At 69.2% G+C, this 437,186-nt stretch carries 435 protein-coding genes, 6 tRNA genes, 1 other RNA gene, 3 pseudogenes and 1 riboswitch (1 of these 446 only partly in view); of the genes and pseudogenes, 134 read left to right on the forward strand and 311 right to left on the reverse strand.

The annotated features are described in order from the left end of the window. The 7 genes from ACTJI8_RS12130 to ACTJI8_RS12160 all read left to right on the forward strand — a co-directional run. Positions 1 to 398, forward strand: partial view of a hypothetical protein gene (locus ACTJI8_RS12130; protein ID WP_440733697.1) — the final stretch only. 1,237 nt of this gene lie to the left of the window's left edge; 398 of the gene's 1,635 nt are visible here — the last part of the coding sequence; its start codon lies beyond the left edge, outside the window; its stop codon occupies positions 396 to 398. Continuing rightward, entirely contained in the window at positions 388 to 1,641 is a 1,254-nt protein-coding gene (locus ACTJI8_RS12135; RefSeq protein WP_440733698.1) for a CHAT domain-containing protein, read from the forward strand. The genes ACTJI8_RS12130 and ACTJI8_RS12135 overlap by 11 nt, the downstream gene beginning before the upstream one ends. Positions 1,642 to 1,739: 98 nt before the next feature. Continuing rightward, positions 1,740 to 2,201, forward strand: a complete 462-nt coding sequence (locus ACTJI8_RS12140; RefSeq protein WP_440733699.1) for a hypothetical protein — start codon at positions 1,740 to 1,742, stop codon at positions 2,199 to 2,201. 7 nt (positions 2,202 to 2,208) lie between these two features. Continuing rightward, complete coding sequence (locus ACTJI8_RS12145; RefSeq protein ID WP_440733700.1) at positions 2,209 to 2,667, forward strand: hypothetical protein; 459 nt, start codon at positions 2,209 to 2,211, stop codon at positions 2,665 to 2,667. Positions 2,668 to 2,721: 54 nt separating this feature from the next. Further along, a complete protein-coding gene (locus ACTJI8_RS12150) occupies positions 2,722 to 3,912 on the forward strand; it encodes a hypothetical protein (RefSeq protein WP_440733701.1) in 1,191 nt (396 codons plus the stop codon). Between the two features lie 94 nt (positions 3,913 to 4,006). Next, complete coding sequence (locus ACTJI8_RS12155) at positions 4,007 to 6,049, forward strand: primary-amine oxidase (protein ID WP_440733702.1); 2,043 nt, start codon at positions 4,007 to 4,009, stop codon at positions 6,047 to 6,049. Positions 6,050 to 6,288: 239 nt separating this feature from the next. Then, a complete protein-coding gene (locus tag ACTJI8_RS12160; protein ID WP_440733703.1) occupies positions 6,289 to 6,813 on the forward strand; it encodes an FHA domain-containing protein in 525 nt (174 codons plus the stop codon). A 75-nt stretch (positions 6,814 to 6,888) separates the two neighbouring features. Here ACTJI8_RS12160 and ACTJI8_RS12165 read toward each other — a convergent pair whose 3' ends face one another. From ACTJI8_RS12165 to ACTJI8_RS12210, 10 genes are all read right to left on the reverse strand, one after another. Then, positions 6,889 to 8,238 (reverse strand): DUF222 domain-containing protein, encoded by a 1,350-nt coding sequence (locus ACTJI8_RS12165; protein ID WP_440733704.1) that lies wholly within the window; start codon positions 8,236 to 8,238, stop codon positions 6,889 to 6,891. 52 nt (positions 8,239 to 8,290) lie between these two features. Continuing rightward, the gene (locus tag ACTJI8_RS12170) at positions 8,291 to 8,959 is read right to left on the reverse strand and encodes a histidine phosphatase family protein (RefSeq protein ID WP_440733705.1); all 669 of its coding nucleotides are present in this window, start codon (positions 8,957 to 8,959) and stop codon (positions 8,291 to 8,293) included. Positions 8,960 to 8,981: 22 nt separating this feature from the next. Continuing rightward, complete coding sequence (locus ACTJI8_RS12175; RefSeq protein WP_440733706.1) at positions 8,982 to 9,521, reverse strand: DUF308 domain-containing protein; 540 nt, start codon at positions 9,519 to 9,521, stop codon at positions 8,982 to 8,984. Positions 9,522 to 9,619: 98 nt separating this feature from the next. After that, positions 9,620 to 9,961, reverse strand: a complete 342-nt coding sequence (locus ACTJI8_RS12180) for a DUF202 domain-containing protein (protein WP_440733707.1) — start codon at positions 9,959 to 9,961, stop codon at positions 9,620 to 9,622. Further along, positions 9,958 to 10,320: a YidH family protein gene (locus ACTJI8_RS12185; RefSeq protein ID WP_440733708.1), complete on the reverse strand. Its 363-nt coding sequence runs from the start codon at positions 10,318 to 10,320 to the stop codon at positions 9,958 to 9,960. The genes ACTJI8_RS12180 and ACTJI8_RS12185 overlap by 4 nt, the downstream gene beginning before the upstream one ends. Continuing rightward, on the reverse strand, positions 10,317 to 11,312 hold the full coding sequence (locus tag ACTJI8_RS12190; RefSeq protein WP_440733709.1) for a formylglycine-generating enzyme family protein: 996 nt from the start codon (positions 11,310 to 11,312) through the stop codon (positions 10,317 to 10,319). The genes ACTJI8_RS12185 and ACTJI8_RS12190 overlap by 4 nt, the downstream gene beginning before the upstream one ends. Before the next feature lie 130 nt (positions 11,313 to 11,442). Continuing rightward, on the reverse strand, positions 11,443 to 12,036 hold the full coding sequence (locus tag ACTJI8_RS12195; RefSeq protein ID WP_440733710.1) for a TetR/AcrR family transcriptional regulator: 594 nt from the start codon (positions 12,034 to 12,036) through the stop codon (positions 11,443 to 11,445). A gap of 10 nt (positions 12,037 to 12,046) precedes the next feature. Further along, positions 12,047 to 12,598: a hypothetical protein gene (locus ACTJI8_RS12200; protein ID WP_440733711.1), complete on the reverse strand. Its 552-nt coding sequence runs from the start codon at positions 12,596 to 12,598 to the stop codon at positions 12,047 to 12,049. A 212-nt stretch (positions 12,599 to 12,810) separates the two neighbouring features. After that, positions 12,811 to 12,883, reverse strand: a tRNA-Ala gene (locus tag ACTJI8_RS12205). Between the two features lie 86 nt (positions 12,884 to 12,969). Continuing rightward, positions 12,970 to 13,839, reverse strand: coding sequence for a hypothetical protein (locus ACTJI8_RS12210; RefSeq protein ID WP_440733712.1), 870 nt, complete (start codon positions 13,837 to 13,839; stop codon positions 12,970 to 12,972). Between the two features lie 93 nt (positions 13,840 to 13,932). Between ACTJI8_RS12210 and ACTJI8_RS12215 the strand changes: the two genes are divergently transcribed. Next, positions 13,933 to 15,339, forward strand: coding sequence for an MFS transporter (locus ACTJI8_RS12215; RefSeq protein ID WP_440733713.1), 1,407 nt, complete (start codon positions 13,933 to 13,935; stop codon positions 15,337 to 15,339). Positions 15,340 to 15,362: 23 nt separating this feature from the next. Here ACTJI8_RS12215 and ACTJI8_RS12220 read toward each other — a convergent pair whose 3' ends face one another. Together ACTJI8_RS12220 and galU are read right to left on the reverse strand one after the other, a co-directional pair. After that, positions 15,363 to 16,040: a GNAT family N-acetyltransferase gene (locus tag ACTJI8_RS12220; RefSeq protein ID WP_440734089.1), complete on the reverse strand. Its 678-nt coding sequence runs from the start codon at positions 16,038 to 16,040 to the stop codon at positions 15,363 to 15,365. A 25-nt stretch (positions 16,041 to 16,065) separates the two neighbouring features. After that, positions 16,066 to 16,962, reverse strand: coding sequence for a UTP--glucose-1-phosphate uridylyltransferase GalU (gene galU / locus ACTJI8_RS12225; protein WP_440733714.1), 897 nt, complete (start codon positions 16,960 to 16,962; stop codon positions 16,066 to 16,068). Positions 16,963 to 17,036: 74 nt separating this feature from the next. Between galU and ACTJI8_RS12230 the strand changes: the two genes are divergently transcribed. From ACTJI8_RS12230 to mscL, 3 genes are read left to right on the forward strand one after another with little or no spacing between them, the layout of a single operon-like run. After that, positions 17,037 to 17,627, forward strand: a complete 591-nt coding sequence (locus ACTJI8_RS12230; protein ID WP_440733715.1) for a 5-formyltetrahydrofolate cyclo-ligase — start codon at positions 17,037 to 17,039, stop codon at positions 17,625 to 17,627. Positions 17,628 to 17,656: 29 nt separating this feature from the next. Then, positions 17,657 to 17,932 (forward strand): FmdB family zinc ribbon protein, encoded by a 276-nt coding sequence (locus ACTJI8_RS12235; protein WP_440733716.1) that lies wholly within the window; start codon positions 17,657 to 17,659, stop codon positions 17,930 to 17,932. 28 nt (positions 17,933 to 17,960) lie between these two features. Beyond that, complete coding sequence (gene mscL / locus ACTJI8_RS12240) at positions 17,961 to 18,368, forward strand: large conductance mechanosensitive channel protein MscL (RefSeq protein WP_440733717.1); 408 nt, start codon at positions 17,961 to 17,963, stop codon at positions 18,366 to 18,368. 69 nt (positions 18,369 to 18,437) lie between these two features. On the opposite strand, the gene ACTJI8_RS12245 is transcribed toward mscL, so the two are convergent. Both ACTJI8_RS12245 and ACTJI8_RS12250 read right to left on the reverse strand, forming a co-directional pair. Beyond that, positions 18,438 to 18,662: a hypothetical protein gene (locus tag ACTJI8_RS12245; protein WP_440733718.1), complete on the reverse strand. Its 225-nt coding sequence runs from the start codon at positions 18,660 to 18,662 to the stop codon at positions 18,438 to 18,440. Further along, entirely contained in the window at positions 18,655 to 22,314 is a 3,660-nt protein-coding gene (locus tag ACTJI8_RS12250; protein ID WP_440733719.1) for an AAA family ATPase, read from the reverse strand. Before ACTJI8_RS12250 ends, ACTJI8_RS12245 begins: the two co-directional genes overlap by 8 nt. A 200-nt stretch (positions 22,315 to 22,514) precedes the next feature. Here ACTJI8_RS12250 and ACTJI8_RS12255 point away from each other — a divergent pair, with 200 nt between their 5' ends. Beyond that, the gene (locus tag ACTJI8_RS12255) at positions 22,515 to 23,072 is read left to right on the forward strand and encodes a methylated-DNA--[protein]-cysteine S-methyltransferase (RefSeq protein ID WP_440733720.1); all 558 of its coding nucleotides are present in this window, start codon (positions 22,515 to 22,517) and stop codon (positions 23,070 to 23,072) included. An 80-nt stretch (positions 23,073 to 23,152) separates the two neighbouring features. On the opposite strand, the gene ACTJI8_RS12260 is transcribed toward ACTJI8_RS12255, so the two are convergent. Both ACTJI8_RS12260 and ACTJI8_RS12265 read right to left on the reverse strand, forming a co-directional pair. Continuing rightward, positions 23,153 to 24,784: a solute symporter family protein gene (locus ACTJI8_RS12260; RefSeq protein ID WP_440733721.1), complete on the reverse strand. Its 1,632-nt coding sequence runs from the start codon at positions 24,782 to 24,784 to the stop codon at positions 23,153 to 23,155. Further along, on the reverse strand, positions 24,781 to 25,128 hold the full coding sequence (locus ACTJI8_RS12265; protein WP_440733722.1) for a DUF485 domain-containing protein: 348 nt from the start codon (positions 25,126 to 25,128) through the stop codon (positions 24,781 to 24,783). Before ACTJI8_RS12265 ends, ACTJI8_RS12260 begins: the two co-directional genes overlap by 4 nt. A gap of 115 nt (positions 25,129 to 25,243) precedes the next feature. On the opposite strand from ACTJI8_RS12265, the gene ACTJI8_RS12270 reads away from it, so the two are divergent. The 3 genes from ACTJI8_RS12270 to ACTJI8_RS12280 all read left to right on the forward strand — a co-directional run bounded on the left by ACTJI8_RS12270 (position 25,244) and on the right by ACTJI8_RS12280 (position 26,947). Beyond that, complete coding sequence (locus ACTJI8_RS12270) at positions 25,244 to 26,098, forward strand: LuxR C-terminal-related transcriptional regulator (RefSeq protein WP_440733723.1); 855 nt, start codon at positions 25,244 to 25,246, stop codon at positions 26,096 to 26,098. Positions 26,099 to 26,144: 46 nt separating this feature from the next. Then, positions 26,145 to 26,209: riboswitch (guanidine-III (ykkC-III) riboswitch) on the forward strand. 12 nt (positions 26,210 to 26,221) lie between these two features. Continuing rightward, positions 26,222 to 26,548 carry a DMT family transporter gene (locus ACTJI8_RS12275; protein WP_440733724.1) on the forward strand — a complete coding sequence of 109 codons (327 nt, stop codon included), beginning with the start codon at positions 26,222 to 26,224 and terminating at the stop codon, positions 26,546 to 26,548. 54 nt (positions 26,549 to 26,602) lie between these two features. Next, a complete protein-coding gene (locus tag ACTJI8_RS12280) occupies positions 26,603 to 26,947 on the forward strand; it encodes a histone-like nucleoid-structuring protein Lsr2 (protein WP_440733725.1) in 345 nt (114 codons plus the stop codon). Positions 26,948 to 27,231: 284 nt separating this feature from the next. Here ACTJI8_RS12280 and ACTJI8_RS12285 read toward each other — a convergent pair. The 5 genes from ACTJI8_RS12285 to ACTJI8_RS12305 all read right to left on the reverse strand — a co-directional run bounded on the left by ACTJI8_RS12285 (position 27,232) and on the right by ACTJI8_RS12305 (position 30,992). Further along, positions 27,232 to 27,305: transfer RNA gene (locus tag ACTJI8_RS12285), tRNA-Arg, on the reverse strand. 30 nt (positions 27,306 to 27,335) lie between these two features. Then, complete coding sequence (locus tag ACTJI8_RS12290; RefSeq protein ID WP_440733726.1) at positions 27,336 to 27,833, reverse strand: HNH endonuclease; 498 nt, start codon at positions 27,831 to 27,833, stop codon at positions 27,336 to 27,338. A gap of 291 nt (positions 27,834 to 28,124) precedes the next feature. Next, a complete protein-coding gene (locus ACTJI8_RS12295; protein WP_440733727.1) occupies positions 28,125 to 28,961 on the reverse strand; it encodes a M23 family metallopeptidase in 837 nt (278 codons plus the stop codon). Positions 28,962 to 29,193: 232 nt separating this feature from the next. Continuing rightward, the gene (locus ACTJI8_RS12300) at positions 29,194 to 30,012 is read right to left on the reverse strand and encodes a M23 family metallopeptidase (RefSeq protein ID WP_440733728.1); all 819 of its coding nucleotides are present in this window, start codon (positions 30,010 to 30,012) and stop codon (positions 29,194 to 29,196) included. A 287-nt stretch (positions 30,013 to 30,299) separates the two neighbouring features. Next, positions 30,300 to 30,992: a metal-dependent transcriptional regulator gene (locus ACTJI8_RS12305; RefSeq protein ID WP_440733729.1), complete on the reverse strand. Its 693-nt coding sequence runs from the start codon at positions 30,990 to 30,992 to the stop codon at positions 30,300 to 30,302. A gap of 191 nt (positions 30,993 to 31,183) precedes the next feature. Between ACTJI8_RS12305 and serC the strand changes: the two genes are divergently transcribed. After that, positions 31,184 to 32,296, forward strand: a complete 1,113-nt coding sequence (serC, locus tag ACTJI8_RS12310; RefSeq protein ID WP_440733730.1) for a phosphoserine transaminase — start codon at positions 31,184 to 31,186, stop codon at positions 32,294 to 32,296. Between the two features lie 84 nt (positions 32,297 to 32,380). Here the strand turns inward: serC and ACTJI8_RS12315 are convergent, their stop codons facing one another. Together ACTJI8_RS12315 and ACTJI8_RS12320 are read right to left on the reverse strand one after the other, a co-directional pair. Continuing rightward, a complete protein-coding gene (locus ACTJI8_RS12315; RefSeq protein ID WP_440733731.1) occupies positions 32,381 to 33,133 on the reverse strand; it encodes a DUF3027 domain-containing protein in 753 nt (250 codons plus the stop codon). Beyond that, positions 33,126 to 33,506, reverse strand: a complete 381-nt coding sequence (locus ACTJI8_RS12320; protein ID WP_440733732.1) for a cold-shock protein — start codon at positions 33,504 to 33,506, stop codon at positions 33,126 to 33,128. The genes ACTJI8_RS12315 and ACTJI8_RS12320 overlap by 8 nt, the downstream gene beginning before the upstream one ends. Positions 33,507 to 33,621: 115 nt before the next feature. Here ACTJI8_RS12320 and ACTJI8_RS12325 point away from each other — a divergent pair, with 115 nt between their 5' ends. From ACTJI8_RS12325 to ACTJI8_RS12335, 3 genes are all read left to right on the forward strand, one after another. Continuing rightward, positions 33,622 to 33,897, forward strand: a complete 276-nt coding sequence (locus ACTJI8_RS12325; RefSeq protein WP_440733733.1) for a multidrug ABC transporter ATPase — start codon at positions 33,622 to 33,624, stop codon at positions 33,895 to 33,897. A gap of 23 nt (positions 33,898 to 33,920) precedes the next feature. Then, positions 33,921 to 35,702 carry a helicase-associated domain-containing protein gene (locus ACTJI8_RS12330; RefSeq protein WP_440733734.1) on the forward strand — a complete coding sequence of 594 codons (1,782 nt, stop codon included), beginning with the start codon at positions 33,921 to 33,923 and terminating at the stop codon, positions 35,700 to 35,702. Positions 35,703 to 35,807: 105 nt separating this feature from the next. After that, positions 35,808 to 37,451 (forward strand): DNA repair helicase XPB, encoded by a 1,644-nt coding sequence (locus ACTJI8_RS12335; RefSeq protein ID WP_440733735.1) that lies wholly within the window; start codon positions 35,808 to 35,810, stop codon positions 37,449 to 37,451. A 17-nt stretch (positions 37,452 to 37,468) separates the two neighbouring features. Here the strand turns inward: ACTJI8_RS12335 and ACTJI8_RS12340 are convergent, their stop codons facing one another. Beyond that, complete coding sequence (locus tag ACTJI8_RS12340) at positions 37,469 to 38,287, reverse strand: alpha/beta fold hydrolase (RefSeq protein WP_440733736.1); 819 nt, start codon at positions 38,285 to 38,287, stop codon at positions 37,469 to 37,471. A gap of 186 nt (positions 38,288 to 38,473) precedes the next feature. On the opposite strand from ACTJI8_RS12340, the gene ACTJI8_RS12345 reads away from it, so the two are divergent. Continuing rightward, complete coding sequence (locus ACTJI8_RS12345; protein ID WP_440733737.1) at positions 38,474 to 39,010, forward strand: TetR/AcrR family transcriptional regulator; 537 nt, start codon at positions 38,474 to 38,476, stop codon at positions 39,008 to 39,010. Positions 39,011 to 39,239: 229 nt separating this feature from the next. On the opposite strand, the gene ACTJI8_RS12350 is transcribed toward ACTJI8_RS12345, so the two are convergent. After that, positions 39,240 to 39,833, reverse strand: coding sequence for an NADPH-dependent FMN reductase (locus ACTJI8_RS12350; protein WP_440733738.1), 594 nt, complete (start codon positions 39,831 to 39,833; stop codon positions 39,240 to 39,242). A gap of 122 nt (positions 39,834 to 39,955) precedes the next feature. Here ACTJI8_RS12350 and ACTJI8_RS12355 point away from each other — a divergent pair, with 122 nt between their 5' ends. The 3 genes from ACTJI8_RS12355 (at position 39,956) to ACTJI8_RS12365 (ending at position 42,851) form a co-directional block, all read left to right on the forward strand. Further along, complete coding sequence (locus ACTJI8_RS12355) at positions 39,956 to 40,648, forward strand: response regulator transcription factor (RefSeq protein ID WP_159575299.1); 693 nt, start codon at positions 39,956 to 39,958, stop codon at positions 40,646 to 40,648. Between the two features lie 3 nt (positions 40,649 to 40,651). After that, positions 40,652 to 42,358 (forward strand): sensor histidine kinase, encoded by a 1,707-nt coding sequence (locus ACTJI8_RS12360; protein ID WP_440733739.1) that lies wholly within the window; start codon positions 40,652 to 40,654, stop codon positions 42,356 to 42,358. A 205-nt stretch (positions 42,359 to 42,563) separates the two neighbouring features. Continuing rightward, entirely contained in the window at positions 42,564 to 42,851 is a 288-nt protein-coding gene (locus ACTJI8_RS12365; RefSeq protein WP_440733740.1) for a WXG100 family type VII secretion target, read from the forward strand. Positions 42,852 to 42,948: 97 nt separating this feature from the next. On the opposite strand, the gene groL is transcribed toward ACTJI8_RS12365, so the two are convergent. From groL to ACTJI8_RS12380, 3 genes are all read right to left on the reverse strand, one after another. After that, positions 42,949 to 44,568, reverse strand: a complete 1,620-nt coding sequence (gene groL, locus ACTJI8_RS12370; RefSeq protein ID WP_375908136.1) for a chaperonin GroEL — start codon at positions 44,566 to 44,568, stop codon at positions 42,949 to 42,951. 119 nt (positions 44,569 to 44,687) lie between these two features. Then, the gene (locus tag ACTJI8_RS12375) at positions 44,688 to 45,293 is read right to left on the reverse strand and encodes a LytR C-terminal domain-containing protein (RefSeq protein ID WP_440733741.1); all 606 of its coding nucleotides are present in this window, start codon (positions 45,291 to 45,293) and stop codon (positions 44,688 to 44,690) included. A gap of 73 nt (positions 45,294 to 45,366) precedes the next feature. Then, on the reverse strand, positions 45,367 to 45,624 hold the full coding sequence (locus ACTJI8_RS12380; protein WP_440733742.1) for a DUF3263 domain-containing protein: 258 nt from the start codon (positions 45,622 to 45,624) through the stop codon (positions 45,367 to 45,369). Between the two features lie 106 nt (positions 45,625 to 45,730). Between ACTJI8_RS12380 and msrB the strand changes: the two genes are divergently transcribed. Both msrB and ACTJI8_RS12390 read left to right on the forward strand, forming a co-directional pair. Next, positions 45,731 to 46,147 (forward strand): peptide-methionine (R)-S-oxide reductase MsrB, encoded by a 417-nt coding sequence (gene msrB / locus ACTJI8_RS12385; protein ID WP_440733743.1) that lies wholly within the window; start codon positions 45,731 to 45,733, stop codon positions 46,145 to 46,147. Beyond that, positions 46,144 to 46,683: pseudogene (locus ACTJI8_RS12390) on the forward strand (nitroreductase family protein); the annotation flags it as partial. The gene msrB and the pseudogene ACTJI8_RS12390, both read left to right, overlap by 4 nt. Before the next feature lie 157 nt (positions 46,684 to 46,840). On the opposite strand, the gene ACTJI8_RS12395 reads toward ACTJI8_RS12390, so the two are convergent. Beyond that, the gene (locus ACTJI8_RS12395; RefSeq protein WP_440733744.1) at positions 46,841 to 47,830 is read right to left on the reverse strand and encodes a DMT family transporter; all 990 of its coding nucleotides are present in this window, start codon (positions 47,828 to 47,830) and stop codon (positions 46,841 to 46,843) included. Between the two features lie 73 nt (positions 47,831 to 47,903). On the opposite strand from ACTJI8_RS12395, the gene ACTJI8_RS12400 reads away from it, so the two are divergent. Then, positions 47,904 to 48,557 carry an SOS response-associated peptidase family protein gene (locus ACTJI8_RS12400; RefSeq protein WP_440733745.1) on the forward strand — a complete coding sequence of 218 codons (654 nt, stop codon included), beginning with the start codon at positions 47,904 to 47,906 and terminating at the stop codon, positions 48,555 to 48,557. 53 nt (positions 48,558 to 48,610) lie between these two features. On the opposite strand, the gene ACTJI8_RS12405 is transcribed toward ACTJI8_RS12400, so the two are convergent. Both ACTJI8_RS12405 and ACTJI8_RS12410 read right to left on the reverse strand, forming a co-directional pair. Further along, positions 48,611 to 48,683, reverse strand: a tRNA-Thr gene (locus ACTJI8_RS12405). 99 nt (positions 48,684 to 48,782) lie between these two features. Beyond that, complete coding sequence (locus ACTJI8_RS12410; RefSeq protein ID WP_440733746.1) at positions 48,783 to 49,757, reverse strand: DsbA family protein; 975 nt, start codon at positions 49,755 to 49,757, stop codon at positions 48,783 to 48,785. A gap of 284 nt (positions 49,758 to 50,041) precedes the next feature. Here ACTJI8_RS12410 and ACTJI8_RS12415 point away from each other — a divergent pair, with 284 nt between their 5' ends. After that, a complete protein-coding gene (locus tag ACTJI8_RS12415; protein ID WP_440733747.1) occupies positions 50,042 to 51,145 on the forward strand; it encodes an ABC transporter ATP-binding protein in 1,104 nt (367 codons plus the stop codon). Positions 51,146 to 51,227: 82 nt separating this feature from the next. Next, positions 51,228 to 52,532: a DUF4032 domain-containing protein gene (locus tag ACTJI8_RS12420; RefSeq protein WP_440733748.1), complete on the forward strand. Its 1,305-nt coding sequence runs from the start codon at positions 51,228 to 51,230 to the stop codon at positions 52,530 to 52,532. A gap of 119 nt (positions 52,533 to 52,651) precedes the next feature. Here ACTJI8_RS12420 and ACTJI8_RS12425 read toward each other — a convergent pair whose 3' ends face one another. The 5 genes from ACTJI8_RS12425 to ispD form a co-directional block, all read right to left on the reverse strand. After that, on the reverse strand, positions 52,652 to 53,293 hold the full coding sequence (locus ACTJI8_RS12425) for an NAD(P)-dependent oxidoreductase (RefSeq protein ID WP_440733749.1): 642 nt from the start codon (positions 53,291 to 53,293) through the stop codon (positions 52,652 to 52,654). 182 nt (positions 53,294 to 53,475) lie between these two features. After that, on the reverse strand, positions 53,476 to 54,501 hold the full coding sequence (rlmB, locus tag ACTJI8_RS12430; RefSeq protein WP_440733750.1) for a 23S rRNA (guanosine(2251)-2'-O)-methyltransferase RlmB: 1,026 nt from the start codon (positions 54,499 to 54,501) through the stop codon (positions 53,476 to 53,478). After that, positions 54,494 to 55,906 carry a cysteine--tRNA ligase gene (gene cysS, locus ACTJI8_RS12435; protein ID WP_440733751.1) on the reverse strand — a complete coding sequence of 471 codons (1,413 nt, stop codon included), beginning with the start codon at positions 55,904 to 55,906 and terminating at the stop codon, positions 54,494 to 54,496. Before cysS ends, rlmB begins: the two co-directional genes overlap by 8 nt. A gap of 101 nt (positions 55,907 to 56,007) precedes the next feature. Next, a complete protein-coding gene (locus ACTJI8_RS12440; protein ID WP_440733752.1) occupies positions 56,008 to 56,985 on the reverse strand; it encodes a zinc-binding dehydrogenase in 978 nt (325 codons plus the stop codon). A gap of 111 nt (positions 56,986 to 57,096) precedes the next feature. Next, the gene (gene ispD, locus ACTJI8_RS12445) at positions 57,097 to 58,374 is read right to left on the reverse strand and encodes a 2-C-methyl-D-erythritol 4-phosphate cytidylyltransferase (protein WP_440733753.1); all 1,278 of its coding nucleotides are present in this window, start codon (positions 58,372 to 58,374) and stop codon (positions 57,097 to 57,099) included. Positions 58,375 to 58,473: 99 nt separating this feature from the next. Between ispD and ACTJI8_RS12450 the strand changes: the two genes are divergently transcribed. The 4 genes from ACTJI8_RS12450 to ACTJI8_RS12465 all read left to right on the forward strand — a co-directional run bounded on the left by ACTJI8_RS12450 (position 58,474) and on the right by ACTJI8_RS12465 (position 61,651). Then, positions 58,474 to 58,815 (forward strand): PadR family transcriptional regulator, encoded by a 342-nt coding sequence (locus ACTJI8_RS12450; RefSeq protein WP_045273464.1) that lies wholly within the window; start codon positions 58,474 to 58,476, stop codon positions 58,813 to 58,815. 4 nt (positions 58,816 to 58,819) lie between these two features. After that, the gene (locus tag ACTJI8_RS12455) at positions 58,820 to 59,713 is read left to right on the forward strand and encodes a permease prefix domain 1-containing protein (RefSeq protein WP_440733754.1); all 894 of its coding nucleotides are present in this window, start codon (positions 58,820 to 58,822) and stop codon (positions 59,711 to 59,713) included. Positions 59,714 to 59,807: 94 nt separating this feature from the next. Then, a complete protein-coding gene (locus ACTJI8_RS12460; RefSeq protein ID WP_440733755.1) occupies positions 59,808 to 60,836 on the forward strand; it encodes an ABC transporter ATP-binding protein in 1,029 nt (342 codons plus the stop codon). Next, positions 60,833 to 61,651 carry an ABC transporter permease gene (locus ACTJI8_RS12465; RefSeq protein WP_440733756.1) on the forward strand — a complete coding sequence of 273 codons (819 nt, stop codon included), beginning with the start codon at positions 60,833 to 60,835 and terminating at the stop codon, positions 61,649 to 61,651. The genes ACTJI8_RS12460 and ACTJI8_RS12465 overlap by 4 nt, the downstream gene beginning before the upstream one ends. Before the next feature lie 73 nt (positions 61,652 to 61,724). On the opposite strand, the gene ACTJI8_RS12470 is transcribed toward ACTJI8_RS12465, so the two are convergent. Then, positions 61,725 to 62,207: a CarD family transcriptional regulator gene (locus ACTJI8_RS12470; RefSeq protein ID WP_233311486.1), complete on the reverse strand. Its 483-nt coding sequence runs from the start codon at positions 62,205 to 62,207 to the stop codon at positions 61,725 to 61,727. 169 nt (positions 62,208 to 62,376) lie between these two features. Between ACTJI8_RS12470 and ACTJI8_RS12475 the strand changes: the two genes are divergently transcribed. Next, a complete protein-coding gene (locus ACTJI8_RS12475; protein WP_440733757.1) occupies positions 62,377 to 62,922 on the forward strand; it encodes a DNA modification methylase in 546 nt (181 codons plus the stop codon). A gap of 71 nt (positions 62,923 to 62,993) precedes the next feature. On the opposite strand, the gene ACTJI8_RS12480 is transcribed toward ACTJI8_RS12475, so the two are convergent. Then, positions 62,994 to 63,677: a response regulator gene (locus tag ACTJI8_RS12480; RefSeq protein WP_440733758.1), complete on the reverse strand. Its 684-nt coding sequence runs from the start codon at positions 63,675 to 63,677 to the stop codon at positions 62,994 to 62,996. Continuing rightward, the gene (locus tag ACTJI8_RS12485; RefSeq protein ID WP_440733759.1) at positions 63,674 to 64,942 is read right to left on the reverse strand and encodes a sensor histidine kinase; all 1,269 of its coding nucleotides are present in this window, start codon (positions 64,940 to 64,942) and stop codon (positions 63,674 to 63,676) included. Before ACTJI8_RS12485 ends, ACTJI8_RS12480 begins: the two co-directional genes overlap by 4 nt. A gap of 228 nt (positions 64,943 to 65,170) precedes the next feature. Between ACTJI8_RS12485 and phoU the strand changes: the two genes are divergently transcribed. Continuing rightward, a complete protein-coding gene (gene phoU / locus ACTJI8_RS12490) occupies positions 65,171 to 65,875 on the forward strand; it encodes a phosphate signaling complex protein PhoU (RefSeq protein ID WP_440733760.1) in 705 nt (234 codons plus the stop codon). 162 nt (positions 65,876 to 66,037) lie between these two features. Here phoU and ACTJI8_RS12495 read toward each other — a convergent pair whose 3' ends face one another. Then, positions 66,038 to 66,781: a phosphoglyceromutase gene (locus ACTJI8_RS12495; protein WP_440733761.1), complete on the reverse strand. Its 744-nt coding sequence runs from the start codon at positions 66,779 to 66,781 to the stop codon at positions 66,038 to 66,040. 146 nt (positions 66,782 to 66,927) lie between these two features. On the opposite strand from ACTJI8_RS12495, the gene ACTJI8_RS12500 reads away from it, so the two are divergent. Further along, positions 66,928 to 67,890, forward strand: a complete 963-nt coding sequence (locus ACTJI8_RS12500; protein ID WP_440733762.1) for an intradiol ring-cleavage dioxygenase — start codon at positions 66,928 to 66,930, stop codon at positions 67,888 to 67,890. A gap of 13 nt (positions 67,891 to 67,903) precedes the next feature. Here the strand turns inward: ACTJI8_RS12500 and ACTJI8_RS12505 are convergent, their stop codons facing one another. After that, positions 67,904 to 68,407, reverse strand: coding sequence for a GNAT family N-acetyltransferase (locus ACTJI8_RS12505; RefSeq protein ID WP_440733763.1), 504 nt, complete (start codon positions 68,405 to 68,407; stop codon positions 67,904 to 67,906). 40 nt (positions 68,408 to 68,447) lie between these two features. Between ACTJI8_RS12505 and ACTJI8_RS12510 the strand changes: the two genes are divergently transcribed. Continuing rightward, a complete protein-coding gene (locus ACTJI8_RS12510) occupies positions 68,448 to 69,269 on the forward strand; it encodes a class I SAM-dependent methyltransferase (protein WP_440733764.1) in 822 nt (273 codons plus the stop codon). Positions 69,270 to 69,287: 18 nt separating this feature from the next. On the opposite strand, the gene ACTJI8_RS12515 is transcribed toward ACTJI8_RS12510, so the two are convergent. From ACTJI8_RS12515 to ACTJI8_RS12535, 5 genes are all read right to left on the reverse strand, one after another. Then, positions 69,288 to 70,109 carry a DUF1206 domain-containing protein gene (locus ACTJI8_RS12515; RefSeq protein ID WP_440733765.1) on the reverse strand — a complete coding sequence of 274 codons (822 nt, stop codon included), beginning with the start codon at positions 70,107 to 70,109 and terminating at the stop codon, positions 69,288 to 69,290. Positions 70,110 to 70,247: 138 nt separating this feature from the next. Continuing rightward, on the reverse strand, positions 70,248 to 72,464 hold the full coding sequence (pabB, locus tag ACTJI8_RS12520) for an aminodeoxychorismate synthase component I (RefSeq protein ID WP_440733766.1): 2,217 nt from the start codon (positions 72,462 to 72,464) through the stop codon (positions 70,248 to 70,250). Between the two features lie 13 nt (positions 72,465 to 72,477). Next, positions 72,478 to 73,611: a CAF17-like 4Fe-4S cluster assembly/insertion protein YgfZ gene (ygfZ, locus tag ACTJI8_RS12525; protein ID WP_440733767.1), complete on the reverse strand. Its 1,134-nt coding sequence runs from the start codon at positions 73,609 to 73,611 to the stop codon at positions 72,478 to 72,480. Between the two features lie 2 nt (positions 73,612 to 73,613). Then, the gene (locus ACTJI8_RS12530; protein ID WP_440733768.1) at positions 73,614 to 74,237 is read right to left on the reverse strand and encodes an FABP family protein; all 624 of its coding nucleotides are present in this window, start codon (positions 74,235 to 74,237) and stop codon (positions 73,614 to 73,616) included. A gap of 216 nt (positions 74,238 to 74,453) precedes the next feature. Continuing rightward, on the reverse strand, positions 74,454 to 74,744 hold the full coding sequence (locus ACTJI8_RS12535) for a hypothetical protein (RefSeq protein ID WP_440733769.1): 291 nt from the start codon (positions 74,742 to 74,744) through the stop codon (positions 74,454 to 74,456). Between the two features lie 68 nt (positions 74,745 to 74,812). Here ACTJI8_RS12535 and ACTJI8_RS12540 point away from each other — a divergent pair, with 68 nt between their 5' ends. The 8 genes from ACTJI8_RS12540 (at position 74,813) to ACTJI8_RS12575 (ending at position 84,299) form a co-directional block, all read left to right on the forward strand. Further along, a complete protein-coding gene (locus tag ACTJI8_RS12540) occupies positions 74,813 to 75,505 on the forward strand; it encodes a winged helix-turn-helix transcriptional regulator (RefSeq protein WP_440733770.1) in 693 nt (230 codons plus the stop codon). A 102-nt stretch (positions 75,506 to 75,607) separates the two neighbouring features. Next, positions 75,608 to 77,773, forward strand: coding sequence for an RNA degradosome polyphosphate kinase (locus ACTJI8_RS12545; RefSeq protein WP_440733771.1), 2,166 nt, complete (start codon positions 75,608 to 75,610; stop codon positions 77,771 to 77,773). Then, entirely contained in the window at positions 77,770 to 78,777 is a 1,008-nt protein-coding gene (locus ACTJI8_RS12550; RefSeq protein WP_440733772.1) for an NUDIX hydrolase, read from the forward strand. The genes ACTJI8_RS12545 and ACTJI8_RS12550 overlap by 4 nt, the downstream gene beginning before the upstream one ends. A 121-nt stretch (positions 78,778 to 78,898) precedes the next feature. Then, positions 78,899 to 80,026, forward strand: coding sequence for a phosphate ABC transporter substrate-binding protein PstS (locus ACTJI8_RS12555; protein ID WP_440733773.1), 1,128 nt, complete (start codon positions 78,899 to 78,901; stop codon positions 80,024 to 80,026). 165 nt (positions 80,027 to 80,191) lie between these two features. Further along, a complete protein-coding gene (pstC, locus tag ACTJI8_RS12560) occupies positions 80,192 to 81,205 on the forward strand; it encodes a phosphate ABC transporter permease subunit PstC (RefSeq protein WP_440733774.1) in 1,014 nt (337 codons plus the stop codon). After that, positions 81,202 to 82,296 carry a phosphate ABC transporter permease PstA gene (gene pstA, locus ACTJI8_RS12565; protein ID WP_440733775.1) on the forward strand — a complete coding sequence of 365 codons (1,095 nt, stop codon included), beginning with the start codon at positions 81,202 to 81,204 and terminating at the stop codon, positions 82,294 to 82,296. Before pstC ends, pstA begins: the two co-directional genes overlap by 4 nt. Positions 82,297 to 82,314: 18 nt before the next feature. After that, a complete protein-coding gene (gene pstB, locus ACTJI8_RS12570) occupies positions 82,315 to 83,094 on the forward strand; it encodes a phosphate ABC transporter ATP-binding protein PstB (RefSeq protein WP_440733776.1) in 780 nt (259 codons plus the stop codon). A 101-nt stretch (positions 83,095 to 83,195) separates the two neighbouring features. Next, on the forward strand, positions 83,196 to 84,299 hold the full coding sequence (locus ACTJI8_RS12575) for a phosphate ABC transporter substrate-binding protein PstS (RefSeq protein ID WP_440734090.1): 1,104 nt from the start codon (positions 83,196 to 83,198) through the stop codon (positions 84,297 to 84,299). Positions 84,300 to 84,348: 49 nt separating this feature from the next. On the opposite strand, the gene ACTJI8_RS12580 is transcribed toward ACTJI8_RS12575, so the two are convergent. From ACTJI8_RS12580 to ACTJI8_RS12590, 3 genes are all read right to left on the reverse strand, one after another. Beyond that, entirely contained in the window at positions 84,349 to 85,080 is a 732-nt protein-coding gene (locus ACTJI8_RS12580) for a flavodoxin family protein (RefSeq protein WP_440733777.1), read from the reverse strand. A 50-nt stretch (positions 85,081 to 85,130) separates the two neighbouring features. Then, positions 85,131 to 86,021 carry an aminodeoxychorismate lyase gene (locus ACTJI8_RS12585; RefSeq protein ID WP_440733778.1) on the reverse strand — a complete coding sequence of 297 codons (891 nt, stop codon included), beginning with the start codon at positions 86,019 to 86,021 and terminating at the stop codon, positions 85,131 to 85,133. Positions 86,022 to 86,291: 270 nt separating this feature from the next. Further along, positions 86,292 to 86,921 carry a DNA-directed RNA polymerase subunit beta gene (locus tag ACTJI8_RS12590; RefSeq protein WP_440733779.1) on the reverse strand — a complete coding sequence of 210 codons (630 nt, stop codon included), beginning with the start codon at positions 86,919 to 86,921 and terminating at the stop codon, positions 86,292 to 86,294. 452 nt (positions 86,922 to 87,373) lie between these two features. Here ACTJI8_RS12590 and ACTJI8_RS12595 point away from each other — a divergent pair, with 452 nt between their 5' ends. Next, on the forward strand, positions 87,374 to 87,874 hold the full coding sequence (locus ACTJI8_RS12595; RefSeq protein ID WP_440733780.1) for a hypothetical protein: 501 nt from the start codon (positions 87,374 to 87,376) through the stop codon (positions 87,872 to 87,874). Positions 87,875 to 87,904: 30 nt separating this feature from the next. Here the strand turns inward: ACTJI8_RS12595 and ACTJI8_RS12600 are convergent, their stop codons facing one another. Further along, positions 87,905 to 88,504, reverse strand: coding sequence for a TetR/AcrR family transcriptional regulator (locus ACTJI8_RS12600; protein WP_440733781.1), 600 nt, complete (start codon positions 88,502 to 88,504; stop codon positions 87,905 to 87,907). A 145-nt stretch (positions 88,505 to 88,649) separates the two neighbouring features. Between ACTJI8_RS12600 and ACTJI8_RS12605 the strand changes: the two genes are divergently transcribed. Together ACTJI8_RS12605 and ACTJI8_RS12610 are read left to right on the forward strand one after the other, a co-directional pair. Then, positions 88,650 to 90,371 (forward strand): amidohydrolase, encoded by a 1,722-nt coding sequence (locus tag ACTJI8_RS12605; protein WP_440733782.1) that lies wholly within the window; start codon positions 88,650 to 88,652, stop codon positions 90,369 to 90,371. Between the two features lie 15 nt (positions 90,372 to 90,386). Beyond that, complete coding sequence (locus ACTJI8_RS12610; RefSeq protein WP_440733783.1) at positions 90,387 to 91,799, forward strand: APC family permease; 1,413 nt, start codon at positions 90,387 to 90,389, stop codon at positions 91,797 to 91,799. A gap of 28 nt (positions 91,800 to 91,827) precedes the next feature. Here ACTJI8_RS12610 and ACTJI8_RS12615 read toward each other — a convergent pair whose 3' ends face one another. Next, positions 91,828 to 92,346 carry a CGNR zinc finger domain-containing protein gene (locus ACTJI8_RS12615; RefSeq protein WP_440733784.1) on the reverse strand — a complete coding sequence of 173 codons (519 nt, stop codon included), beginning with the start codon at positions 92,344 to 92,346 and terminating at the stop codon, positions 91,828 to 91,830. Between the two features lie 25 nt (positions 92,347 to 92,371). On the opposite strand from ACTJI8_RS12615, the gene ACTJI8_RS12620 reads away from it, so the two are divergent. Further along, the gene (locus tag ACTJI8_RS12620; RefSeq protein ID WP_440733785.1) at positions 92,372 to 92,638 is read left to right on the forward strand and encodes a hypothetical protein; all 267 of its coding nucleotides are present in this window, start codon (positions 92,372 to 92,374) and stop codon (positions 92,636 to 92,638) included. On the opposite strand, the gene ACTJI8_RS12625 is transcribed toward ACTJI8_RS12620, so the two are convergent. Then, the gene (locus ACTJI8_RS12625) at positions 92,625 to 93,170 is read right to left on the reverse strand and encodes a DUF1697 domain-containing protein (protein ID WP_440733786.1); all 546 of its coding nucleotides are present in this window, start codon (positions 93,168 to 93,170) and stop codon (positions 92,625 to 92,627) included. The genes ACTJI8_RS12620 and ACTJI8_RS12625 overlap by 14 nt on opposite strands. Continuing rightward, positions 93,167 to 93,826, reverse strand: a complete 660-nt coding sequence (locus ACTJI8_RS12630; RefSeq protein ID WP_440733787.1) for an isochorismatase family protein — start codon at positions 93,824 to 93,826, stop codon at positions 93,167 to 93,169. Before ACTJI8_RS12630 ends, ACTJI8_RS12625 begins: the two co-directional genes overlap by 4 nt. A 235-nt stretch (positions 93,827 to 94,061) precedes the next feature. Here ACTJI8_RS12630 and ACTJI8_RS12635 point away from each other — a divergent pair, with 235 nt between their 5' ends. Beyond that, on the forward strand, positions 94,062 to 95,189 hold the full coding sequence (locus tag ACTJI8_RS12635) for an epoxide hydrolase family protein (RefSeq protein ID WP_440733788.1): 1,128 nt from the start codon (positions 94,062 to 94,064) through the stop codon (positions 95,187 to 95,189). Between the two features lie 89 nt (positions 95,190 to 95,278). On the opposite strand, the gene ACTJI8_RS12640 is transcribed toward ACTJI8_RS12635, so the two are convergent. From ACTJI8_RS12640 to ACTJI8_RS12685, 10 genes and pseudogenes are all read right to left on the reverse strand, one after another. Then, positions 95,279 to 95,351, reverse strand: a tRNA-Thr gene (locus ACTJI8_RS12640). Positions 95,352 to 95,503: 152 nt separating this feature from the next. Further along, a complete protein-coding gene (locus ACTJI8_RS12645) occupies positions 95,504 to 97,060 on the reverse strand; it encodes an alpha/beta hydrolase (protein WP_440733789.1) in 1,557 nt (518 codons plus the stop codon). Continuing rightward, positions 97,057 to 98,214, reverse strand: a complete 1,158-nt coding sequence (locus ACTJI8_RS12650; RefSeq protein ID WP_440733790.1) for a DNA polymerase III subunit delta' — start codon at positions 98,212 to 98,214, stop codon at positions 97,057 to 97,059. Before ACTJI8_RS12650 ends, ACTJI8_RS12645 begins: the two co-directional genes overlap by 4 nt. A 58-nt stretch (positions 98,215 to 98,272) precedes the next feature. Next, positions 98,273 to 98,902 carry a dTMP kinase gene (gene tmk, locus ACTJI8_RS12655; protein ID WP_440733791.1) on the reverse strand — a complete coding sequence of 210 codons (630 nt, stop codon included), beginning with the start codon at positions 98,900 to 98,902 and terminating at the stop codon, positions 98,273 to 98,275. After that, positions 98,899 to 101,742 (reverse strand): type I DNA topoisomerase, encoded by a 2,844-nt coding sequence (gene topA / locus ACTJI8_RS12660; protein ID WP_440733792.1) that lies wholly within the window; start codon positions 101,740 to 101,742, stop codon positions 98,899 to 98,901. The genes tmk and topA overlap by 4 nt, the downstream gene beginning before the upstream one ends. A 62-nt stretch (positions 101,743 to 101,804) precedes the next feature. Further along, positions 101,805 to 102,146 carry a helicase gene (locus ACTJI8_RS12665; protein ID WP_440733793.1) on the reverse strand — a complete coding sequence of 114 codons (342 nt, stop codon included), beginning with the start codon at positions 102,144 to 102,146 and terminating at the stop codon, positions 101,805 to 101,807. Beyond that, positions 102,146 to 102,544: a TadE family type IV pilus minor pilin gene (locus tag ACTJI8_RS12670; RefSeq protein ID WP_440733794.1), complete on the reverse strand. Its 399-nt coding sequence runs from the start codon at positions 102,542 to 102,544 to the stop codon at positions 102,146 to 102,148. Before ACTJI8_RS12670 ends, ACTJI8_RS12665 begins: the two co-directional genes overlap by 1 nt. Continuing rightward, positions 102,541 to 102,621 (reverse strand): annotated as a pseudogene (locus tag ACTJI8_RS12675) (DUF4244 domain-containing protein); the annotation flags it as partial. The pseudogene ACTJI8_RS12675 and the gene ACTJI8_RS12670, both read right to left, overlap by 4 nt. Beyond that, complete coding sequence (locus tag ACTJI8_RS12680; protein ID WP_440733795.1) at positions 102,618 to 102,881, reverse strand: DUF3263 domain-containing protein; 264 nt, start codon at positions 102,879 to 102,881, stop codon at positions 102,618 to 102,620. The gene ACTJI8_RS12680 and the pseudogene ACTJI8_RS12675, both read right to left, overlap by 4 nt. Next, entirely contained in the window at positions 102,830 to 103,054 is a 225-nt protein-coding gene (locus ACTJI8_RS12685; protein WP_440733796.1) for a hypothetical protein, read from the reverse strand. The genes ACTJI8_RS12680 and ACTJI8_RS12685 overlap by 52 nt, the downstream gene beginning before the upstream one ends. A gap of 17 nt (positions 103,055 to 103,071) precedes the next feature. On the opposite strand from ACTJI8_RS12685, the gene ACTJI8_RS12690 reads away from it, so the two are divergent. The 4 genes from ACTJI8_RS12690 to ACTJI8_RS12705 are packed head-to-tail and all read left to right on the forward strand — an operon-like array spanning position 103,072 to position 104,647. Continuing rightward, on the forward strand, positions 103,072 to 103,260 hold the full coding sequence (locus tag ACTJI8_RS12690; protein WP_440733797.1) for a hypothetical protein: 189 nt from the start codon (positions 103,072 to 103,074) through the stop codon (positions 103,258 to 103,260). A 9-nt stretch (positions 103,261 to 103,269) separates the two neighbouring features. Then, positions 103,270 to 103,596 (forward strand): hypothetical protein, encoded by a 327-nt coding sequence (locus ACTJI8_RS12695; RefSeq protein WP_440733798.1) that lies wholly within the window; start codon positions 103,270 to 103,272, stop codon positions 103,594 to 103,596. Between the two features lie 9 nt (positions 103,597 to 103,605). Further along, a complete protein-coding gene (locus tag ACTJI8_RS12700; protein WP_440733799.1) occupies positions 103,606 to 103,944 on the forward strand; it encodes a hypothetical protein in 339 nt (112 codons plus the stop codon). A 10-nt stretch (positions 103,945 to 103,954) separates the two neighbouring features. After that, positions 103,955 to 104,647, forward strand: coding sequence for an SOS response-associated peptidase (locus tag ACTJI8_RS12705; protein ID WP_440733800.1), 693 nt, complete (start codon positions 103,955 to 103,957; stop codon positions 104,645 to 104,647). 3 nt (positions 104,648 to 104,650) lie between these two features. On the opposite strand, the gene ACTJI8_RS12710 is transcribed toward ACTJI8_RS12705, so the two are convergent. After that, the gene (locus ACTJI8_RS12710) at positions 104,651 to 105,583 is read right to left on the reverse strand and encodes an SDH family Clp fold serine proteinase (RefSeq protein WP_440733801.1); all 933 of its coding nucleotides are present in this window, start codon (positions 105,581 to 105,583) and stop codon (positions 104,651 to 104,653) included. Between the two features lie 9 nt (positions 105,584 to 105,592). After that, entirely contained in the window at positions 105,593 to 105,763 is a 171-nt protein-coding gene (locus ACTJI8_RS12715) for a hypothetical protein (protein ID WP_440733802.1), read from the reverse strand. A gap of 96 nt (positions 105,764 to 105,859) precedes the next feature. Between ACTJI8_RS12715 and ACTJI8_RS12720 the strand changes: the two genes are divergently transcribed. Both ACTJI8_RS12720 and ACTJI8_RS12725 read left to right on the forward strand, forming a co-directional pair. Then, on the forward strand, positions 105,860 to 106,135 hold the full coding sequence (locus tag ACTJI8_RS12720; protein WP_440733803.1) for a hypothetical protein: 276 nt from the start codon (positions 105,860 to 105,862) through the stop codon (positions 106,133 to 106,135). After that, on the forward strand, positions 106,135 to 106,623 hold the full coding sequence (locus ACTJI8_RS12725; RefSeq protein WP_440733804.1) for a hypothetical protein: 489 nt from the start codon (positions 106,135 to 106,137) through the stop codon (positions 106,621 to 106,623). Before ACTJI8_RS12720 ends, ACTJI8_RS12725 begins: the two co-directional genes overlap by 1 nt. 86 nt (positions 106,624 to 106,709) lie before the next feature. Here the strand turns inward: ACTJI8_RS12725 and ACTJI8_RS12730 are convergent, their stop codons facing one another. From ACTJI8_RS12730 to ACTJI8_RS12745, 4 genes are read right to left on the reverse strand one after another with little or no spacing between them, the layout of a single operon-like run. Then, entirely contained in the window at positions 106,710 to 107,114 is a 405-nt protein-coding gene (locus ACTJI8_RS12730) for a hypothetical protein (protein WP_440733805.1), read from the reverse strand. After that, on the reverse strand, positions 107,111 to 107,617 hold the full coding sequence (locus tag ACTJI8_RS12735; protein ID WP_440733806.1) for a hypothetical protein: 507 nt from the start codon (positions 107,615 to 107,617) through the stop codon (positions 107,111 to 107,113). Before ACTJI8_RS12735 ends, ACTJI8_RS12730 begins: the two co-directional genes overlap by 4 nt. Further along, entirely contained in the window at positions 107,614 to 107,781 is a 168-nt protein-coding gene (locus ACTJI8_RS12740; protein WP_440733807.1) for a hypothetical protein, read from the reverse strand. Before ACTJI8_RS12740 ends, ACTJI8_RS12735 begins: the two co-directional genes overlap by 4 nt. Then, positions 107,778 to 109,304, reverse strand: a complete 1,527-nt coding sequence (locus ACTJI8_RS12745; protein ID WP_440733808.1) for a peptidoglycan recognition protein family protein — start codon at positions 109,302 to 109,304, stop codon at positions 107,778 to 107,780. The genes ACTJI8_RS12740 and ACTJI8_RS12745 overlap by 4 nt, the downstream gene beginning before the upstream one ends. 148 nt (positions 109,305 to 109,452) lie before the next feature. Between ACTJI8_RS12745 and ACTJI8_RS12750 the strand changes: the two genes are divergently transcribed. After that, positions 109,453 to 110,232 (forward strand): S1 family peptidase, encoded by a 780-nt coding sequence (locus ACTJI8_RS12750; protein WP_440733809.1) that lies wholly within the window; start codon positions 109,453 to 109,455, stop codon positions 110,230 to 110,232. Positions 110,233 to 110,494: 262 nt separating this feature from the next. Here ACTJI8_RS12750 and ACTJI8_RS12755 read toward each other — a convergent pair whose 3' ends face one another. From ACTJI8_RS12755 to ACTJI8_RS12765, 3 genes are read right to left on the reverse strand one after another with little or no spacing between them, the layout of a single operon-like run. Beyond that, the gene (locus tag ACTJI8_RS12755) at positions 110,495 to 110,674 is read right to left on the reverse strand and encodes a hypothetical protein (RefSeq protein ID WP_440733810.1); all 180 of its coding nucleotides are present in this window, start codon (positions 110,672 to 110,674) and stop codon (positions 110,495 to 110,497) included. Positions 110,675 to 110,686: 12 nt separating this feature from the next. Beyond that, complete coding sequence (locus ACTJI8_RS12760) at positions 110,687 to 112,774, reverse strand: GDSL-type esterase/lipase family protein (RefSeq protein WP_440733811.1); 2,088 nt, start codon at positions 112,772 to 112,774, stop codon at positions 110,687 to 110,689. A gap of 18 nt (positions 112,775 to 112,792) precedes the next feature. After that, positions 112,793 to 113,245, reverse strand: a complete 453-nt coding sequence (locus tag ACTJI8_RS12765; RefSeq protein ID WP_440733812.1) for a hypothetical protein — start codon at positions 113,243 to 113,245, stop codon at positions 112,793 to 112,795. A gap of 43 nt (positions 113,246 to 113,288) precedes the next feature. On the opposite strand from ACTJI8_RS12765, the gene ACTJI8_RS12770 reads away from it, so the two are divergent. Beyond that, positions 113,289 to 113,732, forward strand: a complete 444-nt coding sequence (locus tag ACTJI8_RS12770) for a DUF732 domain-containing protein (RefSeq protein ID WP_440733813.1) — start codon at positions 113,289 to 113,291, stop codon at positions 113,730 to 113,732. Here ACTJI8_RS12770 and ACTJI8_RS12775 read toward each other — a convergent pair. The 20 genes from ACTJI8_RS12775 to ACTJI8_RS12870 form a co-directional block, all read right to left on the reverse strand. Beyond that, the gene (locus tag ACTJI8_RS12775) at positions 113,729 to 114,436 is read right to left on the reverse strand and encodes a hypothetical protein (protein ID WP_440733814.1); all 708 of its coding nucleotides are present in this window, start codon (positions 114,434 to 114,436) and stop codon (positions 113,729 to 113,731) included. The genes ACTJI8_RS12770 and ACTJI8_RS12775 overlap by 4 nt on opposite strands. Continuing rightward, on the reverse strand, positions 114,433 to 115,509 hold the full coding sequence (locus ACTJI8_RS12780; RefSeq protein ID WP_440733815.1) for a hypothetical protein: 1,077 nt from the start codon (positions 115,507 to 115,509) through the stop codon (positions 114,433 to 114,435). Before ACTJI8_RS12780 ends, ACTJI8_RS12775 begins: the two co-directional genes overlap by 4 nt. Before the next feature lie 9 nt (positions 115,510 to 115,518). Further along, positions 115,519 to 116,286, reverse strand: coding sequence for a hypothetical protein (locus tag ACTJI8_RS12785; protein ID WP_440733816.1), 768 nt, complete (start codon positions 116,284 to 116,286; stop codon positions 115,519 to 115,521). Positions 116,287 to 116,288: 2 nt separating this feature from the next. Continuing rightward, positions 116,289 to 119,726 (reverse strand): phage tail protein, encoded by a 3,438-nt coding sequence (locus ACTJI8_RS12790; RefSeq protein WP_440733817.1) that lies wholly within the window; start codon positions 119,724 to 119,726, stop codon positions 116,289 to 116,291. A 16-nt stretch (positions 119,727 to 119,742) separates the two neighbouring features. Continuing rightward, positions 119,743 to 120,099, reverse strand: coding sequence for a hypothetical protein (locus ACTJI8_RS12795; protein ID WP_440733818.1), 357 nt, complete (start codon positions 120,097 to 120,099; stop codon positions 119,743 to 119,745). Beyond that, entirely contained in the window at positions 120,096 to 120,479 is a 384-nt protein-coding gene (locus ACTJI8_RS12800; protein WP_440733819.1) for a hypothetical protein, read from the reverse strand. The genes ACTJI8_RS12795 and ACTJI8_RS12800 overlap by 4 nt, the downstream gene beginning before the upstream one ends. Positions 120,480 to 120,557: 78 nt before the next feature. After that, complete coding sequence (locus ACTJI8_RS12805) at positions 120,558 to 121,331, reverse strand: hypothetical protein (RefSeq protein ID WP_440733820.1); 774 nt, start codon at positions 121,329 to 121,331, stop codon at positions 120,558 to 120,560. Positions 121,332 to 121,380: 49 nt separating this feature from the next. Next, a complete protein-coding gene (locus ACTJI8_RS12810) occupies positions 121,381 to 121,800 on the reverse strand; it encodes a hypothetical protein (RefSeq protein WP_440733821.1) in 420 nt (139 codons plus the stop codon). Further along, positions 121,797 to 122,075, reverse strand: coding sequence for an HK97 gp10 family phage protein (locus ACTJI8_RS12815; protein ID WP_440733822.1), 279 nt, complete (start codon positions 122,073 to 122,075; stop codon positions 121,797 to 121,799). The genes ACTJI8_RS12810 and ACTJI8_RS12815 overlap by 4 nt, the downstream gene beginning before the upstream one ends. Continuing rightward, a complete protein-coding gene (locus ACTJI8_RS12820; RefSeq protein ID WP_440733823.1) occupies positions 122,076 to 122,417 on the reverse strand; it encodes a hypothetical protein in 342 nt (113 codons plus the stop codon). A gap of 373 nt (positions 122,418 to 122,790) precedes the next feature. Beyond that, positions 122,791 to 123,141, reverse strand: coding sequence for a hypothetical protein (locus tag ACTJI8_RS12825; RefSeq protein ID WP_440733824.1), 351 nt, complete (start codon positions 123,139 to 123,141; stop codon positions 122,791 to 122,793). Further along, entirely contained in the window at positions 123,141 to 124,046 is a 906-nt protein-coding gene (locus ACTJI8_RS12830; RefSeq protein ID WP_440733825.1) for a major capsid protein, read from the reverse strand. Before ACTJI8_RS12830 ends, ACTJI8_RS12825 begins: the two co-directional genes overlap by 1 nt. Positions 124,047 to 124,058: 12 nt before the next feature. Continuing rightward, positions 124,059 to 124,442, reverse strand: coding sequence for a capsid cement protein (locus tag ACTJI8_RS12835; RefSeq protein WP_440733826.1), 384 nt, complete (start codon positions 124,440 to 124,442; stop codon positions 124,059 to 124,061). Positions 124,443 to 124,456: 14 nt separating this feature from the next. Then, on the reverse strand, positions 124,457 to 125,743 hold the full coding sequence (locus ACTJI8_RS12840) for a head maturation protease, ClpP-related (protein WP_440733827.1): 1,287 nt from the start codon (positions 125,741 to 125,743) through the stop codon (positions 124,457 to 124,459). Further along, on the reverse strand, positions 125,740 to 127,254 hold the full coding sequence (locus ACTJI8_RS12845) for a phage portal protein family protein (protein ID WP_440733828.1): 1,515 nt from the start codon (positions 127,252 to 127,254) through the stop codon (positions 125,740 to 125,742). The genes ACTJI8_RS12840 and ACTJI8_RS12845 overlap by 4 nt, the downstream gene beginning before the upstream one ends. A gap of 15 nt (positions 127,255 to 127,269) precedes the next feature. Continuing rightward, positions 127,270 to 128,814 (reverse strand): hypothetical protein, encoded by a 1,545-nt coding sequence (locus ACTJI8_RS12850; protein ID WP_440733829.1) that lies wholly within the window; start codon positions 128,812 to 128,814, stop codon positions 127,270 to 127,272. Beyond that, on the reverse strand, positions 128,795 to 129,211 hold the full coding sequence (locus ACTJI8_RS12855) for a hypothetical protein (RefSeq protein WP_440733830.1): 417 nt from the start codon (positions 129,209 to 129,211) through the stop codon (positions 128,795 to 128,797). The genes ACTJI8_RS12850 and ACTJI8_RS12855 overlap by 20 nt, the downstream gene beginning before the upstream one ends. Before the next feature lie 146 nt (positions 129,212 to 129,357). Next, positions 129,358 to 129,654 (reverse strand): hypothetical protein, encoded by a 297-nt coding sequence (locus ACTJI8_RS12860; RefSeq protein WP_440733831.1) that lies wholly within the window; start codon positions 129,652 to 129,654, stop codon positions 129,358 to 129,360. A 278-nt stretch (positions 129,655 to 129,932) separates the two neighbouring features. Continuing rightward, positions 129,933 to 130,085 carry a hypothetical protein gene (locus ACTJI8_RS12865; protein WP_440733832.1) on the reverse strand — a complete coding sequence of 51 codons (153 nt, stop codon included), beginning with the start codon at positions 130,083 to 130,085 and terminating at the stop codon, positions 129,933 to 129,935. A 14-nt stretch (positions 130,086 to 130,099) separates the two neighbouring features. After that, positions 130,100 to 130,267 carry a hypothetical protein gene (locus tag ACTJI8_RS12870; protein WP_440733833.1) on the reverse strand — a complete coding sequence of 56 codons (168 nt, stop codon included), beginning with the start codon at positions 130,265 to 130,267 and terminating at the stop codon, positions 130,100 to 130,102. A 180-nt stretch (positions 130,268 to 130,447) separates the two neighbouring features. Here ACTJI8_RS12870 and ACTJI8_RS12875 point away from each other — a divergent pair, with 180 nt between their 5' ends. Continuing rightward, positions 130,448 to 130,786, forward strand: a complete 339-nt coding sequence (locus ACTJI8_RS12875) for a hypothetical protein (protein WP_440733834.1) — start codon at positions 130,448 to 130,450, stop codon at positions 130,784 to 130,786. A gap of 146 nt (positions 130,787 to 130,932) precedes the next feature. Here the strand turns inward: ACTJI8_RS12875 and ACTJI8_RS12880 are convergent, their stop codons facing one another. The 23 genes and pseudogenes from ACTJI8_RS12880 to ACTJI8_RS12990 form a co-directional block, all read right to left on the reverse strand. Continuing rightward, entirely contained in the window at positions 130,933 to 131,673 is a 741-nt protein-coding gene (locus ACTJI8_RS12880; protein WP_440733835.1) for a hypothetical protein, read from the reverse strand. Positions 131,674 to 131,732: 59 nt separating this feature from the next. Beyond that, entirely contained in the window at positions 131,733 to 132,398 is a 666-nt protein-coding gene (locus tag ACTJI8_RS12885) for a hypothetical protein (RefSeq protein WP_440733836.1), read from the reverse strand. Positions 132,399 to 132,444: 46 nt separating this feature from the next. Beyond that, the gene (locus ACTJI8_RS12890; RefSeq protein ID WP_440733837.1) at positions 132,445 to 133,299 is read right to left on the reverse strand and encodes a hypothetical protein; all 855 of its coding nucleotides are present in this window, start codon (positions 133,297 to 133,299) and stop codon (positions 132,445 to 132,447) included. Beyond that, a complete protein-coding gene (locus ACTJI8_RS12895; RefSeq protein WP_440733838.1) occupies positions 133,292 to 133,621 on the reverse strand; it encodes a hypothetical protein in 330 nt (109 codons plus the stop codon). Before ACTJI8_RS12895 ends, ACTJI8_RS12890 begins: the two co-directional genes overlap by 8 nt. Further along, positions 133,605 to 134,075 carry a single-stranded DNA-binding protein gene (locus ACTJI8_RS12900; protein WP_440733839.1) on the reverse strand — a complete coding sequence of 157 codons (471 nt, stop codon included), beginning with the start codon at positions 134,073 to 134,075 and terminating at the stop codon, positions 133,605 to 133,607. The genes ACTJI8_RS12895 and ACTJI8_RS12900 overlap by 17 nt, the downstream gene beginning before the upstream one ends. Then, positions 134,075 to 134,401, reverse strand: coding sequence for a hypothetical protein (locus ACTJI8_RS12905; protein ID WP_440733840.1), 327 nt, complete (start codon positions 134,399 to 134,401; stop codon positions 134,075 to 134,077). Before ACTJI8_RS12905 ends, ACTJI8_RS12900 begins: the two co-directional genes overlap by 1 nt. Further along, positions 134,398 to 134,571 (reverse strand): hypothetical protein, encoded by a 174-nt coding sequence (locus tag ACTJI8_RS12910; RefSeq protein WP_440733841.1) that lies wholly within the window; start codon positions 134,569 to 134,571, stop codon positions 134,398 to 134,400. The genes ACTJI8_RS12905 and ACTJI8_RS12910 overlap by 4 nt, the downstream gene beginning before the upstream one ends. Beyond that, positions 134,558 to 135,256: a hypothetical protein gene (locus ACTJI8_RS12915; protein WP_440733842.1), complete on the reverse strand. Its 699-nt coding sequence runs from the start codon at positions 135,254 to 135,256 to the stop codon at positions 134,558 to 134,560. Before ACTJI8_RS12915 ends, ACTJI8_RS12910 begins: the two co-directional genes overlap by 14 nt. Before the next feature lie 542 nt (positions 135,257 to 135,798). Next, complete coding sequence (locus tag ACTJI8_RS12920) at positions 135,799 to 136,014, reverse strand: hypothetical protein (RefSeq protein WP_440733843.1); 216 nt, start codon at positions 136,012 to 136,014, stop codon at positions 135,799 to 135,801. Then, positions 136,011 to 136,388 (reverse strand): hypothetical protein, encoded by a 378-nt coding sequence (locus ACTJI8_RS12925; RefSeq protein ID WP_440733844.1) that lies wholly within the window; start codon positions 136,386 to 136,388, stop codon positions 136,011 to 136,013. Before ACTJI8_RS12925 ends, ACTJI8_RS12920 begins: the two co-directional genes overlap by 4 nt. Further along, positions 136,385 to 137,350, reverse strand: coding sequence for a hypothetical protein (locus ACTJI8_RS12930; RefSeq protein WP_440733845.1), 966 nt, complete (start codon positions 137,348 to 137,350; stop codon positions 136,385 to 136,387). The genes ACTJI8_RS12925 and ACTJI8_RS12930 overlap by 4 nt, the downstream gene beginning before the upstream one ends. Next, positions 137,350 to 137,538 carry a hypothetical protein gene (locus tag ACTJI8_RS12935; protein WP_440733846.1) on the reverse strand — a complete coding sequence of 63 codons (189 nt, stop codon included), beginning with the start codon at positions 137,536 to 137,538 and terminating at the stop codon, positions 137,350 to 137,352. The genes ACTJI8_RS12930 and ACTJI8_RS12935 overlap by 1 nt, the downstream gene beginning before the upstream one ends. Further along, entirely contained in the window at positions 137,535 to 137,990 is a 456-nt protein-coding gene (locus ACTJI8_RS12940) for a hypothetical protein (protein ID WP_440733847.1), read from the reverse strand. The genes ACTJI8_RS12935 and ACTJI8_RS12940 overlap by 4 nt, the downstream gene beginning before the upstream one ends. Continuing rightward, a complete protein-coding gene (locus ACTJI8_RS12945) occupies positions 137,987 to 138,298 on the reverse strand; it encodes a hypothetical protein (RefSeq protein WP_440733848.1) in 312 nt (103 codons plus the stop codon). Before ACTJI8_RS12945 ends, ACTJI8_RS12940 begins: the two co-directional genes overlap by 4 nt. Then, a complete protein-coding gene (locus tag ACTJI8_RS12950; RefSeq protein WP_440733849.1) occupies positions 138,295 to 139,020 on the reverse strand; it encodes a hypothetical protein in 726 nt (241 codons plus the stop codon). The genes ACTJI8_RS12945 and ACTJI8_RS12950 overlap by 4 nt, the downstream gene beginning before the upstream one ends. Then, positions 139,017 to 139,994, reverse strand: a complete 978-nt coding sequence (locus ACTJI8_RS12955) for a YqaJ viral recombinase family protein (RefSeq protein WP_440733850.1) — start codon at positions 139,992 to 139,994, stop codon at positions 139,017 to 139,019. The genes ACTJI8_RS12950 and ACTJI8_RS12955 overlap by 4 nt, the downstream gene beginning before the upstream one ends. After that, complete coding sequence (locus ACTJI8_RS12960; protein WP_440733851.1) at positions 139,991 to 140,158, reverse strand: hypothetical protein; 168 nt, start codon at positions 140,156 to 140,158, stop codon at positions 139,991 to 139,993. Before ACTJI8_RS12960 ends, ACTJI8_RS12955 begins: the two co-directional genes overlap by 4 nt. A 17-nt stretch (positions 140,159 to 140,175) precedes the next feature. After that, positions 140,176 to 140,403: pseudogene (locus tag ACTJI8_RS12965) on the reverse strand (DNA translocase FtsK); the annotation flags it as partial. Between the two features lie 395 nt (positions 140,404 to 140,798). Beyond that, positions 140,799 to 141,110: a hypothetical protein gene (locus ACTJI8_RS12970; protein WP_440733852.1), complete on the reverse strand. Its 312-nt coding sequence runs from the start codon at positions 141,108 to 141,110 to the stop codon at positions 140,799 to 140,801. After that, complete coding sequence (locus tag ACTJI8_RS12975; protein ID WP_440733853.1) at positions 141,107 to 141,343, reverse strand: hypothetical protein; 237 nt, start codon at positions 141,341 to 141,343, stop codon at positions 141,107 to 141,109. Before ACTJI8_RS12975 ends, ACTJI8_RS12970 begins: the two co-directional genes overlap by 4 nt. Positions 141,344 to 141,410: 67 nt before the next feature. Further along, a complete protein-coding gene (locus tag ACTJI8_RS12980; protein ID WP_440733854.1) occupies positions 141,411 to 142,142 on the reverse strand; it encodes an antA/AntB antirepressor family protein in 732 nt (243 codons plus the stop codon). Next, on the reverse strand, positions 142,139 to 142,342 hold the full coding sequence (locus ACTJI8_RS12985) for a hypothetical protein (protein WP_440733855.1): 204 nt from the start codon (positions 142,340 to 142,342) through the stop codon (positions 142,139 to 142,141). The genes ACTJI8_RS12980 and ACTJI8_RS12985 overlap by 4 nt, the downstream gene beginning before the upstream one ends. Next, positions 142,342 to 142,596, reverse strand: a complete 255-nt coding sequence (locus ACTJI8_RS12990) for a hypothetical protein (protein ID WP_440733856.1) — start codon at positions 142,594 to 142,596, stop codon at positions 142,342 to 142,344. Before ACTJI8_RS12990 ends, ACTJI8_RS12985 begins: the two co-directional genes overlap by 1 nt. Positions 142,597 to 142,685: 89 nt before the next feature. Between ACTJI8_RS12990 and ACTJI8_RS12995 the strand changes: the two genes are divergently transcribed. Genes ACTJI8_RS12995 through ACTJI8_RS13005 form a run of 3 tightly spaced genes read left to right on the forward strand, consistent with a single transcriptional unit; the run spans position 142,686 to position 144,927 of the window. Next, entirely contained in the window at positions 142,686 to 143,018 is a 333-nt protein-coding gene (locus tag ACTJI8_RS12995) for a helix-turn-helix domain-containing protein (protein WP_440733857.1), read from the forward strand. Beyond that, entirely contained in the window at positions 143,015 to 143,476 is a 462-nt protein-coding gene (locus ACTJI8_RS13000; protein WP_440733858.1) for an ImmA/IrrE family metallo-endopeptidase, read from the forward strand. The genes ACTJI8_RS12995 and ACTJI8_RS13000 overlap by 4 nt, the downstream gene beginning before the upstream one ends. Beyond that, positions 143,476 to 144,927: a recombinase family protein gene (locus ACTJI8_RS13005; RefSeq protein WP_440733859.1), complete on the forward strand. Its 1,452-nt coding sequence runs from the start codon at positions 143,476 to 143,478 to the stop codon at positions 144,925 to 144,927. The genes ACTJI8_RS13000 and ACTJI8_RS13005 overlap by 1 nt, the downstream gene beginning before the upstream one ends. Here the strand turns inward: ACTJI8_RS13005 and ACTJI8_RS13010 are convergent. The 3 genes from ACTJI8_RS13010 to ACTJI8_RS13020 all read right to left on the reverse strand — a co-directional run bounded on the left by ACTJI8_RS13010 (position 144,856) and on the right by ACTJI8_RS13020 (position 147,160). Next, entirely contained in the window at positions 144,856 to 145,083 is a 228-nt protein-coding gene (locus ACTJI8_RS13010) for a DUF4244 domain-containing protein (protein ID WP_440734091.1), read from the reverse strand. The genes ACTJI8_RS13005 and ACTJI8_RS13010 overlap by 72 nt on opposite strands. A gap of 134 nt (positions 145,084 to 145,217) precedes the next feature. Continuing rightward, complete coding sequence (locus tag ACTJI8_RS13015) at positions 145,218 to 146,069, reverse strand: type II secretion system F family protein (RefSeq protein ID WP_440733860.1); 852 nt, start codon at positions 146,067 to 146,069, stop codon at positions 145,218 to 145,220. A gap of 101 nt (positions 146,070 to 146,170) precedes the next feature. Further along, positions 146,171 to 147,160, reverse strand: coding sequence for a TadA family conjugal transfer-associated ATPase (locus ACTJI8_RS13020; RefSeq protein WP_440733861.1), 990 nt, complete (start codon positions 147,158 to 147,160; stop codon positions 146,171 to 146,173). A 495-nt stretch (positions 147,161 to 147,655) separates the two neighbouring features. Between ACTJI8_RS13020 and acs the strand changes: the two genes are divergently transcribed. Then, positions 147,656 to 149,620 carry an acetate--CoA ligase gene (gene acs / locus ACTJI8_RS13025; RefSeq protein ID WP_440733862.1) on the forward strand — a complete coding sequence of 655 codons (1,965 nt, stop codon included), beginning with the start codon at positions 147,656 to 147,658 and terminating at the stop codon, positions 149,618 to 149,620. Between the two features lie 72 nt (positions 149,621 to 149,692). On the opposite strand, the gene ACTJI8_RS13030 is transcribed toward acs, so the two are convergent. Further along, on the reverse strand, positions 149,693 to 150,151 hold the full coding sequence (locus ACTJI8_RS13030) for a RidA family protein (protein ID WP_440733863.1): 459 nt from the start codon (positions 150,149 to 150,151) through the stop codon (positions 149,693 to 149,695). Further along, on the reverse strand, positions 150,148 to 150,372 hold the full coding sequence (locus ACTJI8_RS13035) for a hypothetical protein (protein WP_440733864.1): 225 nt from the start codon (positions 150,370 to 150,372) through the stop codon (positions 150,148 to 150,150). The genes ACTJI8_RS13030 and ACTJI8_RS13035 overlap by 4 nt, the downstream gene beginning before the upstream one ends. A 74-nt stretch (positions 150,373 to 150,446) precedes the next feature. Between ACTJI8_RS13035 and ACTJI8_RS13040 the strand changes: the two genes are divergently transcribed. Together ACTJI8_RS13040 and ACTJI8_RS13045 are read left to right on the forward strand one after the other, a co-directional pair. After that, a complete protein-coding gene (locus ACTJI8_RS13040; protein ID WP_440733865.1) occupies positions 150,447 to 153,101 on the forward strand; it encodes a transglycosylase domain-containing protein in 2,655 nt (884 codons plus the stop codon). A 2-nt stretch (positions 153,102 to 153,103) separates the two neighbouring features. Next, on the forward strand, positions 153,104 to 154,039 hold the full coding sequence (locus ACTJI8_RS13045) for a metallophosphoesterase (protein ID WP_440733866.1): 936 nt from the start codon (positions 153,104 to 153,106) through the stop codon (positions 154,037 to 154,039). Positions 154,040 to 154,809: 770 nt separating this feature from the next. Here the strand turns inward: ACTJI8_RS13045 and ACTJI8_RS13050 are convergent. Then, positions 154,810 to 159,468 carry an RHS repeat-associated core domain-containing protein gene (locus ACTJI8_RS13050; protein ID WP_440733867.1) on the reverse strand — a complete coding sequence of 1,553 codons (4,659 nt, stop codon included), beginning with the start codon at positions 159,466 to 159,468 and terminating at the stop codon, positions 154,810 to 154,812. A 19-nt stretch (positions 159,469 to 159,487) separates the two neighbouring features. Then, positions 159,488 to 161,614 carry a hypothetical protein gene (locus tag ACTJI8_RS13055; protein ID WP_440733868.1) on the reverse strand — a complete coding sequence of 709 codons (2,127 nt, stop codon included), beginning with the start codon at positions 161,612 to 161,614 and terminating at the stop codon, positions 159,488 to 159,490. A 1,094-nt stretch (positions 161,615 to 162,708) separates the two neighbouring features. Here ACTJI8_RS13055 and ACTJI8_RS13060 point away from each other — a divergent pair. From ACTJI8_RS13060 to ACTJI8_RS13070, 3 genes are all read left to right on the forward strand, one after another. Then, positions 162,709 to 162,993 carry a hypothetical protein gene (locus tag ACTJI8_RS13060; RefSeq protein WP_440733869.1) on the forward strand — a complete coding sequence of 95 codons (285 nt, stop codon included), beginning with the start codon at positions 162,709 to 162,711 and terminating at the stop codon, positions 162,991 to 162,993. A gap of 628 nt (positions 162,994 to 163,621) precedes the next feature. After that, positions 163,622 to 163,695 (forward strand) — tRNA-Pro (locus ACTJI8_RS13065). 102 nt (positions 163,696 to 163,797) lie between these two features. After that, positions 163,798 to 164,580 carry an HAD-IIB family hydrolase gene (locus ACTJI8_RS13070; protein WP_440733870.1) on the forward strand — a complete coding sequence of 261 codons (783 nt, stop codon included), beginning with the start codon at positions 163,798 to 163,800 and terminating at the stop codon, positions 164,578 to 164,580. Between the two features lie 4 nt (positions 164,581 to 164,584). Here ACTJI8_RS13070 and ACTJI8_RS13075 read toward each other — a convergent pair whose 3' ends face one another. The 9 genes from ACTJI8_RS13075 to ACTJI8_RS13115 all read right to left on the reverse strand — a co-directional run bounded on the left by ACTJI8_RS13075 (position 164,585) and on the right by ACTJI8_RS13115 (position 174,532). Then, entirely contained in the window at positions 164,585 to 165,454 is an 870-nt protein-coding gene (locus ACTJI8_RS13075; protein WP_440733871.1) for an alpha/beta hydrolase, read from the reverse strand. Then, entirely contained in the window at positions 165,451 to 166,734 is a 1,284-nt protein-coding gene (locus ACTJI8_RS13080) for an alpha-hydroxy acid oxidase (protein WP_440733872.1), read from the reverse strand. Before ACTJI8_RS13080 ends, ACTJI8_RS13075 begins: the two co-directional genes overlap by 4 nt. Positions 166,735 to 166,749: 15 nt before the next feature. Continuing rightward, complete coding sequence (locus ACTJI8_RS13085; protein WP_440733873.1) at positions 166,750 to 167,475, reverse strand: FadR/GntR family transcriptional regulator; 726 nt, start codon at positions 167,473 to 167,475, stop codon at positions 166,750 to 166,752. A 129-nt stretch (positions 167,476 to 167,604) separates the two neighbouring features. Then, the gene (locus ACTJI8_RS13090; protein WP_440733874.1) at positions 167,605 to 168,219 is read right to left on the reverse strand and encodes a thymidine kinase; all 615 of its coding nucleotides are present in this window, start codon (positions 168,217 to 168,219) and stop codon (positions 167,605 to 167,607) included. A 9-nt stretch (positions 168,220 to 168,228) separates the two neighbouring features. After that, positions 168,229 to 169,689 (reverse strand): malate dehydrogenase (quinone), encoded by a 1,461-nt coding sequence (gene mqo, locus ACTJI8_RS13095; RefSeq protein ID WP_440733875.1) that lies wholly within the window; start codon positions 169,687 to 169,689, stop codon positions 168,229 to 168,231. Positions 169,690 to 169,823: 134 nt separating this feature from the next. Continuing rightward, complete coding sequence (locus ACTJI8_RS13100) at positions 169,824 to 170,912, reverse strand: aspartate-semialdehyde dehydrogenase (protein ID WP_440733876.1); 1,089 nt, start codon at positions 170,910 to 170,912, stop codon at positions 169,824 to 169,826. A 170-nt stretch (positions 170,913 to 171,082) separates the two neighbouring features. Then, the gene (locus tag ACTJI8_RS13105) at positions 171,083 to 172,369 is read right to left on the reverse strand and encodes an aspartate kinase (protein ID WP_440733877.1); all 1,287 of its coding nucleotides are present in this window, start codon (positions 172,367 to 172,369) and stop codon (positions 171,083 to 171,085) included. A 238-nt stretch (positions 172,370 to 172,607) separates the two neighbouring features. Continuing rightward, a complete protein-coding gene (locus tag ACTJI8_RS13110) occupies positions 172,608 to 173,225 on the reverse strand; it encodes a response regulator (protein ID WP_440733878.1) in 618 nt (205 codons plus the stop codon). Then, positions 173,222 to 174,532, reverse strand: coding sequence for a sensor histidine kinase (locus ACTJI8_RS13115; RefSeq protein ID WP_440733879.1), 1,311 nt, complete (start codon positions 174,530 to 174,532; stop codon positions 173,222 to 173,224). Before ACTJI8_RS13115 ends, ACTJI8_RS13110 begins: the two co-directional genes overlap by 4 nt. Before the next feature lie 96 nt (positions 174,533 to 174,628). On the opposite strand from ACTJI8_RS13115, the gene ACTJI8_RS13120 reads away from it, so the two are divergent. Further along, positions 174,629 to 175,102 carry a DUF2871 domain-containing protein gene (locus ACTJI8_RS13120; protein ID WP_440733880.1) on the forward strand — a complete coding sequence of 158 codons (474 nt, stop codon included), beginning with the start codon at positions 174,629 to 174,631 and terminating at the stop codon, positions 175,100 to 175,102. On the opposite strand, the gene ACTJI8_RS13125 is transcribed toward ACTJI8_RS13120, so the two are convergent. Genes ACTJI8_RS13125 through ACTJI8_RS13135 form a run of 3 tightly spaced genes read right to left on the reverse strand, consistent with a single transcriptional unit; the run spans position 175,068 to position 179,286 of the window. Then, entirely contained in the window at positions 175,068 to 176,099 is a 1,032-nt protein-coding gene (locus ACTJI8_RS13125; protein WP_440733881.1) for a DMT family transporter, read from the reverse strand. The two genes, ACTJI8_RS13120 and ACTJI8_RS13125, sit on opposite strands and share 35 nt — an antisense overlap. Further along, entirely contained in the window at positions 176,096 to 176,689 is a 594-nt protein-coding gene (recR, locus tag ACTJI8_RS13130) for a recombination mediator RecR (RefSeq protein ID WP_233311551.1), read from the reverse strand. The genes ACTJI8_RS13125 and recR overlap by 4 nt, the downstream gene beginning before the upstream one ends. Before the next feature lie 56 nt (positions 176,690 to 176,745). Beyond that, complete coding sequence (locus ACTJI8_RS13135) at positions 176,746 to 179,286, reverse strand: DNA polymerase III subunit gamma and tau (protein ID WP_440733882.1); 2,541 nt, start codon at positions 179,284 to 179,286, stop codon at positions 176,746 to 176,748. Positions 179,287 to 179,453: 167 nt separating this feature from the next. On the opposite strand from ACTJI8_RS13135, the gene ACTJI8_RS13140 reads away from it, so the two are divergent. Next, positions 179,454 to 179,630, forward strand: a complete 177-nt coding sequence (locus ACTJI8_RS13140; RefSeq protein WP_292722557.1) for a DUF1918 domain-containing protein — start codon at positions 179,454 to 179,456, stop codon at positions 179,628 to 179,630. Positions 179,631 to 179,706: 76 nt separating this feature from the next. Here the strand turns inward: ACTJI8_RS13140 and ACTJI8_RS13145 are convergent, their stop codons facing one another. From ACTJI8_RS13145 to ffs, 4 genes are all read right to left on the reverse strand, one after another. Continuing rightward, the gene (locus tag ACTJI8_RS13145) at positions 179,707 to 182,211 is read right to left on the reverse strand and encodes a glycoside hydrolase family 65 protein (protein ID WP_440733883.1); all 2,505 of its coding nucleotides are present in this window, start codon (positions 182,209 to 182,211) and stop codon (positions 179,707 to 179,709) included. Between the two features lie 25 nt (positions 182,212 to 182,236). Beyond that, the gene (locus ACTJI8_RS13150) at positions 182,237 to 182,974 is read right to left on the reverse strand and encodes a beta-phosphoglucomutase family hydrolase (RefSeq protein WP_440734092.1); all 738 of its coding nucleotides are present in this window, start codon (positions 182,972 to 182,974) and stop codon (positions 182,237 to 182,239) included. Between the two features lie 164 nt (positions 182,975 to 183,138). Continuing rightward, on the reverse strand, positions 183,139 to 183,828 hold the full coding sequence (locus ACTJI8_RS13155) for a hypothetical protein (RefSeq protein WP_440733884.1): 690 nt from the start codon (positions 183,826 to 183,828) through the stop codon (positions 183,139 to 183,141). A gap of 112 nt (positions 183,829 to 183,940) precedes the next feature. Beyond that, positions 183,941 to 184,037, reverse strand: an RNA gene (gene ffs, locus ACTJI8_RS13160) — signal recognition particle sRNA small type. Positions 184,038 to 184,254: 217 nt separating this feature from the next. Between ffs and ACTJI8_RS13165 the strand changes: the two genes are divergently transcribed. The 4 genes from ACTJI8_RS13165 to ACTJI8_RS13180 all read left to right on the forward strand — a co-directional run bounded on the left by ACTJI8_RS13165 (position 184,255) and on the right by ACTJI8_RS13180 (position 190,214). After that, the gene (locus tag ACTJI8_RS13165) at positions 184,255 to 185,412 is read left to right on the forward strand and encodes an FAD-dependent oxidoreductase (protein WP_440733885.1); all 1,158 of its coding nucleotides are present in this window, start codon (positions 184,255 to 184,257) and stop codon (positions 185,410 to 185,412) included. A 119-nt stretch (positions 185,413 to 185,531) separates the two neighbouring features. Continuing rightward, positions 185,532 to 186,560, forward strand: coding sequence for an AAA family ATPase (locus ACTJI8_RS13170; RefSeq protein ID WP_440733886.1), 1,029 nt, complete (start codon positions 185,532 to 185,534; stop codon positions 186,558 to 186,560). A 62-nt stretch (positions 186,561 to 186,622) separates the two neighbouring features. After that, positions 186,623 to 187,906, forward strand: a complete 1,284-nt coding sequence (locus tag ACTJI8_RS13175; RefSeq protein ID WP_440733887.1) for a DUF58 domain-containing protein — start codon at positions 186,623 to 186,625, stop codon at positions 187,904 to 187,906. Further along, entirely contained in the window at positions 187,896 to 190,214 is a 2,319-nt protein-coding gene (locus ACTJI8_RS13180) for a transglutaminase family protein (RefSeq protein WP_440733888.1), read from the forward strand. Before ACTJI8_RS13175 ends, ACTJI8_RS13180 begins: the two co-directional genes overlap by 11 nt. A 67-nt stretch (positions 190,215 to 190,281) precedes the next feature. On the opposite strand, the gene ACTJI8_RS13185 is transcribed toward ACTJI8_RS13180, so the two are convergent. The 3 genes from ACTJI8_RS13185 to ACTJI8_RS13195 all read right to left on the reverse strand — a co-directional run bounded on the left by ACTJI8_RS13185 (position 190,282) and on the right by ACTJI8_RS13195 (position 193,409). Further along, positions 190,282 to 190,968 carry a DedA family protein gene (locus ACTJI8_RS13185; RefSeq protein ID WP_440733889.1) on the reverse strand — a complete coding sequence of 229 codons (687 nt, stop codon included), beginning with the start codon at positions 190,966 to 190,968 and terminating at the stop codon, positions 190,282 to 190,284. A gap of 152 nt (positions 190,969 to 191,120) precedes the next feature. Continuing rightward, a complete protein-coding gene (gene trhO / locus ACTJI8_RS13190; protein ID WP_440733890.1) occupies positions 191,121 to 192,017 on the reverse strand; it encodes an oxygen-dependent tRNA uridine(34) hydroxylase TrhO in 897 nt (298 codons plus the stop codon). Positions 192,018 to 192,026: 9 nt separating this feature from the next. Then, positions 192,027 to 193,409: an LssY C-terminal domain-containing protein gene (locus ACTJI8_RS13195; protein WP_440733891.1), complete on the reverse strand. Its 1,383-nt coding sequence runs from the start codon at positions 193,407 to 193,409 to the stop codon at positions 192,027 to 192,029. 113 nt (positions 193,410 to 193,522) lie between these two features. Here ACTJI8_RS13195 and ACTJI8_RS13200 point away from each other — a divergent pair. Further along, a tRNA-Ser gene (locus tag ACTJI8_RS13200) sits at positions 193,523 to 193,610 on the forward strand. Between the two features lie 68 nt (positions 193,611 to 193,678). Here the strand turns inward: ACTJI8_RS13200 and ACTJI8_RS13205 are convergent. Further along, the gene (locus ACTJI8_RS13205) at positions 193,679 to 194,389 is read right to left on the reverse strand and encodes a FadR/GntR family transcriptional regulator (RefSeq protein WP_440733892.1); all 711 of its coding nucleotides are present in this window, start codon (positions 194,387 to 194,389) and stop codon (positions 193,679 to 193,681) included. A 107-nt stretch (positions 194,390 to 194,496) separates the two neighbouring features. Between ACTJI8_RS13205 and ACTJI8_RS13210 the strand changes: the two genes are divergently transcribed. Together ACTJI8_RS13210 and ACTJI8_RS13215 are read left to right on the forward strand one after the other, a co-directional pair. Next, a complete protein-coding gene (locus tag ACTJI8_RS13210) occupies positions 194,497 to 195,993 on the forward strand; it encodes an amino acid permease (RefSeq protein WP_440733893.1) in 1,497 nt (498 codons plus the stop codon). A 25-nt stretch (positions 195,994 to 196,018) separates the two neighbouring features. Continuing rightward, positions 196,019 to 197,038 (forward strand): asparaginase domain-containing protein, encoded by a 1,020-nt coding sequence (locus tag ACTJI8_RS13215; RefSeq protein ID WP_440733894.1) that lies wholly within the window; start codon positions 196,019 to 196,021, stop codon positions 197,036 to 197,038. 146 nt (positions 197,039 to 197,184) lie between these two features. On the opposite strand, the gene ACTJI8_RS13220 is transcribed toward ACTJI8_RS13215, so the two are convergent. The 5 genes from ACTJI8_RS13220 to ACTJI8_RS13240 form a co-directional block, all read right to left on the reverse strand. After that, complete coding sequence (locus ACTJI8_RS13220; RefSeq protein ID WP_440733895.1) at positions 197,185 to 197,802, reverse strand: GNAT family N-acetyltransferase; 618 nt, start codon at positions 197,800 to 197,802, stop codon at positions 197,185 to 197,187. A 96-nt stretch (positions 197,803 to 197,898) separates the two neighbouring features. Continuing rightward, positions 197,899 to 198,552, reverse strand: coding sequence for a phosphatase PAP2 family protein (locus ACTJI8_RS13225; protein WP_440733896.1), 654 nt, complete (start codon positions 198,550 to 198,552; stop codon positions 197,899 to 197,901). 120 nt (positions 198,553 to 198,672) lie between these two features. Continuing rightward, entirely contained in the window at positions 198,673 to 199,641 is a 969-nt protein-coding gene (locus ACTJI8_RS13230; protein WP_440733897.1) for a carbohydrate ABC transporter permease, read from the reverse strand. After that, a complete protein-coding gene (locus ACTJI8_RS13235) occupies positions 199,641 to 200,984 on the reverse strand; it encodes a carbohydrate ABC transporter permease (protein WP_440733898.1) in 1,344 nt (447 codons plus the stop codon). Before ACTJI8_RS13235 ends, ACTJI8_RS13230 begins: the two co-directional genes overlap by 1 nt. A 111-nt stretch (positions 200,985 to 201,095) precedes the next feature. After that, entirely contained in the window at positions 201,096 to 202,427 is a 1,332-nt protein-coding gene (locus tag ACTJI8_RS13240; protein WP_440733899.1) for an ABC transporter substrate-binding protein, read from the reverse strand. 235 nt (positions 202,428 to 202,662) lie between these two features. Between ACTJI8_RS13240 and ACTJI8_RS13245 the strand changes: the two genes are divergently transcribed. Next, on the forward strand, positions 202,663 to 203,682 hold the full coding sequence (locus tag ACTJI8_RS13245) for a LacI family DNA-binding transcriptional regulator (RefSeq protein ID WP_440733900.1): 1,020 nt from the start codon (positions 202,663 to 202,665) through the stop codon (positions 203,680 to 203,682). A 131-nt stretch (positions 203,683 to 203,813) separates the two neighbouring features. On the opposite strand, the gene rplL is transcribed toward ACTJI8_RS13245, so the two are convergent. The 3 genes from rplL to ACTJI8_RS13260 all read right to left on the reverse strand — a co-directional run bounded on the left by rplL (position 203,814) and on the right by ACTJI8_RS13260 (position 206,184). Next, positions 203,814 to 204,197 carry a 50S ribosomal protein L7/L12 gene (gene rplL, locus ACTJI8_RS13250; protein ID WP_045250549.1) on the reverse strand — a complete coding sequence of 128 codons (384 nt, stop codon included), beginning with the start codon at positions 204,195 to 204,197 and terminating at the stop codon, positions 203,814 to 203,816. A 47-nt stretch (positions 204,198 to 204,244) separates the two neighbouring features. After that, entirely contained in the window at positions 204,245 to 204,733 is a 489-nt protein-coding gene (gene rplJ, locus ACTJI8_RS13255) for a 50S ribosomal protein L10 (RefSeq protein WP_045273388.1), read from the reverse strand. A gap of 476 nt (positions 204,734 to 205,209) precedes the next feature. Then, positions 205,210 to 206,184: a hypothetical protein gene (locus ACTJI8_RS13260; RefSeq protein WP_440733901.1), complete on the reverse strand. Its 975-nt coding sequence runs from the start codon at positions 206,182 to 206,184 to the stop codon at positions 205,210 to 205,212. Positions 206,185 to 206,470: 286 nt separating this feature from the next. Here ACTJI8_RS13260 and ACTJI8_RS13265 point away from each other — a divergent pair, with 286 nt between their 5' ends. Then, positions 206,471 to 207,148: a YqaJ viral recombinase family protein gene (locus ACTJI8_RS13265; protein ID WP_440733902.1), complete on the forward strand. Its 678-nt coding sequence runs from the start codon at positions 206,471 to 206,473 to the stop codon at positions 207,146 to 207,148. 21 nt (positions 207,149 to 207,169) lie between these two features. On the opposite strand, the gene ACTJI8_RS13270 is transcribed toward ACTJI8_RS13265, so the two are convergent. The 10 genes from ACTJI8_RS13270 to ACTJI8_RS13315 form a co-directional block, all read right to left on the reverse strand. Beyond that, positions 207,170 to 207,679: a hypothetical protein gene (locus tag ACTJI8_RS13270; RefSeq protein ID WP_440733903.1), complete on the reverse strand. Its 510-nt coding sequence runs from the start codon at positions 207,677 to 207,679 to the stop codon at positions 207,170 to 207,172. Continuing rightward, a complete protein-coding gene (locus ACTJI8_RS13275; protein WP_440733904.1) occupies positions 207,676 to 208,314 on the reverse strand; it encodes an LPXTG cell wall anchor domain-containing protein in 639 nt (212 codons plus the stop codon). The genes ACTJI8_RS13270 and ACTJI8_RS13275 overlap by 4 nt, the downstream gene beginning before the upstream one ends. After that, positions 208,301 to 209,005 (reverse strand): signal peptidase I, encoded by a 705-nt coding sequence (locus ACTJI8_RS13280; protein WP_440733905.1) that lies wholly within the window; start codon positions 209,003 to 209,005, stop codon positions 208,301 to 208,303. Before ACTJI8_RS13280 ends, ACTJI8_RS13275 begins: the two co-directional genes overlap by 14 nt. Positions 209,006 to 209,079: 74 nt before the next feature. After that, a complete protein-coding gene (locus ACTJI8_RS13285) occupies positions 209,080 to 209,703 on the reverse strand; it encodes a SipW-dependent-type signal peptide-containing protein (RefSeq protein WP_440733906.1) in 624 nt (207 codons plus the stop codon). Between the two features lie 10 nt (positions 209,704 to 209,713). Beyond that, positions 209,714 to 210,337, reverse strand: a complete 624-nt coding sequence (locus tag ACTJI8_RS13290) for a SipW-dependent-type signal peptide-containing protein (RefSeq protein ID WP_440733907.1) — start codon at positions 210,335 to 210,337, stop codon at positions 209,714 to 209,716. Between the two features lie 162 nt (positions 210,338 to 210,499). Then, complete coding sequence (locus ACTJI8_RS13295; RefSeq protein ID WP_440733908.1) at positions 210,500 to 211,642, reverse strand: SseB family protein; 1,143 nt, start codon at positions 211,640 to 211,642, stop codon at positions 210,500 to 210,502. Positions 211,643 to 211,708: 66 nt separating this feature from the next. Then, entirely contained in the window at positions 211,709 to 214,204 is a 2,496-nt protein-coding gene (locus ACTJI8_RS13300; RefSeq protein ID WP_440733909.1) for an ATP-dependent helicase, read from the reverse strand. A 77-nt stretch (positions 214,205 to 214,281) separates the two neighbouring features. After that, positions 214,282 to 215,307: an ABC transporter permease gene (locus ACTJI8_RS13305; RefSeq protein ID WP_440733910.1), complete on the reverse strand. Its 1,026-nt coding sequence runs from the start codon at positions 215,305 to 215,307 to the stop codon at positions 214,282 to 214,284. Beyond that, positions 215,304 to 216,293 carry an ABC transporter ATP-binding protein gene (locus tag ACTJI8_RS13310; RefSeq protein WP_440733911.1) on the reverse strand — a complete coding sequence of 330 codons (990 nt, stop codon included), beginning with the start codon at positions 216,291 to 216,293 and terminating at the stop codon, positions 215,304 to 215,306. Before ACTJI8_RS13310 ends, ACTJI8_RS13305 begins: the two co-directional genes overlap by 4 nt. Positions 216,294 to 216,394: 101 nt before the next feature. After that, positions 216,395 to 217,396 carry a glycerophosphodiester phosphodiesterase family protein gene (locus ACTJI8_RS13315; RefSeq protein ID WP_440733912.1) on the reverse strand — a complete coding sequence of 334 codons (1,002 nt, stop codon included), beginning with the start codon at positions 217,394 to 217,396 and terminating at the stop codon, positions 216,395 to 216,397. A gap of 87 nt (positions 217,397 to 217,483) precedes the next feature. Here ACTJI8_RS13315 and ACTJI8_RS13320 point away from each other — a divergent pair, with 87 nt between their 5' ends. Next, the gene (locus ACTJI8_RS13320) at positions 217,484 to 218,443 is read left to right on the forward strand and encodes a Bax inhibitor-1/YccA family protein (RefSeq protein ID WP_440733913.1); all 960 of its coding nucleotides are present in this window, start codon (positions 217,484 to 217,486) and stop codon (positions 218,441 to 218,443) included. A 54-nt stretch (positions 218,444 to 218,497) separates the two neighbouring features. On the opposite strand, the gene ACTJI8_RS13325 is transcribed toward ACTJI8_RS13320, so the two are convergent. Continuing rightward, positions 218,498 to 219,772 carry an RNA polymerase sigma factor gene (locus ACTJI8_RS13325; RefSeq protein ID WP_440733914.1) on the reverse strand — a complete coding sequence of 425 codons (1,275 nt, stop codon included), beginning with the start codon at positions 219,770 to 219,772 and terminating at the stop codon, positions 218,498 to 218,500. 5 nt (positions 219,773 to 219,777) lie between these two features. Beyond that, the gene (locus ACTJI8_RS13330) at positions 219,778 to 220,203 is read right to left on the reverse strand and encodes a YciI family protein (protein WP_440733915.1); all 426 of its coding nucleotides are present in this window, start codon (positions 220,201 to 220,203) and stop codon (positions 219,778 to 219,780) included. Positions 220,204 to 220,320: 117 nt separating this feature from the next. Between ACTJI8_RS13330 and ACTJI8_RS13335 the strand changes: the two genes are divergently transcribed. After that, positions 220,321 to 220,995: a DNA alkylation repair protein gene (locus tag ACTJI8_RS13335; protein ID WP_440733916.1), complete on the forward strand. Its 675-nt coding sequence runs from the start codon at positions 220,321 to 220,323 to the stop codon at positions 220,993 to 220,995. Positions 220,996 to 221,192: 197 nt separating this feature from the next. On the opposite strand, the gene guaA is transcribed toward ACTJI8_RS13335, so the two are convergent. From guaA to ACTJI8_RS13365, 6 genes are all read right to left on the reverse strand, one after another. Then, positions 221,193 to 222,770 carry a glutamine-hydrolyzing GMP synthase gene (gene guaA, locus ACTJI8_RS13340; RefSeq protein ID WP_440734093.1) on the reverse strand — a complete coding sequence of 526 codons (1,578 nt, stop codon included), beginning with the start codon at positions 222,768 to 222,770 and terminating at the stop codon, positions 221,193 to 221,195. A 5-nt stretch (positions 222,771 to 222,775) separates the two neighbouring features. Beyond that, positions 222,776 to 223,264, reverse strand: coding sequence for a DUF3817 domain-containing protein (locus ACTJI8_RS13345; protein WP_440733917.1), 489 nt, complete (start codon positions 223,262 to 223,264; stop codon positions 222,776 to 222,778). A 107-nt stretch (positions 223,265 to 223,371) separates the two neighbouring features. Beyond that, positions 223,372 to 224,565: a glycoside hydrolase family 1 protein gene (locus ACTJI8_RS13350; RefSeq protein ID WP_440733918.1), complete on the reverse strand. Its 1,194-nt coding sequence runs from the start codon at positions 224,563 to 224,565 to the stop codon at positions 223,372 to 223,374. A 40-nt stretch (positions 224,566 to 224,605) separates the two neighbouring features. Next, positions 224,606 to 225,457, reverse strand: coding sequence for a carbohydrate ABC transporter permease (locus tag ACTJI8_RS13355; RefSeq protein ID WP_440733919.1), 852 nt, complete (start codon positions 225,455 to 225,457; stop codon positions 224,606 to 224,608). Positions 225,458 to 225,459: 2 nt separating this feature from the next. Then, positions 225,460 to 226,380 (reverse strand): carbohydrate ABC transporter permease, encoded by a 921-nt coding sequence (locus ACTJI8_RS13360; protein WP_440733920.1) that lies wholly within the window; start codon positions 226,378 to 226,380, stop codon positions 225,460 to 225,462. After that, positions 226,377 to 227,663: an extracellular solute-binding protein gene (locus ACTJI8_RS13365; protein WP_440733921.1), complete on the reverse strand. Its 1,287-nt coding sequence runs from the start codon at positions 227,661 to 227,663 to the stop codon at positions 226,377 to 226,379. The genes ACTJI8_RS13360 and ACTJI8_RS13365 overlap by 4 nt, the downstream gene beginning before the upstream one ends. A 153-nt stretch (positions 227,664 to 227,816) precedes the next feature. Here ACTJI8_RS13365 and ACTJI8_RS13370 point away from each other — a divergent pair, with 153 nt between their 5' ends. Beyond that, positions 227,817 to 228,812, forward strand: coding sequence for a LacI family DNA-binding transcriptional regulator (locus tag ACTJI8_RS13370; protein WP_440733922.1), 996 nt, complete (start codon positions 227,817 to 227,819; stop codon positions 228,810 to 228,812). Between the two features lie 106 nt (positions 228,813 to 228,918). Here ACTJI8_RS13370 and ACTJI8_RS13375 read toward each other — a convergent pair whose 3' ends face one another. From ACTJI8_RS13375 to ACTJI8_RS13395, 5 genes are all read right to left on the reverse strand, one after another. Then, the gene (locus tag ACTJI8_RS13375) at positions 228,919 to 233,625 is read right to left on the reverse strand and encodes an ExeM/NucH family extracellular endonuclease (RefSeq protein WP_440733923.1); all 4,707 of its coding nucleotides are present in this window, start codon (positions 233,623 to 233,625) and stop codon (positions 228,919 to 228,921) included. 367 nt (positions 233,626 to 233,992) lie between these two features. Beyond that, the gene (locus ACTJI8_RS13380) at positions 233,993 to 234,760 is read right to left on the reverse strand and encodes an SURF1 family protein (protein WP_440734094.1); all 768 of its coding nucleotides are present in this window, start codon (positions 234,758 to 234,760) and stop codon (positions 233,993 to 233,995) included. An 88-nt stretch (positions 234,761 to 234,848) separates the two neighbouring features. Beyond that, positions 234,849 to 235,970, reverse strand: a complete 1,122-nt coding sequence (locus ACTJI8_RS13385) for a GuaB3 family IMP dehydrogenase-related protein (RefSeq protein ID WP_440733924.1) — start codon at positions 235,968 to 235,970, stop codon at positions 234,849 to 234,851. Between the two features lie 33 nt (positions 235,971 to 236,003). Continuing rightward, complete coding sequence (locus ACTJI8_RS13390) at positions 236,004 to 237,692, reverse strand: ABC-F family ATP-binding cassette domain-containing protein (protein ID WP_440733925.1); 1,689 nt, start codon at positions 237,690 to 237,692, stop codon at positions 236,004 to 236,006. Positions 237,693 to 237,763: 71 nt separating this feature from the next. Next, complete coding sequence (locus ACTJI8_RS13395) at positions 237,764 to 238,408, reverse strand: TetR/AcrR family transcriptional regulator (RefSeq protein ID WP_440733926.1); 645 nt, start codon at positions 238,406 to 238,408, stop codon at positions 237,764 to 237,766. Between the two features lie 97 nt (positions 238,409 to 238,505). On the opposite strand from ACTJI8_RS13395, the gene ACTJI8_RS13400 reads away from it, so the two are divergent. Further along, positions 238,506 to 239,996 (forward strand): DHA2 family efflux MFS transporter permease subunit, encoded by a 1,491-nt coding sequence (locus ACTJI8_RS13400; RefSeq protein ID WP_440733927.1) that lies wholly within the window; start codon positions 238,506 to 238,508, stop codon positions 239,994 to 239,996. A gap of 210 nt (positions 239,997 to 240,206) precedes the next feature. Here the strand turns inward: ACTJI8_RS13400 and guaB are convergent, their stop codons facing one another. The 5 genes from guaB to groES all read right to left on the reverse strand — a co-directional run bounded on the left by guaB (position 240,207) and on the right by groES (position 245,232). Continuing rightward, complete coding sequence (guaB, locus tag ACTJI8_RS13405) at positions 240,207 to 241,709, reverse strand: IMP dehydrogenase (RefSeq protein ID WP_440733928.1); 1,503 nt, start codon at positions 241,707 to 241,709, stop codon at positions 240,207 to 240,209. 198 nt (positions 241,710 to 241,907) lie between these two features. Next, positions 241,908 to 242,387: a hypothetical protein gene (locus tag ACTJI8_RS13410; RefSeq protein WP_440733929.1), complete on the reverse strand. Its 480-nt coding sequence runs from the start codon at positions 242,385 to 242,387 to the stop codon at positions 241,908 to 241,910. A gap of 157 nt (positions 242,388 to 242,544) precedes the next feature. Further along, positions 242,545 to 243,480: a helix-turn-helix domain-containing protein gene (locus ACTJI8_RS13415; protein ID WP_440733930.1), complete on the reverse strand. Its 936-nt coding sequence runs from the start codon at positions 243,478 to 243,480 to the stop codon at positions 242,545 to 242,547. Between the two features lie 369 nt (positions 243,481 to 243,849). Next, entirely contained in the window at positions 243,850 to 244,809 is a 960-nt protein-coding gene (rarD, locus tag ACTJI8_RS13420; protein WP_440733931.1) for an EamA family transporter RarD, read from the reverse strand. Positions 244,810 to 244,935: 126 nt separating this feature from the next. Then, on the reverse strand, positions 244,936 to 245,232 hold the full coding sequence (gene groES / locus ACTJI8_RS13425; protein ID WP_440733932.1) for a co-chaperone GroES: 297 nt from the start codon (positions 245,230 to 245,232) through the stop codon (positions 244,936 to 244,938). A 250-nt stretch (positions 245,233 to 245,482) separates the two neighbouring features. Here groES and ACTJI8_RS13430 point away from each other — a divergent pair, with 250 nt between their 5' ends. Then, positions 245,483 to 246,733, forward strand: coding sequence for a THUMP-like domain-containing protein (locus tag ACTJI8_RS13430; RefSeq protein WP_440733933.1), 1,251 nt, complete (start codon positions 245,483 to 245,485; stop codon positions 246,731 to 246,733). A 6-nt stretch (positions 246,734 to 246,739) separates the two neighbouring features. Here the strand turns inward: ACTJI8_RS13430 and ACTJI8_RS13435 are convergent, their stop codons facing one another. The 7 genes from ACTJI8_RS13435 to ACTJI8_RS13465 form a co-directional block, all read right to left on the reverse strand. Next, positions 246,740 to 247,693 (reverse strand): hypothetical protein, encoded by a 954-nt coding sequence (locus ACTJI8_RS13435; RefSeq protein WP_440733934.1) that lies wholly within the window; start codon positions 247,691 to 247,693, stop codon positions 246,740 to 246,742. Between the two features lie 244 nt (positions 247,694 to 247,937). Further along, positions 247,938 to 248,381 carry a hypothetical protein gene (locus ACTJI8_RS13440; RefSeq protein WP_440733935.1) on the reverse strand — a complete coding sequence of 148 codons (444 nt, stop codon included), beginning with the start codon at positions 248,379 to 248,381 and terminating at the stop codon, positions 247,938 to 247,940. Next, on the reverse strand, positions 248,381 to 249,487 hold the full coding sequence (tsaD, locus tag ACTJI8_RS13445) for a tRNA (adenosine(37)-N6)-threonylcarbamoyltransferase complex transferase subunit TsaD (RefSeq protein ID WP_440733936.1): 1,107 nt from the start codon (positions 249,485 to 249,487) through the stop codon (positions 248,381 to 248,383). The genes ACTJI8_RS13440 and tsaD overlap by 1 nt, the downstream gene beginning before the upstream one ends. Next, positions 249,480 to 249,923 carry a ribosomal protein S18-alanine N-acetyltransferase gene (gene rimI / locus ACTJI8_RS13450; protein WP_440734095.1) on the reverse strand — a complete coding sequence of 148 codons (444 nt, stop codon included), beginning with the start codon at positions 249,921 to 249,923 and terminating at the stop codon, positions 249,480 to 249,482. The genes tsaD and rimI overlap by 8 nt, the downstream gene beginning before the upstream one ends. A 35-nt stretch (positions 249,924 to 249,958) precedes the next feature. Continuing rightward, positions 249,959 to 250,606, reverse strand: coding sequence for a tRNA (adenosine(37)-N6)-threonylcarbamoyltransferase complex dimerization subunit type 1 TsaB (gene tsaB / locus ACTJI8_RS13455; RefSeq protein WP_440733937.1), 648 nt, complete (start codon positions 250,604 to 250,606; stop codon positions 249,959 to 249,961). A gap of 65 nt (positions 250,607 to 250,671) precedes the next feature. Then, on the reverse strand, positions 250,672 to 251,829 hold the full coding sequence (locus ACTJI8_RS13460) for a hypothetical protein (protein ID WP_440733938.1): 1,158 nt from the start codon (positions 251,827 to 251,829) through the stop codon (positions 250,672 to 250,674). Further along, on the reverse strand, positions 251,826 to 253,421 hold the full coding sequence (locus ACTJI8_RS13465) for a PAS domain-containing sensor histidine kinase (RefSeq protein WP_440733939.1): 1,596 nt from the start codon (positions 253,419 to 253,421) through the stop codon (positions 251,826 to 251,828). Before ACTJI8_RS13465 ends, ACTJI8_RS13460 begins: the two co-directional genes overlap by 4 nt. Positions 253,422 to 253,658: 237 nt before the next feature. Between ACTJI8_RS13465 and ACTJI8_RS13470 the strand changes: the two genes are divergently transcribed. Beyond that, positions 253,659 to 254,876 (forward strand): chitinase, encoded by a 1,218-nt coding sequence (locus ACTJI8_RS13470; protein WP_440733940.1) that lies wholly within the window; start codon positions 253,659 to 253,661, stop codon positions 254,874 to 254,876. Positions 254,877 to 255,169: 293 nt separating this feature from the next. Here the strand turns inward: ACTJI8_RS13470 and ACTJI8_RS13475 are convergent, their stop codons facing one another. From ACTJI8_RS13475 to ACTJI8_RS13490, 4 genes are all read right to left on the reverse strand, one after another. Next, positions 255,170 to 256,057: a response regulator transcription factor gene (locus tag ACTJI8_RS13475; RefSeq protein ID WP_440733941.1), complete on the reverse strand. Its 888-nt coding sequence runs from the start codon at positions 256,055 to 256,057 to the stop codon at positions 255,170 to 255,172. 122 nt (positions 256,058 to 256,179) lie between these two features. After that, complete coding sequence (gene tsaE, locus ACTJI8_RS13480; RefSeq protein WP_440733942.1) at positions 256,180 to 256,668, reverse strand: tRNA (adenosine(37)-N6)-threonylcarbamoyltransferase complex ATPase subunit type 1 TsaE; 489 nt, start codon at positions 256,666 to 256,668, stop codon at positions 256,180 to 256,182. Beyond that, positions 256,665 to 257,774: an alanine racemase gene (alr, locus tag ACTJI8_RS13485; RefSeq protein WP_440733943.1), complete on the reverse strand. Its 1,110-nt coding sequence runs from the start codon at positions 257,772 to 257,774 to the stop codon at positions 256,665 to 256,667. Before alr ends, tsaE begins: the two co-directional genes overlap by 4 nt. Then, positions 257,771 to 258,145 carry a holo-ACP synthase gene (locus ACTJI8_RS13490; protein ID WP_440733944.1) on the reverse strand — a complete coding sequence of 125 codons (375 nt, stop codon included), beginning with the start codon at positions 258,143 to 258,145 and terminating at the stop codon, positions 257,771 to 257,773. Before ACTJI8_RS13490 ends, alr begins: the two co-directional genes overlap by 4 nt. Before the next feature lie 344 nt (positions 258,146 to 258,489). On the opposite strand from ACTJI8_RS13490, the gene ACTJI8_RS13495 reads away from it, so the two are divergent. After that, on the forward strand, positions 258,490 to 259,317 hold the full coding sequence (locus tag ACTJI8_RS13495; RefSeq protein WP_440733945.1) for an endonuclease domain-containing protein: 828 nt from the start codon (positions 258,490 to 258,492) through the stop codon (positions 259,315 to 259,317). A gap of 195 nt (positions 259,318 to 259,512) precedes the next feature. Here ACTJI8_RS13495 and glmS read toward each other — a convergent pair whose 3' ends face one another. Further along, the gene (gene glmS / locus ACTJI8_RS13500) at positions 259,513 to 261,363 is read right to left on the reverse strand and encodes a glutamine--fructose-6-phosphate transaminase (isomerizing) (protein WP_440733946.1); all 1,851 of its coding nucleotides are present in this window, start codon (positions 261,361 to 261,363) and stop codon (positions 259,513 to 259,515) included. Between the two features lie 171 nt (positions 261,364 to 261,534). Between glmS and ACTJI8_RS13505 the strand changes: the two genes are divergently transcribed. Then, positions 261,535 to 261,681 (forward strand): hypothetical protein, encoded by a 147-nt coding sequence (locus ACTJI8_RS13505; protein WP_440733947.1) that lies wholly within the window; start codon positions 261,535 to 261,537, stop codon positions 261,679 to 261,681. 25 nt (positions 261,682 to 261,706) lie between these two features. Here ACTJI8_RS13505 and ACTJI8_RS13510 read toward each other — a convergent pair whose 3' ends face one another. The 5 genes from ACTJI8_RS13510 to coaA all read right to left on the reverse strand — a co-directional run bounded on the left by ACTJI8_RS13510 (position 261,707) and on the right by coaA (position 266,801). Continuing rightward, complete coding sequence (locus ACTJI8_RS13510) at positions 261,707 to 262,579, reverse strand: helix-turn-helix domain-containing protein (RefSeq protein WP_440733948.1); 873 nt, start codon at positions 262,577 to 262,579, stop codon at positions 261,707 to 261,709. A gap of 239 nt (positions 262,580 to 262,818) precedes the next feature. Continuing rightward, entirely contained in the window at positions 262,819 to 263,391 is a 573-nt protein-coding gene (locus ACTJI8_RS13515; protein ID WP_440733949.1) for a hypothetical protein, read from the reverse strand. Between the two features lie 215 nt (positions 263,392 to 263,606). Further along, positions 263,607 to 264,452, reverse strand: coding sequence for a helix-turn-helix domain-containing protein (locus ACTJI8_RS13520; protein WP_440733950.1), 846 nt, complete (start codon positions 264,450 to 264,452; stop codon positions 263,607 to 263,609). A 175-nt stretch (positions 264,453 to 264,627) separates the two neighbouring features. Next, entirely contained in the window at positions 264,628 to 265,659 is a 1,032-nt protein-coding gene (locus tag ACTJI8_RS13525; protein WP_440733951.1) for a MauE/DoxX family redox-associated membrane protein, read from the reverse strand. Positions 265,660 to 265,835: 176 nt separating this feature from the next. Further along, a complete protein-coding gene (coaA, locus tag ACTJI8_RS13530) occupies positions 265,836 to 266,801 on the reverse strand; it encodes a type I pantothenate kinase (protein ID WP_440733952.1) in 966 nt (321 codons plus the stop codon). 234 nt (positions 266,802 to 267,035) lie between these two features. On the opposite strand from coaA, the gene ACTJI8_RS13535 reads away from it, so the two are divergent. The 5 genes from ACTJI8_RS13535 (at position 267,036) to ACTJI8_RS13555 (ending at position 271,655) form a co-directional block, all read left to right on the forward strand. Beyond that, positions 267,036 to 267,701, forward strand: a complete 666-nt coding sequence (locus ACTJI8_RS13535) for a hypothetical protein (protein ID WP_440733953.1) — start codon at positions 267,036 to 267,038, stop codon at positions 267,699 to 267,701. 16 nt (positions 267,702 to 267,717) lie between these two features. Beyond that, positions 267,718 to 268,734, forward strand: coding sequence for a MauE/DoxX family redox-associated membrane protein (locus ACTJI8_RS13540; RefSeq protein WP_440733954.1), 1,017 nt, complete (start codon positions 267,718 to 267,720; stop codon positions 268,732 to 268,734). A 131-nt stretch (positions 268,735 to 268,865) separates the two neighbouring features. Then, the gene (locus tag ACTJI8_RS13545) at positions 268,866 to 269,807 is read left to right on the forward strand and encodes a Ppx/GppA phosphatase family protein (protein ID WP_440733955.1); all 942 of its coding nucleotides are present in this window, start codon (positions 268,866 to 268,868) and stop codon (positions 269,805 to 269,807) included. A gap of 43 nt (positions 269,808 to 269,850) precedes the next feature. After that, positions 269,851 to 270,726, forward strand: a complete 876-nt coding sequence (locus ACTJI8_RS13550) for an arsenate reductase/protein-tyrosine-phosphatase family protein (protein WP_440733956.1) — start codon at positions 269,851 to 269,853, stop codon at positions 270,724 to 270,726. 92 nt (positions 270,727 to 270,818) lie between these two features. After that, complete coding sequence (locus ACTJI8_RS13555; RefSeq protein ID WP_440733957.1) at positions 270,819 to 271,655, forward strand: helix-turn-helix domain-containing protein; 837 nt, start codon at positions 270,819 to 270,821, stop codon at positions 271,653 to 271,655. Between the two features lie 54 nt (positions 271,656 to 271,709). Here the strand turns inward: ACTJI8_RS13555 and ACTJI8_RS13560 are convergent, their stop codons facing one another. From ACTJI8_RS13560 to ACTJI8_RS13570, 3 genes are all read right to left on the reverse strand, one after another. Continuing rightward, positions 271,710 to 272,798 (reverse strand): hypothetical protein, encoded by a 1,089-nt coding sequence (locus ACTJI8_RS13560; protein WP_440733958.1) that lies wholly within the window; start codon positions 272,796 to 272,798, stop codon positions 271,710 to 271,712. After that, positions 272,795 to 274,273 carry a polysaccharide biosynthesis tyrosine autokinase gene (locus ACTJI8_RS13565; protein ID WP_440733959.1) on the reverse strand — a complete coding sequence of 493 codons (1,479 nt, stop codon included), beginning with the start codon at positions 274,271 to 274,273 and terminating at the stop codon, positions 272,795 to 272,797. Before ACTJI8_RS13565 ends, ACTJI8_RS13560 begins: the two co-directional genes overlap by 4 nt. Before the next feature lie 241 nt (positions 274,274 to 274,514). Next, positions 274,515 to 275,312, reverse strand: a complete 798-nt coding sequence (locus tag ACTJI8_RS13570; protein WP_440733960.1) for a hypothetical protein — start codon at positions 275,310 to 275,312, stop codon at positions 274,515 to 274,517. A gap of 218 nt (positions 275,313 to 275,530) precedes the next feature. Here ACTJI8_RS13570 and lepB point away from each other — a divergent pair, with 218 nt between their 5' ends. Further along, on the forward strand, positions 275,531 to 276,274 hold the full coding sequence (lepB, locus tag ACTJI8_RS13575; protein WP_440733961.1) for a signal peptidase I: 744 nt from the start codon (positions 275,531 to 275,533) through the stop codon (positions 276,272 to 276,274). Here lepB and ACTJI8_RS13580 read toward each other — a convergent pair. The 5 genes from ACTJI8_RS13580 to ACTJI8_RS13600 all read right to left on the reverse strand — a co-directional run bounded on the left by ACTJI8_RS13580 (position 276,252) and on the right by ACTJI8_RS13600 (position 280,692). After that, complete coding sequence (locus tag ACTJI8_RS13580) at positions 276,252 to 277,310, reverse strand: DUF418 domain-containing protein (RefSeq protein WP_440733962.1); 1,059 nt, start codon at positions 277,308 to 277,310, stop codon at positions 276,252 to 276,254. The genes lepB and ACTJI8_RS13580 overlap by 23 nt on opposite strands. An 87-nt stretch (positions 277,311 to 277,397) precedes the next feature. Then, positions 277,398 to 277,628, reverse strand: coding sequence for a hypothetical protein (locus ACTJI8_RS13585; protein WP_440733963.1), 231 nt, complete (start codon positions 277,626 to 277,628; stop codon positions 277,398 to 277,400). 210 nt (positions 277,629 to 277,838) lie between these two features. Beyond that, entirely contained in the window at positions 277,839 to 279,338 is a 1,500-nt protein-coding gene (locus tag ACTJI8_RS13590; RefSeq protein WP_440733964.1) for a helix-turn-helix transcriptional regulator, read from the reverse strand. A gap of 77 nt (positions 279,339 to 279,415) precedes the next feature. Beyond that, positions 279,416 to 279,742, reverse strand: a complete 327-nt coding sequence (locus ACTJI8_RS13595; protein ID WP_440733965.1) for a PqqD family peptide modification chaperone — start codon at positions 279,740 to 279,742, stop codon at positions 279,416 to 279,418. Then, positions 279,739 to 280,692, reverse strand: a complete 954-nt coding sequence (locus tag ACTJI8_RS13600; protein WP_440733966.1) for a nucleotidyltransferase family protein — start codon at positions 280,690 to 280,692, stop codon at positions 279,739 to 279,741. The genes ACTJI8_RS13595 and ACTJI8_RS13600 overlap by 4 nt, the downstream gene beginning before the upstream one ends. A 240-nt stretch (positions 280,693 to 280,932) precedes the next feature. On the opposite strand from ACTJI8_RS13600, the gene ACTJI8_RS13605 reads away from it, so the two are divergent. After that, positions 280,933 to 281,979, forward strand: a complete 1,047-nt coding sequence (locus ACTJI8_RS13605) for a Cys-Gln thioester bond-forming surface protein (protein WP_440733967.1) — start codon at positions 280,933 to 280,935, stop codon at positions 281,977 to 281,979. Between the two features lie 191 nt (positions 281,980 to 282,170). Beyond that, positions 282,171 to 284,009, forward strand: a complete 1,839-nt coding sequence (locus tag ACTJI8_RS13610) for an RNA polymerase sigma factor (RefSeq protein ID WP_440733968.1) — start codon at positions 282,171 to 282,173, stop codon at positions 284,007 to 284,009. Here ACTJI8_RS13610 and ACTJI8_RS13615 read toward each other — a convergent pair whose 3' ends face one another. The 3 genes from ACTJI8_RS13615 to ACTJI8_RS13625 form a co-directional block, all read right to left on the reverse strand. Continuing rightward, positions 284,010 to 285,215, reverse strand: a complete 1,206-nt coding sequence (locus ACTJI8_RS13615; protein WP_440733969.1) for a low temperature requirement protein A — start codon at positions 285,213 to 285,215, stop codon at positions 284,010 to 284,012. Continuing rightward, positions 285,212 to 285,565, reverse strand: a complete 354-nt coding sequence (locus ACTJI8_RS13620) for a nuclear transport factor 2 family protein (protein WP_440733970.1) — start codon at positions 285,563 to 285,565, stop codon at positions 285,212 to 285,214. Before ACTJI8_RS13620 ends, ACTJI8_RS13615 begins: the two co-directional genes overlap by 4 nt. Positions 285,566 to 285,944: 379 nt before the next feature. Continuing rightward, positions 285,945 to 287,057, reverse strand: coding sequence for a glycosyltransferase family 4 protein (locus ACTJI8_RS13625; protein ID WP_440733971.1), 1,113 nt, complete (start codon positions 287,055 to 287,057; stop codon positions 285,945 to 285,947). A 176-nt stretch (positions 287,058 to 287,233) separates the two neighbouring features. Here ACTJI8_RS13625 and ACTJI8_RS13630 point away from each other — a divergent pair, with 176 nt between their 5' ends. The 4 genes from ACTJI8_RS13630 (at position 287,234) to ACTJI8_RS13645 (ending at position 294,290) form a co-directional block, all read left to right on the forward strand. Further along, positions 287,234 to 289,294, forward strand: coding sequence for a glycosyltransferase (locus tag ACTJI8_RS13630; protein WP_440733972.1), 2,061 nt, complete (start codon positions 287,234 to 287,236; stop codon positions 289,292 to 289,294). An 81-nt stretch (positions 289,295 to 289,375) separates the two neighbouring features. Continuing rightward, positions 289,376 to 291,751 carry a glycosyltransferase family 4 protein gene (locus tag ACTJI8_RS13635; protein ID WP_440733973.1) on the forward strand — a complete coding sequence of 792 codons (2,376 nt, stop codon included), beginning with the start codon at positions 289,376 to 289,378 and terminating at the stop codon, positions 291,749 to 291,751. Then, the gene (locus tag ACTJI8_RS13640; protein WP_440733974.1) at positions 291,748 to 293,031 is read left to right on the forward strand and encodes a glycosyltransferase; all 1,284 of its coding nucleotides are present in this window, start codon (positions 291,748 to 291,750) and stop codon (positions 293,029 to 293,031) included. Before ACTJI8_RS13635 ends, ACTJI8_RS13640 begins: the two co-directional genes overlap by 4 nt. Then, complete coding sequence (locus ACTJI8_RS13645; RefSeq protein ID WP_440733975.1) at positions 293,028 to 294,290, forward strand: glycosyltransferase family 39 protein; 1,263 nt, start codon at positions 293,028 to 293,030, stop codon at positions 294,288 to 294,290. The genes ACTJI8_RS13640 and ACTJI8_RS13645 overlap by 4 nt, the downstream gene beginning before the upstream one ends. 33 nt (positions 294,291 to 294,323) lie before the next feature. Here ACTJI8_RS13645 and ACTJI8_RS13650 read toward each other — a convergent pair whose 3' ends face one another. Then, on the reverse strand, positions 294,324 to 295,397 hold the full coding sequence (locus ACTJI8_RS13650; RefSeq protein ID WP_440733976.1) for a MauE/DoxX family redox-associated membrane protein: 1,074 nt from the start codon (positions 295,395 to 295,397) through the stop codon (positions 294,324 to 294,326). Positions 295,398 to 295,483: 86 nt separating this feature from the next. Further along, positions 295,484 to 296,041, reverse strand: coding sequence for a hypothetical protein (locus ACTJI8_RS13655; protein WP_440733977.1), 558 nt, complete (start codon positions 296,039 to 296,041; stop codon positions 295,484 to 295,486). 133 nt (positions 296,042 to 296,174) lie between these two features. Between ACTJI8_RS13655 and ACTJI8_RS13660 the strand changes: the two genes are divergently transcribed. Beyond that, complete coding sequence (locus ACTJI8_RS13660) at positions 296,175 to 297,998, forward strand: ABC transporter ATP-binding protein (RefSeq protein WP_440733978.1); 1,824 nt, start codon at positions 296,175 to 296,177, stop codon at positions 297,996 to 297,998. Between the two features lie 27 nt (positions 297,999 to 298,025). Here the strand turns inward: ACTJI8_RS13660 and ACTJI8_RS13665 are convergent, their stop codons facing one another. Next, the gene (locus ACTJI8_RS13665) at positions 298,026 to 299,381 is read right to left on the reverse strand and encodes a polysaccharide pyruvyl transferase family protein (protein ID WP_440733979.1); all 1,356 of its coding nucleotides are present in this window, start codon (positions 299,379 to 299,381) and stop codon (positions 298,026 to 298,028) included. Between the two features lie 101 nt (positions 299,382 to 299,482). Between ACTJI8_RS13665 and ACTJI8_RS13670 the strand changes: the two genes are divergently transcribed. Continuing rightward, the gene (locus ACTJI8_RS13670; RefSeq protein ID WP_440733980.1) at positions 299,483 to 300,829 is read left to right on the forward strand and encodes a glycosyltransferase; all 1,347 of its coding nucleotides are present in this window, start codon (positions 299,483 to 299,485) and stop codon (positions 300,827 to 300,829) included. Between the two features lie 160 nt (positions 300,830 to 300,989). Here the strand turns inward: ACTJI8_RS13670 and ACTJI8_RS13675 are convergent, their stop codons facing one another. Next, positions 300,990 to 302,324: a DUF222 domain-containing protein gene (locus ACTJI8_RS13675; protein ID WP_440733981.1), complete on the reverse strand. Its 1,335-nt coding sequence runs from the start codon at positions 302,322 to 302,324 to the stop codon at positions 300,990 to 300,992. Between the two features lie 314 nt (positions 302,325 to 302,638). Here ACTJI8_RS13675 and ACTJI8_RS13680 point away from each other — a divergent pair, with 314 nt between their 5' ends. After that, the gene (locus ACTJI8_RS13680; RefSeq protein WP_440733982.1) at positions 302,639 to 303,790 is read left to right on the forward strand and encodes a glycosyltransferase family 4 protein; all 1,152 of its coding nucleotides are present in this window, start codon (positions 302,639 to 302,641) and stop codon (positions 303,788 to 303,790) included. A gap of 120 nt (positions 303,791 to 303,910) precedes the next feature. Here the strand turns inward: ACTJI8_RS13680 and ACTJI8_RS13685 are convergent, their stop codons facing one another. Then, positions 303,911 to 304,873, reverse strand: coding sequence for a glycosyltransferase family 2 protein (locus ACTJI8_RS13685; protein WP_440733983.1), 963 nt, complete (start codon positions 304,871 to 304,873; stop codon positions 303,911 to 303,913). Positions 304,874 to 305,127: 254 nt separating this feature from the next. On the opposite strand from ACTJI8_RS13685, the gene ACTJI8_RS13690 reads away from it, so the two are divergent. Together ACTJI8_RS13690 and ACTJI8_RS13695 are read left to right on the forward strand one after the other, a co-directional pair. After that, entirely contained in the window at positions 305,128 to 306,426 is a 1,299-nt protein-coding gene (locus ACTJI8_RS13690) for a glycosyltransferase family 4 protein (RefSeq protein ID WP_440733984.1), read from the forward strand. Next, the gene (locus ACTJI8_RS13695; protein ID WP_440733985.1) at positions 306,423 to 307,484 is read left to right on the forward strand and encodes a glycosyltransferase family 4 protein; all 1,062 of its coding nucleotides are present in this window, start codon (positions 306,423 to 306,425) and stop codon (positions 307,482 to 307,484) included. Before ACTJI8_RS13690 ends, ACTJI8_RS13695 begins: the two co-directional genes overlap by 4 nt. A gap of 381 nt (positions 307,485 to 307,865) precedes the next feature. On the opposite strand, the gene ACTJI8_RS13700 is transcribed toward ACTJI8_RS13695, so the two are convergent. The 5 genes from ACTJI8_RS13700 to ACTJI8_RS13720 all read right to left on the reverse strand — a co-directional run bounded on the left by ACTJI8_RS13700 (position 307,866) and on the right by ACTJI8_RS13720 (position 314,606). Then, positions 307,866 to 308,753 (reverse strand): hypothetical protein, encoded by an 888-nt coding sequence (locus ACTJI8_RS13700; protein ID WP_440733986.1) that lies wholly within the window; start codon positions 308,751 to 308,753, stop codon positions 307,866 to 307,868. Further along, on the reverse strand, positions 308,750 to 309,982 hold the full coding sequence (locus ACTJI8_RS13705) for a glycosyltransferase family 4 protein (RefSeq protein WP_440733987.1): 1,233 nt from the start codon (positions 309,980 to 309,982) through the stop codon (positions 308,750 to 308,752). The genes ACTJI8_RS13700 and ACTJI8_RS13705 overlap by 4 nt, the downstream gene beginning before the upstream one ends. After that, entirely contained in the window at positions 309,979 to 311,781 is a 1,803-nt protein-coding gene (locus ACTJI8_RS13710; RefSeq protein WP_440733988.1) for a polysaccharide biosynthesis tyrosine autokinase, read from the reverse strand. The genes ACTJI8_RS13705 and ACTJI8_RS13710 overlap by 4 nt, the downstream gene beginning before the upstream one ends. Position 311,782: 1 nt before the next feature. Continuing rightward, on the reverse strand, positions 311,783 to 313,231 hold the full coding sequence (locus ACTJI8_RS13715; protein WP_440733989.1) for an O-antigen ligase family protein: 1,449 nt from the start codon (positions 313,229 to 313,231) through the stop codon (positions 311,783 to 311,785). A gap of 172 nt (positions 313,232 to 313,403) precedes the next feature. Next, positions 313,404 to 314,606 carry a glycosyltransferase gene (locus ACTJI8_RS13720; RefSeq protein ID WP_440733990.1) on the reverse strand — a complete coding sequence of 401 codons (1,203 nt, stop codon included), beginning with the start codon at positions 314,604 to 314,606 and terminating at the stop codon, positions 313,404 to 313,406. 389 nt (positions 314,607 to 314,995) lie between these two features. Between ACTJI8_RS13720 and rplM the strand changes: the two genes are divergently transcribed. From rplM to ACTJI8_RS13755, 7 genes are all read left to right on the forward strand, one after another. Continuing rightward, a complete protein-coding gene (gene rplM / locus ACTJI8_RS13725) occupies positions 314,996 to 315,442 on the forward strand; it encodes a 50S ribosomal protein L13 (RefSeq protein WP_091742431.1) in 447 nt (148 codons plus the stop codon). A gap of 26 nt (positions 315,443 to 315,468) precedes the next feature. Continuing rightward, positions 315,469 to 315,951 carry a 30S ribosomal protein S9 gene (gene rpsI, locus ACTJI8_RS13730; protein WP_233312318.1) on the forward strand — a complete coding sequence of 161 codons (483 nt, stop codon included), beginning with the start codon at positions 315,469 to 315,471 and terminating at the stop codon, positions 315,949 to 315,951. Positions 315,952 to 315,966: 15 nt separating this feature from the next. Further along, entirely contained in the window at positions 315,967 to 317,322 is a 1,356-nt protein-coding gene (gene glmM / locus ACTJI8_RS13735; protein ID WP_440733991.1) for a phosphoglucosamine mutase, read from the forward strand. Between the two features lie 95 nt (positions 317,323 to 317,417). Then, a complete protein-coding gene (locus ACTJI8_RS13740; protein ID WP_440733992.1) occupies positions 317,418 to 317,864 on the forward strand; it encodes a VanZ family protein in 447 nt (148 codons plus the stop codon). Positions 317,865 to 318,088: 224 nt separating this feature from the next. Beyond that, positions 318,089 to 319,546, forward strand: coding sequence for a sugar transferase (locus ACTJI8_RS13745; RefSeq protein WP_440733993.1), 1,458 nt, complete (start codon positions 318,089 to 318,091; stop codon positions 319,544 to 319,546). A gap of 17 nt (positions 319,547 to 319,563) precedes the next feature. Further along, positions 319,564 to 320,667 (forward strand): glycosyltransferase, encoded by a 1,104-nt coding sequence (locus tag ACTJI8_RS13750; RefSeq protein WP_440733994.1) that lies wholly within the window; start codon positions 319,564 to 319,566, stop codon positions 320,665 to 320,667. Positions 320,668 to 320,695: 28 nt separating this feature from the next. Beyond that, positions 320,696 to 321,172 (forward strand): VanZ family protein, encoded by a 477-nt coding sequence (locus ACTJI8_RS13755; protein WP_440733995.1) that lies wholly within the window; start codon positions 320,696 to 320,698, stop codon positions 321,170 to 321,172. A 10-nt stretch (positions 321,173 to 321,182) separates the two neighbouring features. On the opposite strand, the gene ACTJI8_RS13760 is transcribed toward ACTJI8_RS13755, so the two are convergent. The 15 genes from ACTJI8_RS13760 to ACTJI8_RS13830 form a co-directional block, all read right to left on the reverse strand. Then, complete coding sequence (locus ACTJI8_RS13760) at positions 321,183 to 322,991, reverse strand: DUF4012 domain-containing protein (RefSeq protein ID WP_440733996.1); 1,809 nt, start codon at positions 322,989 to 322,991, stop codon at positions 321,183 to 321,185. A 108-nt stretch (positions 322,992 to 323,099) separates the two neighbouring features. Continuing rightward, positions 323,100 to 324,089: a Gfo/Idh/MocA family oxidoreductase gene (locus ACTJI8_RS13765; protein WP_440734096.1), complete on the reverse strand. Its 990-nt coding sequence runs from the start codon at positions 324,087 to 324,089 to the stop codon at positions 323,100 to 323,102. Further along, entirely contained in the window at positions 324,086 to 325,183 is a 1,098-nt protein-coding gene (locus ACTJI8_RS13770) for a DegT/DnrJ/EryC1/StrS family aminotransferase (RefSeq protein ID WP_440733997.1), read from the reverse strand. The genes ACTJI8_RS13765 and ACTJI8_RS13770 overlap by 4 nt, the downstream gene beginning before the upstream one ends. Further along, the gene (locus ACTJI8_RS13775; protein ID WP_440733998.1) at positions 325,180 to 325,773 is read right to left on the reverse strand and encodes a DapH/DapD/GlmU-related protein; all 594 of its coding nucleotides are present in this window, start codon (positions 325,771 to 325,773) and stop codon (positions 325,180 to 325,182) included. Before ACTJI8_RS13775 ends, ACTJI8_RS13770 begins: the two co-directional genes overlap by 4 nt. Before the next feature lie 54 nt (positions 325,774 to 325,827). Further along, a complete protein-coding gene (locus ACTJI8_RS13780; RefSeq protein WP_440733999.1) occupies positions 325,828 to 327,120 on the reverse strand; it encodes a nucleotide sugar dehydrogenase in 1,293 nt (430 codons plus the stop codon). A gap of 76 nt (positions 327,121 to 327,196) precedes the next feature. Beyond that, complete coding sequence (locus ACTJI8_RS13785) at positions 327,197 to 327,739, reverse strand: serine acetyltransferase (RefSeq protein WP_440734000.1); 543 nt, start codon at positions 327,737 to 327,739, stop codon at positions 327,197 to 327,199. 977 nt (positions 327,740 to 328,716) lie between these two features. Further along, positions 328,717 to 329,964, reverse strand: a complete 1,248-nt coding sequence (locus ACTJI8_RS13790) for a hypothetical protein (protein ID WP_440734001.1) — start codon at positions 329,962 to 329,964, stop codon at positions 328,717 to 328,719. After that, positions 329,961 to 331,037 carry a hypothetical protein gene (locus tag ACTJI8_RS13795; protein ID WP_440734002.1) on the reverse strand — a complete coding sequence of 359 codons (1,077 nt, stop codon included), beginning with the start codon at positions 331,035 to 331,037 and terminating at the stop codon, positions 329,961 to 329,963. Before ACTJI8_RS13795 ends, ACTJI8_RS13790 begins: the two co-directional genes overlap by 4 nt. Next, complete coding sequence (locus tag ACTJI8_RS13800; RefSeq protein ID WP_440734003.1) at positions 331,024 to 332,109, reverse strand: glycosyltransferase; 1,086 nt, start codon at positions 332,107 to 332,109, stop codon at positions 331,024 to 331,026. The genes ACTJI8_RS13795 and ACTJI8_RS13800 overlap by 14 nt, the downstream gene beginning before the upstream one ends. A gap of 2 nt (positions 332,110 to 332,111) precedes the next feature. Further along, positions 332,112 to 333,335 carry an O-antigen ligase family protein gene (locus tag ACTJI8_RS13805; RefSeq protein WP_440734004.1) on the reverse strand — a complete coding sequence of 408 codons (1,224 nt, stop codon included), beginning with the start codon at positions 333,333 to 333,335 and terminating at the stop codon, positions 332,112 to 332,114. Positions 333,336 to 333,396: 61 nt separating this feature from the next. Further along, the gene (locus ACTJI8_RS13810) at positions 333,397 to 334,530 is read right to left on the reverse strand and encodes a glycosyltransferase (protein WP_440734005.1); all 1,134 of its coding nucleotides are present in this window, start codon (positions 334,528 to 334,530) and stop codon (positions 333,397 to 333,399) included. A 32-nt stretch (positions 334,531 to 334,562) separates the two neighbouring features. Further along, positions 334,563 to 335,225 (reverse strand): NeuD/PglB/VioB family sugar acetyltransferase, encoded by a 663-nt coding sequence (locus ACTJI8_RS13815; RefSeq protein WP_440734006.1) that lies wholly within the window; start codon positions 335,223 to 335,225, stop codon positions 334,563 to 334,565. After that, entirely contained in the window at positions 335,218 to 335,838 is a 621-nt protein-coding gene (locus tag ACTJI8_RS13820) for a sugar transferase (protein ID WP_440734007.1), read from the reverse strand. Before ACTJI8_RS13820 ends, ACTJI8_RS13815 begins: the two co-directional genes overlap by 8 nt. Positions 335,839 to 335,841: 3 nt before the next feature. Continuing rightward, positions 335,842 to 336,975 carry a DegT/DnrJ/EryC1/StrS family aminotransferase gene (locus ACTJI8_RS13825; RefSeq protein ID WP_440734008.1) on the reverse strand — a complete coding sequence of 378 codons (1,134 nt, stop codon included), beginning with the start codon at positions 336,973 to 336,975 and terminating at the stop codon, positions 335,842 to 335,844. After that, positions 336,968 to 338,785 carry a polysaccharide biosynthesis protein gene (locus ACTJI8_RS13830; protein ID WP_440734009.1) on the reverse strand — a complete coding sequence of 606 codons (1,818 nt, stop codon included), beginning with the start codon at positions 338,783 to 338,785 and terminating at the stop codon, positions 336,968 to 336,970. Before ACTJI8_RS13830 ends, ACTJI8_RS13825 begins: the two co-directional genes overlap by 8 nt. Positions 338,786 to 339,231: 446 nt before the next feature. On the opposite strand from ACTJI8_RS13830, the gene ACTJI8_RS13835 reads away from it, so the two are divergent. The 3 genes from ACTJI8_RS13835 (at position 339,232) to ACTJI8_RS13845 (ending at position 342,577) form a co-directional block, all read left to right on the forward strand. Then, entirely contained in the window at positions 339,232 to 339,540 is a 309-nt protein-coding gene (locus ACTJI8_RS13835) for a PqqD family peptide modification chaperone (protein WP_440734010.1), read from the forward strand. A gap of 15 nt (positions 339,541 to 339,555) precedes the next feature. After that, on the forward strand, positions 339,556 to 340,578 hold the full coding sequence (galE, locus tag ACTJI8_RS13840; RefSeq protein ID WP_440734011.1) for a UDP-glucose 4-epimerase GalE: 1,023 nt from the start codon (positions 339,556 to 339,558) through the stop codon (positions 340,576 to 340,578). An 82-nt stretch (positions 340,579 to 340,660) separates the two neighbouring features. Continuing rightward, a complete protein-coding gene (locus ACTJI8_RS13845) occupies positions 340,661 to 342,577 on the forward strand; it encodes a DUF4012 domain-containing protein (RefSeq protein WP_440734012.1) in 1,917 nt (638 codons plus the stop codon). Between the two features lie 44 nt (positions 342,578 to 342,621). Here ACTJI8_RS13845 and ACTJI8_RS13850 read toward each other — a convergent pair whose 3' ends face one another. From ACTJI8_RS13850 to truA, 4 genes are all read right to left on the reverse strand, one after another. Then, a complete protein-coding gene (locus ACTJI8_RS13850; RefSeq protein WP_440734013.1) occupies positions 342,622 to 343,806 on the reverse strand; it encodes a hypothetical protein in 1,185 nt (394 codons plus the stop codon). Between the two features lie 136 nt (positions 343,807 to 343,942). After that, a complete protein-coding gene (locus ACTJI8_RS13855) occupies positions 343,943 to 345,253 on the reverse strand; it encodes a UDP-glucose dehydrogenase family protein (RefSeq protein WP_440734014.1) in 1,311 nt (436 codons plus the stop codon). A 199-nt stretch (positions 345,254 to 345,452) separates the two neighbouring features. Continuing rightward, complete coding sequence (locus ACTJI8_RS13860) at positions 345,453 to 346,121, reverse strand: endonuclease/exonuclease/phosphatase family protein (RefSeq protein WP_233312345.1); 669 nt, start codon at positions 346,119 to 346,121, stop codon at positions 345,453 to 345,455. A gap of 81 nt (positions 346,122 to 346,202) precedes the next feature. Then, entirely contained in the window at positions 346,203 to 347,129 is a 927-nt protein-coding gene (truA, locus tag ACTJI8_RS13865; protein WP_440734015.1) for a tRNA pseudouridine(38-40) synthase TruA, read from the reverse strand. Positions 347,130 to 347,384: 255 nt separating this feature from the next. Here truA and ACTJI8_RS13870 point away from each other — a divergent pair, with 255 nt between their 5' ends. Further along, the gene (locus ACTJI8_RS13870) at positions 347,385 to 348,959 is read left to right on the forward strand and encodes an AMP-binding protein (RefSeq protein ID WP_440734016.1); all 1,575 of its coding nucleotides are present in this window, start codon (positions 347,385 to 347,387) and stop codon (positions 348,957 to 348,959) included. Between the two features lie 115 nt (positions 348,960 to 349,074). Here ACTJI8_RS13870 and ACTJI8_RS13875 read toward each other — a convergent pair whose 3' ends face one another. Further along, the gene (locus tag ACTJI8_RS13875) at positions 349,075 to 349,572 is read right to left on the reverse strand and encodes a GtrA family protein (protein ID WP_440734017.1); all 498 of its coding nucleotides are present in this window, start codon (positions 349,570 to 349,572) and stop codon (positions 349,075 to 349,077) included. A 163-nt stretch (positions 349,573 to 349,735) separates the two neighbouring features. Here ACTJI8_RS13875 and ACTJI8_RS13880 point away from each other — a divergent pair, with 163 nt between their 5' ends. Together ACTJI8_RS13880 and ACTJI8_RS13885 are read left to right on the forward strand one after the other, a co-directional pair. Continuing rightward, the gene (locus tag ACTJI8_RS13880) at positions 349,736 to 350,602 is read left to right on the forward strand and encodes a glycosyltransferase family 2 protein (RefSeq protein WP_440734018.1); all 867 of its coding nucleotides are present in this window, start codon (positions 349,736 to 349,738) and stop codon (positions 350,600 to 350,602) included. Next, positions 350,599 to 352,182 (forward strand): hypothetical protein, encoded by a 1,584-nt coding sequence (locus ACTJI8_RS13885; RefSeq protein WP_440734019.1) that lies wholly within the window; start codon positions 350,599 to 350,601, stop codon positions 352,180 to 352,182. The genes ACTJI8_RS13880 and ACTJI8_RS13885 overlap by 4 nt, the downstream gene beginning before the upstream one ends. 324 nt (positions 352,183 to 352,506) lie before the next feature. On the opposite strand, the gene rplQ is transcribed toward ACTJI8_RS13885, so the two are convergent. From rplQ to rpsJ, 30 genes are all read right to left on the reverse strand, one after another. Then, complete coding sequence (gene rplQ / locus ACTJI8_RS13890; RefSeq protein ID WP_440734020.1) at positions 352,507 to 353,196, reverse strand: 50S ribosomal protein L17, sunset domain variant; 690 nt, start codon at positions 353,194 to 353,196, stop codon at positions 352,507 to 352,509. A gap of 66 nt (positions 353,197 to 353,262) precedes the next feature. After that, the gene (locus ACTJI8_RS13895) at positions 353,263 to 354,252 is read right to left on the reverse strand and encodes a DNA-directed RNA polymerase subunit alpha (protein WP_233312352.1); all 990 of its coding nucleotides are present in this window, start codon (positions 354,250 to 354,252) and stop codon (positions 353,263 to 353,265) included. Positions 354,253 to 354,378: 126 nt separating this feature from the next. Then, positions 354,379 to 354,777, reverse strand: coding sequence for a 30S ribosomal protein S11 (rpsK, locus tag ACTJI8_RS13900; RefSeq protein WP_017829189.1), 399 nt, complete (start codon positions 354,775 to 354,777; stop codon positions 354,379 to 354,381). Positions 354,778 to 354,804: 27 nt separating this feature from the next. Next, the gene (rpsM, locus tag ACTJI8_RS13905) at positions 354,805 to 355,179 is read right to left on the reverse strand and encodes a 30S ribosomal protein S13 (RefSeq protein ID WP_440734021.1); all 375 of its coding nucleotides are present in this window, start codon (positions 355,177 to 355,179) and stop codon (positions 354,805 to 354,807) included. Between the two features lie 184 nt (positions 355,180 to 355,363). Beyond that, the gene (gene rpmJ / locus ACTJI8_RS13910; protein ID WP_005050492.1) at positions 355,364 to 355,480 is read right to left on the reverse strand and encodes a 50S ribosomal protein L36; all 117 of its coding nucleotides are present in this window, start codon (positions 355,478 to 355,480) and stop codon (positions 355,364 to 355,366) included. 66 nt (positions 355,481 to 355,546) lie between these two features. Next, positions 355,547 to 355,768, reverse strand: coding sequence for a translation initiation factor IF-1 (gene infA / locus ACTJI8_RS13915; RefSeq protein ID WP_017201569.1), 222 nt, complete (start codon positions 355,766 to 355,768; stop codon positions 355,547 to 355,549). Positions 355,769 to 355,914: 146 nt separating this feature from the next. Continuing rightward, on the reverse strand, positions 355,915 to 356,586 hold the full coding sequence (locus tag ACTJI8_RS13920; protein WP_440734022.1) for a DsbA family protein: 672 nt from the start codon (positions 356,584 to 356,586) through the stop codon (positions 355,915 to 355,917). Between the two features lie 128 nt (positions 356,587 to 356,714). Continuing rightward, positions 356,715 to 357,566: a type I methionyl aminopeptidase gene (gene map, locus ACTJI8_RS13925; RefSeq protein ID WP_440734023.1), complete on the reverse strand. Its 852-nt coding sequence runs from the start codon at positions 357,564 to 357,566 to the stop codon at positions 356,715 to 356,717. Between the two features lies 1 nt (position 357,567). Next, positions 357,568 to 358,182, reverse strand: a complete 615-nt coding sequence (locus tag ACTJI8_RS13930) for an adenylate kinase (protein WP_440734024.1) — start codon at positions 358,180 to 358,182, stop codon at positions 357,568 to 357,570. Next, the gene (gene secY, locus ACTJI8_RS13935; protein WP_233312356.1) at positions 358,179 to 359,501 is read right to left on the reverse strand and encodes a preprotein translocase subunit SecY; all 1,323 of its coding nucleotides are present in this window, start codon (positions 359,499 to 359,501) and stop codon (positions 358,179 to 358,181) included. Before secY ends, ACTJI8_RS13930 begins: the two co-directional genes overlap by 4 nt. A gap of 104 nt (positions 359,502 to 359,605) precedes the next feature. After that, complete coding sequence (rplO, locus tag ACTJI8_RS13940; RefSeq protein WP_440734025.1) at positions 359,606 to 360,133, reverse strand: 50S ribosomal protein L15; 528 nt, start codon at positions 360,131 to 360,133, stop codon at positions 359,606 to 359,608. Beyond that, positions 360,133 to 360,318 carry a 50S ribosomal protein L30 gene (gene rpmD / locus ACTJI8_RS13945; protein WP_018171461.1) on the reverse strand — a complete coding sequence of 62 codons (186 nt, stop codon included), beginning with the start codon at positions 360,316 to 360,318 and terminating at the stop codon, positions 360,133 to 360,135. The genes rplO and rpmD overlap by 1 nt, the downstream gene beginning before the upstream one ends. After that, on the reverse strand, positions 360,318 to 361,010 hold the full coding sequence (rpsE, locus tag ACTJI8_RS13950; RefSeq protein WP_440734026.1) for a 30S ribosomal protein S5: 693 nt from the start codon (positions 361,008 to 361,010) through the stop codon (positions 360,318 to 360,320). The genes rpmD and rpsE overlap by 1 nt, the downstream gene beginning before the upstream one ends. Then, the gene (gene rplR / locus ACTJI8_RS13955; RefSeq protein ID WP_267920971.1) at positions 361,007 to 361,366 is read right to left on the reverse strand and encodes a 50S ribosomal protein L18; all 360 of its coding nucleotides are present in this window, start codon (positions 361,364 to 361,366) and stop codon (positions 361,007 to 361,009) included. The genes rpsE and rplR overlap by 4 nt, the downstream gene beginning before the upstream one ends. A 2-nt stretch (positions 361,367 to 361,368) precedes the next feature. Then, on the reverse strand, positions 361,369 to 361,905 hold the full coding sequence (rplF, locus tag ACTJI8_RS13960) for a 50S ribosomal protein L6 (RefSeq protein ID WP_440734027.1): 537 nt from the start codon (positions 361,903 to 361,905) through the stop codon (positions 361,369 to 361,371). Between the two features lie 6 nt (positions 361,906 to 361,911). Further along, positions 361,912 to 362,310 carry a 30S ribosomal protein S8 gene (rpsH, locus tag ACTJI8_RS13965; RefSeq protein WP_233312358.1) on the reverse strand — a complete coding sequence of 133 codons (399 nt, stop codon included), beginning with the start codon at positions 362,308 to 362,310 and terminating at the stop codon, positions 361,912 to 361,914. A 151-nt stretch (positions 362,311 to 362,461) separates the two neighbouring features. After that, a complete protein-coding gene (gene rplE / locus ACTJI8_RS13970; RefSeq protein WP_440734028.1) occupies positions 362,462 to 363,052 on the reverse strand; it encodes a 50S ribosomal protein L5 in 591 nt (196 codons plus the stop codon). Continuing rightward, positions 363,052 to 363,411 (reverse strand): 50S ribosomal protein L24, encoded by a 360-nt coding sequence (rplX, locus tag ACTJI8_RS13975; RefSeq protein WP_045249916.1) that lies wholly within the window; start codon positions 363,409 to 363,411, stop codon positions 363,052 to 363,054. Before rplX ends, rplE begins: the two co-directional genes overlap by 1 nt. 3 nt (positions 363,412 to 363,414) lie before the next feature. Beyond that, a complete protein-coding gene (gene rplN / locus ACTJI8_RS13980) occupies positions 363,415 to 363,783 on the reverse strand; it encodes a 50S ribosomal protein L14 (protein ID WP_045271048.1) in 369 nt (122 codons plus the stop codon). After that, positions 363,780 to 364,097, reverse strand: coding sequence for a 30S ribosomal protein S17 (rpsQ, locus tag ACTJI8_RS13985; RefSeq protein WP_052674221.1), 318 nt, complete (start codon positions 364,095 to 364,097; stop codon positions 363,780 to 363,782). The genes rplN and rpsQ overlap by 4 nt, the downstream gene beginning before the upstream one ends. Further along, positions 364,097 to 364,411, reverse strand: coding sequence for a 50S ribosomal protein L29 (gene rpmC / locus ACTJI8_RS13990; RefSeq protein ID WP_045271047.1), 315 nt, complete (start codon positions 364,409 to 364,411; stop codon positions 364,097 to 364,099). The genes rpsQ and rpmC overlap by 1 nt, the downstream gene beginning before the upstream one ends. Next, entirely contained in the window at positions 364,411 to 364,830 is a 420-nt protein-coding gene (gene rplP, locus ACTJI8_RS13995; RefSeq protein ID WP_045271046.1) for a 50S ribosomal protein L16, read from the reverse strand. Before rplP ends, rpmC begins: the two co-directional genes overlap by 1 nt. Then, the gene (rpsC, locus tag ACTJI8_RS14000; RefSeq protein WP_440734029.1) at positions 364,830 to 365,585 is read right to left on the reverse strand and encodes a 30S ribosomal protein S3; all 756 of its coding nucleotides are present in this window, start codon (positions 365,583 to 365,585) and stop codon (positions 364,830 to 364,832) included. Before rpsC ends, rplP begins: the two co-directional genes overlap by 1 nt. After that, a complete protein-coding gene (gene rplV, locus ACTJI8_RS14005) occupies positions 365,585 to 365,965 on the reverse strand; it encodes a 50S ribosomal protein L22 (protein WP_375903449.1) in 381 nt (126 codons plus the stop codon). The genes rpsC and rplV overlap by 1 nt, the downstream gene beginning before the upstream one ends. Then, a complete protein-coding gene (gene rpsS / locus ACTJI8_RS14010) occupies positions 365,965 to 366,246 on the reverse strand; it encodes a 30S ribosomal protein S19 (protein ID WP_233312364.1) in 282 nt (93 codons plus the stop codon). Before rpsS ends, rplV begins: the two co-directional genes overlap by 1 nt. Positions 366,247 to 366,258: 12 nt before the next feature. Continuing rightward, the gene (rplB, locus tag ACTJI8_RS14015) at positions 366,259 to 367,098 is read right to left on the reverse strand and encodes a 50S ribosomal protein L2 (protein ID WP_233312365.1); all 840 of its coding nucleotides are present in this window, start codon (positions 367,096 to 367,098) and stop codon (positions 366,259 to 366,261) included. 20 nt (positions 367,099 to 367,118) lie between these two features. Further along, the gene (gene rplW, locus ACTJI8_RS14020; RefSeq protein WP_045249924.1) at positions 367,119 to 367,436 is read right to left on the reverse strand and encodes a 50S ribosomal protein L23; all 318 of its coding nucleotides are present in this window, start codon (positions 367,434 to 367,436) and stop codon (positions 367,119 to 367,121) included. Continuing rightward, positions 367,433 to 368,089 (reverse strand): 50S ribosomal protein L4, encoded by a 657-nt coding sequence (gene rplD, locus ACTJI8_RS14025; protein WP_440734030.1) that lies wholly within the window; start codon positions 368,087 to 368,089, stop codon positions 367,433 to 367,435. Before rplD ends, rplW begins: the two co-directional genes overlap by 4 nt. Positions 368,090 to 368,094: 5 nt before the next feature. Further along, a complete protein-coding gene (gene rplC / locus ACTJI8_RS14030) occupies positions 368,095 to 368,754 on the reverse strand; it encodes a 50S ribosomal protein L3 (RefSeq protein ID WP_233312367.1) in 660 nt (219 codons plus the stop codon). A 10-nt stretch (positions 368,755 to 368,764) separates the two neighbouring features. Continuing rightward, positions 368,765 to 369,073 carry a 30S ribosomal protein S10 gene (gene rpsJ, locus ACTJI8_RS14035; protein WP_017201594.1) on the reverse strand — a complete coding sequence of 103 codons (309 nt, stop codon included), beginning with the start codon at positions 369,071 to 369,073 and terminating at the stop codon, positions 368,765 to 368,767. A 1,286-nt stretch (positions 369,074 to 370,359) separates the two neighbouring features. Between rpsJ and ACTJI8_RS14040 the strand changes: the two genes are divergently transcribed. Then, the gene (locus ACTJI8_RS14040) at positions 370,360 to 370,947 is read left to right on the forward strand and encodes a hypothetical protein (RefSeq protein ID WP_440734031.1); all 588 of its coding nucleotides are present in this window, start codon (positions 370,360 to 370,362) and stop codon (positions 370,945 to 370,947) included. A gap of 11 nt (positions 370,948 to 370,958) precedes the next feature. Here ACTJI8_RS14040 and ACTJI8_RS14045 read toward each other — a convergent pair whose 3' ends face one another. From ACTJI8_RS14045 to ACTJI8_RS14120, 16 genes are all read right to left on the reverse strand, one after another. After that, positions 370,959 to 371,861, reverse strand: a complete 903-nt coding sequence (locus ACTJI8_RS14045; protein ID WP_440734032.1) for a hypothetical protein — start codon at positions 371,859 to 371,861, stop codon at positions 370,959 to 370,961. Positions 371,862 to 372,123: 262 nt separating this feature from the next. Beyond that, the gene (locus ACTJI8_RS14050; RefSeq protein ID WP_440734033.1) at positions 372,124 to 373,146 is read right to left on the reverse strand and encodes a helix-turn-helix domain-containing protein; all 1,023 of its coding nucleotides are present in this window, start codon (positions 373,144 to 373,146) and stop codon (positions 372,124 to 372,126) included. Beyond that, complete coding sequence (locus tag ACTJI8_RS14055) at positions 373,143 to 374,660, reverse strand: polysaccharide biosynthesis tyrosine autokinase (RefSeq protein WP_440734034.1); 1,518 nt, start codon at positions 374,658 to 374,660, stop codon at positions 373,143 to 373,145. Before ACTJI8_RS14055 ends, ACTJI8_RS14050 begins: the two co-directional genes overlap by 4 nt. A 231-nt stretch (positions 374,661 to 374,891) precedes the next feature. After that, the gene (locus ACTJI8_RS14060; protein ID WP_440734035.1) at positions 374,892 to 375,116 is read right to left on the reverse strand and encodes a hypothetical protein; all 225 of its coding nucleotides are present in this window, start codon (positions 375,114 to 375,116) and stop codon (positions 374,892 to 374,894) included. A gap of 160 nt (positions 375,117 to 375,276) precedes the next feature. Further along, positions 375,277 to 376,467 carry an elongation factor Tu gene (gene tuf / locus ACTJI8_RS14065; RefSeq protein ID WP_105686027.1) on the reverse strand — a complete coding sequence of 397 codons (1,191 nt, stop codon included), beginning with the start codon at positions 376,465 to 376,467 and terminating at the stop codon, positions 375,277 to 375,279. Between the two features lie 168 nt (positions 376,468 to 376,635). After that, positions 376,636 to 378,750 (reverse strand): elongation factor G, encoded by a 2,115-nt coding sequence (fusA, locus tag ACTJI8_RS14070; protein WP_440734036.1) that lies wholly within the window; start codon positions 378,748 to 378,750, stop codon positions 376,636 to 376,638. A 121-nt stretch (positions 378,751 to 378,871) separates the two neighbouring features. Further along, positions 378,872 to 379,342 carry a 30S ribosomal protein S7 gene (gene rpsG, locus ACTJI8_RS14075; RefSeq protein ID WP_045271034.1) on the reverse strand — a complete coding sequence of 157 codons (471 nt, stop codon included), beginning with the start codon at positions 379,340 to 379,342 and terminating at the stop codon, positions 378,872 to 378,874. A 5-nt stretch (positions 379,343 to 379,347) separates the two neighbouring features. After that, positions 379,348 to 379,716 (reverse strand): 30S ribosomal protein S12, encoded by a 369-nt coding sequence (gene rpsL / locus ACTJI8_RS14080; protein ID WP_017201609.1) that lies wholly within the window; start codon positions 379,714 to 379,716, stop codon positions 379,348 to 379,350. Between the two features lie 369 nt (positions 379,717 to 380,085). Further along, positions 380,086 to 380,733, reverse strand: coding sequence for a spermidine/putrescine ABC transporter substrate-binding protein (locus ACTJI8_RS14085; protein ID WP_440734037.1), 648 nt, complete (start codon positions 380,731 to 380,733; stop codon positions 380,086 to 380,088). Positions 380,734 to 380,920: 187 nt separating this feature from the next. Continuing rightward, positions 380,921 to 381,358, reverse strand: a complete 438-nt coding sequence (locus ACTJI8_RS14090) for a hypothetical protein (RefSeq protein WP_440734038.1) — start codon at positions 381,356 to 381,358, stop codon at positions 380,921 to 380,923. A gap of 96 nt (positions 381,359 to 381,454) precedes the next feature. Continuing rightward, positions 381,455 to 382,582: an ABC transporter gene (locus tag ACTJI8_RS14095; RefSeq protein WP_440734039.1), complete on the reverse strand. Its 1,128-nt coding sequence runs from the start codon at positions 382,580 to 382,582 to the stop codon at positions 381,455 to 381,457. Between the two features lie 161 nt (positions 382,583 to 382,743). Further along, a complete protein-coding gene (locus ACTJI8_RS14100) occupies positions 382,744 to 382,887 on the reverse strand; it encodes a hypothetical protein (RefSeq protein ID WP_440734040.1) in 144 nt (47 codons plus the stop codon). Between the two features lie 101 nt (positions 382,888 to 382,988). After that, positions 382,989 to 384,881, reverse strand: a complete 1,893-nt coding sequence (locus ACTJI8_RS14105) for a glycoside hydrolase family 13 protein (protein WP_440734041.1) — start codon at positions 384,879 to 384,881, stop codon at positions 382,989 to 382,991. 97 nt (positions 384,882 to 384,978) lie between these two features. Next, positions 384,979 to 385,911, reverse strand: a complete 933-nt coding sequence (locus ACTJI8_RS14110; protein WP_440734042.1) for a sugar ABC transporter permease — start codon at positions 385,909 to 385,911, stop codon at positions 384,979 to 384,981. Position 385,912: 1 nt separating this feature from the next. Next, positions 385,913 to 387,541 carry an ABC transporter permease subunit gene (locus ACTJI8_RS14115; RefSeq protein ID WP_440734043.1) on the reverse strand — a complete coding sequence of 543 codons (1,629 nt, stop codon included), beginning with the start codon at positions 387,539 to 387,541 and terminating at the stop codon, positions 385,913 to 385,915. An 87-nt stretch (positions 387,542 to 387,628) separates the two neighbouring features. Next, positions 387,629 to 388,867 carry a sugar ABC transporter substrate-binding protein gene (locus tag ACTJI8_RS14120; protein ID WP_440734044.1) on the reverse strand — a complete coding sequence of 413 codons (1,239 nt, stop codon included), beginning with the start codon at positions 388,865 to 388,867 and terminating at the stop codon, positions 387,629 to 387,631. 324 nt (positions 388,868 to 389,191) lie between these two features. Between ACTJI8_RS14120 and ACTJI8_RS14125 the strand changes: the two genes are divergently transcribed. The 6 genes from ACTJI8_RS14125 to ACTJI8_RS14150 all read left to right on the forward strand — a co-directional run bounded on the left by ACTJI8_RS14125 (position 389,192) and on the right by ACTJI8_RS14150 (position 393,397). Further along, a complete protein-coding gene (locus ACTJI8_RS14125) occupies positions 389,192 to 390,211 on the forward strand; it encodes a LacI family DNA-binding transcriptional regulator (RefSeq protein ID WP_440734045.1) in 1,020 nt (339 codons plus the stop codon). Positions 390,212 to 390,236: 25 nt separating this feature from the next. Continuing rightward, positions 390,237 to 390,725: a YajQ family cyclic di-GMP-binding protein gene (locus ACTJI8_RS14130; protein ID WP_440734046.1), complete on the forward strand. Its 489-nt coding sequence runs from the start codon at positions 390,237 to 390,239 to the stop codon at positions 390,723 to 390,725. Positions 390,726 to 390,946: 221 nt separating this feature from the next. After that, positions 390,947 to 391,777: a hypothetical protein gene (locus ACTJI8_RS14135; RefSeq protein WP_440734047.1), complete on the forward strand. Its 831-nt coding sequence runs from the start codon at positions 390,947 to 390,949 to the stop codon at positions 391,775 to 391,777. 125 nt (positions 391,778 to 391,902) lie between these two features. Next, the gene (locus ACTJI8_RS14140; RefSeq protein ID WP_440734048.1) at positions 391,903 to 392,292 is read left to right on the forward strand and encodes a VOC family protein; all 390 of its coding nucleotides are present in this window, start codon (positions 391,903 to 391,905) and stop codon (positions 392,290 to 392,292) included. Then, positions 392,289 to 392,573 carry a DUF1905 domain-containing protein gene (locus ACTJI8_RS14145; RefSeq protein WP_440734049.1) on the forward strand — a complete coding sequence of 95 codons (285 nt, stop codon included), beginning with the start codon at positions 392,289 to 392,291 and terminating at the stop codon, positions 392,571 to 392,573. Before ACTJI8_RS14140 ends, ACTJI8_RS14145 begins: the two co-directional genes overlap by 4 nt. Positions 392,574 to 392,761: 188 nt before the next feature. Then, entirely contained in the window at positions 392,762 to 393,397 is a 636-nt protein-coding gene (locus ACTJI8_RS14150) for a GntR family transcriptional regulator (RefSeq protein ID WP_440734050.1), read from the forward strand. Between the two features lie 3 nt (positions 393,398 to 393,400). Here the strand turns inward: ACTJI8_RS14150 and ACTJI8_RS14155 are convergent, their stop codons facing one another. The 7 genes from ACTJI8_RS14155 to ACTJI8_RS14185 are packed head-to-tail and all read right to left on the reverse strand — an operon-like array spanning position 393,401 to position 401,873. Continuing rightward, positions 393,401 to 395,383, reverse strand: coding sequence for an outer membrane protein assembly factor BamB family protein (locus ACTJI8_RS14155; RefSeq protein ID WP_440734051.1), 1,983 nt, complete (start codon positions 395,381 to 395,383; stop codon positions 393,401 to 393,403). Positions 395,384 to 395,420: 37 nt separating this feature from the next. After that, complete coding sequence (locus tag ACTJI8_RS14160) at positions 395,421 to 396,287, reverse strand: Gfo/Idh/MocA family protein (RefSeq protein ID WP_440734052.1); 867 nt, start codon at positions 396,285 to 396,287, stop codon at positions 395,421 to 395,423. Beyond that, positions 396,284 to 397,165 carry a carbohydrate ABC transporter permease gene (locus ACTJI8_RS14165; protein ID WP_440734053.1) on the reverse strand — a complete coding sequence of 294 codons (882 nt, stop codon included), beginning with the start codon at positions 397,163 to 397,165 and terminating at the stop codon, positions 396,284 to 396,286. The genes ACTJI8_RS14160 and ACTJI8_RS14165 overlap by 4 nt, the downstream gene beginning before the upstream one ends. Continuing rightward, on the reverse strand, positions 397,162 to 398,076 hold the full coding sequence (locus ACTJI8_RS14170) for a carbohydrate ABC transporter permease (protein WP_440734054.1): 915 nt from the start codon (positions 398,074 to 398,076) through the stop codon (positions 397,162 to 397,164). The genes ACTJI8_RS14165 and ACTJI8_RS14170 overlap by 4 nt, the downstream gene beginning before the upstream one ends. 52 nt (positions 398,077 to 398,128) lie before the next feature. Beyond that, positions 398,129 to 399,403, reverse strand: a complete 1,275-nt coding sequence (locus ACTJI8_RS14175; RefSeq protein WP_440734055.1) for an extracellular solute-binding protein — start codon at positions 399,401 to 399,403, stop codon at positions 398,129 to 398,131. After that, positions 399,400 to 400,839, reverse strand: a complete 1,440-nt coding sequence (locus ACTJI8_RS14180; protein WP_440734056.1) for a sulfatase family protein — start codon at positions 400,837 to 400,839, stop codon at positions 399,400 to 399,402. Before ACTJI8_RS14180 ends, ACTJI8_RS14175 begins: the two co-directional genes overlap by 4 nt. Further along, entirely contained in the window at positions 400,839 to 401,873 is a 1,035-nt protein-coding gene (locus tag ACTJI8_RS14185) for a hydroxyacid dehydrogenase (protein ID WP_440734057.1), read from the reverse strand. Before ACTJI8_RS14185 ends, ACTJI8_RS14180 begins: the two co-directional genes overlap by 1 nt. A gap of 67 nt (positions 401,874 to 401,940) precedes the next feature. Between ACTJI8_RS14185 and ACTJI8_RS14190 the strand changes: the two genes are divergently transcribed. After that, a complete protein-coding gene (locus ACTJI8_RS14190) occupies positions 401,941 to 403,080 on the forward strand; it encodes an ROK family protein (RefSeq protein ID WP_440734097.1) in 1,140 nt (379 codons plus the stop codon). Positions 403,081 to 403,182: 102 nt separating this feature from the next. On the opposite strand, the gene ACTJI8_RS14195 is transcribed toward ACTJI8_RS14190, so the two are convergent. The 7 genes from ACTJI8_RS14195 to ACTJI8_RS14225 all read right to left on the reverse strand — a co-directional run bounded on the left by ACTJI8_RS14195 (position 403,183) and on the right by ACTJI8_RS14225 (position 411,906). Continuing rightward, complete coding sequence (locus ACTJI8_RS14195; RefSeq protein ID WP_440734058.1) at positions 403,183 to 405,228, reverse strand: hypothetical protein; 2,046 nt, start codon at positions 405,226 to 405,228, stop codon at positions 403,183 to 403,185. Positions 405,229 to 405,325: 97 nt separating this feature from the next. Next, positions 405,326 to 406,300 (reverse strand): hydroxyacid dehydrogenase, encoded by a 975-nt coding sequence (locus tag ACTJI8_RS14200; RefSeq protein ID WP_440734098.1) that lies wholly within the window; start codon positions 406,298 to 406,300, stop codon positions 405,326 to 405,328. A gap of 29 nt (positions 406,301 to 406,329) precedes the next feature. Beyond that, the gene (locus ACTJI8_RS14205; protein ID WP_440734059.1) at positions 406,330 to 407,202 is read right to left on the reverse strand and encodes a carbohydrate ABC transporter permease; all 873 of its coding nucleotides are present in this window, start codon (positions 407,200 to 407,202) and stop codon (positions 406,330 to 406,332) included. Then, complete coding sequence (locus tag ACTJI8_RS14210; protein ID WP_440734060.1) at positions 407,199 to 408,155, reverse strand: carbohydrate ABC transporter permease; 957 nt, start codon at positions 408,153 to 408,155, stop codon at positions 407,199 to 407,201. Before ACTJI8_RS14210 ends, ACTJI8_RS14205 begins: the two co-directional genes overlap by 4 nt. An 81-nt stretch (positions 408,156 to 408,236) precedes the next feature. Further along, positions 408,237 to 409,532: an ABC transporter substrate-binding protein gene (locus ACTJI8_RS14215; RefSeq protein WP_440734061.1), complete on the reverse strand. Its 1,296-nt coding sequence runs from the start codon at positions 409,530 to 409,532 to the stop codon at positions 408,237 to 408,239. A 92-nt stretch (positions 409,533 to 409,624) separates the two neighbouring features. Further along, positions 409,625 to 410,722 (reverse strand): substrate-binding domain-containing protein, encoded by a 1,098-nt coding sequence (locus ACTJI8_RS14220; RefSeq protein WP_440734062.1) that lies wholly within the window; start codon positions 410,720 to 410,722, stop codon positions 409,625 to 409,627. 131 nt (positions 410,723 to 410,853) lie between these two features. Then, complete coding sequence (locus tag ACTJI8_RS14225) at positions 410,854 to 411,906, reverse strand: alpha/beta hydrolase (protein WP_440734063.1); 1,053 nt, start codon at positions 411,904 to 411,906, stop codon at positions 410,854 to 410,856. Between the two features lie 90 nt (positions 411,907 to 411,996). On the opposite strand from ACTJI8_RS14225, the gene ACTJI8_RS14230 reads away from it, so the two are divergent. After that, on the forward strand, positions 411,997 to 412,431 hold the full coding sequence (locus ACTJI8_RS14230) for a hypothetical protein (protein ID WP_440734064.1): 435 nt from the start codon (positions 411,997 to 411,999) through the stop codon (positions 412,429 to 412,431). Between the two features lie 53 nt (positions 412,432 to 412,484). Here the strand turns inward: ACTJI8_RS14230 and ACTJI8_RS14235 are convergent, their stop codons facing one another. From ACTJI8_RS14235 to ACTJI8_RS14250, 4 genes are read right to left on the reverse strand one after another with little or no spacing between them, the layout of a single operon-like run. After that, on the reverse strand, positions 412,485 to 413,858 hold the full coding sequence (locus tag ACTJI8_RS14235; protein WP_440734065.1) for an FAD-dependent oxidoreductase: 1,374 nt from the start codon (positions 413,856 to 413,858) through the stop codon (positions 412,485 to 412,487). A 25-nt stretch (positions 413,859 to 413,883) separates the two neighbouring features. Beyond that, positions 413,884 to 414,945 (reverse strand): polyprenyl synthetase family protein, encoded by a 1,062-nt coding sequence (locus ACTJI8_RS14240; RefSeq protein ID WP_440734066.1) that lies wholly within the window; start codon positions 414,943 to 414,945, stop codon positions 413,884 to 413,886. A 43-nt stretch (positions 414,946 to 414,988) separates the two neighbouring features. Further along, positions 414,989 to 415,714 (reverse strand): class I SAM-dependent methyltransferase, encoded by a 726-nt coding sequence (locus ACTJI8_RS14245; protein ID WP_440734067.1) that lies wholly within the window; start codon positions 415,712 to 415,714, stop codon positions 414,989 to 414,991. Positions 415,715 to 415,772: 58 nt separating this feature from the next. Beyond that, on the reverse strand, positions 415,773 to 416,354 hold the full coding sequence (locus tag ACTJI8_RS14250) for a hypothetical protein (RefSeq protein ID WP_440734068.1): 582 nt from the start codon (positions 416,352 to 416,354) through the stop codon (positions 415,773 to 415,775). Between the two features lie 74 nt (positions 416,355 to 416,428). Between ACTJI8_RS14250 and ACTJI8_RS14255 the strand changes: the two genes are divergently transcribed. Continuing rightward, a complete protein-coding gene (locus ACTJI8_RS14255; RefSeq protein ID WP_440734069.1) occupies positions 416,429 to 417,742 on the forward strand; it encodes an isochorismate synthase in 1,314 nt (437 codons plus the stop codon). 96 nt (positions 417,743 to 417,838) lie between these two features. Here ACTJI8_RS14255 and ACTJI8_RS14260 read toward each other — a convergent pair whose 3' ends face one another. The 3 genes from ACTJI8_RS14260 to ACTJI8_RS14270 all read right to left on the reverse strand — a co-directional run bounded on the left by ACTJI8_RS14260 (position 417,839) and on the right by ACTJI8_RS14270 (position 420,825). Next, positions 417,839 to 418,696 (reverse strand): polyphosphate kinase 2 family protein, encoded by an 858-nt coding sequence (locus ACTJI8_RS14260; protein ID WP_440734070.1) that lies wholly within the window; start codon positions 418,694 to 418,696, stop codon positions 417,839 to 417,841. Between the two features lie 63 nt (positions 418,697 to 418,759). Next, positions 418,760 to 420,436, reverse strand: coding sequence for a 2-succinyl-5-enolpyruvyl-6-hydroxy-3-cyclohexene-1-carboxylic-acid synthase (gene menD / locus ACTJI8_RS14265; RefSeq protein WP_440734099.1), 1,677 nt, complete (start codon positions 420,434 to 420,436; stop codon positions 418,760 to 418,762). A gap of 41 nt (positions 420,437 to 420,477) precedes the next feature. Then, the gene (locus tag ACTJI8_RS14270) at positions 420,478 to 420,825 is read right to left on the reverse strand and encodes a PLDc N-terminal domain-containing protein (protein WP_440734071.1); all 348 of its coding nucleotides are present in this window, start codon (positions 420,823 to 420,825) and stop codon (positions 420,478 to 420,480) included. 170 nt (positions 420,826 to 420,995) lie between these two features. Here ACTJI8_RS14270 and ACTJI8_RS14275 point away from each other — a divergent pair, with 170 nt between their 5' ends. Next, complete coding sequence (locus ACTJI8_RS14275) at positions 420,996 to 421,292, forward strand: DUF4229 domain-containing protein (protein ID WP_440734072.1); 297 nt, start codon at positions 420,996 to 420,998, stop codon at positions 421,290 to 421,292. A 38-nt stretch (positions 421,293 to 421,330) separates the two neighbouring features. Here the strand turns inward: ACTJI8_RS14275 and ACTJI8_RS14280 are convergent, their stop codons facing one another. From ACTJI8_RS14280 to ACTJI8_RS14290, 3 genes are read right to left on the reverse strand one after another with little or no spacing between them, the layout of a single operon-like run. Next, positions 421,331 to 421,975, reverse strand: a complete 645-nt coding sequence (locus tag ACTJI8_RS14280; RefSeq protein ID WP_440734073.1) for a dihydrofolate reductase family protein — start codon at positions 421,973 to 421,975, stop codon at positions 421,331 to 421,333. Positions 421,976 to 422,009: 34 nt separating this feature from the next. Next, positions 422,010 to 422,303: a DUF4287 domain-containing protein gene (locus ACTJI8_RS14285; protein WP_440734074.1), complete on the reverse strand. Its 294-nt coding sequence runs from the start codon at positions 422,301 to 422,303 to the stop codon at positions 422,010 to 422,012. Positions 422,304 to 422,330: 27 nt separating this feature from the next. After that, positions 422,331 to 422,687, reverse strand: coding sequence for a cupin domain-containing protein (locus tag ACTJI8_RS14290; RefSeq protein WP_440734075.1), 357 nt, complete (start codon positions 422,685 to 422,687; stop codon positions 422,331 to 422,333). A 67-nt stretch (positions 422,688 to 422,754) separates the two neighbouring features. Between ACTJI8_RS14290 and ACTJI8_RS14295 the strand changes: the two genes are divergently transcribed. Continuing rightward, a complete protein-coding gene (locus ACTJI8_RS14295; protein WP_440734076.1) occupies positions 422,755 to 423,771 on the forward strand; it encodes a DUF5937 family protein in 1,017 nt (338 codons plus the stop codon). 3 nt (positions 423,772 to 423,774) lie between these two features. On the opposite strand, the gene helR is transcribed toward ACTJI8_RS14295, so the two are convergent. After that, positions 423,775 to 425,964 carry an RNA polymerase recycling motor ATPase HelR gene (gene helR / locus ACTJI8_RS14300; RefSeq protein ID WP_440734100.1) on the reverse strand — a complete coding sequence of 730 codons (2,190 nt, stop codon included), beginning with the start codon at positions 425,962 to 425,964 and terminating at the stop codon, positions 423,775 to 423,777. 403 nt (positions 425,965 to 426,367) lie between these two features. Here helR and ACTJI8_RS14305 point away from each other — a divergent pair, with 403 nt between their 5' ends. Next, the gene (locus ACTJI8_RS14305; RefSeq protein WP_440734077.1) at positions 426,368 to 427,654 is read left to right on the forward strand and encodes a M18 family aminopeptidase; all 1,287 of its coding nucleotides are present in this window, start codon (positions 426,368 to 426,370) and stop codon (positions 427,652 to 427,654) included. Positions 427,655 to 427,789: 135 nt separating this feature from the next. Here ACTJI8_RS14305 and ACTJI8_RS14310 read toward each other — a convergent pair whose 3' ends face one another. Next, positions 427,790 to 429,163, reverse strand: a complete 1,374-nt coding sequence (locus tag ACTJI8_RS14310) for a pyridoxal phosphate-dependent decarboxylase family protein (protein WP_440734078.1) — start codon at positions 429,161 to 429,163, stop codon at positions 427,790 to 427,792. Positions 429,164 to 429,495: 332 nt separating this feature from the next. Between ACTJI8_RS14310 and ACTJI8_RS14315 the strand changes: the two genes are divergently transcribed. Continuing rightward, the gene (locus ACTJI8_RS14315) at positions 429,496 to 430,956 is read left to right on the forward strand and encodes a purine-cytosine permease family protein (RefSeq protein WP_440734079.1); all 1,461 of its coding nucleotides are present in this window, start codon (positions 429,496 to 429,498) and stop codon (positions 430,954 to 430,956) included. Then, a complete protein-coding gene (locus ACTJI8_RS14320) occupies positions 430,953 to 431,558 on the forward strand; it encodes a cysteine hydrolase family protein (protein ID WP_440734080.1) in 606 nt (201 codons plus the stop codon). The genes ACTJI8_RS14315 and ACTJI8_RS14320 overlap by 4 nt, the downstream gene beginning before the upstream one ends. A gap of 127 nt (positions 431,559 to 431,685) precedes the next feature. On the opposite strand, the gene ACTJI8_RS14325 is transcribed toward ACTJI8_RS14320, so the two are convergent. Then, the gene (locus ACTJI8_RS14325) at positions 431,686 to 432,282 is read right to left on the reverse strand and encodes a TetR/AcrR family transcriptional regulator (RefSeq protein WP_440734081.1); all 597 of its coding nucleotides are present in this window, start codon (positions 432,280 to 432,282) and stop codon (positions 431,686 to 431,688) included. Positions 432,283 to 432,351: 69 nt separating this feature from the next. Between ACTJI8_RS14325 and ACTJI8_RS14330 the strand changes: the two genes are divergently transcribed. The 3 genes from ACTJI8_RS14330 (at position 432,352) to ACTJI8_RS14340 (ending at position 435,690) form a co-directional block, all read left to right on the forward strand. Further along, entirely contained in the window at positions 432,352 to 433,386 is a 1,035-nt protein-coding gene (locus ACTJI8_RS14330) for an agmatine deiminase family protein (protein WP_440734082.1), read from the forward strand. A gap of 104 nt (positions 433,387 to 433,490) precedes the next feature. After that, positions 433,491 to 435,182 carry an amidase gene (locus ACTJI8_RS14335; protein WP_440734083.1) on the forward strand — a complete coding sequence of 564 codons (1,692 nt, stop codon included), beginning with the start codon at positions 433,491 to 433,493 and terminating at the stop codon, positions 435,180 to 435,182. A gap of 160 nt (positions 435,183 to 435,342) precedes the next feature. Then, entirely contained in the window at positions 435,343 to 435,690 is a 348-nt protein-coding gene (locus tag ACTJI8_RS14340; RefSeq protein ID WP_440734084.1) for a hypothetical protein, read from the forward strand. A 50-nt stretch (positions 435,691 to 435,740) separates the two neighbouring features. On the opposite strand, the gene ACTJI8_RS14345 is transcribed toward ACTJI8_RS14340, so the two are convergent. Together ACTJI8_RS14345 and ACTJI8_RS14350 are read right to left on the reverse strand one after the other, a co-directional pair. Beyond that, the gene (locus ACTJI8_RS14345) at positions 435,741 to 436,229 is read right to left on the reverse strand and encodes an FBP domain-containing protein (RefSeq protein WP_440734085.1); all 489 of its coding nucleotides are present in this window, start codon (positions 436,227 to 436,229) and stop codon (positions 435,741 to 435,743) included. Positions 436,230 to 436,496: 267 nt separating this feature from the next. Beyond that, positions 436,497 to 437,186, reverse strand: a 690-nt coding sequence (locus tag ACTJI8_RS14350; protein ID WP_440734086.1) for a hypothetical protein, incomplete at its 5' end; no start/stop codon positions are given.

Raw genomic sequence — 437,186 nt, forward strand, 5'->3', positions numbered from 1 at the left:
CCGGGCCGATGCGTGAGCGGTGGATCCGCACGGTCTCGACGGTCGCGTTCGAGGTCGCTCTGCAGAGCATCAGTGCTCTCGCCGAGACCCGCCTGGCGGTGGAGGTGATCGAGTTCCTGTGCTCCTCGCCCTCGCTCGGCCCCGCCGCACCTGCCGTCTCGCGAGCCGAGCCCGCGCCGGAGAACGACCGCGTCCACGTCGCCGTTCTCGAGGCGCCGTACGCCCTGGCCGCATCCGGGGACAGCGGTCTCGCTTCCCCTGTCTCCTCGGCCGGAGGGGCGCTGCCGTTGTTCGTGCGGGCGATGCCCGGCGACGACTCATTCCGGGTGTGGATCGCCGAATCGGAGCGCCGCTACGGGGTCGCCATCCGCTCCGCGGAGACCGTCGATGCCTGGTGAGCGAGTGACCGCAGGAGATGTCGCCGACGGGGCCCCGGAGCGCCCGTGTGTGCAGGTGAAGTTCGCCGATGTCGGCGATCTCTACGTGACGTGGCGCTGGGAGCACACGCTCGAGCGCCCGCGAGCGTACGCGATCCCGCGCGCCGCTGTCCAGCCGGTGCTCGACCGGCTCGACGAGTCGCTGCCCTCGCCTCGGCACGGTGAGAGCGTCGTCGAGGCGCTCGACCGTGCCTTCCGCGGACCGCTCGCCGATCCGGACCGGGAACGGCGGCTGTCCGCGGAACTGGCGGGGGCGCTGCTGCCTGCCCCGCTCGCGGCCGAACTGAACGCCATGCTCCTGCGCGACCGACGCCCGCATCTGCGCATCCAGGGCTCCCCCTCGCTCGGCCGCGTGCCCTGGGAGGCGCTGTTCGTCGACACGGATCGGCGGATGGTGCACGAGGCCGAGGTGTCGCTGCTCGTGCCGGCCGGCGTGCGCAACGCGCCGTCGCGACGCGTCTCCCCCTGGGATCCGCACGGTCCGGTCGTCGCGGTCCTGGATCCTCCCGTGCCCGGGGGGATGCTCGCTCCGGTGCTCGGGCCGACGGGGACCGGCCAGGCACTCGCCGCGCTGCAGGAGCGACTCGGATCCCGGGCCCGCGGCGCCGAGCCTCTCCTGGGCGGCGCGATCGACCGGGTGCGACTGCGCGCGCTGCTCGCCGATGCCTCCCGCTTCCTGTACGTCGGGCATGTGTCATCGTCCGACCATGGTCTGGACGTGCGCATGCATCTGTCCGACGGCCCCGCCCTCGCCGGCCGTGCCGCTCTGCTCGGCGCCCATCGCCCGCTCACGGCCGCCGACATCGCCTACGGCGCGCCGGAGGACGCCGGCGACGACGGCTGGCGCATTCCGGCCCGCGTCGCGCTGATGGCCTGCGAGTCCGGCGGAGACACAGGATTCGCAGAGCCCACGGCGCTCGTCGCGGCGCTGGTCCGGGGCGGCGCGGAGCACGTCGCCGCCGCACGATGGGCGCTGCCCACCGACGCGGGATTCGCGCGCGCCGCCGGCGCGGACGCCCCGGCCTTCAGCGCGGCGGTCGATGCGGTGGACGCGACCCAGGAGAGCGCGGACCCGGTAGCGGCGCTGAACGCCTGGCAGCGCGCCAGCGCCGAGACCTGGGCGCGCTCCGGCGCTGTCGAGCACTCGCCGCTGATGTGGGCGGCGATCTCCACGACCTGGTCACCGCCGCGCCGGGACAGATGATCCTCGAAAACCTGTGATCGGGAGCAATCGCCCGCCGGCAGTCTGAGTGCATCCACAGGGATACGCAGTTCCACCGGAACACACAGGAGGTACAGATCATGGGACTCTTCGATCGCGCCAAGAACGCACTCGCCGGCATCGACCCGCAGACGATGGCTGTGCAGGCGCAGGCCGCACAACAGCTCGCCGCACAGCAACTCGCCCAGGCGGGATACTCGGACGGCTCGCTGCCCATCGCCGCGGAGAGCGCAGACCTGCGGGCACAGATGCAGGCCGACCACGATGTGCTGAACGCCTACGGTCAGGAGCTCAACCGGGTGATCGCGATCGGCACGCCGGGGACCGGCATCATCACGGGTGCCGTCGACACGGGAGAGCGTACAGCGGGCAACGCCTGGTTTCGGATCGAGGTCGAGGTGACGATTCCGGGTGCCGCGCCCTACACGGTCGCCAAGCGGGAGATGGTCGCCGCGCAGTTCATCGGCAACTACGCGATCGGATCCGCGCACGGCATTGCCGTCGACCCGGCGGATCCGCAGAACATCGCCCTGACGAGCTGAGCGCATCATGGGCGTGATCCGCGACCTGCTGCGCCTGCTGCGCGTGACGCGCGAGCTGCCGCCCCTTCCGTCCATGCGGGACACGATCCGCCAGTCGGCCGACATCGCGGAGCAATGGGGGCGCGTCGCGGAGGCCTTCGCGGATCCGCACGCCGCAGCGGCCCGGAGCGGACCCGGCGGACCGTACGGTGCGGCGACGGCCGATCCGTTCGCGAATCTGGCGTTCCACCAGCGCGGCCTGCCCGCGTCCGGCACGGTGCTCGCGTGCACACCCGAAGGCCCTTCTTCCGCCGACGGCCTGACGGTGTACGCCGTGCTCCTGGACGTGCGGATCGAGGGCCGCGAGCCGTACCGGGCGACCTACCGCACGGTCATCGCCGAGCCGGCCCTGCACAACTGGCGCCCGGGCGCCGTGCTGCCCTTCCGCGTCTCCCCCGACGACCCGCAGGCCCTGCTGCTCGGGTGACGCGAGCGCGGCCCACCCCCCACAAGACCCTGACCCGAGAGCGAGGAGCATGACATGAACAGCTGGGTGCGACGAGGGATCCTCGTCCTCTTCTGGATGGCGATCGGCACCGTCCTCGCCTCGATCCTCGGGTTCGTCCTCGGCAGCGCCGAGACGGCGACGATCGCGTTCGTCATCGCCCTCCTCGTCGCCACGACCGTCGTGCCGACGATCCTGATCCTCAGCACGGTGGCCGGGCTCGGCTCGGGCTCGCCGGGGCGCCCGAGCGCCGGGCGCGGTGCCCTGCTCGGCGCTCCCCCGGTTCTCTCCGCCTCCGCTCCCCGCGAGATCGCCCGCATCGAGTCCCTGCGCGAGCAGGGGGTCACCGTGCGTAACTTCCACCACCTGTATGAATTCACGGTCACGGTGTTCCCCCGCGCCGGCGCTCCGCGCCGCGAGGTGTTCTCGCAGCTCATCACCATGGGCGAACTGCCCGGCTTCTTCACCGGGCGCTACGTGGTGCTGGCGACGACGCCCGGTGCGCGCCCCGTGCTGGATCCCGCGCCCGATGCGCAGTGGAAGGTCGCGCTGCGCGACGCACCGGCGCGCTACGACGGTCTCACCGCGGCATCAGTCGCCGCGACGACGCCTCCGACGGCGCAGGCCGCCGGCCCGTCGCCCTCGGAGACCCCCTCGACCGCCGGCCGCGCCGGCCGGATCCTGGCGAACCTCGTGATCATCATGCTCTGCGTCGCCGGCGGGTTCGCGCTCGGCACCGTCTGGGTGTTCTCCACGCCGCAACGCGCCGTCGCGCTGATCGAGGAGATGCCGCAGCGCCTCAGCGGACACGTCCAGGGCGTCTGGGACTCCGCGGTCCTCGACCTCGATCTCACCGATCTGCGCCGTCAGCTGCGCGGCCGCAGCCTGGAGTCCGTGGTGATCTTCGACACCTACTGGTCGATCGATGCGAGGAGCGCGACGGATCCGGAGGGCGAGGACAGTTACGCCTACCGGAACGGATCCCTCAGCCTGTCCTGGACCAGTGAGCTCACCTCGTCCCAGGGCGGGTTCTCGATCGACGAGGTCGACCCGGACGTCGTGCGCCGCGCGGTCGCGACCGTGCGCGCGGACGCCCCCGGCATCGTGATCTCGAACGTGATGATCCGCCGACTGCAGGGACCGCTCGTCATCGACGTCGACAGTGACGGGGTGTACAAGACGACGACCCGGCGTTTCGACGCCCGGACCGGCGTGGAGATCGGCTGATCCTGTCGATGCGAACTCCGCGCCGGACTGGCAGACTCTAAGTCCGCTGGGGCGCGCATCGGCGCGTGCCCCGGATCGACCGATCGGGACCCCTATGTCGCAGCAGCCCACGCCGTCGCACCCCCTGGACTCGCTCACCGGAGCGGAGTTCTCCGCCACCGCCGCCGTTCTCGCCCGCGAGCACGGCATCGATGCCGGCTGGCGGTACGCCTCGATCATCCTCAAGGAGCCGCCGAAGACCGAGGTGAAGGCCTGGCGCGACGGGGATCCGATCGTGCGGCGCTCGCTCTCGGTGCTCTGGCGCAAGCAGACCAACGAGGTCTATGAGGCCGTCGTGAACCTCACGGACGACACCGTGGAGTCGTGGAAGCACGTGCCGGGCGTCACCCCCAACTTCACGATCGACGAGTACCACGACTGCGATCACGCGATGAAGGAGAACCCCGAGGTGCGCGCCGCGCTCGCGGCCCGCGGCATCGACGACGTCGACCTCGTGCTGTTCGACGTATGGACCTACGGCGGAGCCGTGCTCCCCGAGCAGTGGCGCGACCGGCGCCTCGGCTGGGTCGATCTGTGGATGCGTGCGACGCCGGATGGCAACCCGTACGCGCATCCCGTGAGCGGGCTGAAGATCATCGTCGACATGAACACGCTCGAGGTGCTCGAGATCGAGGATCACCACGACTACGGCTTCCCCGACGTGCACGGCGAATACGTGCCCGAACTGGCCGGCATCACACCGCGCGAGGATCTCAAGCCGCTGCAGATCGTGCAGCCCGAGGGCGTCTCCTTCACCGTCGACGGATCCCGGATCCGCTGGCAGAACTGGGACTTCCAGCTCGGGTTCAACTACCGCGAGGGGCCGGTCATCTACCAGGTCGGCTTCGACGACCAGGGCACCCGGCGCGAGATCGCCTACCGCATGTCCTTCGCCGAGATGATCGTGCCCTACCGGGACTCCAGCTTCGACCACTACCGGCGCACCGCGTTCGACATCGGCGAGTGGGGCCTCGGATACATGTGCACCTCGCTCGAGCTCGGCTGCGACTGTCTTGGCGAGATCACCTACCTCGATGCCGTGCTGCCCGACACCGCCGGTCAGCCCTGGACGATCACCAACGCGATCTGCCTGCACGAGGAGGACAACGCCGTGCTGTGGAAGCACGTGGATCCCGACTCCGGCACCGAGGTGCGCCGGCAGCGCCGGTTCGTGGTGTCAGTGCACGCCACGGTCGCCAACTACGAGTACCTCGTGTACTGGCGCTTCTACCAGGACGGCAACATCGAGTGCGAGGTGCGCGCCACCGGCATCATGGTGACCACGCCCATGGCGGAAGGGCAGGACGGCAAGGCCACGGGGACGACGATCGACACCCGCACCTACGCGCCGTTCCACCAGCACTTCCTCATCGCCCGCCTCGACCTGGACATCGACGGGGATGGCAATACCGTCGTGGAGTCCGACTCGATGCCCGCGCCGATCTCGGAGTCGAACCCGTTCGGCCTCGACCTGAACACGCAGGCCACGGTCATCCGCTCCGAGGCGGAGGCGGGCCGCAGCTTCAATTGGGAGCGCCAGCGCGGGTGGAAGGTGCAGAACCCGAACAAGCTGAACGCGTGGGGCGCCCCCGTCTCCTACAAGCTCGTGCCCTCGGCATCCTTCCCGGCGATGTTCGACGAGTCCTCGCCGATCCTGAAGCGCAACCCGGTCATCGGCAAGACGGTCTGGGTGACGCGGCACCACGACGACCAGTTCTGGCCCGCGGGCGACTACCCGACGCAGGCCGTCGACGACCTCGGCAACGGCATGACGGCATGGATCGCGGATGACGAGAACCTCGTCGACGAGGACGTGGTGCTCTGGTACAACTTCGGGATCCACCACATCACCCGTGCCGAGGACTGGCCGATCATGCCGGCCGACACGATCTCGTTCTGGCTCAAGCCGTTCGGGTTCTTCGACCGCAATCCCTCGCTGGACGCCCCTCGCTCGGTCAAGGGCGCTGCGTGCGCCTGCGGCGGCGGGGAGTGCCACTGCGACCACGGCGCCGGTCACGGGCACGGCGAAGCGCACACGCATGCGCACGGCGAAGCGCACACGCACGACGAAGGCCACAGGCACGATCACCACGGCTGAGCGTTCCGGTCCCTGAGCCTGTCGAAGGGCCCTGCGGATCCGGTCTCTGAAGCTCTCTTCAGGCCCGGATCCGCGGGACGGCGGTCGCTCCGGACGTCGCAGCGACGGGTTTCCCGGAACCGGCGCCGGAGGCCTCGGACGGGGCTACGATCGCGATAGGCGAGAGGCCGTGGCGACATCCCACTGAGCGTCTTGGAGCGATGATCCACGCCGCCCGGACTCCGCGAAGGAGGTCCGAAATGAACACGCAGGAGCAGCAGCGCGGCACCACGACGCACGCGGACTGGGGCGCAGGGCATCCTCACCTGCTGATCACTCGCGAAGACACCCACCTGGTGCACGAGATCACCGAGGACGAGACGCGGATCGGTTCCGATGCGGACTGCCAGATCCGCCTCGAGGGCATCGCCGCGGTGCACGCGATCATCCGCCATGACGGCCACGACGACTACGACCTCGAGATGCTCGCTCCCGGTCAGACCAGCGCGAACATCGCGAAAGCCGCCGAGGAGGAGGGCCGCTCGGTCGAGACCCTGCACACCGGCGCGCGTTTCACCGCCGGCGACTGGCGTTTCGTGTTCGTGCGCGACGAGTTCGCCGACCATGGCCGCCCCTACGGCGGACGACTCGGCGGCGAGGGCGCGCACCAGCGGCGGCAGCCACCACGGCCGGACTACGAGAGCGAAGGGCACACCGGCGCGATCCCCGCTCCCCCGTCACCGCCGGTGCTCGAGCAGAATGGTGGTCCCGGGGTCGCCGACTGATGCTCCACGCATCCCCGTCGGTGAGCGGGATGAGAGCACCGCGAGGGGGCGACGATCGCGGGCCGCCGGGGCTGGTCAGACGAACTGGACGCGCGGTGCGGGCTCGTCGACATAGGCGCGCCCGTCGGGGCTGATCCATTCGATGACGCCCCCGGGCTGTTGGATGGCGTGCCATCGCCAGCGGTCGTCGACGTCGGGATGTTTCAGCGCATGATGTCCCCGGCACAGGCAGCACAGGTTGCCGAGATCGGTGCGGCCGCCTTTGGCGTGGTCGTGGTTGTGGTCGATGTCGCAGGAACGGGCGGGCATCCGGCACCCCGGGAACCGGCAGCGCTGGTCCCTGGCTCGTAGGAATCGTCGCATCCGCTCCGTGGGGGCATACGTGTCGGCGCGGGTGAGCATCCCGCGAGCGTCGAGGAAGAGCCGGTCCCACACGTCAGCCGTCGCCGCGAGGCGCCGGGCGAGATCCACATCGATCGGACCGCGTCCGTCGAGCTCCGCCGGCCGATCGTCGGCGCCGGTCAGCGTGGATGCAGCGATCGTGACCTGCACCGTGGCGCGGATGCTCTCGATTCCGCTCTCGTTGATCAGATCGGTGTCGGAGGCGAGCAGCAGATCCGTGGCGATGTCTGCGCGGATCTCATCGAGAGATCGAGTATCACGGGCCGGCTCCTGGAGATCGTCGGCCATCGACGCGAACAGCTCCAGCCGTCGCCAATCGTCGTCGGTGAGTTCTCGTCCGACCTGCGGGGCGTGCGGGCCGTGGAACGCACCGCCGACCTCGGCAGCCCCGGTCGTACGGATCCGCCGGGCGATCGCCGTCAGCCGACCATGGGCAGCGTGCGCGAGCGGCGACGGCATCAGGATCTCCAACCAGGCCATCCCGTCGTCGACGTCGGTGACCCGCACCTGCCGATCAACGCGGGCACGGCGATGCCTCTCGGTCGTGCTCTCCGGGGCCACCGCTGCCGCCGCCGACTTCGCGAAGGCCTCCGTGCGCGGCGCCGTCTCCGCTGCTGCGTACGGCACCACCAGCTCCTCGTAGCGGGCCGCGGCCTCGTGGTCCGCGATGTCGATCGCCGACGCTCCGGCGACGATCACGACCGCGTGCCGCAGGGAGATCTCTCCCACAGCGAGCGCGGCCCTCGTCGCGGGAAATCGATCGTTCAAGGACCAACCCGTGCTGAGCGCTCTTGCGGCCGCCGCCCGGGAGATGTGCAGCCCCGCGGAGATCTCCGCGAACATCGACCGCTCAGCGCTCTCGAAGCCGTCGGCGCCGGGTGGGACCTCGTCGAGGAGCAGCTGCACCCGCGCTCCGAGCAGGGCCGACTTCTCCGCCTCGAGAGCGGCGATCCGACGGTCGATCTCTCGGCACCGATCCACGATCTCCTCACTGCGGACGAGGTAGGGATCGATGATGGCCATACCCCATTCTAGAACATATCTTCGAAGATGAGAAGGGCTCGTCGAACTTCTCTCAGGACTCGGAGGGCACCAGAGGCAGCTGCGGGCCGTGGTTCCACGCCAGGATCGCGGGCTGCTCGCGGTTGAAGCCGAGCACCGAGACGGATCCGGCGTCCAGGGTGATCGCGGCCCCGAACCGCGGCGCCTGACGCAGGAACACGGCGGTCAGGATCCGCAGGTAGTGGCCGTGCGCGATGAGCGCGACGTCGCCGTCGACCATCGCAGGCAGCACCCGGGTGAGCACGCGCGAGGCCCGCGCGGCGACCTCCTCGACGGTCTCCCCCGGGGTCTCGCCACGGATCACGCCGTGCGTGAAGGCGCTCCAGTTGTAGCCGAGCTCCGCGCGGATGTCCTTGGTCGTGCGGCCCTCGAACCCGCCGTAGTCCCACTCCACGAGCAGCGGATCGATGTCGGCGTCCAGCCCCGCGAGCTCTGCGGTGCGGCGCGCGCGTTGCAGCGGAGAGGACAGCACGAGGCGGAAGTCGTATCCGGTCACGAGCGCCCCGGCCAGTCGGGCCAGCTCCTCGCCGCGCGGAGTGAGCGGGATGTCGGTGCGGCCCGTGTGGCGCCCGGTGCGCGACCACTCGGTCTCGCCATGGCGGAGCAGGACGAGCTTGCCCTGCGGATTGTCCGGCGCGGGGCGTTCGGGTAGCGGATCCAGGGCTGTAGCGAGTTTCTGCACCCTGCAAAGGTACGCTCCTCCGCTAGCGCTCCCCGTCGGCGAGCGGCCGCTTCCTCGCGTCACGCTGAGCCCGGCGCAGCCGCGTGCAGGCGAGCGGGATGATCCGCGCGCCGACGATCACGCTGCGCGCGCCCAGCACCACGGTGAGCGCACGGACTCCCCACGCCGGCAGGAACACGCAGAGCACAGCGAGCGCCAGGTCGAGCATGCCGAACAGGAGTTCGGTGCGTGGTGTCTCAGCCTCCGCACGCACGACGGCCATCACCTTCGACACACCGCTGGACAAGTAGACCAGCGCGGCGATCAGGACGATGACGTCGGCAGGCACCGCGCCTGCACACATCGCGAGGCCGCCTGCCACAGCCAGCAGGCCGCTCACGATGCTCAGCGCGCGGCCTCGGTCGCGCGTGAGCGCTGCGCTGAGATCGTCGACACCCGAGATCAGGAAGCCGAGTCCGATCAGCAGCCGCAAGCGCAGCACGATGTCCCCCTCGGCGACCAGCAGCAGCACGCCCGAGGTCAGCGAGACCGCACCCGCAGCGACCACGAGCCACCACGGCAACCCGCGCAGTCTGCAGCGAGGCGCTCTCGGAAGGTCCAGGCGCGGTCATGCAGGGCGGGCACGTGAACATCGTACGGGTGCGCGGCACGCCGGCCGGGTCAGCCCCTCCCCAGAACGAACAGCAGGCAGAGCACCCCGACGAGCAGTGTCGCGGCGGTCAGAGCGACCACCGGCCAGCCCGAGCGCAGCACGACCGGTTCGGTCGAGGTGAGGGCCCGGTGCTGACGCCGGTAGCGGCGGTGCGAGCCGACCAGCACGACCAGGGCGAGCACGAGCCCCGCGAACCCGAGCACGAGCGCCGCCGCGCCGATCACGGCGGGCAGGATCCGCATGATCACCACGGAACCGCCGGCGAGCGCCAGCGCCGTGCGCCGCCACGCCAGGGCGGTGCGTTCCGGCTGCAATCCGGGGTCGAAGACCCGCTCGGGTTCGCCGGTCACGCCAGCAGCACCCCGAGGAGCACGAGGATCCCGGTCGTGACGACCACGAGCACGAGCGGGATCGCGATCCACGGCGGGCCCAGCGGGGCCCCCTCCCGCAGCGAGCGCTCGGTGCGCATCCAGCCCAGCCACGCCTGCACCGGGGTCAGCAGTCCCGCCACGATGAGCAGGATCGATGCGGCGTGCCGGAAGCCAGGGTGCATGCCCAGACCCAGGGCCTCGAGCGCGACACCGCCGGCGAGCAGCGCGAGGGAGGTGCGGATCCAGGCCAGGAACGTGCGCTCGTTCGCGAGCGTGAATCGGGCGTCCGGCTCCTCGCCGCGGTCGTAGACGCGCCGGGGGAAGCGGCTGGTGCTCATGCGTTCTCCGTTCGGAGCGAGACGGTGCGGAATCCGGCGTTGCCCATCGACGAGTCGGGCGTGTTCGAGCTGCGCGCGGAGTTGCGGTAGCGGTTGCAGTAGGAGATGTGGCACAGGTAGCTGCCGCCGCGCAGCACGCGCGCCATGCCGAGCGACGGGCCGCGCGGATCCGCCTCGGCGGAACGCTCGTAGGCGCGCGGGTCGAACCAGTCCGCGCACCACTCCCACACGTTGCCGACCGGCTGGAAGAGTCCGTAGCCGTTGGCGGCGAAGGCGCGCACCGGAGCCGTCGTCAGCCAGCCGTCGTCGAGGGTGTTCTCGCGCGGGAACGAGCCCTGCCAGATGTTCGTGCGCCATCCGCCGTCGTCCGGCTCCTCGTCGCCCCAGGGGTACTTCGCCCCGTCGAGTCCGCCACGGGCGGCGTACTCCCATTCGGCTTCGGTGGGCAGCCGGCGGCCGGCCCAGGCGCAGTACGCCGCGGCGTCGTTCCAGCTCACGTGCACGACGGGGTGGTCGGCGAGCCCGTCCAGATCCGAGCGGGATCCCCCGGGGTGCGCCCAGTCCGCGCCGCGCACGCCGTACCACCACGGGGTGCCGGCCGCGGGACCCATGACGTCGGCGTCGGGAGCACTCACGGCCAGATGGAACACAGCGGAGAACCCGAAGGTCTCCGCCTCCGTGCGGTAGCCGGTGGCTTCGACGAAGCGGGCGAAGTCGGCGTTCGTGACGGTGGTCGCGTCGATCTCGAAGCCCTCGAGCGCCACGCGGTGCCGCGGGGTCTCGCCGTCGCCCCGGTTCTCGTCGCCCGAGGAGTCGCCCATGACGAAGGAGCCGGCGGGGATCCGCGCCTGCGCGATCGCATGCCGGCCGACGGCGTCTCCCCCGCGTACCTCCCGCGCGCCGAGCAGCGGAAGGGCCGTGCGCCCGCCGGACAGCACGTCGCGAGGCGGCGCGCCGCAGGCGCAGTCGGGACCGCAAGCCGATTCGCCCATGAGACCATCTTCCTCTGTCGCGTCATGCTCGCGCGCCATCACGCGCACCGCGAGACCTGAAGATCACAGCTCGATCCTGTCGCTTGGCCGATTCACCTACGACGAAGCGCGGGGGCTCCGCGCAACGCCGTCAGGGCAGCGCGAGCTCGTCGAGATGTCGGGAGAGCAGGCCCCTCATGGCCTTCGCCGACAGTGGCCGGTCAGGCCACAGCGCCTGCAGGGCGATGCCGTCGAGCAGCGCGTTGAGACGCAGCGCCTCGTACTCGGGGTCGCGGCCCGCGCCGAGTCCTCCTGCCCCCTGGAGGTGCAGGATCATCGAACTGCAGACACGGCCGACGGCCTCGTTGAGCCGGATCGCGGTGGGCCGCAGCTGCGCATCCGTCAGGGCGAGGACACCGAGCTGCACCTGCGCGATGAGCTCGGTGCGCCGTTCGCTGTCCAGCGGCAGAAGCTGCGAGAGCACGTCTTCGACAAGGTGACGCCCATTCAGATGCTGCGACGCCGCTGCGATCCGCCCGGAAGCTCGCTCCTCGATCAGGCGGAGGCAGTGTTCGCGCAGTGCGTGCTGGGTGGGGAAGGCGCGGCGCAATGACGCGGTCGCGATCCCCGCCTCCTCCGCGACACCGCGCACCGAAAGCCCGGCGAGACCGTCCCGCTCGAGCACTCTCATCGACGCGGCCGCGATCTGGGCGGTGCGCTCGTCCGCATCGATGAGTCGGGGCATGATCGCCAGTCTAGGGACGGACCGGCTGCGGTCGCGGCGCGGGCTTCTTCGGCCAGATCGTGTAGCTCACGGCCCATAGGAGGTCGACGACCAGCACGATTCCGACGATGCGGAAGCCGGCGAGCAGACCCTCCGTTCGCTCTGCGTCACCGACCAGCAGGACGAGGATCGCGACGATCGCCGATGCGATCGCGGCCATCAGCAGGGTGCGCAGCAGATCCTTCCAGCACTTCTTCGCATACGCCGACCCAGCGAGCGCGACCGGGCGAGGCCCGCCCGCGAAGCGATGCGCGAAACGGATGTCGGCCCAGGCGATGAGCGGACGCCCGAACGCGATCGAGAAGCCGATGTAGACCGCCGCCAGGCCGTGCTCCCAGGACGCGGTCCCGCCGCGGAGCAGGTCGGACGCGACCAGGAAGAGGAGAACCACATCGATCATCGGCGCCGCGATCAGGAATCCCGCGCCGAGGCGGGGCCGGCGCAGCACGTATCGCGCGACGAGCCCGGCGACGATCGTCACCCAGAACGCGACCTCGCACACCACGACAAATGCCAGGATCATGTCGCACCACCCTTCCCCGCTCGAACTTTGGTAGCACGACTGTATCAACAAAAGGGGAAGGGCGCGACGAAGGAGCAGCCGCGAGGCGGCCGACGACGGCGGGCCGGAATGACTCGACATCGAGGAGACCCGGGGCCTCGGATGTCGCCCCAGGAATCATCAGCCGAGGACGACGAAAACCCCGAGCGACTGCTCGGGGCTTTCTGTTCCGGTGGACCCAAGGGGATTTGAACCCCTGACCTCCTCGATGCGAACGAGGCGCGCTACCAACTGCGCCATGGGCCCGTGAACCAGATCAGCCTAGCACGGGCACGGGGAAGCGCTCGTCATCGGCGGCGTCTGCAGCACCCGCCGGGCGTGTCGGCTCGCGCTCAGCCCGCGGCGCGCTGGGCGAGCAGCTGACGCACGTGCGCCTCGATCTCGGCGTCGTCGACGTAGCCCATCCGCGTGTACGGCGACTCCTGTGCAGCCGTGGGCGCGGGCAGCTCCACGGGGGCCTGCGGGGCGAGTTCATCGGCCTTGCGCTGCAGCTCGGCGGCGCGGGCGGCCTCACGCGCAAGGGTCTGGGCGTCGATCGTGGCACGCGCCGCGTGCGCCCGGGATCCGGCGACGGAGGTGAGCGGCTCGGGCAGCGTGCGAGGCGTCCAGATGCGCGGGCCCTGATCGTGCAGCTCGCTCTCGCGCGCGGGCGACTCCTCCACCGCAGGTGCCGTCACGACGCGCGCGGCACGGCGGGCCGCGCGATGGGCGACCGCCGCCATACGCTGCAGCATCAGCAGGGCGAGCACCGCGACAGCACCGCCGGTCCAGAGCAGGATCGATGATGCGCCGGTCACCAACTGCCAGACGCCCAGGCCGGACGCGGCGAGCGCGAGGACGAACATCACCGTGGCGACGAGGCGAGTACGACGGCGAGCGCGGGCGCGCAGGAAGGCGGGATCGGCGCGCGTGGAGGCGAGCTGCTCGCGCAGAAGCTGCAGATCGGCCTGCTCCCGGTCTGTCTGCAACTTCTTCGCCAGCTTCTGCTGCGCGAGAGCCGTGCGGGCGTTCAGCTCGAGCTGCACCTCGCGCGGCGCCTCGCTGGTCTCGGCGAGCACGCGCAGGGCGCGGTTCAGCCGCAGCGCATTGCGCTCGGCGGCGTCGTACTGATGCTGTCCCCGCCACGACGGCAGGAAGTAGAGCAGCCACAGCAGCGCCGCGACCAGGACGATCACGCCCCCGCTCAGCACCGGCCCGTTCATGCCCTCCACGGTATGCGACGGCCCGCCCGTGACCGCGCCGACACGCGCACGCCGACCCCACGCCGAGCCGGCGCAGGCCCTCGACCGGCCCCGATGTCCGCACCGGCGAGTAGGGTCGGGCTCGTGGCCTCGTTCACCCCTCTGCAGCGACTCGTCATCGCCGTCGCTGTCCTCGCATCATTCGTCACGTTCCTCGACGGCACCGTCGTCACGGTCGCCCTCCCTGCGATCAGCCGCGAGCTGGGCGGCGGCATCACCACCCAGCAGTGGGCGGTGGACGCCTACCTGATCACGCTCAGCGCCCTGATCCTGCTCGCCGGATCCGTCTCCGACGCCTACGGTCGGGTGCTCGTGATGAGGATCGGACTGATCGCGTTCGGGGTCGCCTCGATCGCCGTCGCGGCCGCGCCCACTCCCCTGGTGCTCATCATCGCCCGTGCCGCGCAGGGCGCCGCCGGCGCCCTGCTCGTACCGAGCTCGCTTGCGCTGATCACGGCCGTGATGCGCGGCGAGGTGCAGTCCAGGGCGATCGGGGTCTGGACCGCCTTCACGACCGCCGCACAGCTGGTCGGACCGCTGCTCGGCGGGCTGTTCGTGGATCTGCTCTCCTGGCGCTTCGTGTTCCTCATCAACGTGCTTCCGATCGCCGTCACGCTCCTGCTGCTGCGCCGGCTCCGTCTGCCGGAGCACGAGCGCACCGCGCAGGTGGACTGGCTCAGTGGGGCGCTCTGCGCCATCGGGCTCGGCGGCGTGGTCTACGCGCTCATCGAGCAGCCGCATCAGGGGTGGGTCTCCCTCGTGATCCTGATCACCGCCGTCGGCGGAGCGGCTCTGCTGGCGATCTTCCTGCTGCGCCAGCGCCGCCCGCACCCGCTGATGCCGCTGTCCCTGTTCCGGGTGCGCAACTTCGCGTGGGGCAACCTGTCCACCCTCTTCGTGTACGCGGCCCTGTCTCTGAACGGTTTCGTGATCGGCGTCTACCTGCAGCAGGGCGCCGGGCTCAAGGCCACCGAGGCGGGCCTTGCCAGCCTGCCGATCACGATCCTGATGATCCTGCTCAGCTCGCGCGTCGGTCGGCTCGCCGGGCGGCTCGGGCCGCGGCTGTTCATGGCGGGCGGTCCGCTGGTCATGGCCGCGGGTGCTCTGCTGCTTCTCCTCGTCTCCGAGGACTTCGACTACTGGTGGCAGGTGCTGCCGGCGATGATCTTGCTCGGCATCGGCCTGTCGCTGACCGTCGCCCCGCTCACCTCGGCGATCCTCGGATCGATCGAAGAGAGCCGCTCCGGCATCGCCTCGGCGGTGAACAACGCGGTCTCCCGCGTGGCGGGCCTGCTCGTGGTCGCGATGATCTCCACGATCGTGGGCGGAACGCTGAACCTGGCGGGCTTCCACAGCGCCACCTGGGTCACCGCCACCCTGTTCGCGGTCGGCGGGGTCGTGTCGTGGATCGGGATCCGCCGCCCCGTCCCGGAGGCCGTCACCGATCCTGCCGAGGGCTGAGCCGCCTCACGGGCGGGCCGCGCTCAGCCCTGGACGCCCGCCTCCCCGTGCAGCCCGACATCGCCCTGCACGTCGGCTGTGCCCTGCACGCCGGTCGAGGGCAGATCCGACGACGGCACGGCCGCCCATTCCGCGGGGACGCGCCCCGACGCCCAGCGGTTCAGCACGCCCTCCGGCACGTCCTCGCGCACGAGCGAGAACGCGAGGTGGTCGCGCCAGTCTCCGTCGATGTGGATGAATCGGCGGCGTATACCCTCATATCGGAAGCCGAGCTTCTGCACGACGCGCAGGCTCGGCCGGTTCTCCGGCCGCAGGCAGATCTCGATCCGGTGCAGCCCCAGATCGGTGAACGCCAGGTCGGTCGCCATCGCGACGGCGGCCGGGGTGATCCCGTGCCCCGCGAAGCGCTCACTGACCCAGTAGCCGATCGTCGCGGAGCACAGGGATCCGCGCATGACGCCCCAGATGTTGAGCTGACCGGCGATCTTCCCGTCGTACTCCATCACGAACGGATAGCCGCTGCCGTCCCGGTACTGCTGCAGCAGCCGCCGGATGCTCACCCGCATGTCGATGCCGGTCTGCAGGCCGGGCAGCGTCGCCTCCCACGGCTGCAGCCAGCGCCGGTTGGTGACCAGCTCATGCTGCAGCGGGCGCGCGTCCTTGGTCCGGATGAGCCGAAGCTCGACCGGTCCATGCCGCATCGGCGCCGAGACGTCCACGATCCGCTCAGATCCTCTCGGCGAACTCCTTGAGCCAGACCCGCAGGTCCGGCCCGAGGTCATCGCGATCGGCGGCGAGCTGCACGATCGCCTTGATGTACTCCAGGCGATCGCCCGTGTCATAGCGGCGCCCGCGGAAGATCACGCCGTGCACGCCGGGCCCGTCCGGATCCGCAGCGAGCTCCTGCAGCGCGTCCGTGAGCTGGATCTCCCCGCCCTTCCCGGGCGGCGTGCGCTCGAGGATCTCGAAGATCGAGGCAGGCAGCACGTAGCGGCCGATCACGGCGAGATTCGACGGCGCCTCATCACGAGCGGGCTTCTCGACCAATCCGGTCACGTGCCGGATCTCGTCGGCGGCGCCGTCCGGAGTTCCGTCCACCGCCGCCGTGCCGTACAGGTGGATCTGGTCGAGATCCACCTCCATGAGCGCGATCACGGCCGCGCCCGTTCGCTCGTGCTCGGCGATCATCGCCGTCAGCAGCGGATCGCGCTCGTCCATGAGGTCGTCGCCGAGCAGCACCGCGAACGAGCTGTCACCCACATGCGTGCGCGCGCGCAGCACCGCATGCCCGAGGCCCTTGGGCTCACCCTGGCGCAGATAGTGGATGTCCGCCATGTCGCTGGACGCGACGACGCGGGCGAGGCGGCTGTGGTCGCCCTTCTGCGTCAGCTTGCCCTCGAGCTCCGGCACGGAGTCGAAATGGTTCGAGATCGCGTTCTTGTTACGGCCGATGATCACGAGGATGTCGTCGATGCCCGCGGCCACGGCCTCTTCGACCACGTACTGGATCGCGGGCTTGTCGACGACGGGCAGCATCTCCTTGGGCATCGCCTTCGTGGCAGGCAGGAAGCGCGTGCCCAGGCCGGCCGCGGGGATCACGGCCTTGATGCGTGCCTTCGTCATCTGCTCAGCTTACGGGCGCTTGCTCGGATCCGGCCCTCAGCCGACACGCGCGGACCCCCGGTAGAATCAGGGCCATGCCCGGCGAGATCGATCATGCGAAACGCGCGCTGCGCGCCGATCTGCGCGAGCGCCGCGGCCTGCTGTCGGATCAGCAGCGCGCCGCAGCCGAGACCGCACTCAGGGCACGCCTCGACGAGCTGATCGCCGCGACCGGCGCGCGCTCGATCTCCTGCTTCCTCTCGACCACCACCGAGCCCGGCACGCGCACCTTCATCCGCGAGGCGCTCGCCCGCGGCATCCGCGTGCTGCTGCCGATCACCCGCGAGGACGGCCTGCTCGACTGGGCGGTGGCGGGCTCCGAGGAGGAGATCACGACGGGCTTGCACGGACTGCCCGAGCCCACCGGCAAGATCCTCAACCCGATGGCGCTGGATGAGGTGGATCTGCTGCTCATCCCGGCGGCAGCCGTCGATCGCACGGGAATGCGCATGGGCTGGGGGCGCGGTTACTTCGACCGCACGCTCGGCTCGATGCAGAAGTGCCCGCCCGTCTACGCCGTCGTCTACGACTCCGAGATCCTCGACGAGGTGCCGCACGACGTGCACGACCAGCCAGTCACCGGCGCGGTCACGCCGCTGCGCACCGTCGTCTTCCCCCTGACCTGACCTTCCCGAACCGAGACCTGCGAGGCCCCATGCCCACTTACTCCTATGCCTGCACCGTCTGCGGGCACCGCTTCGACGCCGTCCAGTCCTTCTCCGACAGCGCCCTCACCGAGTGCCCCGAGTGTCAGGGGCGACTGCGCAAGGAGTACGGATCGATCGGCGTGACCTTCAACGGCTCGGGCTTCTATCGCACCGACTCCCGCGCGGGATCTGGGGTTTCCTCTTCGGCGGGGGCATCATCGAAGACGGAATCGACGGCGAGCGCCAAACCCGCGCCCGCCTCCGCACCGGCCTCGGGATCCTGAGGCCGAACTTCAGGGGAGAGAAAGAAGCATGATCAAGGGGTTCAAGGAATTCATAACACGCGGGAACGTCATCGACCTCGCTGTCGCAGTCGTCATAGGTGCCGCGTTCACCGCGATCATCAACACCATCGTCGAGAGTTTCATCAACCCGTTGATCGGAGCTCTCGTCCCGTCGGGTGATCTCGCCAAGTGGACGATCACGATCCCCGGCGTCTTCGCCGATGCGCACTTCGGCATCGGCGCCATCATCGCCGCGATCATCAACTTCGTCGCCGTGGCACTCGTCGTCTACTTGTTCCTCGTCATGCCGATGAACAAGTTCAAGGAGCGCCAGGCCGCGAAGGCGGGTGTCGTCGACGCACCCGAGGAGCTGCCCAGCGAGCAGGTTCTGCTCATCCAGATCCGCGACCTGCTCGAGAAGCAGAAGTCGGCCTGACCGGATCCAACCTCGATGCCCCCGCGCCCTCGTGGCGACGGGGGCGTCGTCGTCTGCGGGCCGCCGATGTCAGTAGTGCGGCGGCACCTCGCGGCGCAGGGCGGCGTCGTTCGGCCCCGAAGCGCCCTGTGCCGTCGCTCCGGAATCGCGGTCGCGCTCGTCCGGCTCGGCGTGCGTGCCAGGCGCCGGTGTCAGCTTCGCACGTCGTGAACCGCGCACGCGCACGATGCGCTGCCGGGATCCGGATCCGTCCGAACCCGCCTCGGACGACGCAGCAGGCTCCCCGTCAGGCATCGTCGACATCGAGCGGCTGGGTGTCGCCGTCCACGCGCGGCGCGTCGAGCGGCACCCCCAGCACCTCGCCGATGCGGCGTGCGACGCCGGCGGGATCGCTGTACAGGTCGAAGGCGTGCACGCGGATGTAGTGCCAGCCGAGGCGTCGCAGCACCTGCGGGCGCAGCCGCAGCGTCTCCCGGAGCGACTCGGGACGCGATTCCGGATCCGGTTCGATCACAACCGCCTTGCCGGCGTGCTGCGCCACCAGGGGCAGCAGTCCGCGGTAGTCCACGTCGACCGAGACCCCGATGCGCCGCAGTTCTCTGGCGAGCGCGAGCGTGAGCGGATCCGCCTGGTCCTCCGAGCGCTCCTCGCGGGCGTGGCCGGCGAGGTCGCCGAGGATCGCCATGAGCGTCGCGGCACCGTGATCGAGGCGGCCCTCGTCGAACGAGGACGGTCGGATCGAGGAGACGATCACCATCGACCGGCGCGCCCTGGTCATGCCGATCGTGAGCAGGCGGTCGCCGTCGGGCGAGGACAGGTCGCCGAAGTCGCTGAGCACACGGCCGTGCTTGGTGACGCCGTAGCCGAGGGAGAAGATCACGCGGTCGCGGCTCTCCGCCGCCGCCTCCTCGAGCGTCAGCACGATGAAGGGCTCCTGCGTGTCCCTTCCGACGAACTCGGCCACGTCGCTGCGCCCCGCGAAGGCGACGGACACGGCCGCGAAGACCCGCTCGGCATGCCGGCGGCTCGCGGTGACGACCATGAGCGACTCGGTCGGGCGGTGCACCGCGTGCTCCACCACGAGCGTCACGACGCGCGCGACCTCGGCCTCGGGGCTCTCCATCGCACCGGTCTCCGGGTGCGGGATGCCGACGCCACCCTCGACGTAGTCGACGGTCAGGGATCCGCGTCCGAGATAGGAGCCTGCCCACGGCAGTGACACGATCTCGCCGCCGTAGAACGCGTCGTTGATGAGCGAGGCGAGATCCTCACCGCCGGCGCGGTAGCTGCGGGTCAGGGTGACCACGGGCAGCAGTTCGGAGAGGCGCTCGAACACAGAGGTCTCGTCGAACGGCTCCTCCTCCTCGCGGTCCTCCGCGGGCATCGTGGCCACCTGGAACGCAGTCGGCTTCTGCAGCACAGGATCGCCGAACGCGACGATCTGGCGGGCGCGGCGGATGGCCGGCGTCGCCTCGGCCAGGTTGATCGCGGCGGCGTCGACCAGGATCACGGTGTCGAACTCGATCGAGTCGGGCAGATCCGGCACCTGATAGGGCGAGGCGATCCAGACGGGCGCGAGCACGCGCATGAGCGTGGGCGCCGCAGCCACCAGCTCGGCGACCGTGGTGCGGTGCTGGGTGAGCCCGTGACGCAGATTCTGCGCCTCTGCGGCTTCGTCCACGATCGAGATCCGCCACTGGCCGCTCAGTTGCCAGGCGAGCAGGGGACCTGCGGCGCCGGCATGCGCCTCGTCGACGAGGCGGAAGTCGCGCTCGAGCTGATCCACGACGGAGGTGTTCGCGCCCAGCAGCGAGCGGTTCTGGCGCAGCGCCTGCTCGAGCAGCGACTGCCACCAGGCGTACTCCAGCTCGGCGCCCACCCGATCCTCCGAGAGGTGCCTGGTGGACAGGTCGATCAGCAGCGGCTCGAGCCCGAGACGTGCCAGTTCGTCTCGGATCCGGGCGCGCTCGATGAGGTTCTCGAAGACGTCGGACTTCGCCGCGAGACCGGCGAGCGTGCGCAGCAGGCGCGCGACGGGCAGTGTCGCGAGCGGCTCGCGACGTCCCAGCGCCGCGTCGAGTTCGGCGAGCTGCGCGTCGACGTCGCGCCAGGCCACGGAGACGTCGGCGAGCCCGAGCGGCACCTCGGGGGCGACGCCGGCGTCGACATAGCGCTGCCATTCGGTGCGCTGGCTCTGGATACGCGTGAGCGCCTCGTGCATGTCGCCCACGTGCGCACCGGGTCGCACGTACTCCTTGGCGAGCTGGCGCAGCCGGCGACGGTTCGCACCGGTCAGCGCAGCGCTCTCCCGACGATTGCCGTGAGCCTTGATGAGCTCCCCGAGCGGACGCTCGAACACGGCCGGGGTGAAACGGTCGAGCGAGTCGCGGATCCCCCGCAGCAGCCGCAGGTACTCGCCGAGCTCGGAGATCGTCGCGAACGGGCGCATGCGCGTCTGGGCGACTAGCTCGTAGCCCTGCTCGAGCAGATCCGGCACGGTGCGCGCATGCAGCCGCTCGGCGAGCGCGTGCACGCGGTGCGCCTCGTCGGAGGAGGCGAAGACGACGCCGTACCAGGGCGAGTCGTCGGGCCCGAACCGGAACTCGCCCAGCCGCGCGGCCTGCGCAAGGGCCTCGGCGGCATGCGTGCGGTCCTCCGCGAGGTTCTGCAGCGCCGGCCGACCGAGCCGCGCGGTGGTGGACGGCGGCATCGGCAGCAGCGCGAGCCGGGTGAGCATGCGGGTGGCGTCGAGCACGCTGGCGCCCAGCGCCGGATCCTTCTCGGTCAGCGCGCGGCGGTAGTCGCGCAGCACCGTGCGCAGCCGGAGCAGGGCGTCGTCGATCTCGGCGAGCTTGGGCGGGGCCGCCTTCTCGTTGCGTCCGATCGCGCGCACCAGGTCCCGGCGCACGGAGGCGGGCGACACGGCGAATCCGTCCAGCCCGATCCCGCTCAAGCGGTGCCGCACGCCGTCGAGCGTCGAGCGTCGCGGCGAGACGACGAGCACGCGCTTGCCCGCGCGCACCAGCTCGCCGATCGCGTTGATCACGGTCTGCGTCCCGCCGGTCCCCGGCAGCGTCGACACCGTGAGCGAGTGCCCGGCCGCGATGCGCGCCAGCACCTGCTCCTGCTCGTTGTCCGCGTCGAGGAGCAGGTTGTCGGAGGCCGGTGCCCGGTCGTCCGGACCGGCGGCGGAGGGGGTCGGACCGGGTGCGGTGACCCGCTCGCGATCGGCCGCGTGCCCGGCCAGCGCATTGAGCACGGGGTGGTCGAGGTCGTGGGCGTCGCGGGCCATCGCGGTGCCGACATCGGCGAAGGTGGAGACGACCATGCGCGGCTGCACGGAAAACGTGTCGACGGACGAGGTCGCCGCACGGAGCATGTCGATGGCGGGCTGCGGTGCGAACACGCCGTTCTGATACGCCAGGGCGGCGAGCCGGGCGTCGTCGATCGTGATCCCGAAGTGGTCGCGGGCGATGCGCACCAGCTCCGGGTTGAGGAAGAACTGCCCGTGCAGCTTCAGCTCGTAGTCGGCGTAGTGCCGTCGGATCGCCAGCGGACGCAGCAGCATCGGGGCGGCGTAGTCGACGCCGCCGATCCGCCAGGTGCACAGCCCGACCGCGAGGTGCACGGCGTCGAGGCCTCGCACAGTGCGCAGCTCGGTGTTCTTCGCGGTGATGCGGTCGGCAGCCAGACGGGCGTTGCGCAGCCCCACCTCGTCGCGGAACAGGTTCGAGAGCAGCGTGGAGCGGCCGGTGATGAACTGGGGAAGGCTCCCGGGATGCGCCCGCGAGATGTCGATTCCGCCGCCGGCGACGTCGCGGTAGGCAGTGAGCGGCGACGGCCCGCCGAGCTCCGCGGCCTCCGCCCTGAGACGGGTGCGCTCGACCGTGGCGGCATGCACCACCTGTACGCCCGGCTCCGCCACGTCGACGTCGCTGGGCGTCACGGACTTGTCCTCCGCGTTCTTCCCGTCACGTCGCCACACACGACAAAGACTAGGCGTGCCGCATGGGCAGAACCGTCAGATCCGCTGGGTTTCGCCGGATTCAGGTGCTTTCTCCCTCCACAGCGGGCCTTTTCCCGATGTTCCCCACCGATTGCGCCTCTCGGCCTCCGTCGGCGCCGGCGGTGACCGAGGATGGGTGCATGATCTACCGCTACGACTTCGCCGACACCCCGTTCGGGGACGCGCTGCTCGTCTTCTCCGACGAGGGGCTGGTGGCCTTCGACCTGCCGGAGGGGATGCACCGCGGCTCGCCCTGGGCGCTGGAGGCGACCGCACGGATGCTGCATGCGCTGCCGGAACCGGATCCGGGCGCGGGCGCCGAGGTCGACGCACTGCTGCGCGCGTACTTCGACGGAGAGCCGATCCGCTTCGATCAGGAGCTCGCCCTGGACTGGCGGCTCGTGAACGGCTTCACCCGCGCCGCCCTGCAGGCCGTGTCCGAGATTCCCTGGGGCGAGTCCGCGAGCTACGGCGAGGTCGCGGCAATGGCCGGCAGTCCCGGCGCCGCTCGCGCGGTGGGCACCGCGTGCCGGAACACCCCCTTCTCGATCGTCGTGCCCGTGCACCGCGTGGTGCGTGCCGACGGCTCGCCCGGCCAGTACGGGGCGCATCCCGAGCGCAAGCGGTACCTGCTGGACCTGGAGGCGGATGCGGCCGCCCGAGGCCGCACCGCGGACGACGTCCGCCCCGGCGTGTAGGCCGCCGGGGCGGACGCGCATCCGGGCGGGATGCGCGGCGGGCGCGCGGGTGCGCGCACCCCTTCGTCAGTGCGGGCGGCTCAGTGCTCCACCGCCTTCTCCGCGCCGTAGCCGGTGAGCGAGCGCACCTCCATCTCGGCGGCGAGCCGCCGATCCTCCGTGCCCCGGTCCAGTACGGATCCGAGCCAGCCCAGCAGGAATCCGAGCGGGATCGACAGGATCCCCGGGTTCTCCAGTGGCCAGACGGCGAAGTTCACGCCCAGCAGGAACGAGGTGGGTTTGCCGGAGAACACCGGCGACAGCACGATCAGGATGATCGCCGCCGCCAAGCCCCCGTACATGCTCCATACCGCGCCCTGCGTGGTGAAGCGCTTCCAGAACAGCGAGTACAGGATCGTCGGCAGGTTCGCCGAGGCGGCCACAGCGAACGCCAGCGCCACGAGGAAGGCGATGTTCTGCCCCTGTGCTCCGATGCCGCCGAGGATCGCGAGCACGCCGATCACGATCACGGTACGGCGCGCCACGCGAACCTCGCCGTTCGGATCCGCCTGGCCGTCGCCGTTCCTGCTGCGTTTCACCACGTTCGCGTAGATGTCGTGCGCGAACGACGCGGCCGCCGTGATCGTGAGCCCCGCCACCACCGCGAGGATGGTCGCGAACGCCACCGCCGAGATGAAGCCCATCAGCACGGGACCGCCGAGATGGAGCGCGAGCAGCGGCGCCGCGGAGTTCACGCCGCCCGGCGCCGCCATGATCGACTGAGGTCCGACCAGTGCGCCGGCGCCGTACCCGAGCACCAGGGTGAGCAGGTAGAAGATGCCGATCAGCCAGATGGCCCACACCACGGAGCGACGAGCCTCCTTCGCCGTGGGCACCGTGTAGAAGCGCATCAGCACATGTGGAAGCCCGGCGGTGCCCAGCACCAAGGCGAGCGCGAGGGAGATGAAGTCCCAGGGATTGGCACCGTACTTCAGTCCCGGGCCGAGGATCGCGTCCTTCGGGTCCGAGGCGGATGCCGCCACCGCGCTCTCCAGGAGGGTGTTCAGGGAGAAGCCGTTCAGTGCGAGCACCCAGACGGTCATCGCGACCGCGCCGGCGATCAGCAGACCCGCCTTCACGATCTGCACCCAGGTCGTCCCCTTCATCCCGCCGATCAGCACGTACACGATCATCAGCACGCCGACCACCGCGATGATGAGCGATTGCCCGAGCTTGTCGCTGATGCCGAGTAGCAGCGAGACCAGGCCGCCGGCGCCCGCCATCTGCGCGAGCAGGTAGAAGAAGCACACCGCGAGGGTCGTGAGCGCCGCCGCCATCCGCACCGGCCGCTGCCTGAGCCGGAACGAGAGCACGTCGGCCATCGTGAACTTCCCGGTGTTGCGCATCAGCTCGGCCACCAGCAGCAACGCCACGAGCCAGGCGACGAGGAACCCGATCGAGTAGAGGAACCCGTCGTACCCGTTCACGGCGATCGCGCCGCAGATGCCCAGGAAGGACGCCGCGGAGAGGTAGTCGCCGGCGATCGCGAAACCGTTCTGCGGGCCGGTGAAACTGCGACCGGCCGCGTAGTAGTCCGCTGCGGTCTTGTTGTTCCGGCTCGCCCTGATCACGATGAACAGCGTCACGGCGACGAACGCGAGGAAGACGGAGATGTTCAGCACCGGATTGCTCTGCTCGAGCGTGGAGCCGGCGGCGGAATGAATGACGATCATGCCCCCGCCTCCGACTTCTCCAGCGTCTCGCGAATGCTCGCGGATTGCGGATCCAGCTTCCGGTTCGCGAATGCGACATAGCCCATCGTGATCGCGAATGTCGTCACGAACTGGCCGAGACCGAACAGCAGCCCGACGGTGATGTCTCCCCACACCCGCTGCGCCATGAAATGCGGAGCGAATGCCGCGAGCAGGACATACACGAAATACCAGACCAGGAACAGCACTGCGAGCGGGAACACGAAGGATCGATGCTCGCGGCGCAACCTGCGGAACGGTTCCGATTCCTGCACCTGCAGATAGTCGATGGCATCGGATGTGTGCGCATCAGTGGTTTCGGACATGGGGCCTCCTCGCCTCATATCGATTTCTCCGGCGAGCCCCGATGCGCGCCGGAGTGATAACGTCGACGCTACGAAACGACCAGACGGGGCGGGCACCCCCGGAAGTTGGTAGTCGGTGAACTCGTTCGAGACAGTCGGATCCGATGCGGATCTGGTCGCGCAGGCCGTGCGCGACCTGATCCGGCGCACCCGATTCCCGGTCGCCTTCGGCGGCCTGCTCGACAGCGGTGAGGTTCCGGTCACCGCGATCGTCGGCTCCCGCACCCGCAGCCTCGAGGGCCTCAGGGTGCAGCCGCAGCGCGGTCTCGGGGGACGGGCCATGACCGAACTTCGTCCTCGGATGACCCACGACTACGGCGCCTCGCGGCAGATCACCCACGACTACGACGGCTTCGTGCTGGGCGAAGGTCTGCGCACGCTGCTCGCGATCCCCGTGATCGTGTCCGGACGGCCGCGTGGCGTGCTGTACGCCGGGACCTGGGAGGAATCTCCGGCCGGCGGAATCACCACCGCCCCGGCGATGCAGATCGCGGACGCGCTCGCCGGCGAACTGCGCATCCGCGAAGAGGTGGAGCGGCGGCTGCGCTCCATGAGCACGCCGGCTCCCCCGCCCTCGTTGAGCCCCGCACAGCGCGAAGAACTGCGCGAGAGTTTCGCCGAGCTGCGCGCCGTCGCCGCCCTCGTGCCGGACCCGGCGGTGCGCGAACGCCTCGGTGATCTCGAGCACCGCCTGCTCGCACTCTCCGCGCCTGCGCCACGGTCGCGCGCCGCCGAGGTGCACCTGTCCCCGCGCGAGCTCGACGTGCTGAGCTGCGCAGCCCTCGGTCAGACCAACGCGCAGGTCGCAGGTGAGCTGGGACTGCGCGAGTCCACGGTGAAGGCGTACCTGGGCACCGCGATGGCCAAGCTCGACGCCCCGACCCGCCACGCCGCCGTCGCCCGGGCGCGGCGGGACGGACTGATCCCCTGACCCTCTGCGCTGCCCTGCTCCTGCCCAGGGTGTGCGGCTATGCTCGGAATCGCGCAGTGCGCACCCGGACGAGGCGGGCCAGTACCCGGACAGCGAAAAGACTGGCTCTCAAGGAGGCCCGCCGTGGCGTGGTTCGTGCTCATCATCTCCGGAATGTTCGAGGCCGTATGGGCCACCGCGCTGGGGAAATCCGAGGGTTTCACGAAACTGTGGCCGAGTGTCATCTTCGTGATCGGCCTCGCCGCATCGATGTTCGGGCTGGGGTGGGCGATGCGGGAGATCCCGACGGCCACCGCCTATGCGGTATGGGTCGGCATCGGCGCCTCGCTCACCGTCGTCTGGGCGATGATCACCGGCGATTCCGAGGTGTCCTGGCTTCGTATCCTGCTGATCCTCGGGCTGGTCGGGTGCATTGTCGGATTGAAACTGATCGATCAGGGACACGCATGACATTCCGCATTCCAATCATTGCCGCCGGCAATTCCTGCAACTAGGTTTGTCCCCATGGCACGCAAAATCGTTCATCAGCTCGTCGACGATATCGACGGTTCCGTTCTCGAAGTGGGCGAAGGCGAGACCGTTCATTTCTCGCTCGACGGATCCGCCTATGAGATCGATCTGACCAGCGCCCACGCCGCAGACCTGCGTGCGGCACTCGCCCCCTACCTCTCCGCAGGCCGGCGCACACAGCGCGCGGCGACGGGACGGCCGGCTGCAGCAGCCAAGCGCCCGAATCGCAACCCTGAGACCGCGTCGATCCGCGCCTGGGCCGGTGACAACGGCTACAAGCTCTCCGAGCGCGGCCGGATCCCGGCAGACGTGATCGAGGCCTATCGCGCCGCGCACTGACCACGAACCATGAATGCGAGAGGGACCGCCTGTATGGGCGGTCCCTTCTCATGTGTGCGGCGAGGTGGCGGGGGTGTCGAGATCGGGTCGCGTGTGCCCCCGCATCTCCATCAGTTGTGCCCCCGCATCTCCATTCGCCCCTCCACGCGCCGACAAGAACCTGGGGCCGTCCAGCGTTTTCGAGACAGGTCGGCGCGCGGAGCCTCCTGGCGAACGGAGCCTCGCCTTTCGGGCGGTGTAGAGCGAGAGGGAGACCACCCTTCGGGCGGTCTCCCTCTCGCTCGTGCCCCCGACAGGATTCGAACCTGCGACCTGCCCTTTAGGAGAGGGCCGCTCTATCCGACTGAGCTACGAAGGCGCGCTCCCAGTCTAACGAGCGCCCACGGACCTAGGCGGCCATCGCCAGGTACCGCTCCCAGCTGGGTTCGCCGCGTTCGGATCCGCGCACGGTCCAGCCGGTCCCCCGCGGCGGGGCGGGCGTCAGTCGCAGCTCCCATCCCATCTCCTGCGGAGTGCGATCGCTTTTGACGTTGTTGCAGCGCAGGCAGCACGCCACCAGGTTCTCCCAGGAGTTCTTACCGCCGCGCGAACGCGGCAGCACGTGATCGATCGTGGAGGCGGACTTGCCGCAATACCCGCAGCGGTTGCCGTCGCGGCGCAGCACCCCGCGTCTCGTGACGGGAGCGTACCGGCTCCTCGGCATCCGCACATAGCGGCTGAGCACGATCACGGCCGGGCGGTCGAAGCGGCCGCTCGCCGCCCAGACGGGATCGTCGTCGACGCATTCGACGACGGAGGCCTTCTTGTTCATGACCAGCACGAGCGCGCGTCGGAACGACACGATCGCGAGCGGTTCGTACCCTGCGTTGAGCACCAGTGTGCGCATCCTGCATCCCTTCGATCCGACCGGGACGGCTTCCCGGTCTCTCGACCGTGCGCAGACGGAGGGTCCGCAGGATACGAAAACGGCGCTGTCTACGAGAGACAGCGCCGAGAGCGCACGGGCGATCCGTGCTGATCCTGCGGGCAATGCCGAAGAACGAGTCGACCGAGTGCATCCGTGGTTCGGATGCTCGGTATTCGTCCCATCGTGTTCCTCCGCCCTTGCGACGACGGAATCAGGCTAACCCATGCCCCGGCGACCACGCGGAGAATTTCCGGTGAACGCGCCGTCGGATCAGCGGACGTTCACCTCGAGCCACGCGAGGGGGTCGATCTCGGTGTTGTTCACGAGCACCTCGAAGTGCAGGCAGGACCCGGAGACCCAGCCGGTGTTGCCGACCTCGCCGAGGTACTGACCGGCGGTGACGCACTGACCAACGCTCACGGCTCGGCTGCCGTAGTTCATGTGCCCGTAGAGGGTGGCGATCGCGTTGGCACCGCTCAGAGCGGGGTGCGAGAGCTCGATCGTCTCGCCGTAGCCGCCGTAGCCGTCCTGCGAGATCGTGACGCAGCCATCGGCAGCGGCATAGATGGGCGTGCCGATCGGGGCGGCGAAGTCCTGCCCCATGTGGCTGCGACCGCTGCGAGCCGCGCCGAAGCCATCGCTCAGCGTGTACGAGCCGGACGCCATGGGGTAGATGACCTGCCCGGGGCTCGCGATCGGCGCCATGCTCGTGCGGACGGATGCGACCGAGGGCTTGGCAGCGGCCTCCGCCGCCGCCTTCGCCGCGGCAAGGGCGGCCTCGGCCGCCTTCTTCTGCTCGATCTCCTGCGGCGTCGTCGCGGTGAAGGAACCCCGTGCGCTCGACACGGCTGTCGCCTCGGAGGCGACGACGATCGACTGCGCATGGCCGGCGGCGATCTGCTGGGCGGTCGCGGGCGACGCCGTCGCGGGCGACGCGGCGCCGGTCGCGAGGGCAGGAAGGGCGATCGCTGCCACCAGTGCGCCTACGGCGGCGAGGACGGCGAAAGTGCGGATCGGACGCACGACGGAACGGGAGACCGGGCTCTTCGCACGCTTCGGGGAACGCGTGTCGACGGACGTGTCGGTCTGTTCGAGTTCTGCAGCCAAGGGCTTCCTCCAGGCCTCGGCGCCGTGCGTCGGCTCGTCCGTATTCGCGTGCAAGTCGGGATTTCGACAAGCATCAGGATGACCACGGCGGTGACGAGCCGGGAGGCGGCCGCCGAGGTTATCGTCAACGGGCTTCTCGTCGGCGACCTCCCCGACGTTACCCGATTGTGATGAATCTGTCACCCCCTGATTCGGGAGGACGGATCTGGGAATCGGCGGCTGCCGTTGCCGGTCAGCCCGCGTTCGCGGCGAGCCAGGGCTCGGGGTCGATGACCGAGCCGCCGATACGGACCTCGAAGTGCAGGTGGGATCCATACGAATTGCCGGTGTTGCCGACCAGCCCGATGAGCTGACCCGCGGAGACCTGGTCGCCCGCCTCCACCATCCGGCTGCCGTAGACCATGTGACCGTAGCGGGTCTCCACCATGGTGCCGTTGAGGTTGCTCATGATCATGATCGAGACGCCGTAGCCGCCGATGCTCTCGGCGGAGGCGGTCACGGTGCCCGCGGCCGCAGCGTAGATCGGGGTGCCCTCCGGGGCGATCATGTCCCAGCCCTCGTGGCCGCGACCGGATCCAGGGCCTTCGCCCGGGGTGAAGCTGGTGACCGGGTAGCGCACCGCGCCCGAGCCCGGAGCGACCAGCGCCATCCCGGCGAGGGACGGGCGGGAACTGCTGGCCGACGCCGCCGATGCGGCCGCCTCGGCGGCCCGAGCCGCTGCGGCATCCTCCGCCTTGCGCTTCTCGATCTCGTCCGGCGTGGTCGCGGTGAACTGCCCGCGCGCGCTCGGGGCCTGTGTGGCCTCGGAAGCGACGACGATCGACTGCGCGTTGTCTGCCGCCAGCTGCTCCGTGGTCACCGGGGCCGCATCGGCCGGACCGCTCGCCGAGGCGAACGCCGGAAGGCCGATCGCAGCGACCAGGGCGCCGACGGCGCCCAGGATCGCCACCGTGCGCACCGGACGCACGAAAGCGGATCGGTTCACGCCCTTCTTGGACGTCGTCGCTTCGGCGTTCGTCGGGCTCGCAGTCTCGATCGTGGTCTCAGGCAAAGTCTGTCCTCCGGCCTCTGCGCGAGATCGCGCCGGTCCGTCGTCGATCGGGTCGGTCCGCACAGGGCTCGGACACATGCCTCCCCACGGCGGCGACGGGCCGATGAGGCGAGCGCCGTGAAGTCCGTCGGCGGGCTTCTCGCCGGCGGCCCTTTCGACGCTACCGGAAAGTCACGAACGTGTCACACTGCGCCAAGGATCTGCTGAACGTTGATTTTCCGCGGATCCAGATGGTCGCGTACAGGCGACGCCCAGGCGGCGGATCGTCCCCGATGCGTGCGGAGAGCTCAGGCGACCAGGAAGATGTGCGAGGCGAGCTCGACCGGGAGCTCGAGCCCCTCGTCCTGCCCGTCGACCTCGATGAGCACGTACCCCTCGTTGAAGCGGAACCGCCCGCGCGCCCCCGGGACGACGCCCGCGTCACGCAGTTGCTCCAGCAGCTCCGGATCCACCTGCGCGGGCTCGGCGAGACGACGCACGGTGCCCTCGGTGGGGGTGCCCGCCGTGTTCATGTGTTCGACGAGGCCGATCACGCCCTCGTCGAAGGTGCGCGCCGGGGTGCCGCCGAGCTGGTCCAGGCCGGGGATCGGATTGCCGTACGGCGACTCCGTGGGGTGCCCGAGAAGCTCGACCAGACGGCGCTCCACCTGCTCGCTCATGACGTGCTCCCAGCGGCAGGCCTCCTCGTGCACGTAGGCCCAGTCCAGCCCGATCACGTCGGAGAGCAGCCGCTCGGCGAGGCGGTGCTTGCGCATCACGTCCACCGCCTTGCGGCGTCCGGCCTCGGTCAGTTCGAGCCGTCGATCCTCGGAGACGACCACGAGACCGTCGCGCTCCATGCGGCCGACCGTCTGCGACACCGTGGGGCCGGAGTGCCCGAGGCGCTCGGAGATCCGGGCGCGCAGGGGGACGATGTTCTCCTCCTCGAGTTCGAGGATGGTGCGGAGATACATCTCCGTGGTGTCGATCAGATCGGCCATCGATCCCCCTTGTCGTGCCGCGGACGCGGTTGCGTGGTGTTAGGCAAGCCTACCTTCTGCGGATATGCGTCGGCTCTGCCCTGTAGGGGCTGTCAGAGGCATCGCAGCGCGGAGTCGCCGGCCCCGTGCGGAGCCCGTCGCACGGCGTCACAGGGCCGGGGCGCTCCCCCGCCGACACCTAGAATCTGTGCATGGCGATCGAGATTCCCCGTGAACTTCTGCCCGTCGACGGCCGCTTCGGATGCGGCCCGTCCAAGATCCGTCCGGAGCAGGTGAGCGCGCTCGCCGCCGTCGGGTCGAGCCTGCTGGGCACCTCGCACCGGCAGGCGCCGGTGAAGAACCTCGTCCGCAGCGTCCGCGAGCAGTTGTCGTCGCTGTTCCGCCTTCCGGAGGGCTACGAGATCATCATCGGCAACGGCGGATCCACGGCGTTCTGGGACGCCGCCGCGTTCGGCCTCATCGAGAACCGCGCGCAGAACCTCGTCTCGGGCGAGTTCGGCGGAAAGTTCGCCAAGGCGGCGGCCGCACCATGGCTGCAGGCGCCGGACGTGCGCAACGCCGAGCCCGGATCCCGCGCCGAGGCCGAGATCGTCGACGGCGTGGACGTGTACGCCTGGCCGCACAACGAGACCTCGACCGGCGTCGCCTCGCCGATCCGCCGCGTCGCCGCGGATGGCGCCCTCACCGTCATCGACGCGACCAGCGCCGCCGGTGGCATCGACTTCGACGTGACCGAGACGGACGTCTACTACTTCGCCCCGCAGAAGAACCTGGGCTCCGACGGGGGGCTGTGGTTCGCCGCGGTCTCACCTGCCGCGATCGAGCGGATCGAACGGATCGCCGCCTCCGGTCGCTACATCCCCGAGTTCCTCAGCCTGAAGAACGCCGTCGACAACTCCCGCCTCGAGCAGACGCTCAACACGCCCGCCCTGACGACGCTGCATCTGCTCGACTCGCAGCTGCAGTGGATCAACACCAGCGGCGGACTCGCCTGGGCGGCGGCCCGCACGAACGAGTCCTCGCAGGAGCTGTACCGCTGGGCCGAGGCGAGTGCCGTGGCGACGCCGTTCGTCGCAAACCCCGCCGACCGCTCCCCCGTGGTGGCGACGATCGACTTCGACGACTCGGTGGACGCGGCCGCGGTCGCCAAGACGCTGCGTGCGAACGGCATCGTCGACACCGAGCCGTACCGCAAGCTCGGCCGCAACCAGCTGCGCATCGCGACGTTCGTCTCGATCGAGCCGGATGATGTGCGGCAGCTGATCCGCTCGATCGACTACGTGCTGGAGCACCAGGGCGCCTGAGTCGCGCTGCGATACGAGAGAAGGCGCCTCCGCTCGGGGGCGCCTTCTCTCGTATCGCAGCATTTCCGGGCCTTGCCCGGCGCGTCACTCCTCGTCGGAGTCGTCGTCCTCTTCGGAGTCGTCGTCCTCTTCGGAATCGTCATCCTCGGAGTCCTCCGCGGACTCTGCCGAGTCATCGAGCTCATCGATGTCCACGCCGTCGAGGTCGCCGGCGTGGAAACGCGGTGCGGCATCGTCCTCGTCCCGCTCATCGGCGTCGAGATCGTCATCGTCGGCGTCGTCGTCGTCGTCGAGATCGTCGTCGTCGAGGTCGTCGTCGGATCCGCCGTCGAGCTCTTCGCCCGAAATCTCCTCGGATCCGTTCGCCTCTGCGTCGTGCTGCGCGGTCGCGGCGAGCTCCGCTTGATGTGCGCGGTACTCCGCGAGGCGCTCGGCCCACGGCACCCATTCGGGCGCGAGCAGAGCACCGTCGCCGGGCAGGAGCTCGGCCTCCAGCACGGTCGGCTCCTCGTCCCCGACCTGGGCGACCGAAACGGTCCAGTACCAGCCGGGGTAGCCGCCGAGCCGGTTCTCGAAACGCAGCGAGAGCACGCCGTCGACCTCGGGCAGGTAACCGGCAGCCGGCCCGACCGATGCGGCGGGGGTGATCTCGTGCAGGGCAGCGAGCGCCAGATCGCGCGCGCCCAGCAGGCGCTCGCTGACGAACGGCGCGGCGAGGGGCTCATCGGTCGAGAAGCGCTCCTCGACCGCCGGGGCGACGGCTTCGGCGGACTCCGGCGCGACCGCGCCCTGCGCAGGCTCGACCGGCTCGATGCCCGAGGCCTCGTCCTCAGGCATCGAAGTCCTCGGCGACGTTGCGCAGCACGGCGGCGATCTTGCGGCCGTGGCTGGACGACGGATAGCGGCCGCGGCGCAGGTCGCCGCCGATGCCGTCGAGCAGCTTCACGAGATCCTCGACGATCACAGCCATGTCGTCCGCGGGCTTGCGCTTGGACTTGGCGAGGCTCACCGGAGCCTCGAGCACGCGCACGGAGAGCGCCTGCAGGCCGCGTTTTCCGTCGGCGACGCCGAACTCGACGCGAGCGCCGGCCTTGACCGCGGATCCGGCGGGGAGGGACGAGGCGTGCAGGAAGACGTCCTGGCCGTCATCGGTGGTGATGAAGCCGAACCCCTTCTCGTCGTCGTAGAACCTGACCTTGCCGGTGGGCATGGGAGAACCTCGCTGCAAATACTCGGGCGCCGGATCCGGGGGATCCGATCGGGTGGCGTGCGGAAGCCCCGCACCCCACCAGCCTACCGGTCGCGGAGCGGGTAGGCTGAGACGGATGAGCACTCGGCCGCCTGCCCCCGAGCCGGAGATCCGCGGGATCGATCGGTTCCTGACCTTCGGCGCGCTGACGCTGGCCGCCCTCTCGGTGATCTGCTTCTTCGTGATCATCATCGCGACCGCGGTGGGGATGAAGCAGGCTGACTTCACGCACGGCGCCTGGCCCGTCGTGGGCGTGTTCCCGTTCTGGGGCCTGCCGCTCGCCTTCGGCATGATCGTCGTCCTGCTCATCATGAGCTTCGTCCGGAGAGGACGCGCGGCGCGGCGCTCCTGACGCCGCCGCGAGCTGTTCTCACCATGAGCACCCATGCGCGCCTTCTCGCCGAGGCGTTGTCCGCGCGCACCGATGACGATCTCGCCGCGCTCTTCGGGCGCCGTGAGGTGCGCCCCGATGCCGGCTGGCACGATTTCTTCGACGCCGCCGAGGCGCTGCTGGATCCGACGTCGGTGGCACGGGTTCTGCCCCGTCTGACCCGGGCCGAGGTCGCGGGTCTCGTCGCCGCCGCATCCGGCGCGGATCCCGGTGCGGTCGCAGACGCGCTGCGCACCCTCGCCCTGCTCTCGCCCTCCGGCGCGACGCTACCCCCGACAGTGGCGGCGGCCGTCGCCGCACGCGACACCGTCGCAGGCCCGATCATCCCGGGCGACGAATCGGTGTCCGCAGACCTCCCTAAGAGCGCAGATGAGCCCGAGTCAGCCCGGGCCGCCGAACGCGCCTTCACGACGGTCGCGACCCTCGCCGACGCCCTTCTGCTCGCCGAGGAGGGGCCGCTGGCGCTGCTCGCAGGCGGCACCGTGGGACTCTCCGAGAAGCGCCGCCTGAGCGAACGCGGGCTCCCCGAAGACCCTGCTCTGCTCGACGATGTGCTCGCGCTCGGCACGGCCGCCGGTCTGCTGCGGCCGATCGAGCGCACCCTGCGCCTGTCCGACGCCGGTGCGGCGTGGCTCCGGCTGCCCGGCCCCGAGCGCTGGTCGCGGCTGGTCGCAGGTTTCCGCACCGCTCTGCCCGAGGTGCTGCGCACCCGGAACGGCGGCTGGATCCCCCTTGCGGACTGGCACGCCGAGCATCCCTGGGACCCGAGCTGGCCGGCACGCATCGACGGACTCATCCGGCAGGCCCGTCTGCTCGGCCTCATCACAGACGAGAGCTCGGACGGAACCGCAGCGGAGACCCCCTGGGCCGAGGCGCCGCGACGCGGAGCGGACCCGGATCCCTCCGCCCTCGCCGCCTACGTGCCCGCCGAGGTCGACCGGATCTTCCTGCAGAACGATCTCACTGCGATCGCCCCGGGGCCGCTGCTGCCCGCCCTGGACCTGCGGCTGCGCGGCATGGCCACCCGCGAGTCGGCGAGCCAGGCGTCCTCGTACCGCTTCACCGCCGACTCGCTCAGCACGGCGCTGTCGTCCGGGGAGACGGAGGAGGGGGTGCTGGACTTCCTCGAAGGTCTCTCCCTGACGGGAGTGCCGCAGCCGTTGCGCTACCTGCTGGCGCAGAGCGCGAGCAGGCACGGCCAGGTGCAGGTCGGTACCGACCCTGCGACCGGACGGACTCGCGTGCGCAGCCGCGACCTGCACCTGCTGCAGGCGATCGGCGTGGACCAGGCGCTGCGCCCCCTGGGCCTCGTCCCCGACGACACCGGCGAGGACGCCGCGGCGCTGACCACGCGGGTCAACCGCGACACCGTGTTCTGGGCGCTCACCGACGAGCACTACCCCGCCGCCCTCGTGGACGCGGCCGGTGCGGTGGAGCGACCGGTTCGCACCACAACGGAGAGCGCTCCCCCGCCCCCCGCCGACGCCCAGCGCTACGCGGCGCTCATCGCCCGGCTGCGGGAGGCGCGTGAGGGCAACCCGGACGCCGCGTGGCTGGAACGGGAGCTCGAGCACGCCGCGAAGCAGCGCGCCGTGATCGCAGTCGAGGTAGCCATGCCCGACGGCACGGCGCGCGAGCTGGTGCTCGAGGTGACCGGCTTCGGGGGCGGGCGCGTCCGCGGCCGCGACGGGGCGAGCGACGTCGAGCGCACCCTGCCGATCCGCTCGATCCTCTCCACCCGCGCCATCGAGGACGCCGGATCCTGAGTCCCGATCCTCTCAGCAGGACCGGGCCGCCCCGACCCCCGTGGCCGCGAGCATCGATCGGCGCCGAGCGCCGGCTCCCCGGTGCGACCGGTAGACTGGTCCGCTATGTCTGATGGCCCGCTGATCGTCCAGAGCGACCGCACCGTGCTGCTCGAGGTCGCGCACCCCGACGCCGAGAGCGCGCGGCACGAGCTCGCGATCTTCGCCGAGCTGGAACGCGCCCCCGAGCACATCCACACGTACCGGGTCACCCGGCTGGGGCTGTGGAACGCCCGCGCGGCCGGCCACACGGCCGAGGACATGCTGGAGACCCTCGACCGCTGGTCGCGTTTCCCCGTGCCCCCGTCGGTCTCCGTCGACATCCGCGAGACCGTGAACCGCTACGGCCGGCTCGTGATCGAGCGCGACGACGAGGGCGTACTCATCCTGCGCTCCACGGATCCCGCCGTGCTCACCCAGGTCGCCGGGAACAAGCGGATCCAGCCGCTGCTCGTCGGCCACCCTGCCCCCGACACGTACGTCGTGGACGCGTGGGCGCGGGGCCAGATCAAGCAGGAGCTGTTGAAGATCGGCTGGCCCGCCGAGGACCTGGCCGGCTACACGCCGGGCACACCGCACGAGATCACGCTGGCCGAGGACGGCTGGACGATGCGCCCCTACCAGCAGGACGCGGTCGACGCGTTCGCGAAGGACGGATCCGGCGTCGTCGTGCTCCCCTGCGGTGCCGGCAAGACCATCGTCGGCGCCGGTGCAATGGCGGCGACCAAGACGACCACGCTCATCCTCGTCACCAACGCCGTCTCGGCCCGCCAGTGGCGCGACGAGCTGATCAAGCGCACCAGCCTGACCCCCGAGGAGATCGGCGAGTACTCCGGGCAGGTGAAGGAGGTCAAGCCGGTCACGATCGCGACCTACCAGATCCTCACCGCGAAGCGGAAGGGCCAGTACGCGCACCTCTCCCTCCTCGACGAGATGGACTGGGGTCTGGTGGTCTACGACGAGGTGCACCTGCTGCCCGCACCGGTCTTCAAGCTCACCGCCGATCTGCAGGCCCGCCGCCGGATCGGCCTCACCGCGACGCTCGTGCGCGAGGACGGCCGCGAGGGCGACGTGTTCAGCCTGATCGGCCCCAAGCGGTTCGACGCACCGTGGAAGCAGATCGAGGCGCAGGGCTTCATCTCGCCCGCCGCCTGCTACGAGGTTCGCGTCGACCTGCCACCGGACGACCGGCTGGAGTACGCCGCCGCGACGGATGACGAGCGCTACCGCCTCGCCGCGTCCGCGCCGGCCAAGATCACCACGGTGCGCGAGCTCATCGCGAAGCACCCCGGCGAGCGCATCCTCGTGATCGGGCAGTACCTCGACCAGCTCGAGGAGTTGTCCGAGGCCCTGAACGCGCCGTCGATCACCGGCGCGACGCCGGTGGACGAGCGCGAGGAGCTGTACCGGCAGTTCCGCGAGGGCGAGATCGAGCTGCTGGTGGTGTCGAAGGTCGCGAACTTCTCCATCGACCTGCCGGAGGCCTCGGTCGCGATCCAGGTGTCCGGATCCTTCGGCTCGCGCCAGGAGGAGGCGCAGCGCCTCGGACGCCTGCTGCGACCGAAGCAGTCCGGGCACACGGCAAGCTTCTACACGCTGATCGCGCGGGACACGGTCGACCAGGACTATGCGCAGAACCGGCAGCGCTTCCTCGCCGAGCAGGGTTACAGCTACACGATCCTGGACGCGCACGAGCTCGAGGCGGCCTGAGGGCGCACGACGCGAGATCAGGTGGTGCGGGCGAACCAGTCCAGCGCGAGCCGGGCGACCTCGCGCGGCTGATCGTCCGTGAGGAAATGCGCGCCGTGGTCGACGAACGCGAGCTCGAACCTGTCGGCATGCTGCCCGTGGTTCCTGCAGATGCGGCGCACCGTCGGCTCCGCGAACGGGCCGTCCTCGCTGCCGAACACGCAGAGCATCGGCGGGCGCAGACGCATCCGCTTGTAGACCCCTCCCATCAGCCGTCGCGAGACCGGTATCACCATGCCCCGGTAGAGCGCGGTCACGGCCCGCTCGATCTCAGGCCGCTCGTGCACCCGCAGGTAGGCTTCGACCGTCTCGTCGGTCATCGGCTTCGCCGCATAGCGGGATCCGAACAGGTATCCGAGCGATCTTCCCGCGCGGTGCATGAGCAGCGCCGGCATGTGCGCGAACGCGGGCATCACCCGGGGCGAGAACTCCAAGAAGCCCGGCGGCACGGCGACCTGCACGATCGCCCGCACGCGCTCCGGACTGCCGTACGCGAGCTGCATCCCCGAGATCGCTCCCATGTCGTGGCAGAGGAAACGCGCGGTGCCGATGCCGAGCGCATCCAGCACGGCGACCACGTCGTCCAGCTGGGATTCCGGGCCGAATCGCGGGTCATCGGCCTCCGTCCAGCCCGAGCCGCGCAGATCGGGGCAGATCACGCGATACCCCTCCGCAGCGATGATCGGCGCGATGAAGCGCCACTGCCACCAGTGCATCGGAAAACCGTGCAGAAGGACGACGGGATCGCCCTCGCCGATCGACGCCACATGCGTGCGCAGCCCCGGCGTGGCGATCATCGCGTGTTCGAATCCGGCCGCGTCGGGAAGCGGCGGCGACCATTCCCGTTGGAGTCGCGAGGGTTCCGGCGTATCCATGGCGAGACCTCCCTGTCGTCGCACCGCGCGGACCACTGCGGTTCGCCGGGAAGTTTACTACGTTCGTAGTGTCAGCACACTATGAAAGTAGTGATCTACGCTCGTCCCATGAGCAGTACGCGCCGTCGGGCGCTCGACGCCGCCGTGACCCTGATCGGCACGGAGGGGATCCGCGCGCTCACGCACGGCCGGGTGGATGCCGCAGCCGCGCTGCCGCCCGGCTCCACGTCGAATCACTTCCGCACGCGTGCGGCGCTGGTCTCAGGGGTGATCGAGTGGCTGGCGACACAGGAGCGCGCGGACGCCGGCCTGCCGGACATCGGCACCGCCGACGAATTCATCGATGCCGTGTCCCGGATGATCCAGCTCCAGTCCGGTCCGCTCGCGGCGCGGACCAGGGCGCGCTACGCGCTGTTCCTGGAGGCGGATGAAGACGCCGTGCGACCGCTGCGCGAACAGCGGCTTGGCATGGAGGCGTGGGTGCGCGGGATCCTCACGAGCCTCGGCGGGGACACCGCGGCTCGGCACGCCGCCTTCGTCATGGCCACCGGCGACGGCCTCCTGCTGCACCGGGTCACCGTGGATCCCGACGCACCCATCCGCGAGGTGATCGCTCACGCCGTGCATGCCGCCCTGAGCGGCTGACCGGTGCACTGACGCGGTCGGCCGCACGTGGGCCTCGATCGAGGCGCTCAGACGCGGGGATCCTCCCCCGGCCTCAGACCGCAGCGCCAGCACGGCGCGGTCGGATCGTCGAGCACGGCCCCGCACTCCGGGCACACCCGGGCCAGCCAGCAGGCGGAGTCCCCGCCGCGCTCCTCGTCATCCATCTCCGGATGCTGCGTCACCGTGGACGGTGCGGGTCCGGCCCGGATCAGGTCTGCGGGATGACCGTCAGCACGCGAGCCGTGAACTCGGCGAAGGCCGACATGAACTGGCGCAGGAACTCCTCGGTCCCGGGCGTCGTGACGCGGCCGTCGTCGTCGATCAGGCCGGGCGAGTAGTGGATGTAGGCCTCGGGCGCGGTCATCTGCCGGGCGTTGAGGAAGCCGAGCGTCCCGCGCAGGGACTGCTGGCCGACGGCCGTGCCGATCGCGCCCATCGATGCGCCCACCACACCGGTCGGCTTGTGCGCCCACACGTTCTGCCCCCAGGGCCTGCTGCCCCAGTCGATCGCGTTCTTCAGCGGCCCCGGCAGCGAGCGGTTGTACTCGGGGGTGACGAAGAGCACCGCGTCCGCGCTCGTCACCGCCTCCTTGAAGTCGAGCGCGACCTGCGGATAGTCGGCATCGAAGTCGCGGTTGTACAACGGCAGGTCGGCATAGGAGATCTCGAAGAACTCGAAACCCTCGGGCGCAAGATGCGTCAATGCGTTCGCCAGACGGCGATTGATGGACTCCCGGGAGAGGCTGCCGACGATGACGCCGACACGGTACGGCCCCTCGTGCTCGATGATGTCGATCTTCATGGACACACTCTGCACCCGAAAGGGGCGGATCGTCACGCTTCCTGAGGCGCCGCATAGCCGATCCCTAGGAAAGTTCCGCCCGCAATCAGCCCGAACACGGATCGGGTCACCATAATGGGGGCATGACTGAAGCGCGCATCCTGGTCGTCGACGACGAACCCAACATCCGCGATGTCCTCTCCACGGGCCTGAGCTTCGCCGGTTTCTCGGTGAAGACCGTCGCCAACGGCGCCGCCACGATCTCGGCCGTGCTGGAGGAGGAGCCCGATCTCATCATCCTCGACGTGATGCTCCCCGACATGAACGGATTCAGCGTCACTAAACGACTGCGCGGCGCGGGTTTCACGGCGCCGATCCTGTTCCTCACGGCGAAGGACGACACCGAGGACAAGATCGAGGGACTGAATGCGGGCGGCGACGACTACGTCACCAAGCCGTTCGCCCTGGACGAGATCGTCGCGCGTGCGCAGGCGATCCTGCGCCGCACCATGCAGGCGGACGAGGAATCGGTGATCCGCGCCGGCGAGCTGTCGATGGATCAGGACACGCACGACGTGTTCGTCGGCTCCACCCCCATCGAACTCAGCCCGACCGAGTTCAAGCTCCTCCGCTACCTCATGCTCAACCCGAACCGGGTGTTGTCGAAGGCGCAGATCCTCGACCACGTCTGGGAGTACGACTTCAACGGCGACGCCGGCATCGTGGAGAGCTACATCTCGTATCTCCGCCGCAAGATCGACCCGCACACCGAGGAGCCGGTCATCCAGACCAAGCGCGGCTTCGGCTACATGCTCAAGGTGGGGAAGACCGCGTAGCGGATGGCAGAGCCCGACGCGATCACGCGATGGTGGCGCCGGATCAGCCTTCGGGCGAAGGTGACCGGCGTCACCGTCGGCGTGCTCGCGCTCGGACTCGTCGTCACCGGCATCGGCACCATGCCGATCCTGCGCAACCTGCTCATCGACAACGTCGAATCCCAGCTGCCGACGCTCGTGACCAGCGACCTCGCCACGATCACGCCGGACGGCTACGGCACCTTCAGCGTCACACTTAAGGACGAGACGCTGGGCCTCGCGGACTACTTCGTCGCGGTCTACGACACGGCCGGCGCGCTCGTGTACTCCGGGGGCGGCGCGCCGAAGGCCGGCAAGCCCGAGTTCCCGACCGCCTACCCTCTGGCCCGTGCGACGCTCGAAGCCGGACGGACGGATCCGATGGTGCTGCGAGGCGCGGACGGATCCGAGTTCCGCGCCGCTGTGGCGGTGCGGGAGGACCCCAGCACCAACATCACCTACACGCAGATCGTGGCGGTGTCGCTGGACGAGCCGGATCGCATACTGGCGACGTTCTTCGGGGTGTTCACCACGGTGGCGCTCGTGACGATCATCATCGCGGCGCTCGCCACCCGGGGGCTGGTGACGCTCGCCTTCCGCCGGCTGGGCCGGGTGGAGTCCACCGCCATGGCGATCGCCGCGGGCGACTTCAGTCAGCGGCTCACGGACCTCGAGCCGACGACCGAGGTGGGGCGGCTGAACGGCGCCATCAACACCATGCTCGACCGGCTGGACGCGGCGATCGCCCAGCGCGACCGCTCTGTGCAGCAGATGCGGCGCTTCGTCGGCGACGCCAGCCATGAGCTGCGCACGCCGCTGGTGAGTGTGCGCGGCTACGCCGAGCTGTACCGGATGGGCGCCATCAAGCCCGGCGAGGACACTGCGCGCGCGATGGACCGGATCGAGAAGGAGGCGCTGCGGATGGGCGTGCTCGTCGAGGATCTGCTCGCCCTTGCCCGCCTGGACGAGCAGCGCGAACTCACCATCGAACCGCTCGATCTTCGCCCGCTCGCGCAGGACGCCGCGCTCGACCTGCGCGCGGCGGCGCCCGAGCGCCCGGTCACCGTCGTCGACATGACCGCCGAGGCGCACCCTACGGACCTGCCCGTGCCCTCACACATGGCGATCACACGGCCGACCCCGACAACACGCACGGCGCCTCCGCGCGGTCGCATACCCGCGATCCTGCGCCGGCGCCCGCGCGACGGCGGCCCGGTTCCCGAGATCGACTTCTCCGAGGCCGTCGTCGCTCCCGTCTCCACGCCGCCGATCGTGCTCGGCGAGGAGAACAAGGTGCGCCAGGTGATCGCGAACCTGCTCGGCAACGCGCGGCGATTCTCCCCCGGCGACTCCCCCATCGAGGTGGTCGTGGGCGCGGACCGGCGCCGGGACGTGGGCTGGTTCGCGATCGTGGATCACGGTGAGGGCGTCCCCGAGCAGATCCGGGATCAGATCTTCCAGCGCTTCTGGCGCGCCGACTCCTCGCGCACGAGAGACACCGGCGGCGCGGGCCTGGGGCTCGCCATCGTCGCGTCCATCGTGCGTGCGCTGAACGGCTCGGTCCAGGTGACCGAGACACCGGGCGGCGGTGCGACGTTCACCGTGTCGCTGCCGCTCGCACCGGCGCAGGCGACGCCGGAGCACCTGCTGCAGGACACGCAGCCCATCGAGCCGCTCGACCTCTCGCGCTGAGCCCGGCGGCCGCTGGACCTGTCCCGCTGAGCCCGGCGGCCGCTGGACCTGTCGCGCTGAGCCCGGCGGCGGCTGGCGTCCTCGATCGATCCGCACAGTGCGGACCCCGCGAAGGTTCCGCACCGGTTGCGCGACCGGCCCCTATCGACAGGCACCGGATCCCTAACGTCGGATGCATCCGATGCACCACGACGAAAGGATCCTCATGTCCGTTTTCACCGTCGACACTGACGCCGTCTTCACCACCAGGCTGTCCGTTCAGGCCACGAGCGAGCGGCTGCAGAGCGACTCGGCCGCCATGACGTCGCAACTCACTCAGCTGCAGTCGTCCTGGAGCGGGGGCGCCTCCGTCGCGTGTCAGAACGCCGTGGAGCAGTGGCGCGGCGCACAGGCGCATGTCGAGCAGGCGCTCGCGGCGATCGCCCAGGCCCTCGGCTCCGCCGGCCAGCTCTACGCGCAGGCCGAGAACGACTCCACTGCGCTGTTCCACTGAGTGTCCCCCTGCCGAGGATGCGCTTTCGTGGGCGGCTCCGCAGGCGGAGAAGGCCCCCGGGACGAATCCCGGGGGCCTTCTCGAACGGGGGCTGGACTCAGAAGTCCATGCCGCCGGACGGGTCGGCCGGCATGGCCGAAGCCTTCTCCGGCTTGTCGGCGACGACGGCCTCGGTGGTGAGGAACAGGCCGGCGATCGACGCGGCGTTCTGCAGCGCCGAGCGGGTGACCTTGGCCGGGTCGATGATGCCCTGTGCGAACATGTCGCCGTACTCGCCGGTCGCGGCGTTGAGGCCGTGACCCGTGGGGAGCTCGGAGACCTTGTGCGCGACGACGCCCGGCTCGAGACCGGCGTTGAGGGCGATCTGCTTGAGCGGCGCCTCGATCGCGACGCGCACGATGTTCGCGCCGGTCGCTTCGTCGCCCGTGAGCTCGAGGCCGTTGAGGGCCTTCGTGCCGGACTGGATCAGGGCGACGCCACCACCGGCGACGATGCCCTCCTCGACGGCGGCCTTCGCGTTGCGGACGGCGTCCTCGATGCGGTGCTTGCGCTCCTTGAGCTCGACCTCGGTGGCCGCGCCCGCCTTGATGACGGCCACGCCGCCGGCGAGCTTGGCGAGGCGCTCCTGCAGCTTCTCGCGGTCGTAGTCGCTGTCGGTGTTCTCGATCTCGCGACGGATCTGGGTCACGCGACCGGCGATCTGCTCGGCGTCTCCGGCACCCTCGACGATCGTGGTCTCGTCCTTGGTGACGATGACCTTGCGCGCACGGCCCAGCAGGTCGAGGGTCGCGTTCTCGAGCTTGAGACCGACCTCCTCGGTGATCACGGTGCCGCCGGTGAGGATCGCGATGTCCTGCAGCTGCGCCTTGCGGCGGTCACCGAAGCCCGGAGCCTTGACGGCGACGGACTTGAAGATGCCGCGGATCTTGTTCAGCACCAGGGTCGCAAGGGCTTCGCCCTCGACGTCCTCAGCGATGATGACGAGCTCCTTGCCGTCCTGGATCACCTTGTCGACGACGGGCAGAAGATCCTTGATGTTCGAGATCTTCTGGTTCGCGATGAGGATGTACGGGTCCTCGAAGACAGCCTCCTGGCGGTCCGGGTCCGTGACGAAGTAGGGGTTCAGGTAGCCCTTGTCGAAGCGCATGCCCTCGGTGAGCTCGAGCTCGGTGCCGAAGGTCTGGGACTCCTCGACGGTGACCACACCCTCCTTGCCCACCTTGTCGATGGCCTCGGCGATGAGCTCGCCGATCTCCGGGTCGGCGGCGGAGATCGACGCAGTAGCGGCGATCTGCTCCTTGGACTCGATCTCCTTGGCGGAGGCGAGCAGCTCGGCGGTGATGGCGGCGACGGCCTTCTCGATGCCCTTCTTCAGGCTGATCGGGTCGGCACCGGCGGCCACGTTGCGCAGGCCCTCGCGGACCAGCGCCTGGGCGAGCACGGTTGCGGTGGTGGTGCCGTCACCCGCGACGTCGTCGGTCTTCTTCGCGACCTCCTTGACGAGCTCCGCGCCGATCTTCTCGTACGGGTCGTCGAGCTCGATCTCCTTGGCGATGGACACGCCGTCGTTCGTGATCGTGGGGGCGCCCCACTTCTTCTCGAGCACGACGTTGCGGCCACGCGGGCCGAGGGTCACCTTGACCGCGTCGGCCAGGATGTTCAGGCCGCGCTCGAGACCGCGACGGGCCTCCTCATCGAAAGCGATGATCTTTGCCATGAGTTCTGTCGTCCCTCCTGGACGTAGACATTGGGTTTTAGCACTCAGATCAGTCGAGTGCTAAACCCAGTCTGGCACTCGACCCCTGTGAGTGCAAGCCGTAGAGAGAGCGTCCGGGCTCAGCCCGCCGAGCCGTCGCCCGACGTGTCGGCGGGGGTCGGCTCCGTGGTCGGTGCGTTCTTCGCGAGATCGAGCCCGAGCACCACGGTGAGCTGCTTCTGGCCGGTCACGACGTCGTCGCCGTACCGATCGCTCAGGGCGACCTTCGTCGCGCCGATGAGGGCAGCCAGCGCCTGGGCCGCAGGCTTGTCCGCCTCGGTCTTGTAGTAGACCGTGGTCGCGGGGAAGTCCTGGGTGTCGGCATCGCTCGCCGCCACGGAGCCGCCGGCGAACCCGGCGTTGACGATCGTGTCGCGCGTGCTCGCGGCGAGCCCGTTCACGCCGGTCGCGTTCAGCACCAGGACGGCGTACGACGTGTCCAGCGTCGGCGCCGCCACGGTAGCGGTCGGCGATGCCGTGGGCACCGGCGCACCGCCGTCGAAGCTGATCCGGCCCATGGCGAGCATCGCGGCGAAGATCCCGACGGCGATCAGCACCGCCGTCGCCACTGCGGCCCACAGCAGCACGAACCAGCCGCGCATCCCGGGGTTCTCGGCACGGTGGGCGCCGACGCGTCCCTGCGCGTGCGGGATCACGTCGAATCGGTCGCGGGCGGATTCTGGCATCCCCCGATGTTATCCGGGGTCCTGCTGCGGTTTCGGTGAACGACAGGCCGTCGATCTCGAGCGCGGCTGCGCCTCAGCCGGCGGACAGCGCGGTGCGACCCGATCTCCGCGCTGCCGCGTCGTCTCGGATCCGGCGCAGTCGACGCACCAGCATCGGATCCGCGATCAGCGCCTGCTCGGACTCGATGACCCGGTCCAGCAGCTGGTAGTAGCGCGCCGGCGTCAGCTCCAGCTCGGCGCGGATCGCCTCCTCCTTGGCGCTGGAGTGCCCGGGGCGCCGCGCCTCGAACGCGAGGATCACACGTTCGCGGTCGCTGAGGAGGTCGGTCACCCCATCAGGCTACGTCGCCGTCGGCGCCCGGCCCGGACGGCGCGCCCGGCCGCCGCCCCTCCACGGCCAGGAACGCGCGAGAATGGATCCGACCCCGGGAGGATCCATGTCGCACCGCGTGACCAAGACCGACGCCGAATGGCGGGCCGAGCTCGACCCGCAGCAGTACGCCGTGCTGCGCGAGGCCGCGACCGAGCGGGCGTGGACCGGCGAGCTGCTCGACGAGCACCGTGCCGGCCTCTACACCTGCGGCGCGTGCGGCGCCGAGCTGTTCCGCAGCGGCACGAAGTTCGACTCGGGCTGCGGCTGGCCGAGCTTCTACGAGTCGGTCCGGCCTGAAGCCGTGGAGTTGATCGAGGACAACAGTCTCGGCATGCTGCGCACGGAGGTGCGCTGCGCGAACTGCGGTTCGCATCTGGGCCACGTCTTCCCGGACGGATTCGGCACGCCGACCGGCGACCGATACTGCATGAACTCGATCGCGCTGTCGTTCCAGCCGGACGATTCCGCGACCGGGGCATGAGCGCACTCGAAGCCGTTCGCCGTCGGCAGTCCTGGTCCAAGGTGACCCCGGACGCGCCGACCCGCGAGCAGCTGCTGCCGCTGATCGCGGCCGCCGGCCGCGTCGCGGATCACTCCTCGCTGCGGCCCTGGCGTCTGATCGAGCTGCGTGGACAGGACCGAGAACGACTGGGTGCGGCCATCGCAGCGACGACGGGCGACGACTCGCCCTCGTCCAAGCCTCTGCGCGCCTCCCTGCTGATCGCCGTCGTCGCCAGTTACCGGGACAGCGAGAAGGTGCCCCGCTGGGAGCAGGAGGCCGTCGCCTCCGGTGTCGCGCACGTGCTCAGCCTGTTGCTGGATGAGGCCGGCTGGGGAGTCATCTGGCGCACCGGCGGCTACACCCGCACCGCAGCCGTGGCCCGAGCGCACGGACTCGGTCCGGACGAGGAGCTTCTGGGCTGGCTGTACGTGGGCGGCAAGCCAGGCAAGGAGCCGGGGCGACGCCAGGTGCTCGACGCGGAATCGGTGCTGAGCCGGATGCCCGTCCAGAGCGCGCCCGACGACGCTGCGCCGTCCGACAGTCCGCGCGACCCCGCCGACTCCACCGAACCCGACAAGTGCACCAAGAAGACGGTGAAGAAGAAGAAGGCCAAGAAGGCGGCCAGGAAAGCCCGGAAGAAGGCCGAGAAGACTGCGAAGAAGCAGCGGCGGCTCAGGAAGACCGAGGAACAGGGCTGACCCGGCGACGCCCCCAGGGCAGCGCCGCCAGCACGGACAGCACCGCCGCGAGCACCATGACGACCACCTGCCATGCGGCAGGGCCGGCCGCAGGCGGCCAGATCATGTCGATCAGCACCGACACCACGAGCTGACCGAGGACAGCACCGAGCCCCATCAGCAGCACTCCCGTGCGGGCCACGATGATCACGCCCAGCAGGATGTAGGACGCACCGAGCAGCCCGCCCAGGTACAGCCACAGGTCTGCGGGGAACACGGCGGGGAACGGCTCCGGAGCTCCGGTCACGAGCAGGCTCGCACCTGCTGACACCGAGAGCACGAGCACGCCCCCGAAGAAGCTCATGTAGGTCGCGGCGAGCGGCGAGGCGATGCGCTGACCGAGCCGGCCGTTCACGGCGGACTGGAACGCGATGCCCGCTCCGGTGAGGAACGGCAGCACCAGCATCCACAGCGGCGCCCGGGCGAGCACGTCGCCGCCGAGCGAGACGCCGACGGCGACGAGCGCGAACGCACCGCCGAGCAGTCGCCCCGGGGTGATGGCGACGACGCCGGCCGGGCCGAATCCGACCCGATCCAGCAGCAGTCCGTGCAGCGTCTGGCCGGCCACGACGCCCACCGTGAAAAGGGCGACGCCGAGGATGCCCGCGACCAGGCCCTGGGTCGACACGGTCAGCGCACCGCAGGCGCCGCCGAGCAGCATCCACCAGCGCACGCCGCCGGTGCGGATCCCCCGCCAGAGACGCCCGAGCCCCGCGCGTCCCGAACGAGTGAGCAGCACGGGGAAGCTCAGCAGCATCAGGCCGACCGCGAACGACACCCACCCGGCGAGTATCCCGTTGTCCAGACGCACTCCGAGCTGCCCGTTCACGCGCGCCTGGATCGCCGTCATCGCACCGATGGCGACCGCACCGCCGAGCGCCAGCACGATGCGCCCACGGCGCGGCTTCAGAGGGGGCACAATCACCGTTATGAGCCTACTCGGGCGCGGAATCGCTCTCGAGCGCACCGACGTCCCCCGCCCGAGGTACGCTCCAGCCATGTGCGCGAGCTACGGCCTGGATCCGCGATTCAGCGATCAGCAGCTGATCGAGGAAGCCGACGACGAACTCATGGAGGGGATCCGCGCCTGGGCGCGGCGCAACGCGGAGGAGACTCTGCGCCCCACCGGACGACTGCTGCGCAACCTCAATCCGATCCTGCTGCCCTCGGAGTCCGCGCAACCGCAGCTCGAGCAGGCCTGGTGGGGATTCCTCGTCGACGGCCGGCCGTCGCGGTTCCCCTCGATCAACACCCGCTCCGAACGGCTGCAGGAGCGTCCCGGGAGCCTGAAGGGGCGGGCGCTGGTCCCCGCCACGAGCTGGTACGAGATGCAGAAGCCGCAGAAGGCGTGGCACGAGTTCGGACTGGACGGCGCCCTGTTCGGCATGGCCGCGATCACCCAGCGCGGCCGCGCCGAGGACGGCTCCTGGTACACGTGCTACTCGATCGTGATGCAGCCGGCGCCCGAGCGCCTCGCCGGGATCCACGACCGCATGCCGATGCTGCTGCCGGCCGCATTCGCCCGGGACTGGCTGAGCGGCGACGCCACGCGCGAGCTCATCGACGAGGCGCTGCTGGCCTCCGCCGAGATCACCGCGCGGGTGGCCGCGACGCCGCGCGCGGATGACAAGGGCACGGATCGACTGTTCTGAGCACCCGCGGATGCGTCATGTCCGCACCATGATGCCCGCGGAGGAAGAATCGGAGCCTCCTGCCGGACTCGAACCGGCCACCTGCGGTTTACAAGGCCGCTGCTCTACCAGATGAGCTAAGGAGGCGAGGAATGGCCGGCGCCGTGAGGGCGCGACCGCTCCACAGCGTAGCAATTCGCCGCGCTGTCGGCGTGCACGCCGTCCGGAGCCGGACGGCCGCACGCGCTACTTCGCGGCGGACGGCGACGGCGTGGGCGAGAGCGTCGGACCGGGCGTGCCGTAGTACGAGTCGCTCGCGACCGAGAGCACGAACTGGCTGAACTCGGCGGCGTCGGTGAGCGATCCGGCGTAGACCTGGCCGTTCACGACGATCGTGGGCGCGCCGCTCAGGGCCCCCTTCTTGGAGCCGGGCAGCGGGCCGTCCACGGCGCGCTGCGTGACGTCCTTCACCCAGGAGTCGTAGGTGCTCTCCTCGACGCAGGTCTGGAGGCCCTTGGCATCCTTCACTCCGCTCGAGATCGCGAGTGCGATGAGCTCCTTGTCACTCTTGCCGTCGGTGTCCTGCTTCGGCTGGTCGACGAGCAGGGCGTGGTTGAACGCGTAGAAGACCTCGGGCTGCATCGAGGCGACGCAGGCGGCGGCGGACGCGGCGCGCAGCGAATACTTGGTGCCGTTGGAGTTCGCGGTCAGCAACGCGACCGGGTGATAGGTGACGGTCGCCGCGTCCTGATCGACCCAGGTCGCGAGCTGCTTCGCGTTCGCACGCTCGAAGTCGCTGGCGCCGGGCGAGAGGTAGTCGACGTAGACATGGATGTCGACAGCGTCGGCCGTGGCGGTCGGATCGGGAGTCGGCGAGGCGGATCCGGTCGGCGCCGCGCTGCCCGCCGTGCTCGGCGAGGGCGTGGGCGTGGGCGTGCTCCCGGATCCGGCGCGCACCGATGCCAGATCCTCCTTGGTCACGACGACACCGTCGTCCTGCAGGTTCGACGGTGTGAGCGACGGCTTCGACACGGCGGAGCCCACAGCCCAGGCCACGGCGCCTCCCGCGGCGCCGACCACGATGACCGCGACCGCGGCGATGATCACACGTCGGATGATCCGGGCGCGGGACTGCTGGGCGTTCACCTGCTGGGCCTTCTCCCGCACGGCCGCACGCGAATGCGGCGGAGTGGGGACGTTCGGCGTTTCGTCGCTCGACATCGTTCCTCTTGGTTTCTCGGGACTGGCATCCCTGTGGCCTGCTGCCGACGGGCGCGGCGCGGCACGGGTTCGATGCTAGCCAGGCAGGCTGAGAAATGACCAGACGACCCCTGGCCGGACCCTGCGAGATCTGCCCCGGAAAGCGCTTCACCGACGATGCTGGACCTCGCCGGAGCTCTCATGTCATACTGATCCCGGCCCGATGGCGGGCCACGGCGGGTTCATCCTCGTCGCTTTTTCACTACGGATCGTCCGGCACGTACCTGCCGGTGAAGGAGAAGACAATGGCAACTGTGACCTTTGATGAGGCCACCCGTCTGTACCCCGGCGGCACCCGCCCCGCGGTCGACAAGCTGAACATCGAGATCGCCGATGGCGAGTTCCTGGTTCTGGTCGGCCCCTCCGGCTGCGGCAAGTCCACCTCGCTCCGCATGCTCGCGGGCCTCGAAGAGGTCAACGCCGGCCGGATCCTGATCGGCGACCGCGACGTGACCGACGTCCCGCCGAAGGACCGCGACATCGCGATGGTGTTCCAGAACTACGCGCTGTACCCGCACATGACCGTGGCCGAGAACATGGGCTTCGCGCTCAAGATCGCCGGCGTCGGCAAGGAGGAGCGCGCCCAGCGCGTCCTCGAGGCCGCCAAGCTCCTCGACCTCGAGCCGTACCTGACCCGCAAGCCGAAGGCCCTCTCGGGTGGTCAGCGTCAGCGTGTCGCCATGGGCCGCGCGATCGTGCGTCAGCCGCAGGTGTTCCTCATGGACGAGCCGCTGTCGAACCTCGACGCGAAGCTGCGTGTGCAGACCCGCACCCAGATCGCGTCCCTGCAGCGCCGCCTCGGCGTCACCACGGTCTACGTCACGCACGACCAGACCGAGGCCCTGACCATGGGCGACCGCATCGCGGTGCTCAAGGACGGTCTGCTGCAGCAGGTAGGCACGCCGCGTGACCTGTACGAGAAGCCGAACAACCTGTTCGTCGCCGGCTTCATCGGCTCTCCGGCGATGAACCTGTTCGCGGCCGACCTGGCCGAGGGCGGCGTCCGCTTCGGCACCGAGGTCGTGCCGCTGGACCGCGACACGGTCGGACGCGCGAACGGCTCGCAGGTCACGGTCGGCGTACGCCCCGAGGACATCACGGTCGGCCCCGCCGACGGCAAGGGCCTGTCGGTCGTGGTGGACCTCGTCGAAGAGCTCGGCGCTGACGGTTACTTGTACGGCCACACCGAGATCAACGGCAAGCGCGCCGACCTGGTCGCCCGCGTCGATGGCCGCAACCACCCGAACGCCGGCGAGACGGTCACCCTCGCCGCGAACCCCGGTCACGTGCACGCCTTCGACGTCGAGTCCGGCGCCCGCTTGAACGACAAGCCGATCGTCGCCTCCTGATCACCGTCTGATCGACGCGGCGCGGGGGATCTCCCCCGCGCCGCGTCGTCGTCTTCCCCGTCGATCCCCCCGAGGAGCACCGTTGAAGGACGCTCTGACCATCACGGCGAGTGCCGTGGATCCCGGTCTGCTGTCGCTGCCCTGGTCGCAGCCGCTGTCGAAGTGGCCGTCCGACGTGATCGTGTCGCTGCCCAAGGGCCTGTCCCGGCACCTGGTGCGCTTCGCGGATCTGTCCGGATCCGTCGTCGCCGTGAAGGAGACCACGGAGCAGATGGCGCGCCGCGAGTACGACATGCTGGGCAACCTCGCCCGCCTCGATGTGCCCTGCGTGTCCCGCGTCGCCGTCATCGCCGGCCGCGCCGACGGCAAGGGCGAGCACCTGCCGGCGGCGCTGGTGACCTCGCACCTGCGCTTCTCGATGCCGTACCGGGCGCTGTTCACGCGCGTGCTGCGGCCGGACACCGCGACCCGCCTGGTCGACGCACTCGCGCTACTGCTGGTGCGGCTGCACAACGTCGGCTTCTACTGGGGCGACGTGTCGCTGTCGAACGCGCTGTTCCGCCGTGACGCCGGGGCGTTCGCCGCCTACCTCGTGGACGCCGAGACCGGCGAGCTGCACGAGGAGGGACTGACCGACGGTCAGCGCGCGTACGACCTGGATCTGGCCCGCACCAACATCGCCGGGGAGATCCTGGACCTCGCCGCAGGCGGGAGGCTCGAGCGCGGCGTGGACGCGGTCGCGATCGCGGACGGCATCGTGTCGTCCTACCGTGCCCTGTGGGCCGCGCTCACCGCACACGAGTCCTTCGCTGCGGGCGAGGCCTGGCGGATCACGGAGCGCGTGGAGAAGCTGAACGCGCTCGGCTTCGACATCGGCGAGATGTCGATCCAGACCACCGCCGACGGCACCAGGGTCGAGATCGAGCCCAAGGTCGTCGATGCCGGCCATCATCAGCGCCGCCTCATCCGCCTCACCGGCCTGGACGTCGAGGAGAACCAGGCCCGGCGACTGCTGAACGACCTGGACGAGTTCCGGGCCCGCTCCACCAAGCAGTGGGCGGACGAGGAGATGTACGCGCACGAGTGGCTCACCCGGGTGTTCGAACCGGTGGTGCGCGCGATCCCCTACGACCTGCGCGCCAAGCTGGAACCGGCCGAGGTGTTCCACCAGGTGCTCGAGCACCGCTGGTACATGTCGCAGGCGCAGGGCCGGTCGGTGCCGCTGGCCGAGGTGCTCACCTCGTACATCAACGACGTGCTGCGGCACCGGCGGGACGAGGCCACGATCATGGGGCCGCCCACCGAGACCATGTCGCTGCCGGTGATCACCGGATCCGTCCCGGTCTCGGACGACACCGGCGACATCGACTGGCGCGATCTGGTCTGAGACGGCGCGACACTGGCCGCGAGGCTCCATCCGAGTAACGAGACTGCAGCGCTGGCGTGCAGTCTCGTTACTCCACTGAAGTCTCGCGGTCAGGTGCGGTCGCCCGGGGGACGATGCCGTCAGTAGCCGACGGTGAAACGCTCGCGGCGGTGCTTGCCGTTCTCGATCTCGTCGACGACAGCGATCGCGAAATCGGCGCCGGAGATGGTCGAGTTGCCATCGGCGTCGCGCACGACCACGTCGCCGCCGTCCCGGTAGGAGCCGGTGCGCTCGCCCTCGGCCCACGGCCCGAACACCTCGGCCGGGTGCACGAAGAACCAGTCCAGCGACGCGTCGGCGTTCTGCAGCACGGCGAGGGAATCGATGCCGACCTGCGCCTCGTGCTTGTACTCCTCGGGGAAGTCGAGGTCGATCAGACGCGGACCGCCCGGCGCCGAAAGGCTGCCGCCGGCGCCGCCGACGACGCTCACCCGCGTGCCCGTGCCGCTGAGCTTGTCGACCAGGTTGGTCAGTGCCGGGATGACCGCCTGCTCCATGTCGCCGCGCGGGGACAGCGCGGACACGACCACATCGGCGTTCTCGAACACGTCTCCGAGCGCATCGAGGTCGGTCACCGAACCCTGCACGTTGGTGACACCGTCGACGGGAGCGGACGGCTCGGAGCGCGAGATCGAGACGACCTCGTGCCCGCGCGACGCGGCTTCCTGGACGATGTGGCGGCCGGCGTAGCCGGTCCCTCCGATGACGACGATGCGAGCCATGCGCGTTCCTTCCGTTCCGATCCCGGCTGTTTCTGCACCGGGTACGGGAGGTGAAAGGCCCCACGGCCGTCGTCTATTCCGCCTCAGCCGGATCCTGCACGGATGTGCGCCTCCGGTCAACGGCATGCGCGGTGGGTCATGCGGAGCACGGCGCACCGCGGCACCGCGCTCCCCCACGAAGCTCAGCCCTTGGCGGCGCGGACCGTCGAGACCTGGTACAGCGCGACAGAGGCCGCGATGCCGGCGTTGAGCGACTCAGTCGCCGCGGAGATCGGAATCGACACGATCTGGTCGCAGGTCTCGGTGACGAGGCGCGAAAGCCCCTTGCCCTCGGATCCGACCACGATGACGACGGGACGGTCCGCGAGCTCGATCGCGGGCAGCGACACGTCGCCGCCGCCGTCGAGGCCGAGCACGAAGACGCCCTGCTTCTTGAACTCCTTGAGCATGCTGGTGAGGTTCGCAGCGAGGGCGACCGGGATGCGGGCCGCCGCACCGGCGCTGGTCTTCCACGCCGCGGAGTTCACGCTCGCCGAGCGACGCTGCGGAAGGATCACGCCGTGTCCGCCGAAGGCGGCGGTGGAGCGGATGATCGCGCCGAGGTTGCGGGGATCGGTGATCCCGTCGAGCGCCACGAACAGCGGGGTCTGGCCGCGGTCGATGACCTCTTCCAGCAGATCCTGCGGGTGCGCGTACTCGTACGGCGGCACCTTGAGGGCGACGCCCTGGTGCACGCCGTCGAAGCCGGCCATGCGATCCAGCTCCTGACGGGTGACCTCGAGCACGGGGATCTCACGGTGCCGTGCGATCGCGAGCATCTCCTTGATGCGGTCATCCATCTCCACGCGCTGCGCGATGTACATCGTGGTGGCGGGGATCTTCGTGCGCAGCGCCTCGAGCACCGAGTTGCGCCCGGTGACGGTCTCGGTGTCGTTCGAGGCCGACGACGAGGACACGCGGCGGTTCGGATTGGATCCGCTCTGCGGCTTCTGGCCCGCGCCCGATCGCGCGCCGGGACGGCCCTTGCCGCCTGCGGCCGCATAGCGCTCCTGGGCCGCCTTGCGCTTTCCGGCGACGTGCCAGGCGCGGTCCTCGGCCTTCGGGGTGTTCCCGCGGCCCTCGAGCGCCTTGCGGCCGAGGCCGCCGGTGCCCTTGGTGGCGCCCTTCTTCTTGCTGTTGCCCGCTCCGGGCCTGCTCGGCTTAGCCATCGATACTCCAATGAGTTCCGTCTGGAGTGTCCTCCAGGGTGATGCCCGCCGCACCGATCGCATCGCGGATGCGGTCGGCGGCGGGCCAGTCCTTGTCGGCGCGGGCCTGCGCACGCTGGGCGATCATCGCCTGCACGAGCGCATCCAGCGCGGTGGTGGTCTTCGTGTCGGATCCGGCGGATGCCCACTCGGGTGCGAAGGGATCGATGCCGAGCACGCCGGTCATCGCGCGAACGGCGCTCAGCGATGCGCGCACGTCCTCGGACTCCCCACGATCGAGCGCGGCATTGCCCGCACGCACGGTCTCGTGCAGCACCGCGATCGCCTGCGGCACGCCGAGATCGTCGTCCATCGCCGCGACGAACGCGGCGGGAAGGGATCCCATCGCCATCCAGCCGTGCCCACCGACGATCCGCTGCGCCCGCTCGAGGAACGTCCGGATCCGGCCCAGCGCCGCCTCCGCCTCGCGCCACGACGACTCGGAGAGGTCCAGGCTGGAGCGGTAGTGCGCGGCGGCCAGCGCATAGCGCACCACGAGCGGATCGTGCTGCGCGAGCACGTCGGCGGCAAGCGTGAAGTTGCCGATCGACTTGGACATCTTCTGCCCGTCGACGGTCACGAGGCCGTTGTGCACCCAGTACCGGGCGAACGCGTCACCGGCCGCGGTCGACTGCGCCAGTTCGTTCTCGTGGTGTGGGAAGCGCAGGTCGAGACCGCCGCCGTGGATGTCGAACTCGGCACCGAGGTAGCGCCGCGCCATCGCGGAGCACTCGATGTGCCAGCCGGGACGCCCGGCGCCCCAGGGCGAGGCCCAGGTGGCGTCGGCGGGTTCGTCCGGCTTCGCGCCCTTCCACAGGGCGAAGTCCTGCGGGTTGCGCTTGCCACGCGGATCCGCATCCTCCGCGGCCTCCATCGCGTCCACGGACTGGTGGGTGAGCTCGCCGTAGGCGGGCCAGCTGCGCACGTCGAAGTAGACGTCGCCGGACCCGTCGGCCGCCGGGTAGGCGTGACCGCGCTCGACGAGGCGCTCGATGAGCTCCTGCATCTGCGGGATCGACGCCGTCGCCCGCGGCTCGTAGGTCGGCGGCAGGATGCCGACGGCGGCGTACGCGGCCGAGAACTCCTGCTCCATCCGGTACGCCAGGCCCCACCACGCCTCGGCGTCGGTCGCATTCGCGAGCACCTTGTCGTCGATGTCCGTGATGTTGCGGACGAAGGTGACCCGCCCGTAGCGCTGCTGCAGCCAGCGCCGCAGCAGGTCGAAGCTCAGCGCCGCGCGCACATGCCCGATGTGCGGGCCGGACTGCACGGTGGGTCCGCACACGTACATCGTCACGTTCGAGTCATCGAGCGGAACGAACTCGCGCAGTTCCTGCGCGCGCGTGTCATGGAGGCGGATCGTCACCGCTCAAGCCTACCGGGGCGGCCCTGACAGTTTCGGGGAGCGATGTCGGCGCCGGAATCGGATCCGGCAGGGCGGACATCGCTCCTCGAAACAGGACGTGGTCAGGGCTGCAGCAGGATCTTGCCCTCGCGCCCCGCGCGCAGGTTGCCCTCCGACGCCTCCGCGATCCGCTCGAACGGCAGCACGGCCTCGAACGGGAGGGTGAGCACGCCCTCGCGGATGCGCTGCAGCAGCTCGCCGAAGAGGGCTCCACGCTGGTCCGCGGGCATCGCAGCCGCGACCTTCGAGCCCCAGAAGCCGCGCACGGTCAGCTGCTTGAAGATCACGTCGCCCGAGGAGATCCGCATGGTCGGCGATGCCATCGCGCCGAACACCACGAGCAGGCCGCCCTCGCCGAGCATCGCGGCGACCTGGCCACTCGCGTCGCCACCGACCGAGTCGATGCCGGCGCGGATCGGCGCACCGCCGGTGAGTGCGCGCACCTGGTCCTGCCAGTCCTCGGCATCGGTCGCGACGACGTTGCCGACCCCCTGCGCGGCGAGCTCCGCGATGCCGTCCGCACGACGGACCAGGCTGACCACGTGCACGCCGCGAGCGGCGGCGAGCTGGGCGACCATACGGCCGACGGCGCCGTTCGCCGCGTTCTGGATCATCCAGTCGCCCGCGGCCAGCCCGAGCGAGTCCAGCACGCTGATGGCGCTGAACGGCATGGATCCGAGCTGGGCGGCCTGCTCGTCGGGGATGTCGTCGGGCACCGGGATGAGCCCGCCAGCGGAGGCGAGCACGTACTCGGCCCAGGCGCCGAACGCGCCGCCGACGGTGACGCGACGCCCGATCAGCGCGTCATCGACGCCTTCGCCGACCGCATCGACCACACCGACCGCCTCGGTGCCGGATCCGGCCGGCAGCTCGGGCTTGTACCCGTAGAGGCCGCGCACCGTGAGCAGGTCGTGGTTGTGCACGGCGGCGAGCAGCACGCGCAGCCGCACCTGCCCCGGACCGGGCTCCGGCAGCGGGACGTCCTGGACGGACAGGACTTCGGCGGGATCCCCGAAGGAGGAGTGGACGAGTGCGCGCATGGCGGTGACCTCTCTACGACGTCTGCTGGATGCGGCGGGTGGCCGCGTCCTCCAGCGTAGGCACGTGCGCGAGGAATCGGACCCGAATCCGGAGGACCCTGCGTTATGGATTCAGCCCAGCGCGATCGGATGCACGAGAGCCACAGCCGTGACGGCGATCCCCTCGCCCCGGCCGGGGAAGCCGAGCCCGTCGGTCGTGGTCGCGGAGACGGCGACGGGAGCGCCGCCGAGGGCCGCGGACAGCACGCGCTCGGCCTCAGCGCGGCGCGCACTGAACCGCGGGCGATTGCCCTGGAACTGCACGGAGACGTTGCCGATCGCGAATCCGCCCTCCGCGAGGATCTCCGCCGTGCGGGCCAGGAATACATCGCCGTGCGCACCGGCGTACTCCGGATGCGCGGTGCCGAAGTGCTGCCCGATGTCGCCGAGGCCCGCCGCCCCCAGCAGGGCGTCCACGATCGCGTGCGCCACGGCGTCGCCATCGGAGTGCCCCTCGAGCGCGGGCTCGCCGGGCCAGTCGAGCCCTGCCAGGCGAAGCGTGCCGCCCGGGGCGAAGGCGTGCACGTCGGTGCCGATGCCGATGCGCGGGATGGCGGGGCCGTCGGGCACCGCGGAGGACGTGAGGATCATGCGGGCGCGCTCCAGGTCGTGCGGAGTGGTGATCTTGAAGGCTTCCTCGGATCCGAGCACGTGCCGCACCGCTCCTCCGGCGGCGGCGAACAGCGCGGCGTCGTCGGTGTACTCGATGCCCTGAGCTTCGGCGTGCCCGTAGGCGGCGACGAGCTCGGTGCGGGGGAAGCCCTGCGGCGTCTGCGCGGCGGCGAGCTCTGATCGGTCGACCGGGGCGACGACCTCCTCCCCGTGCACGCGCTTGAGGGTGTCGACGACGGGCAGCGCGGGGATCACGCCCACGCCGGGGCGCACCGCTGCGGACACCGCCGCGAACTGCGCGGGTGGAGTCAGCGCGCGAGCTGCGTCGTGCACCAGCACCGTGTCGATGCCGTCGGCGAGCACCGCGAGTCCGGCCGCCACGGAGCGCTGCCGGGTCTCGCCTCCGACGACCACCGCCACCGCCGGCGCCCCCTCGTCGCTCGCTGGTCGCGGATTGTCGCTTCGAACCTCGGATGGCGGCATTTCGCGACCAGTGAACGTCGTCTGCGCGGCCTCGAGGATGGTGCGCGCGTCGGACTCGAGTCCAGCCGGGACGACGAGGATCACCTGTGCCGGGGCCGCGGCGAAGACGCCGTCGAGCGCATGCTCGAGAATCGCGCGACCGCAGAGCGGCACGAACGCCTTGGGTGCTCCGGCGGCGAGGCGCGTACCGGATCCGGCCGCCACGACGATCACCGCGGTGTGCGCGAGGGACGAAGGCGGGGGCAGGTCGTTCACGCTCTCACGTTAGCGCCGGATCCTCCACTCTCCCGCGTCCGGATCCTCTCGCAAGAAATCCTTGCGTGAACGAGTACTTGATCTGATACAGTACTCGACATGAACGATGACGCCTTCTCCGCGGACCTCCTGCGCGGGCACACCGACACGATCGTGCTCGGCATGCTGCGCGGCGGCGATCGCTACGGCTTCGAGATCTACAAGACCATCCGGGACGCCACCGGAGGGGACCACGAGATCAAGGAGGCCACCCTGTACGCGACCTACCGCCGTCTGGAGAAGGACGGCCTGGTCGAGTCGTACTGGGGCGACGAGACGCAGGGTGGCCGTCGCAAGTACTACCGGATCACCGACGCGGGCCGCGCGGTGTACCGGCGCAACGTCGCGGCCTGGGTCGCCACCCGCCGCGTGATCGACACGCTTCTGGACGCGAAGGACTGAGCACATGAACACCGACATCCACCGCCTCCTGGACGAGGCCTTCGCCGGGATCGAGATGACGCCGGCCGCACAGGACCTGAAGGAGGAGATCCGCGCGAACCTCGCCGCACAGGTTGACGAGCGGGTCGCCGCAGGCGCCTCACCCGCCGAAGCCGCGCAGAGCGCGATCGCCGAGCTCGGCGACGTGCGAGCCCTGCTCGAGGATGAGCCGTCCACGGGCAGCACGCACGCGCCGGGCTGGGAGGCGCTCACCGCGCGCAACCGGGTGCGACCGAAGCCCGGCTTCGTGGTGCGCACGGTGCTGCTGAGCCTCGTCGCGACCGCAGCCCTCGTGGGAATCCTCCTCGTGGTGCTGCTCGTGCCGCCGTCCGCGCCGCTGGCCGTCGCCGGACTCGGCGCGGTCGTCGCGGTCGCGCTCGGCATCGTCACGGCGGACGCACTGCTGCAGGAGACCACGACCAATCACCCGCTGCCCGCCGCCCGTGCCGTGGGGTTCGGCCTCGCGACCGGCGGCACCCTGCTCGCACTCGGACTCGGCGGCGCCTTCGCGCTGGCGCTGGATCAGCTCTGGCTCGTGATCCTCGCGGCGGTGCTCCTGGTCGGCGCTCTCGCGCTGTTCTCCTACCTCGGCGCGACGCAGACGAATCGGCACAAGGCCTGGACCCGCAGCGCCATGACGCAGATGCCGCCGAACCGCTTCGAGACGGATCCGGAGTCCGCCGCCCGCTTCGGGATCTACACGGCGGCGATCTGGTTCCTCACCCTCGCCGTGATCGTCGTGCTCGTCTTCACCGTCGGCTGGTGGTGGGCGCCGGTGGCGTTCGTCGGCGGCCTCGCCGCGATGATGCTGCTCCTGGCACGCATGCTCTACGCACCGCGCAGCGGCGACCGCCGCTGACCGGTCCGGCCGGTCCGGGCTCTTCGCCTCGCTGAGTCCGGATCCGCCCTCCCTCACAACGCAGAGAACCCTCAGAACGGAAGGGATGTTCGTCATGCCCGCACACCAGCGCCTCGACGGCGACGCCATCGTCGCCGAAGACCTCGTCAAGGAGTACCGCGGCCGCGGTCGCCGCCCCGCTGTCCGCGCCCTGGACGGCCTGAGCTTCGCCGTCCCGGTCGGACGCGTCTTCGGACTGCTCGGCCCGAACGGAGCCGGCAAGTCCACCACCACCAAGATCCTCACCACCCTGTCCCGCCCGACCGCGGGCCGAGCTCGCGTGGCCGGGCATGACGTGACCGACGCCGCCGGCGACGTGCGCGCGGCGATCGGCTACGTCTCGCAGGGCACCGGAACGGATCCGAACCTCACCGCGACCGAGAATCTCGAGATCGCCGGGCGCATGCGCGGCCTCGGCGGCTCCGATGCCAAGGCCCGCGCCGCCCGGCTGCTGACCGAGTTCGGGCTCGCCGACGCGACCCGCCGACCGGTGCGGACGTTCTCGGGCGGCATGCGGCGGCGCCTCGACGTCGCCGCCGCCCTGGTGCACCGTCCGCAGGTGCTCTTCCTCGACGAGCCCACCACGGGCCTGGACCCCGAGGCGAGAGCCGCCATGTGGGCCGAGATCCGGCGCCTGGCCGGCGAGGAGGCTCTCACGGTGGTGCTCACCACGCACTACATGGAGGAGGCGGACCGACTCGCCGACGAGCTGCTGCTGGTCAACCGCGGGCGTGCCGTCGCCCAAGGAACACCCGATCAGCTCAAGGCCGCGCTGCACGGCGACGCGGTCCGGGTGACCCTCATCGAACCGGATCCGGTCGCCGTGCGCGCCGCGGTCTCCTCGCTCCCGGGCCTGCGCGACGTGCTCGTCGAAGCGGCCGGGGTCGACGGCCTGCTCGTCGCCCGCACCGATGACGCCGGTTCCGCGGTCGGAGCGGTCATCGCCGCGCTCGACGGCGCAGGGATCCGCTACGGCCAGGTCGCGGCGTCCCACCCCACCCTCGACGACGTGTACCTGCACTTCGTCGGCCACACCTTCGGCGACGCCCCGGCGTCCGCCCTCACGGAAGAAGTCGCAGCATGAGCGCGATCGCCCTCTCCCCCGTCCCCGCCACGACGACGCGCCCCGCCGGGTGGTTCACCCAGACCGGGCAGGTGCTGCGGCGCTGGTCGATCGTCTCGATCCGCCAGGCCTGGGGCCCCGTGATGAGCCTCATCCAGCCGGTCATCTGGATCCTGTTGTTCGGGCAGGTCTTCCGCACGCTGGGCGCCCTTCCGCAGTTCGGCGGCCACGGCTACATCGACTACCTGGTCCCGGGGATCCTGATGATGACCGTGCTGTACTCGGGCGCCTGGGCCGGCACGGGCTACATCGACGACATCGAATCGGGAGTGATGGACCAGTACCTCACCTCGCCCCTGCGGCGTTCGTCGATCATCGCGGGGCAGCTTCTGCAGCAGCTCGTCGTCAACGTCCTGCAGTCGCTCGTGGTTCTCGGGATCGGCTGGCTCGGCGGCGCACGCTACCCCGGCGGCGCGGGCGGCATGCTCGTGGCGCTCGGCATCGCGACACTGCTGGCGACGATCTTCTGCTGCGCGTCGACGGCGGTCGCGCTCACCGCCCGCAGCCAGATCGCGCTCATCAGCCTGTCCCAGTTGATCGTGCTGCCGGCGACGTTCCTGTCGACGACGATGATGCCCGCCGCCGCCATGCCGGAGTGGGTGCAGAACGTGTCGCGATGGAACCCGATGACCTGGGCCGTCGAACTCGGCCGCGGCGGCCTCACCGGTGCCTACTCCGCCGAAGGCTGGTGGCAGGCCGGGGGCCTCGCAGTGCTGGCGGCACTCGCGTTCGCCTGGGCGCTGCGCGCGATCCGCAGCTACCAGCGCTCGATCTGACCGGCTTCGATCCCGGCCGCAGACACGACGAAGGGGCGGATGCCATCGGCATCCGCCCCTTCGTCAGCAGAACTCAGGAGGCGAGGACCTCGTCGAGCAGCGCTCCGGCCTTCTCCTCGTCGATCTTCTCCGCGAGCGCGAGCTCGGAGGTGAGGATCTGACGGGCCTTGGCGAGCATGCGCTTCTCACCCGCGGAGAGTCCGCGGTCCTGGTCGCGGCGCCACAGGTCGCGGACGACCTCGCTGACCTTGATCACATCGCCCGAGGCGAGTTTCTCGAGGTTCGCCTTGTAACGGCGCGACCAGTTGGTCGGCTCCTCGGTGAACGGGGCGCGCAGCACCTCGAACACCCGGTCGAGCCCCTCTTGGCCGATCACGTCGCGTACGCCGACCAGGTCGACGTTCTCCGCAGGCACCTCGATGATGAGGTCTCCCTGCGTGACGTTCAGCTTCAGGTACTTCTTGGTCTCCCCCTTGATCACACGGTCCTTGACCTCGATGATCGTCGCGGCGCCGTGGTGCGGATAGACCACGGTCTCACCAACCTCAAAAAGCATAAAGTCGTGTCCTTTCGGCAACCTCCAGGATACCACAGCCGGAATGCGATAAGGTTCGCGCCCCCCGCGCCGACAGACCTGTCCCCCGCGCCCGTGAGGCGGGCCCTGCGGCGCGGACCCGTGCCCCTAGAATGGTGCTGGATCATCACGTGAATTTTCTGGAGGACCCGTGAAATCGCGCCTTGCTGCGTCCATCGCCCTCAGCGCCCTCGTGATCGTCGGCGCCACCGGGTGCGCCGGGATCACTCCGCAGGCGACCACCATCGACTACTCGGCCTCCGACGGCGCGAACGTTCCCAAGAAGGGCCCGATCGAGGTCCGCAACGCCTTCGTCGTCGTGGACGAGGCCGGCACGCTCGGCAACCTCGTCGCCGGCCTGGTCAACACCAGCTCCGATGCGCAGACGATCCACATCTCCATCGGCGACGGCCCGAGCCAGAGCGTCCGCATCGCCGGACAGAAGGCGGTCAGTCTCGGCGGCGATGACGCGAAGCCGATGACCTTCGAGGACCTCGACACCAAGGCCGGCGAGACCATCGAGGTCTACTTCCAGTCCGGTGACGCCGAGGGTGTCAAGTACGCGATCCCCGTGCTCGACGGAACGCTCCCCTACTATGCTCCGCTGGTCCCGACCGCGCAGCCGAGCCCGACCTCGACGCCGGTCGCCCCGGCCGTCGAGGTGACCCCGACGCCCAGCGAGACCCCGGTCGGCTGAGCCCCGCCGCACTCGCAGAGAGCCCCCGGAACCCTTGAGGTTCCGGGGGCTCTCGCGTGTGCGAAAGGCGTTCAGCCCTCGAACCGGTACCCGAGCCCGCGCACGGTGACGAGCATCACCGGCTCGGAGGGGTTCTGCTCGATGCGCGAGCGGATCCGCTTGATGTGCACGTCGAGGGTCTTGGTGTCGCCGAAGTAGTCGCTGCCCCAGACCCGGTCGATCAGCTGGCCGCGGGTGAGCACGCGTCCGGAGTTGCGCATGAGCACCTCGAGCAGCTCGAATTCCTTGAGCGGCATGTTGATGACCTCGCCGTCGACCGCGACGGTGTGCCGATCGATGTCGACGGTGACGCGGCCGCCCTCGAGGATGCGCTCGTCGATGTCCTCCTCGGCCTGCACGACCCGCCGCAGCACGGCGCGCATGCGGGCGAGCAGCTCGCGCGACGAGTACGGCTTGGTGATGTAGTCGTCGGCCCCGAGCTCGAGGCCCACGACGATGTCCACCTCGGAGTCCTTCGCGGTCAGCATGATGATCGGCACCGCGGAGGCGGTGCGGATCTGACGACACACCTCGGTGCCGGGCATGCCGGGCAGCATCAGATCGAGCAGCACGATGTCCGCACCGCTCTCACGGAACAGGGCGAGGGCGGTGGGTCCGTCCTCGGCGATCTCGACCTCGTAGCCCTCCCGACGCAGCAGGTATGCGAGCGGGTCGGCGAGATCGGGCTCGTCTTCGACGAGGAGGATGCGGGTCATACGAGTTCTCCGGTATCGGCGCGGGTCATTTCCGCGGGGTTCGCAGGCGACGGGGCAAGGCGCGAAGCCTTGCGCTCCTGGCGCTTCTTCTTGTCCTTCTTCGGCTTCTTGTTCTTGCGCGGGGCCATGTCCTCGTCGGCATCGGGGCCCGCGATCTGCGGCAGGCGCATGGTGAACGTGGACCCGCGGCCCGGGCGCGACCACAGCCGCACCTCGCCACCGTGACGCTGAGTCGCGTGCTTCACGATCGACAACCCGAGCCCGGTGCCGCCGGTGCGACGCGAGCGGGCCTCGTCGGCGCGGTAGAACCGCTCGAAGATGCGCTCGCGGTCGGCCTCTTCGATGCCGATGCCCTGATCCGAGACCGAGATCTCGACAACGCCGTCGTCGATGCGCACGCCGACGCCCACGCGGGATCCTCGCGGCGAGTACACGATCGCGTTCGCGATGAGGTTGCCCACCGCCTCGATGAGGATCTGCGCGTCTCCCTGCACCCAGGCGCCGCGGTCACCGCCTCGACTCAGCTCGACGCCCGCCGAGGCCGCCTGCACGGCGTGCCCTTCCACGCTCGTCGCAACGACCTCGTCGATCGCGACGGCACCGAACGTGCCGAACCCGTCGGAGGACTGCAGCCGGGACAGGCTCATGATGCGGCCGGTGAGCTGACCGAGACGCGCAGCCTCGGCCTGGATCCTGGTCGCGAACGCCCGCACCTGCGCGGGGTCGTCGGCAGCCGACTCGATCGCCTCGGCCAGCAGGCTCACCGCACCCACCGGAGTCTTCAATTCATGGCTGGTGTTGGCCACGAAGTCGGTGCGCATCTGCTCCAGGCGCTCCTGCTCGGTGATGTCGCGGATGATGAGCAGGTTCAGGCGCGGGCCGATGCGCTTGGCCCTTGCGGCGACCAGGCGCGGGTCCAGCTGGCGCCCGCCGCGCGCGAGGCGCATCGTCGCGGTCTCGGATCCGCCCTCGCGCACCGCTCGCACGAGCTGGCGCAGCTCGGGGTTCTCCAGCGTGGCGCCGACCTCGATGCCGAAGCGCGCAGCCGCCGTGCTCGCGGCCGTGACGAGGCCGGACGGATCGACGGCGCAGGCGGCGTCGTCCATGGCCGCCAGCACATCGGTGAGACCGTCCGGAAGGTCGGTGGACGCCTGCTGCTCCGCCGCAGTCCTCGCCCGCATCGCCGCCACGATCATCGCCGCGATGCCCGCGCCGATCGCGACCCCCAGCCCGAGGGCGAGCAGCGCGAGCAGAGTGCTGTCCATGCCCCCAGCGTAGAGGGCGTTCACCCTCCTGAACGGCGGGTGAACGCCCTCCGCACGCCCTCACGCGCTAGTGTTCACGAGCACGGCACCAGCCGTTAACCTTCGCCGAAGAGAATCGCCACGTGCGTGTCACGACCGTGACAGGCACCGTCCCGTGCCCGTTCTGCGGGCCGCCGTGCGACTCAGACCATCCGGTGCCCCGGGTCACAGAACGAAAGGTGCGCAGCCATGCGCGAAGTCTTCCACCAGTCCCTCGAGCATCTGCAGTCGCAGCTCGTCGAGATCGCCGACCTCGTGGCCGTGTCGATCGAGAAGGCCACCCGCTCGTTCGCGACCAGCGACGTCGCCCTGGCCGAGGAGGTCATCGCCGACGATGCCCGCATCGACGAGCTCGCCGTCGCGCTCGACGAGCAGGCCATCGAGATCCTCGCACGCCAGCAGCCCGTCGCCCGCGACCTGCGCATCGTCGTGACCGCGCTGCGCGTGAGCGCATCCCTCGAGCGCATGGGCGACATGTCAGAGCACATCGCCCAGCTGGCGCGCCTGCGCTTCCCCGAGCGGGCCATCCCGAAGGGCCTGAAGGGCACCTTCACCCGTATGGGCGAGCTGGACGTCGAGATCGCCCGCACTCTCTCCGAGCTGCTGCGCACGCAGGATCTGCGCTTCGCCGACGCGATCCGCAACGCCGACGACGACGTGGACGAACTGCACGCCAGCGTCTTCGAGAAGGTGCTCAGCGACAACTGGAAGGGCGAGGCGGGCGCGACGGTCGATGCCACCCTGGCCAGCCGCTACCACGAGCGGTTCGCCGACCACGCGGTCGCCGTCGCGAAGAAGGTCGTCTACCTGGCCACCGGCGACTGGGCCGTCGACGAGGAGGACATCGCCCTCGCCGTCGAGGCGCAGGCCGAGGCCGGATCCGGCCACGCCTGACCCCCAACCTTCGGAGATCCGCCCCTGCCGTTCCGATCGGGGCGGATCTTCTCGTTTCCGGCGGGCTGCGATCAGCAGGTCCCGGCGCACGCCCGAAACGACGGATCCCGCCCCGAGCCGGTCGGATGACCGGTTCGGAGCGGGATCGGTGTCGGTCCGGGGTTACTTCTTGCCCTGGTTCGCCACGGCTGCGGCGCCGGCCGCAGCGGCCTCGGGGTCCAGGTACCGGCCGGGGCCCGTGGGCACGTTGTTCTCGTCGAGCTCGTAGACGAGCGGAATCCCGGTGGGGATGTTGAGCTCGGCGATGTCGGCGTCGCCGATGCCCTCGAGGTGCTTCACGAGGCCGCGCAGCGAGTTGCCGTGCGCCGTGACGAGCACGGTCTTGCCGGCCTCGAGGTCGGGCACGATGGCCGACTCCCAATAGGGCAGCAGCCGGTCGATGACGAGCTTGAGCGACTCCGTGCGCGGAACGTCGCCGTCGATGCCCGCGTAGCGAGGGTCGTTCACCTGGCTGTACTCGCTCGCGTCATCGAGCGGGGGCGGCGGCACGTCGAAGGAGCGGCGCCACAGCTGGAACTGCTCGGGACCGAACTCCTCGAGCGTCTGCGCCTTGTCCTTGCCCTGCAGCGCGCCGTAGTGGCGCTCGTTGAGCCGCCACGAGCGGGTCACCGGGATCCACAGCCGGTCCGCGGCGTCGAGCGCGATGTTCGCGGTCTGGATCGCGCGGCTGAGCAGCGAGGTGTGCAGCACGTCAGGCAGGATCCCCGACTCCGCCAGCAGCTCTCCGCCCCGGCGGGCCTCGTTCTTGCCCTGCTCGGTCAAGCGGACGTCCACCCAGCCGGTGAACAGATTGAGTTCGTTCCATTCGCTCTGGCCATGGCGGAGCAGGATGAGGGTGCGCGTCATGTTCTCAGCCTAACGGCGTGCGCCGTACCGCTCCGAAGTCGGGTCTCCGCATGACGGAGATCGCTTATTCGACGCATAGCAGCCGCAAAGGTCGTGGTTCGACGGGCTCGAGAGAATCCTCCTGTCAGCCACGAGAGGATCCGGACATGAGCACCTTCCCCGACCCGACCCGCACTCCGCACGGTCCCGCGTATGAGGGCCGTCTGCTCGACCGCCCCGACGAGGAGGTCGTCGACCAGGGGGCGCCGTTCGACATCCGCACCCTGATGTCTCGCCGTGTGGTTCTGAGCCTCGTCGGGCTGGGTGCGGGCGGCGCGGTGCTCGCCGCGTGCGCTCCGATGGCTTCGAACGCCGCGAGCACTGCCGCCGCGACGGCGATGCCCACCGTCACCAGCACGCCGAGCCCTTCCGCGACGTCGGCGACCACCGCGGTGCCCGCCGCGGAGATCCCCGACGAGACAGCGGGGCCGTATCCCGGCGATGGTTCCAACGGCCCGGACGCCCTGGCCGAGTCGGGCATCGTGCGCCAGGACATCCGCTCCTCGATCGGCAGCGGCACCACCGCAACCGGCGTGCCCTTGACGTTCTCCCTGAACGTCCTCGACGAGGCATCCGGCGACGCGCCGTTCGCGGGAGTCGCCGTCTATGCCTGGCACTGCGACGCCTCCGGCGGATACTCGATGTACTCGTCGGGCATCGAGGACGAGACCTACCTGCGCGGGGTGCAGGTCGCCGACGCGGACGGACGGGTGTCGTTCACGTCGATCTTCCCCGGCTGCTACTCGGGGCGATGGCCGCACATCCATTTCGAGGTGTATCCGACCGCCGCCGACGTCACCGACGCGGCGAACGCCATAGCCACCTCGCAGATCGCGCTGCCGCAGTCGGCGTGCGAGGCGGTGTACGCGACGGCAGGCTACGACGGGTCGACGGCGAACCTGGCGCGGACGTCGCTCTCCGCGGACAACGTGTTCGGCGATGATGGCGGCGCCCTGCAGATCGCGGCGATGACCGGCGACAGCGCGAAGGGCTACACAGCGACGCTCACCGTACGCGTCGACACCCGAACGGCTCCGACCGCCGGCTCGATGGGCGGCGGGCCGCGCTGACCGGCACGAGGGGCTACGGACCCGTCGGCAGCGTGTGGACCGTCGGGTTCAGGTCTTTCCGGTACCAGCGGTCGGCGTACGGCCCGGAGTCGAACGCCTCCACCGAGCGGAAGCCGAGACCCTCGTACATCGCGCACGCCTCCACGAGGTCGGAACGGGTGTCCAGCCGCAGTGCGCGAGCGCCCCGATCACGAGCGACCTCCTCGAGCGCCAGGATCAGCCGGCGTCCGACCCCCTGCCCCCGCGCGGCCGGCATCGTGAAGACCTTGGTGAGCTCGAGGTCGCCCTCCACGAAGCGCGCCCCGGCGCAGGCGACGACGGCATCCCCGTCCCGGGCCAGAAGCAGGATCCCGGTATCGCCCTGGAGGTCGTCGTACGGCTCGTCGGCCAGGGCCGTGTCGCGTTCGCCGTCCGTGGCGGGCCTGCCGTGATAACGCGAGACCACGTCGATCAGATAGGTGCGCACGATGCCGTCCGCCTCCGCCGTCCCGGGGAACCCGACCTCGATCGTCACCACAGCGACAAGCCTAGGCGACGGGACCGGGCAGGATGGTCACATGGCGTCCTCTCCGCTCGGCAGGCCCACCCGGGGCACCACCGGCACCAACCGGCTGCGGCGCAACGACCGCTGGATCGCCGCCTCACTCGCGTTCCGCCGGGCAGCGGATCCGCTCGTCGTCGATCTGGGGTTCGGCGCCAGTGGCGTCACTGCGTTCGAGCTCGCCACGCGCCTCCTCCGAGTGCGCCCGGACGCCGAGGTGCTCGGGCTCGAACTGGACCCCGAGCGCGTGGCGACGGCGCAGGCCCAGCTCGCTGAGCTCCGCCACGGTGCGGGTCACTTCGCCGCCGACCTGCCGGTGTCGTTCGCACGGGGCGGGTTCGAGGTGCCGCTGCCGTCGGGGCGCAGGCCCGCGGTGATCCGCGCCATGAACGTGCTGCGGCAGTACGACGAGGCCGACGTGCCCGACGCCTGGGCGCGGATGGCGTCGCGCCTCGCACCGGGAGGGCTGCTCGTGGAGGGCACCTGCGACGAGATCGGCCGCATCGCGAGCTTCATCGACGTGGATCAGGACGGCATCCCGCAGCGCTTCACGCTGTCGCTCCGGCTCGCGGATCTGGAACGACCGTCGATCGTCGCCGAGCGCCTGCCCAAGGCGCTCATCCACCACAACGTACCGGGCGAGCGGATACACACCCTGCTCACGGACCTGGACCGCGAGTGGGAACGGGCGGCGCCCTTGTCCACGTTCGGGGCGACTCAGCGCTTCCTCGCCGCGGTGTCCGCCCTCCGCGCCGCGGGATACCCGGTCCTCGGCACGCGAGCCCGCTGGCGCCTCGGTGAGCTCACCGTGCCGTGGAACGCGGTCGCTCCGAGCTGAGCCGCGCCCGCCGCGAACTCACATCCGCTCGTATCGCGCGCGTGCGATGCAGAAGACCCCGTACGCGACCAGACCCGCCCCCACGGCGCAGAGCAGCGCGGGGCCGTAAGGCAGAGCGGTGATCCCGCGCAGCGCGGCGTCGAGCCCTGCTGCCTTGTGCGGATCCTCGGTGACCGACGCGATCACGAACAGCACCCCCGTCAACGCCACGGCGACGCCCTTCGCAAGGTAGCCGACCACGCCGAACAGCTCGATCCCCGCCCTTCTCGTTCCGGGTGGCATGCGCAGCTCCTTCGTGAACGAGCGGGTGATGGCGCTCACCACGAACCCGCCGCCGACCGCGACGACCGTGAGACCGATCACCACGAGCAGGATCTCGCCGCCGGGAGCCGAGAGGATCCGGGCGCTCAGCGTCTGCGAGCTCTGGGAGGGATCCGCGCGCCCGCCGGCCGCGTACACGACCGCGATCCCTGCGAGCACGAGGTAGACCGCCGCGATGCCGAGATTCTTGAGACGCCGTCCCCACTTCGTCGCGTCCTCCGCGGCGCTCGCGAGCATCGCGTCCGCGATCCGCCACACGGCGAGTGCGGCGAGGGCCGTGGCCACGACGACGAGCACCAGGCCACCGATCGCGCTGTGCCGCAACTGCTCCATCGCCCCGCCCTGGTCGGCCTTCCCGCCACCGCCGACCCCGATGGAGATCGCGGCCGCACCGATCAGGATGTGCAGGACGCCGAGCACCACGAATCCGATCCGGGCGACCCGCCGGAGCGTCGACGAACCCTGCGTCATCCGCGCCGCGTCCTTCGCCCGGTCGGACGCGTCCTCATCCGTGCCCATTCCCGCAGAGTAGGTCACGTGATCCCGCGGCGACAGAGGGTTGCGGTGCGCCCGTCGCTGTGCGTCGCGGCCCGCGCTCAGGGCGCCGCCCGTCTCCCCCGCTGCGCTCGGAGCGCTGGGTGACTCTCAGCGGCGCACTCACTCCTCGGGAAAATTCGCGCTGGTGAGCCGCAGCAGCGGACGTGCCTTGACCACGGTCTCGGCGTACTCGTCGTCGGGATCCGACAGCGAGACGATCGCGCCGCCGACGCCGTAGTCGATGCCCCCGTCGTGCACGACGAGGGTGCGGATGATGACGCTGAGATCCACGGCGCCGTCGAAGGAGAAGTACCCGAGCGCGCCACTGTACAGCCCGCGCGGGCCGCCCTCGAGCCCGTCCAGGATCGCCATGGTGCGCAGCTTCGGCGCGCCCGTCATGGAGCCGGGCGGGAAGGCCGCGCGCACGCAGGCGACGGGCGTGTCCGCGAGCCGGGAGCGCACCGTCGAGACGAGCTGATGCACGGTGGCGTAGCTCTCCACCTGGAACAGTCCGTCCACGTGCACCGAGCCGAGCTCCGCCGTGCGTCCGAGATCATGGCGGACGAGGTCCACGATCATCAGGTTCTCGGCGCGATCCTTCTCCGACGCGGCCAGTTCCGCGCGGATCCGCTCGTCCTCGGCCGCATCCGCACCGCGCGGGCGGGTGCCCTTGATCGGACGGGACTCGACCGCACCGTCCGTCGTGATCCGCAGGAACCGCTCGGGTGAGGTGCTCAGCACGCTCACCCCGCCGATGCGCAGGAACGCGCCGAACGGGGCCGGGTTCTCCGCGCGCAGTGCGAGATAGGCGGGGAGCGCATCGATGCGGACGTCCGCATGCAGCAGGTTGGTCAGACACGCCTCGTAGGTCTCCCCCGCCGAGATCTGCTCCTGCGCCTCGGCGATGAGCCGCAGGTACTCGGTGCGGGAGTGTCGCGCGGCGAGCAGGTGCGGCGCGGCAGACGGATCCGGATCCGGTCCGGTGACGTCGTCATCACTGGCGGACGATGCCGTCTCGATCTCCGCGATCCGCTCCGCCGTCCGGGTGAGCCAGGCCTCGTCGTCGAGGGCGAGCAGGTGGATCAGCCCCTCGCGGTGATCCACGACGACGGCACGATCGAGTCGGACCATGGCGGCGTCGGGCGTCGCAGCACGATGCCGGTGCGGGGATCCGCATTCGGCGCGCAGCTCGTAGCCGAGCGCACCGACCCAGCCCAGGGCGAACGGCAGATCGGCTCCCGCCGTGACGGTGCCCCCGAGCTCGGCGTCGAGCCAGTCGAAGAAGCCCGAGCGGATCGCGTTCTCGGTCTCGCCGTCGCGCACGGTCACGATGCCTGCGTGCACGTCGGCGAGCACCGTCGGCAGGTCGTCCCCGCCGCCCAGGATGGAGTACCGGGCGCGGTCGTCGCCGTCGCGGCCGCCGTCGAGCCAGACCGCCTGCGCCGCGTCGCCGAAGAGCCCGGTGAAGAGCGCCGCCGTGCCTATGCGCAAGGGCAGGGTGCGACGGAGCACGGGTCGGGGCGCAGGGCGCACCTGCTCCGTGGCGATCGGGCGCTCGCGCTCCGTCCCGTGCAGTCGTTCCTGCTCCCTCTCGTGCGGGCGGACCGCCACATCAGCGAGTACCGTCGCACCGGTGTCACCCCGCACCGCGTCCGCCCCGGGCGCGGGCAGCCGTTCTGCGAGAGTCGCCCGCGCGAATGCGACGAAGTTCGCCACCATGCGGGTGCCGTCGTGCGTGCCGATCGACTCGGGGTGGAACTGCACGCCCCACAGCGGCAGCTCGCGGTGCTGCACGCCCATGATCACGCCGTCGTCCGCGCGCGCCGTGACGACGATCTCGTCGGGCACCTCGTCGATCATGAGCGAGTGATAGCGCACCACTTCGACCGGCGACGGGAGCCCGCGGAAGGGTCCTGTGCCGTCGTGCGCGACCGGCGAGGGCCGGCCGTGCCGCGGTTCCGGCGCGCGTCGCACCCTGGCGCCGAAGGCGTGTCCGATGCCCTGATGCCCGAGGCAGACGCCGAGCAGCGGGATGCGACGCTCGGCCGCGATCCGGATCGCGTCGGCGCAGATCCCGAAGTCCTCCGGTACCCGAGGATCCCCCGGCCCGGGCGAGAGCACGATGGCGTCGTACTGATCGAGGACGGACGGTTCCCAGTCGGCCCAGTCGTTGTGCACGACGACCGGGGCCTGCCCCGCGACCGCCGCGATCTGGTGCACGAGGTTGTACGTGAAGGAGTCGTAGTTGTCGATCAGCAGGATGCGCAGGGGCCCGGGCGCGCCGCGCTCCGCGCTCGGAGCAGCGCCGTCCTCCGTGCTCTCCGACTCCGCGCCCACCGGAGGCACCGGATCAGGGCGCGTCGCGCGGATCCGGCGCGGACGGGCGGCGCGACAGCCGCGTCAGCCGGGGTACGTCGGCCGTCGCACCGGCATCGGCGGGGACGATGATCTCCTGCGCGGCAGCGATGTCACCGTCCGGCGTGCGGACCACGAGATCGCCCACCGGTGCGCGGCGCGAGAGGATCGCCAGGGCGATCGGCCCGAGTTCGTGGTGCCGCGCAGCAGAGGTGATGTGCCCGACCTCATCCTCGCCGGAGCCGTCGGCACCGCGTGCCAGGACGGGAGCACCCGCGGCGGGCAGAAGGCTTTCGCTGCCGTCCAGGTGCAGGGCCGCGATCCTCCGCGGCGGGTGACCGAGGTTGTGCACCTTCGCCACGGTCTCCTGACCCCGGTAGCAGCCCTTGTTCAGATGCACGGCGCTGCGGATCCAGTCGGTCTCGTGCGGGAGGGAGCGCTCGTCGACCTCGGCGGCCCAGCGGGGACGCCAGGCGGCGATGCGCAGGGCCTCCGCGGCGAGCGCACCGGCCCAGACGACCTCCGCGTCCGCGGCGAGCGCGCCGGCACCGGACTCATCGATCACCGCAGTGCGCCAGAGATAGCCGGAGCCGGGGTGCTCGCCGACGTGGTACTGGTGTCCGCCGGGCTGCACCGTCGGCCACGGATCGGTCCAGACCACGGCGGCACCGTGCGGGGCGATCGCAACGCGCTCGGCGCGCTGCTGGGCCCCGGAGCCGGCGAAGAACCCGACGACGAGCAGATCCGGACGCACGGCGACCTTCACGTCGGCGCGGAACACCATGCGCTGCAGCCAGGTGGCGAGAGCGTCGGCGTCGGCGGCATCGGCGATGAGCCACGTCGCGGAGCCGTCATCGAAGACCGCGGCCACATGCTCGACACGTCCCTGCGGATCCAGCACGAGCAGCTCGGTGCTCTCCCCCGCCCGAAGACGCGCGACCGACTGCGAAGTGATCGAGTCGAGCCAGGTGAGCCGTTCGGATCCGGTCAGCTCGATGACAGTCCGATCGCCGAGCGGTGCGAGCGCGTCACCGCGCTCCAGCGCGCGCTGCTCGCGGATCGGATCTCCGAAGTGCTGCGCGATATCGCCGTCCGCGATCACGCCGGGCAGAGAGGGGAAGCCTGCCACGATCAGACCTTCGCAAGACGGGCGGATGCGTGCGAGCGCAGCCCGGCGCCGAGCGCGGCGATGTCCCACGCCCACAGCAGGTGACCGTCGACCAGGCCGTACATGCGCGAGGCGGCGCCGTACTCCTTCGCGCCTTCGGCGCGCACGATCGCGTCGGTGGCGATGTCGATGCGGGGACCGTCGATGCGGCCGAGGTACAGCTCGAGCATGCCGTCCGAGTGCACGATGGACGCCTCGATCGCGAAGCCGCCCTCCGGCAGGCGCAGCGCCTCGACGTCATCCACCGTGCGCTGCGCGGTGCGCACCTCGCGGGGCGGCAGCAGCGCAGGACCCGGGTCGTGCGCGTCGGCCGGCCGCGTCAGGCGCCAGTATCCCGACTCGGCCACGAGCGCCACCGGTTCGCCGTCCTCCGGCGTGAAGGTCGCGGTAGCCGCGTAGTTCAGGAATGGTCCGCCGTCGTGGCTGAAGCTCACGCGATGTGCGAACTCGCCGCGGTAGCGGTGTGCGTCGTCGTCGCCGTCAGGTCCGGGGACTTCGTAGTCGATGACGCCGGTGCCTTCCCATACTCCGAGCAGCCACGAGAGCGGCACGATGTCGGCGGGCAGGTCGGAGGGGAGATCGAGCACGAGCAGCCTTCTCTCAGGAGATGTCGCGGGGCGGGCGCTGATCAGCGCTGGCCGCGGAACAGGTTGACCAGGACGGCCCCTGCGCAGAAGGCGATCGCGAGACCCGCGAGGACCAGGAGGCCGACGAAGAAGAGTTCGAGCGCGACGATGTCCATGTCTCTACTCTATGCCGTCCGCGGCCCCCGCAGCGCCGGGCGGCGCCGACACGGCACGCTGTCAGCTGCCGAACAGAGCGGCGATGCCGAAGCCCGCCGACACGATCCCCATCACGAGCAGCGCACCGAGACTCCCGGCCGAGACGCGAAGGATGAATCCCCGCGTCTCACCGCGGAACAGCTGCACGGCGAACGACAGCAGCACGCAGACGCCGAACCCGATCACGTACCAGGTCATCAGCAGAGCATCGGGCGCGAGCAGCCCGATCAGGATCGCGCCCACGGCGGCCGCGGCCCAGGTGACGACGAGCCCGACGAAGGGGCTGCGCGGAGCGAGGACGGGATCGGCCATGGGCCCATTGTCACCTATCCCGGCGATGCTCGCAGTCCTGAGTAAGGTGTCACCAGGAAAGGATCTGCGTGGCGCAACTGCTGGTGCTGACATCGTCTCCCGCTGCGGGGCCGGTTCTGCCCGCCCTCGAGCTGCTCGGCCATCGTGTCCGGGTGATCCCGGCGCAGCCCGCGGAGCTGGTGACCGCGCCCGATGCCGACGCCGTGATCGTGGACGCGCGCACCGACCTGGTCGCCGCGAAATCCCTGTGCACGCTGATCCGCACCACGGGCCTGCGCGGGCCGCTGCTGCTCGTGGTGACGGAGGGCGGGATGACCGCCGTGAACGGCGAATGGCGCATCGACGACGTACTGCTCACCGGCGCGGGCCCGGCCGAGATCGACGCCCGCATCCGTCTCGCCCTGTCCCGGGAGGCACCGGCGACGGAGCCCGTCAAGGTGCAGACCTCGGGCCTGACGATCGATGAGCAGTCCTATTCCGCCAAGCTCCGCGGCACCCCGCTGGATCTCACATACAAGGAGTTCCAGCTGCTGCACTTCCTCGCCACGCACCCCTCGCGGGTGTTCACGCGCGAGCAGCTGCTCAGCGAGGTATGGGGCTACGACTACTTCGGCGGCACCCGCACGGTCGACGTGCACGTGCGGCGACTGCGCGCCAAGCTCGGCGACCAGGAGCACATCATCGGCACCGTGCGCAACGTCGGCTATCGCTTCAACGTCGATGAGGACGAGACCCGCCCCGTCTCCCCCGGCACCCGCTGAGCAGGTCCCCGCCCAGGCCGGATCCGCCCGCGGGAGCGGATGACGAATCGGATCCCGATCCTGTTCACCTGCAGGCAACGTCCTCCTGCAATGATGGGGCGCATGATCGATCCCGCACTGGCAGACTCCGGACTCGGCGACGCCGAGGATGACGACTTCGACGAACTCGTCGCGCCGGACGACTCACTCCTCCCGGAGGACCGGTACCTCGACCGCGAGCTGAGCTGGCTCGCATTCAACCAGCGCGTGCTCGAGCTCGCCGAGGACGAGACCCTGCCTGTGCTCGAGCGAGCCAACTTCCTCGCGATCTTCGCGAGCAACCTGGACGAGTTCTTCATGGTGCGCGTCGCCGGCCTCAAGCGCCGCATCGTCACGGGCCTCGCCGTGCCCACCAACGTCGGCCGCGCCCCCGCCGACGTGCTGGCCGACATCTCGGCCGAAGCGCACAAGCTGCAGCTGCGCCATGCCGTCGCGTGGACCGGGCTGGTCCGCCCCGCACTGGCCGCCGAGGGCATCACCATCGTGGACTGGGACGACCTCGACGGCGAGGCCAAGGCCGAGCTGACGGACTACTTCCAGGCCAACGTCTTCCCCGTGTTGATGCCGCTCGCGGTGGACCCCGCACACCCGTTCCCGTACATCTCGGGCCTCTCACTCAATCTCGCGATCCGGATCCGCAACGCTCGCACCGGCCGGCAGGAGTTCGCGCGCCTGAAGGTGCCGCCCATGCTGCCGCGCTTCGTCGAGGTTCCCTCCGAGAACGGCCCGATGCGCTTCATCCGGCTCGAGGAGCTCATCGCCAACCACCTCGACGATCTCTTCCCCGGGATGGAGGTGCTCGACCACCACGCGTTCCGGCTCACCCGCAATGAGGACGTGGAGATCGAGGAGGACGAGTCGGAGAACCTCATCCAGGCCCTCGAGGCCGAGCTGCTGCGCCGGCGCTTCGGTCCGCCGATCCGCCTCGAGATCACCGACGACATGGACGATGTGACGCTCGACCTGCTGCTGAGCGAGCTCGACATCACCGACCAGGGGGTCTATCGCCTCCCCGGGCCGCTCGACCTGCGCGGTCTGTTCGGGCTCGGCCGGATCGACCGCCCCGACCTGCGATACACGCCGCACGTTCCCACGACCGCGCTGGCGTTCAAGCCGGGCGCGAACGAGCGCATCGACATCTTCAAGGCGATCCGCAAGGCCGATGTGCTCGTGCACCACCCCTACGAGTCCTTCACGACGAGCGTCGTGGCGTTCCTCGAGCAGGCCGCCCGCGATCCGCACGTGCTCGCCATCAAGCAGACGCTGTACCGCACTTCGGGCGACAGCCCGATCGTGCAGGCGCTCATCGACGCCGCCGAGTCCGGCAAGCAGGTGCTCGCGCTCGTCGAGGTGAAGGCGCGCTTCGACGAGGCGAACAACATCGTCTGGGCGCGCAAGCTCGAGAAGGCTGGAGTGCACGTCGTGTACGGTCTGGTGGGGCTGAAGACGCACTGCAAGCTCGTCAACGTCATCCGCGAGGAGGACGGCGTGCTGCGCAGCTACAGCCACATCGGCACGGGCAACTACAACCCGAAGACCAGCCGCATCTACGAGGACTTCGGTCTGTTCACCGCAGACCCCCAGGTCGGCAAGGACCTCACCCGCCTGTTCAACGAGCTCAGCGGCTATGCCATCGAGAAGAAGTTCAAGCGACTCCTGGTCGCCCCGCTGCACCTGCGGAAGGGGCTGCTCAGGCACATCGAGAAGGAGCGCGAGAACGCTCTCGCCGGAAAGCCGGCGCACATCCGGATCAAGGTGAACTCGATGGTGGACGAGCAGATCATCGACGCCCTGTACCGGGCGAGCGCCGCGGGCGTGCCGGTCGATGTGTGGGTGCGCGGCATCTGCAGCCTGCGCACGGATCTGCCCGGCGTCACCGACAACATCACGGTCCGCTCGATCCTCGGGCGCTACCTCGAGCACTCGCGCATCTTCGCGTTCCACAACGACGGCGATCCGCAGGTCTTCATCGGCAGCGCCGACATGATGCACCGCAACCTCGACCGCCGGGTGGAGGCGCTGGTGCGGGTCACCGACCCCGCGCACATCGAGGAACTGGTCGGGTTCTTCGACCTCGCGCTCTCGCCCGAGACGTCGTCGTGGCACCTGGGCGCCGAAGGCGAATGGACCCGGCGCGCCTTCTCCGAGGTTGGCGCACCGCTCATCGACCTGCAGGATAGGACCATGTCGCAGATCCAGAAGCGTCGTAGAGCACGGGCGGTGCGATGACCCCCAGCCCCACCGGCCCCTCGACCGCGACCGCGGACACCACCGGCATCACGATCGTCGCCGAGCGCCCCGATCGTGCCGTGTACGCGGCCGGCGGCCTGGTGTGGCGCGTCGTGGAGGACAAGCTGCGGATCCTGCTGATCCACCGCACCAAGTACCGCGATGTGACGCTGCCCAAGGGCAAGGTGGATCCGGGCGAGATGCTCGCGGAGACAGCTGTGCGCGAGATCTTCGAGGAGACCGGGATCCGGGTCGCCCTGGGGGCTCCGGTGGGCGTGTCCCGGTACACGATGGCCAACCGCAAGCAGAAGGTCGTGCACTACTGGGCCGCGGAGGCGACGGAAGAGGCCGTCCGGGCATCGGTGTTCGTGCCGAACCGCGAGATCGCCGCCCTCGAGTGGGTGAGCGTCAAGAAAGCGCGCGCCCGGCTCAGCTACCCCGTCGACGTCGAGATCCTCGACGCGTTCGCCAAGCTCGTCGACGACGGCGCTCTCCGCACCTTCCCGCTCATCGTGCTCCGGCACGCGAAAGCGGCGAGCCGCAGCGTGTGGCTGGGATCCGACGCCTCCCGGCCGCTGACTCCGCGAGGCCATGCGCAATCGAAGGCGATCGTGGGCCCGCTGCGCGCGTTCGGCGTGCAGAAGATCGTGTCCAGCGACGCGCGGCGCTGCGTCGAGACCGTCAAGCCTCTGGCGAAGTCGCTCGAGCTCAAGGTCACCAAGACGCCGCTGCTCAGCCAGGACGCCTGGGACGAGGGCGAATCGGACCCGCGCACGGTGGTGGGCAAGCGCGTCCGCGCCGGCAAGCCCACCGTGCTCTGCAGCCACGGCCCCGTGCTGCCCGACATCCTCCGGGAGATCGCGCTGGCCACGGGCACCATGCACGGCTCCTACCTCGGCAGCGCCTCGGCACTCGAAGTCGGCGCGTTCAGCGTCGTGCATCTGAGCGCCACCAACCCCGGATCCGGCATCATCTCGATCGAGACGCACCTGCCGAAGATCTGAACGGGCGCCGACCGCCGTTCACCCCCCGTTTACCTTCGATCTTTGATCGCGTAACAGACGCCGCCTATCGTCTGGCGTGGCCCTGCACCGGGCACACTCGACACAGCGAAGGACTTACACCGTGAAGCTCAACCGCATCACCACGATCGGCGCGGCCGGCGCGCTCGCCGCGATCGCACTGGCGGGTTGTTCCGCAACGCCCAGCAGCACGAGCAGCGACTCCCCCTCTGCAGCGCCGACCTCGAGCGCGATCACCTCGAAGATCGACGCCTCGCTGACCGGTACCCTCACCGCGGGTGGCTCCAGCGCTCAGGCGAACGCGCAGGCCGCATGGACCGCCGCCTACAACGCCCAGGTCAAGGGCGTCACCATCAACTACGACAAGTCGCAGGGCTCGGGCGGTGGCGTCACCAACTTCCTCAGCGGCGCCTACGACTTCGCCGGATCCGACTCCCCGCTGAACGCGGACCAGACCACGCAGTCGCAGGCGCTGTGCACCGAGGGCGGCATCAACATCCCCGTCTACCTCGACGGCGTCGCCATCGCGTTCAACATCCCGGGTGTGACCGACCTCAAGCTCAGCGGCGAGACCATCGCCAAGATCTTCGCCCTGCAGATCACCGACTGGTCCGACGCGGCCATCACCAAGGACAACGGCAAGGCGCTCCCCGCCGGCAAGATCACCACGGTGGCGCGCTCGGACGGCTCCGGCACGACGGCGAACTTCACCAACTACCTCGCTGCCACGCAGAAGAGCGTCTGGACCTTCCCCGCGGGCAAGGACTGGCCGGTCGAGGGCGACGTCTCCAAGCAGAAGGGCGGCTCGGGCGTCGTGCAGGCCGTCGAGGCCGGCACCGGCACGATCGGCTACGCGGACCACTCCGCGATCGGCAAGCTCCCCAGCGTCTCGATCCTGCAGGACGGCAAGGCTGTTCCGTTCAGCGCCGAGGCCGTCTCGAAGACCTTCGAGGTCGCCGCGGTCGATGCCTCCAACGGCGTCAAGGGCGACCTTTCGAAGAAGTTCGACTACTCGAAGCTGACCGCGGAGACCTACCCGATCCCGCTGGTCTCCTACGCCATCGCGTGCACGACCTTCAAGACGCCGGCGCAGGCCGCGCTCGTGAAGAGCTACATCGGCTTCGTCAGCAGCACGCTCGGCCAGCAGGTCGCCGCGAAGAACGCGGGTGCGGCACCGCTCCCGGACTCCGTCCTCAAGGCGGCTCAGGAGTCGCTCGCGACCATCAAGTGACCTTCAGGCCGGTCCGGGTCGGCTCTTCGGAGCCGACCCGGGCTGGGCTGGGCAGCCGACTCGCTCGGAGGCCCTGCCGAGTTCCCGTGCTGGCCCGATCCCCTCTCCTGCCACTGGCCGGAGCACAAAGAAAGACGCGACACATGCGAGATCAAGAGTGGCATCGTGACTGACGTCGCGCAGCGTGAGGACGCGACCTCCGTCGCCGCCGTAGGACTGGTCGGCAAGCGTCGGGCGGGCGACCGATTCTTCCTGGGGCTGTCGACGACCGCCGCCGCCTCGATCATGGTGATCCTCGCCGGGGTCGCGATCTTCCTGATCCTCAAGGGCCTCCCCGCCATCACGGCGAACTGGGAGACCAATGGCGACCTCGCCGGCTATCAGAACAAGCACTGGGGCAGCTTCTGGAACTACGTCGCCCCGATGCTCTGGGGCAGCATCTGGTCGGGACTGATCGCACTCATCCTCGGCGCTCCCGTCGCGATCGGCATCGCCCTGTTCATCTCGCACTACGCACCGCGGCGGCTCGCCAGCGCCCTCGCCTACGTGGTCGACCTGCTCGCTGCCGTTCCGTCCATCGTGTTCGGCCTATGGGGTGTCATCGTAATGCGCCCGTTCCTGCTGCCGCTCGCGGACTTCCTCAACCACTACTTCGGCTGGATCCCGCTCTTCGAGGGTCCTGTGTCGAGCACCGGCTCGACCATCCTCACCGGTGGCGTGGTCCTCGCCGTGATGATCCTGCCGATCATCACGGCGCTGACGCGCGAGATCTTCCTGCAGACGCCGCGGCTGAACGAGGAGGCCGCCCTCGCGCTCGGCGCGACGCGCTGGGAGATGATCAAGCTGGCCGTCTTCCCCTATGCGCGCAGCGGCATGGTCTCCGCGATCCTGCTCGGACTCGGACGGGCGCTCGGTGAGACGATGGCGATCGCGCTGATCATCTCGCCGTCGCTGCTGTTCTCGGTCAAGCTGCTCACCGACGGATACAACTCGCAGACGATCGCGGGAAACATCGCCCTGAACTTCCCGATCGCGACCGACGTGCAGCGCTCCGCGCTCATCGGCACGGGCCTGATGCTCTTCGTGGTGTCGCTCGCCGTCAACATGGTCGCGCGTGGCATCCTCGGCCGTTCCGAGCGCAAGGCGCGCACCTCGCCGAAGATTGGAAAGCGCGTATGACCGCCGTCAGTTCCGCCCCCGCGACGGCGCAGCCGCTGAGCCTCACCAGCGGTCAGCTGCCCCGCTGGATCGAACCCGTGCTCGCGATCGGCACGGCCGTCGTCGTGGCGGCCGTGCTCCTGGTGACCCAGCTGTTCAACCCTGCCGTGTGGCTCGTCCTCACCGCCGTGTTGTACCTCATCGCGATCAGCGTCGGATCCAGCATCGTCGAGGGTCGTCGCAAGGCCGTCGACCGCGTCGTGCGCGGGCTCGTGGTGTGCGCCTTCGTCCTCGCCGTGGCGCCGCTGATCTCCACGCTCTGGACCGTGGTGGCGCAGGGACTCAAGGTGGTGAACTGGGACTTCGTCACCAAAGTCGGCGGCACCATCTTCGACCCGAACACCCTCGCCGTGACGAACACCCCCGGCGCCCTGCAGGCCGTGGTCGGCACCCTCATCATCACCGGGATCGCCGCGCTGATCTCGGTGCCGATCGGGATCCTTGCCGCGGTGTACCTCACCGAGTATGCGCAGCCCAACAATCCGATGCGTCGCACGGTCACGTTCCTGGTCGACGTGATGACGGGCATCCCCTCGATCGTCGCCGGTCTGTTCGCGTTCTCGCTGATGGCCCTCATCGTCGGGCCGAAGGCGTTCAGCGGCTTCTCCGCCTCGATCGCGCTGTGCGTGCTGATGATCCCGATCGTGATCCGCTCCACCGAGGAGATGATCCGGCTCGTCCCGAACGAGTTGCGAGAGGCCTCCCTGGCCCTGGGCGTGCCGCGCGCGACGACCATCATCAAGGTGGTGCTGCGCACGGCCGCGAGCGGCATCGTGACCGGCGTCGTGCTGGCCGTGGCCCGCGTGATCGGCGAGACCGCGCCGATCTTCATCGCCGCGAGCTTCACCGACAACTTCAACGCGAACCCGTTCAACGGGCCGATGCAGACCCTCCCGGTGATGGCCTACACGGCCTACAGCTTCCCGGGCAAGGACATCGAGGCCTCGCAGGCGCAGGCGTGGGGCGCCGCCCTGCTGCTGGTCATCGTCGTCGTCATCTTCAATCTCATCGCTCGGATCGTCGCGAAGGCATTCGCGCCGAAGAGCCGCTAACTCAGGAAGGCACGCACCGTGTCCAAGAGCATCGAAGTCAACGATCTGAACGTCTTCTACAGCGACTTCCTCGCCGTCGAGGATGTGTCCATGAACATCGAGCCCCGCACCGTGACCGCCTTCATCGGCCCGTCGGGCTGCGGGAAGTCGACGTTCCTGCGGACCCTCAACCGGATGCACGAGGTGATCCCCGGCGCGACCGTCCAGGGCAGCGTCTACATCGACGGCGAGAACCTGTACGCTCCGGGCGTCGACCCGGTGCTGGTGCGCCGCCAGGTGGGCATGGTGTTCCAGCGGCCCAACCCGTTCCCCACGATGTCGATCAAGGAGAACGTGCTCGCAGGCGTCCGCCTGAACAACAAGCGGATCTCGGCATCGGATGCGAATGACCTCGTGGAGAAGTCCCTGCGCGGTGCCAACCTGTGGAACGAGGTGAAGGATCGGCTCGACAAGCCGGGCGCAGGGCTGTCCGGCGGCCAGCAGCAGCGCCTGTGCATCGCGCGCACCATCGCCGTCTCCCCGCAGGTGGTGCTGATGGACGAGCCCTGCTCGGCGCTCGACCCCATCTCCACCTTCGCGATCGAAGAGCTCATCACCGAGCTCAAGAACGAGTTCACGATCGTGATCGTCACCCACAACATGCAGCAGGCCTCGCGCGTGAGCGACAAGACGGCCTTCTTCAACATCGCGGGCACCGGCAAGCCGGGCAAGCTCATCGAGTTCTCCGACACGGCGACCATCTTCACCTCGCCGAAGGAGCAGGCCACCGAGGACTACGTCTCCGGCCGCTTCGGATGATCCCGGGCTGATCCGTCCGGCATCCTCGATATCGGCGCGTTGGCTCGGCTCCCGCCCGCCGGGTTATCCTGGCCGACGACCGAGGGGGATCCACCGTGACGATGCGCCGCTTCGCGAGCCTCGCAGCGCTGACTGCCGCCGCGGCCCTCGCACTCGCCGGCTGCGCGGGGCCGGGCTCCGGCGCTCCGGGCATCAGCACGCCGTCGAGTCCGCCGTCGGCGCCCGTCACGGGCGCCCTTCTGGGCGCGGGGTCTTCGGCGCAGCAGGGCGCCATCGAGTCCTGGTCCGCACGCCTCACCGCTGCCCACCCCGATGCTCACGCGACCTTCGACGCCCGAGACTCCGGATCCGGTCGTCAGGCGTTCCGTGAGGGCCGGGCGTCCTTCGCCGGCTCGGACGTGCCGTTCACACCCGAGGAGGTCACGGCCGGTGGCTTCGCGGCATGCGCCAAGGGCTCCGAGACGGTCGAGATCCCCGCGTACGTCTCCCCGATCGCGATCGTCTTCACCCTCCGCGGGGTCGACTCCCTGAAGCTCGATCCGACGACCATCGCGGGCATCTTCACGGGCGCCATCACGAGATGGGACGACCCCGCGATCGTCGCGACCAACCCGAAGGCGAAGCTGCCCGCGACACCGATCACGCCCGTGCACCGCTCCGATGCGTCAGGCACCACCGCCAACTTCACCGACTACCTGGATCAGACCGCACCCGACGTCTGGACCGCCGGCAGCGTCGACAGCTGGCCGGCGGGCCTCCGCGGCGAGCCCGCCGAGAAGTCATCCGGCATCGCCCTCGCCGTGCGAGGCGGCGAAGGCAGGATCGGTTACGTCGACGCGTCAGCGGCCGAAGGGCTGTCCTCCGTCATGATCAGAGTCGGCGATGACTGGGTGAAGCCTTCTGCCCAGGGCGCGAGCGCCGCACTGGATGCGGCAAGGATCGAACAGGGCCGCGCCCCCGGCGATCTGGCGACCAGGATCGATCGCGGAACCACCGCAGAGGGTGCGTATCCGGTGCTGCTGATCGGTTATCTCATCGGCTGCACGCGATATGAGAAGCCCGCAACCGCCGCGCTCGTGAAGGCCTTCTTCTCGATCGCCGTCTCGAATGAAGGGCAGAAGGCGGCTGCCGCTGCCACGGGCAGTGCGCCGATCTCCGACGAGCTGCGCACCAAGGCCCAGTTCGCGATCGACCTGATCGGCTAGCGCTGCCGCGGATGCGCGGGGCCGACGGCTGACATCCGCTCGTGTGGTTTCAGCGGTACTCGGGATTGGCGTCGTAGCCCCAGCGCTCCCCGTTGTTCCACGCCTGCCGCAGGTTCCCGTATGCGGGGATGCCGCCGGCATCCTTGAGGCGGCGGGCCGTGTGCAGGAGATTCCAGGTCATGAACGTCGTGTTCCGGTTGGTGAAGTCGCTCTCCGGTCCGCCGGATCCGGGATCCAGATAGCTCGGTCCCGGCCCGATGGCACCGATCCAGCCCGCATCCGCGGCAGGCGGGATGGTAAATCCGATGTGCTGCAGGCTGTACAGGATCGACATCGCGGCGTGCTTGACGCCGTCCTCGTTGCCGGTGATGATCGCGCCGCCCGTCTTGCCGTAGTAGACGTACTGGCCCTTGTCGTTGAAAAGGCCGCTCATCGCGTAGAGGCGTTCGATGAGCTTGCGGGTGATCGAGGCGTTGTCACCGAGCCACAGCGGCCCGCCCACCACCAGGATGTCGGCGGCATCGATCAGCGGCCAGATCTCATCCGGCCACGCGTCGCTCGCCCACCCGTGCTCGCGCATGTCAGGGTAGACCCCGGTCGCGACGTCGTGGTCGATGAAGCGGATGTCGTCGACGGTCACGCCCTGCGACCGCATCAGTGCGATGCTGCGATCCATCAGCCCCTGGGTGTGGCTGAGTTCCGGGCTGCGCTTCAACGTGCAGTTCACGAACACCGCACGAAGGTCGTCGTAGGCCGCGGGGGCGGCCGGCTGCTCTGCCATGTGGGCAGACTACGACCATCGCTCGCCGCGGAACAGTGCTGCGGGGAACGTCAGTCCCGCGCGGAAAGCAGATACGCGTTCAAGCCCGCGGTGAGCGCGCGATCGATCGCGAGCGGGCTGTCGTCGATCGCGGTGATCGGGGCGGCGAGGCGCACGCTGGAGACGAGCCAGGCCTGCTCCGCGGTGGCGAGGTCGGCCGTCGGCACCGTGGCGTACTCCGTGGCGAAGCCCTGCTGCTCGAGATGCGCGAACAGGCTGATCTGCGTGGTGCCCTGCAGGATGCCGCCGTGCGGCGCAGGCGTCACGAAGCGGTCGCCGAAGCGCAGGATGAGCGACGCCGTGGGCGCCTCCAGCACGACGCCGTCGGTGGTGACGAAGATCGCGTCGTCGGCGCCGCGATGGTGCGCCTCGCGCAGGGCCGCCATGTTCACCGCGTACGAGAGCGTCTTCGCGCCCAGCAGCAGCCACGGAGAGCGTTCGGCGGCGGCGCTGTCATAACCGCGGTCGAGGGTGACGACGCGGATGCCCTCCGTGCGTGCCGCTGCGAAGTCGCCCGCGGGGGCGGCGGTGACCCATGCCGTGGGCGCGGGCCCGTGGTCGACGCCCCGGCTCAGGATGAGCTTGATCACCCACTCCCCTGGGCCGCACTCGGCGGCTGCGATCGCGACCGCCTGACGCCACTGCTCGCGGTGAGGTTCGGGCAGGTCGCACAGCGCGGCCGAATGCGCCAGCCTCTGGACATGCGCCTCGACCTCCTGCGCGTGCCCGTCGACGACGCCGATCGACTCGAAGATGCCGTCGCCGCGCTGCGTGCTCAGCTCGCCCACGCTGAGCGCGGGCGCGCCCGGGTCGATCCGCCGGAAGCTGTCGCTGAAATCGGCCCGCTCCTCTTCGGTGGACTCGGCGGGGGTGATCAGCAGAGCGAAACGGGCAGCGGCCATAGGACGAGCTTAGGCCGTGCGTCGTGTCCTGAGCCGTGACGCCCCAGGCCCCGGATGACGCGATTCGACGGACGCAGGATGCGACGCGCCCGGGGTCTCGGCCGCCGGGAATACCTCCGGGTGCGACGCGTTACACTTGATCGGCCGGGCCGCATAACCCCGGGCTCCATTTTTCGCCGCTGCGAGCGGCCTTCCGCCGAGAGGCGTTCTTGCGGCCCGGCTTCTTCGTCTCCGGATCCGGTCCCGTTCGGGAGGGCTTCGAGGATCCGCTCAGTTCAGCGATCCGTCGCGCCAGGCGGCCGCGGAGGCGGTCAGGTCCTGCGCGAAAGCGCTGAGGCGTGCGGCGCGGGCGGTGAGGTCGCTCGCCCTGTCGGGCTCGGTCGGGTCGTAGTCGTCGGCGATGTGCGTCGAACCGGAAGCCTGCACGCGGCAGAAAGCCGCGGCGCGCTCGAGCGCGATCGCGAAGTCGCCGGAGAAGGCGCCGTGCAGGATGGTGTCGATGAGCGCGACGAGTTCTTCGGGACCGGCCGGCACCGGCGCGCCCGCGACCAGGGCGTCGACGGAGGGCAGCTCGATGCGTCCGCGTTCGTGCAGGAGCGCGGCAAGCGCCGGATCGGCGTAGATCGACGCCTGCACCAGATACAGCCGCCACAGGGTTCCCGGCAGAGACACCGCAGGGCTCTTCGCCCAGAGCTCGGCGATCTCGTCGATGCCGTGCTCGGTCGCGTACGCCACGAGTCGCTCGGCACTCACACCGCTGTCGTCCGCGCGCACCCGCGCCAGCAGGGCCGACGCCGTGGCATGCGCCATGCGCGTCTGCTCGGCCGGGTCGTGCGGTCCGAGCAGGTTGTCGAGCGTCTCCGGCGAGACGCGGACGGGGCGGTGGAAGGGTGCGGGCACCGACCCAGGCTACGCGCGGTGTCCGGCTCGGGCACCCAGTTGCGACCGATAGACTCGGGAGTACGGGCCTCTAGCTCAGTTGGCAGAGCATCGGACTTCAACACAATAGGAGCGCCTCGGAGGAAACTCCGGGGATGACACCACTCAAAGTCGGGGAACCCTTCCTGGGAGACCAGTTGGCAATCCCGAGCCAAGCCGGACGCGAGTCCGGAAGGTGTAGAGACTGGACGGGTGGCACCTACAGCGCAAGCCAGGGTGAAGGGACAGTCCAGACCACGAACGCCCTGAGGGCGGCGGCGAAAGCCGAAGTGGCAGGTTAATCCGCGGGTCGTGGGTTCGAGCCCCACGGGGCCCACCGTACGAAAGGCCCGGTCATCGCGACCGGGCCTTTCGCACGTCTGAGTTGTCCGTGACCGAGCGTATCGTGCAACTCATCACGCGAGGAGATATCGATGGACTCGGAGTCTGCACGTCCCGCCGCAGAGTTCAGCAAGCGCTGCGGCACATGCGGAACGATCAAGGCGCTCACGGACTTCAACCGAAAAGCCTCCCGTGCCGATGGACGTCAAGAGGTCTGCCGCGACTGCAATCGTGAGTCCTCTCGCCGGTACTATCGAGAAAATCGCGACCAGCACATCGCTACGATCCGGGCGCGCACTCTGGCTCAACGCGCCGAGAACCGTGCGTTCATCGCGGACTATCTCATAGCACATCCCTGTGTCGACTGCGGCGCGAGGGATCTGAGGATTCTGGATTTCGATCATCGCCCCGGCAGCGACAAACGGGACGCAGTCATGCAATTGGTGAGAAACGGGTTCAGCGCTGCAGTGCTCGTCGCGGAGATCGCGAAATGTGACGTTCGCTGCCGCAACTGTCACGCGATCGCCACGTATGAACGAATGGAATCGGATTGGCGCAGTGAGGCGATCGCGCGAGCAGCCGCCGGCTCCTGACCTTCAGGTCCGCTCTGCCGGAGCGACCAGTCATTCCGCGAGCGGCGCGCCCGCCTGACGCGCGAACAGGGCGATGGCGCGCTCGGCATCCGCGACGGAGATGCTGCCGCCGGCCACGATGTGCAGGCCGTAGGCGTCCTCGAGGGCGACGAAGTTCATCGCGATGTCCTCGACGGGCCCGGTCAGGTCGAAGTCGCCCGCTGTCACCCCCGCTTCCAGGATGCGGCGGTACAGGGCGAGCTGCTCGCCGTAGAGCCGCTGCACCAGCTCGTCGTGCAACGGCGACTTGCCCGCGAGCACGTCGAACTCGTAGAGCAGCCGCATGAGCGCATCATCCGGGCCGCTCGGCAGACCGGCGCGGACGGCGATCGCGAGCTGCTCGGCCGGACGCTCCGCCTGTGCCACGAGCGCCTCGCGCTCCTCGCCGACCCGGCGCATGCCCGCGGCGTGCGCCTCGACGAGGATCGCGTCCAGGTCCTCGTAGTAGTACAGCAACGCGCCCCGGGTGACCCCGGCCTGGTTCGCGACATCCGTCAGCGAGAGATTGCGCAGCCCGTGCTCGGCGGCGGCGTCGAGCGCCGCATCGACCACCTCGCGGCGGCGCTGCTCCTGGGTGCTGGGGCGTGCCATGCAGCCAGTATCGCAGTCCCGCGGGCGGATCCGGATCCGATTCGAAGAGTTTCTTGACATTTGAGTGAATTAATTTACTCTTGAGTCAAAGAACTCTTTCTTCGCGCCTCAGCGCGCGCCCACCCCGAGACGCTGGAGCAACGACATGGCAGTCGACACCCTCTACACCGGCGGACGCGTCCGCACCTTCGATCCCGCGCAGCCCTGGGCCGAGGCCGTCGGCGTCACGGGCGACCGCATCACCTATGTGGGATCCGCCGCGGAAGCCCCCTCGGCGCGGCAGACCGTCCAGCTCGAGGGCCGCCTGGTCACCCCCGGCGTCGCCGACACTCACAACCACCTGCTGCTCGGCTACGACGACCTCGCCGTCAGCCTCGACCAGGTGCAGAGCCTCGATGTGGTGCGCTCGCGTATCGCGGCGTTCGCCGAGGCGCACCCCGAGCTGGAGTGGATCTGCGCGGAGAACGCGCTCTACTCGGTGGTCGAGAACCGTCGCCCGAACGCCGACGACCTCGCAGGGGTCACCGACCGCCCCGTGTTCATCACGACCTACGATCAGCACTCGGTCTGGCTGAACCGTCCCGCGCTCGCCAAGCTCGGCATCCTGAACGGTGGCGACATCGCCTGGGGGAACCCCGAGATGGACCGGACCACCGGCGAGCCGACCGGCTGGGTCTTCGACTTCTACACCAGCGCGATGACCGTGGACGGGCTCGCAGAGCTGCAGCGCGACATCCCGATGTACTCCCCCGATCGCCGCTATCGCAAGATCGTGAACAGCCTGGAGATGGCCCGGCGCTTCGGTATCACGACCGTGGTCGAGCCGCAGGTCCCGCTTGCGGAGCTGCCGCTGTTCGATCGCGCCGAGCGCGAGGGCAAGCTGACGTCGCGCACCATCGCCGCGATCTACCACCCCGTCGGCGCCGACGGCGACTTCCGCACCCGCATCACCGAGGCGATCCGGGAGACGCCGCAGCACGAGCGATTCCGGCTGGGCGCCGTCAAGCTCTACGCCGACGACGTGATCGAGCCGCACACCGCCGCGATGCTCGAGGATTACGCGAACCGCCCCGGTCACCGCGGGCACACCAGCCTCGAGCCGACCGAGTTCACGAAGCTGTTCATCGAGCTCGACCGCCTCGGCTATCAGGTGCACACCCACGCCACCGGCGATTGGGGGATCCGGCTGACGCTGGATTCGATCGAGGCCGCCCAGCGGGCGAACGGCGCGCGCGACGCCCGCCACGGCATCGTGCATGTGGAGTGCCTGTCCCCGGAGGACCTCCCGCGCTTCCGCGAGCTCGGGGTGGTCGCGGCGATGCAGCCGCGGCACGCCTCTCCGGACCTCGTCGCCGGCACATGGATGGAGAACGTCGGAGAGGCACGCTGGGACCGCGCCTGGCGCTTCCGCTCCATGATCGAGTCAGGCGCCAGGGTCACGTTCTCCAGCGACTGGCAGGTGGGCGAGATGGATCCGCTCGTCGGCGTCTACAGCGCGATGACCCGCGCCCGCCTCGACGGCGGCGACCCCTGGACCCAGGGCGAGCGCCTCGACCTGGACCGCACCCTGGAGGCCTACACCAAGGGCGGGGCGGGAGCGTTCCACCACGAGGACACCCTCGGAATGCTCCGCACCGGATACCTCGCCGACCTCGTGGTGTGGTCGGGCGACCTCTACGCCATGGAGCCCGCGGAGATCCTCGCCCAGCACGCCGACCTCACCGTCGTGGGCGGCACCGCAGTGCACGACCATCGCGGCGAGCTCGGCGGAGCCGCAGCCCCGGCGACGGTCCAAGACCCGGGCGGGGCCGGACAGAGCTGCACCGAACCCGCCGCCGACCACCACTGCCACTCCCACAACGACTGAGGACGACCCGACACGATGTCAACGCTGCCATCCCACTCCGCCATCGCCGCCGGCGACGATCAGCTCGCCCACGCCGTCACGCACGAGCCGGGCGCGCTCCGGCGCACCCTGAAGCTGCGCCACCTGGTCTTCATCGGCCTCGCCTACATGGCGCCGCTCGCGGTGTTCGACATGTTCGGGATCGTCGCCGACCAGACCAGCGGCCACGTGCCGCTCGCCTATCTGGTGGTGCTGGTCGCGGTGCTCTTCACGGCGTTCAGCTACTCGCGCATGGTGCGCTTCTTCCCGATCGCCGGATCCGCCTACACCTACGCGAAGGAGACGATCCACCCGTCCGTGGGCTTCCTCGTGGGCTGGGCGGCGACCTTGGACTATCTGCTGCTGCCGATGATCAATGCGATCCTGTCCGGGATCTACATGGGCGCGATCTATCCCGGCGTGCCGTTCTGGGTGTGGGTGCTGCTCACCATCGTCATCTGCACTGCGCTCAATCTGGTCGGCGTGCGGCTCGCGGCCCGCATGAACGTGATCCTGGTCGGCATCCAGCTCGTCGTCGCCGTGCTGTTCGTCGTGCTGGCGGTCGTGAACATCTCGAACGGCGCCAATGACGCGTCGTTCACGATCCGCCCGTTCTTCTCGGACGACGTCCAGGCGGCCGCCCTCGCCGGCGGCGCCGCGATCCTCGCACTGTCGTTCCTCGGCTTCGACGCGGTCTCCACGTTGGCCGAGGAGGCGGAGCGTCCGACCAGGGACATCCCCCGCGCGATCTTCCTCATCGTGGCCGCGGCAGGGGCGTTCTTCCTCACCGTCACCTACGTCATGCAGACACTTTTCCCCGACGTGACGAAGCTGGAGAACATCGTCGGCGCCTCCCCCGAGATCGCGAAGTACATCGGCGGCGCCGCGTTCCAGGCGATCTTCGTCGGCGGCTACATGATGGCGGTGCTGGGCTGCGGCATCACGCAGCAGATGAGCGCAGCGCGCCTGCTCTACGCCATGGGCCGCGACGGCGCCCTGCCGAAGCGACTGTTCGGCCGGGTGAACCCGCGAACCGGGGTGCCCGTCGCGAATGTGCTCATCGTCGCCGCGATCGCCCTGACCGCGCTGTTCGTGAACCTCGCGCAGGCGTCGTCGATGATCAACTTCGGCGCGTTCATCGCCTTCACGTTCGTGAACCTCTCGGTCATCTTCGTGTTCTTCCGATTCATCACGAAGCGCACGATCGGATCCTGGATCGGCTTCGTCGTCGTCCCCGCGATCGGGGTCGTGATCAACGTGGCGCTCTGGCTCAGCCTGGACGGGATCTCGATGATCATCGGCGGCGCCTGGACGGCGATCGGGGTCGTCTACCTGCTCGTGAAGACGCGCGGCTTCCGTGCTGCCCCGCCCGACCTGACGGGTCCGATCAACGTCGGCATGTACGACTGATCATCGAGCTGGCACCGGGCCCGGAGCGCTAAGCCCGTCGAGCCCGGTGCCGGCGCACGGCGTCGCGGTTGGCACAGCGCACCGAGCAGTAGCGTTGCCGCCCGTTGCGCGTCACGTCCACCACGACGTGCGTGCACGGGGCCGCCGCGCAGCGCCCCAGTCGCGTCATCCCTCGTGTGACCAGGTGCAGTGAGGTGCCGACGGCGATCACGGCGCGCAGCACACGGGGCAGCGAATCCTCCTCGCCGCGATAGTGCAGGTGCCAGCCTTCGCCGTCGTGGTCTGTGAGCCGCGGGTACGCCGCCGCCGTGGCCATCTGCGCGTTCAGCAGCGATGCGCGCGCCCGCGCGGTCGCCGCGTCGACGACGCGCAGCCACTCGTCGATCACGACTCGGGTCGCGGGATGGTCCTGCGGATCGTCCGGGAAGGTCATCGTCATGCCGAACTCGCGGGTGCGCTGCTCGATGCCGGCGCGATCGGACGGCCAGTCGTTCGCGAGCGATGCCGCCATCAGAACCGCGTACTCGCCGTAAGGGTTGAGATGCATAGGAGCATTACATCATCGTGGAATCATGACCGCCGCATCCACCCCCGACACCGCATCGATCCCCCTCACGACTCCGGATCCGCTCCGACCCGCTCCCGCGCACGAGCATGCCTGGAGGACGCGGTCCCGGCACAGGACGTCCGACGGCACGCTGCTGTACGTCCGCTGCGTGACCTGCGGCGCGCAACGCGTGGATCTGCATGCCGCAGACTCTGCGGCTCCGACCGCGCTCAGCCGCACCCTCGGGGCCGGCGAGACCGACGGGCCGGCCGAGGGCGTCAGCCGGCCGTGAGCTCGACGAGCTTCCGCACCGTGCGGAGGTTGCGCGCGGTACCGGCGACACCCAGCGCGCGATCGAGCACCGGGCGCGTGAGCTTGCTGGAATGCACTCCCCCGGCGCCGAAATCGATCCACAGGTCGTTTCCGCGCAGGGCGATCCGTTCGCCGGGCTGCAGTCGCTCATTCAGCGTCTCGACCGCATCGGCCCGCGGCACTCCCTCGAGGAACATCGCGTGCAGCATCTTGTCGGCCGCAGCATCGGGGAACGGGTTCTCCTCGATCGCACGGACCAACTCGTGGTGCGTGCGCAGGATCACGGGCGTGTTCACGCCGAACGCGTCGTGAATCAGGGTCCGCACCTCCGCGCACACCGCCGGCGGATCCGCCGGGGCGTCGCAGATGACGTTGCCGCTGGCGATGTAGGTGATCACCGCGCCGAACCCCCCGCGGTCGTTCATGAGCGCACGCAACTCCGCCATCGGCACCTTGTTCGCGCCGCTCACGTTCACGGCGCGCAGCAGCAGCGCGCAGCGTTCGACGGTCATTCGGCGGAGCCGTCGGTCGGCTGGTCGGAGACATCCGCGGAACCGGCGGGCGCCGTGCCCTCGGCCGGAGCATCCCGTCGGTCGGCGCTCGGCACGAGCTCGGCCCCGGCATGCGCGAGCTCGGCGAGCGCTGCGGCGCTCGATTCGGCGCCGACGCCCGCGACGAGGTCGGTCAGGATCCGCACGTGCACGCCGTGTGCGATCGCGTCGGACGCGGAGGCGCGCACGCAGTGGTCGGTCGCGATGCCGACGACGTCGGCGGTGAGCACGCTGTGCGCGGACAGGATCGCGGCGACCGTCTCGTCCGTCTCCGTCACACCCTCGAACATGGAGTAAGCGGGCTTGCCCTGCCCCTTACGCACGTGGTGGGTGACGGAGGCGGTGTCCAGCAGCGGGTCGTAGTCGGCGCCCGTGGTGCCGGCGACGCAGTGCACGGGCCAGCTGTCGACGTAGTCGGGCGCCTCGGAGAAGTGTCCGCCGTTGTCCCCCGTCGCGTCATGCCAGTCCCGCGAGGCGATGATGACGTCGTAGTCGGCCGCGTGCTCGTGCAGCAGCGCGGTGACGCCGCTGGCGACCGCGTCACCGCCGACCACGGCGAGGGCCCCCTCCTCGGTGAAGTCGTTCTGGACGTCGACGATCAGCAGTGCACGGGACATGCTCCGAGCGTACGCCGGAACGACGAAACCCCCTCCGAGGAGGGGGTTTCCCGTCGAGTCGAACGCCCGATGTGCGGCGCACCCTGCTTCCTCGCCATGGAGCTGACTCGCCTGTCTTGTGCACGACGGAAGCGTTCCTTACGCTCGAGACAGCTCCAAGATCCACGCCGCGGCCCGCATCCGTGCCGTGGTCCGCCGTGTCTTTCGGTTCTGTCCGCGCCTGGGAAGGGCGACGATGATCCCTCGTCTCAACCATCCGTCCGATCTCGAGGATCTTCGGCGCCGGCTTCGCGCGACCCGCTGGCCCGAGCCGTGGCCGGAGGTCGGATGGGAGGCGGGGACTCGACTCGACGACCTGCAGCGTCTCGTCGCCCACTGGGCCGATGGTTTCGATGCGGACGCACAGCAGCACCGGATCGAGGCGCTCCCCTGGCGTTCGGCCGACCTCGATGGCACGCCTGTCGGCTACCTGCGCTTCGACCCTGTCACGCCGGGCTCCGCTCTGCCGATCGTCCTGACCAATGGCTGGCCGAGCAGCGCGCTCGAGCTCGTGGATCTGGCCGAGCGCCTCTCGAACCCCTCCCGTTTCGCGGGCGACCCGTCCGATGCCCGCACCGTCATCGTGCCGGCCCTACCCGGCTTCCCGTTCTCGCCTCAGCGACCGACCCTCACTGGACAGACGCACGAGCTGTGGCACCGGCTGATGACCGCCGAGCTCGGATTCCCGCGGTACATCGCACACGGCGGTGATCTCGGCGCCGGGATCACCTCCCGTCTGGCGCAGGCGCACCCCGAACACCTCGCGGGCATCCATCTTCTTGCCGTGGCGGCACCGCGTGAGGTCGACTCCGAGAGCCTCACCGATGACGAGCGCGACCATCTCGAGCGCGTGCAGAGATGGATCTCGACGGAGGGCGCCTACCAGCACCAGCACCAGACCCGCCCGCTCACGCTCGCCCCGGCGCTCTCCGACTCGCCGGCCGGGCTGCTCTCCTGGATCCTGGAGAAGCACCGCGCATGGAGCGACTGCGGAGGAGTCCTCTCGACCCGATTCTCAGATGACTATCTCCTCACCCTCGCGTCGCTGTACTGGTCCACGAACTCGATCGCGACCTCGCTCCGGCCGTACTACGAGTTCGCCGCAGGACTCACGACTCGGGTCGACCGCGTTTCGGTGCCCACCGCGGTCGCGCTCTTCCCGTTCGACCTCGCCCGCCCTCCGCGCAGCTGGGCGGAGCGCACCTATGACGTCGTGCGGTACACCGTCATGCCCCGTGGCGGGCATTTCGCGCCGCATGAAGAGCCGGCGCTCCTCGCCGCGGACATCACAGAGTTCGCTCGGTCCCTGCCCCGGGTCGGCTGACCGCACACCGCAGCAGGAGAGGACGATGTCAGCACCGGTGCGACCAGGCCGAACGACGAAACCCCCTCCGAGGAGGGGGTTTCCGGTCGAGCCGCCCAAGGGAATCGAACCCTTGACCTTTTCATTACGAGTGAAATGCTCTGCCGACTGAGCTAGGGCGGCGCACACCCTGGTGGATGCGCATGCGGGCGAACCGCACGATCAACGATCTTACCCTGTCCGCGGGCGTGCTGCGAACCACGCGCACCCCGGGCGCGGCCCGGTCACGGCGACCACCGTCTCCGTGCGGATCCGGCCGTGACGGCAGGATCTCGCTACTCGCAGCGGATCCCCGCCTTGTCCGGCACGGTGCCGTCCACGAAGTAGGCGTCCACGGCATCGTCCACGCACGAGTTGCCCTTGTTGTAGCCGGTGTGCCCCTCGCCGACGCGGGTGATGAGGATGCCGCCCTCGAGCTGCTTCGCGAGCGACTCGGCCCAGGTGTACGGGGTGGCGGGGTCATTGGTCGTGCCGATGACGAGGATGGGACCGGACCCCGCGGCGGCGATCTCGCCGCGCTTGCCCGTGGGAGGGTACGGCCACTGCTCGCACGGGTCGGGACCATCCCAGTACGGGGCGATGGTCGGAGCCTCGGCCTTGATCTTGGCATCGGATGCCGCCTTGGCCGCCGCGTCGTCCTCCAGGGGGTAGTCCATGCAGTTGTACGCCCGGAACGCCTCGGTCGAGTTGTCGGAGTACTTGCCGTTCTCGCGGTTGTTGTAGAAGTCCGCGAGCTGGAAGGCCACGGAGGGGTCGCCCTTCAGCACTGCCGTGAGCGACTGCGTGAGATACGACCAGCTGTCCTGCGAGTACAGCGCCGCGACGATCGAGGTCATCAGGGAGTCCGCTCCCAGCATGCGGCCGTCGGTGTTCTTCTGCGGTGAGCGGTCGACGCTCGCGAGGAGAGCGCCGAGATCTTTCATGGCGTCGTCGACCGTGCCCTGGAAAGGGCATTTCTTGCCCTTGAGGCAATCAGCCATGTACGCGCGCAGGGCGGATTCGAATCCGATCGCCTGCGTCGTGCTGACATCGAGGTTGGAGACCGCCGGATCCAGGGCGCCGTCCAGCACCAGGTGGCCCACGCGCTCCGGGTACAGCTCGGCGTAGGTGGCGCCGAGGAACGTGCCGTAGGAGTAGCCGAGGTAGTTCAGCTTCTTGTCCCCCAGCACGGCCCGGAGCAGATCCATGTCACGCGCGGAGTTCACCGTGGTGATGTAGGGCAGGATCCCATCGCTGTTCTGCTCACAGGCGTCGGCGAAGTCCTTGTTGGCGTTCTTCTGCGCCGTGGTCCACTCGTCGCCGCCGCGCGCGCCGGGGCGGATCGAGTACAGGTAGTCGTCCATCTGCGACGCGTCGAAGCACTTCACCGCGGTGGAGGATCCGACGCCGCGAGGATCGAAGCCGATGACGTCGTAATTCTTGATGAGGGTCGGGCTGACCGCGTAGTCCAGGCTCGACTTGATCAGGTCGAGACCGCTCGCCCCGGGTCCGCCCGGGTTGGTCAGAAGAGATCCCTTCGAGGCGCCGGTCGCTCGATGACGCACCACGGCGAGGTCGAGAGTCCCCTTGCCGGGGTCCTCCCAGTCGAGCGGGGTCTTCACCGTGGTGCAGTCCATCCCAGCGCCGCACCCTGACCAGCTCAGCTTCTGCCCGTAGAACGGCTTGAGGTCTTCGGCGATGCCCGAGGTGTCGGGGGTCGCGGTCGGTCCGGCTGACGTGGGGTGGGCCGGGATCATCGCATACAGGCAACCGGACAGCGCGATCGCAGCGACGACGAGACCCGCCACCACCACTGAGGCGCGACGCAGGCGCGAGCGGGAACGGGTGTTCATGGTCTCCTCCCGCTCGTGACGGTCACGAGCAAGCTCTCAAGGGCGAGCACGGGAGCGACGTTGCGCTCCAGCGCTTCCCTGGTCTCGGCCAGATGATCCAGCACGATCAGGGTGCGCTCCGGCGCCCACGCGGCAGCGAGGGCGGCGAGTTCGGGCGCGAGTTCTTCGTTGATGAGCGCGTCACCGCGGCCGAACTGCAGCATCACCACATCCCGGAACAGCGACTGCAGGTCGGTGAGGACCCGATCGAGGCCGTCGCGCACGCTGCGCTTGGCGCGCTGCTTCTGCTCGTCCTCCAGGGCGTTGATCTGCGAGCGCACGGCGGGCGGCACGGCCTGACCCTCGGCGATGCCCACCGTGTGCAGCAGCACGCGGCGCTCGGCGTCGTCCCGCTCGGCGGTGAGGGCCTTCGCGTCGTCCGTCGCGGCCTGCACGATCTGCCCGGCGACCTCGACGGCGTCGTTGACCCCGCGCGCGCTCAGCACGGCGCGCAGAGTCTGCTCGCGGCGAGCGCGAGCGGCCTCGTCGGTCGCGAGCCGCTGCGCCATGCCGATGTGCCGCTGAGCGTGCCGGGCGGATTGCTCCGCCACGACCGGATCCGCCCCGGTGCGACGCACGATGAGCTCGGCGACCGCGGCCACATCGGGCTCGCGCAGCCGCAGCGAACGCACGCGGGAGCGGATCGTGGGCAGCAGATCCGCCTCGCTCGGCGCGCACAGGATCCAGACCGTCTGCTCGGGCGGCTCCTCGAGCGCCTTCAGCAGCACGTTCGAGGTGCGTTCGGTCATGCGATCGGCATCCTCGACGACGATCACGCGATACCGCCCGCTGGACGGGCCGAAGTACGACCGTTCGACGAGCGCGCGGGCCTCGGCGATCGAGATGATCACCTTCTCCGTGCGGAGCACCGTCACGTCGGGGTGGGTGCCGGCGAGCACCTGACGCATGGTCTGCTCATCGTCCGGCCCCGAGGCGATCAGCGAGGCGGCGAAGGCCGTGGCGAGCGTGGACCGGCCGGATCCGGGCGGACCGGTGATGAGCCATGCGTGCGACATCGCCGCAGGGTCTGTGACCGCGGCCTGCAGTGTCTCGACCGCGGCATCCTGCCCCCACACGTCCGTCCACGGAAAAGGAGCGAAGACGGTGGCCGACATGCGGTCAAGCCTAACCGCGGGGAGCGACATTGCGCGCCCTGTGCACAGGGCCCGCGGCTCAGTTCAGCAGCCTCGCCACACGCGCACGCACCGCTTCCGCGATCGCGTCCGGGTCCTGCGCGGCGTCGACGACGACGAAGCGCTCCGGTTCGGCCTCGGCAAGGGCGAGGAAGGACGCACGCACGCGCTGGTGGAACTCCTCCCGCTCGGCTTCGAGCCGGTCGAACGGCTTCTCCGCTGAATCCAGCCGGCGCCGTGCGGTGGCGGGATCGAGGTCGAGCAGCACGGTGAGGTCGGGCAGCGCGCCCTCGGCGCCCCACAAGGAGAGCCCGCGCACCTCGTCCGCGTCCAGCACGCGGCCGGCCCCCTGATACGCCACCGAGGAGTCCAGGTAGCGGTCCTGGATCACGACCTCCCCGCGCTCGAGCGCGGGGCGCACGACGGTGGCGACGTGGTGGGCGCGGTCGGCGGCGTACAGCAGCGCCTCGGCACGAGGGGCGATGTCACCACGGTGGTGCAGCACGATGTCGCGGATCAGCACGCCGACCTCGGAACCGCCGGGCTCGCGCGTGCGCAGCGTCTTCCAGCCCTGCTCGTGCAGCCAGCCCTCCAGGAGCCCCGCTTGCGTGGTCTTGCCGGAGCCGTCGCCGCCCTCGAGGGTGATCCAGAGGCCGCGGCCCCCGCTCACGCGCCGGCCTGCTTCTTCGCCGCGTTGGCGGCTCGGGTGGCGGCGGCCTTCTTCGCGGCGGCGGAGCGGGCGGCGGCCTTCTCGTCGTCGGTCTTGGCCGCCACCTTCCGTGCCGGAGCCTTCTTCGCTGCCGCCTTGCCGGGGGCCTTCTTCGCCGTGGTCGTCTTCTTCGCAGCGGCCGCCCGGGTTCCGCGCTTGGGCGCCGGCCCCTTCGCGCGCTTGTCGGCCAGCATCTGCACGGCGATCTCGAAGGTGATGTCCTGCACCTGCTGTCCGCGCGGGATCGTCACATTGGTCTCGCCGTCGGTGACGTATGCGCCGAAGCGGCCGTCGCGGATCCGGATCGGCTTGCCGCTCACGGGATCCGCCTCGAACTCGGCGAGCGCACTGGATGCGCGCCGGGCGCCGTACTTGGGCTGCGCGTAGATCGCCAGCGCCTGGTCCAGGCTGATGTCGAAGATCTGCTGCTCGCTCTCCAGCGAGCGCGAGTCGGCGCCCTTCTTCAGGTACGGCCCGAATCGGCCGTTCTGCGCGGTGATCTCCTCCTCCGTCGCCGGATCCACGCCCACCACGCGCGGCAGCTCGAGGAGCTTCAGCGCCGTGTCGAGGTCGATCGTGTCGACCGACATCGAGCGGAACAGCGAGGCGGTGCGCGGCTTGGGCGCCGCCTCCTTCTTCGCGCCCCGCTTGGGCTTCGGCGCTTCGACGACCTCGCCGGTCGCCTCATCGACCTGGTCATCGTCGGAGACCGGATCGTTCTCCTGGATGTACGGGCCGAATCGGCCGTCCTTGACGACGATCACCTTGCCGTTGTCAGGGTTCTCCCCCAGCACGCGGTCGCCCGCGACGGGAGCGTCGATGAGCTCCTGCGCCTTGGCCGCGGTCAGCTCGTCGGGAGCCAGATCCTCCGGCACGTTGACGATGCGCGGCTTCGCGTCGGGGTGCGCCGGGTCGGCGACCTCGAGGTACGGGCCGTACTTGCCGAACCGGAGCGTGGCCGTGTCGGTGATCCGCGTCGCGTTCAGCGCCCGCGCATCGATCTCACCCAGGTTGTCGACCACCTGGCGCAGGCCCACCTGGGTGTCGTTGCCGTAGTAGAAGGAGTGCAGCCACTCGATGCGCTTCTGCTCGCCGCGGGCGATCGCGTCGAGGTCGTCCTCGAGCGCGGCCGTGAAGTCGTAGTCGATGAGATCGGCGAAGTGCTGCTCGAGCAGCCGCACCACGCTGAACGCCATCCACGTCGGAACGAGCGCCTGACCGCGCTTGGTCGCGTAGCCGCGGTCGATCACGGTGCCGATGATGCTGGCGAACGTCGACGGGCGCCCGATGCCGTGCTCCTCGAGCGCCTTGACCAGCGACGCCTCCGTGTAGCGCGGCTTCGGGGTGGTGCGGTGCGGCTTCGCCTCGGCCTCCGCGACGCCGAGCACGTCCCCGACGGCGACCGCAGGGAGCGACTGGTTCTCCGCGGCATCGGCGGCGTGGCGCTTCTCGTCGCGTCCCTCCTCGTACGCCTCCAGGAATCCCTTGAAGGTGTACACCGTGCCGGACGCGGTGAACTCGGCCGTGCGCCCATCGGCATCGACGGCGATCGTCACCGTGGTGGTCTCGTACTTCGCGTCCGACATCTGGCTGGCGACCGTGCGCTTCCAGATCAGGTCGTAGAGACGCGACTCCTCGCGATCGAGCTGCGACGCCACCGAAGCGGGCGTGCGGAACTTCTCGCCCGACGGCCGGATCGCCTCATGCGCCTCCTGCGCGTTCTTGCTCTTGCCCTTGTACACGCGGGGCTTCAGCGGCACGGCCGCATCGCCGTAGAGCGCGACCGCCTGCGACCGGGCCGCCTGCACCGCCTGGGTGCTGAGAGCGACCGAGTCGGTGCGCATATAGGTGATGTAGCCCTTCTCGTAGAGACGCTGGGCGACACTCATCGCCTGCTTCGCGCTCATCGAGAGCTTGCGCCCCGCCTCCTGCTGCAGCGTGGAGGTCGTGAAGGGGGCGTACGGGCTGCGGGTGCCGGGCTTCGCCTCGACCTTGGTGACGGTGCCGGATCCGACGGCGTCGACGGCGGCGGCGAGCGCGGCGGCCGCCTTCTCATCGAGGATGACGACCGCCCTCTTCAGAGCGCCGTTGTCGTCGAAGTCCGTGCCGCGGGCGATCGCGCCGCCGTCCAGGCGGACCAGACGCACCGTGAAGGCCGAGCCCGACGCGGATGCCGTGGCGTCCACATCCCAGTACTCGGCCGAGACGAACGCCATGCGTTCACGCTCGCGGTCCACGATCATTCGGGTGGCAGCCGACTGCACGCGGCCCGCGGAGAGGCCCGACTTGACCTTGTACCAGAGCACCGGCGAGACGTCCCACCCGTACAGGCGGTCCAGGATCCGGCGGGTCTCCTGCGCGTCGACGAGCGCGAGGTCGAGCTCGCGGGTGTTGCCGACCGCGGCCTGGATCGCATCCTTGGTGATCTCGTGGAAGACCATCCGCTTGACCGGCACCTTGGGCTTCAGCGTCTCCAGGAGATGCCACGCGATGGCCTCGCCCTCGCGGTCCTCATCGGTGGCGAGCAGGAGCTCGTCGGCGGTCTTCAGCGCGCGCTTCAGCTCGGCGACGGTCTTGGTCTTGCGATCCGAGACCACGTAATAGGGGTCGAAGTCGTGGTCGACGTCGATCGAGTACTTGCCGTACGCCTGCTTGTCAGCGGCCGGGATGTCCTTCTTGTCGGCCAGGTCACGGATGTGACCCACCGAGCTGAGCACCTCGAAGCCCTCGCCGAGATAGCCCTGAATGGACCTCATCTTCGTCGGGGACTCGACGATGACAAGCTTCTTGCCTTGCGCCACGGGTGCGTCCTTTCGTCGAAGCACACCATACACACCGCACCGGAGTCGGGGACTCAGCACGATCATCCGTCGCCCGCAGGAAGTTCGGGTGGTCCTGCACGGGATCCGGCGACGGCCGGGAATCCAGCGTACGCCGCCGCGACGTGCACGATGACCACAGCGCCCTCGATGCGACAGTCCTGCAGAGCCGCCTGGTGCGCCTGCGCGACCCGGGCGGCGAGGGCGCAGGGGTCATCCGCCGCGGGGATCGCTCCCGAGAGCGTGTCGGCCGCGGCCAGTGCTGCGGCGTCGGCGGCCGCGGCCATCCGCTGCGATGTCGCACCGGCCCCGCCGATCATGGCAGCGCCGAGCCCGAGCACTGCCGTCACGGCGATCCCGCCGACCGCGAGTGCGGAGCCCGCCATCACCGGCCCCCATCCAGGGCACACCCGGTCGCATGGATCGGCACGGCGATTCCGCCGAGGATGCGCGTCTCGGCGGACGCAGTGACGCACACCAGGTCGTCGGATCTGCTCACCGCGATTCCCGCCGCCGGATCCGCTCGCGCCACGGCAGTCCCGGCTCCCCCCGCTTCGTCCCCTCGCCCGAGGATGCGCGCAGCGTCGGCCACCGCATCCTGCAGCGCCACCATGCGCATGCCCGCACCCAGCGCGCCGACGCCGAGCAGCAGCGTCAGCACGACGATCGGCAGGGCGACGGCGAGCTCCGCCGTCGCGGACCCGCGCTCCCGATCGCGGTGCGCAGCCCCGGCCGGGGCATGCCCGCGACCAGGACGGCGACCGAACGGGCTCCGCGGCGTCATGCCACCGTCAGCGCACGGCGCACGAGATCCGTCAGGATCCCGCGCACCTCATCGCTGCGCATGATCACCGCTATCAGTACGTTGCCGACAAAGTCCTGCGCCCAGGCGCGCGCACCCGCCTCGCCGTGATCGGATCCGCAAGCATCCCCTCCACGGACACCGCCGCCCGCTCGAGCAGCACCGCGTACCGCACCGGTGTCATCGCCAGCTCGTGCCGGATCCGCATCTCCTTATTGCTCGACCAGCCAGGGTGGGCGGCCTCGAACGCGAGGAGTTCGCTCGGTCTCACGGGATCCACAGTTCCTCGTCGTCGTGGTCGATGTCCGCATCCATCCATGCCGTGCGATCGACAACGACAGATCCGAAGCTGCACGCGATCGCGCCTGCTGGGATCGGATACGGGCCGTCGCACGGCGGGTGGTATTCGATCATGTCCTCTGCAGTGACCGGGAACTCGGTGACCAGGGGGCGTCCGTCCTTGCGCATGAGGGTGATGCTCGCACCAGGCACGGACATAGGGTGACAGCATGCAGAGCGGGATCCAGGACGACGGGCTCGGCGCCGAGGTCTGCCCGATCTGCGGCGTGGTGCTGCGTGACGAGGGCGGCGCCCTGGCCTGCCCCGAGCATGGCGTGATCGTTCCTCGACCGACCGGGGTCGTGATGCCGGCCGAGTTCGACGGGCCCGACTTCCACGATGTCAGCGGCGCGGCGTAGCCTCCCGGCATGCCCTCCCACCCGCTCGCGCCGGACACCATTCTCAGCATCCAGATCGGATGCGTGATGACTCGAAATCAGTACGCCCAGGATCCCGCGCCCGTGATCGCTGAGCTGTACGCGACCGCCGGCGACCGGATCGACCTACTCGCCCAGGAGGTCGGCGAGTTCATCGGCTTCTACGACGACCAGTACCGGGCCACGCTCGTCAACGCGCTGCGCACGCTCCCCCTCGACATGGACGACGCGATCAAGCTCGGCCAACACCGCCGCGGCCTCAGATCCCACAGCACCTCCGGATTCCAGGCCCCCGCCGGTGTCCGCGACCTAACGTAGCGTCGCCCCGTGGGAACGAGCCAGCGCGAAGCCTCGGCGGCAGCTGACCACTTCCTGCTGAAGGTCGCCCGCGAGAACCCGCTGCAGACCCTCACACCCAAGGAGCTGCAACTAGACAGCACCCCCGTCACGATCTACCCGCAGCCGATCCGGGCGAAAGCGTGGGTGCGGTTCGCGGCCATCCCCTACGAGACAGACTGCTGGATCCATCGGACCACGGCGACCGCCGCGGGGATCTCGTTCACGATCCGCGACAAGACGTTCCGATGCTGGGTGTGGGGCAACGCCGTCACCGTCTCCGAGGCCCCCGCCGAGGCTCTCTCGCCGGGTGTCGGCCGCTCGGCGTAGGGTGGCGGCCATGTGCGGACGATTCGCGATGGACGCCAAGACCGACGAGCTCATTCAGGAGTTCGTCGCGAATGGCGGGGATCCTCAGGAGTGGTGGAAGGAATGGCACGGCTCGTACTCGATCGCTCCCACCGACTCGGCGCCAATCGTTCGGGATCGCGGTGACGGCCGGTTCCTCGAGCTCGTGCGGTGGGACTGGGAGAAGCCGAAGAACATGCGCCCCGGCGCCCCGCTCATCAACGCCCGGGTCGAGAAGCTCGCGGCCGGGTTCTGGGCGCCGGCGTTCACCGCGGCGCGCTGCGTCGTACCCATGCGGGGCTACTTTGAGTGGACGGGCGAGAAGGGTGCGAAGGTCCCGCACTACCTCCACGGCGACGGCCTGCTCGCCGCAGCCGGCCTCACCTGGTCGATGGACGTGCGCGGCGAGCAGACCCGCTGCTTCGTCGTCGTCACCCGTGAAGCGCGCGACGCCGGCGGGGAGGTCCACGACCGGATGCCCGCGTTCCTCACCCCCGACGCGATGGACGCCTGGCTCGAACCGGTGAAGCTCGACCGACCCGGCCGCGAGAACATGCTCGCCCTCCTCGACGGATCCTCCACCGCGATCGCCTCCACGATTGAGCAGTACGTCGTCGACCGGAAGGTGAACAACGTGCGCACCGTCGACCGTGATGACTCGACTGTGATCCAACGCGCCGGTTAGTGCTCAGAACCCACCCGGAAACACCGGTGCAGGCTGTTGGACCCGCTGCTTCATCCATGCACGACCAAGGTGGTTCTCGATGATCTTGGCCACTCCCGACATCGTGAAGGTGTGCATGTACGCGTGGTGGACAGACAGCACTGCATCTTGCAGCTGATCGTCAGCCTCCAGGTCATCGATGACGATGTCGTGAAGCCTCGCCTGATCGCGATGAATCCCGCGTCCGTGTGCAATGTGGATCTGATCGTTTGCGAAGAACTCGGCTGCGGTGCGGGCCGCATCCGGGTTCCCATTGAGCATGTGATCCTGCAGATACCGTTCCACGAGCGTTCGCGCCAGCTTCGTCGAGTCGTCGCAGATCTCGAGAAGGCCCGGGAAGTACTGCTGCAGTGTTGGCACCCATCCGCTCAGCCGAGTCGCGTCCTCGGCACATTCGCGCTGCGCACGTTCGAACGTGCGGGTGATTGCGCCTGTCGGGATCATTCCGAACGACATCTGCAGCTGCGGATCGATCGGTCCGAGTTGCGACTGCTTTCCCATCACGATGCGATCCCCAGCCAGTGCCCACATGGTGGCCGCCGACATCGCGGCAACTGGCACGATCACGCGGACATCCTTGAACTTAGCTCGCATGTACTGGACAAGACTGTCAGCCGCGGTGGGATCGCCGCCAGGGCTGTGGATTAGCAGGTCCAGACCGCCGTCTTCGCCCAGGTCCTTGAAGACCTCCATCAACCCGTGGATGTCCGGCAGCGAGATCGACACGTCGCCACCTGCACCCATCCAGTCCGTGTAGTACGTGACGACGTTGCGCTTGGTCAAGGCGTGAAGCTGAACGAGGTACTTTCGCCGCATCCCATCCAGGTCAATGAGCCCAGTATTGGGATCTGACCATTGCTGGTTCAGTTCAGTTAGCAGATCACCCCAGGTTGGCATGGGGGGAGGCTACAGGGATCGGTTCGCACCTGTCGAGAACACGATCCGGCTCGACGGCCGCTGAGCCTGCATCGGCGCCATGGCGTGCTGCGACTTTTCGTACAGACGCATGACGTCCGCAACGCCTGGCTGCATGCGGGCGTGCGCGAGCATCTCATCCCGATCAATGGTCGTCGCCATAGCCCGATTGTTGCACATCTACGTCAGGCTCGGAGCAGCAAAATGCGAGGGCCAGGGTTGGCCTGACGAAGCGCCACGGCCGCCTAGGCTGTCCTGGTGCTCATTGGAATGATCCGCCCGCGCGAGACGCGCACCATCACCGTCCAGGGCGAAGAGCTCGACGAGATCCAAGACCTGATCCGCGCCCAGTCTCCGGCCGGGTGGGAGACGACCTCCGCACCCGTGACGATGGCGAAGAAGGACACCACGATGACCGCGGAGGGCACGATCGCCCGACGCGACGGCGTGACCGAGATTGAGGCCGATGATATGGCGGCGCTGCAGGCGAAGATCCCGGATGACTACCAGCTGCTGTCGGTGAGGAGGGTCTAGTGGATCACCTCATCGATGAGATCCGGCGCGCTCTGGAAGCGAAGCTGTACGTCGTCGGGTTGCAGTCGACGCTGGCGCTCGTAGACATCTGTGCTGCGTTGTCTACCGAGAGCGGAGAGACGTCGGCGAAGACGTTTCGCGCGTGGTATGACGAGCACATCCTGCCAGCTTTCCCGCGGCTGACCGCTGCGGACGCGTACAAGATCCGATGTGGGATTCTGCACCAAGGCCGCGTGAAGATGAGCACTTTCGAGGCCATCGTGTTCACGTTTCCGACCTCCGATGACTGGACCTTTCACAACAACGTGATGGGCAAGACGCTGAACTTCGACATCCAGCACTTCTGCACCGAGATCCTCGACCTCGTCTCCGCGTGGTGGGAGCTCAACCGGAATCACCAGCCGGTCTCTGAGAACGCCACCCATATTCTCCAGCTCCGCCCCAACGGGCTGACCCCATACACGTCTGGCCGTCCAGTTCTCGCCTGAACCAAGGAAACGCCCCGCCTCTCCGAAGAGAAGCGGGGCGTTCTGTTGTCGCCGATTGCGCGCGACGGCGGCCTGGGCAGGAATGCTCAGTCGCCGGGGTTCAGGTGCGCTCCGTCGGTCGACGTGGCCGGGTCGTAGGTGTCAGCACCGTCGAGCATCGCGCGGTACTGGCGGCGAGTGAGGCCGATCTCGGACCCGTCGAAGTCGGTATGGATGACGGCGCCAGCCGGCGCGGATCCAGCTCCGAACTTCTTCAGGAACTCGTCGACCGCGGGGATCGCCATGACGCGGGAGATCGCTGCGCTGATCGCCGCGAGCGTAGCGATGGCGCCAGCGATCCACACGACCGTGTCGTCCGGGAGGACGTCGGCGATTGCGTCGAGGATCTGCGGCGCCACCGCCACGATGATGCCGAGCAGTGTGATCGCGGCGAGCACGACCTGCAGTGCGGTGCGGATCCATCGCTGATTCGGGAACCAGATGCGGTTCATGGTGTGCCTTTCTGTTCGATGTGTCGGACCCGGGATGCGAGGTCGCTGATGCGGCCGTTCGCGTCGTCGCGGTCGTCGCGGTTCTCCTTGCGGAGCCCGCCTATGTCGAGGCGGACCGCGGCGAACTCGGCCTTCATCTCGGCCTGGAACACCGCGAACGCCTCGAGCACGGTGTCGTGCTTCTCGTCGAGGTCGTCTCTGAGGTTCAGCGGTGTGCCGTCCGGCTTCGTGTGGTCGTTCTGCACGTTCTCCTTCACGTCACCGATATCGGAGAGCGGGCCGGAGAGCTTCCCGATGAGCGCGGATCCCAAGCCGCTGACGAGCGCGAAGAACCCGACCAGGACAGCACCCGGGTTCTCGACGAGCGGGGACCCGTCGCCGTCATTCATCGCGCCGGCGACGATTACGCCGACGCACACGATCAGGACGCCCAGCGCTGCTGCGGCTACCCACCACCAGCCCCGCCCCCGCCGGACCGGGCGGCCGGGGCTGGTGTGGGTCATGCGCTCCACCCGAGCGTCCGGACTGCGACGTAGACCAGGACACCCGCGACGAGGATCGCGCCGAGGCTGATCCAGGCCGCGTCACCCGGGGTCATGGGACGCCGCCGGCGCTGTCCGTGCTGGATGTTCGACGGGCGCGAGCGCGCCCACTCCTGCTCGTTCACTTCGCCTCCTTGAAGAACGCGCGCAGCCACTCGAACAGGCGCTGCCAGAACGTGGCAGCGTCGGGCGTGAGGCCGGAGCCCGGATCCGGCTTCGGATCCACGGGCGCGGCGATCTGCTGCGCCCGCTTCACGATTCGGTCGAGGTCCATCGACGGGCCCGGGCAGGAGGTGGCGTTCACGCCGGCCTCGTTGTGGCCGATGATGTGCTGGCGGTCGAGCTTGATGTCGACCGGGACGCCGCCGATGTTGGTCTGCTTCGACAGCCACGCGGCGATCTGAGCGATCGCCTCGTGCGACGCATCCGAGATCCCCCAGGAGGGTGCACCGGACGTGTTCGTCGTCTCGATCGCAACGCTGTACTCGTTCGCGGAGCCCGTCGACGCCGGCTTCAGTCGCGGGTCGATCATCTCGTTCACCGTGCCGTCGCGCTCCACCTCCCACGTCGGGCAGGACTCGCGCTCGTTCCACGTCTTGAAGTACTCGACCTGAGACGTCGTCGCGGTCTCGTGGTGCACGATCAGCCGGTTGATGGCCATGGACGGCTTCCGCGTCTCGGGCACCCAGCGCGGATCCTCCCACCGGTAGCCGAGCGGCACCGCCCATCCCGTCTTGGCGCCGTGGTAGACCGGCGTCCGGGTGACGGCGCCGGGAGCGGCGGGGCGCGCCGGCGGCGTGGTCCCGGGCTTGACCTCGGTGAGCCCGTCGACGGTGCGCGGAGAGAGGCCGCCGAGCCAGAACCACGCGCCGGAGTAGGCGCCGCGCAGCCATCGGTCCTCGCCGTTGACGGCCTGACCGCGGGTCCACCCGTCGAAGTCGCCGACGTCGTTCGGTGCGAGGAAGGTCGTCTGTGCCGCGATCGTGTTCGGCGCCTGGCGACCCTTCACACCGTCGGCGTCCGCCTGGCGCTGGTTGGCGCGCAGCGCGGGCTTGGGCGCGTCGAGCAACGGGAGCCCTTCCACGCCCTGCGGGGCGAGTCCGCCCAGCCAGAAGAACAGGCCGGAGAACGCGCCCTTCGCCCACCGGTTCTCACCGGAGACACTCTCCCCAGTGACGTAGCCGGCGAACGTGCCGACCTCACCCTCGGCGAGGAAGCTCGCTTCGACCGCCTCAGCGGACGTCGACGGGGCGCGGCGCGCTCGAACACCGCTGGACCCCGCGCGGCGCTGATTCGCCTCGAGCGTCCCGCCACCGGACCAGCCGATGAAGTCGTAGTGCACGGGGTCGTCGTCGCCGTACGTCCACCGGAAGCCGAACTCCTCCATCTTGGCGCGGTCGTCCGTGTAGTTGTAGATGTCCACGGCGGTGCCGCCGTCGCGGACATGGGGCGAGCCCGCTGCGGGGCGGTACGGCATGTAGATCGTGCGGTCGCCGGCGTCGTAGCGGTCGATGAGCTCCTGCTGCTCCCACTCGTACCGGCCGGCGCTGTTGATGACGATGACGCCGTATTTGTCCTCGAGCGCGTTGATCGCCGCGGCGGCGTCGTCCCGGAGCCACATGCCCGGGTGGTTCTTGAGATTGGCCATGAGGGTGTCCTTTCGGGGACGACGAACGGCGCCGTTGCGATTGCGTGGCGCCGATCAGGATTGGGAAGTCGGGTATGCCGGTAGGGGGCAGAGGGGGTAGAAACGATGCGAGTGATTGGGGGGCGACGTGTACTCAGAGCCGTCGTTGATGTCGGTGCAGGTGAAATCGGCTCGGATGCCCGTGGAGGGGCCGCTACGAACAATCGATGACGGCAGCGGCTTCATCGTGTGGAGCGGCGATGCTCCGTACCTCGTAACCAATTGGCATGTAGTCACCGGGCGGAACCGCTTCACGGGTGAACCGCTCACGAGCGGGGCCCCGATCCCAGATCGGCTCCTCCTGTCGCGCTTCGGAATCGACACTGTTACTCGCGCTTGGGTCCGGATCGATGAGACGCTGATGCTCTATGCCGACGGCGAACCCATCTGGCTGACACACCCCGTCCATGGAAATCGGGTCGATGTCGTCGCTATCCGGTTCCCACTAATAGCGACGACCAACGATGGTGCCCTGCACCCGGTCTTCTATCCCGTCACGGAGCCCGACTCCCCGGGAGCGATCGCGCCCACATCGATGGTGACTGTGATCGGGTACCCCTATGGACACTCGAGCGGCGATGGGTTCCCGATCTGGGCGACAGGCTCGATCGCGAGTGAACCTGACGCGGACTACGACGGTCTTCCGTGCTTCCTCATCGATGCACGCACCGTCCCGGGGCAATCCGGGTCGCCCGTGATCACCTTCTGGACCGGTCCGAAGACGTACGCGAATGGATCCATGATGTGGAACGGTGCGGAGTCGTGGGAGTTGCACGGCATCTATTCCGGCCGCATCGATTCACGGATGGACATCGGCAGGATTTGGAAGCGCCGCGCGATCCGCGAGGTCATTGAAGGCAACACGCGGGACCGATTCGAGTACTACTGATCGCGGAGCCCTACGTCCGCGACAGGGAATGGGCCCGGCGCACCGAACGCGCGGCGCACCGACTCATGCTCGATGGCATCCGCATGCCGTTCCCACGAGATCGTGCCGTCCCTGTGGAGAAGTAGCCAAACCTTCTTTGCCGGCGAGGTGCCTGCCGTCGTCGACCGAGCCGAGACTAGCTCGACCCGGTCGACGACGTCTCCCGACCTCGCCTGTTTGGGGGCGTCGCCGAGCTCCCCCAAACCGCTCGCAAGGTCGCCGCTCACGAGCCTGCCTCCGCGGATGCTTCGACCTTGTCGGTGGCGATTTCGACGCGCTGCGCGGCGTTCTCCTCCTGGAGCACGCCGATCAGTTCGTCACGATCGCGGAGCGCACCCTGGAGGGCGCGGATCTGGGTGTTCATGTCGGCGAGCAGCAGCGCCAACGATTCGAGTTCCTGCATGATGTCTCCGTTTCAGGCTGCGGCGAGCGTCGTGACGGTACCGGCGGAGCCCTTGTACTTCAGGGCACCGGCCTGCATGAACAGGACACCGCCGGCGGCCGGGGTGGCGGGCTCGGCGGCGACGTTCTGGGCGTAGAAGCTGCGCGGGCCGATACCGGCCTGGTCTGCTTCCACGACCGAGGTGTCCGCGCCGAGCGCGATCGACCGTGTACCGGACACGAGCGCACGGGCGCCGATCGCGGTGATCGAATCGACCTGGGTCGCCGATCCTTGCCCGGCCTGGTGTCCGATCAGAGTCTGCCGGGACGCGGTCGTCGACGCGTTCCCGACCACCCCAGCGGGCGACTGGCCCGCGTCGGTTCCGATCGCCGTGTTCGTCGCCCCCGTGGTGAGGGACTGCATCGCACCACGGCCGATGCCGATGTTCCCGGCACCGGTCGCCGCGAGCAGCGCGTACGTGCCGATCGCCGTGGACCCCGCATTGACGGTCATCGCGGCGAGCGAGAACGCTCCGAAAGCGGTGTTCTGGTTGCCGGTCGTGTTCTTCGCGAGCGCTCCGGACCCGGCTGCCGCGTTGTTCGCGCCCGTCGTGTTCAGGGTGAGCGCGGATGCACCGATCGCGGTGTTGTCCGCGCCGGTCGTCTGCGCGGCGAGCGCGTCCTTACCGACCGCGGTCGCGTTCCCGCCGGTCGTGTTCGCGGTCAGGGCTCGGGAGCCGATCGCGGTGTTACCGGTGGCGGTGTTCTCCGCGAGGGCGTTCGAGCCGATGGCCGTGTTCTGGTTACCCGCGGCGAGCTTCGCGAGTGCACGGTATCCGAGTCCCACGTTCTGGACGCCCGTGGTGAGCTCGCCGAGAGCGAGGTAGCCGGTGGCGGTGTTGTGCGTGCCGGTGGTGCGCTTGACGAGCGCGCCCTCGCCGATGCCGAGGCTGAACACCTCCGGGCGGACCATCGGCGCGATCTGCCGGCGCAGCTGCTCCGGCGTGACCGCCGGGTAGGCGATCGGGTTCGCGAGCTGCGCGCGGAACGCGTCGGCCTGCGCTTTCGCCTGGTCCTGGTTGTTCACCAGCGGGACCGGGCCGCTGAACACGGGGATCGCGCCGATACCGCGGATCATGTCGACGAGGATCCGCAGGTTCTCCGTCTGCTGATCCAGCGACACCGTCGGGGCATCGTTCACGCCGGGTTCGTTGATGAGCACGTAGGAGGCGTTCGTGGGGACGTCGGTCGCGAACCGGGCGATCATCATCGCCGACGTGTTCCCCGGCACACCCGCGTTCACCGCCGTAACCCCGGGCAGACGCTCGGCGAGCGCGGACGCGAACCGGGTGAAGAACCGGCCCACCCAGGAGTCACCGAGCACCACGACGGGACGGCCGGCGGGGACATTGCGGATCGCGAACGCGCCCGTGGCGTCCTTCGCGTTCGCGAGCCAGTACCCGTACGAGACACCACCGATCGTCGCGACCGGGTGGATCGGGTCCTCCCACCAGGGGCCGATCGCGGCGCCGGACGCGAGTGCCCCAGCGACCGCGGGGGTTACCGTCGCGTCTGCGCCGGCGACCGACACGACACGGAACTGCTGCTCCGCGGTCGTGCCCTGGTCGGTGACGAGCGTCATCCCGGGCAGGATCCCCGTGCCGGACGCGAGCGACAGGACCGTCGCGCCGGTCGCGGCCGGCGCCGCCAGGGTCGTCCCGACGATCGCCTGCCCCGGCACCCACACCATCGCGGGCGTCTTGAAGTAGTTCACGTACGCGTCCAAGTAGCGCGGTGCAGTGCTCCGCGCGGGCCCCTGGGACGTGATCACGGCCGCGTCGACCGCAGCACCGGTCGCGCTGGCCTTGTTCGCCACGTTCGCCGCGACCGCCTCATCAGTCGGAACCGCGTTCACACCGGGAGCGCCGTCCGGGATCGAGAACCGGGCCCCCCGGTTGTTCGCCGGGCCGATCATCACGACCGACGGTGCCGTGCCGAACGGGACCCGCACCGCCTCCGCGAAAGCGAGCGACCCCGTAGGCCCGGCCGGGCCCGCACCGCCCGGGTCGCCCTTGTCGCCACGGAACGAACCGAGACGAGTCACACCAACGGGAAGCACCATCTCAGATCTCCTTCATGCTCACGAAACGATGCCCCAGTCGTTCGGCACCGTCATGTCCACGTACAGGCCCTTCGGCATCGGGGCCGTGGGCCAGGGCGGGCCCAACCACACTGCGAGCAGAGACCCGCCGGCCATGCCGCCGATGTTTCCGCCGCCGGCGACCGCGGTGAACTGCCACAGATCCAGGCCCGCGAACACGACCCCGTCGATCGACGACTCGAACCGGCCGACCTCGATCACGTAATCGACACCTGCACGCCCCGTCACCGCGTCCGTGAGCTCCCCCGACGGGACCAGCGTCATGGAGAACGCCCCCGACGGGGACACGACCACAGACACCGGGACCGCGGAGACCAGCCCGTCCGGGCCGAACGCCTCCCGCACCGGCCGCACACGCATCGCGAGCCCGGTCAGCGGCAGAGCCCCCAGCCCGAGATCAGTCAGCGTCCCCGTCACGATCACCGTCGACATCACGGCCTCCTTCCGACCCACCCGGGTCGCTATGCTCAGGGCCATGCGCATGCACGCCACTGCTGCCGCCGTCGCGGCCGTTCTCCTGCTCGCCCTCACCGGGTGCACCGGAACCCCGCAGACAGCGTCCAGCAGTCTTCCCGTGATGAGCGACGGGGCAACACAGTTCCCGAGCAAGACACCTGAGCCCCTGAAGGTGACCGAGACACCAACCACCAACTCGCCAGCAGAGGCCACGTACCTAGAGCGCGTCCGCAAGGGGCTCGCGGGTACGCAGTTGGCTGAAGCTTCAGACGCGCAACTTCTCGATGCGGCCAAGAAGGCCTGCGACCAACTCGCACAGGGAACTCCGTACAAGGAGATCTCGGTCGTTGACGGCGACACTCAAGGCAAGGGGGGCTGGTACCAGTACAGCGCGCCGATCGTTGTCTTCGGCGGGATGAACCTCTGCCCCGACGTGTATCCGGCCGACGCCATCCATCCCTAGACGACCTCGAACAGCTTCCCGCTGCCGTCCGTCCAGATGCAGCCCGCCGGAGCGTTGTTCGCCAGGGAACTCGGCGTGGTATCGAGACCGAACATCGAGATGCCGCTGCCCGACAGGATGATCGAGACAGACCCGTACTGGATAATCGCGGCGTTCGTGCCGGCGTAGACGCCGTTGATGCCAGCGACCATGCGCACGCCGCCGTGCGCGATGTCTGCCTCGACCTTGCCGCCGGTCCCGAACGTCATCGCACCGTTCTCGAGCGTCGCGGGCGATGACCCACCGGTGATGCGGATCCGGCCGGGGCTGTTCACGTCGACGTTGCCGGTCACGGTGACGTTGCCCTGCACCTCACCGTTGCCGATGAGCTTCCAGGTGCCGACCACATTGAAGGGGCCGTTGACGGTCGTGTTCCCGTTGATCGTGAGCGTGCCGTCGAACACGGTCGGGCCTGTGACGTGCTGGGACCCGGACAGGATCAGATCCCCGGACCAGTCGAACGTGCCGGTGCCCTTCAGGGTGCCGGTGACGACCAGCCACCCGGAGACCTTCGCGGACCCCTCGACGATGAGGCCCTCGTTCGACGCGACACGCAGCGCGCCGCGGGTGATCGACGTGTACCCGACCGGAGATTGCGTCTCGAGCGCGCGAAGGCGTCGGAGGATGTCTGGGAGCATGTCGTCGTTCGGGTTGTCCCGTCTCATGCGACCTCCAACGTCAGCTTCTCGGTCAGGTCTCCAGACATCCCGGTGACCGTGGTCGTCATCCACCCGTCAGGAAGGAAGTCGTCATCTTCAACCCATGCCCGCACCGTGGATCCGAGGACCATGGCGGGCAGCACCTCGGACGCTGTCGTGTCAGTGCTGATCGCGAGCGACGGGCTCCGGAACGCGCGCAGCTCCGAGAGAGCGCGCTGGTCGAGTTGCGGCTTGTCTGAGATCGTCTTGAATGACCTGGTCGCGTCGAGGTTCGGGATGTGGGGGCCTGGGACTCCGGTGAACGGGGACTGTCCGACGCGCATGTCGGCCTCGCTGCCGGAGCCGATCGAGAAGACACCGGTGAGCTGCATCGAAGCGTCCTCGACGACCCCGAACGAGGTGAGGCCGATCTCCTCGGCGGTGAGGTCGTATTCGAAGGTCGGCCCGGTCAGTGTGGGGGCACCGATCCGTGCCTCCCATTCGAGAGCGCCCGAGGCACCCCACCGTGGCCGCAGGTGCAGGTCGGGTCCGCCGTCGGCGCCCTCGATCTGCTGCAGCAGCTGCTCCACCGTCTCGAAGTTGTACATCTGCCACGACCGAGACTCAGATCCGCCCTCTTCCGCGGGAAGCACTACAGGCAGGTTCCAGTCGTTCGCCCCGCCACGGTACGTACCCAATTCGAGGATCTTCCGCATGATCCCGCGCAGCGACAACCCCGCCATGGCGCGCACTCCGTTCGGGTCGTACTCGGGGACTGTGAACGGCATCCGGATCGCGAGCACCTGGCGCAGCTCGACGCTCTTCAACACCAGGGTGCCGGAAGGCTGGTCGTACTCGCGACGTCCGAACAAGCCCGCATAGATCGGGGTGTCGTCCCAGCAGGTGACGAGCGTGCGCGCCCACGGGGTGGAGATGTCGCGCCACGTCGCCCGGTCCAGCTTCGTATCCTCGTCGCGCAGCTTGAATGTGTGCGACCCGTCACCGACGGCGGTGATCGACGTCTTCCACGTCCCCTCGTCCGGGAACACGGTCTGCAGCCGCGTGCCGGTGAAGGTGTCACAGATCACGTGCGACCACACGACGCCTCCTCAGATGTACGTGTCCGTGAGACGGACGAGCAGCGTGCCAGGGCCGGTGATGGTGTGCACTACCCCGGGGATGCCCGGCGGGACCGCCCACATGCCACCTGCGGTGATCGCGCCCGTCTGGAGGACCCCGTTGCGGTACAGGCGTCCCGTGCGCAGCTCGATCCGGTGCACCTGCCCCGCGGACAGCGACTGCCCGATCGTGAGGCTCCGCCCGATCGACGTGCCGATCGTGTACGCCGGCGTTGGGCCCGTCACCTCGAGGACCGGCGAGGCCGGGAAGTTGCCGCGGTGGAAGACCTCCGCCCCTGCGTGGAACGAGTGCTCTTCCCCGTACTTGCGGGGGTCCGCGGCGACGAACTGTAACTGGAACGACGCACGGCGCCGGCCGGTGCGGAACCCGAGGTCCTGGAACAGGGCCTTCCCGCCCCGTCGGGCGAACGCGCGCAGCGGCTGTCCCCGGTGGGTGACCGTAACCTGGAATCGTCCACCGGCCGCGCCGACCCCGGTGACGATGTCGTGCAGGTTGTCGAGCGTCTGGTCGGACCATGCGATCGCGTGCCCGTCGACGGAGAACACCCGCGCGGCCTGGAAGACCGGGAGGTCGTACTCGCCGTGCGCGCCGGCGCGGGCGATCGCTTCACGCACAGCGTCGGGGGTGTCATCCCATCCCTGGAACCCGTCCCGGCCGACGAACAACCCTGCGGGTCGTCGGTCGGCCGGGTCGGGGTGGCCGAGGATGGTCGCGCGCTCCGCCTGGATCCGCAGCATCGTCACCCCTTCCGCAGAATGGCGTTGAGCTGCTGGTTGGCGAGCTCGACAGCTTCCTTCGGGTCGGTCTTGTCGAAGTGGTTCGTCTGCTGCACCGCCGGACCCGTCGCGCCCGCACCAGAACCGCCTGCCGCCGCCTGTGCGGAGGCGCGGGCGTCGATGTTCGCGGACACCGTCCCGAGGGCCGCCTGCGCGCGTGTGGATGCGTCCGCAGCCATCTGAGCGAGGTTGTCCCCGAACGCGGGTGCCTGGTCCTGCGCACCGGCGTTGAACTGATCGAACATCGACGCGCCGGACTGACGGAGCTTCGTCCACCCGGCCCCAGACAGCGGGCCGCGCTTCGCAGGCGAGTGCGGGAAGAACCCGGTGATGAAGTCGACGACTCCGCCCATCGCGTCACCGATGGGCCCCTGCATGTTCGTCAGACCGTCTATGAGCCCCTGGATGATCTGCATCCCGAGGGAACCCCAGTCGACGTTCGCGAACCCGTCCCAGATCGCCTTCACGATCTGCGGCAGCATCTGAACGATCTGCGGGATCGCCTGAACGAGCCCGGTGATCAGCGACACGACCAACTGGATTCCGGCCTCGATCAGCTGAGGCAGGGCCTGCAGCAGCCCGGTCACGAGCTGAACGACCAGGTTGATCGCTGCCTCGATCAGCATCGGCAGCGCCGAGATCAGCCCCTGAAGGAGGGAGATCAGCAGCTGGATTCCGGCCTCGATGATCATCGGCAGGTTCTGCACGATCGCGAGCAAGAGCCCGGTCACGAGTTGCAGCGCAGCCTGCAAGATCAGGGGCAGGGCCTGGATGATCCCGGTGATCAGGGCCATGAGCAGCTGCACGCCGCCCTGGATGATCACGGGCAGGGCCTGAACGATCGCCGTCAGCAGCCCGGTGACGAGCTTCAGCGCGGCGGTGACCAGCAGGGGCAGCGCCTGTACGATCCCCGTGATCAGGGCGGTCACCAGCTGGATCGCGCCCTGGATGATCGTTGGCAGGTTCGCGATCAGCAGGTCGACGAGGCCGGTGATCAGCGTGACCGCGGCATCGACCAGCATCGGGACCATCGAGATCAGCCCGGTGACCAGCCCGCCGACGAGCGACACGGCGGCCTGCAGGATGAACGGCATCTGCGCGACGAGCACCGACACGAGGCCGGTGATCAGCTGCACCGCACCGGATGCGAGGACCGGGATCGCGAAGCCGAGTCCCTCAACGAGCGACTGCACGATCTGCGTTGCGGCGCCGATCAGCAGCGGCAGCTGGGAGACGATCCCGGTCACGATCTGCGGGACCGCGGCGACGACCGACGCCACGATGGGCGGCAGCGCGCTGACGAGGTTCCCGATGATGCCGGTCAGCCCGGACGCGAGCTGTGCGGCATCTCCCCCGGACAGTGCGAAACCGGCGAACGCGGCCGCCGCGATCCCCAGCGGGGAGCCGAGCGCGCCGAGCAGACCACCGAGGCCCGGCAGCAGGGCCCCGAGCGGGCCGAGTTTCGCGAGCACACCGGCGAGCCCGCCGGCACCGAGCGCGGCGAACGCGCCGCCGAGCGGGCCCAGCACCGACATGACCGTGCTAAACCCGGCGGACGCGGCGAGGGACCCGTCACCGACCCGGTTGAGCAGATTGGTGATGAAGTCCAACGGCGGGCCGAGCACCTTGCCGAGCACGGCACCGACGGACTTCGCCTTGTCCTCGATGGGACCGAGCGCGGACGTCGCCGCCTGGATCAGCGGGCCGATCTTGGCGTAGAGCGGGCCGAGCGCGTTCGCGCCGATCCGGCCCATCGCCGCCATCAGGTTCTTCGCGGCGCCGGGGACGGTCTTGCCGATCTCCTGCGACACGGTGCCCGCGGCGGCCTCGGCTGCGCGGGAGAACGTCTCGAAGTCGACCTTGCCGTCCGAGGCGAGCTTGAAGACCTCGCCGGCGGTGACGCCCATCTGGTCGGCGAGCGCCTGGTAGATAGGGATGCCCTTGTCGGCGAGCTGGCTGATGACGTCGTTCTGGACGCCGTTCGCCTGGGTCGCGGCCCGGTTGAAGATCGAGCCCATGTCCTGCATGGACAGGCCCGCCGCGGCCGCGTTGTTCGCGATCCGCTTCAGGTGCCCCTGCAGCGCCTCACCCGGCTTGATACCGGCGGCGACCGCCGAAGCGGCGACCGTGGCGGCCTCGCCGAGCCCGAAGCTGGTGCCTTTCACGGAGGCGAGCGCGTCGCCCATGATCGAGGTGACCGTGGACGCGTCGTTGCCGAGTCCGCGGAGCTTCGCCTGCGCGGTATCGATCGCCGCAAGCCGGGAGAAGCCCTTGCCGACGGCAACTGCGATACCAGCGGCTACCGCGCCGACAGCGCCAGTAGCGGTGCTCTGCAGGCCGCGACCGAGTGCAGCCCCCGCGCGGGAGCCGATGTCGGCGGCGGCGCTCACCACGCTGGACAGGCCGCGACCGATCGTGGATCCGACGGTGCCCAGCCCGGACAGCAGCGACCCGCTGAGCCCGGATCCGGCCGATGCGCCGATCTTCGCGAACAGGCCACGCACCTGCGTGGTGACGGGGCTCAGCCACGTCGACACCTTGGAGCCGAGCTTCACGAACGGTGACGCGAGGAGGGTGCCGGCGGATGCGGCGTACTGCAGCGCCGGCCCGAACGCGCCACGCACGGTACCGCCGACACCGCCCAGCCACGACTTGGTGGCCGCCCAGCCCTTCGCGAGACCGCCGCCCACCATCGTGGCCATCGACGTGAACGAGGTAGACACCTGGGCGGCGCCGAGCCGGGCAAGCTTGCTCACACCGGTGACGTCGAGCATCGCCCGGGTGAGCCCGCCGAGAGAGCCCGCGGCACCGGTGAACGCGGAGCGTGCCGCGTTCGCATCGCGGAACCCGTCACGGAACCCGCCGGCGAGACTCACGAACCCACGCCGCCCGGCGGTCGCGGATGCCGCGGCGAGCGCGTTCGCGGTGGTGAGCGCGGTCTGGGCGTTGCGGAGCCGGTCGGATGCGGCGGCGACTGCCAGCGCGGATGCCTCGTGGCGGCGGCGTGCAGCAGCGAGGCGCTCCTCGGCGGCGACCGCCTGGGAGGACGTCTCGCCGTACTTCGCGATCGTCTCCTGTAGGCGCGTCTCGGCGACACGGACCCGGCCCGCCTCGTCCTGCTGGGTGAGGCGCACCTTCGACAGTGCCGAGGACGCAGATGCGACGTCGCTGTTCAGCTTCTTGAGCTGGTCAGCTGCGAGCCCGCCGGCGGCCGACGAGAACGACGACTTCACGTCACGGCCGAGGAGCGCGCCAACGCGGGCGCCGGCGCCCTTGAAGCCGGTCGTGAATCGCTTCGCACCCTCGACGCCGGCGGCGTTGGTCTCCTTCGCGACCGTGCTGCGGAACCCGGGCATCACCGGGAAGATGCTGACGTGTCCGGATCCGACCTCCTTCGACATGGCACCTCCCCGGTGATCAGCTGAAGAGGATCTCGTCCTCGAACTCGGCGGATGCCACAGCGACCTCGTCGACGGTGGGCTTCTGCTTGGCGTCCTCGGCCATCTGCCAGGGCATCAGGCGAGCATCGAGGGCGCCCTTGCCGTGCTGGCCGACGATGCCGATCAGGTCGAGCATCGACGCCGGGTACGCCCACCCGGCGAGCTCAGCGCCGTAGCAGGTGGACGTGTCGGTAGCGGCCTGCTCGAGCAGTAGTCTCGCCTCACCCCAGGACAGCGCGCCGCCCAGGTCCGATAGTCCCACGCCGAACGTCTCGCGCAGGGTGCGCGCGATCGTTCCGCGGTGCTCTCGGATCTCCCGGGCGACGCCGATCATTCCGGGAGTGACGCCGAGGCGCGGCGGGTGAGCAGGTCGAAGTACTTCGTCGCGAGGATCATCGTCTCCGCGATGTCGTGTGCCGTGAACGCCTTCGCGACCTTCTCACCGCCGAGCTTTGTCAGCAGGTGCTTGAGCTGGCCGATCGGATCGCCGACGGCGACCTTCTCCATCTCGTCGATGTCGTCGACAGACAGGTTGAACGGGACCTCGACGATGCTGTGATCGACGAATCGTCCGATGAACCGGTTCTCGACGATGATGTAGCGGACGTCGGGACGGAGCGCGGCTACCGCCTTCTTCTCGTCCTCGTCGGTCCAGTTGTCGAAGTCGTACTCGACCGCGGGTGCGGTCGTGTTGGTGGTGGTGCGTGCAGCCATGATGGCTCCTCTCGGGTTGTCGGGTTCGGGTGGTTGGGCTGGCCGGGGCGACCCGATAGCGTCCCGGCCAGCCGGTCATCAGGCCGCGTTGCCGGTCTGCCAGTCGGTGCCGTCCCAGTGCGCGTGCGAGCTCGTGGCGTACACGACGTACTGGCCGGTCGTCCACGCCGTGGTCTGCCCGAGCGCGCCCAGCGCGCGCAGCTCCGCGATCGTCGACGGCGGGGTCGCACCGACGGGGCTGAACGATCCCGGGGTGCCGGCGGTGACGCCGGTCGGGGTGATCGTCGCTCCGGGCGCCGGAAGGACAACCTGCCAGAACGGGGCCTCGTTGAACAGCTCGTGCTCGACGTAGGTGAGAGTCACCACGGCGCCCTTCACGGACCCGCGCTCGGCCTTGTCGGGCTCGACGGCGGACACGTAGGCGACGCCGATCTGGCGTTCCTCGGTCTTGTTCCGATACTTCGTGGACGTGAACAGGATCCACTGGTTGTTCGGCAGCGACGACGACACCTCGATGACGCCGTTCACGTCGGGCTCGGCGCCCTCGATGAGCTTCAGCACCGTCGGGTTGTTCTCGGCCAGGCCGATCTTCACCGTGCGGGTGCCCTCACCGGAGAGCTGGTAGCCCTTCTGGAAGAACAGGATCGCGTCGCCGCTGTCGCGCGCGGCCTCGAAGCCGCCGTCGACCTTGATCAGGCCGAGCTTGGAGAACGCGCCCGGCATGACGATCGGGCGCGCAGCGAGCTCCGCCTTGGTGAGGACGTTCGCGGCGTCGACAGGTGCGATCGCGGCGAGGCCCGTGACGGGGACGGGAACAGCGCTGAGGTCGTTGCCCTGAGCGTCTGCGGTCATGGTGGTGCTCCTTCATGAACGAGCCCCGGACGGGGCGGTGGTGGGCGGCTCACCAGGAGCCGGATGCGACGTACTCGCCGGTGAGATACCGTCGGGCGACGTCGAGAGGTTCGGGGACCGCGTAGGGGCCGCGGCAGCCGGTGAAGTCGACGGACGCGATGGGGCTGCCGTCGAGCAGCGGAAGGTCGGTGTCGTGCACGATCGAGGCGACGAAGCGGGCGAGGTCGTTCGCGGGCTTGTCGTTCTGGCGGGTGCCGGCGAGGACCGAGAACCCGAGCGAGCGGTCGAACGTGGTCCAGTCGGTGCGCGGACCGGAGTCGTCGCGGACGATGATCAGCGGCCGGGCGAGCGGAGGCTTGAGGTCGTCGGGCTCCTTGTTGCCGACCACGACGTCATGCCCCGCGGCGCGAGCCTCGGTGCGGATCAGCGCGACGAACCACGCCTCCAGGTCGGGCGGGACGACCCTCACCGCTTCGCTCCCTTCAAGGAGCGCGCGAGGTTGCCAGTCTTGGACTCGATCAGCATCGTCTTCTCATCGGAGCCGACGACACGAGCCACGCGCCGGTACCTCGCATCCACGTGCCCGATGTGAAGACCGTCACGGTACGCGCCGGTGTCGACCGGCGCGCCGGCGATCGCCTCAGCGAGCGCCCCTTCCGCGGAGGCGTCAACGAGCGCTTCGACGCCTGGCGTGCGGAGGATCGTTTCGAAGAACGAGTCGTTGGCAACGAAGCCATCGGCCATTCATCCCACCCCCTCGACCACGCGCACGTACAAGTACGGTTGCCACCCGGTGAACGGGTTCCTCGGCACGGATGGGAAGCCCTGCACCGTCCAGATCTTGTCGCCCTGCACGATGCGGTCAGCACGGCGCACGTCGGCGTCGGGGTCCCACAGCACGAGCAGGTAGACGGTGACGACCTGGTTGCGGACGGGGTCGAGCTGCTCGGTCGACGAGTTCGGTTCGAAGTACCCCTCGAGCGGGAGCTCGTCCGGGTCTGTCCAGTCGTCGATCTGGGCGTCGGGGTTGTACGGATCTTGGATCCGCGATGGCCTCTGCCTGATGAATCCGTCCAGCTCTGGCATCAGCGTGCCTCCGGCCACAACCTGCTGATCGGACGGTTGGAGGGGAACGTTCCGCGGGGCAAGCCCGTCGCCGACTGGTTGCCGCAGAGCGCTCTGAGCGCGCGGCGCGGTTGCCCATCAAAGGCCGATGCGACATCCGTGTAGGTGACGGAGGCGGATGCGACGCTCTGGGAGCGCACCTGCATCGACCCTCGGCGGGAGATCTCCTTGTAGACCCGCCGAAGGATAGCGAGCGCGTTCTTCCGGGGCTCGGAGTCTTCCTCGAAGCTGTCGATGCAGGGGGCGATGTCGTGAGCGACAACGAGGATCTCTCGTGCGAGGTCCTCGTCCGTACCTACCTCGTCGTGCGTGATCACGGCATCGCCCCCTTCGTTCACGGCTGCTTCGCGGTCGGCCGCACCGGCGCCTTGGGCTTCTCAGCCTTCAGCTCCGCGAGCGCGCTCTGCGCGTCCTCGAGCGCCTTCGTCGCCTCAGCGAGCTCGGCGTCCTTCGCGTCGACGGCGGCCTTCACCGCGGCGTCGACATCCCCCTGGGAGAACTTCTCCTCGTGAGCTTCGTCGGCCAGTTCGGCTTCCGAGTCCTTGGGAGCCGGAGGGTTGAGGCGATCGAAGCGCTCTAGGTCGTCCTCGTGCACATCCACTTCGTCGCCGAGCACACCGTGGCGCCACTGGCCGTCGGTGTCCTGGTAGGTGCCGATGCCGGAGCGAATCGTCCGGATAGCCATCAGCCGGCCAGCCCAGTCAGCTTGAACACCGAGAACGGATCCGTGACGTACTGAACGAAGCGGGCGTCGGTCTGCACCCACGTGCGCTGAGTCTCCGGCTCACGCCACGTCTCCGTGCCGAGCGCCTTCTCGGGGCGCATCTCGCCCGGTAGGCCAGCCTGCAGAGCGTACGCCGTGCCCGGCGCCACGCGGTTCGACGACATCAGGGTGTCGATGTTGTACGAGTCGAGCAGTGCCTGCAGGTCGTCGCCGTAGACCAGGCGCAGCTGGAACGCCTGGTCGGGGTTCAGGATCAGGGTGTCGATCTCGACGCCCAGCTCCTGCGTGTCGGCGAGCTTCTGCACCTTGGCGATGTCCGCAGCCGGCCACGCCGAAGCGTTCGACTGGCCCGATCCGCCGGTGACGACGTTGTTCCAGTTGAGGCCGGTGATCACCTGCGTCGGGTTCGCGGCGATCGCCGCGTCGACTGTTGCGATCGAGCGCGCGTCCTGACGGCGCACCATCGCATTCATGATCTTCCGACCCTCGCGCTGGATCACGCCCTGGTCGTTGCGGTCGCGAGCCTCGTCGGTGACGAAGAACTTGCCACCGTGCTTCTCGACTGCGGCCGTCAGGGGGACCGGATTGTCCGACTGGGTGTTCGGGAACTCCGCACCGGGCGCGACCTCCTGGACGTCACGGGTCGGGAACAGGTCGTTCAGGGTGAGCTGGTCGTAGATGACCGCTCCGCCCGTCACGCCGCCCGGGGTCGAGAAGAACAGGGGCGAGATGTAGTTGCGGAGCGTGATGTCCGACAGGTAGCGGGTGATGCGCGTCGGCTGCTGCAGCATCGTCTCCACCGTGATGGTGGAGCCGTTGACCGTGGGAGCCGCGAGCGGGTACGCCACCGAGTTGGGGTTGGCCATGATGCTCTCCTCTCAGTAGAGCTCGATGAAGACGTCGTTGCCGGAGGTTCCGGCCGACCAGGCTCGGCCGCGGGCCTTGCCGGAGGCGATGGTGACTGCACGCCCGTTGGCGCCGACCTCGACCTCAGCGCCGACGGCGATGGTGCCGCCAGCGGTGACTGGGACGATGGAGCCGACACCGCGGAGGATGTGCAGCTTCGCGCCCGACGCGGTGTCGCGCGATGCGACGCCGACGCTCAGGCCGGCCGCGGTCGCGGTGACGACCGTCGCCGTGGTTCCCGACGCAGCGTTGACCGCAGCGGAGATGTCGACGAACGTCTTCCCGACGATCGCGGCACCGGCAGTCGCGGTGAGATCCGCGCCGGGACGGTACAGCGGGATGGACTCGTTGGTCATGGTTCCTGCTCCTCTCAGCGCTTCCAGTGCGCCGGGTAGGCGTCCGCATCGATCGAGGCAGCGGCCTGGTGGCCGATCTCCTCAACGGGGACGGTGTTCTTCGCGAGGGTGGCGAGCGTGGCCGTGGTTCCGGTCTCGTCGCTGTCCAGCAGCGCGCGGAAGTGATCCCGCGACGCTGCCGTGATGCGGCCTTCCTGCAGGGCGGTCGCGACGATGCCGTCACGGCGCGCACGGTCCTGCTCGGCTCGTGCGTCAGCGCCCTGCTGGGCGTTGCGCTGCAGCTCGGCGAGGACGGTCGCGTCGATCGCGACGATTCCCTCGGGTAGTGCAGCGGTGGGTGCGATTGCGACGGGCGTCACCGCGGCGTCGACGGTCGTGGCCGTCTCCTCCGGAGCCTCGGCATCGGTCGCGCCGAGCCGTTCGTTGACACCAGCCTGGGGGTCGTCGTTTGCCACGACGGTCTCCTTTCGGTTGGGAGTACCCGGCTCGGTCGAGCTCGGGGGCTTGGGGGCCGATGCGCGTGCGCGTGCGGCGGCATCGTGGATGCGGGCCTCTGCGTCGTCATCCGGCGCGGCGGTGACGACGAGGACTTCCAGGTCGGTACCGTCCTCAACACCTACGGTCGTCGCGGTTCCCGCATCTGGGACGACCTGGACACGGTCGGCAAGCCCGAGCTCGACGGCGTCTGCGGCGGTCAGCCACGTCTCCTCGGCGAGCAGCGACGCCCAGTCCTTCACACCGGCCTTCTCGGTGTAGACCTCGACCATCGATCGTTCGAGGGTGTCAAGGAAGTCGGCGGTCTTGCGCATCTCCACGGCGTTGCCCCACGTGATCGAGGAGGGCGAGTGCAGCATCATCTGGCTGCCGGGTGACATCACCGTCTCCTCGCATCCGGCGGCGATAAAACTCGCGGCCGATGCGGCGATCCCGTCAACGACGGCGATCACGCTGGCGCGATGCGCGCCGAGCATGTTGAGGATCGCCATCGCCTCCCACACCTCGCCGCCCGGCGAGTTGATGCGCAGCACGATCTGCTCCACCGACGCGGGAAGGCTGTCCAGCACTCGGCCGACATCTTCCGTCGAGATGCCCCACCATCCGCCGAAGGAGTCGATCGGGCCGTACATGCGGATCGTCGCGACGGTTGCGTTGCCTTCGGCCGCCGGTGCGGTGATCGCGGAGAAGAAGTCTGCCTTTGCCTTCGGCGGCTCGATGGTCCCCCAGTAGCCGCGGACAGGGCGATCACCACCATGGGGCTTCTCCGCACGCGCGGTATGCAACCCCGGGCCAGTCGTGTTCATGCTGCCTCCTTGGGCTGTGGGTTCTGCGTGGTCGTCATGCGGCTCACGTCCGGTCCATCGCCAACGAGCCAGTCGGCCCCGGCACGCCGGATGAGGTCCCGGACTTCGTCCTGCCGAAGCGGTGGCTTGTCGGTTGCGAGGTACCCCTGCTGCGCGGCGCGAACGGCCGCCGCGGCGCGCTCGGCTTCGCTCGGTGCATCGGCGGAGGATGTCCCTTCAAGGAAGGCCTCGACCGGAAGCCCCCACCTGTCGCGCACGTACGCGCGCAGCGAGTCGTCGATCCTCAGTGCGCCGCACTCGATCAGCGCCTTCAGAACCTCAGCAGTGACATGCTGCTGCTCACCGATCGCCGCCGGGACGATCCGTGGCGCCGGCTCCGACTCGCCCCAGTTCGCGTCGACGAGATCCTCGATGACGTGCTGCTGTATCACTTCTGCGATGTGCTGCGCGACCGCATTCAGGCTGTCGGTGAAGAACGACGCGAACGTCTCGCCGAGCGCGTAGCTGCCGGTGGCGTTGTCGCCGCCGAGGCTCAGGAAGTTCGCGAGGACCGCACCGGCGATCTGCTCGTCGTAGTACCGGATCGGCTTGTCCGTGTCGGGCAGGCGTCCGGTCACTGCAGCGAACGCCAGCGTCGAACCGTGCGCGAGCCCGACGCCCGCCTCCTCACCGGCGCGAGCCTCCTTCGCGATCTGCTCGCCGCGAGCGATCTGCTGCTCGATCCAGTCGGATGCCTCCTCGAAGGACCAGTTCTCGGATCCCGCGGGCAGGTCGGGGGCGGTGAACACCGGCACGCCCAGGCCGTTGCGTTCGGCGGTGAGTGCCTGGATGCGCAGCACCCTGTCCTTGAGGACGTACATCTTGTAGGCAGCGCGCAGCAGGGACTCCCCCAGCCAGTTCGCCCCTTCCCTCTCGTTGACGAATGCCACCAGACGGTCGACCTGGATGCGCACGCCCGCCATAGGCATCGCGGTCAGCACCGCACGCCCATTCACCACCGGTGCGGACGTTCCTGCACCGTGCTGGCGGATCGCGACGAGCCCACCGTCGCGGGCGACCTCGATGTCCGCGATCGTGCGAGGCGGCCGCCACGCGAGCTTCCCGATATGAGCGAGACCGAAAGAGTCGATCGTGTAGACCTGCTCGAAGAAGCTGTGACCGTACACGAGCTCGAGCAGCGCGAGCCGCAGGAACTCCTTGAAACTGAAACGCCCCTTCGATCGCAGCGGGGCGACGAACGGCTTGCCCTTGACGGCTAGGCCGAGATCCCTCGCGACATGCTCGGTCACCTCATCGCGGCACCCTGCCCCATCGATCACCCACTCGGTGCGGAGGATCGGGAGAGTCACTGCTCTGATCACCGACTTCACCTGTGGGTCCTCGCGGCGCATCCGATCGAAGACCTCGACCGACTGCGGCCACTGCAGGTCGGGGTTGCGCTCCGCTGCCCAGGCGAACAGCGTCCCCCACCCGAGGAGACCCGGGTCCGCCTGATATCCGATCTCGGTCAAGGCAGGCCTCCTCGTCTAGAAGTGCATGGTGCGCAGGTTCGTCTCGGTGCTCGTGCTGTCGGTACGTCGGAATACCCGGGCCGCGGGCGGCTGGGGCGCTGCCCTCTTCTTCGGCGATGCCTCCGCCTTGAGCACGCCCCACAGCGCCCAGGTCACGGCCTGCGCCTGGCTGACGGGCTTGGTCGGGTCGGACTGCTCCCACGTCATCCCGGCGCGACCGATGTTGCGGGTCGTGGCCAGCTCGAGCGACTTCGTGACCTCGGCCTGTTCGCGGTGCGGTACGAGCCCGGCGTTCACGTGCTCGATGAACAGGGTGTGCGCGGCGGCAATCTCGTCGAGGTTCATCGCGAGGTACTTGATGCCGGCGGCGTCAAGCGCGCCGATCACGGCCGCTGCGTTCTTCGCGTCCAGCACGACGAGCGCGTTGCCGTACTTCGCCTTCAGCTCCTTCAGCTTCGGTGCGATCCACCGCGTGCCACTCGCCGTGTGCAGGTGCTCGACCGCGATTGTCTCGGCGTCAACGCGCACTGCGGCGCCGATCGTTCCATACCCGCCGCCACGGCCGAGCGCGAGCGACAGCACCACACCGTCGCCGATAACGGCGGCGTCGTAACGCGCATGCCGCTTCCACACCTCGAGGTCAAGCTCCGACAGTTTCGCCGCAGCCTCCGCGCGTCGGCTCGGCCAGATCGAGCACCTCTGGCGCGCGAACGCCTCCGGGCTCGTCTGGCCCATGCGATCCCACTCGTCCTGCACGGTCTTCCACGGCAGCCGGATCCCGAGGCCGGGGTTCCCCTCGCGCCATGTCTGCGGATCGCCGAGGTCGATCTTCTCCGCGGCATCCGGATCGTCTGACCCGACCGGGGTGTGCTCGATCCAGCCCGTGCGCTCCAGGCCGCCCTTGCGCCCGCGATCGCGGAGCCCTTCGAAGTACTCACCGTCCTGGTCTTCCTTCGGGACCGTGCCTGTGAACAGCACCTGCAGGTTCGGGCTCGCCGACGATGCCGGCAGTAGACCCTCCAGCACGCCGAGTGGCGAGTGCTGCGCCTCGTCCACGATGAGGACGTCGAACGAGATGCCGACGCCGGCGGCGCCGGTGCGGGTGAAGAAGACCAGGCGGTTGCCGTTCTTCAGCTCGATCGCCCAGTTGCCGTTACCGGTCGAGATCCCGGTGACGCCCTGCGCGGTCTGCTTCCCGCCGCCGACGAGCTCGGCGCGCAGGATCGGTGAGGCGAGGATCGTGCGGCGCGCGCGACGAAATGCCTCGCGCGCGGTAGCGCCTTCGTGTGCGGTGTGCCCGATGAGTTTCGGCGCGCCGTCCTCGCGAGGCCACAGGAACAGGTGGGCGAGCTCGTACGGCAGCAGGATGTTGCCCTTGCCCTGCTGCCGGGACACCAGCACGCCGAACTCGGTCGCCGCCCACTGGCCGTCAGCGTCGATCGAAGCGATCGCCTCGAGCGCGCCCTCCTGCCACGGGTCGCACCGGATGTTCGCGAGGTCCGAGATGTCGAGGACGTCATCGATCAGCGAGTCGACGCGGCTAAGAGGCAGCGCCCTCACTCTGGGTTCTTGCAGCCCGAGCAGCTCGGGCCTCGGCGAGTTGCTCGGCAAGGGTCAGCTCCTTCGGCGTCTCGGCAGGCCCGCGGGTCGCTTCGACGGCCGTGCGGAACTCGCGCGCGAGCGGTGCGAGGCGCGTCGGATCATCCTTGGCAACCTTCTTGAACGCCGCGCGGAGGGTGTCGACGATGAGGGTCATGTCGTCGGTGTCAGCGCCGCCGCCCGCGTCGTTCTCTGCTCCGCGGCCCGGTGCGTCGTCGCGAGGAGCCGGCGCGCGTCGCGCCGACTTGCGGCCGGCCTCGGTGTGCGCGCGTCGGCACGCGTCGTCGATGTCCTCACCGTTGCGGAGGTGGCGACGGTAGGCGGAATCCGTGCCGCAGGGCGCCTTAGGACGTCCCATCGCTCCCCCTGACTACCCAATTCCCCCATGCGTCGTATTTACCCGCGGAGAGGGGCGCCAGGACCGCGCGGGAAGCTGGCAGCACCAGGGGGTGCCTGGATTTTCAGGCACCCCCTGGGCGTGCGGTCACCACATGGGGTGAGACGTCACGACGCGGCCCATATCTCTGCGGCGGCATGGTCGCTCTTGCGGCTGTTGCAGCTCTTGTGCATCGGCACCAGCACCTGGCCGACGAGCCGACCACCGTTCGCGAGGGCTTGATCGTGGTCTGCTGTGAACGACATGCGGTCGCGGTAGTCCAGCGTCGTGTCGATCTGCTCACCGCAGCCCCAACCCGACGGCGACCCGTACCCACAGGGCAGGTGCTCTACTCGAGTGCGGCGCTTCAGCGCAGCCTGGGCGCGACGGTATGCGCGGTGGCCCTTGCCGTCACGGGCGTCCACGGTTCTGCTCCGCTTGGCACCGACCGCACGCGATCCAGTCGAAGACCTGCGAGACACCGGCGAGGCTGAGGTGATACCCGTGAACGCGGCGCAGCGCGTCGAACCCGCATGCGGGGCACTCCCCGGCAACTGGCTCCGTGAGCACGTCGATGCGCATCCGTCGGGTCGTCGCAGCCATCACGAGTCTCCCCTCGACAGCGCCCAGCCGATGAATGCACGCCACGTACGCAGCCACACGACCACAGCCGTGATCCCAAGCGCGGCGCCGGCGAGGTACGTCACGATCGCCTGGCAAGGATGCGGGCCATGATCTCCGGCCCGCTGATCAGGCCCAGGCCGCGCGGCTCGCCATGACGCGCTGTGCGCTTCTTCGGCGACTCCACGAACCGGATGCCGGCGCGCTTGCGCGCCTTCCTCGCTGCGGTGCTCATGGGTCAGCCTCCGATCACAGCAGCGCAAGCCGCGCGAGGGTGAGGTGCTCGTTGTCCTCGAGCTCAGGATGCTGCGACACCAGCTCGGTGAGCGCATCCATGGCGTTGTCGCGCTCGGCCTGCAGACGGGATATCTCATCGAGCGCCCCGTCCAGCGTGCGTGCCCACGTCATCCCGAGCACGGGTCAGTCCTCGTCCCCGAACGCGGATGGGTCACACTCGTGCAGGTTGACGCTCACGACGACCCTCCCCGCTGTCTGCGGTCGAATGTAGGCTCTCGTCACCAGTTAGGAGAGCGGATGTTGCAATTCAGGGACTGCCGCGTTTGCGGGGAGTCGCACGCCCTGAGGCAAGACGGGCTGATGTCTATCCACACCACCGGGGACGGTCGGCGCTGCGAGGAACCCGCGCCACCCGCGCACAGAGAGCCTCCGCGCTCGGCACCGCGACGAAGTCGCGCGCGGGATGAACGCGATCTGCAGACACGGGAGAAGCTGGCCAAGCTCGGTGACACGACGCGGCTGCCGAAATGGCAACGCGATCTTGAGCGCGAAGCCGCGTTCAATGCGGCCGCGGAGTCCAAGCGGCGAAAGCGCGATGAGGCGCGGGTTTCATCGAAGCCATTCGACCGGAAAATCTATGCCGTCGGCGGAGTCCGCACGGTTGCCGGCGGGAGCCCTGGAGGCGGCAAACGGCGTTGACCATGCCATCGTGCTGACGGGTGCCATCTTCCCCAAACGCGAAAGCCCCCGGGAGTAACCGAGGGCTTTGCGTAATTCAGGTGCGATGCAATCGTACACCAAACCCGCGGCCACGTTATGAGCCCGACACGCGCTACACCCTCTCCTTAGCGCATGGGCGGCTGCATCTGGTCCGGGTGCTCCTCGCGGATGAATCGCAAGAGCCTCCTGCCCCGCCTGGTGGTCTGGGGGTTGAACTGCTTGCGATCCCCGACGCTCTCAGTCAGCTGGAACGCGCCAAGCACGGAATCGCGCTGCAGGTCCTCAAGCGCCGCCGTCACCGCCGGCACGGCTCGCGCGCGATCGACACGAAGGGCATCATTGAGGGGCTCCTCGCGCAATCCCCCACGGATCATGTCGTCGGCAGCGCCCTCCATCCCGTTGCCTCTCAGCCATCCGACCGGGTTGCAGTAGAACGCGAGCAACCACACGTGAAGATCGGAGTACCGCTCAACCAGTTGCATGTAGCCGTCACGCTCGGACTCATCGAAGTTCGGATCAAGGGCGGCCGTCGCCACCGCGTTCGCAAGTCGCTGGCGTTTCGCCGCGCTCTCCGACTCTCCGGCGACGCGCATGGCTCTCTCGAAGCCCGCCACAAAGGCATCCGAGGCAACGATCTCTTCCAACGTCATCTGGCTGTCCAACGCCCGCCAGAGCTCCTCAACCGCTAGGACGATCGCCTCGAAGTTCTCGCGGTTCCGCCGCGCGACGCGCTGCTGGACAACATGCGCCGCCCCCTCGGTGACAAATGGCCCAACGAGCGGCACCATCCCAGCGAGCGCGAGGCCGAGCCGCATCACCTCATCCTCCGGCTCTTCCGGCTGAATCGCCTCACGCAGATCCTTCATGGCCTCGAGTCTCGCATGGCGTAATCGAGGCACCATCACTCGCGCCAACCGTGGGATCTCTATGACTCGCCTTCGACGGGCTCTTCAGAGTTCGAACCCACCTTCGCCATCCAGTTGCGAAGCGCCTCCATGCGCGCCTGTTTCGCTATAGATTCGGCGTCGTCGTCAAGCGCCAGCTCGTGCGTGATGCTCGCTGGGTCCTTTACCCACGAATCGATCAGCGGTTGGAACTGCGACTGGCTAGAGAACATGCGCGAAGGGTGTCGCGCCTTTGCGGCGTCCTTGGCAGACTTCCTCGTCGCGTCAAAGTTGATCCTCACGAGACGACGCTGAATGAGCTGCATGAGCCGGAGTCCGTTCTCTTCTCCTTCGCGCTCGAGACGCGCCGCTAGCTTTGATTGCTGAACGGCGATTTGAACTCCGTCCGGGTCATGCGATTCGTAGTACAACCCATAGGTTGCTCGCCAAACAGACGCGAGAGCCCAAGCTCGGAAGTCGACGGCGATGCCACGGCGAAATCGTGCAGATCGTTCCTCACGGTCTTCTCGCCGATTTTGCTGGCTGTTTCGGTTTGCAGCCACCGAAGTTCGCCAGGAGAAGACCGCGACAACCACAGCGGCGCCGGCGAGGAGGATCGTCGCGATCGGAGACACGTAGTCGACCAAGAAGTCCGACGCAGAGCTGTGCTGAAACAACCTCAGCGAGAGATAGGCGGTCAACATCACGTGCCTAGTGTGCAATGGATCGCACCGCAGTCGCACCTGCATTTACTCATGCTCCCGATGCGACACCGATTGCAGACTTCTTAGGTCGACCAACACGCTGTGCCATCTCGTCACGCACCCGGCGGAGATCCGACAGGCGGAACATCGCCATGCGGGCGCCGGCGATCGTCACCGTGCGGGCCGGTTCGATCAGGTCCTTTTCTCGCCACCGGCGCAGGGTGCGCGCCGAGCCGGCGAACTCCTCCGCCTGGATCCGGGTCAGCATCGGATCCTGCTCCGCCACCGGAGACGACTCCACCTCGAGGACATTCACGTCATCCGCGGACCAGGACGGGCCCTTCGTGCGCCGCTCAGCACCCCACTTCGCGCGGGCGTCCGCGACCGACCAGAAGTTGCGGATCCCGTCGGCGTCGAGCTCGTTGCGGTCCATGAACCCGGTGCCGAGGTCTTCGACGTGCTGCCGGTCGTTCACAAGGCCGTCGATCGCCTGCTCGAGCGACTGCGGGAAGCAGAACATGTCCCAGGCACCCCATGTCGTCACCACGCAATCCAGGGCGTCCAGGAGCTCCGCGTCGACCGGGGCCAGTGGCTCCGACGATGACCCGCCCAACGGCGCCTTGTCCGTCGGCGTCGCCTTCGTCGGATCCGCCAATGACCGCAGCCGGCCGATCAGATCCGGGGCATCCCCGATCAGACCTCGCAGGCGGCCGTAGCAGCGGTTACAGATCAGCGCGTGATCGCGGGCCGGCGACTCCGCGCACCCGTCGCATGTGAGAGCCAGCGAAAGCCGTGTGCCCGCTTCCACCGCGCGCTCGTGATCCTCGGGCGTCCCGTAGTCCGGGCACGAGGCGTAGTGCACGCCCCGCTGCTTGCACCCTCGGATGCAGAACCTCTCAGACATGCCCGACCTCCGATTCGATGTCCAGTGCCTTGCGCTGCTCGTTCAGCTCGATCGACAGGCGCACGAGCGCGTCGACGATCGTGTCCCTCGGCGCTGGCGCCACGGTCCGAGACTCCGCCAGCCGCGCCTCGAGCTCCCCGGCATCCGTCCAACGGAACAGCACCACGGCGACGGTCCCATCCGGAACAGCGATGCTCACGGTCACTCGCTCCGCGTGCATGCAGGTGCACTCGTCGACCTGATCTGGATCCTTCGAGACGCTCACCACCCCCGAGCCCTTGCAGTACGGGCAGCCGGGGTCTGGATTAGAACGGAGTGTCATCACCGAACGCTCCCCACTCGTCACCCGGAGTCGGCGTCGCCCACGCCTCGCCGGCCGCCGGCGCCGTTGGCGCCGCGTTCGCCGTCGTGCGCGCCGCACGCGTCACCTGGGCGGTCGCGTAGCGGAGCGAGGGGCCGATCTCGTCGACCTCCAGCTCGATCGCGGTGCGGTTCTGCCCCTCGCGGTCCTGGTAGGAGCGCTGACGCAGACGACCGGTCGCGATGACCCGCATGCCCTTCGTCAGGGATCCCGCCACATGCTCGGCGAACTCGCGCCACACGGACGCACGAAGGAACAGCGCGTCGCCGTCCTTCCACTCATTCGCCTGGCGGTCGAAGGTGCGCGGCGTGCTCGCGATCGTGAAATTGCACACCGGGAGGCCGGACTGGGTGTAGCGCAGCTCCGGATCCGCCGTCAGATTCCCGACCACCGTGATCGTCGTCTCCCCCACCATCAGGCGTCCTCCTTCCATTCCGATGCGAAATCGGAGTGCCACGCGAGCGCTGTGACGATCTCCTCCTCGGTCGCGTGACCGTCATCGATGTCGCCCTGCAGCTCGTCCAGCGCGTCAGAAATCGCCGCGCTCACGACCGCATCGACGTGAGACCGGATCCGAGACTCCCGATCGGGGTTCATGCCTCGCGTCCGATGCGACCTCGGTGCGCCCGCCATCGTCTCCGCGCGGTGCGCCTCCGCGTCCGCGCCCGTGGTGAGCGCGATACCGCAGTCCATGCACTCTCCGTAGTTCTCGCCCTCGCGGGGGTCGAATCGTCCACTCATGATGCTGTCCTCCTCTGTGCCCCGAGGAACTTCTCGCGGGCGATCCTTCGCATGGTTTCCTGCACGGTCTCGTCAGCCTCGGCGAGCAGCCGAAGCCGGAAGCGGAAGTCCCTCTCGAACCGCTCCGCGGTCATCTCCACGAAGTCGGCGAGGGCATCAGAACGGGTCACCGCCCCACACCTCCCCCGTCTCGGGCTGTGCCTCGTAGAACGTCGTGAGCTTCTGCTCGTAGACCTTCTCCGCGAGCCAGGCATCCCGCTTGTTCCGGGCGTCCCGGCAGGGCCCGCACTTCGTCTTCCCCGCCCCTCCCGGCATGTGCTCGTCGCAGAACATCGGCGGGGCGTCCAGCACTGCCGGGCGCTCCGGGCGCTCCGGCGCCCGCTCCCGGTCGCGCTGCACCGCGTCCCAGGCGTCCGCCCGCGCCGCGCCCTCCGCGCGCACCTGCTCCCGCGCCCGCTCGCGCGCCCGCGCGCCCGCGCCCCCCACAGCCACGGGATACCCCGCGGGAAGCGTTCCCGGCGGCGGCTCCGGCGACGTGATGCGCACGTCGCGCATGTCCACCTTCAGCGGGTACAGCAACAGGATCCACTCGTCGCCCAGATGATCGAACGTCGTCAACCAGCCGGCGTCCATCAGCATCAACAGGTGCTCCTCGACCCGGTCCGCGACCAGATCCAACGGCTCCCCGGTGTTCATCCGCCGGGCGATCACCCGCGGATCCGCTACCCCCCGCCCGAGCGGGTCCATGTGCAGCCACAGCCAGAACGCCGTCGCCTTCGCCTCGTCCGGCACCCCGGCGAGGGTCTCGAGATCCGCCGCGCTGATCTTGCGCTGCTTCGTACGCTGTTCCGACATCGTTCCCTCTCGCGAAGCCCTCGATGCAGCGCTCGAGAGCGAAATTCAGATCCTCCGGGGCCACCTCGAAGCACTCCGTGTAGCCCTTCCCGCCTGGGCCGAGCACGTCCTCCGCGTGCGCCCACGACCGGAACGCGGCCGGGAACCAGCGGCGCAGCACGGCGAGCGCCTCACGCTCCCAGGACTCGTCCGTGCCGCGCTGGCACACCACCACGGTCCAGCCGCGATCAATCCACCGCTGCACCCGTGCGAACCGCCAGGCCCGGCCCACCTTGAGCGTCCAGGAGCGGGGATCCCAGACGACATACGTCATCGCCAACGTCGGCATGTTCATGACTCGACCTCGTACCCGGCCGCTGACGCGCACGCCTCGCACAGCCGCCGGAGGTCCCCACGACGGAAGCCGTAGAACTTCGTCCGCATCGAGACGAGCACTGCGGGTGTCTCGATCGCGCCGCATGCTGCACACTGCAGCCGATATGGATCCACTCCGACGACGCCCGGCGCGTAGCCCGGGATCGTCGGCATCAGCTCTGGCGCACTCATCGCACACTTGCCTTCCTGTCGGCGCGGACACCGGCCCGCCATTCCTGATGCGCCTTGCCCGTCTTCGAGCACAGGCCGTACGCGTCGAGCACGTTGCAGCGCTGACCGCAGAAGCGGCACTTCGGTGCGTTCCGCTGCTGATGATCGATCGCGGCCAGCGCGGCGAGCGTCACCGCCCGATCCGGCTTCCACTCCGGCTTCTCGTCGCTCATGGGCGCATCGCCTCCGATACGTGCATGCGCTCGGTCGCCGACACGAGATACCAACGCTCGCCGTCGACCGCCTCCACCGGCGTCGCAATCGCGCGAGCGAGCGTCGCCTCGTTCGTCGCGGCCTTCTCGATCCGCAGCCCGCGGTGTATCAGATCCATGCGGGTGATCGCGTTCGCGTCCTCCGCGAGCCCGTTGCAGACCGTGCACACCGCACACAGGTTCGCCGGGTGATCCAGGACACTCGACCCGCCCGCGCCCCGGTTCGCCCGGTGATGCGCCGTCTGCGCCTCACCCAGACACCCCGGGAGCATCATCAGGCACCATCCGCCGTCGCGCTCGATGATCTGCTGCTTCACCTTCACCGACACGCTCATGCGGCACCCCAGTCCAGGAGGCCATCCGACTGGCACTCCGGAGACACCCACAGGCGCTCACGGCGGCCCGCCTTCGAATCGGTGCTGTACCCGGCTCCGCCGCCGGCTTTCCCGGCCTCCACGGTCCACCCGTGGCGGACGAGTTCGTCGTGCTCGTCGTCATAGCCGCACAGCACGATCCGGTGGCCGGAGCCGTGGCGGACACACCACTCGCGGACCTCGGCGCTGATCGTCTTGTGCTCATCGCCGCCCGTGTTCGTCGAGGCGTACAGGTCGCCCGAGGTCGCGTACGGCGGGTCCAGGAAGATACCCACGATCCCGGGGCCGGCGGTCGCCCGCACCACGGACGGCTTGAGCACGCGCCGCCAGTCACCGCACGCGATCCGCACCGACGCGAGCCGGACGGCCAGCGCCTGCATGTACGCGCCGAGGCGCGCCTCCTGCCCCGCGTTTCCGAGGTGGGGAAGCTTGCGGTTCACGCCCCCCGCGTCTCCGAGGTGGGGAAGCTTGCGTGTGTCCTGCAGCCGGTCATCGATCACCCGCCACGGCCCCGGCCCCCACGGGTCACCGATGCCACACGCGGCGACGTACAGCCACCAGCCGGCGGCCTTCGCGTCGAACACCTCCGGGCCGCCCTCGAGCCACGAGATCAGTCCGTCGGTGCGGCGCTCCTGCAGCCAGGCGAGACGCGCGTGGTAGTCGATCTCCGTCACCGGGCCTGCGGCGTGGTGCGCGACGTCGTTCGGAGCCTGCTGGATCGCCCGCCACGTGTTCACCAGCCACCCGTCAGCATCGTTGATCGTCTCCACCCGACGGCCTGGCATGTCCGGGCGGGCGAGGAGCACGGCTGCTGATCCGGCGAACGGCTCCACGTAGCCACCGACATCGCCGAGGCGCGCCCAGACGGTCTCCGCGGCGCGGCGCTTGCCACCGAAGTACGGGAACGGTGCGGTCAGACTCATCAGTTCACCCCCGCGTGCTCAGCGCAGAAGTCCTGCCGCTGGTCTCGTTCGGCCGTCTTCCAACCGGCCTTCGTCGCGGCATCGCGGGTCGCCCGTGCCGACGTGTGGTTGCGGCCGAAGATCCGCAGGCATCCGTCGTGGTCACAAGTCAGCCGGGCCCGGTTGTCGGCCCCCATCCGCGCGGTCATCGGTGCTCTCCTCGGAAGTTGGCGTTCAGGCTGCGGAGGATGCCGATGTCCTCGAACAGGGAGTCCTTGCGGTCCTTCGCGTACTGCAGGAGCAGCCACGCGGTGTCGCGGGCCTCCTGCGCTTCACGGACGGCGGACGCCTCGGCGCGGGCGAGGTCGCGGCGTTCCGTCATCGGCATGCGCGGGTAGTCGGCGAGCAGGTCGCGGGCGGCTTTCGCGAGCGCGATCGTCAGATCCCGTTCCCGGTCTGCGAGCGCCGTGCGGTACTCGTTCAACACCGCGGGGGCGCGCGTCACCGCGGCCCGCGCCTTCAGCAGCGCACCCGCGCACTGCACAGGGGTCGGGAACAGTGCGAGCAGCTCGGCCTCGTTCAGGCCGGCGAGGTTCAACGTCACCAACTCCACATCGGTGCCCGCCTCGAGCACCTCGCCCGTGGGCTCGTCGACGTTCACAGGTCCCCTCCCATCCCGGGCAGCGGGACGAACTCGGGCGGCACCTGCATCTCCCGGGATGAGCCGAGCACGGTCACGTCGGTTCGCTTCCAGTAGTCGACGTCGACGACCTCGAGGTCGCCCTCCTCGCCGATCAGCTCGTTCGCGTACTCCTCGATCAGCTCCGGGTCTACCCCGTCTGCGCCTTCGAGCTCAGCCCACTCGCGCACGTCCGCGTCGGTGAACGACAGGCGACCCTTCACGGTCGCTTCGACCTTCGCGACGATCTCCACCTCGTAGCGGGTCACCGCCTGCACCGGCGCATTCACTTCCGGCGTCCCTTCGACTTGGCGCGGCGGGCCGCGCGGTTCGTCGGTGCGAGGAAGTCCTGCGGCATGCCCGGCTTCGCCTCCGTCGGGCGGAGCGCGCCCGATGCCGTGCGCACCTCGGCGGCGGGGTCCTCGGCGGGGGCCCACGCGGCGGCCGTGAGACGGTTCCGCAACTGCGCCTCGAGCTGCGGGGTCACCGCGCGGGCCCGCTTCATCTCGGCGTGCAGTGCGTGCACGGCGTCAGAGGTGGGGGCGGCGGCGATCTCGCTCTCCCAGTCGCGCGCCGACGCGACCGAGCTGGCGCTCTTCGGCGCGTCCTCGTCGGGCTCGGTGCGGTCGCCGATGACCTCGCGGAACGCGCGGCGCAGCGCGGCACGGGTGATGAACGATCCGAAGCGCTCCATGGGGTTGTCCAGCCAGACGTCGTGCCAGAGGCGTCCGTCGGTCTCGCGCGGCTGACCGTCAGGGCTGGGGAGCGACTCGTCCCAGGACGCGTAGACGGTCGTGGGGGTGCCGTCCCGCCAGACCGTCACGCGTGCCACCTTCGGCGGGTTCTCCTTGTCGAGCCAGAACGGCTGGAACGCTGCGCCCGTCATCGTCGCGGCGTTGTAGGGCGAGCCGTCCGAGAACTCCGGCGGATCGATGCGCACGGTCGCGCCGGAGGTGATCGCGAGGCGCTCGTACTCGGCGAGGGTCTGGGCGACGTCGTCGATGTTCGTCATGCTGCGTCCTTCGTCTCGGTCACGGTCAAGCGGCCAGAGGCCTTCTTGCGGGTGTAGAGGCGCATCGCCATGGCGCGGACCTCGTTGGCGCGGCGGACCATGTCGGCCCACTCGCGGTAGGTGTTCGGCTCGGCGCTTTCCCAGGCGTCCTCGTCGAGCACATCCGTGCTGGTGATCGAGAACGTGAACCCGGCGCGGGTGCCGGCGGCCTTCTTGCCGTGCTCGTCGGCCTCTTGGGAGGCGTAGACGCGGATCGTCTCGAGTGCCGTAGCCTCGGCCTTCTTGTGCGGGGCCATCGCGGCGCGCGCGTCGGCGACGATCGCGAGGGCCTCGTCGACGTCGGCGGGGAGGTCGTCGTCCGCGACGGGGGCGCCGGCGGCGCGCCACGTCATGAACGCGTCGGCCTCCTTGAGGAGCTTCGCGATGCGAGCGTCGTCGCGCTCCACCCACCGGTATCGGGGTGCGTCGAGCGTCGGGGTGCCGTCCTCCCCCATGACCTCCCACACGTACAGCCACCAGCGGGTCTCGGTGACGAACATCCCGAGCTGCATCTGGTCGTAGTGGTCGGCAGGGATGTCGTCACGATCGCCCCACCCGTAGTCATGGGACTTGCACTCGACACCGAACTCGCCGCGCGACGAGTCGAAGCCGTGACCATCGGGAGTCGCGAGGATGCTCGTCTTGTCCGGGTGGCTGAACAGGGCGACGTTCGCGGCGCAGAGTGCGATGTTCGAGCACGCCCATGCGAGCAGGAACGGTTCGCGCTCGTGGCCGCGCTTCGTGTGCTGGTTGCCGCGGAACTTCGACCCGTTGAGCTTGTCGTCCAGGATCCGGCGCCAGGTGCCGCGGCCTCCGACAGCGATCGCGTGGATCTCCGACGCGGTCACTCCGGCGGCGCGCGCGGCGAGGCCCTCATCGGATCCGAGGGAGTCCTCGGCGACCATGTGCAGCGGGCGGTCAATGATCTCGATCATGCGGACACCCCCAGCATCGCCTCGAGCTCGAGCCGCTCAGCGACGTTCGACGCGCGCTTCGCGATCGCACGGCGCACACGGACGGCGTCCTCGCCGACGCAGGGCTGGATCGGGGTGAACGGGATGTCCTCGAAGCGCTGCGCGCCCGGCTTCTTGCGCCTCACGATGCGTCCTCCGTCTCGCGAAGTCGCGCGAGCAGCTCGGTCAGGCCGGCGGGCTGCACGAGCACGTCGCGCGCCTTCGCCCCCTGGGCTGCGCCGACGACGCCGTGCTGCTCGAGCAGGTCCATCAGCCGCATTGCCTTCGCGAACCCGACACGGAGCTTGCGCTGGATCATCGAGGTCGAGCCGAACTGCGCCGTCACGACGAGCTCGGCAGCCTGAATGAGGAGGTCGAGGTCGCCGTTGATCGGCGTCGGCGTTGCGCTTTCACTCGGCGCGGTGGTCGGCGTGCTGACGCTGAATGAGAACCCCTCGTCGCGCATCCGCTGGACGGTCTCGGCGAACGGATCGCCGACGCCGAAGTCGAACTCGAGCGTCGCGTCGCCGGTGCGCTCGGCGCGCACGCGCGCCATGACCTCGGTGACGATGTCGATGTCGTCGGCGTCCTGGATCGGTTCGATGAAGAGGACGCCTGCGACGGGGGTAACCTCGCCGCCTGCGGTGTAGTCGATCTGCTTCTTGGCGGTGTCGATCACCATGACGACGACGTGGCGGCGCTCGGGGTGTTGGACGAGCTGCGCGTGCAGCCTCTCCATCCCGTTCGCGTCGAACTCCTTCGGCAGCGCGGCCGACAGCTTCACGGTCATGCTCGGTTCCTCCCAGGGATGAATGCGGCGACGAACATCACCAGGACGATGAGGACGGCGAGGTCTGCGCCGTTCCAGACAGGGGCCGCGGCGGCGATGCCAACCGGCACGGCGACGATCAGTGCGGTCGCGGCGAGCGCGAACCGCCACGGTGCGACTGCAGGCAGCCGGAGCCGGAGTCGCGGTGCACGCGGCGCCGACGGCGCGATGGCCGCGATCGGGGCCGCGCACCAGCAGCACTGCTCCTGGCCCTCGTCGCGGCAGTGCTCGCAGTGATCGGGATAGACGCAGTCCTTCGCGAACATCACGCGACCTCGTCGATCGGCTCGGTCAGCGGCGGCACGTCGACCAGGCGCACGTGCCGGGACGCGGCGATCGGGACGATGTCGACGATCTCGACCGGCTCGAGCGCGAACAGGCGCAGCTCCTCGGCGACCTCGGCGTCGAACTCGTCGAGGAACTGGCGGCGGCCGCCGAGCGTGGGATGTCCGTCTCGCTCTTCGACGGCGAGGAACGTAGGCTGATGGGTGCTGGTGGACATGTGCGTGTCCTCCTTCGGTTTCAGGTGGGGCGTCCGGTGCAACGGGCGCCCCTCTTTCGTGTGGTGGTCAGAGGGTCGAGAGGGCGAGCGCGCCGAGACGCACCCGGAGTCGTTCGAGGCCGCGGATCGTGACGCGGACCTGTGGGGCGTCGAGCACGAGCTCGCCCGTGCGCGGGTGGTGGTGCGACTGCGGCTTCTCCGTCAGGTAGCCGGCGTTCACCGCGGACGCGTACGCGCGCCATCCGCCGTCGTGCGCACGGTGGATCCAGCCGAGGTCGCGGAGCTGCGTGAAGAGACGGTTCTGCCCCGTCTTCACACCGGCGCGGGCCAGGATCCCCGCCGCGTCCTTCACCGCGTAGTCGCCGCGCGCGGAGGCGAGCTCGTCCCACGCCTCCGCGCGCGGCGTGATCACTGCGACGTGCGCTTCAAGCGCCTGGCGCTGCTCGACCTCGGCGGCATACGCGCGCAGAGCCTCCGGGAGGGTCTGCGGCACGGTGATCTCGCGCGCCTGCTTCTCGACCTCGATGAAGTACTGGCGAGCCTGCTTCCCCTTCGGGGTGCGCTGGATCATGGCGAGTTCCTTCGCCATGTCCAGGGTGAGAGCGTGGTCCGTAGCCGGGCGCCCTCCGGTGCTTTCGCTCAGAATTGCGCCGAAGTCCTCGCCCTCGGTGAAGCCGTACGCGAGCATCCGCGGGAACCAGTCCTTATACGGAGTCGCCACGTCCAAGAACGCGTGCAGCTCGCGACCACTGACCGCCTGACGGCCTTCGTGCTCCCGGATCGGGATGAGAGCGCTCATGCTGCTGCTCCGATCGGCTCCGGCTTGCAGAGCCCGGACGCCTCCGCGCGGGCGATCAGCTCCTCCATCGACGGGCCGCCCGGATACCAGATGCGCTCGGCGGCCTGGCGGACGGTGAGGGTGCGGATGATCGCCGCCTCCTCGGCCACGATCTCGGCGACCTCGCGGAGCGCCTGCTCCTTCGACTTGTACGCACCCATCACGCCACCGCGCTCTCGACGCTCCCGAGGGCGGCGGATCGGATCAGCTGGTCGACCGTGATCCCAAGGAAGGCAGCAGCCGCCTCGATCTCGTCGGTATTGAACGGCTTGGTCCCGTTCAGGCGTGAGTAGACGCTGTTCCGGCTGAGCTTGAGGGGCTCACAAAGGGCGACGCCGTCGACGCCCCGGCGCGCGAGTTCAGCACGCATAGCGCCCTGCACTGCTGCAGTGAAGTTGTGGTTGTTGGCTCCCATATTTGGGACTGTACCAACTTTGGTACTGCGGGGCAACCATTTTTGGTACGCACTATCCATGTGTACCGAAAATGGGTATCGTGTCCCACATGGGAGAAATCGGGTCGTTCAGCTGGCGCGTCATCGACGTCATCCAGAAGCTCATCGCCGAGCAGGGCATCACTGATGCCGAAGTAATCTCGCGCTCCGGCATGCCGCGCAACACGTTCTACCGGAAGATGCGCGGCGACACCCCCCTGACCACAGACGACATTGAGCGCCTCGCGAGCGCGCTGGACGTGGATCCGTTCGCGATCATCCACGCCGCGTCAGCTCAGAACATCACTCCGATTCGCCTGAATGTCGCTAGCCCCATCCATGATGAGCGGGCGGTCGCCAAGAGGAAGTCGCGCGACCGCGGAGGGGATGACGGTCAGGGATGAGGGATACGAAGCTGCTGCGGATGTTCGAGTTGATCGACGCGGCCGGATACACCGTCGACTACGTCGCCCTGCCGCCCGATCGCGATGGCGAGACGAACCACGATCGCAAGGTGGTGCGCATCCAGTTCGACCTCAGCTTCCGCACCTACCGCAGCACTGTCGCGCACGAGGCATGCCACGTGGTGTTCGGCGACGAACCCAGCATGTTCGGCCCCGTGAACGCAAAGGCCGAGCGTCGCGCCGACGAGTGGGCCGCGCTGCAGCTGGTCAGCCTCGATGAGTACCGTCACGCCGAGACGCAGCACGACGGGAACGTCGAAGCGATGGCGATCGAGCTGTGCGTAACCACTGATCTCGTGGAAGCGTTCCGGAATGTTCTGATGCGCACCGAGACGTCCGTCTACCTCTCCCCCCGCATGGGCGCGGGGCAATTCACTCACCGCGTCGAGGTCGCCTGATGGCTGCCCGACTGCGCCCCGTCACCGACGCTGCCCCGCGCGCGATCATCTACCTGCGCCAGTCTGTGCACAGGGACGACTCGATCAGCCTCGAGCTGCAGGAGATCGCCTGCCGGGACTACTGCGACCGCATGGGCTACACCGTCACCACGGTCGAGGCCGACCCAGGAATCTCCGGCCGCACCTGGAACCGCCCCGCCGTACAGCGCGTCATGACCGCGATCGACGACCGCGACGCCGACGTCATCGTGCTCTGGAAATGGTCCCGGCTCTCCCGCTCGCGGAAGGACTGGGCGCTCGCTATCGACCGTGCCGACGTCGCCGGCGGGAAGATCGAATCCGCCACCGAACCGATCGACACCGCCACCGCATCCGGACGGTTCGCCCGCGGCGTGATGACCGAGTACGCCGCGTTCCAGTCCGAGCAGATCGGTGAGCAATGGGAAGAGGTCCGCGCACGCCGGCTCCGCCTCGGACTCCCCGTATCCGGACGCCTCCCCTTCGGCTGGGCCTGGGGCACCGGCGACCACAAGGGCACCGTCCGGCCAGTCTCCGACCTCACACCGGTGATCGTCGAGATGTACCGCCGGTACCTCGCCGGCGACGGCGCCGCGGCTATCGCAGCCTGGCTGAACACACAAGGCATCCCCGCGCCGAACGGCGGACGGTGGAGCCGGGTCCGCCCGCTCACCGTCATGGACTCCCCCATTCACGCAGGCCGCATCCCCTACCGCGGCGAGACCGTCGAAGGACAGCACGACGCGATCATCGACTCGGCCACATGGACCGCCTACCAGGCCGAGCGCGCACGCCGTCGCGACGCGCAGGAGAAGCCCCGCGAGTACCACCACCTGCTCTCCGGGGTCATGCTCTGCGGATGCGGCGCCCGAATGCACGGTAAGGGCTCCGTGACCGCCGGGAAGCTCTACCGCGGGTACATGTGCTCCGAGACCCTGAACGGCCACCCTCAGCGCGCGTACGTGTCCGCGCTCACCGTGGAGCCACTCGCCACAACCTGGTTCCTGGCCCTCGACCCGGCGACCGTAGCACCCCCCGAGGACGCCGCCCGAGCCGCCCGATCAGCCGCCCTCCTCCGCGAGCAGAACGCGCTCGAATCCGAGCTCGTCACCCTCACCCGGCAGCACACGCGGAACATCATCCCGGAGATCGCCTATGTGCGCGCCACCGCAGAGATCGGAAACGAGATCGACCGGCTCGAAGCCGAACGGCGTTCGCTCGCGCCCAAGCGCACAATCACCCCGGAAGAGATCGCTACGCTGCAGCGCACCTGGCCGATGATGACCATCGAGGCCCAGAATCGCACTGTGCGACGCGTCATCGACCATGTGAAGATCGACGAAAGCGGCCAGCACTTCACCCTACGCACGGTCTGGGGCGAGGACCATCCCCTTCGCGGATCCGCGACATGGCGGGGCAAGCGCCGCAGCTGACCGGTTTGTCTGTGGTGATCGCATGATGACGACGAGCAAGCCGGCGAAGGCGACCGCCGCCATCGTCGCGATGGCGTACTCCGCCGTGGCGGCGCCGGTCTCGTCGCCGAAAAGCAGGGCCGCCCGCCGCCGGGTGAGCGGCGGCAGGGCGACGATGGGCGACGCCGACGAGGCCGCGTCGGAATGCCGGATCGACGACGACGTCACGTCGACCCTGGGATGGATCTGGTTCATGGTGTTCCTTCTCTCTTCTCTTGCGGATGACGGCACCAGGTCGGGAGCCGTCGGGCTCAGTTGAACGGCAGCGGGGTCGTCGACAGCACGCTCAGGATCAGGGGCGCGACGCCCAGCAGCATGAACGCCGGCAGCGTGCAGGCCCCGAGTGGGAGCAGCAGGCGCGAGCTCAGCCGCGCGGCGCCCGTGCGACCGGCGGTGCGGGCATCCCGCCTCGCGCGATCCGCCTCGGCCCGCAGCAGTTCCACCGCCGGCACTCCGGCAGCCCCGGACAGACGCAGCACGCGCTCGATCGCCTCCTCGGCAGTCGCAGGGTCATCGTCCGCCGTGCTCTCCTGCTCCACGAGCGAACGGGCGCGCGGGATCGCGGTTCCGCCCGTGAGCGCGACCACGAGCAGCTCCGCGCGGATCCCCGGGACCCCCGGTTGCGGGGCGGCCCGCCGCACCAGGGCTCTGGTCCATGCGCGCGCGGCCCACAGCAGCCCCAACCCGGATGCCAGGCATGCCCATCCGGCCGGCTGCGTGAGCAGCACCGTCACGGTGTCGAAGCCGAGGGCGGTGCCGAGTAGCAGGCCGACCAGCGGCAGCCACAGCATGAGCCGGGCCGTGCCGGCAGGTTCCGCGAGCGCAACCGAGATCTCGGCCCTGATGTCACCGGCACCCTCGAGTGCCGCGGCGATCGCGCGCAGCACCTCCCCCAGCGGTGCGCCCACGGTCGCGGCGATCCCCCACGCCGCCGCGACCGTGCGCCACACCCCGCCCCGGATGCGGATCGCATCGACCAGCGCACGTCCGTGCTCCACATCGGCGAGCACGTCGACGGCGTCGGCCGAGCCGCTCTCCGCCAGGTGCCGCCAGGCTGTCAGCGGCGCCGCGCCCGCCTGCAGCAGCACGGCCAGTGTGCGCACGACCTCCGCGACCTCGGCCTCGCTGCGTTCGCCTCCACCTCGCAGACGCCGATGCCCCGACCGAACACGCCCGCCAGCTCCGGGCCACCGCTTCACGCGCCTCACCACGGCTGCACCTCCTCGATGCCCAGGTGCTCGCCCTCCAGCCGCAGCACGCCCACCTGCGCGAGCCGGCGCACCCCGCCCGTGGCGCGCACCAGATGCAGCACGTAGGCGAACGCGCTCACGGCCTGACGTGCGAGCGCGGGCGGATCCATCCCCGCCAGTGCGCCGAGCGCTTCCAGCCGAGCGGGAACGTCGGCGAGTCCACTCGCGTGCAGGGTGCCCGCGCCGCCGTCGTGGCCCGTGTTGAGCGCGGTCAGCAGATCTCGGATCTCCTCCCCGCGGCACTCCCCCACGATCAGCCGGTCCGGCCGCATCCGCAGGGACTCGCGCACGAGGCGGGCCACGCCGATCGCGCCGACGCCCTCCAGGTTCGGCTGCCGGGCCTCGAGCGACACATGGTGCGCATGCCGGGGCCGCAGTTCGGCGACGTCCTCGATCGTGACGATCCGCTCCTGCGGCGGCACGTGCGCGAGCAGGGCCGCAAGCATCGTGGTCTTCCCCGTGCCGGTGCCTCCCGTGATCAGCACGTTCTTCCGCTCGCGCACCGTCCGCTCGAGCCAGGCCCGCTGCGCCGCGTCGACAGCGCCGAGCCGGCCCAGGTCGTCGAGATCCGCCGCGCGCACCCGCGGGATCCGCACCGAGACCGCGGTTCCGCTGGTCGACACCGGCGCGAGCACGGCATGCACGCGGACGCCCGAGGCGAGCCGCACGTCCACGCAGGGCGCCTGATCGTCGAGGTGCCGGCCGCCGAGCGCCACCAGCCGCACGGCGAGCTCGCGCACCTCGCGCTCCGACGCGGTCCATCCGGGCACCAGCTCGGCGCCGGCGCCGCGATCGAGGAAGAGACCGCCGGCACCGTTCAGGAACAGATCCGTCACCTGCGGATCTGCGGCGTGCACGGCCAGCTCGCCGAATGCCGGATCCAGGTCCAGCCGCTCGGCGGCGGCAGCGGATCCGCGTGGGACGATCACGAAGGGCGAGGCCATGTCCCGACGCTAGGGATCCATGTCCCAGCGCAGGACGGGGTTCGCGCAACCCGTGCACAACGCGCTGTCCGGCCGGCCTGTGCGGAGAGAGCAGCCGCCGGTGGAGGTGGCGTACGCGGCCGGCACCTCCACAGGAGAAGTGCCGTTCCGCAGGACGGATCCGATCGGATCCTCCTCCGGAGACGCGATCGTCCTGCAGAAGTGCGACGCGGAGGCCGTGGCGCACGCCGCGGGGAGAAGAGAGGTGGGCGGCATCCCACGGGGGGAATGGGATGCCGCCCGACTGCGGCCGGCGGTGGGGGGAACCGTCGGAGCCGCAGGAAGCCGGATTCGATTGATCGGCCGTCGGACAGTGTACGTCTGAAAAGGAACTGTACAAAACGGATCCGAGTACCGACTTCCGTCGGTAGTGAGAGACTCTGGGCACGGCTAGATTCGCCGATGTCCCGGCTCACGCCGCGATGCCCCCCCGCCGCAAAGGAGCGCCCTCTCATCATGAGCAGCCAGATCGATCACGTCTTCGACGAGACCCGCGTCTTCCCGCCCTCCCCCGAGTTCGCCGCGGCGGCCGTCGCGCAGCCGGAGATCTACACCGAGGCGGCCACCGATCGCGAGGCGTTCTGGGCGAAGCAGGCCCGCGAGCTGCACTGGCACACGCCGTTCACCGAGGTGCTGGACTGGTCCGCGCCTCCTTTCGCGAAGTGGTTCGCGGACGGCGAGCTCAACGTCGCATACAACTGCCTCGACCGGCACGTCGAGGCCGGTAACGGCGACCGCGTCGCCCTGCTCTGGGAGGGCGAGCCCGGCGATGAGCGCCGGATCACCTATGCCGAGCTGACCGACGAGGTCAAGCGCCTGGCGAACGTGCTCGAAGGGCTCGGCGTCGGCCACGGCGACCGCGTCGCCATCTACCTGCCGATGATCCCCGAGGCCGTGGCCTCGATGCTCGCCGTCGCGCGCATCGGCGCGATCCACTCCGTCGTCTTCGGCGGCTTCAGCGCCGACAGCCTGCGCTCGCGCATCGACGACGCGGGCGCGAAGCTCGTGATCACCGCCGACGGCGGCTACCGCAAGGGCAAGGCGTCCGCGCTCAAGCCGACGGTCGACCAGGCGCTCGCCGACCGGGGCGACGGCGAGCAGAACACCGTCGAGCACGTGCTCGTGGTGAAGCGCTGCGGGAACGAGATCGACTGGGCCGACGAGCGCGACCTCTGGTACCACGACGTGGTGGGCGCAGCCTCGAACGCGCACGACGCGCAGGCGTTCCCCGCCGAGAACCCGCTGTTCATCCTCTACACCTCCGGTACCACCGGGAAGCCCAAGGGCATCCTGCACACCTCCGGCGGCTACCTCACGCAGGCGTCGTACACGCACCGCGTCGTCTTCGACCTGAAGCCGGAGACCGACGTCTACTGGTGCACCGCCGACATCGGCTGGGTCACCGGACACTCGTACGTGGCGTACGGACCGCTCGCCAACGGCGCCACGCAGGTCATGTACGAGGGCACGCCCGAGACCCCGCAGCAGGGACGCTGGTGGGACATCATCCAGAAGTACGGCGTCACCACCCTCTACACGGCTCCCACCGCGATCCGCTCGTTCATGAAGCTGGGCCGCGAGATCCCCAACCAGTACGATCTGACCTCCCTGCGCCTGCTCGGATCCGTCGGTGAACCGATCAACCCCGAAGCCTGGATCTGGTACCGCGACGTCATCGGCGGCAGCCGCACGCCGATCGTGGACACCTGGTGGCAGACCGAGACCGGCGCGATCATGGTCTCCCCGCTCCCCGGCATCACGGCGACCAAGCCGGGCTCGGCGCAGGTGGCGGTGCCCGGCATCTCGATCGACGTGGTCGACGACGACGGCGCCACGGTGGGCATCGGCGGCGGCGGGCTGCTGGCGATCACCGAGCCGTGGCCGAGCATGCTGCGCGGCATCTGGGGCGACCCGGAGCGGTTCAAGGAGACGTATTGGGAGAAGTTCGAGAAGCAGGGCTACTACTTCGCGGGTGACGGCGCGCGCTTCGACGACGACGGCGACCTGTGGCTGCTCGGCCGCGTCGACGACGTGATGAACGTGTCCGGCCACCGCCTCTCCACCGCCGAGATCGAGTCCGCCCTCGTGGCACATGAGGCGACCGCCGAGGCCGCCGTGGTCGGCGCCTCCGATGAGACCACGGGTCAGGCGGTCGTCGCGTTCGTCATCATCAAGGAGAGCTACCTCAAGGCGCACTCCCCCGAGGGCCTCGCGCAGCTGCTGCGCGGCTGGGTCGGCGAGCAGATCGGCCCGATCGCCCGTCCGCGTGACGTCTACATCGTCGGAGAGCTGCCCAAGACCCGCTCCGGCAAGATCATGCGCCGCCTGCTGCGCGATGTGGCGGAGGGCCGCGAGGTCGGCGACACGACCACCCTCGCCGACACGATGGTGATGTCGACCATCTCGGCACAAGTGAAGTAGCGGATCCGGTCCCCACGACAGCAGAAGGGGCCGCTCTCCGAACGGAGAGCGGCCCCTTCTGTCGTGAAGGACTCAGGCGAGGGTGAAGACGACCTCGACCTCGACCGGGCTGTCCAGTGGCAGCACCGACACACCGACCGCGGCACGGACGTGCTTGCCGGCGTCGCCGAAGACCTCACCCAGCACCTCGCTCGCGCCGTTGATCACGCCGGGCTGGCCCGAGAACGACGGGTCCGAGGCGACGAAACCGCCCACGCGCAGCACTCCGCCGAGGCGGTCCACGCCGCCGGCCGCATCGGCGGCCGCAGCGATCGCGTTCAGCGCGCACACGCGGGCGAGCCCCTTGGCGTCATCCGCCGGGACCTCCGCGCCGACCTTGCCCGTCGTGGGGAGGGAACCCGCCACGAACGGCAGCTGGCCGGAGGTGTGGACGAGCCCGGCATGCACTCGGGCGGGCACGTAGGCGGCCACGGGGGCGGCGACGGACGGGAGCTCGATGCCGAGCTCGGCGAGGCGGGCGCTGATGGTCATGCAGATTCTCCTTCGAACTGGCGCGCGGCCTCCGCGGCCGCGGAAAGGCCGGTGTTGGCAGTGCTGTCGCCGCCGACCGGGCGCTTGAGGTATGCGACGAGCCCGCCCTCGGGCCCGGTGACGACCTGCACCAGCTCCCAGCCCTGCTTGCCCCAGTTGTTCAGGATGGCGGCGGTGTTGTGGATCAGCAGCGGTGTGGTGAGGTATTCCCACGTGGTCATGGCTCTCCCGGAGGGACGGACGCGCTCGGGCGCGTCAAAGTTTGCGTTCAGGGAACTCCCCTACGATCAAGCGTATGCCTCAGACCAAACGCACGCTCACCGGTGTGCTCAGCGGCCTGGCCGGCCTTGTCGGTCTCAGCGTCGTCGCCGGTGTGCTCGTCACGGCCACTGTCACTCCGGTGTTCGCCGTCACCGGAGCTGCCGCCGCTCAGTCGATCGACATGTTCGAAGGCCTGCCGTCCAATCTGAAGGTCGATCGTCCGATGCAGCCGACGACGATCTACTCCAAGGACGCCGCCGGCAACGATCAGGTCATGGCGCGCTTCTACGACCAGAACCGCGTTCCGGTGACCTACAACCAGGTCGCTCCAGTGCTGTACGACGCGCTGCTGGCCAGCGAGGACAAGAACTTCTACTCGCATGGCGGCATCGACATCGCCGGCACGATCAAGGCCGTCGTCGGCAACGTGAGCGGATCCGCCACCAACGGCGGGTCGTCCATCAGCCAGCAGTACGTGAAGAACGTGCTGCTGCAGGAGTGCGAGAAGGGTGTTCCCCTCTCCGACGAGAAGCGCGACGACAAGCTCCAGCAGTGCTGGCTCGACGCGGCCTCCGCGGTCGGCTCCAAGGGCATCGCACGCAAGCTCCAGGAGATCCGCTACGCGACGGCGATCGAGAAGCAGTACTCGAAGAACGACATCCTCATCGGATACCTGAACCTGGTGAACTTCGGCGGCACCGTCTATGGCATCGAGGCTGCGGCACAGCGCTACTTCAGCGTCTCCGCCTCGCAGTTGAACGCCGTGCAGGCCGCGACGCTGGTCGGCATGGTGCAGAACCCGAACGCGTTCCGCATCGACCTGCCGGGCGGCACGTACGACTGCGACAAGGACGGCAAGAACTGCAAGAACTCACAAGCGGACGGCTACCACGACACCATGGTGCGCCGGAATTACGTGCTCAGCCGCATGGAGGTGCTCGGGAAGATCACCAAGGCGGAGTTCGACGCGGACAAGGCGCAGCCGATCACCCCGGCCATCAAGACCCCGACTTCGGGCTGCGGCGATGCCGGCGGCAACGCCTTTTTCTGCCAGTACGTGATCTCGACGCTGAGGAACGACACCTCACTCGACTCCGTGCTCGGCCCGGTGAAGGACCGTGCTGACAAGCTGTACCGTGGCGGGCTGAACGTCTACACGACGTTGTCGGCGCCGATGCAGGGCGCGGCCCTGCAGGCGATGGCTGACAACGCCACTCCCACGATCGAGGGCATGGACTTCGGTGCTTCCGCGGTGACGATCGAGCCGAAAACGGGCAAGATTCTGTCTCTCGCGCAGAACACGGGCTTCACCGAAGAGCAGTCGGATACGGCGACCACCGGACTCACGAGCCTGGTGTATGCAGCCGATCAGGCGCACGGCGGAGGCGTGGGATTCTCGGTCGGATCAACTTACAAGATCTTCACCCTGATCGACTGGCTGGAGAAGGGGCATTCCCTGCGCGAGTCTGTGGATGGCAACCTCAAGTGGATGAACTTCAAATGCGGCGACCAGACGATGCGAGCGGACGCCGGGGAGATCAAGAACTTCCAGAATCAGCGTGGCTACACGGGAACCCCTCTGGACTTCACCAGACAGTCCCTGAATAGCGGGTTCCTGGGCATGGCGTCCAAGCTCGACATCTGCGACATCAACGACGTTGCCGCTCGGATGGGCGTTCATCTGGGCACGGAGTACAAGGGCAAGATGGTACCGGTGAACAACCGGGAGAACATCGTCGACGATCAGGGGAACGTCCTCGCACTCGCACCCGCGCCGTTCGATGTCCTCGGGTCGAAGAACATCGCCCCCCTCGATATGGCCTCCGTCTATGCCACGATCGCCAACAACGGCACGCGCTGCGATCCGCATGCGATTGACAAGATCACCGGTCCCGACGGTGTCGACCTCCCGCTGCCGCCAACCACCTGCACCGAGGTCGTGAAGCCCGACATCGCAGCGGCCACCGCCTACGCTCTGCAGGGCGTCATGAACTCGGGCGGTACCGGATCGCAGGCGAACCCCGGTGACGGCACCCCGCTGATCGGCAAGACGGGTACCCACAACAACGCTCAGACGATGCTCATGGCCTCTTCCACAGGTTCTACCACGGGGGTGTGGGTCGGTCAGGCGAACGGCGATGTCGTCGACATCAACGACTTCTACACCAAGGACACCAACGTCCCGAACATCCGCTATTACCTAAGCCGTCAGATCCTGAGCACCGCGGACGAGCTCTTCCCCGGCGGAGCCTTCCCGGATCCGCAGCAGAGCGCGCTCAAGCAGTCGTACACGAACCTGCCGAGCGTGGTCGGGATGACCGTCGACCAGGCGACGCAGACGCTCCAGGGCGCCGGATTCTCCGTCTCCGTCGGCGCCGCCGTGCAGAGCAACCTGCCGACGGATCAAGTCGCCCAGCAGGATCCGGGTTCCGGTCAGGTCGTCACGGGCAGCACGATCACGATCTCGCCGAGCAATGGCCAGGGCGCCACGGTGCCGAACGTGGTCGGCATGACAATGGGCGACGCGGCCAACGCGCTGAAGGCCGCTGGCTTCCAGGCGGCGAAGGGCACCTGCACCCCGGGTAACGGCGACGATTCCGGCACCGTCTCCGCGACGAACCCCGCCGCGGGGACAGCGGCTCCGAAGGGCTCCTCCGTGACGCTCAACTACGTGAAGAAGAACTGCTGAGGATGACGTCCTCTCGCACCACCCGTTCGGCCCTCATCGCACTCGGTGCGGTGGGGGCCGCCGGTGTCGCGGCCGCCACCTGGGGCATCGGCATCGAGCGCTACCTCTTCACGCTGCGACACGCGACGGCGCGATCGCTGCCTGCGGGATCCCGTCCGCTGCGGATCCTGCACGTGTCCGACGCACACATGGCGCCCTGGCAGCACCGCAAGCAGCGCTGGCTCGCGGCGCTGGCGGAACTGCGTCCCGACCTCGTCGTGAACACCGGCGACAACCTCGGTCATGAGCGCGGACTCGAAGGCGTCCGCGCGGCGTTCGCCCCGTTCGCCGGAACGCCGGGCGTCTTCGTGCACGGCTCGAACGACGTCCACGCGCCGTCGCCGCGCAACCCCTTCCGCTATTTCATGGGTCCTTCGGCGCGCTCCATCACGGCTCCGAAGCTCGACACTGCGGCCCTGGACCGGTTCTTCACCGACGACCTCGGCTGGGTCGATCTGGACAACACCGCCGCCACACTTCAGATCGCGGATTCCCGCGTGGACCTGTTCGGCGTCGACGACGCGCACCGCGACTGGGACGAGCTCGATGCACTGCCTGCCGCGATCGACGGGCTGGGTCTCCGTTCTGCCGAGGTGCCCGTGCTGGGCGTTACCCATGCCCCGTATCAGCGCGTGCTGAACGCATTCACCGATCTCGGCGCCGACGCGATCCTCGGCGGCCACACGCATGGCGGCCAGGTGTGCATCCCCGGTTTCGGCGCGATCGTGGCCAACTGCGACATTCCGCTGAAGCAGGCGAAGGGGCTCAGCACCTGGACGCACGCCGGACGCACGGTGCCGCTGAACGTGAGCGCCGGCTGCGGGCACTCGATCTACGCGCCGATCCGCTTCGCCTGCCGCCCCGAGGCGACGCTGCTGACGCTGCTACCCCGGGGCTGACCGGGCAAGCGGTACCCATCTGGCAGAAAGACGGGTCTATGCGCGTGAGAAGCTCCCCGTCGTACTGAATGTTGCAGTAAGAGCGTCGCTCAGGGCGCTGATGCAGCGCTCGCTGATGGAACCGTTCAAGCCGTGCGTGCGGCGAGTTGGGCTCGACTACTTGCCTCCGCCAGCTTGCAGGTGAAGTCCATCGAACCATCTATCGAAACTCTTGACCCCTCGCAGAGCCGTCGGGGGCACCACGATTACGCGACGATGAACGTAGCTAAGTTTCAGCCCCATGCTCGTTCCCATGATGCAGGCAGAGTAGTCGCAGCCAGCACCATCACGAACGGCTCTCAACCTCAGCTGTACGCCGGCGCGCGATTCCATGGCCTGAACGCGGAGAGCGCGAGCACAGCGCGCCGCATAAGGCTCCCCCGGCGAGAATCAGGGCCTCTCCACCCGATGCAGTCGTCCGTTTCATCGGTCGAATCGGTAGCCGGCGGCTTCAAAGGCATCGTAAATCTTCTGCATCCCGGTGATGGAATTGATGATCGCCGAGCCGGCTGGCCAACGAATTCGAATGTATCCCAGACCTCTTTCCAGGCTTACGACCTGTGATCGCGCAATACGAGTGCGTAGGCCAAACACGTACAACTCTAGATGGCTGTAGGAGATTGTGATACCGCGAGGGAACGGCCAGCCCGCCTTTGTGGGGATTGGAAAATCCGCTTTTGTCACGCCGATTGAATAGGGGTGAAATTCATATTTTGACTCACTCATTTGCGTTAGAACTCACATCCCCGCATATACGCGGATTTTCGACGGACGTCAGGAGAATAGGACTCCCCATATCCATCGTGTCCCATGGACTCGAAGGCCGGATCCGACTGGCCGCAGCCGGCGTACCAGGGGGACGGCGCAAACACGCAGGTCCCTGTCACCCCGCTGCCGCCGACAATGCCAAGGTCTGCACCACCAGATACGTCCAACTCCATCGAATTATAGGGACCACCACACGGCCCAGACATCGTGAGTCCCAAGCCGATGCCGTAGGCCGCAGAGCCCCCTCCCACGCAGGTTCGTCCTGAGATGTCGGATGCATCAGAAGCCGTACCGCCTGCGATGCCGGCAAAAACTCCACCATCCAACATGCCCCCTCCTCCCGCTATCCCCGATGCGGTCGCAGAGACGAAGAAGCCAGACCCTGACGAGAGGCCGACGCATGCTTCGGCGGAGACCATGCCGCCGACGAAGAACGCGGCGGCGCCACTCACGCCGATACATAGGGCGCCCCACAAGAGCCCGAGTGAATCAGTGTCGTTGAGGGGATTGTTGTTCGTGTACCCGTATGGAGAGAGTGTTTTGGCGACGAGTGGGTCGATGGTGAGGAAGAGTGCGGTGGTGGGGTCGTAGTAGCGGTGGATGAGGTAGAGGAATCCGGTTTCGGCGTCGGTGAAGGCTCCGGCGAATTGGAAGGGTGTTGTGGCGCCGGTGTGAGCGGTGACCGCACCCCAAGCACTAAAAGCGTAGGTTCCGGTGACGGTTCCGCTGGCGTTGGTGAGTTCAGCCGTGGAACCGTGGGTGTCGGTGAAGTAGTATGCGGGGGTTGCGCCGGCTGTGTTGGTTTGTTCAATGACGGCGCCAGTCGGTCCGTAGACGTAGCAGCTGCTAGCGTCTGTGAGGAGTTGTGGAACTTTTCCGCGGGCGTCCCAAGTGTAGTTGGCGGTAGTCCCACCGCTGGATTTGCTAGTGCGGAGTCCGTCCCCGTTGTAGGCGTAACTGGCGGTGACGGCTCCGGAGACGGACGTGAGTTCGCCCGCGGCGTTGTATTCGTAAGTGGTTGCAGCACCCGTGGCCGGCGTCTTTCCCGTGCGGTTGCCGTTGGCGTCGTATCCGTATTTGGTGGCTCCGGTGGCGGGTGTCCCGCAGGTGGGGCTGGTGACGGTGGTGGTTGTTGTCCAGCAGACCTGCCCTGCGGGGTCGAAGACCTGGGTGGTGGTTCCGAGGGTGGTGGGGTTGCCGGTGTTGTCGTAGCCGTAGCTGGTGGTGGTCGATCCGACGGTTGATCCGGTGAGGTACTGGTTGGTGTTGTACCCGTAGGTGGTGGCCGCGCCGGGTGCTCCGCTGGTCGGGGTGGTGCCGGTGAGGCTGCCGGTGTTGTCGCGGGCGTAGGTGATGGTGCCGAGTCCTGTGGTGCCCTTGGTGAGTGTGCTGGAGGTGGGCTGGTCGGCGTCGTTGTAGGCGATGGTCGCGGTGGTGCCGTTGGCGTATCCGGTGGTGGTGGGGGCGCCGTCGGCGTTGTATCCGAAGGTGGTGGTGCCGTTCGTGTCGGTGATGCTGGCGAGCTGCTCGAGGGTGTTGAACGCGCGGGTGACGTGTGGGCCGCCGCCGGGGTATCCGATGCTGGTGGTGTTGCCGATGGCGTCGTACCCGAAGGTCGTGGTCGCGCCGGCTCCGTTGGTGGTTGCGGTGGTTTCGCCGAAGACGTCGTGGCTGTATGTGCTGGTTCCGGTGCCGTCGGTCATGCTGGTGCGGCGGCCGCCGCGGTCGTACGTGTAGGTGACGGCGTGGGTGCTGGTGCCGCTGTAGCTGATGCCGGTGAGTTGTCCGGCGTTGTCCCAGGTCTGGGTGGCGACGGAGGTGTCGGGCATGGTGGTGGTCTTGAGCCGGCCCATGCTGTCGTACGTGTAGGTGGTGGTCTTGTTGTCCGGGTTGGTCGAGGTGAGCACCCGGGCTTGCGCGTCGTAGGTGTACGAGGTCGCGTGGCTTGCAGCATCGGTGGTCTTCTGGACGGTGCCGTCACCGTTGTACGTCGTGCTGGTCGACTCGTTGGCAGGCTTTTGGACCTTAGTCGGTCGGTCCGCATTGTCGTACGTGGTGGTCGTGGTGTGGTTGTTGCCGTCGGTGGCGGTGAGTTGGTTCCCGTCCGCGTCGAAGCTGGCTTTGGTCGTGTGCCCGAGGGGGTCGGTGGTGACGGTGGCATGCCCGTACGCGTCGTGCTGGTAGGTGGTGCAGCCCTTCGCGGGCGGGGTGCAGGTCGTGGCGATTCCTGCTGCGACGCCGGTGGGTGTGACGGTACTGGTGCGCCACCCGTGTCCAGTGTCGTACCCAAACAAGGTGACGTTGGAAGCCGCATCCGTCTGGGTGGTGAGGTCACCGAACGTGTCGTACGCGTAGGTGGTGGTGTGCTGGTTCGCGTTCGTCGTGCTCGTCGCCTCACCGGGGTGCGCAGCGTCTCCGTATGAGGTGCTGGTGGCGCGCGCGTAGGAGGGGTTGAGAGTGTCGTTCGCCGACTCGGCCGGCTGGGTGCCGGTGAAGACGGTCACGCTGGTGGGCTTCTCGGCGGCGTTGTAGACGGTTGCGGTCTGCAGCCCCGTCGGGTCGACGGTCTTTGTGACGTTGCCGGCAGCGTCGTACTGGTACGACGTGGTGCGTCCGAGGCCGTCGCTGGAGGAGATCTTGCGGCCGTGGTCGTCGTACGCGTAGGTGAGTGTGGTGCCGTCGGGGTTGGTCTGCACGGCGACGCCGAGCGTGATCGGGTCGTACGCGTACGACCAGGTCGAGGCGCCGGTGGCCCCCCATCCCTTGGTCATCGAGGTGAGCAGCCCATTCTGATAGGTATAGAGGTTCTTGTGCCCGACGGGGTCCGTGACCAATGTCTGGCCGGCGGTGATCCCCGCGGTCGAGTCGGGCCCGTAGGTGAACTTCGTGACGTTCCCCATCGGGTCGGTCTGCGTGAGCACCCGGTCGGACGAGTCGTACGTCATCCCCGTCACGGGCGTCGGCGTCGACGTCTTCCCGTAGTTCGCCGGAGTGCGCTCCGAGGTCATCAGATGCTTGCTGTTGTACTGGTACTGGGTGTGATCCTGATCCCCGTTGACCCCGCCCGTGCGGGTGGTCCCGGGCCCGTACACGTCGGTCAGATCACCGGCGGCGCTGTAGGCGTAGTCGACTTCCTGCCCGGCTGCGGTGGTCACCTTGGTGACATGAGTACCGGTCCACGTGAACGTGTACACGCGCCCACCGGGATCCGTGACCGTGTGCAGGTTCCCGGAGGCGTCGTACCCGAGAGTGGTCGCGTACGACGGTGTGGCCGCACGGCCTGCGGGGTCGCTGATCGCGGTCAGACGGCCGGTGGCGGTGTCGAAAGTGAACTGGTCGGTCGCATGCCGGGTGAAGAGATACGAGGTGCCGGACTTCACGAGTGTCGCGTCATAGCGGGGTGCGGCCGGGGTGTAGGTACTGCCACTGGCCTTGAAGGTGACCGGGGATCCGTCCTCCTGTCGGATGGTGACGGATCCGTCCGCGTTGGTGGTGGACTTGAGCCCGTATCCGTAGGTCCATCCGTATCCGAATGGTCCGTTCACCACATTGACGGACCCGATCGGCCCGCTCGCGTCGGCAAGGATCGCGCTGTAGTCACGGGTGACGTGCAGCGCCTCGCCGAGCCCGGGAGTTGCGAGGTCGGTCGCCGTCTCGCCGAAGTACCCGGTCGCGGTGTCGACGGGGTCGCCTTCGGTGCGGCGCACGCATCCGCAGTTCACCCAGGCCGGGTTCGACCCCTTCGGCGCATCCTGAATCCCGGGAGGGCCTCCGATCGGCTGCCCGGGCGTTCCGCCCTCGGGAACGAACGCGACCGCGTCATACGCGACGTCGTACGCCTCGGCGGGCATGTCGGACGCGTTCGTGAGCTGGACGTTGCCGCCGTTCTGCATCGCGAAGGTGCCGATCGTGACCCACTGCTCAGACTCCCAGTCCTGGTTCACCCGGATCTTCCACGGCGACGCGCTCCCGCCCGGGTTGATCGTGTACACGACATCGGTCGCGGTCGCACCCGACGCGGGAATGTGGATCTTCACCTTGTAGTACTGCAGGCTCGGCAGATTAGGCGTCCACGTGCCCGTGTTGATCAGGCTCGACGACGAAGACGGCTCCGTGTGTGTGAAGAAGATGTGTCCACCCAGCCCCGATCCGAGCTGGTGCGTATCAATGTTCCCGACAGGGTCACCGGAACTGTTCGTACCCGGCGAGTAGCTGAAACTTCCGCTGTTCGACCAGTTCATCCCCTGACAGCCCTGCAGATTCTGCGAAGGGGTCGACAGATCATCGACAATCAGCGCGCCTGAGGGGAGGACGGATGTGTCCTGGTTGCAGGTCGGCGGGTATTTGTCGGTGTAGGTCGGCTCGGTCGATCCCGCGGAGTCTTCGTAGTTGGCGGTCGCGCACGTCGTTGCGCAATTGGTCACCCAGGTGGCCGGCTGGTGCCACCAGCACTCGGAATCCGCGAGCGTGCAATACCCAGAGGTCACGTTGGTCGGATCGCAATGGTTGCCGGTGGTGCTGCAGAACGTGTTCACTCCCGGGATCTGCAGCCAGCTGCTCCCACCGTGGTAGTCGGGGGTGTCGTAGGCGACGTACCCGTAACGGATGATCGGAGACGCCATCCACCCCATGATGCGCTCTTCATACGGCCAGCTCGAAGGATGCGCCGCGTCCGCGTACGTACTCTTCAGATACGGCGCACGATTCGGGTCGTAGTCCGGGTTGCGGGGGTTGTTCGACCAGCCCAGCCCCCACGTCCCATCCGGGCCCGTACACGTCGGGCCCGGGGGTGCACCCGCTCGTGTTCCCGAAGGCCGCGGTCGGCTGGATGCCCGTGTTGTACGCCCAGGTCGCGAGGAACCAGTTCTCCAGATACTTCGGATCGCCGCCGTTCGCCGTGATTCCGGCCGCGTACAGCTGGTTCCACGTCTGCTCGAGGATGTTCAACCCGGCAGCGATGTTCTCCTGATAGTCGACCGCGACCTTCATCTGCCCGTGCGGGGAGATCGACGTGTCCGTCGCGGCCATCCCTGTCGTCACCTGCGCGACCCCGTACCCGCAGTCCGCGGCCGGGTAGTTGATGGTGTCGATCGCGTCACCCGCACCGTAGTAGTCCGCGATCAGCGGGTCACCGGCGATGCCGGGCAGTGCGTGCCAGGACGCCTGGTTGAAGTTCGACTCCTGAGCGTCAATCGCGACCATCACCGAACGCGGCACCGTGGACCACGTGTCCGATGATGGGTGGCTCAACGCGATCGGCGGGAAATCGTCGCTGGGGGCATAGGAGACGAGTCCCATGTTCGCGAAGTTCGCCGGGCGCGCGTACCCGTTCGCCGCCGTCAGTAGACCCTGTTCCGCCATCTGTGTTGCCCAGTCCACCTGCGCGTTCCCCGGCTGCATGGCCTGCAACGTCGGCTGCAATCGCGCCACCGAACACTTCGGCGTCGTCGCCCCCGAAGACAACGCGGGGATCGCGTGCACGTTGGACGCCAACTGCAGCGACGGGCCCGTCGGCCCCACGTTCGTGAACACCGCAGGTTTCGCCTCAGTCGGTGCAGGCTGCGCCGCGTCTTCCGGCTTCTTTACGTGCGGAACTTCAGGACCCGCCTTTCGAGCAGGGCTAGAACCACCCGCAGAGTCCGTGCTCTTCAGCGTGGTCTGGTGAGCTTGCTTGGTCGCCTGCATCTCCACCAAAGGCAGACCTACCGCCTGAGACGCATCAGCCTGAGTCGCTGGCGCCCCCGCAGCGCCCGGCGCCACCGCTGTGTCAGCGCCGAAAACCCCGCCGCCATCCAACGCCGCATTCGCCGCCCCGACCGGGAGCTGACTAGCATCCAGCGCCGTCAGCCCGTCCTTGACCTCATCGGCGCCGGCCACAAGGTTGTGGCCACCCGCACCCTGAAACAGCCGGGTCGCACCGAGCTTGCCCGCGCCGATCCCCGAGACCTTCGCATCCTTCAAATGCGCGATCTTCACCGACCCGTCCCCGGGATCCATCAGAAAGTCGGCACCGCCGTCCGTCGCCGCACGCAGATCAAACGCCGCCGCACCCGCATCCGCAATCGTGTGCGTCGTCGTCGGATTGTCCGTGGAACCCCCCTCAGGGAGCTCCACCAGCGACGAACCCGACGCGCCGACCACGCGATCACCCAACGGCACGACGCTCGTCACCTGCCCGGCAACGATCGACTGCGATGTCTGCTTCCCGGACGACAAGTCATACGCCGTCGCCACCGTCTCGGTCTCGTTCGTGCCGGGGTTGCTGGTGAACACCGCCGACCCGCTCAACCCGCATCCCGGAGAGTGATACTTCAGCCCGACACCGCTCCCCAGAGCCTTCACCGCACCGGACTCGAGGTTCACGGAGTACGCGAACGCGCCGTGATCCCTCGCGTCATTCCGGTTGATCAGATCCCCCGGCAGCACCGCGACCGCAGCGAACTTCCCATCCCCGGTCACGCACTGGTACCCGTACCAAGAGCCCGGATCCAGGTTCGCCGGACGCAGCACCGCAACGTCATGCCACACATACCCGTCAGCACTCGAAGCGATCCGAACGTGATACCCCGCAGCGTCACCCGCCCCATCAACCGCAACGTCCGATCCTGGCGACGACGACGCGACACCCGCCCGAAGAACCGAGCTGCCGACATCGGGACTCGACGCGACCAAGCCAGCAATAGACGAGCCGACCTGCACTGGACCAGCCGTCACCGCCAACAGCGCAGCAAGCGTCGTCGACAGAACCCCCCTGAAAAGCATGCGCACCCCGGTCGTCAAAGGGTGCGATATCCGCAACCTTCAGCTGAACTCACAGAACGCCGAGAAACGCATGGACGACACTTATGCGTCGACTGACAGATCCTTATGCGACAGCCGAGTCCCCGTTACCGCAGGCCCAGAAACCTCCGGCGATTGCCTCCGACTGGATCATCCCGTCTTGTGGGACCCCCAAAGAATTTGCTTGACAAGGCTGAAACTGTCTGGATAGCGTCCGTGCTGGGCAAAAAAAGAGGAGCACTCGGGCGCTTTCTGCAGTTATTTCAACAATGCATGCCCAATAATCCGGAGGAATTGGAGTCGGCAAGTGGCCGCTATCTCACGCAGAATTATTCTTCAGCTTGCGGCAGTCGGATCGACTACCGCATTATTCACACCACACGCGTCTGCTGCTTCAGGCGCCTCCACCCGCACCGGACTCCCGTCAGTGGAAACTTCCCCGGGTGCAATCGATGCGTATTTGTCGAAGACTCGTCTCTCCGGTTTTGGAACTCTGTCTGACATCCAGGACGAGTACCGGAGCGCCATCCCCATCTTCCCCCTCGTTCTCCCGGACAACTGGTCGTTCCCCGAGGACCCAGGGCTAAGTACGCCAAACCCTAACGCACGGTGGGAGCGCGGCAGCGGGGTAGCAACCGCGTACATGATCTGGCAATGCGCTTTCGCAAACAAGGCGCATGAGGGGAATTCGCGGGGAGATAAGGCCGTAGTGGACCATCACCTGGACATTCTCGAAGCCGCCTACGCGACGGACGTGCGCAAGGCGGTCATCATCGATGACTCCAACGTGTTCATCGATGGCACTAGGCAGTCTGGGTCAGCTTCTGGATCCCGAAGCCCGCTGCAGTCGGCGCGCGGCGGCGATTTCACTCCAATGTTCGCCTTCTTGGGGATTAGGTAGCCACTCAGATTACGCGACTAGTGGTCGCGTAATCACCAAAGCGCGACTCACTGCGCCCAAATTAAGAATAGACAGATGGAGATCCAGCGTGGCGTACCAATACTATGATGTTTTTGCTTACCAGTCCTCCCGAGACGACAGGTACTGGGGCACATACCGAGTGTACTCACACACAGTTCAGATGAAACTGAACGATGTCTCTCCGGACTACGGGCGAACGTTCGTCAATCCGGCAAAAGTGACCATCGCGCTCGTCGACAGTTCCGGCGCGCAATACGGATCAAGCGTCACATTCTATAAAGACTGGAATGTCCCCTGCGACTGGCAAACCGTAACCTGGCTCGACGGTCAGGGCATGAACCTGAGACTCCATATCACAACAGACTTCCTGATCAATTACGACTGCGACGGGTGCTTTCCGGATGTCGGAAACGCCAATATCGAAATCCTGATCCAGTGCGTGTGACGTTCACGACTATGGATCGAACCAGGATTCACGCGCGACCGATTCTGGCCGCCGTGGGAGCCGCTCTTACGCTCGTGGGAATAACGGGTTGCGCAGTGGGAACCACCCAGGCTGACGCAACGCCCTCTACGCACCCGTCCGTGATGGCCACATCCCCGAACGCCATTCCGACAGCCTCCGCAACCGACAGAGCAACCTGCGAGACGTACTCGGACATGCTGACGATCTTGCGGAACACTGACGACTCGTTCCACCGCGGCGCAATCGTCCCTCAGGAACGCACCGGCTGGTACGAGCTCGCCTTTCGCGTCATAGGGCGAGCACCGTCGGCCGGCGGAGGAGCTGTCGCCGAAGCGTTGGCGAAGCTGAAACCACTCCGCCCGCCGATGGATACAGCCTCATCGACACCAGATGCCACGAGTAGCGCGTGGAACACAGCCTCACAAGCACTGGCCGATGCCTGCAAAGCCGAAGGGCTTCCACACTCGTCCCAAGCGTTCGTCGGAGGCTGACCCCGACGAACGCGGCCAGTCGATCGTCACCACGGCATCCGTGCGATTCCGCCACGCGCGAGTTCCGGCTCGATTCGCTCCTGGCGCGCTCGCCGTATAGACTTGAACGGTTGCCACGGGGTGTGGCGCAGCTTGGTAGCGCGCTTCGTTCGGGACGAAGAGGCCGCAGGTTCAAATCCTGTCACCCCGACACAATCGATGAGGGACCGATCCATTGGATCGGTCCCTCACTCGTTCCAGGCACAGGGCCCCCGGGCTCCCTCTCATATGCATCCTCTACGCTGGAACTGCTATGACGACGCCCCGCCTGGTCGCCTTCGACCTCGATGACACCCTCGCACCCTCCAAGAGCGCGATCGATCCCCGCATCGCCGACCTTCTCCTCGCCCTGGCGCAGCGGGTCGAGGTGGCGATCATCTCCGGCGGCAACGAGGAGCAGTTCCGCACCCAGGTCGTCTCCCGGCTCGGCGCCGACGCCCGGCTCCTGCAGCGCATCCACCTGCTGCCCACCTGCGGCACCCGCTACCTTCGTCACGACGGATCCGACTTCACCCTCGTCTACGCCCGCGACCTCAGCGACCAGCAGAAGACCGCCGCTCTCGCCGCCCTCGAAGAAGAGGCGCACCGCCTCGGACTCTGGGAGAGCGAGACCTGGGGCCCCATCCTCGAAGACCGCGGCTCGCAGATCACCTTCTCCGCCCTCGGTCAGAAGGCCCCCCACGACGCGAAGAAGGCCTGGGACCCCGACGGATCGCGGCGCGCCGCCCTCCGCGACGCCGTCGCCCCCCGCGTGCCCGACCTCGAGGTCCGCTCCGGCGGATCCACGTCGATCGACATCACGCGGGCCGGCATCGACAAGGCCTACGGAATGACCGAGCTCGCCGAACGAACCGGCATCCCCTTCACAGACATGCTCTTCTACGGCGACCGCCTCGACGAGGGCGGCAACGACTACCCCGTCAAGGCCCTCGGTGTGCCTTGCGTCGCCGTGGAGGGCTGGGAGGACACTGCGGACCACCTCGACGCCCTGCTGCCCGTGCTGGACGCCGATCCCGTCGCCCGACAGGCGCTCTGACGCCTCAGTCGACGTCTCGCGCGAGCGCGCGGATCCGCGCGGCATAGCGCTCGATCGAGGCCGTCGCCGCGGCCTCTTCGGGGCGGTTGAGATAGCCGTGGGTCGTGCCGGGTTCGGTCGTGACCTCGACCGGAACCCCCGCGGCCTCGAGCGTGCGGGCGAAGAGCTCCGCCGACACGCGGAGCTCGTCGACCTCGGCGTTGATCATGATCACGGGCGGGTAGCCCGCCACCTCGGCGATGCTCGCGAGGCCGGGGGCCGCCGACGGCGTCGCCTGGCTCACCGGGCCCCCGAGGTAGTTCTCGTACATCGTGCGTACGGAGTCCGGACCGAACACGTCGGCGTCGGGATCCGCGTCCAGCGCAGCACGTAACGCCTGATCCGGCGCAGGCTGCACCGCCAGGAGCGTCGGATACGCCAGCACGGCCAGGGCCGGCATCGCGGTACCGGCCCACCCGGACAGCCGCAGCGTGGCGGAGGCCGCGAGGTTGCCGCCGGCGCTGGTGCCGCCGAGCGCCCACGGTCCGCCGGCGACCCCGGACTCCACCGCCCAGGCGAAGGCCGCCACGACATCGTCCACGGGCACCGGGTGGTGCGCGCCGCTCAGCCCGGCACACGCGACCCCACCGAGACGCGGCGGCGCCAGCCGGTAGTCCACGGAGACGACCGCGATGCGGCGCTCCGCGAAGGAGCGTGAGACCCAGTCCGCCTCCGGCATGTCCAGGTCGCCCCCGGAGAAGCCGCCACCGTGCAGCCAGACCAGCCCTGGCCCCGCGGGCGCGGACGGGTGATACACCCGCACCGGGATCGCTCCATGCGGACCGTCGATGCGCCGGTCCTCGACGTCGACCCGGCCCGAGGCATCGGAGGTCATCGCGTCGCGGCCTCGGCGGCGCTCGACGCCACCGGCACCATGCGGGTGAGCTGGGTGACGTGACGCGGTTCCAGTTCGGCCAGCGATGAGACCCCGAGCAGGCGCATCGTGCGTTCGATCTCGGTGCGCAGGATCGCGATCGTGCGGTCCACTCCGCGGCGTCCGCCGGCCATGAGGCCGTACAGGTAGGCGCGCCCGATGAGCGTGAAGTCCGCGCCCAGGGCGACCGCGGCGACGATGTCGGCGCCGTTCATGATGCCGGTGTCGACCATGACCGTGAAGTCCTCGCCCACGGCCTTGCGCACATGCGGCAGCAGGTGGAACGGGATCGGCGCCCGGTCGAGCTGACGGCCGCCGTGATTGGACAGCACCACGCCGTCCACGCCGTGGGTGTCCTTCAGCCGCACCGCGTCCTCGACCGTCTGCACGCCCTTCACGATGAGCTTGCCGGGCCAGATGCCGCGGATCACCTCGAGGTCGTCATAACTGATCGTGGGATCCATCGCCGCGTCGAGCAGCTCTCCGACGGTGCCCCCTGTCGTCGACAGCGACGCGAACTCGAGCTTGGGGGTGGTCAGGAAGTCGATCCACCACCACGGCCGCGGGATCGCGTTGATGATGGTTCCGAGGGTGAGCTGCGGGGGGATCGAGAACCCGTTGCGCTTGTCCCGCAGGCGCGCGCCCGCGACCGGCGTGTCGACCGTGAACATCAGCGTGTCGAACCCGGCCTCGGCGGCGCGGCGAGTGAGGCCGTAGGAGATCTCGCGGTCGCGCATCACGTACAGCTGGAACCAGTTCCTCGCCGGAACCGGTCCCTGAGCCTGTCGAAGGGTGGTCTTCCTGACGTCCTCGATCGAAGTGGTACCGAGCGTGGACAGCGTGAAGGGGATCCCGGCGGCCGCCGCGGCGCCCGCTCCGGCGACCTCGCCCTCCGTCTGCATGAGGCGGGTGAATCCTGTCGGCGCGATCCCGAAGGGCAGCGCGCTCGGAGCGCCCAGGATCGTGGTGGAGGTGTCCAGCTCGGGGGCCGGGGCGAGGATCCCCGGGTGGAACTCCACGTCCTCGAAGGCCTGCCGGGCGCGAGCCAGCGACAGCTCGCCCTCGGCCGCACCGTCGGTGTAGTCGAAGGCCGCCTTGGGCGTGCGACGCTTCGCGATCGTGCGCAGATCCGAGATCGTCAGCGCCCCCTCGAGGCGGCGCTTCGTGCCGTCGAGTTCGGGCTTCTTGAAACTCATCAACTCGAAGATCTCGGCGGGGTTGGGGAGCTGGCGCTGCACCATGGAGGGTCCTTCCGATCAGGGGTTCGTGTCGGCCGCGCCGGCCAAGCCGGTCGCGGCGTAGTAGCCGATGATGTGGTCGCGCACGAGCGCCGCCGCCGCATCGGCGCGGCCCTCATCGATCGCCCGGACGATGTCACGATGCTCGGCGCGGAGCCGCGCCGCCATGCCCGTCCAGTCGTCGATTCCGGCGGATCCGGCGCGGACGTACGATTCGATGCTGTCGCGCAGGCCCGTCATCATCGCCGAGACCACGGTGTTCCCGCTCGCCTCGGCCAGCGTGAGGTGCAGTTGGGCGTCGAGCGCGAGGAAGTCGGCGGCATCCAGGTCGGCGTCCATCGCGTCGAGGAGCCGATGAGCCTCCGCAGTGTCGGCTGCTCCCCCGGCGAGCGCCATGACGACGGCCTGTTCCAGGATGAGGCGGGTGCCGACGACGTCGGCGATCGGGAAGCCCTGGGCGGCGACCTGCAGGCGCAGCAGCGCGGAAAGCCCGCCTCCGGGGGCGGCGATGACGATCGCCCCCGCCTGCGGGCCGGATCCGGTCGAGGTGCGGATGAGCCCCATCACCTCGAGCACGCGGATCGCCTCGCGCACGCTGGAGCGCCCCACTCCGAGCTCGGCCGCCAGATCGCGTTCGCTGGGCAGCCTGTCACCGGGGCCGAGCTCGCCATCCAGGAGTCGCTGTTCGACGTGCTGCAGCACCGTGCGCCAGGTGCGCGCGGGTGCGTCGCTGCGGTCAGGCATCGGTCCTCCTGTGGTCAGACCACAGCTTAGGACGTGTGGTCAGACCACGCAACCACCCTTCACAACCGAGTCGTCCCCCTCAGCACGGGCCATGGACCGTGCTGAGGGGGACGACTCGAAGGGAGAAGGTCAGCCCAGGCGGCCGCCGGACTCCTGCAGGTAGCAGTGACCGCACAGCGACTCGTAGGTGGTGACGAGCTCATCGCCCGCGCCGTCGATCGCGACCTGGTCGCCGTCGAACACGAAGCGGTCCCCGATCCGGCGTCCGTTGAACACGGCCTTGCGACCGCAGCGGCAGATCGTCTTGAGCTCCTCTAGCGTGTGCGCGATCGCGAGCAGGCGTCCGGATCCTGGGAAGGCGTGAGTGAGGAAGTCGTTGCGGATGCCGTACGCGAGCACCGGGATGTCATCCTCGACCGAGATGCGGAACAGGTCGTCGACCTGCGCCGGATCCAGGAACTGCGCCTCGTCCACGAGCAGGCAGGCGACGTCGTTGCCGGCCCGCCGGACACGATCGCGCTCGCGATGGAACAGCGCTCGCGCGCCCTCCCCCGCCCCGATCAGGAAGTCGACCTCACGGGTCATTCCGAGGCGGCTCTCCACCTGCGAAGCGCCCTTGGTGTCGATCGCGGGCTTGGCCAGCAGCACGTGCTGGCCGCGCTCCTCGTAGTTGTACGCGGCTTGCAGCAGCGCCGTGGACTTGCCGGAGTTCATCGCCCCGTAGCGGAAGTACAGCTTGGCCACGGCGTCGGATCAGGCCGTCAGGTCGAGCGTCTTCGCGGTGGCGCCCATCGATGCGCGCGCGTCGGCGGCGGAGTCGTTGAGCTTCTCGCCGAGCGTCGGGATCAGCTCCTGCAGCTTCGGCTCCCACTCGCCGTACTGCTCCGGGAAGCAGCGCTGCAGCACGTCCAGCATGACCGGCACCGCGGTGGACGCTCCCGGGGAGGCCCCGAGCAGGCCCGCGATCGTGCCGTCGGCGGCCGCGACGACCTCGGTGCCGAACTGCAGCTTGCCGCCCTTCATGACCTGCGCGCGCTGACCGGCCTGGAGCAGCTCCCAGTCGCCGTCCTGCGCGGTGGGCATGAATTCCCGCAGTGTGTCGACTTTCTTGCGGTGCGTCTTCAGCAGCTCGCTGACCAGGTACTTGATGAGGTCGAAGTTCGTGAACGCGACCTTGAGCATGCTGCCCAGGTTGTGCGGGCGCACCTGGGTGACGATGTCCAGCATCCCGCCCTGCTTCAGGAACTTCGGGCTGAACGTGGCGAACGGGCCGAACAGCAGGCTCGTCTCGCCGTCGACGACGCGGGTGTCGAGGTGCGGCACCGACATCGGCGGAGCGCCGACCGGAGCCTGCGAGTAGACCTTGGCCTGGTGCTTGGCGACGATCGCCGGATTCGACGTCTTCAGCCACTGGCCGCCGATCGGGAAGCAGCCGTAGCCCTTGATCTCGGAGATCCCGGATCCCTGCAGCAGCTTGAGCGCCCAGCCGCCGGCCCCGACGAACACGAAGCGCGCATTGACCGAGCCCGGGGTGTGCCCGACGACGTTGCGGTAGCGGACGTCCCAGGTGCCGTCCTTGCGCTGCTTGAGCTTGCGGACCTCATGGTTGCGCAGCAGCGTGAAGCGATCGTCCTCGGTGAGGTGGTCGAAGAGCTGGCGGGTGAGGGATCCGAAGTCGACATCGGTGCCGCTCGGCACCCGAGTCGCGGCGAACGGCTCGCCCTTGCGGCGCTGCTCCATCAGCAGGGGCGCCCACTGGTTGATGACGCGGGAGTCCTCGCTGAACTCGATCCCCGCGAAAAGCGGCTGCTCCTTCAGGACCTCGTAGCGGTGACGCAGGTAGTCGACATCCTTCTGCCCGCGCACGAACGTCATGTGCGGCGTGGAGTTGATGAAGGTCGTGGGCGCGTCGAGCACACCGCGGTCGACCAGCGTCGACCACAGCTGACGGCTGAGCTGGAACTGCTCGTTGATGCCGATCGCCTTCGCCGGATCCAGCGTGCCGCCCTTGCCCTCGGGCATGTAGTTCAGCTCGCACAGGGCCGCGTGGCCCGTGCCCGCGTTGTTCCACGCGTTCGAGCTCTCCTCCGCGACGTCGCTCAGCCGCTCGAAGGCCACGACCTTCCAGTCGGGCTGCAGTTCACGCAGCAGGGTTCCCAGGGTGGCGCTCATGATGCCACCGCCGATGAGGACGACGTCGACGGATTCAGTCACTCGAACAGTCTAGTTGTCCGCGAGAGCCGAGATATTCGCCGAGGCGGCCATCCATCGCCGGACATTCGCCACGACGGACATCACGAGGCGAGCTGCACGGTTCCAGGCCTTTCGACCGGCCCGGCAAACCCGAGTCAGGCGCCCAGACGCTCCGGGACGCCCGCGCCCAGACGCGCCGCGACGAGCTCCGCGACCTGCACCGCGTTCAGCGCGGCGCCCTTGCGAAGGTTGTCGTTGCTGATGAACAGCACGAGGCCCTTGCCCTCCGGTGCGGACTGGTCGGCGCGGATCCGGCCGACGTAACTCGGGTCCTTGCCTGCGGCGTACAGCGGCGTCGGCACCTCTTCGACCACGACGCCCGGCGCGGCGGCGAGCACGTCGTATGCGCGCTGCGGGCTGATCTCGTTGGCGAACTCGACGTTGATCGACAGCGAGTGCCCGGTGAACACCGGGACGCGCACGCACGTGCCCGCCACTCGGAGGTCCGGCAGGCCGAGGATCTTGCGGCTCTCGTTGCGGAGCTTCTTCTCCTCGTCGGTCTCGTTGAGGCCGTCATCGACGACGGATCCGGCGAGCGGAATCACGTCGAACGCGATCGGCGCGACGTACTTCTCCGGCTGCGGGAAGTCGAGTGCCGAGCCGTCGTGCACGAGCTTCAGGGTGTCACCCTGGGCGAGCACGCCCTCGACCTGACCGAGCAGCTCCTGCGCGCCCGCGAGACCGGATCCGCTCACGGCCTGGTAGGTCGACACGATCAAGCGCTCGAGACCGGCCTCGTCGTGCAGCGCCTTGAGCACGGGCATCGCGGCCATCGTGGTGCAGTTCGGGTTCGCGATGATGCCCTTGGGGGTGTCGTCGATCGCCTCGGGGTTGACCTCGCTCACCACCAGCGGCACCTCGGGATCCATCCGCCAGGCGCTGGAGTTGTCGACCACGACGGCGCCTGCCGCGGCGAAGCGGGGGGCGTAGGCGCGGCTCGCGGTGGCGCCGGCGGAGAACAGCGCGATCTCGACGCCGGCCGGATCCGCGGTCTCGACGTCCTCGACGATGACCGGGATGCCGCCGAAGTCGATCGCGGTGCCGGCCGAGCGGGCCGAGGCGAACAGGCGCAGCTCGCGGATCGGGAAGGAGCGCTCCGCGAGGATGTCGCGCATGACGGTGCCCACCTGGCCGGTGGCGCCGACGATGGCGACGGAGAGTCCTGAGTCGGAGATGCGGGTCATGAGGGTGCTTCCTTGGCTTCGTGCCGCGGCGGGTGCCGGACGGCGGACGAGGCGGAGGCGCGGTCGCCGGGTATGGCGGATCAGTCCGCGCCTGGCGCCGGTGTCAGGGTTTGGGCGATTCTACCGGGTCCGGGAGGAGTCCGGATCCGGTAGGGGCGACCAGCGGCGGGTCAGCGGCCGGTGCCCGCGGCGACGACGGCTTCGACCTCGCCGTCCAGGCCGTACGCCGCATGCACGACGCGTGCGGCCTCGGCGAGCTCGTCGCCGCGCACGACGACGGAGATCCGGATCTCGGAGGTCGAGATCATCTCCAGGTTCACGCCCGAGGTCGACAGCGCTTCGAAGAGGATCGCGGAGACTCCCGAGTGGGTGCGCATGCCCGCGCCCACGACCGAGAGCTTGCCGATCTGGTCGTCGTGCAGGAGGCTCTCGAAGCCCACGTCGGACTGCTCGGCGGCGAGCGCCTTGAGCGCCGCCGAGGCGTCGGACTTCGGCAGCGTGAAGGAGATGTCCGTGCGTCCCGTGGAGGCGGCCGATACGTTCTGCACGATCATGTCGACGTTCGCGCCGGACTTGGCGACGATCTTGAAGATCTCCGCGGCCTTGCCCGGCACGTCGGGGACGCCCGCGACGGTGACCTTGGCCTGGCTGAGGTCGGTGGCGACACCGGCGACGATCGGCTCTTCCATGACTGCTCCCTCGGATTCGCGGGGGTTCTTCATGCCCTCGCCCAGAACGTAGGTGCCCTCCGTCGACGTGAAGCTCGACCGGGCGTGGATCAGGACGCCGTGCCGGCGCGCGTACTCGACGGCGCGGATGTACAGCACCTTGGCGCCGTTCGCGGCGAGCTCGAGCATCTCCTCGCTCGAGACGTGCGAAAGCTTGTGCGCGAGCGGGACCACACGCGGGTCGGCCGTGAAGATGCCGTCGACGTCACTGTAGATCTCACAGACGTCGGCGTCGAGCGCGGCGGCCAGTGCGACCGCGGTGGTGTCGGATCCGCCACGGCCCAGGGTCGTGATGTCCTGCGTGTCGTCGTTGATGCCCTGGAAGCCGGCGACGATGACGATCGCACCCTCATCGAGCGCCTCACGCAAGCGCGTCGGAGTGACCTCGACGATGCGCGCGGACCCGTGCCGGCTGTCGGTGCGCATGCCGGCCTGCGGTCCGGTGAACGAGCGCGCGTCGAAGCCCATCGAATGGATCGCCATCGCGAGCAGCGCCATCGAGATGCGCTCCCCGCTGGACAGCAGCATGTCGAGCTCGCGTGGCGCGGGGATCGGCGCGACCTGAGCCGCCAGGTCGAGCAGCTCGTCCGTGGTGTCGCCCATCGCGCTGACGGCGACGACGACGTCGTGCCCGGCGCGACGCGTGTCGACGATGCGCTTGGCGACGCGCTTGATGCTCTCTGCGTCGGCGACGGACGAGCCGCCGTACTTCTGCACGATGAGGGCCACGGATCACTCCTGGGGATGCCGGGCGCCGGAAGCGGCGCACCACCGCACATTCTACGAGCGCACTCCATGCCGGATCCGGTATGTGACGGCGCCTGCGACGGTATCCGGCGCTACCTCTGCCCAGCCCCCTCCGCGAGACTCCATCTCCGTAACGAGACTGCGTGCCTGGACTGCAGTCTCGTTACGGAGATGGAGTCTCGCGGTCGATGTGGGCCGTGGCGACATCCGCCCGCAACGGTCAGAGCAGCCCGCGCCGACGGGCCTCCGAGACGGCGCCGGTGCGGCTCTCAGCGCCCAGCTTGTCGAGCAGATGAACGATGTGCGTCTTCACGGTGGCCTCGGTGACGAACAGCCGCACCGCGATCTCGCGGTTGCTGAGTCCTTCGGCCACGAGCGCCAGCACCTCCTGTTCGCGTGCGGTGAGCTCGACCCGCGGTGCCCGCAGCGCGGCGACCAGGCGCTCGTCCCCGCCGGGGGTGGGCACCGTGGATCCGGCAGCCGCGTCCACGATCGCCCGGGAGATGACCTCGACGCCCACCTCCTTGAGCAGATAGCCGGCGGCGCCCGACTCGACCGCCCGGACGATCTGGGCGTCGTGGTCGAACGTGGTGAGGATCAGGACCGCGGGCGCCACCGGGAGCGCCCGCAGTGCGGCAGTCGTGGCGACCCCGTCCATGCCCTCCCCGAGGCGCAGATCGCAGAGCACGACGTCGGGGTGCAGCTCGCGGGCGGCCGTGACGGCCTCTTCGCCCGTGCCGACCTCGGCGAGGACGTCGAAGCCGCGTGCCTCGACGACGGCGCGGATCCCCGCGCGCACGATGGGGTGGTCGTCGACGATGATCAGCCGGATGCTCATGCTGCACCTCCCTCGGCACCTGAGGCGGTGCCGGAGCCGATTCCGCTCTCGATGCCCGCGCCGGTGTCGGTGCGAGCACCGGCGGGAGTGCCGAGCGGCAGCGCGGCCTCGATGGTGGTGCCGGCACCGGGAGCGGATCGGATCGAGAGTTCTCCGCCGCCCTCGCGCAGTCGCGAGCGCATCGCCGCGAGACCGTAGGACGCGTCGGACGGGCGTACGGCCTGGTCGAACCCGACGCCGTCGTCCTCGACCCGCAGTCGCACGGATCCGCCGCGGGCCATCAGCGCGACCTGGACGGTCTGCGCCTGCGCATGCCGACGCACGTTCGCGAGCGCGGACTGGGCAACGCGCAGCAGGGCGACCTCGATCGGCGTCGACAGGGAGGGAAGGTCCGGATCAACCTGCAACGCGCCGATGACGCCGGTCTCGTTGTGCAGGGCGTCGAGCATGCGGGCGAGGGCGGCCGAGAGCGCGGATTCATCGAGATCCGCGGGCGCGAGGGCCGCGACGATGCGGCGCAGCTCGGTGAGCGAGTGCTGTGCGAGTTGTTCGATCTGGGCCGTGCGATCCGGGCGCACCCCGAGGGTCGCGGCCGTCGACTCCTCATTGATACCACCCGCGGGGGCCGCCGGATCCAGGCGGGCGAGCATGACGATCGTGCTGAGCTCCTGCGCGATGGTGTCGTGCAGGTCGCGGGCGAGGCGCGTGCGCTCACGAGTGGCACCCGCCTCGCGCTGACTCGCAGCGAGCTCGTCATGCAGGCGTTCCGCCTCGTGCTGCGCGCGCAGCATCGAGTCGATGAGCCGCTCCCGCTCGGCCGCATCGCGCAGCATGGCGTCGTAGCCGAGGGACACCGCGAACGCGAAGCCGCCGCCGACGAGCGGGCCGATGAGGTGGGCCAGCGACGTGCCGGGCTGCACCCCGCCCGGATGCAGCATCGGGGCGACGATCGACGCGGCGAGCACCGCCACCACGAAGGCGAGGGACCACGGGAGCCGCAGCACGTGACCCGCGAGTAGCAGCAGCGGGAACGCGAGCCAGACGAATTCCGCGGACAGCGCGAGCATCCCGATCCAGATCGCGAGCAGCCCCAGCATCCACCAGACAGCGGCCCGCTTGTGCGCGAATCCGGCGCCGGCGCCGTACCACGCGAGGTACACGGCCGCGGCAAGCAGAACGGGCAGCAGCTCCCCTTCGATCCCCGCACGGGCCGTGGTGACCACGACGAGCACCACGGTGATGAGGTGCAGGGCGAAACGCGCGCCGCGCAGCATCTGCCAGCGGGCGGAGGCGGGCGCGGTGCTCATGCTCCGATTCTCCCGGGTCAGCGGGACGTCTGCCCACCCTCGGGTCTCGTTCATTCGATGGATGCGTCGGCGGGCGGATGCGCCAAGGCTGGGAGCATGACCTCTTCCGTCGACATCGCACCCTCGCCGTCCGCCGCGCCCGCACAGCGTCGCGCCCTCACCCAGCTGTTCATCGCCGCCGTCGTGTGGATCGCCCTGGGACTTGCCGCAGGGCTGTTCTACCGCGAGTTCACGAAGACGAACGGGTTTCCCAACGGCTTCAGCGGACAGCTCGCCCTCGTGCACACGCACCTGCTCGCCCTCGGCGCCCTGGTCACGCTCATCGTGCTCGCACTGGAGAAGCTGTTCGCCGTGTCGGTGAGCCGCCTGTTCCGCTGGTTCTTCTGGATCTACAACGCCGGCGTGCTGGTGACGGGCGCGATGATGACGTGGCACGGGATCCTGGATGTGCTGAAGGTCGAGGCGTCCAAGGCGATCTCCGGGATCGCCGGCGCGGGTCACATCCTGATCGGGGCCGCCTTCGTGCTGCTGCTGATCACTCTGTGGAAGGGGATCCGTCGGGCGTCCTGACCTCCGGCGGGACAGCCGGAGCGCGCGTGTTCGCTTCGGCCGGCGGCACCGGCTCGGCGGTCAGCTCCACGGCGGTCTCGTCGACCGCCGCTCTCGGCCGCAGCCGGCCGCCGGTGCCGGCGAACCAGCACCCGATGATCACCAGCGGGAATCCGACCAGCAGCCCGGGAGTGAGCGGCTCGGCGAGCACGATGGCGCCGAGGACGATCGCGATCACCGGGTTGACGTAGGTGAACAGCGGCGCCCGGACCGGGCCGACCTCCTTGATGAGGGCGAAGAAGGCCAGGAATGCGATCGCGGTGCAGATCACGCCCAGGGCGATCAGCGCCGCGATCGACGGCACGGTCGGCACCTGATGCTGGGTCAGCAGGGCGATCGGCAGGTAGAGGATCCCGATGAACAGGAGCGCGAGCGTGATCGTGCCGATCGACGGCACGTGGCCGAGCTTGCGGGCGACGATGAACGGCGCGGTCGCGTAGAGCACCGCGACGAGCAGCACCTCCCCCGCAGCCAGGAGATCGACCTTGCCGCCAGTGAGCCCTGGACCCGCCACCACGACGCCGACGCCGACGAAGCCGACGAGCAGTCCGATCAGCCGCGCCGGACTCAGCACGCCGCGGTCTCCGCCCCCGAGGGCGATGAGCGCCGCGAACAGGGGAACCGTGGCGACCAGCAGCCCCGTCAGGCCGGACGGCAGGGACTGCTCGGCATGGCCCAGCAGGAAGAACGGACCCGCCATCTCCACGAGGCCGAAGGCGAGCACCCAGGGCCAGTGCTTCCACGCGGCCTTGATCGCGCCGCTGCGGATCGCGAACGGGAGCAGCAGGATCGCCGCGATGAGAGTCCTGCCCGCGACCATCGCCGGCGGGGAGAACGACTCCACCACCACGCTGATCAGCAGGTAGGGCACGCCCCAGAGCAGGCACATCGCCCCGAAGAGCAGCCAGCCGCGACGGCTGAAGCCATGCCCTCCCGGGCCGGCGGGAACGCCGCTCACAGGACGCGCCGGCCCTCGAAGGCGCGTCCGAGGGTGACCTCGTCGGCATATTCGAGGTCGCCGCCGACGGGCAGACCGGAGGCGAGCCGCGAGACGGTGATCTGCATGCTGGTGAGCAGCCTGCTGAGGTAGCTCGCCGTCGCCTCCCCCTCCAGGTTGGGGTTGGTGGCGAGGATGACCTCCTGCACGGTGCCGTCAGCGAGGCGCGTCATCAGCTGCGCGATGCGCAGGTCGTCCGGCCCGACACCCGCGATGGGGCTGATCGCGCCGCCGAGCACGTGATAGAGCCCGCGGAACTCCCGGGTGCGCTCGATCGCCGCGACGTCCTTCGCGTCCTCGACGACGCAGATGAGGGCGGCATTGCGGCGCGGGTCGCGACAGATCGCGCAGCGCTCCTGCTCCGCCACATTGCCGCAGATCTCGCAGAACCGCACCCGCTCGCGCACCTCGGAGAGCAGCTCGGCGAGGCGCTTCACGTCGAAGGAGGGCGTCTGCAGGATGTGGAACGTGATGCGCTGAGCGGATTTCGGGCCGATGCCCGGCAGGCGGCCGAACTCGTCGATCAGCTCCTGGACGATGCCGTCATACATCTCGTGATCCTCATGATCGTTCGTTCATCACTGTCGATGGTCATGCTGTCCCCGGATCACTGGAACCGGGTCTGCGGCTCGTAGGGCTCCTCGCGGACGAACTTCGCACCGAGCACCTGACGCACCACCGCCTCGCCGTAGCGCTGCACCCCCGGGGCTGCGGAACGCGGAGTCCGGTCAGTGACCGTCGGTGCCGGGGGCGCGGCGCGCGGCGCCGGATCCGGACGTCCGCCGGACGGGGCCGCAGGAGCCGGAACCAGACCCGGCCGGCCGCTTTCGGACGCGGCCACTCCGGCCGGGACCATCGCCGGCTCGGGCGCGGCCGCAAAGGACCCCTGACCCGGATCGGGACCGGGGTCGTAGGCGTCGTCGGGGAACGGCGGCTCATCGTCGAGCACATCGCCGTCGCGGCCCGGCTCGTACCACCCCGATGCCGGCATGGCCTCGACGTCGGCCGGCTCTTCGTCGACGGGGAACTGCGCCACCCTGGCTTCGGCCGACGGCGCCACCGTTGTAGCGGACGGGGCCGGAGCCGAGGGAGCCTGCGCGGCGTCAGCCTGAGCGGGAGCAGCCGGGGCCGGCCCGGCACCGCTCGGCGTGACACCTGTCGGCGCGACGGACTCGGGTTCGCCCTGCGGGATCGCTGCGACAGCCCATTCGGTGACGGGCGCGGTCGTGGTCGGAGCAGCGCGCGGAGTGGGGGTCGTGCCCGGAGTGGTGCCCGCGCTCGACGCCGAGGCTTTCGGCGTCGTGGACGGCCGCCCGTGCTCCTGTCGCCCTGACGGGGTCCGGTCGGATGAGATCCGCTCCGCCGGAGCCGCCTCGACCGGAGTCTGCGCCGCCGGGGTTCGCTCGGCGGGGATCTGCTCGGACGGCGTGTCATCGGAGGGTCGCGGGGCCTTCCCGCCCTCGGCTAAGTTCCGTTCGGGTGCGGCCTCGGGCAGCGGGGCCGGCAGGTATTTGACCTTGACGGAGAGCTCGCCCTCGATCGCGGTGCGCAGGTGGTCGGACGGGCCGTTGCCGGGCGCGGTGCCCTTGAACCGGGCGACGTCGTTCGGTCCGGGGAACCCGAGAGTGAGCACCTCGGTCTCGGCATCGTACGCGAGCGGCTGCACGGCGGTGACCACGAGCCAGGATCCGCGGCTGATCTTCTCGAGCCGCCCGAGCACCGCCGACCAGGCCGTACGGATCCGGTCGATGTCGACGGGCCCGGCCGGAGGAGCCGTCTCCGGTTCGGGAGCGGAATCGGCGACGGAGGACGTGGCCTGAGCCGGCGCATCCGCAACCGGGGTGGATGTGTCGCCGGTCGTCTCGGTCGTTTCCTGTACTCGCTCGACGACCGGGGCCGGCGTGGCGACCGCAGCGAGCGTGGCGACTGGGGCCGGCGTGGGCGTGGTCACCGAAGCCGCGGCAGGTGCCGCGACCGAAGCCGTGGAAGGCGCAGCGGGCGCAGCGACCGACGCGGGAGCGGGTGCCGCGGGCGCAACCTCTCCCCCGGCGAGCGCCGTCAGCACACGAGCGACGAGCAGCTCGAGGTGCAGACGGGGCGACGTCGCCCCCGACATGTCGTCAAGGGCCGAGCTCACGAGATCCGCTGCGCGAGACAGGCGCGGCCCGCCGAATGCGGCGGCCTGGCTCCGCATCCGGGTCAGCTCGTCCTCCGGGACGCCACGGAGCACCGCGGAGGCGGCGTCGCCGACGGCGGCGATCACGATGAGGTCCCGCAGGCGCTCGAGCAGATCGTCGACGAAGCGGCGCGGATCCTGTCCGGTCTGCACCACCCGGTCGATCGCGGGGAAGGCCGCAGCCGCATCGCCCGCGGCGAGCGCGTCGACGATCTCGTCGAGCAGCGCGGAGTGCGTGTAGCCCAGCAGCGCGACCGCGCGCTCGTAGCCGACGTCGCCGTTCTCCGAGCCCGCGATGAGCTGGTCGAGGAGCGAGAGGGTGTCGCGCGGGGATCCGCCGCCCGCGCGCACGACGAGCGGCAGCACGCCTTGGGCGACGGTCACGCCCTCCTCGGCGCACAGCTTCTCGACGTACTCGAGCATCGCTGCGGGCGCCACCAGCCGGAACGGGTAGTGGTGCGTGCGCGAGCGGATCGTGCCGAGGACCTTCTCCGGCTCGGTGGTCGCGAAGATGAACTTGATGTGCGGCGGCGGCTCCTCGACGAGCTTCAGCAGTGCGTTGAAGCCCTGCGGCGTCACCATGTGCGCCTCGTCGAGGATGAAGATCTTGAACCGGTCCCGGCTGGGTGCGAAAGTCGCACGCTCGCGCAGATCGCGGGCGTCGTCGACGCCGTTGTGGCTGGCCGCGTCGATCTCGACGACGTCGAGGGATCCGCCGCCGTTGCGCGACAGCTCGACACAGCTCGGGCACACGCCGCACGGGGTGTCGGTGGGGCCCTCGGCGCAGTTCAGGCAGCGCGCCAGAATGCGCGCAGAGGTGGTCTTGCCGCAGCCTCGCGGCCCGGAGAACAGATAGGCGTGGCCCACCCGGTCGCCGCGCAGCGCGGTCATGAGCGGATCGGTCACCTGCGACTGCCCGATCATCTCCCCGAAGTTCTCGGGCCGGTAACGGCGGTACAGGGCTGTGCTCACCCGTCAAGACTACGGTGTGCGTCGGACATCGGCGCGGGGCGTCCGGCGTAGACGCCGCGACGGCCGCGGCGTCTGCGCCGACGCCGCGCCGGACGGTGCCGGACGGGCCCCGGAGACCCCCTCCCGAACGCCCTCGAACGGACGTACCCTGAAGGAGGAGGTGGACGATGACGCAGGTGGCAGCAGGCGACCGGATCCGCATCCACGGCCGGGTGGTGGGCGGCGCGGAGCGATCCGGCGTGGTCCTCGAGGTGCGCGGCGAGCTTCTCGTCGTGCGCTACGACGACGGGCACGAGGCGGTGCTCGCACCGGGCAGTGACTGCGAGATCAGGCACGGCGAGTAGGGGCGGCGCGGCGAGCACCGGACCCGGGCGGGCGCCGGTCCCTCGAGAGTCTCAGGGACCAGCGCCGCGGCCGGGACTACTCCCCCGATTCCCCGACGTATCCGATGATCGGGATCGCCGAGGTCGTCGGCACGGTCGGCGACAGGATCGTGCCGTCCTCGCGGCGGGCCTGCGAGCCGAACTCCGGGCGCCCGCGGAGGACAGGTCCCTGATCCGCGAGATGCACGGCAGCAGGAGCGTCGGTAGAGGCCGTGTGCGCGACCCCGCGCACCGTGAACGCGACCGGGTTCCCGGAGCGCACTTCGACCAGCAATCGGTCGGCGGTCAAAGTGATCTGCAGCTGCGATTCGCGCCAGAGCAGCGGGTACGACAGCTCAGGCCAGTCGGCCGGGAGGCGCGGGTCGAAGCTGAGTTCGCCGTCGTGGTCGCGCATGCCGCCGAAGCCGCTGACGAGCGCGGTCCACACGCCGCCCGCCGACGCCACGTGCACGCCGTCGGAGGCGTTGCGATGCAGGTCGCCCAGGTCGACGTAGATCGCGTGCTCGAAGTACTCGTGCGCGAGGTCCTGGTACCCGACCTCCGCGGCGAGGATCGACTGCACGACGGCCGACAGGGTCGAGTCGCCCGTCGTCAGCGGGTCGTAGTACTCGAAGTCTGCGAGCTTCTCGGCCTCGGTGAAGTGGTTGCCCTGCAGGAACAGCGCGAGCACCACGTCCGCCTGCTTCAGCACCTGGAACCGGTAGATCACGAGCGGATGGAAGTGCAGCAGCAGCGGGCGCTGCTCGGGCGGCGTGGCCGGCAGGTCCCACACCTCGCGCTCGAGGAACAGGGAGTCCTGCGGGTGGATCCCCAGGGCGGGGCTGAACGGGATGTGCATCGCGTCGGCCGCGCGCTCCCACCGCTCGACCTCGGCGGGCTCGATGGCGAGCCGCTCCACCGCCGCGTCGTACGCCTCGGGCGCGTCCGCGGCCATCTCCCGCACCACGCGTGCGGCGAAGCGCAGGTTGTACCGAGCCATGACGTTCGTGAAGAGGTTGTCGTTGACGACCGTCGTGTACTCGTCGGGGCCGGTGACGCCGTGGATGTGGAACGTGTCCACGCCCGCGGCCGAGCGCCAGAAGCCGAGCGTCGCCCACATCCGCGCGGTCTCGACCGCGATGTCCACTCCCTGGCGATAGAGGAAGTCGTCGTCGCCGGTGGCGCGCACGTACTTCCCGAGCGCATAGCTGACGTCGGCGTTGATGTGGTACTGCGCCGTGCCCGCGGCGTAGTAGGCGCTTGCTTCTTCGCCGTTGATCGTGCGCCAGGGGAACAGTGCTCCGCCCTCGTTCAGCTGGCCGGCGCGGCGGCGCGCGGCGGGCAGCATGTGCACCCGGCAGCGCAGCGCGTTGCGCGCGAACGTCGGAGAGGTGTACGTGAGGAACGGCAGCACATACACCTCGGTGTCCCAGAAGTAGTGCCCGCCGTAGCCGGATCCGCTCACGCCCTTGGCCGAGACACCCGCCCCGTCCGCACGCGCGGACGCCTGCGCGATCTGGAACAGGCACCATCGCGTCGCCTGCTGCAGGTCGTCATGCCCGGCGATGCGCACGTCGCTGCGCTCCCAGAACGCGCTCAGCCACTCGGACTGCTTCGCGAACTGCGCCTCCACGCCCTCCACCGCGGCGCGGTCGAGGGTGCGCCGGCAGCGGTCGATGAGTTCACGGGCCGGCACGCCGCGGGAGGTGTGATAGCTGACCAGCTTCGTCACCCGCGTGGGCACGCCCGCCTTAGCCTGCACCCGGAACACGTTCTTCGCGATATCGGGCTCCACGAGCTGGCGCGCGGTGTACTCGTTCTCGGTCTCGACCAGGTGGTCGGCGACCACGGCGAGGGTCATGCCCGAGTTCGCGACGCGGTACGCGAGCGCCGAGCGCCCGCCGTCCTGCCAGTACTCCGCGGGCTGCAGCACGCGGTCGCCGAACCGCTCCGCCTTGCGCGGGTCGAAGCCGGCCTTCTCGCCCGGGGATCCGGCGGCCATCGACGGCACCCCGCCGTAGACGTCCTCGCCGTCCTGCCGGTTCAGCAGCTGGCACGAGATCGTGACGGGCGCGTCGGAGTTCTCCACCGTGACCTCGAGACGCAGCACCGCCAGATGACGCTCCACGAACGACACGATCCGTTCGTCCCGGATGCGCACACGCTTGCCCGAGGGCGTCTCCCAGAGCACCTCGCGCTCGAGGATGCCGGTGCGGAAGTCGAGCGCGCGCCGGTACTCGCGCACATCCGCCTCGTCGAAGCTCAGCGGCTCGTCGTCGACGTAGACCCGCATGACCTTGGCGTCGGGGGCGTTCACGATCGTCTGACCGACCTCGGCGAAGCCGAACGCCTGCTCGGCATGGCGGATCTTCCAGGTCTCGTGCAGACCGTTGATGAAGGTGCCGTGCTCGAGCGCGTTGCGGCCCTCGATGTGGTTGCCGCGCAGGCCGAGGTACCCGTTGCCGAGGCCCATGAGCGTCTCGGAGACGCCGGGGTTGACGTGCGGATAGGACGTCTCGACCAGACGCCACGGGTCGACGGGGAAGAGGTCGCGATCGATCATGCAGTGCTCTCCGTGAGGGGTCGGTTCAGGACAGGAAACGGGCGAGGTCGTCGACGACGACGGTCGCGCCGTGGGCGAGGAGGGAATCGGATCCGGCTCCGCGGTCGACGCCGATGACCGTGCCGTAGCCGGCAGCGGCGGCCGAGGCGACGCCGCTCGTCGCGTCCTCGACCGCGACCGCGGATGCCGGGTCGACGCCGATGCGCTCGGCGCCCACGCGGAACACGTCCGGTGCGGGCTTGGAGGCGAGATGCTCCCGCTCGGCGACCACGCCGTCGACGACCACCGTGAAGAAGTCGCGGATACCGGCCGTGGCCAGCACCTCCTCCGCGTTCTTGGAACTGGACACGACCGCCATCGGCACTTCGGCGGCCCTCAGCTCCTGCAGCAGGGCGAGGGATCCGGGATACGGCGCGATGCCGTCGCGGCGCAGCGCCTCCGAGAAGGCGACGTTCTTGCGGTTGCCGATCCCGCACACGGTGTCGACCTCGGGATCATCGTCGACGGACCCCCACGGGATCTCCACGTTGCGGCTGCGCAGCAGGCTCGCGACGCCGTCGTAGCGCTTCTTGCCGTCGACATAGGCGAAGTAGTCCTCGTCGGTGTACGCGGGCGCGATGTCCCAGAGCAGGAACACCTCGTCGAACACCGCCTGCCAGGCGTGCATGTGCACCTCTGCGGTCGGCGTCAGCACGCCGTCCAGATCGAACAGCACGGCGGCCGAGCGATGCAGGTCGGGGAGCGCTGCGGGGGTGTCGGGCACGGCGGAGCCTCCGGTGGCTGAGAACGGGATCTTCGGACCGGCACGTCTGGGTGCCACCTGATCAAGGCTAGTCGGACGAGGGCTCGCCTGGATAGACGTCCGCGGGGCAGGATCACAGCTCCGCGCGCGCCGGGCTGCGCCCGCGGTCTCGGCGGGGGCGCGGCTCAGGAGAACGAGGCCACTGTCTCCGCCGCGACGACATGCAGCTCGGCGATGCCTGAGCCGTTGTAGACGGAGGTGCGATCGGTCGTCGACGCGACCTGGAACCGGATGCGCAGCACCGCGCCGCGTACGGCCGCATCGAGGATCCCCGGATCGGCCATCAGCGCGACCGGGTTCGCGGCGTCCTGCATCGGCTTCGAGGGCGGCTCCGCGCCCGCGAAGCCGATGAGCCCCGCCTTGTCGCGGAGATTCTGCGGAATGCTCTCGGTTCCGATCTGGATCTCGACATACGCGGTGTACTGCTCTCCGACGTGCGCACCCGGATCCTGCAGCAGCGCGGCGAGCCGAGCGGGATCCAGGCCCGGATATGCCGGATCGTCGGGCGCGGCCGACGCCGGCGAGGCGGTCTCGGGAGCCGCGACCACGGGCGGCGGAGGTTCCGGGGCCGATTCGGGGAGGCTGGAGATTCCGGCCAGCAGCGCGACCACGACCGGGATCACCACGAACGTCGCGATGGCCACGACGAGGAACGGGATCCAGGAGCGACGCCGTTGCGGCCCGGGCTCCGTCGGAGCGCCGATCGGCTTCGGGCGACCATGCCCGTCGTGCTCGAGCGGCGGGATCACGTACGGCGCGGTGAGATTCTTGGGCACGGCGGAGTAGACGGTCGGCCTGCGCTCGTCATGTCCCATGCTCGGACCCTAGCGCGTGCGTGTGTCCGGGGCCGACGCCCTCCCCCGATCGGGCAGAGGGATCGCGTCCGGAACAGACTCCCGGCAACGATCCGAACCCGGATCCGAGCAAAGAAAAGACCCTCCGCGCACCCGACAGAGCCCGGTTACCCTTGCTGCGTTTCCGCCCTGGGGGAGTTGGCCTGGGTGCCGCCACGCGGAGAGCCGTCGACAAGTCTACCCGAGGTCGCGGGTGGGTCCGACCGGATCCCCCGCCCCGTGGTCCCCGCCCCGGATCCTGGAACGTCCGGACAGGCCCCGCCCCCGTCATGCGAACGAGAGATCTCGCGACGGTGCGGGACGGAGGGAATCAGCACGACCCGGCACCCGTCATCCGTGCGTAACGCGTGGTCACCTGCCCGTCCGCTGCCGGGATCCGGTCCTATCGTGGTGGGCGGGCCGTTCGGCGGCTTCGGAATGGGGCAGCGCATGGTCGAACGGGTCGACGTCGCGATCGTCGGAGGCGGGGCGATGGGCTCCGCCGCAGCGTGGCAGCTCGCCGGACGGGCCGACACGCTGCTCCTCGAACGCTTCGAACCCGGGCACCTGAACGGCGCCTCGCACGGCGCCAGCCGCAATTTCAACGTCTCCTACGCCGATCCCGTGCATGTGGGCATGCTCGTCGAAGCCGAGCGGCTCTGGCGACTGCTCGAAGCGCAGACCGGCACCGAGCTCCTCACCCAGCACGGCATCGTCAATCACGGACCGAATCCGGGTCATGAGGCGGCGCACGCCGCGCTCGCCGCGGCCGGCATCCCCAGTGTCTTCGTCGACGAGGGGGAGGCATCGGAGCGCTGGCCGGGCATCCGTTTCGAAGGCCGCGTACTGTTCACGCCGACGGCCGGGCGCCTGCACGCCGACCGCGCTGTCGCCGCGCTGCAGCGCGCGGCGCAGCAGAAGGGCGCCCGCGTGCAGCACGGCGCCCGCGTGACCGGCATCCGTCCGGTCGGCGACGAGGCCGTGCTCACGATCGAGACCCCCGAGGGTGTGCGCGACCTGCGCGCCCGCCGGGTGGTGGTCACGGTCGGCGCCTGGACGTCGACGCTGCTCACCGGGCACGTTCCGCTGCCGCGCCTCGTGGTCACCCAGGAACAGCCCGCGCACTTCGCCCCGCGCATCCCGGGGGAATGGCCGGGATTCAATCATTTCCTCGCCGATTCCGGACCGGATCGTCGCTGGCCCTCGAACGTGTACGGCATGCACACGCCGGGGCAGGGCATCAAGGCCGGCTGGCACGGGGTCGGCCCTGTGATCGACCCCGATCGGCGCAGCTTCGTGCCCGACCCCGCGCTCTCCGCGCTCATCCGTGACTACGCCCGCGAATGGCTGCCGGGCGTCGACGCCGATGACGTCACCGAGATCACTTGCACATACACGACGACACCCGACGGAGTCTTCGTGATCGATCGCCGTGGCCCCGTGGTGCTGGGCGCCGGGTTCTCAGGGCACGGATTCAAGTTCACGCCGAGTGTGGGGCGTCTCCTTGCCGATCTGGCCCTCGACCGCGCCCCCGCTCCGGCGATCTTCGCCCTCGACCGGTTCTGAGCCGATGGCGGGCGGGGGCTCGGACAAGACGCCCTCCGACGGATCCCCCGCCCTGTGGTCCCCGCCCCGGGTTACGATCAGAGACGCGGGCGCACCGCGGCGCCCGGTGAGAGGGACGCATGCACGCCACGAACACCGCCGACGTCACCACGAGCACCGCACCGGACGCGACATCCCGCACCGCCGCGGAGATCGATGCGACGGAGTTCGCCCGTCAGACCGCCGCGATCCTCGACTCCATCACCGAGGTGATCGACGGCAAGGATGACGCGGTCCGCAGCGCGCTCGTCTGCCTGCTCGCCGAGGGGCACCTGCTCGTGGAGGACGTGCCCGGCGTGGGGAAGACCATGCTCGCGCGCGCCCTCGCGGCCAGCATCGACGCGACCGTGCGCCGCATCCAGTTCACGCCCGATCTGCTGCCGGGCGATGTGACGGGGGTGAGCGTCTACAACCCCGTCGAGCAGGAGTTCGAGTTCAAGCCCGGCGCCGTCTTCGCGCACATCGTGATCGCCGACGAGATCAACCGCTCCTCCCCCAAGACCCAGTCGGCGCTGCTGGAGGCGATGGAGGAGCACCAGGTCACGGTGGACGGGAACTCGCGGCCGCTGCCCGATCCGTTCCTCGTGGTCGCCACGCAGAACCCGCTCGAGATGGAGGGCACCTACGCCCTGCCGGAGGCGCAGCGCGACCGGTTCATGATGCGGATCTCGATGGGCTACCCGGACGCGGCCGCCGAGACGCTCATGCTGCGCCAGCGGGACACCCGCAATCCGCTCGAAGGCATCCGTCCTGTGCTGGCCGCGACCGATGTGCGCACGCTGATCGCGTGGGCCCGCGCGGTGCACGTCGCCCCGGCGCTCGAGGAGTACGCCGTGGCGCTGTCGCAGGCCACGCGCACCGACCCGAACCTGCATCTCGGAGCGAGCCCCCGGGCGACGCTGCAGCTCGTGCGCGCGGCGAAGGTGCAGGCCGCGCTCGACGAGCGCGACTACGTGGTCCCGGACGATCTCACCTCGCTCCTGCCCGCTGTGTTCGCGCACCGGCTCATCCCCGCCCGCGGGCTGCACCGGGCCGGAGCACGCCCGATAGAGGCCGCGCTCGAGGGCATCGTCCGGCGCATACCGGTGCCGGTGGGCCTTCCGCGGTGAACCGGCGGGAGCGCGCGCGGCGCGAAGCGGATCCGCCCGGGCGGAGGATGACCGGGCGCGGCGTGAGCGCGCTCCTGATCGGGATCCTCCTGGTGATCGGCGCGAACGTGCTGGCCACGCCGGTGCTGCTGTACGTGGCGGCGCTGCTGTTCGCACTGCTCGTCCTGGCCGCGCTGTTCGTCTTCGTCCCGCGCCGGCGTGCGCGGGTGGGCCGCACGGTCGCTGCGGACCTGCTCACGGTCGGCGACGACACCTGGGTACGGGTGCGGGTGGATCTGCGCACCCTTGTGCGCCCGCCGTCCGGACGCTGGCGGGACGGGCTGCCGGCCGCCGTGCGCGGCTCGGCGACCGGCGCCTTCCCGCCCGACGACGCCGAACCGATCCCCGGCGGGACGACCACGACCATGACGTATCCGATCTCCGGGGTGCGTCGCGGGCTCGCCTCGCTCGGGCCGCTGCGGCTCAGCACGACGGATCCGTTCGGCCTTTTCGTCCGCACGGACGAGCTCGGTGACGTGACGCCGGTCACGATCGTGCCGCAGGTCGTGCCGCTGCCGCGGCTGACCGACCGCACGGGGCGCGCCGGTGGGACGGCGCAGACCTCGTCGCACCGACTCGGGCAGGGTGCGGACAACCTCTCCCCTCGCCGGTACGTCCCCGGCGACTCGATGCGGCGGATCCACTGGCGTGCGACCGCGCACCGCGGCGATCTGATGGTGCGCCAGGAGGAGCAGGAGTCGAGCCCGGACGCTCTCGTGGTGCTGGATCGCGCGGGCGCGCGCTGGGTCGGAGCCGACCGGGAGACGGACTTCGACGGTTTCGACCGTGCCGTCACGGCGTGCGCCTCGATCGCGATGCACCTCGTGGACAACGGCTTCGCCGTGGACGTGGTCGACGCCACCGGCGTGCTGATCGGCCGGCTGCGCGGGGCGGAGGACGAACGCGACGGCCTGCTGGTGAGCCTGGCCGGCACCGCGCCGCGTTCCGGCGAGCGCGATCACGGGCTGCCAGCGGCGAGCGAGGGGCATACGGTCGGCCCACTGGTGGTGATCACCGGCGCGATCGATGCGGCCGATGCCGGCACGCTCCCGCACGGCGGGGCCGGCACCCCGATCCTCATCGCGACCGCCCCCGGTGCCGACGCGCTGTCCGCCGCGGAACAGCAGGGCTGGCGAACCGCGCTGCTCGGCGACGATCCGGCCGACGCCTGGGCGGACGCCGGCGCGGGCGAGCCCGGATCCGCCTCGGCGGATGCCGCCGCGGAGCCTGGTCGATCCCCGCGGTCCGGCGACGGCGCCGGGGGCTCGTCCCGCGCTGCTCCGGAGGAGGCTGCGCATGCCCGCTGACGTGAGCGCGTACGGGGGGCCCTTGCAGGAGCGCAGGCGGGACGGCGGCCCCGTGGCGGCCGCACTGCTCACGGCCCTGGGCCTTCTCGTGACGGTGTGGCCGCTGAGCGCGGTGGTGCAGCCGGGCAGCTGGAGCGCGGGCGCCGCCGTCACGGGCGCGACGGTGATCGTCGCGGGCGCGGTCGTGCGCTCCCTCACCCGTCGGGCGCCCGCCTGGCTGGCGACCCCCGCCGTGCCCGTCGTGCAGTTCGGCACCGGATTGATCGCGCTCACGGCGTTCGTCGCGCGGCAAGCCGGGCACGGCTGGCTGCTGCCGACACCCGAAGTATGGCGCGCGATCGACGCCTTCCTCTCCGCCGCGCTCGACGAGATCCGCGGCGGTGTCGCTCCCCTCGCCCCGTCCCCCGCGGTCGCCGTGAGTGTGGCCGCGGCGACCGGACTCATCGCCGTGATGCTGGATCTCGTGCTCGTGACGCTGCGGGCGCCGCTCGTGGCGGCCGTGCTGGTCACCGCGCTCGGCGCGGTGCCGGGAGTGATCGTGCACCAGGGCGCCAACCCGGTGTGGTTCATCGGGCTCGCGCTCGCGATCCTGCTCTTCCTGCATGTGCGGTTCGCGCCGCCAGGATCCGCACGTCCCGCGACCGTGACGGAAGACGGCCGCTCCCCCGCGCGCCATGCGCCCACCGACGCGCCCCTGCGCACGCGGCGCCTCCCCGCCGTCGTCCTCGGCTTCCTCGCCGTGCTCGCGGCGCTCATCGTGTCGCCGTTGCTGCCGCTGTCCGCCTCGGGGCTCAGCATCGGCGGCGGCAGCACCACCCTCAGCGCCACCCTCAACCTGGGGCAGGATCTGCGGCGCCCCTCCCCCGTCACCGCGCTCACCCTGATCACCCAGGACGGCACGCCGCCCTACCTCCGGATCGCGACGCTGACCCGATTCGACGGCTCCACCTGGCAGCCGGACCGGCCCAGCACGGTGCCCCTGTCCCAGGGCTTCGGCGATATCACCGCCCCCGAGGGCGTCGCACTGCACAAGACCAGGACCACGATCCGCACCGCAGGGATCTCCGGGTCCTGGCTGCCGGTGCCCTACCAGGCCACCGCAGTGCGCGGCGAAAGCGGCAGCTGGAACGCCGCCGGCGACAACCGCACGGTGATCGCCGCGAACGCCGATGCGGCCGAGCAGAACTACACGATCGACACGGCGACGCTCGAGCCCACGCTCGATCAGATCCGCGCATCCACCGCCACGGGTTCCAACGCCCCGCAGGACCTGCGGGCACTGCCCGCGGGCCTTCCGGCTATCATCGCCGACAGTGCGCGCGAAGTGGTCGGCGGGGCCGCCACCGACTACGACAGGCTGATCGCCCTGCAGACCTGGTTCCGCGCCGGGTTCCGCTACTCGCTGCAGACGCCGGTCGACGACGGCTTCGACGGCACCAACGTCGATGCCGTGGCGAAGTTCCTCACCGTACGCGAGGGCTACTGCGTGCACTTCGCCGGGGCGTTCGCGCTCATGGCGCGCTCACTCGGCATGCCGGCGCGGATCGTCGTCGGCTACCTGCCCGGCACAGCGACGGATCGCCGCTCCGATGACGGGCGGGTCGTGTTCGAGGTCTCCACCGACCAGCTGCACTCCTGGCCCGAGGTGTACTTCTCCGGCATCGGCTGGGTGCCCTTCGAACCGACCGCGACCCGGGGCGTCCCGACTGCCTTCGCCGAGAGCAGCTCCGGATCCGACGACGGCACGCTGCCCTCCGCCGGAGCGACACCGCAGCCCACCACGAGCGGCGTCGCGAAGGACCCGAAGAACCTCGACGTGCCGGACGCCGGAGCCGCAGGCGCCTCGACGCCGACGGTGCAGCAGGTGATGCCCGTGGTGTGGACCGTCGTGGGCGTGCTGGTCGTGCTGCTGATCCCGGCGATGATCCGGCGCGTGCAGACGGCGCGACGTCGTGCCGCCGCGGGTCGAGGCGACGCCGTGGCGGCGTGGTCCGAGCTGCGTGCGACGCTGCAGGATCTGGGCCTTCCGGCCTCGTCCGCGGAGTCTCCGCGCGGGCGCGGTGCGCGCCTGGTGCGCGAGCGCGGCGCGGATCCGGCCGACATGGAGGTGCTCGTGCGAGCGATCGAACGCAGCAGCTATGCGCGCGCGGGATCCGGATCCGCGCCGGACGTCGGGGATCTGCGCCCTCCGCTCGATGCGATCCGGGCGCAGCTGCGCGAGCACGTGTCGCGCCGTGACCGGCTCACGGCGGTGCTGGCCCCGCGTTCGCTGCTCGGCGCGCGGCTGCTGGCGACCTCGACGTCCTGAACGCCCGGGCGGGATGCCCCCTCCCCTCACGACCGCGTCGCCCGGCAGCGTCGCGGATCCGGGATCGTCAGTGTTCGGCGGCCGTCGGAGACGCGGCTGCCTGGGACACGGTCGTCGTCGTGGACGCTGCGGATCCGGGCCGGGACGGCTCGGCATCTCCCCGCCGCCGGTGCCACCAGCGCAGCGCGTGGTCGATTCCGAGCCCCACGATGACGGCGAACACCACCGCGATGCCGACGCCCAGCAGCGGGTTGTCGTGCACCCACTGGCCGGCGAGCAGCCCGATGCCCAGTGCGTAGGCGACCCACGTGATGCAGGCGAACAGGTCGTACAGGAAGAACCGGCGGTGCGGGAATCCGGTCTGACCCGCCACGTAGTTCACCGCGACCCGCCCCCACGGGATGTATCGCGCGGTGAAGATGAGCGCGGCGCCCCGTTTGTCGAGCTCGTACCGGGCCCAGTCGAACATCTTGTGCACCCGCGGCCGGCGCATCCACGCCCAGCGCTCGGTACCGATCGTGCGGCCGAGCAGGTACGCCATGTTGTCCCCGGCGACCGCGCCGACCAGAGCGACCAGGCCGAGCACCACGAGGTTCGGCTCGCCGCTCTGCAGCGACAGGGCGGCGAGCGCGACGAGCGCCGTCTCGCTGGGCAGGATCGTGGCGAACCCGTCGATGAAGAAGAACACCAGCAGCACGGGGAACAGCCAGAGCTGCCCCGCAGCATGCAGCAGCCAGGCGTTCAGCAGGTCCATGCCCTCCACGCTACGGCGCGGGGGAAAGGCCGTCGTCATACCGGAGAGTGATGTTCCGAACTGTTCACCGCGGGCGGATGCCCAGAAGCGCAGCCTTCGGCGCGATTCTCACCTCGCCGTCGCGGGACCGGACGCGGGGGCGGCAGGGGCGTTCAGACCGCTGTCGCATGCTCCGCGCACGGCACCGCCACGCAGGTCGCGCACACCACCGCCTGATGCCGGCACGACGGGTGGGGGCAGTTCGCGGTGCGGTTCGTGGCGGCGCCGCAGCCGGCGCACTCGCCGATGACCGCCGCGTGATCGGAGAAGTCCACGGATCCGCGGCCGTCGAACACGTACAGGGATCCGTCCCACAGCCCGTCGTCGCCGAACTGCTCGCCGTAGCGGACGATCCCGCCTTCGAGCTGGTAGACCTCGCCGAAGCCGCGCGCCGCCATCAGGCTGGACAGCACCTCGCAGCGGATCCCGCCGGTGCAGTACGTCACGACCGGCCGGCCCTTGAGGTCGTCATAGGCGCCCGAGTCGAGCAGCCCCACGAAGTCGCGCGTCGTCTCCACCTCCGGCACGATCGCTCCGCGGAAGCGGCCGATCCCGGCCTCCAGGGCGTTGCGCCCGTCGAAGAACACGACGTCGTCCCCGCGCTCTCCCACGAGTTCGTGCAGCGCATCGGGGCTCAGCCGGGTGCCGCCGCCGACCACGCCGTGCTCATCGACCTGCAATTCGTCCGGGGCGCCGAACGAGACGATCTCGTCGCGGACCTTCACGCTGAGCTTGGGGAAGTCGACGCTGTGCCCGTCGGCATCCACCCCGGTGCCCTCGCTCCACTTCACGTCCGCGTCGCGGAACGGCGCATAGGAGCGGAACGAGCGCAGCCATTTCTTCACCGCGGGCAGGTCACCGCCGAGGGTGCCGTTGATCCCGTGCTTCGAGATCAGGATCCGCCCGCGCAGGTGCAGTGCCTCGCACAGGTCGCGCTGCCAGAGCCGGATCGCCTCCGGATCCGACAGGGGCGCGAAGGCGTAGAACAGCACGATCTTCGGGGTGGGCACCCAGCGATCCTAGTCGCGCTCCTGCGCGGTCTTCCGCCGCGCCCAGGCTCCGGCCGACTCGCTGGACAGGGCGAGCAGGGCGAGGCATTGCAGCGACGCGGCGAGGAGCGTGCCGTTGAGCCCGAGCGTCGCCGTGCCGTCGAGGTAGTCGATCGCGGTCGAGAGCACGCCGATCGCCAGCAGCACCATCAGGATCGCCCGGGAGCGCCGTCCCCGCCGCAGCACGAACCAGGCCATGAGCAGCTGCGCGAGCGAGACGAGCACGCCGAACCCGAGGAAACCGATCAGCACGGCCACCTCGGGTGCCTCGCCGGAGGAGAACAGCGCCCGCACGCCCGGGTCGGCCGCGGCCCCGACCGTCAGACCGAGCACGTCGATGATCGCTCCGATCACGACGACGCCGACGGCGAAGAACGTCGACAACGGCGCCCGCCGCATGGACCGCTCGGCCGTGGCGCGCAGCGACTCGCCGTGACCCTCACGTGGAAGGCCCTCGGCCGACTTCGTGCCGGAGAGATCGTCGGCGCCCTCGTCCGCCTCGCCGCGGGCCGTGCGCACGCGGGTCACGTCGAGGATCGGCAGGTCGCCATCGGTGATGAACCGATCGCCGCCGCCATTGCGGGAGTGGTAGCCGGTGGTGAAATCGTGCAGGAGGCGCAGCTGCACGGCGGGATCCGCGTCACGTGCGCTCTGCACCACGAAATCGCGTTCGACGTCGGTGTTCTCGTCGATCCGGTGGGTCACCTGCAGGGTGAACAGGCTGAGCCCGACATCGGTGTCGTAGGTGCCGGCCCCGAGCCAGTCCGTCTTCGCTCCGCCGGGCAGCAGCCAGCCCGGCGGGCAGTGCCAGAACCGCACGTGGTGGCGCTGCTTGGGGTTGCCCGCCACCTCCTGCTGGTATGCGACATCATGCCGTCGGCCGAACAGCATGAGCGGCGAGACGGGTGCCGTCGGATAGCTGCGCCGAGTGAGCGTGGACGCGATGATCCCCCACGTCGAGGCGGCGGTGATCTCGTCCGCACGGTGCCACCCTGCCCTGGTCATCACCTCATCGAGCTGCGCCGCGGTGCCGTCGACGCCGAGGTTGACCGGATCCCCGAGCAGGCCGTCGCCCGTGCGCGTGCGCCCGAAGAAGTAGTCCGGCACGTAGAGGTCGCTGAGCAGGCGGTGCAGCCGCGGCAGCACGAGATACGCCGTGATCGCCCACACGGGGATGAACAGCAGCAGCGCCCACGGCGAGCGGAAGCCCTCGATCGAGATGATGATCGCGAGCCAGACCGCCGAGGCCGTGCCGATCAGGAACGCGATCCGGTCGAACACCGTGGAAGACGGCAACGGCTGCTGCATCTGCAGCGCCCAGCGGCGCCTCGACGGGTGCTGCGCGTCGCTCACGGCTGCCCTCCTTCGCGGTCCTCTCTCATCCTGGCACGGGGGCCGGGCGCCCGCCCGGCTGCCCGGTCAGGACCATCCCGTCGCATCGGATAGGATGGTCAGGTTGTATTCCTGGTGACGTGTCCGAGCGGCCGAAGGAGCACGCTTGGAAAGCGTGTGTTGTGCAAGCAACCGCGGGTTCGAATCCCGCCGTCACCGCCAGATCGAAGGCCCTGACTCCCCCAGAACCGCTGGGGAGCCGGGGCCTTCGTCGTGAACCGGCGCAGCGGCTACTCGCTGAGTGCCTCCGCGACCCGGAAGAGGTGGCGGGAGAGCATGTCCCGCGCGCTGTCGGCCGAACCCGATGCGATCGCGTCGACGATGCGCGCGTGCTCCTCGTCCGAGGAGGACTGCCGGGCCTTGGTGATGTTGAGGAACTCGGACTGGGGATCCAGAGCCTGCCGCAGCGAGTCGACCATGGCTGCGAACACGGGATTGCCGCTCGCCTCCGCGATCAGACGGTGCAACTCCCCGTCCAGGCGCACCCAGGCGCGCAGGTCCGCGGTGTTCCGCATGCGCTCGACGAGGGCGCGCATCCGGTCGAGCTGGTCGGGGGTGCGGCGTTCCGCGGCGTATCCGGCGGCGGGGATCTCGATGTGCGGCCGCGCCTCGATGAGATCGACCGCCGAGTAGCCGCCGAAGGTGAGCCCCTGTCGCGGGCTCTTGGCACGGATGTACGTTCCGCTGCCGGTGAGCGTCTCGGTGAGGCCGAGCGTCGCGCACGCGCCGAGCGCCTCGCGCAGGATGGCGCGGCTCACGCCGAACCGCTTCGCCAGCTCGACCTCTCCGGGAAGCCGGTCGCCGACCGCCACGCCGTCGCTCGCGATGAGTGCGAGCAGCGCCTGGAACGTCGCCTCCGCGGCGCTGACGCGCTTGATCGGGGTGACGGGAACGGCGTCCTCGAGCACGATCCACCTCAGCTCTTCCGGAAGCCTCAGCATACCGGCGCCCCTGCGGCCCCTTTGCGCAGCAGCACGCGCGCACCCTAAGCTGTCCGACAGCTGGACAGAAACTGTCCAACCAACCGCCGATGAAGGAAGGCTTTGGGGTGACGCAGAACAAAGAGGTTCAGGTCGAGAACGGGCGACAGGAAGCCGTCGCAGACGTGGGCGACCAGGGGTACAAGAAGGCGCTCAAGCGCCGGCACATGAACATGATCGCCATCGGCGGATCGATCGGAACCGGCCTGTTCCTCGGCGCGAGCGGCCGCATGGAGATCGCGGGACCCTCACTGGCCGTCGTCTACATCGTCTGCGGCCTCTTCGCGTTCATCGTCGTCCGGGCCCTGGGCGAGCTGGTGATGTACCGCCCGTCGTCGGGCGCGTTCGTCTCGTACGCGCGCGAGTTCATGGGAGAGAAGGGCGCCTTCACGGTCGGGTGGTTGTTCTTCCTCGACTGGGGCACGACGGTGATCGCCGACATCACCGCGATCGCGCTCTACACGCACTTCTGGTCGTTCTTCACCCCCATCCCGCAATGGGTGATCGCGCTGGTCGCGCTCGTGATCGTCATGGCGATGAACGTCACCTCGGCGGTGCTGTTCGGGGAACTGGAGTACTGGTTCGCGCTGATCAAGGTGGGCGCGATCGTGCTGTTCGGCATCCTGGGCGTCTACCTCATCGTCACCCAGACGCCGATCAACGGACACACCCCCGGCCTCTCGATGATCGCCGACAACGGCGGGTTCTTCCCGATGGGGGTCGGGGCCATGTTCGTCATCGCCCTCGGCGTCGTCTTCGCATACGGCGGCACGGAGATGGTCGGCGTCGCCGCCGGCGAGGCCCAGGACGCCCGCTCGGTCGTCCCCCGCGCGGTCAACTCCATCATGTGGCGCATCATGCTCTTCTACGCCGGATCGGTCGTGCTGTTCACGCTCCTGATGCCGTGGAACGCGTACAAGGCGAACGAGAGCCCATTCGTGACGGTCATGAGCGCCATCGGGATCCCGCACGCCGGCGACATCATGAACCTCGTCGTCCTCACCGCCGCCATGTCGAGCCTGAACGCCGGGCTGTACTCCACCGGTCGCACGCTGCGCTCGCTCGCCATGGCAGGCACCGGACCGAAGTTCGCCAAGCGGATGAACAAGGCAGGCGTCCCGTACGGCGGGATCCTGATCACAACCGCGCTCGGAGCGGTCGGAGTCTTCCTGAACATGGTCGTCCCCGGTCAGGTGTTCGAGATCGTGCTCAACCTCGCGGGCCTGGGAATCGTCGGCGTCTGGGCGTCGATCATCGTCTGCCATTGGCTGTTCATCCGCAAGATGAAACGGGACGGACGGGAGCGCCCGGCGTTCCGTCTGCCGTGGGCGCCCGTCACCAACGGCGTCACCCTGGGATTCCTCGCGCTGGTCGTGCTCCTCATGGCCCTCGATCCGGGGGTCGGGCGCATCACCCTGATCGCGTTCGTCGTGGTCATCATCCTCCTCGTGATCGGCTGGTACGCCGTCCGCGGGCGGATCGACGCGCACGCGCTCACCACGGCGATCGACGTACGACCAGCCGGCATCGACGACGCTCCGACCGCTCCGGGCGCGAATGACTGAGCAGCAGCAGACGCCGGGAGGATCCGTGGCCGCCGTCCGGCCCCGGGCCTCCCGGCCGCTCGCGGTCCTGTACACCGGCGGCACGTTCGGCATGGTCCCCTCGGCGCACGGCCTGGTTCCGAACCCCCGTCTTCGGAGCGAGATCGAGGGCCTCATGGCGGGAGTCAGGAGAACCGACGGCCAGCCGATCGAGTGGGTCTACTCGGAGACCGAACGCGCGATGGACAGCGCCGAGATGGACTGCGAGGCGCTCGGCCGGCTCGCCGATCAGCTGCGGGAGATCATCACCCGCGACGATCCCCGCGCGGTCGTCGTCATCCACGGCAGCGACACCCTGGCGTACAGCGCTGCGTTCGCCGCCTTCGCGGTCGCCGATCTGGCGACGCCGATCGTGTTCACGGGAGCGCAGCTCCCGATCGGATTCGAGGGCACCGACGCGATCGACAACTTCTCCCTCGCGATCTCCGCTCCCGACCGGCAGGCGCTGCAGGGCGTGCACATCGCGTTCGGCGGATCCGTGCTGCCCGCCGTGCGGGCGACCAAGCGCTCGGCCCAGAGCCTGCGGGCGTTCGCCGCACCACGGACGCTCGCGGCGGAGCCGGCGGGGGTCGACGACCGGCTCGCCGGCGCGCTGCGACGCGCGGCCGGCGCACCGGCGCCGAGAACCGGACTGGTGAAGGTCGTCCCCGGTGTGAACGCACCGCAGCTGGTCGCAGCGATGAACGAGTGCCCGACCGGGATCGTGCTGGAATGCTACGGATCCGGGACGGCACCGGCCGTGAGCGGCGGGCTCGCCGATGCGATCCGCGCCGCCACCGGGCGAGGCACGGTCGTGCTCGCCGTCACCCAGTGCGAGGACGGATCGGTGGTGCTCGACCGGTACGCGGTCGGATCCGCCTTGGCCGACGCGGGAGCGATCAGCGCCGGCGACATGACCAGCGAGGCCGCGCTCGGAAAGCTGGGTGCGCTGGCTCGTGCGGGCTTCGCGGGCGCCGAGCTCAGGGACCACCTCGGGACGAACCTGATCGGGGAACGGCACGGGTGAGACGCCCCGTGGCGACGGACGTGTGGTGAACGACCACCGGCCCTGCCATGAGGGATCAGACGCGGCGTGCGGTGGGCGGGATGTCGGGGGATCTCCCGCCCGCCGCACGTCGCCAGGACCGGACGACGCCGGGCTGCGGCAGGAGCTCAGAGGGCCGCTGCTGCGGGGATCCTGATCCCGTACGTCGTGCTGCCGTCGCCCGAGGCGAGCTTCGTGAAGCCGAGCCGCTCGTAGAAGGCGCCGGCGGAGTGATTGTCGGCGTTCATGGCCAGGTGCAGGCCTGGGACGCCGCGGTGAGCCAGCTCAGCGAGCAGGGTGTCGATCAGCCGCCGCCCGAGGCCCTGCCCTTGTGTCTCCGGAAGCAGGTCGATGTGCAGGTGCGCCGGGTACCCCTGCACGATCGGACCATCGCCGGGCTTCTGCCGGTCGCCATACGCGATGAAGCGGTCCTGCGGCGTCGGCTCAGCCGCACCCGATGCGCGGTAGCGGTCCCGTCGGGACGGCCACCATTCGTCGCGGAACCACGCGGCGAACGCGTTCGTGTCATCGGTGGCGACGACGTAGCCGATCACGCGCGCGTCGTCGGCCTCGACCACCCAGCACAGGCCCGGATCGCGCCGCGCGTACGGGACCGCGAACAGGTCGCCCCAGAGCGCGTCGTCCTCGAGCATGCCGGTCGCGTCGGCGCCGACGTCAGCCGTCTTCACGCACACGTCGTAGAGCCCTTCGACGTCTTCGGGGCGGAACGGGCGGATGCGTGCCACGTGGCCATGCCTTTCTCTCGGCGCCCTGCGCCTCGCTTGCGCTCGCTCAGGGACCGCGAGACGAGGGCCGCTCAGGGACCTGCGGATCCCCTCAGCCTAGCGAGGCGGATCCGCCCAGGGATCCCGCGTCTCCGCCTCGTCGAGCACGCGCGGCGGCCGGACCCAGCGCCACAGCACCGCCGCCACCAGGAAGGCCGCGCCGGCACCGATGAGCGCACCGCCGACGGTGTCGCTGAACCAGTGCACGCTGAGCACGGTGCGCGAGAATCCCATCGCCACCGTCCACACCACTCCCCCGATGGCCATCCACAGCGTCGGGAACAGGAACCACAGCACCACGGCGACGGCCGCTGCGTTCGCGGTGTGGCCGGAGGGGAAGGACCCGAAATCCGACGCGATCAGCAGATCCTGCGGGCGCGCACGGCCCAGCGACCTCTTCACGAGCTGCACCACGCCCGCGCTCACCACGAAGGCGATCAGCGCGAACAGGGCGCCGCGCCAGCCCCGCACGAGCCAGGCGAGGGCGGCGATGACCAGGGGGGCGAGGATCGTCGCGACCCATCCTCCGCCGAGCACGTTCATGACCAGCGCCCAGCCGACGAGCACGGGGCCGCGCCACTCGCCCATCTCCAGGTTCCAGGCGTCGTCGAGCGACACGATCACGCCCGGGGCCGTGGCCAGCACCACCGCGGCGACGACCGTTGCCGTCACCCCGATGATGCCGAGGATGAGGGCGAGCCGACGTGTCATCCGGCCATTCTCCCCCGGCGCGCCGTCGCGCTTCGCATCCGGCGCCGACGCCGCGCCGGTGGAACGACGAAGGCCGGCACCCGCCGAGAGCGGGGACCGGCCTTCGAGGGATTGCTCGGATCAGCCCTTCGTCGCGCCGGCCAGGAGGCCGCGCACGAAGAAGCGCTGCAGTGCGAAGAACACGATCAGCGGAACGATGATCGAGATGAACGTTCCGGCCGACTGCAGATACCACTGGTTGCCCCAGGTGCCGGACAGCGAGTTCAGCGTCTGGGTCAGTGGCAGGGAGGACTCCGGCGCGAAGATGGTCGCCACGAGCAGATCGTTCCAGACCCACAGGAACTGGAAGATCGCGAACGACGCGATGGCCGGCATCGCGAGCGGCAGGATGATCCGGAAGAAGATCTGTCCGTGGCCCGCGCCGTCCACCCGAGCCGCCTCGACGACCTCACCGGGGATCTCCGCGATGAAGTTGTGCAGCATGAAGATCGCCAGCGGCATCGCGAAGATCGCGTGCGCGATCCACACCGTCGCGAAGCTGTGGTCGACGTCCCTCAGGGTGAAGCCCGGGAAGATCTGCGTCCCGAACAGTGTGAGCCCTCGCGAGAACAGCGACAGCAGCGGCACCAGGGCCATCTGGATCGGCACGATCTGCAGCGCGAACACGAACACGAACACGAGGTTCTTGCCCTTGAAGTTCATCCACGCGAAGCCGTAGGCGGCGAGCGAGGCGATGAAGATCGGGATCACCGTGGCCGGGATCGTGATCGCCAGCGAGTTCACGAACGAGGCGCCGAGGGTGAGAGCCGTGCCCCCGGAGTTCAGCGCGTCGGCGTAGTTGCTGAGCGTGAACGACGGATTGACGAAGACCGTCCACCAGCCGGTGCTGTTCGAGTCCGCTCCGGGACGGAACGACGTGACGAACAGCCCGAGCGTCGGGATCGTCCAGAAGATCGCGATGATCACCGCGGCGATGGTGGCGCCCCTCGACGTGAGCCGCTTCTGCGCGGTCGCCTCGTTGCGGCGGGTGTCGCGTTCGACCTGGCGCTTGCTGCGATTGTCGGTGACGATCGCCTGTGTCGCACTCATCAGCGGATCTCCCTCTGCTTGGCCATCTGCCGGGCGTTGTAGATGATCAGCGGCAGCACGAACAGGAACAGCACCACGGCCAGCGCCGACGAGTGCCCGTAGCTCTGGAAGCGCTGCTGCTGGTTGACCATCTCGAAGCCGAGCACGGTGCTGTTGGCCCGACCGCCGGTCATCACCGCGACGATGTCGTAGACCTTGAGCGATGCGATCGTGATGGTGGTCAGCACCACGATGAGCGACGAGCGGATCCCCGGGACCGTGACGTTGCGGAACCTCTCCCAGGCGTTCGCGCCATCCAGCGATGCCGCCTCGATCTGCTCGGTCGGAACCGCCTTGATGGCCGCGGACAGGATCACCATGGCGAACCCGGTCTGCGTCCAGATGAACACGATGAGCAGGCAGATCGTGTTGACCAGCGGAGTGGTGTCCAGCCAGGACACCGGCTTGCCGCCGAACAGCGTCACGATCGCATTGAGCAGGCCGATCTGGTCGCCCTGCCGGAAGTCGTAGATGAACTTCCAGATGATGCCGGCGCCGACGAACGAGATCGCGACGGGCATGAAGACGAACACCTTGAGGATCTTCTCGCCGCGGGCGCGGTCGATGAACACGGCATAGGCGAGTCCGAAGATCGTCGACACGATCGGCGCGATGAGCGCCCAGATCAGCGTGTTGATGACGGACCAGAAGCCCTCCGGGTTCGTGAAGACCCACTGGTAGTTCTCGAGTGCGACGAAGTCCTTACCCGTCTTGTCGAAGAACGACTGGATGATCGTCGACACGGCCGGGTAGATGAGGCCGACGATGAGGAGAAGGGTGGCCGGCGCCATGAACAGCGTGAGCTGGAACAGGTAGCCGGAGCCCTCACGCGCGCGGTAGTCGGCGAAGAACAGCAGGCCGCCGGCGACCAGGGCGATGATCATGACGTAGACGACGGCGTTCTGGTAGGGCCGCAGCATCATGAACGCGAGCACCGGGATCGCGAAGCACGCCACCAGACGCAGCCAGAAATAGCCCTTCCCGTGCCGCGGCGCGTACTCGATGAGCACCAGCAGGATGCCCGCGACGATGGCGAACACGAGGAGCACGAGCGGGATCTGCAGCAGCGGGTTCAGCCCGCCGAGCCACGTGAAGAAGCTGTTCAGTGAGAAGCCGAGCGACGTCGGCTTCGGGTTGTCCGCCGGACCATCGGCGAGGAGGGCGATGAACACCCCGATGATCACGACTGCGCCCACGATGTAGGCGCCGATCGTGACGGATCGGGAAGCGGTCGTGCGGCCGGAACTCACGGACTCGGTCTTGCGATCGGATCGCGTGGTCTCGGTCGCTGTGGATTGCGACATAGGGACCCCTTATGACGGTTCGACGATGAACACTTTCAGGACCTTCCCGAAACGACTGCGGGGCCGCCCGCGATGGCGGACGACCCCGCAGCCTCTCAGGTGGTACTCAGACTAGTTCTTGTAGCCGGCCTGGATGTCGCTCAGGACCTGATCCGTCGGCTTTCCGTCGACCCAGCTGACCATGCCCTTCCAGAACGAGCCCGAACCGACGGTGGCCGGCATCAGGTCGCTCGCGTCGAAACGCAGCGTGGTCTTGGGATCCTGCAGCGTCTTCATCGCGTCCTGCAGGAACTGGCTGGATGCCAGCGAGGCGTCCGCGTTCTTGTTGGCCGAGATGACGCCGCCGAGCTTGACGCGGGCGTTCGCGAACTCGGGCGAGGACATGAACTCCAGGACCTTCTTGGTCGCGGCGCTGTCGGTGAAGCCTGCGACGAACTCGCCGCCGCCTTCGATGGTGTTCTCACCCTCCTTGACGCCGGGGAGCACGAACGCGTACACGTCGCCGTCGGGGGCGACCTTCGGCGCGGCGCCCGCCTTGGTCTTCACGTCGAGGAAGTTCGACGAGAGGAACGAGGCCTGGTGCGTCATCAGGCAGGTGCCGTCGGCGACCTTGGCCGCGACGTCCGCGAACGCGGTCGAGTTGATGCTCTTCACGTCGCCGAAGCCCGCGTTGACGTAGTTCGGGTCGAGCAGGATGGAACCCACCGCGTCGAAGGCCTGCTTGATCTGCGGGTCGGTGAACTTGACGTCGCCCGCGACCCACTTGTCGTAGACGTCGGTGCCGCTCTGACGCAGCACGAGGTCCTCGATCCAGTCGGTGCCCGGCCAGCCGGAGGCGTCACCCGAGGCGAAGCCCGCGCACCACGGAGCGGCACCGGTCTTCTCCTGAAGCGTCTTGGTGAGTGCCAGCAGGTCGTCCCAGGTCTTCGGCACCTCGACGCCGAGTTCCTTGAACTTCGCCGGCGAGTACCAGACGTAGCCCTTGACGTTGGCAAGCATCGGGGCGGCGTAGAACTTGCCGTCGATGGTGCCGTACGTCTTCCAGTCCTTCGACCAGTTCTTGTCGACGTTGGCGGAGACCTCCGAAGGGGCCTCCTTGACCTGACCGGTGCCGACCAGGCTCTTCAGCAGACCCGGCTGCGGCACGATGGCGATGTCCGGGGCGCTACCACCGGACACCTTGGTGACGATGTTGCCCTCGAAGCCCTTGTCACCCGTGTAGACGACCTTGATGCCGGAGTCCTTCGTGAACTGGTCGAAGGACTTGTTCAGCAGATCCGCCTCGGATCCGGTGATACCGCCGGAGATCTTGACGGTCTCCCCCTTGCCGGACGAATCCCCACCGCCGGACGAGCCGCCTTCGGCACAGCCCGCGAGCGCGAGTCCGGACACCGCAAGCAGCGCCAGAGGCGCGATCAGGCGACGTCGCTGAGACATTCCCATACGTTTTCTCCTTCGAATTCGCGGGGTCGAGTTCCCCAGCGCTGGGGGCTCCTTCAGGAACCGCTTCCAGGCGACACTAGTGACCCTCGTACCCATTGCGCAACGTGCGTCGGATCACAACTGGGTAACCGGGCTCGTCGCGGGGCCGGATCCATGGGAGCGCTTTCAAGGAACCGGTTCCATAGTGTGTGAGATATCGCTATGGTGAGGGGATCCGTTTCGAGGAGGACACGCCGTGACCGGGATCATCGACGTCGCACTGCGGGCGGGCGTGGCGAAATCGACGGCCAGTCGCGCGCTCAGCGGGAACGGCTACGTGTCCGCAGAGACGAGGGAACGCGTCGAGCGCGCCGCACGGGAACTCGCCTACTCCGCGCACTCCAGCGCGTCGAGCCTGGCCACAGGGCGCACCTCGACGATCGGCGTCATCATGCCGATGGCCGACCGATGGTATTTCGCCGAGCTGCTCGCCGGCCTCCAGCAGGCGCTCATCGCCGACGGCCTCGACCTCGCGCTCTACGGCGCCGCGGAAGGCAGCGCCGAGCGCGCCCGAATGCTCGATCACGCCCTGGCCGGTCGCCGCTTCGACGGCATCATCGCCGTCTGCCTCCAGCCGGGAGCGCACGAGCTGGAACGCCTGGCGGGCATCGGGCTGCCGCTCGTGTCGGTCGGACCGTTCACCGAGGGGGCCGACACCGTCACGATCGACGATGTGGCGGCCGCACGGGTCGCCACGGAGCATCTGATCGACCTCGGCCACGAGGACATCGCGTTCCTCGGCGACGCGCTGGACGGCGACCGTTTCAGCTACGGCGAGCACAAGCGCCTGGACGGCTACCGCCAGGCGATGACCACCGCCGGGCTCGAGCACCGGATCCGCGCGGTGCGCACGACGTCCACGATCCCCGAGGCATTCGCCACGGCCGCAGCACTGCTCGCCGATCGTCGTCACCGCCCCACCGCGATCGCGGCTGTGTGCGACGAGGCGGCCGTGGGCGCGATCATCGCCGCGCAGCGCCTCGGCATCGGCGTACCCAGCGAGCTGAGCGTGATCGGGATCGACGACCACCGCTACGCCGAGATGTTCAGCCTCACCACGATCCGGCAGAACCCACGGGAGCAGGGCATCGAGGCGGTTCGCCTGCTGCAGGCGCGGATGCAGGACACCGACGCGCCCCTCGAGCACGTGATCTCGCCGGCGACACTGGTGGCCCGCCAGTCGACGGCGGTCCCACGCCTGGAAACCGCCCGCTGACCTGCTGCCGAGCCGCTCGACGAGCTCGACGAGCCGGATCTGCCAGAGACGCACGAAGGCCCCGGGAGAACCCGGGGCCTTCGCAGCGTCGGAACGCGAGGAGAGGCGCCTTGCGCCTCGCTCGACGGACCTTACTTGAGGGTGACCGTCGCGCCGGCCTCTTCCAGGGAAGCCTTGGCCTTCTCGGCAGCTTCCTTGTTGGCGCCCTCGAGGACGGCCTTCGGGGCACCGTCGACGACAGCCTTGGCCTCGCCGAGGCCCAGCGAGGTGAGCTCGCGGACGACCTTGATGACCTGGATCTTCTTGTCGCCGGCAGCCTCGAGGATGACGTCGAACGAGTCCTTCTCCTCCTCGGCCTCGGCAGCACCAGCGCCACCCGCAGCGCCGGCGACGGCGACGGGAGCAGCAGCGGTGACGTCGAACTTCTCCTCGAACGCCTTCACGAACTCGCTGAGCTCGACAAGGGTCAGACCAGCGAACTGGTCGAGCAGCTCCTCAGTGGTGAGCTTCGCCATGATGTTTCTCCTAATAGATGGGGTTTTTGGGAAAAGACCGGGGAGGCTCAGGCAGCCTCAGCGGTCTCCAGCTTCTCGCGAAGAGCGTCGATGGTGGCCGCAGCCTTGCCCATCGTCGCCTTCATCATGCCCGCGGCCTTCGCAAGCAGAACCTCACGGCTCTCCAGCGAGGCGTACTTGTTGACCTCGTCGGCACTCAGGGCGTTGCCCTCGAAGATGCCGCCCTTGATCACGAGAAGCGGGTTCGCCTTGGCGAAGTCACGCAGAGCCTTGGCGGTGGCGACGAAGTCGCCGTGCACGAACGCGACGGCCGACGGACCCTTGAGGTCGTCGTCCAGCGCCGTGATCCCCGCGTTGTTCGCGGCGATCTTGGTCAGCGTGTTCTTCACCACGGCGTAGCTCGCGTCCTGACGGATGTTGTTGCGCAGCTGCTTGAGCTGGGCAACCGTCAGACCGCGGTACTCGGTCAGCAGGACGGCGTTCGAGTCCTCGAAATTCTTCGTGAGCTCGGCGACCGATGCATCCTTCTGCGCCATGGTCACTCCTTGATGAGTACGGGATGCTCCACGGCGGTGGAGCACCGACCTCGACCGCCGCGCTCTGCAGGCAAACAAAAACGCTCCGGCGCAAGCGCACGGAGCGTGATCCAGGATCTGGAGATCGTTCGTGACACCTGCGCGGGCCTCTGCTGATCGGATCCAGGATCCGGCAGTGCTTCGATCGCCTCATGCTCGCGCACACGACGATGACCAGCGGTCTTCGGTTACGTCAAGACTACGGCATCCTGCCCCCTCGCCCAAATCGAGAAGAGCTGCCGCCACAGGATCCCGGTCAGACACGCGGCCACCCGCCACCTCCCCACTCGTCTCCCGTGCTTGCCTCCTGCATTCCGCCGACCGCGCATGCTCTCGACGAGCCCACACGCTGTTGGCGCGTGGGAGATGTGTTCTCGGCGAGAGCGTGTGCACTCGGCGCACGCCAGCCGCTCGCAGAGACGGAACGAATCCGTGAGTCAGGGCGGGCAGATGCCGAACGAGCCGAGACGCCGCGCCAGGCCTTCATCCGTGCGGATGTGCGACGAACCCCATCGGGCCATGCGCCGCTGCGTGCGGCCGCGGATCCAGTCCTCGCGCTGCTTCTCCGCGAGCAGGACGTCCTCGATCGAACGTCCAGAGCGCATCGCCTCGTCCCGGTACTTCGTCTCGCCGTCGAACTCGCCGAATGCGCGCACATCGTCCAGTCCGAAGTCGACGAAGTACATCTGCCCGTCCGGCGCCGGCACGCCGACCTGCAATCGCGGTGCCGCGAAACCCAGCCGGTGGAGCCGCAGCCTGCTCACGCTCTCTCCGGGGAGCTGCGCCCGACCGTCGGCGAAATCTGCCACCCAGCGCGCCTGCCTGATGCCCCGCGCACCGGCCGCCTCCTCGAGCCGCTGGGCGAGGCCGGCCTGCCAGGACTCCACCGCATCGAGATCCCACTCCCGCCCTCGGAGCGCCATCATCCGCTCGGCAGCGTCTGCGGCGCTGACCGCCGCCTCCAGTGGCATCGACCGCGCGAGATCGAAGACGGTCCGCGACAGGCTCGTGCACCGGATCCCAGAGATCACCGAGGTGTCGAACGACCCGAGCGGCGCCACGTGGCGCTCGACTCGGACGTTACTCGAGGCGCGTTGCGGAACGCTGGACGTGATGTGGACGCGATCCGGCGCCATCCGATACAACGGCAGACCCCAGAGGACAGCCGCCGAGACGTGCGACATGACGATCGGACCGCGGGCCTCCCGTGCCGCAGCGACGACCTCGATGAGATGGCGCTGCTCGGGCCACATCACCTTCCATACGCCGACATCGACGTACCACCCCCGCCGCAGCTGGTGGAGCGTGCGGTCACGGACGGCTGAGGCCAGGTCCCGGTCCGTCCATCCGGCGCAGAGAAGCGCCTGCCGGGACCGCAGCTCGGGTGCGAGTTCGAGAACGTCGTTGACCATGCGTCATGGTGTACCGCGACCGCTGCACCATGGGGACCGAGTCCCGCAATCAGTGCAGAACCTCCCGCGACCTCGTCGTGTGCGGGGCGCAGGCTCGCTCGCCGCTCCGGTCGACGAGTGCACACGCTCTCGACGAGCACACACACTGTTCGCGCGAGGAACGTGTGCTCTCGCCGACAGCATGTGCACTCGGAGTCCGGGAGGCCGGGCACGCGACGGGACCGCGCCACGGGATCCCCCGGCGTGCCAGGTCGGGAGCGTCGGCGGGCGGAGGTAGCCTCGATGAGTGACCCCGGAACTCGAAGCGCGCATCATCGCGGATTCCCGCGATCGGGTGGCGTGGCTGCGGGCCAGGGCGCGCGGTATCACCGCGACGGACGTCGCCGGGCTCACGAGCGAGACGTCGATCGCCCGCGCGGCGGATGCCAAGCTCGGCGCGGGGCCCCGGTTCGGCGGCAACGCCTATACCGACCACGGCCGGCGTCGCGAACCGGAGATCGCCGCCTGGGTCGCCGCGACGCACGGGATCATGCCCTCGTCTGCACTGTTCTGCGCCGAGGTCGAGAAGCGGCACCTGGCCACCCCGGACGGCATCGTGCAGGAGCCGGACGGTCGCGTGCTTCTCGCTGAGATCAAGACGACCAACAAGTCGTGGCGCTCCATCCCCCGCACCTATCTGCGCCAGGTGTGGTGGCAGCAGCATGTGCTCGGTGCCGAGCGCACGCTGTTCGTCTGGGAGGAGCATGACGACTTCCAGCCGATCCACGACGAGCCCAAGTCGGTGTGGATCGACCGTGACGACCGCGAGATCGGCCGCCTGGTCGGGCTCGCCACGCGCCTGATCGATGAGCTCTATCACCGCACGACAGGCCAGACCCCTCCGCGGCCCGCACCGGCCGCACCCAGCAGCCGGGATGCGCTGCGCGAGCGTGACATGTTCCGCGCGCTGGCTCTCGCGGAGTGAGCGCGCGCAACGCTCACTCCGTCACGTGCAGTGCGGATTGGCCCCGAGTGCGCCTGTCGTCAGCGTCTTGACCAGACTCGCCGAATGCCAGTTCGTACCCACCTGATTCGTGACCGTGAAAGTGACCGTGCTGCCCAGGACGTTGTTGAGGATGCCGCCCAGCAGCCCCTGATTGAGAACCATGGTGTGGGTGTACGGTCCTGCCCCTGAGCTGGAGATCGCCGCCGAGTAGTTGGACGGGTTGGCTGTCAGCGTGCTGATCGGGGCCGTCGTCGGCGACAGCGGATACGCCGATTGCCAGGTCACGGTGACGCCGGTCAGGATGTTGAGCGCCTTCGTCGGCGTGCACGTCAGGTTCGTCGGATCCGAGAGGGTCGCAGCCGTCACGGTGCCGCTCGCGACGTACTCCCCATCCGAGTACGAGGCGTCGGTCAAGGTCGGCCGAGGCCAGAGCAGCGCCGCCGCGCATGCTCCGACGACGAGCGCGGCGAGGACGCGACGTCGCCACGACGAGCGCTCCGCGGCGGTCATGAGTCCCCTCCTCTGCGGCGACGCGCGAACACCGACAGCAGCGCCGCGGCGACGAGCAGGACTCCACCGGCGACGATCGCCGGCAGCGGGAGGGATCCCCCGGTCGCCGGCAGCTGCGCCCCGGGCCCCGTCTGGATCCGATCGCCGAACCCGTCCGCGTGGACGCGGATCTGCGTGGCTCCCGCCCCGCGGTCATCGGCGAGCCGCACGTCCAGGCGGACGTGTGCGACGTCGTCGGAGGAGAACGCGTCGAGCTCCACCGTGCGTCCGTCGCGAGGAACTCCCCACCCGCTGCGCAGCAGGTGGGAACCGGGGTCGCAGTTCTCTCCCTGCCACGCGACGGGGCAGAGTCGGACGTCGACCGCGACCGGCGCGTCCCCGAGAGCGCTGATGCCGACACGGACGGTGCCAGGACTCGGCGCAGCTGCGCTCACCTCCAGATCCCAGCGAACGCTGACACCCGGCCCCATCGTCGAAGCCGCCGCCCAATCGGCACTCGACACGATGCGCACGTATCGGCCCTGCACGACCTCGGTCGCCGGATCCGCCCCGGCTCCGGGCATCGGCCCGATCAGAAGCAGTGCAGACGCCAGCGCGACGAGAGCAGGCAGGGCACGACGGTCACGGCGACTCATGGCTCTCCCGTCGAGGCCCGGGTGCTTCCTCCGGACCTCTCCCGGAACCACGACCGCGCGGCCAGAACGCCCAGACCACGAGGACCGCGACGCCGATCGTGATCCCTCCGAGCACGAACGGATTGCCGAACGCCACGATCACCGGCGCGAGTCCGGGGATCGCAAAGCGCACGATCCGCACGGTCGAGACCGGATACGGCGCCACGTCATCCTGCGCGTTCGCATCGCCACGCAGAGTGAGGAGACGCTCGCCATGCTTGGAGCCGTCGGCGACAGCGCGCACCCGGTGCGTGACAGGAAGCTCGCCCGGCCGGTCGACGGTCACGACGTCGCCGACGTGCACCTCGGACGCGGGGATCTGCTGCACGATCGCGACGGATCCGGTCGGGATCGTCGGCGCCATGGATCCGGTGCGGAACATGATGAGCGTGATGTGCGCCGTGAACGCGAGGATCACCAGGACGATGCAGATGAGCCCCGCCAGCGCCACGACCCAGAGCAGGATCTCGCTGAGCACTCCGCGAACCGAGGCACGGGGCTTCCGACCGTTGTCCGCGGTGGCACCCGCCCCCTGCGCCTGCGCCTCCGCCGATGCCGTGCTGCGCGCTTCGACCCGCTCGCCTCGCCCCTCGTCCGCCAGCGCGTTCTCCCGCGCGGCGCGGCGGGTGGTCGGCTGTCCCATCTCGGTCATGCTGTCCTTCTCCCTGTGTGACGTGCGGCGGATGTGCGTTCATGGATCCGGTGGGCGGCGTTCCCGCCGAGGGCTCAGCCCGATGTCGCGACGAGCTGCCAGGTCTGCGCGATCGCCTGGCCCTGCATGCCGTTCGACGCCCCCACCGGAAGTGAGATGGCGAAGCAGTAGTACACCGGTGTGCGGTCTGCCGCGAGCGTCTGCGAGACAGCGGCAGAGGTGCCCAGCGTGGAACCGTCCGGGATCACCGCTCCGCCGCCGGCGTAGCTCGCCGCGTTGCACTGCCCCATGGCGCTCACGGTCCGTACGCCGTAGCGCAGGTCCGAGAGAGCGCCCGTCGGAGTGCCTGCGGAGATCTGGACGTGTCCCGCGATCGAGCCACTCGTCGCGCGGACGGCGAACGCCGCGTACGACGTGTTACCCGGGAACAGCCCGGTCACGGCGGGGCTGAAGCTCAGAGCCGCCGCGTTCGAATTGGTGTGCTTCGAATAGTTCGTGCCGTCGAGCGACCCTTCGACGCCGAACCTCGCCGCCGTGAACGTCCCGTTCGCGTACTCCGCGTCGTTCCAGCTCGCCAGCGTCGAGGTCGCCCCTGTGCCGAGCACGAGCCCGCCGGCGAGCAGGGCGCGGATCCGCAGCAGTCGGATCCGCCGCCCGCCGGCGCGCGGTGCCGCTCGCCTCCCCCTGCGGGTCAGCATCGCGGCGCGCTCAGTTCGAGGTCGCGGTGAACTTCCAGACCGCTGTTCCGGCGCCACCCTGCTGCAGCACCGCCTGGGTTCCGGCGGTCGCGACGAAGCACAGCTTCTGCGCGGCGCCGGCCGTCGTCGGCGGAGTGCCCTTGGCGAGCGGGAACGTGGTCGCGCCGGTGGCGGTGCTGAGGTTCGCTCCGGACAGGATGAGCGTGCCCGTGGTGGCCACGTTCACGTCGCACGCGGTCGCACTGGGGACCGAGTAGACCTTGTACGAGATGGCCGATGCGTTGGTTCCCGTGCCGGACGTGGCATCGAGAGCCGGTGTGACCGTCGCGGGGCTCGTCGTGTTCTTGTCGAGCTGCAGCCAGTACGACGCGTACACGCTGTCGCCGGGCGTCATGTTGCCGAAGTTCGCGGAGAAGGTGAGGCCTGCTCCCGGTGCCGTGGCGTGGTCGGCATAGGTGGTGCCGTCGGTCGACCCCTGCAGATTGAAGGAGCCGGCGGTGAAGGTGCCGGTCGCGAACTCGGAGTCGTTCCAGGCCGCGAGCGTGATCGCCGCGCCGACGCCGAGGACGAGGCCACCGGCGAGCACAGCGAGGACCTTCCGGCGGTTGCGGGTGGTGGGTGTCACGGTGTCCATGAGAATCCTTTGCGTCGTATGGGACCTGATGTCTCCCATACTGGATTCCGGAATACCGGTTGACAAGACCACTGAACAGGTCTTCAGGCTTCCTTTGCACAACCTTGAGGAGAGACCTTGAGGAGGCCCGCAACGAGGCCAGGACGCGCTCTGCGTCGGCCGCTACTCCGCCGGCGCGAGGGCGATCACGGGTCCCAGCGCGTCCCTGCTCACCGCGATCGCGGGACCCGCCGCGTCGACCAGCACACCGCTCATCTCGGGCTGCTGCACGAGCACGGCGCCGATCTGCTCGGCCGTGAACGGCAGCGGCTGATCGCCACGGCCGAGCGCGATGACCTCGAGCGGGTGGCTGAACAGCTGCAGGTAACGTGCGCCGTCAGCGGTGTGCGCCTCCGCCACCCCGTACTGCCCGTCGCCGTCCACATCGCTGACCGCCACCCAGAGCCGGGCGGTGGTGAGCGCCTCGGCCACGCGAGCCTCGGAGTCCGCCTCGCGGGGCGCCGCGAGCAGGGCCTTGACCGCGAAGGTGGGATCCGCCTCCTCCAGCGCCTTCTGCAGGATCTCCGAGGGGAACACCACGCGGTGCGGCTCGGAGGCGTTGTCGATGATGAGGCCGGCGAACGGTCCGTCGACGACGTTCTGATAGACCGCCTGCACGGGCTGCACGACGGCCGAGGTCTCTGTCGGGTCCTCGTCGCCCTGCTGCACGGAGTCGCGTACGGCCGCGGCCGAGCTGAACGCGAGCATGAAGGAGTTCTCGCCGTCGTTGACGACCGCGATGGCCAGCGGCTTGCCCTCCTTGATCTGCTCGCCGGCGTCTCCGCTCACGCGCAGGAACAGGTTGCCCTGCAGCGACTGGCGCAGCACGCCGAGCAGTTCGGCCTGACTCGCATCCTCCCCGAGCATCGCGAGGGCCTCGCGCAGCAGCACGTTGTCGGGCATGCCTGGGATCGACTCGGTCGGCTCGGGAGGGTCAGCCGGGGCGAGCGGAAGCGGTGGACGCCCCGACGGCGCCTGCGCCTGCGCCTGCACGATCGGCGTCTCGTCGCCCACGGGGTCGATCAGGTCGTGGCCGGCCTCGGGGGTCTCGGCGGGAGGGGCGACCGCCGGGCCGGAGGGCGAGCCCAGTCCGCGGAAGGCCTGCACGGAGACGTTCACGACCGGGGCGGTGGCGTCGGTCGACGGCTCGGCCCCGACCTCTTCCGCGCTCGGCGAGTCGTGCTGAGCGACATCCTCTGCAGCGGCGGGAGCGGACTCCGGCGTGACGTCGTCGTCCTGCTTCTTACGGCGCGAGAAAAGGCCCATTGCCCCAGCCTAAACCGGGAGCACTCACGGTCGAACCCGACGCTGCGCGGAGCGGGCCTGAGCGGGTCAGATCTTCTCGATCGGCGCGATCTTGACGAGCAGTTTCTTCTGGCCCGCGGCGTCGAAGCGCACGTGCGCGATCCGCTTCGCCCCCTCACCGGTGATCGCCTCGACCTTGCCCTCGCCGAAGTCGTCGTGGCGGATGCGATCTCCCGCGGCGAGGTCGAGGTCGCCGTTGTCGCGCACCTTCGCTGTGACCCGGTTCGGGAACTTGTCCATCGCGGTCGACAGCGGCTTGAGCCCGTCCCGCTTCGGCAGCGCCCGCGGAGCGAACCGGTCGCCGGAGCCGGATCCACCGCCGAATCCGCCCGACCCGGATCCGCCCGGACGTCGGGCGTTCAGCGCGCGGGACTGCATCCCGCCGCGCGAGTTCACATCTCCCGGGGACTGCCGCCAGTCGATGAGCTCCGAGGGGATCTCCTGCAAGAACCGGCTCGGCATCGCCACCGACACCTCGCCGAACTGGGCGCGGGTCATCGCGAGCGACAGGTGCAGGCGCTTGCGGGCGCGGGTGATGCCGACGTAGAAGAGGCGGCGCTCCTCCTGCGGACCGCCAGGCTCGTTCGCGGAGATCCGGTGCGGGATGAGGTCCTCCTCCACGCCCGTCACGAACACCGCGTCGAACTCGAGCCCCTTCGCGGTGTGCATCGTCATGAGCGAGACCACGCCCGACTCGTCCTCGAGGTCGTCGGCATCGGAGACGAGGGCGACCTCGGTGAGGAAGTCGGCGATCGTGCCCTCGGGGTTGTTGCGCGCGAAGTCGCGGGTCACCGCGATGAGCTCGTCCAGGTTCTCCAGACGCGCCTCGTCCTGCGGATCGCGGCTCGCGCGCAGCGCATCCATGTAGCCGCTCTGCTGCAGCAGCAGCGTCAGCCCTTCCGCGACTGCTGTGGGCGGCGCCACCTCACCGGAGGCGGGGAGCATGATCTCCGTCGCCTCGCGCAGCACGGCGTCGAGCTGGGCGATGCCCGCCTGGATCTTCGGGCCCACACCGAGCTGGGTCGGGTGGGCGAGCGCGTCGCGGAAGCTCAGGCCGTGCTCCTCGGCGAAACGGGCGATCGAGGTCTCGGTGACGTCGCCGATGCCGCGGCGCGGCTTGTTCAGGATCCGGCGCACCGCCATCTCGTCGGCCGGGTTCGCGACGGCCACGAGATAGGCGAGGGCGTCCTTGATCTCGGCACGCTCGTAGAACTTCGTGCCGCCCATGATCTTGTACGGCACGGCGGAGCGGATGAAGATCTCCTCCAGCGCCCGGGACTGCGAGTTGGTGCGGTAGAAGACCGCCATCTCGCCGTACGGCATGCCGGCACGGCGCAGGGCCTCGACCTCATCCGCGACGAACTGCGCTTCGTCGTGCTGCGAGTAGCCGGTGAAACCGACGATCGCGTCGCCGGATCCCTTGTCGCTCCAGAGCTTCTTGTCCTTGCGGTCGAAGTTGTTGCTGATCACGGCGTTGGCCGCCGACAGGATGTTCTGCGTGGAGCGGTAGTTCTGCTCCAGCAGCACGACCTTCGCGCCGGGGAAGTCGCGCTCGAACTCGCTGATGTTGCGGATGTCGGCGCCACGGAAGGCGTAGATCGACTGATCGGAGTCTCCGACGACGGTGAGCGACGCACCGGGCTCCCCACCGCCCGCCTGGTGCGGATCCGGCTCGAAGATCATCATGCCGTTGGAGGCATACGGCTCCGGCGCGTTGCCCTGGACGGGCCGGGTGAGTTCGTGGATCAGCGCATACTGGGCGGCGTTGGTGTCCTGGTACTCGTCGACGAGGATGTGCCGGAAGCGGCGCCGGTAGGTGTCGGCGACCTGCGGGAAGGCGCGGAACAGATACACGGTCTGTCCGATCAGGTCGTCGAAGTCGAAGGCGTTGGCCTTCTGCAGCTGGCGCTGATAATCGGCGAACACCTCGACGAAGACGCGCTCCGCCGGATCCGACATGTTCGCCTGCCGGGCGTAGGACTCCGCGTCCTGCAGCTCGTTCTTGAGCTTGGAGATCCGGGACTGCATCGCCGCGGGGGTGAAGCCGAACGCGTCGGCCTCGTGCTCCTTGACGAGCCGCTTGATCAGCGCACGCGAGTCTCCGGAGTCGTAGATCGTGAAGGACTTCGTGAAGCCGAACTGCTCCGCTTCACGGCGCAGGATGCGCACGCACGCCGAGTGGAACGTCGAGATCCACATTCCGCGCGCGGAATCCCCGACGAGCTGCTCCACGCGCTCGCGCATCTCGCCCGCGGCCTTGTTCGTGAAGGTGATCGCGAGGATCTGGCTGGGCCAGGCCTCGCGCTGGCGCAGCAGCAGGGCGATGCGACGGGTGAGCACGCTGGTCTTTCCCGACCCCGCGCCGGCGACGATGAGCAGCGCCTGACCCCGGTAGGTGACGGCGTCGAGCTGCTGCGGGTTGAGCCCCGCGAGCAGGTCGTCGGCCGCGCTGGAGGCCGCTCCGCGTACCCCTCCGAACGAGGATCCGGGCGGAATGATGACGGGGGAAGGGGCTTCGCTCATGACCTCACAAGTCTAGGTCCGACCGGCGACATCGATCCCGGCCGAGCGCGGCGCCCCTTCCCTCGAAGAGGCGCTGCTCAGGCGATCCGGATTCCGGGCGGCAGCCGCCGCGCCGGGGTGCGCGTGCGCGCCCACGCTCCCGCGAAGAGGCCCGCGGCGATCACGATCTGGATCCCGAGCCCGACGAACCAGCTCGGCGTGGTGGATTCGATGATCTCCTCGGCCGTCGGGCGCCCACCGTCGGGGCTCGCCAGGCACGGGTCGTAGGTGTTCAGCGTCTGCGGAGGAAGCTGCGCGGAGCGCACCGAGAGCTTGATCCCGCCGAACATGTCATTCGGTGAGCCATATGCCGAATAGGTCGTCGGCGTGGCGTCGGCGAGCACGACGAACGGATTCGCCGCGAGGAATCCCCACACATAGTCGAAGCGCGGCTGCTGTACGGTCTGCGTCTCCCAGCGGTCGCAGTCCGGCCCGTCCTGCGAATCCCAGACACGGGTGCGCACCTCGACATCCGTGCGGATCACGGATCCTGCCAGGCCGAAGGCGAGCAGGGTGCCGACGCACAGCGCGGCCACCACGAGATACGTGTTCGCGACGGAGAACAGCGGCCGTGCGACCAGCCCGCTCCAGCCGACGCCGATCGCCGCCACGATCACGATCTCCGCGGCGAGCACGAGCAGCGACACCAGCAGCACGTCGGGGCGCACGGCCCCCACGAGCATCGAGACCACGAGGAACGGCACGGCCACGACGAGGAACGCCGCGCCCGTGATGATCGCCGCCAGGAGCTTGCCCAGCATGATGTCGCCGGTGCTGGCGAGAGTGATCTGCAGGCTCGCCAGCGTCGCCGCTTCGCGATCCCCGTTGATCGACGATCCGCTCAGCGTCGGCGAGATCAGCATCACGAGCAGCAGCACCAGCATGACGATCACGGAGTAGGCGCCGGATCCGACGGTCGGAGTGAAGGAGAACGCCATGAGCGCGAGCACCGTGACGATGAGCAGGACGAGCGCGAACACGCCGAGCAGGATGTACCAGCCGGGGCTGCGCAGCCGCTGCGTGAGCTCGAGGCGGGCGATGGTCCAGACGCGCGATGCGTTCATCGGGCGCTCCCCCCATCGTGGGACGGCTCTCCGAGGGAGAGGAACGCCTGCTCCAGTTCGCTCTGCGCGGGCGCGAACGCACTCACCGCGAGCCCCTGTCCCACCAGACGGGCGAGCCCCGCCGCTGCGTCCCGGTCGTCCGCGAAGACGGCGAGCACGTCGCCTCGATCGATGCCGAGGGACTCGGGAACCACGCCGAGAGCGGCCGCGACGCTCGCGCGAGGATCCGAGCAGGCCGTCGTCGCGCTCCCCCCTTCCGTCGTCGCGCTCCCCCCTTCGGGAGAGTCGGGGATCCGGTCGGACAGGATGCGGATCCGCCACGCCCGCGCCTGCACCACAGGCGCATCCACGACCGTTCCTGCGACGAGGAACACCGTGTCGTCGACGACCTCCTCGAGCTCAGAAAGCACGTGGCTGGAGATGAGGACGGTGCGACCTTCCGCGGCGAGCCGGCGCAGCAGCACCCGCAACTGCACGCGCGCTTCCGGGTCGAGGCCCGAGGCCGGCTCGTCGAGCAGCAGCACCTGCGGATCGTGCACCAGAGCGCGCGCGAGACCGAGCTTCTGCTTCTGCCCGCGGGAGAGCACCTTGGCCGGGGTCGCCGCGAGCGGATCCAGTCCCACGAGGCCCAGCAGCTCCGCCGCCCGGCGCTGCGCGTCCGCACGGGGAAGGCCGTGCAGGCGCGCGGTGGTCACGATGCTCTCGTGCACGGTCAACGAGGGCCAGGCGCCCAGCGCGTCGGGCATCCAGCCCAGCACCTGACGCGCCGCGGTCGGATCCACGATCGGATCGACCCCGCCGACTCGGATGCGGCCGCGATCCGGCGCGAGCAGCGACGCGAGCATCAGCAGCAACGTCGTCTTCCCGGCTCCGTTGGGACCCACGAGCCCCGTGACTCTGCCCGACTCTGCCCGGAACGTCGCCTCGCGCACCGCGTGCACGCCCCCGAACGACCGGCCGATCCCCTCCGCGACGATTCCGTCCATCCGGTCAGCATAGGAGACTCCCAGGAAAGTGACCGGTTGCGCGAATTGCTCTGTTCCTACGCGCCCCGCTCACGGGATCTGCGCCCGGGAATGCCCTTCGCTCACTCCCGGAACGCGGCCAGGCCGATGTCCGGGTGGTCCACGAAAACGCCGTCGACGCCGGTCGCGGCGATCGCCGCCCACTCCGCGCGGTAGTCCCCGAATGCGGCCTTGCCGCCGCCTGCACGGTAGCGCCGGTCGAGGAAGGCGTTCTCGGGGCGGCAAGTCCAGGTGAACGCCACGAGTCCGCGCGCATGCGCCTCCGCGACGAGCTCGCACCCCGTGCTGCGCAGCAGGATCAGCTTGTCCACGCTGATGCCGTCGACGACCTCGGCCAGGCCGTCCAACCCGGTCGGGGTGAGGCATTCCGCGTAGGCCGACGCGACCGCGCCGTCCCGCGCGACGAGGTCGGCGGGGGCTCCCTCGGCCTCCAGAAGATAGACGTACGTCCCCTGCACGCCGCGCCCGCGCAGGTCACCGAGCACGGTCTGCTCGAACGACTCGATCCACAGCGGATGCTCGCCCGACCCCCAGCCCGCGGCCCGCAGGTCGCGCTCGACCAGCGCTGCCAGGTCGTGCCCGACCCCGGCGAAGAACGTGGCGTGCTTGATCTCCAGCACGATGCCGAGCTCCCGCCCGTGCTCGGCCGAGGCCTCCGCGACGAGCGCCAGCAGATCCGACAGCCGCAGGATCGGCTCGGTGTCATCGAAGCCCGCGGACGTGGGTCGCAGCGCGGGGATCCGCTCCCGGCAGCGCAGAGTGGCCAGCTCGTCCCAGGTGAAGTCCTCGGTGAACCAGCCCGTGAGCAGCACGCCGTCGACGCGCTTCGTGGTGCGCCGATCCGCGAACTCGGGATGATCCGCGACGTCGGTGGTGCCGGAGATCTCGTTCTCGTGCCGGATCACCAGCACGCCGTCGCCCGTGGCGACGACATCGGGCTCGACCGCATCCGCGCCCATCGCGAACGCCAGGCGGTAGGAGGAGGCGGTGTGCTCGGGCCGATAGCCGGGGGCACCGCGATGGCCGATGAGCAGGGGGACGTCGAGCGGGATCCGTCGGGTCACGCTCTCAGCGTACGGCAGTGCCTCTCGTAGGATCCGCCGCTATCGTAGAGGGAAGATGACCACCACTTCTGAGGAGTGAGGCCGACCATGAGCAACTTCGTGTTCAACAACCCGGCGTTCAAGGAGAAGGATCCGCGCTCTGTCGCGACCTATCCGGGAGGCCCCCAGGCAGGTGCCCAGAACGGGCAGTACGCCCCGCCGCCGCCCGCCGGCCAGTTCGCCGCGGCCCAGCAGGCCGCCGTCAACGCGAACCTGGAGGGGATGTACACGGCTCCGTCCGCGGGCGCGATCGAGACCGATCGGATGACCGTCGAGGACACCGTGTGGAAGACCGCGGGCCTGTTCGGCATCCTGCTCGTCTTCGCAGTGATCGGCTGGTTCTTCACCCTCGGCGGCGCCGCGGTGCCCGACACCACCGACCCGTACGTGCGCGCCGCTGCGATGAGCAAGATCGCCCTGTGGCCGTGGCTCGTCGGCGCGCTCGGCGGCTTCGTGCTCGCGATGGTCGTCAGCTTCACCTCGCGCAAGAAGGTGCGCCCCGCACTGATCTTCGCGTACGCGGCGTTCGAGGGCCTGTTCGTCGGCGGCATCTCCGCGTTCTTCGAGGTGATGTGGCCCGGCATCGTGCTGCAGGCCAGCCTCGCCACCATCGCCGTCGTCGCCGTCACCCTGGCCCTGTTCGCCAGCGGCAAGGTGCGCGCCTCGGCGAAGATGACCAAGATCGTGATGATCGCGATGCTCGGCTACCTGGTCTTCTCGCTGCTCAACGTCGGGCTCATGCTCTTCAACGTGCTGCCGCAGGACATGATGTTCGGCCTCTACAGCGCCAAGATCGCCGGCATTCCGCTCGGCCTCATCATCGGCGTGCTCGTCGTGTTCCTCGCCGCGTACTCGCTGGTGATGGACTTCGACCAGATCCAGCAGGGTGTGCGCAACGGCGCCCCGCGCGTCTACGGCTGGCTCGGCGGCTTCGGCATCATGGTCACCGTCGTCTGGCTGTACGTCGAGATCCTGCGCATGATCGCGATCGCCCGCGGCAACAACTGACGCGGACCGGATCCGCACGAGGGCCGCTCTCCTCGGAGGGCGGCCTTCGTCGTTTCAGCCGCGCGCCTTCTGCTCGAGCAGCGCGCGCTCCCGGTCGTTGCCCGCGAGCGCGGCGGCCACCGCGAACTCCGACCGTGCCTCGTCCGCGCGCCCGAGCCGCAGCAGCAGTTCGCCGCGGGTGGCGGGCAGCAGATGGTAGCCGCGCAGTGCGCCGCCTTCGGCGAGGGCGTCGATGATGCGCAGCGCCGAGGCGGGGCCCGTGGCCATCGCGACGGCGGCGGCCCGGTTGAGCTCCACGACCGGCGACGGCGCGATCCGTCCGAGCGCCTCGTACAGCAGCACGATGGTGGGCCAGTCGGTCGCCTCGACCGATGGAGCCACCGCATGGCATTCCGCGATGGCGGCCTGCAGCGCGTAGGCGCCCCGGCCCCGGCCGAACGCGTCCGCGCGGGCCAGCGCCGCGCGTCCACGCGCGATCCTGCCGCGATCCCACAGGCGACGATCCTGATCCGCGAGGAGGACCGGATCCCCCTGCGCGTCGACCCGGGCCGGGAACCGGGCCGCGGTGAGCTCCATGAGCGCGAGCAGCGCATGCACGTCGGGCTCGGCCGGCAGCAGGGCGGTGAGCACCCGCGCGAGCCGGATCGCCTCGCGCCCCAGGTCGGGACGCAGCAGATCCTCCCCCGCCGTCGCCGCGTGCGCCTCGTTGAACACGAGATACAGGACGCCCAGCACGGCGCTGAGCCGCTCCGGCAGCTCCTGCCGCGGAGGCACCTCGAACGGAGCCTTCGCGGCGGCGAGGGTCTTCTTGGCGCGCACGATCCGCTGCTGCACTGTGGCGGTCGGCACGAGGAACGCCCGTGCGATCTGCTCGGTGGTGAGGCCGCCGACAACCCGCAGCGTGAGCGCCACGCGTGCTTCGCGCGACAGCACAGGATGGCAGGCGATGAAGACCAGGCGCAGCACGTCGTCGTCGATCGCGTCCGGATCCCACGGTGGTGCGTCGAGCGCGGCATCCTGCTCGCGTTCCAGATCGTGCGCGATGACGGCGAGGCGGTCATCGTAGCGCTCGCGGCGCCGCCAGCCGTCGATCGCGCGGCGCTTGGCGACCGCGGTCAGCCAGGCGGCGGGGTTCGCGGGCACACCGTCACGGGGCCACTGCGCGAGCGCCTCCAGAAGCGCGTCCTGGGCGAGGTCCTCGGCGAGGCCGAAGTCGCCGGTGAACCGGGTCAAGGTCGCGACGATCCGCGCCGACTCGATGCGCCATACCGCGGCGACGGCGCGCTCCGTCGAGGAGCCCGCCGTCGCCACGGAATCGGATGCTGACATCGTCCTCACTCGGCCGCGCGGGCGGCCGCCTCCTCGCGCCAGTCGGCCTCCTTCTGGATCCACTCGTTGTCGGCCGGGAAGTCCTCCATCTCGGTGACGCGGCGCACCTCGAGGTAGGCGCCCGGGGTGAGCGGAGCGCGCTTGGCCCATTCCGCAGCCTCCTCGCGGGTGGACACCTCGATGATCCAGAAGCCGTTGAACAGCTCCTTCGTCTCGCCGTAGGGGCCGTCCGTCACCAGCGGCGTCTCGCCCGAGAAGTCCACTACGAAGCCCTCGGCGGCGTCGGTGAGGCCCTCGCCGGCGAGCAGCACGCCCGCCTTGATCATCGACTCGTTGTACCGGCCCATCGCCGCGATGACCTCTTCGAACGGCATGTCCTGGTACGCCCGCACACCCTGGTCGTCTGCGCGCATGATCAGCATGAACTTCATGATCTCTGTCTCCTCTTCGGGGGTCGTGTCTCGACCCTCTCATTCAGGACGTCGAACGAGAAGACGCCGGATCGACAGTCCGTCGAAGATTCTCCGAAAGATTTCTACACTGCTGATGTGACATCCCCTTCGCCGCTCGCCGACGCCATCCGGGAGGTTCTCCGCGACGCAGCGGATCCTGCCCTCGCCCCCGGTCAGCAGGCCTACATGAAGTCGGCGATGCCATTCCTCGGGGTGCGGGTGCCCGATGTCCGCCGCCTCAGCCGGGAGGCCGCGCGCGGGGTCACGGATGCGGACGAGCTGCGCGAAGCGGCGCTCGACCTGTGGCGCGGAGCCGAGCACCGCGAGGAGCGCTACGCGGCGCAGGCGCTGATCGCGCTGCGGCCGTTGCGCGGGCGGCTGGATCTGCTGGACGTGCACGAGGAGATGATCCGCAGCGGCGCCTGGTGGGACCACGTCGACGAGGTCGCGCACCGCCTCGCCGACCTGTTGGACACGCATCCGGCCGAACTGGCCGTGGAACTGCGCGTGTGGGCGGATGACGAGGACTTCTGGATCCGCCGCGCCGCGATCATCGCGCAGCTGCAGCGCAAGGACCGCGTCGATCACGCCCTGCTCTCGGACGTGATCGAGGCCAACCTCGGCGAGGACGAGTTCTTCATCCGCAAGGCGATCGGCTGGGCACTGCGCGATCACGCCAGAGCGGATCCGGACTGGGTCCGCACGTTCGTTGACGCGCACCCCGACCTCTCCCCGCTGAGCCGGCGCGAGGCGCTGAAGCACCTGGGCTGACCTGCCAAGGCCGCAACTACTTCGCTCGCTGGTCGCAAACGGCGACACTGGCGCGCTCAAACCCGCAATATGCGACCGGTGAACGGAACAACGGCCCGATCAGGAGCAGAAGGACCGGCGAGCGGAGGTGCGAAGACGCCGAGACGCGGAGAGGGCACGGACCGAAGACCGCACCCTCTCGACGTTTCAACGGGAGTTCACTCCCACTCGATGGTCGCCGGCGGCTTCGAGGTCACGTCGAGCACGACGCGGTTGATCTCGCGCACCTCGTTCGTGATGCGGTTCGAGATCTTCGCGAGCACGTCGTACGGCAGGCGGGTCCAGTCGGCGGTCATCGCGTCCTCGCTGGAGACCGGGCGCAGCACCACCGGGTGGCCGTAGGTGCGGCCGTCGCCCTGCACGCCCACCGAGCGCACGTCGGCGAGCAGCACGACCGGGCACTGCCAGATGGTCTGGTCCAGGCCGGCGAGCGTGAGCTCCTCGCGGGCGATCGCGTCGGCTTCGCGCAGGATGTCCAGGCGCTCGCGGGTGACCTCGCCGATGATCCGGATCCCGAGGCCGGGGCCGGGGAACGGCTGGCGGCCGACGATCGCCTCGGGGATCCCGAGCTCGCGGCCTATCGCGCGCACCTCGTCCTTGAACAGGGTGCGCAGCGGCTCGATCAGGTCGAAGTCGAGGTCGTCGGGGAGGCCTCCGACGTTGTGGTGCGACTTGATGTTCGCAGTGCCCGCGCCGCCGCCGGACTCGACGACGTCGGGGTACAGCGTGCCCTGCACCAGGAACTTGACCTTCTCGCCCGACGCCTTCGCCTCTTCGACGAGGTCGCGCTGCACCTGCTCGAACGCGCGGATGAACTCGCGGCCGATGATCTTGCGCTTGGTCTCGGGATCCGTCACGCCGGCGAGGTGGCCGAGGAACGTGTCGGCCGCGTCGACGGTGATCAGGCGCACGCCTGTCGAGGCGACGTAGTCGCGCTCCACCTGCTCGCGCTCGCCCTTGCGCAGCAGGCCGTGGTCGACGAAGACCGCGGTGAGCTGGTCGCCGATCGCCTTGTGCACGAGCGCGGTCGAAACGGCGGAGTCGACGCCGCCGGACATCGCGGAGATCACCCGGGCGTCGCCGACCTGGGCGCGGATGCGCTCGACCTGCTCGGCGATGACGTTGTCGCTGTTCCAGTCGGCGGGGAGCCCCGCGCCCTTGTGCAGGAAGTTCTCGATGATCTCCTGGCCGTGGTCGGAGTGCTTCACCTCGGGGTGCCACTGCACGCCGTAGAGCTTGCGCTCCTCGTCGGCGAACGCGGCGACCTTGGTGGATCCGGTCGAGGCGAGCACCTCGAAGCCCTCCGGCGCCTTGGCGACCTGGTCGCCGTGGCTCATCCACACGTTCTGCTCCGCGGGCTGGCCGCCCAGCAGGGTGGAGTCGTTGACCGGGATCATCGCGTCAGTCGCGCCGTACTCGCGCAGGCCCGTGTTCGCGACCTCGCCGCCGAGCGTGCGCGCCATGTACTGGAAGCCGTAGCAGATGCCGAGGGTCGGGACGCCGAGTTCGAACACGGCGGGGTCGAGCTGGGGCGCGCCCTCCTCGTACACCGAGGACGGACCGCCGGAGAGGATCAGGGCGACCGGATTCTTGGCCGCGATCTCAGCGGCGGTCGCGGTGTGCGGCACGATCTCGCTGTAGACGCCGGCCTCGCGCACGCGGCGGGCGATCAGCTGCGCGTACTGCGCACCGAAGTCGACGACGAGGGCGGGACGCTGCTCGGTGTCGGGAGTGATGTCGGTCAACGGGCACCTTCCGTGGCGGGAGTGGTCGAGGAGGACTGGTCGGCGTCGGCGGCTTCGCGGCGGACGAGGTACGCCTTCACCTCACGGGCGACGCGGGTCTCCATGATGAAGGAGAGGAACGGCACGACGCCGCCGAGGGCGAGCATGATGAAGCGCAGGAACGGCCAGCGCATCAGGCTCCACACGCGGAAGCATGCGAACAGGTACACGACGTAGAACCAGCCGTGCGCGACCAGGATCCCCATCGAGAGGTTCAGTCCGTTGCCGGTGGACTCCAGCCCTCCGTGCACGCCCTCGACGACCGGGGCGAACCAGAGGAAGCCGCCGGATCCGCCCGCGAAGAGCTCGAGATGGATGGGGGTGTACTTGAGGATCATCTCCGTGACCAGGAGCAGGAGCATGACGCCGGTGATCACGGAAGCGATCTGGTAGAACTTCAGCGCCCCGCGGATGGCCGGGAAGCTCGCGGCTTTCGGTTCGGGCATGCCTCCAGTCTAATCGCCGGATGTTCCTCCCGATTCCGGTCCAGGAGCGGTCGGGCCGGGATCGAGCGCCCGGAGGTGATGCCCGATCCCGGCGAACGACCGAGCGGTCAGGCCCGCGGAATGACGTTGCGCTGAGCGAGCCCGCCCAGCCAGGCCAGGCTCGGCTTCGGGGTGCGGGCGAACGTGTCGCGATCCACGGCGATCAGCCCGAAGGTCGGATGGAACGACCCCCACTCGTAGTTGTCGAGAAGCGACCAGTGCAGGTAGCCCCGGACGTCGCAGCCGTCGGCCATCGCCTCGGCCATCGCCGACAACGCGCCCGTCGTGTACTGGATGCGCCGGCGATCGTCGGCGGTGGCGATACCGTTCTCCGTGACCATCATCGGGACGCCGCCGGTCACGTCGCGGGTGTGCCTCAGCGCATGACCCAGCGCCTCGGGGTAGTACTCCCACCCGGTCAGCGTCCGCTCCGTGCCTTCGGGCCAGGGCTGCGGGCCGAACCCGTCCGCGTCATCGGTGGGCCCGATGATCGTGCGCAAGTAGGACTGCACGCCGATGAAGTCGTCTCCTCGCGCCTGCTCGAGGAAGAAGTCCTCCCGCCAGTACTGCCACTCGTCGCGCTGCGCCTCCCAGCCCGGTACCGCTTGGAACACCTGGTTCGCCACAGACCACCCCGATTGCACCCCGCCGAACTCACGCAGCACCTCGGTCGACGCGTGGTGCGCGGCCGCGATCGCGCGGGCGACGTACGGAGAGGGGCCGGGGAAGTTGACGCCGTTCTCGGTGTCGATACGAGCCTCGGTCTGATTGACCATCATGTTCGGCTCGTTGATCGTGATCACCCGGTCCACGTCGTCGAGGACGCTCGTGCAGATCTCGGTGAACCTGCGGAACCTGTCGGTGCTGCGGTCCGAGTACCAGCCGCCGTCATGCTCCCACCAGCGCGGGAACGTGAAGTGATGCAGCGTCACGACGGGGTCGATGCCGCGATCTCGGCACGTGTCGATCATGCGTCGGTAGTGATCCAGCTGGGCACGCGACACGACCCCCTCCTCGGGTTCGATGCGTGCCCACTCCACCGAGAACCGGTACGCATTGAGTCCGGCTTCCGCCAGCAGCCCGATGTCTTCGGGGAAGCGGTGGTAGGAATCGCAGGCGTCGCCCGACGGCTCCGGGACAGTGGTCCCCGGTGCGTACTCGAGCTCCCAGTGCCCCGTGTTGACGTTGCCTCCCTCGACCTGATGCGCCGCCGTCGCGGCGCCCCACAGGAATCGGTCGGGCGCGGGGGTGAATGCAGTCATACGGTGTGGATCCCTTCGGATGGATTTTGAGAAGGTGCGGTCATTTGATGCCGGTCATCGCGATGCCCTGGACGAAGTGCTTCTGCATCGCGATGAAGAGCACGAGCACCGGGATCACGATGAGGAACGATCCGGCCATCTGCAGTCCGTACTCGGTGCCATGCCCACCGGCATCCGACGAGAACAGCGCCAGTGATACCGGGAGGGTGTACATCGAATCGTCCTGGGAGATGATCAGCGGCCAGAGGAAGCTGTTCCACGACCCCATGAATGTGAAGATCGCGAGCGTCGCCAGCGGCGCCTTGCACAGCGGCAGGACGATCTGGAAGAACGTCCGGAACTCCCCTGCTCCGTCGATCCGGGCGGCATCCAGCAGGGAGTCGGGGATCTCGAGCATGAACTGCCTCATCAGGAAGACGCCGAACGCTCCGACCATGCCGGGGAGGATCAGCCCCCAGTAGGTGTTCACCATGCCCAGATTCGCGATCAGAACGAACTGCGGGATCAGGGTGACGATCCCGGGGACGAACATGGTGGACAGGACCACGACGATGATCACGTTCTTCCCGGGGAAGCTCATCTTCGCCAGCGCCCAGCCGACCATCGATGAGAACAGCAGGGTCGTCGCGACGGTGGCGCCGGCCAGGATCACCGAGTTGACGAACGGTCGGACGATGTCGAACTCGAAGAGCCACGCCGTGAAGTTGTCCAGCGTCGGATGCTCGGGCCACCACGTGACCGGTCGTGCCATGATCTCGGCGTTCGTCTTGAACGCTCCGAGCACCATCCACACGAACGGCAGGATCGTGGCGGCGAGGCCGATCGAGAGGACGATCATCACCAGGAGATTGCCCCAGCGGAGCGGCGGCCGATGCGTGCGCGTAACGGTCATGGTCAGGTCCTCTGCCGAAAGAAGCGGAACTGGACGATCGCCAGGATGCCGACGAGCACGAACAGGACGTACGCGCCTGCTGCCCCGACCGAATAGTTCCCGTATTTGAACTGGTTGTAGACCTGCAATGCGATCGAGGTCGTCGAGTCCAGCGGGCCGCCGTTCGTCATCACGAACGGCTCGTCGAAGAACTGCATGTACCCGGTGGTGATGAGGATCGTGTTGAGGAGGATCGTCGGCATCATCATCGGGATGGTCACCCGGAAGAACTTCTGCCTGGCGTCGGCCCCATCGATCGACGCCGCCTCGTTGATCTCCGACGGGATGCTCTGCAGCCCCGCAAGGAAGATGACCATCGATCCGCCGATGTTCCGCCAGATCGCCATCACCGTGATGGCGAGGAGCGCCGTGTGCGGATCGCTCAGCCAGTTCGGTCCGTTGATCCCGATCCAGCCGAGGATCGTGTTGATGACCCCGGTGTCCTGGTACATCAGGCGCCACACGATCGCGACGGCGACGATCGTGGTGATCACCGGCATGTAGTAGCCGACGCGGAAGAACGTCGCCACCCGGCGGCTCAGCGAGTTCAGCAGGACCGCGAGGACCAACGCGATGAACATCGTGGCGGGCACCCCGATCACGACGAACAACAGCGTGTTGCGCAGCGCGTGCAGGAACGACTCGTCGGTGAGGACCGTGACGAAGTTCGCGAACCCGACGAAATCGACGTTGAACGGGTTGCGGATGTCGCGCGCCCTGAGGTCGGTGAACGACATCGCCAGCGAGCTCACGAGCGGGATCATGCCGAACACACCGAACGTCAGCACGAACGGCGCGACGAAGATCCACGCGATGAGCGCCGAGCGGCGGCGCTGCGCGGCCAGGGAAGAAGTCTTCCCCGGCCGCTTCGGCGTGCTGTTCACCACCCGAGCCCGATCCCGTCCGCCTTGGCCTGGATCTCCTTCGCGGCCTGCGCACTCGTGATCTGCCCGCTGGCGACCTGCTCCGAGTATTTGCCGAGGAGATCCGCGATCTGCGACCACGCCGGATAGTTCGGCATCGCGACGGTGTCCTTCATCTGCTGCATGAGCACCTTCGTCACGGGATTGTCCTGGATCGACGGGATCTCACCGGCGGCGATGTTCGCGGGGAGCTCCTTCTGCAGGCCGAACCATTCCTCCTGCTGCGTCTTCTTCCCCATCCACGACAGCAGCGACCATGCCGACGCCTTGTTCTTCGCCGAGGCGAAGACGCCGAGGTTGCCCCCGCCGATGTACTGGTTGTTGTTGCCGCCGGGACCGGTCGGGAACACGGTGTAGCCGACCGCGTCCATGGTGAAGTCGGCGGGTGCCGTGCCGGTCTTGATCGCCTGCGAGAAGACATCGAGCATCCACGGTCCCGAGATGAACATCGGCGTGCCGCCGTTCTCGAACGTGGCGTCGGTCGTCTCCAGAGGCGCCTCGTGACGCGCGAAGAAGCCGGCGTAGAAGTCCAGCGCCGAGATCAGCTCAGGCGTGTCGATGGTCCACTTCTTCCCGTCCGTCAGCTTTCCTCCGGCCTGCGAGTCGAACGGCACGATGACCTGCGCGGGCTGCTCGACCGGTCGCGGCAGGCTGATGCCGTAGGCCCCTCCGGGGCGGGCCTTGAAAGCAGCCGCCATCGTCTCGATGTCCGCCCAGGTCTTCGGCGCCGACAGGCCGAGCTGGGCCGCGATGTCCTTCCGATAGAACAGGAAGCGGGTCTCGACGTACCAGGGCATCGCGTAGGAACCGTCCTGGCCGGTCACCGAGTCCACCGCGGCCGGGTAGAAGTCCTTCGTGTCGTAGACGCCGTCCGGCACCCGCTCGAAGGCACCCATGCCGATCGCGGTGGCCGTTTGATCGCTGCCGGTCATGATGATGTCCGGGCCCTTCCCCGCAGCCGTCGCGGTCTGGACCTTCGTGATCACCTGATCCCAGGGCACATCCGTGACCTTCAGGGTGGCGTGCGGATTCGCCTTCAGCCACGGCTTCGCGAGAAGCTTGAGATTGTCGGCGTGGCCGCCGGCCGTCCAGACTTCGACGACGCCATCGGCCTTGCCCTCTGCGGCCGGTCCGGCGGCCCCCTGCCCACCGGCCTCGCCGGCAGCCCCGCGCCCGCATCCCGAGAGGATCAGGACGGCGCCGAGCGCCATCGCCGTGATCGTGGTGGCTCGCAACCTTCGCATGCGCACTCCTTCGTGTTTCGACATGTCTTTACGAAATTTCGACTGCTGTTGTCGAAACATTAGGGCGCAAAGCTCGATCCGTCTACTGCCAGAATCGCTTTTCTTCTGCCGGAGCGTGCGATAGTGTTTTCGGAAAGTCCGATGAAGGGAACCATGGCAGTCCACCTCGACCTGATCGCTTCGGAGGCCGGAGTCTCCGTTCCCACCGTCTCGAAGGTCCTGAATTCGCGCCCCGACGTCGCCCTCGCCACGCGGGAGCGCGTCACCGCGGTGCTCGAAAGGCACGGCTATGCGATCCGCCCCCGAGCAACCACGGGTTTCCTGGATGTCCGCGTCGTCAGCCTCGATGGAGCATGGTCCGAGGCCGTCGTGCGCGGCGCGGTCGAGGCCGCACGAACGCACGGCAAGGACGTCGTGCTCGCCGTGGAACCGTCACCCGACGACTGCGATGACTGGGTGCGGCACGCGCTGGCCCGGGGCACCGACGGGTTGTTGAGCGTCGTCGCCGTGCCGAGCGATGACGCACGTCGCGCTCTTGCCGAGGCCGGCGTCCCCCTCGTCGTGGTGGATCCGCTGCACCGTGCCCCCGAGGGCACACTGTCGATCGCCGCCACGAATTTCCAAGGCGCTTTCGACGCCGCACAGCATCTGCTGGCCCTCGGTCACCGGCGCATCGCGACGATCACGGGATCGCTCGACCAGGACAACGCGATCGCGCGCCTTGCGGGCTTCCAGGCGGCGATGCTGCAGGCCGGGCTCCGCGTCGACGACGACCTCGTCGTTCGCGCGCATTACGGCATGGACCAAGGACTCGCCGCGACGAACACCCTGCTGGCGCTCGCCCAGCCGCCCACAGCGATCTTCGCCGCGAGCGACGACACCGCGATCGGGGCGATCCACGCCCTTCACGAGCAGGGGTTGCGCATCCCCGACGACATCTCGGTGATCGGCTTCGATGATCTGCCGCCTGCGGGCTGGACGGATCCGCCGCTGACCACCATCCGCCAGCCTCTAGCGCAGATGGGCGCTGCCGCCGTGGACGCACTCGTCCAGCTTCGACTCGGCCGAACCCCTGCAGCCCGCACGGAGCTGTCGACGACCCTGGTCGTACGATCCTCGACGGCCTCGCCTCGAACAGATCAGGCCTGACCGAGGGGCCGGCTCGCCCTACCGACCCGACAGGGCCGGCCCACGGCACGGACGACGGAGGCCGCCGGGCGAACCCGACGGCCTCCGTTGATCGCACCGTGGCGGATCAGCCGAAGAAGGACTTCAGCAGATCCCACACCCAGCCGAAGACCGTGCCGATCACCTCGAGCACGCCGCCGTGGCCGTTGCCGCGGCTGACCTGCACGGCTGCGGTGGCCTGGTTGCCGTCGGCCTGCACGACCGCGAGGGTGTATTTTCCGGGCTGCGTGCTCTTCGGCACCACGGGTGCCGCCGAGAACGCACCGTCCACACCGACCACCGCCGTACCCAGTGCGACGACCTCGCCCTTCTTGCCGCGCAGCTCCAGCGTCACGGTCTGACCCGGGGTGAACTTCGCCCCACGGATCGCCACCGGACCGCCGGCCTGCACCTTGCCGTTGCCGGCGACCTCGACGGTCCCCTGGAACGGCCCGGTCTGACCTGCCACCGTGATCGGCAGGTCGACAACGGTGCCCGTGCCGGCGACCGCGACGTGCAGCGTCTGCGCGCCGTTGAGGCCCGCGGGGATCGCGAACGTCAGCGTGGCCTTGCCCGCCTCGTCATACGCGTCGAGCGTCATGGCCCCATCGACCGCGGACGTCGCGAGCGGCGAACCGCCGAGCGAGACCGTGACACCGCCCGGAGCCTGCTCCCCCGCGGTGAACGCGAGCGAGCTGAGGTTCAGGGTGACGCTCTCTCCCGGCTTGTAGCCGGCCGCATCCGTCGGAGCGGAGAGCACCGCACCGACCGCGCGCTGAGCGAGATCCGGGGTCGCGGTCTTGTTCGCGGCGAACCAGTCGACCATCGACTGCAGGTCCACCTTGCCGGTGTCCTTCTTGTCGGTGCCCTGCTGGAACGCCGTGAACGCGTCGCCGCCTGCCGCGAGGAAGGCGTTGGCCCCCACCGTGTAGGTCGCGGCCGCATCGATCGGTGCGCCGTTCACGAAGATGCCCGTGATGTGCGACCCCGCCGCAGCGGCCGGGTCGTACGTGTAGGTCAGCTCCTTGGAGACGCCGAGCTTGAGGAACGGACGCGCGGAACCCGCGGGCTGCCACTGCTGCTCGAGCACCTGCTTCACCTGGGCGCCGGTGAGCTTCACCGTCATCAAGGTGTTGGCGAACGGCTGCACCGTCGCCGCCTCCCGGTAACTGACGCTGCCGTCCGCATCCCCCGCGCCGTTGGACGCGTAGGTGAGGTTGGCGCGCAGACCACCCGGGTTCATCACCGCGAAGTCGGCTCCGGTGGACCACTTCTGCACGTCGGCGACGAAGTTACCCAGGGTGGACTCGCCACCGCGGTTCTCCGTCTTGCCGTCGCTCTGCCGTGCGCGGTTGAAGTCGGCGGTGATGTCGCCGAGCTTCACAGCACCCAGCTCGTCGGCCTTCTTCTTCGCCGCGTCGACGATCGCCTGCACCGCGGGGTCGGCCGGGTACTGCGGCACCTTGTTGACGGTGAGCGGCTTGATCTCGTTGGTGATCGAGAGCAGCTTCTTCGTGGCGGGGTCGACCTTGAGGTCCATCAGGCCCATGTTCTCGCCGTACTGGCCGGCGGAGACCACCGGGCGTCCGTCGATCACGTGGTTGTACGCGAGGTGCGTGTGCGCCGAGACGATCGCGTTCACGCTCTTGTCGACGCCGTTCACGATCTCGCCCAGACGCGACTCGGGCGTGATGCTGGCCACATCGGTGGTGGTCGCGCCCTCGTGCACGAGCAGGATGATCACATCGGCCTCGCCGTTGGACTCATCGCCGTCCTTCAGCGTGGCAGCCACCTGGTTCACCGAGGTGGCGATGTCGCGCACCTCGAGGCCCTTCATGCCGTCCGGCGAGACGAGGGTCGGCAGATCCTCGGTCACCGCGCCGATGAAGCCCACCTTGATGCCCTGCACGTCCTTCACCCACGCCGGGGTGAGGGCCGGCTTGCCGTCGGCGGTGAGGAACACGTTCGAGCTGAGGTACGTCCAGTCCGCACGCGGGATGACCCGGTCGCGGAGGTCGGCGTAGCCCTGGTCGAACTCGTGGTTGCCGGCCGCGCTCACGTCGAGACCGGCGGCGTTCAGCGCGTCGATCGTGGGGTTGTCCTGCTGGATGAACGACGTGAACGTGGAGGCGCCGATGAGGTCACCGGCAGCCGCGAAGATCGTGTTCGGGTTCTGCTTGCGGAACTGCTCGACCGCGCCCGCCACGACCGCGGCGCCGGCGGCGGCGCCGTCGGCCTCGATGCGTCCGTGGAAGTCGTTGATCGTCGCGATGTTGATGTCGACCGGATCCGCTGCGCCCTTGAGCCCGACGACGATCGGGTCGTGGTCGCTGGAGCGGTACGGCGTGCCCGCCTCGGTGGCGGCGAACGCGTAGCCGCGGTCGCTCCACTCCGGCGAGTTGATGTTCCACACGCCGGCGCCGGTGATGGCCTTCGCTGCGGACGGCGACGCGATCACGTGGTCGAGGGATCCGAGCTCACCGTCGAAGGAGTAGGTGTACTGCCCCGCCGCGTGCGTCGGCTCGACGTCGGTCCACCCGGCCTGGGTGAACACGTCGATCGGATCCTCCTTGCCGTAGGCGTTGAAGTCTCCGACCAGGAACACGTCGCCGCTGCCCGAGTCGTTCTGCACCTTCTGCGCGAAGGCCAGTTCGGCCTTGGCCTGCGCGACGCGGTCGGCGTTGAAGAAGCCCTGGCCGTCGGCCGGCTCCGGTCCCGCATTCTGCGGCGGGGACTTCGACTTCAGGTGCGTCGTGACGACCGAGAGCACGCGACCCTGGGCGGTCTGGAACGTCTGCGCGATCGGCTCGCGCGCATTGCCGAACACGGTCTCATCGACGATGGTCGAGGCATCGCCCTTGAGCGTGACGGACGCCTTCTTGTAGATGATCGCGGTGGTGATCGCGTCGGTGATGGACGCGTCGTTCAGCGCCTGCGGCGTGCGGACGTAGTCCCACACATCGGATCCGGCCGCGTCGTTGAGCCCCTGGACGAGGTTCTGCAGCGGCGCGTCGAGCGGGAGTCCGAACTTCGGGCCGTTCTCGACCTCCATGAGACCGACGACGTCGGCGCCCAGGCCGTTGATCGCCGAGACGATCTTCGAGCGCTGGATCTGGAACTGCGCCGCCGTCTTCGCGCCACGCGCGTCGGCGTTCTCGCTGGAGAGCGTCGTGAAGAAGTTGTAGACGTTGAACGACGCCACCTTCACGTCGCCGCCGGTTGCCGGCGGGGCGTCCGTGCGCGGGTTCTCGTTGCCGAACGTCGGCTTGTGCGAGGCGTCGCTCGTACCCGAGATCGGCACCACCGGCTGCAGCCGCCAGTCGTCGAAGCCGTACTGCAGGACCTCGCCCTCGGCGGGGAAGCTCACGGTGTCGCCGTTGCGCACGACCGTGTCCTTCGTGAAGTACGGCTGACCGCCGGTGTGTCCGCCCTTTCCGATCTGCGACGACCAGCCGTCGTCGAGCAGGATCCGGTTCGCGCGGTTGGCGGCGGTGATCGCGTCTGCTTCGGCACCGGGGCGAGCGAGCTCGGTCGCCTTGACGTTGAGCTTGTCACCGGCGTTGAGCCACAGCGTGCCGTAGTTGTACAGCTGGTGGCTGGACGCGAGCTTGTACGTACCGGTGGGCGCGACGAGCATGTTCTCGTACGCCTCACGGTCGGCGCCGCGCACGCTGTCGGGCAGCGCGACCGGCTGCGGCAGGCCCGCGCCGGCCGTCACCACGGAGATGTCGCCCACCGTGGCCGGGGTGATCTGCGTCTGGCCGAAGTACTCCGACACCTTGCCCGTCACCGAGACGAGGTCGCCGCGCGCCACGGACGGGGCGAGCGCGTTCAGGTAGACGAAGATGCCGTCCGAGGCGCCTGCCGTCTTGACGTCGCCACCGGTGCCGGCGGTCTGGATCGTGACGCCCTTGTAGCCGCCGGTGCGGTAGTCGCCGGTGACGACGCCCTGCACGGTGACGGTCTGGTCGACGAACGGCGAGGTGTCGCTGGTGCCCTGCACCTCGGCGATGGCCTTCGCCGCACCGGGAGCGGGGGTGTCCGTCGGGGTCGGGGTCGGCGTGGGGGTCGGGGTGGGCGTCGGCTCGGGTCCCGGGTCGGTGCCGTTGTTCTTGGTGTTGGTCGGCGTAATCGACGCCGAGAGCGCGAAGTCGACGTTGTTCGCGTCGGTGTCCGCGCCCTGGGCGCGGTTGAGCGACTTCACGTCGGTGTTGCCCGCGGGAGCGGTCGCCGCGGCGCCCTCGAACGTGTTGGACGTGCCATAGCCGAGCAGGTCGATCACGTCGGCGCTGCCGACGACGGATCCGGTCGGGAGCGCGACCGCCGACGTGCCCTTGACGAGCGCGATCGTGCCCGCGGAGCCGCTGGGGTTCAGGCCGCCGGTCGCGTCGGGCGAGGGCAGCGCAGCGCCGTTGGCGCCGTTGCTGCCGCCCTGCACGAGGTAGTAGCCGTGCGCGGGGATGGATCCGGCGAGCGGGACGACGCCGTTGGCGTTGCCCGTGCCGCTCGCGGAGCGGTACTGCACGGAGGTGCCGTCGAGCGCGACCGCCGCGTCGGTGGGGTTGTAGAGCTCGACGAACTTGTTCGTGAACGCCGCGCCGGCGCTGCCGCCGGAGAGATACGCCTCGTTGATCACCACCCCGGTTCCGGAGGTGTCGGCGAAGGCCGGGAGCGCCACGAGGGCGCCGGCGCCGACGGCGCTGATGGTGGTGACGGCGAGCGCGCACAGGCGCACCCGCCTTCTGCGATTCACGGCGGGAACCACGCGGTTCTCGTCGGCAGGGACGTTCGTCAAGGTGCTGTCTCCTCGCGGGGTGGGGCGCCGGCCGCCTCGTGGGACCGCCGACGGCGCCGCCTGGGGACGGCGCATACGACCCGACCCTAAGCGAGGCTATGCGTGGGCTTCAAGGACCTTAGGGGCGCGCTGAGAGGAGTTCACTGTCAGGACAACGGATCTTCACCGGATGGCGCGCGAAGGTGCAGGGCAGACGCGCTCCTTGCTCGTACGAGCGGGAGGTTCGCGGTCGTCTCTTCGGAGATGTATGCCATCCTCGGACCGGATCCGGGAATCCCTCCGAGCGAAGCGCACATCTCCGACGCGAGGGGGCAGGCCGCGGCCCACGGTGGCGCGCCGGGACTCAACTCGCAGCAGAGTGCGGGACTCAGCCGCCGGCGGTGCCGTGCCGCTCGTCGAAGTCCTCGACCTCGCGCTCCCAGGCATCCTTCGCCAGGCGGTACCAGAGGTAGAACGCGAAACCCGCGAAGATCGCCCACTCGACGGCGTAGAAGATGTTCAGCCAGTTGACCGAGGAGTGCTCCTCCGGCGCCGGCGAGGAGATCGTGTCGAGTCCGCCGAGCGGGGTGGCGGAAGCGAGGTACGGCCGGTAGACGTTCAGCTCGGCGGTGTCGTGCCAGAAGCCGAGCAGCGCGGCCGGTGACATCCGGTCCATGCGGGTCGGCTGGTCCTTCGGCGGGGCGACGGGCCCCTCATCGGAGATGAGGCGACCGGTCACGGTGACGACGGATCCGTCGGCCGTCTGCTCCAGGCGCTGGACGGCAGCCTTGGCAGCCTTCTCATCGGGAGCCCAGCCGATCGCGACCGCGAGCGAGGTGGGCTCCGTTGCGCCGGCGATGCGCAGCTGCCCGGTCACCCAGTAGCCCTCGGCGCCGTCGTTGAAACGCGAGGCCACGACGAGGAAGTCATCGGGGACCCAGGATCCGCTGGTCTCGACGCGCTGACCCACCAGAGGTGCGTCCAGGTAGGCGCCGGGCTTCACGACCTGGTCGATCGGCAGCACCTTCTCGGTGGCCCCCGGCGGCGGCGGGTTCGTGTCGATGGCGCGGCCGAGCTGCCACTGGCCGAGCCAGGCGAACACGCCGGCCACCACGAGGCACAGCAGCAGCATGCCGATCCAGCGGCCGCGCAGCATGACCTCGCGCAGGGTCGGCGGGAACTCCGGGGTCGGAACGGCGGAGTGCTGCGGAGAGGACACGGGACGGTTCAAGAACGGCGGACGTTCAGGACTCGTACGGGGAGAGCACGACCTCGACGCGCTGGAACTCCTTGAGGTCGGAGTAGCCCGTGGTCGCCATCGACTTGCGCAGCGCGCCGATGAGATTGGCGGTGCCGTCGGCCACAGGGGCCGGGCCGTACAGGATCTCCTCGAGCGTCGCGACGCCGCCGACCGCCACACGGCGACCGCGCGGCAGCTTCGGGTGGTGCGCCTCGGGACCCCAGTGGAAGCCCTGGCCGGGAGCGTCGGTGGCTCGCGCGAGCGCGACGCCGAGCATGACCGCGTCGGCGCCCGTCGCGAGGGCCTTGACGATGTCGCCCGAGGTTCCCACGCCGCCGTCGGCGATCACGTGCACGTAGCGGCCTCCCGACTCGTCGAGGTAGTCGCGGCGCGCGGCCGCGACGTCGGAGACGGCGGTGGCCATCGGCGCGTGGATGCCCAGCGTGGCGCGGGTGGTGGACGCCGCTCCCCCGCCGAAGCCGACCAGCACGCCCGCCGCGCCGGTGCGCATGAGGTGCAGGGCCGCGGTGTAGGTGGCGGCACCGCCCACGATCACGGGCACGTCGAGGTCGTAGATGAACTTCTTCAGGTTCAGCGGCTCGGCGACGCTCGAGACATGCTCGGCCGAGACGGTCGTGCCGCGGATGACGAACAGGTCGACGCCCGCCTCGACCACGGTCTGGTACAGCTCCTGGGTCCGCTGCGGCGTGAGGGATCCGGCGACCGTGACGCCGGCCTCGCGGATCTCGGCCAGACGCGCCTTGATCAGCTCGGGCTTGATCGGCTCGGCGTACAGCTCCTGCATGCGCGACGTGGCGGTGGTCTCGTCGAGACCGGCGATCTCGGTGAGCAGCGGCTGCGGATCCTCGTACCGGGTCCACAGCCCCTCCAGGTCGAGCACGCCCAGGCCGCCGAGCTGGCCCAGCATGATCGCCGTGCGGGGGCTGATCACCGAGTCCATCGGGGCGCCGAGCACCGGGATCTCGAACGGGAACGCATCGATCGTCCACGCCGTGGAGACGTCCTCCGGGTTACGGGTGCGCCGCGAGGGCACCACCGCGATGTCGTCGAACGTGTATGCGCGACGCGCGCGCTTGCCTCGGCCGAGCTCGATCTCCTGAGTCACGACCCCAGCCTACCCGGGTTGCCTCTGCCGCCCTCAGCGGGTGCGCGCGACCCGGCGCTCGTCCCATACCGGAGCGTCCGACTCGTAGACGCCGCCGTCCTCGCCGAACACGAGGAAGCGGTCGAACGAGCGCGCGAACCAGCGGTCATGGGTGACCGCGACGACCGTGCCCTCGAACCTCGCGATCGCCTCTTCGAGCGCCTCGGCCGACTCGAGATCGAGGTTGTCCGTGGGCTCATCGAGCAGGAGCAGGGTCGCGCCGGACAGCTCGAGCAGCAGCACCTGGAACCGGGCCTGCTGCCCGCCGGAGAGCTGCGAGAACTCCTGCTGCGCCTGGTGCACCAGTCCGTAGCGGTCCAGCGCCGAGCTGGCCGCATCCCGGGGCATCCCCGCCCTGCGGTCGTCTCCGCGGTGCAGGATCTCCAGAAGCGTGCGTCCGGCGAACTCCGGATGCGCGTGGGTCTGCGCGAACAGGCCTGGCACGACGCGGGCGCCGAGCACTGCGGTGCCGGAGTGGGCGACCTCGTCGAGCCGCTCCCCCGCGCCGGTGAGATGTCCGAGCGTCGCATCGGGATCGCTGCCGCCGCGGGCCAGCAGCCGCAGGAAGTGAGATTTCCCGGATCCGTTCGAGCCCAGCACAGCCACACGGTCGCCGAACCAGAGCTCGGCATCGAAGGGCCGCATGAGACCGGTCAGCTCGAGGTCGGTGCACACGATCGCGCGCTTGCCCGTGCGTGCACCGCGCAGTCGCATGTCGAAGTCCTGCGCAGGCGGGCGCTCCTCGGGCGGACCCGCCTCCTCGAACTTGCGCAGTCTGGTCTGCGCGGCCTGATAGCGCGAGGCGAAGCCGTCGTTCGCGGACGCCTTGACCTTGAGGTTCGCGACGAGAGTCTTCAGCTTCTCGTGCTGCTCGTCCCAGCGCCGGCGCAGCTCATCGAGCCGGTCCAGCCGATCGATCCGCGCCTGATGGTAGGTGCCGAACCCTCCACCGTGCACCCACGCCGTGGCGCCCGCGCCGCCCGGCTCGAGCGTGACGATGCGATCGGCCGCCCTGGCGAGCAGCTCGCGGTCGTGCGACACGAGCAGCACCGTCTTCGGCGTCTCGCGCAGCCGCTCCTCGAGCCAGCGCTTGCCTGGCACGTCGAGGTAGTTGTCCGGCTCGTCGAGCAGCAGCACGTCATCCGGGCCGCGCAGCAGCGCCTCGAGCGCGAGCCGCTTCTGCTCGCCTCCCGAGAGCGTCGCGAGATCACGGAACCGCGCCCGCTCGAAAGGGACGCCGAGAGCGGCGACCGTGCACTGGTCCCAGACCGTCTCGTGCTCGTATCCGCCGGCGTCCGCGTATTCGGCGATCGCGGTCGCATACCGCATCTGTGTGGGCTCGGTGTCGTCCTCGATCAGGGCGTTCTCGGCGGACTCGAGCGCCTCGGCCGCCTCCCTGATCCGCGAGGGCGCAACCGCGATGAGCAGCTCGTGCACGGTCTGCCCCGCGCGACCATGGCCCACGAACTGGTCCATCACGCCGAGGGATCCGTCGATCGTCACGACCCCGGCGTCCGGAGCCTGGTCGCCGCGGATGATTCGCAGGATCGTGGACTTGCCGGCGCCGTTCGGCCCGATCAGGGCGCTCGTGGATCCGGCGCCGACGCGGAACGAGGCCTCATCGAGCAGGGGGCGGCCGTCGGGCAGGGTGAGCGAGACGCCGGCGACATCGATGTATCCCACGGTGGTGGTCCTTTCGCCCGCGAGCTCTTGCGCGACAGCGAGCCGACCAGGCTATCAGGAACAGCGGCCGGCTACAGCCGGTGCTCGTTGCGCGGCAGCACCTCGAGCACATGCGGCAGCTTGTTGGGGAAGCACGCCCGGAACAGTTCGGTGATCTGCGGGTCGGATCCGTAGTCGTCCACGATCCGCAGTCCGATCATGGTGCTGATGAGCATGCCCTCGGCGAGGAAGCTGCGCGCGTCGTCGGCCTCGAGGCCCACCTCGTCGCGGAAGAAGCGCCAGACCCTCGCGAACCCCTGGCGGGCCGCAGCTCCGATGGCCGGGTTGCTGCCGAGGAGGTAGGCGTGCGCGAGCGTCTGGTGCAGACCCCGCACCTCGATGAGGTCGACGTAGGCTTCTCCGATGCGCCTGCCGACAGGTCGCTCCCCATCCTCGTCCGACGCGGCGAGCGCCTCGCGGAAGACCGACAGCAGGCGGTCGAGCGAGAACTCGATCGTCGCGAGGAAGAGGTTCTCCTTGGATCCGAACAGGCGCACGACATAGGGCTGACTGACGCCTGCGGCGCGCGCGACCTGGTCGGTCGTGGCCCCCTCGTAACCGCGCGAGCCGAAGACCGTGAGCGCGGCGAGGATGATCTGCGCGCGCCGCTCCGGGGAGGAGAGACGGCGGCCGGAGTCGTCGCCGTGGGCGGTGTCCGTGGGCGCTGCCGATGTCATGCCGAAAGGTTATCAGCGAATGACTTGACTTTGTAATCATTCGATTACTACATTGACTCCAGCGCTAGTAATCATTCAATTACAACTGGAGCTTCCCATGACCGTTTCCTCGCCCGCCGCAGCCGCTCGCCGGAGCCGCAACAGCCTCGTGCCCCGGCCATCGCGCCCGGTCGCGCTCGTCATCGCCGCCGCCTCCCTGCCGATGTTCATGGCGACCCTCGACAACCTCGTCATGACCAATGCCCTCCCCGTGCTGCACCGCGAGATGGGCGCCACGATCGAGCAGCTGCAGTGGTTCGTGAACGCGTACACGCTGGCCTTCGCCGGCGCGATCCTCGTCGCCTCCGCGCTCGGCGATCGGTTCGGCCGCCGCACGGTGTTCGCCCTCGGCATCGCCCTGTTCGGGGCCGGCTCATTGTTCGCGGCGCTCAGCACAGACCCGGGCCAGCTCATCGCCGCCCGCGCCGTGCAGGGGCTGGGTGCGGCCGCCGTCATGCCGCTGTCGCTCGCCCTCCTCACCGGCGCGGTGCCCGCCGCGCGGCGCTCGCTCGCGATCGGCATCTGGGGCGGTGTCTCCGGGCTCGGCGTCGCCGTCGGACCGCTCATCGGCGGCGCCATCATGGAGGGCTGGAACTGGCAGGCGATCTTCTGGATCAACGTGCCCATCGCCGTGATCGCGATCCCGCTGGCCCTGATGGTGCTCGCCAACGACTTCGGCGCCCGCGTGCGTATCGACGTGCCGGGCGCGGTTCTCGCCGCCGGCGGCGTGCTGGCCCTCGTCCACGCGATCGTGCGCGGCAACGACGACGGCTGGGACACGATCGGCGTGATCGCCGAGCTCGCCCTGGGCGGCGCGCTCCTGATCGCGTTCCTCGTCTGGCAGCTGCGTTCGGCCGCGCCGCTCATGCCGCTGCGGCTGTTCCGCGACCGGTCGTTCTCGATCACGAACGTCGTCGGCTTCGCATTCAGCTTCGGCACCTTCGGATCCGTGTTCATCCTGATCCAGTTCCTGCAGGTCGTGCAGGGCGCGACCCCGCTCGAGGCCGCCGTGCAGACGACGCCGTGGACGCTCGCGCCGATGATCGTGGCGCCGCTCGCGGGCCTGATCGCGCCGCGCGTGGGCACGAGGGTGCTGCTCGTCACCGGCCTGCTGCTGCAAGGCGTCGCCCTGGGCTGGCTGGCCGCCCAGCTCGCCACAGACGTGCCCTACGCCGCTCTCGTCGCACCCTTCGTCCTCGCCGGCATCGGCATGGGCCTCGTCTTCGCCCCCTCGGCGACGGCACTGCTCGCCACGCTCGGCCTGATCGACCACGCGAAGGCGTCGGGAGTGAACTCCACGCTCCGCGAGCTGGGCGTCGCCCTCGGCACCGCCGTGATGACGGCGATCTTCGTGGGCGCCGGCGGCCAGCTGCTGCCCGACCACTACGTCGACGCCGCTCGCCCCGCCGTGTTCACCGGCGCCGCGGTACTGCTGGTCGCCGCCGTCATCGCGCTCTGGCTGCCGGCTGGGCGCGGCGGGCACGCGGAGGATGGGATCGACGTCGAGGCGGAGGCCGCCATTCCGGAGGCTCTCGCCGCGGGTCGCTGAGCCCCCCTGCTCGCTGGTCGCGGATTGCGGTTCTGCGGCAGGAATGACCGCAATACGCGACCACCGAGGGGAAATGGATCCCGTTCTCTCCGCTCGCTGGTCGCAGATTGCGGTTCCACGGCAGGAATGACCGCAATACGCGACCAGTGAGCAGGGCCAGGTGGACGACGAAGGCCAGGATCCGATTTCAGGATCCGGGCCTTCGAGATCTCAGCGCTTGTAGTTCGGCGCCTCGACGACGATCTGCACGTCGTGCGGGTGCGACTCCTTGAGCCCGGCCGCCGTGATGCGCACGAACTTGCCGCGCGTCTTGAGCTCCTCGATCGTGCGCGCGCCGACGTAGAACATCGACTGGCGCAGGCCGCCGACCAGCTGGTACGCGACGGCGGACAGCGGGCCGCGGTAGGGAACCTGTCCCTCGATGCCCTCGGGGATGAGCTTGTCGTCGCTGGGCACGTCGGCCTGGAAGTAGCGGTCCTTCGAGTAGGACGTCTGCTTGCCGCGGGTCTGCATCGCGCCGAGCGAGCCCATTCCGCGGTACAGCTTGAACTGCTTGCCGCCCTGGAACACGATCTCGCCCGGGGACTCCTCGGTACCGGCGAGCAGGGATCCGAGCATCACGGCGTCGGCACCGGCGACGAGCGCCTTGGCGATGTCGCCGGAGTACTGCAAGCCGCCGTCCGCGATGACCGGGATGCCGGCCGGGCGCGCCGCGAGCGACGCCTCGTACACCGCGGTGACCTGCGGCACTCCGACGCCGGCGACGATGCGGGTGGTGCAGATCGAGCCGGGACCGACGCCGACCTTGACGGCGTCCACTCCGGCGTCGACGAGCGCCTGCGCACCCTCGCGGGTGGCGACGTTGCCGCCGATGATGTCGATGTGCGCGAAGGACGGATCCGCCTTGAGTCGCTTGACCAGGTCGATCACGCCCTGCGACTGGCCGTTGGCGGTGTCGACGACGAGCACGTCCACACCCTTGTCGCGCAACGCCTCGGCGCGCTCCCAGGCATCGCCGAAGAAGCCGATCGCCGCGCCGACCCGCAGGCGGCCCTGGTCGTCCTTGGTGGCGAGCGGGTACTTCTCGCTCTTGTCGAAGTCCTTGATGGTGATCAGGCCGGCGAGCGTGCCGTCCTCGTCGATGAGCGGCAGCTTCTCGACGCGGTGCTTCGCGAAGAGCGCGATGACCTGTGCGGCCTCGACGCCGACGGGCGCGGTCACGAGGTTCTCGCTCGTCATCACGTCGCGCGCGAGTGTGGTCTGCTTGGCGGATCCGGAGACGAAGCGCATGTCGCGGTTCGTGACGATGCCGACCAGGCGGCCATCGGGGTCGACCACGGGCAGACCCGAGATGCGGTACTTCGCGCACATCGCGTCGACCTCCGCGATCGTCGCGTCGGGGGTCGTGGTGATCGGATCCGTGATCATGCCGGACTCGCTGCGCTTGACGCGGTCGACCTGCGCGGCCTGATCGGCGATGGAGAGGTTGCGGTGCAGGATACCCAGGCCGCCCTCGCGCGCCATGGCGATCGCCATGCGCGCCTCGGTCACGGTGTCCATCGCACTGGAGAGCAGAGGTGTGGCGACCGAGATCCGGCGCGTCACACGCGAGGAGGTGTCCGCCTCGCTCGGGATCACGTCCGTGTGCCCGGGCAGGAGCAGGACGTCATCGTAGGTCAATCCGACAAAACCGAACGGGTCGTGCTGCTCCATGGGTTGCGGGGCTCCTCTTCTGCGCGCGTGTATCGATTCTAAGTGCCGCGTGGGGTGCGGTATTCCCAGGAACGGACTCGTGGAGTGGACGCTCAGGGGCGCTCATCCGCGGCGCATGCGAGCAGCCGCCGTCACAGGGGGATGACGGCGGCCGCGGGCGAAGAGGAGAACGGGGCCGATCCCGGTCCCGCCGCCGGATCAGGCCGTGATGGTCGCAGTGCCCGTGCCGCCGAGAACCTCGGCGGTGATGGCGCCACCCACCGGCGCGACGTTGTTGAACGTCACCTTGACCTGCGCGGTCGTCGACGCCGTCACCTGGAAGATGACCGGCCCGCCGGCCGCAGGGTCGCCGCTGACGAAACTCAGGCCGGACAGGCCCGAGTACGAGGCGGCCGTCGCGCCGTTCGCGAATGTGAAGGTGACGAGGGTGCCGGCCTTGAGGGAGCCGTCGACGTAGTTCGCGCCGTCGGTGTACTGGCCCTGGATCTTGAAGTTCGGGTTCGTGCCGACCTTCGGGTTCGCCGTCGCGGTCACTTCGGCGTAGTTCGCCACGGGCGCCGTCTCACTGGCCGCCGCGAGCGGCGTCGCCACCGCCGCGGCGATGACCGGCAGCGACCACGCGGCACCCTTGACGATGGCGCGGCGGGGTACCTGGCGTGCGGGAAGGGTATCGGGCATGACTGCTCCAGTTCTGTCTGCGTCCGTCGGGGCGGAGGCGGTGAGACCGCTCCCCGCGGGTGCCGGGGGCGGTGGTCCTCCGTCATCCAACCCGCGGATCCTCCCTCGGGAGCACCGAGCGCTCCACCCCGTCGACCCGCGTGCGAAACCGGTCGTGTCAGGTATGACTACGGCCTGACAGGCCGGATCGTGCCGCCGCACGCAGGCGTGCAGGCGACGGCAGGTCCTCGGCCGCCATCGCCCGCGCCAGACTCGACCCGTTGCTCAGACCGACCTGCACGGCGATCGCGTCGATCGTCTGCGGCGGCTGGCCCTCCTCCTGCAGCAGGGCCACGGCGGCGGCCACGCGAATGCGCCGGATCTCCTGTCGGATCGTCCGGCCCGACGACTGGAACTCGCGCTCCAGCTGGCGCAGCGACACATTCACCTCGGCCGCCACCTCCGCGGGGCTGAGCCCCGCGTCCGCATGACGTTGCCGCAGGATCGCGGCGGCGCGCTGATGGATGGAGGGCACGGTCGCAGGCCCGACGCCGATGGTCGCCCGCCGGATCGCCACCAGGAGCATGTCGCGCAGGATCTGCGAGAAGCGCCCGCGCGAGAGTACATCGATCTCGTCGTCGCCGTGCAGAGTGTGCACGAACGCTCCGATGGGCCGGAGCAGCGCCGCGTCCTCGATGGGGATCGCCGCATTCCTCGGCAGCGAGAACTGCGGGATCTCGTCCAGGGGCATGCCGATGCCGATCATCTCACCGGAGGATGAGGACGATATGCGCACCGAGGCCGTTCCGGTCACCACGATCCCCTGGCCATCGCGGATCACCTGCCGGCCGTCGCGGGTGGGGATCTCGACGGATCCCCCGCGCACCAGGAACAGTCTCAGGCGTCCGGCGGCGACACCGGAGGCGCGGTCGGAGCCGGCGTCGTGCTCATGGACCGAGATGGTCACTGCGCCGAACACCAGGTTCTTCGGCGGCGCGGACGCGGCCGGAGCCCCCGCCGCACGGAGAGCCCCCGTGCTCGTGACACTCGGCCGATCTCGGACGCTGCCCAGCCGGGCGACGACGTCCCCGGACGGAAGTTGCTGAACCAGCACGCTTGCCTCCCCATGGCTCCCCACGAGCCGTTCCGATATGCGCGAGACTTTCGGGCATCCGCACCTCGACTCGCCACAGAGGAAGGAGTCGGCGACCGGGAGGAGGTGACGCGCGCGCCGATCACAAGCGGGGTCGCACGCACTCGGCGTAAGGAGGCGGACGTGGCCACAGCGAGGCCTCGGGCGCGCGCGGGGCCGGCTCTGCGGGCCACTGGGGCCGGGCGCTCAGCGACCCTGCTCGCTGCGCCATCGTCGCGCAGACCCGGATCTAGAGGACGCGGATCCCGCAGACGCGGACCCTGCAGACGCGGGATCCAGCAGACCCGGATCCGGTCGACCCCGATTCCGAAGCCGGCCGCCGCGAGAGGGTCAGGGCACGGGGATCGTGTCGGTGCCGGGGTTCGACGCCTCGACCGTTCCTCGGCCGGATCGGATCCGGCGGGCGGCGAGAGCGAGGTCGATCAGGAACACGGCGATCGCGACCCAGACGATCGCGAAGCCGATCCACCGCTCGGTCGGCATCGGTTCGTGCATGACGAGCACGCCGACCAGGAACTGCATGATCGGGGTGATGAACTGGATCATGCCGATCACGGTCAGCCCGATCCTGCGGGTGCCCGCGGCGAACAGCAGCAGCGGCACGGCGGTGGCGATGCCCGCGAAGGCGAGCAGGCTCGCATGGAGCGGGCCGTTCGCGCCCATCGTGATGCCGGTGGTGAGTCCCACGGCGATCAACTGCACGACGGCGACCGGCAGCAGCCAGAACGACTCCAGGGTGAGACCGCTCACGGCGTCGACCGAGGGACCGATCTTCTTCTTGACGAGTCCGTAGATGCCGAACGAGGCGGTCAGCGAGAGCGCGATCCATGGGAAGGTGCCGTGGGCGAAGACGATCACCAGCACCGCTACGGTCGCGATCCCGATCGCGACCCACTGCAGCCGGCGCAGCTTCTCCTTGAGCACGAACACGCCCAGCAGCATGGTGCCGATCGGGTTGATGAAATAGCCGAGGCTGGTCTCGACGATCTCGCCGTTCAGGGTGGCGAGGACGAACACCTGCCAGTTGATGTAGATCAGCACCCCGGCGAGCGCCGTCAGCGCCAGCAGTCGCGGCTGCCGGACGATCGTCATCAGTTGCTTCCAGCCTCGGGTGATCGCCAGCAGGATGAGGCAGAACACGAACGAGAGCGCGACCCGCCAGGCCACCAGTTCCCACGGGCCCGTCGGCGCGAGCAGCAGGAAGTACAGCGGCAGCACGCCCCACAGCAGATACGCACCGATCGCGGAGGCGACGCCCACGGTCTGGGCGCTGCGGGGGGTGGTGGTCACCGATCCACCTTATTGCCGTGAAGCGACATCAGGTCCGCCGCCTCCGATCGACCGCGGGTCCGGATCCGGGAACGACGAAGGCCCGGACGCACAGGGCATCCGGGCCTTCGAGACGTCAGTGGACGCTCAGCGCACCACGACGGCGAGCACGTCGCGCGCGGACAGCACGAGGAACTCGTCGCCGCCGAACTTCACCTCGGTGCCGCCGTACTTGCTGTAGAGCACGCGGTCGCCGACGTTGACGTCGAGCGGGACGCGGTTGCCGTTGTCATCGATGCGGCCGGGGCCCACGGCCACGACCTCGCCCTCCTGGGGCTTCTCCTTGGCGGTGTCAGGGATGACCAGGCCACTCGCGGTGGTCTGCTCGGCCTCGACCTGCTTGATGACGATGCGGTCCTCGAGCGGCTTGATGGAAACCGACACGGTCTACCTCTTTCTTGACGGTTCAAGACTGATTAGCACCCTCAGCCTGAGAGTGCTAACGACAGTCTAGGCACATCGCTGGCACTCATGCAATCAGAGTGCCAACCTGCCCCTGCCGTCCGCCCCCGCGCCGAGAGCACACGCGCTCGCCGACCGCACGGCGTGTTGGCGCGAAGAACGTGTGCCCTCGCCGACAGCGCGTGCACTCGACGGGCCGGTCCGCGCATGGCGGACGGATAGCCTGGACCGCGTGGATATGAGCGAACTGCGAATCCTGCTGACGCCCGAGGCGCTGCGGGCGATCGACGAGCTCGGCGGGATCGGATCCACGGATGCGGCCGCCCGCGCTGTCATGCGCCTGCGGGCCGAGGGGCACTCCCCCGAGTTCGTGTCCGCCGTGGTCGGCCAGGCGCGACTGCGCACGAAGGGGGCGGCGAAGTTCGGCGAGTTCGCGGACCGGATGCTGTTCACCCGCGCCGGCCTCGAGCAGGCGACCCGGCTCGGCGTCGCCGCGCGTCATGCCGGACGGATGCGCGCCGCCGGGATCGCGCACGTGTCCGACCTCGGCTGCGGGATCGGCGGCGACGCGCTGGCGTTCGCCGGCGCGGGGCTGCGGGTCACGGCCGTGGACGCCGACGAGGTCACGGCCGCGCTGGCGGCGTACAACCTCGCACCGTTCGGATCCGACGCCGAGGTGCGGCACGGGTTCGCGGAGGATCACGCGCCCTCGACCGCTGGAGACGGCGTTTCGTCTCGGTCGCCTTCGGCGTCCTCGCTCAACGACCCCGGAGGGGCGACCGAGGCGGTGTGGCTGGATCCGGCACGGCGCAGCGCGGGGCATTCCGAGACCCGTCGCGTCTCCGCAGACGACTACTCCCCCTCGCTGGACTGGGCATTCGCGCTCGCCGCGCGCATCCCCACCGGAATCAAGCTCGGGCCCGCCCATGACCGGGAGACGATCCCCACCGACGTCGAGGCACTGTGGGTGAGCGCGGATGGTGACGTCGTCGAGCTGGTGCTGTGGTCGGGCGAACTGGCGCGCGAAGGTGTTCGGCGGGCTGCGCTCGTGATGCGCGGCGACCGCGCGCACGAGCTGACCGCCCCTGCCGACACGGAGGACGCCGAGGTGCGGGAGCTCGGCGCCTATGTGCACGAGCCCGACGGCGCCGTGATCCGCGCCCGCCTGATCGGCGACCTGGCGCGCAGCCTCGACGCGGGCATGCTGGATCCGCACATCGCGTATCTGACCTCCGATGCTCCTGCCGACAGCCCGTTCGCCGCATCGTTCCGGGTGCGCGAAGTGCTGCCGATGAACCCGAAGGCGATCGGATCCGCCCTCAAGAAGTCGGGCATCGGACGCCTGGAGATCAAGAAGCGCGGCGTGGACGTGGATCCGGCCGCGTTCCGCAAGAAGCTGAACCTGCGCGGCTCCGCCGAGGCGACCCTGATCCTCGTGCGCATCGGCGACAAGCGGCATGCGATCCTCACGGACCGGGTCTGAGAGCCGTCATGGCGCCGTGAGGAGTCCCTCGACCCCGACATCGGCGTTCTCCGTGATGATGAGATACGGCACGGCGTACACGGCGAAGCGCATCTCGATGATCGCGGAGGGCCGGTCCCGCGTCGCGGCCAGCTCCAGCCTGACCACCGTCCCGCGCGGATCCACAGGCTCGGTGAAACTGAGAACCTTCGACGAGCCGTCATACGTGCTGCCATCCGATCCGCACGCCCGCTGCGTTTCGGGGGCCTCGACGATCAGGCATTGGGATGTTCCGCTGTCCGCGTAGCCGCGCCAGATCGTCAGCCCCCGCCAGCGCCCGACGATGGACAGCCCCTCGAGCTGCTGCTCGGCCGAGATCCTCGCCGTCGCCGCGATCTCCGCGTCGCTCATCCCCTGGTTCATCGTCCGCGACTCGGCCTCCCAGCGCTGGATGGCCCCGCCGGGGAACCCTCGTCCCGCGAGGAACACGACCCCTCCGTAGCCGACCTGCACGTTGCGGCCCGAAGCCGGAGCAACGGTCGTGTTCACCTGAAGGGAGTACGGATTCTTCTTGAGGTCCTCGATCCGCTGGCACTGCCGCTCCATCGGCAACCCCGGCACGTCCAGCGCGGCGCAGCGCAGTTGTCCACCCACCTCCGTCCAGGTCCACAACAGGGCATCCGCCTGCCGATCGAGCAGCAGTACGCTCCCGGGGTCGTACTTCGCGTCGTGGAGGAGCGTGTCCCGCCGCTCAGCCTCGCCGGACCGGAGGGCGAGCCCCACGTCGGGCGGGCGCGGGATGGCCCAGCCGATCAGCAGACCGACGAGGATCAACGCCGCCGCTGTGCCGATGAGGTAGCGAGGGCGCTTCCCGCGGCCGGTGGCGAACCAGGCGACTACCCGTTCACGAGCTGTCCCGAACGGCCGACTCCGTCCCGTTCCACCGACGATCACGCCGGATCCGTCAGCGAGACCGGACATCGTCGGCGGATCGGGCGCGAGCGGTGGGGGGCCTTCATCTCGGTGCGCTGGCTCCGGAACAGGTCGGGCGCCTGACGTGGGTAGTGCCCCTTCGGCAGGCTCCGGGCCCGGCGCGGCGGCATCCGCGCGCCGCAGCTCCGTCAGCCGCGCGGCCTCGGCCGGACTCAGGCCGGATCCGACCCGGCCGAAGGCACGGCGCTCCAGCTCGCGACGTTCCTCGCCCGGTTCCGGATCCGCCATGGCGCTATCCGAACCAGCCGAACCGGTAGGCGGCCCAGAGCAGCCATCCCGCGCTGTACAGCGTTGCCACGCTCCCGAGCACGAGCGCCCAGACCGCCAGGGCACGACTCTCCTCCGGCCGGCGCAGCGACATGATCGCGGCGATCACCGAGACGATCGCGACCGGGATCCCCCAGCCGACGAACAGCGAGGCGAACAGAGCCACGATCGCGGACAGCAGCGCCCATGGCGCCAGCCGCGGCTCGGCGGGCGCCGGCGTCGGGGCCTCGGTCCCGTCCGTGGGGTGCCACTCCTCGTGTGCCACCGTCGCGCCGTCCCGGTCGAGCTCGAGATCCTCGATCTCGACCCCGCCGTCCAGCTGCGGCCCGCTCTCCACCCCCACGGGCACCGGAGCCGTCGGCAGCCGGGTGTAGCGCTGCGGATCCTTCCCGTCCGTGGTCGCCATCATCAGACCTCGGCGCCCACGCGGACGCGAGCGTCCGCCGCTGCGGAGGAGTCCTCTGCGACCTGGATCTCGGTCACCGGCAGCGTCGAATCGGCGCCGAACGCGAGCGTGGAGGGGCGCCGGCCGGAGGCGATCAGCTCCGCCGCGAGCCCGGCGATCATGGCGCCGTTGTCGGTGCAGAGCGACAGCGGCGGAATCCGCACCGTCACTCCCGCCTCCGCTGCACGGGCGAGCGCGACGTCGCGCAGCCGGCGGTTCGCGATGACGCCGCCGCCGAGCAGCAGCCGAGGCACGCCGCGGTCGGCGCAGGCCGCCAGCGCCTTTGTCACGAGCACGTCGACCACGGCCTCGCGGAAGCTCGCGGCGACGTCTGCCACGGGGATCGGGTTGCCCGCGGCCTCCTCCCGCTCGATCCAGCGGGCGACCGCGGTCTTCAGCCCGGAGAAGGAGAAGTCGTAGCGGTGCTTGTCCAGATCCGACGCACGCGACAGCCCTCGCGGGAACCGGATCGCGGCGGGATCCCCGTCCACCGCCGCACGGTCGATCTCCGGCCCTCCGGGATACGGCAGGCCGAGGATGCGGGCGACCTTGTCGAACGCCTCGCCGGCGGCATCGTCGACGGTCTCGCCGAGCAGTTCGACGTCGGAGGTGAGGTCGCGCACGTGCAGGAGCGAGGTGTGCCCGCCCGAGACGAGCAGCGCGATCGTGGGGTACTCCAGGGGCACGGAGTCGGGTGTGAGGATGTCGGCGGCGATGTGCCCGACGAGGTGGTTCACGGCGTACAGCGGCTTGCCGAGCGACACCGCCAAACCCTTCGCCGCACCGATGCCGACCATGAGCGCACCCGCGAGTCCGGGCCCGCTGGTCACCGCGACCGCATCGAGGTCTTCCAGTCGCACCTGCGCCTCGGCGAGCGCCCGCTCGATCGCCGGCTGCATCTCCTCGAGGTGCGCCCTGGCGGCGACCTCGGGCACGACGCCACCGTACCGGGCGTGCTCGTCCATGCTCGACGAGATCGTGTTGGACAACAGGGTCCGGCCGCGGACGATCCCGATCCCGGTCTCGTCGCAGCTCGTCTCGATCCCGAGCACGAGGGGCTGGTCAGTCATCGGATCCCTCCGCGGGCAGGTCGAGCTTCATGATCACGGCGTCCACGTCGTCGGGCTGGTAGTAGCCGGCGCGCCGGCCGATCTCGGCGAACCCCTCGGAGAGGTACAGCCCCTGGGCGACCGGGTTGTCGGCGCGCACCTCGAGGAACACCTCGCGTGCGCCGCGCTCCGCCGCTTCTGCGAGCAGCGCCCGCAGCAGCGCTCTGCCGCGGCCGGATCCGCGGTGCTCGGCATCGAGGGCGATGGTCTGGATGTCGCTGTCGGCGGATCCGCGCAGTGCGCGCACGCCCCCGTAACCGACCACGTGCTCGCCCTCGGCCTGCTCTGCACCGTTCTCCACGTCGACGAAGTAGCGGCCGTGCGGGCTCGCGAGTTCAGCCGCCATCAGCTCGACGCTCCACGCGTCGGTCGGGAACGAGCGCCGTTCGATGAGCATGATCGCATCGAGGTCGGCCGTCGTCGCGGCGCGGATCACGACCCCACCCGCTTCGGCGCCGAGGGCACGCGGGCGTCCGGAGCGCGCAGGTAGAGCGGCTCGGATCCGGTCAAGGTGCGTCCGGCGGCGACCGCGCGGCGGGCGACACGCGCGACGGCAGCTCCCGAGATCGCGGCGACCTCGAAGCGACGCAGCGCCCCCAGCTTGCGATCGACGTCGCCCTGCGGCACGAGCACCGTGTCGACCACGGCGTGCGGGATGCCGTCCACGTCGATCCCCTCGTACACGGTCACCGCGGTCTCGCGGCGGCGGGCGTCGGTGAGGATCGCGAAGGGGTGCTGCGGCGGATGCTCGCCCTCGATCACGGCGAGCGCGGCGGCGTGGTGGCTGGGCACGGCGATCACCGGAACGCCTCGCCCGAGCGCGAATGCGCGTGCGGCGGCGATGCCTATCCGCAGCCCCGTGAACGGACCGGGCCCCATGCCCGCGGCGACATGCGTGAGCGGATCCGGCACCTCCTCGGAACCCTCTGCCGGCGCGGCCGCGAGCACCTGCTCCAGCAGGGAACCGATCGCCTCGGCGTGACCGAGATGTCCGGCCTGCGCCACATCGGCGAGGGTGCGGCCATCGCGACCGATCAGGCCGACGGCCGAGCCGAGTGAGGTGTCCACGCCGAGAATCACCCTTCCAGGGTAGCCGCCGTGGCCGCCGACCGGTCCTTGCGCGCGGTCCGTCCCCGATCCCTCGGTCAGTGCGTGGAGACCCCGGCTCGCTCCCAGCGGTCGCCACCGCGGTCCTGCGCGAGGGCTGCGGCATCGGCCGCGACGGCCGCCAGTGCGTCGAGGTCGTACTCCGCGGCGGGCGCGCCGGCCCAGCCCACGCTCGCCGACACGCGCACGGACGCGCGGGGCCCGGAATCCTCGATCGTGGAGACCCGCTGCAGCAGCGCCCGCAGCTCGCGCCGCACCGCGTCCTCACCACCGGGCAGCAGAGCCAGCACGCGCACGTCCGAGACCCGCTCGACGTCCGCCGCGGCGGGAAGCGCGTCGAGCACGTGCGCGTGGAATGCCTCCACGATGCTGGCGAACACGGCCGGGCCCGAGGCCTCCGCCAGGTCTGCGGGATCGTCCAGGCGGATGTCCAGCAGCGACCACGCCGGCTCCTGCGCCTGCTGAGCACGGGCGAGGCGCGCCCGCAGCGCTGCGCTGGTGGCGGCGCTGTCCGCACTGTTGCGTCCGCCACCGCGCAGCAGCGCCTCGCCGCGGGCGAGGAGCACGATCGTGATCGCCGCGCACTGGCTGGTCAGCAGGATTCCGACGCCGTTGATGTCGCGCAGCATGCGCAGCTCGTCGCCGGGAGAGGATCCGACGCCCGCGAGCCCGGCGATGACGCCGAGCACGGCCACCACGACGAACGCCGAGGACACCAGTGCCAGCGGCAGCACCACGTCACGAGCACTGATCCGCAGCCGGAACAGCTCCCACGCCGCGAGACCTGCGAACACCGCCGCCGCCGTGAACACGACACGGAACATCGTCGGGTACACGGCGGTGGTGCTGGTCGCCGTCAGCAGCGCCGGCGCGACCACGACGAACGCCACTGCCGCCGGCCAGAGCGGTCGCTTTCCCGCATAGGCGCGTATGCCGAGCCACAGCAGCGGTTCGAAGCACACGATCAGGCCCGAAGACAGCGCGCGCAGCGGCGCGCTGTCGAACTGGTTCGCGGCCACCCACACGTAGGTCGCGAGCATGGCGACGCCGAATCCGACCGACCACGTGATGGTGGCCCTGCTCGGGCGCGGCATGAGAGCCAGCCCGAACACCAGCGCGGCGGACAGCGTCACCAGCGCCACCAGCGTGACGGAGGTGTTCACGGTGATACCGATGGGTGCGGTGAGGGTGATCATGCGTCGTTCCTCTCGGGACGCCGAGGCAGGAGCACTCGCATGCGCGTGCCCTCGCCGAGCCTGCTGCTGACGTCGATGGTGCCGTGATGCGCGGTCACGATGTCGCGTACCGCCACGAGGCCCAGGCCTGTGCCAGGCACCCCGCTGAGCTCCGCCCGCTCGCCGCGGAAGTACGGCTGGAAGAGCTGCTCCACATCGGCGGGGACCATGCCGGATCCGGTGTCCGCGACGACGAGTTCCGCGCGTGCGTCGTCGGCGACGCCCAGCGAGAGCAGGATCGAGCCGCCGGGCGCGGTGTACTTGACCGCGTTGCTGAGCAGGTTGTCGACCACCTGCCGCAGCCGGAACGCGTCGCCGTAGATGAGCAGGGTGGGCTCCCCCGTCACCTCGACTCGCAGCCGGTTCGCCGTGGCGGTCGGCAGGAACGACGACACCGAGGCCTGCACCAGGGGGTGCAGATCGACCGGTTCCGACAGCACCCGGTGGCGAGGACGGGAGGCGTCCAACGCCGTCGTGACCAGATCCTGCATGCGCTCGGCAGCCCCCGCGACCACGCCCAGCTGGTCCGCCGCGCGCGCCGGCAGATCCTCGCGCTCGAGCAGCAGATCGACGTGGCCCACGATCGCCGTGAGCGGGTTGCGCAGCTCGTGCGTGAGGATCGCCGACAGCAGCCGGCGCTCCTCGGCCGCCGCGAGCCGGGCCGTGACGTCGTCGATCTTGACCAGCACGACGGCGCCCTGATCGGCGTCGCTGGCGATCGGCTGCGTATCGACCTCGAGCGCGCGCCATTCACCGTCCGCGCCGTACAGCCACACCCGCTCACCGGCGAGGTGCTCACCACGTGCGGCCCGGGCCATCACCGTCCGATCCACGGGGATCGGCTCCCCCTCGCGGTCGTCGTACTCCACCGCGAGCGCAGGCAGTGCGAGGCCGTCGGCGTCCAGGCCGTAAAGGCGCCGGTAGGCGTCGTTCACCTTCAGGATCGTGCCGTCCTCGCCGACCGCGGCGAGCGCCGTGTCCAGCGCGTCGATGATCTGGGTCACCCGGCGCTCGTGCGTCTCGGCCCGCCGCGCCACCCGGTCGATCTGCTCGGACCGGCGCCGCAACAGGCGCCGGGAGGCGCGCGAGCGCTGCACCCCGATCCGGATCGTGGTGCCGAGGAACCCGAGCGCGAACGCCGTGATGAGCACCCGCAGCACCACATCCGAGATCAGACCGGTCTGGTTCGCGACGGTGAACAGGAAGGCAGTGATCAGGGCGATGCCGCCGAACACGGCGATCATCGAGTAGTACGTGGCGATCCACGTGATGGGGATCACCCAGAGGAACCCGAGCCGGATGTCCGGGGCCTGCGTCGTGAGGCCGATCGCGCAGATGTCGATCATCGGGACGAGGAGGATCCCCGCGGGCGGGATGCGGTCCCACGGCACCACCAGCACCGCCGCCGTGGTCAGCACGGACAGCGCGAGGCCTGCGGTGAACAGCGGGGTCGCGAACACCGTCGGCTTGAGTGCTGCCACGAGCACCGCGACCGCGACCGTGGTGCTGACGAAGATGAGCTGCCAACGCCAGATCGACGCCCTGCGGGACATGCCGATCCTCTCTCCGACGCGGCACGGAACCGCTGCGGGACGCGTCACGCGGCCCGGGCGGAGACCCTGACGCTCAACGCTTCCGCAAGGTTATCCAAAGAAGGACCCAAGGCTCTTCAACGGATATATCGCCACGCCTAGCATCGCATCATCGAAGGTCCTCCACCCGACCGGATCCGCTGCCGTCGCATCGGATCCGCCTACCGCCGTCGACGGGCAGAAAGCGAGCGTGCTGCGATGACCGGCCCCTCTGCACCTCCGTCCGGCGGACGCCTGTCCGTCTGGCGCGTGCTGGTGGGCGTGCTCGTCGCCCTCACCGTGGTGGCGGGCATCGTCGTGGTGCCGTGGTTCCTCCTGCGCGACGAGGCGGCGCCCCGAACAGCTGCCGGTCCGCGCTGGTTCGGCGGCTACTACGACGTCACCGCGACGGATCCGCTCCCGGGCGCGCTGCCCGGATCCGGATCGGATGCGGTCGTCCTGGCGTTCGTCACCGCGGCGCCGGGCGATGCCTGCCGTCCGACCTGGGGCGGGGTGTACTCGCTCGCCGAGGCGGGCGATGCGCTCGACCTGGACCATCGGATCGCGCAGAAGCAGCAGTCCGGAGCCCCGGTGACCGTGTCGTTCGGCGGCGCCAGGGGCACCGAGCTCGCCGGCGCCTGCGCGTCGATCGGCGACCTGATGAACGCCTACGCGGCGGTGCTGGAGCGCTACACGGTCACCACGATCGACCTCGACCTGGAGCGCCCCGCCCTCAGCGACGTGCTCGCCGGCGACCGCCGCGCGGAGGCCGTGGCCCGACTGCAGGAGCGGCAGCGGGCGAAGGGCTCGGAGCTGTCGGTGTGGCTCACGCTGCCGGCCGGCCAGGACGGTCTCGGCACCGACGGGCTGCGCTCGATCCGTCAGCTGCTGCAGGCGGGCGTGCAGCTCTCCGGGGTCAACGCGATGACGATGGACGACGGCGCACCGCTCGCAGGCCGGTCGATGGCGGCCGCCGCGATCACATCGCTCACGGCCGTGCACGACCAGCTCGGCCGGCTCTACGACGACCTGCACCTGGCGCTCCCCGCGGGCGGAGCATGGGCGATCATGGGCGCGACGCCGATGATCGGCCACAACGACGTGCGCGACGAGGTGTTCGCGCTCGATGACGCCGCGACCCTGAACGCCTTCGCCCAGAAGCAGCGCCTCGCCCGCGTCTCGATGTGGTCGCTCAACCGGGACCGCGCCTGCGATGCGGACCGCCAGGATCCTGCTGCCGCATCCTACTCCTGCAGCGGAGTCGCGCAGGGAGACGCGGCATTCGCGGCGGTGCTGGGCCGCGGCTTCACGGTCACCCCCACGCTCCTGGCGACCCCGGGGCCGACCGCATCCCGGTCGGGCAGCGCCGCAGCGCCCTTCACCGGCTCGCCGGCACCACCGCCGGCATCGACTCCCACTCCGACCAGGGACCCGTAATCCGGGACGGAGTGGGCGGCGCCCCGGGGACAGGGCGCCATCCCGCTCCCGGGACCCTGCCCGGGAGCGGGAACCCGACACCGATGGGGACTCGGTGGCGGGACGCGGAGCTCGGGGGCCGGTGGGGATCGGCGCCCGGGGCTCCACGGAAGGCGCGGGGTCGGAACCCGCGCCGTACGGAGGCGATCAACGGGATCGCCGACGGGGCGCCGACATCGGGATCGGCGCCTCCGTCATGCCGCCCACCGATCCTCGCTCGCCGGAGCTGCGGGTACCCCGTCGGGCAGGACCGGTCAGACCTCGGCGGATGCCTCGTCCGCGTGCGCGGTGAGCCGGTAGCCCACCCCGCGCACGGTCTCGATGTAGCGCGGATCCGCGGTGCTGTCGCCGATCTTGCGCCGGAGATTGGCCATGTGCGCCTCGATCGCCCGCTTGTCCGGCTCGCCCACGTACGACGCGGATCCGAACGCCTCCCCGCGCAGCACGAGTGCCAGATCCGCTTTGCTGCGCACCCGGCGCTTCGACTCGAGCAGGGTCGCGAGCAGATCGAACTCGGTGGGGGTCAGATCGACCTCGCGCTGCGCCACGACCACCGTGTGCGTCACCGGATCGAGGCTGATGTCGCGGTGCACGCGCCACTGGCCCGCCGTGCCGGGGAGCGCGATCGCGGGCGTGAGCGAGGGGTTGCGTGCCGGGGCCTGCTGGCCGTCGGCGGGGGTACTCGGCGCGGATCCCGGACGTGCTCCGTGGCCGGGATGCGGCGCCGCAGCCGTCCGGGCCTCACCCGTCGCGGCCGGGTGCGCGTTGCGCGGGCGACGCAGCAACGCCTCGATGCGGGCGCGGAGCTCACGGGGGCGGAACGGCTTGACGAGGTACTCGTCGGCACCGGAGGTGAGCCCGAGCACGACGTCGGACTCCTCGCCGAGGGCGGACAGCATGATGATGAACGTCGCGCTGACGGCGCGGATCCGCCGGGCCGCCTCGAAGCCGTCGATGCCGGGGAGATTGATGTCGAGCGTCGTGATGATCGGCTCGTGCTCGGCGACCGCGGCGACGCCCTCCAGCCCGGTGCCGGCGAGCACCGTGTGGAATCCGGCGGAACGGAACACCTCGTCGAGCAGGGAGCGGACGTCCGGATCATCCTCGATGATGACGGCGGTCTTCGTGTCGTCTTCAGTCATGCTCTTCCCTGCACTCGGTCGTCAGCATCATATCGATATGCTCGCGACGCGCGTCCCGGCGGTCGGTTCCCTGTCCGGACTCCGTCGGCGGTCCCGGAGCGCTCCGGTCACCGATCCCCGTCTCAGCGGGCTGTCTCGCGGGTGATGGTCACGACGCGGGGTGCGTCGGCGTCGAGCTCTTCCGCGGAGAGGTCATCGACGCCCGCGCCGACCGGGCGCTCCAGCTCGATGTCCCACCAGGCGTCGGAGAGCTCCTCGGCCATGCCGCGCCCCCACTCCACCACGACGACGGATCCGGGCACGTCGACGTCGAGATCGTCCAGCTCGGCGGCGGATCCCAGCCGGTACGCGTCCATGTGCACGAGCGGCGCGCGGCCGACCAGGGACGGGTGCGTACGGGCGATCACGAACGTCGGGCTCTGCACCGGACCGCGCACGCCGAGCCCCTCCGCCAGCCCGCGCGTGAACGTGGTCTTGCCCGCCCCGAGCGGACCGGTGAGGATCAGCACGTCGCCCGCGACCAGGTCGGATCCGATCCGGCGGCCGAGCTCCTCCATGGCCTCGGCAGTGCGGATCTCGTGGCGTCCCGCGAGCTCGTCCAGGGCGGTCATGACACGCTCCGGCGCGGCACGCGCGGGCCGATCCTCGTCACGATCTCGTAGTCGATCGTGTCCGCCGCGTTCCCCCAGTCCCGAGCGGAGGGCACCCCGAGCGTGGGGTCGCCGAACAGCACCACCTCGTCGCCCACGGCGACCGGATCGTCGCCGACGTCGACCAGGAACTGGTCCATCGCGATGCGGCCGGCGACCGTGTAGCGGCGGCCGCCGATCTGCACCGGACCGCGTCCGGAAGCCTGCCGGGGCACGCCGTCCGCATAGCCCAGCGGGACCAGCGCCAGCGTGGTCTCCGACTCGGTGCGGTGCGTGTAGCCGTACGAGACGCCCGTGCCCGCGGGCACCCGCCGCACTGCGGCGACCGCCCCGCGCAGAGTCATCGCGGGGCGCAGTCCGAGATCGCTCGGGCTGCGGTCGTCGAACGGGCTGACGCCGTACAGGCCGATCCCGATGCGCACCGCGTCGAGCCGGGTCTCAGGCAGGTCGATGGCCGCAGCCGTCGCGGCGAGGTGGCGCACTTCGGGGTGGATCCCGTTCGCCGCGGCCTCGGCGCACGCCTCCTCGAAGGCGGCGAGGGCGGCTCGGTCGTCCTCGGGCGAGGTGTTGGACACATGGCTGAACAGTCCGACGATGCGCACGCGGCCGATCCGCTCGAGACGCGCGGCTTCGGCGAGCAGGCGAGAGCGGTCGGCGGGCGCGATGCCGTTGCGGCTCAGGCCCGTCTCGAACTTGAGGTGCACCCGGACCGGATCCGCCCCCCGGCCGGCTTCGGCGGCGGCGAGCAGCTGCTCGAGGCTCGAGATGCCCAGGTCGAGGCCGCTCGCGGCGGCGTCATCGAAGCGGCGGCCGGGGGCGTGCAGCCATGCCAGGATCCTGGCGTTGATGCCCTGGCGGCGCAGCTCGAGCCCCTCCTCGACCGTGGCGACGCCGAGGCTGCCGGCGCCGCCTGCGAGCGCGGCGACCGCGGCGTCAGCCGCACCGTGGCCGTAGGCGTTCGCCTTGACGACACCGATGACCTCGACGCCCGTCAGCCGGCGCAGGTGGCGGGTGTTGTCGCTGATCGCGTCGAGGTCGATCGTGGCCTCGCGGAACGGGGCGGTCATGCCTGGTCCTCCCCCGTCGCACGAGCCTCCGCCACCACGTACGCCGCGGCGAGGCCCGCATCGTGCGTGAGGGAGAGGTGCAGCGTGGTGATGCCGCGCTCCGCGACAGCGGCCTGGGTGCTGCCGCTCAGCACGAAGTAGGGTCGGCCCGAGGGCTCCGACGCGATCTCGATCTCGGTCCAGTGCACGCCGTCGGATCCGCCCAGTGCCTTGATCAGCGCCTCCTTCGCCGCGTACCGCGCGGCGAGCGACGGCAACCGCAGCGCCTGCTCCGACGGGGCGAACAGCCGCTGCATCAGACGGGGCGTGCGGGCGACGGTCCGCTCGAACCGCGGGATGTCCACGAGGTCGATGCCGGTGCCGATGATCACCGATTCAGCCTACCCGGCAGGATCCGCGGGGCCGGATCCGTCAGCGGTCCACCTCCGCGCGCGTGGACCGGCCCGGTCCGGGACCGCGGCATGCGCCGTGTGGCGGAGGCGAACTCAGGTTCTCCCTCGCGGCGAGATGGCTGAACGACGCACGGTTGGCTGACCAGATCCGCCCGAGACCTCCGCCTGACGTGATCGCCTCAGCCGAACGTCCTGAGATCGTCTCAGCCGAACGTCCGCGCAGCCCGAGACAATGGATCCTCACATGCGTGGTCTTGGTCGGTTTCCGCACCGATTGCGGGATTCGTCCTCTACCATCGCCGCGGGGACCTCAGGATCGGAGGATGTCGGATCCGGCCGTGCTCCTGAAAACCCGCCTCGTCGCCCGCGGCATCGAGCTGTCAGCGTTCGGCTGCACCCGTAAGAACCTCGCCGCAGCAGCCGCCCGCGGGGCGATCGGCAAGGTGCGCGACGGGGTCTACGCTTCGATCGACGCGCCGGACGCCGTCGTGACCGCGGCGATGCACGGCGGGGCCCTCACCTGCGCGCTCGGGCTGCGGGTGCACGGAATCTGGACGCTGAGCGAGGACGTGCAGCCGCACGTCTGGCTCGGCATCGGCGGCAGGTCCCACGACCATCCCGACTGTGCCTGCATGGCGCACTACCGGCCCGGCCGCATGCGTCTGGGCGTCGCGCCCGTGGAACACGCGCTCGTGCATGCGTTTCACTGCCACGGCGACGAGCTCTTCTTCGCCGCATACGAGTCGGCATGGAACAAGCGGCTCATCGGGGCCGCAGCGCGGGCCCGCATCCGCGCCGTCCTCCCGGCGACCGCGCAGTGGTTGGTAGACCTCGCTCGCCCGGACGCGCAGAGCGGTCTCGAGTCGATCCTACGGCTGAGGCTCCACCTGATCGGGCTCCGCCTGGAATGCCAGGTGCCGATCCCCGAGGTGGGGCGGGTCGACTTCGTGGTCGGCGGACGGATCATCCTCGAAGCCGACGGCGAAGACAACCACGGAGGCCGTGCGCGGCGGCACCGCGACCTGTGGCGTGACGCCGTCGCATCCCGCCTCGGCTACGAGACGCTTCGCTTCGACTACGCGATGATCATCCACCACTGGGACGTCGTCGTCGACGCCATCCTGGCCGCACTCAGTCGTTCCCGGGCCTGACCAGTTCCGGAACGCCCCGTTCTCCGGGTCTGCCCCTTCCCCGGTGCCGCGTTCCCTGGTCTGGCCCGTCCCCGGCCATCCGGCTGAGCCCCGCACGCCTGGCTGAGGATCCGGCCCAGGAACTCCCGCCCATCGGGAACCCGTCAGCCGACTGGGCGAGGTCCAGCCCCGCGCCGGATCCTTCCCTGACTCGGCTCACTCCACAGTGACGGACTTGGCCAGGTTTCGGGGCTGGTCCACATCCAGGCCCTTCGCGGTCGCGAGGGCCATGGCGAAGATCTGCAGCGGCACGACCGCCAGGACCGGCTCGAACAGCGCCTCCGCGAGCGGGATCCGGATGACCTCGTCGGCGAACGGCAGCACGGCCGCGTCGCCCTCCTCGGCGATCACGATCACGCGTGCGCCGCGGGCGCGGATCTCCTGGATGTTGGAGACGACCTTGGCGTGCAGCAGAGCGGAGTGCCGCGGCGACGGCACCAGCACGAACACCGGCTGGCCGGGCTCGATCAGGGCGATCGGGCCGTGCTTGAGCTCGCCGGCGGCGAAGCCCTCGGCGTGGATGTAGGAGATCTCCTTGAGCTTGAGCGCACCCTCGAGCGCGATCGGGTAGCCCACGTGGCGACCGAGGAACAGCACGGAGCGGGTGTCGGCCATCCAGCCGGCGAGCTGCGTGACGTGCGCCTGCTCCTCGGTCAGCACCTCGGAGATCTTGGCCGGCAGCGCCTCGAGCTCGGCCACGGCTGCCGCGCCGTCGGCCGCGGAGAGCGTCTCGCGCACCCGGCCCGCGTGCAGGCCGAGCAGCAGCAGCGCCGTGATCTGCGCGACGAAGGCCTTGGTCGATGCGACCGCGACCTCGGGACCGGCGTGCGTGTAGACGACCGCGTCGGACTCGCGCGGGATGGTCGCGCCCTGCGTGTTGCAGATCGAGAGGGTGCGCGCACCGCGCTCGCGGGCGTACTTGACCGCCATGAGCGTGTCCATGGTCTCGCCGGACTGACTGATCGACACGACCAGCGTGTTCGCGCCGATCACGGGGTCCCGGTAGCGGAACTCGTGAGCGAGCTCGACATCGACGGGCACCCGGGCCCACTGCTCCAGCGCATACTTGCCGACCATGGCCGCGTACGACGCGGTGCCGCAGGCCGTGATGATGATGCGGTCGATGCCGCGGAACAGGTCATCGGATCCGTCCAGCTCCGGAATAACGACGGCGCCGTCCCGCACCCGGCCGCGGATCGTGTTGGCGACGGCGTCGGGCTCCTCCGCGACCTCCTTGGCCATGAAGCTCGGCCAGCCGCCCTTCTCGGCGGAGGTGGCGTCCCAGGAGACCTCGAACGGCTCCGGGGTCACCGCGTTGCCCGCGAAGTCCGTGACCGTGACCTCGGACGGCGTGATCGCGACGATCTCGTCCTGGCCGATCGCGAGCGCACGACGGGTGTGCTCGACGAAGGCGGCGACGTCGGATCCGAGGAAGTTCTCCCCGTCGCCGAGGCCGATCACGAGCGGCGAGTTGCGGCGCGCGGCGACGACGAGGCCCGGCTCGTCCTGGTGCACGGCGAGGAGCGTGAAGGCGCCCTCGAGGCGGTTCACGACGGCACGGAACGCCTCCTGGAGATCACCCGTGCGGCGGTACTCGCGGCCGACGAGAGCGGCGGCGACCTCGGTGTCGGTCTCGCTGCGGAACGTCACGCCCTCGGTCTCGAGCTCGGCGCGCAGGGCAGCGAAGTTCTCGATGATGCCGTTGTGGATCAGTGCCAGCTTGTCGTCGTCGGCGAGGTGCGGGTGCGCGTTCGCATCGGTCGGTCCGCCGTGCGTGGCCCACCGGGTGTGCCCGATGCCGGTGCTGCCATCGGCGAGCGCGGCGTCCGCGAGGGAGTCGCGCAGCATCTGCAGCTTGCCGGCCTTCTTGCGCATGCCGAGTGATCCGGCCTCATCGATGACGGCGATGCCGGCCGAGTCGTACCCGCGGTATTCGAGGCGGGCGAGGCCCGCGAGCAGGATGTCCTGGCTGGGGCGCGGCCCCACGTATCCGACGATTCCACACATGCGTTCCAGGGTAGAGGGCTCGTTTTGCGCGGATGCTGAACGAACCCGTCGGCGCGCGGCACTCAGCCGGGCCCTAGGCAGAGGTCAGCCGGGACGCAGCCTCGGGTGTTCGGCTGGACCGATGGCTATCGCAGACGCATCCTCGCTCCTCGACCGGATGGGGCCGATCGCATGAGCCGACGCCGTCGAGGTGACATCGCCCGGGACTACCGCACGCCGTGGATCCTTCGAGAGTTCTACGGTGCGCCGGTCTGGGCGATGATCGCGGTCGGCATCGTCATCGCCGGCGTCGGGGCCATCGCCCTCCTGCACCACTAACTCCGAGGCGACGGCCGGCGCCCGATCAGGCCCGGATCGCGCGGCGCACGAGACGCGGCGAGGGCAGCCCCGCGAGCGCGAACGCCCGGCGAAGCCCGGCGGCGTCCGCGAAGCCGGAGTGCTCCGCGATCTCCGCGATTCCGAGCGGTGCGTAGTCGGCATCGCTCATGAGCTCTCGGGCGAGCTCGACGCGGATCCGGCGCAGCTCCTCGGCGGGAGCGCTGCCCTCGGCCGCGAACAGCCGCTGCAGCTGCCGCACCGACATGTGCATGTCGCGGGCCAGCGCCGCGACATCGAAGTCGCGCTCACCGCGCCGCACCAGCATGAGCGATCGCGCCCGGTCGATCCCTGAGCCCTTGCGTCCCTCGACGGCGACGCGCGGGGCGGCCTCGACCAGCACGCTGAACACCATCTCGACGATCAGGCGCTCGACCAGATAGTCGGTGCAGACAGTCGGATCCGACGGCTGCGTGAGAAGCGAGGTGAGGAACGCCTGCAGGCCGCGCCCCAGCACACTGCTCGCGACGATCGCACTCGGCGCACCCACCCCCGATTGGATCTCGTCGACGGCGTACCAGGGCACCCACGCGCACATCGCGGTGCCGGATCCGGCCGCAGCGAGCTTCATATCGCGGTGCGGATGCAGGAAGCACAGCGCGCCCGGCGGCACTTCCTTCACCTCGCCATCGCTGTCGAGGATGGTGACCGGCACCGCCGCGATCAGCATCACCGCGACCTCGTCACCGTCCGCCGGCTGCGCGGACCAGGTCCACGACGTCGCGGGTTCCAGGGCGTGCTGGGTCGCCAGCACGCTGCGATACCGGCGGGCGACCAGTGGATGCTCGTTCCGTTCCCCCAGCAGGCGCATGGCGGTGCGAGCGTCGATGACGATCACCATTGACGACCTCCCCAAAGGCCTCACGGGTGCAACTCCCCAGCTGCATCAGCCCGCTTGGGGGTCAGCATACGCGAAGAAACGCGTCATGGTGAGCATCGGTTTCGCGACATCAGCCGCGGTTCCGTCGCCGGACCGCCGCCACGCCGCGCGTCCCGATATCCGCGGGCGAGCAGGCCCGCGACAGGTCTCGTCGCGCGTGAGCGAGCGGCCACGCCGCGCCCCTCGCAACGAGGGGCGGACTACAGCGCCGGTCCGGAGTGCGAGTGCGCGGGCGTACCCTTCACGTCACCGGAGCACGGAGGCAGGGATCCGAGCGGTGCGGTCACCGAACCGCTGCGCGCCTTGCCTGCGTCGTCGTAGGTGAAGGACAGGGTGGCGGTGCCGTTGGCCGAGTCGTCGAAGAGCCCCGCATCGACGTACAGGCCGATCTTGGTCTTCGCCGGCACCGTGTAGGTGGACACCAGACGGTTGTTCGCCGAGAACTTCGCAGCCCGCGACTGCCCGTTCACGAGCATGGACGTCAGCGCGAGCGTGATCGGCGCGGAGGTCGTGTTCTCGAAGAAGAACGTGCCGTGGTAGTACTTCGGGTTGCCCGGGTGCTTGCAGAAGGATCCGGTCTGGTACGACGGGACGATCGGCGTGGTGCCCCCTGTTCCCGGCGTGCCGCCGGCGGTGCCGCCGTTGGTCGACGCGCTCGCGAACGGTGTCGCCACGGCGACCGCGATCACGGGCAGGCTCCACGCCGCTCCTCGGATCACCGTTCGCCGGGTGAGCGTGTGCTCGTGTGCGCCGGTCATGGTCTTTGCTGACATTGCATGCCTCCCCAGACATCGCTCTGCTGTCGTCCGTGCGCGGCGTGTTCCCCAGCCGCATGCACAAGACCTCGACTCTGCCGATATTCCGGATTCGACGACCGAGCCGGGGTCGCAAACGTCACGAACCAGGGCGCGAATGCGACGTTCGCGACCGTGAGGGCATCGACGACGTCGGATCCCGGCCCGACATGTCGTACCGAGCCTCGGCCTCGTCAGAGCAGAGCGTCAGCGCGCAGATGACGCGGGGTGGGCAGGCCCTCCCGCAGGAATGCGCGGCGCATCCCGGCGACGTCGCGGAAGCCCGACCGCGCGGCGACGGCATCCAGACTCTCGACGCGGTCGTCCATCAGCCTGCGGGCATCCTGGACGCGCTGGGCGCGCAGTTCCGCCAGCGGGGTGGTGCCCTCGCGCGCGAACATCCGCTGCAGCTGGCGTCGCGACAGGTGCAGCGCCACCGCGAGCGCGTCCACGTCGAAAGCCGGATCCGTGCGGCGCAACCGGATGATGCCGCGTGCGCGGTCGACCCCGCGGGGAACACGGACCGACGGCATCGCATCCGAGAGGACAAGGTCGACCGCGCCGACGATGAGCGTCTCGGCCAGGCTTCCCGCGGTCGCGCTGGCAGGATCCGACAGCAAGCCGAGCAGGAAGGCCCGCAGGCTGCGGGCGACCGCCCCGTCCGACAGCACCGTTCCTGACCCGTCGAACCGGCTCGCAGCCTGCGCGACCGCGTCGTGGCGCACCCACACGGCGGTCACAGTGGTGACCTGCGCCGACGACACGGTCGTCATCTGGTGCGGGTGCAGCAGGCAGGCCGCACCTGCCGGAACCTCCACGACGCGACTCTCTTCGAAGCGCAGCCGCAGCGGAACCTCGGCGAAGCAGATCACGAGCAGCTCATCGCCGCGTGGTTCCTGCGCGTCCCAGAGCCACGGCCGCCCCGGCTCGAGCAGGTGGCGGCTGATCAGCGCGCCGGCGCAGCGGAGCAGCGCGAGCGGTCGCTCCTGTTCGGTCCCCAGTTGCCGCAGGGCAGCACGAGCGTCGATGACAATCCCCATGTAGACATCCCCATGTCCAGCCCCGCGAGCGCGACTCCCCATCGCTACGACTCGCCGGAGCCAAGGGCCACGTTACCCGCTTCTTCCGAATGCGGACGCCCAGCCACGGACGCGATGCAGATGGATCTCGCGGCGAGGAGCATGCGCCGCGTCGGTCCACACGGTCGCGCGGTGCTCAGCGCGCGGGCGGGCGCTCTCCGTGCAGGCTCTCGTAGATGTCGTCCACGAACTCGGCGATCGTCTTCGTGCCGGCTACGGGCCCGCCCGCGAGCATTCCGTCGGCACCGAGCAGGACGGCGCTCGGCGTGAACCAGTGGTCCGCGAGCGATGGGCCGACGTACCGGTTCGGGTCGTGCAAGGTCTGCGGCTCCTCGGTCGAGGCGAGGCTGCTGTTCTCCGGCGCGGTCTGCAGCAGGAAGCGCACCGACACCTCGGGCAGCAGCGCGCGGTAGGTGTCGATGCTCTCGATCACCGGCGTGCAGGATCCGCAGGTCTCCGACACGGCCAGCAGCAGCACGGGCTGGCGTTCGGAAAGGATGCGCAAGGTGGTCGTCTGGCCGTCGGCGAGTTGCACCGGCACGGCGGGGGTGCGGGAGCGCAGGTAGTCATCGAGGTCGTCATCGGTTCGGTCGATGGCCGGAACGCCCGCGGATCCGCCGTCGCCGACGTCTGCGGATCCGTTCTCCTGTACGAGTACGAAAGTCACGGCGACGGCGGCGAGGGCGAGCGTCCACGGCCACAGCGCGACGGCGAGTGTCGCGACCCCGCCCCACAGCGGAAGAGCACCGATCGTGACAGCGGCGAGCACAGCCAGCAGCACCAGCCAGGCGTTGCGCAGCAGTGTTCGACCGGTGATCGGGCGACGCTCACCGAAGCACGCGCAAGACGCGTCGGGCGTCTGCCGCCTCGCCCGCCAGACCATGGCGAGATAGGCCGCGAACAGCAGCACGGCGACGATCGCCGCGGCGATGCCGAGCACCCCGCCGAGCAGCAGCAGCGCCGCGGCGAGCACGAGCTCGGCGATCGGGTGCAGGCGGATCAGCCAGTCCTGGCGCAGTGCCGCGGGGATCCCCAGGGCCTCCCAGCCGGCGGCATCGTCGGGCGTGCGGAACTTGGCGATCGCGCTCACGACGAGCACTCCGACGAGGATGAGCGTCGACGCCAAGGCCGTCGCTGGCAGCAGAAAGCCGAAGAAAGCGGTCCCCATGCTGTCAGTATCCCAGTCGCGGGAAGTGTCGAGGGGCGTGCAGGTTCTCGGGGATCCAGTCCGCGGGGAGCGCTCCCCCTTCTCGCTGGTCGCGTATTGCTGCTATCCGCTCCTCATGACCGCAATTCGCGACCAGTGAGCGGTGTGAAAGCGCCTCGACAGCGTGGGGCCGCGCATCAGAGCTTTCGCAGCAGCACCGACTCCACGGCGTGCGAGGCGCCCTTGTTCAGTACGAGGGTGGCGCGGTGCTTGGTGGGCATCACGTTCTCGATGAGGTTGGGCAGGTTGATCTCGTTCCAGTACCCCATCGCCGTGGTGACGGCCTCCTCGTCGGTGAGGTGCGCGAACACGTTGAAGTACGACGACGGGTTCGTGAACGCCCCCTGCCTCAGGGCGAGGAACCGGTCGACGTACCACTGGGCGATGTGGTCGAGCTCGGCGTCGACGTAGATCGAGAAGTCGAACAGGTCGCTCACGGCGACGTCGTTCGGGGCGGGCGGCGGCTGCAGCACGTTCAGGCCCTCGACGATCACGACGTCGGGTCGGCGCACCACGACGTGCGCGTCGGGCACGATGTCGTAGCGGATGTGCGAATAGAACGGTGCCCGCACCTCGGCGGCGCCGCTCTTCACCTTCGTGAGGAACTCGATCAGAGCGCGCCGGTCGTACGACTCCGGGAAGCCTTTGCGGTCCATGATGCCGCGGCGCTCGAGCTCCGCGTTCGGGTACAGGAAACCGTCGGTGGTGACCAGTTCGACCCGAGGCGTGCCCGGCCAGCGGCTCATGAGCTCACGCAGCAGACGGGCGATCGTCGACTTGCCGACGGCAACGGATCCGGCCACGCCGACGACGAAGGGCGTGGTGTCGTCGTCCTCGCGGAGGAACTGGTTCGTGGCCTCGCCGAGGCGCTTGGTCGAGGTGGCGTACAGGCTCAGCAGACGGCTGAGCGGCAGGTAGACCTCCTTGACCTCGGTCGGGTCGAGCCGGTCGCCGATGCCGCGGATCTCGACGACCTCGGTCTCGCTGAGCGGCTGGTCGAGGTCGGCGGCGAGGCGCGCCCAGTCCGCACGGTCGATGCGGCGGTACGGCGACAGCGACGGCAACGTCTGCGGTGCGAGGGGATCGGAGCTCACGCGCTCCATCGTATCGGCGCGGCGCTCGTACCCTCCCGTCGGCGGCCTCCGGCCTGCGCGATCAGAAAGAGACCACGTTCGATCATGTAACGACCAGCCTGTCCCGGGGCTCACAGCAAACGGTCAGCCTGACCACATAGCCGGCGCAGCGACGTAGGTCCCCCGAACCGAAGCGCGCGCCATTCCGCCGGTTTCGCCGTCCACCAGGAGGGCGATGCCGACCGCAAAACCCGGAGGTAAGTCTTGGAAGATTCCACTCAGCGCGCCCATGGCGTCAGACGCCGCACGCTCGTCAAGGGCGCCGCCTGGTCGGTGCCCGTCGTCGCCGCCGCGATCGCCGTACCCGCCCAGGCCGCCTCTCTCCCGCAGGGCGTGGATGTGTCCGTGACCGGGGCCTGCTCGGGCAACTACGATCTCTCTGCGCTTACGACCCTCGTAGGTGCTGGTCTCGTCGGCGCCGCCCAAACTATTCTGTCCGGTCTCGGGCTGACGCCGAACCCGCAAAGATCGTTCAATATCGCTGCGCAGCAGGGCACCATCCCCGCTGGCACGCGATTCCAGCTCGACTACCCCGCGCTGATCAACTTGGACCTCGGCACGCTCAACACCATCCTGACTGCGGCCGCGCTCAGTGTCGTCAGCACGGGCAACACCTCCGCGGTCTTCACCACGAACGCGGCGATCCCACAGGGCAGCTCGATCACGTTCAACGTCGCCGGCGCGATCCCGCTCGCAGATCTCGGAGTCGCGTCGACCATCACGCTCACGCTGCTCGACACGGACCACCCGAACCCCGCGCCGGGTGGCCCGAATTCGGCGGCAGTCAGCAGCCTCGTTTCTACAGCAGTGACCCTTCCTACGATTCCGTTCGGCGCGAACAAGGTGCTCGCGGTCCAACTCTGCGGCTGACGCTAGATTCGGATTCATGACGCTGAGCCCTGTCGAGATCGCTGTGCTGTTCTCGACAGGGCTCAGCGCGTTCGTGTTCGCGCTCTCCGGCGCGACCAAGCTCAGGCGCACAGACACGACGCTCGCCGCCATGTCCGCGCTGCACGTGCCGGCGCTGCTGCAACGGCGCGTCGTGGCCTTGGCGCTCCCGTGGGCGGAGCTGCTGCTGGCGCTGCTGCTGATCGTGACCGCCGGGCCGCTGCGCAGCCTGTTCGCCGCGCTGGCCGCCGTCGCGCTGGTCGTGTTCACCGGGCTCCTGATCGGGGTGCTCCGCCGCGGCGAGCAGGCCTCCTGCGGATGCTTCGGCACGCTCTCCGCCGACGACACCATCACCTGGTGGGCGGTCGTCCGCAACGCATTCCTCGTCGTCTGCGCGGTCGCGATCGCGGTTCTCGGTGCCACGACGACGCCCCCCTTCTTTCCCGCGCTCACAGCATTTCCCGCGGCCGCCACATTGATGCTCGTCCTCCTCTGGCTCGTCACCGCAGTCATCGTCCTCGTCCGTATGATCGTGGTGCTCCGTCGCCGAGCGGCGGGCGCGAGCGCAAGCGCTGCGCCGGTGGGGGCACCGGACGCGGTGGCGGGCATGGGCGACCCCATCCCCGCCACCGAAGTCGTGTCGATCGACGGCCGCACGCGCCAGCTCCGCACGATCTCCCTGGTCGCGCCCACCGTGCTGCTCTTCCTCAGCGCCGAGTGCTCCTCCTGCCGTGAGGCCGCCGCCCGGATTCCGGGCTGGCAGGCAGCTCTCGATCCCGTCCAGATCCGCGTGATCACCTCGTCCGACCCCGCGACGCTGCACGAGCGCCTTCCGGAGACGACCGGCATCGCCTACTTCGGAAGCGCGGCGACGAAGCAGGCGCTGGCCGTCCCCGGTTCTCCGTCGGCGGTGCTGATCGGAGCCCACACGAGCCCGGTGGTCGGCTCTCCCGTGGTCCGCGGTGTCGACCAGATCGACGCCCTCGTCCGGAGCATCTCCGCAGCCCGCGCCTGACCGCAGGCTCGCTGGTCGCCAATCGCCCATTCAGCACCCAGCAAAGGGCAACACGCGACCAGGGAAGCTACCCCAAGGCGCCACGCGACCAGCGAGCCTTGCTATTCACACGCACCGGGTATCCTTCGTCCGTGCGTCTCGGAGTGCTCGACATCGGATCCAACACCGTCCATCTGCTCGCCGCCGACGTGCATCCCGGCGGCCGCCCGCTCGCGACCACGAGCGATCGCACGGTGCTGCGGCTCATGCGGTTCCTCACACCGTCCGGCGCGATCAGCGAGGAGGGCGTGCGGGCGCTCGAGTCCGCCGTCACCCAGGCGCGAGCAGTGGCCGAGCAGCAGCGGGTCGACGCGCTGCTCGCGACGGCGACGAGCGCCGTCCGCGAGGCGGCGAACGGCGCCGAAGTGATCGCCCGGGTCGAGGCCGCACTCGGGCAGCCGCTGCAGGTGCTCGACGGCGAGACCGAGGCGCGGCTGACCTTCCTCGCAGTGCGCCGCTGGTTCGGCTGGGCGGCGGGGCAGATCCTGCTGTTCGACATCGGCGGCGGATCCTTCGAGATGGCCGCCGGATCCGAGGAGCTCCCCGACATCGCCGCCTCGGTGCCGCTCGGCGCGGGGCGCTCGACGCTGATGTTCCTTCCCGACGACCCGCCCGGCGAGGACGCGGTCGAACGACTGCGCGAGCATGCGGCAGACGTGTTCGCGCCGGTCACCACCCGATTCGCGACGCTCCCCCGCCCGGATCACGTGGTCGGCTCATCCAAGGCGATCCGATCGCTCGCCCGCCTCGTCGGCTATCAGGCGCCCGGCTGGTCGGGATCCGAGCGGATGCTGCTGCCGCGTCAGGCGCTCGGATCCTGGATCCCGCGTCTCGCGCGCCTGCCCGCGTCCGCGCGGCAGGAGCTTCCGGGTATTACCCCGGACCGCACGTTCCAGATCGTGGCGGCCGCGGTCGTGCTGCATACCGCGATGACAGTGATGCGGGTCGACGAGCTCGAGGTCTCCCCGTGGGCGCTGCGCGAGGGCGTGCTGCTGCGCTACATCGAGGACCGCGCCCGCGACGGCGACGCCTGAGAAGCAGCATCCCCGGCGGAGCGTCATCCCCTACCCTGGTGTCATGGACGACGCGAGGGATCTGGGGACACCGCGCGGCGAATCGCCGATGCCGCTCTCCCGAAGAGAGCTGCGACAGCGCCGCGAGGCTGCCGCGATCGCCGGGGCGTCCGGCGCACAGTTCGATGAGGCGCCGGACGGCGCCGCGCAGGCCTCGGCGTGGCGCACCGCCGAATCCGCCGCAGCAGCCGCCTCGACCGAGCACACGACGCCGGAGGAGCCCGCGAACCCTCCGGGCGGCGTCTCGTTCGGATCGCTCGCCGGCATGTTCGCAGCGGCCGCGGAGGAGTCGTCGCCGCAGCCCACCGTGCTGACGGTCTGCACGGGGAACATCTGCCGCTCACCCCTCGCCGAGTCGCTGCTGCGCACCCGGCTCGCGGGGCTCGATCTGCGCGTGCACAGCGCCGGCACGCACGCCTTGGTCGGGCATGCGATGACCGAGCCTGCGCAGAGGCTGGCGCTCGATCGCGGGGTCGACGCCGCCGTCACCGCCGCGCATCACGCGCGGCTGCTCACCGAACCACTGCTCGACGACGCCGACCTGGTGCTCACGATGACCTCGGAGCAGCGCGACTACGCGGTGCAGATGCTGCCGCGGCGCCTGCACCGGGTCTTCCCCGTGCGCGAGTTCGCCCGACTCGCCGAGGGCGTCACCGACGCGCAGGTGCGGGCGATCGCCGACCGTGGGGGATCGGATCCGCGTCGGCGACTGGTCGCGGTCGTCGAGACGATCGCCGACCGCCGGGGCGGATCCGCGCCGAAGGACGAGGACGTGATCGACCCCTACCGGCGCTCGCTCGAGGTGTACGAGGAGTCGGCGGCACAACTGACCCCCGCCCTCGCCGAGGTGGAGCGCGTCATCAGGGCAGCCGTCGCCTAGGAGTTCGCGCCCGTCCCAGGCAGCCGCCATACTGGTCTGCAGGGGGCGGTACCATGTCGGCACTTTCACGTTCGAAAGGGCACTACTCGCTCGTGTCATCCCCTCCCCGCCTGCTCGAGTCCCATCTGGGTCTCACGTCGCACCACGCCGGATTGATCAGCACGCGCACCTTCCGCTCGATCTACGTCACCGTGCATCGACCGCAGCGCCTGCAGTGGACGTGGTCGGCTGTCGAACCCGCAGATCCGCACGCCGTCGTGCTGTTCCCGAGCGGCGAGGGACCCGACGGATCCCCGCTGCCGATCGGACGCTTCGTCCCTCCGCAGGCCGACGAGACCATCGAGTGGAGCAGATCGAACGAAGTCGTCGCGGTATGGGTTCCCGTCGAGACGCTGCGGGACTTCGTCCACGGCGGCCCGCTGCGACCGCTCGTGCTGCAGCCGACGCCGATGGTCCTGGCGTTCCGGGCGTTCACCCTGGCGATCGCACGCAACGCGGAGGACACCACGTCGATCTCGCGATACGCGATCGAGCGGCTGCTCGCCGAGATGGTGTTCGGCACCCTTCTGGAGCTCTACTCCGCGGATCTGCCCGAGCGCGGGCAGCCTCCGCTCGTGGACAGGGCGCGTTCGGCGATGCTGCTGCACCGGGAGGATCCGCAGTTCACGATTGCAGAGCTCGCGACCGAACTGCATGTGTCCCTGCGGCACCTGCAGCGGGCTTTCGCCAAGGTCGGGACCACCCCGGGCGACGCCCTGCGCCGGCTGCGCGTGGAGTTCGCGGAGTCGCTGTTGCGCAATCCCGACTACACCGTGCTCACGATCGAGGAGATCGCCGCGCACTCGGGCTTCTCGAGTGCCCTGCAGCTGCGTCGCGCACTGCGCGCCGAGGGCATGCCGTCGCCGACCATGATCCGCCCGCACCGCTGACGTCCGGTTCCAGGACCCGTTCCGGTCCCTGAGCTTGTCGAAGGGTCCGCGCGGTCAGGCCTTGCGGCTGAGCACTCCGGACTCGATCAGCTGGTCGATGGCGGAGAGGACCAGCTCCCGCGGATCCCCCTTCTCCGGGCGGCCGAACTCGGCGATGACGTCGTCAACGACCCCGTCGAGCCCGCGACCCGCGCGCAGCGAGTCCCAGATGGTCGGGGCGATGCCGTCGAGCACGTGCACCCATCGCTGGGCGAGCACGACCACGCGGTCGCCGCAGCGGATGGCGTCGGACACCGCGGACAGATCGTACTCGGGGTTCTCCCCGTCCACGGCTGCCGGCTCCCACTCCTCGTGCACCCGGGTGTGGTCGAGCAACTGCGGCACGATCGGCGGCACGGTGGACGCGTCGGGATAGGTCAGCCGCACGACGCCGCCGATGCGATCGCACAGCTCCGCGACGGTCTGCAGCGGGCGCGGCAGTTCGGCGAGGTAACTCATCTGCGGAGCCAGCTCGGCGATCGCCTCGGGGAACGCCACCTGCTCGATGCTCGGCGACGGGTGCTCAGCATCGCGTGTGATCAGCACGAGCGCGGTGAGGGTGAGGGGTGCGTGCGGGAGCGGCTTGAGGCCAGCGTCTTCCGGGGAGACCTGCGCCTTGGGTCGTCCTTCCCGCACCACCGACAGCGGCTTGCGGTAGGGCTCGACGGAGAGGTCTGTGCGGAGCGCGATCGTCTCGTCCGACACGTAGCCGTGCTGGGCGCCCAGCGCACGGCTGAGCGTCGTCTTGCCGCGACCGGAAGGCCCGACGAAGGCCGCGACGCGACCGGCCGGATCCGCGACGCCGCAGGCGTGGAACAGGAGCATCTCGCCGCTGCGCCGCCCCAGAGCGGCAAGGGTCACCTGCACGGTCAGCGACTCCGCGAGATGGTCGGGATCGAGAGCGCCCGAGACGGGCACCGTCTCATCGGGCTCGATCGCCGCGTCGTACGGCAACCACGCACCCTGCCAGGAGGCGCGGATCGCGTCGACCGTCGTGTCGTCCAGCTCGTTCGCGAAGGTCAGCCGGATGCGGGCGCCGAGGGCGCTGACGTCGAGCGGGGTGCGCGCGGCGTTCTCCTGCGCACTCGCTGCGGGCGCGGTCACGCCGCCTCCGCGTCCCCCCGACGACGGGGCTTGTCACCGCGCACGGCGCCGGTCGGCAGCGCCTGGTCGTCGCTGCGGTAGTAGTCACCCTGGTACTGGTAGCCGTAGTACGCGGCGCCGCTGCCGCGGCGCGGCACGCGGTTCAGCACAAGGCCGAGCGTGCGGGCGCCGGCGCGTTCGAGGTTGCCGATCGCCTTGCCGAGCACTTCGTAGGTGGTCTTGCCGACCGTGCCGACGATGACCGCGCCGTCGGCGCTGTGCGCGAGCACAGCGGCGTCGGTGACGGGGATGAGCGGGGGCGCGTCGATGATGACGATGGCCTCGCGGGCGATCGACTTCAGCAGTTCGCGCATTCGGGCGGATCCGAGCACCTCGCTCGGGTTCGGCGGCACCTTGCCCGCCGCGACGACGAGCAGCTGGCCGTTGCCGAAGCGCTGCGCGACCTCGGCGATCGTGGCACGGCCGGCGAGCACATCGGAGATGCCGGCGCCCTTGGGCAGGCCGAACACGGTGTCGATCATGGGGCGGCGCAGATCGCCGTCGATCAGGACGACCGGCTGACCGCTGGAGGCCAGCGTGACGGCGAGGTTGGAGGAGATCGTCGACTTGCCGTCACCGGGCAGCGGGCTCGTCACGACGATGATGCGCGGCGGGTTGTCGACGTCCATGTACTGCAGGTTGGTGCGCAGCTCGCGCATGGCCTCGCCGATGCCGAACAGGTGCGCGTTGTCGCTCCCGCTGCTCGTGCCGCCGTCGAACGGCAGCAGGCGGTTGTCGGCCGTGAAGGTCTTCTCTTCGGGGATGGTGCCGACGACGGGCTTCCCGGTCTCGCGCTCGACCTGCTCGACCGAGCGGATCCGGCGATCGAGGGTGTAGCGCAGCAGACCGTATCCGACAGCGAGCGCGAGGCCGATCAGTCCACCGAGAGCAAGCGCGAGCTTGGTGTTCGGCGACGACGGCGCATCCGGCAGCCGAGCGGAATCGATCGGGCTGAGGAAGACCGCGCCCTTCTTGGAGGGGTCGGAGGTCTCGAGCCGGTTGACCTCCGCACCCATCGAGCGCACCCAGGCCTCGGCCACGTCGCGCGCCTTCTCGGGGGTTGCTGCGTTGGCGCTGACCTTGAGCGTGGTCGTGTCGACGGTGTTGGTGACAGTGACCTGCTTCACGAGCTGGTCGGCGCTCGTGTCGAGGCTCAGATCCTTGATCACGCCGTCCGCGACTGCGCGCGACGCCCCCAGCGCCACATAGGTCTTCACGCGACCGGACGTGAGTGAATTGCCGAGCATGGCGGAGCTGAGACTGCTGTCACCGGAGTCGCCGGCGGTGTTCGCCTGCACGATCGCGGAGGCGTCGGCCGTGTAGACCTTCGGCTGCAGCAGGGTCCATCCGAAAGCGACGGCGACGCCGAGGAGCGTGATGAGGACCATCCCGAGCCAGTGTGCCCGGAAGACCCGAAGATACTCACGCAGATCCATACGGACTGTTCCCCCTCGCTCCGCTCACCCTGCGAGGGCGATAAGTCAACGGCCTCTCGATGCTACCGGAAGCGCATTCCCAGGCGCGACATGGCGACGAACCCCCGCCCGAGCCGCCAGGATCTTGCTCGGGATTGCATACTTGGTTGCCGCCGCGAGGCCAACACTAGCGCGACAAGCCCTGCTGACGTCGTCGAGACAAAGTCAGCAGGGCTCGTGAGCATTAGCGAGGCGTTGTGAACTAGACGCCCTGGCAGAGCTGCACGCGCAGCTTCAAGCCATCGAGAACAGTCAAGCCACCCGTCAGGCCCAGCACGGCCTGGATGGCTGTCCGAAGCAGAAGATTCGCCGCCCCGGGAAGAACTGCGGTCAGTTGCGCCCCCAGATCAAGAGTGCCGAGGTCGACATCCACGCTGGCCAGAGTATTGATCGCCGCACTGTCCGGAGCCTCCGTTGCCGGGTTGACCGGGTGATCCTGGTCAAGAAGAGTCAGAGTGGTCTGCGTCACAACGTTGGCGTTGAGGAGCAGAGTCTGAAGTTCGACGATTGCCGGAGCGGCACCGATCGGCTGCTGCGTAAGCAGGATGAAGCCACTGGGATTGACGGAAGCGACGAACAGCGCCTGCACCTGCAGGAGCGATTGCAACGCCGAAAGATTGATCAGCGCGCCCGGATTGGTCTGAAGCTGGAAAGCCGTCCCGACAGGGATCGTTCCGGCGGCCGCGCTGATCTCGAACCGGCGGGTCACTCCCTCGTTGAATCCCAGCGCGGAGAGCGCGGCCTTCACCAAGTTGGTGACAACGCCAAGAGTAAGACCAACCGGCAAGCCGAGGAGACTGATCTGAGCCAGCAAGTCCGTCAGCGACTTGATGTCATATTGCCCACTGCAGGTCGCAGTCACACGCACGTCCACGCCATTCGGGAGCGACGCAGCCTGGGCGGGTACTGCAATTGCGGCCGCGACGACGGGCACGGACCATGCGGCGCCCTTCAGAACAGTGCGACGGCCGACGTGCTTGGTGGTCTCGATCTCGGACATGCGTCCCCCCAGAAGTGACGAGTAGATTCGGAGCGGACCGAGGCATCTGCGCCTTCTCGTGCACTGCTTCGTGACCGCACCTCGAGACTGTCGAGTCGCTCAGGGTTCTCGCAGGGTGACGTCGCGAGAACGCGCAAAGGCGTCGTCGAACCGACGAAACGAATGCCGATCGACCCCGCACCCCGGAGGCCGCGCCGCCCGCCGGGCATGATGGACGCATGGCATCCGACACCGCGGCCCCCGAGCCCGCACCTGGGCGCACGCCTGACGGGCGCCGCCCGCTGTGGCGACGGATCACCGGCAGCTTCCTGTTCCAACTGTGCGCGGCGTTCGTCGTCTTCGGCCTCATCCTCTCGTTCGTCGCGAAGCCCTACTGGGTCCCGTCCGGATCCATGGAGGAGACCCTGCAGGTCGGCGATCGCGTGTTGGTGAATCGCCTCGCCTATGTCGGCGGGACCACGCCGCACACGGGCGACATCGTCGTGTTCGACGCGGACGAAGCCTGGGACGGCGGCGTTCGTGCCCCGGAGAACCCGATCAGAGCGGCGCTGCGCTGGATCGGCGAGGTGACGGGCTTCGGCCCGTCCGGCCCGCACACGCTCATCAAGCGCGTGATCGCCGGCCCTGGACAAACCGTGAAGTGCTGCAGCGCCGACGGCAAGCTCATCGTGGACGGCAAGCCGTTGAACGAGCCCTACGTGTTCCAGGACTTCCCGTTCCAGGCCGGTTCGCTCGACTGCACGACGACACCGGCATCGGCGCGGTGCCTTCCCGAGGTGACGGTGCCGAAGGACTCCTACCTCGTGATGGGCGACCACCGCTCGAACTCGTCAGACGGTGCGATCCAATGCCGTGGCCGCACCGCTCCGGATGCCGGCTGCTGGCGCTGGGCCCGCTCCGAGGACATCGTCGGCAAAGCCGTCGTGATCCTCTGGCCGGTCAACCGCTGGTCGGGACTGTGATCGACGTGCGCCGGCGCGCGATCAATGGCTTGGGGCGGCCGGAGACGGCGCCCATGATCCACTCGACCGGACCGGTCCCGACGAAGCGTCCCCACAACCAGGCGACGACGAGAGGGAGGACGACGATCGTCGCCCAGCCGATCGGAACGTTCTGCGCGGGGTAGCCACCGATCCCGTGCATCCACAGCGACACGATCCACACGTGCAGCAGATACAGGCTGAGCGCAAGCCGGCCCCACACGCGCAGGGGGGCGAAGATCGCCTCGACGACGGGCTGCCGCCCCGGAAGCGTCGTCAGGATCACGATGACCGCGTACGTCGCGAACACGAGACCGACATCATGAAGCGTGTCGGGATACGTCCCGGAGACGATGCCCGCCACATGCAGTCCCTTCTCGAGCACGGGGAGAACGACGTACGCGAGCGGCGCGACCGCGAGCATGATCCACATCGTCCGGTCACGGCGCAGTCCGCCACGCAGCAGCAGCGCGCCGAGCAGGAAGAACGGCAGCAGGTTCGTGAGCCGATAGGAGTGCCCGAGCACCGTCCAGTCGGCCAGCCACTGCACGAGGATGTTCTGCGTCATGATCTGCAGGACCTGCCCCCGCGCGAGCTCGTTCAACGGCGCACCGATGACGACCACGACTGCGAGCACCACGACGAGCGCGCGCGAACGGAGCAGCAGCATCGGCACCCCGACGATGAGGAGCAGACCGAGTTGGGGCAGCACGATCACCACCCATGATCCCCACGTCAACATCCACAGCCCCAGCGTGATGAGCACGATGCCGCGGATCGTCTGCTGGAGCACGGTCGCACCGACCCGTCGCGAGCTGTTCCACACCAGTTGCACCGACATGCCCATCACCAACGCGAACAACGGAGACGCGAGGTCGTTGATGTTGCCGATGACGAATCGCACCGCCGAAGGCAGCTGAGGAAGGAGCGGATTGGCGTGCGCGATCAGCATGGCCACGATCGCGACGCCACGCAGCACGTCGGGAACGATCAGCCGCTCGGACCGGGTCACAGGCATCGCGTCGCCTCCTCCGACGGCACGCTACCGCATCGCCGGAACGGCGACCTCGCACGTCCGATGCGGACCGGTGAGATTCCCGGGTTCTCAGTGCCCGTCGGGCTGCTCGTCGCCCGTCTCCGCCTGGTCCATCTCCGCGGCCGCGGAGAGGATCACGGGCAGGCGCCACGCGGCGCCCAGTCGCAGTCTCCGTGGAGGCAGCTCTTCATCGGACTCATCCCGGCCGGTGGTCGGATCCGGCTCGTCGTCCGTTCGTGCCGGCTCGTCGTCGGTCCGCCCCAGTTCATCGGCACGACGATCGTCCGCGTTCATCTTCATCAGCAACCCAGACTTCCCCTCAACACATCCCCTCCCCAGGGGATCCACCGCGGCGCGCCGGGCTACCGGAATGCGCACGATGAATTCGATGCCGACGACTTTCGGGTCGTCGCCGACAACTTATTCAACGCACGAAGTCTGAGAGCTTGCCCTGATCCAGAAGAATTCACCCTTCGCGTCACCCGAAGCGAGAGCCGCGATTCCGCCGGCTCAGAGGTATCCGGCCTCGGTGGCGAGGCGCACGGCATCCCCTGCGGCAGAGACGCCGAGCTTGCGATACAGCGAGGTCTGGTGACTTTTCACTGTATTCGGCGAGCGGAAGAGCGCCTTCGCGATCTGGTCCCTGGTCTCGCCCTGGGCGAGGCGCACAAGCACCGCGAGTTCGCTCTCGGTGAGCGCAGGAGTGTCGAGAACGCCCCGGTCGCCGGGTCGCGTGACCTCCGGCCGCAGCTCCGGGATCCGCTGGGCGACCAGTTCCAGCAGACTCGGGGTGAGGATGCGCGTCACGGCGATCTCATGCGGACTCGACGGACGGTTGAGCTCCCCGAGCTGATCCACGGCGGCCATCGAGGCCGCCGAATCGCCGCGGAGATGGTGTGCGAGGCCCAGGACCAGCCTGCGCTGCCGCTCAGCCTGCTTCAGCCCCTCGGTCAGCGGTCTGGCGGCGTTGAGCTCGCGGATCGCCGACTTCGACGCCCCGCCGGCGATGCGGATCATGCATCCGATGATCACCGCGGGCCAGCTGCGGTCCTGAACGGTTTTCATCTGCTCCTTGGCCCGAGGCACGTTGCCGCTGAGCAGCCACTCGAACGCGAGCAGCACCTGCGGGATGGAGGAGTTGAGGGCCGTGCCGTTCGCCCCCATGCCTGCGGAGACGAGCGCTTCGAGGCGCTCCCTGACATCGAGACGCCGCTCAGCGAGCACCCCCAGGCGCTGCAAGCCGAGAAGATACAGCGGCCACAGCTCTCCCATGGATCCGTAGGTCAGCTGCAGGATCCGGGTGAAGGCTTCGTCCGGATCGTCGTCGGAGACGAGCGCCTCGACCAGCGCCTGCTCGGGGTCGAGCTGCAGTTCCATCCAGCTCTCCGTACGCGGCGTGCTGCGCGCCTCGGCCAGGTGCGCGCGCGCCGCCGCCGGGTCTCCGTACAGGACGTGGATGAGCGCTGAACGCAGGTGCGCCTCGCGGAGATAGAACCGCAGCGCCGAGGGCGTCGGAACGCGCAGCGCGCGCCCGTACAGCGAGAGCGCCTCGCGGAACCGTCCGAGCAGCAGCGCGGTGACGGCAGCCTGGGTGAGGAACAGACTGCGGATGCCGTTCGTCGGATCCAGTACCGACGGGATCGCGGCTTCGATCTCCGGCAACCGGATCAGCACGTCGTAAGCACGGGCAGCGTCCCCTTTCAGCCGCGCGTGCCACGCATCCGTCACGACCAGCCAGCGCCGAAGGTGCGAGGGCAGATACGGCGAACGCGACAGCGCCCGGTCCTCGGTGAGCGCCTCGGAACCCTCCGGGGCGAGCATTCGGGCGACAAGCGCCACTTCCGCGCTCGCTCGGACGGCGTCGGCGGGCAGCCCCACGATGATCGCGGTGAGCTCATCGACCGGCAGAGTGAACCACGCCTCGACGGGATGGGTGGCGAGCAGATGGACGACCGCAGCGTGATCGCCCGCCGCTTCGGCATCGCGAATCCTCTGCGCGATATCCGGCATCTGACACCATCCCCGCTGGCTATCCCCGTGTGACGAGCATACGATCCGAAAACCGGATGGTGTGCAGTAATGGCACGCTATGACATGAATTCTTGGGGATCATGCCGGGGATCCCGCTCAGATGGTGCGGTCGCGGGGGCCTCATGCGCTCGAACGAGCAGACCACGGGCGACGAGATCGGCGACGAACCCGTCCACGGCTTCGGCGATCGCAGAACTGTCGCGGTCGACGCTTCCCGCGGCGCGTTCGGCGATCGTGTCCTCTCCCTCGCCGCACGCCGCCCGCCAGACCACAGCCGCGGTGCCCGCCAGCACGACGATCGGCCCTTGCGGAAGCAGAGCCACGTACACGGCATCGTCATGGACGATCACGCCGACGTCGGCCGCCGGTCGATAGCGGATCACGCCTCGCCCCGGTTCTGCCGCCCAAGATCCGTCGGCGAACACACGGCGGAGTTCAGCGTGGCGTCTCTCTCCGTCGGCGCCGAGCCCCGGCGGAATCGGTTCCCGGCCGCGCGGGTCACCTCGCGTGCGCCCTGTGCGCTGCGCATCAGGAACTCGCGCACGACCTCCGTCGGCCGCGGCGTGCGGCCCAGTTTGTGCGTGAGACGTTCGGTGTTCACGAGCGGCGCCCGCAGCACCAGCCCGATCCTGTCCCGCAGGGTGCGGCCTGCGCGCACCCGGCCGAGCCAGTCCTCCGTGCGCGTCCCACCTTGCGAAGCCACCTTCCACAACAGGTACTCGCGCCGGTGGGCATAGCGTTCCAGGTCGCCGTGCGCGGCAGCGAAGGCCACGGCGGCGTCCAGCCGTTCGACCAGCGCGAGGCAGTCGCGGCGCGCGGGCTCGTCGAGCGCATCCCAGACTCGCGCCGCCGTGTCTCCCATTCCCGCGGCGCGTGCGGCGTTCAGCGTCAGCAGCACGGCCTGCGCCGTGAGCGCCGGCACCGCGCAGGGCAGCCCGGCAGCCCTCACCTCAGCACGATCGGCCCAGAGCACCTCGAACGCACGGTCATCGGTGATCCCGATGCCGGGAAAGCGCCGATGCAGATCGAGGTGCCCCCAGTCGGGGTGGAAGTAGGTCTGCGCGTGCTCGAACGACGAGTTGTTCCGGAAAGTGCTGTACACCTGCCAGCCCTGGGCGAGCAGGGCGCGGTGCAGCGCCGGGATGCCGGCCGGGTCGACCAGCACGTCGACATCGGTGCCCTCAAAGCGCGGGCCGAGCAGCACGGGGTCGGTCATGCTGCCCTTGATGTGCAGGAGGCGCGCCCCTACGCGATCGGCGATCACCTGCACACCGGCGCGCGACATCTCCAAGCGCACACCCGGCGGGATCCGCTCGACGATCTCCGCTGACACGGCGCCAGCCTACGGCACCCCCGACGGCGGCGCGCCGGTGGGCGCGGAGCGATCGGCCCGAAGAAACGGTGCCTCCGCCGCCGCGCGATCTCGGGCTGCAGCGGATGGGCCGACCGACGGCGGCTCCGAGCCCCGGAATCGGATTCTCGTCGCTCGCGTCACTTTCACCGCCGCCCGCACTCCTTCACTCATGGGGACGGTGGCAACCCGGCCACCGCGGAATCTGGGGAGTAACAAAGCATGGAACAGCTCGACAACGAGCAGGGCCCGAAGAAGGTCATCTCACGGCGCACGATCGTCAAGGGGGCGGCATGGTCGCTGCCCGTCGTCGCCGCAGCGGTCGCCGTGCCGGCATACGCCGCGTCGAACGGCGTCGTGATCAGCCCGGGTGATCAGCCGGTGCCGACGGGCGTCTGCACGCCGCTCGGCAACATCAGCTTCAGCATCACGAACAACGGCGCGCCTGTCGCCGGCCAGGCCATCATCGTCACGCTGCCTCCCGCCGCGCCCGCGGGTCAGTCGTCCTTCCACTGGGACGACAACACCACCGGGCCGAAGACCTTCACCTCGGACGCGAACGGTGTGGTCGACCTCACGAACCACATCGTCACGAGCTCGACCCCCGGCACCTACACCGTGCTCGGTCAGGTTGCTCCGAACGGCGCCACCTCGAGCATCCAGGTCATGGTCTCCGGGATGTGGATGGGCGGTCTCCAGCAGGGATACGGCGGCACCGGGATCCATGGGGTGTACAACAGCACGCCGGCGGACCCGAGCAACCCCGGCGCCCCGGACTACTACTCGTACTGCGTGGAGCACAACGTCTCGGCGAAGTCGAACATGGCAACGACGGCCGGAGGCCTCGGCACGTTCCTGGGCAGCAACTACCTCACCGGCAGCGCAGACATCTACAGCAAGGTGCTGTGGATCATCCAGAACAGCTACCCGGGGATCGCCCTGAGCGCGTTCTCGGCGGCGGTCCAGGCGGCGTCCGCCGCAGCCAACCCGGCGCGCCCCTTCACGGCGCCGCTCAGCGTGAACGACGCGATCGAGGCGACCCAGTACGCCATCTGGCGCTACACCGACCTGAACTTCGACGCGAGCTGGAACTTCCAGACCCCGAACTCGGAGGCCGCGTACTGGTATCTCATCGATCAGATCAACGCCGGGCAGCGCGGCACGCAGTCCGGCACCACGGGCCTGATCACCGCGGAGGCGAAGACGGTGTGCGGCTCCCCGACCGGCGGCAGCCATGCCCAGTGCCAGATCCTGGTCGTCCCGGCCTGATCCACGAACGAATCGGATCCGCCGCCGGTCCTGGGAGCACAGCTTCCGGGACCGGCGGCTGTCGGATGTTCCGTGCGCTCTCGCTGATAGATCCGATAGCCTGACCAGATTCTGCGTTCACCCGAAGCGCAGATCCGCTTCCGGTGCGGAGGGATGCCGTATCGGATGAGCCTCGTTCCTGGGGAGGGTTCGTGGTGGACGTACGCACCGATGCAGAGCTCCTGCGCGCGCTCCGTGACGGAGACAAGCGCGCCTATGCGGCGCTCTGGGAGCGCCACTCCCCTGCCGCGCAGCGCTATGCGCAGCGGCTCACGTCCGCGCGCGCGGACGATCTGGTCTCGGAGTCGTTCCTCGCGATCTACCAGCAGGTGACCACGACCGACGCGGGGCCGCAGTTCGCCTTCCGGTCCTACCTGAAGACCGTGATGCGCAACACGGCGATCCGCTGGTCCAAGGACGCGGATCAGCTCATCCTCACCGACGAGCTCGACGCCGTCGACGAGCGCGATGCGCTCAGCATCGCCGAGACCGACAGCGACGCCGGCGACGTCCTCGCGGCTCTGCAGGCCTTGCCGGAACGCTGGCAGCGCGTGCTATGGCTCGCCGAGGTGGCCGAGGCAGGGCGCCCTGAGATCGCGCGTGAGCTGAAGATCAAGCCCAACGCGGTGTCGGCTCTGCAGCGCCGGGCACGGACCGGGCTGAAGTACCAATGGCTCACCCTGCAGGTGCCGCCCGCCCTCCGTGACGATCAGGCCCACGCCGCGCGCCTCTTCCCGCAGTATCTGATCGAGCCCGCCAACGTCGCGGTCTCGACCGAGGTGAATCTGCACATCGCCGACTGCACGCCCTGCCGGACGCTGTTGCACGAGACGCGCGGGGCTGCGGCTCGGATGGGCGGCAGCACGCTGGCCGTACTGCTGGGCACCGCCGGCATCGGCACCGCCACGGCGACGCTCTCGTCGGCCACGACCGCCACCGCGATCGCGGTCGCCGTGGGCGCGGGAGCGGGAGTCGCCACGTGGCTCATCGGCGGAGGGGTCGCCGCTGTCACGGCCGGCAGCCTCGTCATCACCTCCCTCTTCGCGGTGGGCCCCGCCGCAGCCATGCCGGAGCCGGCGCCGACGCAGGTGGTGGTGCAGGCGTCGCCGAGCGTCCCGCCGCCCCTCATTCCCGCCGTCGGCGACTCGTCGCAGCCGCCCGGACCGTCCACGCCGGTCGCAGCGCCGGGCCAGGTCGATCCGGCGGATCAGGGCATCTCCGACAGGTACACCCTGGAGTATCAGCCGCGGCCCTCTCCTGCGAGCAACGTCCCCGACCCTGCGCCCGCCTCCGAGCCGGGCACACCCACAGACCCGACCGCGACACCCGGCCCGACGCCGACACCGACCGCAACACCCACGCCGACGACCGGCACCCCCGCGCCGTCCCCCGGCGTCACCACTCCGTCCAGCACCTCCGGCTACATCTCCCCGATCATCGCCGGCAAGACGGCGCCGGGTGCCAATGTGGCCGTTCAGCTCGACACCCGGCGGTTCACGCCCACCGTCGCGGCGGACGGGTCGTGGACGTTCGACACCCGGGGGCTGGAGCTGACCGCGGGCGACTACACGTACCAGACCTGGGCCTACACGGGCGCGACGTCATCGCCCGCCACTCAGGGCACGTTCACCGTGCTTCCCCTCCAGGTGCTCGGATTCGAGGACGTCACCGGGTTCGAGGACATGACCGCCGATGAGGCCAGGACGACGGGACTGGTCGTGGAGTTCCGGGGTCCCGCCAACGGCACCATCTATGTCAGCACCATGGAGGGCAAGACCGGATTCGTCGCGCTCGACGCCGACGGATACGCGAAGCGGCGCCTGCTCGTGAACTCGTACGGCTGGTACTGGTTCACCATGCGCTCCATCGACGCCGATGGATACTGGGGCCCGGCGTGGGAGCATAACCTGGACGTCTACGACCCGACCGCCGTGTACGACCCGATGGGTCCCGCGCAGGAGGACATGACCTTCCAGTTCGTCGTTCCCTGATCACGCGCCCGGCGGATCCTCCCGTCGTCGCACTCGCACCACCTCGACGGCCGCGGTGATGCCGATGACGAGTGCGGCGGTGATCAGCCAGAACCATGGTGTGAACGTGCTCGCCAGCATCAGTCCGATGAGCACGAGCACGAGCGCCGACGCCCGCGCCGGCAGGATGCGACGCAGGATCAGCACCCACGTCGCGGCGAAGTACGCCGCCACCGGCACGGTGAGGGTCGCCGCGAGCGCCGTGCTCGGCGCCCCGTGCCCCTCATCGAGAACGGCGAGCACGTTCTCGATGCCGACGGAGAACGCCCCCGCGGCGGCGAAGACGACGAAGTGGCCGTAGCCGAACCCCATGGTGGCCCGCAGGCCGCCGACCAGTTCATCGCGAGGCAGCGCGAAGTAGCACCACCACATGCCGGCGAGCACAACAAGGGCGGTCGCTGCGACGCCGATGTAGGTGAGCCCACCGTGGTGCTCGATCGCGACGAGCATGGCGGCGGTGGAGCCGACGACGGACTCCCCGAGCAGGATCAGGGTGAACGCCCCGAACCGTTCGGAGATGTGATGCGGGTGCCACGGCGTCGAACGGGCGCGTTCGGCGAACACCGGCACGAGCAGTTCCAGCGCCACCATGACGAGGAAGCTCGGCAGCTGCAGTGACGCCGGCAGCAGCGGCTGACGCAGAACCCAGAGCACCTGCACCACAGTGATCGCGACCGCATAGCGGAGCGCGGTCACCCGGTATGCGGGGCTGGCGTACGCGACCCGGATCCACTGCGCGACGGAGCAGAGTCGCAGCACGACGTAGCCGATGACGACCCACGTGAAGTCGCCCTCCAGGATGCCGGTCCGCGAGCCCGCGGCGATCGTGATGGCGCCGCCCATCTGCACGATCACCAGGACGCGGTAGAGCCAGTCGTCGGTGTCGAAGCTGGTGCCGAACCAGGTCACGTTCATCCACGCCCACCAGATGGCGAAGAACACCATGAGGTACGCGCCCACGCCGCCGACGAGGTCGCCCTCGGCCGCGAGCTGATGCATCGCGCCGGACGAGATCCCGACCGCGGCGGCGAAAACGAGGTCGAACAGCAGCTCGAGGTTGCTGACGCCCCGGTCCGCCTCGCCCACGGCGCGCGGACGCATGCGCACCAGCCCGAATCGTGGCAGGGCCCCCCGCCGGTCTCCGCGGCCCGAAGCCTGTGCGCTCATGCGGCCCGGATCGTCATCGACGAGATCAGCCCGTCCACCACCAGGAACTCGAATCGGCTCGGGCCGTTCGCGAACGAGGACCGCCAGTCGCCCGTGACGACCACCAGAGCCTGACCGGATCCAGGATCCTGCGCAGGCGTCCCCTCTTCCACGTGCGTGACCGTGAGCACGCCCTGGGCGCCGATCAGCTCTCTGCTGCTCCAGGTGTCGATCTCCTGCCGCCCCCGGTAGATCGTCCCCCAGTCATCCACGAAGCCGCTCCCCGCGAACGCATCGAGGAATCCGACCTCGTCGAGCGCGGCCAGCCGGTCCAGCGCCATCTTCACCGTCGTGTTCTGCACCTCGGCCATGCGGAGCTCCTCCCCAGTTGCCGGACGCACGGAAGGTGCGCCTCTGAGTTCAAGGAGTTCCGAGAGGTCGATTGGTGATGAGGACGATGCGGATCCGACACCGGCGTCACTTCCTCGCCGGCGTTGGCTCCTTCTTAGTGAGAATGCTGAGAACCTCCCCGTCTTCAGCATTCCTACCCGGTGCGGTCCGGCTGAGGAGGAGCGTCAGGACTGGGGACCTGCGGCGCTCGTTGGGCCCGAGGTCGGACCGCACCGCTCTCCGCACGTGCGCGCCCGAGGCGCATCGCCGCCGCGTCGTCGGCCTTCGTCGCCGGCCGCGGCTCGGGTGCGAGGTCCCGTGGCGGATCCGGCGGTCGCGAAGCCCCCTGGCGTGCGGGTCTCAGTGGCGGTGCGCGGTGAGCACGCGACGGTACGCCTCCGCATGCGACTCGGCGACCGCATGGTCGGTGGCGAGCCCGGGCGTCTTCGGAGCGGTCTCGCTCAGGCGCGCACGCAGCGCATCATCGGCGCCGAGCCGGAGCAGCACCGCGGCGAGCGCCTCGGGGTCGCGCGGGGTGAACGTGAATCCGTTGACGCCGTCGCGCACCCACTCGACGGGTCCGCCCTCCGCCGCGACCACCGTGGCCAGGCCCGCATCGAGATATTCGAGCACGTTGAACCCGAGCGGCTCTGCGCGCATCGACGCCTGCACGCCCACGTCCCACCGTCGCAGCAGAGACTCGACGTCGTCGACGTGACCGAGCAGGCGCACCCGGTCGGAGAGTCCCAGCGCCTCGGCGCGATCGCGCAGCGCCTCGGCGTAGTCCGCATGCCCGAACGGCGCGCCCCCGGCGAACTCGAGGATCTCGTCGCCGTCACGGAACGCGCGCGCGAACGCGTCCAGCAGCAGCAGCTGCCCCTTCCACGGGTCGATGCGCGCAAGCATGCCCACGCGCAGCGGTCCCGGATCCCGCACGCCACGGGGGCGTCCGGTCAGGCCGGATGCTCCCGCCATCACCTCGCGGACTGCGCCCCGACGAAGATGAGGTTCGGCGCTGGCCAGCGTGGCCTGGGAGTTCGCGATGACGCCATCCGCCCGCGGGAGCACCACCGTAGTCATCATCCGCAGCCCGAAGCCGCCGAGGGTCTCCCGGTCCATGATGTCGTGCAGGTAGACGAGGAACGGCTTGCGCGAACCGGTCACGGCGAGCGCTCCGTATGCGGCGGCACGGGTACTGTTCGCGACCACGAGATCCGCGTCACGGAAGGACCGATGCCTCCGCGTCGCCACCGCCTGCGCCAGGAGCCGCGCCCCCACCGCGAACGCGCTGGTCGGGGACGCACCGCTGGCGCCGTACGGCTGCGCGACGCCGATCCGATGGATCGGGATGGATACCGGGAGGCCAGCGAAGGCTCCGTCCTCTGCCGGATCCGGCGGGAGCAGCACGCTTGCCGACCAGGGCGGATCCGCACGCAGCATGCGCGCGAGCCCCAGCTCGGCGCCCCCCGCCACCGTCGTGTGCGCCAGGTGGGCGACCCGCGGTGCGGATGTGATCGGACCCTCGGGAACGGACAGCGGATCACTCCCCTCCTGAAGGCGGATCCCGTGCGCAGCGACGCAGCCAGGGCGACCCCGCTGGCGGCGACGCTCGCGGGCTATCGTTAGCTGACCACGATACAGGGGGTGCCATGCGGGTGCTGCGGATCTCGCACAGCGCGACCGTGCGCGCGTGGCGGGGACGCGAAAGGGCACTGCGCGAGCGCGGAATCGACGTGCGCCTGCTGACCGCGAACCGCAGCGACGCCGGCGGCGTGCCCGTCGCACTCGACGCCGCCCCGGACGAGGATGTCGTGGGCGTCGGCACGTGGGGCACGCATCCGGCCCTCTTCGTCTACGACCCGCGACCGCTCTGGCGTGCTCTGGGCGAGCGCTGGGATCTTGTCGACATCCATGAGGAGCCGTTCGCGCTCAGCACCGCGGAGACGCTCCTGCTGCGGGCGCTGCGCCGTCAGCGCGCCCCCTACACGCTGTACACCGCGCAGAACCTGCACAAGCGGTACCCCTTCCCGTTCGGATGGTTCGAGCGCCTGTCCCTGCGCCACGCCGGAGGGATCTCCGCCTGCAACGCCGAGGCCGCCGCGATCGCCGAGCTCAAGGGCTTCCCGGGGCGCGCGCGGGTGATCCCCCTCGGGGTGGATCCGGTGACCCCCGTCGGGATGGATCCGGCCGACGGATCCGGCGATCACGTCGTCGTCGGGCTGCTCGGCCGGCTCGTGCCGGAGAAGGGCGTGCTGCTGCTGCTCGACGCCCTCGTCGAAGCCCCCTCGTTGCACGCCCGGATCGCGGGCACCGGGCCTCTGGCCGCCACGATCCACGAAGAGGCGGCGCGACGCGGAGTCGCGGACCGGGTCGCCTTCCTCGGCGGAGTGGATCCCGATGCGGTCGCCGGGTTCTACGCGTCGATTGACGTGCTCGCCGTGCCCTCGCTGCCCACGCCCCGCTGGACCGAGCAGTTCGGCCGCGTCGCGGTGGAGGCGATGGCCGCCGGCGTGCCGGTGGTGTCGAGCGATGCGGGCGCGCTTCCCGACGTCGTCGGCGGCGCCGGCATCGTCGTTCCCCGCGGCGATGCGCGCGCCCTCGCCGCCGCGGTGCGGGAGGCGGCAGGCCGGCGCCGCGACGAGCTCGTCGCGGCGGGCCTGGTGCGCGCCGCCGAGTGCTCCTGGCCCGCGGTCGCGGAGCAGTACCAGCGGATGTACGACACAGTGCTCGCGCCCCGGCGTTCCGGACTCAGTCGATCCGAAGACCGAACCCCCGCAAACCCGGCGCACCAGGGCGAATCGACTGAGTTCGGCACGCCTCGCGGGGCCACCGAGGCCGGGGAGCCGGGAGAGCTCGACGACCCCGAGATCGTGGTCGTGGCGTACGGCGCACCCGACATGCTGCGGCGCGCGCTGGAGCCGGTGCGGCATCTGGTCGTCACCGTGGTCGACAACTCCTCCATGCCGGAGATCGCCGCGCTGTGCACCGAGTTCGGTGTGCGATACCTGGATCCGGGAGCCAACCTCGGCTTCGGCGCCGGGGTGAATCGCGCGCTCGAAGACCGCTTGCTTCCAGAGGCCGACGTGCTGCTGCTGAACCCCGACGCGGTGATCGCCCCGGAGGGCATCCGCGCGCTGCAGCGCGGCCTCACCGCCGATCCGGCGCTCGCGAGTGTGGGGCCGGCCCAGCACGACGAACAGGGCGTCGCCGCTCAGGCCGAGTGGGTGTTCCCCTCTCCCGGCCGCGCGTGGCTGGAAGCAGTGGGGCTCGGCCGCCTCATCCGCGGGCCGCACTTCGTGATCGGATCCGTGCTGCTGCTGCGCGCGGAGGCGCTGGACCACGTCGGCGGCTTCGATGAACGCTTCTTCCTGTATGCCGAGGAGACCGATTGGGCCTACCGCGCGCATCTGCTCGGCTGGCGGCACGCCGTGGTGCCCGAGGCGGTCGCGACGCACGCAGGCGCCGGGACCAGCACGGATCCGAGCCGCCGCGAACGGCATTTCCACGCCAGCCAGGAACGGTACTACCGCAAGCACTTCGGCGCGGCGGGCTGGGCGCTCGCCCGCACCGCGCAACTGCTCGGGGCCACCGCCCGCGGCATCGCACTGCCGGGCGAACGCGGTCGAGCGGCCGCACGAAGGGCCGCGCTGTATCGCCGGGGGCCGGTGCGCGCCGAGGCGGAAGCCGATCCTCGCCCCCTGTCGGCATGACCCGCGCGCTACGCTGAGTCAGCGGCGCGCCGGGTCCACGCGCCGATGGGCTGCGTAGGGGATCAGACCGTGATGAGGATCGTGCAGATCGCAACGAGCGTCGCACCCGGCACGGGCATCTCGGGTGTCGCGTGGGAGCTCGAACGCGCGTTCCGCGCCGCCGGGCACACCGTGGAATCCCTCACCACGCCGCAGCTGGTGCGGGTGCCGCCGCGCACCCAGCGCGCCGCCTGGCGCCGCCGGCTGTCGATGGTCAGCACCCAGTTCCGCCTCGTCGTGCGCGGCAGCGCTCGCGCCCGGCGGTATCTCGCCGAACGGCCGGATGCGGTCGCGCTGTGCCACGGCATGGTGCTGGCCGGCGACGTGTTCGTGAATCACGTGATCACGATCGCGGCGGTGCGCGCCCGCGGGCGGGGTCTGTGGCGAGTGCTGCGCAATCCGATGGTCCCGTTCGCCTATGTCGTGGACCGGATCCGCTATCGCGGTCGCACGCATCGCGCGATCGTCGCGCTTACCTCGGCCGAGGTCGCCGAGCTCGAACGTTGCTACGGAGTGGCGACCACTCCGGTGCAGGTGATCCCCAACGGCGTGGACCTCGATCGGTTCCGCCCTCCCACGGCCGCCGAAAGGGAGTCCGCGCGGGCCGCCCTCGGTCTGGACGACGAGCACCGGGTCGCCCTGTTCGTCGGGCACGAGCTGCGCTGGAAGGGCGTGCCGCTCGCCATCGACGCCCTCGTGCACGCGCCGACCGTGATGCTGCTGGTGGTCGGCGGGGACTCCGAGACGATCCCCCTGATGCTGCGCCGGGCGGAGCGTGCGGGAGTCGTCGACCGCGTGCACTTCGCCGGAGTGAAGACCGACCTGTCCGCGGTGTTCGCGGCGGCGGACATGTTCGTCTTTCCCACCCTCTACGAGCCCTACGGGATGGTGATCTCCGAGGCCCTGGCGTCAGGCCTGCCCGTGATCGCGACACGACAGGGGTGCGCCGTCGATCTCATCGAGGACGGCGTGAACGGCTACCTGGTGGATCCGGATCCGAAAGACATCGCCGCCCGGCTGGAGCAGGTCGCGGCCACCGACGTCGCCGCCTGGCGGGACGCGTGCCGACGCAGCGTGGCGCACCTCGGCTGGGATCGGATCGCCGACCGCTACCTCGCGCTGCTGGCGTCCGTGCGCCCGGACGTGACGGGGCCGTCGGTGGGCCCGCCCCCCACACCCACACCCACACCCACACCCGCACCCGCACCCGCACCCGCGAGACTCCATCTCCGCACCGAGACTGCAGAATATTCACGCAGTCTCGGTGCGGAGATGGAGTCTCGCGGTCAGGAGGTCACGGATCCGGATCCGGATCCGGCCGACGGCGGCACCGCCCGCCTCGAGCCCCTCGACATCGTGCACGCGGTCAGCTCGGATGGGTTCGCCGGCGTGGAGCGCTTCATCGTGCGGCTCGCCGGTGCCCAGCGCGCCGCCGGCGCACGGGTGCGCGTGATCGGCGGCGACCCTGCACGCATGTCGGCCGCGCTCGCCGGCACCGGTGTCGGGTTCATTCCCGCACGCGGCAATCTCGGCGTGCGGCGCGCGCTGCGGGCTGTGCGCGCCGACGCCGACGTGGTGAACGTGCACATGACCGCGGCCGAGGCCGCCGCCGCGCTCGCGTTCGGGCGCCGCCGCCGGCCCGCGGTCGTGGCGACCCGGCACTTCGCACAGCCGCGACGGCGCCATGCCACGGTGCACATGAACACGGTCGCCGCACGCGTCGTCGATGCGGAGATCGCGATCAGCCGGGCCGTGGCGGCCGAGATCGGCGTGGCCTCCACGGTCGTGCACTCTGGGCTGCCCCCGTCGGAGCCCGACGCATCGCCGCCGTCGCGGGAGCGGGTCGTGCTCGTCGCGCAGCGCCTCGAGGCGGAGAAGGCGACCGACGTGGCGATCGATGCGTTCGCGGCATCCGGCCTGGCCGCCGAGGGTTGGCAGCTGTGGATCGCCGGCGAGGGCGCCCGCCGCGAGGACCTCGAAGTCCAGGTCGCCCGGCTCGGCCTCACCGGCAGCACGCGCTTCCTCGGATACCGGTCCGATGTCGCCGCACTGATGGCGCAGGCGGGGCTCTTGCTCGCGCCCTGTCCGCGCGAGGGCCTCGGGCTGACCGTCCTGGAGGCGATGCAGACGGGGCTCCCCGTGGTCGCCGCCGGGGCGGGCGGGCACCTCGATCTGCTCGACGGGCTGGAGCCCGACGCACTCTTCCCGCCCGGCGACGCCGCGACTGCCGGAGCGCGCCTGCGTGCGCTCGCCACGGATCCGGCGGCACGGGAACGGCTTGCGACCGCCGCGCAGCAGCGCCAGCGCGCCGAGTTCTCGCTGGACGCGCAGGCCGCCGGAACGGATGCCGTGTATCGCGAGGCGATCGCCCGGCACGCCGGACCGCGCGGGGCGCGCGAAGGCGAGGCCCGGCGATGAGCGATCTGGTCGTGCTCTCCCTGGAGCGCTGGGACGAGGTGTGGCGACGCAATCAGCACCTGGTCTCGGGCCTGCTGCAGCAGGATCCAGACCTCCGCGTGCTCTTCGTCGACCCCCCGGACGACCCGCTGCATGCCCTGCGGCGAGGCGCCCGACCGCAGTTCGGGCAGGGCGTGCGTCCGATCGCCGAGCGGCTGCACGCGGTCCGCCCGGTGAAGTGGCTGCCGCGCCGGATCGACCCGGGCGCGGACGCGCGGATCGAGCGCGCGATCGTCGGCGCCGCTGCGCGGCTGGGGATGATGGATCCGCTGTTGTGGGTCAACGACCCGCGCTTGGCCGGGCTCGCGCGGCGCACCGGGTGGCGGGCGCTCTACGACCTCACCGACGACTGGATGGCCGCCGACCGGCCCGCCGCCGAGATGCGCCGTATCGGCGAGGGCGAGGCGTGGCTGCTCGCCCACGCCGCCGCTGTGGTGGCCTGCTCCCCTGAGCTGGTGCGGCGCAAGAGCCCCCAGCGCCCCGACATCTCCCTGGTGCGCAACGGGGTCGACGTCGACGCCTACCGTGCCCCGCAGCCGCGCCCGGCGGACCTACCGTCCGGACCCGTCGCGCTCTACCTCGGCACCCTGCACCGCGACCGCCTCGACGTGGCGCTGTGCGTGCGGACCGCGGTCGCGCTGAGCGCCGGCGACCGAGCCGGAGACCAGGGCGACGATCCGGGCAGCGCCGGCCCGAGCACCGCAGGAACCAGTGCGGCGAGTGCCGGCGACCAGGGCAACGCGGGCCCGAGCACCGCAGGCCGGAGCGCGGCAGCACCCGTCTCCGCGGGCACCGTCGTCCTCGTGGGCCCGAATGCGCTCGACGAGGCCGACACCGCCCGGCTCCGCGACGCCGGCGTGGTGGTGCTCGGCGCCCGCCCGCGCGAGGCGGTGATCGGCTATCTGCAGAACGCCGATGCGCTGCTGGTCCCGCACGTCGTGACCGCCTTCACCGAGAGCCTGGATCCGCTCAAGCTCTACGAGTACCAGGCCGTGGGGCGTCCGGTCGTGTCCACGCCGGTGGCGGGATTCCGCGATGCGGACGACCCGCTGATCCGGATCGCGGACGCCGAGGACTTCCCTGAGGCCGCGCGGCAGACGTTGGCCGAGGCCGACGACCCGTCGCGGACGGCCGACGAATCGCCTGCGACACGGCCTGATCCGGATCCGGCCCTCTCCGCCGACTGGTCGCTGCGGGTTGCCGAGATGCAGGCCGTGCTGACCGCGGCCTCCGGGTCATGAGCGCCTCGCGCCGGGTCCCCGCCGCTCGGGACGAACGGTGGGTCGCACCGCAAAGGCTCGCGGGGAGCGCCGACGCGCAAGCCGTCGCCCTCACCGCCGCCCTGTGCGTCGCGACCGCGGCCCTCGGCACGATCGCCGCGTTCGCCGTGCCCGCGGGCCTGCCCTACGACGAGCCCGCGCACTGGGCGAACGCCGTCTCCGTCGCGGAGCACGGAACCCTCCCCGTGCTCGGCGAACCGGGCGCGACCTACGAGGGGCAGCAGGCGCCGCTCTTCTATCTCGCCGCGGCCGGGATCATCCGCCTGCTCGGATCCGGCGAGACCGGCTTCCTCGGCGTGCGGCTGCTCGGCGTGCTGGGCGCGGTCCTGCTCGCCTGGCTGGTCGCCCGGATCCTGCTCCGTACGATTCCCGGGCAGGCCGCGGCCGTCGTGAGCGGTACGGCGTTCGTGGCGCTGAACCCGATGCTGATCGTGATGTCGGCCTCGGTGCAGAACGACACCTGGTCGCTCGTGGCCGGGTTCGCGGCCGTCCTCGTCGCACTCGGCGGTCCCGGCGCGAGGCCCTGGCTGCGGGGGCTGATGATCGGTGCGCTCTGCGCGGTGGCGATCATGGTGAAGATCAGCATCGCCCCGCTGGTGATCGGACTGCTCCTCGTGCTGCTCGTCCGCCGCCGCTGGCGCGAAGCCCTGGTCGCGTCGATCGTCGTCGTGGCGGGCTGCGCCTGGTGGGTGCTGCGCAATCTCGCGCTCTACGGCGATCTCACCGGTCAGGCCGGCGTGGACGCAGCCGGCTACCACTTCCAGTCCGGCACGACCTCGCCGTTCGCGCTCGCCCGCGAGGTGCTCACCTACCTGAGCCTGCCGGACGAGTACCTCCGCAACGTGTTCACGGCCCCCGGGTGGGTCGATGCGCTCGCCGTACTGGCGGGAGCGGTGCTCCTGGTCGGCGCGGTCGCTCTGCTCACCGTCGCCCGCGACCGCGTGCGACCGGTGCCCCTCGCGCTGCTCCTGGTCACCGGTGTCGCGAGCGTCGCCGCCTGGCTGCTGCAGGTCGGGCTGGGCTGGCACGTCGCGTTCCGCACCGCGTACGGCGTGCTGCCCCTGGCCGCGCTGGCGTTCGGATCCGCGACGCTGTGGTTCCGCGGGCGGCGCACGGGATGGGTCCTGTGCGCGGTGCTCGTGCTGGCCCTGCTGGTGCTGTGCGCATGGACGGGCGTGCAAGTCGCCGCCGTCGGCGACCGTGTGATGCTGCGGCTCTGACCCGCGCGGTGTCAGGACAGGTGCCGACCGCCCTCACCCGGCTGTCGCGGAACCCGCGGACGGGTCCGTCGGCGGGCGCTGCCCGTGCAGGGCCTCGTACACGTCGCCGACGAAGGCCTCGACGGCGAGGTCGCCGGTGACCGGTCCTCCCGCGAGCAGGCCATCGGCGCCGAGCAGCACGGCCGACGGCGTGGCCCATTCCTCGATCGAGCCCGCGACGTAGTCGCCGAGGTCGTGCAGCGACTGCGGCTCCTCGAGCTCGGCCCAGCGGCTCGATGTCGGTTCCACCAGCAGCAACCGCACGTCGACCTCGGGCAGCAGAGCGCGGTAGTGCGCCCGCCGATCCCGGATCATCTCGCACGGTCCGCACATCGACGACAGCGCGAGCAGCAGGAGCGGCTTCTTCGTCGCGAGCGCACGCAGATTCACCTCGGTGCCGTCCGCGAACGTCACGGGCACCGCCGGCGTGCGGCGCCGCACGTACTCGACCTCGTCACCGCTCGCGGATCCGCCCGGCGCGTCCGGCGAGCCGTCGTGCGAAGCCGCCGCGGAACCACGCACCACCGGCACGCCGGGCGCCGCCGCCGGCACCCGGCGCTCGGGCGCCCGCCACAGCACGAGCGCGGTCGTGACCACGGCGATCGCCGCCGCGAGCAGCCAGGGCAGGTGTGCGATCCCCGCAGCCAGCGCGCCGCCCAGGAGCGGAGTGCTCGCCGCGCCGACCGTGGCGCCGGCGGCGAGCACCGTCAGCCAGGCGTTGCGCACCACGGTCGTGCCGGTCACCGGCGCGGGGGCCCCGAAGCAGGTGCAGGATGCTCCCCCGCCAGAGGCCGCGCGCGCGACCAGCGCGGTGTAGCCGAGCATCAGCACCACGGCGACGACGCCGACGACGACGCCGAGCCATCCGCCGAGCGCGGCCACGGCGATGCCGAGAGCACCTTCCGCCCATGGGTGCAGCCGCAACAGCGCGGTGCGCCGCAATGCCGGGGGCACGCCGAGTGCCTCCCATTCGCGCAAGTCGCCGGGCGTGCGCAGCTTCGCCACGGCGCTGGCCAGGAGCACCCCGGCGAGCAGCAGAGGCAGCGTGACGGCGAAGGGAACGGGCATGGTGCGATGCTATCCAGCGGGCGGCCAGTCCGGGATACGAGGAAGGCCCCGCCGGAGCAGGGCCTTCGTCAGAGATCCACCGGGCGTCACTGCGCCGCGATGTAGCCCTTCTCGGTGGAGTTGAAGGTCGAGCACGAGTTGCCGTTGATCGGCGGAGCCGACGGGATGGTCGCGTTCGCCACCATGGGCGCGCCGCCGTTGACCGTGTAGGTGATGCTCAGCGCGCCGTTCGAGCTGTTCGGCGCGTTCTGCGTCAGCAGGGCGGCGGTGTACGTCGTGTGCGGCGGCACCGTGAACGGGTTGCCCTGGCTCGAGCCGTCGTTGAGGTTCACCACGCGGATGCCGCCCAAGCTGTTGCCGTCCAGCGTCGCGGAGGTCACGTTGACGGTGATCGTCGCGCCGGTCGGGTTCGCGATCACAAGCCGGAACGCGTAGCCCTTGTAGATGGAATTGGAGTTACCCGGGAGCTTGCAGCCCGTGCCCGACAGCGTGATCGGACACGGATTCTCCGGATTGAAGTCGTTACAGGCGCTCGCGGCCACGATCGGCACGGTCGCGGCGACAGCCACGGCGGGCACGACCCAGGCCATGGCTTTGGTCACAGTGCGGCGGCTGATGCCGGCCGACTCGTCGTTCTCAGACATATGCGTTTCCCCAGTCGAATGCAAGACGTTATGCGACCCCAGATGACGGCATAACGCGGACAAGACCGATGTTAGCGTATGACCCAATATTCCGATACGGGATTTGCGATGATTTCGCGGGAGGACACGCGCAATGGCACGGGATGCAGCCCGCACGACGACGCCGCGGGCGCTGCTGCCGCAACTCGGCACCCTGCTCCGCGTCACGGGCGCCCGTCCGCGCCAGTGGATCCTGACCACGGTGGCCGCCTCGGTCGTGCTCGCACTGCTCGACATGGCGGGCGTCGCCGCGATGCTGCCCCTCATGAGCCTGATCACCACCGGGAAGCCTCAGGGCTCCGTCCTGGAGTTGGTCGCCGCGACGGCGGGAAGCTCGGAGCTGTCCGTGCTGATCCCGCTCCTGGGCGGCTTCATCGCGCTCGTGTTCCTGATCAAGACCGCGGGGTCGCTGCTGTTCCGATGGTGGCTGCTGGGCCGCACGACGCGGATCACCGCGCTCGCCGCGACCGAGCTCATGAAGCGCTACGTGCAGGCGCCGTATGCGGCGCATCGGGCACGCACGCTCAGCGTCGTCTATCGCAACATCAACGACGCGACCAATCAGGCGGCGAGCGTGCTCATGGCCGTGGTCACGATGTGCTCGGATGTGCTCGTGCTGGTCGCGATCATGGCCGTGCTCGCCCTCGCCGCACCCGGTGCCACGCTGTTCACCATCGTGCTGTTCGGCGGCATCGTCGGCGGGGTGCAGTTCGCCCTGCGCCAGCGCCAACTGCGCATCGGCGAGACGATCGCGCAGTCGGGCCTGGAGGCCTGGCAGGCGCTCATGCCCGGACTCGAGGGCTTCCGCGAGACCCGGCTGAGCTCGCGGGGCTCGGCCTTCGTCCGAGACTTCCGCGAGTCCCGGCTGCGCAGCGCCCGCGCCGGTCGTGAGCTGAGCTTCATGAGCGACGTGCCGCGCCACATCCTCGAGATCGCGTTCATCATCGCGATCGTGGGCATCTCGGTCCTCATGTTCGCGGTCGGATCCGCGGCGCAGGTGATCCCGGTGCTGGGACTGTTCGCGACGGCCGCGCTGCGCGCCCTGCCGACACTGACCAGAGTCTCGGCGAACCTCGCGACGACCCGGGTCGGCGGTGTGGGGCTGAACATCATGGTCGATGCGCTGGCCGAGCTGGATCCGACCGAGCTGTACGACGAGCAGCCGCGCAGCGACGAGCCGTATCGCGGCGACATCGTGCTCGACGACGTCACATTCCGGTATCCGGACTCGGATGCGACGGTGCTGAACGGGCTCTCGCTCACCATCGGGGAGAACCGCACGGTCGCGTTCACCGGCGGCAGCGGCGCGGGCAAGACCACCGTGGTCGACCTGATCCTCGGGCTGTTCTCGCCCACGTCCGGCGTCGTGCGCTGCGGCGGTCGTTCCATCTCCGACGACCCGGCCACGTGGTACTCGGAGATCGGCGTCGTGCCTCAGGACGTGTACCTGCTCAGCGGGACGATCGCGCGCAACGTCGCCTTCGGCGTGGATCCCGCCGACATCGACCGGGACCGCGTGCTCACCGCTCTCGCGCAGGCGCAGCTCAGTGACCTCGTGACGGATCTGCCGGACGGCATCGACACCATCGTCGGAGAGCGCGGCACCCGCCTCTCCGGAGGTCAGCGCCAGCGCGTCGGCCTGGCGCGCGCCCTGTACCTGCGCCCGCGGGTGCTCGTGCTCGACGAGGCGACCAGCGCACTCGACAACGCCACCGAGCACGAGATCGCGCAGACGCTGCAGTCCTTGCAGGGCACCATGACCATCATCATCGTCGCGCACCGGCTCTCGACGGTCCGGAGCGTTGATCACCTGGTGCACCTGCGCGACGGCGGCATCGCCGCACAGGGCACGTTCGACGAGGTGCGGGAGCAGGATCCCGAGTTCGCACGCCTCGTCCAGCTCGGCCGGTTGGAGTGACACGGCCCCGACCCTGAGCGCCTCCGCTCAGCGCGAGGTGACGGCGTGCGCCGGAGCTTCCGGCACGAATTGCCGCTGCGCGAGCGCGCGTACGTGCGGCAGCCGCGCCTCGATCCGCTCGCGCAGCGTCGTGTCGGCGAACAGGTCGGCGAGCGCGCTTCCGGCCTCGCCGCCGATGCCCGGCACTGGGTCGAGGGCGTAGCGCTCCAGATCGAACATCCGCGCCAGGCCCTCGACCTTGCCGCGCGTGCGCAGCACGACGACCGGGGTACCCTCCGTCAGAGCGAGGATCGACAGGTGCATGCGGCCGGTGACGACCGCCGACGCGCGCGCCGTGAGCCAGCGCACCTCGGCGGGGCGCAGCGCCCTCTCCACCAGCAGCACTCTGTCTGGCCGAGCGGCCGCCTCCCCCGCGCGCCGGCACACCGCCAGGTCGTCGTCGCCGTCGCGCAGGCAGTGCGGGAGCAGCACCACGCGCATGCCATCCGCCGTCAGCCGATCGATGAGCGCGACGAACTCGGGCACGAGGTCCGTCCTGCGTTCGATGAGGCCGCTGAGATTGACGATGACGACCGGATCCGGAAGCCGCGTCACCCAGGCCGAGATGTCCGCCGGCTCCCGCTCGCCGTCGGCCGTGAACACGAGGTCGGCGGACTCGATTGCCGGGATCCCCGCGCGGCCCAGACGCTCGGCCGAGATCGGGTCGCGCACGAACAGCTGCGCCTTGCACGCTGCTCGTGCCAGCGCTCGGGATGCGGCGGCGTCGACGTGCTCGCCCCAGCTGAAGCCCAGCACGCGAGCGCCGGCGCCGAGCAGGTGCGCCAGCCGGAGCATCTCGGCGCGGGTCACCGCCTCCGCGCGGTTGTATCCGCCGTCCATGATGTCGGCCCCGATCACGGCGAACGACCGTGCGGCCCGAAGCTCGTCGGCGAGCGCACGGACCTCGCCCCAGCGTCCGCGCAGGGTGCCGCCGCTGAGCAGCGGCGCGCTCAGCACCCGTACCCGGGCTTGGTCCTCATCGGGGACGATGTAGGCGCCGGCGTCGCGCATCACAGCCAGGACCTCGCCCGGAGTGTTCACGAGATACGCCTCGAACATCGCCTGATCCCCGATGTTGCCGCCGCCCGCCGGGAGCATGACGGCGGCCAGCTCGCGCGGAGCGGGACTCGGACCGGGCCGGGAGGCGCTGCGCCGAAGGTGCACCAGGACGCGCGTCCGCTCCACCGCATGGGCCAAGCGCAGTCCGGTGTCGGAGAGAAGCGCCCGCCGGGCGCGCGCATACAGCCCGCGCCGGAGCCGCGTTCCGCGCGTCACGCCCGCGGCGGTGGGCGATGTCACGCGGGCGTCGGTGGGCACCGGCTCGCCAGCCTCCGTGATCGGCATGGGTCCTCCGCCGCGATGCTATTGCCTGTGACCGCGCGATGATATACCTGGGTCGTGGTTCACCCGACCCCGTCGTCTCGCGACGGATCCGGCCTCCGGGCATGAGGATCGTCAGCTTCTCCCTCGTCGTGCCCTATCCGGGCATTCCGCATGCGGGAGGCGAGTACTACCGGCGCCATCTCGGCGCTCTGAGCGCTCTCGGCCACGAAGTCACCGTCGTCGCCCCCGATACCGAGCTCAATCGGATCGGCCTCGCGCGCACCCAGGATCCCGGCCGCGTCGTCCTGGTCGCGGGTGACGACTCCCCCGGGATGAAGGTCCTCGATCGTCTCGCGGCGATCGTGGTGCCGCACTGGCTCGCGCCCAGCCGCCGCAGGGCGCTGCGGCGCAGCCCCGTCGTGCGCGAGGCGCTGCGACGGGCGGAGTTCGTGGAGGCGCAGTGGGAGGAGACGGCGTTCCTGCTGCGCGGTGCGGCAAGGTCTCGACCGACCGCGCTGGTCGCCCACGATGTGCCGCTGCAGCGCGAACTGAGATGGCTGCGGTCCGCCCGTGCGCAGAGCGCCACCAGGAAGGTCGTGTGGCGGTCGTGGCGTGCGCTCGTGGTCGCTGTCACGCAGCCGGCGTCGTTCCGCAGTGCCGATGTCGTGATCGTGCTGAGCGACAAGGACGCCCGCCAGGTGCGTGGGGCCGGCCGCCATCCCCGCGTGGTCGCGATCGACCCGCCGCTGTGGGATCCGGCCGAGCATCCGGTCCCCTCCGTCGGCGGATCGGCTGCATCGCCCGGTGGAGAGGCCGCATCGCCTGGTGGATCGGCCGTGCCGCTTGTCGGATCGGCCGCACCGGGCAGCGACTCGGCCCCGCTGCTTGGCGGATCGTCCACGCCGAGCGGCGGAGCGACCGTGCCGCGTGGCGGACCTGCGGTGTTCGTCGCGGCGTTCGACCGGCGCGAGAACGTGGAGGCGGCCGTCTGGCTGCTGGACGAGGTGTGGCCCTCCGTGCGCGCAGTGCTGCCCGAGGCCGCGCTGTCGCTCGTCGGCGTCCATCCCCCGGAGTCGCTGTACGCCCGCGCCGCGCTGACCTCGGGAGTGACCGTCACGGGCTATGTGGACGACCTCGACGAGGTGTACCGCACAGCCTCGGCTGCGCTCGTCCCGCTGCATTCGGGAGCGGGCGTGAAGTTCAAGACGATCGACGCACTGCTGCGCGGCCTCCCGGTCGTCACCACCAGGGTCGGCGCGGAAGGGATCACGAACGACGACGGCCGGTTCCCGTTCCCGGTGACCGACGATCCGCGCGAGTTCGCCGCAGCAGTGGTCGCCACGCTCGGAGCTTCGTCAGCACAGGATCCCGCGCTGACCGAATGGGCACGCTCGAAATACGGCGCGGACCGCTACGCGCGCCAGCTGGCCGAGCTGATCGCTGGGCTGGGCGCGCACTCCCCGCACTGACCTCACCCTGCGGCGAAGACGCGGTCCTCCGGGCACACGCCTCCTCTCCCCAGCCCGCATCGAGCGAGCGCAGCGGGCGCCCGAGCCGTCGTCACCTCGGGTCGTTGAGCGAGGAGCGCGCAGCGCGACCGAGACGACACGCGCGCGCTCTCGCGGCGGCTCACGCGATGAGTTCGGTGCGGGCACGTCCTCCGAGGCGGGGTGGTGCGTCGATGCCGGGTGGGGGCAGGAACCAGACGTTGGCGTGGGTGCCGGTGCCGTCGATGCGGATGCCCCAGTGGTTGTCGTGGATGAGGTGGTGGCAGGTCTCGCACAGCAGGACACCGTTGGTGAGGTCTGTTCTGCCGTGGTCTCGGGTCCACCAGTCGATGTGGTGGGCTTTGGTCATTCCGGGTGGGAGCCCGCAGAACGCGCAGCCGCCGTCGCGTTCCCGGAGGGCGAGTTTCTGGGCTTCGGTGAACAGTCGTTTCTTGCGGCCCCAGTGCAGGATCTCCCCGTCTCGTCCGCAGAGCCAGTCCTGCACGATGCCGCTGCCGGCGATGCGGCGGACGGTGTGGATGCTGATGGGCTGGTCGAGCCCGTCGATGAGCCCGTATCCGGTGCTGTTCGCGAGGTCGGTGGCGTCCACGCGGACGATCACGGTCGCCCCGTTCAGGCTCTTGTTCCGCAGACAAGTCAACGCGTGTTCGGCGAAGTGCGCGAGCGCGTCGGCCTGGATCTGTCCGACGGTGCGCCGGTCCGCGTCCGCGAGGGCCGGGTCACGATCGCGGCGGGCGGCGAACTGCGCGGACACGTATCCTTCGATCGCGGTCTTCACGGACGCTGCCCGTTCCGGGTCCAGGACCGCGTTCAGGTGCAGCATCCCGTCCCGTTCGAACATGCTCAGCGATGCCCGCGCCCGCAGCTCGTCTTCGCGGGGTGCGACACCATCCGGGTCCAGATACGCCTCCAACCGGGTCATCGCCCGGCGGATCTCGTCCAGCGATAGGCCCGGTGTGAGACCGACCAGAGCGGTCTCAGCCTCGGATGCCCTCGCGCGCCCGACTTTCACGATCATCCGGTCGAGGAATGTCACGAGCATGCCCGCTGCGGCGGCGCCGATCCGCCCCGCAGCCAGCGCTTCCCGGATGGCGGGGAACTTCGCCGGCAGCGCCTCCCCGAGCAGGTTCGCGCGCGGCGCCGTGGCTTCCCCGACCTTCACCAGCCGGGCCGCATCCCCGGTCGAGGTCCCCGTGGTCGTGGCGATCAACTGCGCCGAGTTCCGATACCCCTGCTGCTTCGCCAGACTGTCCGGCCCGAGCTCTCGCCGCGACTCCCGGGCGATGCCCGCCGCGACCTCGGCATGCACCGCGTCCGCGGTTCGTTTCACCAGCCCGATCGCATCGTTCACGGCCACCAGCTGCGCCCGTGACAGGTCCATACCGGAGGCGGCGTCACCCCACGCATCTACCAGAAGCCGAGTGGCTTCCAGGAGCGGATCAAGGGTGCTGGTCATGCCCCGATCCTACCAAGAATCGAAGCTATGTTCTAGACTTTTCCACAACCAATTCCCGCTCCTGACCTGCGAATTCCCTGGAAGAAGAAGAAGGTCGAGCTTCGATAGTCGGGGCGTCGCGCATGGGGTCGGTCGAACGAAGGCGAGCGATCCACAGACACCCCGCACCACCACCCGCCATCGCCCCCTCGAGCCCGCTCGATCCACCATCCGACTCAGCCCGCACGACCCGCCAGAGCCGCCGAACTCAGTCCGCACCCCTGCACCGCGAACCCGTCGACGGGCTCCCCCGCCGGCCGCTCTAAGCTGACCCCATGGGCGAGCGCCGCGTCATCCACGCCATCACGCCGGGCGACCATTTCTCCCCTCGCACCGGATCCGCGGTTCCGACCGTAGTGCACCTGCTCGCCGATGCTGCCGTGCGCGCGGGAGACGCCCGGCACGGCGTGATCCTGGACCGCACCACCATGTCCCCTCGCTACGAGGGCGTCGACCTGATCGAGTACGACCGCGCGCCCGGTGTGACGCGCAGCGGTCAGTACCTCGATGCGGCGGTGGGGCGCCTCGGCCTGCAGCGGCCACGGGTCGGGCGGTGGTTCGCCCCGCTCGCGGATGCGGTGCGAGGGCTGCCCGCGGCCGATGTGCTTGCGCACAATGCGCCGATCCTGCCCCGGCTGCTGCGCGGCAGCGGGCACCGGGTGTCGATCTATGCGCACAACCAGCTGTTCCGCACGTATGGGCGCCGCGAGGCGGACCGCATCGTCGGAGAGGCCGCAGCGGTCATCTGCGTGAGTGAGGCGCTGGCCGACGAGACCAGGGGCCTGCTTCCGCGTGCGCAGCGATCGAAGGTGGCGGTCGTGGAGAACCCGGTCGACACCTTCCGGTTCACCCCGCCCGAGCCGCGGACCGCCGACCTCCGCCCGGTCCGTGTGCTGTATGTCGGGCGGATGATCCCCTCGAAGGGCCCCGCCGTGCTGGCCAGGGCGGCGCAGGCGTTCGGGCCGGACGAGGCCGAGTTCGTGTTCGTGGGCAGTCACGAGTTCGATCCGAACGCGCCTGCCACCGCGTACGAACGGGAGGTGCGCGAGCTCGCCAGGGCGAGTCGCGCCACCGCGACCTTCCTGCCGTTCGCCGACCGGGATGCGCTCCCCGCCCTCTACCGCGACGCCGATGTGCTCGTGGTGCCCTCAGTGTGGGCCGAACCCAGCGGACTGATCCTCGGCGAGGGTATGGCGAGCGGCCTGCCGATCGTCGCGTCCCGCACCGGCGGCATCCCGAGCGTGGTCGGCGACGTAGCCGTGCTCGTGCCGCCGAACGACCCCGACGCCCTGGCCGCCGCCCTTCGCGACCTCATCGCGGATCCCGCGGAGAGGATCCGGCGCAGCGAGGCAGGCTTGCGCCGGGCAAGACAGCGGGATCCGGAGTGGGCGTGGACGCAGCTGCGCGCGCTGCTCGATCGGCTCTGATCCCGTGCCGCAGCCCAGCGGCTCAGCGGCGCTGAACGGGATCAGTGCCCACAGGAGCCCATCGCTGCCAGCGACCAGGCAGCGCTGATCCGTTCAGCGGCCCCGCGGCTGTGATCCCACTCAGCGACCCCAGCGCCGCAGCGGGCGCACCAGGGCGAGGTGCGCGACCGCGTCCAGCTGACGCCGGAGCGCGACGCTCACACGTCTAGCGCGCAGTTCACGGCGAGCGGCCGCCGACTTGATCCGGAATTTGTGCCGCTGCATGCCTCGCCAGGCCGCCCGCAACACCTGCCGGTCGGCCGTGGAGTTGTCCGGGGAGTAGTACGTGCGCGCCCACACCGCCCGGCTCTCGCGCACGTTCAGCGCAGCGTTGCCCGATGCGTTGGCGCCGTGGCGGCGGTATCCGACCAGGATCTCGTCGAGGGGCACGATCGGACCGCGCCGGGACAGGCGGACCAATGCGTCCCAGTCGTCGGCGACCCGGTACGACGGGTCGAATCCGCCGATCGCGTCGACCGCCTCGCGGCGCAGCAGGATCCCGCTCGGCGGGTAGAGGTGGTTGGCGAGGAACAGCTCGGGCAGCGTGGCATCCACGTCGGGCGCGAGCGGCACCACTCGCCCTCCGCGCACCGCCTGGCGGTCCCGCATGAAGCGGGCGAACTCCCCTTCTCCGAGCGGGGCGGAGTCGGCGTCGATCCAGTCCGCGACCGCATACGTGCCGACTGCGTCGGGTCGCCGGGCGAGCACGCGCAGCAGCCGCTCGTACAGGTCGGGGGCCACGAGGTCGTCGTGATCCATGAAGACCACGTAGGCGACGTCGGCACCGAGCAGCGCGAGACCGGCGTTGCGGGTGCGGGCGATGCCCTCGTTGCTCTTCTGCACGAGCGTCAGTCGCGGATCGTGGAGCATCGGGCGGACGATCTCGGCGCCGTCGTCGGAGGATCCGTCGTCGAGCACGACGACCTGCAGCGCGGTATGGGTCTGCGTCAGCACCGACCGCAGCGTCTCGGTGATGTGGCGGGCGCCGTTGTAGAGCGGGATGATGACCCCGATCGTCGCCTCGTCGTCTCGCCCTGCGGTCACGTGCGCTCCTGTGTCGGTCACCCACGACTCGGATGTGCCACCTCGACTCGATGATAGCCAGCGCGATCCACGGGTGCGCGTTCGGCCATGGGGGCCGGCGGGATCCGCGCGATGTTCGTCCGATGGCGGCAGCCGGCGCGACGCGCGCCGCCGCCTGCTTATGGGACGAGCCGGATCCGCGCGGACCTCCCGTAGCGCGGGACGAGCCGGATCCGGCGCGGGCATACTGGAACCGCACACGGACAGGAGGCGAGATGGCGCGAGCCCGAGCCCCGCATGGATCGGTCGGTCGCCGGGCGACGCACGCCCCGGCGGCATCCGCGCCGCCGGTGCAGGGCGCCGTCCTCTGGCTGAGCGTCGAGGTGCCCGACCGGTTCGGACAGGGCGGGCAGCGCCGGCAGTACCACCAGATCGCCGCCCTGCGCGAGCTCGGCCGCCGGATCGTCGTGGTCAGCCCCGCCGGGCCTCAGGACGACTCCTCGATCGCGGCGCTCACCGAGGTCGTCCGGCCACGGCTGCACCTGAAGGGGAAGGCCGTGCCCGGCGCGGCCCGACGACTCGCGCGCCTCGTGCGCAGTCCCCGCTGGGAGGCGATCGTCCTGTCGCACCAGGACTCGGTCTGGCTGCTGCCGGAGGGCGTCGGCGCCCCCGTGCTGCTCGACGTGCACAACGCGATGAGCGCCTGGCTCCTCTCCCGCGGCCTCCCCGAGCAGGCCGCGCAGCATCGGCGGCTGGAGGAGCGGGCGATCGCGCGCGCGGACGGCGTGAGCACATGCTCCGATACGGAGCGGATCCGGCTGATCGAGCAGCACCCGGACGCGGCGTCCCGCACCTTCGCCGCTCCCCTCGGCATCGACCCCGAGGAGTGGCCCGAGCGGGAGTCCTCCCGCAGTGCTCCGCTGGTCGCGCTGTTCGGGGGCTGGGGATGGGAGCCGAACCGGCGCGGCCTGGACTGGTTCCTCGGCGAGGTCTGGCCGCGGCTCGCCGCGCTGGCTCCCGATGCGCAGTGCCGGATCGCCGGCACCGGGCTGGACGCCGCGGTGGCCCTGCCCTCGGGCGTGGAGTTCGTCGGAAAGGTGCCGAGCCTCGTCGACTTCGCGGCGGAGGCCACGGTCGTCGCGGTGCCCGTGATCGACGGCGTCGGCGCGGCCATGAAGTTCGCAGAGGCGCTGGCCACGGGCGCGGCGGTGATCGCGACGCCCGATGCCGCGAGCGCCTTCCCCGACTCGCATGCGCAGGTCTCGGCGGATCCGGAGGCATGGGCGGGGTGGATAGCGGAGCGTCTCGCGCGCCGGGGCACGGACCCCACGCCGGCCCCTGAGCGGGCGCAGGTGCTCGAGGAACGGACTTGGGCGGAGTGCGTCGCCCCGATCGAGGACTGGCTGCGGACGCACGCCCGGGCGGTGCGCGGCGAGGAGCCCGGCGCACTGCCCGGCTCCGCCTCGGCTTCCACCCCTGACGGCGGATCCGGCGACCCGGCACCCGGCGCGGAGCCCGGCTCCGCCCCTGGCGGTGACCACGCCGTCCCGGCTCCCGGACAGGAGCCGACATGACGCACCCTCGGCTGTCCTTGGCGACCATCGCGACCGAGGTGCCGATGGGCGCCCAGGCCTATCAGCAGCAGATCGGCGAGCGCGCGCAGGCGGCGTTGGCGCAGACCTCGTCCGAGCCGTGGACGGTGCGCCCCCTCGTGTTCCGCTCGCTGCGCTCTCCCCTCGCAGGCAACCGTCGCCTTCCCCTCGGACGCGTGGCGCAGGCGTCGGAGGCCGCGCGCGCTGCGCTGGGCCGCGCGCTGTACGCCGGCGACACCGTGTCGCACCGGATGGCGCTGGAGCTGCCGCCCTCCCCGCATGCCGACGTGATCACCCTGCACGACGTGGTGTCCTGGCGCTTCCCCGACGAATCGGCGCCCGTCGCCGCGGCCGCAGCCGAGGCTCGGCGGGCCGCCGCTGTGATCTGCGTGTCGGCGTTCACCGCCTCCGAGGCGGTGGACTTCCTCGGCGTGACGGATCCGCACGTCGTCCCGAACGGAGTGGATCCGCGTTACTTCGACGCCGCGCCCCTGTCCGCCGAGGCGCGTGCGGCTCTCGGCCTCGACCGGCCGTACGTGTTGCACGCGGGCGGCGCGGCACGGCGCAAGAACCTCGACGCGCTGGCCGCCGCCTGGCCGCGGATCCATCGCGAACGCCCCGACCTGCTGCTGGCCCTCGCCGGTCCGCCGCACCCCCGCCGCACCGAGCTGTTCTCCGGCATGCCAGGGGTGCGCCTGCTCGGACGTCTGCCGGACGAGCTCATGCCGGGCCTCGTCGCCGCAGCCCGGACCGTGGTCGTGCCCTCGCTCTACGAGGGCTTCGGGCTGCCCGTGCTCGAGGCGATGGCGGCGCGCGTGCCCGTGGTCGCGGCGAACACGAGCAGCCTGCCCGAGGTGGCGGGTGGAGCGGCACTCATCGTCGAGCCCACCGCCGACGGCGTGGCCGACGGGGTGCTGGCCGCGACCTCGGACGACCGCGCCGTCGACGGGCTGATCGCGGCCGGCCGCGCCCGCGCGGCGGAGTTCACCTGGGAGCGCTCCGCACAGGGGCACGCGAAAGTCTGGGCTGCCCTGCGGTGATCTGCGCGCGGTGACAGCGCGCTCCAGCCGGATCCGCCTGAGAGTTCTCCCGCTCCGCCCTGCCCTGCCCTGCCCCTGCCCTGCCCTGCCCTGCCCTGCTCACTGGTCGCAAATTGCGGTCCCGACGCCCAAATAACCGCAATCTGCGACCAGCGAACACTCACGGGCGCCACACACCGGAACACAGCCCCGCTCAGTGGTCGCGAAATGCGGCTCTGCCGCCCGAATAGCCGAAATCTGCGACCAGCGAACGCCGGCGGGGGCACGCCAGCCAGCGAACGCCGGCGAGGGCACACCAGCCAGCGAGCGCCATCGATCGCACCCGGCGCCCCGCAGAGGCATGCCCGCAGCGCCGCACCCCGAAAGGCCCGCCTCACAGGGTCAGCCCCGCAGCAAGCCCGCCGGATACCGCGGCAGCGAGCCCAGCACCTCGGGAAGGCGCCGCAGCGCCGACTCCAGCCCGTCGCACAGCTCCGCCACCCGGCCCGCGTCCGCACGGCTCGCGCGGCGCACCACGTCGTCGGGCGTGCGCACGTCGTCGAAGTGCGCGAAGCGGCTGCGCCCGGGGGTGACCGCGGCCTCGTAGTCGCGAAACTTGAAGTCGCCGCCGATGAGGGCGGGCTCGCGCGTGGTCCAGACCGCCGGGATGCCGTACGCATCGGCCGTGACCAGCCCGTGCAGCGACGTCGTCAGCACCGCGCCCGCCGAGGCGATCTCCCGCACGACGGGGGGCGCGGCGCGGTGCACGTTGACGGCACGCACGCCGTCCAGCCCGGCCAGCGCGCGCAACTCCGCATCGCCGCGATGGTGCCCGTGCGCGACGAGCGCGACGCGTCCATCGGATCCGGGACGCCTCAGGTGACGTGCGACCAGCAGTCCCGGATCCCCGTACGCGACCTCGCCGGATCCGATCCGCTCCGCGGTGAGCGGACCGCGCACGGCGAGCACTCGAGCCTCCGGCAGCGGTCGCTCGGTGTCATCGATCGATCCGGTGCCCCAGATCGCGCCGTCGAAGTCGGCGGGCAGGAACTGGATGAGACTGCCGACGCCGACGAGCCGCGCCCGGTCGGGTTCGCGATGCAGCGGCACGATGCCGTACCGCGGCAGCAGCAGCGGCGTCAGGGCGTCGCCGAAATTCGGATGACCGTCCCACCAGAACGCCGGGACCAGGACGCCGTGGGTGCCGACCGTCGGCGCGGCCCCCACCAGTCGGCGCGCCTGTCGCAGGCGACGCCGCAGCGGGCCCTCGTACCGCCACACCTCGGTCACCCCACGGCCTCCGCCTGCGCGTAGACCTGCAGATACCGCTCGACCACGCGCTCCCAGGTGAACTCGGCGACCCGGCCGGCGCCCGCCGTCGCCAGCTTCTCGCGCAGCGACGGATCCGCGAGCACACGCGAGATCGCCGCCGCCAGCTCGTCCACGTCCTCCGGATCGACGAGGATGCCGTCCTCTCCGTCGTGCACGAACTCCCCCGCACCGCCGCGGTTCGTCATCACCAGTGCGGTCGCCGCCCGCCACGCCTCGAGCGCGGCGATGCCGAACGCCTCGGAGCGGCTCGGCACCACGAGCGCCTCGGATCCGGCCAGCACCGTCGCGACCTGGGCGGGCGAGCACCAGCCGAGGAAGTCGACGACGCCCTCGAGGCCGCGGGCGGCGACCTGCTCCTGCAGCGCCGCCCGTTCGGGACCGTCGCCCGCGATCACGAGCCGCGGCTCCGTACGGGCCGGATCCGCCGCACCTTTCGGATCCGCCTCAAGTGCCGGATCCACCTCCAATGCCGGTTCCGCCCCCTCCCGCACCCGCGCGAACGCATCGAGGAGGAGGTCGAAACCCTTCATCCGGCCGAGCCGTCCGACCGCGGCGAGGTACGGACCGTGCGGGAGCCTGTCGCGGATCCCGTCGTCCTGTGGCACGTCGAGCGCGACCCCGTTCGGGACGACCACCCCGCCGTTCAGCCCGAACCGGGCGCGCAGGTCGCGCAGCACGTACTCCGAGGGTGCGGTGACCGCCGCGGCTCGGGCCAGCGCGTCGCGAAGGCCGCGCCGCAGCAGCGCGGACTGGGCGAACACGTTGTCGTCATCGCCTGTGGTCTCGCCGTGCGAGGTGACGACCAGCGGGGTGCGGAACCGACGGTGCAGGGCGAGCGCGTACAGTCCGTTCGGGCCGAAGCAGTGCACGTGCAGCTCGTCGGGCCGGAACCGGCGGTGCGCACGCGTCCACTGCGACCAGGCGCCGGGCGCGCGCCGGGCGAACCGGGCGAGCGAGGCCGCGTGCCGGGCCGGCAGCGGCGTCGGCAGGTACCGCACAGGGAACTCGTCAGCGTGGGCGGGCTCCACCCCGGCGTCTCCGGCACGGGCGCCGCGGTCGACGGTCCACACCTCGACCAGGATGTCCTGCGCGGTCAGCGCCCGGGCGACCTCGGCGACGTGCGTCTCGACGCCGCCGACGTGCGGCGCGTACGACGAGGTGATCAGTGCGACGCGCCGCCTGGTCACGACCGTCCGCGCTGGCGGCGCGGTCCGCCGGTGGCGTCGTCGGCGATGAAGTCGCCGAGCAGGGAGTCGAAGTCGCTGACCCCCGGATCCGCGGAGTCGTCCGATTCCTCACGCCCCTCGGCGGGTGCGGCAGCGGTCGTGGCGGCGCGAGCCGCGGATCGTGCGGACGCCGAGGCCCTGCGTGGTTTCGCGATGGGGGTCGCCGTCGTCTCGGGGTCCTCCGGCAGCGGCCCCGCGGCGGATTCCGCCGCGTCCTGGTTCGCCGGCACGATCGGCATCGGCAGGTGGACGGGCGCGGAGGAGATCCCTGTGCGCTTCGGTCCAGCCGGGGTGGCGTCCTCCGGCTCCGCACCACCCGACTTCGCACCGGACTTCGCCCCACCGGATTTGGTACTGCCCGACTTCGGCGCGGGCTCCACCTTCTCCCGGTAGTCGTAGGCGTAGCCCGCCTGCCGTCCGGTCACGGGCACGCGGTTCATCACCACGCCGAGCACGCGACCGCGCGCCTTCTCGAGCGTGTTCAGCGCCTTGTCCACCACCTCGTACGTGGTCTTGCCCGCCGCCACCACGATGAGGGCTCCGTCGGCCTGATTCGTGAGCACGGCGCCGTCGGTGACGGCGAGCACGGGGGGTGCGTCGATGATGACGGTCGCGTGCTTGGTGAGGTCCTTCACGAGCTGGCGCATGCGCTCGGATCCGAGCACCTCGCTCGGGTTCGGCGGGATCGTGCCGGCCGTCAGCACCGCCAGGTTGGGGAAGTCGGGCGCGGTCTGCGCCACGTCGGTGAGCTTGGCCCTGCCCGCGAGCACGTCGGTGAGCCCGGCTCCGGCGACGAGGCCGAGCGTCGAGGCGACCGTCGGGCGGCGCAGATCGCCGTCCACGAGCACCACATTCGTGCCGGCCGCCGCCAGGGTCATCGCGAGATTCGCCGCGACCGTCGACTTGCCCTCCCCGGGCAGCGCGCTCGTCACCACGATCGTGCGCGGCGGGTGGTCCACATCCATGAACTGCAGGTTGGTGCGCAGCGCGCGCAGCGACTCACGCACCGCGAAATCCGTACGCGAGTCGGCGCGCGTCTCGTCCTCGGCGACGATCCGGCGTTCGGCGGCCACGGCGTCGACCTTCGGGATGGTGCCGACGACGGGCACCCCCAGACGCTGCTCCACGTCGTCCGTGCTGCGCACCCGGCGATCCGAGATGGCGCGGATCATCGCGAACGCGATCCCTCCGCCGAGTCCCAGCAGCCCACCGACCAGCAGCGCCGTGGGAACGCTCGGGAAGATCGGCGCCTCCGGCAGCGCCGCGGTCTGGGCGACGTAGATCATGACCGGCGAGGTGCCGGGCTTGCGATCGATGCCGTCCGTGTCATCGATCACCGAGATGAGCCCCTGCATCCAGGCGTCGGCGAGCTCCTGCGCGGCCTTCGGCGACGACGCCGTGGCAGCGACGTTGATGATGTTGGTGTTCTCCGGATTGGTCACCGTGATGCGCTTCACGAGCGCTTCCGGGCTGTCGGAGAGGTGGAGCGTGGCCGCCGCGTTCACGCCGACGTTGCGCCAGCCGGCCATCACCAGGTAGGTCGGCACCTTGGCACGCCCGTAGGTGTCGCCCGACTGCGCGAGCTGCTGCTCCGGGTCCGTCGGCGTCGTCCGGCTCTTCACCAGCCCGCTCACGGAGGCCTCATACACCGGTGTCTGGATCTTGACCCACCCGTAGGCTGCGCCGAGGCCGACGGCGGTCATCAGGATGATCGCGATCCAGTTGCGCCGCAGCGCCCGGAGATAGTCGCGGATGTCCATGTCAGCCCTTCGGGGTGGATGAGTAAGCACGATCATACAAACGGGGATCCCGCGGGCTGCGGGCCTCGATACGACGTTCGGCGGCACGGCGTTCCGCCGGAGTCTGCCTCGCGTCCTTCGGCGGCGCCCAGTACTGTCCCTCGCCCTTCGAGATCGCGAGCGCCTGGGCTCCCAGGCAGAGCCCCGCGACCAGGAACGGGACGGACACCTGGGCGGCGACCCAGAACAGATCGAACTGCGCCGCCGTGATTCGCAGCACGACCGCGCCCAGCGCGATGGCGCCGTAACGGGGGGCCATCCGCCACAGCACGATGATGAAGCCGAGCCACATGATCCCGAACCCGAGCAGCCCGACCACGCCGGCCGAGGCCGCGACCTCGAGCTCGGCTTGCGGCGGCTGGAAGTGCGCCCACGGATGCACGTACCAGTAGCGCAGGCCGTGGCCGAAGATCGGCGACAGCTTCCACAGCGCGTACACCTCGCGCATCCAGTCCAGCCGGGCGTAGGCGGAGTTGAACTGGTTGCCCGACGCGAACTGCTCGATCACGCTCTGCACGATGAGCAGCACGGCGGGGATGGCGAGCAGTGTGATGAAGACGGCATGCCCGGCCGCGCCCCGGCGGATGATCAGGACGAACAGGGCGGCGAGAAGTCCCGCCACGGCCTGCCGCGACTGCGTGAGCAGCAGCGCCGCACCGAAGACGAACACGAGCGCGACGGTCGAGCGGCGGGCGAGCCCGAGCCAGTCCGGTCTCGCGTAGGCCAGGAAGACGCCGAGCGCGAGGGCGCCCCCCGCGGCGTTCTTGTGCATCGGCCACGGCCACACCGGATAGACGGCATCGAACGGTTGGCCCTGCACGGCGTTGATCGCGGCCGTGAGGTAAGTGCCGGCGGCGATCAGCACCAGCATGCCCAGCAGCAGGATCACCGACAGCCGCGCGTATCCCGCACGCCCCAGCCCCCAGCCCAGCACCAGCGCCCCGGAGATCAGCAGCCAGGCGTGGAACCACTCCACCGTGTTCTGCGGGAACGGGTTCACGATCACCGTGAAGACCGTGCTGAACTGGTAGATCGCGTTCAGCCACAGCATCGCCCGCATCGGCGGGCTGAAGTCCCGGCTGCCCAGCAGCACGACGGTACCGAAACCGGCCGCGATCGCCGCATCCGACACCGTCAGATCCGCCCCGCCGACCGCGAGCCGCTCCGTGACGAACGCGACCGGCGCCGCCATCAGCGCGATCGCCAGCGGCGTCGACCAGGTGAGCACGGCGCCGACGACGAGCGCCGCGAGCGCAGCGGCGGTCAGCACGGATCCGGTGGTCGCGTGCTCCAGCAGCAGGTAGGCCGCGATCACCACGCCGACGGCGATGACCACCCAGCGCCAGGTGGCGGCCCATGCTCCGGGGAGGGCGTCACGAAGGCGCGATACGACCTTCGCGCCTGTCCCCATGACCCGCACCTCCGTAGCCGCACATTATCCCACGCACACCCCGCCGGCCCCAGGTCTGCAGGCCCTGAAGCTCCTGAAGAGACCGCCCCCGGAGCAGCCCGCTCGTGCGCGACGCGATCAGGCACGCCGACGTGCGCCGGACTCGCGACGAGAAGAGCCCGGCCACACACTCCTAGAGGCGCGGCTGCTCGCCCCGGCGCACTCCCAGCTCGTCCACCAGATCCCGCATTCGCGCCTCACCCGCGACCGGCGAGAACTCCGCGAACCAGCGCTCGAACAGCGGCCCCCGGTGCGGAGAGATCGCCCCCGTCACCACGTCGGCGATGCGGTCGGCCAGCGCCGCGGCGTCGCCGGCGGGCACGACCTGCGCAGCGCCGCCGACCACCTCGGGCAGCGCGCCCGCATCGCTCACGATCAGCGGAACCCTGGCCGCCATCGCCTCGGCAGCGACCAACCCGAACGACTCCGGGATCACCGACGGCACCACAAGCAGGTCGATCGTGTCGAAGAAGTCGGCGGCGTCGACCCAGCCTGCGCGATGCGTGAGCCGGGCGACCGCGCCGAGCGCGTCCTCCATCACCACGAGGTCCTCCTCGCGCACGGCTTCCGGCTCCCCCGCGAGCACGAGCCGGAAGCGGTCCGGCATGCGCTCCTCGAGCAGGGCGACGGCGGCGGCGAGCACATGCACGCCCTTCTCCAGTCCGAGCTGCCCGAGGAAGCCGATGCGGATCCGTCCGTTCTTGTCGGGATCCGGCTTGGCCCGGCGGATCCGCTCCGTCCAGTTCGGCAGCACGAGCGCATCGGGCACGGCCTCCAGCATCGCCCGCGACGGCACAAGGGTCGCGACGGCGCCGCGACGGGCGAGCGGCGACAGGATCCAGCGGATGCCGGTCGGCTCCTGATGCAGGTGCACCAGTCGCCCGGCGCGACGCACCGTGGCGAGCGACGGCACCAGGCCGTTGCACCAGAGCAGGCCGTCGGGACGCTCGCGGTCCCATCGGCGCAGTGCCCACATCCACAGGTACCGGTTGCTGGCGGCGAGCCCGATCACGGGCACCCTCCGGCGCACGGCCTCGTCCAGCAGGGGCGACGGCGCGGGCACCACCGCGGTGACATCGACGCCGAGCTCGCGCAGCGCCTCTGCCATGCGCAGCAGCATGACCTCCGCCCCGCCGAGGTCGCCGCTGTCCGCGGCGAGGAAGACCCGCTCGAAGCGGGCCGGATCGCGGCGCACGGCCCAGCTCGCGCCTTCGGCGAGCGCCCAGGTCTCGGCGGGCTCGAGCAGCGGCGTGAGGATCGCGCGACCGCGCTCCTCGACCGGCTCGTCGATCCCCGGTGTTCCGACCGTGCGAAGCGGTCGTGCAGCGTCACTCATCGGTGCCTCCCCAAGTGGCACAGAAGATGCCTCCCACAGGCACCGCAGCCTCGGGTGGGCTGCACTCCGCACGATACGTCAGAACGCAGGCGTCCGAAAGCGTCTTCAGCAAAGCCGCAGATGACACGATCATGACGCGACCGCAGCCGGAGCCCATCGCGTCAACGAGCCCGGGGACCCTTGTCGTTTTGGGGGATCCGGATCCATACCGTAAGCTTTCTCTTTGGTGTGCGATCACTGCTGGTCGCACCCGCGAACGTGAGCCCTCCACTGGCGTGTTCACCTCACCCGCTTCCCGGGCCCTTCGACAGGCTCAGGGACCGGGCGGGAGAACCACCCCGGAGTGGGATTCACGAACCTCTCCGTTCGATCAAGAAAGCAGCACTATTGTGACGCGCACTTACACCCCCAAGGCCGGGCAGGTCCAGCGTGACTGGGTCGTCATCGACGCCACCGACGTCGTTCTCGGTCGCCTCGCCTCGCACGCCGCCGCGCTCCTGCGTGGCAAGCACAAGGCCACCTTCGCCAACCACATCGACTCGGGTGACTTCGTCATCATCGTGAACGCCGACAAGGTCGCGCTCACCGGTCAGAAGCTCCAGAAGAAGATCGCCTACCGCCACTCCGGTTACCCGGGCGGGCTCAAGGCTGTCGCCTACTCCGAGCTGCTCGAGAAGAACCCGGTCCGCGCTGTGGAGAAGGCCATCCGCGGCATGCTCCCCAAGAACAGCCTCGGCCGCCAGCAGCTGGCGAAGCTCAAGGTCTACACCGGCTCCGAGCACCCGCACGCCGCTCAGCAGCCCAAGACGTACACCCTCGACCAGGTCGCCCAGTAAGCGCCGTTACGAATAAGGACATACTCGTGGCTGACATCGAAACCACCGAATTCCCGCAGAACTTCTCGACGGAGACCCCTGAGGCCGCTGCCGTCGAGACCGCTCCGCGCCCCGTTCTCAACGTCCCCGGCGCTGCCGTGGGCCGTCGCAAGCAGGCCATCGCCCGCGTGCGCCTCGTCCCCGGCGCCGGCACCATCACGGTGAACGGCCGCACCATCGAGGACTACTTCCCGAACAAGCTGCACCAGCAGCTGATCAACGACCCGTTCACGGTGCTGAACCTCGCGGGCTCGTACGACGTGATCGCCCGTATCTCCGGCGGTGGCCCCTCGGGCCAGGCCGGCGCTCTGCGCCTGGGCATCGCCCGTGCGCTGAACGAGATCGACGCCGAGAACAACCGCCCGACCCTGAAGAAGGCCGGCTTCCTCTCGCGCGACGCTCGCGTCAAGGAGCGCAAGAAGGCCGGTCTCAAGAAGGCCCGCAAGGCGCCTCAGTACTCGAAGCGCTAAACCGTACAGTCCTCTATGGCTCTGTTCGGTACGGACGGGGTGCGGGGGCTGGCCAACGGCCCCCTCACCGCCGATATCGCGCTCACCCTGGCCCAGGCGACAGCTGTCGTCCTGGGCCAGGGCCGTATTGCCGAGGCTCGCAAGGCCGCCGGCAAGCGTCTCACCGCCGTGGTCGCCCGCGACCCCCGCATCTCGGGGCACTTCCTCAGCGCCGCCGTCGAGGCGGGTCTCGCCTCCTCCGGGGTCGATGTGCTCGACGCGGGCACGCTGCCGACCCCGGCCGCGGCGTTCCTCATCGCCGACATCGACGCCGACTTCGGCGTGATGATCTCGGCGTCGCACAACCCGGCGCCCGACAACGGCATCAAGATCTTCGCCCGTGGCGGAGTGAAGCTGCCCGACCTCGTCGAGCAGCGCATCGAAGAGGCGATGGCCGGCGAGAAGCTGCGCCCCACGGGAGCCGACGTCGGCCGCGTGCGCCGCTTCTCCGACGCCGAAGATCGTTACGTGATGCACCTTCTGGCCTCGCTGCCGCACCGGCTCGACGGCCTCCACGTCGTGCTGGACTGCGCGCACGGCGCAGCGTCCGGGGCCTCCCCCGAGGCGTTCCGCAACGCAGGCGCCCGGGTGACCGTGATCGGTGCGGATCCTGACGGGATCAACATCAACGACGGCGTCGGATCCACGCATCTCGACAAGCTCGCGGCCGAGGTCATCCGCGTCGGCGCCGATGTCGGCATCGCGCACGACGGCGACGCCGACCGCTGCCTCGCGGTCGACGCCGACGGGAACATCGTCGACGGCGACCAGATCATGGCGATCCTCGCGGTCGCCATGAAGGACCGCGGCCGCCTGGTCGAGAACACCCTCGTCGCCACCGTCATGAGCAACCTGGGCCTGCACGTCGCGATGCGCGAGCACGGCATCACCGTGCGCCAGACAGCTGTCGGCGACCGCTATGTGCTCGAGGACATGAACGCCGGCGGGTACTCGCTGGGCGGCGAGCAGTCCGGGCACGTCATCATGAGCGACTTCGCCACCACCGGAGACGGCGTGCTCACCGGCCTGCACCTGGTGGCCGAGATGGCCCGCCAGAAGAAGTCGCTGGCCGAGCTCGCCTCGATCATGACCGTGTATCCGCAGAAGCTCGTGAACGTCAAGGGCGTCGACCGCACCCGGACCGACGACGAGCACCTGCAGAAGGCTGTGCAAGCAGTGGAGGCCGAGCTCGGCGACACCGGCCGCGTGCTGCTGCGCCCCTCGGGCACCGAGCAGCTCGTGCGCGTGATGGTAGAGGCCGCCGACGAGGTGTCCGCCCACGAGTACGCGCATCAGCTCGCCGAGGTCGTGCGCGAGCGACTCGCGCTCTGACATCCGCACCATCCAGAACGGCCGCACAGGATTCCTGTGCGGCCGTTCTGTCACAATGAACGTTCTGCCGCGTTGAGGATCCTGGGGGTGAAGGCGTGAGCGATTCCCCGCCGACCGCTGTGCCGTTCTGGCATCGGCTGACCACGTGGGCGCTCGTCTACGGCGCCGTCGTCGCCGTCATCGTCTTCTCCCCGTATCCGTTCCTCTCCGTGTTCGACCCGCTGATCCACAGGATCGGCGCGGTGATCCCGGGACTCACGCTGGTCCGCGCCGAGTTCATCGCGAACATCGCGATGTTCGTACCGTTCGGTATCTTCCTGTCCGTGTTCCTCCCGCGGCGCAGGTATCTCGTACTGCCGATCGGGTTCGTCACCACCGTGACCATCGAGACGGTGCAGGGCCTCTTCCTGATGTCCCGCAGCGACTCCGTGCTCGACATCCTGTCCAACACCGCGGGCGCGGCCATCGGACTCCTCCTCGTCGAGCTGATCGACGCGTCCCGGCGCCGATCCCGCAGAATCACGCGACCCGACGGCACCTGAACGCACATCCGATATTCCGCGGTCTGGATTCTCCGGCGACTCCGGGTTAGCATGAAGCCACGTTCACATCCTTTGGGAGGATGAGGGCGGCGACTCCGCGGCTGATCGACCCGAAAGATCAGCCTTGAGTCGGTGAGCGACGTCGGCTGTGGGAAGCCGGTGCTCTGGGGAGGATGGCGAGCGCCATCCGCCGTTGTGGGAACGGTTCTGGGGAGTTCTGGGGAGTGTTTGAAAAAGTCGATCTTGTAGCGACGTCTCATACCGTCGCGCAGTGGCGTCACTCGTACGCCACACGTCTCGCCATCACGGACACGGTCGTCGTGTTCGCGTCCGTGATGTTCGCACAGGTCGTGAGATTCGGATTCGGTGACTCGCATGTCGTCGGTCTGAATCTTCTCGACACCGAGCTCGGATACTCGATGTTCTCGATCGGGCTCGCTCTCGCCTGGCTGCTGTCTTTGCGGCTGACAGGATCTCGCAATCCGAAGCTCGTCGGAGGCGGCTCGCTGGAGTACAAGCGCGTCATGGACGCCAGCGTGCGACTGTTCGGCGTGCTGGCGATCCTCGCCTTCGGATTCCAGCTGCAGATCGCGCGCGGCTACGTGCTGGTCGCGTTCCCGATCGGACTGGGGCTGTTGTTCCTCGCCCGCTGGCAGTGGCGCCGCTGGCTTCTGAAGCAGCGCACCGCCGGCCGATACGCGCATCACGCGGTGCTGCTCGGCGAGCGCGAGAAGTCTCGGCACGTCGGCGCGTCCATCCTGCGCGAGCCGGGGTTGGGCGTGCGGCTGCTGGGCGCCATCACCGAGAACGGGAGCGATCGGGACCTGCTCCCCGACGTGCCGGTGATCGGCGGGTTCGACCACGCGATCGAGGCGATCCGCGCGTCGGGCGCCGACACCGTCGTCTACAGCGGATCCGATCGGATCAGCCCCGAGGCGCTGCAGGAGCTCGGCTGGGAGCTCGAGGAGGCGAAGATCGAACTGCTGGTCGCCCCCGCCCTCACGGGTGTCGCCGGCCCGCGCCTGCACTCGAACCCGACGCCGGGACTGCCGCTCATCCAGGTCGACTATCCGACGTTCGAGGGCATGAAGTACGTGGCCAAGCGCACGCTCGACATCGTCGCGTCCAGCCTCGCTCTGGTCGTGCTGAGCCCGCTGTTCGCCATCATCGCCCTGCTGGTCCGCCAGGACGGCGGCAGTGCCCTGTTCCGGCAGCAGCGCATCGGCGTCGACGGCCGGCGCTTCGAGATGCTGAAGTTCCGGACCATGGTCGTCGACGCGGAGGACCGGCTGCCGACGCTGCTGGACCACACCGACGGCAACGGCGTGCTCTTCAAGATGCGACACGATCCGCGGGTGACTCCGCTGGGGCGCCTGCTGCGCCGGCACAGCCTCGATGAGCTTCCGCAGCTGGTCAACGTGCTGCGAGGCAACATGTCGCTCGTCGGACCCCGCCCGCCGCTCGCGAGCGAGGTCGAGCACTACGACTACCGGATGCAGCGCCGCTTCCTGGTGCGCCCCGGCCTCACCGGCCTCTGGCAGGTGAACGGCCGCTCCGACCTCTCCTGGGATGACAGCGTGCGACTCGACCTGTTCTACGTCGAGAACTGGTCGCTCACCGGCGACCTGATCATCCTGTGGCGGACCCTGAGGGTGGTGTCGACGGGGGTCGGCGCCTACTGAAGGCCGAGGCGCGCAACGTGTCGGGGTTGATCGTCACCGAGTGGATCGAGCGGTCCGGCGGGGCGGAGCGGGTTCTGGATGCCATGGGCGAGGTGTTTCCCGATTCGGAGATCTTCTGCCTGTGGAACGATGCGCCCGAGCGGTTCGCGAAGGGTCGCGTCTCCCAGTCGTGGCTCTCCCGGACGCCATTCCGCAAGCACAAGGCGGCGTCGCTCCCGCTGCTGGATGCGACGTGGCGTCGCGTGGCCGTACGGGACGACCACGAATGGGTGCTGGCCAGCTCTTACGTCTTCGCTCATCACGTGCGGGTGCCGGATCCGTCCGTGCCGAAGTTCGTCTACGCGCACAGCCCCGCCCGGTATCTCTGGGATCCGGAGTCGGACGAGCGCGGCCGGCATGCGCTCGTCCGCGCGGTCTCCCCCCTGTTCCGCGGGATCGATCGCCGTCGGGCGCAGGAGGCCACGACGATCGCCGCCAACAGCCGGTTCGTGCGGGACAGGATCGCCAAGGCATGGAATCGCGACGCCGTCGTGATCCATCCTCCGGTCGCCGTCGAAGCGATCCGCGCCCAGTCTGACTGGCGCACGCAGGTCGTCGATGCCGACGAACGTCGGATCCTCGAGCGGCTGCCGCAGACCTTCGTCATGGGGGCGTCTCGTTTCACCCCGTACAAGGCGCTGGATCTCGTCATCGACGCGGCCGACCGGGTCGGGCTGCCCGCGGTCATCGTCGGGCGCGGGCCGGATGAGCTGCGCCTGCGGGCGCGCGCCGCAGAAGCTCGGGTCCCGGTCGAGTTCGTGATCGGGCCCTCGGATGCCCTCATGTACGCCCTGATGCAGCAGAGCTCGGTACTGGTCTTCCCTCCCATCGAGGATTTCGGGATCGTGCCGGTCGAAGCCCAGGCCGCGGGCACCCCCGTCGTCACGGGACCGGTCGGCGGTCAGATCGAGACGATCGTGCCGGGCGTCTCCGGAGTGATCGCCGCGTCCGCGGATCCGAACGATCTGGCCGCCGGCATCGAAGCGGCTCTGCGCCTCGAGCCGTTCGACTCGCGGATCCTGAGTGAGCGGTTCGGGGCGGACCGCTTCGCCCGTGAACTGCAGGAGTTCGTCCAGGTCTGAGCTTGGCGGGCCGCCTATCCTGCTGCTCGTGCCCCTTGCCTCACCGCCGACGACCGCCGACCGACGCCGATCGCGCGCAGTGCATGGACGTGTCGCCCTCATCGCCCGGTGGCTGCTCGCGCCGTACGCGATCGCCGTGCTGCTGCTCACCTGGCTGCCCGCGGAGGAAGCCGGCAAGGTGACCGGCATCGTCGCTGTGCTCGCCCGCTTGGTCGCGGCGTGGGGTGCGCCGTTCGAGGCCGCCTACACCGTGCTCGAGTTCGCGGCGAACATCGCCCTGTTCGTGCCGCTGGGGGTGCTGCTGGTCGCCGGCTGGCAGCGGATACCCCCGGGCGTGATCGTCGCGGTGGGGTGCGCCGCCAGCACCGTCATCGAACTCGTTCAGCTGGCCCTCCCGAGCCGCTACTCGACGCTCTCCGACGTGATCGCCAACACGCTCGGCACGGCCGTCGGCCTGGTGATCGCGCGGGCGTTGCTGCGCCGGTCGCGCGCCGACGAGGCGTGAAGCGCCCGACCTACTTGCAGGTCGGCTCGACAGTTGTCGGCGTCGCGCGAGACATAGGTGTCGTCCAGACCTTAAGCGGGCCGCCCGGACCCGGTGCGGTGAACTCGACGTTCACCGTGTGCGTGTCGGCGAAGTGACTGAGGACCTCGATCTTCACTGCAGGCCGCCCGAGGTGTTCGCCCTGGCTCATCGGCGTCACGGGCTGGCCGTCGACGGTGATACTCGCGAGCGAGCCGCCGGCCGGACCGTAGAACACGACATAGCTGCTGATGTCACCCGCTGCGAAGTACGGGCCCTTGATGTACGGCGGCAGCTGGCTTGCCGCATCCTCGGTCAGACTCGATGTGAGCGTCATCGTGCTCTTGACGGCCTGATCCGTGCGGCAGGCATCGATCTTCATGTCCAGGTAGTAGCTCTTCTTCGACCCCGTGTTGTCGTTCAGATAGACGCCCAGAACGCTCTGTTCTTTGTCGTCCGCCGGCATGATTCCGCTCATCCGCGAGTTGTCGACCAGCTTTGTCTGCTGCGGGTCATTGCTCAGGTAGAGCAGCCGGCCCTCGTCGGACGCGCGGAACAGGGCCTGGATCAGCTTCACCGGCGACGCTTTGCCCGAAGTGACGGCGCTGAAGATGGTGTCTGCGGCCGAGGCGAAGAACGCATCTTGCTCGGGCCCCGTGGGATATCTGAAGTACACCTCATTGAGCAGCAGCGGCACAGCGTTCTGCGCGTTCAACTGATCGCCAGTTGCCAGAGTCACCGGACCCGTCGCCTCAAGGATGTAGGAGAGCGTGACCGGGTCGATCGACAGCACAGCGTCGAAGTTCGTCCCAACATCCCTCGCCCACCATGCGCGCAGGATCTGGACCGCATATGGCAGATTCGGCACCATCGTGAAGTCGGGCGTGTAGCGGCCGATCTTGTCGCCGAAGATGTTGACGGCCTGCGGATCCAAATCCATGACGGGATCGGGACTTCCTTGGCGCTTGAAGTCAGCGCTGCTCACGACCGTGCCGCGCGTAATCGTGCCGTTGTCCACGGTGATCGGCAGGAACTGTGCGGCATTCCCGCCGAGGCTCCGCGCTTCGGAGTTGCCCTGGAACATCAGCAGGTAGGTGCGCGGGCCCTTCGCCCCGAGGGCATCCGGCAGAACGCTCAGCACCTCTCGCGCGGTACTCATGGTCGGCTTCAGCTTCGTCAGCTCGGAGTCGAGCCTGTCGACCCCGTCGGCGACAGGACCGACGAGCTGGGCCTTGTCGACCTTGCGGAGGTCGGCCGTCGCCTTCTGGATCCCGGCATCGACGGAATCGAAAGTCTTCGAGAGCGCGGTGATCGATGCGGGGTCGATCCGCCCATCGGCGATGTTGAGATCGCTCAGCTTCACGCTTGCCGCGGGCCGGACGACGTCGGTGGCGAGGCCGTCCGTCACTTCGGCGACGGTGCGGACAGCAGAGAGATTGGATCCGACGACCGGAAGCTTCTCTGCGAAGCTCCACTGCCACCCCTTCGTCGCCGCGACCGCAGCTGCGGTCTGCGCCGACACGGTCGCAGAGCTCTTGGCCGCGGCGTCGAGATCGCCGGCGAGCACCGACTCCTGCACCTGCTGCACACCGGTCATCGCCGCCTCCAGGTGGCTGCGGGCAGACATCGCCTTGTCGTAGACCTGCTTGCCGATGATCCCGCCGACCACGGCCATCACGACGAGGACGAGGAACACGCCGCCCACGATCCAGGGCCAGATCCGACGGCGTCGGGGCTTGGCCTCGCGGCGTTCCGCCTTGCGATCGCGGAGCTCACGGCGCGAGGAAGGCGTGCTACTCATGACTACATCCAACCATCACGAGCAGAAGCGCTTTGGCCACGGATTCACAGCAAGCAGGACCGCGTGCTTTCGCTTTCCTCTCGATGACGAGACCCACGACGATGCGAACTAGCCGATCTTGACAGTCTCCATCAGCCTGGCCGACTCCAACGCCGCCTCCACGACGGCGAGCGTGCGAAGCCCCTGCTCCATGGTCACCACGTCGGAACGCTCACCCAGCACCGCATCCCGGAAGGCCTCATGCTCCACGCGAAGCGGCTCCCGCTTGGTGAACGCGTATCGGATGACGTCCCCTTCGGAGACGCCGCGGAAACTCGACACCGACTCCCACTCGAGTGGAATCGTGCCGTTCGCGAAAAACGTGAGATCGCCGGTCGCGGTGTCAGCGACGAACGCGCCCTTCTCCCCCGTCACGACGGTCACCCGCTCCTTCATCGGGCTCAGCCAGTTCACGATGTTGTTCACGATCACGCCGCTCTCCGTGCGCCCCGTGATCGTGATCATGTCCTCGTGCTCACGACCGCTCTTGAACGCGGTCTGCGCGAACACGCGCTCATAGTCGGACTGCACGACCCATGCCGTCAGGTCCACGTCGTGCGACGCGAGGTCCTTGGCGACGCCGACATCCGCGATCCGAGACGGGAAGGGGCCCTGACGCCGCGTGACCACCTGGTAGACCGCACCCAGCTCGCCCGCTTCGAGCCGCCGGCGCAGCTCCTGCAAAGCGGGGTTGAAGCGCTCGATGTGCCCCACTGCCCCGACCAGACCGGCCTGCGAGAACGCGTCGACCATACGCCGTCCCGCGTCGATGGTGTGCGCAATCGGCTTCTCGACGAGAGCGTGTACGCCGGCTGCCGCGAGCTTGAGCGCCGCTTCCTCGTGGAATCGAGTCGGCACCGCGACGACGGCGGTATCGAGACCCGCGTCGATCAGGGCGTCGATGTCAGGCAGGATCTCCAGATCACCGGCCACTCCGTGCGGATCCCCACCCGGGTCCGCGATCGCGACGAGCTCGACGCCCTCGATCTCGCGCAGCACGCGCGCATGGTGGCGCCCCATCATGCCGACGCCGAGCAGGCCGGCGCGCAACGCCATCAGGCGCCCGCTCCTGCGACGACGTTCACCGCGGCCACGATGCGCTCGAGGTCGTTCTGCGAAAGCGACGGATGCACAGGCAGGGAGACGACTTCGCGAGCTGCGCGCTCGGTCTCGGGCAACTCCAGCCCCGGCGCGAAACGCGTCAGCGACGGCAGACGGTGGTTCGGGATCGGGTAATAGACCCCCGCGCCCACCCCGTGCTCCTCCTTGAGCGCTTTCACAAACCCGTCCCGGTCCTCCGGAACGCGAACCGTGTACTGGTGATACACGTGCACCGCACCTTCGGCCACAGGTGGAACGACCACGCCCTGCAAGTTGGCGTCGAGGTACGCGGCGTTCTCCCGGCGCGTCGTGGTCCAGCCGTCGACCTTCGTCAGCTGCACGCGACCGATCGCCGCGTGGATGTCGGTCATGCGCGCGTTGAATCCGATGACCTCGTTCTCGTACTGCCGCTCCATACCCTGGTTCCGCAGCAGCTTGACCATACGTGCGATCTCGTCGGTCGCGGTCGAGACCATCCCGCCCTCACCGCTGGTCATATTCTTGGTCGGGTAGAGGCTGAACATCGCGAACTCGCCAAAGGTCCCGACGGGCCGTCCATCGAGTGCAGCGCCATGTGCCTGTGCCGCGTCCTCGTACAACGCGATGCCGCTCTCGGCAGCGAGCGCTTCCAGCTCACGCATGCGGGCGGGGTGTCCGTAGAGATGAACCGGCAGCACGCCCTTGGTGTTTGGCGTGACCGCCGCGGCGACCGCATCCGGGTCGAGCGTGAACGTGTCGGGCTCGATGTCGACGAAGACCGGAGTCGCCCCGGTGAGCGCGACGGAATTGCCCGTCGCGGCGAAGGTGAAGGACGGCACGATGACCTCGTCGCCGGGACCGACCCCGGCAGCGAGCAGACCGAGGTGAAGGCCCGCCGTTCCGGAGTTCACGGCAACGGCCGGACGTCCCTGCACGAAGTGCGCAGAGAACTCGGCCTCGAAGGCCGCGACCTCGGGTCCTTGCGCGACCATGCCGCTGCGGAGGACTCGATCGACGGCTTCACGCTCGTCGTCGCCGATGATCGGCTTGGCGGGGGGAATGAAGTCGCTCACGCGTTCTCCTTCGTCAGGGTGCCGCTCTGCTCACGGTAGGTAGTGCCGTTCTGGGGACAGATCCAAGTGCCGGCCTCATCGCTCGCGATCAGGGGTAAACCGGCCTCTCCGACCCAGCCGATGCGCTTCGCGGGAACCCCCGCGACGAGCGCGTAGGCGGGGACGTCCTTGACGACGACCGCGCCTGCGGCAACGGTCGCCCACGCGCCGATCGTCACTGGAGCGACGCACGTGGCCCGTGCTCCGATGGCCGCGCCTGTCTCGATCGTCACGCCGACCGGTTCCCAGTCATGCGCACTCTTGCGCGTTCCGTCAGGGTTAATCGCCCGCGGGTAGGTGTCGTTGGTGAGGACAACCGCGGGGCCGATGAAGACCCCATCGGCGAGACGTGCGGGTTCATAGACGAGCGCATAATTCTGCACTTTGCAGTTGTCGCCCATCACCACACCCGTGCCGACATACGCGCCTCTGCCGATGATGCAGTTCTCGCCCAGCCGGGCTTGCTCCCGCACCTGCGCAAGGTGCCAGATCGACGACCCTGCTCCGATCTCCGCATCATCCGACACGTCGGCCGACTCGACGATCCGCACGTCAACTCTTTCGATCACTCTTCAGCACCCCCCGTTCGATGAAAATCCAGAGTGTCAGGCGGATCCGACGACGATTCGAGGCGTGCCGGCCCAGAGCACGGCGTCGCTCGCCGCTCGCCCGTCGACGAGCAGCCTCACGCCGGGGATCTGCGCAGGTGACAGCGTGCGATAGTCGGCGTGGTCGGTCTGCAGCACCGCGACGTCCGCGGCCTCGCCGATCGCGAAGGGCTCGAGACCAAGCCCGCGCAGCTCATCGTCCGTGTACAGCGGGTCATGCACGCGGACGTCGGCGCCCCGCTGGCGCAGTGCCTGCACTGTCGGGAACACTCCCGAGAACGCCGTCTCCTTCACGCCACCGCGGTACGCCGCGCCCAGCACGACGGCCGTCAGGCCGGAGAGGGAACCAAGAATCGACTCCGCCTGCGCTACCAGGCGTTCCGGCATCGACGCATTGAGCTGGCGCGCCGTTCGCACGATGTCCGCGCCCGGGTCGGTCGACAGGTACAGACGCGGGTAGACGGGGATGCAATGTCCGCCCACGGCGATGCCGGGACGATGGATGTGGCTGTACGGCTGCGAGTTGCACGCCTCGATGACCTTGTAGACGTCGATCCCGTTCGCGGCTGCGAACAGACCGAACTGGTTCGCGAGGCCGATGTTCACATCGCGGTACGTCGTCTCCGCGAGCTTCGCCATCTCCGAAGCTTCGGTCGTCCCCAGATCCCATACGCCGTTGGGACGAGCAAGGTCAGGGCGCTCGTCGAACTGAAGAACCGCCTCATAGAACTCACGCGCACGCCGAGATCCCTCGGGCGAGAGTGCGCCAATCAGCTTCGGGTATTTGCGCAGGTCTGCGAATACTCGACCGGTGAGCACTCGTTCCGGAGAGTAGGCAAGGTGGAAGTCGACGCCCTCCGTCAGCCCTGAGCCCGCCTCAAGCATCGGCTTCCACCGATCGCGTGTCGTGCCGACCGGCAGGGTCGTCTCATACGAGACGAGCGTTCCCGCCGTGAGGTGCTCCGCCAGGGACGCGGTCGCCGCATCCATGTATTTGAAATCGGGTTCCCAGGTCTCGTCGTTCACGAAGACCGGGGCGACCAGCACTACCGCGTCGGCTCCGGGGATCGCCTCGGCGTAGTCGGTGGTCGCACGGAGGCGGCCCGACGGAATCAACTCGGCGAGCTTCTCCTGCAGGTGTGCCTCGCCGGGAAACGGCTCCAGCCCCCGGTTAATCGTGTCGACAGCCTTCTGATTGACGTCGACGCCGATCACGTCATGGCCCGACGAAGCGAACTGGACAGCGAGGGGAAGCCCGATCTTTCCCAGGGCCACGACGGCGATGCGCATGGGAAACATCCTAATGGAAGCCCTCGAGCTTTCCTCAGCCGTTACAGTCCTACGCAAAGCAAGCATTGCACCCAGCTCAGCTTGCGGACGACTTTCGCACAAGAGGCTTGGCGGGCACTCCGACGAGAGTCAGGCCGGCTTCGGGCCAGGACTTAGTGACAACGGCATTTGCACCGACCGAAACATCGTCACCCAAACGAATCGGACCGAAGATCCGTGCCCCTGGTCCAATATACGCGTTATCGCCAATTGTGGGCGCCGCATCACTAAAGCCTCGAGCGGTTCCGATGCTCGTACTCGGGTGAATGCGACAATTTGCGCCAATGCGCGCGCCACCATTCACAGCAATCGTTCCATAGTGAGCAATTGCGAGCCCAGGGCCAAAGGTATTAGGGGAAATCGAAAAACCCAAACGACGGGCGCGCCTCCTAAATATGAAGCGTGCCCACAATATAGCCATCCGGCTTCGCCCCGTATTCATACAGTACTCCACACGACGCATCGAGCGCTGGTAAGCCCAGATATCGTGGATCAAAAGGTCGCGAAACCCTCCCGAAAGCCCTAACGCGCGCCGATCTTCGTCGATATAGCGAAGATAGTCATCGTGATTGCGGATCATGAACCAAGGCTAACTTATCGAAGAGAGGGAGAGGCCTAGAAGCTCATCGAACCGAACTACCCCGGCCTGCTGAAGATGTAGTGTGCAGCGGCACGCAAGCCCCTTCCCCAGCGTTGCCTTTGAAAGCGCCATGACTCCAGCGTGTTTGGTACTACTTCGCCGTCGTTACGGGAGATCTCGGTGCGGGGAACCCACAGAGCCCGCGCGAGGAGTCCAGGTCGCGCTGGCCATCGCGTCGCACGGAATTGCAACCACCACCCCAGCGTCGAGCCCTCCTCGGCGAAGGTGGAGTTCAAGTTCCATCTGCGCTGCTGATCGATTGAAGCGTCCTCCACGAGGGCGCCCACGTCCAAAGCGCCGAGCAGTTCACGTAGAACCCAGACCGCGCCGCCTTCCCGAGCAATCCGATAGAACTCTTCCTGATCCTGGCGGGAAAGTCCTTGGACAATCGATTCCACATAGGTTCGCTCAGACACGTGTCTCACTGATCGGAGATTTCGAAGGGCGTGAAGCTCCGCTATCACGGCCGCGCCGGGCAAAGACGGGACAACGACTTCCTGATGCGCGATGGACATACTGGATCTCGTAGCCCATAAGGCTTCAAAGGCGAGAGACGGATCGGCAAAGAAGCCGGGAAACATCCAATGAACATCGATATCGCAGGGCCACCCGGCGTGAATGTAAGTCCGAGAATGAACGGGAAGCAACGACGGCGTAGGTCGCCCAATCCGTTCACGCCAGCCACATGACTTCAACAGTTCGCAGAACTCATCGAATCTCGAAGGGTCGACAAGTACATCCGCATCGGCGGGTACGCGGTCTGGCCGCAGGCCATAAGCGTTACTGATCAGTCCCTTAATTGCCACCGAACGGATCCCGGCCCGCAAGGATAGATGCGCGACGGCCGCCTGTGCGAGGGCTACTCCGCTCTCCAATGAGAAAGTGTGATTGCCGCTATATGAGCTCACCGCAGCACCTCAATTCTGGCTCGGAGTTGAGGGGTCGCCCCATTGCATCGCTTTGGGGGCTCGCAGCACCAGAAGCCCAAAGGCAATTCCAAACAAGAAGAGCGTCGCCCCAATAGATAGCAGAAGAGGCGCGCCTCGGAGAAGCAGCACCAGAACGCCCACCACCACAAGTCGGCATACATCCCAGGCGAGCTGTGCATGCTGCCATCCAACGATCGACAGCGCACGCGAGATCGGCGCGTTCCCGATCTGCCCTCCGAACAACAGACTGGCAGCAGTTCCCAAGACAAGCAGGTTTGCGATGAGCTGATCACGTCCGTGCGTGTAGCCGACCGCGAGAACGCCTAGCGAGGCCGCAGCGATCGCACCGGCGATGCCGACCATCCACCCCCGTGAGGCAGCTCTCTTGAACCGCTCGATGTCTTGGGTTCGGGTTGCCGCTCCAAGTTCCTTCTCGATGAAAGGAGCCACGACTGTCTGCATGATGGTCGCAAACCCACCGCCGACACGGAACACGATCGCCCAGAGTTCAGCCAACGATCCAAGCGCGGGGAGCACTAGCGCGGCGGCTTGTGCCGTGAAGCCGTTCGCCATCGACGCCAACGCCAGTCGCCATCCTGAGCCCCAGATGCCCAGATATGTTCGAAATCGCACAGCGCGCGTGGCCTCTACGAGCGCTCGAGCCGTTCCTCGCTTGAGTATGACGGTCATGGTCGCCGAAACCAGAAGACCTATCGAAGACGCGACGATTACGGGGAAGAACCCGTCGCCGAACAGAACCGCGAGAAGCGCCGCCACAATCGCTGCAACCCCGTAGGACATTCGGAGCCGTGCGATCGCGTTCATGTCCGCCTGCCGTGTTGACCAGGACACGACGATCGCGTACGCGCCTTGCGCGATCATCAGCAGCAGCACGCCAAGCGCGACATCGAGGATGTTCCATTTACCTGCCGACCAGGTACGCACGTCGCCGAACGTGAATACGATTACACGGCCGATGCCCGCGAGAATCGCTACCCCTGCAAGTGTCAGTAGGACCCGTGCACACGCCCCGACCATCCTCTGAGCGTCTGCATCAGAACGAACACCGGGAAGGCGCGCCGGAACAGCAGCCAGGAGGGGCATGAGCAGGAGCCCCGCCACACTCCCGCAGAATACGGAGGCGGTAAGCGCGGAATTCTGCCTTGCGATTACAGGCACGAGGGTGGCGAGGACTACAAGGATCTGCCCGCCGCCCGCGCGCACCATCGCTTTCACGAAGACCTCGTAAACGAGCGCAGGAATTCTAGACGACGCGCCTCCACCACGGGACCCGATACGGCGGACGAGGTGGACTCCCTCAACCGCTGACCGGCTGCTCGCACTATGAAGTGACGACACGCATCGCGGTCGATATGCTGCACGGGCGCGTCAGACTCCCCGGCCACTTTCCAAAGCATGGGGTCGTCTACCCCGACGACTCCTTCGTCCCAATAGGGAAGCACTGTGGGTATGCCTAGCCCAACGTAGTCGCGCACCTTCAGCGGAGAGGCCGTGCGTAGCCCCTTTCGCTCGAGGCCCATCGATCCGAATGCAACGGACCATGTCGCAAGTTCCTCGACGTACTCGGCTTCACTATGGGTGGGAACGACGGAGACTCCTGCACCGGCCTCTTCCTCGACGCGACCTGCGACCGGCGCCGGGCAGACGATGACCCAATCCGCCACTTCTGCGAGGTCTCGAGCGATCTCGCCGAATCTATCGATCCCCGACGCAGGAAACGGTGCACCGACACTGAGTCCGACGCGCGGCCGCGAGCCCTCATGCCAGTCCCTCCGTTGAAGCCAGCTCGCGTTTGGAAAGATCTCACGAGGTCCAGAGATCTCGTCGAAGTGCGGATTCGCGGAGATCTCTGCGACAACGAACGTGGCACCTGAGGCGACGCGAAGCTCGCGGCCTCGCGTCATCCGTAGATAGAATCGCCGAATCCGAGAGGAACCAGCGACCTCGAGCAGATCATCTGCGTGGATTTCCACAACAATAGGAGCAATCCTTCGCAGGGCTTTGAACAGGCCCGGGATCGGTGTCAACCACCGCACATAGATCACATCTGGCGTTATCTTCGACACGGCCTTGACCGTGTCTCGAATTGTGAAGATGTCATTTAGCAGATTTCTCCACGAAGATCGAGCGAGCCGCCCTTCGCCACCAATAATGACCTTCTCCACCTTTGCGCCACGGTCTCGCCAGGCATTGATGCGATTATCAGTGTGTGTAGATATGGCGCGATATTCAGCACCATACGGCGTTACGTATGCGATCCGCAATGGAGATCCTTCAATGTTGAACATGGTGATAGAAGTCGTCCGCATAACGCCCTACGTCCCACGTCGAGGGGACCGAAGCGCGGTTGCCGAACACGTCGCCTGCCGCAGGGGCTCTGCGGATTGCGTCAGCCAACGCCGGACCGAAACTCTGCGGCTTGTCACTTGGCAGAAGCTTGGATCCTGCGCTCTCGTCCAGAACTGAAGAGACACCACCGACATCGAACGCGACTGTCGGCACCCCAACCACCCTCGCCTCGGTCAGCGCAATGGGTAGCCCCTCGCGTGCGCTTGGATGTGCCACTACATCCGCGACAGCCATCCACTGCCATGCGTCCGCGCGACGTCCCAGCAGATGAACACGAGACGACATCCCCATCTCGTCGATCTGACGCTCTAGTGCATCTCTCGCAGGGCCCTCGCCAACGATGACGACATGAACTTTCTCGGGAAGGCTGGCGACAGATTCAAGCAACAATTTGTGTCGTTTGTCCTCATATAGATTGCCGACGCTGACGACGAGGGGAGCCGAGTCATCCATACCTAACTCTCGCCGGAACGTGCTCACTGCATGCGGGTTTGCCACGATCCATTGACGCATGCGCCCTCGGTCCACACCCGCCAGGATCACCCGCTTCTGACGGAATCCGATCGTGGTTACGGAGTCGGCGACCTCGGGGCTTACCGCAATACACAGATCGGCGTATCGGTTGAGAAGCCGCCCAAGGACGCGGGTGGGGAGCGCGTAAGACGTGCTGTGCGCAACCTCGACGAGTCGAGAAGGCAGCATTCCGAACGCCCGCCTGAGCTTTAGCACTGCAGCCGGCCAAGGAGAGTGGACTACTACGGATTCATCCACCTCGAACTCTCTCGCCACGCGCCAAAGTCGAACCGCGGCGCTCCACCGAGAGCCAGTCTCGAGATCGTCGATGACCACACCGGTCGCCGCCACGCGGGACTGAAGGTAATTCTCCGGGGAGTGCGTATTGATGACGCGCGCCGTACGTGAGGTCTTGTTTGCTGCTTCATACTCGAGCCGACTCAGCAGAAGCGACTCCGCACCGCCGAGTCCAAGCCCTCGGACGACTTCAATCACCATAGTCAGCTCTCCTTGACGTACGGTGACGTCGCGTCGGAGGAATCACTCAGTGAGAGCCGACCGTGGGCGGAGGTACTCACGGCGAGACCGATCGATATCCAAAAGACCAGCGAGCTGAGCAATGATCCCGATAGACCGAACGCGATCACTCCAAAGACAATGAATGAAGTTCCGATCCCGCTCGCGGTACGCCACGACATCACCACGATTGCGACGGCGATAACGACCAGCAGGATTCCGAACTCGGACCAGGTCTCAAGCCAAATATTGTGCGGATAGTCCGGCAACGAGAGATTCGCGCCATAGTCACTGTTCGCGTAGCGCCCAGGGCCCGCCCCGAAAACCCAGTTCGATTCGATCGTGCTCCACGAGGCGGTCCAACCATCGACTCGGGTACTCGCGTTCCTGTCAGAGTCATCTAGGCGGAACCATCCACCAATATCGACCCTTAAGAGCACGACTGACACCAGTACAAATGCACTGGCCACGACCATGACAATCAGACGTTGGAATCGTTTCCACCCACCCGCGCTGTGCCCATCACCGCGAACGATGAGATACATTACGGCCGCCGCCACACCCAGAAGAGGCCCTCGCGACGCAGTTGCGACCACCCCCGTGATCGCAACTAGAGCGAAGATGATGTTCCACCATGACCAAGCACGCCTAGCAACCTGATAGATGGGCACCATCGCTGCGATGCCGGCATACTGAGCAAGCACGATCGGATTCACGCCGAACGCGGCTTCCTGCGCGTGGATGACGCCACCGCTCAACACTCGGATCACCTCTGCGACCGTGAGAGTTAGCCCGCCTGGCAGCAGGCCGAACGCGAAACCCGCCTTCCACTCCACGGCAGTTCCGACATATGCCAACAGCCCGGCCGCAAGGATCGAGACAACCAACTGAATCCCAACTGCACCCGTCTGTGAAGGTGGATCAATCCACTCCCTCACGACGACACCGACCCCGAAGGCCAGGGCCAAGAGCAGAATGCCCAACCCGATCGGAGTCGCCTTGGTTCGCGTCCTCACGATCAGGGCAATCAAACCCAAGGCCCCGAGCAGGGCGACGAGGCCGCCTCCGGCGGGGAGGAGCGCTCCGTACACCGGGAACATTCCCCACATCATCGACGCCATGAAACCCGTGGCGCGCTTGAAGACCGTCGCGGCGATCGTGATGACCACCACAGCGACAACGATCGCGAACACGATCTCGATGCTCATGGATCAGTGCTTTCCTTACTTAGTTCCGGGACCGGCGCAGCATCTCAGCTTCATGGCGGGTTCACCCCTGATCTTGAGTCGGCGTTACGTCGATCAGCTGCCTGTCGAGATGCGCCGCGAGTGCACCCCACACTCGGCGGGGCTCGAAATCTCGGATGGCGCGTTCCCGAGCGCGGTCGCCCATGATGTGGAGCAACTCTGATTCTGCCAACAGCTCCGTCATCACATGTGCGAGTTGATCCGCATCTCCAGCCGGTACCACCACGCCCGTTTCGCCCGGCGCGACCGAGTCTACGCACCCCGTCGAATCCGAGACGATCGCCGGCACTCGCATGGCGGCTGCCTCGAGCACTACATTCGGAAAGCCCTCACGCAGACTCATCAGGACGAGAACATCAAAGGCGGCGAGGTATGGGCGGACGTCTGCCGCTTCACCAGTCCGGTGCACGGGCAGGTTTTGGCGACCAAGAGAAGTCGCCCCCTCATTGCCTCCGACCAGCACTACCCGAACTGCTGTTCCCTCGGAGTAGACGCGTTCGGCCGCATCGAGCAGCACACCAACCCCTTTGTCGGGGTGTAGTCGGCCGACATAACCGATTGTCCTTCCGGGGTTCTCCTCAAAGAATCGCGCTGTGTCCGCGTCCAGCCCTGCGTGCGGGGCATCGGGAGAGAAGTACTCCGCGTCGACCCCATGAGATGAGCCGGATGCAGGTACTTCAACGCGATCCGAGGTCGTGATCCCGAGGCTCACGGCCCGCTCCGCCAGGCTGGCGCTATTGGCCACGATCGCCGTCGAACTCGAAGCGATCACACGTTCGATCCCCCGAAAGACAATACGCGCGGCACCAGTGGCGGTCTCGAAGCGGATACCCCACAGCTCGTAAATCCGCACGGGAACGTGCAGAAGTCGCGCAGCGATCGATGTCAGAAGGCTCGCCTTGGGCGTGGCGTAGATCACACCATCCGGGCGAATCCGCCGAATTAGCGCGATCATCCGCGTCAGGCTGCGGACATCGTGAACTAGAGACGGGTCCCTCCGCATAGGAAGAGCGACGGTCGCGACGCCCAGCCCGGCAAGGGCTTCGCCGATCTCGCTGACATCGTCCGCGACCAGCGTGACCTCATAGCCAGACTCTGCGAGGAACTCGACGTAGCCGCGCATGAAGAGTCGAGCCGTCACTGCGGCCGTGACCACGACTATGATCTTCGGGCGAGGCGCCCCATCCGTCACGAGTGTTTCTCCAGCACGCGGGCGGGGATGCCGACGACGACGGTCCCCGGATCCACGTCCCGGGTCGCGCAGGCGCCAGCGCCAATCGTCGCACCCGCGCCGACGGCGAGTCCTTGCAGGACGATCGCACCGGCACCAACGAGAGTTCCTCCACTGACTGTGACCTCACCGGAGACAATTGCGCCGGGGTTCACTGAGACAAAGTCATCGAGGACCGAGTCATGTCCGATGATCGCCCCGGGGTTGACTTGCACATGCCTGCCGAGTTGAACGTTCGTGGAGATCTGAGCGCCACCACACACCACTGATCCTGCGGCGATGGCAACGCGCGTTCCCACCACGGCTGTCGGGTGGACCAAGATGGCAGGCAGAGCACCCCAGGCCTCGACCTTCTCGGCGATACGCGAGCGCGCGCCAGGTGAACCGATGCCAACGGTGTAGTGCGTACCGTCGAACAGCTCGCGATTCAGATCAATCCCTCCGAGGAGACGGATCTCGCGGTCGCGCAGCCGCTCGATCTGGATCTCGGCGGGTGCGTCGTCCACGACGCCGATGACGTCCCAGACCGAGTCACGGGTGCTGGCGTTGATCGCTGCGATCACATCGAGCGTCTCACGCCCGAATCCGCCGGCTCCGATGACGATGATGCCATCAGCCATCGGCCTCACCGAACTTGGTCATCGTTGCCTGCCCTTCCGCCGAGATGCCTTCCCGCGCGACCACCGAACGGATCGTCGCAAAGACGACGCGGGAGTCGAGCGCCAAACTCCGATTGTCCACGTATTCGACATCGAGGGCGAACTTGCCCTCCCAGCTGAGCGCATTACGGCCGCTCGCTTGGGCCAGGCCGGTGATGCCAGGCCGAACCTCGTGGCGCCGGGCCTGCTCCGGGGTGTACCTCGGCAGATACTCGACCAGTAGCGGTCGCGGCCCCACCACACTCATGTCGCCGCGAAGCACGTTCCACAACGAGGGCAATTCATCGAGGCTGGTGGAGCGCAACTTACGGCCGAACGATGTCAGCCGATCCGCATCGCTGACGAGTCCTTTGGATTCATCGACGTCGCGCATCGACCGGAACTTGCGCAACCGGAAGATGCGCCCGTCCTTGCCGGGTCTCGGCTGCACGAACAGAACCGGTCTACCAAGGCGGACAGCAACCATTACGGCGACGATCGCGAGCACAGGAGACAGCAGGACGAGCGCCACGACGGACGTCACGATGTCGAGGAAGCGCTTGACGACGTCGTAGGGTCGGCTGCCGCGCGCCACGGCTCAGCGCTCTCCGACGAAGGCATTGACACCTTCAACGATACGAGCCCGCTGTGGTTCAGTCAGCACGGATCCGCTGGGCAACGTCAGCCCGCGCGCGAACAACTGTTCCGAGGCGCCGTTGATGACGCCTCGATAATGAGCGAACACCGGCTGTTTGTGCATCGGCTTCCAGAGCGGCCTGCTCTCGATGTCATCCGCCGCGAGCGCCGCAGAGAGGTCAGACGGAGCCCAGCCGGTGCGCTTCTCGTCGACCAGGATCGACGTGAGCCACACGTTGTCGTGCTCGTCACCATCCGCGCCGAAGACCTCGACCCCATCGACGGTCGCGAAGAGCTCCTTGTAGAGCTCCCGCATCTCACGACGACGCGCGATCATGGCATCGAGCCGTGAGAGCTGTGCACGGCCCAGCGCCGCGAGCAGGTTGCTCATGCGGTAGTTGTAGCCGACATCGACGTGCTCGTAGTGCACGACGGGCTGTCGCGCCTGCGTCGCGAGATATCGCACGTGGTGCGCGAAGTCCGCGTCGTCAGTGAGCAGCATCCCGCCGCCCGAGGTCGTCATGATCTTGTTCCCGTTGAAGGAGACGATCGACGCTCGCCCGAAACTGCCCGCGGCCTGTCCCGCGTGGGATGCACCCAGTGACTCCGCCGCGTCGGCGAGAACGGGAACGCCGAACTCATCCGCGATCGCCAGGATCGCCGTGTAGTCCACCGCCTTGCCGAGCAGATCGACGGGGACGACCGCCCCGACGGGTTCACCCGCGTCGCGCAGGGTTGTCAGGGCTTCCCGCAACAGCGCGGGATCCATGTTCCCCGTCTGCGGATCAGCATCGACGAAGTAGGGCTCGGCACCTGTGTAGACGATCGCGTTGGTCGTCGCGGCGAACGTCATGGTCGACGTCACGACGACATCTCCGGGCTTGATTCCCAGGGTCAGCAGCCCCAGGTGCAGCGCGGCGGTTCCCGAGCTCAGGGCGACGCCGTGTGCGACATCGAGTCGCGCCGCGAGCTCCGACTCGAACGCATCGACATCAGGGCCGAGAGGCGCGATCCAGCCCGAACGGATCGCGGAGATGATCGACTGCTCCTCCAGTTCCGTGACATCCGGGGAGGACATGTAGATCCGTTCAGCCATTCGAGGAGGCCTCCTGCGCGATGCGCGTCGAGTCGTTGACAGCGTGTTCCACGACGACGCGGTCGACGATCGCCGTGTCGTTGATGCGGGGCACCGCCTTCATCCGCGCTTCCCAGCCTGCCTTGTCGAGCCGCTCAGGGCTGATCGTGTCGGCGTGCGCGTGCGAGATCTGCGGGTGGAAGGGCCGTTCGAGGTTCTCTCGGGCTCCAACCAGTTCCTCATGCAGCTTCTCTCCGTGCCGGAGGCCCGTGAAGACGATGTCGATGTCCTTGCCCGACATCGAGATCATGCGCTTGGCGACCTCGAGGATCGAGACGGGCTCGCCCATGTCGAGGATGAGCACTTCGCCGGCACGGCCGATGCCGCCCGCCTGGATCACGAGCTGACATGCCTCGGGGATCGTCATGAAGTATCGAGTCGCGTCGGGGTGCGTGACCGTGATCGGCTTCTCCTCAGCGATCAGGCGCTGGAACGTCGGGAGCATGGATCCGCGGCTGCCGATCACGTTACCGAAGCGCACCGACAGATATTGCATGCCGGTCTGCTCGCCCGCCCAGGCGGTGAGCTTCTCGGCGACACGCTTGGAGTGGCCGAGCACGCTCGTCGGGTTCGCTGCCTTGTCCGTCGAGATGTTGACGAAGTGGCTCACGCCTACCCGGCGCGCGGCCTGCAGCACGTTGAGAGAGCCGATGACGTTCGTCTTCCAGGCCTCGTCCGGATACTGCTCGAGCATCGGCAGGTGCTTCAGGGCCGCCGCGTGGAAGACCACCTCGGGCCGACGCTCGTCGAAGATCGCGTTCAGTACCGCCTCGTCGCGGATGTCGGCGAGCACGACGTCCTTGGTGTCGAGCAGACCGTTGCCGGCTGTGCCGAGCTGAGCGGTCTGCAGGCCCGTCTCGTCGCGATCGAGCATGATCAGCTCACGGGGACCGAACTTCGCGAGCTGACGGCACAGCTCGGATCCGATGGATCCGCCCGCGCCCGTCACGAGCACGCGCTTGCCGGTGATGTAGCCGGCGATGAGTTCGACGTTGGTGTCGACCGGGTGACGGCCGATGAGGTCTTCGATCTCGATGTCACGCACGTCAACCGAGGTGTGCCCGTCGAGCATGAAGTCGGTGATCGTGGGCGTGACAGAAACCGCCATTCCCGCAGCATCGGCGACGTCGCTCAGCTCGCGCAGCAGCACGCTGTCGGCATTGCCGAGCGCGATCACCAACCTCGTGGCGCCGGTCCGCTCCGCGATCTCCGCGAGCTGGCTGCGACGGCCGAGCACCGGCACACCGCGCAGTCGCAGGTTCTTCTTCGCGGGGTCATCGTCGATCAGCCCGACGGGGAGGATCGGCGACCCCGGGTCGGTGGTGATCGTGTGCAGGAGTCGGTCACCCAGATACCCCGCGCCTACGACAAGAGCACGCTCTGCGGCGGACCCGGGCTTACGCGAGCGTTCGACGACCAGCCGCGCGACATAGCGCACGCCGAACATGGAGAGCAGCACAAACGGTCCTGCCAAGAGGACCGTCGCTCTCGGGACACCGATCAGGTTGCCAGACGGGACCACGAATGCCGACAAGATCAACGTGATGCCACCGACGATGACGGCAAGGGTCCATACCTCGCTGAAAGACCCGTACGCATAGCGCCCCCGGTAGAGAGCAAGTACGTAGCCGACGATGAGCTGCATTGCGGCTGCGACGAGCCCCAGACAGAACGTCGCAACCCAGCCCGACAATGGCAACTTGAAATCGACGCGCAGTCCTACAGCGAGAAAGGTGCCGAACACCCAGGCGAACGCGTCGAGCGCGGCCACCCATCCTCGTCGCCGGTGCCCCGCACCGACGGCGCGTATCCCGGCGACGATCGCGTTCTCGCCTTGAACAGCGCTCTGCACGACTACATCCCCCCAAAACTCAACCCGCGGCACTTGGTGCACGCACACTCGACATCGACAGCCCCCGGCGAGGAGCGATGTGCCATCGACTCCGCCTGCCCCTGTTCCAGGGTCCCATACCTGTGAGTACGCCGAGTGACATTGTCCGGAAAGTGACGCTTCCCGTATGTTCTGCGTTCGCATTTCGTACGATCTCAACGACGGTGTCGTGCAAACCCGACCGCACCGCGCCCGCGCGGTGCCCCGGATACCGCGTAGATACTCGGGGAATCGCGAGTGGGTTCCGTTCTCCCGCGGGGCGTCGCCGGGAGTTCGTCACACCCGCCTCGGTGAAGGGCCGAGGCACGCTTCGCTAGGCTGACCGCGTGGACGGGGAGCAGACGGCGCAGTGGCGGATCGCGGATGCCGTTGCGTGGACGACCAGCGGCAACGATGTCGTCGCTCTCGACCTCGAATCACCGACGGCACACCCGATCACGTTGCAAGGGACCGCGGCGTACATCTGGGAAGAGATCACCGTGAGTGGTCCGATCGCCACCGACCCTCTGATCAGGAATGTCGCCGATGCGTATGACGTCGACGAAGACGTCGTCAGAGACGATGTCATCACACTTCTCGAAGAGCTTCGCGACAGCCGTCTGGTCCACTGCTGCGCCACCCCTGTCGATATCTGACTTCAAGGAGCCACCATGCACGTCCTCGTCACCGGCGGCGCCGGATTCATCGGTTCCCACACGGTCGTCGCCCTCCTCGAGCGCGGGCACGACGTCACGATCGCCGACGACTTCGACAACTCGTCACCCGAGGTGATCAATCGGATCGAGCAGATCACCGGCATCCGACCGACACTGGTGGAGGTCGACCTTCGCGACGAACGAGCGTTCGACACGGTGTTCGCCGAGGCCGGTCCGGACGCCGTCATCCATTTCGCCGGACTGAAATCGGTTGGCGAAAGCTCGAACAATCCGCTTCGCTACTACAAGCACAACCTCGGCAGCACGTTCTCCGTGCTGAACGCGATGAAGAAGCATGACGTTCGCACTCTCGTCTTCTCCTCGTCGGCGACCGTCTATGGTGCAGGCCAGGAGCCGCCCTACACCGAGGACGGCGGACCGCTCGACGCGAACAACCCTTACGGGATGACCAAGGTGATGCTGGAGCGGATCCTCTCTGATGTCGCCGGTGCCGAACCGGGATGGCACATCGCGCTGCTGCGTTACTTCAACCCGATCGGCGCTCATGAGAGCGGCCTGATCGGAGAGGATCCGAAGGGCGTGCCGAACAACCTCGTGCCGTACGTGCTGCAGGTTGCCATCGGTCGCCGCCCGCACGTCAGCATCTTCGGCGACGACTACCCGACCGCCGACGGCACCGGCGAACGCGATTACATCCACGTCGCGGATCTCGCGGAAGGACACGTCGCAGCGCTCGAGAAGATCGTGTCGATCGAAGGTGCACGGGCATGGAATCTGGGCACCGGGCAGGGGACGTCGGTGAAGCAGCTGATCGCCGCCGTCGAATCGGCCTCGGGCACTCGGATCCCGGCGGTCATCGCACCCCGTCGCGCGGGAGACCTGCCGCGCAGTTGGGCCGACACCTCGCGCGCAGCGGCCGAACTGGGCTGGAGAGCCACCCGCGACATCGCGGATATGGCTCGTGACGGCTGGCGCTGGCAGTCGCAGAATCCGCGCGGCTTCGACTCCGTCGACTGAGCGGGACCGTCGCGTGCGACTGTGGCCAAATCGACGCCGCGCGACCATGGCTTGCAGCCCGCCGGATCCCTAGACTCGCACCGTGCCATCCCGACACGAAGAACGTGGGGCGCGCCCGGCTCCCGAGAACTCTTCACCCGAATCGGACGACACACTCGCACGCCTTCTCGTCGACGCGGATCCCGAGCACGAGAAATCCAAGAAGAGATACCGTCGGCCTCTCCTGAAGAGCGCGCGGTTCTGGGTGCCGATCGCGATCCTGCTCGTGCTCATCGGGCTCGCCATCGGCGGATTCCTCGCGGCGAAGCAGCTGTACGGGCACGCGATGGCGGCGAAGGCCGACCTCGAGAAGGCGATCCCGCTCGTCGACACCGTGCAGCAGCAGATGCTCGACGGCAACACCGCCGGGGCCAAGGCCACGATCGCGCAGATCTCCCAGCTGACCGCCGCCGCCGAGAAGGAGACCACCGGCCGACTGTGGAAGAGCGCGGAGTGGGTGCCGGTGGCCGGGCCGAACCTCGTTGCGGCGCGCGTGGTCGCCGGATCCGTCAACGACCTCGTCGCCAACGCGATCACGCCGCTCACCGCGATCGACCTGAAGGCGCTGATGCCGAAGGACGGCGGCATCGACGTCGCCAACCTGTCCAAGCTCGCCGCCACGATCGAGACGGCGAACAAGAGCGTCACCCGGATCCGGACGGCCCTCGACACGCTCGACCGCTCCGCTCTCGTGCCCCAGGTCGCCTCGGGCGTCGCCCAGCTCGACGCCGCAATGGCGAAGATCGAACCCGCCGTGACCCCGATCCACAACGCGCTCACTATCCTGCCGAAGGCCCTCGGCGCGAACGGTCCGCAGCACTACCTGCTGATCTTCCAGAACAACGCTGAGTCGCGGGGCACCGGCGGCAACCCCGCCGCGATCACGATGCTGACGGCGGAGAACGGCAAGATCTCCGTGACGCAGCAGGCCAACTCCACGGACTTTCAGAACGGCCGGCCGGATCCGATCATCCCGCTGAACCCCGAGACCGAGGCCCTCTACGGCAACAAGATCGGCCGCTACATCCAGGACGCCACGCTCTCCCCCGACTTCAGCGAGACCGCGCAGATCGTGCGCGCCTGGTGGGCGGAGACATACGGCACCCCCGTCGATGCCGTCGCGTCGATGGATCCGGTCGCCCTCGGCTACCTGCTGCGCGCCATCGGTCCGGTGACGATGCCCACTCCGTTCGGCGAGACCATCACGGCTGACAACGCCGTGCCGCTACTGCTGAACGAGGTGTACGCGAAGTATCCGGACCCCGCCACGCAGGACGCTTTCTTCGCAGCCGCGGCGCGGAGCGTGTTCGATGCACTCCTCACCACGCACGCCGACCCCAAAGCGCTGCTGACCGCGCTTGTCCAGGCGTCGAACGAGGGGCGCCTGATGTACTCCCCCGGCGACGATGCGCAGGCGAAGATGCTGGCCGGCACCCCGGTGGGCGGCAACATGCCCACCGACAACGCGAAGACCACCGATCTCGGCGTCTACCTCGACGACCTCACAGCGAGCAAGCTCGACTTCTACATGCAGATGGGCATCGCGGCGTCGAGCACGCAATGCGAGAAGCCCGATGCGCCCACGTTCACCAGCACGGTCACTCTGCAGAACACGCTCGACCCCGCCACGGTCCCCGGCCTGCCTCCGTATGTCGACCCGGGGCTCTTCTTCCCCAAGGGCCACGCCTCCACCGACGTGTACGTGTACGGACCGGTCGGATCCACGCTCGTGGGGGTCACCGTCGACGGTCAGCCCGTCGCGGTGTCGGGGCTGCCGCACCTGGGCCGGTCGGTGGCGAAGGTCAACGTGCTGATGGCGCCCGGGCAGACCGCGACCATCGCGGCCTCGTTCAGCGCTCCCGCCGGCGCGTTCGGACCGCTCGAGGTGCGCCACACTCCGATGGTGAAGGCGACGCCCGTCACGATCGACACCCCGGGGTGCGTGCCGGCGAAGAAGTAGGCCTGCCTCGCGACCCGTCCCTCAGCGCGCCGAGCGGCTGAGGCTCACGGCGTCGGCAGGATGATCGGCGGACCGGTGGGCTGAGGATCGGTGGTCGGCGGCGGCGAGGACGGCTCCGTCGGCGGCGTGGTCGGCTCCGTCGTGATCCCGCTGTCCGTGCTCGTACCTCCGGTTCCGCCGGATCCGCCGGATCCATTCGACTCCGCCTCCGCGACGGCGCGCGCCTGGTCGGCGATGAGGGCGGCGAGCGCGTTGCGCCAGGCCTCCATGGCGGCGAACGGCGTCGGGCCGAACGGATCCGAAGCCGCCGCGGCTGCCGCCGTCTCGGTCACCGCGATGCGGAATGGCTCCGCGGCGTCGGGGTTATCGGCCACGGCCGTCGCGGCGAACACCGGGATCGACTGGCGGAACGTGGTGATCGCTCCGCGGAACCCTGCATTCGCGGCGGTGAGGGACGCGTTCGCTGCCGCGACGTCGCGCTCGAGCTGGTCCAGCGACGTGTTGGTCGCGCTCTTGCCAGCCGGCTTCGGCGCCTTCACCGCGGCGATCGCGGCGACATAGGCCTGACGTGCGGCTTCGGCGGCGAGCCGTGCGGACTCGTCGCTGGATCCGGCCATCGCCGCCAGCGGCGCCGTGAAGGAATCGGCGCGGGCCTGCGCGGCCGCCACGGCTGCCCCTAGCGCGTCGACCGAGTCGTTGACCTTCGCCACGCGCTCGGGGTCGACCGTCGCGCTCGGAGACGCCTGCACGGTCACGGGCGAGGACGCGGCCGGAGTCGCGAGGGCCCAGCCAGCGCCGGCGGCCGTGATCACGAGTCCCACCGCCATCGCGATCGCCTGCGGACGGGCGAACCCGTAGGTCTGGGCGTGCTGCGGCTCGGGGCGCGCGGGCAGGGGCGCGGGGAACGCATGCGTGTAGGGATGCGCGTCGATCTCGGCATCGTCGAAGAGGTGGCCCTCAGCCGTGTCGATGAGGGCGGTCGCGGGCGTCAGGTGCAGATCATCGACCGTATCCCGCGGAGCTGCCGGACGCGACTGCGACGGCGTCGGATCCGCGAACAGGTTCCCCACGTCGTCGTGATGGCCTTCGCCGGCCGACCGCTCGTCGTCGTGCTCATGCGAGAAGAGCGCCGAGAGATCGAAGGCACCCCCGTCACCGGGCTGCGAGCGTTCGCCGTTCGCAGCTCCTGCGGTGCCGGCCCCGTTCGGGGGCAGGTCATCGTCGGGCATCTGTCCCCGCCTTTCCCACGTCGACGCGGTACTCGACTCTATCGACAAAGCGGTACTGGCCTCACGAGGCCGCGGTTGCGGCGCGTGCGACAGGTGCGGCGGATCCGGCGGCCCTGCCATCTTCATTGCGCGCGGGCTACGGGCGACCCATGCCCAGGTACGTCCACCCCTCGGCGCGCCACGCGGCCGGATCCAGGCAGTTCCGTCCGTCGACGACGATGCGTCCCGGGGTCAGCGACGCGGCGTGCGCGGGGGTCAGCTCGCGGCGGTACAGGTCCCACTCCGTGACGAGCACGAGAGCCTCCGCCTTGCGGATCGCCTCGTCGCGGTCGCGCTTGTACTTCAGCTGCGGATGCAGGCGCTTCGCGTTCGGGATCGCCTCCGGATCCGTCACCGTCACCTTCGCCCCCAGCCCGCGCAACCGCATGGCGACGTCGAGCGCAGGCGAGTCGCGCACGTCGTCGCTGTGCGGTTTGAACGCGGCGCCCAGCATCGTGATGCGCCGCCCCACCACGCTGCCGCCTAACGCGTCGACCACGAGGCGCACGGCGTGCTCTCGGCGACGCAGGTTGATGGCGTCGACCTCGCGGAGGAACCCCACCGACGCCCCGCGTCCCAGTTCCTCCGCGCGCGCCGCGAACGCCCGGATGTCCTTCGGCAGGCAGCCGCCGCCGAATCCGATCCCCGCGCCGAGGAAGCGCCGGCCGATCCGCTCATCATGGCCGATTGCGTCGGCGAGCAGCGTGACGTCGGCGCCGGACGCCTCGGCGATCTCCGCCATCGCGTTGATGAACGAGATCTTTGTGGCGAGGAAGGCGTTGGCCGCGCCCTTCACGAGCTCGGCGGTGGCCAGGTCGGTGGCCAGGAACGGGCTGCCACTCGCGATCGCATCCGCATATGCCTCGCGGAGCATGTCGGTGGCGCGCGCCCCGTCGGCGTCCGCCGCGGCGCCGACCACGAGCCGGTCCGGGCGCAGCGTGTCATGCACCGCCCAGCCCTCGCGCAGGAACTCCGGGTTCCAGACCAGGGTCGCGCCGGTCTCGGCCACGCGCCCGGCGACCACCGCGGCGGTGCCGACGGGCACCGTGGACTTGCCCGCCACCACGTCTCCGGGCTGGAGGTGCGGAAGCAGCGCATCGAGCGCCGCGTGCACGAAGCGCAGGTCGGCGGCGGAGGAGTCCGGCTGCTGCGGGGTACCCACGGCGAGGAAGTGCACCTGCGCGCCACCGGCATCAGCGATATCCGCCGAGAACGTCAGGCGCCCGCTCGCCACGCTGCTCGCCAGCAGCTCGTCCAGCCCCGGTTCGAAGAAGGGGGCGCGTCCTGCGGCGAGCGCGGCGATCTTGGTCGGATCCGTGTCGATGCCGATCACCTCATGGCCGATCGACGCCATGGCCGCCGCGTGCACGGCGCCGAGATACCCGCAGCCGATCACAGACATCCGCATGAGGCCACATCACCGGATCCGCCTCTCCGGCACCCTGCATCCGGACGACGCGTCGGCGACGAGCCGGTGAACGGTTGGGTCTGGCCCAGCCGCCCGTGGATCCCCTCACCTTGCGTTCACTGGTCGCAGATTGCGGTTTAGATCGCGTCAATGCCGCAATACGCGACCACTGAACGGGCCCGCGCGCCCGGCGAGGCCCCTACTTCGGGGTCGCCGTCACCAGGATCGGCAGGTGGTCCGACTCCCCCTGCGGCAGAGTGCGCACCGACTCCACGACGAACCCCGACGCCGCGGCGAAGTCGTAGAACCCGCGGAACACCCGGTAGCGCGTGTACGTGTGCTGGTCGCTCATGACCAGCTCGTACCCGACGTCGCGCATGTGCTCGCTGAGCCGCTCCTTGAACACGGGGTAGTTGAAGTCGCCGACGATGAGCTGCGGCAGGCCCCAGCCGAGTTCGGAGAGCTCCGACAGCGCGGCGCGGATCTGGTCCCGTCGCAGCGCGTTGCGCGCGGTGAGCGGGGCGGCATGCAGCGATGCGACCAGGAAGTCCCGGCCGGCGTCGATGTCACGCAGCCGCACGCCCAGCAGCCGCTCGTGCGCGGGGCGAAGCACGTGATCGTGCAGCGACTTCTTCACGGAGACCGCCGCCATGTCGACGAGACGGAACGCGCTGGAGCGGTAGTAGATCGCAAGCCCCAGCCGGTTGCGCTGGGTGGTGTGCGCGAGCACCAGGCCCCCCGCCCGCTCCGGCAGCGACGCAGTGTCGCCCTCCTGCAGGCACAGCACGTCGGGGTCATGGGCGTCGACGAGGTCGTCGAGCTCATGCGCCGCGCGATGCTTGCGCAGGTTGTAGGAGATGATCCGCACGCCTCCACGCTACCCGCGCGGACTCCCGACTCCCTGGGCGGGCGCGCAGTATTCACGGGGTGTTACGGATCCGGATCCGGTTCAGTCGTCCTGGTCGCGGCGGTTGCGGGTCTGCTCGGCACGGGCGGCGAGCAGTTCGTCGGCGGGGTACCCGACCTCGGTCAGCGTGAGGCCGCGCGCGGCGAGCACCTTGAACGCGCTGGTGCGGGTGAGTTCGTCGCGCAGCCGAGCGAGGTCGGCGACCTCGAGGCGCCCCTCCCCCACGGCCGCGCACGCTCCGACCAGCGCGCGCACCATGCTGTGGCAGAAGGCGTCGGCCTTCACCTCGGCCACGAGCACGCCGGTCGCATCGCGCGTCCAGCGGTAGTCCAGCAGCGTGCGGATCGTGGTGCCCTCGTCGCGCGGCTTGCAGTACGCGGCGAAGTCGTGCAGGCCGATCAGGGTCTGTGCGGCGGCGTCCATGGCGCCCTCGTCCAGGGTGGCCTTGATCGTCGTGGTGTCGTGGCGCAACAGCGGGTCGTAGCCGGCCCGGGCGTCGGCGAGGCGATAGCGGTAGCGGCGCCACACCGCCGAGAAGCGCGCGTCGAAGCCCTCCGGCGCAAGCGCGGTGCGCGACACCGTGACGTCGGGGTAGTGCCCGAGCACCCCGCGGATCCGCGCCGCCAGCGACCCGGCCGGATCCGACGCTCCCCGCCCGTTGCGCGTGGCCACGCGGGCCCACTGCTGCTCGTCGAGGTCGACATGCGCGACCTGCCCCGTGGCGTGCACGCCGGCGTCGGTGCGTCCGGCGACGACGAGCCGCGGGCCGAGGCCCGTCTTCTCCCCCGGCGTCGCCGATCCGGCGCTGGTCGCGGAGTCGGATCCGTTCCCGCGCTCGATGGCCGCCGCGGGCCCGACGATGCGGGCGAGCGCGTCCTCGATCGTGCCCTGCACGGTCCGCAGACCCGGCTGCTTCGCCCAGCCCCGGAAGTGGGTGCCGTCATAGGCGATGTCGAGACGGATGCGCACGGATCAAGGGTACCCAGTGCCGTTCTGCTCACTGGTCGCATAGTGTCGTTGTCACGCCCGCTTGACCGCACTTCGCGACCAGTGAACCGCAGAGGCGGGCGCGCAGGATCGCCCCCATGGGAGCGGACAGGACGGATCCGTCCGGCTTCATCGTCACCCCAAAAGGACCCTGACACTCAGTCCCATATTGTGCGACACTGAATCGCAAGCGACGGCGGTGCCCGACCGCACGCGACCGAGATCGAAGGAGATCCCATGGTCAGCAGCATCCTCCCCGACGTCGAGATCCCCGCGGTCCCGATCCACGAGTATCTCTTCGGCGACATCTCCGAGCACGACCTCGACCGTGTCGCGCTGGTCGACGGCATGTCCGGAGCGGAGACCACCTACCGCCAGCTCATCGGGCAGATCGACCTCTTCGCCGGAGCCCTCGCCGCACGCGGCATCGGCGTGGGCGACGCGGTGGGCCTGCTCTGCCCGAATGTGCCGGCGTTCGCGACCGTGTTCCACGGCATCCTTCGTTCCGGCGCGACGGCCACCACGATCAACGCGCTCTACACGGCCGACGAGATCGCGAACCAGCTGCGCGACGCGTCCGCGTTCTGGCTGATCACGGTCAGCCCGCTGCTGCCGCAGGCCGAGGCCGCCGCCGCGCAGCTCGGTCTGCCCGCCGACCAGCTCATCGTCCTCGACGGCGCCGAGGGGCACCCCTCGCTGCGCGACCTGCTCTCCGAGGGCCACCACGCCCCGGCGATCACGTTCGACCCGGCCACGCACGTCGCCGTGCTGCCGTACTCCTCGGGAACCACCGGGCGCCCCAAGGGTGTGATGCTCACGCACCGCAACCTCGTCGCCAACGTCGCGCAGAGCACGGTCTCGATCGAGCTGAACGACGAGGACCGGATCCTCGCCGTGCTGCCCTTCTTCCACATCTACGGCATGACCGTGCTGCTCAACCTCGCCGTGCGGCTGCGCGCCACGCTCGTCACGATGCCGAAGTTCGACCTCGTCGAATTCCTGCGCATCATCGCGGAGCAGCGCACGAGCTGGCTGTTCATCGCGCCACCGATCGCCGTGGCGCTCGCCAAGCACCCGCTCGTCGCGCAGTACGACATGAGCGCGGTCAAGGTCGTGTTCTCGGGCGCCGCCCCGCTGGACGGCGCTCTCGCGCACGCGGTCGCCGAGCGGCTGGACTGCACCGTGCGGCAGGGCTACGGCATGACCGAGACCAGCCCGGTCACGCACACGATCCCGGTGGAGCGCGACGACATCGACCTCTCCTCGGTCGGGCTGCTGATCCCGAACACCGAGGCGCGCCTGCTCGGCGAGGACGGATCCGACGTGGTCGTGCCGGCCGAGGGTGCGAGCGAGCCCGGTGAGCTGCTCATCCGCGGACCGCAGGTCATGAAGGGCTACCTCAACCGCCCCGACGCCACCGCCGACATGCTGGACGCGGACGGCTGGCTGCACACCGGCGACGTCGCCACCGTGACCGCCGGCGGGGTGTTCCGGATCGTGGACCGCCTGAAGGAGCTCATCAAGTACAAGGGCTACCAGGTCGCGCCCGCCGTGCTGGAGGCCGTGCTGCTCGAGCACCCCGCGATCGCCGACGCCGCCGTGATCGGCGTCGCGGACGAGGACGGTCAGGAGGTGCCGAAGGCCTTCGTGGTGCTGCAGCCGGGCGCGGAGCTCGATGAGGAAGGCGTGAAGGCGCACGTCGCCGCGCACGTCGCCCCGCACGAGAAGGTGCGCATGGTGGAGTTCATCGACGCGATCCCGAAGTCCGCATCAGGCAAGATCCTGCGCAAGGACCTCCGCGCCCGGGCCTGAGCCTCGGATCCGCGCCCCTACGACGACGGAACCGGATCCCCCTCGCTGACTGGTCGCGAATTGCGGTCTTCAGCGCCGCTTGACGGCAATCTGCGACCAGCGAACGCCGGCCTGCTCAGTCGCCCGAGACAGCCCCGGAACGGTCATCGGATCCCGCAGTCTCGGCCGTCGCGTCCTTGGGCGTGTGCCGGAACACGATGTAGTGGTACAGCACGAAGCGCACCAGCACGATCACGGCGATGCTGCCGAGGTTGATCAGGTTCACGATCGGAAGGCTCGGAGCGTGGCCGGTGGCGCCCTGCACCACCTCGGCGCCGAGCCACACGATGCCCGCGCCGAGCAGGGTGCAGACAAGGTTGACTGCGAGGAAGAGCACGATCTCGGCGACGCGTCCGCGCCGGTCGCGTCCGCGGAACGCCCACTCGCGATTGCCGATGTACGCGTTGATCAGCGCGACCAGGCTCGCGGCGATCTTGCCGACGACGAGGTCCCACCCGAAGACGAAGACGAAGAGGTTGAATGCTCCGACCTCGATGAGCGTGCTGATGCCGCCGACGATCAGGAAGCGGGTGCCGACTCCCGCCAGACGGCGCAACCGGGAGCGGCGATCCATAGCCCTACTAGAATACCCGGGGGACGGTGCGGCCCAGGACGCCTGGCATCAACGGGGCGGATCCCCGCTCCTCCCTCGCGAAGACTCCGCCGGTGCTGCCGTGGCGCCGACGGGTCCCGCCCCGGCCCACCACGGGCCCTCCAGGAGAAGGCTCGAGGTTCGAGTGCAGTACGCCCACCTGGCCGTCGTGATGCCGGCCTACAACGAGGCCGAGGGCATCGGCGGCTTCATCGACGAGATCCGCACCGCCGTCGCCCCGCTCGCCGAGCGCGTGAGCTTCGTCGTCGCCGACGACCGCTCCACCGACGGCACCGCCACCGCCCTCGCCGGCCTCCCCGACGTCGACGTGCAGACCCAGCCGGCCAACCGCGGCCACGGCCCCACCGCCCTCGCCGCGTACCGCGCCGGCCTCGCGCTGTCCCCCGACGCGCTCGTGCACGTCGACGGCGACGGGCAGTTCCTCGGATCCGAGATCGCCTCCGCCGTGCGCGCGCTGAGCAGCACCGGCGCAGATGTCGTGCACGGCGTGCGCCACTCCCGCACCGACGCCTGGTACCGCCGCCTGCTCACCGCCGGTGTGCGGCTGCTCACCGGCGCGATCGTCGGACGCGGCGTGCCCGACGTGAACACCCCCCTGCGCGTGTACCGCCCCGAGGCGCTGCAGATCCTCGTGAACGCCGTACCCTCCGACGCCCTCGTGCCGCACGTGCACTTCTCCCTCGGCGAGGTGCGCGCCGGATTCGCGGTGCGCTACCTGCGCGTGCGCAGCATCCCGCGCCGTGGCAGCTCCAGCACCGGCACGATGTGGGGCAAGGTCGCACGCCCGTCGCTGCCGCCCAAGAAGCTCGTGCTCTTCGCGCTCAGCGCCCTGCGCGAGGCGTGGATGTGGTCACTGCGCCCCGGCGCCCCGCTGCGGGCGCTCGAGCTCGAGGGGCTCCCGGCGCCGCGTGCCCCTCGCACCGCCGCGTCCGACGAGGGATCCGCAGCTCCCGACGAGGCTGGTGCCGACGAGGGATCCGGATCCGCATGACTCGTCGCCTCTCCGGAATCGCATTCTGGATCCTGCTCGGGCTGCTCCTCGTCGCGAACGCGATCGTGATGTGGCACAGCCTGACAGCGCTGCGATTCTGGGAGGACGAGGCCTTCAACCTCACCGTGCCGCGGAACCTGCTGGCCGGCCTCGGCTACACCAGCGACGGCACACTGTCGGGCTCGACCCTGACGCCGTTCGATCCGCGGATCTCCACCGGTCCGGTCGTGCTGCTGCCGGTCGCCGGAGTGCTCGCGTTCGGCGTGGATCCGGTGATCGGCGCGCGACTCGTGCCGCTCGCGTACTGGATGCTCCTGCTCGCCGGGCTCGGAGTGCTCGGACGATGCATCGCCGGCCGCTTCGGCGCGCTGATCGCCGTGGCGCTGCCGCTCGCGTTCAACACGGCCGACAGCGTCTCCCCGATCCAGGGCCCGGCGGACCTGCTCGGCGAGATCGCCGCGGCCGCGCTCATCGTGTGGGCGCTGATCGTGCTGCCGCGCCGCGCGTGGCTCGCGGGGCTGCTACTGGGGCTCGCCGTGCAGGCGAAGCTCATCGCACTGCTCGCGCTGCCCGCATTCGCCGTGGCGCTGTTCCTGCTCACGCCCGCCGCGCCGTTCTGGCCGCGCCTGGTCGCGGCCCTGCGCCGCAGCGTGGTGCCGCTGGTCTTCGTGGCCACGCCGACGGTGCTCATGGAGCTGATCGCGCTCGCCTCGATGGGCTTCACGGGCTACGTGCGGCACGTGCGCGCGCTGGGTGGGTTCCTGCTCAGCGGCGGCCAGCACATCGAGCCGACCACGGTGCCGCAGAAGCTCGGGACCCTGGCCGGATCCTGGTTCGTACCGTGGTGGCTCGTCGCGGTCGCCGTGGTGCTCGCGACCGTCGCGGTGGTGTGGGCCGCGGTGCCCGCCCGGGGCGATGCCGTCGACATCCGGCCCCTGAGCCTGTCGAAGGGCTCGGAACTCGGCCGCGCCTCGTCCGCCCCGGCCGCGGCCGTGCCGGATCCGCAGCGCCCGAGCTGGTGGGAGCGGGATCCGCAGTTACTCGCGCTCGGGTTCGGATCGGCCGTGGGCCTGCTCGCCTTCGTCGGCTGGTGGTCGCAGGCGGCGCAGCTGCCGTTGTGGGTGCGCCACCCCGCGGTCGGCGTGTTCGCGTTCGCCCCGATCCTCGCCGCGATCGCTGTCCGCGCCGTAGGGGCGCTCTGGCGGCGGCGCGGGAACGTGGTGACCCCAGCCCTCACGCGGATCGTCGCCGTCGCCGTGGCGGCGGTTCTGGCCGTGGTGGTGACCGGAGGCGTCGTCGGCGACACGGTGCGCACCGCGCAGCCGCCAACCACCCAGACCCTGGATCAGCAGCGCGCCGCGGTCGCCCCCCTCGCCGCATGGGTGCGCGAGAACGACGTGCAATGGCTCGCCGCGAAGCCCTGGGGCTGGCCGGTGTCGTCGGTGGTGCTGACCGGAGCGCACGTCGGCCTGTTCGACGCTCCCGCGATGCAGCACACCCGCACGCTCACGCCCGAACCCTGCGCCGGTGGGTCTCCCCTCGTCGCATCGGCCGGCGCGAACATCTGCCCCGCGCCCTGACCGGATCCGGATCCGCCCCTCGGGAGTTCACCCGCCCACGCCTCCCACACGCGCTCCACTTCCGCTCCCTGGTCGCAGATTGCGGCTTCGCGCTCGCCATGACCGCAATACGCGACCAGCGAGCAGCAGAGGGGGATCCGCCCCTCGACCTTCACTGGTCGCAGATTGCGGCTTCGCCCTCGTCATGACCGCAATACGCGACCAGCGAGCGCCACGGGCAACCACCGAACAGCACGGCGACCGCTGAACAGCACGCCCCACCCCAGACAACGACGAAGCCCGCCGCCCCACATGGGGGCGACGGGCTTCAGAACGCGAGCTGGCTTACTTGCCGGCCTCCACGAAACCGGCGGCCTCAGCGGCCTCCGCCGTGCGGAAGTACACCTCGGCGACAGTGGCGTCGTACCACTGGCCATCGGGGCGGTGGAACTTCATCGAGTCCTTGTTGCCCTTGATGTCGAAGCCTTCGGGGGCGGAGCCGTCCTCGAGCGGAGCAGCGGAGTCCTCACCGAAGCCGCCGTCGACGAGCGCAGCCGGAGCAGCGGTCTCCTCGACCTCGGCCTCGACGACCTCGGCCGGAGCCTCGGCGACGGGCTCAGCAGCCTTCTTGGCGGCGGCCGGCTTCGCAGCGGCCTTCTTCACCTTGGGGGTGACGGGCTCGAGCACGAGCTCGATGACGGCCATGGGCGCGTTGTCACCCTTGCGGTTGCCGACCTTGGTGATGCGGGTGTAGCCGCCCTCACGCTCGGCGACGAGCGGCGCGATCTCGGCGAACAGGATGTGCGTCGCCTCCTTGTTGCTGCGCAGCACCGTCAGCACGCGACGGCGCGCGTGCAGGTCGCCGCGCTTGGCGAAGGTGACGAGACGCTCGGCCAGCGGACGCAGGCGCTTGGCCTTGGTCTCGGTGGTCTTGATCGACTTGTGAAGGAACAGCTGTGCGGCGAGGTTCGCGAGCAGCAGACGCTCGTGGGCCGGGCCGCCTCCGAGGCGGGGACCCTTGGTGGGCTTAGGCATTGTTCTTACTCCTGGATCGGAAAGGTTCGAGTCAGCTGGCCACTGCCAGATGACAGAACGGGTAGGTCAGAAGGACTCGTCTTCGGAGCCGCCGTAGAAGTGGGCGCCGTCGAAACCGGGCACCGAATCCTTCAGCGACAGGCCGAGCGAGACGAGCTTGTCGCGCACCTCGTCCACCGACTTCTGTCCGAAATTGCGGATGTTCATGAGCTGCGTCTCCGAGAGGGCGACGAGCTCGGACACCGTGTTGATGCCTTCACGCTTGAGGCAGTTGTACGAGCGGACCGACAGATCGAGATCCTCGATCGGCATCGACAGCTCGTTCGAGAGCACGGCCTCGACCGGCGCGGGGCCGATCTCGATGCCCTCAGCCTCGACGTTCAGCTCGCGGGCGAGGCCGAACAGCTCGGTCAGCGTGCGACCGGCCGAGGCCACGGAGTCGCGCGGGATGATCGAGTTCTTGGTCTCGACGTCCAGCACGAGCTTGTCGAAGTCGGTGCGCTCGCCGGCGCGGGTGGCGTCGACGCGGTAGCTGACCTTGAGCACGGGCGAGTAGATCGAGTCGATCGGGATCTGGCCCGCCTCGGCGTACTCGCTGCGGTTCTGAGCTGCGGAGACGTAGCCACGGCCACGCTCGATGGTGAGCTCGAGCTCGAACTTGGCGGTCTCGTTGAGGGTCGCGATGACCAGCTCGGGGTTGTGCACCTCGACACCGGCCGGGGCGGAGATGTCCGCCGCGGTGACCTCGCCGGCGCCCGTCTTGCGCAGGTAGGCGGTGATGGGCTCGTCGCGCTCCGAGGAGACGACCAGCTGCTTGATGTTGAGGATGATCTCGGTGACATCCTCCTTCACACCGGGGATGGTGCTGAACTCGTGGAGGACGCCGTCGATGCGGACGCTCGTGACGGCCGCGCCGGGGATCGAGGAGAGCAGGCTGCGACGCAGCGCGTTGCCGATCGTGTAACCGAAGCCGGGCTCAAGCGGCTCGATGACGAACCGGCTGCGGTTCTCGGAGATCTTTTCCTCGGTGAGAGTGGGACGCTGTGCGATGAGCACTGTGTGTTCCTTTCGATCACGTGCCCGCTATATGACACGTGTGGGTGAGGTCTTGAGTTGTGGAGGAAACGCGGGTGAGGATCCCCGGTCTCGACAGGATCGAGATCCGAGGATCCTCAGAACGCGTCAGACGCGACGGCGCTTCGGCGGACGGCAGCCGTTGTGCGCCTGAGGCGTCACATCCTGGATCGAACCCACCTCGAGGCCTGCGGCCTGCAGCGAGCGGATCGCGGTCTCGCGGCCGGAGCCCGGACCCTTGACGAGGACGTCGACCTTCTTCACACCGTGCTCGGCAGCCTGACGGGCGGCCGACTCCGCGGCCATGCCGGCGGCGTACGGGGTGGACTTGCGGGAGCCCTTGAAGCCCACGCCACCGGACGAGGCCCAGGCGATGACAGCGCCGGACGGGTCGGTGATCGAGACGATGGTGTTGTTGAACGTCGACTTGATGTGGGCCTGGCCCAGCGCGATGTTCTTCTTTTCCTTGCGGCGCGGCTTGCGCGCGGCGGCCTTGGGTGCAGCCATGAAAGTGTTCTCCTATTCCCTGGCCGCTTAGCGGGCCTTCTTCTTGCCGGCGACGGTGCGCTTGGGGCCCTTGCGGGTACGCGCGTTGGTCTTGGTGCGCTGACCGCGGACCGGCAGGCCGCGACGGTGACGGATGCCCTCGTAGGAGCCGATCTCGACCTTGCGGCGGATGTCGGCGGCGACCTCACGGCGGAGGTCACCCTCCACCTTGTAGGTGCCTTCGATGTGGTCGCGGAGGGCGACGAGCTGGTCGTCGGAGAGGTCCTTGACGCGGATCGACTCGTCGATCTCGGTGGCCTTGAGGATCTCGACCGAGCGGGTACGGCCGATGCCGTAGATGTACGTGAGGGCGATCACCACGCGCTTGTCGCGCGGGATGTCGACGCCGGCAAGACGTGCCATGCGGTAACTCCTGGAGTGTTGTGGAGGTGTGGAGCAGGATCGGTGCCCGGGCCTCCGCCCGAGGTGTCAGCTTCTCGCGGCCGCCGGCCGGTTCCCCGGTCGCTGAGCCTGTCGAAGCGTCTGATCCTGCCTGTTTCAGATATTGAGTTGTGGATTGCGAGAGCGACGGGACGGAGCCCGGCGATCAGCCCTGGCGCTGCTTGTGGCGCGGGTTGCTCTTGCAGATCACCATGACGCGGCCGTGACGACGGATCACCTTGCAGTGGTCGCAGATGGGCTTGACGCTGGGGTTGACCTTCATGTTGTTTCCTTATCGCTGTCTTCACCGGGCAGGCGCGAGCGCCTGGGGTGTTACTTCTCGACCGGTCTAGCGGTAGCGGTAGACGATGCGGCCGCGCGTGAGGTCGTAGGGAGAGAGCTCCACGACGACGCGGTCCTCGGGGATGATGCGGATGTAGTTCTGCCGCATCTTGCCGGAGATCGTGGCGAGGACCTTGTGTCCGTTGCTCAGCTCAACGCGGAACATCGCGTTGGGGAGAGCCTCGGAAATCACGCCCTCGATCTCGATGACACCGTCTTTCTTAGCCATAGCCTCGCTGACGCTTCTGCAGACCGGTCGATCTGCGGTGGGTGGGTGGTGGTGGAACTGTGCGGATCCGGACACGCCGGACCAAGGCGCAAAGCACCAAAGATCTATGGTAGTCCGGATCCGCGGATCCGCAAAATGCGGAGCTGTTACTTCTGGTCGACGATCTTCTGCAGCTTGGCGACGTCGGCCTGCTTGCTCGTGTCGAGACGCTCGCCGTTGATCTCGATCGTCGGCGTCCCCTGGATCTTGTGCGCGGTGGCCTGCGCCGTCGGGAACTTGAAGAACGTGTTCGCCTTGATGACCGCCTCGGCCTTGTCGGCGCCGACCTGCTTCGCGTAGTCGATCAGCTGCTGATCGGTGAGGCCGGGGGTGTTCTCGGTCGGCTGGTTCTCGAACAGGATGTTCAGGTAGTCCAGGAACTTGTCCGGGTTCTCCTGCGCGACGGCGTACGCTGCGGAAGCCGCACGCGAGGAGTAGTTGGTGCCCTGCGAGAAGCGGTCCAGGATCGCGATCGGGTGGTACTCGAGCGTGATCTTGTCCTCCTTCGCGAGCGCCTGCAGCTGCGACCCGTACTGGGTCTCGAACTGCTTGCAGATGGGGCACTGGAAGTCGACGTACAGCGCGACCTTGTCCTTGCCCTTGCCGGTGGTGACGGCGCCGGTGTCGGAGTTGACGATCGCGCTCTTCGGCGCGGCACCCGGGTCCGTGGCCTTGTTGTTCAGGTACACGACGACGCCGACAAGTGCGATGAGCACGGCGACGACCGCCGCGGTGATTCCGATGGCGAACCCGTTGGTCCTGCCCTTGGCAGTGGCCATGTCTGTGTCTCCTTGTCCAGACCCGCCCGGCGGATCCGCTCAGCTATGTCTTCCCATTGTGCCGTGCGAAGCCTTTGAGGTCCGTGGGAGCACTCCCCGGGGCGCGCGGGGCAGGTCGACGCTCGGTGCTACGCGATCGGCGCGGGGGTGATCCCGAAGGCGGCGAGGCCTGCCGCTCCCCCGTCGGCGGCGGTCAGCACCCAGATGCCGTCGTCATGCAGAGCGACGCTGTGCTCCCAGTGCGAGCCGTCGGATCCGTCGGTCGTGGTGACGGTCCAGTCGTCGTCCTCGACGTAGGTCTGCTCGGAACCCGCGGTGACCATGGGCTCGATCGCGAGCACGAGGCCCGGGCGCACCTCGGCGCCGCGGTCCGGGGTCCGGTAGTTGAACAGACTCGGCGCCTCGTGCATCTTGCGGCCGATGCCGTGTCCGACGTACTCGCGCAGGATGCCGTAGGGCTTCCCCGAGACCGCCGAGGGACCCGCGGCGAGGATGTGGTCCTCGATGGCCGCGGAGATGTCCCCCAGGTGCTTTGCCGAGGCCATCGCGGCGATACCGGCCCACATGGATCCCTCGGTCACGTCAGAAAGCGTCTGACGTGCGCCGAACGACGCGGAAGGAGACGGATCCGGGACGATGACCGTGATGGCGCTGTCGCCGTTCCAGCCGCGGAACTGAGCCCCGCAGTCGATCGAGACGATGTCGCCGGGCTGCAGCACGCGGGATCCGGGGATCCCGTGCACGACCTGGTCGTTGACCGAGATGCAGGTGGTGTGCCGGTAGCCGCGCACGAGCTTGAAGTTCGACTCGGCGCCGCGATCCAGGATCACGCGCTCGGCGATCGCGTCGAGCTCGCCCGTCGTGATGCCGGGGCGCACGGCGGCACGCACCGCGGTGAGCGCCGCACCGGTGATCAGACCGGGCTCGACCATCGCCTCGAGCTGGGCGCGGCTCTTGTAGATGGAGCGGCGGAACGCCACGTCAGACCGCAGCCGTGCGCACGAGCCCGCGGGCGTTCAGCGCCGCGAAGACGCGCTCGGTGATCTCGTCCAGGCTGCCGACGCCGTCGATCCTGTCCACGATGCCACGCGCGCCGTACACGTCGAGGATCGGGGCGGTCTGCGCCTCGTAGATGTCCAGACGCTTCGCGATGGCCTCGGGGGTGTCGTCCCCGCGGCCCTGCTCCACCGCGCGCACGGTGATCCGGGCGATGCTCTCCTCGCGCGGCACGTCGAGCAGGATCACGGCGTCGAGTGCGGCGTCCGACTCGGCCAGGAACGCGTCGAGGTCTTCGACCTGCGCGGCGTTGCGGGGGTAGCCGTCGAGGAGGAAGCCGGCCTCGGCATCGGGCTGGGAGAGGCGGTCGCGCACGAGCGCGCCCGTCAGCTCATCCGAGACGAGGTCACCCGCGTCGAGGATCGCGGTGACCTGCTTGCCGAGCGGGGTGCCGTCCTTGATGTTGGCGCGGAAGATGTCGCCGGTGGAGACCACCGGAACACCGTAGGCCTCAGCGATCCGCACTCCCTGCGTACCCTTGCCGGAGCCCTGCGGGCCCACGATCAGCAGGCGTGCGGTGGAGGTTGCGGATGCTGTCATCGGAGAAGCCCTTCGTAGTGGCGCTGCTGCAGCTGTGCGTCGATCTGCTTCACCGTCTCCAGGCCGACGCCGACGATGATCAGGATCGACGCGCCGCCGAACGGGAAGTTCTGGTTCGCGCCGACCGTGGCCAGCGCGATCAGCGGGATCAGCGCGATGATGCCGAGGTAGAGGGATCCGGGCAGCGTGATGCGGGTGAGGACGTAGTCGAGGTACTCGGCCGTGGGGCGACCCGCCCGGATGCCGGGGATGAAGCCACCGTACTTCTTCATGTTGTCCGCGACCTCGGTCGGGTTGAACGTGATCGCGACGTAGAAGTACGTGAAACCGATGATCAGCAGGAAGTACGTGATCATGTAGATCGGGTGGTCGCCCTTGACGAAGTACGTCATGATCCAGGTCGCCCACGCCGGCGGCGTCTTGCCGTCCTGCGGGATGTTGAACTGCGCGACCAGCATCGGGATGTACAGCAGCGACGAGGCGAAGATGACCGGGATCACGCCCGCCATGTTCACCTTGATCGGGATGTAGGTGTTGGTGCCGCCGTAGGTGCGACGACCGACCATGCGCTTGGCGTACTGCACCGGGATGCGTCGCTGCGACTGCTCGATGAAGACGACCAGAGTCATCACGACGATGCCGACGAGCAGCACGAGCAGGAAGACCTCGAAGCCCTTCGTCTGCATGATGGCCCACATGGCGCCGGGGAAGGTCGCGGCGATCGAGGTGAAGATCAGCAGCGACATGCCGTTGCCGATGCCCTTCTCGGTGACGAGCTCGGCGAACCACATGATGAGGCCGGTGCCGGCCGTCAGCGTGATGATGAGCAGCAGCTGCGCCCACCACACGTCGTTGGTGAGCAGCTGGTTGCACGCGGCGACGCCGGTCTGGCCGAACAACTGGCCGGTGCGCGCGACGGTGACGAGAGTCGTGGACTGCAGCAGCGCCAGAGCGATGGTGACGTATCGCGTGTACTGGGTGAGCTTGGCCTGACCGGCCTGGCCCTCCTTGTGCAGCGCTTCGAAGTGCGGGATGACGACGCGCAGCAGCTGGGTGATGATCGAGGCCGTGATGTAGGGCATCACGCCGAGTGCGAAGATCGACAGCTTCAGCAGCGCGCCGCCGGAGAAGAGGTTGACGAGCCCGAGCAGGCCCTCGGTGCCGCTGTTCTGAGCGAGGCACTCGGAGACGTTCGGGAAGCTCACGAACGGAGCGGGCACGGTGGATCCAAGGCGGTAGATCGCGATGATCGCGATCGTGAAGCCGATCTTGCGTCGAAGATCAGGCGTGCGGAAGATCCGCGCGATGGCGCTGAACAAAAGCTTGCCTTCCTGCAAAGGGAATGACGCCCGATGAGGGACAGTCGATTACCCAGGGTAACGCAAGAGGGGCCGGAGAAATCTCCGGCCCCTCTCGACGAGTGTTACTTGACGGATCCGCCGGCGGCGACGATCTTCTGCTCTGCGGAGCTGGAGACCTTGTCGACCGACACGGTCAGAGCCACGGCGATGTCGCCGTTGCCCAGGACCTTGACCTTCTCGTTCTTGCGAACCGCGCCCTTGGCCACGAGGTCGGCGACGGTGACGTCTCCGCCCTTCGGGTAGAGCTCGGCGAGCTTCTCCAGGTTCACGACCTGGTACTCCACGCGGAACGGGTTCTTGAACCCGCGCAGCTTCGGGGTGCGCATGTGCAGCGGCATCTGCCCACCCTCGAAACCGACGCGAACGGTGTTGCGGGCCTTGGTGCCCTTGGTGCCGCGACCGGCGGTCTTGCCCTTGGAGCCCTCACCGCGACCGACACGGGTCTTCGCGGTGTTGGCGCCGGGGACCGGACGCAGGTGGTGCACCTTCAGGACGCCGGGACGGGAGACCGTGGTCTCCTCGGCCTTCTTGGCGGCCGGCTTCTTGGCATTCGCGGCGGTGGTGGTGGCCGCTTCCTTCTTCTCAGCCATTAGTCGATCTCCTCAACCTTGACGAGGTGAGCGACCGTGCGGACGTAACCGCGGGTCTGGGCATCGTCGGGACGGACGACCGAGTCGCCGATCCGCTTGAGGCCGAGCGAACGCAGCGTGTCGCGCTGGTTCTGCTTCTCACTCACCTTGGACTTGACCTGCGTGACCTTGAGGCGCGCAGCCATCAGGCACCTGCCTTCTGCGCAGCGATGGCCTCAGCCTCTGCGCGGACGAGACGCGCCGGGGCGACCTGGTCGAACTCGAGGCCACGACGCGCGGCGACCGCACGGGGCTCCTCGAGCTGCTTCAGGGCGGCCACCGTCGCGTGCACGATGTTGATCGTGTTCGACGAACCGAGCGACTTCGACAGCACGTCGTGGATACCGGCGCACTCGAGCACGGCGCGGACCGGACCACCGGCGATAACACCGGTACCGGCGGCAGCCGGGCGGAGCAGCACGACGCCGGCAGCGGCCTCGCCCTGCACCGGGTGCGGGATGGTCGATGCGGAGCGCGGCACGCGGAAGAAGTTGCGCTTGGCCTCCTCGACACCCTTCGAGATGGCGAGGGGAACCTCGCGGGCCTTGCCGTAGCCGACACCCACGAGACCGTTGCCGTCACCCACCACGACGAGCGCGGTGAAGCTGAAGCGACGGCCGCCCTTGACGACCTTCGACACGCGGTTGATGGTCACGACGCGCTCGAGGAACTGGTTGTCCCCGCGGTCGCGCGAGTTGCGGTCGCGACCGCCCTGACCGCGGTCGCGGCCACCACGGCCGCCGCGGCGCTCATCGCGCTGCGGAGCCTCGGTGCCGGCCGCCGTCTCGGCGGGAGCCGTAGCCGTCTCGGTCACTTCGTTCTCCTTGTTGTCACTCACAGTGCCAGACCCCCTTCGCGGGCGCCGTCGGCGATGGCCGCGACACGACCGGCGTACCGGTTGCCACCGCGGTCGAACACGGCCTCCGAGACACCGGCGGCCTTCGCGCGCTCGGCGACGAGCTCGCCGACCTTGCGGGCCTTGGCGGTCTTGTCACCGTCGAAGCCGCGCAGGTCGGTCTCGAGGGTGGAGGCACTGGCCACGGTGTGGCCCTTGCTGTCGTCGACCAGCTGCACGAAGACGTGGCGGGCCGAACGGGTGACGACCAGGCGCGGACGCGCCTCGGTGCCCTGGATCTTCTTGCGAAGGCGGGCGTGACGACGCGAGCGGGCGTCGGACTTCGTCTTGATAGCCATGGTTACTTACCACTCTTTCCGGCCTTGCGACGCACGACCTCGCCGGCGTAGCGCACACCCTTGCCCTTGTACGGCTCGGGCTTGCGGATCTTGCGGATGTTCGCAGCCGCCTCGCCGACGGCCTGCTTGCTGATGCCGCTGACGGTGAGCTTGTTGTTGCCCTCCACCGTCAGGGTGATGCCGGCGGGCGGGTCGATCAGAACCGGGTGCGAGAAGCCGAGGGCGAACTCGACCGAGTTGCCCTTCTGCTGCACGCGGTAGCCGGTGCCGACGACCTCAAGGCCCTTGGAGTAGCCCTGGGTCACGCCGATGATGTCGTTGCTGATGAGCGTGCGGGTCAGACCGTGCAGCGAACGCGAGGCGCGCTCGTCGTCCGGACGGGTGACGAGAACCTGGTTCTCCTCGACCGACACCTCGATGGGGGAGGCCACGGTGAGCGAGAGCTCGCCCTTCGGGCCCTTCACCGACACCGCACGGCCGTCGACCGAAACGGTCACGCCCGCGGGGATCTCGATGGGAAGTCGTCCAATACGCGACATTTCAGATCACCACACGTAGGCGAGAACTTCTCCGCCCACGCCCTTCTGCTCAGCCTGGCGGTCCGTGAGGAGCCCCGAGGAGGTGGACAGGATCGCGACGCCGAGGCCACCGAGCACCTTGGGCAGCTCCGTCGACTTCGCGTACACGCGGAGGCCGGGCTTGGAGACGCGCTTGATGCCGGCGATCGACCGCTCGCGGTTCGGGCCGTACTTCAGCGAGATGGTGAGGTTCTTGCCGACGCGGGCGTCGGAGATCTCCCAACCCGAGATGTAGCCCTCCTGCTGGAGGATCTCAGCGATGTGGGTCTTCAGCTTGCTCGACGGCAGGGTCACGGAGTCGTGATGCGCCGAGTTCGCGTTGCGCAGACGGGTCAGCAGATCTGCGACCGGGTCTGTCATCGTCATAGTTGTCTTCTTTCGTTCATGAGGTTCCGGCTGCCGTTACACGGCAGACGGCCTGCGATGAGCACGCAATTTTCAATTGTACGTCACGTGCAACACGCCCGAAGACCGGATCCCGAGGAAGCCCCCGGGATCCGGTCTTCAAGACATGGTCTTACGCCTGCGCGTCGTTCGACTTGAACGGGAAGCCGAGGAGACGCAGCAGCGCCCGGCCCTCGTCGTCGTTCTTCGCCGTGGTGACGACAGTGATGTCGAAACCGCGGACGCGATCGATGCGGTCCTGATCGATCTCGTGGAACACGCTCTGCTCCGTGAGACCGAAGGTGTAGTTGCCGTTGCCGTCGAACTGCTTGTCCGAGAGACCGCGGAAGTCGCGGATACGGGGCAGTGCGAGGTTCACGAGGCGGTCCACGAACTCCCAGGCGCGGTCACCGCGGAGGGTGACGTGCGCGCCGATGGGCTGACCCTCGCGCAGCTTGAACTGCGCGATGGACTTGCGGGCCTTCGTGACGATCGGCTTCTGGCCGGTGATCTTGGTGAGGTCGTCGACCGCACCATCGATCACCTTGGAGTCACGAGCCGCCTCACCGACACCGGTGTTGACGACGACCTTGACCAGGCCGGGGATCTGCATGACGTTCTCGTAGCCGAACTCGTCCTGCAGAGCCTTCTTGATCTCGTTGTTGTACTTCGCCTTCAGGCGGGGCTGCACCTTGACAGCGCCCGCGGCGTCAGCAGCCGCCATCAGAGGTCCTTACCGCTCTTCTTCGCGTAGCGCACGCGGACCGTGCGCTTCACGCCGTCCTTGACCTGCTCCTCGACGCGGTGACCGACCTTGGTCGGCTTCTTCGTCTCGGGGTCGACCAGGGCGACGTTCGAGATGTGGATGGGGGCCTCGATGGTCTCGATGCCGCCCGTCTTCGTGCCGCGCTGCGTCTGTCCGACGCGGGTGTGCTTGGTGGCGTAGTTCACGCCCTCCACGATCACGCGGTTCTGCTCGACGAGGACCTCGAGGACCTTGCCCTGCTTGCCGCGGTCGCCGCCCTTTTCCTGCTTGCGGCCGGAGATGACCTGAACCAGGTCACCCTTCTTGATGTTCGCCATGAGTTACAGCACCTCCGGGGCGAGCGAGACGATCTTCATGAACTTCTTGTCACGAAGCTCACGACCGACCGGGCCGAAGATACGGGTGCCGCGGGGCTCCCCGTCGTTCTTCAGGATCACGGCGGCGTTCTCGTCGAACTTGATGTACGAGCCGTCGGGACGACGGGTCTGCTTCTTGGTGCGGACGATGACGGCCTTGACCACATCACCCTTCTTCACGTTCCCACCGGGGATCGCGTCCTTGACCGTCGCGACGATGATGTCGCCCAGGCCGGCGTAACGACGGCTGGAACCGCCGAGCACGCGGATGGTGAGCAGCTCCTTGGCGCCGGTGTTGTCGGCGACCTTGAGTCGGGACTCGGTCTGGATCACTTTGCCTTCTCCAGGATCTCCACCAGACGCCAGCGCTTCGTGGCGCTCAGCGGGCGGGTCTCGTTGATGAGAACGAGGTCGCCGATGCCGGCGGTGTTGTTCTCGTCGTGCGCCTTGACCTTCGTCGTACGGCGGATGACCTTGCCGTACAGCGGGTGCTTCACGCGGTCCTCGACCTCGACGACGATGGTCTTGTCCATCTTGTCGCTGACGACGTAGCCGCGGCGCGACTTGCGGTAGCCACGAGCATCGGCGTCGCGCACATCGTGCGAGACGACCTCTGCCTCAGCGGCAGCAGCCTTCTTCTCAGCCATTACTCGGCCTCCTCCTTCGGCGCGTCAGCCTCGTCGGCCTTCTTCGCCTTTGCCTTGGACGCCTTCTTGGCCGGAGCCTCGACCGGAGCGGGCGTCGCACGGATGCCCAGCTCGCGCTCGCGGATCACGGTGTACAGGCGCGCGATGTCGCGCTTGACGGCGCGGATGCGGCCGTGGCTCTCCAGCTGGCCGGTGGCCGACTGGAAACGGAGGTTGAACAGCTCCTCCTTGGCCTTGCGCAGCTCCTCGACGAGGCGCTGGTCTTCGAACGTGTCGAGCTCGGTCACACCGAGCTCCTTGGTGCCGATCGCCATTACGCGTCGCCCTCCTCGCGCTTGATGATGCGTGCCTTGAGCGGCAGCTTGTGAATGGCACGGGTCAGGGCCTCGCGAGCAAGTTCCTCGCTGACGCCCGCGACCTCGAAGAGGACGCGACCCGGCTTGACGTTGGCGACCCACCACTCGGGGGAACCCTTACCGGAACCCATGCGGGTCTCGGCAGGCTTCTTCGTGAGCGGACGGTCGGGGTAGATGTTGATCCACACCTTTCCACCACGCTTGATGTGACGGGTCATCGCGATACGAGCGGACTCGATCTGACGGTTGGTCACGTAAGCGGGGGTGAGGGCCTGGATACCGAACTCGCCGAAGGAGACCTTCGTGCCGCCGGTCGCCGCACCATCACGCTTGGGGTGATGCTGCTTGCGGTACTTGACCTTGCGAGGGATAAGCATCAGGCAGACGCTCCTTCTGCGACGGGAGCCTCGTTGCGCGGGCCACGGCGGCGGTCGCCACCACGGTCGTCACGACGGGACTTCGGTGCGTTGGCCTGCTCGCGAGCAAGCTCCTTGTTGGTGAGATCGCCCTTGTAGATCCAGACCTTCACGCCGATGCGGCCGAAGGTGGTCTTGGCCTCGTAGAAGCCGTAGTCGATGTTCGCGCGCAGCGTGTGCAGCGGCACACGACCCTCGCGGTAGAACTCCGACCGGCTCATCTCCGCGCCGCCGAGGCGGCCCGAGACCTGGATCCGGATGCCCTTGGCACCAGCGCGCTGGGCGCCCTGGAGGCCCTTGCGCATGGCGCGACGGAAGGCGACACGAGCAGAGAGCTGCTCGGCGATGCCCTGCGCGACGAGCTGAGCGTCGGCCTCGGGGTTCTTCACCTCGAGGATGTTCAGCTGGATCTGCTTGCCCGTGAGCTTCTCGAGGTCGCCACGGATGCGCTCCGCCTCGGCGCCGCGGCGGCCGATGACGATGCCCGGACGAGCGGTGTGGATGTCCACACGCACGCGGTCGCGGGTGCGCTCGATCTCGATGTTGCTCACGCCGGCGCGGTCGAGCTGCGTCTGCAGGAGCCGGCGGATCTTGATGTCCTCGGCAACGTAGTCGGCGTAACGCTGACCCGGCTTGGTCGAGTCAGAGAACCACCGGGACACGTGGTCCGTGGTGATGCCGAGGCGGAAGCCGTACGGGTTTACCTTCTGTCCCATTACTTGCTCGCCTTCTCGTTCTTGGCGACCTCAGGGGTGGCCAGCACGACCGTGATGTGGCTCGTGCGCTTCTTGATCTGGAACGCGCGGCCCTGGGCGCGGGGCTGGAAACGCTTCAGCGTCGTCCCCTCGTCCACGAAGGCGTTCTTGATGTAGAGATCCTGCTCATCGAGGAACTCGCCGTCACGATCGGCCTTCACCTGGGCGTTGGCGATCGCGGAGTGCACGAGCTTGTAGATCGGCTCGGAGGCGCTCTGCTGCGCGAACTTCAGGATGGCGAGGGCTTCCTGCGCCTGCTTGCCCTTGATCAGGGCGACGACACGACGAGCCTTCTGCGGGGTCACGCGGATGTGCTTCACGCGTGCGACGGATTCGACCATTAGCGGCGCCGCCCCTTCTTGTCGTCCTTCACGTGGCCGCGGAAGGTGCGGGTGGGCGCGAACTCGCCCAGCTTGTGACCGACCATGCTCTCGGACACGAACACGGGGATGTGCTTGCGTCCGTCGTGCACGGCGATGGTGTGTCCCAGCATGGCGGGGATGATCATCGACCGGCGGGACCAGGTCTTGATGACGTTCTTGCTGCCGGCTTCGTTCTGCACGACCACCTTGCGAAGCAGGTGCTCGTCGACGAAGGGGCCCTTCTTAAGACTGCGAGGCATCTTCTCTTACTCCTACTTGCGCTTCTTGCCGGCGTTGCGACGACGCACGATGTACTTGTCGCTTTCCTTGTTGGCGTGACGGGTGCGTCCCTCAGCCTGGCCCCACGGGGAGACGGGGTGACGTCCACCGGACGTCTTGCCCTCTCCACCACCGTGCGGGTGGTCGACCGGGTTCATGGCGACACCACGGACGGTCGGGCGCACGCCCAACCAGCGCTTGCGGCCGGCCTTGCCCCAGTTGATGTTCGACTGCTCGGCGTTGCCGACCTCGCCGATCGTCGCACGGCAGCGCGCGTCGACGTTGCGGATCTCGCCGGAGGGCAGACGCAGCTGGGCGTAGGGGCCATCCTTCGCGACCAGACGCACGGAGGCGCCGGCGGAGCGGGCCATCTTCGCGCCGCCGCCGGGGCGGAGCTCGATGGCGTGGATGACGGTACCCGTCGGGATGTTCTTCAGCGGAAGGTTGTTGCCCGGCTTGATGTCAGCGCCGGCACCCGACTCGACGATGTCGCCCTGCTTCAGCTTGTTCGGCGCGATGATGTAGCGCTTCTCGCCGTCGAAGTAGTGCAGCAGCGCGATGCGCGCGGTGCGGTTGGGGTCGTACTCGATGTGAGCGACCTTGGCGTCGATGCCGTCCTTGTCATTGCGACGGAAGTCGATGACGCGGTACTGGCGCTTGTGGCCACCACCGATGTGACGGGTCGTGATGCGGCCCTGGTTGTTGCGGCCACCGGTCTTGCTCAGCGGGCGCAGCAGCGACTTCTCGGGCGTCGATCGGGTGATCTCGGCGAAGTCGGCCACCGACGAGCCGCGGCGACCCGGGGTCGTGGGCTTGTACTTGCGAATAGCCATGTTCTGTCCTTATCCCCCGGTCAGTTCACTGCCGTGAAGATGTCAATGGTGCCCGACTTCAGGGCGACGATGGCGCGCTTGGTGTCCTTGCGCTTGCCCGTGCCGAAGCGGGTGCGGCGAGCCTTGCCGACGCGGTTGATCGTGTTGACGCTGGCGACCTTGACGTCGAAGATCTTCTCGATGGCGAGCTTGATCTCGGTCTTGGAGGCGCGGGGGTCCACCAGGAAGGTGTACTTGCCCTCGTCGATCAGGCCGTAGCTCTTCTCGGAGACGACCGGCTTCAGGATGATGTCGCGCGGGTCCTTGTTGGCAGCCGCGGCGAGGATGTTGTCGCTCATGCGGAGACCTCCTCGGTTGCGCCGGACTTCAGCGCGACGAACGCGTCGAAGGCCGCCTTGGTGAAGACGATGTCGTCGGAGTTGACCACGTCGTAGGCGTTCAGCTGGTCGAAGTACAGCACGTGCACAGAGGCCAGGTTGCGGACGCTCAGGGCGGTGAGGTCGTCTTCGCGGTCGATGACCACGAGGAGGTTCTTGCCCGGGAGCGCCTTCAGGAAGGCGGCGGCCGTCTTGGTGGACGGCTTGCCCTCGATGCCGAAGGACTCGACGACGTGCAGGCGCTCACCGCGGAAGCGGTCGCTCAGCGCACCCAGCAGGGCGGCAGCGATCATCTTCTTGGGGGTGCGCTGCGAGTAGTCGCGCGGCTTCGGGCCGTGGACGATGCCACCACCGGTCATGTGCGGCGCACGGATGGAGCCCTGACGGGCGTTACCCGTGCCCTTCTGCTTGAAGGGCTTGCGACCGGCACCGGAGACCTCACCACGACGCTTGGTCGAGTGGGTGCCCTGGCGTGCCGCGGCGAGCTGCGCGACGACGACCTGGTGGATGAGCGGAACGTTGGTCTTGGCGTCGAAGATCGCGGCGGGGGCGTCGACCGTACCGGTCTTCTTGCCGCCTGCGAACACGTCGAGCGTCAGAGTGGTGTCAGCCATGGGACTCAGGCACCCTTCACTGCGTTGCGGACGTAGACGATGCGGCCGCGCGCGCCGGGGACGGCGCCCTTGACGAGCAGCAGACCCTTCTCGGCGTCGACGGCGTGCACCGTGAGGTTGAGGACGGTCACGCGCTCGCCACCCATACGACCGGCCATGCGCATGCCCTTGAAGACACGGCTCGGGGTCGAGGAAGCACCGATGGAACCGGGCTTGCGGTGGTTGCGGTGCGAACCGTGCGAGGCGGAGACACCCTTGAAGTTGTGACGCTTCATGACACCGGCGAAGCCCTTGCCCTTGCTGGTGCCGACGACGTCGACCAGCTGGCCGGCCTCGAAGGTGCCGTCAACCGTGAGCTCCTGGCCCAGGCTGTAGTCGCCGGCGTCCGCGGTGCGGATCTCGGTGACGTGACGGCGCGGGGTGACCCCGGCGGCCTCGAAGTGGGCGGTGAGCGGCTTGTTGACCTTGCGCGGGTCGATCTGACCGGCCGCGATCTGCACGGCGTTGTAGCCGTCCTTCTCGGGGGTGCGGATCTGGGTGACCACGTTCGGGGCCAGCTCGATCACGGTGACCGGGATCAGCTTGCCGTTCTCGTTCCAGACCTGGGTCATGCCGAGCTTGGTGCCGAGCAGTCCCTTGGAAATCTTTGCGTTGATGTCGACCATCGTGATCCCCTTACAGCTTGATCTCGATGTTGACGTCAGCAGGAAGGTCGAGACGCATGAGCGAGTCAACGGCCTTCGGCGTCGGGTCGACGATGTCGATCAGACGCTTGTGGGTGCGCATCTCGAAGTGCTCGCGGCTGTCCTTGTACTTGTGGGGCGACCGGATGACGCACACGACGTTCTTCTCGGTCGGAAGCGGCACCGGGCCGACGACGGTCGCGCCCGCACGGGTCACGGTGTCGACGATCTTGCGGGCCGACGTGTCGATGACCTCGTGGTCATACGACTTCAGGCGAATGCGGATCTTCTGTCCCGCCATTGTCTGCTCTCTCTCATTAAGCGTCGTACCGGCCCGGATCGGATGATCCGGGGGCATTGGACGCGCGACGGCGCGTTCTGCACCTTCGCACTCCTCCTCCTGGCCCTGACCCTTGCGGATCGGACCTCTTGAAGGGGCGCACCACTGTTCTGCTGTCAGCCCGGGGCCTCACGACCCGCGGAAGCCGACCCCCGCACATGGCAGGGCCTCGGTGAGGAGGTGTCGGTTGTCTGTTCTGCTGCCCGCGGCCCAGATCCCTGCGCCCGCTTCCATGGATCTCTCCGTGGAAGGGCGCCGTCTGTGCACTGCCCTGGCAGTGATCCAGCGCGCATCGGGACGCGCACCGGAATGTGGAACCTCAATAGTCTACGTGCAGCCCGGGCGTGTCGCAAACTCGGGCGTGTCGCGACGGCGTGTCCGGCGTGTCTCGCGTGGACGGGGATGGGTGGCAGGCGCTTACTGGTCGCGCACCGTACGCTCACTCGTCACAGATTGCGGTCATCCACGCCGCATGACCGCAATACCCGACCACCGCACGACCTCCGCTCCGGGGGCGATTCCGGCCCCCGCCTCCCCGAGTCACTCACTGGTCGCAGATTGCGGTCATCCACGCCGTATGGGCGCATTACGCGACCACTGAACGAGGCTTCGCCTGGGGCGGCTCCGGCCTCCGCGCCATGTGCCGCTCACCGGTCGCAGATTGCGGGGATCCACGCCATTTGACCGCAGTTTGCGACCACTGAACGAGGAGGGAACGCCCTGCACAACCGGGCCCGGGAAGCCGTTGTCCACGACTTCCGCGATGTGCGCCCCATGCGGCGAAGCCGAGCGACATCGTTGTCCGCATGCGACAGCCGACGCCCCTTCCCCTTGCTCTTGGCGATACGTTCACCCGGGCGCAAGGACTTGCCGCGGGCCTCACGCCTTCACGCCTGCGGAGTTCGGATCTGCGTGCGCCGTTCCACGGGGTCCGCATGACGGTTGCGAGCGTAAGCGAACTCGGCGAGAACCAGGATCCGGATCCTTTCTCCGATGCCTTGGCTGATGCCGTGAGACTTCTGTCCGACGCCTACGCTCCGGCTATGCCGCAGGGCGCGCATCTCAGCCACTCCACCGCGGCAGTACGGCACCGGATCCCGCTACCGCGACGAGCTTTCCCCAGGCACGACAGTCCTCGGCTGCCCGAGGTGGATCGGGTGCAGGTGGAGGCCGCGATGCCGGCACCGGGGCGAGCGCCCCGGGGCCCTCGTATACGCGGTCACCAGTCCGCACCGGAACTCGAGGCCGTGACGCTGGTCGATGGGGTGCCGGTGGCCACGCCCGCAGCGACCTGGGCATCGCTTGCCGGCCGCCTCAGCGTCGACGAGCTCGTCGCCGTCGGGGATGCGATCGTGCGGATCCCCCGCATGCCAGGACCGTTCGGTTGGGTGCTTCGCCCGCCTTTGGTCACGTTCGAGGAGCTCGACGCGGTCATCCGGGCAGGACGCCGTCCCGGGATCATCCGGCTTCGCGAGGCGCGTACTTTGATCCGCATCGGATCCGCCTCCCCGAAGGAGACCGAACTGCGACTCGCTCTGACAACAGGGGTCGCGCTGCCCACCCCGGTGCTCGACTTCGACGTCTACGCGGGAGGCGCGTTCCTCGGCTGCAGCGAGATCGCGTACCCGTACTACCAGGTGGCCGTCGAGTATGAAGGCGACTACCACCGCACCGATCGCCTGCGTTGGAGGAAGGACATCGAGAAGTACCAGGCGTACACCGAAGCGGGATGGCGTGTGGTGCAGATCACCGCGGAGCACCTCCGTCAGAGCGGCGAACCCGCTCGTCGCGTCCGCGCCGCGCTGCGGCAAGCGGGGTGGTGGCCCCGCCGCTAGTCTCCCGGCGCTCAGTTCCAGTCTGTTGTCGTCACGGAGGGAGAGACTGTCGCGAACTGCGTCCCCGAAAGGCTCCGCACAGCGGCGATCTTGATCGGCCGGCTGTTCGTCCCGATCGCCCCCGTCGCGTTGAGTCGGAAGCTCAGGGTGCTGGTCGCACCTGCGGGAACCGAACCGGAATAGGTGAACACATAGGTGATCGAATCTTGGTTCGCGGACGCGCTTGTGAAGCTCCACCCGGGGCCCGACACGACCGTCCCAGAGGCGTTGAGAACGTGCTGATTCTTCTTCTGATCGACCGTGAATGTCAGGGTGGCGTGAGTCACCGGAGCCACTCCCGCGGGAGGCGTGAATGTTGCTGTGCCCGCGAGGTAGCCGGGATTGCCAGACCCCACGGATCCCGCGTTGAGGGTGGCGTTCATGCCGGTGAACGGAGGGAGATTCGCCCCGAAATCGATACCCCGGTTGATCGCACAGGAGCCCTTCGTCCACACCGCGCTGCCGGTATAGCCCCCGGTGAACGAGCCGCTGAACGAGAGCGACGTCCCTGGCGCACCGTTGATGGTCAGGACGGTGTTCCCGCTGCCGTCCGTGGTGCGAGCGATCGGTGTACCGGATGTCGTAGTAGCAGGCACGGTGATGCTCGGCGCGCCCGCCTTCGGGACGAGCGTGATCACGAGCGACCAGCCCGACAGCGGCTGAGCTCCTGCGGTCTTGGCTACGCCATAGGTCGCGGTGTAGTTGGAACCGCTGACGACGAAGCCCGTCCCACCCACGCTGTAGTCGGCGCAACCACTCGCGGCGTACGCCGGCACCGCCACAGCCGCAGCCACCACCGGAACGCTCCAGGCGGCGCCCTTCAGCACCGTGCGGCGGTGCAGCCCGGTCGCGCTGTTCCCCAGAGTCTCGTTCATGATGTCTCCCAGATGGCTTGCGCCTACATCGGTCTCGACCGCACCCGGTCCCAACCGGATGCGAAAGTCAGCGCCCCAGCGCGTCGTGTCCCGAGTTCATGACAGCGCATCGGATCGACGCGACTTCGCGACTTGCCTTCGAGACGACGCAATCGGCCGGATACGCGTCGCACTCGGTACGATCCGTCGCGCGGGGATGGCCGACATGGCTGCGCTGCGCGGAATCGGCCACCGGATCCGACTGCGCAGCGGGCCGCCGGCCTCAGCTCGCGAACCTGACGCCCATTCGCACCGCCGACGGCGAGGGCAGGCCCTCGCGCACCATCGCCCTGGCAAGCGGCGAGCCTCCCGAGAACCCGACGCGATGCGCGATCTCGTCGATGCTGGATGTGCCGGTCGGATCCTCGCTGAGCAGTCGCACCGCCGCATCCAGCCGCGCGTGCCGCACCTCCCGGGCGATCGTCGTGCCATGCGCGTGGAACTGCCGCTCCAACTGCCGCACGGACAGGTTCACAGCCTCGGCGATCCGCCGCGAGCCGAGCCGGGGATCCGCGTGCATGCGCATGATCACCGCCAGCGCGCGCCGCATCGGACTGGGCGCCTCCTGCACGGCCTCGACAGTCAGCAGCCGCGCCACCATGTCCCGCATGAGGAGCTCGATGTGAGGATGCGGCACGCCCATCGCCTCGCGGTCGACCGCGGTCGCGACCTCCCCGGCGAACGCGATCACGCCGCTGAGCAGCGTCTCGCCACCGGCCGCGGGGCGGACCCCGGCGGCCACCTCCTCCCCCGGCGGCACCGGCACCGTGATCGAGATCAGCTCGCTCGGTCGCAGCACCGCCGCCATCGCGGTGCAATCCGACATCAGCATCGCGCCGTTCTGCGTCACCTCGAACGGTGCGGATCCTCCGCGCACCGCCACGCGTCCGCGACGCACGCCGTGCACCGCCAGCATGCCCTTGCCCGCGGTCAGCGATAGCACCCCGCCGGTCGCCCGAGTCAGTCGGATCCGCACATCGCCGAACTCGCGCTCCACGAGCTGCGCGGCGCCAGCCGGCGGCACAACGGGGCCCGGCAGCACGACGGCCGCACTGGCCGACGGCACAACGGCGCCCGCCAACATGGCAGCACCCGGCGACGCGGCGCCAGCAGGCGACGCGACAACAACACCCGCCGGCGACACGACGGCAGCAGCCGGCGACACGGCGGACGGGGGCACCGTCGACGCGGAGCCCGAACGCGCGCCCGACGAGGACTGCACCCCCGCCACAATCTCGGCGGTCATCGCCGCACCTGTCCGATCAGCTCGTCGAACTCGGCGGATCCCGGGTCGGAGGCGACGTACCCGCTGTTCCTGCCGACATACCCGCCGCCGTAGTAGCCGTACCCGGTGCGGTCCATGCCGCGCAGGGGGATCTGGTTGATCACCACGCCGAGGGAACTCGCCCCGGCCTTCTCGAGGTTCGACAGCGCCTTGCCGAGCTGGTCGATGTGCGTGGTCCCGGCCCTGACGACGACGATCGCGCCGTCGCCCTGCGTGGACAGGATCGCGCCGTCGGTGACAGGCAGCAGGGGCGGCGCATCCACGAGCACGATCGCATGCTCGGACAGGGTGCGCAGCACATCGTGCATCACAATCGTGCCGACCAGCTCGCTCGGGTTCGGCGGCACCGTGCCCGCCGCCAGCAGGAAAAGGTTGCGGTGCAGCACCGAACGCTGCAGCACATCCCCGATATCGGCGTTGCCGACCAGCACATCGGTGAGCCCCGCCACGCCGGGCAGACCGAAGGTGCTCGCGACGGTGGGCCGGCGCAGGTCCCCGTCCACCAGCACGACGTGCTTGCCGGACTCCGCGATCGCGAGCGCGAGGTTCGCCACCACCGTCGACTTGCCGTCCCCGGGCAGGGGGCTCGTGAGCACGATCACCTTCGGCGGATTGTCCACGTGCAGAAACTGGATGTTCGTGCGCAGTTCGCGCAGTGCCTCGGCCAGCGGCAGGTGCTCGTTGTCGGCGCGTGCGCTCGAGGTGGCGATCAGACGCTGCTCGCTGCCCGTCAGCTTCGGGTCGGCGGGGAGGGTTCCGATCACCGAAACCCCGAAAGTCGATTCGACGGCCGAGGCGGAGCGGATCCGCTTGTCCGCCGTGTTGCGCACCAGCGCCCACGCGATGCCGAGTGCGAGGCCGATGAGAGCGCCCAGCAGCAGGTTCAGCCTCGTGTTCGGGGAGCTCGGCGAACTCGGCAGCACCGCCGTGTCCCCCGGCACGAGTGCGACCACCGCCGCGTTCGCGGTGCTTCCGTCTCCCGTGTCCGAGGAGGTGGCGTCCCCCGTCGCCGCGGCGCCGACCTGCGTCAGCACCTGCCCGCTCTCGAGTTTCTGCACCTCGACCGCCAGCGCGCGGATCCACGCGTTCGCGAGATCCTGCGCCTCCTGCGGCGTGGGAGCCTGGGCGGTGATCCGCAGCGTCACCGTGTCGAGCGGCACCGACGCGGAGATCCGATTGACGAGCGCCTGCGGCGAGATCTTGAGGCCGAGCTGCCCGATGACGGCCTGGGCGACCGTCCGGTTCTTCGCGATCTCGATGTAGGACTTCGCCCGGGACTTCGCATAGGTGTCGCCGAGAGATGCGATGCCCGTGGAGCCGCTGCTCTGCGAGACCACGAATCCGCTCGCGTCGGCGGTGTACACCTTGGGCATCAGCAGACTGACGCCGAACGCCACAGCCACGCCCAGTGCAGTGCTCAGCACGATGGCGGCCCAGTGCCGACGGACGACACGCCAGTAATCTTCGATGTTCACAACGACCCGCTCCCCAGCAGCGATCTGTTCCTACTCGTCCTCCCACAGGACATCCGCAGTATATCGAGTGCGGGTCCGCTGTCACCCCCGGATTCCGCGCTCGTACCAGGCCGCCTCTCGGAAGGGCTCCTGGCTTCGGAACGCCGGCCGGATCCTCCGCGGATGGATCCGGCACACGACAGAGGGCGGAGCGCCGCTGCGCTCCGCCCTCTGAAAGTTCTCAGTTCGAGATCACTCGTTGCCGACCTGCTTGTCGAGGTTGTCGCGGACGCCGTCGATCTGCTCGGCAGCCCCGGGGGCGACCTTCTTGGCGAGGTCCGCAGCGCCACCCAGCACGGTGTCGCTGACGCCCTCGGCCTGCTCGCTGTGCAGCAGCTCCTCGACCTTGTCCTTGTTCTCCTCGAAGAACTCCTTGCCCTTGTTCACCGCGTCGTTGATGGCGTCTCCGAGACCCATGGGGTTCCCCTCCCTTGATCGAGCCGGCTGTCGGCTCGCACCTCGCCATTCTGCACGGCGGACCTGGCCTTCGACAAGACCCGGCCCGAAGCCGGAGCACCGCGGGAACGACAAAGGGGCCGAGCCCAAAGGCTCGACCCCTTTACGCGGAAGCAGATGCTTACTTGACGATCTTCGTGACCGTGCCGGCGCCGACGGTACGGCCACCCTCACGAATCGCGAAGCCGAGGCCCTCCTCCATGGCGATCGGCTGGATCAGCTCGACCGACATGTCGGTGGTGTCACCAGGCATGACCATCTCGGTGCCCTCGGGCAGCGAGATGACGCCGGTGACGTCGGTGGTACGGAAGTAGAACTGCGGGCGGTAGTTCGTGTAGAAGGGGTTGTGGCGGCCACCCTCGTCCTTGGACAGGATGTACGCGGTGCCCTCGAAGTTGGTGTGCGGGGTGATGGAACCCGGCTTCACCACGACCTGGCCGCGCTCGACGTCCTCGCGCTTGGTGCCACGAAGAAGAAGACCACAGTTCTCGCCGGCCCACGCCTCGTCGAGCTGCTTGTGGAACATCTCGATACCCGTGACCGTGGTCTTCTGCGTCGGGCGGATGCCGACGATCTCGACCTCGGAGTTGATCGCGAGGGTGCCACGCTCGGCGCGGCCCGTGACGACCGTTCCACGACCGGTGATCGTGAACACGTCCTCGATCGGCATCAGGAACGGCTTGTCCTTGTCGCGCACCGGGTCGGGGATCGAGTTGTCGACGGCCTCCATGAGGTCGAGGATGGACTGGGTCCACTTCTCGTCACCCTCGAGCGCCTTCAGGCCCGAGACGCGCACGACGGGCGCGTCCTCGGCGAAGCCCTGGCTGGCGAGCAGCTCGGAGACCTCGAGCTCGACGAGCTCCAGGATCTCCTCGTCGTCGACCATGTCGGCCTTGTTCAGCGCGACGAGCAGGTACGGCACGCCGACCTGCTTGGCGAGCAGCACGTGCTCACGGGTCTGCGCCATCGGGCCGTCGGTGGCGGCGACCACGAGGATCGCGCCGTCCATCTGAGCCGCACCGGTGATCATGTTCTTGATGTAGTCGGCGTGACCGGGGGCGTCGACGTGAGCGTAGTGACGCTTCGGGGTCTCGTACTCGACGTGCGAGATGTTGATCGTGATACCGCGCTGACGCTCCTCGGGCGCGGAGTCGATCGACGCGAAGTCGCGCTGAACGTTGGTGGCCGACGGGAACTTGTCGGCGAGCACCTTCGAGATCGCAGCGGTGAGCGTGGTCTTGCCGTGGTCGACGTGACCGATCGTTCCGATGTTCACGTGCGGCTTGGTCCGCTCGAACTTGGCCTTAGCCACTGGGTCCTCCTCAGGACGTCATGTAGGGGCACCGGGCACTGGATTGTGACCGCTTTCCTACGGGTTTGATTCTCAGTTTAGTAGAGAGACGATGTGAAGTTGTCTGAGTGCCTGTGAGGCCCGGCCCTTCGACAGGCTCAGGGTCCGAGCCTCACAGGCTCCTAGGGCTTACTCGCCCTTGGTCTTCTGGACGATCTCGTCGGCGACGGCGCGCGGGACCTCAGCGTAGCTGTCGAACTCCATCGAGTAGACGGCACGGCCGGACGTCTTCGAGCGCAGGTCGCCGATGTAGCCGAACATCTCGGACAGCGGGACCGACGCGCGCACGACCTTGACGCCCTGGGCGTCCTCCATCGACTGGATCTGACCACGACGCGAGTTCAGGTCGCCGATGACGTCGCCCATGTACTCCTCGGGCGTACGCACCTCGACGGCCATGAGCGGCTCGAGCAGCACCGGGTTCGCGCGCTTGATGGCCTCTTTGAAGCCCATCGAGCCCGCGATCTTGAACGCCATCTCCGAGGAGTCGACGTCGTGCGAGGCGCCGTCGAGCAGGGTCGCCTTGACGCCCACCATCGGGAAGCCCGCCAGCGCGCCGGCCGCCATCGCGTCCTGGAAGCCCTGGTTGGTCGGCTCGATGTACTCGCGCGGGATGCGCCCACCGGTCACGCTGTTGACGAACTCGTACGACTTCTCCGAGTCGAGGTCGAGCGGCTCGATCGTGAACTGGATCTTCGCGAACTGACCCGATCCACCCGTCTGCTTCTTGTGCGTGTAGTCGTACTTCTCGACGGCCTTCTTGATCGTCTCGCGGTACGCCACCTGCGGCTTGCCGACGTTGGCCTCGACGTTGAACTCGCGCTTCATGCGGTCCACGAGGATGTCCAGGTGCAGCTCGCCCATGCCCTTGATGGTCGTCTGACCGGTCTCGGGGTTGAGCTCCGTGCGGAACGTGGGGTCCTCTTCGGCGAGCTTCTGGATGGCGACACCCAGCTTCTCCTGGTCGGCCTTGGTCTTCGGCTCGATGGCGACCTCGATCACCGGCTCCGGGAACGTCATCGACTCGAGAACGACGGGCGATGCCGGGTCGGTCAGGGTGTCACCCGTGGTGGTGTCCTTCAGACCGATGACGGCGTAGATGTTGCCGGCGGTGACCGCGGGAACCGGGATCTCCTTGTTGGCGTGCATCTGGAAGATCTTCCCGATGCGCTCCTTCTTGCCCTTGGTCGAGTTGATGACCTGGGCACCGGACTCGAGCTCGCCCGAGTAGACGCGCACGTAGGTGAGGCGACCGAAGAACGGGTGCACGGCGACCTTGAACGCGAGGGCCGCGAACGGGTCCTTCGCGTCGGGGTGACGCTCGATGATCGTGTCGTAGTCCTTGGGGTCGTGCGCCTCGATCGAGCCCACGTCGAGCGGGTTCGGGAGGTAGTCGATGACGGCGTCGAGCATCGGCTGGACGCCGCGGTTCTTGAACGCCGAGCCGCACAGGACCGGGTAGATCTCGGAGGCGACCGTCATCTTGCGGATCGCGCCCTTGATCTCGGCGACGGTGAGCTCCTCGCCGCCGAAGAACTTCTCGAGCAGGACGTCGTCGCTCTCGGCGACGGTCTCGAGCAGCACCTGGCGGTACTCCTCGGCCTTGTCCTTGAGGTCGGCGGGGATCTCCTGCACCTCGTAGGACGCACCCATGGTCACGTCACCCTTGGAGTCACCGGCCCAGACGAGCGCGCGCATCTCGATGAGGTCGACGACGCCGACGAAGCTGCTCTCGGAGCCGATCGGCAGCTGCATGACGAGCGGCTTGGCGCCGAGGCGGTTCACGATGGTGTCGACGGTGTAGTAGAAGTCCGCGCCCAGCTTGTCCATCTTGTTGACGAAGCAGATGCGGGGGACGTTGTACTTGTCAGCCTGACGCCACACGGTCTCGGACTGGGGTTCGACGCCCTCCTTGCCGTCGAACACGGCGACCGCACCGTCGAGGACGCGGAGCGAGCGCTCCACCTCGACCGTGAAGTCCACGTGACCGGGGGTGTCGATGATGTTGATCTGGTTCTTGTTCCAGTAGCAGGTCACGGCGGCAGACGTGATCGTGATGCCGCGCTCCTTCTCCTGCTCCATCCAGTCGGTCGTCGAGGCGCCGTCGTGGGTCTCGCCGATCTTGTGGTTCACACCCGTGTAGAACAGGATGCGCTCGGTCGTCGTGGTCTTACCGGCATCGATGTGCGCCATGATGCCGATGTTGCGGACCTTGCTCAGGTCGGTGAGCACTTCTTGTGCCACGGGGGTGTGTCCTTATCTTCTTGCTGTCGTCACGCGACGAAGGAAAAGTGTGGGGTGCCGGGACCGGATCCGATGTCTCGACAAGCGAGGCAGCCGGATCCGATCCCGGCCCGACTGGTGATTACCAGCGGTAGTGCGCGAACGCGCGGTTCGACTCGGCCATCTTGTGAGTGTCCTCGCGGCGCTTGACCGCGGCGCCCAGGCCGTTCGAGGCGTCCAGGATCTCGTTCTGGAGACGCTCGGTCATGGTCTTCTCACGGCGGCTCTTGGCGTAGCTGACGAGCCAGCGGAGGGCGAGGGTGTTCGCGCGGTGCGGCTTCACCTCGACCGGGACCTGGTAGGTCGAGCCACCGACGCGGCGGCTGCGGACCTCGAGGGTCGGGCGCACGTTGTCGAGCGCCTTCTTCAGGGTGGCGACAGCGTCCTGACCGTTCTTCGCCTCGACACCCGAGAGGGCGCCGTAGACGATCGACTCGGCGAGGGACTTCTTGCCGTCGACCAGGATCTTGTTCACCAGCGAGGTGACGATCGGAGCACCGTAGACCGGGTCGTTGACAACGGGGCGCTTGGGGGCGGGGCCCTTACGAGGCATCTAACTCAACCCTTCTTCGCGCCGTAGCGGGAACGAGCCTGCTTACGGTTCTTGACGGCCTGGGTGTCCAGGGCGCCACGGACGATCTTGTAGCGGACACCGGGGAGGTCCTTGACACGACCACCGCGCACGAGCACCAGCGAGTGCTCCTGCAGGTTGTGGCCCTCACCGGGGATGTAGGCCGTGACCTCGGTACCGTTGCGGAGCTTCACACGAGCGACCTTGCGCATCGCCGAGTTCGGCTTCTTCGGGGTGGTGGTGTACACGCGGGTGCACACGCCGGCCTGCTGCGGGTTCGACTTCAGAGCGGGAGCCTTGGTCTTGGTGACCTTCGGCGAACGACCCTTGCGAACCAACTGCTGAATAGTTGGCACTGCTTCTCCTTGTTGTGCTGCACGGTGACAGCGTGATGGGTTCACATCAGACCCGCCCGCGCGCCGAGAACGACGTGCGTTTGAATGGTGGGTATGCCGTGGGGGCGGAACCGGCGAATGCCGGTGCCCGGTACGCGCGCGTCAAGACACACGCATACCCGCTCTATGGTAATGCGCCGTAACACGCCCGGTCAAATGCGCACGAACGGCGCGCCGGGCGCCGATCCGCGGGGCGGAGGCCCTGATGCGTGACGAGCACCGCCCGGATCTGTGAGCCATCGAACGCCAGTCCGGATCCGGTCTCCCAGGGAATGTTCGGCTGCGCGAGCGGATCCGCTCGCGGATCCGGCTCCGATCGCGCGGATCCGGTCAGAGCGTGTCGGGGTCGAAGGGCGAGTCCAGCGCCTCGGTCAGCTCGGCGAGCATCGCCTCGATCTGCGGCTCGACGTATTCGCTGATCGCGGCCTGCACTCGCAGGCGGTGCCGGAGCAGCAGCCCGCAGATCTCGCGACCCACGACGTTCGCGTAGTCGTCGGCGAGGGCGACCTCGTGGCGCAGCGCGGCCTTCGCATCGTCGCTGAGCGGCGGCAGGGGAGGCAGCTCCCCCGCATCCTCGTCGGCCATCCCGGCGAGCGTGAACAGGAAAGGGGCGCCGGGAACCGGATCCGGATCCAGCGGCATGCCCTCGTACTCGGGCTCGAGGTCCTCCGTCGGGCGGTAGGCGCGGGCGCGATTGCGGGCGGCCTGCTGGTCGAGCTCGCCCTGCAGCATCGGCAGGTTCCGCGCGGTGTACTCGGCGACGGCGTGGTCGACGATGGTCTTGATGCGGGTGGACAGTCCGTGCTGCACGCCGTGCGGCACGTTCCCGCCGATGCCCGCGGCGGAGAGCACGGGAGAGCCCAGGCAGCGGCGGCACGGCGCCACCCGCCCGCGGTGGGTGGCGGGCTCCCAGCGCGGCACCCAGCGCAGCCAGGCCTCCACAGCCAGGTCGACCTGCGTCTCCAGCGAGCGCTCCACGCCTCCAGCGTACGGGGCGGACACGCCCGGGAGGTCGCGGCACGCGAGATCGAGTGCCGCGGTGCCGGCCGAGATCAGGTCGATGGACCGAGAACAGGAGGATCCCGATCGGATCCGCCCTGTTCTCGGGCGACTCACCTGATCTCGGCATGCGACGTCAGCCGCCGCGCGGGGCAGGACGATCGCGTCAGGGCTGCTCGTCGTCGTCCTTCTCCCACGGCCAGCGGGGAGGCCGGGCCTCCGTGCGACGCAGTGCGATCGCCACCCACGCCGCGATCAGTGCGGCGATCACGATGACGGCGCTCGCCCCGCCCAGCACGAGCTGCCCGGCGGCGGCCGTGGCGTCGACCGCTCCCGCGCCCTCCGCCACCGCGGCTCCCCACACGCCGCCCAGGTGCACGAGCGCCGCGCCGAGCGCGAGGAAGACCGTCGCGACGAACGACGGATGCGGGTTCGCGAGCACGCCCCGGAGCGACAGCGCGAACACCACCACGGCCAGCACCATGCCGACGATGCCGGGCAACTGGCCGAGCCGGGGCACCGCGATGAGGTCGTGTTCCGTGAGCAGGCTGAGCATTCCGAGCCCCATGATGGCCAGCGCGAAGAACGAGACGACCCCGATCACCCAGGCGAGGACAGGACGAACCCCCGCGGGCGGTGGCTCGCGGGGGTTCGGCGGGAAATCGTTCGTGATGCTCTCCTGCGGTGCAGGCCGGCGCCGCTACGGCAGCTGGGGTCCGGCTTCGAGGACGCGCTCGTACTCGCGCTGCGCCTCGTCGTTCTGCGCGGTGCGGCGGGCGCCGGCGCGGGCGGCCCAGGCGCCGAACCAGATGGTGAGCTCGCGGCCGAAGATGAACGCGGCGATCGCGAGCGGGGCGAGCAGCTGACCGTTCACGTTCTCGGCCAGCTGAGTCGCACCGAGCTTCCAGAACTCGACGGATCCGATCGCGCCGAGCAGGTGGCCGCCGTACGCGAAGCCGCCGACGATGATCCCGAAGACGACCCAGTAGCCCCAGCGCCCGCGGTTGATGATGCCGCCGAGCAGCCAGAATCCGATCGCGAACACGACGACCGGGATCCACAGCCCAGGGCTGCGGAGCTGGTCGAGCAGGTAGGTGCCGATGCTGTCGGTGGTGACCTTGCCGTCGAACGCGGCGATGCCCAGGGCGGTGCCGAGGTAGAGGATCGCGAAGGCGATGGCCGCCAGCAGGCCGATGCCGAAGATCGCACCGCGGTTGCCGCGCTCGCGCGGAGGCTCGGGAGCCTGCACGAAGATGGGTGGCGGCACCTCGGTCACCCCCGGGGTGATGACGGCCGGCGCGAGCACCTGCGTGGGCGCCTCGGCGGCGGTGTCGACGCGCGTGGTCGGGCTCTCGAACATCGAGGTCTCCGTGGCGGCCGCCGCGGCGATGACGGCGGGGGTCTCGGCGGGCGACGGCGGAGTGAAGGTGCCGCCGAACGTGCCGGGGTATGCCGCCTCAGCCGCCTCGAAAGCAGCGAGATCGGCGTCCGCGGCACGCTGGTCCGCGGCACGCGCATCCGCGGCAGTCGCCCCGTCGGCGGCGCGCTCGGCCTCGGCGAGGCTCTCGTTCGCGCTCTGTGCGACGGCGGCATGGTCGGGCTGCACGGCATCGGCGACATCCTCGCCGGTGCGCTCGACTGCAGTGGCCGGGACATGCGCGTCGGCGCCCTCGGCCGGGGCCGGCTGCACGACTGCGGCCTCGACCGCGGCGCCCTCAGCGGGGACAGCCGCGGTGTCGGCACCCTGGGCGTCCGCCTCGGGCGCGGCGGCCACGGCGTCGTCGACGTCGTGCGCCTGCGCCGGCTTCGAAACCTCGTGGTCACTCATATGAGCTCCTCCATACGGATACGGTGATTCGAGGCTATCTCCGAGGCAGGGCACCGCCGCGCAGACCTGCCGGAAACCGCGGATGCCGGATCCGGATCGGCGTCGTATCCGGATCCATCGCCCGCGTCACGGGTCGGATCCGCGTCACATCCGGATCGGCGTCACCGATGCAGCAGGCCGGAGAAGTAGGTCACCATCACCGGCCCCATGGGCGCGGCGAGGTACACGAGCCCTGCGATGACCCCGGCGCAGACGACGCCCGCGAGCCACGCGATCCCGGTGTTGCGCCCCCCGATCCGTGCCATACCCCGAGGGTACGAGAGCGGAGCGCGCGGGCGCGGGCGGCGCGCGGCGGACGCGTCGCCCGCACCCTCGGCGGACGTCAGGGAGCGCTCAGGTGCGGGGCTCAGCCGGCGTCCGGCGCGGCCACGCCGGGCAGCGTCCACGCGGCGAACACCGGCCCCTCGGCAGCGAGCGCAACGGCGCCGTCGTCGGCGACGGCGAGGGTCGCGTCGCCGAACAGCGCCTCAGCCGCCGCGGCTCCCGCGAGCGCCCCGGCCGGGAGCTCGATGTCGACGTCGCCCCGGGCGGCGAGCACGAGCACGGTCTCCTCGGCCGACTCCCGCACGAACACGAGGCCGTCGTCGTCGACGTGCAGCCACCGCAGCCCGCCGGTGCCGAGCACGGGGTGCGCGCGGCGCAGCCCGACCAGGTCGCGGTACAGCGCGATGCGCTCCGCGGTATCCGGCTGCCCCTCTGTCCCCCATGGGATCGGTGTGCGGCTGGCCTCGCCGTCCACGCCGGTGAGGCCGAACTCGTCGCCGGCGAACACGACGGGCAGCCCCGGCAGCGTCATCGACAGGCCGACAGCGACGGGCACCGTCCCCGGTGCAGCGTTGGTGGCGAACCGTGCGGTGTCGTGCGTGTCCAGCGGCTGCATGTTGCCGAGCCGCACCCGCCACGGGATCCCCCCGGTGAATCGGGCCATCGAGTCGACCACGTCGCGCGCGGTGTAGCGCGGGATGCCGCCGGTCTGCATGCCGAAGAACCAGCTCTCGGTGCGTTCCTCCCCTTCCGCGGTGAGGTACGGAGCACCGTTCGGCTCGCTGAGCCAGGCCCATACAGGGCGGGTGAAGGACGGATAGGTCATCGCGCCGTCCCAGCCGTCGCCCTGCAGATCGCTCGTGGCGTCGTTGGTGGACTCGCCGAGCAGGATCGCATCCGGGTTGATCCCCCGCACGGTGTCACGCAGCAACCGCCGGACATCCGCGTTCAGGTCGATCGCCCCGAGGCGCCCGGTCATGTTCGCGACGTCGACGCGCCAGCCGTCGGCGCCATAGGGCGGCTTGAGCCAGCGGGCGACGGCCGAGTCCTCGCCTGTGATGAACCGCTTGCGCAGCTCCTCACTGGCCCAGTCGAACTTGGGCAGGCTGCGTGCACCCAGCCAGCACTCGTACTCGGTGTTGTCGTCGTTCGTGAAGTAGTAGAACCGCTCCTCGGGCGCTCCGGGGGTACCGAACGCCGCCCGGAACCACTCGTGGCGGTCGCCGGAGTGGTTGCTGGTGAGGTCGCCGATCACCTTGATGCCGCGGGCATGCGCCTCCTCGATGAGGTGCGCGTACGCCTCGTCGCCGCCCAGCAGCGGGTCGACGCGCAGGAAGCTCGAGGCGTCGTAGCGGTGGTTGGACGCGGCCGGGAACACCGGCGTAAGGTAGAGCAGGTTGACCCCGAGCTCGACCAGGTGGTCGAGATGCTCCACGATCCCGGGAATGTCTCCCCCGTAGAACTGATGCGCCCGGCCCGGCATGACCGGATCCACCGGGGTGTCCCAGTCCGCCGGGATCGCCCAGTCGGGCGTCGGGTGCTCGTCGGCCTGGGCCGAACGGGCGAAGCGGTCCGGGAACACCTGGTACATGACCGACTCGTGCAGCCAGGCGGGCGGCGCGGGTTCGGCGACCAGGGCGAAGTCCTCGGCGTCGAGCGTCTCCAGACGGTGGATGCCGGTCTGGTTCAGCCATTCGATCCGGCCGTCCTCGTGCTGCAGCAGGAACCGGTAGCCGTGCCGCGGATTGCGCACGGTGACCGGCGCCTCCCACCACTCCCAGCCATCGGCGCTGCCGATCCGCTCGGCGTCGGTCCACTCCGGCTCGTGGTCGGGGTTGGATCGGGTGCGGGCGGCCGCGATCGGGCCGTAGCCGGCAGGCACGCGCAGCCGCACTCGGACGACATCGCCCAGAGCGGGGGCGTCGTCGGAGACGTGCAGCGGGGATCCGTCGTGGTGCGGGAGCAGAGCGGTCATGTCGAGGCCTTTCGTGGTGCGGCGGCAGCCCGCCGGAGTCGACGTGGTTGCACGACCGATGCCGTGACAGAGCCCTTGGATTGTGTTTCGAGGATCGTTACTTCACGCTACCGGCGGTGAGGCCGCCGACGATGTACTTCTGCAGCGACAGGAACAGGATCATCGGCAGGATCGCCGCCAGCACGGCCCCGGCCGCGAAGACCGCGTAGTTCTTCGCGTCGGTGGACACGTACTGGTACAGCCCGACAGCGAGCGTCTGCTTCTCCGGAGAGATCAGCACGGTCGACGCGATCAGGAAGTCGCCCGTGATGCCGATGAAGGCGAGCAGCCCCACCACCGCCAGGATCGGCGCGACCAGGCGCAGGATGATGGTGAAGAAGATCCGTGCGTGACCCGCTCCGTCGATCTTCGCGGCCTCGTCGATCGAGGCGGGGATCGTGTTGAAGAACCCGTACATCAGGAACGTGTTCGCCCCCAGTGCGCCACCGAGGTACACGAGGATCAGGCCGATCTGCGAGTTGAGCCCGAGCGCCGGGAAGATGTCCCCGATCGCGGACATCAGCAGGAAGATCGCGACGATCGCCAGCAGCTGCGGGAACATCTGCACGAGCAGCAGGGTCATGAGCCCCGTACGGCGTCCTCGGAATCGCATGCGCGAGAAGGCATATGCGGCGAGCGCGCACAGGAACACGCTGCACACGGCGGCGAGCACGCCGATGAAGATCGTATTCAGGAACCAGGCGCCATAGGGCCGGGACGGATCCTGGAACAGCTGCACGTAGTTGTCCACGCTGATCTTCGAGAACAGTCCGTTCGTGCTCAGCAGCGTCCCGCCGGGGTTCAGCGAGGCGGACAGCACGTACACCAGCGGGAAGCCGGCGAACACGAGCATCACGACGCCGATGATGTGCCGCCAGCCGGTCTCCCGGAACCACCGGCCGAACGGTCGGCGGGGGTGGCGCGCCGGGGCGGCGAGGAGCGCGGCGGTCGCGGTCGACGCAGGGGCCGAGGTCTTTGCGATGTCGGTCATGTCAGTTCAGATCCTCCAGCACCTTGGTCTGCCGGAATCCGATCAGGGAGATGGCGGCGACCAGCACGAAGATGATGATCGAGAAGGCGCTGGCGAGGCCGTAGTCCCGCTCGGAGCCGACGAAGGCGACCTTGTAGACCATCGAGATGAGCAGATCCGTGGATCCGACGTTGATGCTCGCATCGGTGAACTGCGGACCGCCGTCGGTGAGCAGGAAGATGAGCCCGAAGTTGTTGAAGTTGAACGCGAACGACGCGATCAGCAGCGGCGCGACGGCCACGAGCAGCAGCGGGAACTTGATCAGCCGGAACGTCTGCCACACGCTTGCGCCGTCCACGCGCGCCGCCTCGACGACGTCGTCGGGCAGCGATTGCAGGGCGCCGGTCGTGACGAGGAACATATAGGGGAAGCCGAGCCACAGATTCGCGATGAGGATCGCCGCCTTGGCGAGCCACGGATCCGTCAGCCACGGGATCGACGCCCCGCCGAGGACGACCTGGTTGATGAAGCCGAAGTCCTTGTTGAAGAGCCCTGCCCACACCAGCGCCGACAGGAACGCGGGGAACGCGTACGGCAGGATCATGATCAGCCGGTAGTACTTGCGGCTGCGCATCTTCGGATCGTTGAACACGATCGCGAGGAACAGGCCGAGGATGAACGTCGTCGCGACCGAGAGGATCGCGAACGCGAAGGTCCACAGCAGCACCGCGAGGAACGGGCCCCGGATGGACTGGTCCGAGAACGCGCGGACGAAGTTGTCGCCGCCGACCCACACCTGCCAGCCGGGCAGCAGTGCCTTGCCGTCCTTCGCGGTGAACGCGCCGCGGCCGGTGTCGCTGTAGACGACGCCGGTCTTGGTGTCGGTCATCGTGTCGGCCTTCGGATCCCAGGTGAGCGTCGAAGTGAACAGGTACGCCTTGGAACCGTCGGTGGTCTTGAGATAGCCCTTGTTCAGGTCGTGCGAGAGCGGCACGGCCAGGGCGGCGATGTCGTCCTGGTGGGCGATGACGCTCGGGAAGTCGAGGGTGGTGAAGCCGGGGGCGCCGTCGGCGCTGATACCGGGTTCGGTGGAGAGCGGGCGGTCGGCGCCGCCGATCAGCGGCTCGTCGCTGCCGGGCTCTGCGGTGAGGAAGAAGAACTTCCCGTCCTTCTCGAGGATCTTGACGGAGAACGTCGGGGAGTCCGCCACGCGGGTCTGCGACTGCAGCAGCAGCGCCTGCACCGCGTCGTCCTTGGTGGAGTTGTGCCCGGATCCGTAGTTCGTGAAGGCGACGTATCCGGAATAGAGCACCACGAAGATCTGGAAGATCAGCAGGAACACGAGGCCCGGCGTCAGATACTTCGCGGGCAGCAGGCCGGGAATGAGGTAGACGGCGTTGATCGCCAGCACGCCCACGGCGACCAGCACGGCCGGCGTCCACTGCGCACTCGCGGCGAGCGCGAACACGGCGTAGAGCGCGAGGGCGTCGATCACTGCGAGCGCGACGATCTTGACCAGCCACACCTTCCAGCCGGCCGATGCGGCCTCGGCGTAGGCGGCGGCCCGCCGCTGGCGGCGACTGCGAGCCCTGTCCTCGGCGGACATGGCCGAGGACTCCTGCGTCTTCTCCTGCACGGCAGGACCCGTCATCTCGACCCCTTCACAACGTCGTCAGCGGGCGGGGGTACGGGGAGGCGGCGTGATCGCGCGCCTCCCCGCACCGGATTCATGAGCGGATCAGCCGATCTTGGTCTGGATCGCCTGGGTCATGCCCGTCCAGGTGCTGGCCGGGTCGCCGCCCTTGATGATCGCGACCTCGGACTTGCCCCAGTCGTCCCACACGGAGCCCATCTCGGGCACCGACGGCATCGGCACGGCGTTGGCGCCGACCTTGGCGAAGCCCGCCACCGCGGGGTCGGACTGCGCGGCCTGGAACGACTCCGTCAGTGCCGGCGGGCGGCCGCCCGCCTTGTAGAGCGCGGTCTGCACGGCGGGGGTGGCGAGGTAGTTCACCAGGAACTCGTTCGCGGCGAGGGTGTTCTTCGACTTCGCGTTCACGAAGAACGCCTGCACGCCTGCGAACGGACGGGCCTCCTGGCCGCCGGCGCTCGGGATGGGGTCGACGGAGACCTTGATGCCGGCCTTCTCCGCGTCGGGCAGGTTCCAGGGGCCGCTGATGAAGTACGGAGCCTCGCCCGCGTTGAAGGCGGCCTTGGCGAGATCGCCGGTCAGGCCGGGATTGAAGATGCCGGCCGCGCCCTGCGCGCCCAGCCAGGTGGCGAACTTCTGCCCGGCCTCGTCGCCGATCGTGAGCTTCTTGGCGTCGTAGCTGCCGTCCGCGTTCTGCGCGAAGACCTGGCTGCCGAACGAGGTCTGGAACGGGTACGTGTGGTATGCGTCACCGGTGGCCGCGTCGAGTCCGATCAGGAACGGGTACTTGGTGCCCGCGGCCTTGCCCTTGGCGATCATCTCGTCGTAACTGGCCGGAGTGGAGTCGGCGAGCGCGGTGTTGCGCAGGATCGCGATGTTCTCGATCGCGTAGGGCAGGCCGTAGACCTTGCCGTCGTAGGTGACCGCGGAGACGGCGACCTTCTCGAACTTGGAGGCGGAGTCGCCCAGCTCGATCGGAGCGACGAGGCCGTCCTTCACGAAGGATCCGATCCAGTCGTGCGCGCCGATCGTGATGTCGGGCCCCTTGCCGGTGGGGACCTGGGCGGTGAAGTCGTCGCGGATCTTGCCGAAGTCCTTGACCACCAGGTTGATGGTGATGCCCTTGTCCTTCTTGAAGTCGGCGGCGACCTGCTTCATCGCAGCCGCGCGGTTGGAGTCAACCCAGACTGTGAGCGAGCCCGTGGTCTTGTCGCTTCCGGCGGATGAGCCACCGCCGTTGCTGCTGCCGCCGCAGCCGGTCAGCGCCAGTGCGCCGGCCATGAGGAGTGCGCCGAATGCGACGACGCTCTTCCTGTTCACCTTCATCGGTGTACCTCTCTCGGTCTTCAGGGAGCGCGATCGGCTCCGATCTCGCGCCAGAGGGCGCTCGCTCCGCCTGCGAGGATTGCAAGCGTTTACAGTATGCGGATCCGCGACGCTTCGCGCAACCTCTCGCCAGGAGGGCCTGACTGGGGCACGATCTGGATGCGTCCGCACCGCTGTTGATAAGCGGGCCCGCCGCATTGAGGGTTGCGTCGTTCGGAAACGTTTACAACAATGAGCCGAACAAACATCGGGGAACGTCACGCATCCGTCGTCCGCCGGTCCGGACCGATACCCTTCCTTGACCCGACTTCCTAGGAGGCCCGTGTGGCTGACATCGCCGATGTGGCGCGTCTCGCCGGCGTGTCCACCGCCACGGTCTCGCGCGCCCTGAACGGGAAGACGGCGTCGCCGGCCACCAGGGAAAAGGTCCTGGCGGCGGCTGCGGAGCTCGGCTACGTGATCTCCTCGAACGCCTCGGGGCTCGCCTCGGGGCGCACCCGGCATATCGGGTTCATGGTGCCGTTCATCGACCGCTGGTTCTTCACGGATCTGCTCACCGGCATCGAGTCCGTGCTGCTCAGTCAGGGCTATGACGTGACCCTGTACGACCTGCAGGGCAACGAGTCCCAGCGCGACCAGGTGTTCGGCAGCTCGCTGCGTCGGGCCAGCATCGACGGCCTGATCGCGGCCAGCATCGAGCTGACACCCGACGAGATTCGCGCGCTGCGCGCGCTCGGCAAGCCCGTGGTCAGCATCGGCGGCTACATCGAGGGCGCCACGGCGGTCGACGTCGACAACGCGCGGATGGCGACTCTCGCCACCGAGCACCTCCTCTCGCTCGGCCACACCCGCATCGCCTACGTCGGCGCAGGCCGGACGATCGCGAGCGCCTTCCAGCTCGGCGATGCCCGCTACGACGGCTGGCTGTCCGCCATGCGCACGGCGGGGCTCGAGGTCGAGGAGACCGGTTTCTGGGAGGCGGACTTCGACATCCCCTCCGGATACGCGGCTGCGAAGGCGCTGCTCGCGCACGATCGGCCCACCGCGATCTTCGCCGCGAGCGACGAGATCGGGATCGGCTGCATGCTCGCCGCGCGCGATCTGGGCCTGCGCGTCCCCGACGATCTCTCGATCGTCGGCATCGACGACCACAAGCTGTCCGCGTTCTTCGGGCTGACAACGCTGGCGCAGGATCCGGCTGGGCAGGGTCGCCTCGCCGCGCACCTGCTCCTCGCGCAGCTGGACAACCCGGGAGCAGCACCCGAGCACCGCACGCTCACCCCCCGGTTCGTGGTGCGCTCGTCGACGGCCCGTCCGGGCGGCGCCGTGCACGAGACCGCGTGAGCTCCCTGCTCGTTACACTGCCTGTATGGCTGACAGCTCATTCGACATCGTGTCCAAGGTCGATCGCCAGGAGGCGGACAACGCCCTCAACCAGGCCCGAAAGGAGATCGAGCAGCGCTACGACTTCAAGGGGGTCGGCGCCTCGATCGCCTGGAGCGGCGACAAGATCGTGATCCTGGCGAACTCGGACGAGCGCGCCCGTGCGGTGCTGGACGTGTTCCAGACCAAGCTCATCAAGCGCGGCATCTCCCTGAAGAGCCTGGAGTCCGGCGACCCCACGGCCAGCGGCAAGGAGTTCCGTCTCGAGTCGACCCTCAAGGAGGGCATCAGCTCGGAGAACGCGAAGAAGATCGGCAAGATCATCCGCGACGAGGGCCCCAAGTCCGTCAAGTCGCAGATCCAGGGCGATGAACTGCGCGTGCAGTCCAAGAGCCGCGACGACCTGCAGGCCGTGATCGCACTGCTCAAGGGATCCGATCTGGACCTGGATCTCCAGTTCATCAACTTCCGGTGAGCGTCTCGGCGCTCCCCGTCGCCTCCGCGCTTGCTCGAGGAGGGAGCCGGCTCGGGGGCGATACTTGGTAGTTTCGGTTTGTGAAGCTTATGGCGACTGCGCGTGTCGAGCTCGGGCCAGGAGCTGTCGCTTTTCCGAAGCCGCCGACGGTGTGTCTCCGCGAGGACGGGTCGGCGCTGTGCATCGCCACTCTGCAAACGGATACCGACGGGGAGACATCCTTGCTCCACGTGCAGGAGTCCGGTGAACAGGTACGACTGCCCTTGCCTGAGGGATCGTTCGGTGCGCAACCCGTGATCATCGACCGCGGCGGCGCCGGAGTGGCAGTGCCTGTCGACGACCGAACCCTCGTGACCACCGACGCGGCGTTCTCGTCATCACAGGTCGTGGCCATTCCGGACCTGTTCGATGCGGCAGATCACGAACGCCGGCTGACCGCGGGTGGCATCGCTCGTCAGACGTCGCAGGGCGCATGGGCGGTCGTCCTCACCGACCCTGTGACGTTTCAGAATGCCCGCACAATCGCCGAACTCCGTTTCGACGATGCAGCCCCCGTGTGGGAAAGGTCAGCGTTGCTCGATGGCAACGAGTATCCGATGGCGGGTGGGCGCACATCGACCGCCCCTGGTGGCGCCAGAGCACCGACCGTCGCTGACGTGATCGACGTCGCCGGAACCCGTTTCGTGGCAGCGCAAGGCAGCGACACAGCGAGCATGCTCAAGTACGGAGCAGACTTCTTCACGCTGGCGGAGCTCGACTCTGCGGGGCATGTGGTCCGTCGTGTGTACGAGGCGAGCGGGTGGAAGAAACAACCCGGCAAGCACGGTATCCGTGCACGGTTCACGTCGGACGGAGTCTCCGCGATTCTGACGCCCGTGTTCCGCACCGGTGAATGGGCCGGTCGCCAGCGCGTTGTCCGGCTCGTGGATGGGCAGGCGGAAGAGCTCTCCCCGATCCGGGGCGCCGCCGGTTTCGTGGTCGCTGACATGCGCGGCACTCGGGCCGTTCTGGCATCGGACGACGCATTGCTGTTCGCGGAAACGCCCGATTGAGAATGCCCGATCCTGACCCATCGGGACGTCGTGACAGATTCTGATCCGCCGAGAGCTTGTCGATCGCGCACGACGTCGATCGTCATCTTCCTGGACGGAAGCTCCGCTCCGGAAAGGGACACATCATGGACAGCACCCCCATCATCGGCATCCGCGCGGTGAGCATCCCTGTGAACGATCAGGACGAGGCCCTGCGCTTCTACCGGAGCCTCGGGTTCATGGTACTGCGCGATGCCTCCACGCCGAACGGCCGCTGGATCGAGCTGACGCCCGGCGGTGACGTGGTCGTCACCCTCGAGCCCGCGGATCCCGCCGTCCACCGCGGATCGATCGGGATCCGGTTCACTTCGGATGACGTCGACGCCGCCCACGCCGCCATGGTGGCCGAGGGCATCGACGTCGACGAGATCCTGCGCTGGCCCGGGACCCCGGCGATGTTCGCCTGGCGCGACCCCGACGGCAATGCGTTCTCGATCACCGGGACAGTGCCAGAGACGAACGGCGCGGGGTCATGAGCACGGTCGGGCCTCTGGACATCACCTTCACCGCCACGCTCGGCCGCGTGCGCGCGGGTGACACGTGGATCTGCGTGCAGCTGCCGGACTCGGCGACGGTGTTCGGCACGCGCGGGCTGGTCAAGGTGTCCGGAACCGTCGACGGGCATCCTTTCGACGGCGCGTTCATGGCACTGGGCGACGGCACCCACAAGCTGCCGATCGCGAGCACGATCCGCCGGGCGATCGGCAAGAACGAGGGCGAAGACGTCACCGTCCACCTCACCCGCCGGCGCAGCTGACGCCTCATCCGGTCCGGGACTCCCCGACCCCCGAAATCACCCCTGACGTCGCAAAAACGCCTCTGAATGTCGCGGGATGCGCGACGCGCGCATCACTTCGATACCGGTATTTGGGTTTGCCCCCGAGCGGTGAGATAGTGCTGTTCTGGGGAAACTACTTGGGGGTAGTGATGGGCGAACGCGGTCCGATGACTGGCGTGGTTCGGTCGCCGCTGGGGGCGACGAAACAACTCCTCGCGGAAGAGGTGTATCAGCAGGTCGGTGCGTCGATCATCGACGGCACATTGCCGCCGGGATCACGCATCCGGGATGCGGATCTGGCAGAGAAGTTCGGCGTGTCACGAATGCCGATCCGTGAGGCGCTGCAGCGGCTCGAGCGGGTCGGCCTGGTCGAGATGTACCCGAGCCGGTACACGCAGGTCACCGAGGTGCCGCCGCAGCTCACCGCGAAGACCCTCGAGTACGCGGGCTATCTCGGCGGCGCGGTCGCCGCGATCGCGGTGCCGCGGCTGAGTGATGCGGAGCGCGAGGAGGCCGCTGCTCTCGCTCGCAGCCTGGACGACGGCCTCGACGATCCGGCGGCGCTCTCCGCCGAGCGCTGGGCGCTGCTGCACTACCTCGCCGAGCGCTGCGAGAACGACATCCTCAGCTCGGTGCTCGACGAGACGAGCATGCCGCTGACCCGCAACCTGCGGCCGTGGTCCGTCGACGCCTCTCAGCGAGACGCCATGCGCGCGCTGCACGCCGAGCTCGCCGAGGCGATCCTCGCCGGCGACGGGCACTCCGCGGAGCATCTCGTGCGCGCCATGCACCTCGTCGACTGAGCGTCACACCACGTCATCGATCCGCACCAGGTCTGTCCCTTTCAGGGTGTACAGGTAACCGGATTCGTCGGCGGCGATGTGGGGGCCCGAGTACCAGCCTCCGTCGATGCCCGCGACGACCGTGGACAGGGTGAGGGTCTGCGGGTCGATCCGGAACACCGTCGAATCGGACACGCCGTAGACGTACCCGCGCGCCGACACCAGCGCTCCGAAGTCGGTCAGCACCGCGGATCCGTCGATCACGGTGACCACCTGCCGGGTCGCGATGTCGATCACGACGATCCCCCCGGCCTGCCGGTTCATCGCGAACAGGCGTCCGTTCGCGACGGCCAGAGCGGCGATGCCCGCCGGCTGCTGCGGATCCAGCCGCCACAGCTCGGATCCGGTGCGCGGGTCGACGGCGACGATCGTGCTGCGCGGCCCTGTCGGGTAGATGTTGTCCCCGCCCAGGTACGCGACCCCGTCGGCCACGGCGACCGCGCGGACCATCTGCTGAGCGTCGATCGGATTGACCCGACTGGCCGAGCGCCCCGTGGCCGGCTCGTAGGTGGCGAAGCACCCGCCGCCCTTCGTGTCACTCTGCGCGCCCATGATCACGATGCCGCTCGCATCGTCCCAGGCGATGTCGAGCGGGCGGTTCTGACCGGCCGGAAGCGCGACGACCTGCCGCGGTGCCTGACCAGACGAGGGGTCGTACGCCCACATCCCGAGGTTGTTGTACTGCGCGGTGTAGACGACGCCGTTCGCGACGACCGCGTCCTTCGCTTCACCGTCGAGCGTGATGTTGGTCACCGCGCCGGTCGCGAGCGCGTGCGCAGCGAGCGTCGCGGTGCCCCCGGTGTACACGACGCCACCCCCGGCCGCGATGCCCATGCCGAGCTGGGGGCCGGCCGGGGCCCCCGCGGCGACGAGGTCGAAGGCCTGGGCCGTGCGGGTGGCGATGCCGATCTGAGCGACGAAGCCGTTCGCGGACGGGCCGACGAGCGTGTCGCCGTAGACGTCGAGCGCCCACAGAGTGCCCAGGTTGTCGGTCTCCATCTGAATGAGCTTCTTGGTCGTCAGGTTCCACGCCCAGACGTTGGGCACCTTGACGAAGTAGATGGTGTCGTCCTTGCGCGTGTACTGCGCCCCGGTCTTCGGGATCGCGGTGTACGCGGTGGGATCGTCGAGCTGGAGGAGCACGGTCTTGCCGAGACCGTGCGGGGCGACAGCGAGGAGGTCACCGACGAGCTCGACCGCGCTGACCGAGTCGGATCCGGCGAACTCGGCGGGCAGGATGTCGACGGGAGTCCGCGTGCTCCGGTCGTAGGCCCAGAGGCGACCACGGCTCGCGGTCCCCCCGCCCGCCAGCACGCTGCCGGTACCGAAGTACACATGAGTGTCCGTCGCGGCGACGGCCTGCGCGATCGTGGCGCCGGGATCGGGAACGCCCCAGCTCGTCGTCTGCTCGGTCGCCGGGTCGTACGCCCACAGCGACGGCGGGTTCTGGGTCTGCCCGCCACCGGCCACGAACACGATCCCGTCGGGTGAGAGGGTCAGCGCGCGTACGTCCCGGTCGCCCGTGGCGGGCAGCGCCTGCACTGCCTGCTTCGGGTTCCGCAGGTGCCAGCGGTACAGATTCGTGCCGGTCTCGTCGTCCCGGCGCAGCATGCCGATATAGAGCCAGTTGCCATCGGGATCGGCGTCGAGCGCCTGGATCGAGTAGCCCGACGGCAGGTCGACCCGCGAAACCACGGCGCGCGTCGGGATGTCGAAGCCGATCACTCGCGCGGGGCTCAGGTTGCGCGATCCGATGTAGAGCACGTCGCCGACGCGCACGCCGCTCATGAGCGAGAACTGCACGACGGCAGGCCCGAGGTCGAGTATGTCCGTGTGCCCTGTCCCGGTGTCGGCGGCGAAGGCCGAGGACGCGGCGAACGGCCCTGCGGCGAGCGCGAGGCCGCCGATGCCTCCGAGGGTGAGCAGTTCTCGTCTGGTGATCTTCATTGATCCTTCTCGTCTCTGTTGAGTGGTACTGCGGTGGTCAGCCCCGGTGGCTGCCGCGTTGGGTTGCGGTCACGATGTCGAGGATCTCCTCGACCGGAACGGTGGGCACACCGGTACGCACTGCGGCCACGAGGGCCCGCAGCAGGCCGGTGAGCATGGGCTCTTCGGAGACGATGCGGAAAGCCGCCTCCGCATCGTTCTCGTCGCGCAGGTCGCCGAGGGTCTCCGGACCCCACTCGACGGGGCCTCCGATATCGGCGACGCGACCGTCCGCCCATCGGAGCCGGAATCGGTCGTCGTGCGCACTGATCTCATCGAACCCGCTCCCCAGCGCGGCGACGGCCAGGTCGATGAGGTGCACGCCGTACCAGTGCAGCCCGGGCAACCCAGGCTGGACGGGCAAGGGACCGGTGATCCGGACACGCTCGACGCGGTCGAGGAGGCCGCGCGCGCGGCGGAACTCCGGGGTGAAGCGCTTGGGCGACCCGGCCAGCACGAGGGCTCCCGTGCGCTCGGCCCGCCTCAGCATCCGCTCCGCATCGACGCGCGTCGTCGCGAACCGCGTGTCGACGTAGACGGGTTTGCCCGCCGTCACGACGCGGTCGAACAGCGACGGATGCCGCCGTGCGTCGGCCGCGACGATCAGGACCGCGTCCACCGCATCCACGACCTCCTCCGGCGAGCCGAGGAGCTCGACACCGGTGCCGGCCAGCTCCATCGCGTGACGCGGCCCGCGCAGGCTGGGCGGAAACGCGCGATCCGTCTGGTCCTGCCAGGCCGCGGTGATAGTACCGCCCTCGACGATTCCTGTGCGCCCGTCCCCGAACAACCGCGTGAACGACGGCGCATGCGGCGAGTCCACGCCGATGAGACCGAACCGGATCGGGTCCGGCTGCCGGGTCATCCTTTGATCCCCGTCGCAGCAATGCTCGAGACGATGTGACGCTGCAGGAAGATGAAGATGAGCAGGCACGGGGCGAAGCTGATCAGCGCCGCCGCCATCAGATTCGGGGTCGAGATCGTCTCGGTGTTGAGGCTCGCGAGCCCCACCGTGAGCGTGCGTGCGGCATCGGACTGACCGATCACCAGAGGCCAGAGCAGGTCGTTCCAGTGCCACAGGAAGACGAAGATCGCGAGCGTCGCGAGCACCGGCCGGATCAGCGGAAGCACCACCGAGACGAAGGTGCGCCACTCCCCCGCACCGTCGATGCGCGCGGCGTCGAACAGTTCGTCCGGCAGGTCGCGCACGAACTGCCGGATCAGGAACACGGCCTGAGCGTTCGCGAGCGTCGGCAGGATGAGACCCCACAACGTGTTCACTCCACCGAGTCCCGCCACGATGACGAAGGTCGGGATGAGCGTGGCCTGCACCGGGACCATGAGCGTCGCCACGATCGACCACAGCACCGCGTCGCGTCCGGGGAACCGTTTGCGCGCCAGTGCATAGGCGGCCATCGACGAGGTCAGCAGCACCACGACGACCGAGATCACGGAGTACGCGACCGAGTTCAGGAGCCAAGTGGGGAAGGATCCCAGCCCGAGGATCCGGACGATGTTGTCGAACGTGAGTCGGGACGGCCACGCCAGCGGAATCGTCGGAGAGTTCTCGGGCGACAGCGCGAGGATGACGACCGCGAACAGGGGCGCCACCGTGAACAGCACGGCGACCGAGAGGAAGACGATGAGGCCCGTCTGGCGCCGACGCGGCGCGCGGCGCACCGCGCGGGCCGCCGGAGTGGAGGGACCGGCGCCGGTCGCGGAAATGGCTTCGATGACGGTCATGCGACGTCCTTTTCTTCGAAGAAGCGGCGTTGCACGATCGACAGCACCAGCACGATCAGGAAGATCACGATTCCGACCGCCGACGCGTACCCGAAGTCGAGGAACTTGAAGCCCGCGTCGTAGAGGAAGTAGATGAGGCTGTGGCTGGCCCTGGCCGGGCCCCCGCCCGTCATCACGTAGATCGTGTCGAACACCTGGAATCCGATGATGGTCTCCATCACGAGCACGAAGAACAGCACGGGCTTCAGCAGAGGGAGCGTGATACGCAGGAAGATCTGGGGGCGGGCGGCGCCGTCGAGCATGGCCGCCTCGTGGATCTCGGCCGGCTGCGCCTTCAGGCCCGACAGGAAGACCAGCATCGAGTATCCGAAGCCCTTCCAGACCGAGACCACGGCGAGGCTGCCCAGCACGAGGAGCTGATCCCCGGTGAGGAACGGGATGGGTCCGGCGCCGAGCTGATGCAGCGCGCTGTTGACCGGCCCGTCGCTGCGGAACACCCAGGTCCAGACGATGCCCGCCATCACGAACGAACAGAGGTACGGCACGAACATCAGGGCGCGGAACACGCCGCTGGCCCGATCGGCGAGCGCGTGCAGCAGCACCGCGCCGGCGAGGGAGACGGCGATCGTGAGCGGTACGAAGATGACCACGTACACAAGCGTCACCTGCAGCGAGTGCCAGAATCCGGCATCCGAGAACAGCCGCAGATAATTGTCCGCGCCGATGAACTCGATGTCGCCGTTGAGGCGGTACTTCGTCGTGCTCATCCCCGCGGCACCGAAGATCGGCAGGAACTTGAAGGCGACGAAGATCACCAGCACCGGAAGCAGGAAGAGGATTCCGGCGAGCGACTCGCGGCGCCGGGCGACGGCACCGGGGCGACGCCGCCGCGTCGAGGTGTGCGAGGTCACGGACCTGCCCTTTCTTCGAGGCGGGAGGGACCGGAGCCCCTCCCGCCGATGATCACGAGCGATCGAGCGCGGACTGGGCCTCGGCGGCCGCCTTGGCAAGCGCGTCCTTCGGGCTCAGGTCGCCGCGCAGGGCGGACTGGATGTACGGTGCGAGGATCGTCATCACCTGCCGGGACGCGGGAGACGCCTCTCCCGCGTAGGCCGACTTCAGCGCGTTCTGCAGCGCAGTGAGGTCCGGCCCGGTCTCTTTGAGGGTGACGTCGGTGCGGGTGGGCATGTTGCCGGCCGCCGTGACCAGGGAGGTCTGGAAGTCGGCGGAGCTGAGGTAGCGCAGCACCTCGTACGCCGCTTCGCGGTTCGCGCTCTTGTTGATCGAGGTGAGAGCGAGCAGGCCCGGGCTGCTGTACGTGACGGACTTCTTGCCCGTGATCGGCGCTCCGAACGTCACCGCACTGTCGCCGAGGGCTCCGCGCAGCTGTTTCAGCTCCGCGAGCGAGGTCATCTGGCGCAGCCCGACCTTGCCCGCCGCCATCGGCGAGCCGTCGATCGCGACGCCCTCCGTGGCGGCATCGGCCGGAAGGCCACCGGACTTGGCGAGGTCGACGAGGAAGCTGAGCGCGGCCACGCCCTCCTTCGAGTCGAACGCGATCTTCTTGCCGTCGTTGCTGAAGACCTTGCCCCCGGCCTGCCAGAGGAGCGGGTAGAACGACATGTTCAGCGTCTGCTCCGGGTTGCCGACGTAATCCATCACCGAGACGCCGTGCCCCGCGAGCACCGGTGCCGCGGCGCGGATGTCGTCCCAGGTCTGCGGCGGCTTCAGCCCGGCGTCCGCGAACACCTTCGTGTTGTACGCGGTGGTGAACACGTTCTGGAAGATCGGGACGCCGTAGGTCTTCCCCTGGAGCTGGGCGGCCTTGAGCGCCCCCGGGAAGAAGTCGGACGTGCGACCTTTCAGCGCGTCGTCCACCGGAAGGAGCCCGCCGATGTTCAAGTAGGTCGCCGCCTGGTCCGGGGTGATCAGCACGATGTCCGGACCGGAGTTGGCCGCGAGCGCACTGGAGATCTGCGCGTCCCGCTTGTCGAACGTCTGCAGCTGGATGTCGAGAGTGATCCCGGGGTGCGCCTTCTCGAACGACGCCGCGGCGTCGTCCCAGAACTTCTTGCTGGCGCTCGGGTCCTTGATCACCGGATACATCCACAGCACGACCGAGCCGGATGCGGCGGTCTTGCTCGGAGTCGGCGAGCCGGCCGCGGAGCAGCCGCTGAGTGCCACGGCGAGTGCGGCGGCGCTCGCCGTCGTGATCGTCACGAGTCGACGTCGATTCATGAGTTGTCCTGTTCTCTGCTCGTCCCCGCGGGGACGGTTCGGGTTGTTGCGGGGTGGTCGTACGGAGGAGCCCCGGTGCGTCCGCTGCCGTATTGCGCAGCGGCCGCCTGCCGGAGGAGTGCCAGGGACAGGTCGTGACGCGGATCCACAGCGGAGGGCACGAGGAGCGGGTCCTGTTGCTGCTCCATCCAGCCGAGCAGCGCGGCCGCGAGGACCCCGAGCTCGGATGCGGCCCCCGGGTCCCGGCTGAGATCGTGCCGCTCGAGCGGATCCGCGACCAGATCGTAGAGTTCGAGCGGCTGACTGGCACCGGTCGAGCGCCCCTGCAGCACCGCCGGTGTGCTGCGATGGTTCCAGGACTGGGTCGGATCCATCGCGCGCGGGGAGGCGGAGAAGTTCGCGATCAGCTTGTGACCGTCGGTGCGGATCGAGCGCTTCGGATCGTAATAGGTGTGGAAGCTCAGTTGTCCGAAGATCTGCGTCTCGGTCGGGGCCGAGGGTTCGACGGCGGCCACCAGGCTCGTGCCGGAGAACTCCTCACCGGGGATCCCGATCAGCTCGAACAGCGTCGGGAGGATGTCGATGTGGCTCGCCAGCCCGCTGACGCGTGTTCCGCCCCATCCCGGTCGACCAGGCACACGGATCATCAGCGCGACCTCGAGTCCGGCGTCGTACAGCGTGCACTTGGCACCGGGGAGCGCGAGTCCGTGATCGGTCGTGAACACCACGATCGTGCTGTCGGCGAGGCCGGACGCGTCGAGCTCCGTGAGGATGCGGGCGACGCCGTCGTCCAGAGCGCCGACGGCGCCCTGGAGTTCGGCGATCTCGATCCGCGCGCCCTCGTCGTCGCGCAGATAGGGGGGCACGGTGGTCCCGGCTCTGTCGTCGGGAACCACGCCCGGCGCGAGGAACCCCATCACGCCGACGGGGTCGCTCTCGGACGCGGTGCGATGCGGCTCGTGGAAGCCCACCTGCAGATAGAAAGGCCGGTCGTCGTCGCGGCTGCGCGCGATCGCGCCCACGGCGTTCGCGACGACCGTGTCCCGATCCGTGTCGGTGCAGACTCGGTCGAATCCGAGCCGCGCCGCGACCACTTCGTCCGCGAGCACCCGGGATTCGTGGTGCACGCCGATGAGCTCCGTGCGATAGCCGGCGCCGCGCAGGCGGTTCCCGACATGCGTCGCCGGATCGGCCAGATCCCAGTCGAACGGACTGTGCGTGAGACCGAGGACGCCGTTGCGCTGCGGGTAGGTGCCGGTGAACAGCGCCGAGCGGGCGGGGCTGCAGTGAGGGGCGACCGCGAACGCCCGCTCGAAGAGCGCGGCGTCGGCGGCGAAGGTATCCAGCGCCGGCGTGCGCACCGTCGTCACCCCGTAGCAGCCCAGGAAACGGCCGAGGTCGTGGCAGTGCAGCAGCAGGATGTTGCGCGGTGCCATCACGCCATCCTCAGGAATGCGTCGTGCTCGACCCGGTGCTGGAGCCGCTCTCCGCGGAGGTGCCGTTCGATCTCGGCGATGACGATCTCGCCCCCGCGCCGGCGGGACTGCACCGTCGCGCCCGCGACGTGCGGGGTGAGGAGCACGTTCGGCAGGGCGCGCCACGGGCTGGAGAGCGGCAGCGGCTCGTCGTCGAACACGTCCAGGCCCACGTCGATGCGCCCGGCGGCCGCCGCCGCGAACAGCGCAGCGTCGTCGACGATGCTCTGGCGCGCGGTGTTGACCACGACGGCCCCGTCAGGGAGCGCGGCGAGCTCCCCGGCTCCGACCAGCCCCTCCGTCTCCGCGAGGGCCGGGGCGTGCACGGCGAGGACGTCGCTGCCCCGGCAGAGGTCGGCCACGGAGCCAGCCGAGGGACCGAGCGGGTCGCTCTCTGCGAGGTACGGATCGAAGACGCGGACCTGGGCCCCGAGCGCCTGCGCAGCGGCGGCATAGGCACGTCCGACGCGAGACGCGCCGACCACCCCGATCCTGGCCCCGGAGATCTCCCGAGGACGCCGGGACACAGCGCCTCTCGCCGACTCCCACTGCGCCCCGGTCCGCAGCGCGTGGTCGTAGCGCGGCACGCCGCGCAGCAGCGAGAGCGTCATCGTGAGCGCGAGCTCGGCCACCGCGGGCGCCATGGCCGCGCCGGACTGCGTGATCGGGATGCCAGCCTGCCAGAACTCCGGCGTGGTCACCGCGCGCAACGATGAGGCCGCGTGGGCGACCAGCGCGAGCTGCGGCGCCGCGGCGAGGCGGCCCCCGGTCAGAGCCGGGAAGCCCCACGCTGTCACGAAGATCTGTGCGCCTCGCGCGGCCTCGGCGAACGCGGCGTCGTCCAGCAGCCGAGCCGGCGTCTCGAAGGAGACCTCTCCGAGCGCCGTGAGGCGATCGAGCGCGGATCCGGGGAAGAACGCGGCGAGGTTGTCCTCCGCGATGCCGACGAGGAGGTGCACCGGGGCTGGTTCTGTCACGCCGACGACGTTGTCCATGCGAGTAGCTAACCCTCGATAGTTTCTTTTGTCAATGACTGAAATAAGTTAGAATGAAGTCGTGACGATGCACACACGAGCGGGCAGCAAGCGTCTGATCCGCGAGATCAACGAAGCGCTGATCCTCGATCTCGTGCGCGCGGAGGAGCCGGTCGCACGATCCGTGATCGCCACGCAGACCGGTCTCAGCGCCGCGACCGTGACCGGCATCACCGGACGTCTGATCGAGGCTGGGCTGCTCATCGAGTCGGAGACGCAGCCCAGTACCGGGGGCCGACCCGCGCGTCTGCTCTCCCTGGGGTCCAACACGATCTTCGCGGTCGGGCTGCGGATCTCGCGAGACAGCGTGCACGCCGCACTGGTCGACCTCCGCGGGCACGTCGTCGCGGATCGCACGGTTCCGCTGCCCTCCCCCGGGCCTGAGGAGGTCGCCGCCGGCTGCGCGTCCGCCGTCGCCGCTGTCGCACGCGCCGCGACCGGACGCGTGCTCGGGGTCGGTGCCGCGATCTCGGGCATCGTCGATCGCGACGCCGGCGTGGTCCGGCATTCCGGGGCGCTCGGCTGGGAGGACGTGCCCTTCGCCGCGATCCTGGCGGCGCTCGTCGATGTCCCCGTCGTCGTCGACAACTATGTCAACAGCTACACGCGAGAGCTGTTGTCCGCGGAGAAGGAGCTGGCCGATCGTGAGCTCCTCGTCTGCAGCATCGGCGTGAGCCTCGGCTCCGCCCTGGTGTCGGGCGGCCGGATCCACCGCGGACGCGACGGCACGGCGGGCAGCATCGCGCACATGCGGCTCGTCATCGATCCGGCGAGTTCCCGGCCGTGTCACTGCGGTGCGACCGACTGTCTGGAGGCCTGGGCCTCCCGGTGGGGGCTGGAGCAGGAGGCCGCCCGGCAGGGTCTGACGTGGGACCTGCTGGCGCTCGGCCGGGGGGCAGGCGCGGGCATCATCGACGCGGCGAGCGCGCAGCTGGCTCTCGGCATCGCCTCCGCGGCGAAGTCGTTCGGTGCCGACACGGTGATCCTCGCGGAGACCGGCGAGTACGCTCTCCCTGACCTGGTCCGGTCGACCGCCGAGCAGCTCCGCGCCGAGTACCTGCATGAGCCCTACCCCGCCCCTCGGATCCATCGCCAGGAGGTGGACGACACGGCAGTAGCCAAGGGAGCTGCCTCCCAGGTGTTGGACACCTTGTTCACGATCCACTGACTCCACTGCTCTTCGAGGAACTTCCCTGCGAGACCGACCCGCGAGGACGGGCTCTGCCAGGCATGTTGCGGGGCGACGCCGGCGGCATCGCCCCGCCGTACATCAGCCCTGCCGATGATCGTCGACCGACACCAGCGTGCGCCCGCGGAGCGTGTAGATCACGCCGTCCTCGTCGACGTTGAGGTGGGGGCCGCTGTACCAGCCTCCGTTGATGTCCGCGACGACGACGGTCACCGCGAAGGTGCGCGGGTCGATCCGGAACAGGGTCGTGTCGGACACTCCGTAGACCGCTCCCCTCGCTTCCTTGAGGGCGGCGAATCCGGGGCAGATCGCACTCTGATCCGACGTGTGCACGATGGTCCGGGTCGGACGGTCGATCACGAACAGTGCGCCCTTGATCGTGAGCGCGAACAGGTAGCGGCCCTTGGTCTCCAGCGCCGCGATGCCGTTCGCCGCGCCGGTCTCCAGTCGCCAGAGTTCGGCGCGCGCCATCGGATCCCACGCGACGATCGTGCCGCGCGGTCCCGTCTTCTGGGCGTTGTCGCCGCCAAGGTAGGCGACCCCGTCGACAGTGGCGACCGCGCGCACGAGCTGGACGGCGTCGATCGGATTGACGTCGACCGTGCTGGCCCCGGTCGCCAGGTTGTAGGTCCAGATCGAGCCGCCGCCCTCGGTGTCATCCTGCGCAGCCACGAGCAGCAGGCCGTGTGTCGCATCCCAGTCGGTGTCCAGAGGACGATTCTGCGCCGACGGGCCTGTGGCCACCCGGTGGATGGGTGCCCCGGTGCGCGGATCGTACGACCAGATCCCCTGGCCGCTGTACTGGCCGACGTAGAGCACGCCGTCCACGACGTCGCCGTCCTTGGACTCACCGGGGATGCGCAGGTTCTCGACCGTGCCCGCGGACAGATCGTGCCGCGCGACGCCGCCGTTGCCGCCCACGTAGGCGAAGCCTGCCCCGACCGCGATGCCCATGCAGGTCTGCGCACTCGCCGGGGCCCCGGCCTCGCCGAGGTCGGTCGCCGCCACGAGCGCACCCGAGGCGGCGATCTCTGCGACGAAGCCATAGCCGGACACGGCGACGAGGTCGTCGCCCTGCGCATCCAGGCCCCAGATCTCGCCGAGATCCAGCGATCCGAGGTCGAGCTGGGACAGAGCACCGGTCGACGGCGTCCAGGCGATGACACCGGTCTCGTTGGCGCAGTACACCTGATCGCCGATCGTGGTGAAGCATTTCGCGGTCTTGCCGATCGAGGCGACCAGAGCCGTGACCGAATGGTCGGCGAGCGAGATCGTGGCGAGCTTGGTCGGGTCCGCCGCCCCCGCGGTCGACGCGAGCAGCCGGTCGCCGGAGATGGCGAGGTCGCGCATGCTGGGGTCGCCGATCATCGCCGCGGGCGTGATGTCGGAGAACGTCCGCTGCGCACGGTCGTATGCGTACAGCGCCGCCCTGCTCGCGCTGCCGCCACCGCCCAGGCTGCTGCCGGCGCCGAAGTACACGAACGCGTCGGTGGCGGCGACGGCCCGGGCGAGCGTCGCGGTCGGCGCGGGCACGCCCAGGTTCGTCACGGTGCCGCTCGCCGGGTCGAACTGCCACAGCGCCGGGGCGCCGGCCGAGCCTCCGCCCACGGCGAAGAGGGTCCCGTCCGGGGCCACGGCGAGGTCGCGCACGTCCCGGTCGCCGATCCGCCCGATCGCCTCGGCCGGGGCGTCCAGCGCCGACAGGCTCCAGCGGTACAGGTTGGGCTGCGGGCCCGTCGACTTCTGCAGCACGCCGGCGTACAGGATCCCCCGGTGCTCGTCCAGCGCGAGAGCCTGGATGCTGTAGCCGGTGCCGAGCGTAGTGGAGTGCGCCACCTTGCCGGTCGCGTGGTCCAGGGCGATGATGCCCGCGGGCTCCAGGTTGCGCGAGCCGATGTAGGTCACGCCTCCCGCGGTCACGCCGCTCATCAGCGAATACTGCACGATGCCGGGACCGATCTCGGTGATCCGGGTCGCCGGACGGCCGGCGAACACGCCGGTGGTAGCGCGGGCGTTCGGTGCGGTGCACGCGACCGTCGCGGCGGCGAGGACGCCGCCGAGTCCGGCCATGAGCACGGTGCGGCGGGTGAGGATGCGGGGCGTGGCCCCCTGGGGTGTGATGGTCATCTTCCAAACTCCTTCGTCTTTCGATGCGCTCGGCTTTGAGCAGGGTCCGCGATGCACGCCGCGCGGCCGGCGTCGGATCCGCCTCGATGTCACGACGTCATGCGGTGATCTCCAGATGCTCCGATGCGACGCCGTGGACGATCGGTTCGTCCCGCGCCAGCCGGCGCACCTCTTCGCACACCGTCTCCGCGAGGCGCCCGAGCTCAGCGCCCAGCGATCCGGCCGCGTGCGGGGTGACCAGCACACGATCGGAACTGAGCAGTGGGTGCCTTGTCGGGAGAACCTCGGGGGTCGTCACGTCGAGAATGGCGTACAGGTCGCCGGCCTGGATTCGAGCGGCGAGCGCGTCCTGATCGACCAACTCGCCGCGCGCGGTGTTGATGAGGGTCGCGTCACGCCGCATCAGCCCGATGCGGCGGGCGTCGATGAGATTCAGGGTCGAGGGGAGCGACGGTGCGTGCACCGAGACGACGTCGCTGGTGGCCAGCAGCTCGTCCAGTTCCACGGCGCGCACGCCGAGGGCATCGGCATCGCGCTCACTCAGGTACGGATCGTGCACGACGACATCGAGGTCGTACGCGCGCAGCAGCTCGATGACGAGGCGCCCGATCTTCGATGCGCCGACGATGCCGACGCGCTTGCCGTAGTTGCCGAGCCCCGGGAAGGCCGCTTCGAGGTCGCAGGCCTTCGGATCCCGCCGGTAGCCCGCCGCCATCGGCAGGATCCGCTTGCCAGCGAGCAGAATCATCGCGACGGCGTACTCCGCGACGGGGATCGCGTTGGCGGCGGCCATCGAGCTCACCGCGATCCCGCGGTCGAGGAGCTCCGGGGCGACATACGCCTTGATGCTTCCCGCGGAGTGCAGGACGGCACGCAGATGCGGCGTCGCGTCGAGGACCGCCGGACCGACGAACGGGGACCCCCAGCCGGTCACGAGAACTTCCGCGTCGGCGAGGATCGCCCGCGCCCGCTCCGACTCGAACTCGTCCAACTGCCCAAGGATCTCGGCGATGTCTGCGAGCTCCGCCAGTCGTACCGCCGGGAACACTCGTTCTCTCGCCACGGCGGTCATCGCAAGCGCGACCCGGGGCCGTCCGCGGCTCATTTGACACTCCCGGCCGACAGTCCGGCACGCCAGAACCGCTGCAGCATCAGGAACGCGAGCACGAGGGGAAGTACAGACACGAACGATCCGGCGATCACGAGGGTGGAGAACTCCGGGTTCTGCTGCACCTGGCTCTGCCAGAGCGCGATGCCGACGCTGGAGGGGAACAGATCGCGATTCTGCAGCATGATCAGCGGCAGCATGAAGTTGTTCCAGATGCCGACGAACTGAAACAGCGCGATCGTGACGAATCCGGGCACGAACATCGGAAATCCGACCTGGAGGAAAGTGCGGAAGGGCCCCGCGCCGTCGACCCGAGCTGCCTCGAGGATCTCGGCCGGCAGGTAGCCGTCGCTGAAGACCCGGGCCAGATAGACCCCGAAAGGATTGCAGAGCACGGGGATGATCACGGCCCAGATCGTGTTGGTCGCGCCGGCCGACGCGGCGAGCAAGTACAGCGGGATGACTGTGGCCGTGTTAGGGATGAGCACTCCGACCAGCACGGTGGCGTACAAGGGCCGCTTGCCGCGGAACTCGAACTTGTCGAATGCGTACCCGGCGAGCACCGAGATGAAGCCGCCGACGACGGCTCCGACACCGGCGTACCCGATGCTGTTGCCGAGCCAGCGCAGAAAGATCCCGCCGTCCTGGGCGAACAGACGCTCCAGGTTGGCCGCAAGGGATCCGCCCCAGGCGAAGGCGTCACCCGAATACAGGCCGGTAGCATCCTTCGTCGCTGCGAAGACGAGCCAGAGCAGTGGCAGCACCATGTACGCGGCGCCGATCATCAGCAGGCCGTTGACCGCGGCCTTCGCCGGGACGGAGCGCCCGCGGGTGCGCCGACGTAGGACAGGCGCGAGAGAGGTCATCGGGTGGGCTCCTTCGACGTGAACCGGGTAACGATCCAGGACAGCACGCCGGCGAGCGCGGCCAGGACGATCGAGGCGGCCGCAGCCTGCGGCAGGTTGTTGCGTGTGAAGGCCGCGTCGTATGCCCACATGTTGGGAACCCAGGTGCTGGTCACCGACGTCGTCGCCGAGGCGAGGATCTTCGGCTCCGTGAAGAGCTGCAGGGATCCGATCACGGTGAACAACAGTGCGACACCGAGCGCCGGCCATACCAGCGGGGTCTTGATCGACAGCGCGGTGCGGATCTCGCCGGCGCCATCCATCCGCGCGGCTTCGAGGACCTCGCGGGGGACGGCCTGGAGCGCGGTGAACAGGATGATCACGTTGTAGCCGGCCCACTCCCAGACGGCGATGTTCACCATCGACGGGATGACCAGATGCACGGAGAGGAAGTCGATGCCGACGCCGCCGGAATCGAGCGCCCGCACGATCGGGCTGACTCCGGGTGTGTAGAGGTAGGCCCAGATCAGGGCGGCGATGACGCCAGGCACCGCGTGCGGCAGGAACAGCAGCAGCTGGAAGGTACGGCGGGCGAAGGCGACCGTGGCGTCCAGCAGTAGTGCGAGCAGCAGCGCCACGCACAGCAGCACGGGAACATAGATCACGCAGTACACGGCGAGGCGGCCGAAGCCTTCCACGAACGTGCGCTCCTGGAACAAGTCCAGGTAGTTGCCGAATCCGACGAACTCGGTCGTGGGCTTGCCGAAGCCCAGTCCGTTACGTCGCTGCACGAACACACTCATCGCCAGCGCGTAGACGACCGGCGCGATCATGGTCACCGCGAACAGGGCGAAGAAGGGAATCAGGAAGACCGCGGCGGCCCTGCCCCCGGATCCCGAGATCGATCGACGCGGGCGGGCCGCCCGGGCGTGCTTCACCGGCTCGACCGGGCGGGTGGTGGTCATCGTGGCCATGGGGTGTTCTCCTGTCGGCGGACGGCTGCCGGACCGGATCCGATCCGGCAGCCGTCGCGGGTCACTGCGCTCTGTCGGCGATCACTTCGCGATACTGACGCCGAGCTTGCTCAGCCCGGATACGGTGTCGCTCTGCGTCGTCGCAACGGCGTCGCCGAGGGTCGGGCTGGAGGTCACCGCGTTCTTGAGCGCGGCGCCGGTGATGTCGTAGCTCGGTCCCCACGCCCACGGGCGCAGGCCCTTAGACGACTGGCCGAACACGGCGTAGATGTCGTTGCCGTAGTAAGCGGTCGGCGCCACAGCCTTGGCGACATCGTTCAGACCCGGGTAGGCCAGGTAGGCCGTGCCGACCGCGCCGCGCGCCCTGACCGCCTCGGGCGAGGTGGTGAGCCAGGTCAGGAACGCCGCCGCGGCATCCGCGTTCTTGGAGTTCTTCGTGATGGCGAAGCTCGTCCCGCCGCTCAGCGAGGCGCTGGGCTTGCCGTCCCACGTCGGCGGGACCGCCGCGATCCACTTGCCGGCCTGGCCCGCACCCTCGGTGCGGGTCTTCAGACCCGACGCACTCCACGAGCCGCCGATCCAGCCGGCGACGGCGCCGCTGTTCAGATCCGCCGTCCATTCGTCGCTGAAGCCGAGCTGCCTCTTCACGAGCCCCTCGTCGATCAGCCGCTGCCAGTAGTCGGCGACTTTCTTGGAGGCGGCGTCGTCGATGCCGACCTTCCACGAGCTCTTGCCGGCGTGGAACCACTCAGATCCTGCCTGCCAGGCGAGCGGAGCCAGCTGCGGTTCATTGGTGAAGAAGCTCGCGAGGTAGGAGTCGGGGTGCACGGCCTTCAGCGCGCGCGCCGCCTTCTCGAAGTCCGCCCACGTCTTGGGCACCTGCACGCCCGCATCGGCGAGGAGGTCCTTCCGGTACCACATGACCATCGGCGGGGCATCGTAGGGCAGCGCGTAGTCGGCGCCGGCGAAGGACACCTGACCGCGGACCTCGGGATCGTAGGCGGTGAGCACCTTGCCTGGGACGAGTCCGTCGATGCTCTTCAACTGGTCTGCGGCAACGAAGCCGGGCAGCGCCTGATACTCGATACCGGCGACGTCGGGGCCGGTCCCCGACGAGATCGCCGCGGACAGTTTCGTATATCCGCCATTGGCTCCGTTCGGGATCTCCTCGAACGTGACCGTGATGTCCTTCTGACTGGCGTTGAACGCGGCAGCTACGTCTTTCATGCCGCTCAGGGATGACCAGAACGTGACGTTCCCCTTGGCAGGGCCGTGCGGCGGCGTCACTGCGGGCGCTCCCGATCCGGAGGAACATCCGGCGATCAGGGTGGCGGCGACGACGGCGGCGGCGAACAGGGCGGTTCGGCGCAGGTGCATGATCGGTTCTCCTTCGAATCGGGTCGGGTGCGGGTCGATCTTGACCCGCACCGAACCGTCATTCCAAGGAGAAGACGTTCAAACGAACATTTTCAAACAAGCTCCTGTGGAACGGTGGACTCGCGCACCACCAGCTCCGGCATGAGAACGCTGCGCACGACCGTCCCCGCGTCGCCGCGCGCGCGACGCAGCTGATCGAAGCAGAGGCGCACCCCGGACCGCCCGAGATCGCGCTTCAGCGGCGCCACAGCGGTCAACGGCACCGCAGCGAGCGACGCCACCTCGTCGTCGTAGGCGACGACCGCGATATCCTCCGGAATGCGCAGACCGCGAGCGAGAACGAGCTCGGTGAACGCCATCGAGTCCGCATCGCCCAGCAGCATGACCGCAGTCACCGCGTGCTCGATGCACTGATCCAGGAAGGCACCCAGCCCTGCCACCGCGACGCGTTCGCCGACGAGCGGATCCGAGAGTGCGCCCCGCAGCGCGAAGCCGTCTTCGCCGACCGCGACCATCCCGCGTCGGAACCCCTCGTCGAGACCCGACGCGGTGGCCGACGGGCGGGTGGCCAAGGCAATGCGGCGATGACCCAGCGCCACCAGGTGCCGGATCCCGAGCTCCGCGCCGTAGGCGTGGTCCGAGCGCACCATCGCGAAAAGATCCTGCACGCGATCCTCCGCATCGCGCTCGACGAGGACGATGGGAACCCGCGCATCTCGCAGCACCTGAAGCAGCGACGAATCCGCCTCGAGCGCACCGTGCGGCGTGATGAGCAGACCATCAACGCCGCTCTCCAGCATCCGGCGCGCCTGGCGCAGCTCCTCGTCCGGTGAGTAGTTCGTCGCGCCCACCACCAGCCGGCAGTTCGCCTCGGCCGCCGCTCGACTGGCACCGCGGATGATCTCAGGGAAGTAGTACTCCGTGGTCGGGACGATCATCCCGATCGTCGCGACCGGGCGGGTGCGTCGAGGTCCGTACCCGGCGACGTCCGCGGACTGCTGCTGGGCGACGGCGAGCGATACCGCGCCACCGTGCACCCGCACCAGCAGACCGCGCCGATGCAGATCCTCGACGTCGCGACGCAGCGTCATCGACGTCACGCCGAGCCGTCGCGCGAACCCGGTGTTGACGAGGGATCCGCGCAGCTCCAGCTCGCGCAGGATCGCATCGTGCCGTGCGGCCGCGACCATGACTGCCCCCTCGAACAATGACGAACATTTGCCCACCATGATCCCCGGGCGAGGCCGCCGGGCCAAACCCGCCCACCGCAGTGCCAAGCCCGGACCGGCGGTCGGGGCCCCGCCCACCCGAGGGCTCGGGATCAGTGCGCCGGAGACATGACCTGCGTCCGCGCCGCCGAATCCGCGGCGGCCCATCCGTCGACCCAGTGCCCCAGTCGCGCGTACGCTTCCTCCCGCGCCTCGTGCCGGGACAGGAACACGTCGTGCAGCGCGCCGTCGATGCGCTCGATCGTCACCGAGGGGCCGATCCTCAGCGCGGCGCGGGCGATGTCCTCGACGACCAGCACGCTGTCGGCGCGGGTGAGGTCATCCGACCATGCCGTCGGTACGGCGCTGCGTGCGGACAGCAGCACGCACACGGGAACGTCGATCGCGATCCCCGCGGCGATCGCCGCATGCCCGCCCAGGATCGCGTGCAGCCACCCGGCGTGCACGGCCATCGTCTGCGCCGGCCGCCAGCTGAGATTGACGTCCATCGGATCCGCCGGATCCGCGGCCTCCTGCTGCGCACGCGTGTAGTAGCCCAGGTCGACTTGCGGCGCACGATCGAGCGGGCGGTATTTGGCGCGCAGCCCCACGAGCGGCGTGATCGTCTCCCGCGTGAAGCGCGAGAGCTGGAACTCCAGCCACGGGCTGTTCAGGATCACGGCCGACGCGACGCCGGGATTCCGTGCGGCCCAGAGGCTCAGGATCAGCCCGCCCGTGGAGTGGCCGAGCAAGACCAGCCGGCGCCCGACCGCGCCGGATCCCTCCTGCATCGCGGCGAGCGCGGCGGCGATGTCCTGGTCGTACTCGACGAGATCACCGATGTAGCCCGGGGTCTGGTACTCGCGCAGGCTGCGGCCGTACTTGCGCAGGTCGAGTGCGAAGAAGCGTGCGCCGCGGCCGGTCCAGAACCGTGCGAGCCGCTTCTGGAAGAAGTAGTCCGACCACCCGTGCACGTACAGCACATCGGTGTCGGCGAGCTGCCGGCCATCCCCGAACAGGCGCTGCCAGGCCGTGCGTCGCGGAAGCGCCCGCACCAGGGTCGCGACGATCTCTCCCTCGTCATCGGATCCGAGCGGCAGAGGGAGCTGCTCGAACTCGTCGCCGAGCACGTCGGGCATCCACGTGGCGGAGACGGGGTGGCTCATGGATCCAGAGTATCCGCGCCGTTCGGCGGCGCCTCGGAGCACGCCTCCTCTACGCTGGGCCACATCGACGCGCACTGCTCAGGAGGAATCATGATCCGCACTCGACTGCACCGCTCGATCGCCGGCCTCGCGGCGGTCGCCGCCCTCACCACGGGGGCGTTCGCCCTCGCCGGCTGCTCCGGGGGCGTCGCGCCCGCCACCAGCACGAGCAGCACCCCCGAGACGACCGGCAGCGATATGCTGCCTCCGATCATCGTCGACCTCGGCACGGTCGACGGGACCACGGTGAAGGCGCCCGTCGGCAACACCATCGACCTCACCGGCGACGACAAGGACTTCGCGCACTGGACCGCGGACATCGCGGATGCGAAGGTCGTCGCCTTCGTTCCGGGCAAGGACGACGGATCCGCTCAGTTCAATCCCGGACTCGACGCACTGGCCGAGGGCACCACCAAGGTCACGCTGGACAACAGCGCCTCGGGCGCCCACGTCACCTTCACCGTCGAGGTGACCGCGAAGAAGTAGACCCGGCAGGCGGCCGGGTCACTCCCCGCGGGAGATGCGGGAAAGGACTCGGCTCACTCCCCGCGGGAGATGCGGACCATGTCCTCGCGCGGCACGACCTTGACGCGCGCGCGCTCCTCCGGGGCGCCGAGCGCGACCTCGTGCTCATCGAGCCGGTGCCACCCGTCGAGGTCGGTCCAGCGCACGTCGCGCTCGGCGAGCAGAGCAGGGATCGCCTCTTCGGACGGATCCTCCGGCTGCCACCAGGAACCCTGGTCGTTGATGAGGTGACGCACGGTCTCCATGGCGTCGGACTTGGTGTGCCCGATGAGGCCCACGGGACCGCGCTTGATCCAGCCGGTGGCGTAGATGCCGGGCACTCGCTGGTTGGAGTCCTTCGCGAGCACCTGGCCCTCGCGGTTGGGGATCACGCCGTGCTTCTTGTCGAAGGGCACGCCGTCCAGCGGCGAGCCGAAGTATCCGACCGCGCGGTACAGCGCCTGGATCGGCACCTCGCGCATCTCTCCGGTGCCGACCGCGCCGCCCGTGCCGTCCGGCTTCGTGCGCTCGTAGACGAGCGCCGCGACGCGACCGTTCTCGTCGGCCTTGACCTCGACGGGCCGCGCCCAGAAGTGCAGGTGCAGACGGCGCGACGCGGTGCCGCCGGCGTTGTTCACCGAATCGCGCTTGCGCCAGGCCTGCAGCACCCGGTCGATGACCATGACCTGCTTGTTGCTGGCGATCGCGTCGCGGGAGGCGTCGTCGTATTCGAAGTCCTCGTCGTAGACGACCATGTCGACGTCGCGCAGCTCGCCGAGCTCGCGCAGCTCGAGCGGGGTGAACTTCACCTGCGCCGGGCCACGGCGTCCGAACACGTGCACATCGGTGACGGCGCTCGACTTCATGCCCTCGTAGACGTTCGCCGGCACCTCCGTGACCAGCAGGTCCTCGGCGTGCTTGGCGAGCATGCGCGACACGTCGAGCGCCACGTTGCCGTTGCCGATGACGGCGACCGATGCCGCGTCCAGCGGCCACTCCCGCGGCACGTCGGGGTGCCCGTCGAACCAGCTCACGTAGTCGGCGGCGCCGTAGGATCCGACCGCGTCGATCCCGGGGATGTCCATGCCGGTGTCGCGGCGGGCTCCGGTCGCGAAGATCACCGCGTTGTAGTGCCGCTTCAGGTCCTCGAGCGTGATGTCGGTGCCGAAGTTCACGTTGCCGAACAGGCGGATGTCGCCGCGATCCAGCACGTCGCGCAGGGCTGTGATGATGCCCTTGATGCGCGGATGGTCGGGGGCGACGCCGTAGCGCACCAGGCCGTACGGCGCGGGCAGCTGCTCGAACAGGTCGATCGAGACGTCGAAGCGCCGTTCGGCCTTCAGCAGGAGGTCGGCGGCGTAGATGCCGGCGGGGCCGGCTCCGACGATGGCAAGCCTGAGCTTTGTCATGGTGGTTCCTTTCGGCAGCAGGACGTCAGCTGCTGCGGTCCGCGAGCGACTCCGCGAACCGGGTCAGCGCATCGCGCACGGGGCCCTTGGGCAGCACGGAGAGCTCGTCGATCGCGCCCTGGGTCCAGCTGCGGGCGAGGTCGAGGGTCTTCCGGGTGACGGCGTGGTCGCGCAGGCGCGCGAGGGCGTCATCGAGGATCGCCGGATCCTCGCCCGCGGCGATCCGCTGCACGCCGGCATCGATCTCCGCGGCGAGCGCTGTGGATTCCGGATCCGTCTCGACGCTCAGCAGCAGAGAGGGCATGGTGGGAACGCCCGCACGCAGATCCGTGCCCGGAACCTTGCCGGTGTCCTCGGGCTTCGCCGACAGGTCGATCACATCGTCGAGCAGCTGGAAGGCAACGCCGACCTTCTCGCCGTAGTTGCGCAGCGGCACCTCGTATTCGGCGGGGGCGCCAGAGAAGATGGCACCGGCCTGCGTGGCTGCGGCGATGAGGGATCCGGTCTTGTCGGCGAGCACCTGGATGTAGAACTCGACAGGGTCGTCATCCTCCTGCGGGCCCACCGTCTCATGCATCTGCCCGAGCACGAGACGCTCGAAGGTGTCGGCCTGCAGACGGATCGCGCGGTCGCCGTGGCGCGACATGAGCTGACTCGCCCGGGAGAACAGCAGGTCTCCGGTGAGGATCGCGATGTTATTGCCCCACACGGTCTGCGCAGCCGGCACACCACGGCGGCGGTCCGCGCCGTCCATGACGTCGTCGTGATAGAGCGAGCCGAGGTGCGTCATCTCCAGGGCCTTGGCGATGTCGATGACCGCGGGCACGTTTCCTGCGCCGAGCTGCGCGGTGAGCAGCGACAGCACGGGGCGCACGCGCTTGCCGCCCGCCTCGTAGAGGTAGCGGCTCGGGGCGTCGGCGATCGAGTCGGCGATGCGCAGGTCGACCGCGAGGCCCTCTTCGACGAGATCGAGACCGGCCTCGACCTCGCGGGCGAGCTTGCGCGCGGCGGGGCCGACGAACACGCGGTCGCTGAAACCGAGACGGCTCGCGAGGCGCGAACCCGTGGCGGCGGGGCTCGAAGTCACGTCGTCCAGCCTACCTGGGCGCGCACCGTACCCGGTTCCCGCGTCACGCCTTCGGCTTGCGAGCGCGGTGCAGCGCCACGATCCCGAAGGACAGGTTGCGCCAGGCCACGTCGATCCAGCCCGCTTCGCGCAGCCAGCCGGCGAGGGTGCGCTGATCGGGCCAGGCGCGGATCGACTCGTTGAGGTAGTCGTAGGCCTCGCCGTTGCTGCCGGCGAGGCGGGCCACGCGCGGCAGCACCTGCGCGTTGTAGACCTTGTAGAACCCGCGCAGCAGCTTCGCCGGCGGCGTGGAGAACTCATTGATCACGACGCGGCCGCCGGGCCTGGTCACCCGGTACAGCTCGGCGATGGCCTTCTTCGGATCCTGCACATTGCGCAGGCTGTACGACATCGTGACCGCGTCGAAGGTCTCATCGTCGAACGGGAGGTTCGTCGCGTCCGCCTCGACGAAGCTGAGGTTCGGCAGGTCGCCGTGCCGGCGCTTGCCTTCCGCGAGCATCCCCGGGGAGAAATCGGCCGCGACCACCTCGGCGCCGCTGCGGGCGAGCGAGGCCGAGGACGAGGCGGTGCCCGCGCCGAGGTCGAGGATGCGCTCGCCCTTCTTCGGCGCGACCGCGCGCGTCGTCGCCGCCCGCCAGAGAGCGTCGTTGCCGACGGTCATCACCGTGTTGGTGCGGTCGTAGCCGGCCGCGACCTGGTCGAACATGCCGCTGACGCGGGAAGGGTCCTTGCCGAGGTCTGCGCGGTTCGGCCGCTCGTTCGCACTCACCCGTCCAGCCTACGCGGGCAGAGCCGTGCGCATGCCGGGCGGCGGACGTCGCCCGCTGCTACCGACGTGGCACCAGCGCGAGCGCTTCGAGCCGGTCCAGCCAGACGTCGGCCGAGGCGTCGTCGAACGGTGGCAGCTGCGCACGCACCCGCTCTGCGAGGTCGGCCGCGAGCGACTCCAGGTGCCGCTGCACGTCGGCGGGATAGCCGTACTGCACGCGGTGCTCGTCCCACTCGTCCTCGTCGTCGATCCACGTGCCGCGCTCGCCGTCGACGCGCACGACGTCGAGGTCCATGTCGATACCTGTGAAGAGCACGGGCGCTTCGCCCGCCTGCGGTCCGCCCGCGGGCTCGGCGTGCACGTCCCACGCGAGGTCGATGTAGATGCGCATTCCCTTGGGGTGGTCGCGGTTCACCGTGAGGGCGTAGTCGCCGCTCGGCGGCACGAGCGTCACGTTGGGCGCCGCCGCGGTGAAGGTGCGCCCCGGGCGTTCACTCCCCCAGCCGGCGGGCTGACCGACCCAGTCGCCCCATTCGTCCGCACCCAGGTAGACGCATTCGTGGCGCCAGTGCGGGGAGCCGTCCCACTTGCGCCACTGGAAGACGATCTCGGTTCCGGGTGCAGGACGTTCGGCGATCACGGTGCCACTCTATGTCGCGCCTCGGACGCTGCGCAGGGCGCAGCGACGCTTCCGGCACGCAATAGGCTGGTTCCGTGAGTGCCGGCCTGGTCGTTCAGACGCGAGAGTTCGACCTCGCCGATGACCTGCTCGCCTATGCCGATCCAGTGGATCCGCGCGCGTGGTTGCGCCGCGGCGACGGGATCGTCGCCGTCGGATCCGAGACCGCGCGCGTCGTGCGCGTCGCCGCCGGTTCCGAGCCGCGCACCGCCGCTCTCAGTCGCGCGTGGGACGGCATCCGCTCCTCGGCCCGCATCGACGACGCCGTGCGCCTGCCCGGCACCGGTCTTGTCGCGTTCGCGGCCCTGGTGTTCGACGAGGGCTCCGCCGCTGACAGCGTGCTCATCGTGCCGCGCACCGTGATCGGACGACGCGGCGGACGCACCTGGATCACCCGCATCCTCGATGCTGGCGATGCCGTGAACGGCAATCCCGACGACAGCGATCGATCCACCGACGGACTGGACGCCGACGCCGCCCCGGGGCCGACGGCCCTCGGCCCGCACTGGGCGGGCACGCTCGGTCCCGGCGCGCAGTCAGCGCAGGGCTACCAGGCCTCGGTGCGACGGGCGCTGGCGGCGATCGCCGACGCCCGCTACGGCAAGGTCGTGCTCGCGCGCGATCTGGTCGGCACGGTGCCGGCCGGATCCGACCTGCGCCGCCTGGTGCGCGCGCTCAGCACCGAGTACCCCGACACGTGGGCGTTCGCCGTGGACGGCCTCATCGGTGCGAGCCCGGAGACCCTCGTCACGGCGCAGGACGGCGTGGTCACCGCCCGCGTGCTGGCCGGGACGACCGCCCGCGGCGCCGACGCGGTGACCGACGCCCGTGCCGCGGCCTCCCTGGCGGACAGCCCCAAGGACAACGACGAACACGCGTTCGCGGTGCGCAGCGTCGTGGCCTCGCTTGCCCCGCACACCACGGCGCTCGACGCCGAGGGCGGCCCGTTCATCCTGGAGCTGCCGAACCTGTTCCACCTCGCGACCGATGTGCGCGCGCGGCTCAGCGACGGCGCGTCCGCGCTGGACCTCGCGGCCGCGCTGCACCCGACGGCCGCCGTCGCCGGCACCCCGACCGATGCCGCGATCGCCGCGATCCGCGAGCTCGAGCCCTTCGACCGCGGGCGCTACGCCGGCCCGGTCGGATGGATCGACGCGCACGGCAACGGCGAGTGGGCGATCGCGCTGCGGTGCGCGCAGTTCGACGTGACCGGATCCGGATCCGATCTCGAGGCGCCGATCCCGCTTACGGCCTATGCCGGAGCAGGGATCGTGGCCGGCAGCGACCCCGAGGCGGAGCTGCTGGAGACCCGGGTGAAGTTCCGCCCGATCGTCGACGCCCTGGCCTGAGCCAGAGCCGGGGTCGGACTTTCAAAGCGCGCGAATTGCGGTTTCCGGCCGCTGATTGCGACCATTTGCGCACTTCGAGAACAGAGCGAGCGCCGCTCAGCTCGCGGCGAGGCGCTTGCGTTCGGCCTCGACGTCGTAGTCGGCGACGGGCCACTGCGGGTCGATGTCCTCGAGCGCGGCGAGCAGCAGCTCCTGCACGGCGAGGCGCGCGTACCACTTGCGGTTCGCAGGGATCACGTACCAGGGCGCGTCGTCGGTGGAGGTGCGCTCGAAGACGGTGTCGTACGCGGCCATGTAGTCATCCCAGAGCAGGCGCTCGTCGGTGTCGCCCGGGTTGAACTTCCAGTGCTTCTCGGGACGCTCCAGCCGCTCCATGAGGCGCTGCTTCTGCTCATCGCGGGAGATGTGCAGCATGACCTTGATGATGCGCGTTCCGGAGTCGACCACGCGCTTCTCGAAGTCGACGATCGCCCCGTAGCGGCGCTCGATCTCCTCGGCGGGCGCGAGCGAGCGCACCCGCCCGATGAGCACGTCCTCATAATGCGAGCGGTCGAACACACCGATCTTGCCCTCGGCCGGCAGCCGCTTCTCGATGCGCCAGAGGAAGTCGTGCTGCAACTCCTCGGCGGTCGGCGCCTTGAACGCGGCCAGCTCGATGCCCTGCGGATCCACGCCTCCGACGACATGCCGGACGATCCCGCCCTTGCCCGCCGAGTCCATCGCCTGCAGGACCAGCAGGACGCTGGCCTGCGCCTCGCCCACCGCGGAGCGCGCGAACAGCCGCTCCTGCAGGTCGTCGAGCGCGGCGAGCCCGGTGGCCAGCGACTCGGCGCCGTCCGCCTTGCGGCCCTGGTACCCGGGCGTGGACTCGGGATCGACTGCGGCGAGGCCGGCGGACGTGACGCGGAGGACATCGGCGGCCGGGGCGGTCCACCCGGCGGAGTGCTGGCTCATGTCCCCATGATGCCGCATCGGTACGGCGCCGATCGGGCCCGCTCGCTGCGGCGCGCCGGGGGCTCAGCGTGCGAGCGGCACCTCGATCAGCTGCGGACCGGCGATCTCTGCAGCGAGAGCGTGCGCCAGCTCGGCGACGCCGTCGGCGCGCACGTACGTCCAGCCGTAGGCGGCGGCGAGCGGCGCCAGCGCGACGGCCTGCGGCGTGTAGAAGGCGCGGTCGAGGTCCTCGGCCGCGGCGGTGCCCGCGACCTCGAGACCGTCGAAGATCGTGCCCCCGCCGTCGTTGCCGACCACGACCTGGATCCGGGGCGCCGGTTCGTCAGCGGGAATCAGCAGGGATCCGACATCGTGGAGGAGCGAGAGGTCGCCGAGGAGGACCCGGGTGACTCCGGTCCGGCCCGCTCCGGCATCGGCGGTCTGCGCGCGGGCCTGTGCGGCGAGGGTGATGCCGATGCCCGTCGCGATCGTGCCGTCGATGCCGGCGAGCCCGCGATTGGCGTGCACGCGCACGTCCTTACCCGCGAGCGCCTGGTCCGCGACGCGCACGATCCGCGAGGAGCCGAACAGCAGACGGTCATCGGATCCGGTGGCGTCCCACACCGCCCGCACGAGCGCGGTGCGGTCCAGCGCCCCGTCGGGGGCGAGGTCCGCGTGAGTCCCCTCCGCTCGGGTCCAGGCGGCCAGCCACGCGGCGTCCTCGTCCGTACGGGCGGCCGGGACCGCCTCGACCTCGATCGCGCGTGCGTCGACCGTCGCTCCGGACAGGTTCAGCGACTCGCCGCCCCGGGCCACGGCGATGACTTCGACGTCGGTGCGGCGCAGCAGGGCCGCGACCTCACGGCTGAGCGTCGGGTGCCCGAACACGATGACGCGCTCGATCCGGCCGGCCAGCGCCGGCTCGCGCAGCCGCTCCCGGTACGCGGGCACGACGTGATCTCCGAAGCGCGAGCCGCTCACGATCTCCGCGATCAGCGGCCAGCCACCGGTGCGGGAGATCCGCTCGGCGTCCGGGCCGGCGTCGGCTCCGGCGACGACGACGGTGCGCGGACCACGGACGAGACGCAACGGCGCGGTTGGGCCGAGGCGCGGAACGGATCCGCGGTCGGCGCGGAGCGGATCCGGCAGCGTCCCGGACAACGGCTCGCGCACAGGCAGGTTCAGGTGCACCGGGCCGGCTACACCCGCGAGCCCCTCCCCCGTGGCGCCGACGGCGGCGGCGACCGCGTCGGCGGCGAGGTCTGCGAACACCGTCGGGTCCGCTTCGCCCGGCACGGGAGCATCGATGCTCAGCCGCGCCCAGGGGCGGTACATCCCGGGCTGGATCGTGGCCTGGTTCGCCCCGACGCCGCGCAGCTCGGGTGGCCGGTCCGCGGTGAGCAGGATCAGCGGCACGCCCGCGTGGAATGCTTCCATCGCCGCGGGCAGGTAGCCGGCCGCCGCGGTGCCCGAGGTGCAGACGACGACAGCGGGCGCCCCCGACTCCCGGCCGAGGCCGAGGGCGGTGAAGCCGGCGACGCGCTCATCGATCCGCACGTGCACGCGCACGGATCCCGACCGCGCGAGGGCGACGGCGGCGAGCGCGAGTGCCTGCGAGCGCGACCCCGGCGACAGCACGATGTCGCCGACGCCGTGGGCGACGAGGCCCGTCAGCAGGCGCACGGCGGCCTCGGTGGCGGGAGCCCCCTCCTGCCCGGCCGGCGCCGCCGCCGCGGCAGGATCGGGCGCCGCGGAGGGCACGGGGTCCGCGGAGGGGGTGAAACCCGCGGAGGGCGAGGCCGTCACGGGCGCGGGCCGGGAGTGTCGGGGTCGCCGCGATCGTCGAGACGCGACAACTCCTCCTGGAGCTCCCGGATCAGACGCTCCTGCTCGGCAGGGCTGATCCGCGTGGCGGGATCGACGTCATCGAGCGGGAGATAGCGCTCCTGATCCGCGGTGTGCCCGCGCCGGGTGCGCCCGATCGTGAACCACAGCAGGCCGCCGATCACGGGGATGACGACGACGATCGCAATCCAGACGGCTTTGGGCACGCCTCGGTGCCTGCTCGCCGGCTGCACGATGCAGTCGACGATGCTGTACACCCAGAAGACCGCGGCCAGGAAACCGCCGATCACGAGGAAACGTGCCACGACTCCAGTCTAGGCGTGCGGGGGGATGCCGGATCCGGCACGGGCGTCGCCGGAGGACGCGATCCCGTGGCACCGTCCTGCGGCCGCGTCCATGCGGCGCACATCTGATCGAGACGGATGCCATACGCCCCTCACAGCGCATGCCGAACGCACCCTCCTAGACTGAACCTGTGAAACTTCCTCCCCTGCTCGTGTACTCGGTGCTGCGCCTGCTGGCGTTCCTCGTGCCGTTGGGGATCCTGTGGTTCTTCTTCCCGATCTTCCGGGAGTTCTGGTGGCTCGCGGCGCTGTTCGCCGCGCTCATCGGCATCAGCATCTCGCTGCTGTTCCTGCGCAACCCGCTGTCGGACGCCTCCCGCGCGATCTATGAGAAGCGCTCGGCGAAGACCGGATCCGCTCCCTCCGACGAAGACATCGAGGACGCGGACGGGTCCGACGACGCGGAAGGCACCCGCCACGCGGCGTGAGCCGTCGGTCTGGACCGCGGCGTCTCTCGCGCGCAGCCTCAGCCGCGTGCGAAGGTCACGTGCACGACGCCGCTCTCGGCGACCTCGCTCGTGACCGCGTAGTCGTTCTCCAGTCCGCGCAGGTCCGCCCACAGGTTCTTGCCGCGGCCGAGCAGGATCGGCGTGATGCCCACATGCAGGCGGTCGATGAGCCCTGCGGCCAGGAACGAGCGCACCGTGTCGACGCCTCCGCCGATGCGCACGTCCGCGCCGCCGGCCGCCTCGGTCGCGAGGTCGAGCGCCTCCTGCGGTGCGGCGTCGAGGAAGCGGAACTCCGTGCCGTTGGCGAACGAGATCGGCGCCCGGCCGGTGCTGTGCGTCAGCACGAGCACCGGACAGTGGAACGGCGGCTCCTCGCCCCACCAGCCGCGCCACTCCGCGTCATCCGGGAAGTTGTGCAGCCCGAACATCCCGGCGCCCATGATCTCGGCGCCGATGTTCTCGAAGTACTCCGCACCGTAGCGGTCGTCGACCCCCGTGGTGCCGCCGGACGGATCCCCCATGACGCGCTCGCGGAACGTGCGCGTGGCCGTGTACGCGGCCACCAGCCGCCCCCAGTCCTCGCCGAACGGGTTCTCCGCCGTCTGGTCGGTAGTGGTCGCGTATCCGTCGAGGGAGATGTTGAGGTCGGCGCGAACGGCCATGTCGTGTGTCCTTGCTGTCGCGGGTGGGCGGCGCTCAGGCGCCGTGCGGGTTGGAGTCCTTGCCGTCGAGCCAGAGCGTATCGCTCTCGTCGCGGTGCACGCCGTCGGTCCCGACGTGCTTGGTGCTGATCGTGGGGCCCTTGGTGATGACGTGCACGATCGCCATGCCGTGGCCGCGCCCGAGGTCGTACTCGGTCTTCAGCCACTCCAGGATCGGTGTGGCCTTGGTGTCAGGGCCGAAGCCCTGGGCGGCTGCGAGATCGATGATCTGCCGAGGGGTGAGGCCCGTCTTCGTCTCGACGGCGTCGAGATATGCCTGGAAGGACATGTTCTACTCCTTGCGCGGGGATCGCGGTCAGTCGACCACGGTCTGGATGATGACGGCCGAGGCGTGGATGCCGATCAATCGCATTGTGCCGGATCCGACGTTCTCGAAGCGATGCGGCACGAAGGCGGGACCGGTGACCGTGTCTCCCGCGGTCGCGGTGATGATGCGGTCGCCGACGGTGAAGGCGACGTCGCCCTCCAGCACGACCCAGGTCTCGGGGTACGGGTGCCAGTGCAGAAGGGAGCCCTGACCCGGCTGGTTGTCGACGTAGAAGTACGAGACGCCGGCGCCGTGGTCGGCGCCTTCGAAACGACGACCATTGCCGGTGCCGAGGCGGATGTCCGCGGGTGCGACGACTGCGACATCGGGGGCGATGCTGCTCATGATCTGGTCCTCTCGGTGGTGTGATCCCACTCTCGCGAGGTTCTGGTGTGCCCCGTAGAGTTTCGATGTGGATCGAAACATGGAAGGCGTGGAATGGGAGCACCACCACGTCGACTTCCATCTCAGTCCCGGCGACATCCAGGCCGTGCGGTTCGGGATCTCGCCCGGTCATGAGCTCGCGCACGCCGTGCGCGTGCTGCTGCGCCCCGAGCAGTACCCGCTCGCCTGGGGGTGGCTGAAGGACGTCCGCGGCCGGCTGCCGCGGGACGCGTTCGGTGTGCTCGCGCATGTGATCGGCGCCGACGGATACATGCCGGACTTCGTCACATCGACCGCGCGCTGGGATCTCGGGCCCGAGGACGAGCTCGCAGCTCTCCGCGAGGCTCCGCTCGCGGGCATGCGCGTAGACCTCGGCAAGATGGTGGTCCGCTCCTCCGGCCGGCGCCAGCAGGCACTGCGCCGCATGCAGGAACGGCCCGCCCGGGCGCGCTCGATCATCGCCGACGCCTGGGCCGAGGTCTGGGAGAGCACCATGGCACCGGTCTGGCCGCAGCTGGAGCGGATCCTGCGAGCGGACATCGCGGTGCGGTCCCGCACGATCGCGACAGACGGCCTGGCAGCGATGGCATCCGGGATCCACCCGCAGGTGAGCTGGGGCGACGGCTCGGTGCGGGTGCGACTGCGCCGGCACAGCGAGGACGTGGACTGCCGCGGTGGCGGCCTGGTGCTGGTGCCGTCCGTGATGTCGTCGTGGGGCTGCATGGTGATCACCGAGGCGCCCGCCCAGCCGACGCTGTTCTACCCTGCCCGCGGCGTGACCGCGGGTTGGGCCCAGGACGCGGAGGATCTCGTCCGGGCGCTCGAGGCCCTCGTCGGGCCGGTGCGAGCCGGGATCCTGCTCACGGCGCATGTGCCGCGCACCACGACGCGTGTCGCGGAGGAGGCGGGGATCGCCGCATCCACCGCCTCCCACCACCTCACGGTGCTGCGCGACGCGGGCCTGATCGCGAGCACGCGCGACGGCGCCCGCATGCTGCACTTGCGCACCCCGCTCGGGGAAGCGCTGGTCGGTGCCGCGCTCTGATCCTCAGCTGAGGATCACCAGCTCCTGCGTGGCGCGGGTCATCGCGACGTAGCGGTCCACCGCTCCCTCGATACCGTCGCCGAAGGACTCGGGATCCACGAGCACGACGAGGTCGAACTCGAGCCCCTTGGCGGTCGTCGGCGTGCGGAACCGCACCCGCGCGTCCGGGAACGGCCGCTCGTCGCCGATCACGCAGGCGATGCCGTCCTCGTGCGCGGTGAGCCACTCCGCGAGGATCCTGTCCCGCTCGGCGAGCACTGCATACCGCACCGGTATTCCGCTCGCGCGCACCGAGACCGGGACGTTCGCGTCGGGCAGCGCGGCGCGGATCACGGGTTCCGCCACAGCCATGACCTCCTCCGGCGTGCGGTAGTTGATGCGCAGCGACGCGCGCTCGATGCGACGAAGCCCCACCCGCTCGAGCCTCTCGGTCCACGACTCGCCGAACCCGTGTCGGGCCTGTGCGCGGTCGCCGACGATCGTGAGACTCTGCGACGGGACGCGGCGCAGCAGCATCGCCCATTCCGCGTCGCCGAGCTCCTGGGCCTCGTCCACGATCACGTGCGCGAACGGCCCTGCGAGGGCGTCGGGGTCGCGCCGCGGCAGGGCGGCTTCGTCCTGCAGCATCGCGCGCACGCCGGCGCTGTCGTCCCCGAAGAAGAACCCGGTGATCGCACTCTCCTTGTCGTCATCGGCGGCGAGCAATTCGTCCAGCACGCGCTCGCGCTGCTCGCGCTCCTCGGCGGTCACGGCCTCCTGCCGCCGACGCTGCCGAGAGCCTTCCGGATCCCCGGTCAGCGCGCGGGCCGCGTCGAGCAGCGGCAGGTCCTGGCGCGTCCACGCCCTCGGGTCCTCCCGCCGCAGGGCCGCGCGCTCGTCCTCGGCGAGCCAGGGAGCGCAGATCCGCAGGTACGCCGCCGTCGACCACAGGTCGGCGACGACCCCAGCGGGATCCAGCACCGGCCAGGCGGCCACGAACGCGCGCTGCAGCGCGTCGCTCTGCCGCAGGGCGCGATCGAGCCGCCGCGGCGGCACGTCGTCGTCGGCGTTGTCCTCGACGAGCGCGCCGATCAGTGCCTCCCACACGTCGTCCCTGGCGTCGTTGTGCGGCGTACCGGGCTCCGGGGCGTCGAACGCCTCGTCCCACAGCGCCGGCTCCACGATCACGTCGCGCCACGGCGTCTCCACGAGCAGCGGCTCGTTCGGCGCATGCTCGTGGTAGCGGACCGCGGCGGTCACCGCGTCGAGGAGTCGCGCGCCCGACTTCAGCGCTCGCGCGAGCGGATCCTGCTCCTCCGGCGTGCGATCGCCTGCTCTGCCCTCGGGTGCCAGATCCGACAGCGTGCACACCCGGACGCTGTCCTCCCCGAGGCTGGGCAGCACGTCCTCGATGTAGGCGAGGTAGGGCTGGTGCGGCCCGACGAACAGGATCCCGCCATGACTGAGACGCTGCTCGGCATGCATCAGATAGGCGGCGCGGTGCAGCGCGACGACGGTCTTCCCGGTGCCGGGGCCGCCGTCCACGACCAGCGGGTGACGTGAGGATGCGCGGATGATCGCATCCTGGTCCGCCTGGATCGTGCTCAGCACGTCCCGCATCCGCGGCGAGCGCGAGGCGCCGAGGCTGGCGATGAACGCGGACTGGTCGTCGAGCGCGGCCGCACCCTCCGGGCCCTCACCACGGTAGAACGCGGGGTCGAACACCTCGTCCCAGTAGTCGGTGATGCGGCGCGAGGCCCAGCGGTACCGGCGTCGGCTGATCAGGCCCTGCGGATCCGCGTGGGTCGCCGCGAAGAACGGCTCGGCCGCCGGCGCGCGCCAGTCCACGAGCAGCCGTCGTCCTTCGGCATCGGACAGCCCGATGCGCCCGATGTAGACGAACTCGGGCCCGGCGGATCCGGATCCGGGTCCGTCCGCATCGCTGTCACCGGCGACGGCCATGCGCCCGAGGCAGAGGTCGACCCCGAACCGACGCAGAAGTTGCAGGCGCGAGCTCGAGCGGTGGATCTCGAGATCGCGGTCGAGCGCCTCCTGACCGAGCCGGGCGGGGGCAGCGCGCAGTCGCACGAGACGGTCCTCGAGGGCGGCGACCTCCTCGGCGAGGCGGTCGCGGATGGCGATCAGGTGGGCGTCGTCGGCGGCGATCAGGGCCGGATCCGCCTTGCGGGACAGGGCGGGCGGCAGGGCGAAGATCGTCGGCGACCAGGCCGCGGCCGATGCGGCGGCCGGCGGGGTCGTGGTGAGAGTGGTTTCGTGGGTGGATTCAGGGCGCACGGATCCTCCGATTCCTGGGCGAAACCACACAGTCTGCCCCCGCAGGGGGGCCTTGCCGCAAGCCCCACCCCCTCCGGTATCCTGGAAATGCAGGGAGCGGTCCACACGGATCCGCTCCCTTCGTCGTCCGCCCTGTTTCATCCCGCACGTTCAGGTCGCACTCCCTCCGCTCAGGTCGCACTTTCGGCGCGAAAACAGCGCCCGGAAGAGCAGAAATCGCGACCTGAGGCTCGGCCCCGTCCGCTTCGAGCACGGCCCGCGCGGTTACGATCGAAGTGCTCTGCGTCGCTTCGGCTGTCGCGCCCGCCTCGGAAGGATCCGCATGTCCCACGCCGCCTCCGCCCGCACGCATGTCGAGGATCTGGCCGACTTCGTCGCCGCTTCGCCGTCCAGCTACCACGCCGCCGAGGAGGTCGCCCGTCGCCTCGAGGAGCAGGGATTCACCCGTCTCGACGAAACCGAGGCGTGGCCCGCGCAGCCCGGCGGCCGCTTCGTGATCGTGCGCGACGGCGCGGCCATCGCGTGGGTGGTGCCCGCCGGGGCCACCGCCACCGCGCCGACGCACGTGCTCGGCGCGCACACCGACTCCCCCGGGTTCAAGCTCAAGCCGCGTCCGACCACCGGGACCAAGGGCTGGCTCCAGGCCGCCGTCGAGGTGTACGGCGGACCGCTGCTGAACTCGTGGCTCGACCGCGAGCTGCGCCTGGCAGGGCGGCTCGCACTCGCCGATGGCCGGGTCGTGCTCGCCGCGACCGGTGCTCTGCTGCGGCTGCCGCAGCTCGCGATCCACCTCGACCGCGGCGTGAACAACGGTCTCGCGCTCGACAAGCAGAACGAGACCCAGCCGGTGTGGGGGCTGGGCGACCCGCTCGAGGCGGACCTGCTCGCCGAGCTGGCCGACGCCGCGGGGATCGATCCCCGCGAGATCCGCGGCTTCGACGCGGTCGTCGCCGACAGCGCCCGCGGTGCCGTGTTCGGCAAGGACGACGCGTTCTTCGCGAGCGGACGCCTGGACGACCTCGCCTCGGTGCACGCGGGCGTGGTCGCGCTCGGCGAGGTCGCTGCCCACGGCGAGCCTGACGCGATCGCGGTGCTCGCCGCGTTCGACCACGAGGAGCTCGGGTCCGGCTCCCGCTCGGGCGCCGCAGGCCCCATCCTCGAGGACGTGCTGGAGCGCATCTACGCCGGTCTCGGCGCCGACGCCGTCGACGTGCATCGCGCCTACGCGGCGTCGTGGTGCCTGTCCAGCGACGTCGGGCACTCGGTGCACCCCAATTACGCCGGCAAGCACGACCCGGTCGTGCAGCCCGTGCTCGGATCCGGTCCGATCCTGAAGATCAATGCGAACCAGCGCTACGCGACCGACGCCGTGGGCGCCGCCGCCTGGCATCGCTGGTGCGACGCCGCCGGCGTCTTGACCCAGGAGTTCGTCTCCAACAACGACGTGCCCTGCGGATCCACGATCGGCCCGATCACGGCGACCCGCCTCGGGATCCGCACGGTCGACGTCGGCATCCCGATCCTGTCGATGCACTCCGCCCGCGAACTCGCGGGCGTGAGTGACCTGCACGACCTCACCGCCGTCGCGAAGGCCTTCTTCGCCGGCTGAGCCCGCTCGCGTGCCCTGCTCTTCGGGGTCGTTGAGCGAGCACCGACGCAGTCGGAGTGAGACGAAACGCGGTCACCGTCAAGGGCACGGCGTTTCGGCTCGCTCCGCTCGCTCAACGACCCCGAAAGGACCCGATCAGCGCATCGTGTCGAGGATCCCGACGAGGTCCTCGAACGTCGTCAGGGGGTTGAGGATCGCGAAGCGCGTGTTGACCCGGCCGGCGTGCGAACTCGGCACGACGAGCGCACGCTGCGACTGCAGCAGCTCGTCCGACCAGCGGTCGTAGTCGGCGCGCTCCCAGCCCTCGCGTTCGAACACGACCACCGACAGCTCGGGGTCGCGCACCAGGCGCAACTCGGGACGCGAGGAGATCTCGTGCGCGATCCGGCGGGTGAGCGCCAGCGTCTCCGAGACCGCCGTGCGGTACGCGTCCACGCCATAGGTCGCCAGCGAGAACCAGAGCGGCAGTCCGCGCGGACGCCGGGTGAGCTGGATCGAGTAGTCCGAAGGGCTGAACTCATCGGTGTCGGTCAGCGTGTCCAGGTACTCCGCGTGCTGAGTGTGCGCGAGGCGGCCGTCGGTCGGGTCGCGGTACAGCAGCGCGCAGCAGTCGAACGGCGCGTACAGCCACTTGTGCGGATCCACGACGAGCGAGTCGCACCGTTCGACGCCCGCGAACCACGCCCGCGCCTCGGGTGCGAGCATCGCGGTGAGCCCGTAGGCGCCGTCGATGTGCAGCCAGAAGTCGAACTCGTCCTTGAGCGCGGCAATGCCGGCGATGTCGTCGAGGATGCCGAAGTTGGTGGATCCTGCCGTCGCGACGACGGCGAACACGGCCTCGCCGTGCTCTTCCAGCGCGGCGCGCACCTCGTCGGCGTGCAGCTTGCCGTCAGCGCCGGCCGGGACCGCGATCACGTCGACGTCCATGATCTTCGCGGCCGACTTGTTCGACGAGTGCGCCTCCAGGCTGCACACGAGCTTCCACCGCGCGGGCCGCGGCGTGCCTGCGGCGTCAAGGCGCCGGCCCGCCTTGTCACGGGCCGCGGCGAGCGCGGACAGGTTGCCGATCGTGCCGCCCTGCACGAAAACGCCGCCGGCCGTGTCGGGCAGACCGAACTCGGCGGCCAGGAACGACAGCACCTCGTTCTCGGCGTGCACGGCGCCCGCGCCCTCGAGCCAGCTGCCGCCGTAGAGCCCCGATGCGGAGACCACCAGGTCGAACGCCATGGCCGCGACGGTCGGCGCGTTCGGGATGAAGGAGAGGTAGTTGGGGTGGCTCGTGGTCAGACAGGCCGGCGCGAGGATGTGCTCGAACACGCTCAGCGCGCGCTGCCCGCCGAGCCCCTCGTCCGTGATGGTCGTGCCGACCAGGCGACGAAGCTCGGCCTCGGGCTGCGGTTTGTCGAGGGGCACATCGGTGGCGAGCATCCGGCGGCGGGAGTAGTCGAGCACGGCGTCGACGATCGCGGCGGATTCGGGCGAGGCGGCATGCATGCGCGAGGCGTCCATGAGGATCCTTCCGACCCGGAAGCCTACGAGCGCCCGGCGACGAGCAGAATGCCGCGCCGGATCAACGGGTCGGCGATATCGTACCGGCAACGAAGCTTCGAATTCGATGGGCATCCGGCGCGAAGATCCGTTCTCGCTCCGCCCACCTGACCGCGAGACTTCATCTGCGCTCCGAGAATGCAGCTGGCCGCCGCAGTCTCGTGACTCAGATGGAGTCTCGCGTGCACCAGGGGCCCACCCGCGTGCACCAGGGGCCAACCCGGAGTTCCCCCAATCGCCCGGAGTTCCCCGGATCCGCCCCGGATCCCGCCAGTGCCTGCCAGGATGAAGCCATGTCCGCCGATTCACAGCCCGGATCCGCCGCCCTCATCGAGCGGCGGGGCATCGAGATCGTCCCCGAGTCCGAGCGCACCGCGCGCCCCCGCGACCTGTTCTGGCCGTGGTTCGCCGCGAACGTGTCGGTGTTCGGCATGTCCTACGGATCCTTCCTGCTCGGGTTCGGGATCTCGCTGTGGCAGGCGACGATCGTGGCGATCATCGGCATCGTGGTGTCGTTCGCGCTGTGCGGACTCATCGCGATCGCCGGCAAGCGCGGATCCGCGCCGACCATGGTCCTGTCCCGCGCGGCGTTCGGCGTGCAGGGGCAGAAGATCCCCGGCATCGTCTCGTGGCTGACCTCGATCGGCTGGGAGACCTCGCTCACGATCACGGCCGTGCTCGCGACCACCACGGTGCTGCACGCGCTCGGCTGGGTCGGCGCAGACGGCGACGTCGCCGTGCACCTCATCGCGACCGTGCTGGTCGCGGCGCTCATCGTGGGCGCGTCGGTGCTCGGCTATCACACGATCATGAAGCTGCAGTCGGTGCTCACCTGGCTGACCGGCGCGTTCACGATCCTGTTCCTCATCCTCACCGTGGGCAGCATCAATTGGACCACCGCGTTCTCTCGCCCTGACGGCACGCTCGCGCAGACGATCGGCGCGCTGGTCATGGTGATGACAGGCTTCGGGCTCGGCTGGATCAACATCGCCGCCGACTGGTCGCGCTATCAGAAGCGCACGGCTTCCGATGCGCAGATCGTCACCTGGAACACGATCGGCGGATCCGTCGCGCCCATCGTGCTGGTGTTCTTCGGCCTGCTGCTGGCCGGGTCGAACGACAAGCTCAGCGCCGCGGTCGCCGCCGATCCGATCGGCGCGCTCGCGACGCTGCTGCCGGCATGGGCGCTGTTCCCGTTCCTCATCGTGGCGATCCTCACGCTGGTCTCCGGCGCGGTGCTGGGCATCTACTCGTCGGGCCTCACACTGCTGAGCCTGGGCATCCGGATCCCTCGTCCCGCGGCCGCGGCGGTCGACGGTGTGATCCTCACCATCGGGACCATCGTGGTGGTGTTCTTCGCGCAGGACTTCATCGGACCGTTCCAGTCGTTCCTCATCACACTCGGCGTTCCGATGGCGGCCTGGGCCGGGATCCTGATCGCCGACATCCTGCGCCGCAAGAAGGACTACGACGAGGCGGCGCTGTTCGATGCACGCGGACGCTACGGCGCGTGGGACGGCGTCTCGATCGTCACCCTGATCGTCGCGTCGGTGATCGGCTGGGGCTTCGTGATCAACACCTTCGCCGAGGCTGCACCATGGAACAACTGGCAGGGTTACTTCCTCGGCCTCATCGGCGGCAAGGACGGCGAGTGGGCCTACGCGAACCTCGGCGTGTTCTTCGCACTCGTGCTGGGTTTCGTCGTCGGCTGGTTCGCCCGCGCCGGGAGGATCCGCCGCCAGGAGCAGGCATGACGGATGCGGCCGAAGCGGGCCGGTCCCTGACCCCATCGAAGGGTCCCTGGCTGGTCGTGATCGACCCGCAGAACATCTTCGCCGCGCCGGACTCGGCCTGGGGCTCGCCGATGTTCCCCGCGGCGTTCGCGAACATCCGCCGTCTCGCCGACGTCGCGACCGACCGGGTGCTCGTGACCCGCTGGCTGCCGACCGCGGATCGCCGCACGTCATGGGGCGATTACTTCGCGGCCTGGCCGTTCGCGGACAAGTCTGCCGACGATCCGCTGTACGACCTCGTGCCCGCCGCGCGGAGCCTCTCCCCGCATCCGACGCTGGATCTGCCCACGTTCGGCAAGTGGGATGCCATCGATCGGTTCCTGAGTCTGTCGAAGGACATCGGATCCGCCCCCGTCGTGCTCGCCGGCGTCTCCACGGACTGCTGCGTGATCTCGACCGCGCTGGCCGCAGCCGATGCGGGTGCACGTGTCACGATCGCCGCCGACGCCTGCGCCGGCTCGACACCGGAGAATCACGGGGCCGCGATCCAGGTCATGGGGCTGTACCCGCCGCAGCTGACGGTGTCCGACACGACCTCAGCGCTCCGGATCCTCGCCGGCTGATCGAGGCTCCGGATCCCGCGTCGACCACCTGCTGCTCACTGGTCGCGAATGGCGGTTCTCAGCGACTCATAGCCGCAATTCGCGACCGCTGAACAGGGCTCTGCCGGCCAGCTCCGCGATCTCCAGCTCAGCCCAGAACCGCCGACACCGTGCGCCGGGCGAGCGCACCCCGATCCTCCGGCGCCCATTTCACGAGCGAGTGGGCGCTCATCCCGTCCACGGTCGCGAGCAGCAGCCATGCCGCCCCCTCGGCCTGTGCCGCGGCGATCTCCCCTGCCGCGACACCCTCGGCCAGGACCGCCTCGAGATCCTGCTGCCATCGATCCATCTCGATCCGCACCCGGGCGGCGAGCACGTCGTTGCGCGCGCCGGCCGCCCAGGCCTGCACCCAGACCAGGGTGACGTCGTCGCGGTCGCCGTCGAGCAGGGTCTCCACGATGCGGGTGATCCGCGCCCGGAGGTTCGCGGCTGCTCGGCCGTCGGCGACGACCTCCTCGCGCTCGGCGCCGACGATCGTGCCGAACACCTCGGCCACGAAGGCGTCCATGCTGGGCCGGTAGTGCGTGACGAGCGCCGGCGTCACGCCCGCCGCGGCGGCGACCGTGCGCACAGTCAGCGCGGCGATCCCGCCCTGCCGCGCGAGGGCGACGGCGGCGTCGAGGATCGCCTTCTCCCGCTGCTCCGGGGGCATCCTCTTCGGCCGGGGGGTTGACGAGGTGCTCATGGGGCTATACCGTATCGCTAGTTGGCCGCTTGTTCAATAAGCGGGATGAACCCGATCCGAGGAGCACCGATGCCCTGGTTGATGCCCAGCGAGACCGCCCGACACGACCGCGTCTGGATGGCCTTCCCCGCCGAAGGCGAGACCCTCGGCGACACCGACGCGCTGCGTGAGGAGGGCTACGCCACGTGGACCGCCGTCGCCCACGCCGTCTCCGCCTTCACCCCGGTGACGATCCTCGTGGATCCGAGTGAGATGGCCCGCGCTCGGCGCATGCTGTCCTCCGACATCACGATCCTCGAAGCCCCGGTGGACGAGTTCTGGATGCGCGACTCCGGCCCCACGTTCGTGGTCGACCCCGAGCGGCCCGGCGTGCTCGGTGCAGTGGACTGGGTGTTCAACGGCTGGGGCGCACCGGAGTGGGCCCGCTGGCACGACGCCGCCCAGCACGCGCGCATCATCGCCGCGGAGACGGGCGCCGAGCTGGTGAGCTCCACGCTCGTGAACGAGGGCGGCGGCATCCACGTCGACGGCGAAGGCACGGTGCTGCTCACGGAGACCGTGCAGCTCGACCCGCGCCGCAACCCCTACCTCGACCGCCAGCGCGTGGAGGCCGAGATGCTCCGCACCATCGGCGCCGCCAAGGCAGTCTGGCTGCCGCGCGGCCTCACCCGCGACTACGACGACTTCGGCACCAACGGCCACGTCGACATCGTCGCGGCGATCACCTCCCCCGGCCGGATCCTCCTGCACGCGCAGCAGGATCCCGGACACCCCGACTTCGAGGTGTCGGCCGCACTGCGGGAGCACCTGTCGGCGCAGACCGACGCCGCGGGGCGCGCGTTCGAGGTCGTCGACATCCCGGCCCCGGCGACGCTGCGCGACGAAGAGGGCTTCGTGGACTGGAGCTACGTCAATCACCTCGTCACGAACGACGGTGTCATCGCGTGCGGCTTCGGGGACGACATCGCCGATGCGCGCGCCCGCGACATCCTGTCGGAGGCGTACCCCGGCCGTCGTGTCGTGACCGTCGACGCGCGCCCGCTGTTCGACCGCGGCGGCGGCATCCATTGCATCACCCAGCAGCAGCCCACGCTCTCCGCCTGAGGCCGCCGCCCCTGACCCTCCCGTCTGTCTGCGCCAAACCGTGGCATTGCGCTTCTGGACCCCACGGTTCGGCGCAAACAGACGCACGACCGAAGGATCCGCCCATGTTCGACGTCGTCGAGACCCCCATCGCCCGCCTGCGTGAGGCCCTCGAGGCCGGCGAGACCACGGCTGTCGAACTGGTCGACGCCTATCTCGCCCGCATCGACGCCTACGACGGGCCCGACACGGCGACAGCGCTGAACGCCGTCGTGGTGCGCAACCCCGAGGCGCGCGCCGAGGCCGCGGCCTCGGATGCCCGTCGGGCCCGCGGCGAGATCCTCGGCCCGCTCGACGGCATCCCGTACACGGCGAAGGACAGCTACCTCGTGCGCGGGCTGACGGCGGCAGCGGGCTCCCCAGCCTTCGCCGAGCTCGTCGCCCAGCGCGACGCGTTCACGATCGAGCGCCTCCGTGCCGGCGGTGCGATCTGCCTCGGGCTCACGAACATGCCGCCCATGGCGAACGGCGGCATGCAGCGCGGCGTCTACGGTCGCGCCGAAAGCCCGTACAACGCGGACTGGCTGACCAGCGCCTTCGGATCCGGTTCGTCGAACGGCTCGGGCACGGCGACCGCGGCATCGTTCGCCGCCTTCGGCCTCGGCGAGGAGACCTGGTCGAGCGGTCGGGCGCCGGCGTCCCACAATGCGCTCGTCGCGTACTGCCCCAGCCGCGGCGTCATCTCGGTGCGCGGCAACTGGCCGCTCGTGCCGACGCAGGACATCGTGGTGCCGCACGCGCGCACCGTCTCCGATCTGCTCGAGATCCTCGATGTGGTCGTCGCCGACGATCACACGACGCGCGGGGACTTCTGGCGCGCGCAGCCGTGGGTGCCACTGCCTGCGGCGTCGGAGGTGCGTCCGGAGTCGTACGTCGCCCTGGACCCCGCGGAACTGGGCGGCAAGCGGTTCGGCGTCCCCCGGATGTTCATCAACGCGGATCCCGAGGCCGGCACGGGGACCGGGATCGGCGGGCCGACGGGACAGCGCATCGAGACCCGCGAATCGGTCATGGAGCTGTGGCGCGCCGCCCGCGCCGCGCTGGAGGCGGCCGGCGCCGAGGTGGTCGAGGTCGACTTCCCCGCCGTCTCCAACTACGAGGGCGATCGTGCCGGGGCACCGACTATCGCGAACCGCGGCATAGTTCCGCCCGAGTTCCTGCGCAGTGAGGTCATCGAGCTGTGCGCATGGGGATGGGACGACTTCCTCGGCGCGAACGGCGATCCTGCGCTCAACACGCTGACGCAGGTCGACGGCGCGAAGATCTTCCCCGCCCCCGCGGGTGCTCTCCCCGATCGCTACACCGGTTTCGACGACGACATCAACGAGCTGCCCGACCTGTTCCGTGCGAACCCGGTCACCGACATGACGGTGATCCCGCACATGGAAGCCGGCCTGAACGGTCTCGAGGAGACGCGTCGCATCGATTTCGAGCAGTGGATGGACCGCCTCGGACTGGACGCCGTGATCCACCCGACGATGGCCGACATCGGGCCGGCGGACATGGACGTCAATCCCGCATCCGCCGACAAGGGCTGGCGCAACGGGGTCTGGGTCGCGAATGGCAACATCGTGCCGCGGCACCTCGGCATCCCCTCCGTGACGGTGCCGATGGGCACCCTCTCCGATATCGCGATGCCGGTCGGCCTGACCATCTCCGGCCGCGCCTATGACGACACCCGCCTGCTGCAGCTCGCCGCCGCCTTCGAGGCGACCGGCGACCGCCGCACGTCACCTCCGCGTACGCCTCGGCTCTGACCCCTCACGGAAACACGATCGGATCCGGCCCCTCACCGGAACACGATCGGATCCGCGCACAGGCGCAGATTCGATCATGTGTCGGCACATTTCACGGGCGTTACCGTCCGCGACACGCCCGGCCGTAACCTGATCGGACCGATCCTGTGAGGAGACCATCGTGACCACGCCCCGCATCCACCTTTCGCCCCTTCCGGTGCGTGAGGCTGCCCGGTGCATGTGCGACCACGGTGACGTCTGCTCCTCCTACGCTCCCGGCCACGCGCTGCACCTGATCCAGGCGCGCCTCGCCGCCGCGACGACCGCCGGCTGGACCGATGCCCTCGTGTCGGGCGTCGATCGGCAGGCCGGCATCGTGCAGGTCGCCACGCTCGACGGCGAGACGCTCTCGCTGTGGAACGCCGGCGGCGCCGCCCTCGAAGTCGAGCCCGGTCAGCCTGTCGCCGTGCACACCCGATGGGACGTGCTCGCGATCGGCGCTCTGCGCTACAACGTCGCCCGCGCCTGACCCGCTTCCGGGCGGTGTCCCTCGCCTCGAGGGACGAGGGACACCGACGGCTACGCTCCGAGTTCGCGGAGGAAGCCTAGGACGTGCTGCTGCAGACGAAGGATCCGCTGCTCGCGCGCGGCCTCGCGGTCGTATCCCTCGTAGGCCAGCGGCGGCAGGCGCCGCACGTTGGCAGAGCAGCCGAAGTTCGCGCAGATCAGCACGCCGAGGGTGTTGCCGTTGCGCCCCTCGGAGCCGGCCTTGCGCGCGGCGAAGAACTGCACGTCGTTGCGCAGCGTGACGTCCTCACACCACGAACACTGCGCGCGGGCATTCGTGCGCTGCTCGGCCTGCTGCAACAGCACCGCGACCGGTGAGCCGTCATCGCGGTGCGCCGCGATGTAAGCCCGGCGGGGCATCTTCGGATCCGACCACCCGAGGTAGTCGAGCTGGGTGAAGTCGACCGCGCCGAACTCCGGCGGCGGGGTCATGGAGGAGGCCTCTTTGCGGGAGGCATTGCGGAAGGACGCGCGGATGGCGCGCTCATCGATGGGAAGCATGTCGTGCTCTCTGTGCGAGGTTAGAACGGCTGCCGCTGTGGCAGACGCGAGAAATCGGCTGGCGAAACCAGCCGGAGGATGTCCCGCGGAATGTTCACGCGGGCGCGACGAACGAGCCGGCAGTAGACCGCCGGCAGGGGCGTCAGCCTCTGTCACCGGCGCAGATCGCGCCAGTGACCTCCTTCAGCACCGCACGGGCGCCTCGAACAACGAGCATGTTCCGATCCTAAATCACCCGGCATCGACCGGGACGCGAGACCCCGCCGCTCAGGCTGCCATCATGGAGTCGCGCATCGCCATGCAGGCGTCCATGCAGGCCTTGCATGCGGCGGCGCACATCCGGCACACCTCGCTGTGGGCTTCGTGCTTCATGCACATGTCCATGCAGAGCTGGCACATCGCCATGCAGGCGTCGAGCATCGACATCATGACCGCCGGAGTCATCCCCTGCATGCGCATCATCGAGCGCATCATGGTGTTGCACATGTCTGCGCAGTTCATACAGGACGGCGAACAGTCCATCATCTGCGTCGCGCACACCGTGCATGCCTGCTCGCAGGCCGAACACGCGTCCATGCACGCCTGCATGAGAGTCATGTCCATCATCTTCATGCCGGGCATCATGTCCATGCTCTTCATCGAGTCCATCATCATCGCGTCCATCGAGAGCTCCTTGGTCCACCGGGAGGCGGGCGAACGGCCCGTCTGACGCCCAGAGTAGCCCCGCGTCGTCGTCGCGTCGATGCCCAAACGGACTCGGGCGAGACCTTCCCCGAACTGCCCGTCGTCGGCGCTCAGGTCGTGTGCGGACACGCGAATCCCGCCGCGCAGCGGCGGAGGTCGCGGGTCGGCACACGAAAAAAGGCCGCCCGTGAGGGCGGCCTTGAATCTGATCCAGAAATGCAGAAAGGCCACCCTGCGTTGGGTGGCCTTTCTGTTAAAGGAAGTCCGGCGGTG

Origin of the sequence: Microbacterium sp. 22303 (assembly GCF_052045265.1) — a bacterium.
Classification (GTDB): Bacteria; Actinomycetota; Actinomycetes; order Actinomycetales; family Microbacteriaceae; genus Microbacterium.

Coding starts and splice junctions, on each gene's coding strand:
- ACTJI8_RS12805 (WP_440733820.1), bottom strand. CDS start 121,331: ATGACCGCAGACGCTCAGGGCAACGACCTCAGCGCTGTTCCCGTCCCC.
- ACTJI8_RS13505 (WP_440733947.1), top strand. CDS start 261,535: ATGAGCCGACGCCGTCGAGGTGACATCGCCCGGGACTACCGCACGCCG.
- ACTJI8_RS14200 (WP_440734098.1), bottom strand. CDS start 406,300: ATGACCGCCGTGGCGAGAGAACGAGTGTTCCCGGCGGTACGACTGGCG.
- ACTJI8_RS13720 (WP_440733990.1), bottom strand. CDS start 314,606: ATGAGTGACGCTGCACGACCGCTTCGCACGGTCGGAACACCGGGGATC.
- rpmC (WP_045271047.1), bottom strand. CDS start 364,411: ATGGCGATCGGCACCAAGGAGCTCGGTGTGACCGAGCTCGACACGTTC.
- pstA (WP_440733775.1), top strand. CDS start 81,202: ATGACCGCCGTCAGTTCCGCCCCCGCGACGGCGCAGCCGCTGAGCCTC.
- ACTJI8_RS13225 (WP_440733896.1), bottom strand. CDS start 198,552: ATGACACGTCGGCTCGCCCTCATCCTCGGCATCATCGGGGTGACGGCA.
- ACTJI8_RS14095 (WP_440734039.1), bottom strand. CDS start 382,582: ATGAGTGACCACGAGGTTTCGAAGCCGGCGCAGGCGCACGACGTCGAC.
- infA (WP_017201569.1), bottom strand. CDS start 355,768: ATGGCTAAGAAAGACGGTGTCATCGAGATCGAGGGCGTGATTTCCGAG.
- ACTJI8_RS12135 (WP_440733698.1), top strand. CDS start 388: ATGCCTGGTGAGCGAGTGACCGCAGGAGATGTCGCCGACGGGGCCCCG.
- ACTJI8_RS12315 (WP_440733731.1), bottom strand. CDS start 33,133: ATGCCTGAGGACGAGGCCTCGGGCATCGAGCCGGTCGAGCCTGCGCAG.
- ACTJI8_RS12510 (WP_440733764.1), top strand. CDS start 68,448: ATGGCGTCCTCTCCGCTCGGCAGGCCCACCCGGGGCACCACCGGCACC.
- rpsG (WP_045271034.1), bottom strand. CDS start 379,342: ATGCCTCGTAAGGGCCCCGCCCCCAAGCGCCCCGTTGTCAACGACCCG.
- ACTJI8_RS13620 (WP_440733970.1), bottom strand. CDS start 285,565: ATGGCCGAGGTGCAGAACACGACGGTGAAGATGGCGCTGGACCGGCTG.
- rpsS (WP_233312364.1), bottom strand. CDS start 366,246: ATGCCTCGCAGTCTTAAGAAGGGCCCCTTCGTCGACGAGCACCTGCTT.
- ACTJI8_RS13690 (WP_440733984.1), top strand. CDS start 305,128: ATGGCGCGAGCCCGAGCCCCGCATGGATCGGTCGGTCGCCGGGCGACG.
- ACTJI8_RS12715 (WP_440733802.1), bottom strand. CDS start 105,763: ATGGCGACGACCATTGATCGGGATGAGATGCTCGCGCACGCCCGCATG.
- ACTJI8_RS13920 (WP_440734022.1), bottom strand. CDS start 356,586: ATGGCCACTGCCAAGGGCAGGACCAACGGGTTCGCCATCGGAATCACC.
- ACTJI8_RS12155 (WP_440733702.1), top strand. CDS start 4,007: ATGTCGCAGCAGCCCACGCCGTCGCACCCCCTGGACTCGCTCACCGGA.
- ACTJI8_RS13660 (WP_440733978.1), top strand. CDS start 296,175: ATGGCACGGGATGCAGCCCGCACGACGACGCCGCGGGCGCTGCTGCCG.
- ACTJI8_RS12330 (WP_440733734.1), top strand. CDS start 33,921: ATGAGCACCCATGCGCGCCTTCTCGCCGAGGCGTTGTCCGCGCGCACC.
- ACTJI8_RS14100 (WP_440734040.1), bottom strand. CDS start 382,887: ATGGCACGGATCGGGGGGCGCAACACCGGGATCGCGTGGCTCGCGGGC.
- ACTJI8_RS12690 (WP_440733797.1), top strand. CDS start 103,072: ATGCAGAGCGGGATCCAGGACGACGGGCTCGGCGCCGAGGTCTGCCCG.
- rplX (WP_045249916.1), bottom strand. CDS start 363,411: ATGGCGAACATCAAGAAGGGTGACCTGGTTCAGGTCATCTCCGGCCGC.
- ACTJI8_RS13520 (WP_440733950.1), bottom strand. CDS start 264,452: ATGGGGATTGTCATCGACGCTCGTGCTGCCCTGCGGCAACTGGGGACC.
- ACTJI8_RS13440 (WP_440733935.1), bottom strand. CDS start 248,381: ATGATGGCGACCACGGACGGGAAGGATCCGCAGCGCTACACCCGGCTG.
- serC (WP_440733730.1), top strand. CDS start 31,184: ATGGCGATCGAGATTCCCCGTGAACTTCTGCCCGTCGACGGCCGCTTC.
- ACTJI8_RS13675 (WP_440733981.1), bottom strand. CDS start 302,324: ATGACCAGCACCCTTGATCCGCTCCTGGAAGCCACTCGGCTTCTGGTA.
- ACTJI8_RS12535 (WP_440733769.1), bottom strand. CDS start 74,744: ATGGCCGATCCCGTCCTCGCTCCGCGCAGCCCCTTCGTCGGGCTCGTC.
- ACTJI8_RS12890 (WP_440733837.1), bottom strand. CDS start 133,299: ATGTCTGAGAGGTTCTGCATCCGAGGGTGCAAGCAGCGGGGCGTGCAC.
- ACTJI8_RS13060 (WP_440733869.1), top strand. CDS start 162,709: ATGAAACTGAACGATGTCTCTCCGGACTACGGGCGAACGTTCGTCAAT.
- ACTJI8_RS13715 (WP_440733989.1), bottom strand. CDS start 313,231: ATGGGGACAGGCGCGAAGGTCGTATCGCGCCTTCGTGACGCCCTCCCC.
- ACTJI8_RS13145 (WP_440733883.1), bottom strand. CDS start 182,211: ATGATCGATCGCGACCTCTTCCCCGTCGACCCGTGGCGTCTGGTCGAG.
- ACTJI8_RS12455 (WP_440733754.1), top strand. CDS start 58,820: ATGAACACCGACATCCACCGCCTCCTGGACGAGGCCTTCGCCGGGATC.
- ACTJI8_RS12255 (WP_440733720.1), top strand. CDS start 22,515: ATGATCTACCGCTACGACTTCGCCGACACCCCGTTCGGGGACGCGCTG.
- ACTJI8_RS13630 (WP_440733972.1), top strand. CDS start 287,234: ATGCGGGTGCTGCGGATCTCGCACAGCGCGACCGTGCGCGCGTGGCGG.
- rplR (WP_267920971.1), bottom strand. CDS start 361,366: ATGGCTATCAAGACGAAGTCCGACGCCCGCTCGCGTCGTCACGCCCGC.
- ACTJI8_RS13710 (WP_440733988.1), bottom strand. CDS start 311,781: ATGGACATCCGCGACTATCTCCGGGCGCTGCGGCGCAACTGGATCGCG.
- ACTJI8_RS12195 (WP_440733710.1), bottom strand. CDS start 12,036: ATGCCCCGACTCATCGATGCGGACGAGCGCACCGCCCAGATCGCGGCC.
- ACTJI8_RS13380 (WP_440734094.1), bottom strand. CDS start 234,760: ATGCTGCGCGGCCGCTGGATCGGCATGCTGCTGCTGTGCCTCGTGGTG.
- mscL (WP_440733717.1), top strand. CDS start 17,961: ATGATCAAGGGGTTCAAGGAATTCATAACACGCGGGAACGTCATCGAC.
- ACTJI8_RS12545 (WP_440733771.1), top strand. CDS start 75,608: ATGATCGATCCCGCACTGGCAGACTCCGGACTCGGCGACGCCGAGGAT.
- ACTJI8_RS12160 (WP_440733703.1), top strand. CDS start 6,289: ATGAACACGCAGGAGCAGCAGCGCGGCACCACGACGCACGCGGACTGG.
- ACTJI8_RS12785 (WP_440733816.1), bottom strand. CDS start 116,286: ATGCTGCGGATCCAGGCGGAGCGCGCGACCATCCTCGGCCACCCCGAC.
- ACTJI8_RS12190 (WP_440733709.1), bottom strand. CDS start 11,312: ATGGGCGAATCGGCTTGCGGTCCCGACTGCGCCTGCGGCGCGCCGCCT.
- ACTJI8_RS13650 (WP_440733976.1), bottom strand. CDS start 295,397: ATGCCCGTTCCCTTCGCCGTCACGCTGCCTCTGCTGCTCGCCGGGGTG.
- ACTJI8_RS12630 (WP_440733787.1), bottom strand. CDS start 93,826: ATGTCCCGTGCACTGCTGATCGTCGACGTCCAGAACGACTTCACCGAG.
- ACTJI8_RS12230 (WP_440733715.1), top strand. CDS start 17,037: ATGCCCGGCGAGATCGATCATGCGAAACGCGCGCTGCGCGCCGATCTG.
- ACTJI8_RS13870 (WP_440734016.1), top strand. CDS start 347,385: ATGGTCAGCAGCATCCTCCCCGACGTCGAGATCCCCGCGGTCCCGATC.
- ACTJI8_RS14140 (WP_440734048.1), top strand. CDS start 391,903: ATGGACAGCACCCCCATCATCGGCATCCGCGCGGTGAGCATCCCTGTG.
- ACTJI8_RS12450 (WP_045273464.1), top strand. CDS start 58,474: ATGAACGATGACGCCTTCTCCGCGGACCTCCTGCGCGGGCACACCGAC.
- ACTJI8_RS12905 (WP_440733840.1), bottom strand. CDS start 134,401: ATGAGTGGACGATTCGACCCCCGCGAGGGCGAGAACTACGGAGAGTGC.
- rpsM (WP_440734021.1), bottom strand. CDS start 355,179: ATGGCACGTCTTGCCGGCGTCGACATCCCGCGCGACAAGCGCGTGGTG.
- galU (WP_440733714.1), bottom strand. CDS start 16,962: ATGACGAAGGCACGCATCAAGGCCGTGATCCCCGCGGCCGGCCTGGGC.
- ACTJI8_RS14120 (WP_440734044.1), bottom strand. CDS start 388,867: ATGAAGGTGAACAGGAAGAGCGTCGTCGCATTCGGCGCACTCCTCATG.
- ACTJI8_RS13075 (WP_440733871.1), bottom strand. CDS start 165,454: ATGACCTCCGATGCCTCGGGCCGGGTCGACGTCGAGGACCGGCGCATC.
- ACTJI8_RS13035 (WP_440733864.1), bottom strand. CDS start 150,372: ATGACCACGTGGGAATACCTCACCACACCGCTGCTGATCCACAACACC.
- ACTJI8_RS14165 (WP_440734053.1), bottom strand. CDS start 397,165: ATGACCGTCATCGAAGCCATTTCCGCGACCGGCGCCGGTCCCTCCACT.
- ACTJI8_RS12695 (WP_440733798.1), top strand. CDS start 103,270: ATGCCCTCCCACCCGCTCGCGCCGGACACCATTCTCAGCATCCAGATC.
- rpmD (WP_018171461.1), bottom strand. CDS start 360,318: ATGGCTGCGCGCCTCAAGGTCACGCAGGTCAAGTCCAAGGTGAGTGAG.
- rpsH (WP_233312358.1), bottom strand. CDS start 362,310: ATGACGATGACAGACCCGGTCGCAGATCTGCTGACCCGTCTGCGCAAC.
- ACTJI8_RS12150 (WP_440733701.1), top strand. CDS start 2,722: ATGAACAGCTGGGTGCGACGAGGGATCCTCGTCCTCTTCTGGATGGCG.
- rplW (WP_045249924.1), bottom strand. CDS start 367,436: ATGAGCGACAACATCCTCGCCGCGGCTGCCAACAAGGACCCGCGCGAC.
- ACTJI8_RS13230 (WP_440733897.1), bottom strand. CDS start 199,641: ATGAGTGCGACACAGGCGATCGTCACCGACAATCGCAGCAAGCGCCAG.
- ACTJI8_RS14050 (WP_440734033.1), bottom strand. CDS start 373,146: ATGACCGCCGAGATTGTGGCGGGGGTGCAGTCCTCGTCGGGCGCGCGT.
- ACTJI8_RS14105 (WP_440734041.1), bottom strand. CDS start 384,881: ATGACCGCTCTGCTCCCGCACCACGACGGATCCCCGCTGCACGTCTCC.
- ACTJI8_RS12735 (WP_440733806.1), bottom strand. CDS start 107,617: ATGACCCACACCAGCCCCGGCCGCCCGGTCCGGCGGGGGCGGGGCTGG.
- ACTJI8_RS12595 (WP_440733780.1), top strand. CDS start 87,374: ATGGACTCGGAGTCTGCACGTCCCGCCGCAGAGTTCAGCAAGCGCTGC.
- ACTJI8_RS12235 (WP_440733716.1), top strand. CDS start 17,657: ATGCCCACTTACTCCTATGCCTGCACCGTCTGCGGGCACCGCTTCGAC.
- tsaE (WP_440733942.1), bottom strand. CDS start 256,668: ATGACCGCCCTGGACGAGCTCGCGGGACGCCACGAGATCCGCACTGCC.
- ACTJI8_RS13270 (WP_440733903.1), bottom strand. CDS start 207,679: ATGACCGCCGCGGAGCGCTCGTCGTGGCGACGTCGCGTCCTCGCCGCG.
- ACTJI8_RS13120 (WP_440733880.1), top strand. CDS start 174,629: ATGACCTCTTCCGTCGACATCGCACCCTCGCCGTCCGCCGCGCCCGCA.
- ACTJI8_RS13605 (WP_440733967.1), top strand. CDS start 280,933: ATGGAACAGCTCGACAACGAGCAGGGCCCGAAGAAGGTCATCTCACGG.
- ACTJI8_RS12900 (WP_440733839.1), bottom strand. CDS start 134,075: ATGGTGGGGGAGACGACGATCACGGTGGTCGGGAATCTGACGGCGGAT.
- ACTJI8_RS12515 (WP_440733765.1), bottom strand. CDS start 70,109: ATGGGCACGGATGAGGACGCGTCCGACCGGGCGAAGGACGCGGCGCGG.
- ACTJI8_RS13465 (WP_440733939.1), bottom strand. CDS start 253,421: ATGTCCCGCAGGGCGTCGATCTGGCGTTGGCAGCTCATCTTCGTCAGC.
- ACTJI8_RS12750 (WP_440733809.1), top strand. CDS start 109,453: ATGTCGGTGCAGGTGAAATCGGCTCGGATGCCCGTGGAGGGGCCGCTA.
- ACTJI8_RS13470 (WP_440733940.1), top strand. CDS start 253,659: ATGACCGGCCCCTCTGCACCTCCGTCCGGCGGACGCCTGTCCGTCTGG.
- rplQ (WP_440734020.1), bottom strand. CDS start 353,196: ATGCCTAAGCCCACCAAGGGTCCCCGCCTCGGAGGCGGCCCGGCCCAC.
- ACTJI8_RS12875 (WP_440733834.1), top strand. CDS start 130,448: ATGTCTATCCACACCACCGGGGACGGTCGGCGCTGCGAGGAACCCGCG.
- ACTJI8_RS12580 (WP_440733777.1), bottom strand. CDS start 85,080: ATGGCAGAGCAGCCGGCCGCCCCCGCGGCCTACGACGACCTTCGTGCG.
- acs (WP_440733862.1), top strand. CDS start 147,656: ATGAGCAGCCAGATCGATCACGTCTTCGACGAGACCCGCGTCTTCCCG.
- ACTJI8_RS12865 (WP_440733832.1), bottom strand. CDS start 130,085: ATGAGCACCGCAGCGAGGAAGGCGCGCAAGCGCGCCGGCATCCGGTTC.
- recR (WP_233311551.1), bottom strand. CDS start 176,689: ATGTATGACGGCATCGTCCAGGAGCTGATCGACGAGTTCGGCCGCCTG.
- ACTJI8_RS14260 (WP_440734070.1), bottom strand. CDS start 418,696: ATGAGCCAGCACTCCGCCGGGTGGACCGCCCCGGCCGCCGATGTCCTC.
- ACTJI8_RS12410 (WP_440733746.1), bottom strand. CDS start 49,757: ATGTCGAGCGACGAAACGCCGAACGTCCCCACTCCGCCGCATTCGCGT.
- ACTJI8_RS13240 (WP_440733899.1), bottom strand. CDS start 202,427: ATGGGAATGTCTCAGCGACGTCGCCTGATCGCGCCTCTGGCGCTGCTT.
- ACTJI8_RS13495 (WP_440733945.1), top strand. CDS start 258,490: ATGTCGGATCCGGCCGTGCTCCTGAAAACCCGCCTCGTCGCCCGCGGC.
- ACTJI8_RS13615 (WP_440733969.1), bottom strand. CDS start 285,215: ATGAGCGCACAGGCTTCGGGCCGCGGAGACCGGCGGGGGGCCCTGCCA.
- ACTJI8_RS13100 (WP_440733876.1), bottom strand. CDS start 170,912: ATGACCCGCATCTCCGACTCAGGACTCTCCGTCGCCATCGTCGGCGCC.
- ACTJI8_RS13680 (WP_440733982.1), top strand. CDS start 302,639: ATGGGCGAGCGCCGCGTCATCCACGCCATCACGCCGGGCGACCATTTC.
- ACTJI8_RS13325 (WP_440733914.1), bottom strand. CDS start 219,772: ATGTCAGCATCCGATTCCGTGGCGACGGCGGGCTCCTCGACGGAGCGC.
- ACTJI8_RS12185 (WP_440733708.1), bottom strand. CDS start 10,320: ATGAGCACCAGCCGCTTCCCCCGGCGCGTCTACGACCGCGGCGAGGAG.
- ACTJI8_RS12290 (WP_440733726.1), bottom strand. CDS start 27,833: ATGCGCACACTGGTGCTCAACGCAGGGTACGAACCGCTCGCGATCGTG.
- ACTJI8_RS13395 (WP_440733926.1), bottom strand. CDS start 238,408: ATGACATCGGCAGCGCCCACGGACACCGCCCACGGCGACGACTCCGGC.
- rpsQ (WP_052674221.1), bottom strand. CDS start 364,097: ATGGCTGAGAAGAAGGCTGCTGCCGCTGAGGCAGAGGTCGTCTCGCAC.
- ACTJI8_RS13875 (WP_440734017.1), bottom strand. CDS start 349,572: ATGGATCGCCGCTCCCGGTTGCGCCGTCTGGCGGGAGTCGGCACCCGC.
- ACTJI8_RS13305 (WP_440733910.1), bottom strand. CDS start 215,307: ATGAACGCATCGCGCGTCTGGACCATCGCCCGCCTCGAGCTCACGCAG.
- ACTJI8_RS12830 (WP_440733825.1), bottom strand. CDS start 124,046: ATGGCCAACCCCAACTCGGTGGCGTACCCGCTCGCGGCTCCCACGGTC.
- ACTJI8_RS12995 (WP_440733857.1), top strand. CDS start 142,686: ATGGGAGAAATCGGGTCGTTCAGCTGGCGCGTCATCGACGTCATCCAG.
- ACTJI8_RS13670 (WP_440733980.1), top strand. CDS start 299,483: ATGAGGATCGTCAGCTTCTCCCTCGTCGTGCCCTATCCGGGCATTCCG.
- rplO (WP_440734025.1), bottom strand. CDS start 360,133: ATGGCTGAGAAGAAGGAAGCGGCCACCACCACCGCCGCGAATGCCAAG.
- ACTJI8_RS13170 (WP_440733886.1), top strand. CDS start 185,532: ATGCACGCCACGAACACCGCCGACGTCACCACGAGCACCGCACCGGAC.
- rplP (WP_045271046.1), bottom strand. CDS start 364,830: ATGCTTATCCCTCGCAAGGTCAAGTACCGCAAGCAGCATCACCCCAAG.
- rplV (WP_375903449.1), bottom strand. CDS start 365,965: ATGGTCGAATCCGTCGCACGCGTGAAGCACATCCGCGTGACCCCGCAG.
- ACTJI8_RS13030 (WP_440733863.1), bottom strand. CDS start 150,151: ATGACCATCAGCGCCCGCCTCGCCGAGCTCGGCATCGAGCTCCCGTCC.
- glmM (WP_440733991.1), top strand. CDS start 315,967: ATGGCTCTGTTCGGTACGGACGGGGTGCGGGGGCTGGCCAACGGCCCC.
- ACTJI8_RS13045 (WP_440733866.1), top strand. CDS start 153,104: ATGACGTCCTCTCGCACCACCCGTTCGGCCCTCATCGCACTCGGTGCG.
- ACTJI8_RS12415 (WP_440733747.1), top strand. CDS start 50,042: ATGGCAACTGTGACCTTTGATGAGGCCACCCGTCTGTACCCCGGCGGC.
- ACTJI8_RS13665 (WP_440733979.1), bottom strand. CDS start 299,381: ATGCCGATCACGGAGGCTGGCGAGCCGGTGCCCACCGACGCCCGCGTG.
- ACTJI8_RS13370 (WP_440733922.1), top strand. CDS start 227,817: ATGGCAGTCCACCTCGACCTGATCGCTTCGGAGGCCGGAGTCTCCGTT.
- rplE (WP_440734028.1), bottom strand. CDS start 363,052: ATGGCGGCTGCTGACGCCGCGGGCGCTGTCAAGGTGCAGCCCCGCCTG.
- ACTJI8_RS12730 (WP_440733805.1), bottom strand. CDS start 107,114: ATGAACCGCATCTGGTTCCCGAATCAGCGATGGATCCGCACCGCACTG.
- guaB (WP_440733928.1), bottom strand. CDS start 241,709: ATGGAGCAGCACGACCCGTTCGGTTTTGTCGGATTGACCTACGATGAC.
- ACTJI8_RS12500 (WP_440733762.1), top strand. CDS start 66,928: ATGAGCACCTTCCCCGACCCGACCCGCACTCCGCACGGTCCCGCGTAT.
- ACTJI8_RS13295 (WP_440733908.1), bottom strand. CDS start 211,642: ATGGGCCTTTTCTCGCGCCGTAAGAAGCAGGACGACGACGTCACGCCG.
- ACTJI8_RS12815 (WP_440733822.1), bottom strand. CDS start 122,075: ATGGCCGATGGCTTCGTTGCCAACGACTCGTTCTTCGAAACGATCCTC.
- ACTJI8_RS13515 (WP_440733949.1), bottom strand. CDS start 263,391: ATGTCAGCAAAGACCATGACCGGCGCACACGAGCACACGCTCACCCGG.
- ACTJI8_RS14230 (WP_440734064.1), top strand. CDS start 411,997: ATGATCCGCACTCGACTGCACCGCTCGATCGCCGGCCTCGCGGCGGTC.
- ACTJI8_RS12605 (WP_440733782.1), top strand. CDS start 88,650: ATGGCAGTCGACACCCTCTACACCGGCGGACGCGTCCGCACCTTCGAT.
- ACTJI8_RS12800 (WP_440733819.1), bottom strand. CDS start 120,479: ATGGCTGCACGCACCACCACCAACACGACCGCACCCGCGGTCGAGTAC.
- ACTJI8_RS12140 (WP_440733699.1), top strand. CDS start 1,740: ATGGGACTCTTCGATCGCGCCAAGAACGCACTCGCCGGCATCGACCCG.
- ACTJI8_RS14195 (WP_440734058.1), bottom strand. CDS start 405,228: ATGACCATCACACCCCAGGGGGCCACGCCCCGCATCCTCACCCGCCGC.
- ACTJI8_RS12550 (WP_440733772.1), top strand. CDS start 77,770: ATGACCCCCAGCCCCACCGGCCCCTCGACCGCGACCGCGGACACCACC.
- ACTJI8_RS13185 (WP_440733889.1), bottom strand. CDS start 190,968: ATGGACCTGCTGAACGCCTGGCTGCTGCATGCTGCGGGGCAGCTCTGG.
- ACTJI8_RS14155 (WP_440734051.1), bottom strand. CDS start 395,383: ATGAAGATCACCAGACGAGAACTGCTCACCCTCGGAGGCATCGGCGGC.
- ACTJI8_RS12600 (WP_440733781.1), bottom strand. CDS start 88,504: ATGGCACGCCCCAGCACCCAGGAGCAGCGCCGCCGCGAGGTGGTCGAT.
- ACTJI8_RS12635 (WP_440733788.1), top strand. CDS start 94,062: ATGATCCCTCGTCTCAACCATCCGTCCGATCTCGAGGATCTTCGGCGC.
- ACTJI8_RS12955 (WP_440733850.1), bottom strand. CDS start 139,994: ATGATCGAGATCATTGACCGCCCGCTGCACATGGTCGCCGAGGACTCC.
- ACTJI8_RS13510 (WP_440733948.1), bottom strand. CDS start 262,579: ATGGTGATCGTCATCGACGCTCGCACCGCCATGCGCCTGCTGGGGGAA.
- ACTJI8_RS13800 (WP_440734003.1), bottom strand. CDS start 332,109: ATGGTGATTGAAGTCGTCCGAGGGCTTGGACTCGGCGGTGCGGAGTCG.
- ACTJI8_RS14060 (WP_440734035.1), bottom strand. CDS start 375,116: ATGGGTCTCGGAGACGCCATCAACGACGCGGTGAACAAGGGCAAGGAG.
- ACTJI8_RS12220 (WP_440734089.1), bottom strand. CDS start 16,040: ATGCGGCATGGACCGGTCGAGCTTCGGCTCATCCGGACCAAGGACGCG.
- glmS (WP_440733946.1), bottom strand. CDS start 261,363: ATGTGTGGAATCGTCGGATACGTGGGGCCGCGCCCCAGCCAGGACATC.
- ACTJI8_RS12950 (WP_440733849.1), bottom strand. CDS start 139,020: ATGACGAACATCGACGACGTCGCCCAGACCCTCGCCGAGTACGAGCGC.
- ACTJI8_RS12765 (WP_440733812.1), bottom strand. CDS start 113,245: ATGTCGACGGTGATCGTGACGGGGACGCTGACTGATCTCGGGCTGGGG.
- ACTJI8_RS13155 (WP_440733884.1), bottom strand. CDS start 183,828: ATGGGACATGACGAGCGCAGGCCGACCGTCTACTCCGCCGTGCCCAAG.
- ACTJI8_RS13320 (WP_440733913.1), top strand. CDS start 217,484: ATGAGCAACTTCGTGTTCAACAACCCGGCGTTCAAGGAGAAGGATCCG.
- ACTJI8_RS12615 (WP_440733784.1), bottom strand. CDS start 92,346: ATGCATCTCAACCCTTACGGCGAGTACGCGGTTCTGATGGCGGCATCG.
- ACTJI8_RS12840 (WP_440733827.1), bottom strand. CDS start 125,743: ATGAACACGACTGGCCCGGGGTTGCATACCGCGCGTGCGGAGAAGCCC.
- ACTJI8_RS12465 (WP_440733756.1), top strand. CDS start 60,833: ATGAGCGCGATCGCCCTCTCCCCCGTCCCCGCCACGACGACGCGCCCC.
- ACTJI8_RS12670 (WP_440733794.1), bottom strand. CDS start 102,544: ATGACGCCGCGGAGCCCGTTCGGTCGCCGTCCTGGTCGCGGGCATGCC.
- ACTJI8_RS13365 (WP_440733921.1), bottom strand. CDS start 227,663: ATGCGAAGGTTGCGAGCCACCACGATCACGGCGATGGCGCTCGGCGCC.
- ACTJI8_RS12375 (WP_440733741.1), bottom strand. CDS start 45,293: ATGCCAGAATCCGCCCGCGACCGATTCGACGTGATCCCGCACGCGCAG.
- ACTJI8_RS14315 (WP_440734079.1), top strand. CDS start 429,496: ATGTCCGCCGATTCACAGCCCGGATCCGCCGCCCTCATCGAGCGGCGG.
- rpsJ (WP_017201594.1), bottom strand. CDS start 369,073: ATGGCGGGACAGAAGATCCGCATTCGCCTGAAGTCGTATGACCACGAG.
- ACTJI8_RS14220 (WP_440734062.1), bottom strand. CDS start 410,722: ATGGTCGCGGCCGCACGGCACGATGCGATCCTGCGCGAGCTGGAGCTG.
- rplC (WP_233312367.1), bottom strand. CDS start 368,754: ATGGTCGACATCAACGCAAAGATTTCCAAGGGACTGCTCGGCACCAAG.
- lepB (WP_440733961.1), top strand. CDS start 275,531: ATGGCATCCGACACCGCGGCCCCCGAGCCCGCACCTGGGCGCACGCCT.
- rimI (WP_440734095.1), bottom strand. CDS start 249,923: ATGCTCATCGAACGGCGCTCGTTCCCGACCGACGCGTGGAGCGTCGAG.
- ACTJI8_RS13760 (WP_440733996.1), bottom strand. CDS start 322,991: ATGAGTAGCACGCCTTCCTCGCGCCGTGAGCTCCGCGATCGCAAGGCG.
- ACTJI8_RS13435 (WP_440733934.1), bottom strand. CDS start 247,693: ATGTCCGGTCTCGCTGACGGATCCGGCGTGATCGTCGGTGGAACGGGA.
- ACTJI8_RS13300 (WP_440733909.1), bottom strand. CDS start 214,204: ATGAGCGAAGCCCCTTCCCCCGTCATCATTCCGCCCGGATCCTCGTTC.
- ACTJI8_RS12795 (WP_440733818.1), bottom strand. CDS start 120,099: ATGATCGGCGTCGCCCGGGAGATCCGAGAGCACCGCGGAACGATCGCG.
- ACTJI8_RS13020 (WP_440733861.1), bottom strand. CDS start 147,160: ATGGCCTCGCCCTTCGTGATCGTCCCACGCGGATCCGCTGCCGCCGCC.
- ACTJI8_RS13855 (WP_440734014.1), bottom strand. CDS start 345,253: ATGCGGATGTCTGTGATCGGCTGCGGGTATCTCGGCGCCGTGCACGCG.
- rplF (WP_440734027.1), bottom strand. CDS start 361,905: ATGTCGCGTATTGGACGACTTCCCATCGAGATCCCCGCGGGCGTGACC.
- ACTJI8_RS13180 (WP_440733888.1), top strand. CDS start 187,896: ATGCCCGCTGACGTGAGCGCGTACGGGGGGCCCTTGCAGGAGCGCAGG.
- ACTJI8_RS14280 (WP_440734073.1), bottom strand. CDS start 421,975: ATGGCCGTTCGCGCCGACCTCAACATCTCCCTCGACGGATACGCGACC.
- ACTJI8_RS13050 (WP_440733867.1), bottom strand. CDS start 159,468: ATGGCGTCTCCGATCATCCGTTACGGGTACGTCGCCTACGACACCCCC.
- msrB (WP_440733743.1), top strand. CDS start 45,731: ATGTCGCACCGCGTGACCAAGACCGACGCCGAATGGCGGGCCGAGCTC.
- ACTJI8_RS12855 (WP_440733830.1), bottom strand. CDS start 129,211: ATGGGACGTCCTAAGGCGCCCTGCGGCACGGATTCCGCCTACCGTCGC.
- ACTJI8_RS13285 (WP_440733906.1), bottom strand. CDS start 209,703: ATGCTGACCCGCAGGGGGAGGCGAGCGGCACCGCGCGCCGGCGGGCGG.
- ACTJI8_RS12335 (WP_440733735.1), top strand. CDS start 35,808: ATGTCTGATGGCCCGCTGATCGTCCAGAGCGACCGCACCGTGCTGCTC.
- ACTJI8_RS12625 (WP_440733786.1), bottom strand. CDS start 93,170: ATGACCGTCGAACGCTGCGCGCTGCTGCTGCGCGCCGTGAACGTGAGC.
- ACTJI8_RS12895 (WP_440733838.1), bottom strand. CDS start 133,621: ATGACACTCCGTTCTAATCCAGACCCCGGCTGCCCGTACTGCAAGGGC.
- ACTJI8_RS12350 (WP_440733738.1), bottom strand. CDS start 39,833: ATGAAGATCGACATCATCGAGCACGAGGGGCCGTACCGTGTCGGCGTC.
- ACTJI8_RS12425 (WP_440733749.1), bottom strand. CDS start 53,293: ATGGCTCGCATCGTCGTCATCGGAGGGACCGGCTACGCCGGCCGCCAC.
- tsaD (WP_440733936.1), bottom strand. CDS start 249,487: ATGACTGACCAGCCCCTCGTGCTCGGGATCGAGACGAGCTGCGACGAG.
- ACTJI8_RS13930 (WP_440734024.1), bottom strand. CDS start 358,182: ATGACAGCATCCGCAACCTCCACCGCACGCCTGCTGATCGTGGGCCCG.
- ACTJI8_RS12495 (WP_440733761.1), bottom strand. CDS start 66,781: ATGACGCGCACCCTCATCCTGCTCCGCCATGGCCAGAGCGAATGGAAC.
- ACTJI8_RS12975 (WP_440733853.1), bottom strand. CDS start 141,343: ATGTCCACCAGCACCCATCAGCCTACGTTCCTCGCCGTCGAAGAGCGA.
- ACTJI8_RS12360 (WP_440733739.1), top strand. CDS start 40,652: ATGGCAGAGCCCGACGCGATCACGCGATGGTGGCGCCGGATCAGCCTT.
- ACTJI8_RS12280 (WP_440733725.1), top strand. CDS start 26,603: ATGGCACGCAAAATCGTTCATCAGCTCGTCGACGATATCGACGGTTCC.
- ACTJI8_RS14215 (WP_440734061.1), bottom strand. CDS start 409,532: ATGCACCTGCGCCGAACCGCCCTGTTCGCCGCCGCCGTCGTCGCCGCC.
- ACTJI8_RS13355 (WP_440733919.1), bottom strand. CDS start 225,457: ATGACCGTTACGCGCACGCATCGGCCGCCGCTCCGCTGGGGCAATCTC.
- ACTJI8_RS12200 (WP_440733711.1), bottom strand. CDS start 12,598: ATGATCCTGGCATTTGTCGTGGTGTGCGAGGTCGCGTTCTGGGTGACG.
- ACTJI8_RS13850 (WP_440734013.1), bottom strand. CDS start 343,806: ATGCCCGACGATGACCTGCCCCCGAACGGGGCCGGCACCGCAGGAGCT.
- ACTJI8_RS13280 (WP_440733905.1), bottom strand. CDS start 209,005: ATGACCGAGATGGGACAGCCGACCACCCGCCGCGCCGCGCGGGAGAAC.
- ACTJI8_RS13785 (WP_440734000.1), bottom strand. CDS start 327,739: ATGATCCGCAATCACGATGACTATCTTCGCTATATCGACGAAGATCGG.
- ACTJI8_RS13590 (WP_440733964.1), bottom strand. CDS start 279,338: ATGCCGGATATCGCGCAGAGGATTCGCGATGCCGAAGCGGCGGGCGAT.
- ACTJI8_RS12665 (WP_440733793.1), bottom strand. CDS start 102,146: ATGGCGGGCTCCGCACTCGCGGTCGGCGGGATCGCCGTGACGGCAGTG.
- ACTJI8_RS13330 (WP_440733915.1), bottom strand. CDS start 220,203: ATGAAGTTCATGCTGATCATGCGCGCAGACGACCAGGGTGTGCGGGCG.
- ACTJI8_RS13235 (WP_440733898.1), bottom strand. CDS start 200,984: ATGTCGCAATCCACAGCGACCGAGACCACGCGATCCGATCGCAAGACC.
- coaA (WP_440733952.1), bottom strand. CDS start 266,801: ATGGAGCGCGTGAGCTCCGATCCCCTCGCACCGCAGACGTTGCCGTCG.
- ACTJI8_RS12610 (WP_440733783.1), top strand. CDS start 90,387: ATGTCAACGCTGCCATCCCACTCCGCCATCGCCGCCGGCGACGATCAG.
- ACTJI8_RS12260 (WP_440733721.1), bottom strand. CDS start 24,784: ATGATCGTCATTCATTCCGCCGCCGGCTCCACGCTCGAGCAGAGCAAT.
- ACTJI8_RS14325 (WP_440734081.1), bottom strand. CDS start 432,282: ATGAGCACCTCGTCAACCCCCCGGCCGAAGAGGATGCCCCCGGAGCAG.
- ACTJI8_RS13695 (WP_440733985.1), top strand. CDS start 306,423: ATGACGCACCCTCGGCTGTCCTTGGCGACCATCGCGACCGAGGTGCCG.
- ACTJI8_RS12585 (WP_440733778.1), bottom strand. CDS start 86,021: ATGGCCGCTGCCCGTTTCGCTCTGCTGATCACCCCCGCCGAGTCCACC.
- ACTJI8_RS14180 (WP_440734056.1), bottom strand. CDS start 400,839: ATGGCACCGCGCAACATCCTGCTGCTGCACTGCCACGACCTCGGCCGT.
- rpsK (WP_017829189.1), bottom strand. CDS start 354,777: ATGGCTGCACCCAAGGCCGCCGCGCGCAAGCCGCGCCGCAAGGAAAAG.
- ACTJI8_RS13640 (WP_440733974.1), top strand. CDS start 291,748: ATGAGCGATCTGGTCGTGCTCTCCCTGGAGCGCTGGGACGAGGTGTGG.
- ACTJI8_RS13550 (WP_440733956.1), top strand. CDS start 269,851: ATGGACGACGCGAGGGATCTGGGGACACCGCGCGGCGAATCGCCGATG.
- ACTJI8_RS13570 (WP_440733960.1), bottom strand. CDS start 275,312: ATGTCCGAGATCGAGACCACCAAGCACGTCGGCCGTCGCACTGTTCTG.
- ACTJI8_RS12915 (WP_440733842.1), bottom strand. CDS start 135,256: ATGTCGGAACAGCGTACGAAGCAGCGCAAGATCAGCGCGGCGGATCTC.
- ACTJI8_RS13290 (WP_440733907.1), bottom strand. CDS start 210,337: ATGGACACCGTGACACCCACCACCCGCAACCGCCGGAAGGTCCTCGCT.
- ACTJI8_RS13260 (WP_440733901.1), bottom strand. CDS start 206,184: ATGGTCAACGACGTTCTCGAACTCGCACCCGAGCTGCGGTCCCGGCAG.
- ACTJI8_RS14110 (WP_440734042.1), bottom strand. CDS start 385,911: ATGACCGACATCGCAAAGACCTCGGCCCCTGCGTCGACCGCGACCGCC.
- ACTJI8_RS13110 (WP_440733878.1), bottom strand. CDS start 173,225: ATGAGCATCCGGCTGATCATCGTCGACGACCACCCCATCGTGCGCGCG.
- ACTJI8_RS13350 (WP_440733918.1), bottom strand. CDS start 224,565: ATGACTGCATTCACCCCCGCGCCCGACCGATTCCTGTGGGGCGCCGCG.
- ACTJI8_RS14210 (WP_440734060.1), bottom strand. CDS start 408,155: ATGGCCACGATGACCACCACCCGCCCGGTCGAGCCGGTGAAGCACGCC.
- ACTJI8_RS12320 (WP_440733732.1), bottom strand. CDS start 33,506: ATGCCCACCGGCAAGGTCAGGTTCTACGACGACGAGAAGGGGTTCGGC.
- rplD (WP_440734030.1), bottom strand. CDS start 368,089: ATGGCTGACACCACTCTGACGCTCGACGTGTTCGCAGGCGGCAAGAAG.
- ACTJI8_RS14185 (WP_440734057.1), bottom strand. CDS start 401,873: ATGGACAACGTCGTCGGCGTGACAGAACCAGCCCCGGTGCACCTCCTC.
- ACTJI8_RS12325 (WP_440733733.1), top strand. CDS start 33,622: ATGAGCACTCGGCCGCCTGCCCCCGAGCCGGAGATCCGCGGGATCGAT.
- ACTJI8_RS13205 (WP_440733892.1), bottom strand. CDS start 194,389: ATGCTGAGGCTTCCGGAAGAGCTGAGGTGGATCGTGCTCGAGGACGCC.
- ACTJI8_RS12825 (WP_440733824.1), bottom strand. CDS start 123,141: ATGGCTATCCGGACGATTCGCTCCGGCATCGGCACCTACCAGGACACC.
- ACTJI8_RS14320 (WP_440734080.1), top strand. CDS start 430,953: ATGACGGATGCGGCCGAAGCGGGCCGGTCCCTGACCCCATCGAAGGGT.
- ACTJI8_RS13000 (WP_440733858.1), top strand. CDS start 143,015: ATGAGGGATACGAAGCTGCTGCGGATGTTCGAGTTGATCGACGCGGCC.
- ACTJI8_RS13085 (WP_440733873.1), bottom strand. CDS start 167,475: ATGCCTGACCGCAGCGACGCACCCGCGCGCACCTGGCGCACGGTGCTG.
- ACTJI8_RS14335 (WP_440734083.1), top strand. CDS start 433,491: ATGTTCGACGTCGTCGAGACCCCCATCGCCCGCCTGCGTGAGGCCCTC.
- phoU (WP_440733760.1), top strand. CDS start 65,171: ATGCGCGAAGTCTTCCACCAGTCCCTCGAGCATCTGCAGTCGCAGCTC.
- rplL (WP_045250549.1), bottom strand. CDS start 204,197: ATGGCGAAGCTCACCACTGAGGAGCTGCTCGACCAGTTCGCTGGTCTG.
- ACTJI8_RS13885 (WP_440734019.1), top strand. CDS start 350,599: ATGACTCGTCGCCTCTCCGGAATCGCATTCTGGATCCTGCTCGGGCTG.
- ACTJI8_RS14175 (WP_440734055.1), bottom strand. CDS start 399,403: ATGAATCGACGTCGACTCGTGACGATCACGACGGCGAGCGCCGCCGCA.
- rplB (WP_233312365.1), bottom strand. CDS start 367,098: ATGGCTATTCGCAAGTACAAGCCCACGACCCCGGGTCGCCGCGGCTCG.
- ACTJI8_RS13460 (WP_440733938.1), bottom strand. CDS start 251,829: ATGATCACCCTCACCGCACCCATCGGTATCACCGTGAACACCTCCGTC.
- ACTJI8_RS14190 (WP_440734097.1), top strand. CDS start 401,941: ATGCACACACGAGCGGGCAGCAAGCGTCTGATCCGCGAGATCAACGAA.
- ACTJI8_RS14290 (WP_440734075.1), bottom strand. CDS start 422,687: ATGAGCAGCATCGCCCCCGATGTCGCAGTCGTCGCACCCGCGGACATC.
- ACTJI8_RS14045 (WP_440734032.1), bottom strand. CDS start 371,861: ATGAACGAGACTCTGGGGAACAGCGCGACCGGGCTGCACCGCCGCACG.
- ACTJI8_RS12705 (WP_440733800.1), top strand. CDS start 103,955: ATGTGCGGACGATTCGCGATGGACGCCAAGACCGACGAGCTCATTCAG.
- ACTJI8_RS13585 (WP_440733963.1), bottom strand. CDS start 277,628: ATGAAGATGAACGCGGACGATCGTCGTGCCGATGAACTGGGGCGGACC.
- ACTJI8_RS12355 (WP_159575299.1), top strand. CDS start 39,956: ATGACTGAAGCGCGCATCCTGGTCGTCGACGACGAACCCAACATCCGC.
- ACTJI8_RS13040 (WP_440733865.1), top strand. CDS start 150,447: ATGCCTCAGACCAAACGCACGCTCACCGGTGTGCTCAGCGGCCTGGCC.
- ACTJI8_RS12485 (WP_440733759.1), bottom strand. CDS start 64,942: ATGGACAGCACTCTGCTCGCGCTGCTCGCCCTCGGGCTGGGGGTCGCG.
- ACTJI8_RS13645 (WP_440733975.1), top strand. CDS start 293,028: ATGAGCGCCTCGCGCCGGGTCCCCGCCGCTCGGGACGAACGGTGGGTC.
- ACTJI8_RS12480 (WP_440733758.1), bottom strand. CDS start 63,677: ATGACCCGCATCCTCCTCGTCGAAGACGAGCCCGATCTCGCCGACCCG.
- ACTJI8_RS13565 (WP_440733959.1), bottom strand. CDS start 274,273: ATGGATCTGCGTGAGTATCTTCGGGTCTTCCGGGCACACTGGCTCGGG.
- ACTJI8_RS12775 (WP_440733814.1), bottom strand. CDS start 114,436: ATGAGACGGGACAACCCGAACGACGACATGCTCCCAGACATCCTCCGA.
- ACTJI8_RS12990 (WP_440733856.1), bottom strand. CDS start 142,596: ATGGGAGCCAACAACCACAACTTCACTGCAGCAGTGCAGGGCGCTATG.
- ACTJI8_RS12770 (WP_440733813.1), top strand. CDS start 113,289: ATGCGCATGCACGCCACTGCTGCCGCCGTCGCGGCCGTTCTCCTGCTC.
- ACTJI8_RS12460 (WP_440733755.1), top strand. CDS start 59,808: ATGCCCGCACACCAGCGCCTCGACGGCGACGCCATCGTCGCCGAAGAC.
- ACTJI8_RS14145 (WP_440734049.1), top strand. CDS start 392,289: ATGAGCACGGTCGGGCCTCTGGACATCACCTTCACCGCCACGCTCGGC.
- ACTJI8_RS12245 (WP_440733718.1), bottom strand. CDS start 18,662: ATGCCTGACGGGGAGCCTGCTGCGTCGTCCGAGGCGGGTTCGGACGGA.
- ACTJI8_RS13140 (WP_292722557.1), top strand. CDS start 179,454: ATGACGCAGGTGGCAGCAGGCGACCGGATCCGCATCCACGGCCGGGTG.
- ACTJI8_RS12820 (WP_440733823.1), bottom strand. CDS start 122,417: ATGCCAGAGCTGGACGGATTCATCAGGCAGAGGCCATCGCGGATCCAA.
- ACTJI8_RS12575 (WP_440734090.1), top strand. CDS start 83,196: ATGCGCCGCTTCGCGAGCCTCGCAGCGCTGACTGCCGCCGCGGCCCTC.
- ACTJI8_RS12935 (WP_440733846.1), bottom strand. CDS start 137,538: ATGACCGCGCGGATGGGGGCCGACAACCGGGCCCGGCTGACTTGTGAC.
- rpsC (WP_440734029.1), bottom strand. CDS start 365,585: ATGGGACAGAAGGTAAACCCGTACGGCTTCCGCCTCGGCATCACCACG.
- ACTJI8_RS12265 (WP_440733722.1), bottom strand. CDS start 25,128: ATGTCCGAAACCACTGATGCGCACACATCCGATGCCATCGACTATCTG.
- ACTJI8_RS14205 (WP_440734059.1), bottom strand. CDS start 407,202: ATGACCTCTCTCGCGCCTGTCCTACGTCGGCGCACCCGCGGGCGCTCC.
- ACTJI8_RS12215 (WP_440733713.1), top strand. CDS start 13,933: ATGTCCGCACCGGCGAGTAGGGTCGGGCTCGTGGCCTCGTTCACCCCT.
- ACTJI8_RS12305 (WP_440733729.1), bottom strand. CDS start 30,992: ATGGCCGATCTGATCGACACCACGGAGATGTATCTCCGCACCATCCTC.
- ACTJI8_RS14345 (WP_440734085.1), bottom strand. CDS start 436,229: ATGCTTCCCATCGATGAGCGCGCCATCCGCGCGTCCTTCCGCAATGCC.
- ACTJI8_RS14285 (WP_440734074.1), bottom strand. CDS start 422,303: ATGTCCTTCCAGGCATATCTCGACGCCGTCGAGACGAAGACGGGCCTC.
- ACTJI8_RS12755 (WP_440733810.1), bottom strand. CDS start 110,674: ATGCAGGAACTCGAATCGTTGGCGCTGCTGCTCGCCGACATGAACACC.
- ACTJI8_RS12985 (WP_440733855.1), bottom strand. CDS start 142,342: ATGGGTGCGTACAAGTCGAAGGAGCAGGCGCTCCGCGAGGTCGCCGAG.
- ACTJI8_RS13080 (WP_440733872.1), bottom strand. CDS start 166,734: ATGGTGCAGCGCCAGCTCCCCAACCCCGCCGAGATCTTCGAGTTGATG.
- ACTJI8_RS12650 (WP_440733790.1), bottom strand. CDS start 98,214: ATGTCGGCCACCGTCTTCGCTCCTTTTCCGTGGACGGACGTGTGGGGG.
- ACTJI8_RS14305 (WP_440734077.1), top strand. CDS start 426,368: ATGTCCCACGCCGCCTCCGCCCGCACGCATGTCGAGGATCTGGCCGAC.
- ACTJI8_RS13780 (WP_440733999.1), bottom strand. CDS start 327,120: ATGCGCATCGCCGTCGTGGCCCTGGGAAAGATCGGGCTTCCCCTCGCT.
- ACTJI8_RS13070 (WP_440733870.1), top strand. CDS start 163,798: ATGACGACGCCCCGCCTGGTCGCCTTCGACCTCGATGACACCCTCGCA.
- ACTJI8_RS12210 (WP_440733712.1), bottom strand. CDS start 13,839: ATGAACGGGCCGGTGCTGAGCGGGGGCGTGATCGTCCTGGTCGCGGCG.
- ACTJI8_RS12400 (WP_440733745.1), top strand. CDS start 47,904: ATGTGCGCGAGCTACGGCCTGGATCCGCGATTCAGCGATCAGCAGCTG.
- ACTJI8_RS14225 (WP_440734063.1), bottom strand. CDS start 411,906: ATGAGCCACCCCGTCTCCGCCACGTGGATGCCCGACGTGCTCGGCGAC.
- ACTJI8_RS12620 (WP_440733785.1), top strand. CDS start 92,372: ATGACCGCCGCATCCACCCCCGACACCGCATCGATCCCCCTCACGACT.
- ACTJI8_RS12880 (WP_440733835.1), bottom strand. CDS start 131,673: ATGAAGGATCTGCGTGAGGCGATTCAGCCGGAAGAGCCGGAGGATGAG.
- ACTJI8_RS12925 (WP_440733844.1), bottom strand. CDS start 136,388: ATGAGCGTGTCGGTGAAGGTGAAGCAGCAGATCATCGAGCGCGACGGC.
- ACTJI8_RS14330 (WP_440734082.1), top strand. CDS start 432,352: ATGCCCTGGTTGATGCCCAGCGAGACCGCCCGACACGACCGCGTCTGG.
- rpmJ (WP_005050492.1), bottom strand. CDS start 355,480: ATGAAGGTCAACCCCAGCGTCAAGCCCATCTGCGACCACTGCAAGGTG.
- ACTJI8_RS12345 (WP_440733737.1), top strand. CDS start 38,474: ATGAGCAGTACGCGCCGTCGGGCGCTCGACGCCGCCGTGACCCTGATC.
- ACTJI8_RS13795 (WP_440734002.1), bottom strand. CDS start 331,037: ATGTTCAACATTGAAGGATCTCCATTGCGGATCGCATACGTAACGCCG.
- ACTJI8_RS13815 (WP_440734006.1), bottom strand. CDS start 335,225: ATGGCTGATGGCATCATCGTCATCGGAGCCGGCGGATTCGGGCGTGAG.
- ACTJI8_RS12645 (WP_440733789.1), bottom strand. CDS start 97,060: ATGAACACCCGTTCCCGCTCGCGCCTGCGTCGCGCCTCAGTGGTGGTG.
- ACTJI8_RS12760 (WP_440733811.1), bottom strand. CDS start 112,774: ATGGTGCTTCCCGTTGGTGTGACTCGTCTCGGTTCGTTCCGTGGCGAC.
- ACTJI8_RS13275 (WP_440733904.1), bottom strand. CDS start 208,314: ATGAGTCGCCGTGACCGTCGTGCCCTGCCTGCTCTCGTCGCGCTGGCG.
- ACTJI8_RS12745 (WP_440733808.1), bottom strand. CDS start 109,304: ATGGCCAATCTCAAGAACCACCCGGGCATGTGGCTCCGGGACGACGCC.
- ACTJI8_RS13115 (WP_440733879.1), bottom strand. CDS start 174,532: ATGAGCACCGCGCCCGCCTCCGCCCGCTGGCAGATGCTGCGCGGCGCG.
- ACTJI8_RS12165 (WP_440733704.1), bottom strand. CDS start 8,238: ATGGCCATCATCGATCCCTACCTCGTCCGCAGTGAGGAGATCGTGGAT.
- groL (WP_375908136.1), bottom strand. CDS start 44,568: ATGGCAAAGATCATCGCTTTCGATGAGGAGGCCCGTCGCGGTCTCGAG.
- ACTJI8_RS14310 (WP_440734078.1), bottom strand. CDS start 429,163: ATGGACGCCTCGCGCATGCATGCCGCCTCGCCCGAATCCGCCGCGATC.
- ACTJI8_RS12365 (WP_440733740.1), top strand. CDS start 42,564: ATGTCCGTTTTCACCGTCGACACTGACGCCGTCTTCACCACCAGGCTG.
- ACTJI8_RS12930 (WP_440733845.1), bottom strand. CDS start 137,350: ATGAGTCTGACCGCACCGTTCCCGTACTTCGGTGGCAAGCGCCGCGCC.
- ACTJI8_RS12710 (WP_440733801.1), bottom strand. CDS start 105,583: ATGCCAACCTGGGGTGATCTGCTAACTGAACTGAACCAGCAATGGTCA.
- ACTJI8_RS12680 (WP_440733795.1), bottom strand. CDS start 102,881: ATGGATGGATGCGGACATCGACCACGACGACGAGGAACTGTGGATCCC.
- ACTJI8_RS13525 (WP_440733951.1), bottom strand. CDS start 265,659: ATGGGGACCGCTTTCTTCGGCTTTCTGCTGCCAGCGACGGCCTTGGCG.
- ACTJI8_RS12980 (WP_440733854.1), bottom strand. CDS start 142,142: ATGAGCGCTCTCATCCCGATCCGGGAGCACGAAGGCCGTCAGGCGGTC.
- ACTJI8_RS13345 (WP_440733917.1), bottom strand. CDS start 223,264: ATGCCCGAACCGAAAGCCGCGAGCTTCCCGGCCATCCGCGGGGCGCTG.
- rlmB (WP_440733750.1), bottom strand. CDS start 54,501: ATGGCTAAGCCGAGCAGGCCCGGAGCGGGCAACAGCAAGAAGAAGGGC.
- ACTJI8_RS12920 (WP_440733843.1), bottom strand. CDS start 136,014: ATGAGCGACGAGAAGCCGGAGTGGAAGCCGGATCGGGCGGTGACGCTC.
- ACTJI8_RS12835 (WP_440733826.1), bottom strand. CDS start 124,442: ATGACCAACGAGTCCATCCCGCTGTACCGTCCCGGCGCGGATCTCACC.
- ACTJI8_RS14150 (WP_440734050.1), top strand. CDS start 392,762: ATGACTGGCGTGGTTCGGTCGCCGCTGGGGGCGACGAAACAACTCCTC.
- alr (WP_440733943.1), bottom strand. CDS start 257,774: ATGACCGCCCCGTTCCGCGAGGCCACGATCGACCTCGACGCGATCAGC.
- ACTJI8_RS12440 (WP_440733752.1), bottom strand. CDS start 56,985: ATGCGCGCACTCGTCCACTCCTCCTTCGGGGATCCCGCCGAAGTCCTG.
- ACTJI8_RS14115 (WP_440734043.1), bottom strand. CDS start 387,541: ATGACGGGTCCTGCCGTGCAGGAGAAGACGCAGGAGTCCTCGGCCATG.
- ACTJI8_RS13400 (WP_440733927.1), top strand. CDS start 238,506: ATGACCGTTTCCTCGCCCGCCGCAGCCGCTCGCCGGAGCCGCAACAGC.
- ACTJI8_RS13805 (WP_440734004.1), bottom strand. CDS start 333,335: ATGAGCATCGAGATCGTGTTCGCGATCGTTGTCGCTGTGGTGGTCATC.
- galE (WP_440734011.1), top strand. CDS start 339,556: ATGCACGTCCTCGTCACCGGCGGCGCCGGATTCATCGGTTCCCACACG.
- ACTJI8_RS13825 (WP_440734008.1), bottom strand. CDS start 336,975: ATGGCTGAACGGATCTACATGTCCTCCCCGGATGTCACGGAACTGGAG.
- ACTJI8_RS14130 (WP_440734046.1), top strand. CDS start 390,237: ATGGCTGACAGCTCATTCGACATCGTGTCCAAGGTCGATCGCCAGGAG.
- ACTJI8_RS14160 (WP_440734052.1), bottom strand. CDS start 396,287: ATGACCCGGCAGCCGGACCCGATCCGGTTCGGTCTCATCGGCGTGGAC.
- ACTJI8_RS13410 (WP_440733929.1), bottom strand. CDS start 242,387: ATGCCCGATACCCTTCCCGCACGCCAGGTACCCCGCCGCGCCATCGTC.
- ACTJI8_RS13540 (WP_440733954.1), top strand. CDS start 267,718: ATGACGCTGAGCCCTGTCGAGATCGCTGTGCTGTTCTCGACAGGGCTC.
- ACTJI8_RS13310 (WP_440733911.1), bottom strand. CDS start 216,293: ATGGACGGAATCGTCGCGGAGGGGATCGGCCGGTCGTTCGGGGGCGTG.
- ACTJI8_RS12340 (WP_440733736.1), bottom strand. CDS start 38,287: ATGATCGCCACGCCGGGGCTGCGCACGCATGTGGCGTCGATCGGCGAG.
- ACTJI8_RS13005 (WP_440733859.1), top strand. CDS start 143,476: ATGGCTGCCCGACTGCGCCCCGTCACCGACGCTGCCCCGCGCGCGATC.
- ACTJI8_RS13580 (WP_440733962.1), bottom strand. CDS start 277,310: ATGCCTGTGACCCGGTCCGAGCGGCTGATCGTTCCCGACGTGCTGCGT.
- ACTJI8_RS13655 (WP_440733977.1), bottom strand. CDS start 296,041: ATGTCTGAGAACGACGAGTCGGCCGGCATCAGCCGCCGCACTGTGACC.
- ACTJI8_RS14235 (WP_440734065.1), bottom strand. CDS start 413,858: ATGACAAAGCTCAGGCTTGCCATCGTCGGAGCCGGCCCCGCCGGCATC.
- ACTJI8_RS12145 (WP_440733700.1), top strand. CDS start 2,209: ATGGGCGTGATCCGCGACCTGCTGCGCCTGCTGCGCGTGACGCGCGAG.
- ACTJI8_RS12470 (WP_233311486.1), bottom strand. CDS start 62,207: ATGCTTTTTGAGGTTGGTGAGACCGTGGTCTATCCGCACCACGGCGCC.
- rplJ (WP_045273388.1), bottom strand. CDS start 204,733: ATGGCGCAGAAGGATGCATCGGTCGCCGAGCTCACGAAGAATTTCGAG.
- ACTJI8_RS12790 (WP_440733817.1), bottom strand. CDS start 119,726: ATGTCGAAGGAGGTCGGATCCGGACACGTCAGCATCTTCCCGGTGATG.
- ACTJI8_RS13475 (WP_440733941.1), bottom strand. CDS start 256,057: ATGACTGAAGACGACACGAAGACCGCCGTCATCATCGAGGATGATCCG.